The sequence below is a fragment of the Ruegeria sp. C5 genome (genome assembly GCF_056537605.1).
This window is the reverse complement of the sequence record NZ_JBQFRX010000001.1, coordinates 906469-1357991: the sequence shown is the minus strand read 5'-3', so window position 1 is coordinate 1357991 and position 451523 is coordinate 906469. Positions and strand designations below refer to the sequence as shown.

The following is a 451523-nucleotide window of genomic DNA, read 5'->3' as shown; positions in this document are numbered from 1 at the left end:
TCTTCCTGCTGCGCAAGCATCGCAAAGTGGGACGTGACCGGTCAGAGAAGCTGCATGTCTCGGTCTCACCGGATGAGCTGCCCGGCTGGGTGCCGATGCCGGATTTGCCGTCACATCCAGCGCAGTGAAAGGCTAATCATATACCAGCGGTTCCAAGATCACCGACACTACAATGTCAGGTTCGAGCCCTTTTGCGCCATTCGCGCTTTCCAAGAAAAACTTCGTTTGCGCGCCATTTCCATGTTATTGTGCCACATTGGATACAATTATTTGGAGCCAAAGGTGCGAAAATTCCTTTCGATCATGACCGCGACCATTTCTGCTGCAATTCTCCTAGGCGCTTGTACACCAACGGTAAAGCCCCCGAAGACAACCAGATCAATCGATTTCAAAAATGTACCAGATCAGAAATTCATGGTTGGCGGACTTGGGGCCGGAAATCCCAAAATGGTGTCGGTACGCGATCTGACGGATCAGCAATTCAAAACTGTAATGAACTGTGGCGCGAGAGAGAACATCGCGAATTGTGCTAAGCGCCGCGGGAGTATTTTTTTTGGCGGCCGTGCGTTCAAAGATAGTTTGTCCGGTATCACCGGCAGAGCTCTTCTTCGAACCGCGCAAGGAGGTAGAAACACACAAAACAAATGGGATGTAAAGGTAAAGGGTCAGATCCTAGATGAATGCCTCCATGCGAATATTCCGGGCTATCACTACAAAGATGGCAATTTGCGCCTATGCGTGATCATGCGTACAATCATAGCCAATCCTCAGAACGACAATGAGAAGGTCCGATACCAATATTTCCATATCGAGGCCACCTCCGCGACGGTCGATGAAAAGGACTTAACCAACGAGGACAACGTGTTCCCAGATGCGGCGAAGGCCACCGGCCTCGAAGTTTCGAAAGGAATGGCAGACGGGTTTGACCGCAAACTATATGCGCATGGTGCAAATATCGAAATCGTTAATTACTGGGAAGCCAACGAGAAAGAAGCCAAGGACCCTATTGAATGGACGGCTTATACGAAAGCCTCGGGTGGTCCTCGGCGCATTAGGGATTACTTTAGGTCCAATCCAGATGCCTGTGTCGACATGATGTTCCCGGGACCAATTGTGCCTGAAAAGCTTGCTTCTGGCGCGGCCGAGGGAGTTCACTACTGTCTGGGCCGTTGCAAAAATCCGCCTGTCGTCAATACACGTTGAACGCGCTGTGCGCATAAATCGGCCGGTTTGTCCCGCACAGCCGGCGTTCCAGTCTAAAACACCCTCGCAGTTTTCAGCGAGGGTGTTTTCTTTGCAAGAGCTCGTTACGCCTTGTGTCGAGCCCGACTATGCAGCGCTTCCGGTAAGAGGCGTGGCGAAACGCCTGCGCCCTTTTCACGTTCTATAGTAATGATTTAGGTTCTTGTGTTCCCAATCACCGCCGACGGTCGCGGCGCGAGCTCATTGGCTGGAACGCCACGCCCACATGCGCTTCGCAATAGGGTTTGCCTGCCTCGACGGGCAGGCCGCAGAACCAGAAATCCTCGGTCGCGGGGTCGCCGACAGGCCATTTGCAGGTCTTTTCGGTCAGCTCCATCAAAGACAGCTTCTTGGCCTTCTTTTCAATCTCGTTGACCTTGGCCAAAGCCTCGGGGCTGATCTCATTGGCCGACGGTTGCGGAGGCAGCGGCTGGCCGGCGGGTATGATCTGGCGACGGGCCGGGGTGACCGGTTTGGCCTCGGGGGCTGGCACCGGACGGGCCGGTTCAGTCTTGGGTGTCGGTTTCGGTTTGGCCTCGGCCTTGGGCGCGGGGGCCGGTTTTTCCTTAGGCTCGGCCTTTGCCGGGCTTGCACCGGTGGCGCGATTCGACAGACCCAGACGGTGCACCTTGCCGATCACCGCATTGCGGGTCACGCCGCCCAGTTCCTTGGCGATCTGGCTGGCCGACTGGCCCTCGCCCCACATCTTTTTCAGCAGCTCTACACGCTCGTCAGTCCAGGACATCATTTGCCTTTCAAAAGCGGAAAGCGGCCCCGGATTCGGGCCGCCTTGGGAAATCATCTCAGCGCCCTATTCTAAACACTGCAGCCCGAGTTACAAGCGGTCTTCGAATCAGGTATGGGGCAGAGCATGCATAATCTCATGGATCACGACGCACGCCGCTTTGGCGCGGTGAATTGGATGGGCCTCTATACACTGGCGCAGCGCGAAACCCTGCGCTTTCTGGCCGTGTGGACGCAGACCCTGCTGGCACCGCTGGTGACGGCAGGCCTGTTCCTGCTGATCTTCAACATTGCCATTGGTCCCAGCCGACCGGATGTGATGGGGGTGCCGTTTCTGACCTTTCTGGCACCGGGCATCATGATGATGACCGTGATTCAGAACGCCTTTGCCAATACATCGTCATCGATGGTGATCGCCAAGGTTCAGGGCAATATCGTCGATACGCTGATGCCGCCGCTATCGCCGCTGGAAATCCTGTTGGGTTATCTGGCCGGAGGCATCGCCCGCGGAATCCTGATCGCCCTTGTTGTCGCAATCGCTCTGGCGTTGGTTCTGGGCATCGTGCCGCAGAACCCGCTGATCGCACTGATATTCGTGGTTTTAGGTGGCGCGTTCATGGGCGCGCTTGGGCTTTTTGCCGGGATTTTTGCCAACAAGTTTGACCAGATGGCGGCGATCACCAACTTCATCGTCACGCCTTTGGCTTTCTTGTCCGGCACTTTCTATTCTGTGCAGGCGCTACCGCCAGTGCTCAATCGGCTAAGCCATGCGAACCCGGTCTTCTATCTGATTGACGGGTTGCGCTATGGGATGATCGGCGTGTCCGACAGCTCTCCTTGGTTGGGCATGGCGATCTGCGCCAGCGCGACATTGTTGGTTGGAGGATTGACCTGGCAGATGTTGCGCACCGGCTACCGGCTCAAGGCCTGACGGTGTATCGCCTCGCGCCAGACCAGAATCAGACCTCCGGTCAGGATGATGGCCGAGCCGATCATGCTGATCCCATCCGGTATCACCTTGAATACCGCGAAATCGTAGACGGCAGCGAAGATCAGGGTGGCGTAGCTGATCGGTGCCACAAAAGAGGCATCCGCCCGCGCCATTCCGTTGACGAAACAAGCCTGCGCACAGGCCATTAGCACACCAATCGAAGCCAGCGCCGCCCATTGCTGAGGCGTCGGCATCTGGAAAACGAAACTTACCGCGACTGTCGCAATGGTCAGACCCATCGCATTGTTGATCAGCAGAATCTGGATCGGTATTTCTCGGCCCGAGAGCTTTTTGATAAAGATCAGTTCCATTCCAATTATCACTGCTGCGGTCAGGGCCAGTAATGCAGCGGGTTGAAAGCTAGCGGGCGTTGGACGCAACAGAACCAAAGCACCGATCAAGGCTACGAAGGCGGCTAACCAGCGCCACGGGCCGACACCTTCTTTCAGCAGCGGGATCGCCAACATCATGGCAAAGACCGGGTTCAGGAACGAGATCGCCGTCGCATCCGCAATCGGTATGAAAGCAACGGATGCAAACATCAGCGTGATCCCCAGCCAGCCGAAGCTCGTCCGTCCGATATGCAGACCCCAATGCGGGCGGCTCAGGCGGGGGCGCATGATGCCGACGGCTGTCACGATTACCAGAAAGGCAAACAGAAACCGTCCATGGCTGATCTGCATCGGATGCAGGGCAGGGCCAAGCACATCCGTCCCCAGTGCTTTCGCCAGCAATGTGGTCCCTGCGAGAAGGGCGCTGGCCGCAAGGATCAGCAGGGCCGCAAGGGCAGGATTCTGACGTATCGGTGTCATGGTTCAGCCGTGCGCCAGCGTCGGGTAAATGACAAGCGGTAAATCCCGGTCTCAGAATGATTTTTGCCCCGATCGCAAAAACGGGGTTTTCAGACCCGGTGCACCCCGCTATACGGCCTCACATGATCAATACCGCACATATCCTGCGCCTCCGACGCCGACGCCTGACCGCATAATCGGCCCGTTTGATCCATTTGCGCTGTCCAAATCCGCGCAAACCCCACCAAATCAGTTGACGACCATGGCCCCAGTGTATCACTCACAGGGCTCAAGCTATTCGAAAAGGATGATCCGATGATCCCGTCCGTTCTGCCGACCTATAACCGCGCGCCCCTGACATTCGTGAAGGGCGAAGGCGCCTGGCTGACCGAGGCGGATGGCCGACGTTTTCTGGATCTGGGCGCAGGCATAGCGGTGAACGCGCTGGGTCATGCGCATCCGGCGCTGGTGGCGGCCCTGACGGAACAGGCGCATGCGCTGTGGCATGTTTCAAACCTCTATAACATCCCGCAACAGCAGGCACTGGCGGACAAGCTGGTGGAACACACCTTTGCCGATACGGTGTTCTTCACCAATTCGGGCACCGAATCCTGCGAATTGGCCGTCAAAATGGCCCGCAAGTATTTTTATGACAAAGGTCAGCCCGAGAAGGTCGAGATCATCACCTTCGACGGCTCATTCCATGGCCGGTCATCGGCGGGTATCGCCGCCGCCGGGTCCGAGAAGATGACCAAAGGCTTTGGACCGCTGCTTCCCGGCTTTGTGCATCTGACATTCGGAGACCTCGACGGCGTCACCAACGCCATCACCGACACCACGGCAGCCATCCTGATCGAACCGGTTCAGGGCGAAGGCGGCATCCGCCCCGTTCCGGATGCAGAGCTGAAAGCCTTGCGCCAGATTTGCGATGATAACGGCCTTTTGCTGATCCTCGATGAGGTCCAATGCGGCGTTGGACGGACCGGCAAACTCTTTGCCCATGAATGGGCCGGCATCACGCCGGATATCATGATGGTCGCCAAAGGCATCGGCGGCGGTTTTCCTCTGGGTGCGGTTCTGGCCACCGAAGAGGCCGCCAGCGGCATGACGGCAGGCACCCACGGCTCGACCTATGGCGGCAACCCCTTGGGCTGCGCTGTAGGCTGCGCGGTGATCGATCAGGTCGCTACTCCGGCCTTCCTCGAAGGGGTGAATCGCAAGGCAGGCCTGCTGCGTCAGAAGCTCGAAGGCCTGATCGCGGACCACCCCGAAGTATTCGAGGAGGTGCGCGGCTCAGGCCTGATGCTAGGCCTGAAATGCAAGCCCACCAATATCGACGTGGTCAACGCTGGCTATGACAACGAGGTCATAACGGTTCCCGCCGCAGATAACGTGATCCGCCTGCTGCCGCCGCTGACCCTCACCGAGGATGACATCGCACAAGCCCTGATCCGCCTCGAGAAAACTGCGGCACAAGTCGAAAACGCAATGGCTTCGGCCTGAACTCGCCTGATTAAAAAGTGAATTAAAATGAACCACTTCCTTGATATCCACAAAACTGACGCAGGTGATCTGCGGAACATGATCGATCAGGCCAGCGCGATGAAACAGGCGCGCCTTGGGCGTCCCAAAGCCGCCCCCGACGACGAGCAGCCTCTGGCAGGCCGCATGGTTGCGCTGATCTTTGAAAAGCCATCAACGCGGACCCGCGTGTCCTTCGATGTTGGCGTGCGCCAAATGGGCGGGCAGACCATGGTGCTGTCCGGCAAGGACATGCAGCTGGGCCATGGCGAGACCATCGCCGACACCGCCCGGGTCCTGTCGCGCTATGTCGACATGATCATGATCCGGACCTTTGATGAAACCATCCTGACCGAGATGTCCGAATACTCGGACGTTCCCGTCATCAATGGTCTGACCGATCGTACACATCCCTGCCAGATCATGGCCGATGTGCTGACCTATGAAGAGCATCGCGGCCCCATCGCAGGAAAAAAGGTCGTTTGGACCGGCGACGGCAACAATGTCTGCGCTTCATTTCTGCATGCCGCCGGTCAATTCGGTTTCGACCTGACATTCACCGGCCCGGCGCAGCTGGACCCGGAAGAAGAATTTATGGGGCTTGCACGCCAGAAGGGCTCGAAAATCGTGATCGAACGGGACCCGCACAAAGCTGTTGAAGGGGCCGACCTCGTGGTCGCCGATACTTGGGTCTCAATGCACGATTCTCAATCCGCGAAGGAGCGCCGCCACAACATGCTGCGCCCCTATCAGGTCAACGCCGAGCTGATGTCGCATGCCAAGCCAGACGCGTTGTTCATGCACTGCCTGCCTGCGCACCGCGAAGAAGAGGCCACATCCGAGGTCATGGACGGCCCGAACTCGGTGATCTTTGACGAGGCCGAAAACCGCCTGCATGCGCAAAAAGCCGTGATGCGCTGGTGTCTGGGCGTCTGAGGCCGACAGCAATCTGGGAGAGCCATAGATGGCTCTCTTAAATCTCGGAGCAACCAATGCCACACATCACTCTGGAATTCTCTGCCGGGCTCGAAAAAACTCATGATTTTCAAGCCATCTGTGAGCAGCTCTATTCCGAGCTCGCCGCGCATGAAGAATTCGATGCCCCAACACTCAAAATCCGTGCCACCTCGTTTCCGTATTTCCGCATCGGGACCGAACCGCAGACCTTCATTCATGCCACGCTCTTGTTGCTGCAAGGCCGAAATGAGGCAACGCGCGCCGAGTTGAACGCGATCATTCTGAATGTTCTGGCTGCGTCTGCGCCCACGGTCGGCAGTATCACCGTGCGGGATGTTGAAATAGATCGCGCGACCTATGCCAAACGCCTGTCAGCCTGACGCGGCCCCGGTATGCGTATGGGATGACTAAACGCGTCGGGTCACATCCCAGACCCGTAGTCTGGCGAGCGTAGCGACGCACGCCAGAACTAACAGCACACACAATGCGATCTTGGTCATGATCTCCATTGTGCCCTCAATCAGCAGGGCGTGTACGACACTGCCCAGAATGGTTACCAGCGCCAGTCCTGTGTGCCCCAGACGCCAGAGCCGAAATCGCAGGTTCAGGCGTAGCCGCAAAACACCCATTGTTGCTGCAGCAAAACCCGTCCACATCGCGATCACACCCCAGACGGAAAAGGGTGTGGCTGATACGAATAGAAGCGCGTCCACGGCATCCGGCGGGCTCGTGATCCACAAACCGCCCACATGGATTACGATCGCTGCGACAAGGGCCAGACCGCACCGCCTGTGCCATAAGCGGCTGCGCACAGGTGAAAGCCCAGGCAACCAGCGTCCGGCCAGCAAGGGTTGCATCAGCAGAAGGCACATCCCGACGATGCCCGCAAACCCGGCTAGGATGTAGATCGGCTCGCGCCACGCCAGATAAGGGCTGAATGCTGCCGCGATAACCGGCACCAGAAGGGCGACAATCAACGCTGCCCAGATCAGTATGCGCCTCAACACGTATCAGGCAGGCTGCAAGACGAAATGCGCGGCAAGCGTTTTATCCTTCGCGCTCGACATCACCGGGCGTAGGAAAACCGTTTCGAATTCGCCGCTGTCATAGGCCAGATGCCCGTGCGGTTGGCCAAAGGCGGGCACGATTTGTGGCATCTCAAGCCGAAATTCACCGTTCGCATCCGTCAGCGTCGCCCCATGGCTGCGCTGGTCGCGCTCGTGCCCTTCGGTCGTATGCGCCCAGATCTGGATACGCTGGCCGGGCAAGGGGGCTCCGTCGCCTGCGCGGCGCACGGTGCCGGTCATCCAGAAACCTCCGCCGCCGATGCGCTGCACAATAGGGGCGCCGGGGCGATAGTTGTTCGATCCGCCCCGCATGGACGGGGTCGGTGCAACGCCCTGCGCCCGCGCGGGCGTGGTCAGCCCGGCCGTGCCTAGCGCTGCAAAACAGCCCGCCGTAACCAACGCGCTGCGGCGGGTAAGAAGAACGTGCGACATCGAGAGGGCTCCTTTCGATAACGGGCATGTTGTCTGGCCTGATACTCAATCTAGCACGTTTGTTGCGAAAGCCGAGTTAAGCTGGTCTGAAGATCGGGTCATTTCATCACCGTCACGTGAGCGTTGCCGCCGTTTCCGCACATCGTGCACTGTATATGTGCACTCATGCGCTATGCCCGACAATAAATCATACTATATTCCACATTATCAAACATATTGAAGCCCAAGCCAGATCCTGACCTAAGGGAGAGCGAGAATGAGCTGGAATCCGACCCATACACCCGACTGCCGGTCCGAGAACCCGGCGCTGGACAGCCTGATCATCCCCCGTGCCCGTGATCTGGGCGGGTTCGAGGTGCGCCGCGCGCTACCCTCGGTCAAACGGCAACTGGTCGGCCCCTTCATCTTCTTCGACCAAATGGGTCCGGCCGAATTCATCACCGAAGGCGGTATTGACGTACGGCCGCATCCCCATATCGGACTGGGTACCGTGACCTATTTATATCAGGGCGAGTTTGAACACCGCGACAGTCTCGGCACGCATCAGATGATCTATCCCGGCGAGGTCAACTGGATGGTCGCTGGGCGTGGTGTGACCCATTCCGAACGTACCAGTGACCAAACACGCGGCAAGAAACACAGCCTGTTTGGCATCCAGACTTGGATCGCCCTGCCCGAAACTCACGAAGATATGGCCCCCGATTTCGAACACCACAAACAGGGCGCGTTGCCCCATATTCAGGATGCAGGCGTCAGCGCCCGCCTGATCCTTGGTTCCGCCTATGGCGAAACCAGCCCGGTCACCATGCTGTCCGAGACCTTTTATCTCGACGTCCAGCTCGAACCGGGTGCCTCCTTCCCGCTGCCCGACAATCACGAGGATCGCGGTGTCTATGTCACCACAGGCTCGGTCGAGATCGCAGGCGACAGCTGTGAGGCGGGTCGCATGATGGTCTTCCGCCCCGGCGATCACCTGTCCGTGAAGGCCGGACCACTGGGTGCGCGGCTGTTGCTGCTGGGCGGCGCGACCTTGAACGAAGATCGCTACATCTGGTGGAACTTCGTCTCCTCCTCGAAGGAGAAGATAGAAACCGCCACACGCGAATGGAAAACTGCCGACTGGGCGAACGGCGCCTTCCACCTGCCGCCCGGTGATGATCAGGAGTTCATTCCGATCTCGGAAGACCTCGAACGCACCCGACCCAGACGCGCCCGCGTCTGACCTCACGTCACGCTGGCTCCGTTGAACGATCCCGGCGATCCTTGGAGGCACAGCGGAGGTAAGCCATGAATATTGTCATCGCCGGTGCAGGCAGCATTGGCTGCTTTTGCGGCGCATTGCTGGCCGCAGCGGGACACAGCGTGACACTGCTGGGTCGCGCGCGGGTGCTGAACGCCATCCGGGGACAGGGGCTGACGGTGACAGATTTCTCGAACCTGCATCGTCACGTCGCCGCCGCACAACTCACGCTCAGCGAAGACCCTGCCTGTCTCGGGGATGCCGAGTTGGTCATCGTCACGGTAAAAACCGGCGCGACCGCCGAGATGGCAACGCTGATCGCCGCACACGCCACGGAAACGGCCCCGGTTCTGTCTTGGCAGAATGGGCTCGAGAACGCCCGCACCCTGCGCACCGCTCTTCCCGGACGCGACGTTCGGGCTGGAATGGTGCCCTTCAACGTGGTGCCGACGGGCCCGGCAACCTATCACCGTGCCACATCGGGTGAGATCGTCATCGAGCGTGGCTCCCGGTCTCTGGCTGAACGCCTAAGCGCCCCAGATCTACCCGTCAGCGAAAGCGACCAGATCGAGGCAGTGCAATGGGGTAAGCTGGTGATCAACCTCAACAATGCATTGAACGCATTGTCCGGCCTGACCTTGCAAAACCAACTGCTCGACCGAAACTGGCGTCGCCTGATGGCTGATCAGATGGCCGAGGCGCAGCGTGTTTTGAAAGTCGCCGAGATCGAGGCCACCTCCACAACGCCACTACCCGCATGGATGACACCGCACATTCTACGTCTGCCAACGCCAATTTTTATACGAATTGCGGCAAAAATGCTGACCATCGACCCAAACGCGCGCACCTCGATGGCTTATGATCTGACGGCGGGACGCCCGACCGAAATCGACAGTCTACAGGGCGAAATCATCAAACTCGGCCAACAGTACGCGATCCCAACCCCGATCAATAGCCGAGTCTCTCAACTCATCCACCAATCACCGGACACGCCGCTCACAGTCGACCAGATCATAACCTGATCCGTCTCTTCATCTGGCCTAAAATACCTCGGAGCGCGAGGCAGAGCCTCGCAAATTCCGATCAAGCGAACGCAGTCAAAACCCAGAAAATTAGCGCCGACATCACTGCCGCTGCCGGTACCGTGATCACCCAGGCCGCCACGATGGTCATGAAATGCGACCGCCGCACCAGCTTGCGCCGCCGCCGTTCCTCGCGCGCCAGTCGCAGCTCTGCCGGTCGCTGGCGGTTCGAGTATTTCCACCGCCGCTCAGCATGCCACTCCCGATAGAAGCCAACACCAAAGACGGCCCCAACCGCGATATGAGTCGAACTGACCGGCAGACCCAGCCAACTGGCGACGATGACCGTGATCGCCGCCGATAGCGCGACACAGAACGCCCGCATCGGGTTCAGCTTGGTGATCTGGCTGCCGACCATACGGATCAGCTTGGGACCGAACAGGAATAGGCCGAACGAGATGCCAAACGCGCCGATCACCATGACCCATGTCGGGATCGATACTTTCGTGGCAAAATCTCCGAACTCGGCCGCATGCACGATTGCCGCCAATGGACCCACCGCATTGGCCACATCATTGGCCCCATGCGCAAAGCTCAGAAATGTGGCCGAAATCACCAGAGGCAGACCAAACAATGTCTTCAACGACCGGGTCCGGTTCTCCAACCCTTCAGACTTGCGCTTGACCCACGGTACCGTCGCAGCCCAGACCAGGCCGCCAAAGGTCAGACCGATCAAAAGGGCAAATTGAAGATCAATTTTGACGATCCGCTTCAGGCCTTTGACCGACAAGTAGGTGGCAAACGCCCCTGCCATCACGGCAACCAGAATGGGCACCCAGCGCCGCGCTGCCGCGATCTTGTCGTCCTGATACTGGATCTTGTGTTTGATCAATGCCAGAAAGGCGGCTGCAATCATCCCGCCCAAAACGGGTGAGATCACCCAACTGGCGGCAATCGCGCTCATCGTGCCCCAACTCACCGCACTTAGGCCCGCCGCAGCAATGCCGGCACCCATCACGCCGCCGACCACCGAATGCGTGGTCGAAACCGGTGCCCCGACCCAGGTAGCCAGATTGACCCACAGTGCCGACGATATCAGGGCCGCCATCATCGCCCAGATGAACACATTGCTGTTCTGCACCGACATCGGATCGATGATGCCCTTAGAGATGGTCGAAACCACATCCCCCCCTGCCAGCAACGCACCTGCGCTTTCTGCGATGGCGGCAATCAGGATGGCTCCGCCCATGGTCAGAGCATTGGCCCCAACTGCCGGGCCCATATTGTTGGCCACGTCGTTGGCACCGATATTGATCGCCATGTAAGCGCCGAATGCCGCAGCTGCGACAACGATCACGCCACCATCGGCCCGTCCGAACAGAAGCGCTGCAGCCAAACCTGCCAGCGCGATAAAGGCCAGTGCAATTCCGGGGGCCAACAGAGGACGCGATACTTGGGCATTGGCGTGCTCAACGCGCGAGATACGCTGTAGGTCACGGTCCAGTGCGTGCCAACGGGCTTTAGTGGGGTGGTCTGACATCGGTTCACAACGGCTGTTTTGAATGATGCCCGCCGCTAAACGGTTCCAATGGGCGCGGCAACCTTTGTCATCAGTTTTTTACAATATTGTTACAATTGCAGTAGCAAGTCGCGCAATTCCGGCTCTTGCACGCGTTCGGCGGCCACCTTCGGGGACACCCAGCAGCGCTTACGCTGATCGGATTCCGGGAATACATCCGCCAGTCCGGTCACCTCGATCCGATAAACGCTGGTGATAACCGGCAACGCCGTGCCGTCATCCAACCTTTTGTCGTAAGAGTAATGACCAACGGGATCTTTCTGCACCTCAGTCGCGCGCACTCCAGCCTCTTCCCAGGCTTCCCGCAATGCGGTTTCCGGCCCGTTGAGCCCATCAATGGGCCAGCCTTTGGGGATAATCCAGCGTCCGGTGCCCCGACTGGTGATCAACAGAACGTCGTCACCGGGACCTGCCTTGCGGGTACACAACGCAGCAACCTGCACCCGGCTTGGGCGCTGGATCAGCGGTCGCGCGACTTCTTCCCAGATGTTGCGTATCCATGTCGTCATGTCAGGCCTGCTCGGGCGTATTCTTTTTGTAATTCGAAGAAGTTACATAATCATGTATTACTGAGTTAACAATACCGCCCTCGGATAACCGCAAAATATGGCCTGAACTTTCAGTGTTTCGTGTATTTTTGCAGCAATTTGTGCGCTTTCCGCCGTTTCCGCCAATGAGGCTTATCAACGCCCACCTGATCAACTTAGCCTTTGCGCCGCTTCGCGCGAAGCGTTGGATCCGCCTGAGTTGGATCTTCGGGCCAGGGATGTTTTGGGTACTGCGCCCGCATGTCCTTGCGCACATCGGCATATGACCCGGCCCAGAATCCGGGCAGATCACGGGTGATCTGGATCGGTCGCTGGGCCGGTGACAGCAGCGTGATCTTCAAAGGCTCGCCCCCAACCACCGGATGTTGCGTAACGCCGAATACCTCTTGCAGCCTAACCGAGATTTCGGGCACAGCACCGCCATAGTCAATTGGCAGCTTGCGGCCCAACGGAGTCACAAACGAGCCCGGCGCCCGCCGATCCAGTTCCTGCATCTGGTCCCAGTCCAGCCGGGCGCGCAGCGCGGGCAGCAGGTCGAACCGCTTCCAGTCATCGGCATTGCGCACGCCCGAGAGCATCGGCAGCAGCCAGTCTTCCAGCGTTTCCATCAGCCCGGTTTCCGAGAAGTCCGGCAGATCAGCGCCTTCCGCGCGGATCAACTCGACCCGAGCGGCCAATCGCGCTGCGGCCCCGGTCAGCCGCACACCCAGATCGCGCACCCCGTCCAACATCGCCTGCGCCAATGCATCCCCGGGGACATCTTTCCAGATGCGGTCGTCCAGCGTGATCGCTCCGAACCGCTCTTGCCTGCGCGCCACCACACGGCGTTCGCGTTTCGACCAGTCGCAGCTGTCGACCCGCGCGATCTGATCGCCGAATAGATCGCGAATTTCCCCCTCGGAAATCTGCGCTGCCATGCGCACGCGCGCTTCACGCGGGTTCCCATCCGTATCCGTCACCACAAGATAGGGTGCACCCGCCAACGTATCACCGGCTTCCAGCACGACGCCTTTGCCACCCGACAGGACATAACGCGGGACATCTCCCTTGCGTCGCTGTCCGATGCGATCGGGATAGGCCAGCGCCGCCATCGCTGCCGGGCTCAGACCGCCCGCATCCTTAGATTGCGCGCGCAACCGTTTTGCTTCGCCCTTGATCCGATCCAGCGCGCCCATGTTGACCTGCCAGACCCGATTGCGCTGAAACGCGCGCACGTCCAGCAGCACCTCAAGCCTCAAAGACAGATCGACCGGCGCGCCCCGCAGCGGATCGCGTTCCGCCATCAGCGCCGCCAGTGTCGCGGCCTCAGGTCCCGCGTGCAGCAGCATGTGCCCCAGCCGAGGATGCAGCGGCAGCGCCGCCAGCGCCCGCCCATGTTCGGTGATCCTACCTTTGCCATCCAGGGCACCCAGCATCGCCAGCAACGCGCGCGCCTCGGCCAGCGTGCCTTCGGGCGGCGCGGTCAGAAACGCAAGATCACCCGGTTCTGCGCCCCAGAGCGACAATTCCAACGCCAGCCCGGTCAGATCGGCTGCCTCGATCTCGGCAGGCGGGTAGGCGGCTAGTGCACCTTCTTCGCCCTTGGACCACAACCGATAGCAGACACCTTCGGCCACACGCCCCGCACGGCCTGCGCGCTGCGTCGCTTCGGCCCGCGTCACCCGCTCGGTCACCAGCTGCGACATGCCTGATCCGGGATCGAACCGTGCCCGCCGGGCTTGCCCCATATCGACCACCACGCGGATATCGGGAATAGTCAGCGAGGTTTCGGCAATCGACGTCGCCAGAACCACCTTGCGACCTTGCTTAACCGGCGCAATCGCCGCGCGCTGGGCGGCAAAGGGCAGTGCTCCGAACAAAGGCCGCACTGAACAGGTGTCGGGTAGACGGCTGGCCAAAGCCGCCTCGGCCCGCCGAATTTCACCTTCACCGGGCAGGAACACCAGCATGCCCCCTTTGGTTTCCCGTTCGGCTCGCACCACCAGATCGATCAGCGCGTCCAGTCGCCGCGCCTGCGGCGCCAAAGGCCGGTCCAACCAGCGGGTCTCGACCGGATAGCTGTGCCCTTCGGATGTCACCAGAGGCGCGTTCATCAGCTGGCCCACCGGTTCAGCATCCAGCGTCGCGGACATCGCCAGCAAGATCAGGTCATCGCGCAACGCTCCAGTCACCTCAAGGCACAGTGCAAGCCCAAGATCGGCGTTCAGGGACCGTTCGTGGAATTCATCGAATATCACAGCACCTACGCCGGGCAGGTCAGGTTCGGATTGCAGCATCCGTGTCAGGATACCTTCGGTCACAACCTCGATGTGCGTCGCCTTTGAAACTTTCACGTCTCCACGGACACGATAGCCCACGGTCTGGCCCACGGGCTCACCCAGCGTCTCAGCCATGCGTTCGGCGGCGGCGCGGGCGGCCAGCCGCCGGGGTTCCAGCATGACGATCCGGCCCTCGCACAGACCGGCCTGCAGCATCTCAAGCGGCACGCGGGTTGTCTTGCCCGCACCCGGCGGCGCCTGCAGCACCGCGCGCCCATGCGTTCGCAAGGCGTTCAGAAGATCGGGAATGGCGTCATCAATGGGCAACCGGGTCATATCGCCTTATCGCCAAAGCCTCGGCCAAGGTCCAGCGTCGCCAAACTCAGCTCCGGTTGGGGCTGGACAAACCGGGTCATCCCCCCTCATCTAGGGCAAATTCCAGCCGGGGACTTACCGATGAACATTGCCGAGCTTGGCGACAGGATCTTGAACGGAGAGCGCAGGGCATTGGCCCGTGCGATCACACTGGTCGAAAGCGGGCGTGAAGATCATCGAGCGCAGGCAACCGCGCTGCTGGATCAATTGAGCGGCGCCGGACGCCAGGCGTTGCGGATCGGCCTGTCGGGCACGCCGGGTGTAGGCAAATCGACCTTTATCGAAAGCTTCGGCATGATGCTGACGGGGCTGGGGCTGCGCGTTGCGGTTCTTGCAGTTGACCCTAGCTCGGCCCGTTCGGGGGGCTCGATCCTGGGCGACAAGACTCGCATGGAAAGGCTGAGCCGCGAGAAAAACGCCTTTATCCGCCCGTCCCCCAGCCAGAGCCATCTTGGTGGCGTGGCGCGACGCACACGCGAAGCGATTGCACTTTGTGAGGCGGCTGGTTTTGACGTCGTGCTGATTGAAACCGTGGGTGTGGGCCAATCGGAAACCGTTGTGGCCGAGATGTCTGACCTGTTCCTGCTGCTGCTGGCCCCGGCGGGCGGCGATGAGTTGCAGGGCGTCAAGCGCGGCATCATGGAGATGGCTGACATGATCCTGATCAACAAGGCGGATGGCGATCTGAAAGCGACTGCCACCCGCACCTGCGCCGATTACGCGGGCGCGCTGCGTCTGCTGCGCAAACGCCCGCAGGATCCCGAAGGGTTTCCCAAGGCCATGACCGTTTCAGCGGTTGAAGAGCATGGGCTGGAACAGGCCTGGGACGAGATGCAGGCCCTGACAACCTGGCGGCGCGAAGCCGGGCATTGGGTATCGAACCGCGCCACACAGGCACAATACTGGTTCGAGCAAGAGGTACGCCACGCATTGCTTGCGCGTCTCGAAACGCCACAGATGCGCAGTCGGATGAGCGATCTTGGCGCTCAGGTCAGTGCGGGCCACCTCAGCCCATCGGCGGCGGCCGAACAAATCCTCTCCGGGCTGTCCGACGCGTAACACTCTGGCGGTATGATGCGTGCGCGGCTGGTGCGCTGACCGCTAATCGTGTATTAAAGCTACATATATTGTTGTGTTTGAGTGTAAGTCACTGCGTTTGAACCGGGTTGAGAAAGGGCTTGGTCAGCTCGGATCGTGCCCGGATTCTCCGAGGAACGGGACACGTCAGAATGCCCAATATCAATGGTACCAACGGCGACGACGATATCGATGTCACAAATGACAACGGTACTCTGAACGGAAACCCGGCGACGCCTCCGGTGACCGGTATCCGCGGCCGTGGCGGCGATGACGATATCACCATCACCAATAGCACCATTGCCAACAATGTCCTGGGCAATGCAGGCACCGACACGATCATTGTCACCAACAGTACGGTTGGCGGGCGCATCGCTAGCGGGTCCGATGCGGATACGGTTGATATCAGCGGGTCAACCGTCGGCGATATCCGGCTTGGTGCCGGTAATGACACGCTGAATTTCACCAGCACCACGGTGTCGGGTGACATTCGCGGCGGCAGCGGAACCGACACGCTGAACCTCCCTGAGGGCACTGTTATCACGGACGATACTTTCGGGGTGATTACGGTCGAAGACGGGGTTGGTTATTCAGTCTCTAGCGGCACATTTACCCTGCCTTCAGGCATCACCGTCACGTATTCAGCGTTCGAGAACGGGTCGGGTATGCCCTGTTTCACGCGCGATACATTGATCACGACACAGGATGGGCGATCCCTGATCCAGTCGTTGCGCACTGGTGATCTGGTCCACACTCTTGGGCAGGGCCTACACCCGATCCGTTGGATCGGGCGGCGCGAATTTGATCGCTTCCAGCTTGAAGCCAACCCCAGACTCTGGCCTGTGCGTATCCTTGCAGGGGCATTGGGCGAGGGGCTGCCGCATCGCGATCTGCTGGTCTCGCGCCAGCATCGGATGCTGGCGCACTCAAAGATCGCCCAACGCATGTTCGGCACGACCGAGGTTCTGATTCCGGCCATCAAACTCACCGCAATGCCGGATATCTACGTTGATGAAAGCGTGGAAAGCGTCGAGTATTACCACCTGCTGTTCGACCGCCATCAGGTGATCTTTGCCGAGGATGCGCCAACCGAAAGCCTCTATACCGGCCCCGAAGCGCTGAAAATGCTGAGCGCCGCGTCGCGTCGCGAGATATTCGAGATTTTTCCCGAACTGACAGACCTTGACTATCGCGCCGACCCGGCCCGCATGATCCCCGGCGGGCGGCTGCAAGCGCAGTTGATCACGCGGCATTTGAAGAATAACAAGCCACTATTGCGGATGCCTCGGATCTGAACTGCCAAGGAATTCAAGAAGGGGCAAAGATTTCGCCGCAGCCGTCTTGACCCTCCGCGCGATTCCCACTAAACGCATCCAACCAGTTTTCGGGCGCGACTTCGGGTTGCGCCCCTTGTGATTTGGCCGCGGGTCTTGTACCCGGCCTCCAGAAACAAAGGAAGAAACCATGTCGCGCCGTTGCGAACTGACCGGAAAAGGCCCGATGACTGGCAACAATGTCAGCCACGCCAAAAACAGAACTCGTCGCCGTTTTCTGCCCAACCTGAACGACGTTACCCTGCAGTCGGAAACTCTGGGTCGTGGCGTCAAGCTGCGCATCTCGGCAGCTGCCCTGCGCTCGGTCGACCACCGCGGTGGTCTGGACGCGTTCCTGGCCAAAGCCAAGGATGACGAGCTGTCGGCGAACGCCCTGAAAGTGAAGAAAGAAATCGCCAAGGCACAAGCCTCGGCCTAAGCGCTTTCTCACGCAAGAATTCAGCCCTGCACCCTGCGGTGTGGGGCTTTTCTTTTTTGCATTCGCTGCCCCTGTGCGAATAATTGTCTCTGAAATGGTAATAAAACGCCCCGCTTCGTGACGTTGTTCACAGAACGCCTGCTGAATATCGCATATGTTTATGCATATTCATGTTGAGGGGGTTACCATGTCACTCAAAGCAAAGAATTTTCTGTTTTTACTGCCACGATCAATTGCAAAAGCTGTGATCCGCTGCACCCGGATGCAGCGCCGGGTAAACCGACTGCATACGGGGATGAATGCCGAGGCGTTCAGGCCGCCGAAAAGCTGAGCTAGGCCATACTGTCTCAGCCACTGCTTTGCGCTTGAAGCCGGTTCAGCGGGCGGCGTATATACCAAGCTGACATGACAGGCTTTTTCCGCACATTTCTGCCTTATGCGCTGTCCTTGATGGTGATCCTTACCGGGCAGGGACTGGCCGTGTCGCGGGGTATGGAGCGCGCGGTCGGGCAGATGGTTTTGTGCACCGGCAGCGGGCCGGTCGTCGTCTATATGGACGAAGACGGCCAACCGACCCGCGCACCGCAATACTGCCCTGACTACGCGCTCAACCTGCTGGGCGCGATCCATGAAGCCTCGGTTGCCGTACCTCCGGCCCCGCCGCGCGCGCTCCCCGCGCCGTCGCTCCTTTCCCAGCATCTGATTGCCGCGCCGCTGCCGCGACACCCAGCTCGTGCCCCGCCGGTTTCTGCCTGATTCCAGTTTCCAAACTCTATCAGACAGTTACCAAGGAGAGGCATAATGACCCTCAAATCCAGCCTGCTTGCAGTCCTGACTACCTTTTCGCTGACCGGTGCGGCGCTGGCTGCCGATACCATCTCGGTCGAAGACCCTTATGCACGGTCTTCGGGCAAAACCGCGAAGGCGGGTGCCGCCTTCATGATGATCCAGAATCAAGGCGATACCGATGACCGCCTGATCGGCGTGACCTCGGATGCGGCTGCCCGAGTGGAACTGCACACTCATAAGGTTGACGAAAACGGTGTCGCCAAGATGGTGCATGTGAAGGAAGGCTTCGCCATTCCGGCGGGCGAAACCCACATGCTGAAACGCGGCGGTGATCACGTCATGTTCATGGGCCTGACAGCGCCCTTCGAACAGGGAGGGAGCGTTCCCGTCACACTGATCTTCGAAAACGCCGGAGAGGTCGCGGTCGAGATCCCGGTCGATCTTGAGCGCCAGGACAAAGGCGGCCATTCGAACTAACGCCTATCTTCAGGCTGTGGTACAGCCATCATCCATACGTCAGGCCGGGCAATGCCCGGCCTGTTGCGTCATCTGTTGACGGTTTTCATCTCCAATCGATCGCCCGCTTTTTTGAACCGTGCCGCCAGAAAGAACATCACCACCGCCGAGGTCAGCGCGAAGAAGGCAATTGCCCAGCCCAACGCCACCATGCCGCTGCCGGGCCAGAAGATCAGCACCAGCCCGACGATGAGTGCGAAGATACCTGAATTACGCACCGTTGCGCGCTCGGGGTCTTGTGGATGCATTTGCGGCAGCGCCATGAACGAGCCGATCGCAACGAACAGCGCCATCGCCCCCATGAGGGTGAACGCCAGCCAGGCCACGCCCTGTGGCCAGATCAGCAACACCAAACCGATCAGCGCGGCACCGATACCGACGCCTCCGATCAGCCCGCGCCGCCCAAAACCCAGCCAGGTCAGCGCGCCATCCAGAATCAGCAGCGCCCCTACCAATCGCAGCAGTAATGAGATGCTGCTGGTCGGCCAGAACAGCGCTGCAATCCCGATCAGACCCGCGAGAATTCCACGCAGCAGAAAGGTCCACCACAGGCTGGCCAGATTGGTACTTAACGTATCGCGCGCGTCGATACTGCTGTCGTCAAGGATTTCTCCGTCTTTGGGCGGTAGATCGGTCATGTCACTCACTCGGGTTTGCGTTTTCTGCACCATAGACGGGAAGACGCGCCGCTGTCTGCCCCTATCGCGTGCTGCCTCGCGCCAACAGCTCTTCGACCCAGCGCGGTACTGCCTCTGAGGCTGGCCCCAGCCGGGTTTCATCAAAAATTCCGGCGGATGGCTCAAGGTTCAATTCGATCGTCCGCGCGCCCACGGCCCGCGCCTCTTGTACAAACCCTGCCGCCGGATAAACCTGCCCTGAGGTGCCGATCGAGGCGAACAGCGATGCTTCCATCAGATGGTCGTAGATCTCATCCATGAAATATGGCATCTCGCCGAACCATACCACGTCGGGCCGGGCCGAGGGCTGGTGACAGGACGGGCAGGGCTCACCCACATCCATTTCGGGTGGCGAAGCCCAACGATATCCGCACGCCGCACACAAAGCCCCAGCCAAGGTGCCATGCATATGGATCACATGCGCGGCCCCTCCTGCCTCGTGCAGGCTGTCGACATTCTGGGTGACAAGGATCACCTCTCCAGGCCAGCCCTGCTGCAGCCGGGCCAGCGCCTGATGCGCCGCGTTGGGCTGCGCCTTGGCGGCCTGTACTCGGCGGGCATTGTAAAACTGATGCACCAGCGACGGATTGCGGGCAAAGCCCTCGGGCGTGGCCACATCCTCGATCCGGTGCTGCGCCCACAGGCCCCCTTCATCGCGGAACGTGCCCAACCCGCTTTCGGCGGAAATCCCGGCCCCGGTCAGAATGACGATCTTTTCCATACCTGCCCCACGCGCTAAACCTCTCTTATGTCACACCGTATCCTTTTCGTCTGCCTGGGCAATATCTGCCGGTCCCCCGCCGCCGAGGGTGCTTTTCGCGCCCGCGCCCCGCATCACCAGACCGACAGCGCCGGAACCTCGGGCTGGCATATCGGAGACCCGCCCTACGGCCCAATGCAAAAGGCCGCCCGCGCGCGTGATATCGACCTCAGCGACCTACGCGCGCGCCAGTTCGTGGCCGAGGATTTCAACCACTTCGACCTGATCATCGGAATGGACGCAGAAAACATCGCGAACATCGAAGATTTGCGCCCGGACGGCAACGACACCCCGGTCCGCCTGTTGACCGATTTCGCCCCCCATACCGGTGCCGACCATGTGCCTGACCCGTACTACACCCGGGATTTCGACGGCGTTCTGGACCTGATCGAACAGGCCGTGGCGGGGCTGGATGCGCATGTACGGGCTCAGTGGTAGTTTTGCCTTGCGTATTCAATCAATCCAGAGCGACAGCATGTTTGAGCCCAAAACCAACGTTTATTTGGCCTCCGCAGGCTGCATCGCAATCAGCGACAGGGGTCAAACCATCCGCCTTCTAAGCGCATACCCTTGTGCCTATGCAGATAGTCGCATTAAGTGCATGGAATAGTAATCCGATCCCCAATGGTCATTTGATGGAATGATACAAATTCCTGATGCACGCACGAGGCTGTCATCAGCACACATAAATCTCCAAGCTCCAAGAGCGACTGCAGCCAGCTAATCCAAATGAGTTAGACATATGATCACAGGCACGTTTAACCAGCTGAATACCCCAAAGGTTAGTGACAAAAAATGAACGACGAGCGCGCGCTGTTCCTGCACGAAATTCTGTCACCGGAAAGGCTAACGCGAGTGGTGGATGTGGGTGCCAATCCTCTTGGCGCTACCCCATATTCAACCCTCCTGAAGAACCGCATATGCGATGTCTGGGGTTTCGAACCACAGCAAGATGCATTTGCACGGCTCTCTGAAGAGGGAGGAGAAAATGAAACCTATCTTCCTTATGCGATCGGCAGAGGAGGAAGTGAGCGCCTTCATGTTTGCAAGGGAAGCGGCTTCACTTCGCTATTCGAGCCCAACCCCGACTTCATCAGAGTTATGGGAAGGTGGCCCAGGCAAATGCGGGTCGAAGAAGTTGTGCCAATAACCACCCATCGGCTGGACGACCTGAAAGAGCTGCCAGAGTTCGATCTGCTGAAGATTGACGTGCAGGGCGGAGAATTGGACGTATTCAGGAATGCGCGCGAAAAACTCAAGAATGCGGTTGCTGTGATATCCGAAATCGCAATGGTGCCGCTTTACAAAGGTCAGCCACTGCTTGACTCACAAATGAGCGAGTTGTCTGCGCAGGGATTTCATTTCCACAAGTTTCTTTTTCTAAAATCGATGGCGGTCAAGACCCGTGCCTCGTCCCGCCTGAAGATGCGCGCTATGCGCAATCAGGCCATCGATGGCGACGCCGTGTTCCTGAAAAGGTTCTTCGCACTGGAGGACTCACCGACAGAAAGCTTGAAACATCTTGCGATCCTGGCGGACGCAGTGTTTCAAAGCCCCGATGTCGCACTTATGGCTCTGGAAGTGCTGGCTGATCGCGACGTTGTCAAAGAGGCTGAACTGGACGCCTACGAGGCGTTAGTAGAAGCTGAATTCAGCAGGTAAGAACAGCCTTTATTCCGGACATACTAACGCTCATTAAACGTCTTTTGGTTTGCAGGACGGATCACGCATGGCTCAAATAAAAGAGCCTGGATGCTCACTTTCCGGTTCACCCCACCACCTTCAACTGACCAGCTAACCACGGCAATTGCGCAATCGCTGGATCAACGATCTGGCTGCGCATCAGGCGTCGGATCATGTCGGCCACCTCCTGCGGTACCTGATCGGACCAGTCGGTCCGTGTAAACAAGGAAATGGTGCGCGCGAATTCACCGAACGGGGCAGGGTGCGCCTCCATCCCGTCGTGGAAGCGGGCGGCGCGCATATAGCCCAGCGGCGTGGTAATCGCCCAGCCGAGGCCGCGCGCAACCATCGCCATCAGCGCGAGGTGTGAGCCGATTTCGAACCGTTCCTCGAACTCCAGCTGCTGCCGGGCCAGATGGCTTTCGATCTGACGGCTGATCAACTGCTCGCGGGCATAGCGCAGAAAGGGCAGATCCTGCACTGGTTGCGCAACGCTCTTAGGCGCGACCAGAATGAACGGATCCTGCACCAGCGGATATTCGACCACGCCCTCCAGCACCTCGCCAGAATGGGCCGAGACCGCCATGTGCAGGCGCTGCGCTTCCAGCTCGGCAAACAGGTCCAGGCTGGGCAGCGTGATCAGCTTGAATTTCGACCGGGTCAGACTGTCGGCCAGCAACGTCGCCAATCGCGGCGTCAGGTCGTTGTCGAAATCGTCGATCAAGCCGATGGACAGGGTGGTCAGATGCCCCAGATCCATCACCGCCAGTTCGCCTTGCGCCATCTGCAACTCGGCCAGCACTGCCTCGGCCCGCGCCAGGAAACTGCGGCCGGCCTGCGTCAGTCGCATCGGTCGCCGCCCGTGATCCACCAGATCGGTGCCCAAAGCCTTTTCCAGATTGCGCAACTGCTGGGACACCGAGGGCTGGCTGAGCCCCGTGATCTCGGCCGCCTGCGCTACCGATCCGGTCCGCGCCAGCGCCTCGAACACCTCAAGGCCCCGCAGGGTCAGCCCTTTCATCACCATCGCACATACCTTTCGCTGCGCCATTTCTGAGGCGCAGCAGGCATCAGGTCAAGGATTGACAGGGCTCAGTTGCAGATCGCTTGCGCCATCTGGCCAAAGTTCTGATACCGATCCCACAGCGCATCATCGCGCGCGGTCTGCGACATCTTCAACTCCTGCGCCTGATGCGGGTTGGTGAACCACTTGGCGACGGTCTTCTGATCACTACGCGTCAGCGCCTGATCCGCCACGCGCTGAATACACCGGCACCGCGCCCGCGTCGCTGCCTCACGGTCAGATGCCAGACACGCCCGCTTGATCTGCGCCGCGTCCACCGTGTGGGCCACCGACGTCAGCGATGCCGCACAAAATGCGATTAAGAGGAACTGTTTCATACTCGAGCCTCGTTTTTTGCCTGCCCGGACGGGTCTTATGCCCCTCTCGGTCTGCGGCGGAGTATGAATCAAAGTGGATTCGGGATCAATTGGGTGGTTCGAAAAAGTGATTGCACGCGGCTGGGATGTCGCGTTTTCTGGCCAGACATTGTTTAAATCTCTTTCATGAGACCACTATGCTTAAGAAATACGGGCGCACGTTCCATCTGCCGGAGTCTCCCGGGGCCACCAGCGATGATAAGATCATGTCCAGCGTTGATAAACTGGCTTCGGCTGATGAGGTCGTCTTCACCGAAAAACTGGACGGTGAGAATACAACGATTCATAGTCAGGGCTGCCACCCTCGCAGTATTGACGCGCGATATCACCCGTCCCGAGATTGGATGAAGGCCTTCGCTACCGGAATTTCGCCACAGCTTGACGAAGATGAGCGCATAGTCGGTGAATATCTGTTTGCGCGCCACTCGATAGCGTACTCGGCGTTGCCGACTTATTTCCTGGGCTTCGCCTGGATCAAGGCAATGCGCGTGCAATCGTGGGACGCGACGCTTTCACGCTTTCTCGAGCTGGGGATTACTGCCGTTCCCGAACTCTATCGCGGACGGTTCTCTGTTAAGGTTGTGGCAGATGTGATCGCGGGCCTGGATCTGGATACTCAGGAGGGTTTTGTCGTTCGCACAACTGCAGCGTTTAACGAAGAAGACATGCCCACTCACCTCGCGAAATACGTGCGCGAGGGTCACGTGCAAAGTGATACGCATTGGATGAACGCGGAGTTGGTCAAAAACAGGTTGCTCTGAACGGTCAGAGGCCTCGCAATCAAAGGGTTTCGCTGGGGCTTCGTCCCACCTTGACCACAGCCCATTTCCGACGCATATCCCCAACCCATGACAGACCTCGCTCATATCCGCAATTTCTCCATCGTCGCGCATATCGACCATGGCAAATCCACCCTTGCTGACCGGCTCATCCAAGAGACCGGAACGGTTAAGGATCGCGACATGAAGGAACAGCTGCTCGACAGCATGGATATCGAGCGCGAGCGTGGCATCACCATCAAGGCCAACACGGTTCGCATCGACTATACCGCCGACAACGGCGAAGCATACGTGCTGAACCTGATCGACACCCCCGGCCACGTGGACTTTGCCTATGAGGTCAGCCGGTCGATGCGCGCGGTCGAGGGCTCTCTGCTGGTCGTGGACTCGACCCAAGGGGTTGAGGCGCAGACGCTTGCGAATGTCTATCAAGCCATCGACGCCGATCATGAGATCGTACCGGTGCTGAACAAGATCGACCTGCCCGCGTCGGACTGTGACCGCGTGGCGGAACAGATCGAGGATGTGATCGGCATCGACGCGACCGACGCCATTCAGGTCTCGGCTAAAACGGGGCAGGGCATCCACGAAACGCTAGAAGCCATCGTACAGCAACTGCCCGCGCCGCAGGGCAATCTGGACGCGCCGCTCAAGGCGATGTTGGTGGATTCGTGGTACGACGCCTATCTGGGCGTCATCGTTCTGGTCCGCATCATGGACGGTACGCTGAAAAAGGGGATGCGGGTCAAGTTCATGTCGAACAACACCCTGCACCACGTGGACCGCGTCGGCGTCTTCCGCCCTGAGATGGAGATGGTCGACTCGCTTGGCCCCGGCGAGATCGGTTTCCTGACCGCCTCGATCAAACAGGTCCGCGACACCCGCGTTGGCGACACCATCACCAATGACCGCAACGGCACCGAAGAGGCCCTGACGGGCTTCAAACCCGCGCAGCCGGTGGTGTTCTGCGGCCTCTTCCCCGTCGATAGTTCCGAATTCGAAGACCTGCGCGATGCGATCGACAAACTGGCCCTGAACGACGCCAGCTTCAGCTTTGAAATGGAAACCTCGGCGGCGCTGGGCTTTGGCTTCCGCTGCGGTTTCCTCGGCCTTCTGCACCTAGAGGTCATCCGCGACCGCATCGAACGCGAATATGATATCGAGCTCATCACCACCGCGCCGTCGGTGATCTATCACGTCTACATGAAAGACGGCGAGATGATCGAGCTGCACAACCCTGCCGACATGCCCGATCCGTCCAAGGTCGACCATATCGAGGAACCGCGCATCAAGGCGACCATCCTTGTTCCGGACGAATACCTCGGCGACGTGCTGAAACTCTGCCAGGACCGCCGCGGCATCCAGCTGGACCTGACCTATGCGGGCACCCGCGCCATGGTCGTCTATGACCTGCCGCTGAACGAGGTCGTCTTTGACTTCTACGACCGCCTGAAATCGGTGACCAAGGGCTATGCCTCGTTCGACTATCAGATGACCGGTTATACCGAGGATAATCTGGTCAAGATGTCGGTGCTGGTGAATGACGAACCGGTCGACGCGCTGTCGACCATGGTTCACCGCGACCGGGCCGAGATGCGGGGCCGGGCGATGTGCGAAAAGCTCAAGGACCTGATCCCGCGCCACATGTTCAAAATCCCGATCCAGGCCGCCATCGGAGGCAAGGTCATCGCCCGCGAGACCCTCTCGGCCTTGCGCAAGGACGTGACCGCCAAATGCTACGGAGGCGACGCCACGCGGAAACGCAAACTGCTGGACAAGCAGAAGGCGGGTAAGAAGAAGATGCGCCAGTTCGGGAAAGTGGATATCCCGCAGGAGGCGTTTATTTCAGCGTTGAAGATGGACAGCTAAGGCTGTCCTTCCTCTCCGTTGATCGGTTCTATACGGCCTCAGGATCAGCGTCACTCTGACCAAGTTCCGCGAGTTCACTCCAAACCGCTCTTGGGATATCCCAATCCGCCCATTCGAGTGTTTGTCTCACATGCTGTGGCCAAGTCACTCCACACACCGTTGACGCAATTTTTGCGTCCCGCATCGAGAATTGCAGCGCTAAGGCGCCTAAGGGCACGTCAAAGCGGGCACAGATTTCCTCAACCGCGCGCACAGGTGCGAGCGTTTCTTCTGTTGCTGGCCGATAGACGTAGAAATGATGGATTGCGCTGCCTCTGGCCAAGATTCCGCCGGCGTAAGGCGCTGCGTTCAATACCGTAACGTCCTTCGAGTTGGCCAGTTCGATCAGCGGCGCCGCATTCATGTTTACAAGCGTGTGCCGGTTGTGAGTCATCACCACGTCGAAATCCCGTTCGCGCAGCATTGGCATCAACACATCCAACTGCCCGCCCGCCAGACCAACTGCAGTTGCCAATCCTTCCTCTTTAATTTTGAATAATTCGTCCAGCGCACCTCCGCTGCGGGTAATCTCAGTTACGTCACCAGCGTATTCCGGGTCGTGCAGATGAAGGATGTCCACGCGATCTACCTCAAGAGCCTTGAGGCTTTGTTCAAAGGACCGCCGCGCTTGGGCGGCGTCGAAAACATTCGTTTCCATGTCACGGTCTACTTTTGTGGACAGAACGCGGCCTTTCGGGCAGCCACCGAGTTCACGGATGACACTCCCGATGCGCTCCTCGCTACGCCCCAACGCATAGCCTCGGGCGGTGTCGATAAAACCGTCGGGCCGGGCAAGTATGGCACGTATGGTCTCGCGCGCCCTATTCTCATCAACTTCGTAACCGTAAATCTGTGGAATGTTGCCTATACCGGTTGATCCAAAGCCAATTCGTGGGATTCGCACTCCGGTTTGACCTATTTCGCAAAGTGTTGTCATTGCACCCCTCCCCAGTCGCATATGAATAATTGAATTTTGAACAGGTCGACCCATCACTGCAAGTTCGGGGGCAAAAAAACACTAGAAGAAAAGCGAGAATGGAACCTGAAACTGTGACCCACCTCACAGCCCTAAATCAGCCCATCTGCTACAGTTGACCCAACGGCAACCTTTGCAGGAGGCCCATATGTCTACATCGCTTGTTCCCCTTATCGCTTTTGGATCAGCAGGCCTTTATTCCGTTGCCATGATCGCGATGAAGTTCTGGTGGAAACTCCCCGGCGTGGGTCTTGGTCTACTGATCGTCGCGACCCTGCTGGCCGGGGCCACGCTCGAACTCGCCGCTCTGCGCGAGGAACGGCTGGGCATCATCTATACCGGCATTCTTGGGGCCGAAGTGGTTCTGATCGCCATCGCCTCATTCTTTCTGTTCGGCGAGAACTTCTCGTATCGCGAGGCGGCAGGTATCGGTCTGGTCATCCTCGGCACCGCGCTGGCCTGGGCCTGACGCAAACATTACCGGTTCATGAAGTTTCCCTTAGGTAAGTTGTAACCGGCGCACCTCCGCCCAATCTGTATGCCACAGCAAGGATGTTCGCTTTTGAACTCCAAAGGGTCGCTTTCAGGAGGAGATCCCCATGACCAGATATATGACCGCCGGAGCCGCCGCTCTGGCCACGTCCCTCGCCCTCGGAACCGCAGCACTGGCCGATACCACACCGGATCTGCGCGGCACGTGGTTGGGAAGTTATACGACCGTGCAGCCCAGCCATTATTACAAGGGGGATCAGCCCCGCTTTAATCAGGCCGAATGGATGCTCGACGTCCAGATGCAGGAAGACAATGTCTTCTGGGGCCCCAGCAAATGGCGCCGTGAGGGCGACACTGAATGGAATGAATACGAGGCCACCGGAACCATCAGCCTCGATGGGTCTGGCTCGATCGGCATCGTTGAAACTTCCCCGCTGGTGATTGGCGCCAATGCGTTGATCGATGCGCGGTACGAGGATGGCAAGATCTTTGCCGATTTCCGTAGCCTGCGGAACGGAACGACCTACAGCACAGTTCTGGAACGTCAGGTGAACTGAAGCGTTTCCGGCCCGATCGGATGTTAAAGGGGGTTAATGCCGCTGAGATTTGTGACTGCGGCAGGAGTAGTAGGTACCCCGGTCAGGTCGGAGCGCTTCTCATAAACAACAGTCTCCACAGGGAGGCGACGGGCCGGGCGGCGATCTCGCCGCCCGCGACAGGGTCCAGACCCCCGCGTTTGAGAATGCGGCGTTCCTCGGCACGGGTCATCTGGATCTCGCGGACCTTCAGCGCGGCGTCGCGCGCGGTGAGGTAAGAACCGTCCGGCCCAGGTTCCATCCCCGGAATACCACGCCCCTTCGACCACCACCCGCGCACCCCGCTGAGCGGGTGTTTGCGTCCGATGGTGTCATCATCCATTAACTCCCAAATCCGCTGCGCCTCGTTCATCGACACCAGTGCGGCGATCGGTTTGCCATAACGGGTCAGCGCGATCACTTGCCGGGGGTCTTGCGACAAGGTGGCCAGTTCGCCCAAACGGGCGCGAGCTTGAGAAATGGTCAGGCGCATAGACGAATCTCCGGTTGTACGATTCGAAAGATTGGGGGCTTGAGTGTTGTACAACTCGGACAATACCCCCCTAATTCAGCGCGCGGGACCTTCGCAGGTGCAGAAACCAAGCGAATTCTGGCCCGAGATCCATATTTGACTTTTTCCATCCCCAAGCCTGCGCGATGACGCGAATTCTCGGGTTATCCACATGGCTCTCCCGGCGGATATCAACAGCTTATCCCCGTCTAATTTTTATGCTGCAGTGCTATTTTCTTGCCGGATCATGACGCTGATGTAACAGTCTGGTTACTGCTTCTGATCTTCGGAACAGGGGCGGGACGCAAGGGCCAAGGGGGCCACGGCAGCTAAGGCGGATTTTAGGATTTGTTTTTAGTTGCAATGGCTTACCGGTGGTGGAGCAGGTGGTCTGGGCTTCGGTTCGGGTTAGATGCTCAGCCTCTCAGAAGGTCCGTGCGGACTGCGACGCGACATAGCGCGTGTGGCAGTGGCCAAAGTCCCTTCGGGGGCCGAGGCAACTGGACCGAGAAGCCCCTCGGGCGGAACGGACCGGCAAGGCGTCAGGAGTGTCCGCAAGGATGCATGCAAAGACCGCGTCTGAGCACCTGACGCCTTTTCCTTTTTGAGAACCCAAGGTTCATACAGGCTATCACGCACCACCCTCCGGACCAGAACGGGGTTCTTTCGCTTGCGCAAAAGAACCCCGTCAAAGTGTCAGAAATGCAATGCCGCGTCTATGCACCTGTACCGGCACACTACTCGGGTTGAGTCGGTGTGGCAACTACATATTGCGGGTAAGCGTTGCCTGAACGCAACATCCCGTCACGATCAGATGTTTTCCTGCACGTCCTCGGCCGCGTTCTGGATGGCATCTCCGGCGTTTTCGATATCTTTGCCAGCGCCCTTTGCGGTTTCGCATGCGGTCAAGGTGAACAGGGCCAGGCCAATCAGAATTGCGCGGATCATCGGTTGCTCCATAAGTGCTTGTTTCGAATTGACTAGCAGCTTTCCCGGGCCATAGCTACAGGTTTTGCATGGCCGATTTCGAAGGGCTAAATACTAGGCTCAGGTCGCATCCTGAGCGCAAAACAGTTCGTACACCACTTCCAGTATTCGGGCTGGTCGATCATCTGCCAGCCGGTAATATATCGCCTTGCCTTCGCGACGAGGAACAACCAGCCCCTCAAGTCTGAGCCGCGACAGTTGCTGAGAAACGGCGGCTTGGCGGGCCGATAGCAATTGTTCCAGTTCAGTAACGGATTTCTCGCCCGAGACGAGGTGACACAGGATCATCAAACGCCCTTCGTGGCTTATGGCTTTCAGAAAGTTCGATGCGCGCGTCGCGTTTTCAACCATCCGGTCAAGGTCGCCGGGTGACATATCCTCGGTCATTTGCGGAAAAGCCATGATCGTATTCCCTCGTTAGTGCCGCCGAATCCCGGCGCCTGACCGGCGCCGCATCCGCAGCGAGAACTCTTGGTACAATTTCCAGGCATGTATTTCCATATGCATGGATCAAAATAGCGTGATGTAACCAGCACGTTTCCGCGCAATCCGTCAACCGACCTGTAGCGGCGTGTGCATTCGGGTCGTGCAGGTAGACGGAATTCGTGGGAACGTTCGGCCCCCCTTGCAGCCCCCCTGTGGCGGCACTAAGACTCGGGTAACTACTCTTCGGGTAATGTCCCGATCCATCGCAAAACAGGCAGGTTCCGAATGTTCGATCCAGTTGATACATATATGAACACACTCGTCCCCATGGTCGTCGAGCAGACCAGCCGGGGCGAGCGCGCATACGACATCTTCTCGCGCCTTCTGAAAGAGCGGATCATTTTCATCAACGGCCCCATCCATGACGGTATGAGCCATTTGGTGGTCGCTCAGCTGCTGCACCTTGAGGCGGAAAATCCGAACAAGGAAATCTCGATCTACATCAACTCTCCCGGTGGCGTGGTCACCAGTGGTTTGTCGATTTACGACACAATGCAGTATATCAAGCCGAAATGTTCCACATTGGTGATCGGTCAGGCGGCGTCGATGGGTTCGGTTCTGCTGGCCGGGGGCGAGAAGGGGATGCGCTTTTCGCTGCCTAACAGCCGGATCATGGTGCACCAGCCCAGCGGCGGTTATCAGGGCCAGGCGAGCGACATCATGATCCACGCGGCCGAGACGCAAAAGCTGAAAGATCGCCTGTATGACATCTATGTGCGCCATACCGGGCAGACCAAAAAGGCGGTTGAAAAGGCGCTGGATCGTGACAATTTCATGAGCCCGGAAGAGGCCAAGGATTGGGGCCATATCGACGAGATCGTCGAGAACCGCGCCAAGATGGATGGTGACGAGGCCTAGGTTCAAATCCGCGCGCGTCCGGCGTGAGGGATGATTTTGAGATTGTAGCTGCCAGAACGCTGGCCTAAGCTGCAGGCATATACGGCAAGCGCGGCCCTTGAGAGGGGCCGCTGAGACGGAGCCCGAGGGGTAAAGCATGGCGACGAATTCAGGCGGTGACGGCAAGAACACGCTCTATTGCAGCTTTTGCGGCAAAAGCCAGCATGAGGTGCGTAAGCTGATCGCAGGCCCGACCGTGTTCATCTGCGATGAGTGTGTCGAGCTGTGCATGGATATCATTCGCGAGGAAACCAAGGCCAGCGGTCTGAAATCCTCGGACGGTGTGCCAACACCCAAGGATATCTGCGAAGTGCTGGATGACTATGTGATCGGTCAGGCCACCGCCAAGCGGGTGCTGTCGGTTGCGGTACATAACCACTACAAGCGTCTCAATCATGCCCAGAAAGCGGGCAGCGATATAGAACTGGCAAAATCCAACATCTTGCTGATTGGCCCCACCGGCTGCGGCAAAACCCTGCTGGCGCAAACGCTGGCGCGGATTCTTGACGTGCCGTTTACGATGGCGGACGCGACCACGCTTACCGAAGCCGGTTATGTGGGTGAAGATGTTGAAAACATCATCCTCAAACTGTTGCAGGCCAGCGAATACAATGTCGAACGCGCACAGCGCGGCATCGTCTATATTGACGAGGTCGATAAGATCACCCGCAAGTCTGAAAACCCTTCGATCACCCGCGATGTATCGGGCGAGGGCGTTCAGCAGGCCCTGCTGAAACTGATGGAAGGCACCGTGGCCAGCGTTCCGCCGCAGGGTGGGCGCAAACATCCGCAGCAGGAATTCCTGCAGGTGGATACCACGAACATCCTGTTCATCTGTGGCGGTGCATTCGCCGGACTAGACAAGATCATTGCACAGCGTGGCAAAGGCTCGGCCATGGGCTTTGGTGCCGACGTGCGTGACAATGACGAGCGCGGCGTGGGCGAGATCTTCAAGGATCTGGAACCCGAAGACCTGCTGAAATTTGGCCTGATCCCCGAATTCGTCGGCCGTCTGCCGGTTCTGGCGACGCTGGAAGATCTGGACGAAGACGCTTTGGTCACCATCCTGACCAGCCCGAAGAACGCTCTGGTCAAGCAATACCAGCGGTTGTTTGAGTTGGAAGATGCGGAACTGGCCTTTACCGATGATGCGCTGAAGGCGATCGCCAAGAAAGCGATCGAGCGTAAAACCGGTGCACGTGGTCTGCGTTCTATTCTGGAAGACATCCTGCTGGATACAATGTTCGAACTGCCAGGCATGAAGAACGTGACCGAAGTTGTGGTCAACGAAGAGGCTGTGACGTCGGACTCTCAGCCATTGATCATCTACGCAGACGCGGCGGAATCGGCTTCGGCGGGTTGAACCGCATAGATCAATGCACACACGGCGCGGCAATGTCCGCGCCGTTTTCGTTTGAGGACACGATGACAGTAAGACGTATCTCTTCGGGTGGTGAGTTTGAAGCCAAGGTTGGCTATTGCCGCGCGGTTGTCGCGGGTGGTTGGGTTCATGTTGCGGGAACTGTTGGGCAAGGTGAAACGGTCGTGGAGCAATGCCGCTCGGCGCTGTCTATCATCGAAAACGCGCTGGCCGAGGCGGGTGCTTCATTCTCTGATGTCGTGCGCATCACTTATATGCTGCCGGATCGAACCGAATTTGAACCTTGCTGGCCCATTCTGGCCGAAACCTTTGGTGCGAACCCTCCTGCAGCGACGATGATCGAATGCGGATTGATCGATCCGAAATACCGGATTGAAATTGAAGTCACCGCTATCCTGCCGGAATGACGCAGGTAGCGCTGGCAGTACTGGACCTTAGCGTGCCTTTGGTCCATATCTTCGGGGACAGAAATGCCGGAGGCAGCCGATGGGAATCCTAAACAGTCTTTTGCGGGCCGTGACCTGGTGGAACGGGGCCACCCTGAACACGCAGTTCTACACTGCGCGCAAGGGGATCAAGGTCGGTGAGGACGACGAGGGCAACGTGTTCTATCGCAATGCTGACGACAGCAAGCGCTGGGTGATTTTCAATGGCGAAGCCGAGGCCAGCCGGATCGATCCCGATTGGCATGGCTGGCTGCACCGCACATGGGATGAACCGCCAACCGATAAACCTCTGGCGCACAAGTCCTGGGAAAAACCGCATCAGGAGAATCTGACCGGCACCGTGCTGGCCTATGCACCTGCCGGTTCTCTGCGTCGTGCCGATCCGGTTGAACGTAGCGATTACGAGGCGTGGAGCCCGGAATAAGCGAGGCCAGATGTCTAATCATACGAAGACCGAAGTTATCGTCGGCGGTGCCGTGCTGGCCTGCGCCATTGCGTTCGGTGTTTACGCCAGCCAATCCACAGGCCTGTCTCAATCCGGCGCAGGATACGAGCTGGGCGCGTCTTTCCGCTCGCTCGAAGGTGTGGGCGTCGGCACGGATGTACGCCTTGCCGGGGTCAAGATCGGGACGGTGACTGGCGTTACGCTAAACTCTGATACGTACCGCGCGGACACCCGATTTTCCGTGGCAGATGGTGTTCTTATTCCAGACGATAGCGCCGCTGTGATTTCTTCCGAAGGCTTGCTGGGTGGCAACTTTGTTGAGGTTATGCCGGGCGGTTCCCCGTTCTATTTTGAGGCGGGTGATGAGATTACCGATACGCAAGGCGCGGTCAGCCTGATCTCGTTGCTGGTCAAATTCGTGGCCGGGGACGGAAGCGAATGATCCACGCTGCACTGGTGGCTCTGATAGTCACCGCAACCGGAGCTGCTGCGCAGCAAAAGGTCGAATCCGGCCCCGGCGCCATGTTGCGCGGGTTGGACAAGGTCAGCGGGCAGACGGTGGACATCGAAATGCAGAACGGCGAGACCACGTCGGTCTTTGGTCTGGATGTCGCGCTGGGTGATTGTCGCTATCCAGCCGAAAACCCGACAGGTGACGCCTTTGCCTATTTGACTATCTGGGAACAGGGCAAGGCGCAGCAGCTGTTTGATGGCTGGATGATTGCGACCTCACCCGCGCTGAACGCGTTGGATCACGCCCGCTACGATGTCTGGGTGATCCGTTGTATCACACCCTGAGGGGTCTGCTGCAGATCAGCGGTGAAATCTGCTTTCAGGTCAAGCGCTTGTTTCAATTCGCTATGATAAACCGCACGCGGGATCTCGATCGCGCCTAACGAGGCCAGATGCGCCGTCAGAAACTGCGTATCGAACAGCGTGAACCCGGTTTGGCGCAGTCGATCCACCAGATAGGCAAGTGCAATCTTCGATGCGTCCGTGCGACGCGAGAACATGCTTTCGCCAAAAAAGGCCGCGCCGAGGACTACGCCGTAAACGCCGCCAATCAGTGAAGCGCCGTCCCAGACTTCGAGGGAATGCGCGCGGCCGGTCCGGTTTAGTTCCTGATACAGACGGCGCAGTTCGGGATTGATCCAGGTATCCGATCGGTCGGCGCAGCCATCCACGACGCCCGCAAAATCGCGATTGATGCTTACCGAAAACCCACAGGTCCGGATACGCCGCGCTAGGCTGCGGGAGATGTGGAACCCATCCAGAGGGAACACGCCGCGAAACTTCGGGTCGACCCAGAACAACTCGGGGTCGTCGCGATGCTCGGCCATCGGAAAAATGCCGATGGAATAGCCATGGAGCAGAAGTTCAGGGGAAAGGCTCATGCCGGGTGCCTCGGGGCCGAAGGGGGGTTATCCTTCGGCCCTTTGGTCAGATTAGGCCATGTTCTCCGCAAGCCAGTGCTCCAGCCAGTGGATGTTGTACTCGCCGCTGTGCAGGTCAGGTTCCTGCAGCAGGGCGTGGAACAGCGGCACGGTGGTGTCGATACCGTCGACGATCAACTCGCCCAAAGCACGTTCCAGACGGGCCAAAGCTTCAGCCCGGTCACGGCCCTGAACGATCAGTTTGGCGATCAACGAGTCGTAATACGGCGGGATCGAATAGCCGTCATAGAGCGCGGAATCCATCCGCACGCCCAGACCACCTGGCGCGTGATAGGCCGTAATCTTGCCCGGGCAGGGCGAGAAGTTCGGCAGTTTTTCCGCGTTGATGCGAACCTCGATGGCGTGGCCATTGATCTCGAGATCGTCCTGACCGAACGACATGTCCTCACCAGCGGCGACGCGGATTTGTTCGCGCACCAGATCGACGCCGAAGATGCCTTCGGTCACGGGGTGTTCCACTTGTAGACGCGTGTTCATTTCAATGAAGTAGAACTCGCCATTTTCATAAAGGAACTCGATGGTGCCCGCGCCGATATAGTTGATCTTGGCGACCGCGTCGGCGCAGATCTTACCGATCTTCGCACGTTCTTCCGGCGTGATACTGGGGCCGGGGGCTTCTTCGAACACCTTCTGGTGGCGACGCTGCAGCGAACAGTCGCGTTCGCCCAAATGCACTGCCTTTCCCTTGCCATCGCCGAAGACCTGAATCTCGATATGGCGGGGGGTGGTCAGATATTTCTCGATATAGACCTCATCATTGCCAAAGGCGGCCTTGCCCTCGGCGCGTGCGGTCATGAAGGCGCTTTCCATCTCATCGGCGTTTTGTGCCACCTTCATGCCGCGACCGCCGCCGCCGGCGGTGGCCTTGATGATCACGGGATAGCCGAATTCCTCGCCGATACGCTTGGCGTCGGCCAGCGTGGGAACGCCGCCGTCCGAACCGGGAACGCAAGGTACACCCAGTTCCTTCATCGTGTCCTTGGCGGTGATCTTGTCACCCATGACACGAATATGCTCGGCGGTGGGTCCGATGAAGGTAATGCCGTGATCTTCGACGATCTGCACGAACTCGGCATTCTCGGACAGGAAGCCATAGCCGGGATGGATCGCCTGCGCGCCGGTGATTTCACAGGCCGAGATGATCGCGGGCACGGACAGATAGCTTTGCGGGCTGGGCGGGGGGCCGATGCAGACCGATTCGTCCGCCATGCGCACATGCATCGCATCGCTGTCGGCGGTGGAGTGCACGGCAACCGTCTTGATCCCCATCTCGCGCGCAGCACGGATCACACGCAGGGCGATCTCGCCTCGGTTGGCAATCAGGATTTTGTCGAACATGGGCCCGCCTTACTCAACGATGACCAGAGGCGTGCCGAATTCCACAGCATCACCATCGCCGACCAGAATGCGTTTGATGGTGCCCGACTTGGGTGCGTGGATGTGGTTCATTGTCTTCATGGCTTCGACAATCAATAGCGTGTCACCTTCCGAGACCGATGCACCGACCGAGATAAACGCAGGCGCGCCCGGTTCCGGTTGCATGTAAACCGTACCCACCATGGGCGAGGTCACAGCGCCTGGATGGCTGGCGGGATCATCCACGGCAGCGGGTGCTTCGGCAGCGGCCGGCGCGGCAGCAGGTGCGGCAACCGGTGCAGCCGCAGGAACCGCAACCTGAACCGGAGCGGCCACGGTCTGCGACATGCGGCTGACACGGACATTCAGGCTGTCTTCCTCGCCATATTCGCGCTTGACCTGCAATTCGGTCAGGTCATTCTCGCGCAGCAGTTCGGCCAGTGCCTTGATAAACGCGACATCCGCTTCGTGTTTGGTATCTGTCATGAGTGTCCTCGAAGGTTCCCCTATGCCCGTCTGTTTGCTGCGGGCTTGGTTTGATTACGCAGGGTTATAAGCCATGCAGACGGCCATGAAAAGCGCCGTCTAAGCCTGCCAAATGGGGGTTTTTGCGCGAATTACGAGGGCTGTCGCGATTACAGCGGCGTTCCAGACAATTTTGCGACCAGTTCTGGTAGCTTGCGGGCTCCGTATTTTTCCAAAAGTCGGGCGCGATAGGCCTCGATCGTGCGGTAACTTAGCCCAAGTTCAACGCCAATTTCCTTCGCGGATAAACCCCGGCATGACAGGATGGCCACTTCGCGTTCGCGGGTTGTCAATTGCACCAAGGGGCGCTCTTCCGAGATGTCCGAAAAGCTCCATATCCCGTGCCGGAACGGATCGTCTGGCGTCAGCGAACGCCCCCGCGCTCGGCACCAGAACAGGTCACCGTCGCGTCGCCGCATCACCCGTTCGTCTGTGTAATAGCCTGTATCGCGCATCACCTGCAGACTACGCGCGCCGATCCGTTCCCAATCGGCGACCGAAGGATAAAGATGCAGCAGGGGCATGTTGCGATAGTCAACCTCATCCCCGCCAAAGGTCCGCGCAAATTGCAGATTGCACCGTCGGATGATCCGGTTCTCAAGCTCAACAAGGCCGATGGGGGCGTATTCAAAGGCGGGATCGCTCATGTTCTTATGGTGACGGGTATTGCGTCGAAAGAGAAGGGTGGGCGGCAGGAAAGGGTGGGTTTCTTTCTCTGGCCGTTGTCAAAGTTGTAAATCTTCTTTGAAAATTAGTCGGCAACAGATAATAATTACTTAGTTAATCTGAAAATGCAGCCGCAGTAGCCAAGGACATAAACGCCATGCGCGACACGCTGACCGGCAGCCGGATACGCGAAAGACGGCAAATCTCTGGGCTGCGACAGGCGGAACTGGCGCGGCAGGTGGGGATTTCGGCATCGTATCTGAACCTGATCGAGCACAACCGCCGCCGCATTGGGGGCAAACTGCTTGTCGATATCGCGGCGGCTTTGTCCGTCGAGCCGTCGCTGCTGACTCAAGGGATCGAAGAGACGCTCATCGCCGCTCTGCGCGAGGCCGCGGCGGATGCAGTCGGCCAAAAGGCCGAGGTGGACGGGCTGGAAGAATTCGCCGGCCGCTTTCCCGGTTGGTCGGGTGTTCTGGCGCAGATGCATCGCCGCGTAGTGTCGCTGGAGCGCACTGTCGAAGTTCTTTCCGACCGACTGACCCATGACCCGCATCTGGCGGCCTCAATGCACGAGGTGCTGTCGACCGCCGCCGCCATCCGCTCAACAGCTGCAATCTTGGCTGAACCGGGAGAGATCGAACCGGAATGGCGCGACCGTTTCCATCGCAACTTGCATCAGGATGCCGAACGACTGGCCGAAAGCTCCAAAGCGCTGGTGACCTATCTGGATGACAGTGACGGGCAGCGCGATCTGCGCGGTATCCCACTGGACGCGGTCGAGGCGTTTTTTGCCGAGCAAGGATATCATTTCCCGGAACTCGAAGCCGGTGGGCAATTGACCGAAGTGCCGCTGGATGGGCTCGATTCCGCTGCGGCCAACACTGTGGCTTCGGGGTTGCTGGACCTTTATGCCGCCGACGCGCGCGCTATGCCGCTGGATCAGGTGTGTGCCGCGCTGGATGCAGCAAACCCCGATCCTCTGGCGTTGGCGACGGTGTTTTCAGTGGACCTTGCTTCGGTGCTGCGACGGTTGGCCTTTCTGCCTGAAGGCACGCTGGCGCGTCCGGCTGGCTTGGTGATTTGCGACGCCTCCGGCAGCGTTCTGTTTTTTAAACCCGCGCCGGGGTTTGCCCTGCCGCGCCATGGCGAGGCCTGTCCGCTCTGGCCCTTGTTCACCGCCTTGAATCGGCCCTTGGTCCCGATCCGGAAACGGGTCGTTCAGCTTGGTCGAACTGCTGCTGAGTTTGAGTGTTTTGCAATCGCAACCCCTCAGCCAGCTAAGGAATTCGGAGCCGAGCCGGTCTACCGATCGGTCATGCTGGTGCTGCCGGTCGAAGACACGGTGCAGCCTGCGGAAAACGCGGCGCAAGCCGGAGCCAGTTGTCGGATATGCCCGAAACGCGAATGCAGCGCGCGGCGCGAGCCATCGATCCTGAGCGAAGGGTTTTGACAGTTTCGTGACACAGCGCTTAATCTGGGCTGGACGGGTGGCCGGACGTGCAATCCGTCATGGGGAGGATATGCAAATATGAGCCGCAAGGTTCTGTTGATCGAGGATGAGCCCAACATCACCGAGGCGATCCGGTTTCTGCTGACACGCGAGGGGTGGCAGGTTGAAACCCATGCCGAGGGAACGGATGCGGTGCAGGTGATTCTGTCCGCGCGGCCCAATCTGGTGATTCTGGATGTGATGTTGCCGGGAAAAAGCGGGATGGATGTGCTGCGTGATCTGCGCGAACATGATGATATGAAGGCGTTGCCGGTTTTGATGCTGACCGCGCGCGGGCAATCCCGGGATCGTGAAATGGCCGAACAGGCAGGGGTCAGCCGATTCATGACCAAGCCGTTTTCGAACACCGAAGTCCTGACAGCGGTGCGCGACCTGCATGCGCAGGCGTCTCAGTTATGAGCTCCGCGGGCGACGGCAAAGATCGGCCCTCGCCAGTTCGTCCGTCCCTGTTTCTGGAACGGCAAAGCTATCGTCGGCGCAGGCTGGCGGATGCAGCGCGGCTGCTGCCGTTTCTAGGTGCCGCAATGCTCGCGCTGCCGCTTCTATGGCCGGATGATAGCGCAGGCGCCGAGGCTCTGTCGCTATCGACGGCCATGTTCTACATCTTTGCGTGCTGGGGTGTTCTGATCCTGATCAGCGTGATCTTCGGCTTCGTCGCCAAACGCATGACCGCGCGCGAGACTGCCGAGCCCGAGGCCGAGACATGGCAACCCTGAATGTCCTGATTCTGGTCTGTCTGGGCTATGTGGTTCTTCTGTTCGGTGTCGCCTTCGCAGCGGACCGGCTGGCTGCGCGTGGCGGCGGGAAATGGTTGCGTTCCCCGCTGATCTACACCCTGTCACTGTCGATCTATTGCACTGCATGGACGTTTTATGGCGCGGTTGGCAACGCCGCGCGTTCTGGGCTTGAATTCGTAACCATCTATCTGGGTCCTACACTGGTGATGATCAGTTGGTGGTGGGGCCTGCGCAAACTCGTGCGCATCGGACGCAGCCAGCGCGTGACGTCGATCGCTGACCTGATCTCGTCACGATACGGCAAGTCCAACACACTGGCGGTCTGCGTGACCATTCTGGCGGTGTTGGGCGGCACGCCTTATATCGCGCTGCAATTGCAGTCGATCACGCTGTCCTTTTCGATCTTTGCCGAGGCCGATCCCTCAGGTCTCTATCGCGAAGGCTCTAGCGTGTTCTGGGTCGCGGCGGGCTTGGCCGTCTTCGCGATCCTGTTCGGGACGCGCAATCTGGATGCCAATGAGCGCCACCACGGCGTTGTTACCGCTATTGCGTTGGAATCTGTGGTGAAACTCTTCGCCCTTCTGGCCGTTGGCATCTTTGTTGTCTGGGGCGTCGCTGGCGGCTTGGGGCCGATGATGGATCAGATCGATGCCTCGGAAATTGGCCAATGGCATGTGGATGCCGGGCGCTGGACCACTTTCATTTTTCTTTCGGCAGCGGCCTTTGTCTGCCTGCCACGGATGTTTCAGGTCATGGTGGTCGAGAATGACGATGAAAGCCACCTGCGCACCGCCGCCTGGGCCTTTCCGCTCTACCTGCTGCTGATGAGCTTGTTTGTCGTGCCCATCGCCGTCGTTGGGTTGGACCTGATGCCCGAAGGCTCGAACCCCGACCTGTTTGTGCTGACCGTGCCGCTGTCGCAGGGCAATGACTGGTTGGCGATGCTGTCGTTCATCGGCGGGTTTTCCTCGGCCACATCAATGGTGATCGTTACAGCGATGGCGCTGTCAACCATGGTCTCGAACCATGTGGTCATGCCGATCTGGCTGAATACGCAGGAAGGCACCGCGTCGGTCTCTGGTGATGTGCGAACAGTCGTGCTGATGGCACGACGTGTCTCGATCGCGGCGATCATGGCGTTGGGCTATTTCTACTTCCAGCTTTCGGGGGGCGGGGCTGCCCTGACCTCGATCGGGCTGGTGGCCTTTGCCGGGATTTCCCAGATTCTGCCCGCACTGGTGGGCGGCCTGTTCTGGCGCGGCGCGACCCGAACTGGGGCGTTGGTCGGGCTCAGCGTCGGGTTCTTTCTCTGGATTTACACACTGCTGCTGCCTGGCATGGGTGGCGGCATTGTCCCGGCATCGGTGATTGAAAACGGGCCCTTCGGCTGGGGTTGGCTCCGCCCGCAGGCGTTGTTCGGGATCGAAGGGATCGACCCGATGGTGCATACGGTCATGTGGTCGCTGTCGCTGAATACAATCGCCTTCTGTGTCGCCTCGATGCTCAGCTTCCCCAGCCCGCTGGAACGCCTTCAGGGTGCGCAATTCGTAAATGTATTTGACCATTCAGTTTCAGCCCGTGGCTGGACCGGTTCGGTTGCGCAAAGCGAAGACCTGATGATCATGACCCAGCGGATTCTGGGCACTATTCCCGCGCAAGAGTTCTTTCAAGCCGAAGCCGAGCGCCAGAATGGTCGCCCCGGACGACTGCCCGAGCCTACGCCGCAGTTTCTGGAACGACTGGAACGCGAACTCAGCGGCTCGGTCGGGGCCGCAACCGCCCATGCGATGATCGGTCAGATCGTTGGCGGGGCGTCTGTGTCTGTCGAAGACCTGTTGGCCGTTGCCGACGAGTCCGCGCAGATGTTGGAATATTCCAGCCAACTTGAGGCGAAATCGACTGAGCTCAGCCGCACAGCGCGGCAATTGCGCGAGGCGAATGCCAAGCTTACGCAAGTCTCGAAACAGAAAGACGCGTTTCTTAGCCAGGTCAGCCACGAATTGCGCACGCCCATGACCTCGATTCGGGCGTTTTCTGAAATTATGCGCGACACCGATGGCCTCAGCGCCGAGGAACAAATCCGTTATGCTGCGATCATACATGATGAGTCGCTGCGTCTGACCCGGCTACTGGATGATCTGCTCGACCTTAGCGTGCTGGAAAGCGGCCAGGTTAGCCTGAACATGGGCGAAGCCACCCTAAGCGAAGTTCTGGACCGCGCCGTTTCAAGCGCGCTGGCGGGCAGCGATCGAAAGATTGGCGTACGGCGGGTGCGCGCAAGTGAACGTATCCCGCTGCACACGGATCTCGATCGGCTGGGGCAGGTGTTCATCAACCTGATTTCCAACGCCCAGAAATATTGCGACGCCATTGAACCGGTGCTGACCATCTCGGCCCATGATGTCGGCGGGCAAGTGGTAATCGATTTCATCGACAACGGTGGTGGTATCCCGGCCGAGGCGCAATCGATGGTATTCGAAAAATTTGCCCGCGTCGGCTCGGACAAGGCAGGCGGGGCAGGGTTGGGGCTGGCGATCTGCCGAGAGATTATGCAGCGCTTGGGCGGCGAAGTTGCCTATCTGCCGGGGCAGGGAGGGGCGGCCTTCCGCGTCAGCCTTCCGCTGGCTTTTCGTCAGGCCGCGCAATGAGGGCGTCTTAAAGACATTCGTAACCTCCGCCGGGTTAGACAAATCGTCATCGCATCGACAAACGGCGGAACGGGGCCATGACCACATCAGCACTGGCACGAAAGCTTTCAGCGGGGCAATGCGGTGCCGACACGCCCCGCTCGGTCCTGCGCGCCTTGCGGCTGGGGTTGGCACGCGCCTCCGGCGAAAGCATGGGGCTGGCGCTGTCGGTCATCGGGGCAAAGCAGGCCGTACGTGCGCAGGAAGATATAGCCGACCGGCTGAATGAGGGGTGGTTGATGCTGCTGTTTACCTCGGATCAGGGCGGCCTGGCCGCGGCCTGTCTGGACCCGGGTTGCGTCTCTGCCATCGTCCAGCAGCAAACGATTGCCATGGTCACCTCTGACCCACCACCCGAGCGTGCGTTTACCGACACCGACGCTGCCATGGTCGCCCCTCTGATCGAGGATATGCTGAGCCGGGCGCTGAAACTGGTTGAGTCCCCGGCAGACATGGCCAGCCTGTCCGGGTATGAGTTCACCTCACGCGCCGAGGGTCGGCGCGCACTGAACCTGGCGCTGGTGGATGAGGTCTATCGCATGTTTGATCTGACGGTCGAACTTGCCGGTGGTCCGCGTCAGGGCGAGGTCTGTATCCTGCTGCCCGAGCGCCCGCTCTCGGATCAGGAACAGGTTGCGGATATCACCCAATCGGGGGTGAATCTGGATCAGGCATCCGGGGTAATTCGGGCTGAGCTGAACACCGTGATCTGCCGCCTGTCTTTGCCGTTGACAGCGCTTTCGGAATTGTCCGTCGGGGATGTCCTGCCGCTGCAGGGCGCGCGGGTGGATCGGGTTGAAGTTCTGTCAATCGATCGTGCCCGAACCGCCATCGGACGTCTGGGTCAGTGCGGCGGAATGCGTGCGGTACGGATCAACGAACAAGGCCCTCCTACTGCGTTGCCCGCCAAGGACTGCGCCGGATTTCTGGCCAGCAAATCAAGCTTGACGCCCTCGGCTCCGGATGACGAGATGTCGTCCCCGCTTGATGACGATATTGTAGCGCATGATCTGACGACCGAGGATTCCCTCCTGGAACCCGACGACTTGTTGCCTGCCAGTTCCGAACAGCGTGTCACGGAAATCTCGCACCTCGCCGGTCTACCAGCGCCCGAAGGCAATGGCCGCGACTAAGAGGCTTATCCGCGCCCTCGCAGCTGTTCCAATGCCGGGCGTAACCCGTCGAGCGCATAGCCCGCTTTTCCGGTCGCATCGAGGATTTCATCCGTGCTTAGCCGATCGCATTGTCCCAGCGCCCAGACCACCGAACATCGTGTGCCAGAGGCGCAATAGGCCAGAACCGGCCCGCTGCAGCTTTCGGCCAGATCGCGTTGCAGCGCCACGTTTTCCGGTGTCATCGTCTGGTGTGTCAACTCCAGAACCTCATATTCCATCCCGGCCTCGCGAACGGCTTGACCGATGGCGTCTGACTGCTGATCCGGCGGAACTTCGGTATTGGGACGGTTGCAGATCACCTTGACGAAACCGGCCTCGGCAATGGCTGGCACGTCCTCCACCGAGATCTGAGGTGAGACGGCGTAGCGGGGGGTTATCGGTCGAATCTCCATGGCAATTGCTTAGGCTGCGTCGGCGATCCTGTCCAGTTGCGCACCCAGCTTTGGTGCCGCAAACATGCCCGCGATCATCGCAATCAGGAACACAATCCCGCCAACGCCTCCATATCCAAGCGAGGCCATCGCCGGGCCCGGGCACAAACCCGCCAATCCCCAACCGACGCCGAACAGGACCGACCCGACGATCAGACGGCGATCCAGTTCAACACGGGGCGGGGCGGGGAACTGTCCGCCCACAAAAGGGACCCTGTTCCGTGTCAATCGCCACGCCACCAGCATCGGCAGGATCGCCCCGCCCATGACAAAGGCGAGCGTCGGGTCCCAATTGCCGAACACATCCAGCCACCCCTGCACCTTGGTGGTGTCGGTCATGCCTGAGATCAAAAGCCCGATGCCGAACAGCGATCCGGCGAGAAAAGCAAACACTGCGCGCATTAGATCACCCCCAAAGCATGGCGAAACAGCGCAACCGTCAGGCCACCTGCAAGGATGTAGAACACCGTTGCGACGATCCCGCGCAACGAGAAGCGAGAAATCCCACAAACGCCGTGACCCGACGTGCAGCCATTGGCGATCCGTGTTCCAGCCCCCACCAGCAGCCCAGCAAGGATCACGATCGCCAGATCCGGGGTCAAATGGGTCTCGGCCTGCGGCGCAATCAATGGGCGCAGCAAAAAGGGCATCCCGATCAAGCCCGCGACGAAAGCCAGGCGTTCAGTCATTACGCTCCGGTCGCTGCGTTCCAGCAGCCCGCCCAATATGCCGCTCGCCCCCATGATCCGCCCATTACACAGCAGATAAACGCTGGCACCCAGCCCGATCAGCAGACCACCAGCCAGACCCGAAATCCATTCGATATTCATTGTCTCGTCTGCCCTCGTATCATAGCTTATTGACTGGGATTTTCATGAATACGTCGCCCTGCTCATCCGCTGGTGGCATCTGACCGGCCCGCATATTGACCTGCAGCGAGGGCAAAATCAGGCGCGGCATCGCAAGGGTTGCATCCCGCGCATCGCGCATCTCGACAAATTCTTCGACGCTGCGGCCCTGACCGATATGAACGTTCAGCGCCTTTTGTTCGCCAACCGTGGTCTCCCACGCGTATTCATCGCGACCAGGCGCTTTGTAATCATGGCCTACAAAAATCCGCGTCTCGTCGGGCAGAGACAGGATTTTCTGGATCGAGGCATACAGGTCCGCCGATGACCCGCCGGGAAAATCGCATCGGGCAGTTCCGAAATCCGGCATGAACAGCGTATCGCCCACAAAGGCCGCATCGCCGATCACATAGGTCATGCAGGCGGGCGTATGGCCTGGCGTGTGCAAAACGTCCCCGCGCATCTGGCCGATGTGAAAGCTGGACCCTTCGGCAAACAGTGCATCGAACTGGCTGCCATCACGCTGAAACTCGGTGCCTTCGTTGAAGACCTTGCCGAACGTGTCCTGAACGACCACGATATTCTCGCCAATCCCGATCTGACCACCCAGCTTTTCCTGTAGGTAAGGGGCTGCTGACAGGTGGTCGGCATGGACATGGCTTTCCAGAATCCATTCCACCTTCAGTCCCTGTGCCGTCACATAGTCGACAATCTGGTCGGCCGAGCTGGTATCGGTCCGCCCCGAGGCGTGATCGAAATCCAATACACTGTCGATGATGGCGCAGGCCTGCCCCTGAGGTTCCTGCACAACGTAAGAGACGGTGAAGGTCTGCGGGTCGAAAAAAGCTTTCACACTGGGCGTCATGGGTTCCTCCGTTCAGCTTGTATACATATAACAATAGTGGAATATGTTTAAAGCCCCTAATCACGAGTTGATGTCTGTCAAAGCAATCTCCGCAATTTGAGCGTATGCTTTAGGCGACCACGGACATATTGACGGTTTTTTGCCTGACTAGGCAAGAATTCGCGATGTTTTGTTTCGGTCTCGTGCTCGTCTTAAACTCGTTACCTATATCAGGCACATTGGCACCATATGGGAGGAAGGAAATGACTGCTCAGGATCTTTTTACCGAAGCGGAACGGCTTGAACAAAAGCTGAATGGTGCGTGTCTTGAGACCCGGCTCGAGCTTCAGCCACATGTCAGCATGGTTCTGGATAAAATGCGCGCGCAGGGGGTTCATATCCCATCGCGCTTGCGTCGGCTGGATGCTGCGCTATGCGAAGACGTGCTTGAGGCGCGGTTCGACAATATGCCGATCTGATCGATCTGGTTATCCCAGCGAAATGCCCAGGATAACCATCATCAGCCCAAGTACCGACAGGAAAAGCGACGCCAGATTCCAAGGCAGAACACCCTGAACTGCAGCGCGCAACTCGTCATCCGTCAGGTTGGCTTTGCGCGCTTTCATCACTTGCAGGATGCACCAGACCAGACCGACCAGCCCGGCCACAGACAGGGCGGCCCCGCCCCAGACGATAATGTCGAACATGGTTGTTTACGCTCACCCTTTGGATCCGTGACCGCGCTTATCGGATCGGCGCAGGTCAGACAAGCCCACCGTGCAGAATGCACGCTTGCGGTCGGGTCGGTGCCGATGTATCCGGCACCTTATTTTCAGCCCTTGGGAGAGACGCAGATGGAAGACATCACCGAAGATCAGGCCGCAGCCAACTACCGAGTGACCGCAGGCGAGCTGCGCCAGTTCGTCGAACGGTTCGAGCGTCTTGAGGCCGAAAAGAAAGACATCGCTGACCAGCAGAAAGAGGTCATGGCCGAGGCCAAGGCCCGCGGCTACGACACCAAGGTCATGCGCAAAGTCGTCGCTCTTCGCAAGCGCGACAAGGACGACATCGCCGAGGAAGAGGCGGTACTGGAAATGTACAAGGAAGCGCTGGGCATGTAGCGTCGGCCGCTCACGGATTCAAGAAACGGATATCTGGCATGGTCTGCAGCCGTGCCAGATCCTGCTCATAAAGCTCGGTAAAGGCGGTAACGATATCTTCGTTCCAGCCAGGCAGCTCCACCTCTTCTTCGATTTCATCCGTCAGTGCATGCTGCTGAAACACCTGCGCCAGCCTGCCCCTGAGCACGGGATCATTGGGGGCCGCTTGATGCTCTAACAAGCTCTGAATCTCCTGTTTACCCATGTCTGAGACAAGTGAGGACAGCAGCGCGTATTCCTGTTCCAGCGGCGTGTCCTCGGGTAGCCCTACAAGTGCGCGCGCGATGTCGCCGCAGATCAGCGGCGAATCCTCATTGCTCCACAAAGTGATTTTGACATCTGGCGCTAGGTCGCGAATGTCTTCGATCATGGCGAGCCAACTCAGGCAACTCAGATCGGTGGTGGCAATGATATGCTCGCGCTCAGGCGCCGACAGCAGCATCAGCACCTTGGGAATAAAGCTGCCGGGATTACGTAGCCCCACGAATAGCTCAACCGTCGAATCGCTGAACAGATTATCCAGATAGGCCAACCTTTGACCGGCATTCGCGTAAAATTGCCCATCCATGATGATGGAAGGTCGTTCCCCCAGGTAAAGCGCGCTCGACAAGATCGCCCGGTCAACCTGCTGCCCGTTGGGGAACAGTTTATGAAATCGCGCCAGTGTATCCTGATGTGATGGCCGGTCGGCAGAGGGTTTCAGCGCAGGTCGAAAGATCTTTCTGAACGGACGAAGCCCCCAGAAGGCAGTATGATTTCCCGCAACCAGATCCGCATTCACCTGCAGTAGATTGAGCAGGTGATCATGGTCGGTAAAGTGCGCTCCGGCTTGGATGACCATCTGCATATCGGAATTGTCCTCACCTCGGTCGGGATCGCCGCTTGGGTTACAACCTGTCCCCGGTGCAGTCAAATTCGGATGAGGCCTGTTATTACTGTTATCCTAAGGCAAACCAGCACAAAGTTAAGATGACCCGAAATTTCGGGCTTGCAGTCCCTGTTCCGAGATATTAATCGACACCCAGTGCCCCTATAGCTCAGCTGGTAGAGCAACTGATTTGTAATCAGTAGGTCCGCGGTTCGAGTCCGTGTGGGGGCACCATCTTTTCAATGGGTTACAGAGTCAGAGACAGGATGAATGCAATCCTGTGCTACCCTCGTGCTACCTGTGTGTGTTGCGAAACCCAGATTGGAGAAACTGCGCGCGCATTGAAAACCCAGTTTCTCCAATCTGGCAGAGCCAAAATAGCCAGGGAAAAAAGACAACTTGATTTGAAACTTGGCAGGTTTTGCCAACTACATACTATCCGCTAGCTCAATCAAAACCCTTGCTGGCCATAAGCCATGCAATGTCAGCCTGCCATATGCCTTCGGTTGGGGTAGAGCTGGCTGACGTGTGTCGCCTTTTCAACTTTGTTACAATCTTCCCTGGTGATGGGGTTCTGTCGCCGTCAGTATGGGGCGGGGGCAAAAACTCAGATACTCGTTTGGTGTCCGTACCGGCACAGAGGATCATTGTCGCGCGGGTCAATCGATCCCCTGTTTGTTTCGGTTACGTTGCCTAGCTTGGCGGATAAGCCTCTGGAAAATGCACGGTCATGTCGAAAGCGCCAGGTTCTTCCTGTGCAATTTTGGACATCGTTGAGTATAGGCAGAAGCTAACCTTCCTGATCAGATCAATAAATGCCAGCTGATCCCGCCATTTGTAAAACTGCAGTCCTTCGTCATGCTGGGCGATTACCGCATAGAATGGTCGGTCCTTGTCTATATCGATTGGCTCCGCTTTTGCCGCGAAGTTCATCATTTCGGCATCCGAATGTGCGACAAGCTTGTTTCTCAGCTTAATAACCCGGTTGTGCAGCTTCTTTTGATCTTCTGTAAGTTCGGCTCGGATTTGCTTCATTGAAAGCCGTGGAACCTTACTTTTGCCGTCGGAAAACGGTCGTGAATAAGAAACTATAGCAGTATGTTCATAACAGCGAAAACGTCTCAGCTCTACATGACTGTAGCGTTCGTTTTCGTCAGCTTCTTGCGTGAAATCTGCAGCGCTAAGTGCCAATTGAAAGTCACCTAACGCGCTGATCATTCTCATCCGTTGTAGCTTGATTTTTTCCTGCACGAATAGACCCTTTGCGACAGGCTTTCTGTTTCCTTGCTTGGCACTAATTTCTTCTGCTCACTCTTACGTCTGTAAAACCGGGGGGCCATCAAATCACTCCCACCTAGAACGACCAAATGCTTGCTCCAACTCGGCCCGAGTGGGTTGATACCCTTGGCCGTTGTCGTCAGGGCCAAACAAAAGGTACCCAACTACAGCAAGGATCAATATGCCAGATATTATTTCGCTGATCGGCATCGTTTGTGGATTGTCTTCGATTGGGGGAGTTGAGATAGACCTACACTTTGTTTTCGCAGTCTTTTTCTCATGGTTACCTCGAGCAATTGGCAGAAGTTCGTCGTAAAGCAACCGCTCGCGCTCGAATACTACATCAACCCGCCAACACTTACCGAGGTAGAGTGTTGGTATGGCAGGTGGTTCGCAGCAAGTGTAGAACAGCTCGCCGTCATTTTCAGTCTGCAAAGGCATTTTTGAGGATAGGTTCAATTGTTTGATTGCAGCTAGCTATAAACCCTAATTCCAAATGAGAGAAGGAAGTGATCTGCTTTCGCACTTGCGCCAAGCTACAGCTATCGCGCCGTAGGCAGTGCCGAGTTCCCCGCCAAAACGTTTTGCCCACAACGCCGCATGTTCGGCAGACTGAGCGCTCAAATAATTGAAATTTGTAGCATCGGGGTCGACCCCCATCGCTCTTGCGGCAATTGGCATCTCTGTTTTCATGCACCGATTAAAGTAGACTTTATTTACAACCCAGTAGCCTCCTGCAGCAACGGCGATCCAAACCAAAATCCAGGCGATACTGCGCAATATCCGCTTTATTTTAGGTAATGTTGAATGTGCCGAAGTCGCAAGATGTTGCGATAGCTGCTTCCCATCAGAGAGTAGTTTTGAAATATCGTCCTCAGCGGGAAATACGATCTCGCCAGTCTGCTCAATTCGAGTGGCCAATGTCGCGAACCTGCGGGAACGTTCTTCATGTTCTTTGGCTAATTTGAGCAATCTTGAGCTGTGCTTACTTCCGTGTGCGGATAGCGCCTCGTTTGCAATCTTAGCCGCTGCTGAGGCTTCGGCTTTGGATCGCTCTTTCCAATACTCACTCGAGCCTGTCGCGTGAAGGTGAGAAATCTGATCTGACATAGGCAGTTACCCTTCAATCATCGCAAACAGTAACCTGCCTGAGACAACCGAGTGCGCGCAGCTGTCGTCTCAAACTTTTGGTACCTACCGCCTGAATATCGCGCGCAATCAAGCGCGTAACCATTGGCAATCAAAACTGCCGCTACGTCGTTTCCGTTGGCGTAGCAAACCCCAATCATGCGGTCATACGACCTTTCGCCGTTGAGTTCGCAGGTGACAGTCTGACGATGTACGATCTTCGACATAGCAGCTTTTGCTTGCTGCCCTGCTTCAGTACCCAGCTCCATCGCGTCAACACCGTTTAGGCGGACCTTTATGCCTGACAAAACGATTGTGTCGCCGTCGATAACTCGGGCTTTGCCTTCGATAACCTGGCCTGCATACGCCATGCTGCTCACCAGAGCGAATACCAGGCAGGTAATCCAAGAAACATGTTTCATGCGAATTTCTCACCAAACAACTTAGGTCTTGCAGCCTTTGCAGCCGACGTTCACTCGAACCCAAGAGATTTGGCTAATCGGCATTGCGTTTTTTTTCACCGTTTTATCTTAGTATTGGAAGCCCAACTCGCTGAGTTTGTTCTCTTCCCAAATTCGATACGTCAGAAAGTATGAAATTGACGAGCGAATGCTCTCCCGTGAGAGCGGAAAGTAAAGGTTCCCATCATAGATCAACTTTAAGTCGGCGCATCTCACTTCATAGTAACCTTGGCCCATTTGGTTTTCGTTCATCAGTGTGATCGGCCGCGGTATGTCATTTGTGTCTTCAGGCAAATCCCATCCGATTATCGGATACGAACCCAGGCGTTCATTTTGGTAGGGATTTTCGATTAGGTGTCCGACTTCTGCAGTCTCCATTAATCGAGCGCCTTCACGTTCCGCGTGTCGCTCGATTGACGTGCGAGCATCCAATAGCCTTCCGAACTCTTCTTCGTTTATCGCATCATCTGCTTCGGCTTCTTCCACCCTCTTGTTGGCGATTACAGCCTTCTTGGCGGCTTCTAGGTAAACAGAGAAATCAGGCGTATTTTCCACTGCGCTTATTATATCGCGACCTGAGAAAATCAGCTGGATGGTGCATTCTGAACCGGCAGACAGGGCATTCAGTTTCAATTTAGACCTTCCTTAGAGTGCATTTCACGAATTCCGGGTTTCCAAAACCTGTCGATCAAACGGCTAAAGTTGACCAATGCTTTTTGCATGTTTGAGACGCCAACGCCCGGGTGCGTTCAACTTTCGCTAGGCTCAATGGCAGTGATATGGTTTTTTGCCTGCATGACAGCATTGACCTTGCGGGCTGTCTTTGCGGCAACCACCACCGTGCGCCACATCTCTTGTGACAGAGAATGTTGGCTGGATCGGCTGTTTTGCATACGCAGGTACTGCGAAGATCATGGTCGCAGTGCTGAATACGGCGAACAAGCTTTTCATGTGAAAAGTCTCCAAAAATCAAATCCATTACAAAGTGGGAGATGGTGACTGTGTGTCTTTGATGCTTGCCTTCTCCTGTCATTCTCTTTCGATTTTCTGCCAAAAATAGAATTGCGGCGCATATGTTTAACGCCTTCTTTATCGGGCAGCAGACACTTGATGGAAACCGGTCAACGTCAGCTTTGCGGACAAAGCGGCCATTGGTCTAGAGATCGGCAACGACCGCTTTTGAGAGCAGAGTTACTCGCAAAAAGCGCTAGTTGTTTGCTGACTTAGCAAGCACGACCTTGAAAGTGGCACCGAACTCGACCCGACCATCTGCCTTTCGGTAAGGCTCGATCGCCGAACGATGTGCTTCATCCACCGTCTCCTTTCCCGCCAGGCTTATGGCTTTAGCAGCTACGCCAGATGCGGCCAGGCCCGCAATTGCAGCTTGTTCGTCAGGATAGGACCAAGGACTGGCGACATCGAATACATCGAATGCCTCGAACCCACCTTTCTCGACAAACTGACGTAGAACATTGTCATCAGACAAAGCGAATGGGCCCGGTGCGTTGGGTGGAGGCGGCGGCAAGAGCGGCTTCAAAACTGTGACTACCTCAGCGGCTTCCATGCCTTCTGGGTCGCCCCAAGTCGCGATGGCAATTGTGCCACCGGGTGCAAGGACGCGTTTCACTTCGGACAAAGCCTCGGCGACATCCCCAGCATATTGGATCGCGTTGAAGCTTGTCACCAGATCAAAGCTGCCATCTGGAAATGGGAGCTGCTGCAAATCCCCTACGTGAAAGGCTGCTGCCGGTAACCGGGACTGGGCAATGTCGATCAATGCACTTGATGCATCTAGACCAGTCACCACCGCTCCCAGCGCGCTGGCTTTTGCGGCCGCCATTCCTGCCCCGCAGCCGATATCAAGATATCTTGTCCCCTCGCTCACGCCAGTATGGTCGAGAACCGCGTCAAATACAGGTGCAATGGAGGCCTCCTGATACTTGGCCCAATCCTGCGCCCGATGGCCCCACATCTCTCCGTTAGCGACCCCTGTCATGGTGCTGTCCCGTGTCATCGTTTTCTCCTCACTTTGCGATGACCAACTCAACCATGGCGCAGTTCAGTCAGAGTAGTGCGTGGAAGGTACTGATGCTGGTACTTCAGGCGTACTAGCCCAAGTGCGTTTGCTGGGTATGATGGGCAGTGAGGAGTTTCTTATGAACGTCAAACCATACGGTCTTCTATGCCCGATTTCCCGTGCCAGCCAATTACTGGAACCAAGATGGACTATTCCAATCCTGACTGAGATTTGGGCCGGAGCCACCAGGTTCAACACATTGCGACGACGTCTGGGCAGCATCTCTCCCGGCGTACTTTCACGGCGACTTTCGGAGATGGAGCACAATGGTCTAGTTGAGCGTGTCGAAGACAAAGCAACGGGTGCTGTGGACTATTTCCGTACGCCGAAGTCCGAAGCGTTGGAACCTGTCATCAAGGCGCTCGGGGTCTGGGCACAACAGAACATTGAGGCAGAGGTCGCGCTCGCTGGAACACTTGCCTCACCTATGATGTGGAAATGTCAAAGCGTGCTCCAGGTAGATGCTCTGCCTGACAAGCGATCCGTGATCCGCTTTCATTTCAGGGATGAGCCAACGGACTATGACACATTTTGGTTTTTGGCCCAGCGGGGAATGCCTCCTGAACTTTGCGTCCACGATCCTGATCTCGACGTTGACCTATATGTTGAAACAACATTGGTCGCGATGGGTGGCATCATCATGGGGCGAACAACACTGGCAAAGGAGACGGAACTGGGGTCTTTCTTTCTCAGTGGTGATCCACGACTGGCTCGGACATTTCAAAACTGGCTGCCCCCCGCACCTTACGCCAAGGTTCCTGACATCCTTCCACTACGACCGTAATGAGAACACCGGACGTTCGCTTAGCGCGTAGCATTTGGGAGGTTTGGGCTCAACGCCGTCATCTGACAAATTCTGTCGGATGACGGTTTCGGGCCTGACAGCGGACATTTGGAGATCGTTTTCAGCCTCACCTACTTGGTGTTTTGGAGGCTTGAGAAGTCAGCCTATTTCATGCTGACTTCTTGGCCCGTCTTGCCTTCTGATCCAGATAAGCTTTGCGTCCTTTCAGGTATGGCTCGCTATCCAACGGAGCCAACGGCCACTTGCCTGTATGCGGCAATATGGCGGTGACTTTGATCTTCTAATCATCGACACACTGTCAGTTTTCATGGGCCTGACTGAAGGCATGGAATTGAACAGCAACTCAGATGTGTTGGGCTTTCTTAATGCCTGCCGCGTTGAGTTTCGAAAGGATGGCAATGCGGACCAAGAACCCGTGTTCTTCGGCGGCAGTGCGTAGAGAGCCTTTTGGTACGTTAAGAAGTTCGGCGGCTTGCTCGATGGTTAAGAGCTTAGTCACGCTTGTCTACCTCCAGTGTTCGGCTGCCTCAGTCAGAAAGCCGCTTATACGCCTTTCGCCGCTCCACAAAGGCAATATCACCCTCGGTACGCACGTTAACTAGCGCCGGTGGTATTATTGAGCGCTTGCCATCAGATTGAACTCGCTCGTGGGCGCGTCTCAGGTGAGGCCTCGGGCTGGCGCGTATGCCGCCGCGATCCACGCTTTCTTTGGGGGAATTGAGCGCGGTTAGATACTCACCTGCGTCAGTATTGTAGTGCGCGGGGATTGGAGATTTGCCGAGTCGCTTACGCCTTGTATTCTTGACACTAGGTGCGCGCTTTAAATCGATCCGGCAGCCCCGTGTGTTCAGAATGGCCACAGCTAGCGGGTATTGGGAAAGTGACGCTATTTCCTCTGGATCGGAATTTTGCATCCCGGAAGCCGCTCGTAAGATTTTTGTGCCGTCTCGGGTATGGTGAAATCGAAACTGTGCAGTGTTAGGGGTTCGGCGGGTCATCAATAAAAATTGACTAACATCAACCACGCCGTCCGCTTGGGGCCTAACCACTTCTAGCAAAGTCATGGGTTTGCTTTCTCCATCAACTTCCAGAGTGAAGTAGTCGAAGACAAAAGCCCAGGGGTGTAAACTGAATGGCTGGAGCACTTGATCCTTGAGTCCTTCGACCACATCAACCACACGCTCATGATCCAAATTGGCGCTGCTGAATGATCCCAAGGCAAATATCCGGCCCTCATCTACAACACCCTGTGGGACTATGTTGCGGCTTACCAATTTGGGCATCATCTCTAATGTTCGGGACAGTTTCATGACGGCATCATTGCCTCAAGTTTTAGCGGAGTGCCAGTAACCAGTTGCTTCCGTTTTGGATTTCCTGGTTGGGCTGGGTGACATTCGCAAAGATTGCATCACTTAGTAGCGCGGAGTTTAGCCTTATGCCGGAACGAGAAGTGGTCTATGTCGCCATCGACAAGGCGAGAATTGAAAAACTAGAGCGTCAACTAAATCGCATGGAGGCCGCGCTGAATGTGCTGCTCAAACCAAAGCGCCAAGATTGGATAACTGTTCAGGAATGCTCCAAGCTAGTAGGCCGAAGTGAGTCCACAGTAAGCCGCTGGGTGCGTGAGGGCAGAATTGAAGCTAAGTCTGTAGGTGGGCAGCGACTGGTCAGGAACCCCTGCTAAATTCGCTAACCTGCTAAACGGCTGCAAGAGGGCCTTGAAACAGGGTTCCCCCGCTATTCACCGCTAGAAAGCGGGCTTTTGCTCAAGTCTGAGCTAAACCCTATGCGCAATTATCTCGTGAGGGGTGCGCGCAGTTTAAACGCATTCGCAATCGCACTGTCTGTCGTGGCGTGTTTGTATTTTGAGTTGTGCGACACGCAATTACACAAAAACAAAGCTTGCTAGGAATCCAAACATAATTCCCATTGATGCTGTTGAGAGTGTTAAGAATAGGTTCAACATTGGATTCTCAAGCCTCAATAAATGAATAGTTTTGACAGTGATGTGCCAAAGGAGGGTCTCCTTTAGTATGCAGAGTATTGTTGAATGGACAGAGAACGCGCTGTTAATACGCGGTTAACAATCAGACGTCCAACTGCCGCCTCGTCGACCACGGTCCCCATACTCATCCCAATGTTTCCTCTCCAGCGAGGGCAAGTTGTTAGGTGCATTCTAATTGGCGGTGCTCAACTTAACACGAAGGTATAAACCCCAGATTTGGAGATTTAGTTTCCATTTTGGGAACAATGTTAATGCGGGATGAACGACGCGTTTCAAAAGAATTCAACATCGCTCAGCTACCGTTGATCCGCACACACATTGTGAGCACGCTTTAGCCTTGGGTAAGAGCGAGATTAGAGCAGAACACAGATGAAAGGATAAACTAAAATGAAGCCAGCAAATTTGCCAAATGCGTCTCAAAAAGCAAGAGACGTCCTAGCGGAACTGGAGCTTGAGTTTCCCGAAGTCGGTGCACCTGAAAACGTCGAACTGCCTGATTTACTTGAACTGCCGGTTGGAGTGTCTTCTCTAGAGGCACCGATTCTACCAGATTTAACGCTACCCGAACAGGCAATGAGTGAAATAGAAATTCCGGCCGCAATGCTACCCATGGAAGTTTTCGACCTGGGCTAAGCAGTTGCTGCGCGCGAGATTGTTGCCTCTTGTTCGCTACCATTAGCATAGTCTCTATGAGGCCAGCCTTGGGAGGGGGGGGCGCACCTGTTAACGCAGCGGTCTCGGGTGCAAGCCATTTCGCGCCGAAGCAATGCTTGGTTTGCTGACATGGGTCGCCAAAACGCAACTGGCGAAACATCTCGCAAAAAGAAAAGAGCTTTGGGAACAAAGGGTTCTAGGTGGGTCAACTTGTCCCACCAAGGGGCCACAGCACGGACCGCAGGTTCCGCGTTGGTTCAACTATATTTAGCTATGCTGTTTCTGAAGGAAAAAGGCACTGCATCGCGATTGGTGGGGGTGATAAAATGTTCCATGCTGACAATTCAAACCTGGTTGATGACTATCAGAAATGGGCGAATTGGACCATACACCCAAAGAGAAGGCAGCTTAAATTGACCGATTACGCTTCGGGGTTTGTAGTTGCGCTTTCAGCCTTTGTTGCTGGAGACTTTCATCACTACTTGATTTTTTAGAACCGATGCGGCGCTAGAAGGCAATCATTCTCGCCAGACAAGTCGCTTGAACGAAAACCGGCAAATTCGAAGTATTTTCGAAATCCCTGACTAAGGGTCGACCAATGCGGTTCTCCAACCCATTTTTACGGTATTGTTGCATTTTTGGGTGGCACCAGTGGGATTATCTGACGCCAAATGATAGGGCATGCAATCGATGTAGGCGCGTTCAATACCGTGCTGGAAATGGCTATTCCTGGATCGACAAATAGGAAGGGGCCTCTCTCCTAATGCTGGCTGTGCGTGGGGCTCAGACGTTGACGTGGCCTAGAATCCTGTCGGTATCGGCAAGGATGACTTGGTTCACGCCATCATCCACAAGGCCATCCACTCGGGCGGATATGCGGGGCCGTGGTGTTCATCCGCTATTGGCGGCTGGATTGTCTGTGAACCTTAACAAACCTTAACAGCCGACGCAGTTTTGCGCCCGCCGAATGCTAGGTTATGACCTGAAGTATTCTGATGTCCGAAAGGCTGGGATTTCTTTCCTGCCTGCAGAAAAGGGCCTGCGTTTTCCTATCCATGATAACGGAAAGCCCTTACTGGTTTTGTTGAATTTATTTTGCCCATAGACCGCCTCGGAAAACGGTTGAACTACTTACTATTCCTTACCACAGTGCTGTTTTTCTTTTCCCGCAAAGACCGCCTCCGAAAACGGCTGGTGTTCTTGTATAAACCTCGCTGCTGGTTTGGTTCGAATGTCAGGTTTTGTCAGGTTCGCGTTATTAAGCGCCGTGCATTTGGCGCGAAACCAATCAGGTTTATTGGTGAGTCGGTCCAATTCTTAGGAGAAAACCAATGGCCGACTATACCAGATGCCACCTATGCGATTGCCCGATACAAGATGACGCCCCTTGGTACGGACGGAACCAATGGGGCATTGCGATATGTCACCGTTGTACGAAATCCGGTACGACCGAGGGGCTTTCAAAAGGCCAAGAAGTCCGCTTCAACGAGTTCATGGAGCAACACGGTTTCGTTGTTCTGCTGAAACGCAATGAGCGTGGTTTTGCTATGCTTCCTGTCGAAGTCGTAGCAATCGTACCCGCGTCAAAACCTTAGGGTATTCTTAGGGTGAATTCCCCAACAGCGACAAAATTAACGCATGGTTTTGGTGACTAACTGCTTGGCATTGCTTTTTTCTTTGGGAATTGCGTAGCATTCACACGCGATGCTGCGCAAAAACCAATGCAGGATCGAAGTACTGGAGGCAGTTTTGACTGAGCGCGTTCAGACACGGTCAACGCTCAAAACAATCGAGGTTCCACGTGACCTCGTTGGTAAGCCTGCTGGCGTTTTTTTTCTGTTGAACGAGATTGAGCGCCGGAAATCGCAATCAAAAAGGGCGACAGATAGCGGGCGGTTCGAACTGAAGCCGTTCATGCTAGTAGATGAGTTTATCTTTAATCAGCGTGCTTGAAACATAGGTTCCATTTCAGGCCACATCTGACGTTTTTACCACTCGTTAACCAACCTTTGAGCATGGTCTAGGGATTGGTGCATGGAGTGGTAGCCATGAAGAAAACGGCGATACTGGACAATCTCAAAGAGGTCATAAGCCGCGATAGGAAAAGGTTCGGCAAGCTAGTTAAGCATGATGGGCGAGGTGGCTTTTCTGAGGAAGAATTGAAGGGATTGGATGAGCTGTACGCACGCAGCCCACCACCCGACGCCGTAACTGAACCTGCACACCCGCCGTCATACGTGTATCGAGACCGACTTTCACGAAAGAATGCTGCTGGTGGTGGCCTGATTAAGGACGACGACGGCGCTAACCGGCCTCACTATTGGGGGCACCGAGAGCGACTGCGGCAACGCTTTCTCAAAGGCGGTCACGATCCAATGCCCGAATATGAGCTACTGGAACTGCTGTTGTTCAACGCAATCCCGAGGATCGACGTCAAACCTTTGTCAAAACGCCTGCTTGCAGAGTTCGGCGACCTAAACGGGGTTATTGCGGCATCAAAGCATCGTATTCTGAAGGTGGATGGGGCTAACGAATGGGTTTTCTATCACCTGCGCGTTGTCGAAGCCTTCGGGCACAGAATGGCGCAGGCACAGATAATGAAGCGGGATGTTGTGTCGTCGTGGGAAGACTTGGTGACCTACTGCCGAACCGCAATGGCGCATCGCGAGGTTGAACAATTCCGGGTTCTCTACATGGATCGCAAGAATGTTCTGATTGCTGATGAAGAACAGGCCAAGGGTACAGTTGACCACGTTCCGGTCTATCCGCGTGAGGTTGTGAAACGTGCCTTGGAACTGAACGCCAGTTCGCTCATCCTCGTCCACAACCATCCATCTGGCGACCCGACGCCCAGTAACTCCGATATTGTCATGACCGAACGAATTATGGATGCCTGTGACACAATGGGCATTGTCATTCATGACCATGTTATCATTGGGAAGAAGGAAGAATATTCCTTTAGTGCTAATGGCTTGCTCATGCGCGATTAGCGGCGTAGCTGTATATCGCCGATTGCCATTGAAAGAATGCCAATGATTGAACTCATCTTAGTTTTGGCGCTTTGTGTTTTCATCGGAAGCTCGATTGGGAAAGTGCTTACCTGGTGGGTAAACAAGAAGTTGGATCAGCGAGCAGAACGTCGGTCTAATACTGCAAAGCAAGGAAAACCGTCTTGATACGCTTTATCTGCCTGATTGCCTTGCTAACCGGCTGCGCTTCAGACGGCATTGTGTCTTCCGATATTTATGTCCGAGATGCGGATACGATTGTTCTATTTGGAAAGAAAGGGACGCCTGTTCGCTTTGAAGGTGTCGATGCTCCCGAACTGGAAACCCAAGAGGGACAGGTCAGCAAGCAGTGGATGATAGACTATGCGATGGGAAAATACGCTAAGACGCCGACAAAACAGTAGAGAGCAGCGAAGCTACGAACACCATTCCGAGTTTGTTTTAGCGATGAGTTTGAATGAGCCGCTGCCGCACAGGTCCGCTTCACCTTGTGCAAGCTCCAGTTCGAATGCCTCAATGAGCGGCGCAATCAATTGCTCGTCCAGCATATAGAATGACACCGCATCCCGAGCGCCGCGAGAAAGCACGTTGTCAGCATTCCAACCCCAGCGTCCCCGTCCGGCATGAGTATTTAGCCAGCAATGTATCTCACTAAGCTTGTAGCCGAACCCTTCTTCGGGAACTTGAACCCGCACTCTGATTGGGAAGTACTTCTCATCCGCTGCTTTCTTCGGTGATCTGCTGCGCGTGACCATTACGCCTCGATAACGTCGATTAACTCCGGCCCGTCATCATCGCGGCCAATCGGTGCGACCTTGTGATAACGCATACGCCCATCCCATTCCGTGCCCAAGTTCTGCGCTTCGTCGTGGTCAATCTCGCCTGACATCCACGGCACAAGGTTCTCGTTCGTTAGAATTACCGGTGACCGTGCATGTATGTGTTCGATTTGATGCAACGCAGGGCGAGTGAGAATTGTGCAGGTGTTCAGACCAGACGAGAGGCGCGAGTAGAGGCCTGCGAAATACATGCAGGGGTCATTGGTATCTGTCTTGATAACCCAAGGCTGTTTGGCCCCCTTTGGGCCTGTCCATTCATAGTAGAAACTGGCCGGGATAATGCATCTGCTGCTCTTCCAGGCGACCCGGAATGAACCTAGCTCATGCGCTGTTTCAATCTTCGCGTTGAAAGTGGTTGGCTTCCACTGTTTCACGTCTTCCTTGAACCAGTGCGGTACAAGCCACCAGCGGGCCGTGGAGCTAATCAGTCGCTCTTCATGGATGAACGCCAAATCCAACATCTGAGTTGGCTTGACGTTCCAGCTCATTGACAGGTCTTTGGCGTTTGGATCGCGCTCAGTTGGGATAGGAACGCCGTTCACGATCCAGTTCTGCAGAGCATAAAGCTCCGCCCACGTCATTTCGGGTCTGCCGAGTCGTCCGCACATTCGGTGAGCTTAGCAAAACAGGGGGAACGTTTGGTGAACTTTTTGATGGTTGGCGACGAGACTGGCGGCAATTGTGCGGACTAAACGGACAACCGACGAATAAACCAAACGAGCCGCTTTGCCTTGAATAAATGTCGCAGGGATATCACAGTCATATGATGAAGCTTTTGTTGCACCGATATCTTCAAGTTCGTCTCAGCATCGAAAATTCACGGATTTGGGAATTTGCCACAAAGACCACCTTAAGACTTGTAATCAGTTCATTGATTGTCTTCACGGCTGCAATGCTCACGATGCTTGTCTCAGTCTTTCTCTTCACTTGGAGCAAGGTTCTCGGTTTATTGGCCTGCGCCGCATTTGTAGCGCTATTGTTAGTCCTCAACATTTTGGCAGATGAAGGTCGTCGGAGGCAAAAGGGGCGTTAGGGGCTCGTAGCAGACATTCGAAGTCAGCAAGACGGGAGCGGAGCTAAGGCTGCAAAGCAGGACAAAGCTGTGGCTCGTCGAATATCTAAAGACGAATTATCAAATGCGTGATAGCTCCAGATTATGGCAACGACATCTGCGCGAATTCGACCGTCGATCCCTAACGCACTTGCGGTTATTGGTGTCCTTTTTGCTTCAATCTGTTTCGGACTGGTTCCCTATTTTAGCCGTAACCTGACTGAACAGGGCGTCGCGCCTTATGCTGTCGCATTTTATCGCTATGTTGTTGCGGCATTCCTTCTGCTTCCTGTTCTCATCCTGCACCGAAAAGCATGGCGAGAGATAACTTGGGGCCTGTCAGCCGGAGCCATAATGGGACTTGGTTGGATCGGATATGTGACGGCGCTGGAGAAGTTGCCCGCATCGACAGTGGGTGTGCTATACATGACCTATCCGGTGTTCACCCTAGTCATTGCCTGGGCTGTGTTTAGCGATGCACCCACGCGACGCGCCATGTTGGCCGCTGCTCTGATTGTGGTCGCGGCTGTCATTGCTGGTTCGCCCGCGTCAGTCCCTACAGAGCATGTACCAACGCTGCTTATATCACTTGCCGCTCCATTCGGGTTTGGCTTCGGAATTTGCGTCCTGGTGCACAGGTTGTCACGGATTGCGCCATTAGCGCGCATAGCGTCAGTTTCTCTAGGGTCTGTTCTTGGCCTCGCTCCGCTCATTCTCGGTGCTGACGTTGGAGAGCTTCTCCCGCGCGAGCAATCTGATTGGCTTCTCATAGCTGGTATTGGACTAGTCACCGCGTTCGTGCCCCAGCTAATTTACACGATTTGCTCACCTGTCATCGGAGCTTCCCAAACTGCAGTAGTCGGGAGCATCGAGTTACCTACGATGTTTGCCGTGGGATTTTTTGCCTTTGGAGAAGCCATCTCTTTGCTTCAAGCTTTGGCATGTGCCTTAGTGTTGGGCGCAATCGTGATTACAAGAAGTAGAAAGACGCGCACCGTATCTACCGTGCTCGCAAATTCACCGAGACGTTAGTAGTGGGCTAATAGCCGACATCCGACCAAGTCGATGTGTTAGTGCAGAACTCGAAATTTGCTGACAATAGGCCTGCCGAACACCCCCCATTTATGGCGGGCTGAATATGACGGGTTTTTTGTGCTATACTGTGCGGGCCTCCCGGTTCGGGAGAAGGGGAAGAACCCACCGTCTCACAAATGATTGAGAGTGAAGGTGGTGAGGGGCTGGATGAGGGGGTCTTAGCCAGCCCCTCTCTCTTGAGGGGGTATCCGGAGTGGTAGTGTTGTTCCGTTAAACCCAATCTACCCCGTTAGCGCCTTGTCCGAAATTGGGGGATTCCCGTAGACCTCTTATTTTCTTATCTCAGACACAATTCAAACACGCTGCACCGATAACAAGCAGGTGCGGCGCGTCGTGATGGGATTAGCGATTTCAATGAGGGGGTACGAGTTTGGCGCGTCGCACCATAAGCGCTCGACCGTTAGTCTTCTTTATTAAGTTTTGATTAATCTCGAATCAAACAGACGCTGATATCTTGTACGCTAGACGCGCCAGAGCCACTTACTCAGATAACTATTTGGTATTTGAGAGGCAATCGAGATGAACAAAGCACTGTTAACCTGTGCGCTTGCGACCTCACTGCTCTTGGCTGCTTGCGGGGCTCCGACGACGCCAACTCAGGCGCAAGTACAGCATGACGCTCGCTGTGCTGCCGGAATCCTTGGTGGCGCTGCCCTTGGGGGAGTCGTTGGAAATCGGTTCGGTGGCGGTACAGGTAAGACACTCGCGACTGCAGCAGGTGCAGGCGTTGGGATGTATGCAGGCCAGGCAGCGTGCAATTAACAACCTTGCAGTAAACCCTCGTACCCCAGCCTTGTTTTGCTCCGCAAATATTGGCTTCGCAGGACATTTAGGTCCCCTTGTCTGGTGGCTGCGCGCCAAGTTTCGCAGGTGTGCGAAATGCAAGGTCAGTTGGCTTAGCAGCAACACCCTAACTGCGTTGTTTCTCGCCAATGGGGTTCGCGGGTCGGAACTGACAAAGCATAACCGTTATGGGGCAGGGTATCAGTGCCTTGCCCCTTCATGCGGTGTCTTTCGGTTGATTGTTATCCAATCACGACCCGGATGGGCGCACTTGCTCGGGGTGCTCGTCCTCGGCCACCACCTCGTCCGAAGGTTTCAGAGACAAGGGCGGGTCCTCAGGCTCTTCCGATATCGGGGCAGGGGCGGCAGGTGTTTTGGCCAATACCTCCTCGGGGCCTGGAACTGCGCGCGCGGTTGGGGCGGTGCCCTCATCCACAGGTTCGGTCTGTTCGGGTTCTTCCAGCGCTATTGCCCGACGAAACACCAGAACATTCCGCCAGTTGGTCGTCGATCCGGTCAGGCCCGAACGTTCTTCGCTGGGCAGCAGTTCGGCGCGTTGGTATTCCCAGCCGTCCTGACCCAACTGGTTCAGCAATTGCTCGATCGAGGTGGCAAACCGGCTCTCGGGCGTTTTAACGCCTTTCGCTTTGGTGCCTTTTTGCGGAGCGGGGACAACTTTGTATTCGTAGCGCTGCATCAATTGGTCCTGATTGCCTGACCCGATCAAATTAACATTTTGGCAGGCGGGTGAAAGCCAAGATCACGCATTGGCGAATTTCGGCCCGCACTGTTGCCTTAGCTCCGCGCTGCCTTGCTGACCAGCGACAGGCAGGTTTCGGTCGCGACCGCCATATCCTGGACCGAGATCCACTCCAGCGGACCGTGAATGCACTGCATGCCCGTAAAGATATTCGGTGTTGGTGTGCCGAACTCGGTCAGGCGCGAGCCGTCGGTGCCACCCCGGATCGGGACAGATACGGGCTCGATCCCCTGTTCCCGACAAGCGTCGCGCGCCAGATCGACCGGGGTCATGTCCTTTTCCAGCCAATAACGCATGTTGCGGTACTGATGACTGATATCGCAAGTGATGGTCGCACGTGGTTCGGTCGCCTGCACAGCGGCGCAGACCTGACGGACAATATCGCGCTGGGCTTCCAACGCCTCCATCTCGAAATCGCGCAGGATCAGCTTGATCTCCATCTCGGATGAGCCGCCATTCATGTCGGTCACATGGATGAACCCTTCGCGCCCGTCTGTCACTTCGGGCGTCATCGTCGCCTGAGGCAAGGTCTGCACGATCTTTGCCGCCAAATGCGCCGCGTTTACCATTTTGTCCTTGGCCAATCCGGGGTGGATCGACACACCGGTGATCTTGATCACCGCGCGGTCGGCCGAGAAGCTTTCAAATTCGATCTCACCCAGTTCCTGCCCGTCCAGCGTATAGGCGAAATCCGCGCCCAGATCTTTGGGCAGCTGTTCGGTAACACCGCGCCCGATCTCTTCATCCGGGGTAAAAGCGATGCGAATCGGACCGTGGTGCACGTCCTTGTTCTCAAGCAGGTGTCGCGCCATCGTCATCAGGATCGAAACGCCCGCCTTGTCATCGGCCCCCAGTAGCGTGGTGCCTGAGGCGGTGATCAGGTCATGCCCGATCTTCTCGGCCAGATAGGGGTGTTCTTCGGGCGAAAGCACCAGATCGGGGTCATCGGGGAATGTAATCTCGCCGCCATTATACCCCTTGATCACCCGCGGCTTGACCCCGGTTGCGTTGAACTGAGGCGCGGTGTCTACATGCGCCAGAAACCCGATGGTCGGTCCTTCGGCCGTACCAGGGATGGTTGCCACCACGACGCTGTCACCAGTCATCTCAACATCCTGCGCACCGATTTCGGTAAGCTCTTGCTTCAGCAGGTTCAGCATGTCGAACTGGATTTCGGTGCTGGGGGTCGATGGCGAGGTCTCATCGCTCTGGCTGTCGATGGCGGCATAGCGCACCAACCGGGTTTCCAGTTCCTGATCGAAACGATTTTTCATAGATGCTCACCTCTCTGACTTGGCGAGATGAGAATGCGCATTCAGGCGGGGAGTCAAGCCGATGGCTTGCCCGATTTGAGCGCTCTGAAATTAAGTTTTCGTTATGTACAAGTCGAACAAACCCCTGTCCGGGGTTTGTACAACTCGGAAGATTTACGAACCCAGCTTTTTACTGACCAATTCATTAACGGCCTTCGGGTTGGCCTTGCCGCCGGTGGCCTTCATCACCTGACCGACGAACCAACCGGCCAGTTTCGGGTTCACCTTGGCCTTCTCAACCTGTGCCGGATTGGCCGAGATGATCTCGTCCAAAGCGGCCTCGATCGCGCCGGTATCTGTCACCTGTTTCATGCCGCGGTCTTCAACGATCTGCGCCGGGTCACCGCCTTCGGTATAGACGATTTCGAACAGATCCTTGGCGATCTTGCCCGAGATGGCATCCGACGAAATCAGATCAATGATACCCGCCAACTGAGCCGGAGACACCGGAGACTCGGTGATGTCGTGGTCTTCTTTTTTCAGGCGACCAAACAGTTCGTTGATGACCCAGTTCGCGGCCAGCTTGCCGCTGCGCCCCTTGGCGACCTCTTCGAAATAAGCCGCTGATTCCACCTCGGCGGTCAGCACCGATGCGTCATAGTCGGTCAGGCCGAACGCACTGATAAAACGAGCTTTTTTATCGTCTGGCAGCTCGGGCAGATTGGCGGCGATGTCATCCACCCATGCCTGTTCGATCTCCAGCGGCAACAGATCGGGGTCAGGGAAGTAGCGATAGTCATGCGCCTCTTCTTTAGATCTCATCGAGCGTGTCTCACCCTTGTCCGGGTCATACAGACGGGTTTCCTGATCAATCTCGCCACCCGCTTCGACGATTGCGATCTGACGGCGGGCTTCGACCTCAATCGCCTGCTGGATGAACCGCATCGAGTTCATGTTCTTGATCTCGCAGCGCGTGCCCAGGTGCGAAAAGTCCTGTGTTTCCTGATACTTCTCGTAAGCACCCGGCAAACAGATCGAAACGTTTACGTCCGCCCGCAAGTTGCCGTTCTGCATATTGCCGTCGCAGGTGCCTAAGTAACGCATGATCTGACGCAGCTTGGCGATGTAAGCCGCGGCCTCTTCTGGGCCACGAATATCGGGGCGCGAAACGATCTCCATCAGGCACACACCGGTCCGGTTCAGGTCGACAAAGGACATATGCGGGTCCATGTCGTGGATCGATTTGCCCGCGTCCTGCTCCATGTGGATACGCTCGATCCGTACCATACGCGCGGTTCCATCACCCATTTCGACCAGCACTTCGCCTTCACCCACAATAGGCTGATAAAGCTGGGAAATTTGGTAACCCTGCGGCAGGTCTGGGTAGAAATAGTTCTTGCGGTCAAACGCCGATTTCAAGTTGATATCCGCTTTCAGACCCAGCCCGGTGCGCACGGCCTGTTCAACGCAATACTCGTTGATCACTGGCAGCATGCCGGGCATCGCAGCGTCCACGAAGGCCACGTTCGAATTCGGCTCGGCCCCGAATTGGGTTGATGCACCCGAGAACAGCTTGGCATTGGATGAGACCTGAGCGTGCACCTCCATCCCGATCACCAGTTCCCAATCGTGCTTGGCCCCGGCAATGGTTTTGGGTTTGGGCATTTCGTATGTCAGGTCGAGCATGGCGCGCCTCATTTCCGCAGAAGTCTAAGCCTGCGTATTAGGCCCGGCGCGCCAAAGGGGCAAGGGGCAATGGCGCTTTAGTTCCCCGAGAACTGCAGCCCCGACGGTGTAAAGGTCACACTCTGCCCACTGCGCAACTCATCCCGCAACAGATTGGCGATCGCCTTCAGCGCATCGCGGCGACCACGGGCGGCAAAACGCTCGGCCGAGTTGACGCGAAGGCTGTTATTGAACCCGTTAGCCGCATGGGCCCAGATCAGCGGATGCAGTTCGGTCATGTGATCGCGGATCAGCCAGTTTGCGGCCTCGCAAATCTGTTTGCGGGCGATATCGGCGCGCGGGTTCTGGCCCATTCTGTTCTGCAGTGTGACAGAGCAATAGGCCGCCAGCAGGTTGATTGTCTGCTGATCCGGACGACGTGCAACGATATCGCGCAAACCTTCAATGAAGTATTCGACATCCACCCGCGCGCAGGCCTCGTCATCCAGCGCGATGGCGTCGAATTGCACCCAGGTATACCCACCCGCACCCCAATTTTTCTGGGTCCGTGCGGCGTTTCGCAAGGCTTGCACCTCAAGCTGTTCATAGCTGCCGAACCAGCGCGGCAGCAGGTGGCTGCCCATCGCACGCATGTGGCGATGGTTCTGGGGATCCAGCGTGATCAGGGCCTCGTATTTATCAGCAACGCGGGTGCGCGGATCAATGTGTCCTGCCAGCAAGGCGCAATCCGCTGCAGCAATCGCCGGACTGTCGGGCAGCGCAGCGCGGCATTTCGGAAGCAGCGCAGCAGCCCGGTCGAAATGCGCGGCACAACGGGATTGGTGCAGCGCCGGCAGCGTGTCCGGGTGCGCCGTCCCGCGCCAGGCCCACGCCAAATCGATATGGGCCAAGGCAACCACAAGCGTGATCATCGGATCATCGGGATGGTTCTGAATCTCGCCTTCCAATTCCGAGATCCCGCCCAGCAGATCATAGTCTGACAGTGCTTTGCCGTCCGACAGCGCGTGCTCGGCCGCCAAAACCACATCGGACCGGGCCCCAAATGCCAACAGCTCGGAGATCGGCTGCCCGCAAGGGGTAGCCTTGCGCCCCTCATCTGCAGCGCGCATCTCCAGCGACAGTTCTGCCCACATATCCTGCCGCGCCAGATGGCGGCCACGTTCGATCACCTGATGCCCGATCGCATCATTTTCATCTGATTCTGCGATTGGGATGTTCAACTGCCCCGAGGCGACAAGCCATGCAGTAGCATCGGCGACGGACGCAGGCAGAGGTGTAGGGGTGGGATCAGAAGAACCGACAATACGGGCGGCAAAAGCCTTCAAAGACCAAAACATGGCAAAACTCGAACTGGAACAAACTTGTAACCCGTCCAGTTTGCCAAAAAATCTGCTCAAATCAAGACTGCGTCGCGGAGAACCCGCGATTCAGGTGCCAATGTGGCCCAGACTCCATGAATCGTTTCAGAAAACTCTAAAATGATGTCGTTCGACCGCGAATCCCGCCTGATTCAGGACCATTTCGAATTGCTTGTGTGGTGGCAGTGATTCATCGGGTAAACGCACGCGTTTGTCGGATTTCAGAACCGCTGAGACGCGCACCGAGAAATCCCACCGCGTGTCAAACCGGAATCGATCCACCTCGGACAGCTTGAGTTGTCCCTGACGTTGGCCGGTGTGCCAACGCAGGGTTTCATCGGTCAGCTCCATACCTGCGCTGGTGTCCTTGATGACATCCCACAGCGCGGGCAGGGTAGTCAGGGCCAGAAGCGCCATCAGCCACCAGACCGCGTTCAGCAGGATCATCAAAGCGATCAACATCGCGTAAACGCCGATCAGGATCAGAACCGTTCGCTGATTTCGGTTCTGTCGAGTGAACGTAAACGCGGTCATGCGCCCAAGATGCGCGTGACCATTTCGGTCGTGTCCCGGGACAGGTTCGGCGTGTCGGCAATGCGATTCAGTTGTGCAAGTATTAAGGCCTGACGGTCGGCGTCATAGCGTTTCCAAGTTTGGAACACGCTGCACATCCTGGCGGTGGTCTGCGGGTTTACTGGATCAAGTCGGATCAACCAGTCTGCCAGCAGCGCGTAACCTGCTCCGTTCGCTTGGTGGAAGCCTGCGTGGTTGCCTGCCAGGGATCCCATCAAGGCGCGGAAACGATTTGGGTTTTTCCAATTAAAATCAGCATGCTCGGTCAACCTGTGCGCGGTCTCAACCGATTTTTCCGGTCCGGTCATCAAGACCTGCATGGCGAACCACTTGTCCATGACCAGCCGGTCATGCTGCCATTGATCATAGAAGGCGGCCAGCTCACGTTCGCCTTTGCCCGCGCGTAGCAGACAAGACAACGCGGCCAACTGCAGGGTCATGTTGTCAGCACGTGCATATTGCTCTGCGGCCTTGGCACCTCCATCCAGTCTCGAGGTCAGCGCAAGCGCCGCGCTGCCCAAGGCGCGTTTGCCTGATTGTTCAGCGTCCGGCTGATAAGCCGCGTCCACCAGCGTTTCACTGTTCAGACGAGGGAGCAGGTCTTGAACGTGTTGCGCCGTGGCTTGACGCAAAGTCTCAACCGCTCGCCAGATCGCCATCGGGTCGGGGGTGATGCCCTTGTCAAATAGTGTTGCGGCCAGTTCCGATTGCGTCGGCAGACCCAGCATCAGTGCCCGGTAGGCCGGGTCCAGCGCCTCATTCCGTAGCACTGCCAGCAAGCCGTCAAGGTAGTCGGTATCAGGCGTTGCCTCATCGGTGATCATGCGCAGCAGGGTGTCCTCGGCTAGCGACCGCCCTGCCTGCCAGCGGTTGAACGGGTCGGTGTCATGAGCCAGAAGGAGGGCGCGTTCGGCATTGCTGATCTCATGTTCAAGGATCACAGGGGCCGAGAAATCACGCAGGATCGAGGGCACAGGTTTGGCCGCGAGACCGGTAAAGATAAAACTCTGCTCGGCTTCGGTCAGTTCCAGCACTTCGGTCGCACGTATCTCGTCCCCGTTTGGACTAAGCAGACCCACAGCGATAGGGATGACCTGAGGTTGCTTGTCCTCTTGACCCGGCGTCGGCTCGGTCCGTTGGCGCAGCGTCAGGGTATAGGTGCCATCAGTCCAGTCTTCGGCAACTGAGACACGGGGGGTACCGGATTGGCTGTACCAACGTTTGAACTGGGTCAGGTCGCGGCCCGTAGTGTCTTCGAATACTTTCAGCCAATCTTCGATCGTGCAGGACTGCCCGTCGTGGTGATCGAAGTACAGGTCCAGTGCTTTGCTGTAGGCCTCATCCCCGACCAGCCGTTTCAGCATCCCGATCACCTCGGCGCCTTTTTCATAGACGGTTGAGGTGTAGAAGTTGTTGATTTCCTGAAAGCTTTCGGGGCGGACCGGGTGCGAGAGTGGCCCGTTATCTTCGGGGAATTGCCGCGCGCGCAGGTCGATGGCATCGTGGATACGTTTTACAGGGGCCGAGCGCATATCCGAAGTGAACTGCGCGTCGCGGAACACAGTCAGGCCCTCTTTCAGGCACAGCTGGAACCAGTCACGGCAAGTGATGCGGTTGCCGGTCCAGTTGTGGAAGTACTCATGTGCGATGATCGCCTCGATCCGTTCGAAATTCATATCGGTCGAGGTTTCAGGGCTGGCTAGAACGGCGGAGGAGTTGAAGATGTTCAGCCCCTTGTTCTCCATAGCGCCCATGTTGAAATCGTCCACGGCCACAATGTTGAACACGTCCAGATCGTATTCGCGGCCATAGACGTCCTCATCCCATTTCATTGACTTTTTAAGGGCTTCCATGCCAAAGGCGCATTTGCCTTCATCGCCGGGGCGGACCCAGAGATTTAGTTCGACGTCGCGACCGGATTTGGTGGTGAAGTTGTCTGACGTGGCCACCAGATTTCCAGCAACGAGTGCAAAGAGATAGGCTGGTTTTGGCCAAGGATCGTGCCATTCCGCGCTGTTCCAATCAGAAATGACCGGGTTGCCATTGGACAGCATAACCGCCGGTGTGTCGGATACAATGCGTACGGTGAATACACTCATCACATCGGGGCGGTCGGGATAATAGGTAATCTTGCGAAACCCTTCGGCCTCGCATTGGGTGCAATACATGCCGTTCGACATATACAGCCCCTCAAGCGCGGTGTTGTTGCCGGGATCGATCTCGACCACGGCCTCCCACACGAAAGGCGCGTCTGGAACCGTTGCGGTGAGGCCTTCGGTGGTCACCTCAGGCGCGATCACGTCGCCATCAATTGCGGCACGGATCAGCTTTAGCTCTTCGCCATGCAGAAAAAACGTGCGGTCGGTCGCCTCGGGGTTCGGGCGGAAGGCGATGCGGGAAGTGACGCGAGTGGCGTGTGCGGCCAGATCGAAGGTCAGATGCACACTGTCCACTAGAAACCCGAACGGAGTGTAGTCTTTCAGATAAATCGTTGTGGGGGCGGCGTCGCGCATCGGGGGCCTCATCGACTGGGAATCTGGCGAGACGTTATGGGCTTCGCGCGGACGCTGCAACCGATGTGCCATTGCCGCTGTTCATTTGAGACGGTTCGCGCTGGGTCAAATGCCCCTCATGTCGGGACAGAAGTTGCCTATCGGAAACGAACGCCCTAATTGAGGAGCGCATACAATGGCACACAATCGTAGGGGATTCGGAATATGAGCAGCAGAGAGACCCGCAACGGGCTGCAGATTGACCCGGTTCTGGTGGATTTCATCGAACAGAAGGCGCTGCCGGGCACGGAAGTTTCGGCAATTGATTTCTGGGCGGGTCTGGCGCGCTTGGCCAATGAACTTGGGCCGAAAAACCGGGCGCTGCTGGACAAGCGGGCTGACATTCAGGGCCGGATCGATGGCTGGCACGCGGCGCGGCGGGGGTTGCCCATTGACGCGGCTGAATATCAGTCTTTTCTGCGTGAGATTGGGTATCTGGTAGAGGAAGGCGACGATTTCGAGATCGAGACAGCCAGTGTCGACCCTGAAATCGCGCTAATCCCCGGACCGCAATTGGTTGTGCCGATCACCAACGCGCGCTTTGCGTTGAATGCCGCAAATGCGCGCTGGGGCAGTTTATATGATGCGCTTTATGGAACAGATGCGTTAGGCGATCTGCCGACAGGCAAGGCTTATGACGCCGGGCGCGGTGCGCGGGTCATCGCCTGGGCGAAGGCGTTCCTGGATGAGGCTGTGCCGCTATCCGAAGGGTCCTGGGCGGAGGTCTCCGGGTTAAGCGTTAAGCACGGTGCGCTGATGCCGAAGCTCGCCGACCCGTCTCAGTTCGCAGGCTACGCTGGCGCAGCTGAAGCACCGGAGTTTGTATTGCTAAGCAACAACGGGTTGCACATTCAAGTCAGGATTGATGCGCATAGCACAATTGGCGCCACCGATCCTGCAGGTATTTCTGATGTCCGTTTGGAATCCGCGCTTTCGACCATCATGGATTGCGAGGATTCTGTTGCTTGTGTCGACGCGACCGACAAGGTGTTGGCCTATGGAAACTGGCTTGGCTTGATGGCCGGCAACCTGACCGAAGAGGTTACGAAAGGCGGCACAACCTTCACGCGCAAGCTTGCCGGGGATTTGGCCTACATGGCTCCGAATGGCACGCCAGCCACTCTGAAAGGTCGGTCGCTGATGCTGGTGCGAAATGTGGGCCATCTAATGACGAACCCCGCAGTGCTGGATGCCGAAGGGCGCGAGATTGGTGAAGGTTTGATGGACGCGCTCTGCACAACGCTGATCGCCATGCATGACCTGAAGCGCGAGGGCGGGAACTCGGTCAAGGGGTCGGTCTATGTGGTCAAACCCAAGATGCACGGGCCCGAGGAGGTGGCGTTTTCGGTCGAGATTTTCGACATGGTCGAGGACATCCTGGGCCTGCCACGCAATACGGTGAAGCTGGGCATTATGGATGAAGAGCGGCGCACATCGGCCAACCTCAAGGAATGCATCCGGGCCGCAAAATCGCGCGTGGCCTTTATCAATACCGGATTCCTGGATCGGACGGGGGATGAGATTCATACTTCTATGGAAGCAGGCCCGATGCTGCCGAAGGGCGATATCAAGGATACGCCATGGATTGCGTCTTACGAGGATCGCAATGTGGATATCGGACTGGTCTGCGGCCTGAAAGGCAGAGCGCAAATTGGCAAGGGTATGTGGGCCATGCCCGATCGGATGGCGGACATGCTGGCGACCAAGATCGGCCACCCGCAATCCGGTGCAACCTGCGCCTGGGTGCCGTCACCTACTGCGGCAACGCTTCACGCAACCCACTATCACAAGATCGATGTGATGGCGCGCCAGGATGAATTGGCCGCTGGTGGGGCTCGTGGTACGTTGAATGATCTGCTGACCATACCTCTGCTGGGCGGGCGTAATCTCAGCGCTGGTGAGATCACCCGTGAGATCGAAAACAACGCACAAGGAATCTTGGGCTATGTTGTGCGCTGGATTGATCAGGGTGTTGGCTGTTCGAAAGTTCCGGATATCAACGACATAGGTCTGATGGAGGACCGCGCGACCTGCCGGATTTCTTCGCAGGCTCTGGCCAACTGGTTGCACCACGATGTGGTCAGTCAGGAACAGGTGATGGCGGCGATGCAGAAAATGGCCGCGGTAGTGGACCGTCAGAACGAAGGCGATCCGGCCTACAGGCCCATGGCACCGGGTTTTGACGGGGTGGCGTTTCAGGCGGCTTGTGATCTGGTGTTCCGGGGGCGGGTGCAGCCCTCGGGTTATACCGAGCCTGTGCTGCACGCCCGTCGCCTGGAACTGAAGGCAAGTTTGAGCTAGGGGCAAGGGCAGGAACGAGGGGGCTGTCTGCCCCCTCGTGCTCCCCCGAAGGTATTTTTGGCCAGATGAAAAGGATCGGGCATGAACATTTCATTGCGCAAAGCGCGGACCATCATTCGTAAAGCTCTGGAAAAAGGGCGCGAGATGGAGCTGAAACCGCTCTCGGTTGTTGTCCTGGACGCCGGAGGCCACGTGATCTCGTTCGAACGCGAAGATGGCGCCGCGCCGGGGCGTTTTGCAATCGCACATGGCAAGGCTTACGGATCGGTAATGCTAGGTATGGCGGGGACCGCGCAGATGCAGCGGGCCGAAGGGCAGGCCTATTTCATGGCGGCCGTGAACGGGGTTTATGGCGGTCAGGTTGTTCCGGTTCCTGGCGGTGTGCTGCTGCGTGACCGCAAGGGTGCGGTGGTTGGTGCCGTAGGTGTAACCGGCGACACTTCGGATAATGACGCAGCGGCCGCGTTGGCAGGTATCGAAGCCGCTGGGTTGACGGGCGAGATCTGACCCCTTTATCGAACTTCATCAGGGATGTGCGTCGCTGAACACGCGCTTGCGCTACCATGCAGGGTCTGTGCCGTTGCGCGCGGCCAAACCTGCCGATAGGTTTTGCAGGAAATGAGCGATACAAGGGACTTGGAATGGCGCGCCCCGTCGTTGGAATAATCGGCAACTCTTATCTGATGAATGATCAGTATCCGACCCATGCGGGCGGAACGATGAATTCCGAGGCGGTCTCGAACGTGTCTGACTGTCTGCCGCTACTGATCCCCGCCGACCCGCGTTATGTAGCGGTTGATGAGTTGCTCGAGGTTTGCGACGGCTTCCTGTTGACCGGCGGCCGTCCGAACGTTCACCCCGAAGAATATGGCGAGCCCGCGACCGAGGCGCATGGTGAGTTTGACCGCGCGCGGGATGCAATCACGCTGCCTTTAATCCGGGCTTGTGCTGAGCGAGGCCAGCCGTTCTTTGGGATTTGTCGCGGGTTTCAAGAAGTAAACGTCGCCTTGGGTGGTACGCTCTACCCTGAGATTCGTGACCTCCCGGGGCGTCAGAACCACCGGATGCCACCCGACGGCACTTTGGAGGAGAAGTTTGCTCTGCGCCATGTCGTGTCGCTAACCGAAGGTGGTGTGTTCCACCGCCTGCTGGGCGCGGCCGAAGTGATGACCAATACGTTACACGGACAAGGGATCAAGACGCTGGGCGAGAATGTGGTGATCGATGGCCACGCGCCTGATGGCACGCCCGAGGCGATCTATGTCGAGGATGCCCCCGGCTTTACCCTTTCGGTCCAATGGCACCCTGAATGGGACGCGGCGAATGACCCGGTCTCGCGGCCATTGTTCAAGGAATTTGGTCGCGCCGTATACGATTGGAAAAACGCGAAAACGGTCGGGGCGATCCGGCAGTCTGCATAGTCACGCCAATCTGTCGATGGATCGTTCTAAGGTTTGCCGGCAACATTCGAATAAAAAGATAATTGGATTTCTTCCCTGAACCGCGAATTTGCGCCGAGATACCCTTGGCCATATTCAAATCTGACTGGGTTCGGAGAAGTTCATGCACAGCTTTTCAGGAAAGTACCCTCGCGGTTTAAGAGAATTCGTTCCTGCGGCACTTTTTTCGGCGGTCCTGGGAACTGCTGGGCATGCGCAACAATGCAGCTCGGCCGGAGACCTGCTTTACATCGGGCGAACACCTGACTCTTCATCCTCATTGTGGTTATCGCAGACGGAAAGCGGTGCTTTTCGTCTGGAGGCTGCACAGGGCAACACGACCGTTGATACCTGGAGCCGATCTCGGCCTGGAGTTCATCTAAGCTTGTCTCCCTTCGTATCTAATGGATCAGGGGGCGTTCATCGTCTGTTCAAACGCGGAGGGGCACCAAATGGGCGCGACTGTCTGATCGATACGCAAAACCAAAAAAGAGATTGGACCCTGCCGGGTTGGGGTGGTGGCAATGGTGGCGGCGGGGGAGGAAACGGAGGCGGCTCGGGTGGATCCGGCGGCGGTTCCGGGGGTGGCTTCGGCGGTGGCGGCGGCTCGGGTGGATCAGGTGGCGGATTCGGAGGCGGGGGCGGCTTTGGAGGCGGCGGTTCCGGGGGTGGCTTCGGCGGTGGCGGCGGCTCGGGCGGATCCGGTGGTGGCTCTGGTGGCGGATCCGGTGGTGGCTCTGGTGGCGGTTCCGGAGGGTCGGGCGGTGGAATTGGCAACATAGGCGAGACAGGTCGACCCGTTAATCCGCTCTACGTAAGTGGGCGACCATCGGGCGATGACCAAGCCTGCGTGGCGGATGCGACGGGTAAGCTTGACCCTGCCTTGTGCGATCCGGTTGTCGGCCCTCCGCTGACGGAGGGGCGCGAGTTTGGGCCAGAATCTGTTTGGAATGTATGGACCAATTTCACCTACACAGACATTGAAGACACCCGTGGAAACAGCGAACTGGATGTGAACGACAGCTTTTTCGAAATTGGGATCGACCGTCTTGTCCAAGAAAACCTCGTGCTTGGTTTGCAGCTTGAATACGAAAACACTCAGCTGGACGGCTTTCAGGGGCAGTTTTCTCAGGATGCTTCGGGATTCGCGATCGGACCCTATTTCGCCTGGCGGATGTCTGAGAGGTGGGTTCTAAACGGTCTCGCCACGATCGGTCGCTTCTCCACGGATGTGGATGTGCTGGAGCTGAGCGGTGATTTTGATCGCACCCGTTGGCGCGCGAATCTCGAGGCAATCGGACAATATGAGGCTGGAGCTTACTTAATTCGTCCGTCGATCTCGTTTGATTACTATAATTACAGTGCCGAGGATTACGATCTCACCGGGACGTATCTGGGAAATCCAGCCGAGTTTATTGGTGAAATCCAAGAAGCAAAATACAGTGCCCTAACGCCCGAGGTCGAAGTAAGTCGTCCGTTCTTCAATGGCAGCTCTGTCATTTCACCTTATGCATCGCTCAGCGCGACCTATTGGTTTGAACGCGAGAACTTAGGGGGTGGAACAGTTGCAAACACTGACAATGATGTTGTTTGGTCAACCCGTTTGGGTGTGAGAGGACGCACAAGCAAGACGGTGTTTCTGGAGGCTTCAATCGGATATCTCGACATGTTCGAAAGTGATTTTGAAGCGACGGAAGCTGAAATCTTTCTCTCTGTCAACTTCTAAGGCCATCAGGAAGAGCGAGCGCCGACCCAGAGCCGGGTCGGCGCAAATTGATCATACGAGCAAGTCGAACTGCTTGTTCAGCGGCAAGCTGCGCGCGCGTTGGCCGGTCAGGTCGAACAGCGCGTTGCCCAAAGCGGGCATCGACGGCGGTGTCCCCGGTTCACCGACACCGCCCAGATGTTTGTTGGTCTCGAGTATCCGGACTTCCGTGATCGGTGTGCTTTGCATCCTTAACGCATCATAATCCGGGAAATTATACTGTTCGACCTCACCATCGGCAAAGGTGATCTCTTCTTGAACGGCGGCAGACAATCCGTAGATCATGCCGCCGATCATCTGCGCCTCGACCGTCGCCGGATCCAAAGCCAAGCCGACATCGCAGGCGATCCAGGCCTTGTTGATGCGGATGGTGCCGTCTTCGTCCACCACTTCGATGACCTGTGCGACCGGGGTGCCAAAGCTGTAGGCCATTGCCACGCCACGTCCGACACCATCGGGGGTTTTGCCGGTCCAGCCTGACATCTCTTTCACGGCCTCCAGGCACCCCGCAGCCGGGGCGAACTCGGACCTCGCCAACTCCAGCCGGAACTCCAGCGGGTCGCGCGCGGCGGCATGGGCCATTTCATCCAGGAAGGTCTCGTGGAAGAAGGCATTGTGGCTGTTGCCGACCGAGCGCCAGAAACCAACCGGTACAGCCAAATCGGCAACGTGACCACTCATTCTGTAGTTCGGCACCGCGTAGGGCTGGTTGAAAAAGCCTTCGACCAGAACCTTGTCGGGGCCGCCGCCAGAGAAACCCGTCACACGTTCGACCGCTTGGTGGGTCGGGGATTGCGAAGCAACCTTACCGTCGATCAGAACGGCCTTGCCATCCTTCACTGCCCCCCGCATGCGCGCCATCGCGCCGGGGCGGTAGAAATCGTGACGCATATCCTCTTCGCGGCTCCACGTCGTTTGCACAGGGGTGCCTGGAATGGCCATGGCGACCTTTGTGGCGATCTCGCCGAAATCCAACTCGCCCCGGCGGCCGAAACCGCCGCCCAGATAGGTGGTGTGAATCTCAACCGCTTCGGTATCTAGACCGGCGGTGTTGGCTGCGCGGATCTGGATCAGGGTCGGGGCCTGATTGCCGCACCACAGGTCCAGCTTGTTACTGGTATAGAGCGCCGTGGCGTTCATCGGTTCCATTGTGGCGTGGGCCAGATAGGGCACGGTATATTCTGCCGTAATCTCGGTGGCACCTTCAGGAAGCGTTTCGACATCGCCTTCATCGCGCATGGTCGAGTTCGGGGCGTCATCAAACGCCTTGGCAATTTGCGCGAATACCGCATCAGTATCGGGCGGATAGGGGGCATCGCCCCAATCCACGTCAATCGCCTCGACCGCCTGCATGGCAAGCCAAGTGTTGTTGGCAATCACCGCGACGCCCGTGCCCAGATCGACGATCTTTTCAACGCCGGGCATAGCTTCTGCAGCACTGGCGTCAAAGCCGTTCATTGCCCCGCCCAGCTTGGGGTTCATGCGGACCGAGGCGAATTTCAGGCCCTCTGGCCTTACATCGATGCCAAAGGTGGCGGTGCCGGTGGATTTGCCCGGAATGTCGACGCGGGGCAGGGATTTGCCGATCAAACGCCATTCGGACGGATCACGCAAGGAAACCTCGGGCGGTTCGATCTGGCCTGCGGCCTCGGCCAGTTCGCTATAGGGAATGCGCGTGCCATCCGGGGCAACCACAGCACCATTTTCGGTCATGAGTTGATCGCGATCGACCCCCAGTTGGTCCGCGGCAGCCTGCTTCAAGGTTTCTCGCGCAGTAGCGCCGGCCATCCGCATCCGTTCGAACCCGTCTTTCATCGAGGTTGAGCCGCCGGTAACCTGCAGGCTTAACGTTTTGCCCAGAACACCCAGTGCCTCACCCAGATTGTGCTGGAAATCCGAGATGTCATAGCCCTTGCCTGGCAGGCTTTCCCCCATAAGAGCATGGTTGTAATAGGCGGCAGCAGCAGGTCCGTGCAGCACACGGATTTCGTCCAGCTCAACATCCAGCTCCTCGGCGATCAGTGCTGCCCAGGTGGTCATAACGCCCTGACCCATTTCAGCGCGGGGCGCGAACAGGGTCACGCCCTGCTGGTCGATCAGAACAAAGGGGCTAAGCGCGGTTTCCCTGTCACGCGGTTTCAGCGGGTTCGCAGCTGGACGCGTGACGTAGTAGGCACCGAAGGCCACTCCACCTACGATGGCGGCAGATCCGATCAGGAATGTGCGGCGAACGATTTTACCGATACGTCCCATGGCTCAAGCCTCCTTCAACTTGGCAGCGGCATCATGGATGGCCGCGCGGATGCGAGGATAGGTGCCACAGCGGCAAAGGTTGCCTTGCATCGCATCGTCGATGTCTTCGTCCGTTGGGGCCGGGTTTTCAGCCAGTAGCGATGCGGCCTGCATGATCTGGCCCGACTGGCAGTAACCACATTGGGCCACTTGGTGGTCAACCCAGGCCTTCTGGATCGTTGCCATGGCGTCAGGCGTGCCAAGCCCCTCGATCGTGGTGACATCACCCCAAACATCCGAGAGCGCTACCTGGCAGGACCGCACGGCCTCACCATCAATATGAACGGTGCAGGCACCGCAGGCAGCCACACCACAGCCGAACTTGGTACCGGTTAGTCCAACCTCATCACGCAGAACCCATAACAAGGGCACATCATCAGGCAGATCAACCTGATGGGTCTTTCCGTTGATCTTAAGGGCCGTCGCCATGGCGCACCTCTCTTAGCTTTGGCTGGTTTCTGACATAATTAATGAAATGTGTCAGCTTGTCAATTGACAAAATGAACAAGAAGTGTCAGAGGTTCTCGCATGACGAGTGTAAGTGAAGATTCCAAGACAGCGGCCATTCTGAAATCGGCATTTCAGGCCTTTGCGACCTATGGGTTTAAGAAAACTTCGATGGATGACATTGCCAAAGGGGCAGGGATGTCCCGGCCTGCGGTCTATCTGCATTTCAAGAATAAAGAGGCCATCGTTAGCGAACTGACGCAGTTTTATTATGGCGAGAAAGTTACCCTAGTCGCTGAAGCCTTGGCCAGCGAAGGTCCTTTGCCTCAGATCCTCGCTCAGGCGATCGAGGCGCAATCAAACGGGATGGCTGAAATTTTGGCCTCACCTCATGGGCTTGAAATGCTGGACGCGACCAAATCCATGTCGACGGATATCGTTCAGGAGGGCGAGGCCAAATTGACGCGACTTTACGCCGAATGGTTACGGCGCGAGGATGCGGCAGGTCGCGCGCATTTGCCTGTCGGCCCGGATGAGGCCGCAAAGACAATCACCACATCGCTGAAGGGCGTCAAGATGACAGCCTCCAGCGCTGAAGAGTTCGAACAAGGCATTTCGCAATTGGCCACGCTTTTGGGCGCGGCGCTTGAGGTCAGGTGACGCGCTGACGGATTTTGTATTCCGGTTTGTCCCACAGCTTGTTGGTTATGATATCGGCCAGAATTTGGGCGGCCTGTTCTACATCCCCTTCATCGACATATAGCGGTGTGAAGCCAAACCGCATGATATCGGGCGCTCGGAAATCGCCGATCACGCCACGCGCGATCAAAGCCTGCATGGCAGCGTATCCTTCATCAAAATGAAACGATACTTGACTTCCGCGCTGGGCTGGATCGCGGGGGCTTGCGAGTGTCAATCCCGGGCAGGTAGCCTCAACCCGGGTAATGAATAATTCGGTCAATTCGATTGACTTGGCGCGCACATCGGCCATTTCAGCCATGTCCCAGATATCCATCGCTGCCGACAGCGCTGCCATCTGAATGACCGGAGGGGTTCCGACCCGCATCCTCTCGATTCCCGCGCCGGGGCGATAGTCGAGATCGAAGGCAAAGGGGGCTTCATGCCCCAACCAGCCCGAAAGCGCCGGGCGCACGCGATCCGACAGACGCGGAGCGACATAGACGAACGCTGGCGCGCCGGGACCGCCATTGAGGTACTTATACGTGCAGCCAACAGCGAAATCCGCGTTGCAACCGGACAGATCGACCGGGATTGCCCCCGCAGAATGGGCAAGGTCCCAGACGGTCACGACACCGTTCGCGTGGGCCAGTTCGGTCAAAGCCTTCATGTCATGCATACGGCCGGAGCGATAATCGACCTCGGTCAGCATCAGAACGGCGACCTCTTCGGTGATATGTGCAGCGACGTTTTCGGGATCGACCACGCGCAGTTCGTAATCCGTCCCCAGTGATCGCAACAGCCCATCTGCCATGTAAAGATCCGACGGGAAGTTGCCGTTGTCCGACAGGACCACCTTGCGGGTCGGGTTCAGCTCCAGCGCTGAGGCGACCGCCTGATAAACCTTGATCGACAGAGTATCGCCCACCACGACGCTGCCGGGCTCTGCCCCGATCAGCCGTCCGATCCGATCCCCCAGGCCGGTCGGCATACCCATCCACCCGGCTTTGTTCCAGCCGGTGATCAGCAACTGACCCCATTCGTCCTTCATCATGCTTCCGACACGGTCACCGGCTGATTTCGGCAACGGGCCCAGAGAGTTACCGTCGAGATAAAGAACACCCTCGGGCAGGTGAAACATGGATTTGGTTTTGGCGAAATCGGTCATGGCGAGGCTTTGTCTTTCTGAAACAGTCAGGTTGTAACTGGCTATCTGATACCGTTGTGTCTGTCTATTGGTGCGGGTTGTCCAGCGCCCTGGGTCGATGCGACACCCTGCGCTTTTGCCAATGCGGTCAGAAAACGATAGGAGAGCGATCAGAAGCGACATCTGCCACCATGTGTCGCCGCGTGAAGGGACAGCCATGCGCCTGATCGACATACCACCTGTTTGGCTTGTGGGCTTTGCCTTGCTCGCCTGGGTCCAGGCCCGCGTGTTGCCGCTGGGGTTGTCTCTGGATGGGGCGGTGACAGATCTGCTCAGCGGCATACTAATCGGTGGCGGTATCATTCTGGCCGTGATGGCGGTAATCGAGTTCCGCCGGCACAAAACCACGGTCTTTCCGCACGAAACACCCTCGACCATGGTGCAGACCGGGATTTATAAGCGCAGCCGCAATCCAATCTATGTGGGTGATGTGTTGATCCTGACCGGGCTGATCCTGCGTTTTGACGCGGTGTTGTCGCTGGTGCTGATCCCGGTTTTTGTCTGGGTGCTGGAACGCCGCTTTATCATACCCGAGGAAGACCGTCTGCGCCGCACATTCCGCGCCGATTTCGCCCGGTATGAACGCAAGACCCGGCGCTGGATATAAGGGTGTGGTCATCATGACACAGCGTCATAATTGCTGCGCTTGCGAAATAATCTTGCGCAGGATACATGTCTGCTTGTCATTCTATGCTGAACACCCACCTGGCCTGAATCAAAAATTAGGGGGAACCGACTGGTGAAAATTGGGACGCCAAAGGAAACGTACAAGGGCGAGAACCGGGTCGCGATGACTCCGGACTCGGCTGTGCAGTTGCAGAAACTGGGCTATGAGTGCCTGATCGAAAAGGGTGCAGGCGCTGCTGCGGGGTTTTCGGACGCCGCATATGAAGCCGCAGGCGTTGAGGTCATGAAGACCGCCGCCTCGCTTTGGAAGGCGGCGGATATTGTTGCCAAGGTGCGTCAGCCCGATGCCACCGAACTGAAGCGTCTGACCAAGGATAAGACCCTGATTTCCTTCTTTAACCCGGCTGGGAATGAAGATGGGATGGAGGCCGCCAAATCCAAGGGCGCGACCGTGATCGCGATGGAGATGGTCCCGCGTATCTCGCGCGCGCAGAAGATGGACGCGCTGTCTTCGATGGCCAATATCGCCGGGTACCGTGCTGTGATCGAGGCAGGCAACAACTTTGGCCGTTTCTTCACCGGTCAGGTGACGGCGGCCGGTAAGGTGCCGCCTGCCAAGGTGCTGATCGTTGGTGCCGGTGTGGCTGGTCTGGCCGCGATTGGGACCTCAACCTCGCTGGGTGCGATCACCTATGCGTTCGACGTGCGCCCCGAAGTGGCCGAGCAGGTCGAATCCATGGGGGCTGAGTTCGTCTATCTGGATTTTGAGGAAGAACAGCAGGACGGTGCATCGACTGGTGGCTACGCATCGGTCCAGTCGGAAGAATTCCGCAACGCCCAGCTTGCCAAGTTCCGGGAACTGGCGCCCGAGATGGACATCGTCATCACCACGGCGCTGATCCCCAACCGTGAGGCACCTGAGCTTTGGACCAAAGATATGGTCGAGAGCATGAAGCCGGGTTCGGTCATCGTTGACCTTGCAGCGGAAAAGGGCGGCAACTGTAAATTGACGGTGCCGGATGAGAAGATCGTGACCGACAATGGCGTGACCATTATCGGCTATACCGACTTCCCCAGCCGGATGGCGGCGCAGTCATCGTCTCTGTACGCGACCAATATCCGTCACATGATGGCTGACCTGACACCCGAGAAGGACGGCAAGGTCAATCACGACATGGAAGATGACGTGATCCGTGGCGCGACCGTGACCCATGAGGGCGAGATCACCTTCCCGCCACCTCCGCCCAAGGTGCAGGCGATTGCGGCACAGCCTAAGGCCGAGGTCAAGGAACTGACACCGGAAGAGAAAAGGGCGCAGGAAATCGCGGCCTTCAAAGCGCAGACCAAGCAACAGTTCACGTTGCTGGGCGTCGGCGGTGCGTTGATGTTGCTGGTGGGGTTGATCGCTCCGGCCAGCTTCATGCAGCATTTCATCGTCTTTGTGCTGGCGATCTTTGTGGGCTTCCAGGTGATCTGGAATGTGAGCCACAGCCTGCACACACCACTGATGGCGATCACCAACGCGATCTCGTCGATCATTATCGTTGGGGCCTTAATGCAGATCGGATCAGGATCTTTCCTTGTCATTCTGCTGGCAGCGCTTAGCGTCTTCATGGCCGGAATCAACATCTTCGGCGGCTTCCTCGTAACCCGGCGCATGCTCGCCATGTTCCAGAAATCTTAAGGAGGCCGGGCAAATGGAATTTGGCTTCACTACTGCCGCCTATGTCGTTGCGGCTGTCCTTTTCATCCTGTCTCTGGGTGGATTGTCGAACCAAGAAAGCGCCAAGCGGGCGGTCTGGTATGGCATTGTTGGTATGGCGCTGGCGGTTTTTGCCACGCTGGTTGGTCCGGGTTCAGGCCTGTGGCTGCTGTCGTTGCTGCTGATCGCGGGCGGTGGTCTGATCGGTCAGTATGTGGCGCAACGCGTGCAGATGACCGAGATGCCGCAGCTTGTGGCCGCGATGCATTCGCTGGTGGGTCTCGCGGCTGTGTTCGTGGGATTCAATGCCCATTTCGAGATCGGCAATGTGGCGCAAGTCATGGCGATTGCTGACAGCGCGTCTCAGGCGGACCTGTCCGATCTGGGGGCGTTCGCCAAGCTGATCGCGAAGAAGACCGCGGCCGAACTGGCGATCCTGCATGTTGAGCTGTTCCTCGGTATCTTCATCGGTGCGATCACCTTTACTGGATCGGTCGTGGCTTATGGCAAGTTGGCGGGCAAGGTGACCTCGGCGGCGACCAAGCTTCCGGGCGGTCATGCTCTGAACGCGGGTGCGGCTGCTTTGTCGTTGATCTGTCTGATCTGGTACACCAATTCGGGCGGTTTCTTCCCGCTGTTCTTGATGACGCTGGCAGCGCTGTTCATCGGTTATCACCTGATCATGGGCATCGGCGGGGCCGACATGCCGGTGGTTGTGTCGATGCTGAACAGCTATTCGGGTTGGGCGGCTGCGGCCATCGGCTTCTCGCTAGGCAACGACCTGCTGATCGTGGTTGGTGCATTGGTGGGCTCGTCTGGTGCAATCCTGTCCTACATCATGTGTAAGGCGATGAACCGTCACTTTGTCAGCGTGATCTTAGGTGGCTTTGGTGGCCCGCAAGGCGAGCAGATGGCTGTTGAGGGCGAGCAGATTGCCATTGAGGCAGATGGCGTAGCTGCAGCGCTGAATGACGCAGATAGTATCGTCATCATCCCCGGCTACGGCATGGCCGTGGCGCAGGCGCAGCAGTCGGTGTCCGAGCTGGTCCGCAAGCTGCGCGCCAAGGGCAAGAACGTGCGCTTTGCGATCCACCCCGTTGCCGGTCGTCTGCCGGGCCACATGAACGTGCTGCTGGCCGAGGCGAAGGTGCCGTATGACATTGTTCTGGAGATGGACGAGATCAACGACGACTTCCCGGATACGGATGTGGCCATCGTGATTGGCTCGAACGATATCGTGAACCCTGCGGCGCAGGAAGACCCGAACAGCCCCATCGCCGGGATGCCGGTGTTGGAATGCTGGAAAGCCAAGCAGGTGTTTGTGTCCAAGCGTGGTCAGGGCACCGGCTATTCGGGCATCGAGAACCCGCTGTTCTTCAAGGAGAACACCCGCATGTTCTATGGCGACGCCAAGGCTTCGCTCGACAAGCTGTTGCCCATGATCGATTGATCAGAAGGGACAATCTGATTGCAAAGGGCGCCTGAGGGCGCCCTTTTCTTTTGTGATGAGATGGGGGCTTGCCTCCAACCCCCTCAAGGTTTTTTAGCCATATGAAGCAAGCGGGCTGTGTTAAACTTGGCGAGTGTTCGGGATAGTCGGAGGCAGACCATGCAGAAGGTAAATGGAATTGGCGGGATATTCTTTCGGGCCCGTGATCCGCAGGCGTTGAGTGCTTGGTATGAGAAGCATTTGGGCGTCAATCACTACGATCCTGTGCCCTGGAAGCAGCGGGAAGGATATACGGTGTTCGCACCCTTTGCGCAGGACACCGAGTATTTCGGCCGCTCCGAGCAGCAATGGATGATCAATTTTCGTGTTGATGACCTGAGCGCGTTGATCGACCAACTACAGAACGCCGGAATCACCGTCGAGACGAACCCGAAGTGGGACAGCGAGGTCGGGAAATTCGCCCGCATCCACGATCCTGAAGGCAATCCCATCGAGCTATGGGAGCCGAATCAATAAGATAGCGGGATTGTATACCGTTGTATCCTTGTAAGTAATTGAAATAAATAAACAATTGATGTTGTGTCGGTCTGCCTTATAGTGCCGGTGATACACCGGAGCCTTACATGACGCCCATAGACAATCATCCGCTTCGCTATACGCTGGCCAATGAACTGCATGCACGCCCATTTCCGGTTGCACCCTTGCCCAGCACGGTTGTGTTTCTGGCGATCAAGAAGCCCAAAGAAGCGGCTACGCGCGATCGTGGCGAGGATATGGCCCACCTGATCAATCTGCTGGATCGCCACGGCGCGCAGCACCCTCAGCCAGAAGCCACTCACTACGCGGGTCAGATCGGGCGTCATTGGCTGAAATGGGAACAACATACCGAGTTTGTGACCTATACCGCGATCACTCCGAACGTCAGTGAACGTGCGTTCAATCCGGCAGACTTTGAGGTGTTTCCGCCAGACTGGTTGATTGCGAGCCCGGGGCAGCGGGTGACATCGGCCTTAATTCGCGTGGTCGAGTACGAGGGAGATGAGGCGGCAAAGGCTTCGCTGGCTCAGTGGTTCGAGCCGGAAAGCCTAGCAGTGGCGCGGGTGCTGGATGATGCTGCGATCTGCGCTTGCGATTTCCGAATTGATCCGGCGGGGCATATGCGCCTTGCGATGTTTGTCAAGAAAGGCACCGGGCGGCGTCGGACCGGGCGGATCGTTCAGCGGCTGTGCGAGATTGAGACCTACAAGGCAATGTCGATGCTGGGATTTGCACGGGTCAAGCAACTGATGCCGCGCATCGGCGAACTGGATGGTCAATTGACCCGCCTGATGGGGCAGATGTCCGATGAAACAGCCCACCCGGACGAATTGTTGCCGGATCTTCTGTCTACTTCGATCGAGCTTGAGACACTTTCGGCACGGTGTTCTTTTCGGTTCGGCGCCACGGGTGCCTATGAGGCGATTGTTAATCAGCGCATCGAAGTGTTGCGTGAGCAAAGATTCAATGGACGTCAGAGTTTTGCCGATTTCATGATGCGTCGTTATGACCCCGCGATGCGGACGGTGAAATCAACCGAGCGACGTTTGCAGGCCTTGTCCGACAGGGCTATTCGCGCCGGCGACCTGTTGCGTACCCGTGTCGATGTCGAACGCAGCGCTCAAAACCAGGCTCTGCTGGAAAGCATGGACCGACGTGCTGATCTGGCCCTTAGATTGCAGCACACAGTCGAGGGATTATCTGTGGTGGCGATCAGCTACTATGCGGTGTCTCTGGTCAGCTACTTGCTCTACCCACTGACGCAGGCCGGGATTAGCAAAGGGATGCTGACGGCAATTGTGACCGTGCCTGTCATCCTTGCCGTTTGGTTCGGGGTGCGCCAGATCCGGAAGCGAATTGAATAAGCGGTCTATGCCGGGCGACGAATGATCTGTAGAACGGGTGGCGTTTGGCAGATTTTATGAGGATTCCCTGTGATCGGTATTGTTGCGGCGTGGCGGGCTGTGGCCGCCATGTTTATCCTGAACGGTGCGCTGTTCGGCATCTGGGCATCGCGCATACCTGCGGTTCGGGACAGGCTGGATCTGACGCACGAGGCGCTAGGGCTTGGTTTGCTGTTCATGGCTGCAGGGGCCGTGTGTTCGTTTCCGATCACAGGCCGTTTGACCGACAAGTTTGGGGCAGTGGCGATCACGCGGGTTATCGCGGTTCTCTATACCTTTTCCCTGATTCTTTTGGCTCTCGCCGGCGGGTTCTGGTCGCTTGCGGCGTTTCTGTTTGTGTTCGGAGCTTTCCATGGCTCGATGGATGTTGCGATGAACGCCTGGGCGGCAGAGGTCGAACAGGCCTATGACAAACCGGTCATGTCGTCCTTTCACGCGATGTGGAGCCTTGGAGCTGGGCTGGGGGCGCTCAGCGGATACGGTGCCGTACAGATGGGGCTGTCAGTGTTGCAACATTTTCTGCTAGCGGGTGGCGTTGTCGTCGCGCTTGCGCTTGTTTTGTCTTGGGTACGCTGGACTTCGAAACGATCGGCTTCGAAACCTGGATCGGTGTTCGCTTTGCCATCGGGTGCCCTGATCCTTGTGGGTTTCACAGCGCTGTGCGGCGCTTTGGGCGAAGGGGCTGTTGCGGATTGGAGCGCGATTTTCCTGCGTGACGTTACCGGTGCGGCTGAGAGTATCGCGGCGTTGGGCTATGCGGTCTTCTCGGTCACAATGGTTGCGTTCCGGCTTGCGGGCGGGGTGGTGATCGCGCGTTTCGGGCCTGTTGCAACAGCACGATTTGGCGGCGTTTGCGCCGCGCTGGGCGTGTTTGGCGTAGTATCGGCGGGAGGGGCAGGATTGGCTTTGGCAGGTTTTGCTCTGATGGGAGTGGGCTATGCGGTAATCATGCCTCTGGCCTTTAGCCGTGCGGCCAACGACCCGCATGTCCCGCCCGGACAGGCGATCGCAAGCGTCGCGACATTGGGATACGGAGGGTTGTTGATCGGGCCGCCTCTGATCGGATTTCTGGCCGAGTTGATGACGCTGAGATTTGCCTTTGCAGTTCTTTTACCGCTGGCCGTTCTTATCATCGTATTGGCCGGCGCGCTGAAGCGCGCCGACTAAGTTTGCTTATCGTCCGCGAATACGTGGATCCAGCGCATCGCGCAGGCCGTCACCCAGATAATTTACACTGAGGACGGTTAGTGAGATCGCCAGTCCGGGCCAGAACACGCGCTCAGGGTATTGCTGCAGATAGTCGACGCCATCGAAGAGCAGCCGACCCCATGTCGGGAAGTCCGGCGGAAATCCGAGGCCGAGGAAGGAAAGCGCGCTTTCGGTGATGATCGCAGTTGCAATCCCCAGCGTGGCCGACACCATGATCGGAGACAGAACATTCGGCAGGATGTGCCGGGTGATGATCTGGCCATTGCTGGTGCCGATGGACCGGGCGGCCAGAACGAACTCACGCTCTTTGATCGCCAGCACATCGCCGCGCACGATCCGCGCTGTGGGCATCCATGAGGTGATGCCGATGGCGCAGACGATCAGGATGAAGATTCCACGCTCTAACCCGAAGGCAGCAGATAGCGGCTCGCGGAAGAGCAGCATCATGACCAGCAGCAGCGGTAGCAACGGCAAGGCCAAGAACAGATCCGTCAGGCGCATCAGTGGGCCATCCAGCCGTTTGAAAAACCCGGCCAGAACACCGATGAACGAGCCCAGAAACAGCGCCAACAGCATCGCGGTGATGCCGACTGACACCGATGTCTGACCGCCTGACATCATGCGAGCTAGGATATCGCGGCCCAACTGGTCGGTGCCAAAGGGATGCGCCCAACTGGGGCCCTGATTGCGCGAACGGATGTCGATCTGAGTGGGGTCGATGCTCCATAAGTATGGGCCCAGATAGACGCCTGCGACGATGAAGATGAACAGAATCGCTCCGATCATCGCGCCTTTGTGGGTCTTGAACTGATCCCAGACATCGCGCCATTGGCTCCGCGGTGGGGTGGCCAGTTCTTCCATCACATCGGTGGTTGGCAGCGCTGTCGAGGCGGGCGCAAGCCCTTCGTCCGGGACCAGTGTATCGGTACGATCATGATCAGTCATAACGAATCCTCGGGTCCAGAATGCCATAGAGAACGTCGGCGATCAGATTGAACAGGACGATCAGCACGGCAAATATGAAGGTCAGGGTTTGGACCATCGGCAAGTCATTGGCCTGAATAGCCCCGATCAACAACTGGCCGATGCCGTTCACTTTGAACACCTGCTCGGTAATGATCGCTCCGCCGAAGATGGCCGGAATACCCAGCGCGATAACGGTGACCACAGGGATCATCGAGTTGCGCAGGACGTGGACCATGACGACCGTGTATTCGCTGAGGCCCTTGGCGCGGGCGGTGCGGACATAATCCTGATTAAGGTTGTCCAGCATCGAGGCGCGCATGAATCGGCTGAGCTGTGCGGTGATCTGCAGAGCCAGAACCATGACCGGCATGATCATCTGTTTGAGCTGTACAACAAAGCTGTCCCAGCTATTGACCACATGGGTAGTGTCATAGATCGACGGGAACCACCCAAGCTGGACTGAGAAGATCACGATCACCAATACGCCCGAGAAGAACGGCGGTACCGAGAAGCCGACCATCGACACGAATGTGCCCATCTGGTCGAACCAGGAATACTGCCGGTAAGCCGAATAGATACCGATGGGCAGAGCGATCAGGATGGCGACCACATAAGCGGTGCCAACAACCCACAGGGTCTGCGGGATGCGCTGAACGACGATGTCCATGACGGGTGAGCGGGTCTGCCACGAAATCACGCGCAGGTCACCTTCGGAGAAGGTTGTACCAAAGATCGAGTCGACCAGAACCTGCGGTTCGATCCAGAAGAACTGCACGATCCATTTCCAGAACCGGATATGCATCGGCTGACCGAGGCCCAGTGCCTCGCGCATCTTCTCTTTGACTTCGGGGGGGACGGTAAGTGGAACCTGCGCCATCGGATCGCCGGGTGCGAGTTCGAGGAGCAGGAAGATGACGAGGCTGATGAACAGTAGCGTGGGAACGGCCAGCACCAGTCGTCTGATGGTAAAGTTGAGCATTAAGAGGCGCCTTTATATGCGTCTTCTTGTTGGAGTGGTCTGCAAATGACCGCGCCCCGATATGGGTCGGGGCGCGGTTTTGCAAGATTAACGCTTAGGAACCGGTCTTGCGGTACCAGTCCGCAATGTTCCACAGCTCGCTGTCCCAAACGTTCAGGACAACGCCACCCAGCGTATTGGCGTGTGCCGACAGACGACCACGGTGCACCAGCGGGATCATTCCGCCATTTTCAACCATGATGTCGTTCAGCTGACGCGCGATCTGCGCGCGCTCATCCGCACCTGCGGTTTCGGCCAGTTTGCCATGCAGCTTGTCGAACTCTTCGTTGCAGAAACGGCTGATGTTCTCGCCCTGCCACTGGCTTTCAGGCTTGGGTGCCTTGTCGCACAGGCCGTTGCCCAGATAGGACTGCGGGTCAGTGCCGTTGAAGGTGTTGGCATACATTTCAACGTCGGCATAGAACTTCTGGAAGGTGTCAGGCGAACCCGGATCACCACCAAAGAAGACCGAAGCGTTGATGTTGCGCAGCTCAGTTTCGATACCGATTTGGCTCCACCATTCTTTGATCAGCGCCTGGAAGTCCTGGCGAACTGCGTTGGTAGAGGTCTGGTAGACAATCTTCAGCGGTACACCGTCTTTTTCACGGATTCCATCGCCATCGGAATCAACGATACCCGCGTCATCCAGAAGCTTCTTGGCACCTTCTATATCCTGAGTATCGCAGCTGAATGTGTCGGAATTCACCGCGGCAGGCGCAGGTACCCAGTTGCAGGTAACCTTACCGGCCTGACCGTAGCCGATTTCAACCAGCAGCGGCCGGTCGATGGCCAGCGACATGGCCTTGTAAACAGCAGGGTCCTGCAGGAACGGGTGCGGATGCGTTGCAGTCGAACGCTCGCCCTCCGGCAGATCTGGCGACGGGTTGGTCTGGTTCAGCATGATGCGTTCCACCAGCGGGCCGAAGCCTGCGACCGGAGTACCTTTGCCGCCTTCCTGCATCTGCGCGATCACTTCAGGCGCAAGCTGCAAGTTCCAGGCATAGTCAAATTCGCCGGTTTCCATGACCGCACGACCAGCAGCAGTTGCATCGCCACCGCCTTTGAATGTCACCGTTGCGAACGCAGGCTTTGCCGGGTCACGGTAGTTATCATTGGCCTTGAAAGTGATCACGTCATTTGGCTTGAACTCGGTGACAACAAACGGGCCTGTGCCGATCGGGTTAAAGTTCTGCTCGGTGCATTCGGGCGCTTTGGCTCCCATGCAATCCGCGAACTGTGCCGCCTGGATGATCGGGCTCTCACCACCCACGAACGGGCCGTAAGGGAACGGGGTCGGCGCATCGAATGTGACTTTGACGGTCAGATCATCGACAGCTTCGACATTGGTGACACCTTCAAATTTGGTCACCTGCGCACAACCGCCTTCTGGGTCCATGCAATAGTTTGCAGTGAACACTACATCAGCGGAGGTGAAAGGTGTGCCGTCTGACCAGGTGATTCCCGGCGCGATTTTCCAAGTGATCGAGGTCAGGTCTTCGCTGACGCCACCATTTGCAACTGTCGGAATTTCGGATGCCAGGAACGGAACCATTTCGCCATCTTGATTGTACCGGGCGAGCGGCTCAATCACTAGCGACGCGGATTCCACATCCTTGGTGCCACCCGAAAGGAACGGGTTCAGGATCGATGGGGCTTGCCAGTAAATGATGCTGACATTGCCGTCCGATCCACGCTCGGCCATGGCCATCGGGGCCATTGCCGTGCTTGCAATCGCACCAAGCAAAAGGGTTTTGATTTTCATCATACACTCCATGTTGGACACATACGTGTCTCGATTATCTCCGCGATGCCCGCGGGTTAGGCGTGGCCGTCAAAAGGGATAAGGATTTGGAATCAAACGGAAACGATTGTATCGCCTTCGTGTATTCAGACCTCTCCCCAGAACGGTTACGCGGCGTATCGAAACAGAGTTTTGGAAAATTGCAAGCCTTGCCTTGCGAAATTTGACCTATCGGTTTGACTTTTCACATCTGCCCGCCTTAGCGTTTGGCACCCAATCCGAAAAGCCGCCAAGGGGAGAGCGCGCGTGCTGGATCAGCCAATTGCCCAGATCAAAAAACTGCGGGTCGAATTTCAAACTAAAGATGGCCCAGTGGTGGGCGTCGAGGACGTCTCGTTCGAGGTCAACCCAGGCGAAACCGTCTGTATCGTGGGCGAATCGGGGTCGGGCAAATCAGTCTCATCTCTATCGCTGATGCGCTTGGTCGAGTTCGGCGGCGGTGAAATTGCTGGCGGGCAACTGCTTTTCGATCGCCGCGGTGGCGAGGAAATGGATCTGTCCCACGCCGATCAAGATCTGATGAAGCAGATTCGCGGAAATGAGATCGGAATGATCTTTCAGGAGCCGATGACGGCCTTGAACCCGGTTTTCACCGTCGGACGGCAGCTCACCGAAGGATTGCGAATCCACAAGGACATGAACAAAGCGCAGGCCGAAGAGCGCGCGCTGGAATTATTGCGTCAGGTGCGCATCCCCGAGCCCGAGCGACGTTTGAAGCAATATCCGCATGAACTGTCCGGTGGCATGCGCCAGCGTGTGGTGATCGCCATGGCCATGGCGTGTGAGCCTCGCCTGCTGATTGCGGATGAACCCACTACTGCATTGGATGTGACCATCCAGGCCGAGATTCTGGCGCTGATGGACCGCCTCAAACGCGAGACCGGAACGGCGGTGATGTTTATCACCCATGACATGGCTGTGGTCGCGCAGATGGCGGACCGCGTGGTGGTTATGTTCCGCGGCAACAAGGTCGAGGAAGGCACCGTCAAAGAAATCTTCGAAAACCCGCAGCACGATTACACCAAGGCGTTGCTGGCGGCGGTTCCGAAATTGGGCGAGATGCAGGGTAAAGCCGCGCCCGAGCCAATGAAACTGCTGGGTGAGGAAGGCCAGAAGATCGCTCCGATCCCGGGTACGAACGAAGTGTTGCTGACGGTCAAGAACCTGACCACGCGATTTGCGGTGAAAGGCGGATTGCTGCGCCGGACCATCTCGAACGTGCATGCAGTCGAAGATGTCTCGTTCACGCTGAACCGGGGGCAAACACTCAGCCTCGTTGGCGAATCTGGGTGTGGCAAGTCGTCGGCAGGGCGCTCGATCCTGCGGTTGGTGGAGCCGATGGCGGGTGAGGTCGATCTGGACGGTGTCGACATCATGAAGCTGGACCAGGCCGGCCTGCGCAAAGCGCGGCTGGACATGCAGATGATCTTTCAGGATCCGTTCGCCTCGCTGAACCCGCAGATGCAATTGGTTGATCAGGTCGCCGAACCGATGCGGAACTATGGGGTTGCGTCGGGGTCAGAACTGCAGGACCGCGTGGCGCAACTGTTCGACAAAGTGCAACTGCCGCGCAGCTTCATGCGCCGCTTCCCGCATGAGATGTCGGGTGGTCAGCGGCAACGGATTGCGATTGCGCGAGCACTGGCGCTGAATCCCAAGCTAATCATCGCGGATGAGGCCGTTTCGGCGCTGGACGTCTCGGTTCAGGCGCAGGTGCTGAATCTGATGATGGAGCTGCAGTCCGAGCTTGGCCTCAGCTATCTGTTCATCAGCCATGACATGGCGGTGGTCGAGAGGGTTAGTCACCATGTCGGTGTGATGTATCTGGGCCGCATTGTCGAACTGGGCCCGCGTGCTCGGGTGTTTGAGAACCCACAGCACCCTTATACGCAGGCACTGATGAAGGCGGTACCAATTGCCGACCCGAACAAGCGCAAGTCGGAAAAAGACTTGAACTTCAAACCGATCCCGTCGCCAATTCATCCGATTGGATACGCGCCCGAACCCTCGCAATACAACGAGGTTGAACCGGGCCATTTTGTTTTGACCACTGACAGCGGATATTGACCCTCATGGCTGAGCGCCTGTCTCCGCTAGAGATCATGACTAAGCTGATCTCATTCCCGACTGTCAGTCGCGATACGAATTTACCGCTGGTGGATTGGGTCGAGGCGTATCTGCAAAGCCACGGGATCGAACCGCATCGTTGGCCTGATCCGGATCAGCCGCATAAGGCGGCTCTGTTCGCGCATGTCGGCCCGTGGGAAGAGGGCGCGATTGTCCTATCAGGTCACACTGATGTTGTTCCCATCGATGGCCAGCCTTGGGACACCGATCCATTTGTCGTGACCGAGAAAGATGGCAAGTATTTCGGGCGTGGCACCTGCGACATGAAGGGCTTTGACGCGCTGGCGATCTGGGCCTTGGTCGAGGCGCATCACGATGACACCAAACGCCCCCTGCAACTGGCGTTGAGCTTTGATGAAGAGGTTGGCTGCACCGGCGCGCCGCCGATGATCGCCCACATGCAGGAGGTTCTGCCCAAAGGATCAGCCGTGATTGTGGGCGAGCCGTCGATGATGCAGGCCGTCACCGGCCATAAGGGCGGGTTTGGCTTTGACACGCATGTGGTGGGGTTCGAAGTTCACAGCTCAATCATGCACACAGGCGTCAATGCGATCATGGAGGCCGCGCCGCTGATCAATTGGGCCAATGATTGGAACGCCGAGAATATGGCGGCGCAACCTTCAGACATTGCGTCAGTGTTCGATCCGCCTTGGACTACCTGCCATGTTGGTATGATCGAAGGCGGAACCGCGCATAATATCACTGCCAAAGACTGTCGCTTCATGATGGATTTCCGCACCGTTCCGGACGATGAAAAATCGGTCTGGCAGAAGGCCTATTTCGATAAGGTTCGTGAAGTCGAGGCGCGGATGCAAGCGGTTCATCCCGACGCCCGGATCGAGCTGTCCGAGCATTTTTCGATCCCAGGTCTTGTGCCTGAAGAAGATGGCGAGGCTGAGACGCTGGTGCGCGCGCTCACCGGTGACAATGCGACACATGTGGTAAGCTATGGCACCGAGGCGGGGCAGTTTCAGGAAGCTGGTTATTCCGCTGTTATCTGCGGCCCAGGTGATATCGCGCAGGCCCATCAGCCGAATGAGTTCATTACGATTTCTCAATTCAACGCAGGTCAAAAATTTATGGAGCGTCTGGTAAAGAGGCTCTGCGAATAACATCTCAAAGGAGAGGTTAAAGATGCCCGTCAAGAACCGGCTCGCCGAAATGCATGGCGAGATCACCAAATGGCGCCGTCACCTGCATATGCATCCCGAGCTGATGTATGATGTGGAAGAAACGGCAGGGTTTGTGGTCGACCGACTGAAGGAGTTCGGTGTGGATGAGATCACGCCCGGCATCGGCAAGACTGGCGTGGTTGCCGTGATCAAGGGACGTCAGGATACGCTAGGCCGTGTTATCGGGCTGCGTGCCGACATGGATGCGCTGCCCATAGAAGAGGCGACGGGACTGGACTATGCTTCGACCGTTTCTGGTAAGATGCATGCCTGTGGTCATGACGGTCATACCTCGATGCTGTTGGGCGCCGCGCAGTATCTGGCCGAGACGAGGAATTTTGACGGTACCGTTGTGTTGATTTTCCAGCCTGCCGAAGAAGGCGGGGCAGGTGGTCTGGCCATGTGTCAGGACGGGCTGATGGAGCGCTGGGGTATTCAAGAAGTCTATGGCATGCACAACATGCCTGGGATGCCGGTTGGTGAGTTTGCCATTCGACCAGGCGCATTGCTGGCTTCTTCGGATGAATTCGAAATTGTTGTAACGGGTAAAGGCGGTCATGCTGCCGCCCCGCATGAGGCGGTAGATACAACGCTGATTGCGTCGCACATTGTTGTAGCTTTGCAATCAGTGGTGTCCCGTACCGTGGACCCTATCAAAAGGGTGGTGCTGACCGTCGGGACATTTGAAACCGATAGTGTGGCCTCGAATGTGATTGCCCATACGGTGCGGTTGCGGGGAACTGTTCGCACACTTGACCCAGAATATCGAAAGGTCGCTGAAGAACGCGTGCGCCGGATCGCCGAGGACACTGCCTCGGCCTTTGGAGCTTCGGCTAAGATGACGTGGACACCGGGCTATCCGGTGACGGTGAATTCGGACGATGAAACCATCTATGCTGCTGAGGCCGCGCAGGCCGTGGCAGGCAAGGTCAATGACAGCACCGATCCAATCATGCCGTCAGAAGATTTTGCTTACATGCTTGAAGAACGGCCCGGAGCCTACATCTTTATCGGAAACGGGGACACGGCCATGTGCCATCACCCGGAATACAACTTCGATGACGACGCCATTCCCGCCGGTTGCAGCTGGTTTGCCGAGCTGGTGGAACGACGATTACCCGTCGCCTGATTTGGGAGGATCAGATGCCAATCAAGAACCGACTTGCCGAAATGCACGAAGAAATCACCGGTTGGCGGCGGGATATTCATCAACATCCTGAGATCCTTTATGACACCCACCGCACCAGCGCCTTGGTGGCTGAAAAGCTGAAAGAGTTCGGTTGCGATGAGGTTGTGACGGGCATTGGCCGCACCGGTGTTGTTGGCGTCATCAAGGGCAAGACCGACACGCAGGGCCGTGTGATCGGCCTGCGTGCCGATATGGACGCGCTGCCGATGCAGGAGCAGACGGGCCTTGATTATGCCTCGAAAACCGATGGCGCCATGCATGCCTGTGGCCATGATGGCCATACGGCGATGGTGTTGGGCGCGGCGAAATACTTGTCTGAGACGCGGAACTTCGACGGCACGGCCATTGTGATTTTCCAACCAGCGGAAGAAGGCGGCAATGGGGCCGAGGCGATGTGCAAAGACGGTCTGATGGATCGGTTCGGCATTCAGGAAGTCTATGCCATGCACAATGTGCCAGGTGTGCCGACGGGGCAGTTCGCGATCCGGTCTGGCCCGCTGCTGGCGGCTGCGGATGAGTTCGACATTCATCTGGAAGGTCGAGGCGGCCACGCGGCGAAACCGCATGAAACAATTGATACTACAGTGATGTTGTCGCAACTGATCGTGGCACTTCAGACCATCGTGTCGCGTAACGCGGACCCTATTTTACAGGCGGTTCTGTCTGTGACTTCGGTCGAGACCTCATCCAAAGCGTTCAATGTGATCCCTCAATCGGCGCAGGTGCGCGGTACTGTACGAACGCATTCGAACGAAATGCGCGACCTGATCGAGACGCGGCTAAGCGAGGTGGCTGAGGGTATTGCTGAAACCTTCGGTGGCACTGTCAAAGTCTCATACACGCGTGGAGTTCCGGTGACGATCAACGCCGAAGAACAGACGGAATTTGCCGCTGAGGCCGCCATTTCCGTAGGTGGCAGCTGTGATGAAGCGCCCATGGTGATGGGCGGCGAAGATTTCTCGTTCATGCTGGAAGAACGCCCCGGAGCGTTCATCGTGCTGGGCAATGGCGACAGCGCCGGGCTGCACCACCCTGAATACAATTTTAACGATGAGATCATCCCGATGGGATGCTCCTGGTTTGCCGAAATGGTCGAGCGCCGGATGCCGGCGGCTTGAATTAGGAGAGAGAAGACATGCCAGTTAAGAACCGCTTTGCCGAATTGCAGGCCGAAATCACCGAATGGCGACGGGATATTCATGAAAACCCCGAGATTCTGTTTGAAACCCACCGCACCAGTGCTTTGGTCGCGGACAAACTGAAAGAGTTCGGCTGCGACGAGGTCGTTGCCGGGATCGGTCGCACCGGGGTTGTCGGTGTGATCAAGGGCAAATCAGACTCGAGTGGCAAAGTCATCGGTCTGCGTGCTGATATGGATGCGCTGCCGATTCACGAGGCGACGGGGTTGGATTACGCCTCGAAAACCGATGGGGCGATGCATGCTTGTGGCCATGATGGACATACGGCGATGCTGCTCGGGGCGGCGAAATACCTTTCGGAAACGCGTAATTTTGACGGTACTGTAGTGGTGATCTTCCAGCCCGCTGAAGAAGGTGGCGGCGGTGGTCGCGAAATGTGCGAAGACGGCATGATGGCGCGCTGGAACATTCAGGAAGTCTACGGCATGCACAACTGGCCGGGCCGTCCGGTCGGCAGCTTCTCGATCCGTCCGGGTTCGTTCTTTGCCGCGACCGATCAGTTCGACATCACCTTTGAAGGACGCGGTGGCCACGCCGCGAAACCGCAGGAGACCGTGGATACGACCGTGATGACCGCGCAGGCGGTTCTGGCGTTGCAGACGATTGCCTCGCGCAATGCCGACCCGATCGATCAGGTCGTGGTGTCTGTGACATCATTCGAGACATCCTCGAAGGCGTTCAATGTCATTCCTCAAACTGTGCAGATCAAAGGCACCGTACGTACCATGAGCAAAGAGATGCGCGATCTTGCCGAGAAACGGATCAACGAGATTTGCGCAGGAGTTGCAGCGACCTTTGGTGGCACGGCGGATGTGACCTATATTCGTGGCTATCCGGTGATGGTGAACAGTGACGAGCAGACCGATTTCGCGGCCGAGGTGGCGAAATCGGTCTCGGGCAGCTGTGACGAGGCGCCCCTTGTCATGGGGGGTGAGGATTTTGCCTTTATGCTCGAAGAGCGTCCGGGGGCTTATATTCTGGTGGGCAATGGAGATACGGCCATGGTTCATCATCCCGAGTATAATTTCAACGACGAGGCTATTCCTGCCGGGTGTAGTTGGTGGGCCGAGATTGTTGAGCAGCGGATGCCTGCTGCTTGATGGGAAGGGTGGGGGCTCTGCCCCCACACCCCCGAGATATTTTTAGCCAGATGAAGACGGATCAGTGTGTTTTGTCAGCCGAGGGAGAGGCGAGCGCAGAGCGTGTCGATTACTGCATCCAACGCAGATTTCTGTGTTTTCACGCAGGCGTTGGCCGCCATTCGTGCGGTGTGCAGTTCAGAGGCATCTGATAGCCAGAGAGCAACGGCATCTGATAGCGCGTTGGCCGAATTGATCCGGACGGCGCCGCCCGATTTGATGAGCGGCTCAAAGGTTTCGGCGAAGTTGAAATAGCCGGGACCGGTGATCACCGCAGCCCCCGCCTGAACTGGTTCAAAGGGGTTATGGCCGCCGATCTCTTTCAGCGATCCCCCCAGGAAAACAATGGGGCAGAGGGCGTACCAGGTTCCGGTTTCCCCCAATGTATCCGCGACATAGACCTGTGTGTCTGCTGTTATTATCTGATCAGCGCTACGTTGAGCGGTGGATAGCCCTGCATCGCTGGCTAGCTTCAAGACCTCATCCCGGCGTTCTGGATGGCGCGGGATCAGCAGCAGTAGCAAGTCAGGCCAGCGCCGCAGCAACGCTTTGTGGGCTGCCAATACGGCCTCCTCTTCGCCTGCATGGGTCGAACTGGCAATCCACAGCGGGCGACCATTTATCTGCGCCTGGGTATTGGTCAGGATGTCCTGAACCACGGGCAAGGGGTCAGACATGGCCTTGAGGTTGGTGCCGGGCTGTACGCGATCCGCGTCTGCACCAATTGCGATCAGATTGGCGGCGGTTTTGTCGTTCTGGGTCAGAAATACCTTGAAATGATCCAGAATGAAGCGCGCAGTATTGGGGCGCTTATTCCAACTGTCCACTGATTTGTCAGATAGCCGGGCATTCAAGAGCGCCAGTGGCGTGCCGCGATTTGCGGCCTCTACGATCAGCCGGGGCCAGATTTCACTTTCTACAAAGATGCCTGCATCGGGTTTCCAGTGGTCCAGAAACTCGCGCACCGGAGCGGCGCTGTCCAATGGCGGATACTGGTGGCGCGTCCGGGCAGGCAAGCGCTTAGCAATCAACGTCGCCGAGGTCGGGGTGCCTGAGGTGATGAGAAACTCAGCATTCGGCAGGCGCTGCCCCAGACGGTTGATCAGGCTTAGAACCGATAGGCTTTCACCCACACTGGCCGCGTGAAACCAGATCAGCTGCCCATCTGGGCGCGGCAAACTGGCATGGCCAAGCCGTTCTTGCTGGCGGCTTTCGGGAACACCCGCAGCGTGTAGTTTGTTGCGTACTTTCCGCCAAATCAGGGGTTCGGCAATAGATATGAGACCGCAGTACAGTTTGTACAGCAGCGTCGGCTGCGCGCATCTATCGGGCATCTCAGCCGCCCGTATGACTCATGTGGCGGCTCATCTGACCGTCGACGGCTTGCCGGGAATAGTCGAAATCATGGCCCTTGGGCTTGAGATTGATGGCTGCGCGGATCGCGTCTTCCAACGGTTTCTCGGTATCGGGATGATCGCGCAGGGGTGCGCGCAGATCAGCCATATCTTCCTGGCCAAGGCACATGTAGATCTCACCAGTGCAGGTCAGGCGCACGCGGTTGCAGCTTTCGCAGAAGTTATGGCTGAGTGGCGTTATGAAACCGATCTTTTGACCGGTCTCTTCAAGCCTGACATACCGCGCCGGGCCACCTGTCCGTTCGGCCAGATCAGTGACCGTATAGTGGTTCTGGTATTCCTTGCGGACGTCCTTGAGCGACCAATACTGATCCAGCCGGTCTTCGTTGCCTATGTCGCCCATGGGCATCACCTCGATCCAGGTCAGATCCATATCACGTTCGGCACACCATTCGGTGATCTTGGGTAGCTCGGGCTCGTTGAACCCTTTCAGAGCGACAGCGTTGATCTTGATCCGCAGGCCAGCCTTCTGCGCTGCGTCAATGCCGTTCAGCACCTGTTTCAGGCGGCCCCATCGGGTGACCTTGGCAAATTTGTCTTCATCCAGCGTATCGAGCGATACATTCACGCGCCGCACGCCCGCTGCGTAAAGATCATCCGCAAATCGGTGCAATTGTGATCCGTTGGTTGTCAGCGTCAGCTCCTTCAGGGCGCCGCTGTCCAGATGTCGGGTCATGCTGTTGAAGAATGACATGATGTTTCGCCTAACCAGTGGTTCGCCCCCGGTGATGCGCAATTTCTCGACGCCCAAATTGACGAAAGTCGTGCACATACGATCCAACTCTTCCAGAGTCAGAAGGTCTTTTTTGGGAAGAAACTTCATATCTTCGGACATGCAGTAGACGCAGCGGAAATCGCAGCGATCCGTAACGGAGACGCGAAGATAGGTGATGGCGCGGGCAAACGGGTCTATAAGCGGAGCTGTCATGGCTCATAGGTAAAGCGGAGGCATGTTCGCGGCAAGTGCCATCTGCGTTTTGGACTGGTACAGTTAGGCGCAGCGCTCTAGGTTTTGTGTTATGAAATATGCTTTGGTTTTAGCTTTTAGCCTCGTTGCCGGTTGCGATGCCGTTCGGTCCACGACGGATCGGGTGTTTGGGAGTTCACCCAGCGAGACGGCGGCTGAACCCGTTGCAGCAGAGGCGGAGGAGGTAACCCCTGAGCCTGTGGCCGCCGCCGGATGGTCCGGGGCCAAAACAACGGTTGCCGGTCTGGGCGATCCCAACACACCGGGGCGTTGGTTGCAGACGCCGCTGGTTCAGACTGAAATCAACGGTCGCGTGGTTGTGCCGCGCACGGGGGCGCAGGCCTATGTCACGCTTATTCCTGCGCCAGGCCCCGAAGGCGGTGGCGGACGGCTGTCGCTTGAAGCCATGCGCGCGCTGTTGGTGCCATATGACGAGTTGGTGGAACTGGAAGTCTATTCCGACTGAGCGCGCAGGTATTTCCCAGCCTCTTTGCGGGCAAAGGGTTTCATGTTTGCGCCGTGCGTTTCCAGAAACGCGACTACGCGCTCTGGATCATGCTTTGACAATTCGCGCAGCCACCATGCGATGGCTTTCTGGATAAACCATTCCCGATCGGAGACATACGTGGCAGCCCAGCCGAGTATGCGGTCGCGGCATGCCAGGTCTTCCGGTTTGGGATGGTTCTGTTTGGTCCAGGGCAAGGTGGCGACCAGCGCGGCGCGTTTGGTCCACATGTGGCCCGACGTGGTCCAACGTTCGACCTGATCCAGCCGGGTTGGATCAGCCGAAAGGCGCTTTTGCATCGCCATACAGGCATGATCTGCCACGGCCCAGGCATCGAAATCCGGCAGCCAGCTTTGCAACAGATCCCACACCGCGTCATCCGGTCGGATGCGGGCTTGGGTCAGCAGCTTTGCGGCCGCGACCCGTGCCTCGTGAATGTTGGTCTGCCACAAACTGTCGGCGATGGCGATGCGGTCAGCGACTTCAAGTTCGCGTCGCCACGCCTTGGTCAGATCGTTCAGAACCGGGTTCGGAACGCCCAGATAGTGGCGGTCTACCTTGTGGTAGGCCGCCACCTGTTCTGCGCGCTCAGGATCGGCATGTGCTTTGATCTGATCCAGATAGGCTTGCATGACCGGTCACTCGACCGTGACGGATTTTGCCAGATTGCGGGGCTGATCCACATCTGTGCCTTTGGCCACAGCCGTATGATAGGCCAGCAGCTGCGCAGGCACCGAATAGAGGATCGGGGCAAGGCTGGTGTGGACATGCGGCATACGGATCGTGCTCCAAACACCATCTTCAGCCTCAGAGATTCCATCATCGTCGGAGACAAGGATAACCTTGCCCTTGCGCGCCATCACCTCCTGCATATTCGACACTGTTTTGTCGAACACGGCATCACGCGGGGCCATGACAACAACCGGCATATGCTTGTCGATCAGGGCGATGGGGCCGTGTTTCAGCTCACCCGACGCATAACCTTCGGCGTGGATGTAGCTGATTTCCTTGAGCTTCAGCGCACCTTCCATGGCTAGCGGGTACATGAGGCCGCGGCCCAGGAACAGCACGTCGCGCGCCTCAGACAGGCGCTGGGCGGATTGGCGAATAGCGTCGTTCTGATCCAGCGCAGCATTCAGCACAGTCGGCAACCCGCGAAGGGCGGCCGCGTGATCCGCGATCTCTTCATCGGTCAGCGTGCCTCGATCTGCAGCGGCCCTGAGGGCAAGCATCAGCAACACGCTAAGCTGACAGGTGAACGCCTTGGTCGAGGCAACACCGATCTCAACACCCGCATGGATCGGCAGCGCCACATCGCTTTCGCGCGCAATCGAGCTTTCCGCGACATTGACGACCGAGACGATCTTGTCTGCCTTGCCTTCGCAATAGCGCAGGGCAGCAAGCGTGTCGGCGGTTTCGCCCGACTGGCTTACGAACAGCGCCAACGTCCGGTCAGAGATGGGAGGTTCGCGATAGCGGAACTCGCTGGCGATATCGACTTCAACCGGCATCTTGGCCAGCTGCTCGAACCAGTATTTCGCCGTCAGGCAGGCATAGAATGCGGTGCCGCAAGCCACCATGGTCAGACGGTCCAGCTTGGTGAAATCCAGACCGTCACCGGGCAATACGACCTGATCGCCTCCGGTCGGAAGATACGAGCGGATGGCTTCGGCCACCACAACAGGCTGTTCGGCAATTTCCTTGGCCATATAATGCTTGTGGCCGCCTTTGTCGGCACGGGTCTGATCGATTTGAATTTGCCGAATTTCGCGGTTGGCAAGCTCTCCCGATTCGGTTCGAATCTCAAGCGACGTGCGGGTCAGAACCGCACGGTCCCCTTCCTCAAGGTATGTAATACGATCAGTCAAAGGCGCCAGAGCGATTGCGTCAGACCCGACAAACATCTCACCGTCGCCGTGACCAATTGCCAGGGGTGAACCCTTGCGCGCTGCGACAATCAGGTCTTCTTGACCGTCGAACAGAAAGGCGAGCGCAAATGCACCTTTGAGTCGATCAATGGTTTTAAACGCGGCGTCGACCGGAGACAGCCCTTCGGACATGTAGCGTTCCGTCATCAGGGCAACGGTTTCAGTGTCGGTATCCGTCACGAAACCGACCCCATTCTCGGCCAGTTCGGCCCGCAGTTCACGATAGTTTTCAACGATGCCGTTGTGCACTACGGCGACAGGCCCGGCCTTGTGCGGATGTGCATTGTTAACCGATGGGGCACCATGGGTGGCCCAGCGTGTGTGACCGATACCGGATTTACCTGGAAGGGGGTTATGAACCAGAAGGTCGCTTAGGTTCACCAACTTGCCGACGGCCCGTCGGCGGCCCAAAGCGCCATCGTTCACGGTCGCAATACCGGCGCTGTCATAACCGCGATACTCAAGCCGCTTCAGTGCTTCGACCAGGATAGGGGCAGCTTCGTGACTGCCCAGAACACCAACAATTCCACACATAACTCAGGCTCCTTTGTCGCGGCGAGCCTTCTTCGCCTTCAACATTTCAAACAATTTACGCGCATAGCCGGGTTTGTTTTCCTGCTTGGAACGCGCTACGGCCAATGCGTCTGGCTCAATATCCTTGGTCACTACGGTCCCCGTGGCGGTCATCGCGCCATCACCCAGAGTGACCGGGGCCACCAGCATCGTGTTCGATCCAATGAACACGTTTTCCCCGATGGTTGTTTTATGCTTCATCACGCCATCATAGTTACATGTGATGGTTCCCGCGCCGATATTGGTCGCCGCCCCGACCGAAGCGTCGCCGATATAGCTAAGGTGATTCACCTTTGCGCCTTCGGCGATTTCGGCATTTTTGATCTCGACAAAGTTGCCAATTTTGGCGTTTTCAGCCAGCTCTGTACCCGGACGCAGCCGGGCATAGGGTCCGACCACCGAACCTCGGCTAACATGGCAGCCTTCGAGATGTGAAAACGCCCGGATCGTTGCGCCGCTTTCCACGGTCACTCCGGGGCCGAAAACCACATTGGGTTCAATGACGGTGTCGCGGCCAATGACGGTATCTGCGGCCAGATACACGGTTTCAGGGGCCATCAGAGTGACCCCCAGATCCAGCAATGCAGACCGTGCTTGCACCTGAAATACCGCATCAGCCGCCGCCAGGTCAGTGCGCGAATTGATGCCCAGCGTCTGAGCTTCGTCGCAGGCAACCGCAGTTACGGACAGCCCTTGGCGGCGGGCGATCTCGACTACGTCGGTCAGATAGTATTCACCCGAAGCGTTATCATTGCCAACTGCATCGATCAGTGAGAACAAGGTCTCGGAATCGCATGCCAAAAGTCCTGAGTTACAGAAGGTTATAGTGCGCTCTTCATCTGTGGCATCCTTGAATTCGACGATCCGCTCTAGGGCGTCCCCGTTCATCACAAGGCGGCCATAACGGGCGGGGTCTGCAGCTTCGAATCCAAGAATGACCAGATCGTTTTTTGCGCGCGCTTCGATCATCCGCTGCAGGGTGTCGGGCTGTAGAAACGGGGTGTCACCATAGAGGACGACCACATCCCCCTGAAAGCCCTCCAGCGCTGCACGCGCCTGCGCAACCGCGTGGGCGGTGCCAAGTTGTTCTTCCTGCACCGCAATGCTGGCGTTTTCATCTTCGGCTTCAGCCACACGCGCGACTGCTTCCGCACCGTGGCCGGTAACAATCACCGTGCGCTCGGGCGACAGGACAGCACCGGCGCGCATGGCGTGAACCAGCATTGGGGCCTGAGCGATCGGATGCAGGACTTTGGGAATATCAGAGTTCATCCTTGTGCCTTTTCCGGCGGCAAGAATGACAAGGGCAGTGCTCATGAAATCGTTTTCTCTTTTGTTTTGTCGCCGCCCGTTTTATCCGCTGTGGGCAAAGGCGCAAGCGGTTCAGCCATCAAAGAAGATTGCCGTTTGCAACACGACATGGCGGAATCCCGCCGGTTCAGGAGGTGAGCATGCGAACGGTAATCTTTGATCTGGATGGAACTTTGGCGGATACATCTGGTGATTTGCTGGCCGCTGCAAACCATTGTTTTCGCGAGATGGGTCATGGGGATGTTCTGTCGCCCGAGCTTGATGCGGCGGTATCGGTACGCGGTGCACGCTTGATGTTGTCCCATGGATTGAAGCGGGTCGGCGCCTATGATGCGGATGTTGTCGAAGCCTATTATCCGGTCTTTTTGGACGTCTATGGGCAGGCGATCGATACGCATACCTATTTCTATCCCGGTGCGCTTGAAGCCGTCGAAACACTGAAAGATGCAGGTTATGGCGTGGGGATTTGCACCAACAAGCCCGAAGGCCTGGCTGATTTGCTGCTGACCCGGATGGGTGTCCGTGATCACTTTGCTTCACTGATCGGTGCAGACACATTACCGGTGCGGAAACCCGACCCTGAACCGTTACGCGAAGCAGCGCGTCGCGCGGGAGGGCACCCTGACCACTGTGTATTGGTCGGCGACTCAGATACCGACCGAAATACGGCGCGGGCTGCAGGAGTGCCGTCGGTACTGGTGACATTCGGCCCGTCGGGCGATGAGATGGCTGCGCTGGAGCCCGAGGCGTTGTTGCATCATTTTGATGATTTACCGAAACTGGTCTCCGATTTGATCGGAGCGGCGGCCTGATCCCTTGACCCGCTTAACACTCAGCATAAAAACGGATCCATGACTGAGACATTCACAGGTAATTTCACCCAGCAAGAACCCATTCCCGAAGAGGCGATCAAGGCCGCCTTGGCCGTTTTGCGCCATGGTCGTTTGCACCGCTACAATGTTGCCCCTGGCGAGTTGAGCGAGACGGCTTTGTTGGAGCAGGAATTCGCCGCCCAGATGGGGGCGAAATACTGTCTGGCGGTCTCGTCGGGTGGCTACGCTCTGGCCACTGCGTTGCGTGCGGTGGGGGTCAAGCCGGGCGATCCGGTTCTAACCAACGCGTTCACTCTGGCGCCGGTGCCGGGGGCGATTGCGTCGGTAAGCGCAAAGCCGGTCTTCGTTGGTGTGACCGAAGCCCTGACCATCGATCTGGATGATCTTGAGGTCAAGCTGGATCAGGCGAAAGTACTAATGCTTAGTCACATGCGAGGGCATCTGTGCGATATGGATCGCCTGATGCAGATGTGTGATGCGGCGGGTGTGATCGTGATCGAAGATTGCGCCCATACCATGGGTGCCGCCTGGCGCGGGCAGCTGTCTGGGCGGCAGGGGGCCATCGGATGTTACTCGTGCCAGACCTATAAACATGTCAATTCGGGCGAGGGCGGGTTGCTGATCACGGATGATCCGGAACTGGCCGCCAAGGCTACGATGTTGTCCGGGTCTTACATGCTTTATGAACGCCATCTGGCCGCGCCTGGGCCGGAAGTGTTCGAGCAGATCAAGTACACAACCCCCAATGTCTCGGGTCGGATGGATAATTTGCGTGCAGCGATCTTACGTCCGCAGTTGCGTGATCTTGATCGGCAGGTACAGCGTTGGAATGAACGCTATGTTGAGATTGAGCATGGCCTGCATGAAACGCCGGGTTTGACGATGGTGGAGCGGCCTGATGCTGAGACCTATGTCGGTTCATCGATACAATTCCTGTTGCTGGACTGGACACCCGAGCGCATTGCCGAGGTAATCCAGCGTTGCGCCGCGCGCGGGGTCGAACTGAAGTGGTTCGGGGGGGCTGAACCGTCGGGCTTTACCTCACGCTATGACAGTTGGCGTTATACCGACAGCGCCCCGATGCCGGTCAGTGATCGGATATTGGCAGGGATCATGGATATGCGCGTTCCACTGACCTTTTCGCTGGAAGATTGTGCCCAGATTGCGCGCATTATCCGGGCTGAAGTCAGCGCTGTCTATCAATCATAGTCCAGCGGAGTGCGCTTTCAACGCACGCTCGATTTATCTGAAAACGCCGCCCCTTGTCGGGCGGCGTTTTGCGTTGGCCTGCGTGTCGTCATTGACCCGAGGAGGAAACGCTGCTATCTGATTATTGAACGCTTGTTCATTAATGCAATCGGAGGAGCCCTGCATGTTTATGGCCACAATGCAATTCGATCTGGGCGAGGACGTGAACGCCCTGCGTGAGATGGTGCACCGCTGGGCTCAGGAGCGGGTCAAGCCGATGGCGGCCGAGATCGACGCGTCCAATGCCTTTCCGAATGAGCTGTGGAAAGAAATGGGTGAGCTTGGCTTGTTGGGCGTCACAGTCCCTGAAGAATATGGCGGGGCCGGTATGTCCTATCTGGCGCATACGGTGGCAGTTGAGGAAGTGGCGCGCGCCTCGGCCTCGGTATCTTTGTCCTATGGGGCGCATTCGAACTTGTGCGTGAACCAGATCAAGCTGAACGGAACGGATGAGCAGAAGCAAAAATATCTGCCCCGTCTGATTTCGGGTGAGCATGTCGGGGCGTTGGCTATGTCCGAGCCCTCGGCTGGGTCGGATGTGGTTTCCATGAAGCTACGCGCTGAAAAGCGAAACGATCACTATCGGCTGAATGGCAACAAATACTGGATCACCAACGGGCCGGATGCAGACACTCTGGTCGTCTATGCCAAGACCGATCCGGACGCCGGGTCAAAGGGGATCACGGCCTTTCTGATCGAGAAAGAGATGACCGGGTTTTCGACTTCGCCTCATTTCGACAAGCTTGGCATGCGCGGCTCGAACACCGCTGAGTTGATCTTTGAAGATGTTGAAGTGCCGTTCGAGAATGTTCTGGGCGAAGAAGGGCGGGGTGTAGCCGTTCTGATGTCCGGTCTGGACTATGAGCGTGTGGTTCTTGCGGGTATTGGAACCGGGATCATGGCCGCCTGCTTGGATGAAGTGATGCCCTATCTGGCCGAGCGTAAGCAGTTCGGAAAACCGATCGGTAGCTTCCAGCTCATGCAAGGCAAGATCGCGGATATGTACACAGCCATGAATTCGGCGCGGGCCTATGTCTACGAAGTTGCCAAGGCATGCGACCGCGGGGATGTAACCCGTCAGGATGCTGCAGCGTGCTGCCTATATGCCTCGGAACAGGCGATGGTGCAGGCGCATCAGGCCGTTCAGGCGTTGGGTGGTGCCGGATTCCTGTCGGATTCGCCGGTCAGCCGGATTTTCCGAGATGCAAAGCTGATGGAGATTGGCGCGGGCACCAGCGAAATCCGCCGCATGCTGATTGGGCGCGAAATGATGAACGAGATGTTGTGACCGAAAACCCCGCAGTTCATTGAACCACGGGGCTTTTTGCGATTGGATCAGAAACGATGAACGTAGGACAGGCCAATCAGGAATGGGTCGATTTCGGCGGTGCCGATGTCGTTGCCGTCAAGTTTGACGTCCGAGTCGATGTCGAACCAGCGCACGTTCAGACGCACCGCGCCTTTTTCCGTGACCATGTAATCCAGACCGGCCTGCAGAGAAACGCCGAAGGAGTTGTCCAGATCGAGATCGCCCAAAGGCGAATCTTCCTCGAAGAAGATGGTGTAGTTCAGACCAGCGCCGACATAGGGCTTCCACGCGCTATTGGTCGGGAAGTGATAGTTCAGCGACAGAGTAGGCGGAAGATGCTTGACGCTGCCCGCGTCAACGCTGCCACCGAGAGTGACGTCATGCTTGTAGGGGGTCGAGGCCAAGAGCTCGATCCCGAGATTGTCCTGAACGAAGTATTCGACGGTGAAAATCGGACGGGTGTCCGAGTCGATTTCGGCGTCGAACCCGGCCAGAGTCCCATTGTCGGATTTGGGGTCCAGATAGCCGACACCAACACCGACTGTCCAATCGCCCTGGGATTGGGCGAAGGCTGGGGCAGCCAGAGCGACAAGTGCGGTAGAAAGGGTCAAAGCGGCGAGTTTCTTTGTCATATTCGTGCCTTTGCTTGCGTTGATGCCGATGTTTTGGATGCCGCGGCGCAGAAATGCTCTGATCTGCATCAAACTCCGGAAATTGCTGAATCGGGGAGGCTAGCTGCAACCGCTAATGAAATAAGGGAAAATCAGCATGCATCCCGCTGAGCGCATACCGGGTTTGCGCGGCGACCAAAGCTGGGCGATTTCTGATCGGCTGAACATGGCGCAGCAATGCCTGTCGCAACAATCCGATCGGGTTGCTTTGCTGGACCTGACCCGGGGCGATCCGAGCGTGGTAACATTTGGCGAACTGGAGTTTATGGTTGATGGCATCGCTCGCGCGTTGATAGCTCGGGTCCAACCAGGGGACCGGGTTGGCGTCTTGCTCAGCCAGTCGCCGTGGTGTGCCGCCGCGCATCTGGCGATCTGGAAGATCGGCGCGATTTCGGTGCCGTTGTTCAAGCTGTTCAAACACGATGCGCTGGCATCGCGCGTCAGAGATGCAGGTGCGCGGATCGTATTGACCGATGCGGAAGGGTCTGCGTTACTGGGTGAATTGGCCCAACCGCTTTTGGTTGATGAGATTAGGCAGGAAGGGCAACCGGTGCCCTTTGCTGATACCGGCCCCGAGGATCCGGCAGTCCTAATCTACACGTCCGGCACTACTGGCAGCCCCAAGGGTGCGCTGCATGGTCATCGTGTGCTGCTGGGCCACCTGCCGGGCGTCTCGATCAGCCACAACCACCTGCGTGAAGGGGATTGCCTGTGGACGCCAGCAGACTGGGCGTGGATCGGCGGCTTGTTCGACGTTCTGATGCCCGGGCTTGCGCTGGGCGTTCCGGTGGTCGCCACGCGGTTGGACAAATTCACCCCACAGGCCTGCGCCGATGTGATCGCGCGGGCGGGGGTGCGGAACGTCTTCTTTCCACCGACGGCTTTACGGATGCTCAAAGCTGCGGATCAGTCGATACCGGGATTGCGGTCGGTAGCGTCTGGGGGCGAGCCTTTGGGCGCTGAGATGTTGGCTTGGGGCCAGCAGGCCTTTGGTCTGACGATCAACGAGTTTTATGGTCAGACGGAATGCAACATGGTTGTTTCGTCCTGTGCCCACGACTTCCCCGTGCAACCCGGCTGTATCGGTAAACCGGTGCCTGGTCATGAGGTGGCGGTAATTGACGATCACGGCCTACCGACGACGGAGGAAGGCGATGTTGCCATCCGGCGCGGTTCGACCTCAATGCTGCTGGAATACTGGAATAATCCGCAAGCAACGGCTGAGAAATTCCGAGGTGATTGGCTGATCACCGGTGACCGTGGCGTGTGGGAGGGCGATTATCTGCGCTTTGTCGGTCGGGATGATGACGTGATTACCTCGGCAGGTTACCGGATTGGCCCGGCTGAGATCGAGGATTGCCTGCTGACCCACCCGGCAGTGGCAACGGTGGGCGTGGTCGGCAAGCCCGATGAGCTGCGGACCGAGATCGTGAAGGCCTATGTGGTGTTGAAGCCGGGGGCTGAGGCGTCGGGCGCTGAGTTGCAGGACTGGGTCAAGGACCGTCTGGCGCAGTATTCCTATCCGCGCGAAGTGGCGTTTCTGGAAGAGTTGCCGATGACGGTGACGGGAAAGGTGATCCGGAAGGAATTGAAGGCGCGGGCTGCAGGGGAGGCAATTACATGATGCGAATTGCACTTGCTGCGACGCTCGTACCATCGCTTGTTTCCGCTCAGGGCGCTTGGGTAGACCAGTCGTATATTCAACAATGTTTTTCTCAGACGCAGCAGGGCGATAGCATGTCATCATGTCTCGGCGCAGCTGCCAATGCCTGCCAAACGATACCGGGAAATGAAACAACCCTTGGCATCACCGAGTGTATTCAAGCCGAAACCCAAATTTGGGATTCATATCTAAACGAACAGTATAAACAGCGTCGAGCAGAACTGGCTGAACAAAGTCCCGAACTTTCGGACCAGTTGCGAGATGCTCAACGCGCATGGATCGGGTTTCGGGATGCTGAATGTGCTCTGGCCTACGGCATATGGTCTGATGGAACGATACGCTCGATTGTTGCCGCAAATTGCCTGCTGACCGAAACCGCTGAACGCGCTGTGGAATTGCGCGACTTGGGGAAGATGGAATGAAAATAAAATCCAAAGCCATACCAACCTCTGAGGGGTTTAAGGCGAACCGAGCCGCACATCTGGATGCGCTGGCACATATTGCGGATGCCGCCGAAGCGGCCCGCATGGGTGGCGGTGAAAAATCGCGGACGCGGCATGAATCGCGGGGCAAGATGCTGCCGCGTCGTCGGGTGGCGAACCTGCTCGATCCGGGTTCTCCGTTCTTGGAAATCGGCGCGACGGCGGCACATGGGATGTATGGAGATGCCGCGCCCTGTGCCGGGGTGATCGCGGGGATTGGCCGAGTGCAGGGGCGCGAGGTCATGGTGGTGTGCAACGATGCCACTGTGAAAGGCGGCACATACTATCCGATGACTGTCAAGAAACACCTCCGCGCGCAGGAGATTGCCGAGGAAAACCATCTGCCCTGCATCTATCTGGTCGATAGCGGCGGCGCAAACCTGCCTAATCAGGATGAGGTTTTCCCCGACCGCGATCACTTTGGCCGCATCTTCTATAATCAGGCGCGGATGAGCGCGAAGGGGATTGCTCAGATCGCCGTTGTAATGGGGTCGTGTACGGCGGGCGGGGCTTACGTTCCGGCGATGTCCGACGTGACGATCATCGTGAAAGAGCAGGGGACGATCTTTTTGGCCGGACCGCCTTTGGTCAAGGCCGCGACGGGGGAGGTTGTGACAGCCGAAGATCTGGGTGGTGGCGATGTGCATACGCGCCTGTCCGGCGTGGCGGATTATCTGGCCGAGGACGATGCGCATGCGTTGGCCCTGGCACGGCGGGCCGTCGGGTCGTTGGGGGGTGCCGGGCTGAAGCCTGGCCTACATTTCGAAACACCGGAAGAGCCTGCCTATGATCCCGAGGAAATTTTGGGCGTAGTTCCGGCCGATCTGCGGACGCCCTATGACATCCGCGAGGTGATTGCGCGGCTGGTCGATGGCTCTCGGTTCGACGAGTTCAAACCGCGATTTGGTGAGACGCTGGTGACCGGTTTTGCCCATGTCAAAGGCTGCCCGGTCGGGATCATTGCCAACAACGGTGTGTTGTTTTCTGAGGCCGCGCAGAAGGGTGCGCATTTTGTCGAACTGTGCTCGCAGCGCAAAACCCCGCTGGTCTTCCTGCAGAACATCACCGGCTTCATGGTCGGCCGCAAATACGAAAACGAAGGCATCGCGCGGCACGGGGCCAAGATGGTGACGGCGGTGGCGACGACGAGCGTTCCAAAGATCACAATGCTTGTCGGAGGGTCCTTCGGAGCTGGAAACTACGGCATGGCAGGACGCGCCTATCAGCCTCGGTTCCTGTGGACTTGGCCGAATTCGCGTATCTCAGTGATGGGGGGCGAGCAAGCTGCAGGTGTCCTAGCGACTGTCAAACGCGACGGGATCGAACGACAGGGCGGCACATGGTCGGCTGAGGAAGAAGCTGAATTCAAGCGCCCGACGCTGGACATGTTCGAAGAACAATCCCACCCGCTCTACGCGTCGGCGCGGTTGTGGGATGACGGCATCATCGACCCGCGCAAATCGCGCGATGTGTTGGCATTGTCGCTGAGTGCCGCACTTAACGCCCCGATTGAGGAGACACGTTTCGGCGTGTTCAGGATGTAAGATGAGCGTTTCATTGAATGAAGCAATGGCCCGCTACCTGGGCGCGCAGACCTTCAAGTTTGGAGACAGCGCATCGCTAAGCGCCGAGCTGCTGGCGTTGGTAAGATTAGGCCGAAAAACGGCGACATGTGGTGCTTTGCGAGACTACCCAGAAGGCAGTGCTGATACCCCGGTCGTTGGGCGTCAGGATATTGCGCTGGAATGGGATGATCGCCCCGCTTTGGTGATCGAAACGGTCGAGGTCTCGACCTGCCGATATTGCGATGTGACCGAAGACTTTGCGTTGGCCGAGGGTGAGAATGAAACGCTTGAGGGATGGCGCGAGGATCATCGCCGGTATTTCGAACGCAATGGCGGGTTCGATCCCGAGATGGAATTGCTGTGCGAACGCTTCCGCCTTGTCGAAGATCTGGCGGTTAAGGGGTAAGCTATGTTTAACAAAATCCTGATTGCCAACCGCGGCGAGATCGCCTGCCGAGTCATGGAAACTGCTCAGAAGATGGGCGTATCTTGTGTGGCTGTGTATTCGGATGCTGATGCATCGGCCAAGCATGCGCAGATGGCGGATGAAGCGGTGCATATTGGTGGCGCGGCCCCAGCCGAAAGCTATCTGAAGGGTGATGTGATCATTCAGGCGGCGCTGGATACAGGAGCGCAGGCGATCCATCCTGGTTATGGGTTCTTGTCCGAAAACCCGGATTTTGTGGATGCAGTCGAGGCTGCAGGTCTGACCTTCATCGGGCCATCGGCGGACGCGATCCGCAAGATGGGCCTTAAGGATGCAGCCAAGGTATTGATGGAGGACGCAGGAGTTCCCGTCGTCCCCGGCTATCATGGCGACAATCAGGACCCTGAACATCTGGCTGGCGCGGCAGATACCATCGGGTATCCCGTTTTGATCAAGGCCGTTGCAGGTGGTGGTGGCAAGGGGATGCGGCTGGTCGAGGCGCCCGAGGAGTTCTCGGCTGCATTGGACAGCGCGCGCGGTGAGGCAAAGACGGCGTTCGGTAACGATGCTGTACTTGTCGAGAAATTCGTCGCCAAGCCCCGCCATATCGAGGTGCAGGTGTTCGGCGATGGCACCCATGCGGTGCATCTGTTTGAACGCGACTGCTCGTTGCAGCGGCGACATCAGAAAGTGATCGAAGAGGCCCCAGCCCCTGGAATGACTGCCGAGATGCGTGAGGCGATGGGGCAGGCGGGCGTGCGTGCGGCTGAGGCGATTGGATACAAGGGCGCAGGGACGGTTGAGTTCATCGTCGATGCCTCGGACGGGCTACGCCCGGATCGGTTCTGGTTTATGGAGATGAACACGCGCCTGCAAGTCGAGCACCCGGTGACCGAGGCCATTACCGGCGTCGATCTGGTCGAATGGCAGTTGCGCGTAGCAGCGGGTGAAAGCCTGCCGAAGCGGCAGGGCGATTTGTCGATCCGCGGGCATTCCTTTGAGGCGAGGCTTTATGCCGAAGATGTGCCCAAAGGCTTTCTGCCTGCGACGGGTACGCTGACTCATCTACAGTTCCCGGAAGGCTGCCGTGCCGACAGTGGCGTGCGCGCCGGGGATACGATCAGCCCATGGTACGACCCTATGATCGCCAAGGTCGTGGTGCATGGCCCGACACGCGCGGTCGCTTTGGAAAATCTCCACCGGACCTTGCGCCAGACCGAGGTCGCCGGGACTGTCACAAATCTCGCCTTCCTTGGTGCTCTGACGCGGCACAGCGGGTTTGCGTCGGGCGACGTGGATACCGGGCTGATCGGGCGGGATCTTGATGATCTGGTGCAGGAAGCTGGCGTAAGCAACGCTTCGGCGGTGGCTGCGGCGATGACGGCGTTGGGTCTGGCCGAGACGGTCTCTGAAACGGGCTTTACGCTATGGGCACCGTTACATCGCGCTGTGCAGTTACTGCGGGACGGAGAGGTTGTTGATCTGGATGTCCAGGTCGAAGGCCCGGATCGGCAGATTTGGGAGATCGAAGGTGTGCAGCTTGTTGCGCGGCGGCGTGGCGCTGGCTGGACCATCGATGGGACACCCATGCCCAATGTTGTCATGGCCGGGTCACAGGTCACTGTATTCGACGACTATGGGCAGGTATTTGAGGTCATTGACCCTCTGGACCGCGATGCCAGTGCTGCAGGTGACACCAACGTGATCGAGGCGCCGATGCCCGGGCTGGTCAAGGCCGTCTTCGCCTCGGCGGGGCAGGAGGTGAAAGAGGGCGACCGGCTGGCCATTCTGGAAGCCATGAAGATGGAGCATTCTCTATTAGCCGCCCGCGATGGCGTGGTTGCAGAAGTGCTGGCCGAAGCGGGGGCACAGGTCGAGGCAGGTGCGGCGTTGGTTCGGTTGGCCGAGGATTGATCTGTTCGGCCCGTGGATTGCGTGGCAAAGTCGGGCCATCCGCAATTGAAACGATAAGAAACCGGGAAGGGATGCGCTGATGAAAGAACGGGTCGAAATATTCGAGGTCGGGCCACGCGACGGCCTGCAGAACGAACAGCGCGAGATCCCGGTGGCCGAGAAGGTCGCCTTGGTCGATTGCCTCAGCCGGGCCGGTTTCAACCGGATCGAAGTTGCCAGTTTTGTCTCACCGAAATGGGTCCCGCAAATGGCGGGCAGCGGTGAAGTTATGGCTGGAATCACACGGACCGAAGGCGTGCGGTACGCTGCGCTGACGCCGAATATGCGCGGGTATGAGGACGCGTTGGCAGCCAAGGCAGATGAGATCGCTGTGTTTGCTTCGGCGTCCGAGGGATTCTCGAAAGCGAACATAAACGCGACGATTGCCGAATCCATCGAACGGTTTGTGCCCATTCTTGAAGCGGCACGACATATTGATCTGCCCGTCCGGGGCTATGTCTCGTGCGTGACCGACTGTCCCTATGACGGCCCGACCCCACCCGAGAAGGTGGCCGAGGTGGCGGACGCGCTGTTTGCCCATGGCTGCTATGAGATTTCGCTGGGGGACACAATTGGGCAGGGAACACCGGACAAGATTGCTCATATGCTGCTGGCCGTGCGCGAACGAGTGCCGGTTACCCGGCTTGCAGGACATTTTCATGATACCAACGGGCGGGCAATCGACAACATAGACGCTTCGCTTGCCTTGGGTGTGCGGGTATTTGATACCGCCGTGGGCGGGCTGGGTGGTTGCCCTTATGCGCCGGGTGCGGCCGGTAATGTCGCAACCGAAGCCGTGACCGCACATCTGGAACGGTTGGGATATGAGACCGGTCTGGATGTGCCGGTTCTGGAACAGGCGGCGCGCATGGCGCGGGCAATGCGGGCGGAATAAGATATGTTCGAGACCATTACGCTGAACACAGACGCGCGTGGCGTGGCCACTCTGACGCTGGATCGACCCGAGAAGCACAACGCACTGTCGGCGCAGATGATTGCAGAGCTAACCCAGGCCGCTGGGCAATTGGCAAATGATGATGCGGTGCGGGTGGTGGTTCTGGCCGCCTCGGGCAAGAGCTTTTGCGCCGGGGGAGATCTGGGTTGGATGCAGGCGCAGATGGCTGCCGATCCCGAGACGCGTTTTGCCGAAGCGCGCAAGCTGGCTGAGATGCTGAATGCCTTAAATACGCTGCCCAAACCCTTGATCGGCGCGTTGCAGGGAAACGCGTTTGGTGGTGGTGTTGGGATGGCCTCGGTCTGCGATGTGGCGATCGGCGTGGAAAGCCTGAAGATGGGTCTGACCGAAACGCGGCTTGGCCTGATCCCGGCGACGATTGGACCCTATGTCATTGCCCGAATGGGCGAAGCACGTTCGCGGCGCGTCTTTATGTCTGCCCGCCTGTTCGAAGCGGCGGAAGCGGTCGAACTGGGCCTGTTGACCCGCGCGGTGCCCGCTGTGGCGTTGGCTGACGCGGTCGAAGCTGAAGTGCTTCCCTATCTGTCCTGTGCACCCGGTGCGGTGTCTTCGGCCAAGCAGCTGATCCAGTCACTGGGGCCGCGAATTGATGACGCGGTGATTGACCACACCATTCGACAGCTTGTCGCGCGTTGGGAAACTGATGAGGCGCAAGAGGGAATCGGCGCCTTTTTCGACAAACGAAAACCTGCATGGATTAGTTAGGTTTAGCCGATCACTTTGTTCCAGAAGTGTTCTCCGCAATAGCCCGCTGGATGATTGTAACAATGCCGACCTGCGCGTTTCTGTTCGGTTGACCCTCTGACCCCACAGGGATAGAGAATGTCCAGTCAAATTGCCAATTGACGGCGCACCCTTTCGGGACTTGCGCAGGAAAGGAGCTATACGTGGAAGACCTGCTGCGGGAGTACCTCCCGATTCTGGTGTTTCTGGCCGTTGCCGTAGGCCTTGGAATCGTACTGATTCTGGCTGCTGTGGTCCTGGCTGTCCGCAATCCCGACCCCGAAAAGGTCAGCGCCTATGAATGTGGTTTCAACGCCTTCGACGATGCGCGAATGAAGTTTGATGTCCGATTCTATCTGGTCGCGATTCTCTTCATCATCTTTGATCTGGAAATCGCCTTCCTGTTCCCCTGGGCCGTTGGCTTCAAAGACATCAGCGATGTTGGGTTCTGGTCGATGATGGTGTTTCTGGCGGTGCTGACCATCGGCTTTGCCTATGAATGGAAGAAAGGGGCCCTGGAATGGGAGTGATGACGGGCGCAAACACCGCCGGCGTCGACAAGGAAGTCGCCACCCAGGCCCTGAACGCAGAACTGCAGGACAAGGGATTTCTGCTGACCTCGACCGAGGACATCATCAACTGGGCGCGGACCGGATCCTTGCACTGGATGACCTTTGGTCTGGCCTGCTGCGCGGTAGAGATGATGCACACCTCGATGCCACGGTATGACGCGGAACGGTTCGGCATCGCGCCTCGTGCGTCTCCGCGCCAGTCTGATGTGATGATCGTCGCTGGAACGCTGACCAACAAGATGGCTCCGGCGCTGCGCAAGGTTTATGACCAGATGCCCGAGCCGCGCTATGTGATCTCGATGGGCTCCTGCGCGAATGGCGGTGGGTACTATCACTATTCTTATTCGGTCGTTCGTGGATGTGATCGGGTTGTTCCGGTGGACATCTACGTGCCCGGCTGCCCGCCAACCGCTGAGGCGCTTCTGTACGGACTGATGCAGCTACAACGCAAAATCCGCCGCACCGGCACGATTGTACGCTAAGGGAGAGGGCAGATGAGCGAAGCACTCAAAGAACTCGGCGCGCAACTGGAATTGAAACGGACCGATTGCGTTCTGTCCTGGGATGTGACCCATGGTGAGCTGAACGTCGATGTGGCTCCTTCGAATCTGGTGGAATTCATTGAGTTTCTCAAAAGTGACCGGACCTGCCAGTTCTCGACCCTGGTTGACATCACCGGCGTCGACTACCCCGAACGGGCCAAGCGGTTCGATGTGGTCTACCACTTCCTGTCAATGTATCAGAACCAGCGCATTCGCTTGCGAGTCTCGATCCGAGAAGATGACATGGTGCCTTCAATCGTGGACGTGCACCCCTCTGCCAATTGGTTCGAGCGCGAGGTGTTCGACATGTTCGGCATCCTGTTCTCGGGTCATCCAGACTTGCGACGCATCCTTACGGATTATGGTTTCCGCGGCTATCCGCTGCGCAAGGATTTCCCGACCACTGGCTATACTGAAGTCCGCTATGACGAAGCGCAAAAGCGCGTGGTCTACGAACCGGTCTCATTGGTTCAGGAATACCGTCAATTTGATTTCATGTCCCCGTGGGAAGGTGCGAACTACATTCTTCCGGGGGATGAAAAACAGGAGTCGTAAGTCATGGAGTTCCTGATCTGGATTGCCGTCACGGTTGCCACGATTATCCCGATGCTGAAGCTGCTACCGCATTTCGGGATCGAGAAATACTGGGTCGTAGCCTGCGTCATCCCGATTGGAACGCTGATCCTGATTTGGATCATGGCCATGAAACTGCAAGAGATGGAGCGCCGCTGATGGGTCTGGGGGAACTGATTGCGTTGGGGGCGCTTGGGGTTCTGCTGGCTGGGGCCGCTGCCAAGGCAGCTGAGGCGGAAAAGGTCCGGGTACGGGCCGAAGCGAAGAAGAAACGAGGGCGTTGATGGACGGCTCAAGATACGATGACGGCAGCACGGACGCGCTGAGCGGAGAACAGAAGATCCGCAACTTCAACATTAACTTCGGCCCGCAACACCCTGCGGCGCACGGAGTTCTGCGACTTGTACTTGAGCTAGACGGCGAGATCGTCGAACGTTGCGACCCGCATATCGGTCTGTTGCACCGTGGTACCGAAAAGCTGATGGAAAGTCGGACGTATCTGCAGAATCTGCCGTATTTCGACCGTCTTGATTACGTGGCACCGATGAACCAGGAACATGCCTGGTGTCTGGCCATCGAAAAACTGACCGGTGTTGAAGTGCCGCGTCGCGGCTCGCTGATCCGCGTTTTGTATTCCGAGATCGGTCGTATTCTTAACCACCTGCTGAACGTGACCACTCAGGCCATGGACGTTGGCGCGCTGACCCCGCCTCTGTGGGGATTTGAAGAGCGTGAAAAGCTGATGGTGTTCTACGAGCGTGCCTGTGGTGCCCGCCTGCACGCCGCCTATTTCCGCCCCGGAGGCGTGCATCAGGACCTGCCGCTGGAACTGCTGGACGATATCGAGGCTTGGAGCCACGAGTTTCCCGCCGTTCTCGATGACATCGACGGCCTGTTGACCGAAAACCGCATCTTCAAACAGCGCAACGCCGATATTGGTGTCGTGACCGAGGATGACATTCAGAAATACGGCTTCTCGGGCGTAATGGTGCGCGGATCGGGGCTGGCATGGGACCTGCGCCGCGCGCAGCCCTATGAATGCTATGACGAGTTCGAGTTCCAGATTCCCGTCGGAAAGAACGGCGATTGCTATGACCGCTATCTGGTGCGCATGGAAGAGATGCGCCAGTCGCTGCTGATCATCCGTCAGGCCATCGCCAAAATCCGCAACTGTCCCGGCGACGTGCTGGCGCGCGGCAAGATCACCCCGCCGAAACGCTCGGACATGAAGACCTCGATGGAAAGTCTGATCCATCACTTCAAGCTGTATACCGAAGGCTTCCACGTCCCCGCAGGCGAGGTCTATGCCGCTGTCGAAGCCCCCAAGGGCGAGTTCGGCGTCTATCTGGTCGCCGACGGCACCAATAAGCCCTACCGCGCCAAACTCCGCGCGCCGGGGTTCCTGCACTTGCAAGCCATGGACCACGTCGCCGGAGGCCACCAACTGGCCGACGTCGCCGCGATTATCGGCACCATGGACGTCGTATTTGGAGAGATTGACCGCTAATGCTCCGCCGTCTTCACGCCGAACAACCCGAAAGCTTCGCCTTCACCGCTGCTAACCAGCAATGGGCCGAAGCGCAAATAACCAAATATCCCGAGGGGCGTCAGGCCAGTGCGGTCATCCCGCTGCTGTGGCGCGCGCAGGAGCAGGAGGGATGGCTGAGCCGTCCGGCGATCGAATCCGTCGCCGACATGCTTGGTATGGCCTATATCCGCGTTCTTGAGGTTGCCTCGTTCTACTTCATGTTCCAACTGCAGCCGGTTGGTTCGGTTGCGCATATTCAGGTCTGTGGCACTACGTCCTGCATGATTTGCGGGGCCGAGGACCTGATTGCGGTTTGCAAGGAAAAGATCGCTGCAAAGCCGCATGAACTGTCTGCTGATGGCAAGCTGAGCTGGGAAGAGGTGGAATGCCTCGGATCTTGCACCAACGCCCCGATGGCGCAGATCGGTAAGGATTACTACGAAGATCTGACGACCGAGAGCTTTGGCAAGATTCTCGATGATCTGGTGGCGGGCAAAGTGCCGACTCCGGGTCCTCAGAACGGGCGCTATGCGGCGGAACCTCTGAAGGGGCTGACCAGCCTGACGGAGTATGACAGCGGCAGAACGCAGTATAACGCAAGTGTTCAGCTTGCGAGCGATCTGGGCGATACGGTCAAGCGCATCGACGGAACCGAAGTTCCGATCCTGACGCCGTGGCTGGGCAAGGATGGCAAGGCTGCTGCTACAAATGCCGCGCCGAAGCCGCCCAAAGCGCCGGCTTCGGCGAAGCCAGCGGTGAAACAAGCCGCTGAGGCGAAAGCAGCGAAAGAGGATCAGCCGGAAACGCTGAGCAGTGCGCGCGATGGCAAGCCCGATGATCTGAAGATGCTGAAGGGCGTAGGTCCGAAGCTGGAAGAGACTCTGAACGAGTTGGGCTTTTACCACTATAACCAGATCGCTGCCTGGACACCCGAGCAAGTGGCCTGGGTGGATGCACGGCTGAAATTCAAAGGCCGGATCGAGCGGGACGGGTGGATCGAACAAGCCGCGAAATTGGCTTCAGGTGAAAAGACCGAGTTCGCCAAACGTGCCAAGGAAGACGGCACTTACGAGGACTAGATGGGTGCCCGTTCGGGGCATCAGGACGATATGGATAAAGACAAGGAACTGGCCATAGCCCGCAAGGGCCGACATATCGGCATCGTCATCGCCGTGACGATGGTGATTTGGCTGGCCATGAATTTGTTCATCGGCCCGGCGCTGGGCTTGACCGCACGCTATGCGCTGCTGTTTGATTTTGCCGCTCTGGCAGGTTTCATCTATGCGGGCGTCAACATTTTTCAACTCTGGCGCATGCGTCAGGACAGCCAAAGGTAACTGAGCGATGCTGAAGGATCAGGACAGGATCTTTACCAACATCTACGGGATGCACGAGCGCACTTTGAAAGGCGCGCAGGCCCGGGGGCATTGGGACGGCACCGCTGGCCTGATTGAAAAGGGCCGTGACTGGATCATCCAGACGATGAAGGATTCAGGTCTGCGCGGCCGTGGTGGTGCGGGTTTCCCGACCGGTCTGAAATGGTCTTTCATGCCCAAGGAAAGCGATGGTCGCCCGGCTTATCTGGTGGTGAACGCGGATGAATCCGAACCCGGGACGTGCAAAGACCGCGAGATTATGCGTCATGATCCGCACACGCTGATCGAGGGGTGCCTGATCGCGTCTTTCGCAATGAACGCGCATACTTGCTACATCTACCTGCGCGGCGAATACATCCGCGAGCGTGAGGCTCTGCAGGCCGCGATTGACGAAGCCTATGACGCGGGTCTGCTCGGGAAGAATGCTGCTGGTTCCGGCTGGGATTTCGACCTGTTCCTGCATCACGGCGCTGGGGCTTATATCTGCGGCGAGGAAACTGCTCTGATCGAAAGCCTTGAGGGCAAGAAGGGTATGCCGCGCATGAAGCCTCCGTTTCCGGCGGGTGCGGGTCTTTATGGTTGCCCGACCACGGTGAACAATGTGGAATCGATTGCCGTTGTGCCCACGATTCTGCGGCGTGGTGCCGACTGGTTCGCAGGCTTTGGCCGTCAGAACAACGCGGGCACCAAGCTGTTTGCGATCTCGGGCCATGTGAATAACCCCTGTGTCGTCGAAGAGGCGATGTCGATCTCCTTCGAAGAGCTGATTGAAACCCATTGCGGCGGCATTCGTGGCGGCTGGGACAATCTGCTGGCGGTAATACCCGGCGGGTCTTCGGTGCCATGCGTGCGCGGTGAGAACATGCGCGACGCGATCATGGATTTTGACTATCTGCGCGGAGAACTGGGCTCGGGTCTGGGCACGGCAGCGGTCATCGTGATGGACAGGTCCACCGACATCATCAAGGCAATCTGGCGGTTGTCGAAGTTCTACAAGCACGAAAGCTGCGGCCAGTGTACGCCGTGTCGCGAAGGTACCGGTTGGATGATGCGCGTGATGGATCGTCTTGTACGCGGTGAAGCCGAACTGGAAGAGATCGACATGCTGTTTGACGTCACCAAACAGGTTGAAGGCCACACGATCTGCGCCCTTGGCGATGCGGCGGCCTGGCCGATCCAAGGTCTGATCCGCAATTTCCGAGAAGAAATAGAGGACCGCATCAAGGCCCAGAAATCGGGCCGCATGGGTGCGATGGCAGCGGAGTAAAATCGATGGAAGTCTATGCCGAATATTCCCACGCGATCGCCGCTTTGGTGATCTTTACCCTGATCGTTCTGTTCATGTCGCCGTTCTCGGCGCTTGCAAAGGCGAGCAAGGGGCTGGCACCGGGGGCAACTCCGGATCAGGATTATTCGGACAGGGCCTATCGTTTGAACCGCGCCTATCTGAACGGCACAGAAACACTGCCTGCCTTTTTGACTGTTACAGTCGCGGCGATCCTGTTGGGGGCCAGCCCGTTCTGGGTGAACCTGCTGGCCTCAATAGCGCTGCTGGCGCGGGTTGTTATGTTGGTGATTCACCTGCGCGGGATCGGCAAGCCGCATAGCGGGGTCCGGTCTGTTGCTTATGTGGTTGGATGGGCCTGCATGTTCATTCTTGGCCTTATTGCTTTGGTGGCCGCGTTTTGATCCAGCCCGAAGGATATCATCTGGCCGAGTTGAATGTCGGCCGTTTGTTGGCGCCAACAGACGATCCGCGTGTGGCTGAATTCATGGCCAACCTGGATCGCGTCAACGGGCTTGGCAAGCGGATGTCTGGCTTTGTCTGGATGATGGAAGGCTCGGGCGAGCCGGGAACAGGCAACACCGAAAACAGCATCGGGGATGATCCGCAATTCGTCGCGAACCTGACGGTTTGGGAAGACGTCGCCAGCCTTGAGAAATTTGTTTGGGGGACTATCCACAAACAGTTCTACGAGCGTCGGCAAGAGTGGTTCGAAATCCTTGGCGAACAACATTTTGTCATGTGGTGGGTGCGGGAAGGGCATTGCCCCAGTTTGGCCGAAGCGCTGGATCGTCTGGAAAAGCTGCGCTCGGAAGGTCCCAGCGAGCATGCCTTTGGGTGGGCAGAATTGAAACAGGCCAGCAAGTGGCGCGACAATCGTTGCGTACAGGTCGCGGCGGAGTGAACGGGATGTTGATTCATACGCTTTCTCCTGCGCATCAGCGGATGCCACAAGCGCCAGCCACGAAACAGGAGTGGTCATGATGGCGAAACGCGTATTCGTAATGACAATGGTATTGGTGGGAAGCTTACTTGTATCTGCCTGCGGTACAGCGAAATCGAGGGCGACCCGCGTGGCGTTTGACGGCATTTTCTTCAACGCCAACGCTAAACACGTGGATAAGAAGACGACACCTACCGATTTCACTGTGACTGTGAATGGCGTTTCGCAGTCATTGGAAGGCGCACGCGAAGCGGGCCGCTATGAGGCGACAAAATTCTGCATTCAGAATTTTGGATCGTCCAGAATTGTATGGAAGGTTGGGCCGGAGACCGAGCCGCAAAATCTACGGATCGAAAACGATAAGCTGACGTATGCCGGAAGCTGTCAGCGACCATGAGCCACCGTATCGCATATCACGGCAAAACCCATGGGCTGTTATTGCATAGCAGCCCGGCTGACCGCCGTCTTGGGAATCCCAAGACGAAAGGAAATGTCATGACTGTTGTACGACTTCTGGCCGCGATTTGCGCGATTTCGATGCCTGTAATGGCCGAAGCCAAACCACCCTTGAGGGATGTCAAAGAGATCGACAACGAACTCTACTACATCGCGATCGCAAATGAGATTTCGGAGTACTGTCCGTCGATCAGCGGGCGTCGACTTAAGGCGATTGGAGTGATGTGGGATCTGCGGTCCAAGGCGAACAAACTGGGATATTCGGACAAGGAAATCCGCGCCTATGTGGACTCGGATGCCGAGAAAGACAGGATGCGTGCCAAGGGTGAGGCGTATCTGACCCAAAACGGCGTGTCTTATGAAAATCCCAATTCTTTCTGCACGTTGGGGCGGAAAGAGATTGAAAGAAACAGCGCCATCGGCGTGTATTTGAGGGCGAACTAGCGATGTCTGACCTCCGCAAAGTCAATATCGACGGGCAGGAAATCGAAGTCGATGGCGCGATGACACTGATCCAGGCCTGCGAGCAGGCCGGGGTCGAAGTGCCGCGCTTTTGCTATCACGAGCGTCTGTCGATTGCCGGGAACTGCCGGATGTGTCTGGTCGAGGTCGTGGGCGGCCCGCCGAAACCGGCGGCCTCCTGCGCGATGCAGGTGCGCGATCTGCGTCCGGGTCCCGAAGGGCAGGCACCGGTGGTCAAGACGAACTCGCCCATGGTCAAGAAGGCCCGCGAAGGGGTGATGGAGTTTCTGCTGATCAACCACCCGCTGGATTGCCCGATCTGCGATCAGGGCGGCGAGTGTGACTTGCAGGATCAGGCCATGGCCTATGGTCTGTCAGGCACGCGCTTCAAAGAAGCCAAGCGTGCCGTGGATGATCTGGACCTTGGTCCGCTGGTAGGCACCGCGATGACTCGCTGCATCAGTTGTACCCGTTGCGTGCGCTTCACCACAGAGGTCGCCGGGATCACCCAGATGGGGCAGACCGGGCGGGGCGAGGATGCCGAGATCACCTCGTACCTGAACCAGACGCTGGATTCGAACCTGCAGGGCAACATCATCGATCTGTGCCCGGTAGGGGCGTTGACCTCGAAGCCATATGCCTTCACCGCGCGCCCTTGGGAACTGAACAAAACCGAGAGTATCGACGTGATGGATGCTTTGGGCTCAAGCATCCGTGTAGATACCAAAGGGCGTGAAGTGATGCGCTTTCTGCCGCGCAACCATGACGGTGTGAACGAGGAATGGATCAGCGACAAGACCCGCTTTGTCTGGGACGGCTTAAGGCGTCAGCGACTGGACAGGCCTTATGTGCGGGAAAACGGCAAGCTGCGTCCTGCCACATGGCCAGAGGCACTGAACAAAGCTGCTGAGGTTCTTAAGGGGGCCGAGAAACCGGCTGGGATCGTAGGTGATCTGGCTCCGGTTGAGGCCATCTATGCGCTGAAACAGATGATCGAAGGGCAAGGCGGTATCGTTGAGTGCCGCACCGACGGCGCCAAACTGCCTGCGGGTAACCGAGCAGCCTATGCCGGGACCGCGGCAATCGAAGATATTGATGCGGCTGAACGTATCCTGTTGATCGGGACCAACCCGCGTGACGAGGCTCCGGTTTTGAATGCTCGTATCCGCAAGGCCTGGGCACACGGCGCCGAGGTGGCCCTGGTCGGGCCTGCCGTCGATCTGACCTATGAGTATCACCATGTAGGCAGCGACCGTGCCGCGCTGCAGACCATCGTTGATATGGGTGGTGATGATGAGATCAAGGGCAAGCGCTCTCTTGTCATCGTCGGGCAGGGCGCGCTGCAGGAGGCCGATGGCTCTGCCGTTCTGGCCGCCGCGCAAGCCATTGCAAGCAATACCGAAAGTGGGCTGATCGTTCTGCACACCGCGGCATCGCGCGTAGGTGCGATGGATGTGGATGCAACCAACGAAGGTGGCATGGAGGCGGTCAACGCGGCCGATGTGATCTATAACCTCGGTGCTGACGAAGTCGAGATCGGCGAGGGTGCTTTTGTGATCTATCAGGGCAGTCACGGCGATCGTGGCGCGCACCGCGCAGATGTGATCCTGCCGGGGGCGGCTTACACAGAAGAAAACGGTCTGTTCGTGAACACCGAAGGGCGCCCTCAACTCGCCATGCGCGCAGGCTTTGCACCGGGAGAGGCCAAGGAAAACTGGGCAATCCTAAGGGCGTTGTCTGCCGAGCTGGGGGCTACTCTGCCCTATGATACATTGGCTCAGTTGCGCACCTCCTTGCTCGAATCTGTTCCGCATCTGGCGCGCATTGATGAGGTGATTGAGAATGAAGCAGCGGCGCTACAAGCCGGAAAATTGGGTGAAGCCAGCTTCCGCAATGCAATCAAGGATTTCTACCTGACCAACCCGATTGCCCGCGCCTCGCAATTGATGGCCGAACTATCGGCACAGGCGCAGACCCGCAAGACTGAGAAGATTGCGGCTGAATGAACCAGAAACGTTTCATATCGCAGACGTACGCGGTGCCCGGGTGGCAGATAGCCGCGCCAGATTTGCGTGTGAAATTGAAGATTAAGGGTGGCGTACAGACGGCAGATGCTGTTTACACCAACGCGCCGACCCAGCCGCAGATTGCGCAGGCATCTGGCCTTTGCATCGCACGCGGAAACCAAAATACCCACGGTGTGAGGACCAATGGCTGACTTCTTTAACACCCCAGGCGGAATAGCTATCATCATTCTGGCGCAAGTGCTTGCTGTTATTGCGTTCGTGATGATCTCGCTGTTGTTCCTCGTTTACGGCGACCGCAAGATCTGGGCCGCCGTCCAGATGCGTCGCGGCCCCAATGTTGTCGGCGTATACGGCCTGCTGCAATCGGTGGCGGACGCACTGAAATATGTGGTGAAAGAGGTCGTCATTCCCGCAGGTGCCGACCGTACGGTGTTTATCCTCGCACCATTGACCAGTTTTGTCCTTGCGATGATCGCCTGGGCGGTGATCCCGTTCAACGATGGCTGGGTCCTGTCGGACATCAACGTCGCCATCCTCTATGTCTTCGCAGTCTCATCGCTTGAGGTTTATGGCGTGATTATGGGTGGTTGGGCGTCGAATTCAAAGTATCCATTCCTTGGGTCGCTGCGCTCTGCCGCGCAGATGATATCATACGAGGTATCCATCGGTCTGATCATCATCGGCATCATCATCTCGACCGGTTCGATGAACTTTGGTGATATCGTCCGCGCACAGGATGGCTCGTTCGGGTTCTTCAGCTGGTACTGGCTGCCGCATTTCCCGATGGTGTTCCTGTTTTTCATCTCGGCATTGGCTGAAACCAACCGGCCACCCTTCGATCTGCCCGAGGCGGAATCGGAACTGGTTGCAGGCTATCAGGTCGAATACTCGGCCACGCCTTTCCTGCTTTTCATGGCTGGTGAATACATCGCCATCTTCCTGATGTGTGCTCTGACCACACTGCTGTTCTTTGGCGGTTGGCTGTCCCCGATCCCAGGCCTGCCTGACGGCGTATTGTGGATGGTTGCCAAGATGGCGTTCTTCTTCTTCATCTTCGCGATGGTCAAGGCGATCACACCCCGCTACCGCTATGATCAGTTGATGCGCCTGGGTTGGAAAGTGTTCTTGCCGTTCAGCCTCGTCTGGGTCGTCTTCGTGGCCTTCGCGGCGAAATTCGACTGGTTCTGGGGCGCGTTTGCCCGTTGGAGCGTAGGAGGCTGATATGACTCAAATCGACTACACCCGCGCCGCCAAGTATTTCCTGCTGCAGGACTTCTGGGTCGGAATGAAATTGGGCTTGAAATACTTCTTCGCCCCAAAAGCGACCGTGAACTACCCGCATGAAAAGGGGCCCTTGTCCCCGCGGTTCCGGGGTGAACATGCCCTGCGCCGTTATCCGAACGGTGAGGAACGCTGCATCGCCTGCAAACTGTGCGAAGCGATCTGTCCTGCACAAGCCATCACCATCGATGCCGAGCCGCGCGAAGACGGAAGCCGCCGCACCACGCGCTATGACATCGACATGACTAAATGCATCTATTGCGGTTTCTGCCAGGAGGCATGTCCGGTTGATGCCATCGTCGAGGGCCCGAATTTCGAATTCGCCACCGAAACCCGGGAAGAGTTGTTCTACGACAAGCAGAAACTGCTGGATAATGGCGAACGCTGGGAAGCCGAAATCGCTCGCAATCTGGAAATGGACGCGCCGTACAGATGAGTGACAGTCCAACAAATCCGTTCGAGCTGATGATGAAGCAAGCTCAGGACATGGCCAAGGCGATGAACCCGGCGATGGAAAATTTCTCGCCCAAAGGGTTCGAGGCGCTGTGGCCGACCATGCCGAAAGAGGTCATGGAGATGATGTTCGGCAATACCGTCAACAAGGACGGGCTGGACGCCAAAACGCGCCTTCTGCTGACGCTGGCCGGGCTGACCTGTCAGGGCGCTCAGGCGGACTCGGCGGTGCGTCAGACCGTGCGCCACGCGCTTGAGGCTGGCGCCAAAAAACAAGAGATCGTGGAAACGATCGGTCAGATGTCGGTCTTTGCCGGCATCCCGGCCATGACCCGTGCGCTCGATCTGGCGCAAGAGGTCATGGGTGATAACGAGGATGAGGATCAATGACCGTCTTTGCCTTCTATCTGTTTGCCATCAGCGCCATCACCGGCGGGCTGTTCACGGTGATCAGCCGCCAGCCGGTGCATTCGGTGCTGTGGCTGATCCTGTCCTTTCTGTCCTCTGCGGGCCTGTTCGTGCTGCTGGGGGCCGAGTTCGTGGCGATGCTGCTGATTATCGTTTATGTCGGCGCGGTTGCGGTTCTGTTCCTCTTCGTGGTGATGATGCTGGATGTGGACTTTGCCGAGCTGAAGGCCGAGATGGCGCGCTACATGCCGCTGGCGCTGTTGATCGGATTGGTGATCCTGATGCAGTTCGTCATGGCCATCGGAGCATGGGACAGCGCGCAGGGTGCCGCCGCCAATCTGGCGCAGCCGGTACCGAGCGACCGCCACAACACTGAGGCGCTCGGCGTCATTCTATACGATCAATACTTCCTTCTGTTCCAACTGGCGGGCCTGATCCTGCTGGTGGCCATGATCGGTGCCATTGTGCTGACACTGCGCCACCGTCAGGACATCAAGCGTCAGGACATCATCGGCCAGATGATGCGCGACCCGGCCAAAGCGATGGAGTTGAAGGACGTGAAACCGGGGCAGGGACTTTGAGACGATGATCGGACTTGAACACTATCTTACGGTCGCGGCGACGCTATTCGTCATCGGCATCTTCGGTCTCTTCCTGAACCGCAAGAACGTCATCATCCTGCTGATGAGCATCGAGTTGATGCTGCTGGCGGTGAATATCAACCTCGTGGCGTTCTCTAGTTTCCTCGGCGATCTGGTCGGGCAGGTCTTTACGCTGTTCGTGTTGACAGTTGCGGCGGCTGAGGCGGCGATTGGCCTTGCCATTCTGGTCTGCTTCTTCCGCAACCGTGGCACCATCGCGGTTGAAGACGTCAATATGATGAAGGGGTAAGAGAATATGGAAACCACCATCCTCTTTGCCCCGCTCGTGGGTGCGTTGATCTGCGGTTTTGGCTGGCGCTTCATTGGTGAGAAAGCCGCCATGTGGACCGCAACGGGCCTGCTGTTTCTGGCCTGCCTGCTCAGCTGGATCGTCTTCCTTTCATTTGATGGCCACACCCAGCAGATCGAGATCATGCGCTGGATCGAAAGTGGTTCGCTGTCGACAAGCTGGGCCATTCGTCTGGACCGTCTGACGGCGATCATGCTGATCGTGGTGACGACCGTTTCGGCGCTGGTTCACTTGTATTCATTCGGCTACATGGATCACGACCCGCAATGGCGTGAAGGCGAAAGCTATAAGCCGCGTTTCTTTGCCTATCTGTCGTTCTTCACCTTCGCCATGCTGATGCTGGTGACGGCGGACAATCTGGTTCAGATGTTCTTTGGCTGGGAAGGCGTGGGTGTCGCCTCGTACCTGCTGATCGGGTTCTATTATCGCAAGCCCAGCGCCAATGCAGCGGCGATGAAAGCGTTCATCGTGAACCGAGTGGGCGATTTCGGCTTTGCGCTGGGGATCTTCGCGCTGTTCTTCCTGACCGACAGCATCAATTTCTCAGACATATTCGCGTCGGCCCCGGCATTGGCGGAGGAAAAACTGAGCTTCCTCTGGGGTGAGTGGACTGCGATCGAGGTGATCTGTGTTCTGCTGTTCATCGGCGCGATGGGTAAATCGGCGCAGTTGATACTACACACCTGGCTGCCGGATGCGATGGAAGGTCCGACCCCTGTGTCCGCGCTGATCCACGCTGCGACCATGGTTACCGCAGGTGTGTTCCTGGTCTGCCGTATGTCGCCGCTGATGGAGTTCGCACCGGGGGCCACCGGGTTCATAGCCTTCCTTGGCGCTTCGACTGCGTTTTTCGCAGCAACCGTGGGCTTGGTGCAGACCGATATCAAGCGGGTCATTGCGTATTCGACCTGTTCGCAATTGGGTTACATGTTTGTCGCCGCCGGCGTTGGCATGTACTCAGCCGCGATGTTCCATCTGCTGACGCACGCGTTCTTCAAGGCGCTACTGTTCCTTGGTGCCGGTTCAGTGATCCATGCGATGCATCATGAGCAGGAGATGACCGAGTACGGCGGTCTGCGGAAGAAAATCCCCTATACGTTCTGGGCGATGATGATCGGCACGCTGGCCATTACCGGTGTGGGCATCCCGCTGACCACGTTTGGCTTCGCCGGGTTCCTGTCGAAGGATGCCATAATCGAAAGCGCCTTTGTAGGTGGCACAGGTTATGCCTTCTGGATGTTGGTAATCGCAGCGGTGTTCACCTCATTCTACAGCTGGCGTCTGATATTCCTGACCTTCTATGGCGAGCCGCGTGGCGACAAGCATACGCATGAGCACGCGCATGAAAGTCCGATGGTCATGCTGGTCCCGTTGGGGGTACTGTCTCTGGGCGCGGTGTTCTCGGGGATGCTGTGGTACAACCAGTTCTTCGGCTACACCGATAAAGTGGCCAAGTTCTACGGTATTCCGCTGGCGGAAGAGACCGGCGGTCATGGCGAAGTTGCCGCAGACGCATCTCATGGTGAGGCCAAGGCAGATGACGACCAATTCGACGCGAAGGCTGATAAAGGCGAGGGTGACTACAAGGCGGACAAAAAGCATGCCAGCTTTGGCGGTGAGCCGGGCGAAGGCGCGCTGTATATGGCACCTGACAACAATGTCCTGAACGATGCGCATGAGGCTCCGAAATGGGTCAAAGTATCGCCTTTTGTTGCCATGCTGCTGGGTTTTGTCGTCGCCTATTGGTTCTACATCGTGAACACGTCGTTGCCCGCACGTCTGGCGGCGAACCAGCGGCCGCTGTACCTGTTTCTCAAGAACAAGTGGTACTTTGACGAGATCTACGACGCGATCTTTGTCAAACCTACCGTTGCGCTGGGTCGGTTCCTGTGGAAACGCGGTGACGGCAACACGATTGATGGCTTCCTGAACGGGGTTTCGATGGGCGTGGTGCCCTTCTTCACCCGCCTCGCAGGCAAAGCTCAGACGGGTTACATCTTTACTTACGCCTTCTGGATGGTTTTGGGCATCGCCGCTCTTGTCACCTGGATGTCGATCGGCGGAGGCGCAAACTAATGGACAATATCCTATCTATTGTCACCTTCATCCCCGCCATCGCAGCAGGCATTCTGGCCCTGTTTCTGCATGGCGAGGACGTAGCCGCGCAGCGCAACGCCAAATGGGTTGCGCTGGTGGCCACAACCGTGACCTTTCTGGTCTCAATCGGCATCTATACCGGCTTTGATCCGTCCAACACCGGCTTCCAGATGGTGGAAGAGGGCGAGTGGCTGCTGGGCTTGAAGTACAAGATGGGTGTCGATGGTATCAGCGTTCTTTTCGTGCTGCTGACCACCTTCATCATGCCGCTGACCATTCTGGCCAGCTGGCAGGTCACGGACCGGGTCAAGGAATACATGATCGCATTCCTGCTGCTGGAAACGCTGATGCTGGGCGTGTTCATGGCGCTGGATCTCGTGCTGTTTTACCTGTTCTTCGAGGCGGGCCTGATCCCGATGTTCCTGATCATCGGTATCTGGGGTGGCAAGGACCGCATCTATGCCAGCTTCAAGTTTTTCCTATACACCTTCCTCGGCTCGGTGCTGATGCTGGTGGCGATGGTTGCGATGTATGCGGATGCGGGCACCACGGATATCGAAGCGCTGATGAGCCATCAGTTCTCGTCCGAAGGGTTCAGCGTACTGGGCATCTATATCGTCGGCGGCATGCAGACGCTGATGTTCCTGGCCTTCTTCGCGTCGTTCGCGGTGAAGATGCCGATGTGGCCGGTGCATACCTGGTTGCCGGATGCGCACGTTCAGGCGCCGACGGCAGGTTCGGTCGTGCTGGCGGCGATCCTGTTGAAGATGGGCGGCTATGGCTTCCTGCGCTTCAGCCTGCCGATGTTCCCGGTGGGGTCTGCGGTGATGACCGATGTGGTGCTGTGGATGTCGGCGATTGCTGTTGTCTACACCTCTCTGGTCGCGCTGGTGCAGGAGGATATGAAGAAGCTGATCGCCTATTCCTCGGTCGCGCATATGGGCTTTGTGACCATGGGTATCTTTGCAGCGAACCAGCAGGGCATTGATGGCGCGATCTTCCAGATGCTCAGTCATGGGTTCATATCCGCAGCGCTCTTCCTGTGTGTTGGCGTGATCTATGACCGGATGCACACCCGCGATATCGAGGCGTATGGCGGTTTGGTCATCCGGATGCCGGCTTACGCTCTGGTCTTCATGCTGTTCACCATGGCCAATGTCGGCTTGCCTGGTACATCGGGCTTCATCGGGGAATTCCTGACCCTGATGGGCGCTTTCCAGGTCAACACCTGGGTGACGGCTGTGGCTGCAACCGGTGTGATCTTCTCAGCGGGCTATGCGCTGTGGCTCTATCGCCGGGTAGTTTTTGGAGATCTGATCAAGGAAAGCCTCAAGGCCATCACAGACATGAGTTCGCGCGAGCGGCTGATCTTCGCGCCGCTGATCGTGATGACCATTCTGCTTGGGGTTTATCCCTCGCTGGTGACCGATGTGATCGGGCAATCCACCGCAGCGCTAATCTCGAACTATGACACGGCTCTGGCCGCGGCTGAAGCCGCAACCCAGACAGCCGCTTCGCATTAAGGGGGCTTTGGAGACATGATCCAGGCTGATCTGACAATCATCCTGCCGGAAATTGTTCTGGCAATTTATGCGATGGCGGCGCTGATCGGGGCTGTCTACACCACCAAGGATGCTCTGGCTCCCATGCTGGTCTGGGCCACTTCAGGTCTGATGGCAGTGTTGGCAATCTGGATTGCGATGAATGGCGAAGGTACCAACGTGGCCTTCAACGGCATGTTTGTGGATGACGGCTTTGCTCGATTTGCAAAGGTTGCGATTCTGCTGTCTGCCGCTGCGGTATTGCTGATGAGCCAGGAATATATGGCGCGCCGCGATCTGTTGCGCTTTGAATATCCTCTGCTGGTCGCACTTGCGGCTGTAGGCATGATGATGATGGTTAGCGCAGGCGATCTGATGTCGCTTTATATGGGGCTTGAGCTGCAGTCGCTGTCGCTTTACGTCGTGGCCGCCTTGCGGCGCGACAGTGCCAAATCCACCGAAGCCGGTTTGAAATACTTCGTGCTGGGCGCGTTGAGTTCTGGCTTGCTGCTCTATGGTGCGTCGCTGGTTTACGGCTTCACTGGCACCACGCTGTTCTCGGGCATCATCCAAACGGTGCATCATGGAGATGTCTCGATTGGCCTCCTGTTTGGCCTGGTGTTCATGATCTCGGGTCTGGCCTTCAAGGTCTCGGCCGTGCCGTTCCACATGTGGACGCCGGATGTGTATGAAGGGTCACCGACCCCGATTACCGCGTTCTTCGCCACCGCTCCGAAAGTGGCTGCGATGGCCTTGTTCGCGCGCTTGATGCATGACGCATTCGGAGGCGTGATCAAGGATTGGCAGCAAGTGATCGTGCTGCTTTCGGTCCTGTCGATGTTGCTGGGCGCGGTTGCGGCCATCGGGCAGCGTGACATCAAGCGGCTGATGGCGTTTTCGTCGATTGCCCATATGGGATACGCTCTGATCGGACTGGCCGCCGGGACCGAGATGGGCATCAAGGCAATGCTGATGTATCTGGCCATCTATGTGACGATGAATATCGGAACCTTCGCATTCATCCTGATGATGGAGCGTGATGGCAAACCGGTCACTGATATTGATGCGCTACGTCAGTTCTCGAAGCGCGATCCGGGCAAAGCTCTGGCGGTCCTGATCCTGATGTTCAGTCTGGCGGGCGTGCCACCGATGCTGGGCTTCTTCGCCAAGTTCGGCGTCTGGCAAGCGGGTATCGATGCCGACCTGTTCGGGCTGGTGATCGTCTCGGCCATCGCCTCGGTCATCGGTGCGTTCTACTATCTGCGGATCGTGTTCTACATGTATTTCGGGGCGGAGAATGAAGACCCGATCGAGATCCGCTCGACCCCGGTTTTGTGGGCAGCGCTGATGGGCTCTGCGGCTCTGATGTTGATTGGCGTATTTTATCAGTTCGGTGTGGAAGGGGCAGCTTCAGCTGCTGCGACGACGCTTGTCAACTGATACTGCCGCGTTTCGATCAACCGAGGCTCGGTCGCGCGACCGGGCCTTTTTGACATGAGCGAATGGCCGCAGGGATATGGCCTGCATATACTGAAAGAAGTCGACAGTACTCTGAATGAGGCGGTGCGGCTTGCGCCAACAGCGACCGGTCCGGTCTGGATCATGGCCCATCATCAGACCGCCGCGCGTGGTCGGCGCGGGCGAGCCTGGGCCAACCCCAAAGGTAATCTGGCAGCGACTTTGCTGATGCGCCCGCCGGGTGATCCGGAACAGGCGGCCCTTCGAAGTTTTGTCGCAGCGCTCGCCCTGTATGATGCCTGTGTGGCGGTAACGGGGCGCGCAGTAGGTTTGGCACTGAAATGGCCCAATGACGTGCTGCTCAACGGCGGAAAACTAGCGGGTATCCTGCTAGAAAGCACGGGGCAGGGCCGGGGGGTGTCACATCTGGCGATAGGGGTTGGGGTGAACCTGTCCGAGGCACCGGGCACTGATCGCGTCGAAGCCGGAGCGGTGCGACCTGTTTCTCTGCTCTCGGAAACCGGCGCGCTCACCACCCCCGAGGATTTTCTGACCGAACTGGCGGTAGCTTATGCGCATTATGAGACCCAGTTCATGACCTACGGGTTCGAACCGATCCGCACCGCCTGGCTATCCCGAGCAGCGCGGTTGGGCGAAGTCATAACCGCTCGTACAGCCACGTCCGAAACGGTTGGAACCTTCGAAACGGTAGACGTGGGTGGCAGCCTTGTCCTAAACACCGCCAAGGGCCGGGTCAGCATTCCGGCTGCGGATGTGTACTTCTGAAAGGGGCGCGGGATGCTTCTGGCGATTGATTGCGGCAATACCAACACCGTTTTCTCGATCTGGGATGGCGAAAAGTTTCTGTGCACCCTGCGCACCTCAACTCATCATGCCCGCACAGCGGACGCATATTTCACTTGGTATTCAACCTTGGTGAAACACTACGGTATCGAAGCTGATATCTCGGATGTGATCATCGCCTCAACCGTGCCACGCGTGGTGTTCAACCTGCGGGTCTTTGCTGATCGCTTTTTTGGATGCCGGCCGATTGTTGTTGGCAAGCCAGATTGCCTGCTGCCGGTCAATCCGCGCGTGGACGAAGGCACCGTGCCCGGTCCGGACCGGTTGGCCAACGCGGCGGCGGCGTTCGACCGCCATGGCGGCAATGTGGTTGTGGTTGACTTTGGGACGGCTACGAATTTCGACGTAGTCGCAGCCGACGGCGCCTATGTCGGTGGTATCATCGCCCCTGGCGTGAACCTGAGCCTTGAGGCACTGCATCAGGGTGCCGCGGCGTTGCCGCATATCGACATCACGAGGCCCGAAAAAGTGATTGGAACAAACACGGTTGGCTGTATCCAGTCCGGCGTGTATTGGGGATATTCCGGCCTGATCGAAGGGCTGATCTCGCGCGTGAAAGCTGAATACGGAATGGCGATGAAAGTCGTCGGTACCGGTGGCCTGGCGCCTCTGTTTGACCAGGCTGACGTGGGTTTTGACGCTATCGAGGATGATCTGACGATGCACGGGTTGACCGTGATACATCGCTATAACAAGGAAAATGGCTCAACATGAGCAGTGAACGACTGATCTATCTGCCGCTGGGCGGTGCAGGCGAAATCGGCATGAATGCCTATGTCTATGGTTACGGTAAGCCGGGGCAAGAGCGGTTGATCCTTGTGGATCTTGGCGTTGCCTTCCCGGACATGGACACCTCGCCCGGCGTGGATCTGATCTTTGCAGACATCACCTGGTTGAAAGAGCGCGCCGATCAGCTGGAAGCAGTTTTTGTCACTCACGCGCACGAAGATCATGTCGGGGCGGTGGCCCACTGTTATGAGGCTTTAGGCGCGCCGGTCTACGCGCGCGCTTTTACCGCCAATATCGCGCGTCGCAAGATGGAAGAACGCGGCCACCCGACCGAGGCGGTGCAAACTGCGTCTCCATGGCCCGAACAGATCAAGGCTGGCCCGTTTACCGTTGGTTTCCTGCCGGTTTCGCATTCCATCCCTGAAAGTGCAGGGCTCGTTATCGACTCGCCTGCCGGACGCGTGGTGCATACGGGGGATTTCAAGCTCGATTCCAACCCGGTCGTGGGCGAACCATTCGATCCCGATCTGTGGGCCGAGGTGGCAAAGCCCGGCGTCAAAGCGTTGATCTGTGACAGTACTAATGTGTTCTCAAGCCATCCCGGGCGTTCGGAATCCGAAGTCGGCCCCGAGATCACCCGTCTGGTTCAAGAGGCCAGCGGCATGGTCATCGCAACCACGTTTGCCTCGAACGTGGCACGCGTGAAAACGCTGGCAGAGGCGGGACAGAAAGCCGGCCGTTCGGTCGTTCTGCTGGGTCGTGCGATGCGGCGTATGATCGAGGCGGCGACCGAGACCGGCATCCTGACCGATTTTCCAAAGGTTATCAGCGCCGAAGAGGCCGTCGACGTGCCGCGCGCGAACCTGATGTTGATTGTGACTGGCAGCCAAGGCGAACGCCGCGCAGCCAGCGCCCAACTGGCGCGCGGTAAGTATCGCGGACTAGAAGCGAAAGAGGGCGATCTGTTTCTGTTCTCGTCCAAGACTATTCCCGGCAATGAACGTGGCGTGATCCGCATCATGAACCAGCTCAGTGAGAAGGGCGTGGATGTGGTCGATGACAGCTCTGGTCTGTATCACGTCTCGGGTCACGCCAACCGGCCTGATCTTGAGAAGGTTCACGCTCTGATCGATCCGCAGATGGTCATCCCGATGCATGGCGAACACCGCCACTTGCGTGAGCATGCCAAACTGGCCGAAGCGGGCGGACGTACTGGGATTCTCGCTGTTAACGGCACTATGCTGGATCTGACTGGGAATGCGCCCAAAGTGGCGGATTATATCGAGACTGGCCGGACCTATCTGGATGGTACAGTCAAAATCGGCGCCTTGGACGGCGTGGTGCGCGACCGGATTCGCATGGCGCTGAACGGCCATATCACCATCACGGTGATATTGGACGAAGAAGACGAACCGCTGGGTGAGCCGTGGTGCGATACGATGGGCCTGCCCGAAATGGGATCATCCCGCGCGGGGCTGATTGAGGTGCTGGAAGAGGACCTGAACCAGTTCCTGATGCGTGCGGGCGCAAAGACGCTGCGTGATGACGACAAACTGGAAGAAGGGTTGCGCCGGATCGCACGTCAGACCGCGCAGGCCGAGATCGGCAAGAAACCCGAGGTAACAGTGGTTGTTAGCCGAATGCGTTAATCTGCATAGGGCATCGGATAGCCCCGAAGCTGCAGGAAAAGGCTGGCCTCTTCGTTGTTGAGAAAGAAGGGAACGGTTTCAGGCGGGTTCGGGTCCTCTGCACGGGCAGCGACTTCGGCCAGAACAACTTCGGTGATGAAGGGCAGGTCGAACTCCCGCGCTTGGCTGATCTTGACCCATTGCAAATGCGATAGCTCGTCCGAGGCATGGGTGAAGTCGTCAAGATCCCCCTGAATCGCGTCCGCATCGACCAGAAAGAACCTGGCGTCGAACCGGCGGGGTCGCCCCGGTGGTGTGACTGCGCGAAAGACAAATTGCAGTGCTTCCGCAGACGGCAGGTAGCCCATCGCCGCAAAGCTTTGCCAATCGGCCGGGATCGCGCCTTGCCAATTCCCTTGTTGTCCCAGAACAAGCCCGGTTTCTTCCCACAACTCTCGGATCGCCGCGACAGCCAGAGAGGTCTGCAAGTTTGGCGCTGATTGTTGTGACAGGCGATCGGTGCATAGATCGGGCAATGGCGTACTGAGCGGGATGCCTGCATCGGAAGCATCAACCGCGCCGCCCGGGAATACGAATTTGTTCGGCATGAACGCAGCCTTGGCACCGCGTTGGCCCATCAGGATCGACGGGTCTGTGAACCGATCACGCAATACGATTACGGTAGCAGCATCCCGGATTGCGGTTTTATCCGCCGTCATCCGGCCTTGCCAAACCCGTGCATCCGCCGCGCCCATTGATAGGCGACAACGGCCCCTTTGAGACGGGGCAGAAGGAACAGGGATAGCGCGACGCAGCCGATCGAGAATGCAATCGCCATGGTCCATGGATCGGGACGCCACTGCACGTAAGAGACATGAAGGGCGGGTGCCAGAAGGTGCCCCACCAGCAGGATCGTCAGGTAGGCCGGGCCGTCATCAGCGCGATGATGGAACAATTCCTGCCCGCATTCCGAACAGGTGTCATTCACCTTGAGATAGCTGTGCAACAGCGCACCCTCACCGCAATTCGGGCATTTGCACCGGAACCCTCGGATCAATGCGGGTTTTGTTGGGCGGTCTTCTTCGAGCGAACTGTCAATAGTTTGGTCAATCATATGTATCTCGCGCATCTTTCCTGGAGGCATATAGGCAGGATCAGACCCAACGGAAAAGGGGGGTGCGTCGCTTTGTGGCGCTGCTGCTTAGCGTATCATTTTCTATTGGCGTTTCAAATAAAGCAAAAAAAGTTGTGCCGGAAGCGACGGAAACCCGCCCAAGCCGCGTTTGAATAGGTATCAACAGCGGCAAATGGCCGCCAAATTCAGGGAACTATGTAATGAAAACCAAAAGCTTCATTTCGGCAATCGTCGTAGCTGCAGTTACTGTGACCGGCACTTCCGCTTTGGCCAAGGGCCCGCGTGCGACATTTCAGGAACTGGATGCCGACGGGGACGGGCAGGTGACTCAGGCCGAGATCGAGACACATCGCAACCAGAAATTCACCGCTGCCGATACGGATGGCGACGGCCAACTGAGCGTCGAAGAAATGCAGGCCGCGGCGCAGACCAAGGCCAACGAGCGTGTTACCAAGATGTTCGAAAAGCACGACGCAAATGCGGATGGTTTCCTTAGCGAAGATGAATTGCCGAAACCGCGCCGCGCCTCCAAGATGTTCGAGCGCATCGATGCCGACGGCAACGGTTCGATCTCAGAACAGGAATACGCGGATGCAAAAGACAAAATGGGCCGGAAACACAAGCGGCATCAGAAGTCGGACACCGACAACAACTGATGCGGGATGGAGGATCTGACCTCTTATCCCGACATCGAGCATGGCGGAACACCTGCCATGCCCGAGCCCAGCGACGAAGAGTTGCTGGGCCGGTTTTCTGATGGCGATGCTACGGCGGCCCGCCTGCTGACCGGGCGGTTGGGGCCGCGAAGTTATTCCGTGGCTTTGCGAATGCTGGGAAACCCAGCAGAAGCAGAGGACGTGACGCAAGAAGCGATGATGCGCCTTTGGAAGATGGCACCTGACTGGGTGCCGGGGCAGGCGCAGTTATCGACCTGGCTCTATCGCGTAACACTGAATCTATGTGTGGACTTGCGCCGGAAAAAGCGGCCTCAAGCGTTGGACAATGTGGCCGAACCCGAAGATGAGACTGCCAGTGTGGTCGACCAGATGCAGGAGAGTGCCCGCAAGGACGCGTTGCAGGCTGCATTGGAGCATTTGCCGGACCGGCAGCGGCAGGCTGTGGTTCTGCGGCACATCGAAGAATTGTCCAATCCCGAAATCGCGGGGATCATGGATATTTCGGTCGAGGCGGTTGAAAGCCTGACCGCGCGTGGCAAACGATCTCTGACCGCGATACTGGCGGGGCGTCGGGATGAACTGGGGTACGAACATGGCTGATCAAGATAACGAACTCGACCATCTGTTTGCACGGGCGCGTGCAGCGCGGGATACGTTTCCTGACGATCTTGCTGTTCGCATCGAAACGGATGCTGAAGCCATACGTCTGGCCCGAACCGCAAGACCGCAGCGGCGGACATGGCGGCAAAAGATAGGCGTTATCGGGGGGTGGCAAGGGTTGAGCGGTCTTGTGGCCGCAAGCGCAGCTGGCGTCTGGATCGGGTTCTCCGCTCCGGCCTTCTTGCCGGACCCTGTTGATTATTTCATCTCACAAGAGACGACCTATCTGATGGCCGATCTGAATTTAGACGAAAACTATCTGGAGGACGCAGAATGAGCGATCATCCCGCACCCAAACGCAAATGGATGCCGATATTGCTGGTTGTCTCTCTTGCTTTGAATCTGCTGATTGTCGGAGTCATTTTGGGTGCGGCATTGCGCTTCAAAGGAAGCGCTCATGCCGATGCGCCTCCGGGATTTGGCCCGGCGCTGTATTATGCGCTGCCAAAGTCGGATCGAAAGGCTCTGAGAGGTGAGTTGTCGGACCTGCGCGGAAAAGGATCACATCGGCGCAAGCAGGATTTTACTGCTCTTAGTCAAGTGCTTAGGGCCGTGCCTTTCGATCCCGCAGCGGTTGCGAGTCTTTTGGCACAGCAGTCGAAGGCAACTGCTGATCTGCAGACTGCGCTTCATCAGCAATGGCTGGCCCAGATCTCGGCCATGAATGATGACCAACGTGCCGCTTACGCGGACCGGCTGGAGGACGTAGTTAAACGCGGCCCGCGCAAACACAAAAAACGGGACTGACTAGTCACGCTGCGCTTTGCCGAATCTGTACCTGGTTGCGGCCTGCTTTTTTGGCGGCATAAAGTGCTTTGTCCGCCGAGCTGATCAATCGACCAACCGGGTCTGTTTCGCCTGGATGAGAAAGTTCGGGCGGGGTACATAATTTCACCCCCACGCTGATCGTTACGGGTACTGGGGCTGGACGATCCGGCAGCTGAAAAGGTGTTTCGCAAATTGTTTCACAGATCTGCTTCGCTTGCTTCAGCGCTTGGTCGGTTGAGGCATTCGGTAGCCCGATCATGAACTCTTCGCCGCCGATACGCGCGACAAAACCGGTTTTTCCTATCACGACTCGCAGCCTTTTCGCGGTTTCGGTCAGAACCAAATCCCCCGCGGCGTGACCGTAACGGTCATTGATTGCCTTGAAGTGGTCCAGATCGGCCAGCATCACGGCGAATCCGTGTTCCGTTTCTGGGGCCTGATGCGCGATCTGGTCCAGCGCGCGCATCGCATAGCGGCGATTGAACAGTCCGGTCAGCGGATCGATCAGGGATTCGGCCAAATCCCTGCGCAATGTCGCTCGCAATCTGTCGTCTCGGGTCTTGCGGGCGATCAGAGTTTCAAGCCGCAAGCATATCTCATCTGTCTGAAACCCGCCCATGCAGACCGCGTCAGCACCTCGGTCCAGCGCCTCGGCCGCAAGTGCGGGATTATCATCCGGCAACACACCGATCAGCACCGTATTTCGTGTCGCGCCGCGCGACCGAAGATCTGCCAGAAGGTTCCGCCCCGAGCTATTCGGTGCAAGCTCAACAACAATCGCGTCCGGGATCGTTCCGGACAGGATGCCTTTGAGATCAGGCAGAGTATGGCCGGTCACACGATGCCGGGTTTGATGGGTCAGAGCATTACTCCACAACGCGCTGGTTCGAACTGTTTGCGTCAGGATCGCGATCTCTGCCGTCGATGGCGGGGCGATCAGCACCTGTGGCGCCTCGCCAAAGCCAATGGTTTGGACCGAACCTTCGATGTTTAATTCCTGCCGTTCGGCGCGCGTACGTAACAAGCTGCGCACGCGGGCCAATAGAAGAGTATCTTTGAACGGATAGCCAAGCACATCGTCCAGCCCGTCCGACAGTGCTTTCAACCGCGCTGCTTTGTCGTTTTGCGGTGCAATCGCCACAATCGGCACATCGATCAGGGCAGGATCTGCCGTCATCACTTTCTTAACATCCACAGCGGTTCCGTCGGGCAGAGTTTGCGCTGTAAGAACCAGATCAGGCCGTGTCCGCCGCAGCAATGCACCAAGCCCGGCCAGTTTCTCACCCTGCACGACATGGTACCAGGCGGCCGTCAACTGAACCTTGAGCATTATACGATTGGTCGAAACACCGTCGAGGACGAGTATGGTGCCTTGTACAGACATAGCCATTCACCGTTTGATTGCATGCGTTGCTAAAGTGTTTATGAGTCTGGTTAACAAACCCTTTCCAACACAGTGTCCGAGGCCAGTTTATGCCGATCTCCGCCAATTCCGCTGAAACTCTGGCCCTGAATGTGCTGGGCTGGCTGGTGGGAAATGATGAGTTGCTGCCCGTTTTCCTGGGGGCGACAGGTGCCTCGGAACAAGATTTGCGCGACCGTGCGGGTGAGGCTGAATTTCTTGGGTCTGTGTTGGACTTTCTGCTGCTTGACGATTCATGGGTGATCGCTTTTTGTGACGCCAATTCCGTGCCCTACGAAGAGCCGGGTCAAGCCCGTGCCGCGTTGTCCGGAATTTCGGATATGCACTGGACCTAACCCAAAGGAAATTTGTTTCATGGCAATCGACGGCCTCGTGTTCGACAAGGACGGTACTCTTTTTGATTTTGCAGCCACTTGGGGTGCGTTCGGGCGTATCGCGATGCTGCAGCTCTCTGATGGAGATGTGCAGCGCGCGACCGAGTTGGGGAAGGCCATCGGATTTGATTTTGAACAAGAGAGCTACGACCCGAATAGCGTAGTCATCGCCGGAACGGTCGATGAAGTTGCTGCAGCCCTTACACCGCATTTGCCTGAGGTATCTTTGGGGCACCTGATCGAAACACTCAACCGGGCGTCAGCGAACGCAGAGCAGATCCAAGCCGTTCCCTTGGCACCATTCCTTGCCGAGCTGCGTCGCGCCGGGCTGAAACTGGGCGTTGCGACGAACGATGCTGAAATGCCGGCCCTGCAGCACCTGCAGTCCGTTGGTGTGCGAGACCATTTTGATTTTGTAGCCGGATATGACAGCGGACATGGTTACAAGCCAGGTCCGGGGCAGCTATTGGCCTTTGCTCAGCATGTCGAGGTCGCGCCATCTCGTGTTGCGATGGTTGGTGACAGTCTTCACGATCTAGAGGCGGGACGCGCCGCAGGGATGGTCACCATCGGGGTTCTGACCGGCATGGCGACGGCCAAAACACTCGAACCGCTGGCGGATGTCGTCTTGCCCAACATCGGGCACATTCCCGGCTGGTTGTCGAAAACCGAATAACCTCGGTTCCAAATCGCCGGGTTGGATAATAAAACCGACAACTCTTGTCGCAGACAGAACGGCGATGCTGAGTCTTCGGGGCTTTCATAGGAGTGAAAGCGCGGAGGATGGTGATGGCTGAGAGCAAGACACGCAAACGTCGCGGTGGTGGACGCGCGGGCGCAGCCGCGAGGCGCGGCGCGGCGGTGATCGAGCAGATGCCCTGGAACCCGCCCACAAACATCGACAAGCCAATCGAGCCGTTGGGACCCGAGGGAATCGAAGCGGTTCACGAAGGTGCCATGCGGATTCTCGAAGAGATCGGCATCGAGTTCTACAATCAAGAAGCCATCGGGATCCTGCGCAAGGCGGGCTGTACAATTTCCGGCGACAACGTCCGTATGGACCGGGATTTCGTGATGGAAATGGTGAGCAAGGCGCCCAACAAATTTACCATCACGCCGCGCAACCCGGAGCATCAGATCGAGATTGGTGGCAAGACCATTCTGTTCGGCAATGTTTCATCCCCACCAAATTATTGGGACATGGAAATCGGAAAAAAAGTGCCCGGCACCCGGCGGATGTGTCAGGACCTGCTGAAGCTGACGCAATACTTCAACTGTATCCACTTTGCAGGTGGATATCCGGTTGAGCCGGTCGATATCCACGCCAGCATACGGCACCTTGATGTGCTTTATGACAAGCTGACCCTGACTGATAAGGCAATGCATGCCTATTCGCTGGGGAAAGAGCGCGTCGAAGACGTGATGGAGATGGTGCGTATCGCGGGTGGCCTGAGCCACGAGGAATTCGAGGCCACGCCCCGGATGTACACTAACATCAACTCGACCTCACCGTTGAAACACGACCATCCAATGATCGATGGCTGCCTACGGCTGGCGCGGCGTGGGCAGGCAATTGTCGTGACGCCTTTCACTCTGGCCGGGGCGATGGCCCCTGTGACGATGGCTGGCGCAGTGGCACAATCGCTTGCCGAAGCGCTGTGCGCGATTGCGTTGTTTCAGTACGTTCGCCCGGGTATTCCATGCGTGATCGGGACCTTTACTTCGAATGTCGATATGAAATCTGGTGCGCCTGCATTCGGGACACCGGAATACATGCGCTCGACCCAGATGACTGGGCAGATGGCACGGTATTATGGCTTGCCTATGCGGTCCTCGGGCGTTTGCGCGGCAAATGTGCCCGATGGGCAGTCGGTTTGGGAAACCTCGAATTCCCTTTGGGCGGCGGTGCAGTCAGGCACCAACATGGTATATCATGCGGCAGGCTGGCTTGAAGGAGGCCTTATCGCAAGCCCCGAGAAATTCATCATGGATTGCGAAATCCTGCAGCAGATTCAGCGGTATATGCAGCCGGAACTGACAGCAACGGGCCCGGATGACATCGCCCTTGAAGCGATCCGGTCTGTTGGGAACGACGGGCATTTCTTTGGCATCCAACATACGCAAGATCGTTATACCACCGCATTTTATCAGCCGTTCCTGAGTGACTGGAAAAACTTCGAAGCCTGGGAAGCAGCTGGTGGTATCTGGACTGCGGAACGTGCCCATCGGATGTTTAAGGAGATCGTGAACAATTTCGATGCCCCGAAGATGGATGAGGCGATCCGCGAGGAGCTGGCCGAGTTTGTTGAGCGCCGCAAGGCCGAAGGCGGTGCGCCGACCGATTTCTGATCGCTGCCCAATCAGCCCTTCAGTTTGGGATTGGATCGGATTCTCATAGTCCCGTATCGGATTTTGGGTGTTTGTTAAGCTTTCTGCGATCACTTGAGAGTGTCTTTCAATCTGAGGCGACTCATGCACGGGCTGATCAACAGGGCGATCCAATCCTTTGTCTGCACCACCTACGGGCGTCAATGCTGGTTGCGCGCGACTCATACGGCCGGGCTGGGATTTGACGAGTTCGAGGCGATGTTGATCTATGACACGGAGATATCGACCCGAGTGCTCGACGCTTTGTGCGCTGACTTGAACCGCCCAAAATCCGAATTTCTTGAGGATTTGGGCACTTATCTGGTCTCACACTCGAACATGGAAGATCTACGCAGGTTATTGCGTTTTGGCGGGGTCACCTATTTGGAGTTTCTGCATTCGCTTGATGATCTGTCGGATCGCGTCCGCCTTGCTGTGTCCGATCTGAGATTGCCGGATTTGGAATTGCAGGAACACTCGCCCGGGGAATATCACCTGCATTGCACTCCTGATTTGCCGGGGTATTCCAGCGTCATGACCGGTGTACTGCGAGCCATGGCGGATGACTATGGGGCGTTGGTGATCCTGTCCAATGAAGGGTGCCAAAACGGGGCTGAGTTGATTTCAATCACATTGATCGAAAGCGCGTTTGCCGAAGGGCGTCACTTTGATCTTGGGGCACGTAAATCATGATCAAGACCGCAGATCTTGGACAGTTGCTGGACACCTTATGTCCGATGTTCGTCCTTGTAGATGACATGGGGCGGATCGGGCAGGTTGGACCAACTCTGCAGAAGCTACGTCCGGATCGGCCTATGGTCGGCCGAAGCTTTCTGGATGTCTTTGAACTGGTGCGCCCTCGCTCAATCACGACAGTAGCTGCGCTGATGATGGTGCCGGACCGAAAGCTACACCTCAGGTTTCAAGACCGGCCGCAGACTGCGTTCAAAGGTCTGATCGCGCCGTTTCCTGGCGGTAGCGGGGCGGTCATCAACCTGTCGTTTGGAATTTCGATACTGGATGCGGTACGCGACTATTCTCTGACCAGCACCGATTTCCCGGGCACTGATCTGGCCATAGAATTGTTGTATCTGGTCGAGGCAAATTCTGCCGCGATGGAAGCGTCACGCTCGCTGAACTTGCGTCTGCAAGGTGCGATGCTGGCGGCAGAAGAACAAGCCTACACGGATACGTTGACCGGGCTGAAAAATCGACGTGCGATGGATCATATTCTAGGGCATTTGATTTCGGCGAAATCGAGTTTTGCAATGATGCATCTGGATCTGGATTTCTTCAAATCGGTCAATGATCGATTGGGGCATGCTGCAGGGGACTATGTTCTGCAGCAAGCAGCAAAGATCATGCTGGACGTCACACGCAGCGACGACACGGTTGCCCGAGTCGGGGGTGATGAGTTTGTCTTGATTTTTAAGGGCATGAACGATCGTACAAAGCTTGATGGTATTGCAGGGCGCCTGATTTCACGCCTGCGCAAGCCGATGCAGTTCGATGGGGCAACCTGCCGTATATCGGCAAGTATTGGTACAGCACTCTCGACACAATTCGAAGTGCCCAAGGCCGAGGATATTCTTCATGCCGCCGATCTGGCTTTATACGCCGCGAAACGAAGCGGGCGATCCTGCCACCGTTTCTATTGCGAGCTATCGGATGCGCAGCAATCCGGTTGACTGCAGGTGGCCCCCCATTGCTTCGCTACTGTGTATCCAACACCGCCGCGATGTGTCGTTTGACCTGAGGAAGCTCTGAAATCACGGGCATTACGTGTCCGTGAAAGCTGGCGCGGGCAAGTTCCTCGGGCACATCTTCCAAAACATGGCCTCCGCTGCAGGCAAAAAACGGCAGGCACAGCGCCTTGCCACCGCACCCGGTGGCGGCGTCCGCAATTGATGGGGTTTGCTCAACGAACCCGGTGCGAATGCTATTGAACGCGGTAAGCCGACCCAGATTCTCGGCGAAACCCTTTGCGACAATGGCCGGATTGGCGCTGCGGCCCGAGCCATGTGCAGCGATCACAAGATCTGTGTCCGCCGCGCTCCAAACCCTGTTCGTCAGTTCCTGATGTATGGCCGCTGTAATCAGGGCTGGCAGTTCGGGATCGATACCCATGGGGTCCAGAATCGTGACAGAACGCTGGCCAATCCGCTTTGGCAGAGCGCTGGTGACAAACCAGCCGCGCGCCATGAATAAGGGGTAGATAACTGTGTCGCTGGTCAATCCATCAAGGCAATTTTCCAACGACTGCGGGGCTGCCAATGTGGCCGACGATACCGAAACCCGTTGACATAACTCATCTACCTCTCGCGCAAAGGCTGCTAGCGCAGCTTCTGCAGGTGCAGGGTCCGAGGGTTGGCCATGGGCGACGATAACGGCGTGTGTCATGCAGGGCTCCGGATAGGTTCTGCGATAGATGTATTGCTGGCAGGCAGAGTCAATGTTGTGTCGGCACTTTCGTCATCCCAAGAGGGTCAGCCACAACCAGACCGTCAATATTGACACGGTCGTTCCGATCAGAACCGACGACGCGGCCACACGTTTGGCATGTCCGTACATGTTTGCGAAGATGTAGCTATTGATCCCCGGCGCCATCGCTGCGGTAAGAACGCCCGAGCGGAACAGGTCTTGCGGCAGCGCCAGAGATGACCCGAAGAACCAAACCAGGCTCGGGTGCAGCATCAATGAGATACAGCAGACGAAAATAATGGTACGCAGATCGCCCTCGGGTCGGTACTTAACCAGCACGCCCCCCAGCGCGAACAGGGCACCGGGCAAGGCCGCGCGGGTGATCAGGTTCAAGGCTTCGTCTACAACTCCGGGTATGGCCAGTCCAGTGAGGTTTACGACAAACCCCAACGAGATCCCAAGAATGAGTGCATTCTTGAACATGGCCGACAGCACGGATTTCAACATCAGCACTCCGCCGTTGCCGCGGTTTCGAAGCACCTCCATCACCGTGATGCCGAGGCAATAGCAAAAGGGTGAGTGGAACGCGATGATTGTGAAGTTGCCAACTAAATTTTCGACCCCATAGGCGCGCTCGGTAATAGGCAACCCCAAGAGGACCGAGTTTGAAAACAGACAGCAAAATCCAATAGCAACCGAATCCTCCCACGCTCGTCCGAAGATCAGGCGCGCACCGATCATACCAGCGACAAAACACAGGCCAGCTGCTGAATAGAAACTGACCAAAAGCCGAGGATCGAAGCTGGTGCCGAGATCGAGATTGGCAATGGCGAGAAACAGTAGGCAGGGAATGGCAAAGTTCTGCGTGAAACTCATTAACCCATCGATATGGGTTTCGCGAAAATAGCCGAACCTCGTCGCCGTGTATCCGGCACCGATGACCAGAAACACCGGCAGGATGACATCAATCAGGCTTTGTAACATGGCGGCGCCATACGGGGTATCGTAAGCGCGTGCAGCAGCATGCCTTACAGGGCGTGCCGGATCACCATGCCATCATAGGCAGGCGTGATATGATCCGGTGTTTCCGCATCGACCGTCGCATAATCCAGATCGATATGCATGTTGGTCAAAACGGCGCGTTTTGGTTTCAATTGGTCGATCCACTCCAGCGTCTTTTCCAGATGGGCATGTGTCGGATGCGGAGAGCGGCGCAGGGCGTCAATAATCAGGCAATCCAGATTCGCCAGTTCAGTCATGCTCTCATCATAAAGCTCTGCTACATCAGGCAGATAGACGATGTTTCCCATTCTGAAGCCAAGCGCATCAATCGATCCGTGGTTCACGCGAAATGGCCGAAGTGGGATCGTGCCACCAGGGCCGGAAATTTCGAACGGCCCATTGATTGTTTTGAGGTCGAGTATGGGCGGATAGGGCGATCCCTCGGGCTGAACGAAGGCATAGCCAAACCGGCTGAGCAGATCGTTCTGCGTGTCACCATCGGCCCAGACGGGGACGCGGGTTTTCATATTGAAAACGATCATCCGCAGATCGTCGATCCCATTCATGTGGTCGGCGTGGGAATGCGTGTAGACGACACCGTCCAATCGCCCCGTCCCGGTGTCCAGCAATTGGCTACGCATATCAGGTGAGGTGTCGATCAGAACCGAAGTAGTCCCGTCCGGCCCGTCCCGTTCGACCAGTAACGAGCATCGCCGACGCTGGTTTTTCGGGTTTTCCGGATCACAATCGCCCCAATGTCCCCCGAGACGGGGGACGCCACCGGATGACCCGCAGCCCAGAATTGTCAGGCGCAGCTCGCTCATGCAGCCGCCTTGTATGTGGCGGCTTTAGTGAAGAGCCGATCAAAATTGGCCTGCGTTTTTGCGGCGAAATCTGCGTAATCCAATCCGAAGACCTCAGCCCCTTTACGGGCGGTGTGTGCGGTATAGGCGGGCTCATTCCGTTTACCGCGATATGGTGGGGGGGCAAGATAGGGCGCATCGGTTTCGACCAGAATTCGGTCAACAGGTGCCGAAGCGAAGATATCGCGCAGTTCCTGGCTTCTTGGGAAGGCCGCGATGCCGGACATGGACAGGTAAAAGCCCAGATCAAGCGCGGCCCGGGCCAGTTCAGCCGATGAAGAGAAACAATGCATGACGCAGGAATAGGGCGCATTGCGATGCTCTTCGGCCAGAATGCGGGCCATGTCGTCATCAGCCGCGCGCGCGTGGATGATCAATGGCAGGCCAGTGCGCTGGGCGGCCTCGATATGGATGCGCAGTGATTGTTTCTGCACATCCGCCGACTCGGCCGTGTAGTGATAATCAAGCCCGCTTTCCCCAATGCCCACGAACTTGGGATGCTTAGCCAATGCGACCAGCTCATCGACCGTGGCCATCGGCTCATCAGCGGCGCTCATCGGGTGGGTGCCTGCAGCGTAGAAGACTGGGGCGTGAGCCTCGGCGATGGCGCGCACAGCGGGTTCGTTGCGCAGCCGGGTGCAGATGGTCACCATGCGGGTCACGCCAGCCTCGGCAGCGCGGGCGACGATATCATCCAACTGACCGTCGAAATCAGGGAAATCCAGATGGCAGTGGCTGTCGGTAATTTCGGGGGTGAGGCTCATCAGCTGTGACCGGCGGTTTCCTGTATCTTGAACACCGTATCTAGGACAAGCGAGGCAGGGTCAAGGTTCACCGCCTGCCCATGCCGCGCGCGCGTCGTGATGAGCGCGGCGACCTCCGCCCATTGGCGGGCCTTGTGCTGCGAGTTAGAGAGGCGCGACAGAGTTTCAGCCTCATTCGGGGCGGCCTCTGGTATGGGGGTGGCACCTTTTGCACCTGTCAGCGCCAAACGCGAGAGCGCAACGTCGATCAGTGAAAGCAGCAGATCAAACCGTTCGGCAGCCCCCCGCTGAGCTGCCGCTTCTGCCAGTTTCAGGGCGCGCTGGCGGTCGAGCCGGGGAAGGGAGCCCAGAATTGCAATCAGCTCGGCATAAAGCTCTAGCCCGCCGAGATTGATCAAGCGGACGGCATCACCCACTGAACCGGCGGCGAGGGCTGCCAAATGCTCGGCCCGACTAGGGATTTTTGTGCCGGTCTGCGCTAGCGCGGCCTGCATGTCATCTGCGCCAAGGGGTGAAAGCCGCAGCGTGCGGCAACGCGAACGGATGGTCGGCAGCAGGCGCGAAGGTTGGTGTGAAACCAGCAGCAGCGTCGTGCGCGCTGGGGGTTCTTCGAGCATTTTCAGCAGCGCATTGGCGGCGCTGACATTCATTTCATCCGCTGAATCGACGATAACAACCCGGCGACCACCATCGGCAGAGGACAGGCCGAAGAACTTGCCCAGTTTGCGGATGTCATCGACAACAATTTCGTTGCGCAGCCGTCCCTGATCGTTGACGGACCGGGTGATTGCGGCAAGGCCGGGCTCGGCCCCCGCCTGGATACGGTGTGCGACGGGGTGGTCCGGGTCGATGTCCAACGTCTCAGGCGCAGGAGGGGCACCAAACAACCCGCCTTCATCTGCCGGAGGTGTGGCCAACAAAAACTGTGCAATGCGCCAGGCAAGGGTAGCCTTGCCCACGCCGCGCGGCCCCGTTAGCAACCAGCCGTGGTGCAGCCGGTCCGAGTTATACGCGGTTAAAAACGCCTCTTGGGCCGCATCCTGTCCGAACAGCTTGAGAGTTTCGCGCGGATGCGGGGCACCAGGGGCCTGATCCGGTGTTTGGATATCGTCGCTCATGTCAGCTCAATTGCAGTGACGCCATGACAATATCTGTCACATCCCGCGCAACGCTGTCCATGTCCCGATTGCCGTCGACCACGTGGAAACGGTCAGAGAATTCTTGGGCCAGACCCAGAAAACCTGCCCGCATCTGTTGTTGAAGATCCAAACCGAAATCTTCGAACCGTTCTTCGGTGCCCTGACGACCTTTGGCGCGCAACAGGCCTGTTTCCGGGTCCATATCGATCAGCAATGTCATATCTGGCTCTCGCCGGATCATCAAGCTGTGCAACTGATCTACCAAACCCCGCAGATCGCCGCGCGACAGACCTTGATACATCCGGGTACTGTCGGCAAAGCGATCGCAGATCACAACCTTGCCCTCTGCCAACGCGGGTTCAATCGTGCGCTCAAGATGATCGCGCCGGGCAGCGGTGAACAGCAGGATCTCGGTCTCGGCCGACCAGCGGTCCGGATCACCCTGCAGCACAAGGCTGCGAATTTCTTCTGCCCCGTCCGATCCGCCGGGCTCGCGCGTCAGAACGACGTCGCGGCCTTGATGCCGCAAGTGCTCGGCCAGCAGGCGCGCCTGCGTGGACTTGCCTGATCCGTCAATGCCTTCGAAGGTCAGAAACGTTCCGCGCGCTGTCACATTTGCTCCAGCGGAGTGTTGATCACTTCTTTCAGAACGATGCCACCCACGGTCAACATACGCACGACAAACCCGCCCAAGGGAACATCCTTTTCCGCAACCAGCGGGCGGCGGATTTCGGGCAATCCCTCGGGTTGGATCACAAGCTCGGCCAATTGCTGGCCTTTGCTGACCGGTGCGTTGATAGGGCCGTCATAGACAACCTCGGCCTTGATGTCCTTGTCGCCCAAAACGGGGAACAGCAAGGTCAGATCACCCTCGGGCACCAATCCCACAGTCTTTTCCGCCCCCATCCAAAGCTTGGCCTGGGCTACTGGTTCTTCTGATTTGGCAACTGTCCTCTCGACAAAATTTCGAAACGACCAGTTAACCACGGCCTCAGCCTCCTCTGCGCGCTTGGCGGTGCTGTCGAGCCCTGAAAGAACAAAGACAACCCGTCGGTCGCCTTGTTTGGCAGAACCGACCAAACCATATCCTGCCTCTTGAGTATGGCCCGTCTTGAGGCCATCGGCCCCGATATCCAGCTTCAGCAGCGGATTGCGGTTCCGCGCGTTCGAGGGCGCGCGACCATCGAATTCGAACTCTTCTTCGGCAAACAGGGGATAGTACTCGGGGAAATCGGTGATCAGCCGGTCGGCCAGAACCGCCAGATCGTGCACTGACATCATGTGCCCAGCTGCAGGCCAGCCGTTGGAATTGGCGAAGTTCGAGTTGTTCATGCCCATCTGCTGCGCACGCTGGGTCATGAAGCGGGCAAACCCGGCCTCGCTTCCGTCGGGGCTGAGCGCTTCGGCGATCACGACACAGGCGTCATTGCCCGAAAGCACGATGATCCCGCGCAGAAGATCTTCGACCCGGACACGATCCTGCGTGTTCAGGAACATGGTCGAGCCGCCATAGCTCATCGCATGCTCCGAGACGGGCAAAGTTTCGTCCAGCGTCAGGCGGCCATCGCGTAGGGCTTCAAACGCGACATAAAGCGTCATGAGCTTCGACATGGACGCCGGGGGCAGAGGCTGATCGGCGTCTTTCGACAATAGTACAGTGCCGGTTTTCTGGTCCATTACATAAGCCGCGCGCGCGGTGGTATCGAAGGAATGGGCGGGCAGCGCCAACAGCGCCAGCCCGAGAGCCAGAGTGGTGGATCGCAAAGCGGAAAGCATCATGGGCCTCCTGTTCGGTCAGTTCTTTGCCGTGAAAGCATCGGTAAACCCAAGGTCTTTCACATCGTTCAACATCGCCCGGCGTTCCGCGCGGGTCGCAACAGGCCCAACCAGAACGCGCCAGACCGATGAGCCCTCGCTTTTCAGCTCGAACACTTCGGCAGCCATACCGTTGCGGCGAATCTTGTCTGCCGCGCTCTTGGCGTTGGATTCTACGCTGAAGGTGCCAGCCTGAACAAAGGGTTTTGCCAATCCGCCGGTTGCCGCAGTGCTTGCTGCAGCTGGCGCCGCCGCCGTTGGCTCAGAGGCCTCGATAGCCGCTGCTGCGCCGGCAATCGGGTCCAGAGGCGTTTCGGTGATTGCGTCAGGGTCTTTCTTTTGCCACCACTTGCGTTTGGCCGGTTTTTCAGCCGGTGCCGTCAGTTCGGGATCGGACAGGGCAGCGGTTTGCGCAGCGGTCTGCGTTTCTGACGGCGCAGTCTCGGCCTCGGCAGCCGCTGCAGTTGCTGCGCCAGCTGCTGCGGCCGCGGTCTCATCGCTTGGTTTCTTCTGCCACCATTTGCGTTTGGCCGGTTTCTCTGGGGCGGGAGCCTCGGTCGCGGCTAGTTCGGTGGTCGGGGCTTCTGCACTGGGTGCGTCATCATCCGACGAGGCAACAACCGCTGCACCGGCAACGACCGCAGCCCCGGCCGCTGTTTCGGTGCTGGGTTTTTTCTGCCACCACTTGCGCTTTTGAGGCTTTTCAGCAGCGCCCGTTTCCGAGGCGTCCGCTGTGACAGTGGCATCCGCATCCTCTGCACTATCTGTGTCTTCGGCAGGTTCTGCTTCGACTGGTGCGGGGGGTTCTTCAATGGCCTCACGTCGCAGCGCGACAACCTGAACCTTGGTCGGAGCACCAGCCAGCATTCCCAACTGCTCAGCCGCGGATGACGAAACCTGCAGCGCGGGCCCCGGCAAATTCCGCTCACGGCGGAACAGGGCACCCGTTACCGATTTGTTGTTGGCGGTATTCTTGATCAGCACACGTTCGGGTTGCGTTACATCGGGATGCGCCACCCAGATACCACCCAGCGATGGCCGTCCGTCCCACAGCCCGGCTTCGGTGACCTGAAAAACCTCGGGCGCTTCGACATCGCGCTGATTGGTCGAGGCGGCCTCTGGGAACAATTCAAACCGGTTGGTGTTGTCCGCATCTTCGGCTGCGGTATCCTCAGGCGGGTCCTCTGTTGTAAGTAGCCCTTCTTCACACCCAGCCAATGCTGTCATGGCCACGACCAAAATTGCCAGCCGTTGTGGCCCAAAGCGTGTGCCCGTAGCTCGCTCCATTTTCTCAATCCCTTGCCTGACAAGGCCGTTTGGCCGCGCCCCACCGCGTCATTGCTGGTTCTTGTTGCCAGTCTTGTGCGGTCTTTCCCGCAGATCATAGCGCGGGCGTCGGGCCATGGAAAGACTGCTGCTTTCGCTTCGGCAAGATTTCCCGCTTTATGGCTTGCCTCCGCGCTCAACTCGTCATAGACCCAGCCTCACGCGGGGAGGTGGCAGAGTGGTCGAATGCGGCGGTCTTGAAAACCGTTGAACGTGAGAGCGTTCCCAGGGTTCGAATCCCTGTCTCCCCGCCACTCATACCCGTCTCACTTCAGTCGAATTTTCTGATCCAGAATTGTGCCGTAATTCCCGCGCGTTGGCGTATGCGCTTTCAATCAGAGACTGAGCAGACCGTACACTCAGAGTGCAATTCAGGCCCAAGTCTCAGTGCCGCATTTTGGCGGGGTCGCTTTGGGCTGGATTTCCCTGATACCCGGCAATTTACAGGGAATTTCTGCAAACCAAGTCTGGAACCCGACATTTCAGATGTCACAACTCTATTTTTTCCAATAGCTTAGGCTGCAAATTCCCTAAATCATGGAACAGGGAATTTTCTCGTGGGAACAGGGAATTGTTCCGACGGATCAGGGAGGGCGAACCCCGTATCAGGGACGCAGGATCTGGAGCCATCAAAAGCCGAACTGGCGTTCCTGTTCGGACCAATCAAGTGGGTGGGTCACGCTGACCAGACGCTTGAGTGTGAGTTCGGGCGGCTGGGTGCCGTCGAGAATCGCGGCCTGAATCTTCGGGGAGAGAAAGGCGAGCTGGGCGCGGGTGCGGATGAAGGCGCCGGGGACGCTTTCGCGGCGTGCGATCTCCATCAGTTGAACTCCGGCTTTTAGATCGCGCGCCCAGCCATGGGCGCGGATCAGCATGGACCGGAGGTGAGGATCAGGTTGGGGTGCCATGTCTCCGGCGATAACCTTGGCCTCAACGCCGCGGCGGCGCAGATCGAAAGATGCGGTGATGTGTATGAGATCCGGGTGCAGATGGTCCGCAGCCATGCCAAATGCGCTTGCCAGAGTTTTGGGGCTCAATTCGAGGTCGATCTGTCCTCGTGCAATTTTGCCTTTGGTCAGAAGAGCAGCGCCGACCTGACCGCCTTGGCGTTGAAGCCGGGTTACTAAATCCGCAACTGAAGTCTGAACCGCCTCCGCTAACCCGGCCTCCGGCTGCGCCAGTACCTGATGCGCGACGGCGGCGTCTTGCAGATGTCTGACGATGACATCAATGACCGCGTTTTCCAGCGCCGGTCCGGGCAGTCGCCAGCCGGAAGTATCCTTGCCGCCCGAGATCAATCTATTGGAGACATAGTAGCGCAACCGTCTGCCTTTGCGCGTGGTGTGGGTTGGCGTCAACCGATCACCTGTCTTATCCCTCAGACGACCCGTAAGCCAGGCGCCGGGGTCATTGGTACGTTGGCGCTCATTGGGTGTAGGGTCTGCACGGGATCGCCGCGACGCTTGGCGCATTTTCTCCTGCACCCGGTCCCAGATGTCCTGGTCGATGATCGCCGGATGTTGTCCGTTCCAGATCTTATCCTTGTGGCGGATTTTACCGAGATAGACCGGGTTGCGCAGCAGATAGTAGATCTGGCCGCGTGACAGCGGACAATCTCCCTTCACGCTTCCATCTTCCCGAACTACCCGTTTAGACCGCAACCGTTCTGCTGTTGCCCGTTCTTCTACTTTGCGCAGGCACCCCAGTTCCCCATAAAGACCAAAGAGAAGCCGGACGGTTCCGGCCTCCTTCTCATTCACCACCAGCGTTCTTGCCTTCGGATCGGGGTGGCGGTCATAACCAAGGGGCAGGTTACCACCCATCCAGAGCCCTTTTTTCTTGGAGGCGGCAATCTTGTCACGAATACGTTCCGCAGTGACTTCCCGTTCGAACTGGGCAAAGGACAACAGCACATTGAGGGTCAGCCGGCCCATGGACGATGAGGTGTTGAAGGCCTGTGTAACCGAGACAAAAGAACAGTTCGCCTTTTCCAACCGTTCGACCAGCTTGGAGAAGTCGGCAAGCGACCGGGTCAGCCGGTCAATCTTGTAAACCACGACCATGTCGATGCGCCCGGCATCGATCTCTTCAAGAAGGCGCTGAAGGGCAGGGCGCTCTAGGGTGCCGCCCGACAGGCCACCGTCATCGTAGCGGACTGGCAATAAGGTCCAGCCTTCATGTCGCTGGCTGGCGATATAGGCTGCGCAGGCCTCATATTGCGCGTCCAGGGAATTAAAGTCCTGATCCAGACCATCTTCTGAGGACCTGCGTGTGTATATGGCGCATCGGATTTTGCGGCGCGGGCTCATTTGGCCCCCTTGCTGGTGAGCCCAAAGAAACGCGGCCCTGACCAATGCGCGCCGGTAATCTCTCGGGCGATGGCGGAGAGCGAGCGATAGGACCGACCGTTCCAAGTGAAGCCGTTCCCTGTCACATCGACCATATGGGTCACGCCATTCCACTCGCGCAGCAAGCGCCCGCCGGGATTTAGGGTAGGACAGGCAGGCCGGGGCTTCTTCTCAGCGCCCTTGTCCAGCGTGGCTTTGACCTGCCGGGGTAGCCCGCCATGACGGCGGGACTGCATCTCAAAGGCGATAAAACGGCGCAGGAAAGGTTGGCTGAGCATGGCGGGTGCGGGTTGATCAAACAGTCGCTGCCAAAGCGTGACCAGATCCGATCGACCCATGGTGGCCAGATCGGCAACATCGCTCGTCTTCGTCATGACTCTTCTCCTGTTCCCGCCGTCAGGTGATACGTGGATGGTCCATTTGGTTTGTCGGATGCCCGCCGTTCAATTGTGACGCCTTTTTTCCGCAGACCGCTTAGAGCTGCTCGGACCGAATGAGGCTGCCACCCCGTTGTTTTGCAGAGCGCCTCAAGGCTGGCGCCGCTCGGGCGACGCAACAAAGCTTGCACCTTGTCAATTTTGGTTGGTTTGGATTTGGACATGTATCGTCTCCTCTGATCTGGGGCTGGCGGAATGCCGAACCCCCGTACCGAGGAGCGCCCGAATGGCTCGGGCGTGGGTTCAGTGATGCGTGGTTCACAGCAACAGTCCAGCTCTTTCTGGGGCAATCCGAAGAGGGCTGTGTTATGCCGGGCGTTGCTGCTGTACCCCCGATTATTCGTCAACAATCTTAATTGGTTACTTTTTGCTTGGGGGTTGCAATTGCAAAAGCCCGCGCATAGATTCTAGCCAGCCCTGCAAGGGACAAGGTCCCACGGGGAGGTGGATACATCTCCCAGGCAGCATTCGGCGCCGCATTTTTTGAAGCGGATAAGACCGAGAGCATTCGAAGGGGCAACGAACCGGATCGATTGGTCCGGAGAGTTGTTAATCGTGCTCTCTCCGAATTCCCAACACGATCCTTTCTTGTCGACGCTAACGAGCGTCAAACGAAAGGAGGCGGCTATGTCTGCCAAGAAAACACACAACGACGCCAAGGTGTCCAACACGCCGATCTGGATGGCGGACAAAGTCATCCAATCCCAGGTCAGCCAGATCAAGCCTTACGCCAACAACAACCGCGTGCACGCGGCCAAGAATATCGACAAGCTCAAAGCGTCGGTGGCCAAGTTTGGCTTTGTCACCCCGATCCTGTTGGATGGTTCGGGCACAATCATCGCGGGTCATGGCCGCTATGAGGCCGCCAAGGCTCTGGGGTTGAAGTCTGTGCCGACGGTTGTCGCGGATCACTTGTCAGATGCTGAAGTACGCGCCCTGCGCATCGCGGATAACAAGCTGGCGGAATTGTCCGACTGGAACAAAGCGGCGCTGCAGATCGAGTTTGCCGAGCTGATGGATCTCAGCCTTGATGGCGAGCTGGACTTTGATCTGGACATCACCGGGTTCGAAACACCGGAGATCGACATCATCATCGATAGTGCGGGCCAGGCCACAGAGACGGAAGCGGAATCTGTTGAGACGCCGAACCCTGCGGTACCTGTCATCACGCAGCCGGGCGACCTCTGGGTTCTCGGAGATCATCGCATCTTCTGCGGGGATGCCCTGCAAGCCCAGAGCTACGAGATGCTGCTGGATGGCGAGACCCCGCATATGGTGTTCACTGATCCTCCTTACAATGTGCCGGTCAATGGGCATGTCCGTTGCGGCACCGGCGGCGATCATCGCGAATTTGCCATGGCGTCGGGAGAAATGTCGGATAGCGAGTTCCGTGGCTTTCTCTCGGACGTGAACAACCGGCTGTTTGACTGCTTGCCGGGCGGGGGCATTGCGATGATCTGTATGGACTGGCGTCACATCGAAGAACTGATTGCGGCGGGCAAGGCAGGCGGCTTTGATCTCATCAACCTCTGTGTCTGGAACAAGACGAACGGAGGCATGGGCAGCCTTTATCGCTCCAAGCACGAGCTGGTTGCGATCTTCAAGAAGCCTGGTGCGCCGCACATCAACAACGTCGAGCTGGGCAAACACGGGCGCAACCGGACCAATGTCTGGGATTATGCCGGTGTGAACAGCTTTGGGGCAGGGCGTGAAGCGGATCTCGCTGATCATCCCACGGTGAAGCCAACGGCCCTGTTCGCGGATGCCATCATGGATGTGAGTCATCGCGGCGATGTCGTGCTGGACGCCTTTGGCGGGTCCGGTGCAACCTTGCTGGCCGCTGAGAAAACCGGACGCCGGGCGCGGCTTATTGAGTTCGACCCTGTTTACGTCGACGTCGCCATCCGTCGTTGGCAGGAGATGACCGGTGAGAGCGCCGTGCATGCCGTCACGGGGCAAACGTTCGATGCGCGTTCTGCGGCCAGCGACACCGCCTCGAAGCAGGAGGCGGATCATGTCTGACGATACGAAAGATTACGAAGTGGGCTACGGCAAACCGCCTAAAGCAACCCAATTCAAGAAAGGCCGATCCGGCAATCCGAAAGGGCGGCCGAAAGGTGCCAAAGGGGTGAATGCCAGCTTGAAACGTGAATTGGAAACCAAGATTACGGTTCGCGAAGGCAGCCACGAAATCCGGATTTCCAAGGCGGAGGCAATTGCCAAGCGGCTCACGGCTGGCGCGTTGAAGGGCGACACGAAATTGTTGATGGCGCTGCTGAAGCTGGACGCAGATCTGTTCAACACAAGTGACATGGACGCGCAAGAAACCGTCCGTGCGGTTGAGCCGGACGCTGTCGACTACGACATCCTCCGGGATTTCTTTTCCAGTCACCCGGATGGTGACGGCGGTCCGGAAGATGAGGAGGCCAATGATGTCAGCTCCTGATCCCAAAATGGTCCGGCAGGTCGCTCGCGAGGTTTGCCGGGATAATTTCTTTCCCTTCGTGTGGCGTGTGTTTGGCACGCTGCACCAGGGGACTGACCGCGGCTTTGATCCGGCCTGGCATGTGCGTGCTATGTGCCATGAGTTGGACAACGTACGCATCGGCGAGAACAAGCGATTGATCATCAACATTCCGCCGCGGTGCCTGAAATCCGTAACAGTGGCTGTTGCGTATGTTGCCTATCTTCTGGGTCATAACCCCAGCGCCAAAATCATTGTTGCCAGCTACGGGCTGGATCTGGCGCGTAAACATTCCGAGGATTGTCGTCGGATCATGTCTGCGCGCTGGTACCGGGAAATGTTCCCTGAAACGGTCTTGGCTAAAAAGGGCAACACCTCAGAAGAAATCCGCACCACAAAGGGAGGCAGCCGTAAGGCTGTCTCCATCGGAAGTTCTGTCACCGGTCATGGCGCTGATTACATCATCATCGATGACCTGCTGAAAGCTGGAGATGCGGGCTCCGAGGCCGAGCTGGTCAAGGCACAGGAGTTCATTGAGGGGACCTTGCTGTCGCGCTTCGACAACCCGGCCGAAGGGCGCGTGGTCATGGTTGCACAACGGCTGCACGAGATGGATCCGCCGGGTTATCTGCTTGAACGTGGGACCTATCGGCACCTGAATCTGCCTGCCATCGCCGAAGAACATGAGAAGGTGCCTCTCGGGCGTGGAAGGGTCATGTGCCGCAAACCAGGTGATCTCCTGTGCCCGTCCCGTTTGGATCAGAACACGCTGGATACAAAACGTCGTGAAATGGGCGCAGCTGTGTTCAATTGCCAGTATCAGCAGAACCCGATTGCGCCAGATGGCTCGCCGCTGCGCTGGGAGTGGTTCGGCACCTATGAGACCGTCGAAGATCGTCGCTGGTTCCAACTGGTTGTTCAAAGCTGGGATACGGGGATGTCTGCGGATCCGCGATCCGACTTCTCGGCCTGTACGACCTGGGGGTTCCGAGAAAACGCGTGGTACCTTCTCGACGTCTGGCGCGGGCAGGTAGACTACCCAGACCTAAAAGCCAAGGCACTGCAGCTTGTCGGTCGTTGGGATCCCGATCGTGTTCTGATCGAAGATGCGGCCTCCGGCAAACCGCTTCTGGACGAATTGTTTCGTGATAACCGTCGGCGCTACGAACGCATTAAACCCGACAAAGACAAGGAAACCCGGTTCCAGTCCGCTTGCGGTCCTGTCGAAGAGGGCAAGGTGTATCTGCCTGCAGACGCACCCTGGCTGCCGGTATTCAAACGAGAGCTTCAGTCCTTTCCACGCGGGCGCAACGACGATCAGGTCGACAGCTTTGCCCATTTTCTGAACTGGTCCAAGGGACCGGGCTTCTACCGGGCATTGGGCCGGGACCACCGGATCAACATCGAACGTCGGGAGCGCAATCGAGAGAGGGTCAGACGGCGGTAAAACCTCAGCGTCAAGCTTGAAAACTCGTTGAATATTGCTGGGAGGGCCGATGTCGGACCAATCCTGAGAGCGGCCCCAATGACCGCTCGCAACCACAAACCAGTCTCATCGCCAATGCCGTCGGATGACTGCTTCGAGCCCAAAGCAGTCAATCGTTTGACTTTTTTGAGCATTTCACAAAACTCACCGTGTATCACGATTGGGTGTACTCTCGCTTATCAAATAAGAGGAGAAAGCTGATGGAAACACTGGGCCCGACACTTGCGGCACTAAGCGTTCAGCGTGCATTAATTCTTAAGTTGTCACTGGGGGTCTTGGCTTATGTGTTAGTGGTGGACGACGCGCAGGCCCAAAGCGCACAGGGTTGCGTTGAATTGGGCTCTTCTCGGATAGAATATTCTTCCGGATCTGAAAGCACTCGCGTTAATCAAACAATTTCAACGACGGAACGCACGTGTCTGCCGATCCCAAACGGACCCATAACAGGACTTACAATTGGTAACTCCTCTATCACGTCCTCAGGTGAAATTGAATTGTATGTTCCTGGCCAAAATACCGTTCCAAGCAATGCTTCAGTTTTAACTCTTCTGAATGTTGATGTCGCCGCAGGCAGCGGAGACTTTGTATCCCGGGAAGCGTTGGCAACAAACATCAACGGGAAGCTCAGAGTGAACCTCATTGGAACTTCGATTGGTTCCGGCAGATCAATGACGTTCGTTCCGTTCAACGGCGCGAATATCGACCCCACTGAAGTTTACTTCCAGTCAGACCGACCGTTAACCTACGACAACCTTACCGTTATAGGGGCTACCGAAGTGGTTTTCGGGGCGTACTATATCCAAACCCGGGTTGCCGAGGCTTCTGATTTCACACTGACGAATAGTTCGATTTCTTCAACCAGTGACATGGCGATAGCGGCAGGCACGACCGTTCGGCTCGATGCAGCAAGCAGTTTGAACACCGTAAACTTTGAGAATTTTGGCACGCTGGCCGGAACGGGAACCGTGAACGCATTCAACTTCACAGTTAAGAACGGAGGGGTGCTTTCGCCGGGCTTTTCAATTGGTACGCTTAACAATAGTGGCGGTATCGCCTTTGAAACTGGGTCAAGGATCTTAAGTGAAGTCGATCCGACGGCCGGTCAGAAAGCCGATTTGGTGTCATCCAGCGGGCCCGTTACAGGGATTAACCGCGCCACTATACAAGTCGAAGCCGCTCGTCCCGGCCTGACTGCGCAGGACTATGCTGCTGGCAACGACTACACGGTTTTTCAAGCCTCGCGTTTCGATGGAAACTCCCCAACTCTTGTTGCCGGAGGATCTCTGCCCGCCCTATCCAGTCTGAGTATCTCAAACACGCCAACCGCGGACGGTAGAATCGACATAGCGTTTTCGACCCTCCCCGTCTCGAGCTTACCGCAGCATCCAGCAGTTGTAGGATCACCCAATGCAAGCAATCTCGCTGGTGCGGTGGCCAACACTGCAATCAAGTCACCTGGAACCATTCTGACCAACGGCACAACCTTGGGCAATGCAGTTAACACGCTTACCAATTCAGGTTTGGCTGGGTTTAATCGTGTGCACGCAGAGCCCTATTCCTCCAATTTGACCGTTGGGCTTGAGCAACTTGACCTGATAACAAACACTGTGCTGAGCCATGCTGACTGCCGCAAGTATCAAGCGGTTGGCTTCAGCAATGCGGATCAACCCGTTGCAGAAGGCGACATCGACTCGGCCCAGAGCCCAAGCGGCGCAATAGACTGCTCTGATCGGCGCTGGTGGATCGACACGGCCTATGTGAGCGGGGACGTTGATGGAAGCAATGGCCTTGGGACATTCGACTATTCGCTGGGCACGATTTTGGTCGGAGCGGATGTCGCAAGCACCGATAGAGGTGTGGTCGGCGTGTACGCAGGTTTTGGGACATCCTCCATGGATGTACACGATCAAGTCGATCAGGACTTTTCGACCGACAGCTATCATGTGGGCGTCTATGGGCGCACAACAACCGGAACTTGGGAGTTCTCCGGGCTGGTCGGTTACATGTTCGGTGAAACCGACGCCAAGCGAAATAACCCTTCTGTTGATGGCTTTACGGGAGGCGAGGCTAAATCGGATTTGGACCAAGAGGGCATCCATGCCGGTATCCAGGCACGGAAGCTGTTTAACCTGGACAGCGGTGCAAGGGTTTCTACGGTTTTTGGATTGAACTACGGGCGTATCCAACAAGGTTCAGGCACAGAGACGGGCGGTGGTGATTTCAATTACTCGATTGAAAAAGCGAACGCAGAATCGCTGGTCGCTTCTATTGGAATTGACTACCAGCGGGATTTCTTGACAGAGAATGGTGTGCTAACCCCAATCGCTTTTGCTCGTTACGAGTATGATTTTTTTGCCAACAAGGACAGTGAACACGAAATCACTGTCACGAGCCCGATATTTGGGACATTCACGCAAGTCGGACAAAACCGAGGCGCCAATGGTTTCGTTCTTGGGCTTGGACTGGGCTATCAGATTTCTGATCTGGCAAGACTAACAGCAGGATATGGCTATTCTGTCCGCTCCAATGGCCAAGAACATGGCCTAGGTGCGAATTTAAGTGTTCGGTTCTGATTTGTCCGTACGGTTGTTTCAACCTTAGGAATCGCACACACCGACCATCGTTGTTGTGCCTTCACAATCGAACCCAGTGGACGTCCGCTTTGTCCCGCATACCGGTCGTTTGCTGCAACTTGCTTGAATGTCCACTGTGCGGGACCGAGCGGCCATTTGATCACGCCGCGAGTACTTGTGCAGAAGCGGCGCGAAAATCGCTGCGTTGCAGCCAATGTTATCAGGCCAGTCATTCATAGTCACGGGGAAGCCTTGATCACATACTCCTCTTTCGCCGCACTCAGGCCAGACAATTTCTTTCGGTAGTTCACCAAGGATCTTGGTCACCGGCAGTTTCAAAAACTACCTGCCCTGGCGGTACTTGCATTGCGACAAGGGAAACTTCCTTGACACTATTCTGGCTAAGGACCACAAAAGTGCATTGGTGAAAGTTACTCGTCGCCGCGATGCTGCCGGCTTCGATGATCCAATGGCCTTCAGAATAACTGTAGCATGTGCCCCAGCATAGGAACGGGTTTCGCTGGGGTCTTCGCTATGAGCTCGTTCCTCGCAAGCATTCGCAACTGTCACCTGACAAGCCCCAGTCATCGGGTGACCAATTAAAGAAGGCGCCGTATGAACAGCACATGGCTCATAAATTGCGTGCTTGATGCCCGATAGATCAGGTCTCAGGCTCCGCTTCATTCAGTCATTCATCGTGTTTTTGCGCCGCGTTCTTTGCCTGATCCCGACACTCTTGGTGTTGCTCTCAGGAACGCAGCTTCCTGCCCAAGTCGCAGGCAATGCCGACGGATCGGTTTGTGACGAAGGTTTCGAAAACAAGAACGGATCGTGTCAAAGAGCAAACGCACCTCAAAATGCGCATTTGACCGGCAGTTCCTATGGTCCAGTTTGGGAATGCAACCATGGATTCCAGCGTGTTGGAGATCTTTGTGAGGAAATAGCAGTTCCTAAAAACGCATATCTTGCATCGACTGGAGATCGATGGGAGTGCAATCGGCTCTTCCGACGAGTCGGAGAAAAATGCGAAGAATTGATTGCGCCTCAAAATGGGTACGTCGAAACCCGGTTTGGCGCACAGGAAGTACACTGTGACTGGGGATTTCGTAAGGAAGACCAGGATTGTGTTGCGATTAGTGTCCCGAGCAACGGCCGCCTGACTGACAAAAACAGCGCGGATGGTTGGGTGTGCCTCAGAGGTTTCAGAGAAACGGAGAGCGGTTGCGAACCGGTGGCAATTCCACAGCATGCATACCTTGCACCTGAAACCTACTCTGGATGGAAATGTGAACGTGGCTTTCGCTCAAACCAGGACAGGTGCGTTGCGATCCTTATCCCTTCCAACGCTCATTTGAATCGAAGAGGTGATGGTTGGGAATGTAATCGACCGTTCACAAGACAGAACGATAAGTGCGCCGAAAATTTGCCGTGAAAATAGGTTGCTGGAAATCAATATCGCCTGACAAATCCGGAAGGACCAAGCCGTGAACCATAACTCGATTGACGAAAACCTGGGCAAAATGCTCAAGGCCGAAAGGGCGCATCGCTGGTCCTACAGAGCGAAGATGTTTATCGCGTTATTGGTGTTTGTTGCGGCCATAATTGTGGTGGTGTTTCTCTGATGCGCAAAAATGCCCCTCAAGTAACCCTTCCCGGTTCAAAGATGTCAGCTCGTGGTCTGGAACAAAGAGCATTTCAGGACCGCAGTGTTCGTGAGCCGCGGAACGCTGACGTAGCAGGAGTGATTGAAGAAGAATTTGGAAAGTACTTGATTAAGGCTGGCATCCTGAGCGGTAACAGCGTTGCGCGCGCATTCCCTAAGCCACCGGCTAAAACGCAGACAATGATTGCTGATGCAGTCGGTGAAACACCAGCATTGGCCATCGAAGCATTAAAAGAAATTCTCGGTGAACGAGACAGGAAACGTAGCGGTCAACGCCGTTTGGAGGGAAATTCCGGCACCCTCGTTCCCAGCGAAAGAGAATATGCCGAGGCACTGCGACAAATCAGGCTGACCCCTGCGCAGGTCACAATGCTCAAAGCACTTACAATCGCAGGCAAGGACGGTCTGACCATTGGTCACTTGTCTCAGGCAGCCGGTTACAAATCGCGCGAGGCCTCCATCAAAGTTTTCAAGAAAATCGGACTATTGATCGCAGAATACCTGGAACTAGACCTACCCGAAGCCGGATCGGTACAGAATGATGGCGCCGCTCAGGTCCTGGCATTTTCTCACATCGAAAGTGTCGATGAGCCAGCAACTTGGATTATGCATCAGGAACTGCGCGATGCTGTTCGTTCGGTTCTATGACGTACGTTCCAGCCCCCGCTTTTGTAGCGAACTCTGAACCGGAACAAATGCACGAAAGGTTACCTACGTAGCTTATGTTGGAGAAAAGACCATATCCGCTCGACCTGATCTATGTCCCTGTAAAACGGGCGAAAACGCTTGATCAACAAAAAGTCCTGACACTGGCCGAAGATATCCTGAAAAACGGCCAGAAGACCCCGATCCAGATACGCGCGGACAACAAGCGGTTCGTGCTGATTGAAGGCCTTCACCGACTAGAGGCCATTCGCGCCCTCGGCGGTGATACTGTCGACGCCTTTTTGGTGCGCGCCAGATTACACTAAACTCTTGTTGGGATTGGCGTTCGACAAAGCCTGAGAAAACGTCAGCAGGCGCTGACTTTCTTCATCCCAAAGATGCAATCGTGCGCAATGAAGGCTCTCATATAGAGTAATACGCTGGCAATTTTCCAACTCGGAATGGTCACGCAAAACCTCGTTTAGCCGATAAAACGGTATGCGGCTGGCAAGGTGGTGAACATGGTGCACACCGATATTGGCAGAGAACCACCGCAGGATGCCTGGCAGGGCGTAGTGAGAACTTCCATAGAATGCGGCGTTCTGAAGATTCCACACTTCTTCCCGCTCCCAAGTCGTGTGTTCAAACTGGTGTTGAATATAGAATAGCCAAATACCAATCGATGCGGCGACGATCATGGTTGGAAGGAATACAAAAACCAGTACATCCAGGCCTCCGGTCCAAAAAATCAGAGCCAGGACCACCGCAATCGCGGCGTTTGTTCCCATTGCACTTGCCCAATTCAGCCAGCCTGACCGCATGAAACCAAAGGGCAAGCGATTTTGAAAAAAGAACGTGTAGACCGGTACTATACAGAACAGGAAGAAGGGGTTCCGGATTAACCTGTAAGCGGCACGCCCGAACCAATTCCGTTTCAGGTATTCCTCAATGGTCAATGTAGGAATGTCACCCATACCACGCCGATCAAGGTTACCGGTTGAGGCATGGTGAATCGCATGGCTTTGCCGCCAGACGTCATAGGGTGTCAGGGCGAGAACACCCAGAACCCGGCCGGTCCAATTGCAAACGGTGCGGCTTCTAAAGAAAGATCCGTGACCACAATCATGCATGATGATGAAGATACGCACCAGAAATGCGGCGTTCAGGATGGCCAATAGAACAGTGACCCAGATACTAAGGGATAGCGCAAACCACGCTGCGCCCCATAGCGCGAAAAAGGGGATGACAGTGATTGTCAGTTCAATAACGCTACGCTTCGTATCGGGCACACGGTATTGCGCGAGCGCCCGGGTCAATTCCTGCTGTTGCAACTGACTTGTTCTCCAAGGGCTTTTAGCAGCCCATTGTGCAAACGGGCACCCCATAAGGGTGCCCGTAAAAGGTCAGGCCAGTGCCAGATTGGCGGCGCTGTCGCGCCCGTCACGGCCAGCTTCGACGTCAAAAGTGACCTTCTGGCCGTCCTTCAATTCGCTGATGCCGGAACGCTCAAGTGCTGAGATATGCACGAACACATCGCGCTTGCCATCTTCAGGTTCGATAAAGCCAAAACCTTTGGTCGAGTTGAACCATTTTACTGTGCCATTTGCCATGGTGGAAGTCTCCTAATACTTGCCGCCCGCATTATTGCGGCGACTCGGCGTGGTCGGTCTGAATCGAAAGACTGAACGCCGAGTTTGGGAGACAGCAGGTCGAAAAAGAAAAACGTAAGCCCTGTGTATATGGACTTCGAGTACACACGATACAAGCCTTGATACAACGGAAAGCAACAGAAGATCTAAGTCTGCCCAGCCCAATTTGGGACAAAGATAAGCAGAACCATTGCTCTGTGGTTCGGAAATCAGAGGTCGGCTTCCGATAAAACCTGCCGAATGCGTATGCAGCAAATTGATTGCTCAGGCACGGCAGGTAGGGCTCACTGTCCGAAATCGCCGCGTGCTTCAAGAACACCGCGGCAAGGCACAAATGTTCATTGAGTGATTGAAACATTGCTAAATCAACGAGTTGACCTCTCTAACGAACGGTAGATTCTGCGCGGCCCGAATCTTGGGTCATGCTGCGTTGGCATAGGGCGACTGCGAGCCTCAAAGTGCCATTAGTAGGTCCGTATCTGCGCAAGCATCGGGCAAGAAACGTTCCCGATGTTACAGTTGGCCGTAAGTTCATTCAGGGCGGCCTCCAATCGCTTAAGTTCGATTATCTTCATACGCACATTGGAGATATGAAGCTCGGCCAGTTCCTTAACGGATTGGCAATCCTCGCTATCACCTTCGGATAGGTTGAGAAGCACCTTTGCATCGGCAAGCGCAAAACCCAAGTCTCGGCACTTCCTTAGAAAACAAAGCCGTCCCACATCGTGCGCAGAGTACATGCGTCGATTATTCGATGCCCTTTCTGGTTTCGGCACGATCCCTTCGCGTTCGTAGTAGCGGATAGTATCAATTCCGACACCGCTTTGCCGGGATGCCTCCCCAATCGCAAACATGTGCGATTTCCTGTCTTGATCCTGTAGTGGCTACAGAAGTTAAACGAGAGGTTGTTGTCTCTACAACTCCGCGCGACGTAGTCCATCAGGGAAACAGAATGCAGAAGTACCTTAGCCTCAGCTATTTGGGATCGCTATCAGCGCTTGGCGTCGCGACTTGCTGCGTTTTGCCCATGACGATGATGTTACTGGGGCTGGGTGGCAGTTGGTTGGCAATCTTTGGGAAGGTTGCCGCAGCGAGTTACTATGTGCTGACGATGTCAACGGCGCTCGTCGTGATATCATGGATGGTATCTTATCGGCGCGGTTCCTTGCCGACGTTGAAATGGTGGCTTGCAGGAACGACTCTAATCACCGGCGTGGGTTGGGTCGTTGTGTTTAACGAGGCATGGATTAACGATTACCTGATCATGCAGATGTGAGACTATGACAAAACAAACTGTAGTCCTAGAAAGCACCCTGATTTGCCCGAAGTGCGGCCACAGTGAAACCGAGCAAATGCCAACGGATGCTTGCCAGTGGTTCTATGAATGCAAGTCGTGCAAAACAGTTTTGAAGCCGTTGGAAGGCGACTGTTGTGTTTACTGTTCATATGCCACGGTCCCGTGTCCACCAATTCAGCTAGGCGATAGCTGTTGCGGATGAAGTGAAGGACGGTTTTGTTGAGCGAACTGTGAGCCGCCGCCGCGAGCATCGCTGCTATTTGCATGAATGACAGTTTTTTCCGCTGCTTGGCCGCACAAGGTATTCGGCAGTTGCAGTGTCGTTACTGCTGCAAGCGCATGCAGCAATAAAATCCAGGGTACAGGTTGTGCTCAATGCAGTCTTTAGCTGTACCAGGCTTAAATGTCCGCTCTGCGGACTTTATTGCCATTGGATCAAAGTCGGCTATGCGGACAAAGCAGACATTGGAAGATTGCTCTCGCGACCCACAAGTCAACTATTGTCGGAGTTCATCTTGCGATAGTCAGAGGGCGTCAGTCCCGTCACCTTCCTAAATGCGCGGCTGAAATTATTTGCGGTTTCATATCCTAGCATGGAGGAGATACTGGAGACTGTCTCGCGCGTATCTGTGAGGAGTTCCTCGGCCCTTGCTACCCTGACATCGTTGACGATTTCGCGAAAACGAACCCCTTCGGTTGCTAACTTCCGTTGTAGTGTGCGAACGCCAAGATCGAGCGAACGCGCGGTGGCATCAATCGACATTTCCTCCCGATGAAGTTGTTGCCAAACCACTTCCTCGACTTGTCCTCTAAGTGTTTGAGGTGGGCCGCCCAATCGTTCGCGAGAAATATCTCCGACGGTTGTCGAGCCGCCGGTAAGTTTTTTGGGCGTGGTTTCGGCTCGCAAAGCCGATGCATCAAAATCAACCCCAAGCCGGGAGGCGTTCCAGATTACAGGACAAGCGTAGGTGTCTTCTGCCTCGACAAATCCAGGAACCTTCGGGAAGTCCAAGAGCACGGCAGATGGCTTCCAGTCGCTTCCTAAATACGCGCGGAATATGCTCAAAAAAACCCCAACGGCCGAGAAGCCGATGTCCGGATACGCGAAATGCGAGCGAAGTCCAAAACGATAACAGTAGCGCGCGCTTGTGCCCGAAGTTTCAAGCCACGCGCGATCCGTAGACGAATGAAATGGCATGACGGCAGAAGCTCGTATTAGCGCTGCCCCCAGCGTTGGAGCAGAAAGAACGTAACTCCCCCAGGCGCCGTAGTCAGCGACAGTGAGATACGGTGACCACAACAATCCGATGTTTTGTTGTCCCGTGGATCGTGCGGCTTCGTGCACAAAGGTCGCCAAGGCATGCTCCGAGATGTAACCGCCTCTTTCCTCAATGAAGTGAACAGGAAGATCGGCAGAGTCAAAAGCACGCAACAAGCGTCTTTCCCCAGCGGCCTCAAGCACAAACTGGGGCATCGCGCCCAAGGCCTTAGCCGAAATCATCGGTGGTAGGTTCAATCCGTCAACCCGCTTGTTCGCCCGCGTGTCGTGAAATGATACGCATCGGCTGAACGGATGTGCAAGCTTTCCCTAAACAGCAGGGAGCATTGCAATATGAAAATACTTCGGCCATTACACGGCGGTTTTTCGATGCATTTTTTGGGAATGGTGCTCGGCGCAGGTATTTCTGCTTCACCAGTTTTCTCCCAGTCCTTCAACGACACGGGCGACATCCTTGCACGATCAGCCGAGGTCGAGGACATCGAGTACAAGATTATGGTGCAGCGTGCCACCCAGACGGCCATCTGGGGAATGCCTGCCGCCGGTATGATCGATTTCCTCAAGGGCATTCGCCGCGACCTCGGTGGCGACTACAATGACATCATTTATCTCAACAAGCCGTTCGACTCCAAACATGGGTTTCTTACGGCCAACGATGTTACGGCCTATGCTTGGGCTTCAATGACCTCCGAACCCGGTCCCCTTGTCATTGAAGTGCCCGCTGCCACCGACAAGGTGAACTACTTCGGTACAATCGTGAATGCTTGGGATGTTCCTATTGTGGACGTAGGTCCCGATGGTTTCGATGAAGGTGCCGGCGGCAAGTACCTCATGCTACCCCCAGGCTACGAAGGGGAAATGTCGCTGGAGGAATTAACTGAAGCGGGATACCTTCCCTTTGAAACAGATACCTACGAATATGGTTTTTCGTTCCGGCCAAAACTGACGAATGGCGGAACGGACACCGATGCGGCCGAGTACGCTCAGACGATCAAAGTGTACTACCTGTCTGAGGCTGACAATCCACCACCCAACAACTATCTCGAAGCGTCAGAAGTGCCGTACGACTCGCTTCCATACTACAACGAGACCTTCTTTCAGGACTTGAATGATTACGTTCAAAACAACCCCGTCAGACAACAAGACAAGGTCATGGTAAATTTCCTGAAGGATCTCGGGATCGAAAAGGGAAAACCTTTCGAACCATCGGAAATTCAGTTGAAAGCAATGAATGAGGGTTTGTTGTTGGCGTATGCCTCTATGCAGAACTACTTTGTTACGCCCGGCAAAGCCATGATACCGCTCTGGGTCGACGATAGCGGCGAGATGAAAAGCCAGTGGCTGATATGGGACTTTGCCGAAGGTCAACCCGAGGCAGGCTTCCCGTATGAGACTGAGACAGAGGTACTTGTGGATGCGCGTGCGGGCGGCAGCTACTTCTGGATCACGTACCTGCCGAAACAACTCGGTGGCGGTACCTTTTATCTGACGGGCCTTCGCGACAGCGACGGCGACATGTACGACCACAATCAGACTTACAGACTTAACGTGCCAGCAGACACACCTGCCGACGATTTCTGGTCCGTGATTGTTTATTCGATGGAGACCAAGAGCTTCATCCGGAACGTTGATCCAGTGGGTCTGTCCGAGCGCGACACAGACTCTATGCAAACCGATGAAGACGGTTCTTACGACATCTTTTTTGGACCGGAGGCACCGGAAGGCAAGGAAAGCAACTGGATACCAACCACAGAGCCGTACTTCCTTTTGTTCCGTCTATATGGGCCGCAAGACGGATGGTTGGAAAGTGGCTGGATGCTGGGCGATCTAGAAAAAGTAAACTGATCAAAACAAACAAAAATTCCCAATGGAGTGAACAATGAAAACAAAGTCGTTAGCCGTGCTGACCGCCCTGGTACTCGCATCGCAATCTCCAGCCCAAGAGTACAAGGCTGAAGTTCCGGATAGCATAATCGTACCGGATCAGGTGGAGACACGATTTGGAACGTTGGAATATTTTGACGGCTTGCCGACGCCGGATACAGCTAAGCTGTCGTATAACGCATTAAATTTCATGCGTGGCATGCAGGTATTCATGGATGGAATGCCTGCAGCCTCAACATATGCAATGTGTCACGGGCTCGAAGAGGGCGCTGGCGTTGATCCGATGAAGATCGGGATCTTTGAAGACCTGTATAACGCCCGTTCGCTTCTTCTCACGCCGAACACCACGACAATCTACATTCTTAACTGTACGGACCTGTCCGAAGGGCCAGTGGTTTACGACGTGCCGCCGGGCATGCTGGGGTTCGTGAACGATGCCTATATGCGTTATGTCACTGACATCGGGAACGCTGGGCCTGACGCTGGCGAGGGTGGGAAGTTCTTGATCGTTCCGCCCGACTATGAAGGTGAGTTGCCGGACGACGGTTACTATATTGTGAAGCCGCCAAGCTATCGGAACTGGTTTCTGTTGCGTGCGTTTTATGGGGAAGACGGCGTTGGAGCCGCAGTGGATCGTGTGAAGGAAACTCTTCGTGTTTACCGGTGGGAAGACCGCGACGCGCCGCCCGATCAGGAATTTGTGAACCTGACTGATCTTCAGTTCAACACGATACACGCCAATGACTTTTCCTTCTTTGAAGAGATGAAGGCCGTTGTAGACAACGAAGCGGAAGGAGCACTTCCCGATGAATTGATGGGAGCAATGTTCTCGCTGGGTATCCGAAAAGGTGAACCATTTGAACCCGATGACGAACTGAGGCTGCTGCTCACAGAGGCAGTCGCATTGGGCACGGCGGCGGCTAAGTCGTTGAATTTTGCTCCTCGCTCGCGTGCGCCATTCTACTATGACGAAGGGTATTGGAAGACGGCGTTCGTCGGTGGCAATCATGAGTTCCAGGCGGGGGACGTGAAAATCCTCGATGCGCGGACCCTGTTCCACTACTACGCGACTGGCATTACGCCTGCCATGGTTGCACAAAAGGTTGGTGTCGGGTCGCAATATGCGCTGGCAAACCGGGACAGTGACGGGAACTACTTCGATGGGAGCAACACCTATTCCGTCACCATCCCGCCAAATCCGCCCGCGCAGGATTACTGGTCTTTCGTCGTTTACGACACCCAAACCCGTTCACTGCTCGAAACTGATCAGAAACTCGCAGGGGTCGACAGCAACCAAGCTACATTGGAAGCGAATGAAGACGGAAGTTACACTGTCTGGTTCGCGCCTGAAGCGCCTGAAGGCAAAGAGGGCAACTGGATACAGACGATGCCGGGCAAATCTTGGTCGACCGTACTGCGATTGTATGGCCCTCTCGAGCCTTGGTTCGACGGATCGTGGCGCCCGGGCGAGATCGAACTTATGGAGTGATAGACTGTCAATTTAGCGCCCTAACAGTTCGCTATCGAGAACGAGATGTCGTGCCATGTGAGTGCGCATCCCGAACAACGCGACAACAACCAGGGGAGGGCGGCAACTACCTCGTAGTGCCGCCCTTCTGTTTGTCTGCTATCGCGCTAAATTGTAGCGTGTCATCGACATTGTGGTTGCATCGATCATGCTCATGAATCGTTCAGCAGCGGGTGCTGATGCAAAGCTATCCATGGACGCTTGGGCGTCTTCGGCACTTTCCCAGTTAACTACCACTGCCCATTTGCCATCTGTGAATGCAGCTTGGCGCGAGACAAAGCCTGGTTGTTTGCTGACATGCTCATCTTCGATGACTTTATCAACAGGTTCGAACTCTTGCGGTGTAACGCCTTCAGCAAGGTCCATCGTCACAATTTCAATGACGCCGACGTCTTGTGCCATTGCGTTACCTCCTACGAGCATTATCAGGGTGATCAAGAACGCTTTCATGATGGCACCCGATCAAAACTTTCCATTGTCGTGGGCCATCTCGGACGGGATGTCCGCGATTACGTCCCAATGCTCAACGATCTTGCCGTCTTCGACGCGGAACAGGTCATAGAAGGCAGTCGGCTTGTCGGCAAACGTGCCCTCGGAGGCGGTGAAGACAAAGTTGCCCTCGGCCACAACAATGTGGACGTCCGTGTAGATCATCTGGATGCCTTGCTCGGCCATGCCTGCAAGAGCCGCACCCAAACCGTCCAGACCGTCAGCAATGTTGCTGTTGTGCTGTATGTAGGTCTCCGTCGACAGAAATTCGGTTATCCGGTCAACGTCGCCATCCTTCAGGATGGTGTGCACAAAGTCTGTGACCAGCGCCTTGTTCTCAGCGGTCTTATCCAGATCGGTTATCTCAGTTGGACCATCGGTCTGAGTATGACCCGACGGGTTCGGCGGTGTGATTGGTGTCAGGTTGTCCCAGTGTTCTGCAACCTTTCCGTCCTCGACGCGGAAGACATCAAAGCCAACCAAGGTGTCTGCACCAAACGCCTGGGCGTTGTTGTAGGTGGTATGCAGGACGACGATATCGCCCTCCGTGATGACCCGGTGGATGTCCACCTCGATCCCGCTTTCCTTAAGACCGGGGATAAACCCCAGGATTGGAGCGGCACCTGTGGGTACAGCAGGGTTGTGCTGAATGTAGTCATTTGCCAGCAGTTGTTCGGCTGCGGTTGCGTCGAAGTTGACGAAAATGGCGGCTACAGCCTCCAATACGAGCTCTTTAGGTGTCATTGTTGTTGTCCTCTCTTGGTTTGATTTGACGATATTCACGCGGCGCATGCTTGCGCCGAGTTGATCGTGAATTCAGTGCCCCACGGGTCGACCTTGCGGCCGGGCGTGAGAGTTTTGGGGTCTGCCAACAGCTCAACACTTGTGAGACCAGTGGCCCCAGCAGAGCGCGAGCCTGCTCCCTTGGATTGCCAAGCGTTTGTAGCTAGGTGGTGATGGTAGCCACCGGACCCGAACCAGCGGGCTGAGGGCAGCTCAAAGGTCTGAACCATACTCAGTTCGTCAGTAACGAATTTCGCTGCTTTGCTGACATCACCGACACGTAAATGAACGTGTCCGATGACTGTGCCTTGTGGTGCGCCTTGCCACTGTGTGGCATCTTCTGTGAGTGATTTCAGATCGAGCGGGTGCGTTGTCATGTGGACGGTATCGCCCTCGCGTTTCCACATTTTGCGAGGCAGGTCACGATAGATTTCGATGCCGTTTCCTTCGGGATCGTTCAGATAAAGCGCCTCGCTGACACCGTGGTGGGATGCCCCGTCCAGGCGAACACCGCGCTCATCCGCGTAGATCAGCCATGCGCCGAGGTCTTGTTTGGAAGGCAACAGAAATGCCGTGTGAAACAGCCCCGCCTCTTTAGGAAAGGGTTTGGCGTTTCGGTCCTGGCGCAGCTCGATCAGCGTTCCAGCCTCGGTGCCGAGGTAGGCGCTTTCACCGTCGCGTTCGATCAGGCCGAGGCCAATCACGTCTTCATAGAAGGTGGCGGTCTTATCCAGATCGCGCACCGTCAGGGCGACCTGACCTATTGAGATGGGGGCGTCTGACGCTGCCATGTTCTTTTCTCCTGCGATTAAGCTTGAGAGGAACTTAGCGATGGTCTTTTCTCCATAAAATGGCGATAAGAGCGAGTGTGTATCGCGCAAATGGAGACAATTCTATGGACCGGATCGACGGGATGCAGAGCTTCGTGGCTGTTGTGGAATCCGGTTCTTTTGCCGCCGCCGGACAACGGCTTGGCATTTCAAACAAGCTGGTCAGCAAGCGTGTCGCACAGCTCGAAAACATGGTTGGGCTGAATCTTCTCCATCGCACCACCAGGTCTATGTCGCTGACCCACGAGGGGGAGCGATATCTGGAAGGAGCGCGACGAGTGCTGGCTGAGATGGAGCAGTTGGAGACTGAGTTTGACGCTTCAGAGGGCTTGAAGGGCATCGTTCGTGTGGCCGCGCCCCTTACCTATGGCGACACGGCGGTGGCTAAAGCAGCAAGCCGCTTCGTAGAGCAACACCCGAACGTCACGGTCGAATTGGACTTGTCGGATCATTATGCCGATCTGGCCAAGGGCGGTTTCGATATCGCAATACGGATCGGCGCGCTCAGTGACTCCAGTTTGGTCGTTCGCAAGCTTGGTGAAACGCATATGAAAGTCGTCGCGACCCCTTCCTACCTTGAAGAACATGGCGCACCTTCACATCCTGCGGAACTCTCGGACCACATTTGCATTCGAGATGCGAACAACCCGGATCCAAACCGCTGGCCCTTCCAGATCGAAGGGCAAACCGTGCAGGTGCCTGTCTCTGGCCCATTTCTCGCAAACAGTCCTCCCGCCTGCCTCGTTCCGACGCGCGCAGGGAGCGGCATCTTCATATGCCCAGATGTGTTTTTGGGGGACGACCTTGAAACCGGACGTCTTGTGCAACTCTTTCCGGAGTTCCATTCCCGCACTTTGCCGATCCAAAGCGTGCAGTTGCCTTCGGCCTTTCGAAAGCCGCGTGTTAAGTCCTTTGTCGAGTTTATGCGTGAAGAGATTCGAGCGTAGGAAGTCCAAAGCAGTCACTCGCGCTATGCGCAGCATTTGGTAGGTATGGGCTCAATCCCGCTGTTTTCCGCATTCTGCCCGAACGGCGGGTGTAGAGTCTTCGAATGCCCGCTTTGGATGAAAGTCACGGCAACTCTGCGGGCCGAATGGGCAGAAGACTTGTGGGGTGGTTCGCGACAAGCGGTGATGGGTGGTGCGCTCAACCAGAAGGCGGTTCACATAACACCCCCACTGCGATGTTCGTACTGTGTTATCGTGGCGCAGAACATCCGGTGGTCGCAAAGCATGCCATTTGACAGTCCGTCCACTATTGTCGCAATGCGCAATAGAGTGTGATCTCGTAGCACTGCGCCCAATGACGGATTTCAGAAACCAGATCTAAACCCGGCGCAATTCTGAGACGACTCGGGTTTCTTGGAGCGAGAGCATCAATCGGGATGCGGCGTCGAACGTAGATTTTTTGACGTTTTTTGCACTTTTGATTTCGCCGGCCCAAAATGTGTTGCCGGTGATACGACTATTACTTTGGAGATATACGAATTTGCAAAGACACCGCAGGCACTGGCGACATTCAACATTGTCTTGAACGCTCAATGACACCCTACTTTCGGTTGCAATAGGATCTGTTTCCATATGGCTGTTTCGTCGTAAAGGGTCCACTCACGACGAAGCTTTGGTTTTCCTGTAACCAATTCACCGTATTCGGCGTGGGTTGCTCCCAGGACGAAAACCTCGGCACCTGTCGGCTCACCAAATGCGCCATATCCTTCGTGTATTCCGTGAAGCGTCCAGCGAACGGCGGCACGAGGTGGCATCGCGGGATCATCACGACCAATTATATGGTGTATCTTGAATTCAGCCGTTGGGAAGCTGGCCCGCAATCCCATCCAAGGTCTTGTCAGAAGAACTTGCCTTGAGGCGGGCAGGGGGCTTTCGTAGCTTTTGCCCATGACCAAATCTGCCTCATTCAAGTACTTCAAAACCAGCCCTGAGATCATCCGCCTTGCGGTGATGCTGTATATCCGGTTCCCGCTCTCGCTTCGGAATGTCGAAGATCTGCTGCACGAGCGAGGCATCGACGTTAGCCATGAAACTGTCCGCTATTGGTGGAACAGGTTTGGCCCGATGTTTGCATCAGAGATCCGAAGAAAACGGGTTCAGCAACTCCGAGCCTTTTCCAAATGGAAGTGGCACTTAGACGAAGTATTCGTGAAAGTGAACGGCAAACGCCACTACCTCTGGCGTGCCGTCGATCACGAAGGTGAAGTGCTTGAGGCCGTCGTCACTAAGCGTCGAAACAAGGCTGCAGCACTGAAATTCCTCAAGAAATTGATGAAGCGACACGGTTGCGCCGAAGAGATCGTCACAGATCGCTTCGCCTCCTACAAGGCTGCGCTCAGAGAAATAGGCGCGCTCGAAAAACAACAGACGGGCCGGTGGCTCAACAACCGCGTCGAGAATTCGCATCTGCCGTTTCGACGGCGCGAACGCGCGATGCAGCGTTTCAGGCGCATGCGAAGTTTACAGAAATTCGCCTCCGTCCATTCCTCCGTCTACAACCACTTCAACCAGGAAAGATCGCTGACCAGCCGAGACACCTTCAAGCTGACCCGCGCCGCCGCTCTCAGCGAGTGGCGTCAACTTTGTTCCGGATAGGTTCGCAGCTTCCGCGGCAAACTGAGACTGGTTCGAATTCGTCTGACAGCACCTTTCCTGAAACGGTCTTGGCTAAAAAGGGCAACACCTCAGAAGAAATCCGCACCACAAAGGGAGGCAGCCGTAAGGCTGTCTCCATTGGAAGTTCTGTCACCGGTCATGGCGCTGACTACATCATCATCGATGACCTGCTGAAAGCTGGAGATGCCGGCTCCGAAGCCGAGCTGGTCAAGGCGCAGGAGTTCATTGAGGGGACCTTGTTGTCGCGCTTCGACAATCCGGCCGAAGGGCGTGTGGTTATGGTTGCGCAACGGTTGCACGAGATGGATCCGCCGGGTTATCTGCTCGAACGCGGGACCTATCGGCATCTGAATCTGCCTGCCATCGCCGAAGACCATGAGGTGGTTCCTCTTGGGCTTGGAAGGGGCATGCGCCGCAAACCGGGTGATCTCCTGTGCCCGTCCCGTTTGGATCAGCAAACGCTGGATACCAAGCGCCGCGAAATGGGCGCGGCCGTGTTCAATTGCCAGTATCAGCAGAACCCCATTGCTCCCGACGGGTCGCCTTTGCGCTGGGAGTGGTTTGGCACCTACGAGACCATCGAAGATCGCCGCTGGTTCCAACTGGTGGTTCAGAGCTGGGATACGGGCATGTCGGCAGACCCCCGGTCTGATTTCTCTGTCTGTACAACCTGGGGGTTCCGCGAAAATGCGTGGTATCTTATCGACGTCTGGCGCGGGCAGGTAGACTACCCAGACCTAAAAGCCAAGGCACTGCAACTTGTCGGCCGTTGGGATCCCGATCGTGTCCTGATCGAAGATGCGGCCTCAGGCAAACCTCTTTTGGACGAGCTGTTTCGTGATGACCGTCGGCGCTACGAACGCATTAAACCCGACAAGGACAAGGAAACCCGGTTCCAGTCCGCTTGCGGTCCTGTCGAAGAGGGCAAGGTTTATCTACCTGCAGATGCACCCTGGCTGCCGGTATTCAAACGAGAGCTTCAATCCTTTCCACGCGGACGCAACGACGATCAGGTCGACAGCTTTGCCCACTTTGTGAACTGGTCCAAGGGAGTGGGGTTTTATCGGGCGCTAGGCCATGATCATCAGATAAACATCGAACGTCGCGAGCGCCGTCGCGAGCGGATCAGACGGCGGTAGAACCTCAGCGTCAAGCTTGAAATCTCGTTGAATAGTACTGGGAGGGCCGATGTCGGACCAATCCTGAAAGCGGCCCCAATGACCGCTCGCAACCACAAACCGGTCTAATCGCTAATGCCGTCGGATGACGGCTTTGAGCCCAAAGGCGACTTAGGCTATGGGCGCAGCATTTGTCGTTTTGGGCGGAAAGCAGGCATTCGCTGCGCTTTGCGCCAATGACCGCATTGCGGACTAATGCGGCCGCTCAATGGTCACCGGCGCGACGACCGCTTTCTATCGAATGCAATCTTGGCGTTCTTTCCAACATAGATTGTCCAGACGGAGACTTTCCACAAAATTGGGCCGTGCCTCAGCGACCCGCTACAGTGGCCTGATAAGCGTCAAGCTCAGTGATCAGCTCAGTACCTATAGGCGCGTCGTTTCTGGCGCAAAATTCAGACCACACCGCTCCGTAGGGTAGGTCCTTCAGTTCTTCTGTCACAACAAACCGGCTTGTGAAATCCAGCGCGTCCTCCGCTGCTCGCAAGCGATCCCAGGGCTTCAGAAGCGCCTGCAGAAGCGCCTTTTGCATGTTGCGCGTGCCGATAACCCAAGCGGCCGTGCGGCTGATCGTGGCGTCGAAGAAATCAAGCCCGATATGGGTCTTGCCCAACAGGTCGCCGCTGACCAGTTCATGTGCCATCGCCAGGATGTCATCGTTCAGCATGATCACATGGTCGCTGTCCCAACGCATAGGGCGCGACACGTGCAGCAAAAGCTCATCCAGAGACAGGGCCACGGCGCTCAGTTTGTCGGCGATATTCTCGGTCGGGTGGAAGTGCCCCATGTCGAGGCACAGCAGTGTCTTGTTGCGGATCGCATAGCCCATGTAGAACTCATGGCTGCCCACCGTGCAGGCCTCGACCCCGATGCCGAAAAGCTTGGATTCGACCGCATCCAGCATATCCGATTTCGCCTGGGCCAGCATGGTGTCGAGCGAGGCCTCAAGCCGGGCCCTTGCCGCCATACGGTCGATAGGAAGGTCCTTGAACCCATCCGGAACCCAAATGTTGTTGATGCAGGGTGAACCAAGCGCGGCTCCCATCTGCGCCGCGATGTCCCGCGTGCGTTTTCCATGTTCGATCCAAAAGTCCCTGATGCCCTTGTCGGGGTGTGCCAACGTCAGGTTGTCATCGGCCTTTTGATGGGCAAAGAAAGTCGGGTTGAAATCCAGCCCGATGCCGATGCCCTTGGCCCAGTCGACCCATGGCGCGAAATGGCGATACTCGATCTCATCACGGTCCGGGGTATCGTCTGTGTCCATGTACATCGCGTGCAGATTCAACCGATGTGACCCGGGGATATTTGCATAGGCAAACTCAAGATCCGCCCGCAGTTCGTCGGGGTTGCGGGCCCGGCCGGGATGGTTTCCGGTTGCCTGAATGCCCCCGCCCGAGGTGGCGGTCTGGTTTTCGAACCCCACCACGTCATCGCCTTGCCAACAGTGAACGGAAATCGGGATGCCCTTCAGAGCCTTGATTGCAGCATCAGTGTCGACGCCCCAGTCAGCGAATTGCGCTTTGGCGCTTTCATAGCTCATGGACCGTCTCCCTATCGCGTGAAGGCCTGAACGTTGCCCGCATCAACGTTCAGAATGTTACCCGTGGATTTGGCCGACGTCTCGGCGGCGAAGAAATAACAGGCCTCGGCAATATCTTCCGGCAGGACTGAGCGTTTCAGCATGGATCGGTTGCGGTACATCTCTTCCAGCCCCTCCTTATCCGTGCCGTAGGTCGAAGCCCGCTGATCCAGCCAATCGCCTTCCCAGATCTTGGAACCCCGCAACACCGCATCCGGGTTCACAACGTTGACCCTGATCCCGGCCTCAGCACCTTCAAGCGCAAGGCAACGGGCCAAGTGGATTTCCGAGGCCTTCGCCGTGCAATAGGCCGAGGCATTGGGCGAGGCGGCAAGCCCGTTTTTCGAAGCCACGAAAACGATAGATCCGCCCATGTCCTGCACCCGCATGATCTTGAAAGTTTCCCGGCTGACGAGGAAATACCCCGTGGACAAGATGTCCATGTTCTTGTTCCAAAGGTCGAGGGACGTTTCCTCAACCGGGGCAGAGGATGCGATCCCGGCGTTCGAGACAAGGATGTCGATGCCGCCAAATTCGATGGATGTTTCAGCCAACGCCTGGGCCACGGCATTTTCATCCGTGACGTCCATCAGGACGGTGCAAACGACGTCCTTGCCGAACTGCTGGGTCAGGACCCCTTCCGTCGCGGTGAGGCTTTCAGGATTGATGTCGGCCAGCACGACACAGGCGCCCTCGGACAGATAACGTTCTGCCGTTGCCGACCCTATGCCGCCGGCGCCGCCGGTGACCAGCGCGACGCGACCAGCCAGCGATTTTGGTTTCGGCATGCGCTGCAACTTGGCTTCTTCCAACAGCCAGTATTCAATGTCAAAAGCTTCCTGCTCTGGCAGGCCGCAGTATTCGCTGACGGCACTTGCCCCGCGCATAACATTGATCGCGTTGACGTAGAATTCGCCGGAAATGCGGGCCGTGCCCTTGTCTTTGGCAAATGTGATCATGCCAACCCCGGGGATCAGGTAGACAACCGCGTTGGGGTCTCTAAGCGCAGGCGAGTTATCGTGTTTGCAACGGTTGTAGTAAGCCGTGTAGTCCTCACGATAGGCCGCGACTTGCGCGGGCAGGCCTTCAAGCACTGCGTCGATGTTGTTGTGGGCCGGGTCGAAGCCGACGACCAAAGGACGGATCTTAGTGCGCAGGAAATGGTCGGGGCAGGACGTACCAAGGGCCGCCAGCGCCTCCATGTCCTTAGAATTCACGAACTCAAGCACCGAGTCGCTGTCGTTGAAATGCCCGACCATGAGCTGGTTGCCACTGACAAAGCCACGGATCGCGGGCATCAGCCTGGCGGCAACGGCCCGCCTACCTTCCCGGGCGAGGCTCTGGTGGACCGCTCCGCCAAAGGCCGGAACATCGGCGGTCTTCTCGGCCAACCACTTGGTCGCGACGTTGATCACGTCGATGGTGCAGTAATAGCAGTCTTTCGCCGTGTCAGCCCATGTGAACAATCCGTGACTTTCAAGGACAACGCCATCGGCATCCGGGTTTTCCAGGCAGAACTTTTCAAGCCACAGGCCCAGTTCATACCCCGGCCGTTTCCACGGCAGCCAACCGATCCGGTCACCGAAAATTTCCTGGGTCAGCTCCTTCGAATTCTTCGACGCTGCGATCGCAATAATCGCGTCGGCGTGGACGTGATCGACATGTTTGCGCGGCACATAGGCGTGCAAGGGCGTGTCAATTGAAGCCGCGCGCGGGTTCAGTTTGAAGGTGCAGTGGGGCAGATAGCCGACCATTTCATCTTCAAACTCGACCCCGCGATAAAGCCCCTTCAGCGCGTTCAGCTTGTCCATGTATAGCGTGGAGAAGCCGTCAAGTTTCATGGACCCGATGTCACCGCCGGAACCCTTGACCCAGAGCACCTCGACCTCTTTGCCGGACAGTGGGTCGGTTTCCATGACCTTCGCAGAGGTATTGCCACCGCCATAGTTTGTGACGCGCTTATCCGATCCCAGCGTGTTGGAGCGATAGAGAAGCAGTTCCGATTCGGACATACCACCTGCCACAGCGTCATCCCAGCGGTTCTCAAGAAGCTGATTTTCGATGGATTTCAACGTTCTGCCCTCCTCACGATGCAGCGGTCGGTACTGCACCATCGCATTTAGGCTTAGTAGTGTGCATCGTTATGTCAATCAAAAACAATCACAATCAGTCATTCTGCAATGCAGAATGATTGAAAGTGATCGAAAATGATTGACAGCTGCGGCGAATCTGCGCAGCGTGGAGTGAATGGGAGGTGGCTTTGCACGAAAAAGAACGCCATAGGATCATCATTTCTGCGGTGCAGGATCGCCCCGTCGTGACGGTTGGGGACCTGTGCACCTTGACCGGCGTGTCCGAAGCCACCATCCGGCGCGACATTTCAACACTTCACATGAAACAGAAGGTACGCCGTGTCAGAGGCGGCGCTGAGGCGATAACGCCACCTCAGTTCGCCGGGCTGGCGGGCCGTCCGTTCGTCGTCAACGAAACCATGAATATCGCAGCGAAGCAGGCGATTGCGCGCGCGGCGGTTGAGATGTGTAGCGAAGGTGACAGCATCATCATCAACGGGGGCACAACGACCTTTCAGATGGTGCATCCGCTGGCCAACCGCAGGATGCAGGTCTTTACCAATTCGTTCCCGATTGCTGAGCACCTGCTGAAGCATTCGAAGAACACGATCATGTTGTCAGGCGGCGCGATCTACCGGGAACAGAACATAATCCTGTCGCCCTTTGACAACGACGTGACCCGCAACTTCTATGCAAAGCGCATGTTCATGGGGGCGCAGGGGCTGGGCCCCATCGGCCTGATGGAGGCCGATCCGCTTTTGATCCAGGCAGAACAGAAACTGATCGGACAGGCGGATGAGCTTATCGTTCTGGTCGACAGTTCGAAATTCGCGCAGCGCTCCAGCCTGGTGCTTTGCCAGTTGGACCGGATCACGACCGTGATCACCGACGAAGGAATTCCTGACAAGGCGGCGGCCATGCTTGAGGCTGCCGATGTGAATCTGATCGTTGCCCAGTCGGGCAGCGGTCAAGAAAACGAGGTGGCCTCTTGACCGCCTCCGAAACCCGAGACCCAAACATGACTTTCTGGGAGGAACTATCATGAAGCGTCGTACTTTCACATCACTTGTCGCAGGGATGAGCCTTGCTGCCGGTATGTTTGGCACCACGGCGATGGCGCAGGACAACATGCGCATCGCTCTGGTCGTAAAAGCGCTTGGGATCGGCTTCTTTGAAGCGGCCGCCGAAGGCGCTGAAGAGGCTGCCGGAGAGCTTGGCAATGTCGAGATCATCTACACCGGCCCGACCGACACCACTGCGGAAGGTCAGATCGAGGTCATCAACTCCCTGATCGCGCAGGGTGTCGACGCCATCGCGATTTCGGCAAACGACCCCGATGCACTTGTGCCAGCGCTGAAACGCGCGATGGACCGCGGTATCACCGTGATTTCCTGGGACTCGGGTGTGGCTGAAGGCGGACGCCAAATGCACCTGAACCCATCCTCGACCCCGCTGATCGGCAATACGATCATCAAGCTTGCCGCGGATCACATGCCGGATGGTGGTGAAGTCGCGATACTGTCGGCGTCGGCCACGGCAACCAACCAGAACGCCTGGATCGAGGCCGCGAAAGAGGTTCTTCCGAACTATGACGGCGTAGATCTGGTGGCCACCGTCTATGGCGACGACCTCAGCGACAAATCCTACCGAGAAGCACAGGGCCTCATGGCATCCTACCCTAACCTGAAGGCGATCATCGCGCCAACGACCGTTGGCATCCTGGCGTCCTGCCAGGCGGTGACCGACGCGGGCAAGATCGGTGAGATCAACGTGACCGGTCTGGGCCTCCCGTCCGAGATGGCAGGCTGTGTTGATAGCGGTGCAACCAAGAGCTTCGCAATCTGGAACCCGATTGACCTTGGCTACTCGGCCACCATGCTTGCGCACGCAATCGCCAACGGTGCTGAAACCGGTGCCGGTGCCGAAATCCCGATGGGCCGCATGGGCTCGGTGACGCTGGATGACACCGGCTCGGCAGCCATGGCTGATCCGTTCACCTACGACAGCTCGAACATCGAACAGTTCAAGTCGATCTTCTAATCTGAACGACGTGTCTGGGCGTGTGCGATGACCCACGCCCCGACACCCCATTCTTCCCACATCCAGAAACACCGTCCATGCAGTTGGAATTGAGACCAGACGTGTCGAACGCCGCCGCCCCTACACCGCTTCTGAGCCTGTCCGGCGTGACCAAGACATTTCCCGGCGTGCGGGCCCTTTCAGATGTTTCGCTAAACCTCTACCCGGGCAAGGTCACGGCATTGGTGGGCGAAAACGGTGCTGGCAAGTCTACCGTGGTGAAGGTTCTGACGGGCATTTATCAACCCGACGAGGGTGACATCCGGATCGATGGCGAGGCTCTCAGTTTCCCGACACCGCAATCCGCCGAAACTGCTGGCGTGACCGCCATCCATCAGGAAACCGTCCTTTTCGACGAACTGACGGTGGCGGAAAACATATTTCTCGGCCATGCGCCAAAGGGGCGATTTGGCCTGATCGACAAAACTGCCATGGCGACCCGTGCGCGCGAGATTCTGGATGGAATCGGGGCCAAGATTGATCCGGGCGCGACGCTCAAGGACCTTGGAACCGCGAACAAGCACCTGGTTGCCATTTCCCGGGCGCTGTCCATCGACGCGCGCGTTGTGATCATGGACGAACCGACCGCAGCCCTCAGTCAGAAAGAAATCGAAGAGCTTTACGAACTCGTTGAAAGCCTGAAGGCGCAAGGCAAGGCGATCCTCTTCATTAGCCACAAGTTTGACGAGATCTTCCGCATCGCCGATTTCTACACCGTCTATCGCGACGGCCAGATGGTCGGCGAAGGGGCGATTGTAGATGTCAGCGAGCCGGAACTGGTCAAGCTCATGGTAGGCCGCGACGTCAGCCAGATTTTCCCCGAACGCGACCACAACGTCGGCCACGATATCCTCGAAGTCGCAGGGTACGACCACCCGACCGAATTCGCGGATATCGGTTTCACGCTCAGGCGCGGCGAAATACTCGGGTTTTACGGGCTGGTCGGCGCAGGTCGGTCCGAATTCATGCAGGCCCTTTTCGGGATCACCCGCCTCTCGGGCGGAAGCTTGAGGATCGACGGGGCACCGGTTTCGATTGCATCGCCCGCCGACGCGGTCGCAAGTGGCATCGTCTATGTCCCGGAGGACCGGGGCAAGCAAGGCACAATCAGCGCGCTGCCGATTTTTCAGAACGTGACGCTGCCGTCACTCGCTCGCACCTCGCGCAAGGGGTTCATCAGGCTGGCCGAGGAATTCAAGCTGGCGCGGGAATATACCGAACGTCTCGACCTGCGCGCCGCTTCGCTGGACACCGATGTCGGCAACCTGTCGGGCGGCAACCAGCAGAAGGTCGTGATCGCCAAATGGCTCGCCACCCAGCCCAAGGTCATCATCCTGGACGAACCCACCAAGGGCATCGACATCGGGTCCAAGGCCGCCGTGCATGAATTCATGGCGGAGCTTGCCGCGCAAGGGCTCGCCGTCATCATGGTCAGTTCCGAAATCCCCGAGATCGTGGGCATGTCGGACCGTGTGATCGTCATGCGCGAGGGGCGCATAGTGGCGGAACTGGCCCGCGACCAGATCACGCCCGAAACGCTTGTCAGCCACGCCGCAGGGATCAGGGAAGCCGCGCAATGAAACGTATCCTCGCCTCCCGCGAACTTTTGCTGCTGGTCGCCATCGCATTGGTGCTTGGCATCATCTCAAGCCGCTTCCCGGCGTTCATCACGCTGTCGAACCTGGCTACCGTCTTCAACGACACCTCGCCGCTGATCCTGCTGGCTATCGGCCAGATGATCGTGATCTTGACGAAGTGCATCGACCTCTCGGTCGCCGCCAACCTCGCGCTGACCGGCATGGTCGTGTCCCTGATCAATATCTCGGCACCAGGTCTGCCGATTATCGTAACGCTGGCCGTGGCCACTGGGTTCGGGGCGTGCCTTGGAATGTTCAACGGTATCCTTGTGTGGAAACTGGACATCCCGCCTATCGTGGTGACGCTTGGCACCATGACCATCTTCCGGGGAACCATCTTCCTTCTGACCGAGGGCAAATGGGTCAACAGCCACGAGATGAGCGACACTTTCAAGGCATTCCCGCGCACCGAGCTTCTTGGCCTTCCGGTGCTAAGCTGGTTTGCCATCGCGGCGGTGATCCTTTTCACCATTGTCATGACCCGCACCACCCTGGGCCGCGCCTTCTACGCTGCCGGGGGCAACCCCCATGCGGCGACCTATGCCGGGATCAACGTGGGCCGGACCCAGTTCTGGGCCTTCACGATCTCTGGCGCGCTGGCCGGTCTGACCGGCTACCTCTGGGTCTCTCGCTTCGCGGTTGCTTATGTCGATGTTGCTGGGGGGTTTGAATTGACCGTCGTGGCGGCCTGCGTCATTGGCGGCGTGTCGATCATGGGTGGCATCGGTTCGGTCCCCGGCGCGCTGCTGGGCGCGCTGTTCCTCGGCATCATTGCCAATGCCCTGCCGGTCGTGAACATCTCTCCCTTCTGGCAGATGGCCATCTCGGGCGGTGCGATCATCATCGCGGTTGTTCTAAACGCCCAGGCCAACCGGACGAAGGGCCGCGTCATCCTAAAACGCGCGGAGCACGCGACATGACCACGACGGCACGCTCGATCCCCGATCGCCTGCGCTCGCCGCTGGAGCGGAACCTAAAAAGCTGGGAAAGCCTGCTGATGCTGGTCGCAATCGGCATCTTCATCGCCAACAGTTTCGCCTCACCCTATTTCCTGAATGCCTGGAACCTCTCCGACGCGACCTTCAACTTCACCGAAAAGGCGATGATCGCCTTTGCCATGGCCCTGCTTATAATCTCTGGCGAAATCGACCTCAGCGTCGCCGCAATCATCGCACTGGCTTCGACCGCCATTGGCGCCGCCGTGCAGGCGGGTGTCGGGACAGAGGGGCTGGTCCTCATCGGTCTGGCCGTCGGTCTGGCCTGTGGCGCGGTAAACGGTTTCCTCGTCACCGGCCTTGGCTTGCCATCCATCGTCGTCACCATCGGCACGATGAGCCTTTTCCGCGGGATCAGTTTCATCGTGTTGGGCGATCAGGTCTACAAGGGCTATCCAGCCGATTTCGCCTTTTTCGGGCAGGGCTATGTCTGGTGGGTGATTTCCTTCGAATTCGTCCTCTTCGCCATCATTGCGGTGATCTACGCGGTCGTCCTGCACATGACCAATTTCGGCCGCGCGGTCTATGCCATCGGAAACAATGCCACGGGGGCGCTGTTTTCGGGCATTCGGGTGGGCCGGGTGAAGTTCACCCTGTTCCTGCTGACGGGCCTGATGTCCGGGGTCGCCGCCGTCTGCCTGACATCCCGCCTCGGCTCGACCCGACCCTCCATTGCCTTCGGGTGGGAGCTTGAGATCGTGACCATGGTCGTCCTTGGCGGGGTCAACATCCTCGGCGGCTCCGGCTCCATCCCCGGCGTTGTGATCGCGGCCTTTGTCATGGGGCTTGTGACTTTCGGACTTGGCTTGCTGAACGTGCCCGGTATCGTGATGTCGATTGTTATCGGGGCGTTGCTGATCACGGTCATCGCGCTGCCCCGGCTCTGGTCGATGTGGAGGGGCTGACATGGAAAAATACGCCTTCAAGATGAAGCTCAACCCGGGCTGCAGGGATGAATACGAAAAGCGCCACGATGAGATTTGGCCAGAGCTTGCCACGCTGCTGAAAGACGCGGGCGTGTCTGACTATTCGATCCATCTGGACGAAGAAACGAACATTCTTTTTGGCGTCCTTTGGCGCACCGACGACCACAAAATGGATGCCTTGCCCCGCAACGAGATCATGCAGCGATGGTGGGCGCATATGGCGGACATAATGGAAACCAAGCCCGACAACGAACCCGTGGCGGTGCCGCTGACGCCCGTCTTCCACATGCCATGACCCCCCGGCACGTCGCCGTCATCGACATCGGCAAGACCAACGCCAAGCTTGCGCTGGTCGATGCGACTGACATGTCCGAAGTGGAGGTACTGACCCGGCCTAACGTGGTTCTCGTCGCTCCACCCTATCCGCACTTTGATGTTGAGGCGATCTGGCGCTTCCTTCTGGACGGGTTGGAGCAGTTTCAGAAGGCGCACGGCGTAGATGCCATTTCCATCACGACCCACGGGGCGTCTTGTGCCCTGATCGCGCCAGACGGCGCCCTTGCTGCCCCGATCCTCGACTATGAGCACACAGGCCCTGATGATCTGGCCGCGGCGTACGACGCCATCCGCCCGCCCTTTGAGGAAACCGGATCGCAAAGGTTGCCGATGGGTCTGAACCTGGGTGCGCAGTTGCATTGGCAATTTGAGCAGGACCCCGCGCTTCGCGAACGCACCGCCGCCATTGTTACCTATCCGCAGTACTGGGGGCATCGCCTGACAGGAGTGCCGGCCAGCGACGTGTCGTCCCTTGGTTGTCACACGGATCTGTGGAAACCGTCCAAGGCGCACTATTCTTCGTTGGTCGAACGGTTGGGTATATCTGAAAAAATGGCGCCCGCGCGCAAATCTGCGGAGGTTCTCGGACCCGTGTTGCCGCAGGTCGCATCGCAAACCGGCCTGCGCTTTGACACGCCGGTGTACTGCGGTATCCACGATTCAAACGCATCGCTTTTGCCTCATATACTGACCCGAACCGGGCCGTTTTCCGTCGTTTCGACCGGGACATGGGTCATTGCCATGACCATCGGCGGCGAAGAAGTAACTCTGGAACCTTCGCGTGACACGCTTCTTAACGTCAACGCACTGGGTGCCCCGGTACCCTCCGCCCGTTTCATGGGGGGACGCGAGTTCGAGTTGGCGATGAACGGTCAAACCACTCAATGTGCAGAGCAATTCCTTGACCTGGTCGCGAAAGACGGCCCCATGCTCTTGCCCGCAATGGTCCCGGACAGCGGACCGTTTCAGGGGCAAAAACACAGCTGGATGGGGTCAGAGCCTTTGCCCGGAACCCAGGAACGCGCGGCGGCGGTGAGTTTTTACCTCGGATTGATGACCGCGGAATGCCTGTCGCTGACCGGACACAAGGGCCCCATTATCGTCGAAGGTCCATTTGCCAGGAACAAAGGCTTCGCCAGTATGCTCGCCGCGGCGACAAACTGCAGGGTCGACGCGACCGTCACCGCAACAGGGACGAGCCAGGGAGCCGCCCTCTTGGCGACAGGCGCACTCCCCGAGCGCGCGGCCTTCGACGTCGAAACCTATTTTCACAAGACCGACGTGAGCTACCAACGTTACGCGAACAGTTGGCACAGAGCCGCAAAAGCAGGCCTGGAACCACGCCCATAGGATACCCTAAAAACCTGCACGGAACTCCGATTTCAGACATTGGGGACCAGCGTGAAACTGAACGGAATGGGCTCGAACCAGACCTTCGATGCGGCTGACGCAAATGGCCGCTTTGGGCCGAGTAACTCACGGAAGAAAGGGTAGGGACCCATACTGCGGGGCTTCCGAGGTCTGCTAGTTGCCCTTGAGTACTTCACCAATCAAATGGTTCATAACCTCCTTGTAGACCTCCGGATCGCCCCCATAGGCGATCTCAAGAGCGGCGCGATCAAACGCGGCCGACAACAAATTAGTCAAAGCATCGATCTGTTTTGGTGAATGCTTAGGAAGAGCCCGCGAAAGCCCTTCACGAAGTTCCTCTGTTCCATTGGCCCGGGTCAACGCGACAGCGGTGCTGTGCCCTAATACCGCTGGGGCCTCTTCCATCAGGAGGCGCACCCGACCTGGAACCAACATCGCATCAAAAAAGGCATTCGATCCTGTCACCATGGCCTGTTCGGGATCGGCCACATTGCGCGTTTCCTGGTCAATATGGTGTGAGATTGCTTTGGCCTCCTCTTCTGCGACGGCGCGGAAAAGGTCAGCCTTGTCCTTGAAATGATGATACAGCGCGCCGCGGGTTACGCTGGCCCTACGCACGATGTCTGGGGTTGCAGTATCGGCAAATCCCGAATTCACAAACAGTTCTCGGGCAGCTTCTACGAGTTTGGCACGCGTTTCGGCGCGTCGGTCTGCCTGGCTGCGTCGGGCGGGTTTTTCTGTGGGCAAATCTAGCGGCTCCGAATATCACTACAAGCACCTTACATACATCTTGCATGTATTTGCAAATCTATGATACATACAAAGTGCATGTAAGTTAGGGAGGTCAAAAATGCGTGTCACTCAATATTATCCGGTCATTCAGTCTGAAACGGTTTCTGAGACGGCAGAGTTCTACAAACGTCACTTTGGCTTCCGCTCGGCATTCGAGGCGGATTGGTATGTGCATCTACAAAGTGAAGTGGATTCGTCGGTCAACCTCGCGATCGTCCAGTCGGACCACGAGACGATCCCGGAGATTTCCCGCGGTGCGTCTACGGGCATGATCCTTAATTTTGAAGTCGAGGATGTCGACAAAGTGGATGAACGACTTCGGTCGGAAGGAGTTCCGGTGGCAAAGTCACTTGTGAGCGAGCCGTTTGGCCAACGCCATGCGATATATCGCGATCCAAACGGGGTACTGATTGATGTTATCACTCAGATCCCACCCTCAGAGGAATTCCTGTCTCAATATGCAGCCGACGCGGTACCGTCGTAATTCGTGGTGCCGGATGGCCAGGTTGGTTCGAAGCAGTTGGAACGATTTGCCCGCGTGTAAAGCGACCAATTCTGGACAGATCAGTGACCCTTGCCGAGTTGGCCACCTTTGATACTGGGGCGGCCTTGTTATCTGTGCCCTTGTTCGAACGCTACACCGAACACGGCCGCCTGATACAACCCTTCAGTGAAGCCGTTAACGCTGGTAAATACTGCTTCGCCTAGCCTTCGGATCGCCCCGCAACGGATGCTATGGGTAAATTTGCAGAATGGCTGACCGCCAACGGAGCCACTGAATTGAGTGACTTCACGGACCAGAACCGCGCAAATTGATCTGCATCAATATTTGGACCGCAAACGAGAGTTATGGCGAACGGAAACAGTTTGGATGAAGTCGCGGTGACAAAAGAAAAAGTTGGCCGAGTTGTCTGGCACGATCTTTTCACGCCTGATGTGGAAGCTTCCAGGTCATTTTACGAAAGCGTGGCAGGTTGGAGCTATATTGTCGAACACGCCACAGATTTCGCATGGGGCGGCGGCCATCGAGATTTTGTCCTCGCAACTCTCGATGGAGAGGCAGGGGCCGGGGTCGTTTCTCAAAATCAGGTGCTCTTTGAAGGGTGGATTCCTTATGTTGAAGTCGAAGATGTAGATCAGGCCGCCAAACTCGCCGTCAAGCTTGAAGGATCAGTAGTGAAACCTCCCTTTGAAGTTCCGGGGGTTGGCCGGAACTGCCTCTTACGTGATCCGCTTGGCGCATTCTTCGGTATATCAGTTTTGCTTCACGACTATCCTGTCCCCGCTCGTCAGTTTACGCACGAACACTACCTATCTCGCGGCGGCGCATTCCCGGACAACTTCTACCACCAAATGTTCGGATGGAATCTCTCACCTGCTAGAAACGTACCTTCGTCACAGAGACCAATTAGTCTAAAAGACGAAGTGTTGGCGATATGTGCAGCGGAACCTGCAGTTCCCAACAACAACGTGGCGTGGGCGCCGGGTGTTCGCGTCGACTTTCTCGAAAACGCGCTCAGCAAGATCAACTCAGGCTCAGGTTCCGTGCTTGCTCGTCATCAGAAAAATAAAAATACTTTTGAGAAGGGTCTGGTATGCGATGCAACTGGGGCATTGTGCTGTGTCGTCCAGAATTGATGCTCGGTCGAAAGGTTCGCAGTCTATTGTCTATAACGGCATCCTCAAGTGGGTCAAAAATCTCAAATCTGACTTTAGTACAAGTGTAACCCAATTCCACTTTGCCCCGTTAGAGATAATACATTTAGCGCCAGTTTTCACAATCGCAGCGAAGGCAGGAAAGCGCGCTGCTAGCGAAGTGTGCGAGAACCATACTTGAGGTTCGGGTCGGGGCGATTGCACTTGATAGTTGTTAGAATTGTGAGCACGCAACATCCTGATGCGAAACGGCATTGTTTGGCCTTGAAAACAAGGACCGGCTATTCCAGAAATCCGTCGATGGTCGAGGCGACGTCAACGGCGGTTTTCACATCAGACATGCTGGTGTTCTCAAAGGCGCTGCCGCTTTCGACACTTGGCCTGAGCCTCTCATAAATGGATAGGATTTCCTCTTCCAGTTTGGTCGGCTTTTCTTCGGACCAGCTGGCCTTGGTTTTTGCGATATCCGTCGCAAGTTTCATCAGATCAAGGCGCTGAGGCAGAGTTAGCATTGGTTGGTTCCGGGTCTGTTTGCGATGTCAGGACCAGCCTACGCACAGTGGTCGAACGGGCAGAGTTAGTCACCGTTAAATTCCTGACGGCCGGACCTCAGTCCAGCGCCCCGGTTGCGCGCAGCGCCTCAGTCATTTTCTGTGAGATGTCAGATGGCACATGCCAGATCGCGTAGAGCGTCTGGATAAAACGGTCAACATCGGGAATGTTGGTCTTCAGGGCCAACAGGGTTGAATCCAGGTCGGCGTCCGGTTCCGTGTAAGGGATGCACATAAGCTCAAGCACTTCAGAACCATTCCACATGCCACCACCGACTTTGCGCGCCGCTGAACGCGCGCCGCTGTAATCATCTTTCATGAAACAGATCAGGAACGTGCTTGCGTGGTACCAGCCGGGCGGGTTGGGGCTCAGCTCGATCGCGCGGGCGCTCAGTCTCGCGGCCTGTTCAAGATCGCCGCGCAACGCAAAGCAGGCCGCCAGATCGGCCAACATGTCTGGATAATTCGGATTGGCCCGCAATGCTTTAGCGGCCGCTTCTTCAAAGCTTTCGAACTCTCCACGATGAAAATGGGTCAAAAACAACGCGTGCTGGCCGGTTGCGTTCAGCGGATCCAGAGCGACCGACCGCTGTGCGGCCTCCAGCGCGCGATCAAAGGGCGGGGGGGACTTGCGAAAATTGAACCCGCCGCGCAGTTCGTCGCCGTAGACAATCGCGAGCATCCCCCAGGCGCCGGCATATTCGGGATCAATCTCAACGGCGCGCTCCAGCAGGTCGCGGACCTTCTTGTGTTTTTTAACCGTGGGTTCACGCCAGTATTCGGTGGCCAGCAACCTGCACTGATAGGCATCCAGCGTGTGCGTCTGTGCCCTGCGCTGCACTGCACCTGTTCGATGGATCACTCCGTGGGGTTCCGCGATTTCCGTGGCGATCCGGGCGGCGATATCGTCCTGAATTTCAAATAGGCTGTCCGCGCTCAGGTCGCGGTCATAAGTGTCCGCGGAAACCTGTTGGCCGGTTTCCGCGTCAATAAGCTGGGCGGTGACGCGCAGCTTGTTGTCCCAATGTCGCACGCTGCCTTCGACCAGATATTGGACGTCGAGTTCGCTTCCGACCGCGCGCGGATCGCGGCCGCGGCCGCGAAAGCGAAAGGTGACGTGCCGGGACAGCACGCTCACCTCGCGAAACCGGGCGATGGCCGAGATGATTTCCTCGGTAAACCCATCGGCCAGATATTCCTGCGACGGGTCTCCGCTCAAGTTGTCAAAGGGCATCACGGCCACCGCGACCCGTCCGGTTGCCGCCGGGGGCGTTTCGGCATCGGTCCGGCGTTCGGGGTCAAACGCGATCTCAAAAACCGGGGCGTAGGACCCCTTGGGAATATGTATTCGAACCGGGTCCTCGCGCCCTTCCTGAGCGTAATAGAGATCCAGCCGGCTGCGCATTTTATTGGCCTGAACCCGAACGATCGTGTCGATGGTGGGGTCGAAATCCTCGGGCTTGTCGAAAACGTCAATGCCGATTGCATAGCCTTTCAGCGTCTCGGACCGACCCGCTAGCGCTTCGCCGACAATATGCGACAGAAAGCGGTTCAGGCGCGTGGTATCCGCGAAATGCGGACTGACGAGGACGCGCTTCAACTGTTCCTGAATAGCGCTTGGATCGATGGCAGAGCTTACTTCGGCAAGCATGTTTCCCTCCGTCGCTCAACTTTGTCCGATGACGAGCAGCGCCACAAGACAGCGCGACGGTTTAACCGTGACTCACTCGGATGCGGGCCGTGGATCTGCGAGGGTCTGGGCCATGGCGCTCAAAAGAGCCCAGCAAACATATGACCCATGAAAGGACTGAACCATGACAACATTTTCCGAATTCGTACAGAAAGCCAAAGACGACTATACCCGTGTCGAGGACGAGCTGAAATCGTTCGAACAGAAGGTCAAGGACGCGGGCGACGCGACCGACAAGTGGACCCAGGAGCAGGTGACAAAGCTGCAATCCGATCTGCAGGAAGCAAAAGACAAGGTCACTGACCTTGCCGATCGCATCCAGAAAGAAGGCGAAGACGCTGTGACGGACGCGCATGATCAGGCGAAGAACCATTGGGAAGCCTTGCACGCCGCCGTTGCCGCCTATCGCGATCATCTCGACAAGTCGGTCGCCTGACCCTGATCCTGGAGGTCGACATGACTGATTCAGTTAATGAAACCGTGCCGAAACCCGCGCTCATGGAAGAGGTCGCCGGTTGGCAGCCTCGACCGGTCTGGCTGATTGTGCTCGGCGTCGCCATGCTCTGTGTAGGGCTGTGCGCCGTAGCCTTCCCGCTGATGTCCACGCTCGCTGTCGAAGCCTTTGTCGGCGTGGCCCTGCTGGGCGGAGGCATCGTCACAGCGATTCAGGCATTTGCGGAAAAGGCGTGGAAAGGGTTCTTCTGGCTGTTGGCCATCGGTGTTCTGAACGCGCTTGCGGGGCTTGTTCTGTTGCTTGATCCGTTCGGCGGCGTTCTGGCACTGACCCTTGCGCTTGGCGCGGTTTTTCTGGCCGAAGGTGTGTTGCGGATCGTAATTGCCATTCGGTCGCGTCAGGAGCGGCCCATGGCGCTGATGATTGCGTCCGGCGCGATGGCCATCCTGCTTGGCGGCCTGATCCTGACCGGTATCGTCAATGGCTCGTCCCTTGTTCTGCTGGGGGTTCTTGCCGGCCTGAACCTGATTTTCGCCGGTGTGTCCCTGATGTCTTTGGGGCTGTCGCAGCGGTCCTCGGCGCATGGGGGTCCACAAGCTTAAGCGTGTCCTGGCAGACCCGGAATGGCAGGGGCATCTGATGCTCCTGCTTTCCGTTTTCACAGCGCCGCTATTTTCCTTGCCAGGTGCTTGCTGCCCGAGTGTCTTCAAACAGCCAGACCATGCGGTCCAGAAACCACAGCTTCCCACCCATAACCAGCAGCAACCCCAGAAGCGTCGGCCAGAATTGAAGCTGCCAAAGCCCCCAGACCAAGGGGCCGATTCCGACCGCGCTGACTGCGGCCAGAATAAGAGTCATCCGGCGGTGCCTTGCAGGGATCGGCGATTTCGCGCGCGCAAGCCAGATCCGTTCCCCAAGTACACCTTTGGACATCCAGTTTTCCGGATTGCCCGTTTTGCGGAAGGCGCGGGGGTTCCACCATGTCCAGAATACAACAACAACGACCGGAACAAGGCACCACCAGCCCAGCCAAACCCGGCTCCAGACGGCCAGAACGAACAGGGGCGGGATGCTCAGGCGGCTCCAGCCGCTCCACGGGTTGGTGTGCCGGTCCCAGACGTCGTCGGACATCGTCATGAGCTGTTCCAGAATGCTGCGATCGGTCATCGAACCCTCTTCCGAAGCTGGATCGCAATTATGGCCGTTTCTGCCCGTGTCGGCCAGAGCGGCAGGCAACGCGCGCTGCCCTGGCCAAAGGCATCAAAGACCGGAGATATCCACATACACCCGGTAATCCGCGATCCTGTCCTCGCGAAAGTTGAACCGTGCAGCAAAGCGCACGTCGTGCGTGCTTTGGTCCTTGCGCGTATAGTGAACGGTGCCGTCGCAGAACGCAGTATCGCCGCTGGACCAGATGCCGGTGATGGTATGTTGCATACCCTGGATCGTGGCAAAGAACCCTGCGTTCGCGGCTTGCACGGCTGTGCGCCCGTCAATCTGTTCGAAATTGCCAAGCTGGAACTGCACGTCTTCGGTGACATGCTCGACAACGCCGGCTTCGTCCAGCGCGTCAACAGCGGTGTAAAGGGATGCGATCCGGGGCGCGTGGGCCGCTGTGGTGGGGGCAGTGATTTGCATGTTTTGGTTTCCTTTTCTGTTTGAAAGTTATCGGTGGGTCTAAGTCTGGTTGGCCTGTGACCGACGGTGCAGGACCGGCGGGAGTTTCAGGTGACCGTTGGTGACGGCTAGCCCAAGGAACAGGATTGCGAGGGACCCCAGCAGCCCAAGGCCAAGAGGTTCCCGAAAGACAATTGCCCCGATTGCGATGCCGGAAAGCGTGGCAAAATAGCCGACCTGGGCGAACCCAACGCCATCCGTGCGCCGCTGTACTTCGAAGGTCAGCGCATAGCTGAGCGCAGTGATGGATCCGATGCCGAAGATTGCGCCAAGCAGGGCAGGGGGCACCGAGACGTCGCTGATTGTGGTGCCGCGTCCCAGTATTAGGGCGGAAATCAGCAACAGCTGTGACAGAAGCGTTCCGGTCGCCAGCCCCAACGGATCGCCGCCGGGCGGGTAGGCATAGCTGCGAAAGACGTTGCCGCAGGCCAGAAACAAGGGCCCCAAAAGCGACAGGGCAATCCACGCCGGCTCGACTCCCGACAGGTCAAACCCACCCATGGTGGCAAGGCTGACCCCGGCAAGGCCGATCAGAATACCAACCAGGCGGTGCAACGGCAGCATCCTGCGCGCGATCAGTGCCGTTATCGCAAAGGTAAACAGCGGTGACAGCGTGACGAGGGCGGAATAGAACCCAAGGCTCACATGCTCCAGCACCAGAAACCCGATCACAGCGGGGCCGCTGACACCGAAAACTCCGGCGCCGACATAATAGGGAATGTGCCGCGCGTTGAGCGCCACGCGCTTCTGCGACAGCAAACACAACGCCAACAGCGCGATGCTGGCCAGCAAAACCTGCCAGAACAAAGCGGTCAGAGCTGATATTCCTGCCATCGAGACGAATTTGGACAAAGTGAAACTGACCCCCACCAGGACACCGATGGCCATGATCAGCGCGGATACAGGGGATCTTCTGACAATATCAGGCATCACGCGGCCCCCATTTCCGGCACATCGGTTAAGCGCAGAGAAGCCGGGCCGATCGGGATAATTCCGCTGGGGTTGATGTGCCGATGGCTGAGGAAGTAGTGCTGACGGATATGGGCCATGTCCACAGTGTCAGCCACGCCCGGCAACCGCATGATGTCGGCCAGATAGCGGGACAGGGCAACATAGTCGCTGATGCGTTTGTAGTCGGTCTTGAAGTGGGTCACATAGACCGGGTCAAACCGCAGAAGCGTCGGAAACAGCTTCAGGTCAACCTCTGTCAGCACGTCTCCGGCTAGGAACCGGCGTTGGCCAAGCGTTTCTTCAATCGCGTCGAGGCAGGCAAAGAGCGCCGTTACGGCCTCGCCATACGCGATCTGGCTGGTTGCAAACCCGGCGCGATAGACGCCTTCGCGGATCGGTGACTGAATTTGTTCGGCGATCCGGTCGATTTCGTCGCAAAGATGGGACGGGCGAAGATCGGGTCCCGCGGTATCGGGAAACGCCGTCTGAAGCATGCGCATGATCTCGGCCGATTCGGTGCTGACGATCCGGCCTGTATCCGTGTCCAGTAGCACAGGCACGCTGATCGGACCCGTGTAATCCGGCTTGGCGTGCTGATAGACTTCGTAAAGGAAGCGGGTGCGTTCTACACCGCTTTGATCGTTGAACAGCGTCTGGTCGATGACCCAGCCGTTTTCCGACATGACCGGGTCCATCCATGTGATGCTGAACGCATTGCGTAAGCCTTTCAAAGTTAGAATCAGATCGACGCCATGACACCAGGGGCAGGCTTTGGACAGGTAAAGGTGGTATCGGCCGGGCGTGTTCGGAAACGGGGCGCCTGGTTGCACGCTGATGTGGCTCGTGAATGGGCTTTGCAGGCGGTGAAAACGACCGTCCGAGGCGAGCGGTCTGTCACGCAGAACTCCGTTGATAAGCATCTTGGGCATGGCAGCCTCCGGCGTTAACAGGACATGCAGATACCTATTAGGCTTTCTATTTGATGATAATCGTGTGAATTTGAAACTTATAGGTGAGAATAATTCGCCCAAAGGATCGCAAAACATGACTGAAATTGGCGCTATCCCTGTGTTTGTGGCCGTGGCGGACCATGGCGGTTTCGCAGCCGCCGCCCGGCATCTGGGTCTTACAAAATCAGCGGTCAGCAAGCGGATCGGCGTGCTGGAGGCCCATCTGGGAACGCAGCTCTTTCATCGGTCGACACGGTCCATTTCCCTTACCGAGGCGGGCGATATCTATCTGGCCCACGCGGCGCAGGCGCTTGACGCAGCGCAGGACGCCGAAGACGCAGTTGCGGCGTTGCAGGGGCAACCGGTTGGATTACTAAGGCTCAGTACACCCATGTCCTTTGGACAACTGCATGTTGCGCCTATGATTGCTGCATTCCTCAGGCAATATCCGGGGATCAGAATTGACCTGACGATGGATGACAAATTTGTCGATCTCGTCGAAGGGGGCATCGACGTGGCCTTACGCGCCGGAACGTTGCCGAACTCGGCCCTGATCGCACGCAAACTCGCCCCGATCCACAGCGTGATTGTCGCTGCGCCGGACTATCTTGCGCAGTCCGGAACGCCAGAAACACCTGAGGATCTTCTGGCGCATTCCTGCCTTCACTACGCCTATTCGCGCGACCCTTCGGAATGGCGCTTAGCCGGGCCCGCGGGTGACATGCGCGTTCAGACATCTGGTGTTCTGCGCGTGAACAACAGTGAAGCCCTGTGCACCGTGCTGCTTGACGGTCTTGGTATCGGCCGCCTGCCGACCTTTATTGCCGGAGCCCACTTGACCAGTGGCCGTCTGGTCAGGGTGCTGCCCGAGTATCGCCTGCCTGAACAGGCGCTGTACGCAGTCTTCCCTGAACGAAAGCACATGCCAGCGAAAGTTCGCGCGTTTTTGGATTTCGTCGTAGAACGCATCGGGCACGACGTGCCTTATTGGGATATGGATGCAGGTCCGCTTTAGGGGCAAGGGCCGATGATACTCTAACATTAAACCTGGACCGACCAAGAACACCCAAAGTGCGGGGCAGTCCGGCAATGTCTTCTTCGGGGAATGCTGTAGTGCAGAGTCGGATATTCTTGAACGGCTGGATTGGGCCGCTAACGAAAGCGGCCCATAGTAGTCAGATTTCAATGGCCTCTGCTATGGCAAGTGCATCCTCAAGCTCAACACCGAGATACCGAACGGTACTGTCCATCTTGGTATGCCCAAGCAAGAGTTGTACCGCGCGCAGATTGCCTGTCTTCTTGTGAATTTGAGTGACCTTTGTCCGCCGCATTGAATGCGTGCCATATGCGCTTGCTTCCAAACCTATAGACGTGACCCAATCACGCACGATCCGCGCATACTGGCGCGTTGAAATGTGCAAACGCTCATGGAAACGCCCTGGCCAAAGGTATTCAGACCCAACCATAAGTTCATCTTCCATCCACTTCTCGACAGAGGCCCGAGTTCCTTCAGAAATTTCGAAGCGGACGGGTTTCTGAGTTTTACTTTGCAGCACGGAAGCCCGCTCCTTGATCTGACCAGAGGCCATGATGTCAACGACTTTCATCTTAACCAAGTCGCAGCCGCGCAACTTGCTGTCGATGGCCATATTGAAGAGAGCGAGGTCGCGATGGTTCTCTGCGAGCTCCAATCTTACTCGAATTGCCCAGACGTGTTTGGGTTTTAACGGCCGTTTTTGACCGACGATGCGTCCCTTGTTCCAAGCAGGGCGAAGCGCGCGAATGGCAGGTAAATTTGGTGTTTCCATAACTGATCCTCCTTTCCGCCATTCCCGCCCACAACGACAACCCGACGTTGACGAAAGAGGATATCACAGGATGCCGCGTTGCCGCCGAGATCGGCTGCGAATCCTACCTCCCAAAGGCCGCAAAGTGAAACTCTTTTAGGTGCACCAAAATTAGACCTTGGTCACCGTGAGACGTGCTTATCACCGCAGATTTCACTGGGCGAAGTTACGAACATGTTGCGGGTGCCGGCGTCACAGTCGGAGTACATGCACCGAACACTGAGCATGGCGAACAACGAGAGCAGCCGTGGAACCCAAAAAGAACTCTTTCATCCCAGGTTTGTGTGAAGCGAGGACGATACAGTCGATGCCATGTTTGTTGGCGTATTCAGTGATTGCGCGACCTGCCGATTGGCTCTCGAGCAAGATAGACGACACGTCGGTCTCACTTGTTAGGCGCTCGGCCAAGCGCGCCTTTGCTTTTTGGAGAGATTTTTCTGCGATCCCTTCATCCATATAGTACATTATCTGTCTATTTGGGGGCTCATGGATATGCGCGGCAGTGATTTTTCCACCTTCGGATACAAGGGCATGTGCCGCCACAAGCGCGTGTTCACTGATGCCATGCTCGAGAGACAGCGCGACTAGAATATTTTTGTACATTTTAAACCTCCGTATTTAGGTTTTCAGTTTTCTTCTGCGAACTGGCCTCTCCCACTTCATCTTTAGGAGGGCGCTCAGGCACCCCAGCCGTAAGGTTGGGGTGCGTGCTATTTCGTCTTGGGCTTATTTGTGCTTTCCCGTCGCTACCTGCTGAGCAGGAGGTCCGGCAGGAACAGGGCCAACTCTGGTACAAAAGTTGTCAACATCAGCGTTGGGAGCCAGGCAAAGACGATGAAGATCAAAGTCGGCCATAACATGCGCGAAACCGGTTCATCACAGACCTGCGCACCAAGATAGAGTAAAGGTGCAGTCGGAGGGGTGATGTTCGCCATACCTAAGTTCACGCCAATCACGGCCGCAAAATGGATGGGATCCATGCCGGTGCTCTGAGCAATGGGCAGCAGGATTGGTGTTGCCAGAAGCAGACCCGAAATATCATCCATGAGCATCCCGATCAGGATCATCACGACGTTGATCATCAGAAGGATGATGACCGGATTGTCCGAAACGGAATAGACCAGATCCTTGGCCAACTGAGGTGCACCCTGCGAGATCAGGTTGTCCGACACGATCAGAACCATGAAGATCATGACCATGACCACACCAATCGTAACACCGGAATTCTGGATCGTCTGGGCCAGGGTTTTCCAGGTCAGGCCACGATAGAAGTAGATCGCGATTGGGATCGAGTAGACCACTGCGATACCGGCGGCTTCGGTCGGTGTCATGATACCACCATAGATACCGCCAAGGATGATCAACGGCATCATAAGCGCAGGTCCGGCCAGGCGCGCCTGAACTCCGAATGTCGGCAGGAACGGTTTAGGACGTTCCGTCAGGTTGATGTCGTCATACTTCCGCAGCATGAACTGATTAACGATTATCAAAAGCGTGATCAGGATGATCGCCGGAATGACCGTGGACAAGAAGCACTTCAGTACGTGCTGCTGTGCAACCCAGCCATAAAGGATGTGAGACGAACTCGGCGGGATCAACAGACCCAACGGGCTGGCCGCCACGATCAGAGCCGCCGATTGCCCACCCGGATAGTTGGCCTTTTTCAGGTGGGGCATCATGATGCCGCCAATACAGGTCAGCGTCGCATTTGCACTACCAGAGATGGAGCCGAAAACCCCACAGGCCAATACCCCCGCGGCGCTCAGACCGCCTTTGATATGGCCAATGAACATTTCAGCCAGTGAGACGAGCGGGGCGGCAATTTTACCTTTTTCCATGATGCCACCTGCAATCATGAAGAGCGGGATCGCCAGAAGTACCAGTGAGCGGATGCCTGTGGAGCCGGTCGGCAAATAACCGGTGATGGATTGATCTCCGACAATGGCGATGAAAATCAAAACCGATCCGAATGCCACATAAACGCTGACGCCCAATAGCAGCATGAAACAGACAATAAGAAGACTTCCTCCGATGATCATTGGGTTTCTCCTTTTTGCATTTCCGATCTCAAGGGAAGGCCAAGCCCCTTACGGATATGCACGTACAAGTATGCAGCCGTGAACGTTGCCATGAAGCCAAAGGCAATCATGATTCCAATCCGCCAGGTCACAAACGGAATACGCAGCACCGGGGTTGCGCGCAGTCGAGGAAAAGAGAAGTCATCGATCAGCGAGACGTAACACGCATACATAAGAAACAGGATTACCAGCACCTCGACTGTCAGAACGACAAAGCCGCGCCACCAGATCAATCGGGGGTTTTGGATCACAATGCCAAGAATGTCCGCGTTGATATGCAGGTTGCGGGCAGAAGCCAGAACAGCACCTGCAAAAAAGCCTATGATGCTGATGCCCAGAAGCCATTCTTCATAGGCAAAAAGATCGCCACCAAATCCATACCGGATGACAACAACGGCCCCAAACGTGAATGCCATCAGGAAACCGGAAAACATAACGATCTGTCTCATGACGAACGCCACTGCTTTCAATGGATACCCAATTACGACCGGCAGCTCGTCAGTGATTTTTTGAGAGCTTTTCTTTTCTGCGCTTTCAACGACCAATGGACGTTCAGCTTCTGTACTAGACATCTTTCTCCCTCCCTTTGTTGAGCTAAAGACCAAAAAAGGGCCAACTGATTTGCTGGCCCTTTTCTTTATGTTTATTGCTGTTCTTTAGCTGCCAGCAGGCGGTCGATGATGTCCTGACCGACGTTTTGTGCCATCGCGGGCCAGACCGTTTCCTGAACATGAGCGGCCATCGCAGCCTGTTCTTCGTCGCTCAGGCGCAGGATGGTGTAGCCTTTGTCGAGCAATTTCTGACCGAAGACTTCGTCATTCTCACGGTTGTATGCAAAGAAGTCTTCCGAGGCTTTGGTCATCGCAGCTTGCAGCGCGGCACGCTGTTCGTCGTTCAGTTTGTCGAGTGTCCGCTGCGACGCGTAGAATGTAGTCAGCTCTGAGATCGAGTTGTATTCGACAAAATGGGTGCCAACATCCGACTTGGCGAAGATCGAGTAGGTCGCGGTCTTGGTGCAGCAGATCGCCCCATCGACGATACCGGCCTGAAGTGCGGGAAAGATGTCGCCCCATGCCATGGTTGTTGCCTGGTAACCCAATTCTTCAACCATCGACTTCACGACGCTGGACGACCAGACACGAATGTTCATGCCCTTGTCGTCAAATGTGTTCCAGTTCTCGGGCTCTTGCGACGAGACAATCCCAATGAAGCCTTCAGGGTTCTGCGCCATCACGCGGACACCGTATTCGTCGGTGATCTCTTGCAGGATGGTGTTGAATTCGGAATCCATGTTGAGCAGGGTATTCTCCATGTCATCCCAACCCCCAAGCAGGAACGGCATGGATAGAAACTCAAGGCGCGGATCCGTGTCGGCATAGATAAACGCCGAGGCCAGATCGATATTGCCACGTGCAACATCTTCGAACAGCGCCTCACCGGAGCCCAACTGGTTTGCCGGGAAAACCTCGACCTTCAGGCCGACATTCGCAGCTGCAACATCCGCTGCGACCTGTTCCATCATCTTCGTGCCCTGATGATCGATCGGGAATACGCCGGCAAAACGCAGAGTCATGTCTTCCGCGAATGCAGCAGTCGACATCAGGGCGCTCAGTGCTCCTGCTGCCATACCTGTGGTAAACTTATTAAAACTCATCGGTTATCTCCTCCTGGTTGACGAGTAACGCCCGCCCAGCGGCGTGCTGGAGCGGGCGTTGATTTGCTGATGTCAGCAAAGTTCCGGGGCGATGAACTCGTATCCAAGGTCATCGGCCACAGCCTTGTACGTCACCTTTCCGTGGGCCACGTTCAGGCCATTCATCAGGTGACGATTGTCTGCAAGCGCCTGCTTCCAGCCATTGTTGGCAATAGCCAGAGCGTGCGGCAGCGTGACGTTGTTCAGTGCATAGGTCGAGGTTCGGGCGACTGCGCCCGGCATGTTGGCGACGCAGTAATGAACAACATCGTCGACAACATAGGTAGGCTCTGCGTGAGTGGTGGCTTTGGACGTTTCAAAGCAGCCGCCCTGATCGATCGCCACGTCCACGACGACCGCACCGGGTTTCATTTTCGAGATCAGCTCGCGCGAGACCAGCTTGGGCGCAGCAGCGCCCGGGATCAGAACCGCGCCAACAACCAGATCGGCATTGGTGACTTCTTCCTCCAGTGCAGCTTTGGTTGAATAGACAACCTTGGCCGAGGCCTCGAAGTGGTTTTCCAGCTTCTCCAGAACTGCAGGGTTACGGTCCAGAATGGTCACGTCCGCGTGCAGGCCGACGGCCATCTGGGCCGCGTTGAAGCCAACGACACCACCGCCGATGACCACAACTTTGCCCGGCTTCACACCAGGCACGCCGCCCAGCAATACGCCCAGACCGCCCTTGGCCTTTTCCAACGCGCTGGCCCCGGCTTGGATCGACATGCGACCGGCAACCTGGCTCATCGGTTTCAGCAGGGGCAGACCGCCATTGTCGTCGGTGACGGTCTCATAAGCGATGCAGACAGCGCCCGAGTCGACCAGATCTTTGGTTTGTTCCGGGTCGGGGGCCAGATGCAAATAGGTATAAAGGATCTGACCTTCACGCAGCATGGTGCGCTCAACGGCCTGAGGTTCCTTCACCTTCACAATCATCTCTGCATTGGCAAAGATATCGGCTGCAGTTGCAGCAATTTCGGCTCCGGCAGCGCGATAGGCGTCGTCATCTGCGCCAATGCCAGTCCCGGCATTGGTCTCTACGATGACGTTGTGACCATGCGAGACCAGTTCCGCGACGCTTTCGGGGGTCAGGCCAACCCGATATTCATGGTTCTTGATTTCCTTGGGAACACCAATGAACATGTTCTTCACTCCTTGGATCGAATGATCATTTCGCCGTAGGCATCACAAACTCAGCACCTTCCGAGATGCTCTCGGGCCAGCGCTGCATGATGGATTTCTGCTTGGTGTAGAAACGCACACCCTCTTCGCCATAGGCGTGCATGTCTCCGAACAGGCTCTTCTTCCAGCCGCCAAAGCCGTGCCAGGCCATCGGAACCGGGATCGGAACGTTCACGCCGACCATGCCGACCTGAACCTGCTTGCCAAACTCACGTGCAGCATTGCCGTCGCGGGTGAACAACGACACGCCGTTGCCAAACTCGTGGTCGTTGATCAGTTGCAGGCCTTCGGCAAAGTTCGAGACGCGGACGCAGGACAAGACGGGGCCAAAGATCTCTTCCTTGTAGATCTTCATGTCGGGTGTGACGTTGTCGAACAGGGTACCGCCCAGGAAAAACCCTTCTTCATGCCCTTCGACGGTATAGTCGCGACCGTCGACCAACAGGTCCGCACCTTCTTCGATGCCAGAGTCGATGTACCCTTTGATGCGGTCACGTGCGGCGGCGGTGACAATCGGCCCCATCTCGGCGTCCAGCTCTAGGCCATTCTTGACCTTCAGAGTTTCGGCGCGCTCTTTCAGAACTGGCATGAGTTTGTCGGCAGCATCACCAACCAGCAGAGCAACCGAGATAGCCATGCAGCGTTCGCCTGCCGAGCCAAAGGCTGCGCCGATCAGGGCGTCGGCGGTCTTGTTCATGTCGGCATCGGGCATAACCAGCATGTGGTTCTTTGCGCCACCCAGAGCCTGAACGCGTTTGCCGTGCCGCGCGCCAACTTCATAGATGTAGTTCGCGATCGGGGTCGAACCGACGAAGGACACGGCCTTGACGTCGTCGTTCTCCAACAACGCATCCACGGCGACCTTGTCACCTTGTACGACGTTGAACACACCATCAGGGAAACCGGCTTTCTGCATCAGATCCGCGTACAGCAGCGCTGCGGACGGATCGGTCGGCGACGGCTTCAGGATAAAGGTATTGCCTGCGGCGATGGCGATCGGGAACATCCACATCGGCACCATGACCGGGAAGTTGAAGGGAGTGATCCCAGCCACAACGCCCAACGCCTGACGCGTTGTCCAGTTGTCCATTCCGGTGGAGACCTGCTCGGTGTAATCGCCTTTGAGGAGTTGCGGGATACCGCAGGCAAACTCGATGATATCAATACCACGCTCAACTTCGCCTTGGGCGTCAGTGAACACCTTGCCATGCTCAACCGTGATGGCGCGTGCCAGATCGCCCTTATGCTCGCGTACCAGGGCCAGAAAGTTGTTCATAAGGCGGGCGCGGCGGATTGGCGGTGTGTTCGACCACTTCGGGAACGCGGCTTTGGCAGCGGCCACTGCGTCGTCGACAGTCTGGACGTTCGCCAGTGACACCTCGCCGGTTTGTGCCCCGGTTGCGGGGTTGAATACCGGCTGGGTCTTTTCGCTGGAAGGAACAGTGATTTGGCCATTAATGTAGTGGCCGATCAAGGTGATCGGGGATACATCTTTCATGATGTCAGTCCTTTTTGGGGTTAGAAGTCAGGGGTTATGGCAAGTCAGCCAATACCTCTCCAAGTGTTCGACAAAGTGTCGTTATTTCGGGCTCCGAGATGATTAGTGGTGGCGACAAGGCGATGATGTCACCTGTGACACGGATCATTATTCCCGCGTCCCAGGCCCGTTTCATCGCATCATAGCCCCGTGCACCCGGTGCGCCCTCTCGTGGTGCCAGCTCGACCGCGCCCACCAGTCCCAGATTGCGAATATCGATGACATTCGGCAGATCCCTGAGGCTGTGAAGCTGATCCTCCCAAGGCCCCGACAGCAACGCAGCGCGGCGGAACAGGTCGTTCTGTTTGTAGCTTTCCAGCGTAGCCAGCGCAGCGGCGCAGGACACAGGGTTGGCGGAATAGGTATAGCCGTGGAACAGCTCGATCGGCGCATCTGCGTTTTCCATCGCCGATGCATAGATCTTGTCTGAAACGACGACCGCACCCATCGGGATGACACCGTTGGTCAGTCCTTTTGCCGTCGTGATGATGTCCGGCTTCACATCGAAATACTCGGATGCTGTCGCGGCCCCCAAACGACCAAAGGCGGTGATGACCTCGTCGAAAATCAGCAGAATGCCATGACGGTCACAGATTTCGCGTAGCCGCTGCAGGTATCCTTTCGGCGGCAGAAGCACACCGGTGGACCCGGCCATCGGCTCAACGATCACTGCCGCAATTGTCGATGCATCGTGAAGCGCGACCAACCGTTCCAGATCATCCGCCAGTTCAGCGCCGTGTTCCGGGCAGCCGCGTGAAAAGGCATTTTGCTCTGGATCATGCGTGTGGCGCAGATGATCCACCCCTGTCAGGAGCGTCCCGAAATGCATCCGGTTCTTCACGATGCCGCCGACCGAAATGCCACCGAAGCCGGTACCGTGGTAACCACGCTCACGCCCGATCAAACGCGTGCGCGCCCCATCCCCGCGCATGCGGTGGTAATGCAGCGCGATCTTGAGCGCCGTATCGACAGACTCGGAGCCAGAATTGGTGAAGAAAGCGTGGCTCATCCCCTCAGGCATCATCGCTGTCAGCTTTGCCGACAACTCAAATGCCTGAGGGTGGGAGAACTGGAAGTTCGGTGCATAATCCAACTCGTGCACCTGTTTCTGAACCGCTTCAACGATCAGCGGATCACGGTGACCCGCGTTGACGCACCACAGTCCGGCGGTGCCATCCATGACCTTCCGACCATCAGAACTGGTGTAGTACATCCCCTCGGCTGTTTGGATCATTCGGGGCTCGCGAAGGAAATCACGATTGGCCGAAAACGGCATCCAAAACGATGACATTGTGTTGGGTTGATCGAGCACGTTCATTCCTCGTGAAACAGATTTTCATTTGATGACAAATCCTTGCAGAGTTCAGATCTTCAGCACATCCGGTTTTATTTTAATCTGTAAGTTATTGAAAAAAATCATTGCACCCCTAAAATGCTTTCGATCCAAAGCAAGAAAGCACTAGAGTAACGGTATTGTCATCAGATCTCGAAACAGCCCGTCGTCTAAAGTTGATTCGGACGACCAAAGGCCTCAGTCAACGCGAAATGGCCAAACGCGCGGGAGTGGGTAGCGGAACGATTTCTCAAATCGAAAGCGGTTCGACCCAACCTTCTGTGGCTTTGCTAAAGAAGATCCTTGCCTCGGTAGACGTCAATTTGGGCTTCTTCTTCAGTTTTGAATTGCAAAACGAGGAGTCGTTTTTTTACCCGCACGAAAGGATGCGCGACTTGGGATCACCTGGAGTCTCCTATTTGCTTGTCGCAGGAGAGCGCCGAGACAGAAAACTCCAGATGCTCATAGAAGAGTACGATGTCGGTGCCGACTCGGGCCGATCTGAACTGTCGCACGAAGGAGAGGAATGTGCGGTTGTGATAGAGGGCCGCCTTGAAGTGACCGTAGATGGGCAGTCCAGGGTTCTGGGTCCCGGGGACGCATACTACTTCTCAAGCATATTGCCACACAGGTTTCGGAATGCCGGCGATATGCCATGCAAAGTGATCAGCGCCTGCACTCCTTCGTCGTTCTGACTAAATGAAAGAGCTCTTTTGTGAGCGTTTTCAATATTTCTCGGGATAGTCAAACTCGACGACCAATTTAGAATGTACAAATGCAATCGGCACTCACAACCAGGGGCCATTTGCCGCCTTTCTCGCGCGATCCTCGGCGGTGGGCTTTTTAGATTTCGCGCGTGCAGCGAATGGCCGGAATGCGGGCTGCACCCGCAGAAAATCGGTGCCGTGCTGAATGTCGGTTAAGGGCCGTTGTCACACAGCCCGACAAAATGACTTATCGGCAGCTTTGTCCGCAAGGCGGTCATTCAAACAGAACGCAGCGAACGGTTGTTATGCTCGAACCAGACCTTCGATGTGGCTGGTGCAAATGGCCGCTTTGGGCCGTTCGCCACACTTGTTTGAAGCTCAGGCACGCCATGCTGGCCAGTTATGCCGTCGACCTTAAGCGTCCGGTGTCGGCTATCCACTCCATGGTCAGGCGACAAGTCCTAGCTCTTTGTCGGTGGCTGTAACCGCATACTTTTCCCTCGGGGGCATGGGCCTTGACTGCCAGGGCGGCTCAAAGGCGAAGCTTGAAACGCTGCGACCGTCAGGTAGGGCGCCGTTTCCAGCCCCGAGCGCGTAGTCGTAGTAGAGTTTGACGATCTCTTCTTCAGTCACCTGCGATGTTTCTGGATGCGCCATGCATGCATCACGCCACGCTCGTACCCGGTCATAATCTTTGCCAACGGGTAGTTTGAACCCTTCGTAGTAGTCAAGGAACCAAAACCGCTTGAACATCGGGGTAAAAACAGCCTCTGCCAAACCGAAGTCATCGAACAGGAATGGGCCAGTCGGATTATGATGAGCTAAGAAATCATCAAGGTCTCGATAGAGCGCGAGGAGTTTATTCAAATGCTCATCTCGGCGCGCATGATCCTGATTCAGGACAAAGAGATAGCCTGCCATTGTAAAGGGTCCTTCGAGGGCTACTAACATCGACTCAATGGCGTGCTCGGCAGGATCACTGCGGCGCAGCGGTGCCCCTGGCAGCGCCTCATCAAGATAGCGCAGGATCACGAGGCTTTCTTTTAATATGCGGCCGTCGCTGGTTTCCAGCACGGGCAAGGCTGTCGTCCCTCGGGTCTTGGCTAGCAATTCGGGATCGCGCGGCTTGGTGATGTCTACGACACGAAATTCCACGGCATCCGTCAGTCCGCGCAGCGCCAGTAGGATTTCCAGTCGCTGCGAGAAGGGACAGACAGGGATATGATAGACGATGTGTTTCTTAGTCATGGTATCAATCCAACGGCGGGCCAGTGAAGGTCATGTTGTGCCGCTTGGCGCTCTCTTCAATAGCAGGCATGTCCTCGGGAATGCGGCACTGACCGGCTGCCATGTCGGAAAAGAAGCCTTCGAATCCGCCGGGTGTCAGGATCACGAGATGGCGGCAAGGTTCGTCGTCTGTCACTTTGAAGGTATGTTCCTTGCCTCGTGGGATGAATACGCTTTCGCCGGCCCCTGCGGTGAACTCCTCGCCTTCCAACCAGAACCTGCATGTGCCGGTCAGTATTACAAAGGTTTCGTCTTCGTTTTGATGAACATGGCGCGGAGGGCCGCTACCCGCAGGGGACCAGCTTTCCACGATGGACATAGCGCCGCCTGTCTGTTCTGGGCTGAGGATGGTTTTGTATTTTACGCCGAGCCATTCGATGGCCCCGTCGATTTGGGCCAAGTCCTTCATCGTTTCTCTCCATTGTTATTGGATTGAAACGAAAGCGCTTCCGTTGACAGAAGCCTATCCGAAGGCCAACCTATCAGGCAAACCGCAATATCAAATATAGGGTATCGGCCAGGTGAATTTCGCTACACTGGACCTCAATCTTTTGCGCGTATTGGACGCCCTCATTAGCGAAGGCTCAACCGTCAAGGCGGCCGACAAGCTCGCCATGTCGCAATCCGCAGTCTCTGGTGCATTGTCGCGTCTTCGTCATGCCTTGGACGATCCCCTTTTTGTCCGGCAGGGAAACCGTTTGGTCGCTACCGATTACGCGTCCAGGATTGAATTCGGTTTGCGCGAAGAACTCGAACGTCTGGAAGCTTTGCTAGCGCCGCCAGCTACCTTTGATCCGCGAACCGCTGAAGGCACTTTCCGGATTGCTGCCAGCGATTTTTTCGCGGAACTCCTGATGCCACCCTTGGGTGATCTCCTGCAAAAGTCGGCGCCCAATCTACGAGCGCAGCTGGTTGATCTGGTTCCGAATGACTATGTGGCCAGCCTTGAACGACGCAACGCTGACATTGCGCTGATCCCGGATTTGGCGCTTCCGGACTGGGTCAATCGAGAGCCGCTCTTCCGTTCGCCGTTCCACGTTATCGCGCGCAAGGGAAACCCAAGGATTGCGGGGCTAAAGGAAGGGACGCAAATGCACATGGATACGTTCTGCGTTCTCCACCATGTCTTGTTCTCTCCTGAAGGGAATCTGGCTGCGATGGGCGATGCTGCCCTTAATCGCGTCGGAAAACAGCGACAGGTTGCTATGACCGTGCCTGTCTTTAGTGGCGTTTGCCGTGCGGTTAGCGAAAGCGACCTTATCGCGCTTGTACCCGCGCAGCTTGCAAAGAAAGTGGCCAAGACATTCGGACTGAACGTGTTCGAACCTCCCATGCGTATTGAACCAGCGTTGATCATCGGCATCTGGCACAAGCGTTCAGACAACGCCCCGATGGCGGCCTGGATGCGTAGCCAGGTCTTCGAATTGATGAAGGCGTTGGACTTAGACAGTTAGTTTAACTGTCCTACGCTGCGCCTGTCGGAAAGATGCAAATTAATGTTTCGAATAACAAAACCAAAATAGATTCAATCAGCCAATGCAGATTTTTTGCGCAGCCGCAGCAAACAACCGCTTGGTCCCGTAACTCGGGTGTTCGCTGCAACTTGCTTGAACGTTTCCAATGCGGACAAACCCGCCATTCCCTAAAAAAAACGGGTAGGCATACCTTTTGAATGATCGCTTCCACGGTCTTTGGTCAATTCGAGATCTTAGTTACCGATCATTCCACTGCAAGTTTTCAGGTATTAGGCAAGTTGCCGGTTCTAACAAACTAAGAACGTGGTAGTGTTTTCGAGCCAACTTGCGGGAAGTAGCCATGAGTCAACGCCGTCTTGCTGCAATCGTGTCTCTCGATGTCGTCGGCTTCAGTCGGATGATGCAGGGCGGCTCCAAGCTACTTCTCAAAACACTGAACACCTTGTACCGCGATTTGGTAACGCCGATCGTTGAGCAAAAATCTGGCCGGGTTGTCAAACTGTTGGGCGACGGAGCGTTGATTGAATTTCTGTCAGCAGGAAACGCCTTAGAAGCGGCAATTGCGATCCAAACGGAGCTAAGAGAGCCAGACCATCCCTATTTGGTTCCGGAACGTATCCAGCTTAGAGCGGGTTTGCATGTCGGCGACGTCACCGTCGATGGCGACGATATCTTCGGAGACGGCGTCAACATCGCTGCGCGGCTCCAATCGGCAGCTGAACCCGGGGGCATTCTGGTCTCAAAGGTACTTTGTGATCTTGCCGGAGCGGACTATGCCAAACGTTTGCGCCGAGAAGGGCTTCACACGTTCAAAGGCATTGAACAGCCGATCGAAGTTTTGTCGATCAACTTCACCGATGAACATGTGTCCAAATCGCGCGCTAACTTCGCCAAAACACAGGAAATTCGTTATTGCAAAACTAGCGACAACATTAGTCTGGCCTGGAGCTCAGTTAGGGACGGTCCTCCGGTCGTAAAGGCGCCAAGTTGGATTGGGCACTTGGAGCTTGACTGGCGCAATCCGGGGAAAGCTCCAATTTACACTTCCATCGCTCAACGACATCGTTTGGTCCGTTTTGATGCCAGGCTCAACGGTCTATCCGACTGGGATGCAGAAACTTGCACGTTCGAACGGTTCGTTGATGACTTGGAAACCGTTTTTGACGCAGCGGGTATCAAACGCGCGCCGATCCTTGCGATATCGCAGGGGTCCGCAGTGGCAGCTGCCTTCGCAGCGCGCCGACCTGACCGTGTGTCTGCGATCGTAATGATAGGTGGGTTCCCTATTGGTCGGGCAAAAAGAACGTCGCAAAAAGATGTGGAACGCGCCAACGCAATTAAGCAAATGATGACTGCCGGGTGGGACGATGATTATCCGTCTCTGCGTGATTTAATGGCGCAAATCATCGTGCCGGGCGCGAGCCAAGAAGAACGGCGGCAATATGCCGAAGATATGCGCAAGATGATTTCACCCAAAAACATGGGGCGGTATCGCGGCGTGATTGATAACATCGATATCTCACCGATATTGTCCAAGGTCGAGGTGCCGTGCCTTGTTTGTCATGGGACCAGTGACAGGATGCAACCGGTCGAACAAGGACGATTGTTTGCAAAGGGATTACCCAACGCGAAGTTCATCGCCTACGAAAGCTCGAACCATACCATCCCGGACAACGACCCGGAATGGCCACGTTTTGAGAGGGACGCCTTGGCTTTCTTGGCTGAACACTGCTGAATTATTGCTCCAAGTGCCTTCGGGTCTGGCTCTATTGCTCTCAAAACAAATGCAACAAGAGTACTTCGCCAGATTTATGGAACACAGAGTTGCGATAAATGCAGTCAGGCTCTCCTACGCCCAAGACGGCGAGGGAGAGCCGGTCGTCTTTGTTCATGGATCGAATGCGGATCATCGCGTTTGGGATGCGCACCGCGATTTAATCGCTCCACATCCTTTGCAGCTTCCGCGAAAGTAGACGTTCAAGCAAGTTGTGGTGAATGACTGCAACGCGGACAAAGCTGCCTAACAAAGATGCAACGAACTTGTTTGCCAAGTCCGCCTCAACACAAATGCTGCTAAAAAACTCGGCCAACTAAGAGGCTTAAGAAGTCGTAATGATCAATTAATAATCGCCAAATGAAAGCGCATTAAATTCATTGTGTTACATAGTTCTGAGTTGGAAAAGGCGTTGGAATACGATGGTGTATGCAATCAGCGTAGATATTGCGCTTTCTGCCATGAAAGTTTCTTCAGCAGTTCAGGAAAGAGATGACCAGCTTTACGCGATGGGCGTGTGTGAGGCCATGGGACTTTCCGCGTGTGAAGCCGCTGTGGTGATTTTGGCTAAAGACGGCGAGTTTGAAAGACCAAAGGACACTGAAATCTGCATCAAAAAATGGGCATGTGAAGGAAGAATGGATCCAACAGAACCGGCTGTGGCCGGTGCTCTTTCAAGGCTGGGTTATTCCGCGATTTAATCCCGATAGAATAGGTGTTCGGTGACGGCGAGGCAAAGCCTGTTGTCCTGCGGTCTGTAGTGCGGATTGCGGTTTTTCACCTTTAAATCGTTCTAGCTCTGGTCTTGCAAATTCAGCTCAAGGTATCGAGCCAGCACTTTCGGGAGGAGTTGAAAGTGCTGGCCCGTGCGTTGGCGCTCCCTGTTGGCTTTTTCGCCGCCGCTTTTGCTGGCTTACTCTGGGAGGAGCGAGGACCAGCAAATTTCGTGCAATCTTCTATCCTGAGGGTCTACTTTTCTATTCGTCAGCCATCAATTTCGCGGCATATTCCGGGATATCGGATCGCGAGATTCCGATCTGAGCGAGCTGATGGTCGTTCATATTCGAAAGTGTGGAGAGCATCCGGGCCGTTTGAAGCGCCTTAAAGGCCGCATTTGCCGTGGCTCCGATCCTCGCCAGGAAGCTGATTGATAGGGCGATGGCGTGACCACGATCTGTACCAGCCGTTTGGGTGTTAGCAGCCATATGCAGCCTCCATAGCAAGTCTTTTGATGCTACTGCGCGGAATGCCCAGGTCTGTCAGGTCGCGGTCAGATAGCACCGAGAGCTCATAATACGTTGCGCGATAAACCCTGCGTTTGGCCTGTGCCTTTCGCATCGTGTCCAGTTTTTGATGAAAGAACGTGCGGCCAGCTTCGAATACGACATCCAGCGCGCTGTTTGATCGTGTAATTGCCATGATATTGCCTCGTCCGTTGCTGCAGTGCAGTAATTATGCTGCAATGCAGAGATACGTCTATTTGGTAGCGCTCACAATTTGGCAATCTGGCATAGGCCCCATGCCAGATTGGAACAGCAAGGGTCATGACATGGATATTTCTGCGCAAATGTTAATTTTTGCGACCGTGGTCGAGCAAGGAAGCATATCTGCGGCTGCACGATCAATGGGGCAAACTCCGTCGGCTGTGAGCAAGCAGATCGGGTTGCTTGAAGATCAGGTTCACTACCGCCTTCTGAATCGCACCAGAACGGGTATCTCTCCAACACTGGAAGGCCAAGCTTTCTACGAAAAATGCAAAGCGATGGCTGACAAATTCAATGAAGCCAAAGCGATGATCCATAGCTTTGACGGTGTCCCACGCGGAGAACTCAGGATCGCGTCCACGGTTGCATTTGGTAAGTCCCAACTGATTCCTGCCTTGCCAGAGTTCATGAATGAAAACCCTGAAGTTCAAATGTCTTTGGATCTGACCGACCGAGAAATTGATCTTCGGAGTGAAGGGTTCGATGCGGCGATCTGCTTTGCGGAACAACGCAAGAATCCAGATATGGTCATCAGGCGCATTATGCAGAGTCGAAGGGTGCTATGTGCCTCACCTGAATACCTTGAGCGTTCTGGAACACCATCGAGTTTTGCCGAATTGGCTGAGCACAATTGCTTGAGAGTTGCTGGGAGAAGCCAGCGGAACGCTTGGGACAGCATCGAACCGAACCCAGGCGAAAAATTTGAAGCAACGGGCAGTTTTGAGGGAAACAGCACCGATGTCGTCTTTCGAGCCGCTCTCGCTGGCATCGGGATCGCACGGCTGCCCTGCTATATGGCAAACATTAAATTTAGCTCCGGCGAACTTGTCCACGTAATGCCTGAGTATGCACCACCCAGCACAGATATTGTCGTAATGTTTGCCGAAAGGCGGAATCTGGCACCAAAAACCCGCGCGTTCGTAGATTATCTCGCGCGGCGGTTTCGGGATTCTGATTAAGACCAAAGGAACGGCTAACTACGTATAGAAACGGTCGCAGTTGTCCAAGTTTATCCAAACCCATCTGTTGTGACTGTCTAAAAACCCGGCAGAGATTGAAAGAAAACTGACTGGGCCCCTCGATCAAAAATCTATTAGCGGTTGGTAGATGCAGAATTGATGAATTCAACCTAAGAGGAGCCATTATCCGGACACATGATTAATGGCTGCTATCAGCGGCATTAAAGTGATAGTGCGCTTAACCCACAGATGAGCTGAACACCTAACGATGGATCGCTTCACCTAAATCCGCTTCGACAATATTTTCCAATCGTTTCGACTCTAAAAAACACCCAATGGTTGGGGTAGTAGGCCAAGACCTGGTCGCGGACACGCTGACTGCGAAAGTCAAATTTCTAGGGCCTCTGAGGGCTTGGCCAAGATGAACCGTGGATTGCCATGAAGCGATATCAACGCATGGCTGACTTCGTAGCTTGCACCAATTACCTCAGATAGGTGTTGAACCAATCAATGGTGCGGTCCCAGGCCAATTTTGCCATCGATTCATCGTATCGTGGCGTGCTGTCGTTATGAAAGCCGTGGTTAGCATTTTCGTAGATGTAGGCCTCGTAGACTTTTTCGTTGGATTGAAGAGCAGCTTCAAAATCTGGCCAACCTGCATTGATACGTTCATCAAGCTCCCCCATCTGAATCAGCAGTGGTGCCTGAATTTTGGCTACATCTTCGGCTGCTGGCTGGCGGCCATAGAACGGCACGCCTGCCGCTAGTTCCGGGTAGGCCACCGCAATTGCGCTGACCACACCACCGCCATAGCAGAAACCCACAGCGCCAACCTTCCCGGTGCAGTCTTCTCGATTCAATAGGTATTCAAAGCCATTGAAGAAATCATTCATCAGCTCGATCCGATCGACCGTCTTTTGCAACTCGCGCCCATCAGCATCGTTGCCTGGGTATCCGCCAACCGACGTCAGACCGTCTGGAGCTAGAGCCATAAAGCCTGCTTTCGCCAAGCGTCGCGCCACATCTTCGATGTAGGGATTAAGGCCGCGGTTTTCGTGGATCACCAGCACTGCTGGCAGCGGCTCATCCACACCAGCAGGCCGGACAAGGTAGCCCCGTACGTCGCCGGTTCCATTTGGTGAGGGATAGGTGATGTAGTCTGCATGGATATCGGGATCGTTGAATGATACCTGCTCGGCCAATGCATAGTTCGGGCTGAGCATGTTCAGCAACGCGACCGCAGATAAACCGCCAACCGCGAACTTACCTGCGCGATCCAGAAACTGACGCTTAGTGATTTTACCGTGCGCGTAAAAATCGTACAGGTCCAGTAGTTCCTGGTCGAAGTCTTTTGCCGTCATGCGAGTCATGGTCAATCTCCTAATGAGTTTGGCAGTCTGAAGGGTACGTAGTATTCGATCTGAAGATTTTGATTTTATTTGGTTTTTTAAAAGCCCTGTCCAACGTCACGCAGCCTTGAGATGCTCCAAGGCAGCCTGAGTGCCGCCTCCGTTATGTGGCATACCGCTCTTGGCTAGCCCCATCTCTACGCCAGAAAGGGTGGCCATCAACATTAGGTCGTTGAAGTCGCCCAAATGACCAATGCGGAATACCTTGTCGGCTACCTTGGACAGACCATTTCCTAGTGAGATGTCATAGTGCTCAAGCGCCGCAGCACGAAACGCATCGGCGGAGTGACCCTCTGGGACCTTAACCGCAGTCAAGACGCCCGATTCCTGACCTTGATGTGTGCACAAAACCTCAAGACCCCAGGCGCGCACGGCAGCCCGTGTCGCGGCTCCGTGTCGGGCATGACGGGCAAAAACGTTGTCCAACCCTTCCTCGTGCAACATGTCGATGGCCTCATTTAATCCATAGAGAAGATTGGTGCCGGGGGTGTAAGGAAAGAACCCCTTCTGATTTGGTCCGACCATATCTTGCCAATCCCAGTAACTTCGCGGCGTGGTCACGGATTGTGAGTGTTTCAGAGCCCGATCGCTCACGGCGTTGAAGCTCAAACCAGGCGGTAACATCAATCCCTTTTGCGAGCCGGAGACACACACATCGACCCCCCAGTCATCGAACCGAAAATCAATCGACGCAAGGCCGGAGATGGAGTCCACGATTAGAAGTGCAGGGTGCTTGGCTGCGTCTATGGCCCTCCGCACTTCCTCAATTGGTGTGACTGACCCGGTTGACGTTTCGTTGTGAACGACGCAAACCGCCTTGATGCCGTGCTGCTCGTCTGCACGTAGACGGTCTTCAATCTGATTGGGGTCCGCGCCGCCACGCCAATCTCCTTCAATCAGCTCTGGTCGCAGCCCTAGTTTTCCAGCCAAGTTGCACCACATGAAGGCGAAATGCCCTGTTTCGAACATCAGAACTTTTTCGCCAGGCGAAACCGTGTTCACAAGTGCGGCTTCCCATGCGCCGGTGCCGGATGAAGGATAGATAAAGACGTTCTGTTTTGTCCTGAAAATCGTCTTTATGCCATTTAGGGCCTTGTTCCCCACTTCAGCAAAATCCGGTCCTCGATGATCAATGGTCTGCGTGCTTATGGCTTTCAGGATGCGCTCTGGCACAGCACTCGGCCCTGGAATCTGCAAAAAATGTCTGCCCGCCTGACGCATTTGAACTCATCCTTACGCTGGTGCCAAAAGAGAGGCGCTATTACTTATTGCAAAAGTTAATTATGAATTCATTATTCAGTCAACGGTGAAGTGAAGCGTTTTATAAGACTTGAAGGGAAGGGAAGGCGAACCTGATGGTGGAGAATGGATCGTTGTACCGCCGACTGTTGTCTGATGTACGGGGAGAGGTGATGTCAGATCCGGCATCGCTTGCTCGATACTCGACAGATGCCTCAATTTATCAGATGACACCGGACGCTGTGGTGATCCCTCGGTCCACTGAAGATGTCCAAGCTGTAATGTCCATTGCGCGGGACGAAGGAAGTTCGGTTCTGCCTCGCGGCGGCGGCACCTCGCAATGCGGGCAAACGGTCAATCAAGGTGTTGTACTGGACAACACAAAACACTTGAATCGTATTCTAGACGTAGATGTTGAGAAGCGTATTGCGTGCGTTCAACCCGGTGTTGTTCTGGATCAATTGAACCAAGCGTTGAAGCAGCATGGCCTGTGGTTTCCCGTGGATCCTTCAACAGCGTCCCGTTGCACTCTTGGGGGGATGGCGGCAAACAATTCTTCAGGCGGAAAGTCTCTCCGATACGGGATCATGCGAGACAACGTCCGTGCGATAAACGCAATCACGGTTGATGGTACGGAAGCGCGGTTCAGCGCTGATACGGCCGCATCAGGCGATTATGCGGATCTTGTTGGTGATATGCGCGCTCTTGGGCGTCGCGAGGCTGCCGAAATAAACGCTCGTTTTCCTAAAGTCCAGCGCCGCGTGGGCGGGTACAATATCGACGCCCTTGTAGGTAACGACATCAACATGTCCCATTTATTGGTGGGGTCAGAAGGCACATTGGCCTATTTCACAGAACTGGAACTAAGCCTGGCTCATCTGCCGGGAGCGAAAGTTACCGGCGTGTGCCATTTCCAGACATTTCGTGCTGCAATGGAGGCCACCCAGCACATCGTTACACTCAACCCGCAGGCGGTAGAGTTGATAGACGACACCATGATTGCATTGGGGCGAGAAATCCCAATGTTTAGCGAAACGATTAATGCATTTGTTGAAGGCAATCCCGAAGCCCTGCTGCTGGTGGAGTTTGCCGAGGGCAGCGCCGAGGCCAATGCTGCAAAACTGGTCGAACTTTCGCAACTGATGGGAGATCTCGGTTTTGCTTTCAGCGGTGCGGAACATCGGTGGGGCGGCGTTGTCTCTGTTACGGACAAATCTTTGCAGAATGCTATCGCCGAGTACCGAAAATCCGGGTTGAATGTCATGATGTCGATGAAAGAGGCAGGCAAACCGATCTCTTTTGTCGAAGATTGCGCCGTCCCTTTGCCCGACCTCGCCGATTACACCGCTGGCCTAACCGAAATATTTGCCCGGCATGGCACAAGGGGAACATGGTACGCGCATGCCTCGGTGGGGTGTTTGCACGTGCGCCCTGTGCTGAACATGCGGCAAGACAAAGACGTCCGGACAATGAGGGCGATCGCCGAAGAAACATTTGAACTGGTCAAAAAGTATAAAGGATCTCATTCAGGTGAACATGGTGACGGGATCGTACGATCAGAATTTCATGAAAAGATGTTCGGTAAGCGTATCGTTTCTGCGTTTGAACAGATTAAGAAACGGTTTGATCCTAATGGGGTAATGAATCCTGGCAAGATCGTGAACGCGCCCGCCATGGATAACCGCCGACTGTTCCGCTACGGTCAGGACTATTCGGTTCCTGAATTCGAAACGACGCTGGACTGGTCTGCTTGGCCGGGTGCCGGAGGAGGGTTTCAGGGCGCCGTCGAGATGTGCAACAATAATGGTGCATGTCGCAAGCTCAAGGGCGGCGTTATGTGCCCTTCTTTCCGAGCGACCCGAGACGAGCGAGACGCTACACGTGGGCGGGCAAATTCGTTGCGGTTTGCCATCAGCGGGCAGATGCCGGGCGGTTTGTCGTCTGATGCCATGTTGGACACAATGAAGTACTGTGTGTCATGCAAAGCTTGCGCTCGGGAATGTCCGACTGGCATCGACATGGCGCGAATGAAAATCGAAGTATTGTCAGCAAAGCGTAAAAAAGATGGGCTGACGTTGGCAGACAAATTGATAGCTTACCTGCCCCGATATGCGCCAAAAGCCGCGAAAGTCGCGTGGTTTGTGAATTTACGAAACAAAATTGGACTCTCGCGTAAGCTATTGGAGGGACCTACTGGTATTTCAGCGCGACGCGATCTGCCAGTGTGGTCTTCTGCTCCGTTCCGTGATGTCGAAGCTCAGGACAATGATCCGCAGGTGTTGCTGTTTGCCGATGTGTTCAACCGGTATTTCGAACCGGAAAATTTGCGCGCTGCCGTCCGGGTTTTGCGGGCAACAGGATTTCGGGTGGCCGTGGCGCGAGACGATCGATCTGACAGGGCTTTGGATTGCGGACGTACTCTCTTGGCTATGGGGTGCGTGGACGAAGCGCGACACGAGGCACAACGCGTGATTGACGCGACACGAGATGCGGTTGCAAAAGGTGTTCCAGTGGTCGGGCTCGAACCTTCCTCTATCCTCACTTTCCGGGATGAATTTTTAGCGCTTTGCCCGGGGCCGGAAACGGAGATGTTGTCGAACGCAACGTGTACCTTTGAGGAATTTCTGGCCGATCAGCCGGACTTGCCCCTGAAGCCATTGGATCGCCCGATTTATTTGCATGGGCATTGCCACCAGAAAGCACACGGTGCCGTCACACCGATGCTTGACCTTTTGAAGCGTATTCCAGGGGCACAAGTTCACATGATTGAAAGCAGTTGTTGTGGCATGGCAGGGGCATTTGGATATTCGCCCGACACTATCGATGTTTCGATAAAGATGGCACAACTCGACTTGTTCCCGGCGTTGGAAGTCGCGCCCGTAGATGCAGTTATCGTGGCAGACGGGACATCTTGCCGCCATCAAATCGCCGAAGGTACGCAGCATCAAGCTATGCACGTCGCACGCCTCTTGGATATGGTTCTTGATGTTTAGGAAATGGAAATGAACCTGACGGACAGCATTAATCGCCCGACCCTTCACGAAGAACTGGTCGAAAGGCTACGTAACCTGGTTGTCGAAGATGTTTTAAAGCCGGGTGAAAAAGTGCCCGAGAAACAGCTTTGCGACTCGTTGGGGGTCTCACGGACACCCTTGCGAGAAGCTTTAAAGGTGCTTGCGTCAGAAGGCTTTGTGGTACTTCAAGCCAACCGGGGGGCCCGCGTCGCAAGTGTCACGCGAGAGGAATTGGAGAATACGTTTCCAGTGCTTGCGACGCTTGAGCAACTGGCGGGAGAGTTGGCATGTCAGCACATGGATTCCGCTGAAATTGAACTAATCGAACGTCGCCATGCCGATATGCTGAAAGCCTATAATTCACATGACCGACAGGCATATTTTAAGGCCAATCAGGACATTCATCAGGCACTGATACGTGGCGCGCGAAACGATATTCTTGCGAGCCACCACAAGCTGTTAGCCGCACGGGTCCGCCGCGCACGTTTTATGGCCAACTTGTCGGACGAGCGCTGGGCGCAGGCCATTGACGAACATGAAGCCATGATGGAGTTACTCAGGGCCCGTAATGCTGACGGGCTTGGAAAATCCATGAAGCTCCACATGATGAATAAACTTTCTGCACTTGTGAAAGCGCTGGAGGCAGAGGACGAGGCACCTCTCTAAACTCTCGTCAAAAGCGCCTACCAGCTTCCCACGGATGTGCTGCTAGTCGGTGCTGAGACTAGGAAACAGAGGGGATAGCCCACAGTCCTCAGCAAGTTTGTTGAGGTCTCGACAAAGAACGGGGTTCAGCCTCACACCTTCTTTGCGGCGGGCTTCTGCGGCAGCCGTTTTGCCGTCTCCGGGCAAGCGCACCGGGTCATGACCGGGCAGGGGGGGGGATGCGCGCATTTCAGAGAAGACGCGAGCTGCGTGAGAAGCAAAGTCATTGCCCATCCCAAAGGCTGCCGGATTGAGCGCCATAACGAACTGGCCGGTATTTGTGGATGAAGTTGTGTCCGAGGTGAAATTGACCACATCAGAGCCGAAGGCCGCACCGTTTAAGACCCCGGCTATCAACCCGATAGCTACGGAAAGACCGAACCCTTTCGGACCGCCGATTGGCAAAAGAAACCCTTCTGACTTTAGGGCGGGGTCCGTCAATGGGTTCCCATCACGCCCAACCATCCAGCCTTCGGGCATAGGCTTGCCTTGCTGCAGCAGGGTTTTGATCTTACCCATCGCGGCTACGGTCGTCGCCATATCAAACACAAACGGGTCGGGACCATCGGCGGGGGCGGAAAAAGCAATGGGATTGGTACCAAGAAGCAAGTCACTACCGCCATAGGGCGGGACGTGGTTCGCGCTGCCCACTGCCGCGGCCATACCAAGCAGCCCTGCCTCGGCTTGTGGACGTACATAAAGTGCCAGTGGTCCAGCATGATTGCCGCGCCGAACACCAACCCATCCGATGCCGGCCTCTTTTGCCTTTTCAATTGCAAGATCCCGAGCCGCCGACATAGCCAGATGGCCGAGGCCGTCATCTCCGTCGATCAAAGCAGTTGCAGCGGTCTCATGTACTACTGTGACTTTTGGCGTAGGATTGGAGCCACCTCCCGCCAGCCGGGCTAGGTACTGTCGCAGGCGAAAAACACCGTGCGTGCCATAGCCATAAATGTCGGCCTCAACCATCGTCGAGGCCACCTTGTCCGCATCTGATTTTGGCACACCTCGAGTTTCGAGTGCGGCCGCCACAAATTCACGCAGGGTTTGGCAGTCAATTATCAAAGGCTCAGAAGTCATCTCTTCCCACCTGTTCCTTGTGCCAGAACACCAATTTACGCTGTGTCCAAACCACCGACGCAAATACGACCAGACCGACAAGGCTGAGATACAGGATTAACGAGAAGACGCGCGGCGTGTTGAGCTGCGAGGCGGCAACCCGAATAAGTTCGCCAAATCCCTTGCCACCGCCTAGGAATTCTCCTGTGATCGCACCGGCCATAACGCCGACTGCTCCGATCTTGAGGCCGGTAAAAATCTGCGGCAGGCCAGTCGGCAGTTTCATCTTGAACAATGTCTGCATCCGACTTGCGCCCATCGTCTTGAAAAGCATACGCGCGTTTTCATCGGCGGCGTGAAGCCCAGCCGCAGTACCGACCACGATTGGAAATGTCGCGATAAAGGCAGCAAGTGCCACCTTTGATTCAATACCAAAGCCCAACCACGCTACAAAGAGTGGGGCAAATGCCACTTTTGGCATGGTATCTATCGCCACCAGGTAAGGCATCACTGCCTTTTCACCAAATGCCGTTTCCCCCACCAATACGCCCAGCGAAAATCCGATCGCGATTGCCAGTGCAAAACCATAGATAACTTCTTTGATTGTGATCCACAGCGCCCCAAGCATATAGCCGCCAGTCAATAGATTTTGTCCCACGAAGATCATATCTTTCAGGGTTTCCAACGGTGTAGGCAGAATGATTGGGGAAACCAGCTTAAGGCTCGTAACAATTTGCCAAGTGCCGACGAAAACCACGAAGACAAAGGTCATCGCCAGCCAGCGTGGGACCGAGTCGATAAAGTGAACTTTTTGTTCCCATACCGTGTCTTCTGCGGTGTCGGCGTTTTTTAGGGCAGGTGAGTAGTTATGAACGTCGCTCACATTTCTTCTCCCTTATCCAGGAGGCCGCGAATGTAGTCTACAATAGCGCCAAACTTGGGTGTGGTCATCATATCCAACGTGCGTGGGCGTGGCAGATCGACCTTCACAATTTCGGCAATCCTGCCCGGGCGTGGTTTCAACACGACGATTTCGTCGGACAAAATAACGGCTTCCTGAATAGAGTGCGTAACAAGAAAAGCAGTCGCATCCTGTTCATGGCAAATCCGCTGCAGTTCCATATTCATCATGTCGCGTGACAGCTCGTCCAGCGCGCTGAATGGTTCGTCTAACAAAAGTACAGCTGGTTCTGTGATCAGCATACGGCAGATTGAGGCGCGCTGAGCCATGCCGCCCGACAATTCGTTCGGGTATACGTCTTCGAATCCCTTCAAGCCCACGATGTCCAATAGTTCGTGAGCCTTGCCCATTGCTTGCTTGGCGGCTGCCTTTCCGTCGCGGATCTCGATTGGCAATACGATGTTTTCCACCGCTGTTTTCCAGGGAAATAGTGTCGCCTGTTGAAACATCATACCAATGTCTCGACGGGGACCGGTGACTGGCAGGCCCTGTAGGATCACACGCCCTTTGGTGGGAGGGATCAGACCCGCCATGATCTTGAGCAGAGTGGATTTCCCGCACCCGCTGGACCCAATTACAGAAGTGAAGCTTCCTTTCCGTAGCGTCAGATTAATGTCCTCAAGCGCAACAACAAGGTTGCGTGCATAGGTCTTGCTTAAATGGGTCAATTCGTAGACCGGCGTGCCCAAGGGCGCGCCGGAAAACTCTTTTGCGGCTGCAGCGTTCATTTGCTGGCGGCCTCGTTGCCGATGGCGGCAAATTCATTGGTCCAGGCAGCGCTCAAGTCATCAAGCGGTCCCGGAATTTCGCCACCTGCAACAAGTGCGTCTTGCCATTCCTGCCAAACTTCGGCGGGGTACCATCCCAAACCGTTGCTTGGATCCGCTGCTATGGTTTTCGAACGTACGGCATCGAACAGCGCTGACTGGAACTCCTTGTCCTCGCCTTCCTGCGGATTGCCGTCCGCCAGGTGCTTCAACACAGCTTCGCGGTTGGCATCATCCAGCGCAAAGGCATGACCACGAGCGAAAGCGCGGCTCCAGGCCTCGACCAATTCGCGGTCGTTGGCGATTGTGTCGGCCATTGTGGCGATGCCGTTACCGAAGAAACGCCCGAATTCCGCAGGCGTAATGTCACGCACCGCCATTCCGCGTTGGTTCAGAATTGCCGTGTCAGCGGTGGAGGCGGAATACGCGTCGATTTCGCCATTCAGAAAAGCCGCGGTCGCAGGGCCACCGTCGCCGACAGTCAGGAAGGTATAATCTTCACCTTCTTTCATTCCTGCGCCGGTCATCACATTACGCGCAAAGCCCACTTCTGCGCCATCAGCTGTACCTGTCCCGATAACTTTGCCCCGCAACTCTTCAACGTTTTGGATGTCAGAGTCTTCGGGCACTGCAATGCCGAAGTTGCTGCGCGCCGCAACGTTGTAGATGTGAACCGCATCCACATCGCGCGAGCGCGCAGCAATCAGCGGGCCGGGGCCGGGGCGACCGAAGTGTGCTTGTCCTGCAGACAATGCCTGAAGCACGGCGCCTGAGCCGTTGATAGCCTCGACGGTCACGTTCAATCCTTCATCTGCGAAGTATCCTTCTCCAATGGCGACAAACACAGGAAATGAGTTGATTGCCGAAGGGCTGGGTTGCACGAAGGTGATTTCACGCAAGTCTTGCGCAAAACCCATTGTTCCTATTGCTCCTGCTACCGGAACAGCAGTAAGCAGGGACGCTGTGAAAGTCCTTCTGTTCATCATTGTAGTCTTCCTCCCTTGAATGTTGACGCCTCACAGTGATTGCTGCGTAGGAGCCATTACACGGCACGCACTTTGTTCCTTAGCGTGCCGATTTCGGAAACCTCGCAAACTACGACGTCCCCGTTTTTCAAAAACTGCGGCGGCTCCATTGCGTATCCGACGCCTGATGGCGTACCTGTCGCAATGATGTCTCCCGGTTCTAGTGTCAGGCCTTCTGACAAGGATGCGATCAACGTTGGAATGTCGAATATCATGTCCGACGTCATCCCGTTTTGGCGCTGCTCACCGTTAACTGTCAGTCCGATCGAAAGAGCTTGCGGATCGCTGATGGCATCGGCGGTCACGATGTAGGGACCGATTGGGCAAGATCCATCCAACCCTTTGCCTTTGAAGTACTGGCCGCCATGGCGGCGCTGTATGTCTCGGGCGGTTATGTCGTTCAGAATAGAATACCCAAAGACATGATTAAACGCATCTGCCTTGGTGATGTTGCGCCCGCGCTTCCCTATCACGACTGCCAACTCGACTTCGTAGTCGATGGACTGCGACACCGAGGGAAAGAGTAGGATGTCAGCGTCTGGCGCAACGACCGAGGTCGGCGGCTTGGTAAAGAAAACCGGATGCTCGGTGATGCCGATTTTCTCTTTTTGCGCCCGCTCGCCTTCTGCGATGTGCTCAGCGTAGTTTCGCCCCACGCAGAAAACGTTCTTGCGTGGCGTGGGAATGGGCGACAGAAGAGGCGCGTCTTCGGGGACGAGCAGGTCCTTGAGTTCGCCTGCCTCACCCGCGGCAACAACGGCACTCAACGCCTCCAGCGCGGTCGGACCGCCTTCGATAATCAGCTGCATCGTGCTTACATCAAGAGCCGTATCCGGCATGAGCATCTCAATAGCACGCGATACATCCAACCTGCTTCGATTGGGAAGCAATGCGACGCAAACGGCATGGCTATCTACTGAAACAGTCGCTAAACGCACTTGGCTCTCCTACTACATAATGGCGCCAACTTAGGTCACCGATCTTGGCAGGCGACTCAGATTTGGTTGTCACTTGCCCTTGAGTTTTTGCCGACTTGGCGTTTCAATCAATCAACCAATCAGCAAATTGGGTGGCAATGTGAGTGAGCCTACAGAACTTTCGCAACGTGTCCGGGAGCTGATCGACAATGCGGGATACCGGCACAACGATAGGCTTCCGCCTGAAAGGGAACTGTGCCAATGGCTAGGCACAACCCGAAATCAGCTGAGGCGCGTATTGGCCGAACTAGAGGCGCAGGGGCTTATCTGGCGGCATGTGGGTCGGGGCACGTTCGTTGGTGCCCGACCGGTTCTCAACTTAACGGACGTCACCTATTTGGGTGCACAGATCAAGCCTGAACAGGTTGTAGGTGTTCGGTTTACCATCGAACCGCAGCTTAGCCGTCTTGCTGCGCTTCATTCTACGCGTTCAGATCGCGAGCAAATGAGGCTCTGCGTTGAGAGGTGCCGAGCCGCAGAAGACTGGCGCACATATGAAGCATGGGACAATAATTTGCATCACGCGATAGCCCGGGCAACGCGTAATCAGCTTTTCCTGTATTTCTTCGAGACTCTAAATTCTGTCCGAAGGTCTATTGTGTGGGGACAACCCCGTAAAACCTACAAACCCCCCGATGATTATTCCAGTTTTCGAGAGCATGACTTGATCCTGTCGGCGATATCGAGTGGAGACGGAGAAGAGGCGGCGCAGGCCATGTTGGCTCATCTGAGATCCGTTTACTCCCGCGTGTTGCCAGCTAGTCTTGAGACCTACCGCTAAACCAGCGCCCGACCAATTTTGGAAATGGTTGGGCTAAGCTGCGGCTGAACCTCTTGCAAATCGTCGGTCACATTGGCGATGACTGAGACAAGAGCTACGTCTTTGCGAGCGTGGCACAGCATCGATCGGAACAACGCCATAGATTGGCAAACCGATCTTTGGCAATGAAATGTTCAGGAGTAAAGCGATGCACGATCATGTAATTCCCGCGGTGAAGGTTCACGAAATACCGGTAGAAGGCGAAGGTATGTTCCCGGTACGTCGGGTTTATTGCATTGGTCGAAACTACGCGGCGCACGCCATAGAAATGGGCCACGATCCAAATCGTGAACCCCCATTTTTCTTCCAAAAGAACCCTGACAACCTCGACCCATCTGGAGAATTTCCATATCCGGCTCACAGCTCGGACGTACATCATGAAGCTGAAATGTATGTGGCGCTTAAATCCGGCGGCACGAATATTTCTGTCGAAGATGCTCTAGATCATGTCTACGGCTACGGGCTTTCACTGGATATGACCCGTCGAGATCTACAGGGCGAAATGAAGAAAATGGGTCGACCTTGGGAAATTGGGAAGGCATTTGAGCGCTCAGCTCCATGCGGACCGGTGCACAAAGCAGAAGATGTTGGGCCACTCGACGAAGGCGCAATTCGCCTATCGGTGAACGGAGAAATTCGGCAGGAAGGTGATTTGAATCAGATGATCTGGAAAGTCCCTGAAATGATCTCTTACCTGAGCGATTACTTCGAACTTGCCGCCGGCGACGTTATCCTGTCTGGCACGCCCTCTGGAGTTGGTCCAGTAAACCGCGGCGATGTATTGGTGCTGTCGGTCGACAAATTGGGTAGCCTAACTGTCAAGGTAACGTAGCAACCACACCAAACACTCTTCGCAAAATAGGCCAATGCCTTTGTAAAGGGATCCCAGATGCCCCACTTAGTCGCCGAATTGATCGCACCCCATTCGGGCACTGCGAATGCTATCGGTGCCCCAGGTCGATCTTGGTTGAACTACCTGGGGCTGCGAGAGCTTTGCGCAAAGGTCAAAAAAGATCTCCATCAGATCGGAGTAGGTCGTGGCGACCGAGTGGCAATTGTGTTACCTAATGGCCCCGAAATGGCAACGGCCTTTATGTCCGTTGCCCAAGTGGCGACGACGGCACCTTTGAACCCGGCGTACACTTACGAAGAATACGTTTTCTACCTCAAGGATCTGAAGGCCAAGGCCCTTCTTGTAAACGAAAACGACGATGGACCTGCCGTAATAGCTGCTGGGGATCTTGGCATCGCAATCTTGAGGGCCTCTCACGAAAGCTTACATTCGGCTGGACAGTTCTCCATATTGTCCTGTGACCCAATTGGCACGGCGGACACATCCGCACCGGGTGAAGATGATGTCGCCCTGATACTGCACACGTCAGGAACTACGTCGAGTCCCAAAATCGTTCCTCTGACGCAGGCTAATATCTACGCATCCGCGCGAAATGTGGCTGCGTCTTTGAAACTGACAATCGACGATCGCTGTCTGAGTATTATGCCGCTGTTTCATATCCACGGGCTGATTGCGGCTGTTGCCGCGTCTTTAGGTGCTGGATCTCAAATTAGCTGCGCCCCTGGGTTCAACGCTCTTAGTTTTTTCTCGCAGGTCGCTGAAGTTAATCCGACGTGGTACACCGCAGTTCCGACAATGCATCAAGCTATACTTGCCCGAGCTGCACGAAACCAAACGATCATTGAGCAATCGCGGTTGCGCTTTCTTCGATCTTCTTCTGCTTCGTTGCCGGGCCCGGTAATGGAAGAGTTGGTGGCAACATTTAATGCGCCCGTCATCGAAGCCTACGGCATGACTGAGGCGACACATCAAATGTGTTGCAACCCGCTTGCTCCCCAAACGCAAAAACCCGGATCTGTTGGAATAGCAGCAGGCCCCGAAGTCAGAATTGCAGACGAGAACGAAAATACTCTGATCTCTTCACGGGACGTCGGAGAAATCGTTATCAGCGGTCCGAACGTGACGCCGGGGTACGAAAGCAACCCGCAGGCAAATGCCGACAATTTTTTTGAAGTGGACGGAAAAACTTGGTTTCGCACTGGCGACCAGGGTTCATTCGACGAAGAGAATTATCTGCGACTGACCGGTCGTCTTAAGGAGCTTATCAATCGCGGTGGAGAGAAAATCAGTCCACTTGAGGTTGACGCTGTACTCTTAAGCCACCCAGAAGTCGCTCAGGCAGTTTGTTTTGCCGTTCCCCACGAAAAACTGGGTGAAGACATAGCGGCAGCTGTGGTGCTTTCAGAAGGAGCGACGATCCAAGGTCAGGAGGTCAGGGCTTTTATCGGCGCGCGGCTCGCAAAATTCAAGGTGCCGACTTCGGTGGTTGTTCTTGAAGAAATTCCAAAAGGCGCGACTGGCAAGATACAAAGGATCGGACTAGCTGCTAAATTAGGACTGGTGAAGGCATAGACACATGAAAGTTTGTATCTTTGGTGCCGGAGCTATCGGAGGTTACGTTGCCGCGAAACTTGCACAGACTGATACAGAAGTCAGTGTCGTCGCGCGTGGCCCCCACTTGGCAGCAATGCAGGAAAAAGGACTGACCCTTCTTGAAGAAGGGCAGGATCCAGTCAGCGTTCCAATACGCGCTTCAGACAATGCTGCCGATCTCGGCCCACAAGACTATGTCTTCATCACACTGAAAGCGCATTCCGTCCCAGCAGTGGTAGACTCAATGCAGCCGTTGATTGCAGACGAGACAACCGTAGTTAGTGGAGTGAACGGGGTGCCCTGGTGGTACTTCCACAAACTAGGCGGTCCTTACCAGGGAACGAGGTTGGCTTCAGTCGATCCGGGAAATGTGCAGTGGGACGGTTTTGGACCAGATCGCGTCCTCGGATGTGTTGTTTATCCTGCCGCCGAGGTCATTGCTCCTGGATCAATCAAGCATATCGAAGGCAATCGTTTTTCGTTGGGCGAGCCCGATGGTGCTAAATCAGACCGTGCTGCCAAGCTTTCGGCTGCGCTATCCGCCGCCGGACTGCGTGCGCCCGTCAGACCAAGAATCCGGGATGAAATTTGGTTGAAACTGTGGGGTAACTTGTCGTTCAACCCGATTTCCGCTCTTACCCACTCAACTCTTGATGTCTTGTGTGTCGACGAAGGCACACGCTCCGTGGCACGCGGAATGATGCTCGAGGCTCAGGAAGTCGGTGAAAAACTTGGGGTTAAGTTCCCGATAGATGTTGAAAAACGCCTCGACGGCGGAGCGGCGGTTGGTGCGCACAAAACCTCTATGTGGCAGGATTTGGAGTTGCGCCGACCGATGGAAATTGATGCCTTGGTCTCGTCGGTGCAAGAACTGGGGCAACTTACAAGGACCTCAACGCCCATAATCGACATCGTCGCATCACTGATCAAACTGAGGGCAAAAGTCGCAGGTCTTTACTAGACTCTTTGTCGGCCTTGCAACGAGAGCATTGCTTGAGGCGGATAACTGATACGGTGGTCTTGTCAGAGAAACTTTGCTTGAGCGGGGCAGGGTGGTCGCATAGCTTCTGGCAATGACCAAACCCGTCTCGTTCAAATACTTCAAAACCAGCCCTGAGATCATTCGCCTGGCGGTGATGCTTTACATCCGTTTTCCGCTTTCATTGCGGAATGTCGAAGACCTGCTGCACGAGCGTGGCATTGATGTCAGCCACGAAACCGTCCGATATTGGTGGAATAGGTTCGGTCCGATGTTTGCCTCGGAAATTCGCAGAAAACGGGTCCAGCAATTGCGGGCATACTCAAGGTCGAAGTGGCATGTCGACGAAGTCTTCGTAAAGGTAAACGGTCGGCGGCACTACCTGTGGCGCGCCGTTGATCACGAAGGCGAGGTGCTTGAAGCCGTTGTCACCAAACGCCGAAACAAACAGGCAGCACTGAAATTTCTCAAGAAATTGATGCGGCGACACGGCGCTGCGGATGAAGTTGTCACCGATCGCTTCGCGTCATACCGAGCCGCGCTCAGAGATCTCGGTGCGACGGAAAAGCAGAAGACGGGCAGGTGGCTTAACAACCGGGTTGAGAACTCACACCTTCCGTTCCGACGAAGAGAACGCGCGATGCAGCGATTCAGGCGTATGCAAAGTTTACAGAAATTCGCCGCCGTCCACTCCTCCGTCTACAACCACTTTAACCAGGAGCGATCTCTAACCAGCCGAGGCACCTTCAAGCTGACACGCGCCGCTGCTCTCGCCGAGTGGCGCGAACTTGGCGCGGCATGAAGGACAGCTCTACTGGCCTAGTTGAGACTAGTTCGAATTTGTCTGACAGCACCTTCGGAACGTCGAAGATTTGTTGCACGAGCGAGGCATCGACGTGAGTCACGAAACTGTCCGGTATTGGTGGAACAGATTTGGCCCGATGTTTGCCTCTGAGATCCGAAGAAAGCGTGTTCAGCAATTGAGAGCATACTCCAAATGGAAGTGGCACGTGGATGAGGTTTTCGTGAAGGTGAATGGCAAGAGACACTACCTCTGGCGGGCCGTCGATCATGAGGGCGAAGTGCTGGAAGCAATCGTTACCAAACGCCGAAACAAGCAGGCGGCGTTGAAATTCCTCAGGAAATTGATGAAGCGGCACGGTAAAGTTGACGAAGTGGTCACCGATCGCTTCGCGTCGTATCGAGCTGCGTTCAGAGAAATGGGCGCGCTCGAAACACAAAAGACGGGAAGGTGGCTCAACAACCGCGTCGAGAACTCGCACCAGCCGTTTCGACGACGCGAACGCGCGATGCAACGTTTCAGGCGCATGCGAAGTCGACAGAAATTCGCCTCCGTCCATTTCTCCGTCTACAACCACTTCAACTAGGAAAGATCGCTGACCAGCCGAGACACCTTCAAGTTGACACGAAGCGCCGCTCTTAGCGAGTGGCGCGAACTTGGTGCTGGATAAAGGACAGCGTCACTGGCCTAATAGAGACGAGTTCGAATTCGTCTGACAGCACCCTTTTCATGGCGCTGCTCGCGAAAAGCTTTACGACATTGCCGACAGAAACCGATCCGAAAAGGATCAGGGATTGTCAGATTAAGCGACTTGCCAACCCTTTCAAACAAGATGACGCCGAGCGCCTGTTCCAGCGCGGCGACTTGCCGACCGACGGTTGGTTGGGTCTGCCCAAGCACGCGCGCTGCCGCGGAAAACGAACCTTCTTCTGCCGTTGCAAGAAAGGACCGAGCCTGGTTCCAATCGAAATTGATAGCGTTCCAATTCATGCATTAATGCATAACAGTTCTGCAATATCTGGCAATTCCATAGAATCGCGTTTTAATTTACTGGCCGCTGTGAAAAGTTTGAAAGAGAGATCAAAGATGGCTGCATTGTCCAATGATGCCGAGTTCTGGAGCAAGATTTCGCGCAGATATGCGGCTGATCCTATCCGGAACATGGAAGGGTATCTGAACACGCTCGAACGTTCAAAGTCCTACCTGCAAGCCGAAGACAGTGTGTTGGAAATCGGGTGTGGAACGGGGTCAACCGCGTTGCTACTGGCACCGCATGTGGCTCAAGTCACCGCCTCCGATCTCGCACCGGGGATGATCGAAATCGCAAACGAGAAACTCGCTGAAGAAGAGTTGGAGAATGTCACGTTCAAAGTGGCCGAGGTTCTACAGCACGATCCTGACGACGGTTCTTACGACGCTGTCCTCGCACATAATCTACTGCACCTTGTACCCGATATGGGCCATGCACTCGAACACATTGCGACCCTTGCAAAACCCGGTGGGGTATTCATTTCCAAGACCGTCTGCGCTCCAGAGAGTGGAGGGTTCAAATATGGCATAATCAGCCGAATAGCGATCCCGATTATGCAGGCGCTCGGGAAAGCTCCGTTCGTAAATTTTGTATCCGTTGCTGAACTCCAGCACGCTATTGAACGTGCGGGCTTCGATATCGTTGAGACAGCGGATCAAGCCGGGTTGTTGCCGAGCCGGTACATTGTCGCGAGAAAGCTGTGAAACAGTATTCGCGCCAGAATTACTTTGCATGCAAGGGACATCTCGGGCCATCAAATGAGTACAATGATGAAAGATGGGATTTCATTTGCGCGCCTTTCGGAAATCGACCCGAATGACATTTCGGTTCATATGTCCGACCCCCGGGTAGCAGAGCATATGCCGCTTTTGACGTTCAAATGGAATGTTGAGGTCGCAAGAGAATTTATCGCCAAAAAGGAAGGCTACTGGGCGCGGGACGGTCTTGGACATTGGGCGTTTTTGTCAGGCGGTCGGTATGTTGGTTGGGGGGGCTTTCAAAAAGAAGGTGGCGAGTGGGATTTTGGGTTGGTTTTGCGGCCCGACGCCTTTGGACTTGGGAAACGGATTTCCAAAATGGCAATCGACTTTGCGATCGCTGACAAACGTATCCCCTTTGTCACGTTTCTGCTGCCACCAAGTAGAAAAAACCTGGGTGCACTCCGGAAACTCGTTGCCAAACACATCGGCGAGATCGAATACGAAGATGCTCAGTTTCTCAAGTTTCGCCGGGATACGGAGTGAACTCTGTTCTTCCTGATTTTTCCCGGTGGTGCGCCAAATACCCGTTTGAAGGCTTTGTTGAACGCAGGCTCTGACAAGTATCCGATGTCAGAAGCAATCTGCGAGATAGGTTGATCGGTGGACACCAACCTTTCACTGGCCAGGTGCATACGCCACGTTGCAAGATACTGTATTGCTGGAACGCCTACCAACTCAGTGAACCGTGCCGCGAAAGCGGATCTGGACATACCAGCAACCTCCGCGAGAGACTCGACTGTCCAAGCCGCAGCAGGCGTACGGTGAATTGCGACTATCGTGCGCCCGATCTGCGGGTCTCGCGCAGCTTTTAACCAGCCTCGATCTGCATCGGGTGCGCTGTTCAGCCAACGACGAATGGCCTCAATGACAACCACATCGGCCAGTCGCGTGATCACGGTTTCGCCGCCCGGTCTCAATTCCCGCGCCTCTTTTGCGATGAATTGCAAAGTTGCCTGTAACCAGCTTCCGGCGTCCTCCTCCCAAGGGTCGATTTTGAGTACATCCGGAAGCAAGCACATCAACATATCACTGGCGGCGTGATCTATTCGGACCAAGCCGTACATGATGCCCGTCTCCGCGCCGCCGCCGCCGTTTTCCAGTGTTTCATAAAGCTCGGTTACCTTGCGAATGGGCAATTCCTCCAGCGACAAAAGCGGCGTGTCTTCTGAGCTAAAGAAACCGACCGGTGCTCCGTTGGTCATCAAGACCAGATCGCCTTTTTCGACCTCGAACGGGTCATCGTCACCGACCTTCATCAAGCACCGCCCGTGTGTGATGACCGCAAAGCTCAGTACGCCGGGAAATCCCGGTATCGATACGCCCCACGGTGCAGTCAAGCGAGACTGGCAATAGAATGTACCTGTCAATTTAAGTAAATGAAGGATTTCCCCCAGCGGATCGCCGATCGGCTGTGCCAGTGCATCTGGGTCAGGGACATGCGGTTCAACCTTGTTCATGTGGGGACCTTGGCTGAAATTTAGCTCTTCGTCTATTTACTTTGGACGATCGAATAAGAATTCCGGATTCTGAAGAATAGAACATCTCTATTTATTGCCTAATTTCGGGCCATCAAGTGAACTCATGGAGATGACCAATGATACAGCAGCCCATTCTTGTACTTGGCGCAACAGGCAAAACCGGATCGCGGATCGCGACACGTCTGGAAAAAAAAGGGCAGGCAGTCCGGCGCGCATCGCGGAACAGTGAAACGCCATTTGACTGGGACCAACCGCAGAGCTGGCCCGCAATCCTGGAAGGCGTCTCGTCTGCTTATATTTCTTACTTTCCTGACATCGCTTTTCCAGGCGCGGTTGAGCAAGTCGAAGCGTTCACAGCATTGGCTCGTGAAAAGGGACTACGGCGTCTTGTGCTGCTAACCGGGCGTGGCGAGTTGCATGCGGAACGAGCGGAAGCAGTCGTACGCAATTCCGGAGTTCCGTTCACTATCGTTCGTGCTGCATGGTTTGCGCAAAACTTCTCTGAAGGGGCATTGCTTGGTCCGGTCATGGCAGGTGTCTTGCCGATGCCCGCCGGCGATGTACGCGAACCAATCATCGACGTGGACGACATCGCCGATGTTGCCGTAGCTGCTTTGACAGAAGAAGGACACGATGGCGAACTGTACGAGGTCACGGGACCACGTCTCATGACGTTTGCCGACATGGCCGCAGAGATTTCGCGCGCCATGGGCAGGACTGTGCAATACCTGCCAATTTCATTCGAAGACTTCCACGCGGAAATCGCGCATGCGAATGGCGAGATGATGGCTGATGTGATTACGGACATCGCGCGTGAAACGCTGGACGGGCGCAATGCGAACCTCGCGGACGGGGTCCAGCGTGCGCTTGGACGCGCGCCACGCGACTTCGCCGACTTCGCAAACAAAGCTGAAATGTCTGGCGCGTGGACCAAAGCCGCATAAGCCAGGCCAAGGGACATTGGAGACAAACATGAAACTTGAAATTAGAGGCAGACTTATCTTGGGCATGTCCGGATTAACTGCATTCGCCGTAGGTCTGGCCATCACTCTGGACCCACAGTCTTTCTACGCCAACTACGGCATCGTACTCTCGCCGCAGCCAAACCTGATGAGTGAGTTGCGTGCACCTGCTGCCAACCTCTCGGTACTTGGCCTGATCATTTTAGGCGGAGCATTTTACCAAAAGTTGGTCCAGGCCTCAGCCTTGCTTGGGGCTACGGTTTTCTCAGCTTTCGCCGTGGGCAGAACAATCAGTTTCGTCCTCGATGGTTGGCCATCCGATAACATTCTTGCCGCATTTGCGATAGAGGTTTTGCTTGCGGTGTTGTGTTTGTGGGTTGTCGGTGGAAATGCGAAATCTGCAGCGCCGGCCTAAGACGGCTTTGTCCGCAAAGCAGACATTGAGTGAAACTCACTGAAAGTCAACATCGAGCCCACAGCAGAAAGGCTTGAAGGGTAGCGCGCCAACGGTCTGCTTTGCAGTTTACTTGCAGATCGGCAATTCCAGTGGTGGCTGTTTAGGCAAGGATGCTCTCCAACTATTTATGATAGGTTGGAGGCTACTTTTGGGCCAAAACTTTGGTGCGCCAATCGCTTTTAGGCAAGCTGCGTTCCAATAAACTCCAGCTCGAGAAAGTGATTTTCCCTTTTTTAACGCTTTGGTGACAGCGTTTATGTCTTTGGATTCTGGGTAGATGTAGAGGGTCGTCGGGTTCCCTTCTACAAGCGCCAAAATCTCTTTTGAGGCGGATTGTGACCAGGTTGTGCAACCATTGCTACGACCACCAGTGTAGTTCACAAGTTTTCCGTATGGGACATAACCGTCGTTGTCTGCATGAGTGCTTCTAGGTTTTTTGAACCTACACTGCCACTTCAGGAAGACAGCCGGATGGCCTCCGATGGCGCGCTCGCGAGCATTGCTCGTTTCTCCTTCACCATCAAACAAAAGAAACGTGCGGTAGAAAGGCTGCGTTTTGCCGGAATGACTGTGGTAACCTTTGAAGGACGTGCGGGTTTCAGCCGTCACATAGGCACCTCCGGCGGTTAGTTTAGAGCCCTCTGCATTGCTGAAGTTCTTCGCACATTGTCGGCCATTCGAAAAATTGGCGCGCAGGAGTTTTCTGCCATTGCCATAGCCGGACGAAACCGCTCGGAAGGACTTTTGTGACTCGCAGATGACAAAAAAACGCTTGCCCGGATTGCCGTTACTTGCAGTGCTGGGGCGGGTCGCATCCTTGGCAAGGTAGCAAGGGTTCCTGACTTCGCCTCGGCGTAGTTTCTTGATGTAAAGCGCTCGTGCCCTTTCCAAAACGATTGGCGCGATTTGCCCCTCACCTGTACCGACGTGCTTTTGTAGCCACGCTGGAACATCTTGCGTTATCGCATTGGCGCGGTCCGGTAGGGTACCCACCGACATGGCGATTGTTATGACCGAGAGTGCGAGACGGAGTGAATTCGTTAGCAACGGGAGATCTCCTGCTAGAATGTCCTCGGGGTCAGTCTAACACAATTCGTAAACGCAAGGATGCTGGTCAATTGTACGAACGAAGCCTCCCGTTGCCTCAAATCCCACTTTTCGTTGTGGAAGCTTTCTTACATCTTGGACAATAAATCTTGGGATGTTGCGTAGGTGTCTGGACATTCCGAGATTTGCTTCCAAATGAAGGCCATGATCACACGTCGAAAGCTCCTGTTGGTTACCGCAACCGCAATTTGTGCTCCGTATATTGCGCGGGGACGAACGGTGGCGCTGAATGATGCAATCAGCGGTCTTCCGCAGTTGCATTCACTTCAAATTCAACGCGGCGACGATGTCATTTTCGCGCAGGCCCATCAGGGTGCAGGCCTGGATAGGCCGGCCAATATTAAGTCTTGTTCGAAAAGCATCGTGGCTTTGTTGCTGGGGACAGCGATTAACCGGCAGGAAATTCCATCTGTAGAATCCACCTTGCAGGAGGTCGCTCCACGGCTTTTGCCCGCTAATACGACAGCCGGTTCCGAAAGCATTACGATGGAGGATCTGGTGACGCTGCGCGCAGGGCTCGAAAGAACTTCGGGCAGCAACTACGGAGAATGGATCAACTCTCCCAACTGGATCGCAGACGCGTTGACACGACCGATGGTTGCTGAGCCCGGACAGCAGATGCTCTATTCTACCGGATCGACCCATGTGCTTGGTGCAGCATTGACCGTTGCAACCGGACAAAGCCTATTGAGACTGACGCGTGAAAGGCTGGGTGCACCGCTTGGTATCGAGATACCTGCTTGGACGAGGGATCCACAGGGCTACTACTTGGGTGGAAATGAGATGGCGATTACGCCAAGATCGATGTTGAAAATCGCGGTCCTGCTTCGGGACCGCGGGGCTTTTGCCAATAGGCAAATCATTCCTGAGCGTTGGGTCTTGGAATCGACCAAGCCACACGGCCGTTCGCCTTTCTCCGGTTTGGATTACGGCTATGGCTGGTTTCTGTCCCCTTCAGGCTATGAGTTGGCACGTGGATATGGGGGCCAAATCATAGCGGCCCATCCTGATCGAAACCTTGCTGTCGCAATTACATCTGATCCTACGCGTCCGGCGCGTTCTGGAGGCTATTTTGGAGAATTGGTCAGATTGTTAGATGGTCCGATTTTGAATGCTACCTAGACGTTTCATAAACACTGCTTAGAGTTGGTCACGCTTGGCCTGGACGGCGCTGAACTATCAAACAGCCTTCGTCTTCCGTGGGCGGTGGAGCAATAGGAGCGCCGATTAAATTGCTATTTTGAAAGGTGAAAGAGGCGGTGGCCAGCTTTACTATGTTTCCAAAATCTCGCTTTGCCGGTCCAGTCATGTCGGTCAAAGATCCCGTTCAGATTTGGCTTGCTTGAGTGGCGCGATCCGTGCGCGGCATTGAGGACACTCCCAATTGGCGCAACTAAGACCGCTTCGAATTTGTCTTAGAGCAACACTCATTTGTTTCAAACGAGTTTGTAGACAGCCTAGTTTGGCGGCATAATCGCTCAACTCAGAGCTCACGAAGCTTGGTATTTAAGGTGTGTCTCGAATCGCGACCTGCCACCGGCACGAGTTGCCTAAAACAACGACGTTGAGCCCACAGACGCTTGATGAATACTGCTTTGTTTTCCTGTATTGTTCGGTTGCCAAATTTGGCCAAACGCCTCTTGGTTTTCTCGATCAGTTTTGAAAATGAAGCGAAGAAATACCTCAAGAGTTCGGCTTAGCTAATTGATTAAATAAGGATACAGGCCCGTGACCAGTCTGAAAGCAATCCACCATGCTGCAGTCATTTGTTCGGACTATGAACGGTCCAAGGCGTTTTATTCAGAGACGCTTGGTTTGAGGATTGTTGCTGAGAATTTCAGGGCTGAGCGGCAATCTTGGAAGCTGGATTTGGCGTTGCCGGACGGTTCTCAGATTGAACTGTTTTCCTTTCCCAACCCGCCCAAACGCACGTCTCGCCCCGAAGCGCGAGGTCTGCGGCATCTTGCGTTTGTTGTGGATGATGTCGAGGCGCTGAAAGACAGTCTGGAACAGAAAGGTGTCCTCGTCGAAGACATCCGTGTCGATGAATATACCGGCCATCGGTTCACTTTCTTCAGCGATCCGGACGAGCTTCCATTGGAGTTGTATGAAGCCAAGCCGATTGCATTGAAGTGATATGTCTCGTCTTCTAGGCTGAGCGAAGCAGGGAGGAGGGCGCATGGAAGTAAAACCTCTCACGGGTGGATTGGGTGCGGAAATCGTCGGGGCGGACATCCGGTGTGAAGATCAATTCGACGCAATTAAGTCAGCCTTCGCAGAGTATTCCGTTATCGCACTGAGGGGCCAAAGCGTTAGTCCACAAGAGCATCTGACCTTTGCGAGAAAGTTCGGCCCAATCAACGTGAACCGATTTTTCAAACCGGTTGACGGCCACCCAGAGATTGCCATGGTGTTGAAAGAGAAGGATCAGAAAGAAGCTGTGGGAGAGGGGTGGCATACTGACCACTCTTATGATCAGGAGCCTGCTATGGGCTCGATCCTGCACGCCCTAGAGGTTCCGCCCCAGGGTGGCGACACGCTGTTTGTGTCGATGGCTGCTGCCTACGAAGCTTTGTCGCCCACGATGCGTGGTTTCTTAGATGGTTTGTGGGCGGTGCATTCCTCTCGCCATGTCTTTGGCGCCAGCATCATGGACACAGAAGCCGCAAAAAGCGGCCGTTTGGGTAACGCCGAAGCTGCCACGCAAGACGCTTTGCACCCCGTGGTCATCACGCACCCTCTCAGCGGTAGGCGAGGGTTGTTCGTCAATCCCGTGTTCACGACCGAAATCAGAGGCTTGAGCGCGGATGAGTCTGCCGCGGTGCTGGGTATGATTTACGATCACTGCAAGCAGCCTGAATTCCAATGTCGTCTGCGTTGGCAGGAAGGGGATATCGCCATTTGGGATAACAGAGCGACGTGGCACAAGGCGATCAACGACTACCATGGGTTTCGACGTCTTATGCACAGGGTGACCGTGGAAGGGGTCGCTCTGACGCATTGATGCAAGTGGCGCTCGGCGAATTTCTGCGACTCAGTCAGAGTGTCGGCACGCCGTGAATCTCTTCGGTTCCCTATGATCGTTTTGGATGAGGCATCTAACGTCGCGTTTTTAGACATGTTTTCTGAACTTTAAGGCGCGCATAGAGTTTTTTCTTGCCAAAATTGGAACGTTCCACTAATTTTTTTGGAACGTTCCAATTTTTGGGGAGGTCAGATGAATTGGGTATTTGTCGGAGCGAGCACTATAGCTTCGCAATATATGTTGGACGCGGTGCGTCAGCAGGCAAGCAACGACGTGACCTGGGTCGTCAGCAATTCCCCTGACCGGGTGCAAACATGGGCTAAGGAGCACGGAATTCCCAATGCAACCACAGACCTGAACGCGGCGCTGTCTGACGACGGCGTGAAAGCCGTCTACATTTCCTCCACAAATGAGAAGCACCATGGTCAGGCGATGGCTGCCATCGCGGCTGGTAAGCATGTTCTATGTGAAAAGCCGCTCGGGATGACGCAAGCGGAAGCTGTCGAAATGGTGCGCGCAGCCGAAGCGGCTGGCGTGACTTTTGGTACAAATCACCACCTGCGATGCTCTGGCAGCCATCGTGCCATTCGTGATCTCATTGCAGACGGTCGCGTCGGCGACGTTCTTTCGCTGCGTATACATCACGCGGTACATTTGCCCGGGAACCTACAGGGGTGGCGCATTAACTCAGCAGATGCCGGCGGCGGCGTGATCCCCGACATCGTCGTTCATGATGCGGATGTCACGCGGTTCCTGCTCAATGAGGACCCGATTTCCGTCGTCGCGCAAATGGCCAGCTCTGGGATGGGGCAGGGGGTCGAAGACTCGTGCATGTCCGTGTGGACGATGCCATCGGGGGCGATGGTCACGACGCACGAAAGCTTTACGCACCCCTTTGCCGGGTCGGGCCTGCAAGTGCACGGGACCAAGGGCTCGATTTTTGCGGATGGCGTCATGACGCAGCGCCCTGTTGGGGCAATAAAACTGGTGACTGAAGCCGGAAGCGAAGAGATTCCGTTTTCGGACCACTCTCTCTATGTTCAAGGCGTTTCGGAATTTGTCTCCGCAGCGGCGGGACAAGGCCGTCCTGCTGCCGACGGACCTGACGGAGTGAAATCGCTGTCAATCGCGCTGAGCGTTCGTGAGGCCGCAGCGTCGGGTGAACGTATCAACATAGATTATGGCGGTTTCTGATGACCAAGCTTGTTTCCGTTTCCGAGGCCGTTTCTCGTATCCCAGACAATGCGGTTGTCACCGTGTCGTCGTCCTCTGCGCTCGGGTGCCCTAACCTCGTGCTGAAGGCACTTGGAGAACGGTTTCGCACAGAAGGGCATCCGCGCAACATTACAACGCTGCACCCTATAGCCGCCGGTGATATGTATGGCGTGAAGGGCATGGATTATCTGGCGCAGGATGGATTGCTAAGCCGCGTTCTTGCCGGATCTTACCCGTCGGGCCCTTCCAGCCTTGAGATGCCGGAAATCTGGAAAATGATCGTCGAGGATCGGGTCGCCGCATATAACGTGCCGTCGGGAATTCTGTTCGACATGCATCGCGAGGCCGCAGCGCATCGGCCTGGTGTTCTGACGCAAGTCGGGCTTGAAACCTTCGTGGACCCTGTCCGCGAAGGGTGCGCGATGAATGCGCGTGGCGCGGCAACGCCCATCGTGAACCGGAGAGAGTTCGACGGTCAGACCTGGCTGCACTTCCCAAACATCAACCCGAACGTATGTATTTTGCGCGCTACCACAGCGGATGAGTTCGGAAACCTGACCTATGAGCATGAAGGCGCTTATTTGGGCGGGCTAGAGCAAGCGATCTGCGTCCGCAACCACGGTGGGATCGTGATCGCACAGGTTCAACGTGTGACTGCCGCCGGAAGCCTGCGCCCCCATGAAGTGCGCGTGCCGGGGCATCTGGTCGACCTGATCGTTGAAGACCCGGAGCAGATGCAAACGACTGAAACGTCTTATGATCCTTCGATTTCTGGCCAGATCATGCGCCCTTGGGACAGCTTTTCACTGGCCGAGCATGGCGTCGAAAAGGTCATCGCGCGTCGCGCCGCTCAAGAACTCCGCAGCGGCATGAGCGCCAACTTGGGCTTTGGAATCAGCGCTATGGTCCCGCGTGTTTTGTTGGAAGAGGGCCATCCTCAGGCGGTGACATGGGCGATTGAACAGGGGGCCGTCGGTGGTGTCCCACTAACCGGCTTTGCCTTTGGGTGTGCATCCAACGCGCATGCCTATGTGCCGTCACCACAGCAATTCATCTATTTCCAGGGCGGCGGGTTCGATATGTCGTTCCTCTCGTTCCTCGAGGTCGATGTCGAAGGCAATGTGAACGTCTCCAAACTTGGTAAAAAACCCTATTTGACAGCAGGGTGCGGCGGTTTTGTCGATATCACCGCGCGGGCCAAAAAGATCGTGTTCTCGGGCTGGTTCGAAGCTGGCGCCAAGATTGATCTGGCGGAGGATGGTATCCGTGTGAATGCCCCAGGAAAATTCACCAAGATGGTGGATCAGGTCGAACATGTCACATTCTCGGGCCGCCGTGCCCGGGAAACCGGTCAGGATGTGCTCTATGTAACCGAGCGTTGCGTTATTCGCCTGACGGATCAGGGGCTGGTCGCGACGGAAATCATGCCCGGCATTGAGGTGCAGCGCGATATTGTCGAAGCTTCAGGCGGTCGCGTCAAAGTCGCGGAAAACGCGGTTCAGATGCCCAAGTCGCTATTCGCAGTTGGCTCGATGGGGATGACACTTTGAGCAAACTGCGCATTCATATCGAGGGTGCAACCGCCGTCCTGACTTTGGACAACGAGGCCAAGCTCAATGCGTTAACTGTAGATATACTGCGCGCGCTGGAAGCTGGCCTGACAGAGGTCGAGCGTGACGTGTCTATTCGTGCGCTTGTTCTGACGGGCGCGGGTGAAAAAGCGTTCTGTTGTGGGGCCGATATTGGCGCTTGGGGTGGTCTGAGCCCCGCTGAATTCGCGCGCCATTGGGTCCGTGATGGACATCGCATCTTTGACCGCCTGGCGCGGATCGGCAAGCCAACAATTGCTGCGATCAACGGTCATGCGTTCGGCGGTGGGCTAGAGCTGGCCAGTTGCTGCGATCTGCGCCTGATGACCCCGCGGTCCACGCTGGCTTTGCCTGAAGCTCGGGTTGGGATTGTACCCGGCTGGTCCGGGACACAGCGGTTGACCCGGCTGATCCCCGAAGCTGCGGTGAAAGAGATGGCACTCTTTGGGCGCCGTATTGGTGCTGACCGCGCCGTGGCCTTGGGCTTTGCGACCGAGGCGACTGACGACGTTCTGGCGCGCGCGCTTGAGATCACCGCCGAACTTAGCGAACTTTCGCCTCGCGCCACCGAAATCTCAAAAAACATGATCCATGCAGCGGTCGGTGAAGACACTCATGCCGTGGTCGAAACCCTTGGTAGCGCAGCGATTGCCGCCTCAGCGGACCGCGAAGAAGGCGTTGCCGCATTCATGGAAAAACGTAACCCCACATTTTCTGGCCTTTGACAATATGAAAGATATCACCATCAACCCTGCCATCCCGTTCGAGTTGCCGCCGTTGTTCGAAGGTCGGCATCTCATCGATGGCAGGTGGCAGAATAGCGCATCGGGTGAGACGTTCGAACGGCGCTCGCCCTCGCACGGGCACATCGTCAGCCGTTCGGCCTTGGGTGGCGAGGCTGAAGCCGAGGCCGCGATCCAGGCGGCGCGCAAGGTGTTCGACAGCGGTGATTGGAGCCGGGCATCAGGCAAAGAACGGGCCACCGTTTTGCTGAAGGTTGCCGACCTGATTGAGCAGAATGTCGACCGGATCGCGCTGATCGAAACGCTGGAAAGCGGTAAGCCGATCAGCCAATCCAAGGGCGAGGTCGGCGGTGCAGCAGACCTTTGGCGCTATGCGGCCTCATTGGCACGCAGCACACACGGCGACAGCCACAACACTCTTGGCGCAGACATGATGGGTATCGTGCTGAAGGAACCCATCGGTGTCGTGTCCATCATTACGCCGTGGAACTTCCCCTTCTGGATTCTCAGTCAGAAGCTGCCCTTCGCGTTGGCGGCTGGTTGCACCGTTGTTGTGAAGCCGTCTGAGATGACACCGTCGACAACCTTGATGCTGGGCGAGTTGCTGGTCGAAGCTGGATTGCCCGCCGGTGTATGCAATATCGTTCTGGGCTACGGAGTTCCCGTTGGCAGTGTGATGTCGAGCCATGACAGCGTGGACATGATCAGCTTTACGGGCTCAACAGCCGTGGGCAAGACGATCAGCGCAGTTGCGTCGGACACGCTCAAGAAAGTCGCGCTAGAGCTTGGGGGCAAAAACCCGCAGGTCATTTTTCCCGATGCCGATCTGGATGCAGCCGCTGATGCGGTTGTGTTTGGTGTCTATTTCAATGTTGGCCAGTGCTGCAATTCAAGCAGTCGCATCATTGTGCACGAAGACATAGCCGACGATTTCCGTGAGCGTGTCGTTGCCCTGTCGCGCAAAGTCAAATTCGGCGATCCTCTGGACCAGACGACGCAGGTTGGTGCTATCGTAACGTCCGAGCACAACTCAAAAATCGACGCGTACGTCAAGCAGGCGCAGGCTTCGGGTGCAACTATTGATCTGGGTGGTGAGCCGCTGGAGGTCGAAGGCTTGGGCGCTCAGTTCTACCAGCCGACGGTGATTTCTGATGTCTCGCCCGACATGCCAATAGCCCGGGATGAGGTATTCGGACCAGTTCTGTCTGTTTTGACGTTCAAAACACTGGACGAAGCAATCGCGCTAACCAATGATAGCGCTTACGGTCTGTCGGCAGGAGTCTGGAGCGAAAACGTTCACACCTGCCTCGAATTCGCCCGTCGTGCAGAAACGGGAACGGTCTGGACCAACACCTGGATGGACGGGTTCCCCGAGGTTGCATTCGGTGGGTTCAAGCAATCCGGGCAGGGGCGGGAAATCGGACGTTACGGGTTCGAGGAATTCTTCGAAGTGAAATCAGTGGTCATGCGCATCGGCAACAACCGAGCGCCATGGGTTCCGCAAGACTAAAGCCGGGCACCGGATTGGTCCCGAATAAGAAGAACGCATTAAGGGAGGAAACAAGAATGCGTAAATTTTTGAAGACAAAATCGCTGTTTGTGGCAGGTCTACTGTGCACGACCAGCCTTGCGCACGCTGAAGACGTGGAAGTTCTGCACTGGTGGACTTCTGGCGGTGAGGCTGCAGCATTGAACGTTCTCAAGGACGACCTCTCCGGACAGGGCATCGGCTGGACCGACATGCCTGTTGCAGGTGGCGGTGGTGAGCAGGCGATGACCGTTCTGCGCGCACGCGTCACCGCAGGCAACGCTCCAACAGCCGTTCAGGCTCTGGGCTTTGACATTCTAGACTGGGCCGATCAGGGCGCGCTGGCCGATCTGAACGAAGTGGCAGCCCAGGAAGGTTGGGATGACGTCGTCCCAGATGCGCTGAAAGCCTTCGCCAAGCATGACGGCAAATGGGTCTCGGCCCCTGTGAACGTGCATTCGACCAACTGGGTCTGGGCTAACAAGGCGGTGCTGGACGCCAACAGCATTGCACAGCCCACCAACTGGGACGAATTCGTCGCCGCAGTTGAGGCGTTGAAAGCTGCTGGTGTCACTCCGATCGCGCATGGTGGTCAGGCATGGCAGGACGCGACCGTGTTCGATGCTATCGCGATGTCGACGCTGGGGCCTGACGGCTACAAAGCGGCCTTCATCGACTTGGACGAGGAAACGCTGGGTGGCGACGCGATGAAAGAAGCGTTCGACCGTATGGCCTTTATCCGCGACAACGTGGATGAGAACTTCTCGGGTCGAGACTGGAACCTGGCGACAGCGATGGTCATCAACGGCGAAGCCGGCTTCCAGATGATGGGTGATTGGGCCAAAGGCGAATTCCTGAACGCGGGCAAAGTGCCGGGCGAAGACTTTTTGTGCTTCCGCTTCCCGGGTACTCAGGATCAGGTCACCTTCAACGCTGACCAGTTCATGATGTTTGATCAGGGCGGTTCGGTATCGGCCGAGCAAGCCGCGCTGGCCAGCGCGATCCTGTCGCCATCCTTCCAGATTGCTTTTAACAAGGTGAAGGGCTCTGTCCCGGCTCGTACTGACGTGGATGGCAGCGATCTGGATGCGTGTGGTCAGCAGGGCATGAAAGATTTGGCCGCCGCGGCTTCATCAGGCAACCTGTTCGGCTCGATGGCACACGGACATGCCGCGCCCGCGTCAGTCAAGAACGCCGTCTATGACGTGGTGACCGCCCACTTTAACGGCGAGTACGGCAGCGAAGATGCCGTGACCGAACTGGTTGACGCCGTTTCGATCGCCAAGTGATCCACAAGTGATCCTCCCGATGGGGCGGCGGTCTGGCCGCCCTGTCACCAAACGGGCGCAAAAGCTCCGATCTAACACGACTCGAACGAGGAGGGCGCGCCATGGCTGCTTCAGCCGACGCGGATTTTAAGACACGCCTTCAGAACTGGATACCCAAGCTGGTCCTGTCACCGTCGCTGGCGATGATGCTGGTCTTTGTCTACGGGTTCATTCTGTTTTCGGTCTACCTGTCATTCACCGACAGTCGCATCCTGCCGTCCTTTGGATGGGTCGGATGGGAAAACTACGACAAACTGTGGCGGCTGAGCCATTGGGAAACCTCGTTGATCAATATGGGGATTTTCGCGAGCCTATACATCGTGATCTGCACCTGTATCGGCCTGGGTCTGGCGATCTTCCTTGATCAGAAAATCCGGGGGGAAGGGCTGCTGCGTCCCATCTACCTCTATCCGATGGCTCTGAGCTTCATTGTCACCGGTACAGCCTGGAAGTGGTTCCTTGACCCTGGCATCGGGTTGGAAAACGTTATGCACACATGGGGCTGGACCAGCTTCGAGTTCGACTGGATAAAAAACCGTGATTACGCCATCTACACAGTTGTTCTAGCAGCCGTCTGGCAGACGAGCGGCTTCGTGATGGCAATGTTTCTGGCTGGCCTGCGTGGGATCGACAATGAAATTCTGCGGGCTGCGCAGATGGACGGCGCGTCGAACTGGAACCTCTATCGCCGGATCATTATCCCGCAACTACGACCAGCCTTCTTGTCGGCCTTCGTGATCCTCAGCCACCTGGCGATCAAGACCTTTGACCTTGTCATCGCCCTGACCGGGGGTGGCCCCGGTCGCGCCACAGAACTACCCGCGACCTTCATGTATTCTTACACGTTCACGCGAAACCAGATGGGGATCGGTGCGGCCTCGGCCACGATCATGCTGATGACCATTGCCGCGATCATGATCCCGTATCTTTACGCCGAATTGCGGGAGAAACGCTGATGTCTCAAGCTACTCAGGATACCGCAATCCGAACGGGCCGCGTTACGCGCACGTTGATATATCTGGTGCTGCTTCTGTTCGGTCTGTTCTACCTGCTGCCGCTTTATGTCATGCTGGTGAACTCGGTGAAGCCATTGGAAGAGATCACCGGCGGCGGCATGATGAACCTGCCGCAGGTATTCACGATTGAGCCGTGGCTCAAGGCGTGGTCTTCGGCGCAGATCGGCGTCGATCCGACAGGGCTGAAGCCCTACTTCTGGAACTCGATCAAGATGGTGGTTCCGGCGGTGATCGTCTCGACCATTCTTGGGGCGTTGAACGGCTATGTGCTGACCAAATGGCGCTTCAAGTACGACACCATCTTATTCGGTCTGATGCTGTTCGCCTGCTTCATCCCGTTCCAGATTGTTCTTATCCCGATGGCACGGATGTTGGGCATAATCGGGCTGGCAGGCACCACCTGGGGTCTTGCACTTGTCCACGTTGTCTACGGGATTGGCTTTACCACGCTGTACTTCCGCAACTACTACGCTGTGTTCCCGACCGAGCTGATCCGCGCGGCGCAGATTGATGGCGCTGGGTTCTTCCAGATTTTCTGGCGCATTCTTCTGCCCAGTTCCGGGCCGATCGCCGTGGTTTCGATCATCTGGCAGTTCACCAACATCTGGAATGACTTTCTGTTCGGCGCGTCCTTTGCCGATGCCAACAGCCAACCGATGACGGTGGCACTGAACAATCTGGTGCAGTCATCAACCGGTGTGAAGGAATACAACGTTCATTTTGCAGGCGCCATTCTGGCGGCCATGCCAACTCTGCTCGTCTACATCGTGGCCGGTCGATACTTCGTCCGCGGCCTGATGGCGGGTTCGGTGAAAGGATAAGACCTCATGGGTTTTCTAGACATAGACAACGCGACCAAATCCTACGGGGCGGTCGAGGTTCTGCACAAAGTCGACATCTCGGTGCAGGAAGGAGAGTTCCTGGTTCTGGTCGGCCCCTCGGGCTGTGGCAAATCCACTCTGCTGAACATGATCGCGGGGCTGGAAGAGATCACCAGCGGCGAAATCCGCATCAAGGATCAGGTGATGAACGGGGTGCACCCGTCCAACCGCAACATTGCCATGGTTTTCCAAAGCTATGCTTTGTATCCCAATATGACGGTCGGGCAGAACATCACTTTCGGTCTTGAGATGCATGGTGTGCCCAAGCCTGAACGCGACAAAGCGATGCAAGAAGTTGCCAAGCTCTTACAGATCGAGCAGTTGCTGGATCGTAAGCCCGGTCAGTTGTCGGGCGGTCAGCGCCAGCGGGTTGCAATGGGTCGCGCGTTAGTACGGAACCCTGATGTCTTTCTGTTCGATGAACCGCTCTCGAACCTCGATGCCAAGCTTCGCGTCGACATGCGAACCGAAATCAAGAAGCTGCATCAAAATCTCGGGACCACCATCGTCTATGTGACGCATGACCAGATCGAGGCGATGACGCTTTCAAGCCGGATCGCCGTGATGAACGGCGGTTATGTCCAACAGCTGGGTACGCCGCAGGAAATCTATGACATGCCTGCGAATATCTTCGTTGCAACATTCATGGGCTCGCCTGCGATGAACGTGGTACCGGCCAAGGTTACGGTTTTGAATGGCCACCCTCATGCAGAGGTCGCCGTTCATGACGGATCTATGGCGCAACTTCCGTTCAGCCAGGACAACTTGGCCGCATGGGATGGGCGCGAGATCTTGTTGGGAATCCGCCCAGAGACTATCACCGATATGGATGGCGCGGATCGAAAGTCGTCGAACATCGCGCAGATGGCCAACCGTATCGTGGTGACGGAGCCCGCTGGATCGGACACCTTCGTCTCGATGCAATTGGGCGGACGGGATGTGATCGCGCGTATGCGTTCGGATGCCGAAGTGGCACCGGGTCAGGATTTCAACTTTGCAGTGAACATGGAAAAGGCCGTGGCTTTTGATCCCGAAAGCGAGATGCGGATCCTTCCATGAATCGAGCTGACGTCATAATCATTGGGTCGGGTATCGGGGGGGCAACGCTGGCTGCTGCGCTGGCCCCGTCCGGTCGCCGCATTCTGATCCTTGAAAGAGGAGAGCGGTTGCAGCCCTCACCGCAGGATCGAGACCCAAAAGCGATCTTTGTCAATGGGCACTTTCGTCCCGATGAAACATGGCTGGACGGTGCAGGCAAACCTTTTAACCCCGGAAACTACTACTGCGTTGGTGGAAATTCTAAGTTCTACGGCGCAGCTTTGATACGCTATCGGAAAGAGGATTTTGAGCCGCGTCAGCATATGGGTGGTTACTCGCGCGGCTGGCCCATGCCCTATGAAGAGCTTGAGGCGGATTACACCACCGCGGAACAGCTTTACGACGCACGTGGGACCACCAAAGAGGACCCCACCGAACCGCCGCACAGTAGGGGTTACCCGCACCCACCTGTGCCGGATGAGGTTGATATTGCAAACCTGAGGAACCGGCTAAGCCACGCAGGCCTGACGCCATCCTCAGTGCCGTTGGGCGTGGATATTGAAACCTGGTTGCGGGCTGGGCAAACAACTTGGGATGCGTTTCCCAATACATGCGGCGGCAAAATGGACGCCGAAACCTGTGCCCTCGCCGAGGCATTGAAGCATAGGAATGTCGAGCTTTTAACTGACGCGCGTGTCCGAAAATTGAAGGCTGATGCCGTTGGTCGTGTCACAAGTGTCGAAGTTGATGGTCACGGTACCCTGCATGCGCAGGTCATCGTGCTTGCAGCAGGTGCGGTACAGTCCTCGGCACTGTTGCTGCAGTCCGCGAACGACAATTGTCCAACCGGTCTTGCCAATCGGTCCGATCAGGTCGGACGGAACTTTATGAACCACAATTGTTCGGCGGTGCTGGCCCTTCATCCGCTGCGTCGAAATAGGGCGGTCTATCAGAAAACGTTGATGTTTAACGACTATTACAACAGCGGCGGGCAGGGTGGTTTGCCATTGGGCAATATTCAGATGCTGGGAAAGATCACCGGGCCGATCCTTTCGTCGCAAACCAGCCTGCCGAGGCCAATTGCAGCGCTAATCGCCAATCGCAGCTTTGATTTCTATGCCATGTCCGAAGACCTGCCGAACCCAGACAGCCGGGTGACGGTCGAAGGAGACCAAATCACGCTGGACTGGAAACGCTCGAATTGGGCGGCGCACGAGGCCTTGGTTGCGCGGCTAAAGGCGCATCTGAAGCAGGCGGGGTTTCCTGTGGTACTGTCGCGACCATTTGATCGGTGCACTCCGTCGCATCAATGCGGCACAGCGCGGATGGGTAATGACCCGGCAAGCAGTGTCGTCGACACGTTCTGCCGCAGCCACGACCACAAGAACCTGTTCATCGCCGACGCGTCAGTTCTTCCGACATCTGCGGCAGTGAATCCGGCTCTTACTATAGCCGCACTCGCACTCCGGGCAGGTCGTCACATTATTGAAACGGAGTTTGCCGCATGACCGGAACAGCATTGGTGACCGGAGGACAACAGGGCATTGGACTCGGGGTGGCGCGCGCCTTGATCGCCGCAGGGTACAAGGTCGCAATAGCCTCTCGCTCGGCGCCCTACAAACCGGTCGTTGAGGCGACTTTGGCAGAGCTTGGCCCAAGCGCAATTTATGTGCAGCACGACGTGTCCGACATTGATCACGTTCCGGCGCTACTGGATCAGATCGAAGCCGATTTGGGCCCGATCACCGCGTTTATCAACAATGCAGGCGTAGGGGCGCCAGTGCGCGGTGACATGCTGGACCTGAAGCCCGAGAATTGGGATTTCGTGCAGAACATCAACCTGCGTGGCGCGTTTTTTCTGGCGCAAGAGGTGGCCCGGCGCATGTTGGAGCAGACGCAAGATACCTATCGTTCGATCACCTTTGTCACCTCTGTAAGCGCGACAATGGTATCGATCGAACGCGCCGATTACTGCGTGTCCAAGGCGGCCGCAGCGATGATGGCTCAGTTGTTCGCAGTACGCTTGGCCCCCGAAGGCATCGGTGTCTTTGAGCTACGACCGGGAATCATCGCGACCGAGATGACGGCGGGCGTGCGCGACAAGTATACCGACCGTATCGAGGGCGGTCTTGTTCCCGCGGCACGCTGGGGTGAGCCCGAGGATATTGGGTCAGTTGTCGTCCCACTGGTTCAAGGGCACATGCACTTTGCGAACGGTGCCGCCATCCCGGTGGATGGCGGCTTGTCGATTTCACGTCTGTAAGTCAGGGCACACAAGAATGTCTGAAGGATATGATTTCATTGTCATTGGTGGCGGCTCGGCAGGCTCGGTGATCGCTGCGCGTCTTTCGGAAGAACCATCGACGCGTGTGTTGTTGCTAGAGGCTGGCTCCACCGACCGTCACCCGTTCTTTCACCTGCCAGCCGGGTTCGCGAAGATGACCAAGGGTATCGGCAGCTGGGGCTGGTCCACGGTTCCGCAAAAGCACATGCAGAACAAGGTCTTCAACTACACCCAGGCCAAGGTGATCGGCGGAGGCTCTGCAATTAACGCGCAAATCTACACGCGGGGTGCAGCTCAGGACTACGATGACTGGAGACAGATGGGGTGCGAGGGGTGGAGTTATGCCGATGTGCTGCCCTATTTCAAAAAGTCCGAAGACAACGACACCTACGACGACGAATTTCACGGCAAGGGCGGACCGCTGGGCGTGTCCATGCCCGCAGCCCCTTTGCCAATCTGCGATGCCTACATCAAGGCCGCTGGGGAAGTGGGGATACCTGAAACACGCGATGTGAATGGGGCCAAACAAGATGGAGCGGGGTACTATCAGCTGACCCAGCGCAATGCGCGACGATCCTCTGCTGCGATGGCGTTTATCGCGCCGAACCGCAGCCGCCCGAACCTGACAGTGCGCACTGGCGCACAGGCCCGCCGCATTATGGTGGACAAGGGCAGGGCGACTGGTGTCGAGATGATGAACGGGGACAAGATCTCCGCCGCGAAAGAGGTCATTCTGTCCTCAGGTGCCATCGGTTCGCCGCGCTTGTTGCAACTGTCGGGAATTGGACCGGCGGATCATTTGGACAGCCTTGGCATCGACGCAGTTTTTCATCAGCCGCAGGTGGGCGCGAATTTGCAGGACCATCTGGATTTGTATTCCATCTGCGAAGTGACCGGCCCGCACACCTACGACCGTTTTGCTAAGCTGCACCTTTCAGCTTTTGCAGGCCTGCAATACCTTTTCACCCGCAAGGGACCGGTCGCGTCCAGCCTGTTCGAAACGGGTGGGTTCTGGTACGCAGACCCGGATGCGCGTTCGCCGGACCTTCAGATGCATCTAGGGCTTGGTACCGGCATTGAGGCAGGGGTCGAGGCGATGCCCAACGGTGGGGTTACACTGAACGCCTGTTTTCTGCGACCCAGGTCACGCGGATCCGTCCGATTGCAAAGCTCGGACCCTGCGATGATGCCGCTGATAGATCCCAACTATCTGGCGGATCCCTACGATCGCGAGATGTCCATTCGGGGCCTGAAGCTGGTGCAGAACATCCTCGCTCAGGATGCGTTGAAGCCGTACATCTTGGCAGAACGTTTGCCGGGCCCGGACGTGCGGACCGAGCAGGAGTATTTCGATTATATCTGTGTACACTCCAAAACATCGCACCACTGCGCTGGTACCTGTCGTATGGGCAGCGATGCCGAAGCCGTTCTGGACCCGCGCCTGCGGTTCAATGGGATCGAAGGGCTTCGCGTCGCGGATGCGTCGATTATGCCGACAGTGAATTCATCGAACACCAATGCACCTACAATCATGATCGGGGAAAAAGCTTCCGACATGATCAAACAAGATCAGGGTTTCTAAAAATGATCCGCCATATCGTACTGACCAAATTCCGCGCCGACGTGACCGAGGAGACAATCGGAGCCATCTACAAAGGTCTCGAGGACGTGTCCAAGGCCCTTCCCGGGGCCAGCGGGTTTACCGGGGGCCGCAGTGAGAGCCCCGAGCAGATCGAACGCGGATACATGCATGGGTTTGTGATCGACTTCAACGATTGGGGCGTGCTGGAGGCCTATCAGAACAACGAAACGCACAAAGCGCTGGGCGCGCAACTGGTTGAGAACGCCGTGGGTGGCATCGACGGCATTCTGGTTCTGGATTTGGAGGTTTGAGACAGTGAAATTGATTTTGCCAAATCCTGAGGGGCAGCTGGAACCCTATGCGCTGACCGGAAAGCCGTTAGTACCGCGCAAGCCGCAGGTGCCTCTGACGCGCACGGCCTTTGCGGCGGCTCATGTGGTTTCAGACCCGCTGGCGGAACGTAATCCCTGGGAGGGGCGTCCCGCAGTTGATTGGGAAGCGACCCTGCGATTTCGTCAGGGACTCTGGGATCAGGGGCTGGGTCTGGCCGAAGCCATGGATACCGCACAACGGGGTATGGGCGTCGATTGGGAGACCGCGCTGGAGCTGATCCAGCGCACAATGAAGGCTGCGCAGGCGCATCCGTTGTCGCCTCGGGTGGCTTGTGGGGCAGGGACTGATCACCTGCCTCTAAGCGCGTTGAACACAGCAGGTGAAATCCTGTCAGCCTACGAGCATCAGGCCGAGGCGATCGAAGCCGCCGGAGGGCAATTGATCCTCATGGCGTCACGCGCCTTCCCATCGATCAAGGCAGGTCCGGACACCTACCATGATGTATACCGCGCGCTGATCGATGGGGCTGCGGAGCCTGTAATCCTGCACTGGCTGGGCGATATGTTCGATCCTGCATTGACGGGCTATTGGGGTAGCACGGATATCGACGCGGCCAGCGACTTTGTACTGTCCCTGATCAACGAAAATCCCGCCAAGGTTGATGGGATAAAAATATCCTTGTTGGATCAGGCACATGAAGAATGCTTTCGCGCACGTTTGCCGGACGGCGTGCGCCTCTACACTGGTGACGATTTCAACTACGCCGAGCTTATTGCCGGGGATGGAGCGCATTTTTCCCACGCTCTGCTCGGCATTTTCGCTGCTATCGCCCCCGCCGCCAGCCAGGCGCTTGAGGCGTTGGCTATGGGCGACATGGATCGCTACAACGCGCTGTTCGCACCGACTATTCCCCTCAGTCGAGAGATTTTTAAGGCTCCGACGCGGTTCTACAAAGCCGGGATTGCCTATCTGGCATGGCTGAACGGAGCCCAGTCCCATTTCATCATGCCGAGTGGGTTCCAATCCAGCCGTGACATCTGCCACTACGCGCAAGTATTCAGATTGGCGGATCAGGCCGGTTTACTCTCAGACCCTGAACTGGCTAAAGCACGGATGACCACGCTTCTCAGCTTGCATGGAGTTGAACAATAGCCTGAATGCGAAGACCCACGATCATAGATGTCGCCAACTCGGCGGGCGTTTCCAAGTCGACGGTAAGCCTTGTGTTGCAGGGCAGTCCGCAGGTGAAGCCGGAGACACGCAAGCTCGTCCATACCGCGATGAAAGAGATCGGGTATGTCTATAACCGATCGGCGGCAAATCTGCGATCCACGGGAACGGCGCTAATAGGTTTGGTGATAAACGACCTGACCAACCCGTTTTTCACCGAGTTTGCGACTTCGTTGCAGATGGCGCTGGCGTCCCGAGGCTATGCGGTCGTATTGGCGAACACAAACGAAGACCCCGAACTTCAGGATCAAGTGGTGGGCGCGATGCTTGAGCACGGTGTTTCTGCTTTGATCCTATCGCCTGCTTATGGCGATGTCACAAACACCTTCTCCGCGGTAGAGCGAGCTGGCATTCCGTTGATGCAAGTCTTGCGACGGGTTGAAAGCGAAACAGGCAGATTTCCCTTTATCGCCCCTGATTACGCAGAGGGCGGACGCGCGGCAACGCAGTATCTGATCGAAACGGGCGCGCGGAACATCGCCTTTGTCGGTGGTCTGGATGGTGCCGAAGTCACTCAGGAAAGACTGTCCGGCTATATCAGTACGATGAAAGACAACCACTTGCAGCCTATTGTAAAAACAGGGGAATCCAGCCGATCATTTGGACATGAAACAACGGTCAACCTCTTCAAAGAGCATCCTGCGTGCGATGCCGCAGTCTGTTTCAATGATCTTGTTGCTTTTGGGATGATTAATGCCTGCCATGAAACTCAGGTAAAGATTGGCACGGAGTTTCAGATTGTCGGTTTCGACGACATCAAGGAAGCATCAGAATGCTGGCCAGCTTTGTCTACCGTACATTGCGGCGTCTCTGAGTTTGGAGAACAAGTTGCGGACACTGTTTTGCAGTGGTTGCAAGATGGTGCTACGCCAGCACAACCCACGCGGACTTCAACGCGCTTGGTATTGAGGCAAACTACGAAAGACACGGTGTAGCAAAAGACTATACCAGCCTTTGTCGAGAGGTCTTGTCAGAAGAGCTTTTGTTGAGCGGGACATAGCGGTCGCGTGCTTTTGCCATGACCAGACCTGCCTCTTTCAAAATCTTTGAAATTAGTCCCGTGATCATCCGCATTGCGGTGACGCTATACAATCGATTGCCGCTCTCGCTTCGAAATCTCGAAGATCTGCTGCAAAAGTTTGGCATCGAAGTGAGTTCCGAAACTTTCCACCAATGTGCTTATTGGTCTTGTCAGAAGAACTTTGATTGAGCGGGGTAGGGTTGTTGTGTAGCTTTTGCCCATGACCAGGCCTGCCTCATTCAAATACTTTAAAACCAGTCCCGAGATCATCCGCCTTGCGGTGATGCTGAACATCCGTTTCCCGCTCTCGCTTCGGAATGTCGAAGATTTGTTGCACGAGCGAAGCATCGACGTGAGCCAGGAAACCGTCCGATACTGGTGGAACAAGTTCGGCCCGATGTATGCATCAGAGATCCGAATATAACGGGTTCAGCAACTCCGTGCCTTTTCAAGATGGAAGTGGCACGTAGACGAAGTATTCGTGAAAGTGAACGGCAAACGCCACTACTTCTGGCGTGCCGTCGATCACTAAGGTGAAGTGCTTGAGGCCCTCGTCACCAAACGCCGAATCAAAGCTGCAGCACTGAAATTCCTCAAGAATTTGATGAAGCGGCACGGTTGCGCCGAAGAGATCGTCACAGATCGCTTCGCTTTCTACAAGGCTGCGCTCAAAGAAATGGGCGCGCTCAAAAAACAGCAGACGGGCAGGTGGCTCAATAAGCGCGTCGAGAATTCGCACCTACCGTTTCGACGACGCGAACGCGCGATGCAGCGTTTCAGGCGCATGCGAAGTTTGCAGAAATTCGTCTCCATCCATTCCTACGTCTACAACCACTTCAACCAGGAAAGATCGCTTGCCAGCAGAGACACCTTCAAGCTGACACGCAGCGCTGCTCTCGCCGGGTGGCGTCGACTTTGTTCCGGATAGGCTCGCGGTTTCCGCGGCAAACTGAGACTGGTTCGAATTCGTCTGACAGCACCTCCAGAACTGGAAACCCTGATATAGGAGATCAGAAATGCTGAATTTTCAGTCCTCGATGCTTCGCGCGGCAGGCGCAGTAGCCCCTTAAAGCGGTCTGACAGATTACCGATCTGAAGGCCGCCTCGTGAGCGGCCTTTTTTGTGTTTTCTTCACGTGGCGGCTTTCCATCATTAACATAGAGAACAATGCCAACCTTATCACTATACATCCCCTTCAAACGGTCGCGTGGCCTCTTGCTGCGGCTGGATGCTGTACTTGCCTTACAATCCAGCAAAGAACGGCCTCTTCTGCGCAAGCTAGCTGAACTGCCGGATTACCATAGGGAGGACGTCGGCCCCCCGCCACAGATTGAACGCCCACCGCCTTCACACCATCGGGTTCCTTTCTGAACAGCAAATCAAGCAAGGGCAGCTTGCTGCCCTTGCACTCAACTATGTCACAATGCCCGGTTTGCGAAATGAGGCTGTCTTTCCTATCGTGCAAGCTCGTCCGCACGCGAACCAAACCGTCCCTTCGCACCAACGATAACCAGTTGCCAATCGTTCTACACAGTCCAACGGCAGGTAAGTGCTTCGCGAATAGGGCTTGCGCCGGTGTCCAGAAGCCCGCGAAGCTGTTCAACTTTGAGTTTTTGTCTAGGAGGCAGCTCGCCGGTTAGGATCATTTCGCGTAACTTGACATCGCAGGTCATTCACTACTAAATTTGACAAAATTTATCGCGCGATAGGTTGTAATTTGGTGTGAGGTAAAATTTGCAACGTAAAATCCGAAATATGGAAGAGTTTGCAGCTATCAGTGGGATTTCTCGACCTACCGTCTCGAAGTATTTCAACGATCCTGAAAGCGTGCGTGCTTCCACAAGAAAAAAGATCGAAGCAGCGCTGGAAGAGTATGATTATCATCCGAATGTTTTCGCGATGAACCAAAACAGACGCACCACCAAGAACATTGGCGTTATAGTACCTAACTTAGCTGACCCGTTCTTTTCCGAGATCGGCAGACGTGTGGAGCTTGCATGCATTGAGGCCGGTTACAGCCCGATTTTACTCAGTTCACACGGTAATCCCGAAATGGAGCGAGATAACCTTAACTCGCTTAAATCCTTGAAACCAGCGGGTGTATTATTGGCACCATTCGGCAGGCTGTCTGATACAGACGCCGTAAAGGCATTTGATGCGGATATTCCGGTCGTCTTGTTTGACGCCAATATGCATAATGTCGGACGGGCATTTGTTGGTACCGATCATTTTCAAAGTGTTGACTTGATGGTTGAGTACCTCTGCCGCAGTGGCGAGCCGCCTTGCTTTTTCGAAATGAAGAAACCTCTGAACCCGAACGCCAACAAACACCGACAAGCCTATATCGAAAGCATGGAGCGGCACGGTAAAACGCCGAGCATTTTTCGAGTAAACGGAGAAGGCTGGGACTTCGAGGAAATTGGAAAAGTTGAAGGGGGTCGGCTTTTATCCGAGGGAGCATTCAGCACTAACACGATCCTGTGCAGCAATGATCGCTTTGCAATTGGTCTTTTGTCAGCCGCCTATGGCCTTGGCTTTAAGGTTGGTCATGGTCACGAATGTAACCTCAGGATTGCAGGCCACGATGATCACCCTTTTTCCAGATTTACTTGCCCCCCTCTGACGACAATCGCGCAAGATTACGAAGCTATCGCGAATTGGTCGGTGTCCACCCTGTTTGCATTGTTCGAGACGGGAGAGGCCCCGACCGAAAGGCAGGAAAAACTGTTTGAGGGCCGTTTGATCATGCGGGAGTCGGCCTGAGGCATTATTGGTCGCGCAACCATCCATAATTTTACGCGCGTAAATTTCTAATTGACTTCGCGTTGTGGTTTTGACTAAAGTCAAAGTCATCATCCAACGAGGAGGAGAATTAGGATGTCATTCAAACAAGCTCTATATGCGGCGACGGCAATGACACTCGTCACTGCAAGTGGCGCACTAGCAGAGAATCTTGTCATCGCCACCGTGAACAATGGTGACATGATTCGCATGCAGGGGTTGACTCAGGACTTCACTGATAAGACCGGCCACACGGTCGAGTGGGTCACATTGGAAGAAAACGTATTGCGCCAGCGTGTCACAACGGACATCGCCGCAAAGGGCGGTTCTTTCGACATCATGACCATTGGCATGTACGAAACACCGATTTGGGGCGCCAATGGATGGTTGGTATCGCTTGACGATCTTTCTGCTGAGTACGATGCGGATGATATTCTGCCAGCCATGCGAGCCGGTCTGAGCCACGACGGTACTCTCTATGCCGCGCCATTTTACGGCGAAAGCTCGATGATCATGTACCGGACTGACCTTATGGAGAAGGCCGGTCTGGAAATGCCTGAGGCGCCAACCTGGCAATTCATCCGCGAAGCTGCTGCAGCGATGACAGACCGTGACAATGACATCAACGGAATCTGCCTGCGCGGAAAAGCAGGCTGGGGTGAAGGCGGTGCCTTTATCACCGTAACCGGCAATTCCTTCGGTGCGCGCTGGTTTGACGAAGACTGGAATGCCCAGTTCGATCAGCCAGAGTGGAAAGAGGCGCTGACCTTCTTTGTCGACATGATGCAGGAATCCGGCCCAACCGGCTACGCGACCAACGGGTTCAATGAAAACCTGAACCTGTTCCAGCAGGGCAAGTGTGGCATGTGGATTGACGCCACCGTCGCGGCTTCGTTTGTAACCAATCCTGATGACTCAACTGTTGCCGACAAGGTTGGTTTCGCGCTAGCACCGAACAGTGAAGGTGTCGACAAGAAAGCAAACTGGCTTTGGGCATGGGCGCTGGCGGTTCCCGCCGGAACGCAAAAGGAAGCTGCAGCAAAAGCGTTCATCGAATGGGCAACGTCAAAAGACTATATTGAACTTGTCGCAGAAAACGAAGGTTGGGCGAACGTACCTCCGGGCGCGCGTACATCGCTTTACGAAAACCCCAACTATCAGGCGGTTCCCTTTGCCCAGAAGACGCTGGATTCAATTCTAGCTGCGGACCCGACAAACCCGACTGTGAAGCCGGTTCCGTATGTTGGCGTCCAGTTCGTGGCAATCCCGGAATTTGCGGGCATCGCGACGGAAGTGAGCCAGGAATTCTCTGCTGTCTATGCAGGTCAGCAGACCGTTGATGAGGCGCTTGCCAAAGCTCAGGCGCTGACAAACGACGCTATGGAAGCCGCTGGCTACCGCTAAGCGCTCCACCGGTCTCGGGCAACACTCTTCTCCCAAGTGTTTCCCGAGGCACCATAAATTTTCAATAACTATGCACTGTTTAAGATAGCCTCATGGCAATCAACAGAGGAGGTATGCCCGATGGCTACTAAACACTCCCGATCAGCGGCGCGGCTTATGATGGCCCCAGCAGTCATCTTGCTCCTCGGCTGGATGCTCGTGCCTCTGATCATGACGCTCATTTTCTCATTCAAGCAATACCTTCCACTGCGTGGAGGAGATCTTGGGTGGGTCGGTTTCGATAACTATGTTCGTTTCGTTAGCTCCAGCGCGTTCTGGCCGTCAGTGATAGCAACCCTGACCATCGTCGGTGGAGTTCTTTTAATCACCGTGATCCTTGGTGTGTTGCTGGCGATCTTGTTGAACCAACCAATGTGGGGGCAAGGTGTTGTCCGCATTCTGGTGATCGCACCATTCTTTGTCATGCCAACTGTTTCTGCGTTGGTGTGGAAGAATATGTTCATGGATCCGGTAAACGGTCTGTTCGCCCATCTGTGGCGCTTTTTAGGGGCTGAGCCGATCGCGTGGCTGTCTGAGGCTTCACTGCCTTCAATCGTCATGATCGTTTCCTGGCAATGGTTGCCGTTCGCAACGCTTATCCTGTTGACGGCAATCCAGTCTCTGGACGGTGAACAATTGGAAGCAGCAGAAATGGATGGTGCTCCGCCGCTGAAGCGGTTTGGTTACATCACTCTGCCACATCTCAGCCGTGCGATTACGATCGTGGTTCTTATCCAGACGATCTTCCTGCTGGCAATCTTTGCAGAAATATTTGTCACGACCGGAGGCGCGTTTGGCACCCGTACTCTGACCTATCTGATTTTCCAACGTGTTCTTGAAAGTCAGAATGTTGGCCTCGGTTCCGCTGGTGGTGTCTATGCAATCATTCTCGCCAACATCGTTGCGATCTTCCTGATGCGCATCGTCGGCAAGAACCTGGACGCGTGAGGAGGAAAAGATGGCCCGCGCAGTAACTCAACAACGTAAGATCATCAACACAGCCGCCGCTTGGGGTGTTGGACTGCTGATCTTTTTTCCGATCCTCTGGACTGTCCTGACCAGCTTCAAAACCGAAGCTACCGCAATCGCAGACCCTCCGGTGTTCCTGGCATTTGACTGGACGCTTGAAAACTACTCTGCGGTGATGGAGCGGTCCAACTACGCCCGGTTCCTTTGGAACTCGATCATCATCGCCGGGGGTTCGACAATATTGGGTATCATCGTGGCGGTCCCTGCGGCCTGGTCGATGGCTTTCGTTCCTTCCAATCGCACCAAGGACATTCTCCTCTGGATGCTGTCCACTAAAATGCTACCGGCGGTTGGTGTTCTGTACCCGATCTACCTGATCTGCATCAAACTTGGCATCCTCGACAGCCGAGGCGCGCTGGTCATCATCCTCATGCTGATGAATCTGCCGATCATCGTCTGGATGCTGTACACATACTTCAAGGAAATCCCAGGTGAGATCCTTGAAGCGGCCCGAATGGACGGTGCGACGCTGAAAGAGGAAATCCTTCACGTTCTCACACCGATGGCAGTTCCCGGCATAGCTTCGACCTTGCTGCTGAACTTCATTCTGGCCTGGAACGAGGCGTTTTGGACACTGAACCTTACAGCAGCTAATGCGGCTCCGCTGACGGCCTTCATTGCTAGCTACTCCAGCCCCGAAGGCCTGTTCTTTGCCAAACTCAGTGCAGCATCAACCATGGCCATTGCGCCGATCCTCATCCTTGGCTGGTTCAGCCAGAAACAACTTGTCAGCGGCCTGACCTTCGGCGCCGTCAAATAAGGAACTTGACCAATGGGACAAATCAAACTCAACCAAGTGACCAAAAGCTTCGGCGACGTTCAAGTCATTCCGCCGCTGGACCTGACAATTGGAGACGGCGAGTTCACGGTTTTTGTCGGGCCTTCGGGCTGCGGTAAATCCACACTATTGCGCCTGATCGCGGGACTCGAAGACATCACTACGGGTCATATCGAAATTGATGGCTCGGATGCTACTGACGTGCCCCCCGCAAAGCGCGGCTTGGCAATGGTCTTCCAGTCTTACGCCCTGTACCCGCATATGTCGGTGCGCAAAAACATCGCGTTCCCGATGAAAATGGCAGGGATCGATGAGGACGAACAAAATCGCCGGATTGAAGGAGCCGCAAAGGCGCTGAATCTTACCGATTATCTGGATCGGCGTCCGGGGCAATTGTCGGGCGGTCAGCGTCAGCGCGTTGCTATTGGCCGGGCAATTGTTCGGGAACCGGCGGCATTCCTTTTCGACGAACCGCTGTCCAACCTCGACGCGGCCCTGCGTGTTGGTATGCGGCTTGAAATCAGTGAACTTCACGAACGGCTCAAGACGACAATGATCTACGTGACCCACGACCAGGTTGAAGCCATGACCATGGCGGACAAGATCGTCGTTTTGCGGGCTGGCGTGATCGAACAGGTGGGGTCACCGCTAGAGCTCTATCACAGTCCACGTAACGAATTTGTCGCGGGGTTCATAGGGTCTCCGAAAATGAACCTGATCTCAGGTGCTGAGGCCGAGAAAAACGGGGCAACCACAATCGGCATTCGTCCTGAACACACAGATGTCAGCATGACTGATGGAATGTGGAAAGGCGTCGTTGGTGTGGCGGAGCACCTGGGATCGGACACCTTCATTCACGTCCATGACACGGGTCTTGCTGACATGGTCACCGTGCGGATTACAGGTGACATTCAGGCCAAGCACGGCGACACGATCTACCTGACACCGCAAATGGACAAGTTGCACAAGTTCGACGCTCAAGGTCTAAGGATCGAATAATGCAACTGGCTGGAAAAACAGCCCTGATCAGAGGTGCTGCCCGAGGAATCGGGCGGGCCTTTGCCGAAGCCTACGTCAGTGAAGGCGCTCGAGTCGCCATCGCCGACATCAATATTGATGGCGCTCGCCAAAGCGCTGCCGCACTTGGAGAAAATGCAATCGCGGTGGCTATGGATGTGACCGACCAGGCCAGCATCGACAACGCTGTGGGCAATACAATAGGGGAGTTCGGGCATATAGACATTCTGGTCAACAACGCAGCACTTTTCACAGCAGCCCCGATTGTTGAAATCGAACGCGCCGACTATCAACGCGCTTTTGACATCAATGTAGCGGGTACTCTCTTTACGACGCAGGCCGTAGCGCGGTGCATGATTGAGCGCGGGAAAGGTGGCAAGATCATCAACATGGCAAGTCAAGCCGGACGGCGCGGTGAGCCGTTGGTTGCAGTCTATTGCGCGACAAAAGCGGCGGTCATCAGCCTGACTCAGTCGGCGGCGCTGAACCTGATCAAGCACGGCATAAACGTGAATGCGATTTCTCCGGGTGTCGTCGACGGCGAGCACTGGGACGGCGTGGATGCGTTCTTTGCCAAGTATGAAGACAAGGCACCCGGACAAAAGAAACAGGAAGTTGATGCCGCCGTGCCCTACGGACGCATGGGCACACCGGACGATTTGACCGGAATGGCTGTTTTTCTGGCAAGTGATGCGGCGAACTACATCGTCGCACAAACTTATAACGTGGATGGTGGGCAATGGATGAGCTGATCTCCCTTTCGAATGCGACACTCGACCAGCTCACCGTCGAGCGCCCAAGATATGACCGTACCACCCTGAAACCAGGTATTATTCATGTGGGCGTCGGCAATTTCCACCGCGCGCATCAAGCATGGTACTTGCACCGATTAATGCAGCAAGGAAAAGCTGAAGATTGGGCCATCATCGGCGCGGGCGTACGACCCTATGATGCGACTATGCGGGAGAAACTGCTTGCACAGGATTGCCTCACGACCCTGATCGAGCTCGATCCTGAAAAAATCTCAGCTGAAGTCATAGGCTCGATGATCAACTACCTGCCTATTGAAGACGGCAACGGAGCGCTAATTCGCACGATGTCGAATCCGGCCATTCGCATCGTTTCTATGACTGTAACCGAAAGTGGCTACTACGTTGATCCAGTCACGAACGGGTTTGACGCCAACCACCCTGACGTTCAGCACGACGCCAAAAATCCTTTGGCGCCCCGAACAGTCTTTGGTGCCATAGTGGCCGCCCTTCGCGTGAGACGAGACGCAGGGCATGCGCCCTTCACCGGGCTAAGTTGCGACAATCTGCAAAGCAACGGTGACGTCCTTAGGCAAACCGTTGTTTCGATGGCTCGCATGTCCGACCCTGAACTGGCCGATTGGATTGACACCAACGCCACATTTCCGAATTCGATGGTGGATTGCATCGCCCCTTCGACCGGTCCAAGCGAACTTGCACTTGCCATAGATTTTGGCATTGACGATGCTGCTGTGGTCACGCACGAAGCGTATCGCCAATGGGTGATTGAAGACAATTTCTGCGCTGGGCGTCCGGACTGGGGTGAGGTTGGCGCAATCTTCACTGACGACGTTCATGCGTTTGAAGCTATGAAAATTCGAGTCCTCAATGCCGGGCATCAGGTGCTCGCAAATGTGGGTGAGATATTAGGGCTCAAGACGATTTCCGAATGCATGAGACACCCGGTTGTTTCGCAGTTTTTTGGTAAAGTTCAGAGAATAGAGATTGCGCCAACGGTTTCATCGGTTTCCGGAAAAAGTCCGGAAGAGTATGTAGGCCTCGTTGAAAGCAGGTTTTCAAATCCAAGGATTGTGGACACGACCAGACGCGTGGCTTTCGACGGTTCAGCGCGCCATACAGGTTTCGTTTTGCCGATATTGCGAGACCAGTTGAAGGCTGGGCGTTCCGTTACCGGTTTAGCGCTCGTCGAGGCGCTATGGGCACGTATGTGCGCAGGCACACGCGAAGATGGTAGTGTGATCGAGGCGAATGATCCGATTTGGGATAGACTGAGTGAGGCAGCCCTTGCCGCCAAGTCAAACCCGGCGGTCTGGCTTGAACAAAGTCGGATTTACGGTGACTTGAAGGACGCCAAACCGTTTTCCAGTTCGTTTTCCAAGTGGCTCGACATGGTTTGGCAGAATGGTTGCGAAGCTGCTCTTATCGCGTACGTTGATGAGGCTTGAGGCAAATCTGTGGGTGGTGTCACTCGTGCTTTTGGTAGGAAATACTGGTTGACCGATCAGGAGTGTAAATCGCGTAGATCGCGGATGTGTTGGACCCGTTATTAAGAAAGTCAGATAGGGCAGGCTTGCTCATCTGTGATCCCCCAAAGATTCTGGAGAAAAACGTGAAACCAGAACAGCTTAGAATGGCCCGCAACGCGCCTGGATTGTCTATGAAGGGATTTGCCGATTTGTCGCGGGTTTCTCATATGACCGTACACCGGTTTGAAGCCGGAAAAAGCGGCGTGAAGCACGCTATTATCGAAGCGATGCGCACAACTCTTGAAGCCGAAGGTGTTCAATTCCTCAATTATGGAAGTGTGTCTGACGGCATAGGCGTCGCAATCAAACCCAACCCGACCAAAACTATTGGCCCTGTTTAATCATGCACTCACAAATCCTCAGACATCTCAACTATTCGCTCGGCAAAGACGCAGTACATGCGTCGACCTATGATTGGCGAATGGCGGTTTCGCTAACGTTGCGCGACCGCATAGTTGACCCTTGGTTCGAAAGCACGCGCGAGACGTATCAGTCAGGCGCAAAACGTGTTTACTACCTTTCAATGGAGTTTTTGATTGGCCGACTTGTCGAAGACATGACCGCGAATCTGGGGCTGTTGGAAGAGGTTATGGAAGCTCTTGCGTAACTCGGCCAAGATGCGTCGGTCGTATTCAACGACGAACCTGATGCCGCCTTGGGGAATGGCGGCCTCGGACGGCTGGCGGCCTGTTTCATGGGCTCACTCGCTACTCTTGGCTTCCGGCTTATGGTTACGACATCCGCTATGAGCATGGCTTTTTTCGAGCAGAGTTTTGTCGAAGGTCAGCAGGTCGAAAAAGCGGAAACCTGGTTAAACCAGCGCTTCGCCTGAGAGTTTGAGCGTCCCGAAGTCCGATACCGGATCGCCTTTGGCGGCTATGTTTCCCATCACGATGGGAAGGCGGAATGGCATCCCGCCGATACGGTTCTGGCCCAAGCATTTGATACGCCGGTAGTTGGTTGGAAGGGCGCGTGGGGTGACACTCTGCGCCTATGGTCAGCCCGGTCTTGTCAGAAGAGCTTGTATTGAGGCGGGCAGGGGTGTTGCATAGCTTTTGCCCATGACCAGACCTGCCTCTTTCAAATACTTCAAAACCAGTCCCGATATCATCCGTCTTGCGGTAGTGTTGTACATCCGTTTCCCGCTCTCGCTTCGGAACGTCGAAGATTTGTTGCACGAGCGAGGCATCGACGTGAGTCACGAAACTGTCCGGTATTGGTGGAACAGATTTGGCCCGATGTTTGCCTCTGAGATCCGAAGAAAGCGTGTTCAGCAATTGAGAGCATACTCCAAATGGAAGTGGCACGTGGATGAGGTTTTCGTGAAGGTGAATGGCAAGAGACACTACCTCTGGCGGGCCGTCGATCATGAGGGCGAAGTGCTGGAAGCAATCGTTATCAAACGCCGAAACAAGCAGGCGGCGTTGAAATTCCTCAGGAAATTGATGAAGCGGCACGGTAAAGTTGACGAAGTGGTCACCGATCGCTTCGCGTCGTATCGAGCTGCGTTCAGAGAAATGGGCGCGCTCGAAACACAAAAGACGGGAAGGTGGCTCAACAACCGCGTCGAGAACTCGCACCAGCCGTTTCGACGACGCGAACGCGCGATGCAACGTTTCAGGCGCATGCGAAGTCGACAGAAATTCGCCTCCGTCCATTTCTCCGTCTACAACCACTTCAACTAGGAAAGATCGCTGACCAGCCGAGACACCTTCAAGTTGACACGAAGCGCCGCTCTTAGCGAGTGGCGCGAACTTGGTGCTGGATAAAGGACAGCGTCACTGGCCTAATAGAGACGAGTTCGAATTCGTCTGACAGCACCCTTTTCATGGCGCTGCTCGCGAAAAGCTTTACGACATTGCCGACAGAAACCGATCCGAAAAGGATCAGGGATTGTACGCATGATCGACGCGTGCTGGTGTTCCTCGACATCGCAAAAAGCGGACGTCGCCGTTGATGCAGCATGGAAACCTGTGGCAATTGCAGCAAGGCTGCCGCATTCCTAGCAGACTTACACGAGTAAGGTTTTAGCGTAGGAACTGCTCAATCACGGCTGCTTGTTGCTTTTTTCCATCCGGGTCTGCTTCGGTTTTCAGGCGAGTAAACGCCTCACCCCAGTTTGAAGTGCGAACGCGGATCGGCGGGTCAGAGGCTTCAATCACGCCCAAGACAACTGATGCCACTTGTTCCGAAGTTTGATAGTTATCGCTGCCATCCATTCGCGCCTGTGCGCCGCCAATATACTTCTGGAGAATAGGTAGATACTCATCCTCAAGCATCCCGCCCGTGGCCTCGACATGTTTCAGCACATTGGTCGCAAACTCGGATTGAATACCGCCCGGTTCAACTGTCGAGAAATGGATACCGAAATTGGGCGTGACGTAGCTGGCCAAAGCCTCAGTGTACCCCTCAACCGCGAACTTTGCGGCGCAGTAGATCTCGTTGAACGGCTGACCCACTAGGCCGCCTACGGATGAGATTGTGATGACGTGGCCCGAGCGTGCTGCGCGCATGTGTGGCATCACCGCTTTTGTGCAGCGCACGACACCCATGAAATTCACATCCATGACCCAGGCGACCTCTTCTTCGCTGGCTTGTTCGGTTGTACGAATAAATCCGGCACCCGCATTGTTGATCAGCTTATCGATCCGCCCCTCGTTCGCGATGATCTGATCGACTGCGGCGTTTACGCTGGCGCTGTCTTGCACGTCCAGCTCAAGCACGTTGAAATTGACGCCAGCGTCAGAGGCGGCCGCATCCAGGATGCCGCGCTTGGCGAGGTTTCGCATAGTAGCGTAGACAGTATGGCCCGCATGGGCCGCTTGTACGGCGATTTGAACACCAAGGCCGGTTGACGTGCCGGTGATCAGAATGACTTTGGGCATAATGGAAGCTCCGAATATCAAATGAATTGCTTGCGGCAACGATCCGATGTGTCGGGGCGAAGGTCAACAGCGGGACTTTAAAACGCCCAAAGCCTCATCGAAGGTATTCACATTCTCTTCTGCGCGCGCGGTCAGATGCGCGCCTTCCAAAAGGGCCAGTATCGCGCGGGACTCCGAGATCGGATCGGTGATACCGGTGATTGATTTATCCTCTTGGCCAAGCTTCAGGATCTCTTCGATTTGGGTAACCATCATGGCGCGGAATTTTCTGATCTTTTGGATCACGTCATCCGAAAGGCTTTCACGGCTGCTGATGAGCGACACGCAGAGACACAAGGTTTTCCCGTCATTGAGTGCATCCCGGTAGAGGTCGATCAGGGCCAGCATTTGCTCGGCCCCGGTTTTGTGTTCTACCCGGATGCGGTTGCACTCTGCCTGCAGGGTCTCATGATAGCGATCCATGAGTGCCGCCGACAGCGCTGCTTTGGTCGGGAAATGATAGTGGATTGACGCCTTGCGAATACCCACCGCCTCTGCCAGATCGGCATAGCTGAACCCGTCAAACCCCCTCGCGCGCGCAGCGTGTTCGGCAACATCCAGAAGGGCAGTCTTGGTATCACTCGTCATACGTGCTCAAACCTTTTCCGTCATGATCAGGGCCAGCGCGTTTTCCGCAGACTCCAGGGCGCCTTCGATATAGCCCCCGAACTGTGGTGCAACTTCGGTCCCGCCAAAGATTAGACGGCCATCCCACAGACGGGTCATCGCATGGGGCAGCCCGTATTGCGGATGAGCGTATAACGGCTGTTGATCCGCTTCGATAGAGGTGAACGGGTCAAAGGCCCAATCTTTAACAAAGAGTGTCTTTGGCTCCGCAGCTTCGGCGCCGAACAGCCTGGACAGTTGCCCTTTGAGCAACTGCCGCAGCCGTTCTTCGTTGCTACGGGTGCGCGGGGGTAAGCCGATAAAGCCGAACAACGCGTAAGGTCCGCCCTCGGCAGGGGAGGCGTCGTGTACTTCCACCATCGGCCCCCTGCGGCTCATCGCGTGACCGGACAGCCCGGCCGTGCGCCAGAACGGGTTATCATAGACAGCGATGACTTTGGCCTGGCCGGCCATCCAAGTCGCGATCCCAGTCATTGCCGCTAAAGCTTCATCTGGTAAAGCAGGTGAGAACGCGATCTTGCTCGCCACGCGAGGAGGGAGGGCCAGTACGACTTCCTGAGCATGGATGACCTGCCCAGTTTGAGCGGTCGCGGTGATCCCAGACGCAGACTTCTCTAACCCGACGATAGGCGCGGATAAGATGAGCCGCTTCGGCGGTATCTCAGCGGCAAGCGCATCAGTGAGGGCGCCCAGACCACCTTTCAAGCGATACGATCCTTGCATCGAGGCAAACCCGCGATCGCGCTCGACCTGGCCGATCTCGTTTTCAAAGCTGAGAGCGCCTGTTGAATATTGTTCGAACCACTCCAGACCGAGCCGCTTTATTAACGCTGCAATACGCGGCTGCCCGGGCCAGAACCAGGCGGGACCCATGTCGAAGTACCCACCCTCCAGCCTTTCCGTCAAGATACGTCCGCCCGGTCGACCCCGCGCTTCGACCAGCAGGTAGTCATGGTTTCGTGCCTGTAGCTGTCGCGCAAGGCAGAGGCCAGAAAGGCCTGCGCCAATGATCAGAGTTTGCGTCTGCATCGCTCAGAACCCCTCAGATGCCGGGCGCAGGTCCAGCTCATGGGTCCAGGTGGATTGCGGTTGATGGGCTAACTGCCAGTAGGCCTCGGCAATCTCGTCCGGTTTCATCATCTTCGACGGATCCAGCGAGTGCAAATCCCGCGAGCGGGGTGTATCGATGATCCCGTCCAAAACGACGTGCGAGATATGTACGCCAGCCGGTTGATATTCACGTGCCAGCGATTGTGTCAGCCCGCGCAGGGCGAACTTAGCCGACGCAAAAGCGGAAAACCGTGGGCCGCCGCGCAGCGACGCTGTGGCCCCCGAAACGATCAGCGCGCCACCACCGCCGCGCACCATCGGTTGCAGAACACATTGCCCCAGCAGGACCAAAGATTGCACCATTGATGTCCACGTTCTCTGATAGTCTTCCAATGCGGTTTCGGGGAATGGCGCGATCACCAGCTCAGCCGTATTGTGTACCACGAACTTCGGCGGGCCATGCGTAGCGATCAATTCAGAAATCACTGGCGCAACCGCACTCGGATCGGACAGATCGACCTGATGAAACGGCGCGATCGTTTCCTGCGGCTGCGTCCGTCCAAGACCAATGGCCGTCATGCCACCTGCCTGAAACCGCGCGAGAAGGGACTGGCCAAGGCCAGCCCCCGCACCGGCGACAATCGCCATAGGTTTCTTGCTACTCATGAATTAAACCACCGGTGGCTGTGCAAAGGGCAGGTGGCCAGTCTTCATCCAGACCTTCGCCCCGTCTGGGCCAGCCATAGCCGACAGCGCTTCACCCTCAGGCAGGCGTAGCCAGTCGTTCTTTTTCAGAACGTCACCGCCTGAGGTCAGAGATCCGCCAATCATTAACAGCTCGATACCACCCGGCGCATTCGAAGTAATCTCGGTGCCTGCATCAACATGGCTGTAAGTGACAACCTCGCGGTCATCCTTGTGCAGGGTCGCAGTGGCGACCCCGTTCACGGGTGCGGCCAGTTCGTCGGCCATGGTTTTGCGGAACTGATTGCGGTCCTCCATGTCGAACTGCCAGAGTTTGACGAAGATCGTGCAGCCGGGTTCTGAGCCGGGCGTGTGCCCGGTTGTGGGCGGATTGCGCACATAGGTGCCTTCCGGGAAATCGCCATGCTCATCCTGAAAGACGCCGTCCAGAACGATGAACTCTTCACCGCCTGTATGGGTGTGGGCCGAAAACTTGCTGCCTGGTGCATAGCGCACAATGGTGGTGGCGCGGGCGACTTCGCCACCAATTCGGTCCAGCATGCGCCGGTCCACACCCTTCATGGGCGAGGCCTGCCACTCAAGCTGATCAGAGTGAACAACGACACGCGAAGAGAAGTCCGAGTTGAGTTCCATGGGAGGGGTCCTTTCAACTTAAATGGCAGTTCTCGCTTAGCCGGCGATAGATGGACGGGCCGCCATCTTAGCACGCCAAGCTTGCAGGTTGGTCAGGGTTTCAGGAATTTCAACTTTGGCAAAATCGGCGAACGCCAATCCTGCAAAGGCGGTGATATCAGCCACCGAGAATGTGTCTCCGGCCAAGTATTCGTTTTCGGCCAATACCGCATCCAGATAGGCCATAGTGTTTCCGGCAACCTCTTTCTGTTTGTTGCCCCATTCGGCGCATTGATAGGTTTCCAGTTCCGGGCCGAGGCCAGGTGTGGCATGGTGGAAGTAGGTGCCGACCGCATTCAACAGACCGTTTTCCGCGCGCAGATTCATCATCGAGATTCGGGCGCGCTCTTGCGCAGTCACGCCGGTCAATGATGGGCCATCGAAGGTTGCGTCGATATATTCTGTGATCGCGTTGCATTGAGCGATGTGCGATCCATCTTCCAGTTCCAAACAAGGCACTGCGGCATCGGGGTTTTTGGCTTTGAACTCAGGGGTGCGATGTTCGCCGCCCATCACATCCACAGGGATGAATTCAACTTTGTCTGACGCGCCTTTTTCAGCCAGCGCAATACGAACACGGGCAGGGTTCGGGAACCCTTCGACATCATAAATCTTCATCTGAGTACCTCCGTCGGGGTTTGTACTTCATGTAATCTACCTATCAATAGGTAGATATTATTGCAAGCCTTTTTTACGTCTTGTCAGATTGAATTGCTCTGATGGTCTTTTCAGAAGAACTTTGCTTGAGCGGGGTAGGGGTGTTGCGTAGCTTTTGCGCATGACCAGACCTGCCTCTTTCAAATACTTAAAAACCAGTCCCGAGATCATCCGCCTTTCGGTGATGCTGTACATCCGTTTCTCGCTCTCGCTTCGGAATGTCGAAGATCTGCTGCACGAGCGAGGTATCGATGTCAGCCACGAAACTGTCCGATATTGGTGGAACAGGTTTGGCCCGATGTTTGTTGCTGAGATAAGGCAGAAGCGTGTTCAGCAACTCCGAGCCTTTTCAAAATGGAAGTGGCACGTTGACGAGACTTTCGTGAATGTGAATGGCAAGCGGCATTACCTCTGGCGGGCCGTAGATCATGAGGGCGAAGTACTGGAGGCCGTTGTCACCAAACGCCGAAACAAAGCTGCAGCGCTGAAATTCATCTAGAAACTGATGAAGCGATATGGTTGCGCCGATGAGATCGTGACCGACTGTTTTGCATTCTATAAGGCTGCACTCAGACACTAGGGCGTGCTAAAAAACAAAGGACGGGCAGGTGGCTCAATAACCCCGTCGAGAACTCGCACCTTCCTTTCCGACGGCGTGAACGCGCCATGCAGCGTTTCAGGCGCATGCGAAGTCTACAGAAATTCGCCTCCGTCCGTTCCTCCGTTTACGACCACTTCAACAAGGAAAGATCGCTAGCCAGTCGAGACACCTTGAAGCTAACCCGCGCCGCCACACTTAGCGAGTGGCGTCAACTTTGTTCCGGATAGGTTCGCTGTTTCTGCGGTAAACTGAGACTGGTTCGAATTCGCCTGACTGCACCGTTGCAGTTATAAAACTGTTCCCCGAGTCGGGCGGTTGTTTTCGATATTGAACTTCATTCCGTCTAGCAATTCTTCAAGATCCGGGCGCGCAGCAGGGCCATTCGAAATGTCGACCAACATCAAACTGCCATCTGGCCGAATTCCGAATGCGCCGGGCTCTGCAAACAGTGTCGTTGTCTCAGCCTCTGAAAGAGGGGCCGACACGTAGAGGCCAAGTGATCGCATCTGCGTTTCGGTCAATCCAAAGCCCAAATTAAATGTCCAACCGAACTCTTCCTTGTCGGCCAAAGCCTTTTCTTTAGAGTCGGCAGAAACGACCACCACATCCATGACGCTGCTCCAATCAGCCAGCATGGCGTTCAATTTATTGAGAAATCGCTTGCATCTGGGACAGTGACGCCCGCGATAGACGAAAAGCATCGTCCATCGATCTTTGGGCCGACCAATCTCTATTTCGCCACCGCAGACATCAAAAACACTGATCTGCTCGACGGGAGCATTCACTTTGGGTTTTTGCGACATGTCAGCTTCCTTTTTTTATTAAGAGAGAAACTCGAACACAAGCTTAGCTTCAAGTGTCTGCCTTTAAACTTGAATGTACTTTATTCACCCAACCAAGCTTGGCAGTGTTAGTGAAATCGCGGGTACAAAAGTGATAATCATTAATGCGAAGAGAATTGCCAAGTAGAAGGGCCATATTGTTCGCACGGCTTTCTCCATTGGCAATTTACCCACGGCGCAACCGACAAACAGGCAGGATCCGACCGGTGGTGTGCACAATCCTAATCCCAAATTCACGAGCAAGATCATCCCGAATTGCAGCGGATCAATCCCAAGGCTGTTGGCAACGGGTAGAAAAATGGGTGTGCAGATCAGAATTAGAGCTGCCATATCCATAATCATTCCAAGCAACAACAAAACCGCATTTACCATCAGCAGGATGAGTATCGGATTTTCTGTCAACCCAGTAAGCAGATCTACGGTTCTGTCCGGAACTCTGTAAAAGGTCAGCATGTAGGCAAACGCACCAGCGCATGCGATTAATATCATTACCATCGCCGTCGTGCGCACAGCAGAAGAGACGGCAATACAAAAGTTTTCCCACGTTATGCTTCTGTAGACGATCAGAGTGACCACAAATGCGTAAATGGCCCCAAAAGCTCCGGACTCCGTAACGGTGAAAATACCCGACAACACACCGCCGACGATAATCACAGCCGTCAATAGTCCTGGAATTGCACTGAAGAAGCTCACTACGAGCGCTGACCAACCCGGGAAAGTCTCAGCTTGATAACCTCTGCGCACCGCTACAAGGTACGCCGCCACAGCAAGGCAAAGGCACATTAAAACTCCTGGAACAACGCCCGCAAGAAACAGCTTCGAGATCGATATTCCACCCCCGGCTGCGATCGCGAAAATGATCATATTGTGACTGGGTGGAATAATTATACCGGCAATCGAGGACGTAACGGTCACGTTTATGGCGTAATCTGCATCGTAACCTTTCTCTTTCATCACAGGAACCAAGATAGACCCCAGTGCGGAAATGTCTGCGATGGCCGACCCTGAAATCCCCCCAAAAAGCATCGAAGAAAACACGTTCACAATTCCCAAGCCGCCGCGCACGGCCCCGACAGCGGCTGAAGCAAACCTGACGAGACGCATGGCTATCCCGCCGTGGAACATCAGTTCACCTGCAAAAATGAAGAACGGGATCGCCATCAACGAGAATACATTGATCCCGGAGACGATCCGCTGAAATCCGATCATCAAGGGTAAGCCTTCGAACCAAAATGCCGAAATGGCCGCTATTCCAAGCGCGAATGCTACAGGCGTTCCGATCAGAACGCAGAGGGCGAACACGCCAAGCAACAGAAGTATTCCCATCATTCGCCTCTATTCTATGCTGTCATTGCGCTCGTCAAAACCGACATAGAGGCGGATTAGATGACCAACGGAAAAGAGTAATATGAGTCCTCCGCCAATCGTGAGAGGCAATGAACGCAAGCCTTCGGGGACTTGAATCAATGGGATTAGCGATCCCCACTTAAAGATCGTAAGTCGAGCTCCGAACCACAGCATCAAGGCGCCGAACCCAGCCATAAGCACGTCTGTGCAGATAACCAAAATGGTCCTCACACGTGGAGGAACCGCAGAACGCACGAGAGACACGGACAAGTGCGTGTTATCGTGTACACCTACTGCCGCACCGAGAAACGCAATTGTCATGACGAGAAGCAAGGCGACTTGCTCGACCCAGGTCGGCGTCGCATTCAGAACATAGCGACCAAATACTAGCCATCCGAATATGACCGTGATGACAACCAGTGCGACACCGGTCAAAACCCGGCACACGTCGGCGATCCAATCCAGGATCTGGATCATCTTGCGCACAGATGTCGGGGGCAGGGAAGTATAACTCATTGGCTCACAACTCTTGATCAGGCGTCCGGACCCGCATGTGCGGGACCGGACAATATCAGACCCAATGTAGCTAAATCAGTCCGTCGCCTGGATAGTCTCGACAAGCGGGCGTAAATCGGGGTTCGTAGCAAAGTAGGCTTCGTAAACCGGGCCCATAGCCGCTTGGAACGGGGCTTTGTCTGCCACTTCATTCACGACCACACCAGCTTCTTCGACGGCTGTACGGCTGGCTGCTTCGCGCTCGGCCCACAATTGCCGCTGAAGTTTTGCAGATTCCTGAGCTGCCTCTCGAACCGCGGCCTGCATCTCAGGTGACAGTGCGTTGAACGTGTCGGTATTAATGCAGATACATTCGGGTATTATCAGGTGCTGAGACAGCGAATAGAAACCTGCAACTTCGAAGTGGCCAGTTGACTCGTATGATGGCCAGTTGTTTTCGGCACCATCGACGACACCGGTTTTCAGCGCCTGATAAACTTCGGCAAACGCCATTGGCGATGGGTTGCCACCAAGCTCAGAAATCATGCCTGTAAAGAGGTCATTATTCATGACCCGAACTTTCATTCCCTCAACATCGGCAGGTGCGTTGATTGCCTTTGTTCCGTTGTAGAAGGAGCGAGCGCCAGCGTCATACCACGCAAGAGGTGTCAAGCCTTTGGCTGCCATGCCCGCCGCAATTGCCTCGCCACCCTCACTGTCCAAGACGCGGAACATGTGCGGGACGTCTTTGAATATAAAGGGCAACGATACAACATTGGCCTCGGCGACAATCGGGCCAATTGGGCCCAGGTTAAAGTTGCCGACTTCCAATGCGCCTGCGCGGACCTGTTCAACCGCGTCGGGCTGACTGCCCAGCGTGCCCCCATGGAACATTTGAAGGCTGATTTCACCGCCAGTTTTTTCCGTAACGAGTTCTGCGAATTTGTCCATCGCGATGGTGTTTGGGTAACCATCCACGTGGATATTCCACCCGCGCCAATCCTCTGCGAAGGATGCGCTCCCGGTAATTGCGACCACGGTCGCGGCACTCATCAGCGTTTTAGTCAGTTTGATATTCATAATTTCCTCCCTAGAAAACAGACAGTTGACTCGATGCCCGGCGAAGGCCGGTTATGAAAAGAGCAGGCCTCCGTTGATGTCGATGTTCGCGCCCGTAATGAAAGCAGCGGCGTCTGAGGCCAGATAGGCGACCAGATTGGCGACATCTTCAGATGTGCCTTCGCGTTTAAGCGGCGTGGCGCCGGCCACGTTGGTCCGCACTTCGCTTTTTGTGAAGACATTGTGAAAATCGGTGTCGATCATGCCCGGGCAAACCGAATTTACCCGGATGTCCGGCCCCAGTTCTTTGGCCAATCCACGCGTCATCGTCATGACCGCACCCTTCGAGGCCGCATAGGCGACCGCGCCTGGGCCACCCCCGTCACGCCCCGCCTGACTCGCAAACCCGACGATCGCGCCGCCTTTTTTCATATGCGGCAACACGGCCTGAACAGTGCGAGCAAAAGAAGTGGTGTTCAGGTCCATGACATGGCACCAATGTTCCATATCCATCTCAGACAGGGTCTTCCGGGCCAGCAATCCGCCGGTCACGTGGGCAAGAATGTCGATCCGAGGTCCGAATGTCGCGATAGTCTCCGAGATCAGCCTTTCCACATCTGCACCGGAGGTCATGTCGCCCTGTATGGCAATCGCCTTACCTCCGGCAGCCGTTATTTCCTGAACCGCCGATTCCGCACCCGAAGATGAGCTGTGATAGTTGATCGCGATCGACGCTCCAGCCTTGGCCAGTTTCATGACGCAGGCGCGGCCAATGTCCCGTCCGCCGCCGGTTACGATCGCAACCTTCCCTGCCAGTTCCATGTTCGGGCCAATCTGTTCAGCGTTCAATTCGGTCATTTTCTTGCCCCCTTGGCTCCCCGGTCATCCAGTCAGTGCGCCCGTTTTGGTCTTTGAGCCTTAACGAGCATTCAGCCGTGTTGCCTATTGTAGTCGACTAGGATACTAGTATTGTCAACAAATTTGTTTGGGAGCCACAAAAGGCTTCGCACGGCCCGTGCTAAATGGATTGGCTGGAGATACATTGAGGAGTATCGGAGGGAGAGGCCTAGTGGCCCAGAATGCCGCCGGTGTTGGTCACGCGCAGAAAAAGGCAGGAAATGCAAAGTATTACGGATAAAATCGAGCGGCGCACAACCACTGACATCGTATATGAGAGTTTGTACGAGGCGATCGTTTCACTGGAAATTCTGCCGGGAACAAAACTGTCCGAAGCAGATATTGCAAAAAAGTTCGAAGTGTCGAGGCAGCCGGTCCGCGATGCTTTCAACAGGCTTGAGGCGCAGGATTTGCTGCTGATCCGACCACAGAAAGCCACGCGGGTACGTAGTTTTTCCATGGAACGGATCGGTCATGCGCGCTTTGTTCGCCTCTCGGTCGAGTTGGAAGTGGTGCGCGCTGCATGTCGGAACTGGAAGCCCGAATATTCGAAGCTGCTGGGGGGCAATCTCAAGCAGCAGAAAGACGTCGTTTCAAGGAACGAAGCCGAAAAGTTCCATCAGCTCGACTACGACTTTCACCGGCTGATTTGTGAGTTGAGCGGCAACCCACTGGCCTTCAATACGATTCAGGAATGCAAAAGAAAGATCGATCGCCTGTGCGTTTTGAGCCTAGGGCGCGAGAGCGAGGCCGACATTCTGGTTCGGGATCATGTTGAGCTGGCAAAAGCGCTAGCAGACCGCGACGAGGCGACTGCAACCGAGACGATACGCCGTCATTTGGGCCGCATCGACAAGACCATCGAGGAGGTTCACTCGAAACATGCCGAGTATTTCGAATAAATTGAACGCCGCCAACTGAATAAGGACCTCGCATTATGACCAAGAGCTATCCGATTGTATCACCTGCCTCAGGTGTCACGCGCCAGGTTTTGGCGGATAATGAAGACCTCATGATGGTTTCATTCCGGTTTGAAGAAGGTGCCGAAGGCGTGTTGCACGACCATCCGCATGTGCAGTCGACATTTGTGCGGTCCGGGCGGTTCAACTTTGTCATCGGAGATCAGGAGCGAGCGTTGGAACCCGGTGACAGCCTGATTATTCCGTCCGGTGTAAGCCATGGTTGTGTTTGCCTGGCTGCCGGAGAGTTGATCGACTGCTTCACGCCCAGGCGGGACGATTTTCTGTAAGGCGTTTTCCGTCCGCGCCATGACCTTTGGCCACGTTCTGCGCATTGAGGCAGGGTAGTCTATTTTCGGTGGGTCGGGCAGGGCGACGCCATATTCTGCGTTAGAAATAGGATCAATGACGGGCGACGCCGCAGCTCAGGTTAGGAATTGCGTATCTCGCGGGCTGATCCGATGCCGAGGATCAGGTCGGCGCATCGTTCGCCCAGCATCATGGCAGGTGCGTTTGTATTGCCGGCGTTGATGTCGGGCACGGCTGACATGTCGCACACCCGCAAGCTCTCGATTCCGCGCACGCGCATCCTGGCGTCCAGCACGGCCATTCCGTCGCCGTCCCGGCCCATTTTGGCAGTGCCCGCCGGGTGATAGTTGGTTTTTACGAATCGCTTGCAATGTGCTCGTAGCGTCTGGTCGTCGTCCGCTGTGGGAATGACGATTTCGCGAACCCTTTGAGCAAGCGGGCCCGACGTGAATGCCCGGCGAAAGAACCGCTGCCCCCGGATCATCTCTTGCATGTCGTCTTCATGCTTCAGAAGGTTTGGCGAGACCACTGGCATGGCGTGAGGATCGGCCGAGCGAAGCCGGACCTCTCCGCGTGATTTCGGTTTTACCACGACGGTCGTAACGGTCAGGCCAAAGTCATCCTGCACCTCGTCCAGAGCGTCGCGATCCAGATAAACAATTGGCACGCAAAAAGCTTGAATGGTCGGTTCTCCATCAGGAATCGACGGATTGACAAACGCGCCGGCTTCGACTCCGGCGGAAGTCACCGGTCCGCTGCCGAACAGTTTGAACTGGATGCCGTTGCGAAGCATCCGCCAGCCCTCACCTTGTTTGAAGTATCCGTAGGGACCGTTGGCAAAGGCGGTAATTGGAACTTCGGGGTGGTCGATCAGGTTCTGGCCAACCCCAGGCAATGGGCAGATCACGGGAATACCGTGATCGGCAAGATGTGCATCAGGTCCGATGCCTGATAGCATTAGGATTTTTGGCGTCACCAGAGCGCCCGCCGCAACGACAACTTCACCATCGCACCGGACCGTGTGGGCTCCGCGTTTGTCTCGATACTGCACGCCGACGGCCTTATCGTTTTCGATGATGACTTTGTTGACCGTTGCGCCAAGCTGGATGGTCAAGTTCGGGTTCGTCTCGAGAGGGGCGAGAAAAGCATAGGCCGACGAACTGCGCTTACCGGCGCGATTGGTGAACTGATAGAACCCGACACCGCGCTGCGTTGCGCCGTTGAAGTCCGTGTTGAATGGTTCGCCAAGGGCCTGCACCGACTGAACGAACCAACGTGACATGTCGTCGATATGCCCCGGATCCGAGACCTGCACCGGACCGTTGCTGCCATGCAGGTCATTGTGAAGCCTGTTATTGTCTTCCATTCTACGGAAGTAGGGCAGCACGTCATCCCATCCCCAGCCGACTCTGTCGTTGGTCTGTCGGAGCAGGTCGTCCCACGCGTCATAATCAGAATGGCGGCCACGCATATAGACCTGGGCATTCACAGACGACCCGCCACCCAGCACGTTGGCCTGCGGAATGTCATGCACGCGACCGTCCAGGTGGTCCTGCGGTTCGGTCTGGTGGTAGGTCATGAACTTGGACCCGTTGATCATCTTGAAGATACCCGGCGGCATGTCCAGCAACGGATGGCGGTGCGAATGCCCGGCCTCCAGCACCAGAACCCTGCACTTGCCCTGGTTGACCAGTCGCGCTGCAGCGGCTGCGCCGGCAGAGCCGCCGCCGATGACGATATGATCGAAGGTTTCCGTCATGAGTTCGCCTTCAGGCCCGGCGTTTGGGTTCGCTGATCGAGTCGCGCTCCACCAGTTCGCATTCAAGCTTCACGAGAGGGTGTCGCTGACCATCCGTCGGACCGTGGAACAACTGTTCGATGACCCAGCGTCCCATCGCCCTAGTTGGAAGGATCATCGAGGTCAGGGGGGGCGACAGGTGTCGCGCGGTTTCGTCATCGTCGAATCCGATGACCGAGATGTCCTCGGGGATGGATAGGCCAAGTTCCTTGAGCGCCTCATAGCAGCCGATTGCCATTCGATCATTCTGACAGAAAATGGCGGTTGGCGGAGAGGGCAGGTCCATCAATTCGCGCGTGGCAGCATAGCCTGCGCTGGGCAGCCAGTTGCCCTCGATGACCAAATCCTCGTCAAATGGGATGTCGGCGGAAGCAAGGGCGTTTCTGTACCCGGTCGTTCGCCCTGCGGCGCATTCCATGAACGGCTCGCCGGTGATGGTGGCGATTCGTTTGTGCCCCGCTTTGATCAGGGCGTTGGTCGCCGTATGTCCAGCAGCGACTTCGCCGGGGATCACCGCAGGAAAAGAGAGGTCGTCGCAAAAGCAGTTCAGCAGCAGAACCGGGGTTGCGGTCTGCCTGAGTATTTCCGGAACGACCACCCGCCGGGTGAAAACAGTTGCGTAAATGATGCCCGCAACCTGTTGGTCGAGGAAATACCTAAGCGTTCTGGGTTCGACCTCGGGGTCGTTTTGGGTTTCTGCCAGCAATACAAGATTTCCCGTGTCCCGAACGGCCTGTTTCACGCCATTAAACGCGTTTACCATTTCGGGGCTCGACGCCAGATCGTCCACGACAAAAGCGATGGTGCCGTCTAACGCCGAGGGCCGAGGCGCGCTGTCCTGGGGTTTCCTGAGTTGAGAGGGCATGGCGTATCCAAGCGTGTTGGCGGCGTCCAGGACTCTTTGCTTTGTGTCCTCGGAGATTTTGACGGAATCGTTCTTGTTTAGAACCAGCGATACTGTCGTCTGTGAGCACCCGGCGACGCGTGCAATATCATGCATCGTTATGCGCTGCCGGCCCGCGACTCGTCCCACGCCCCTGTGCTGCCCGGTCTCGTTCGCTTGATCGTTCATCGCTCAACCTTTTTGTTCGCTTCCTTTTTATCGACTATGAGGAGGACACGCAACTAATATTAGTGAATAGTAATTAATATTAGTGTTGACGAAATAATATTATTAGTGTTTTGATCGGCAGTGCGGTCGCCAATGTGGTCTGACCGAGCAAACGCGGGAGGCGAAATTGCGGTCTGTGGTGGGGGAGTTGGGTCAGGTGGTTCGGCATTCGATGTTCATCGATGGCCGCTTTACCGACTCTGACGCGGACACGGTTGGTGTCGAGAACCCTGCAAATGAAGAGATCGTTGCGCAAGTTCCAGATGGCGGTGCCGCTCATGCGGATGCGGCCGTCGAGGCGGCCCATCGTGCTTTTGGCTCGTGGTCCTCGCGCCCGGCGATCGAGCGGGCGCGACTGGTTCAGCGGTTGGCCGAAGCCATCCGGATTGACGCCGGGCGTCTGGCAGCCTTGATCACGGTCGAGCAGGGCAAGCCGATCACGCAGGCCCGAAGTGAAGTTGATGCTGCTGTTACCTTTCTTTGCCATGCGGCTGAAGAGGCCCGGAGGATTTCGGGTGACATAGTGGCTTCGGACAACAAGTCCGAGGAAATCCAGATCCGGCGTCATCCTTATGGCGTTGTTGTTGCGTTGACGGCCTGGAACTATCCGTTGGCATTGGCCGCCAGGAAAGTCGGGCCTGCGCTGGTCGCGGGCAACACTGTTGTTCTGTTGGGGCACGAAATCACGCCGCTGTCCGGTCTCGCGATCGCCGAGCTTGCCGAAAAGGTCGGGTTTCCGCCCGGTGTTCTGAATGTTCTGACAGGCAAGGGGCCGGTGGTAGGGCAGCGGTTGGTCGAACACCCCGATACCTCACTGATCACAATGACCGGCAGTACGCGCGCCGGCAAAGAGATTTTTCGCGCCGCGGCCGACCGGATCAAGGTTGTCCGGCTCGAGCTTGGCGGCAAGGCTCCGTTCATCGTGATGGAGGATGCGGATATTGACGCTGCTGTTTCGGCCGCCATCGCCGCCCGGTTTGCCAATTGCGGCCAGATTTGCACCTGCAACGAGCGTATGTATCTACATCGCGGCATTGCGGATCAATTTCTTGAAAAATTCGTGTCTGCGGCCTGCGCTTTGTCGATCGGGGATCCGATGGAGGACTGCGATCTGGGTCCCAAAGTAAGCAAGGCCGAGGTGTCCAAGGTCGACGAAATCATCAAGCGCAGCATCACGGAAGGTGCCACGGTCCATCTGGAAGGCGGGCCCCTGTTGGACAGCGCGCACCGCAAAGGACACTGGATGTCCCCGACGGTTCTCGAGGTCTCCGACAACGGCAATGCCGCGATGCAAGAGGAGGTATTTGGCCCTGTGGCGACAGCCATGCGAGTCGAAGATTTTGATCAGGCGATAGACGTAGCGAATGACACATCATTCGGGCTGTCTGCCTATCTCTTTACGGCATCGCACCGGCGATTGATGGAGGCCCCGAGCCGTTTGAAGTTCGGCGAATTGTACCTGAACCGCTCCAATGGTGAGGCCGTACAGGGATTTCACACCGGTTGGGGTTTGTCCGGGGTTGGGGGCGAAGACGGCGCGTATGGCTTCGATGGCTATCTGAGGAAACAGACGACTTACATGAATTGGGCATGACCTAAAACTCGCGGTCAAAACGGAGGCGACCGCACCAATGGAGGAGGAATAACCATGAAACGCAGAACTCTTTTGATCTCGACGGTTGTCGCAGGTGCGCTGTTGGGCACCACGGTGATCGCGCAGGATCTGCCACCGCTTGAGCAGAAGGATCGCTACAAGGTCGGCTTTGCGCAGATGGAGTCGAACAATCCGTGGCGCATTGCCGAGACAAAATCGTTCCATGATACGGCCGAGGCCTGTGGCTGGGACCTTATCGCGACGGATGCGGCCGGATCTGCGGCCAAGCAGGTTGCGGATGTGGACAGCATGATCGCCCAAGGCATCGACGTTCTGTTTCTGCCCCCGCGGGAAGAAAAGCCGTTGATCCCAGCCGTTATGAAAGCACGCGCCGCCGGCATTCCCACTTTTCTCGTGGACCGCTCGGTTGATCCGGCCGTCGCCAAGCCAGGCGAGCATTTCGTAGCATTCCTGGGATCGGACTTCATTGATCAGGGCAACCGGGCCGCACAGTGGCTGATGGAGAATTTCGACGGCGACAATGGCGTCATCGTCCAGTTGGAAGGCACGACTGGTTCTTCACCTGCAAATGACCGCAAAAAAGGTTTCGACGACGCGATTGCAGCGGATGACCGCTTTGAGATCGTGGCTTCTCAGACCGGTGACTTTGCGCGCGACCTGGGTCGTCAGGTGATGGAAACCCTGCTGCAGGCGCACCCCGATGTGAACGTGGTCTACGCCCACAATGACGAGATGGCGATCGGTGCGATCCAGGCTCTGGAACTGGCCGGCCGCAAGCCCGGCGAGGACGTGACCATCGTTTCGATCGACGGGACACGCGATGCACTTCAGGCTATTATCGATGGCAAGATGGGGGTGACGGTGGAAAGCTCACCCTTCTTCGGCCCTCTGGCTTGTGAAGTCATGAATAAATACGCGGCTGGCGAGGCGATCCCGGAATGGGTGAAAGTCGAAGATCGCATCTTTACCAAGGACAATGCGGCCGATCACATCGACGAAGCCTATTGATTCTCCCTGGTGGGTGGTGCTGGCCTGTGGTCGGCGCCGCCTGCAAGCAATCGGAGGAAGACATCTCATGAATGCGCTCGTCTCGATGTCGGGAATTGAAAAGTCGTTTGCCGGCGTACCGGCACTGAGCCAGGCCAACCTGGAAATCGCGCCCGGCGAGGTTCATGCGCTGATCGGCCAGAACGGTGCGGGCAAATCGACGATGATCAAAGTTCTGACCGGAGTTTACGATCGGGATGCCGGCGACGTTCATCTGGCGGGTGTGCCAAGCCGCATCTCCGCTCCACGCGAAGCGCAGGAATCCGGAATTGCCACCATCTATCAAGAGCTCAACCTGGTACCGCTGCGGTCAGTGACTGAAAACATCATCATGGGGTACGAGCCCAAACGTCTCGGCTTTCTGGTCGACTGGCGCGAGGGCAACAGGCGCGCACGCGAGGTGCTTACGCGCTTTGGCATAGATATCGACGTGACCGAGCCGTTAGGAAATTTCTCGACAGCGATCCAGCAGTTGGTTGCAATTGCGCGGGCTGTATCGCTGGATGCGAAACTTGTCATCATGGACGAACCCACGTCGTCGCTGGATGCCAGCGAAGTCGAGGTGCTGTTCGGTGTTGTGCGCGAGTTGAAGAAACAGGGCGTGTCTGTTCTTTATGTTTCGCATTTCCTCGATGAGCTGTTCCAAATATGCGATCGAGTCACAACGATGCGAGATGGGCGCACCGTCAGCACGCGTAACGTCCAGGACACGACCAAACTGGAAATGATCGCGGACATGCTGGGCCGCAACAAGGATGAGATCGCGGCAGATGGTTTGACGGACTTCGCCGGTGCCAAGGCCAAGAAAGGCGATATCGTTTTGCGGGCGGACTCTGTTTCAACAGGCCCGCGGCTGACGCATTTCGACCTCACTCTCCACCGCGGGGAAATCGTCGGGTTGGGCGGATTGCTGGGCTCTGGCCGGACCGAGGCGGCGCGCGCTTTGTTCGGAGTGGACGGGAAACGCAGCGGCGCAATCGAGTTGCATGGCACGGTCGGTCAACCGTCCGGACCGGGTGACGCGATCGCGAACGGCGTCGGCTTTCTGACCGAAGATCGCAAGGCCGAAGGAATCATTCCAGAAATGTCCGTGCGCGAGAACATGACGCTGGCCCTGCTGCCGAAACTGGCCAGCCGTGGTCAGATCGACTTTGCCCGCGAGCGCGAAATCGTTCAGGCGTTCATCGACGATCTGGGCATCAAGGCGGCGCATATGGACCAGCCCATTCGCGAGTTGTCCGGCGGCAACCAGCAGAAGGTGCTGCTTGCCCGTTGGCTGGCGACGCAGCCCGACATCCTGATACTCGACGAGCCGACCCGAGGCGTGGATGTTGGCGCCAAGCGAGAGATCCAATCGTTCATTCGGTCTTATGTCGAGAAGGGGTTTGGTGTCGTCCTCATCAGTTCGGAATTCGAAGAGCTGGTGGAAGGCGCCGATCGCATCGTGGTCATGCACGAGGGACGCTCGGTCAAGGAACTGACCAACCCCGGGGTTACCGAGAACATACTGGTGCGCGCGCTCGCGCATCATGAAGAAGGAACTGGTTCATGGACCGCGCAATGAAGTTGCCGCAACGGGTCGCATCAATGCCCTTCCGCTTTCACGGCGGCATCGCCGCGTTGGTCGCCCTATTAGTGTTCAACGCGTTTTTCACACCTAATTTCCTGCAACTGCAAACCCTGTTCGTAAATATCAGCCAGGTCGCTACGATCGCCATCGTGGCCATGGGGATGACGCTGGTAATCGCCACGGGTGGGATCGATCTGTCGGTTGGGGCGGTCATGGCGCTGGCGGGGGCGCTTGCTCCGCTGATCTTTCTGTCGGATCTGGGTGCTGCCAATCCGATGCTAGGCGTCACATTGGCCATTGTCCTGCCGCTGTTCATTGCGGCGCTATGCGGGGTATTCAACGGCGTGATGGTTGCCGTGTTGAACGTGCAGCCCATCGTTGCGACGCTCATTCTCTTCATCTCTGGTCGCGGTATTGCCCAAGTCTTGACGAACGGGAACCTGCAGACGTTTTCAAACCCTTCATTCAGTTATCTTGGAACTGGTAAAGTGCTTGGTTTGCCGTTCCAGGGCTGGCTGGCGCTAGCCATTGCCTGTGTGCTGTTTTGGGTGATCACCAGAACCACATGGGGCCGTTACCTGCTGGCCATTGGGGGCAATGAACGCGCGGCCTATCTGTCGGGTGGTCCCGTCCGACGGGTCAAGATCGGGGCCTATGTCATCTGCGCGGTGCTTGCGGGCTTAGCCGGTTTGATCGTGGTTGCAATCAACTCGGCCTCGGACGCCGCGCGCAACGGCAATCTGATGGAGCTTGATGCCATCGCGGCCGCGGTTGTTGGCGGGGCTCTTTTGCAAGGCGGGCGAGCGCCGATCTTTGGTGCCATACTGGGTGCCGTCATCATCCAGTTGGTCAAATATACATTGTTGGCCAACGGGGTAGAGGACGAAGTTGCACTGATCGCCAAAGCCGTCATCATTATTCTGGCCGTTTGGGTCCAGCAGTTTCGGAGGGCTTAATCGATGTTGGATGAAACGGCTTTTGACCTGCGAAAATACCTTCGACGTAATTCGGCCTCGGTGACGGTTTGGATCGCACTGCTGGCTTTGATTCTGTTCGGGCTGATGCGCTATGACAACTTTGGCAGCGCCTACAATTTCTCGTCTTTCCTGAATTACAACGCGATGTTCATCGCGATTGCGCTGGGCATGTGTTTTGTGATCATGACCGGCGGGATTGATCTGTCGGTCGGATCCGTGGCGGCCTTTACCTCGGTTGTTGCGGCCTATCTCAGCCCGTATGGGATTCAGGTTGCGTTGCCGGGGGCCGTTCTTGCCGGGGTTGGTTTCGGGGCGATCAACGCCTTTTGCATAATCATCCTTCGGATCCCGCCCTTCATCGCCACGCTGGCCACCATGCTGGCCGCAAAAGGCGGCGCATTGGTGATTTCGGGCGCCCAGACAATTTCGGTCGATTGGGGGTCGAACTTCACCAAGCTTGGCATGGGGCAGGCGTTTGGCATGTTTCCATGGGCGATCGTCATCGTGGCCGGACTGACTCTGGCACTTTGGTTGGTGCTGGAAAGAACAACCATCGGGCGGACCGTCTTGGCGATCGGTGGCAGCGAGGATGCCTCGAACCTCATGGGTCTCAAGGTCAATCGCGCCAAGGCTTTTGTCTACCTGCTGTCGGGGGGCTGTGCGGGGCTGGCCGGAGTCTTTCTGGCCTCGGGTTTTGGAGCTGGGCAACCCCTTGAAGGCATCGGATGGGAATTGTCAGCCATTGCTTCCGTGGTTGTAGGCGGTACTTTGTTGACGGGTGGGATGGGATCGATCCCTGCGACGGTCGCCGGAGCGCTGTTGCTGGGGCTGGTCTTCAACGTTCTAAACTTTGAAAACGGTCAGGGCACCATCAGTTTCAGTGCCTATTGGCAAATGGTCATACGTGGAGGCTTTCTATTTGCGGTCATCCTTTTACAGTCTCGGGTTATTGCTAGGCAGCAGAAGGTCTTAGGTTAATGAATCGCATAGAAAGTGTATCAGCGCGGCTGTTCAACGTTCCGCTCGCCGAAGTCCTAGTCGATGCCAAACATGGGGATCACACGTTTTTTCAATTGATCACTGTCACCATTCAAACCTCTGATGGGGTCGAGGGGGTCGGGTATACCTACACCGGGGGCAAGGGTGGTCATGCCATCTTAGCGATGATCCAGCATGACCTGGCACCGTTCCTTGTTGGACAAGACGCCGAACAGATCGAAAGCCTGTACGATGCCATGCAGTGGCACGTGCACTACGTCGCACGGGGTGGGATCGCCTCGTTTGCCATCTCGGCCGTGGATATTGCACTGTGGGATATTCGCGGCAGAACGCAGAATGCGCCATTGTGGCAGATGGCCGGTGGAGCGTCCAAACGGTGCAAGGCCTATGCCGGCGGGATCGACCTGAATTTCTCGTTGGAGAAACTGCTGCGTCAGACCGAAGGGTACCTTGCGCGTGGGTTCAACGCAGTCAAGATCAAGGTCGGTCAACCAGACCTGGCCGACGATCTTGCACGTGCCCGGGCGGTACGCGAGATGCTGGGGCCGGACCGGTTCTTCATGGTCGATGCGAATTACTCTATGAGTGTCGAACAGGCCATCGTCGCTGCCAGAGGGTTCGCCGACTGCGATATCCTGTGGTTCGAGGAACCGACAATTCCAGACGACTACAAAGGTTATAGCCAAATTGTCGAAGCGACGGGCGTTCCCCTTGCCATGGGTGAAAACCTGCACACCATACACGAATTTGAATACGCCTTTGATGACGCGAAACTGAGTTTTATCCAGCCCGATGCCTCAAACTGCGGTGGAATCACCGGCTGGCTGCGCGTGGCCGCGCTAAGCGCACAGCACGGCATTCCGGTTTGCAGTCATGGGATGCAGGAGCTGCACGTCAGCCTTGTTTCTGCGCAACCCAACGCAGGCTGGCTAGAAGTACACTCATTCCCGATAGACCAGTACACGACCCGTCCACTAGTTGTCGAAGACTGTCTGGCCGTGGCCCCGGATACCCCGGGAACCGGAGTGGAATTCGACTGGGACAAATTGAATGCGGAACACAAGGAGATGCATAGATGACGACCCAGACGATCACTGCCGCATACTACAGAGGTGAGAAGAGCTTTGCAGTAGAGCAAGCCCAAGCGACAGATCCGGGTCCCGGCGAGGCTGCCATTCGTGTTGCCTATTGTGGGATTTGCGGGACGGATATGCACGTCTACCACGGCAACATGGATGCCCGCGTCGGCCTGAACCGGGTGATTGGGCATGAGATGTCAGGTGTGGTCGAAGCGGTGGGCGAGGGCGTCGATACGGTCGAACCCGGCCAGAAGGTCGTTGTCCGACCGCTTGATCACTGCGGAGAATGCCCAGCTTGCAAGCGGGGGCATCAGCATATCTGTCAGAATCTCAAGTTTCTCGGCCTCGACACCGATGGCGCTATGCAAGAGATCTGGACTGTTCCGGCCCACACGTTGCACGTTCTGCCGGATGACTTGCGCATGGATCATGCGGCGCTGATCGAGCCGGTTGCCGTTGCCTGCCACGATGTGCGGCTGTCTGACCTGCAACCTGGAGAGGACGTTGTCGTTATCGGCGGCGGCCCGATTGGCATCCTGGTTGCCATGGTTGCGCGGGACGCGGGTGGAAATGTCGTAATTTCCGAAGTGAATCCGAACCGTCTTGCGATAGCTGAAAAACTTGGCTTTGACACGATCAACCCAATCGAAACCGATCTGGCGTCCACAATCAACGCGCGCACGGGCGACAAAGGGGCAGATGTAGTTTTCGAAGTGTCGGGAACGCAGCCCGGTGTTGATGCGATGACCGCTGTTGCAGCGACTCGGGCCCGGATCGTAATGGTCGCGATCCATGCTCAAAAGCCCCAGATCGACCTGTTCCAGTTCTTCTGGCGAGAGCTGCAACTGATCGGTGCTCGGGTCTATGAGCCAGAGGATTACGAGAAAGCCATTGCAGTTGTCGCCTCGGGCGGAGTGGACGCGGATGTTGTGATCACGGACGTCAGCCCTCTGGCAGACATCCAGGCCGCGTTCGAAGCACTGGATCGCAGCCCAAACGCAATGAAAAGCCTGATCGAAGTAGGACCGCGTTCATGAGTGTTTTGCAAAGTTTCGACCTGACGGGAAAGACGGCCCTTGTGACCGGGTGCAAACGCGGTATCGGGCGCGGTATGGCCGAAGCATTGGCATCGGCCGGAGCCAATATCATCGGAGTGTCCGCCTCGCTCGAGCTGTCTGGCTCGGATGTCGAAAAAGCCGTGACGGCGATGGGACGCAATTTCCGGGCCTACCAATGCGACTTCTCGGATCGCGCCGCGCTGCATGGGTTCATTGATCAGTTGAGGGCCGACGGACAAGCCCCTGATATACTTGTCAACAATGCCGGCACGATCAAACGCAAACCCGCCGCCGAACACCCGGACGACTGGTGGGACGAAGTGATGGAGGTGAACCTGTCCTCGCAGTTCGTTCTGTCACGCGAGATCGGCAAGGACATGCTGGCGCGCGGCTCGGGGAAGATCATCTTCACTGCATCGCTGCTGACATTTCAGGGTGGCATCACCGTTCCGGGCTATGCGGCCTCGAAAGGCGGGATTGGACAGCTGACCAAAGCCTTGGCCAACGAATGGGCCGGGCAGGGCGTAAACGTGAATGCGATCGCGCCTGGCTACATCGCGACCGACAACACCCAAGCCCTGCGGGATGATCCGGTCCGGTCGAAGTCGATCCTGGAACGAACACCCCAAGGCCGTTGGGGTACGCCTGTTGATTTTGCTGGACCGGTGGTCTTTCTGGCCTCCGCTGCGTCGGACTTCGTCAACGGTGAAATCCTTGTAGTCGACGGGGGCTGGATGGGGCGTTAGCACTGCGAACGCTCCATGTGATCCAAGGCATCACGTCCCGATGTAGTGCACCTTCAATCGGCGTGCCTTGGGTGCTTCCCGATGTTCGAACAGGTATAGGCTTTGTACGCGACCCAGCGGAAGCTGCCCCTGTTCGACCGGGATCGATACCTGAGTTTGCGTCAACAGCGCCCGCAGATGCGATGGAGCGTTGTCGTCCTCGGTCGGGCGGTGGTGATACTTGACTGGTGACTTGGGTACGAGTTTCTCGAAGAACGTCTCGATATCCTTGAGCACATCGGGATCGGCATTGGCCTGCACCAATAGCGCGGCACCGGTGTGGACGCACCAAAGGGTCAACAGGCCCGAGACAAATTCGTGTTCGGACACCGCACGCTGCACGATCCCGCTGATGTCTATGAGGGATTTGCCCGGCGTTTCAATGGACAGGTCAAAAAACTCTTGCTTCATCCAGCAGGCCCTTTCCTTGATTTCACGCGAACGCGCCCAGCTTTCTACACCCCATTTGGCATTCAGCAATGGGGATCAAACTTTTGATTTTGAACGCATATTGACTGCACGTTCATGCAAACAGGCTTTTGAACCTGTCCACACACAGACGAAAACCATCTTCGAAATTCCCGTTGCCGGGGTGATAAACGCTTTCGAAAGAAATGACGCCATCATAGCCGTCGGATCTGAGTGCGTCCGCGATGGGTTGGAACAATGGCGCAAGCTGACCTTCCCCCATGCGGCGCACTTCCAGTGTTGCCCGCGGCGTGTCGACCTTTACGTCCTTGATATGAATGTGACCCAGATAGCCGCCGCGCAGTTCTTCATAACCGTCCGGGTATGCCAGTTCATGGCACCAGCAGTTGTTTCCGGGGTCCCACAGCACTTTCAAAGAGTCTTTGGCGTCCAACTCGTCAATCAGCTTTCGGGCTGTATAGTTGGAATTGACCAGCGTGCCGTTTCCGGTTTCCACGACAAGCGTCACGCCCTCAGCTCTTGCCAGTTCAACCGCCGGCGCGATCAGCGGTGGCATCGAGTCCCATACCCCATGCGCTACGTTCCACTTCTCGGCGCCGTTTTTTCCCCACAGTATCTGCTCTTTTCGTTGCGTCATGATCCGAACCAGCGGAGACCCAACAACATGCGCCATGTCGATTACGCGTTTCAAGGCGTCCATATGCCGAGTGTGGAGGTCGTCGCCGGGCCTATTGGCAGCTGTCATCCCCGCAAAGATATGGCGCGACAGACATGACACAGGCTTGCCCCGGTCGCGCAAAAGCGCGTCGATCTCGGCAATTTGCTGCGGGGAATGATCCCCGACCTCCGCATCGCCAACGAATTGAAGCTCTGCATAGTCCAGGCTGAACTCGTCCATCACGTCCACGGCATGCCGCAGATCGCGGGAAATGCCGTCGCAAATTACACCCAATTTCATGTCCGGTCCCCTCAGCGATGCAATTCTGCGCCAACGATCTCTTCGATGACGCGAGTACACACCCAGTTGTCGCCATTCGGGTATTTAGTTTTTCCTGCGTGAAAGATCTGCATTGCGGATGACGCTGTGTGCATGGGAACGCCCAATGCACCGGCGAGTGCCAGCGAGATCGTCAGGTCCTTATGCATGGTTGCGATATGGCTGCCGGTGGCCTCGAACTTGCGATCAATGATGTTTTCAAGGGCGGAATTCACGACGCCGCACCCCGCGCTGGATGAGGAGAAAACATCAAGCAATGCCTGACCGCTGACACCGGCTTTGGCCGCCAGGGCCGCAGCCTCGAATGTGGCGGAAAAGATCGATCCGATCAGAGATTGCAGGCAGGCTTTCACGGTTTGCCCGTCGCCAGCGTTTTCTCCGACTCGATGAATTGTTGCAGACACTGCCTGCATGACTTCGGCGTTTCGGTCCAGCACATCCGCAGCACCGGCAGCCATCATCGTCAATGTGCCGTTCTGCGCGCCGGGAAACCCACCTGAGACCGGCGTGTCGATCAGATGTATGCCCGAGCCTTCCATATCCTGCCCGATGGCGCGGGCTTCGGTCGGGGTAATGGTCGCCGACAGGATGACCGTTCCGCCTTTGGCCATGTTCGCAACCAGCCCGTTTTCACCCAGAATGACATCGCGGGCCTGATCTCCGTTCATCACCATGACAAACACACTGGCGGCGTGTCGACCGACCTGTCCCACGCTGTCCTTGGGTCGGCCGCCCATGTCAGCAAATGCCGTCATGCGCGTCTCGCTCAGGTCGAAACCAGATGTTTCAAAGCCATTCTTGATCAGGTTCTTGGCAAGGCCGCTGCCCATGTCGCCAAGACCTATTACGCCTGCAGTATTCATTTGGGCTCCTCCCGATATTTCGCCGTTGCCGTATGGCAGGCGTTTCGAAAAATGATGCCTAATCGCATCGGTTTTCGCGGGAGTTTCACGCGTCTTGAACAGGCGTCGGGCGAGTCCGGAAGACACCCCGCTGCCCGTTTACGTAACGTAAGTAAACGAAGAATGCGGCGCTCAGGCAAGCAAAGAAGTGTTGCGGGCGAAAAGAAACCGCCTGATCCGACGCGTTAGGAGAACGCCGCCATGATGCCGCGCAGTTCCGCAAGCCCGCGCATACGCCCGATCAACGGATAGCCGGGAGTACTGTGTCCACCCAGATCGCTCAGCAGTTCTTGTCCGTGGTCGGGCCGCATCGGAATTTGCAAGTCGCCACGCCCTTGGGATTTGCGGCGGCGCTGTTCGTTCATCAGTTCGCGAATGGTGCCGACCATGTCGGTGTCGCCCTCCAGATGCGAGGCCTCAAAGAAGTCCGGCTTCTGGCTGTCTGATCCGGCGATGCGTTTGGTATTCCGCAGATGGACAAAGTGAATTCGGTCGCCATGCCTGCGCACGAAGTCCGGCCCATCAAATTCGGGGGAGACTCCCAGCGATCCGGTACACAACGTTGCGCCGTTCGCCAGCAAATCAACCGCATCCAGAACGACGCCGTAGTCATCGGTGCTGGACATGATCCGCGGCAGACCAAGCAACGAGAACGGCGGATCATCCGGATGACAGCACAAGCGTAGTTCTAGTTCTTGGGCGACTGGGGCGACCTCTGACAGGAAGTCGATCAGGTTTGCGCGAAGCCGGTCACGATCGATATGTGCATAGGTCTGCAACAAAGCGCGCACGTCCTGCACGCTCCACTGATCATTCGCGCCAGGCAGCCCTGCAGTGACATTGTGTTGCAACTGGGCCTTGGATTCATCCGACATGCGCAAGAAGCGATCCTTGGCCGTTTGCTGGACGACGCTGGAATAGTCTTCGGACGCGCCCGGTCGCTTGAGAATATGTATGTCGAAAACAGCAAAATCGGTCAGGTCGAACAGCATGGCTGTTCCGCCGTGCGGCTGCGGGGCGCGAAGGGCGGTGCGCGTCCAATCCAGGATTGGCATGAAGTTGTAGCAAACGACTTTGATGCCACGGGCGGACAGGGACCTGAGGCTGGACTTATACGCCTGCAGATGTTCAGCCATGTCTGCGGACTGTGTTTTGATCGCCTCGGAGACGGGCAGGCTTTCGACAACGTCCCAACTGTACCCGGCAGTAGCCAGAACTGCCTGCCGATCGGCGATGCTTGGTTCGTCCCAGGGCTGTCCCGGCGGGATGTGATGCAGCGCGGTGACGATGCCCTGAACCCCGACTTGATGGAGAGCGGCCAGGGCGATCGGATCATCGGGTCCGAACCAACGCCAGCATTGTTTCATGGCAGCCATCCTTCATACAGCGGGTGATCGGACCTGATGGGAAGAGCAACGCGCTGCCCGGTGCGCGCCGCGTGATAAATCGCGGTCACAAGGCCGATGGACGCGGCGCCATCCTTCAGCGTAACGGCCGAATTTGCCTCGGACCGCAGCGCCCTGCCGACTTCGGTAAAGAACCCTTCGAAACCTGTTGGCTCGTCAGTGGCGGCTGCAAGGGCCTCGTCGATAGCGGCTTGATTCACAGGGTCTCGCGCGACGAATGTCCAGGGCGTTTGACCCGGGGCATAGGGTTCGGTGCCAGAGGTGGCGGTCACCTTTTCAAAGACGAACCGCAGGCGGGTTTCGTCCGTGGCGGCGCCCAAGGTGATATTGCTTGTGCACAAAGCACCGGAAGTCATGCCAAAACAGATCGCGGCGCAGTCTTCGGTCTCGATCGGGTTGACCCGCGTTGTCGCCATTGCAGACACCCAGGCGATATCACCCGCAATATGAGTCAGCAGATCATGGTTGTGGATGGCATGGCCCAGCACTGCGCCGCCGCGTTCACCGGCCCATGTTCCTCGCCACGGCACTGCGTAATAGTCAGCCCCTCGGGACCAATGAGTTTCAAGCGCGGCAGTTTGGACCGCTCCGGTCAGGCCTGCGCGTTGCAAGTGGCGCAATTGGGCAAGTGACGGGCCCCACCGGTATTGAAACACCGGAAACACCTGCTTGCCCGCGTTGCGTGTGGCTGCCGTGATCCGATCCACATCTTGCATCGAGGTCGCAAGAGGCTTTTCGCAGACAACGTGTTTTCCTGCGGCCAGTGCCGCAAGCGTGGTTGGTACATGCAGATGCGGCGGCAGGCAGATGTCGATGACATCAATCGCCGGATCATCCAGAGCGTCCTGAATGTTGGTTAGTGCTCGAAAATCCGAGTTCTGCCGTATCTGTTCGATCCGGTCCGTATTCTGGTCGACCACGGCGGCTACGCGGAAGGTGCGGTCAAGCCGTTCCAGAGCGTCCAGATGTTGCGCACCGATACCTGCGCCAAGGATCGCAACGTTGATCATCTGCGTTCCGCCATTTCCTGCGCGTGCAGTGCCAGCTCCATGACCGTAAAGCAGTGGGTCTGTGTCATCGCGGTTTCGGTCCGGCTGCGGATGTCATCGGCCAGGCGCGCGAAGTAGGGAAGGCCGGCGTCGGCTGCGTCGATCTTTTGGCAGGTTTCACCATTGACGAGGATCAGATGGTCTGTCCCTGAGGCGCCACCCACATCGACGTATTTCCGCAACTCGATATATCCTTCGGTTCCGAGGATCGTCAGACGACCATCCCCCCAGTTTGGCAAGGCATCCGGCGTGAACCAGTCAACCCGGATGTACCCGGTACCATTCTCGCTTCTTAGATTGAGTTCTCCGAAATCCTGCAATCCGGGATCTTTGGGGTTTGCGTAGTTCGCCACATAAGCGTTCGTGATTTCTGCGGTTTTCGAACCTGTGTAATGCAAGAACTGATCGATTTGATGCGAGGCGATGTCGGTCAGAATGCCGCCATAGCGGTCACGCTGAAAAAACCAATCCGGCCGGGTTGCCCGGTTCAATCGGTGCGGGCCAAGCCCAACCGTCTGGATCACGCGCCCGATGGCACCGGACTCGACCAACTCGGTCGCCCGGGTGCTGACGGGCGTTTCAAATCGTTCGGAAAAATTCACCGACCAGATTCGACCGGTGTCGGCGGCCGCTCGCTTGATCTGGTCGAGTTGCTCGAACGTCGTGCAGCCCGGCTTGTCGCTCATGACATCCATGCCGTTTTGCATGGCGCGGATCGTCAACGCGGCCCTATCTGCCGGTATTGCCGAAATCAGCGCCAGATCCGCCCCACTGGTTAGGGCGTCTTCCAGTCGGGCCAGCCGCGGAATATCGGGAAACCTTTTGACGTAGCCCGGTAGCGTTTCCGGATCGCCTTGTGTCCAGTAGCCAACGCAGTCCGCGCCGATTTTACGCATGTTTTCCGTCATGCCATAGATATGGCGGTGGTCCAGGCCAAGGGCGACGCAGGTCAGGCTCATGAGATGACTCGTGTTTTCTGGCCGGTTCGATTGGCGATCTGCATCGCGTCTATGACGGCGTTGGTCAAAAGGGCACTGCGTCCGGTGGCCATGGGCAGCGTGCCATCGGCAACAGCCTTGGCGAAATCCTCGATGACCGCCTGATGCCAAGCATGGGTGAACGCCATGGGATCGGCCCCTCCGCCTGTGGCGGACGTTTCGCCAACCGTGGATTTATGATCATCGAAAGTCGTTAAGGTCAGGACACCTGACTCCAGATGCGCTTTGGCGCGTGTGCCTCGGATGGTAATGGACTCAGCGGCCCCGGGATATTCGGCAGTAGTCGCCATCATAGTGCCCACTGCGCCGTTATCCATTTCAAAGATTGTACCTGCCCAATCCTCAGCTTCGAGATCGTGTAACGGAGTTTTTCTCATCATGGCTTGAATGTCCGAGATCGGCCCCAGCAGCCACATCGCAAGGTCAAGCGTGTGGATTGCCTGCGAGATCATGACACCGCCTCCGTCGCGCGCATAAGTGCCGCGACCCGGCTCGTCATAGTAGCTCTGATCGCGCCACCAGGGGACACGGATCTCCACCGTGGCGATCGCGCCCAGCTCACCCTGTTCAATGGCTGATTTCAGCGCCTGCGAGGCGGCGCGGGCGCGGTGCTGAAAGACTATGCCCAGCGGCACACCGGATACCTCGCACTGCTCGACGATGGCCGTCGCGGCGCCCAGCGTTCTCTCGATGGGCTTTTCCATCAGGATCGGTTTCGAAGCGCTCGAAAGAACCCGAACCAACTCTGAGCGCTGATCGGGCGGTGTTGCGATGATCGCAAAGTCGACGTTTGGGTCGTCTGCGATTTCCTCGATCGAGCCGAATGCGCGGGTGCCGTTTCGCCGCGCGAACTCAGCTGCTTTTTCAGAGTTGCGCCCGAGGACGCCGGCAAGACTGAGGCCTTGATCCGATGCTTGAATGGCAGCGACATGCGTGCCCGAAACCATCCCCAAACCAATCAGCGCAATATTCATTCATTCCCCCGGATCACTCGGTCAGTCTGCGGGTTCGAACGGGAAAGATGCAACCATTAAAAACTGTGTTAACAATTGCGGGCAGCAGTATCGGAGGCAGAATTGACTGGCAATTTGAATGGCATGGCTGAAAACCTGTACTTGGGCATCAAGGACCTGCCAATCGTGTCTCCGCATGGTCACTGCGATCCGGGGTGGTTTGCAACCGATGAGCCGTTTCCCAACCCGGCAGAGCTGCTTGTGGTTCCCGACCATTACGTGTTCCGTATGCTCTATTCGCAGGGCGTTCCTTTGTCCGAACTTGGCGTTGGGGAAGAGGGGCGAAAGAAGGATCCCCGCGCCGTTTTTCGCACCTTTGCCGAACACTGGCATCTGTTTCTGGGAACGCCATCCCGGATCTGGATGAGCTACGTGCTGCACGAAACGCTGGGCGTGTCTGAGGCGTTGTCTTCTCGCACGGCTGACCTGATTTATGATGAGATCTCAGAAAAGCTGACGCGTCCCGAATTTCGCCCGAGGGCTTTGTTCGACAGGTTTGGGATCGAGGTTCTGGCCACCACGGATTCCGCTCTTGACGCACTCGTGGAGCATCGGGAGATCCGTACAAGCGGTTGGGGCGGGCGGGTTGTTCCGACGTTCCGCCCAGACGGGGTTTTGGATGGGGCGGACCCGGAGTTCGTACAGAACCTGAATAAGTTGGCCGAGCTGACAGACTGCGATCTGGACAGCTATGATGGCTACCTCAACGCGCTGCGAATGCGGCGGGCTTATTTCATCCAGCTGGGATGTACTGCCACCGACCACGGTATCGAACGCGTGAAGACCGAGTGGCTGGACGACCCGGAAGCGCTGTACCAGCGGCTGAGACGGCGGGAAGGTACCGAACAGGATGCTCGCCGGTTCTATGGGCATATGCTGATCGAAATGGCGCAGATGTCTGTCGATGATGGCCTGACAATGCAGATACATGCTGGCAGCAAGCGCAACACGAACCACGCGGTACTGCGGGACTTCGGACGGGACAAGGGGGCAGACATTCCAATCGCGATGGATTGGGCCACGGGCCTTGAGGCGCTGTTGAACCGGGTCGGTAACTCGGCGGAACTGCGCATCATTCTGTTCACACTGGACGAAAGCACCTATGCCCGCGAACTGGCCCCGATGGCGGGACATTGGCCGTGCCTTCGGATCGGGCCGCCTTGGTGGTTCCACGACAGCCCAGCCGGGATTGCGCGGTATTTCGATCAGGTCGTTGAAACGGCCGGATATTACAATCTGGCCGGATTCAATGACGACACGCGGGCTTTCCTGTCCATTCCTGCACGTCACGACCTGTGGCGACAGGGTGTGGCGATTCATCTGGCGGAGCAGGTTGCGCGCGGCTATTTCGATCGGGACAGTGCCGAGCATCTGGCGCGATTGCTGGCGGTCGATCTGGCGAAACAGGTTTACAGGTTGCAAAGCTAGATGGGTACAGTTCTTCATTTCGGCCTTGGAAACTTTGCCCGGGCGCATTTGCTGGATTACACGGATCAAGCGGGCGGATGGGACGTTGTCGGCGTCAGCCTGCGTTCATCCTCGGTTCGGGATGGATTGGCCCGACAGGGTTTTGAGTACGATTTGTGCGTACAGGGGCAGGGAGTCCGGCGCATCAAAGCTCTGCGAGACGTTCTGGTCGCGCCCAAGGATCGCGCAGAGATATTCGATGTGATGGCGGATGCCGAGATCATTTCGGCAACCGTAACCGAGAAAGGTTATCACTTGGACGCCGCGGGCAAGCTGAACCTTCAGGACCCGGCGATTGCCGCCGATCTGGCAGGGCAAGGGCCTGCGACGCTGATCGGGTTTTTAGCTTATGGCCTTGCGGAACGGCGCAAGCCAGTAACGGTACTAAGTTGTGACAATCGCATGGAAAACGGCAAGACGCTCGAAACGGCAGTTGCCGATTTTGCGGAAGCAGCCGGTCTGGACGTGAATTGGGACTCTGTTTGCTTTCCCAACGCGATGGTCGACCGGATCACACCGGCTACCACGGACGCCGTTCGCGCAATCAGCGGCGATCCTATGGCTGTTCCGACCGAGGCGTTCTCGGAGTGGGTGATCGAAGACAGTTTCGCCGGTCCACACCCGGATTGGCCGGGAGTGCAACTGGTCGATGACGTAGCCCCGCACGAGATGCGAAAGCTGCGCATGCTAAACGGTGCCCATTCCCTGTTGGCTTATGCCGGGTTGGAGCGGGGCCTGACCTACGTCCACGAAGCGGTTCGAGACCCGGTTTTGCGCCCGCTGGTTTCTGAGTTGATGAAGGATGCGGGCGCAACGCTGCCCGCTGCACTGCAAGCACAGGTTCCGGATTATGCAGAGGCTTTGTTGCGCCGCTTTGAAAACCCCGAGCTGGCGCACCGTCTGGACCAAATCGCAATGGATGGCAGCCAGAAGCTGCCGTATCGGTTTGTTCCCACACTCCGTGAGACCGGCTCTCAGGCGGTGATTGCAGGGATGCGGGCCTGGATCTCTTTTTGCATGTCCGAGATCGCAAAGGGCAGGGCGCTGAACGATCCTTGCGCATTGGAAATTGCCTCGGCTGTCAAGCAGCCGGACCCGGTAGCGCCGCTTTTGGGTCTCGTTGGCGCTGAGGATCTCGCGCCACTTATCCGGGAATGATCGCGCCGCGGAATTGAACAACGGTGGAAGCCAAATTGTGTCCAGCCATCAGGGCGTCGGCCTGTGATTTCCCCATCAGCAAGGCCGCGAGGTACCCACCGTTGAAACTGTCGCCCGCCGCTGTCGTATCCAGCACGTTTTTGGCAGGTTCATAGGTTTGGTCAGTGTTCTGACCGATGGACAAAGGGCCATTCTCTCCGCGTTTCAACGCACCAACACCGTGATGATCGGCAAAGCGTGCAGCCACCTGGTCCGCGCTTTCCCCGAACAATGCCATCTCGTCGTCAATGGACGGCAGGGCAATGTCTGCACGTTGCCAAAGCCGTTGGTTAATCTGCCGAGCGTGTTGGACGCTGTCCCAAAGACGCGGACGAAAGTTGCTGTCATATACCAACCGAACGGAAGAGCCTTCGAGCCAGTCCAGAAGCGCAAGCCTGACTGCATGCGGAAGAATGGCCACGGAAATCCCTGACAAGTACAGCACGTCGTAACCGTTCAGCGGGCTGAAGTCGTGATCGGCAAAAAGCTGACGGGCGGCCGCCTCGCTGCGCCAATAGGTAAAGCTGCGTTCACCGTCCGCAGATGTCGTGATCGCGTATAGTCCCGGAGAGGCGTTCGGAATGATGCGGATGCCGGATGTTCCGATGTCATGACTGGCGATGAAGTCCACGATACGCCTCGAGAACGGGTCGTCGCCTAGACATGTCACATACTCCACCTGCAGGTCAGGCGCGGCACGGTGCATGTAGATGGCCGTGTTCAGCGTATCCCCCGCGACGCCCACCTTTGCGCCGGTTTCCAGCATGGACAATTCGATCATTGCTTCGCCGATGCAGGCAATTCGCGTCATTTCTTTTCTCTTTTCCAGATGATGAGACCGGCAGCCATGATCAGCGCAGCCCCCGCCAACGTGAATGCGTCCGGTACCGTGTCAAAGAACAGATAACCCCAGATTGCCACGTAGATTAGGAACGAATAGGTGAATGGCATCAACTGGTTCGCCGTTCCAAACCGATGCGCGTTCGTCAGCAGCTGATGCCCGCACCAGCCAAACACACCAAGGCCGATCAGTACAATCAGGCTCCACGTGTTTTCTGGCTGGACCCAAAACCAGATGGCGAACGGCAACAGGACCACCGTACCGGTAAGCCCGAGGTAGAATTGCATAGTGTCAACGGCAACAACCCCGGACAGCCTGCGCGTCATAATCGAGTACAAAGCCAAAGCGGTGGCATTGTATACGATCAGCAGCATGGTCGGATGAAAGGCCGAACCAAACGGCCGTACGACAACCAACACCCCCAGAAAGCCCAGGATGATAGCCGCCCAACGCCATGGGCCCACGCTTTCTTTCAATACAAAGACGGACAGAAAGCACACGATGACCGGGCTTGAGAACATGATTGCCGACACAACGGTCAGTGGCAAAAACCGTAGGGCATAAAAATTGAAAACGGTCGCCGAGATCAGCAGCAAGGCCCGGCTTATCACCTGCCATGGATGGTCAGTCTTGAACCGACCGGCCTCTATCCCGCCCTTGGCGATCACGCCCACTGAGATCACGAAGTGCCCCGCATAGCGCATGAACGCCAACTGAAATGCTGGCACTCCGGCCAACGCCAACCACTTGGCCCCAAGGTCAACCAACGAAAAGAACAGCCACGCCATCAGCATCAGCACAATGCCAAGGCGCGGCAGGTCAGCGGTGGGGTTGGCGGAGACGGCCATCGATCAGGTGTTGAAACGCTTGACGTAGTAGTCAACCATCTGGCTTACCATGTCATCCGCCTGACCGTGGTCGCGGGCGTCATTCAGCGCCGAAAGCGCGCCCTGCGACATCAAGCTGATAACGCCTGCCTCGCGTGCCATACGGTCATAATACCCAAGGTCTTTTGCCGCGTTCTTGATCGCAAAGGCCAGCTGATTTGGGTCGCTCTCAACGCCATAGGCTTTGACGAAATCCATCATTCCGGAATGCAGCGGCCCTGCGGCCATCACATCATACAGCTGCTTGCGGTCAACACCGGTGATGTCAGCCATGGCAAAGGCTTCGGCCATCGCGTTCGCAACGGTCATTCCGAAGAAGTTGTTGATCAGCTTGATCGTGTGTCCGGACCCAACGGGGCCAAGGTAAAAAACGTTTTCGCCCAAATCTTTCAGTGTCGGCTCGGCCTTGTCAAAAGCAGCCTTGTCGCCAGACGTCATAATGTTGAGCTTGCCTTCCAGCGCGTGTGAAGGTGTCCGGCCAAGCGGTGCATCAAGATAGCTTCCGTCGGCTGCGGCAACCTCCTCGGCCAAGGCGCGTGTACTGCCAGGAAGCGAGGTGCCAAAGTCGATGACAATCGCGCCGGACTTCAATCCCGCAATCACTCCATCTGCACCGTGCATTCGGCTCTCGACCTGTTCGGAGGTGCCCATGCACAGCATCACGATGTCGCTGGCCTGAGCCAGTTCTTGGGCGTTTTGCATCTCGCGGGCGCCTCGGTCAATCGCGGCGTCCAGGTACGTGCGGTCGCGGTTTCCCAATACAGCGACCGAATATCCTTGGTCCAACAGTCGGCTCACCATGGCTCCGCCCATTAGTCCCAAGCCGATAAACCCGATTGATGGTTTGCTCATTGGTTTCCCTTTCCGTGAATGTGTCTGGTTTTTATTCTTGTGTTTGTTGCGGGCGGCTTTGCTTTTTTAATGCTCATATTGCCCGGTGGATAATCATTGGTTTTTGGGTGGTCCGGCATTTGGCCGGGCCGCATGTCCATCAGGCCGGCGCCCGCGCTCGAGTCGTTCGCGCCTTTAGCCCCTGTTCAATCCGTGATGTGACCTCGAGCGTTCGGGCTGCATCCTCGACGTCAATCAGTGGAGGAGCGCCATCGATCACGTCAAGGAAGTGATCCAGCTGCACCTCTAGCGGTGCGCGTTGTTGTTCCGGTCGTGTAAGTTGGTCTTTTTGGGCCGCAGTGCCCCAATCCTGTCCGCGCCACAGGGTCATGGAGGGAAAACTCACAGCGCCACTGGTTCCCGTGATCCAGATCATGTCCTGATGGGTCGTGCCGATGTTCGGGTTTTCGCCGGTTCCGGCCTCAAACCCCCAGGGGCTGGGTGCGGTATCGGCAAAGCTGATAGTGCCCGTCGCGCCGTTTTCGAATGCGATCGCGACAGCCCCGCTTTCGATCCTATCCGACCCGCGGATGGGCGCTCCGGGCAGGGCGACGACATCCGAGATTTCTCCGATCACAAAGCGCAGGACATCGATATCATGCACCAGATTGATCATGACTGGGCTGCCATCGGAAGTCCGCCAGTTCTGTTCAAAATAGCTGTCGGGTTTGCGCATGGCCCACAGCAACGAGACATTGATGACTTGTCCGATCGTACCTTGCGCGATCACCTCCTTCAGGTGTTGCAAGATTGTATGATACCGCCGATGGTGGCCTACAAGACTGCGGACATTGGCCTGGCGAACGGCCGTCTTCAGGCGCAGTGCATCATCGACCGACGCGGCAACCGGCTTTTCGATCAGCATGTGCCAACCGCGGGATGCGGCCAGAATGCCATGTTCGGCATGCAGGCGGGTCGGAGTGGCGATGATGACGCCATCTACCGGGTCCTGCACCTCGTCCATACTAGCAAAACGCGGCGCGTCGATCTGGATCGAGCCATCTGGATCGGCCAACCCGACCAACATGCAGCCGGGATGCTCAATCACGGCGCGGACGTGGCGGATACCGATTAATCCGCCGCCGGCTACAAGGATCCGTTTCACATCACCGCTCCGATTTGCCAGGGAACAAATTCGTAGTCACCCAAGCCCTGCGCCTCGGACTTGGTCCGCGCGCCAGAGGCGACTTGGAGCAGCCGTCGGTATATTTCCTGTCCTTTTTCTTCGACGCTGGCGCCTTTGCTCAGAATGTCGCCCGCATCCACGTCCATGTCCTCGGGCATGCGTGCTGCCAATTCAGAGTTGGTAGCGATTTTCAGCGTGGGTGCCGGTTTGGACCCAAATGCAGAGCCGCGTCCCGTGGTGAAGCACACAAGGTTGCACCCAGCCGCGATCTGCCCGGTCACCGAGGCCGGGTCATATCCGGGGCTGTCCATGAAGGTGAAGCCTTTGGCGGTGATGGGTTCGGCGTATTTGAATACACCGGTCAAAGGGGTGGTGCCGCCCTTCGCCGCTGCCCCCAGCGACTTCTCTAGGATGGTCGTCAGACCCCCTTGCTTGTTGCCGGGGCTTGGGTTGTTGTCCATCGAACCGTGATTGCGAGCGGTATAGTCCTGCCACCAATTGATCAGTCCGATCAGTTTTTCCCCAGTTGTGCGACTAAGGGCGCGGCGGGTCAAAAGGTGTTCGGCTCCGTAAATTTCGGGTGTTTCAGCAAGGACACCTGTGCCGCCTTGCGCAACCAACAGGTCGCAGGCATGTCCGAGCGCCGGGTTCGCGGTCACGCCGGACCAAGCGTCCGAGCCACCGCATTGCAGCGCAACCATCAGTTCGGACGCCGGGGCTTCGCTGCGCCTCGCCTCATTGGCAATGGGCAGCATCTGGTTGATCTTGCTGATGCCCATTTCCACGGTCCGGCGCAATCCGGCGACGTTCTGGATGTTCATCGTCTGGAAGATGGGACTTTGCTTCAGCCCATACGCGTCCAGCAGCCAGTCGATCTGGTTCATCTCGCAGCCTAGACCGACCATCAGAACGGCAGCGTGGTTGGGGTGTTTTGCAAACCCCCACATGACCCGTTGAAGGGCTTCAAAACCGTCGCCGGAATCGGCCATTCCGCAGCCCGTTCCATGGACAAAGGCCACCACGCCGTCGATGTTCGGAAACTCGGCCAGCTTGTCCGGCGTGAAGTGATTGGCGATCATGCGGGCCGCAGTTGCCGAACAGTTCACTGTGGTCAGAACCGCGATGTAATTGCGCGTGCCGACCCGACCGCTGTCCCGGTGGTAGCCCATGAATGTATCGACCGAGGTGGCAGGTTTGGTGGGCCTGTGATCCGTCGCAAACTCGTAGTCCACACTGGTGTTCCGGAACTCGACATTGTGGGTGTGCACATGGTCACCGGGTTCGATCGGTTGGGTGGCGTAACCGATGATCTGGGCGTATTTTCTGACCGGATCGCCGAGCGCAAGATTCCGCGTGGCGACCTTGTGCCCCGAGGGGATGCGCGCATTGGTCGTGACATCCTCGACCATACTGCCGGCCACCAGGTGCCGAGTTGCAACCACCACGCTATCCGTTCGATCTAAACGTACAAAAGTCATAATCAGCTTTCCTGGCGGCAGCAGCTAGGCGCAGAACGGTGAGTCCGATGTCCACCGGTGAATATCTATATGCGGCTTGCCAGACAGTCTTGCTCGCGCCGCCTCCCAATTGGACTTGCAGACGCGCCAATCTCGCAGCTCGGTTTCGGGGCGCGATCTGGACCTCGCGATGAAGCTGGGGAAATGATCTCGACCGGTCGGCTGGCCTGCCGCGCTAAAGCGGATGTCGAACGACCAGCGGAACCGGTCCGTTTTATTGATCAGCGAAGCGTGTGGCGTCAAAGGGTGAAACAGGATGATCCCGCCGGCCTTGACAGGAAGGGGCACGGCGCGGCCTTCATCAATGAACCCGTCGGCAATGCCTGTCTGCGTCCGGGCACAATGTGGCAGGATAGATTGGTCTTGTGCCATTGGCAGCACTTGCAGGCAGCCGTTTTCAACCGTTGCATCGTTGACGGCAATCCAAACCGTGACCATGTCGGTCTGATCAGCATCCTCCAGCGCAACCGCTCGGTCCTGATGCCAGTCCGTTGCGGTGATGTGCGCGCGCACCTCGTCCTTGGACAGCTTCAGGGCAGGTGGCTTCAGCCGAACGTGCTGGATTGGATTGCTCACCAACTCTGGCCCGATCAGCTGCTCGACGATGTCAAGCATGGGACGGGCCGTCAGCAAGTCGAACACTGCGGGCCCAATATGGAACGGTGTGTCCGCCATGATCCGATCGCCGGGCAGCGAGATGTCCAGCGGCTGGAAATAGTCGCATCCGGCCTGATAGGCGGACAGAAGTTTGTCCCAGAAGGTCATTCCGGACGGCTCATCCTTGACCAGTCCTTTTTTGTACCAACAGTCATAGAGCCGGTTCAGGACATCCGAGTATTCCGCTTGCACCCGACCCAGGACATCGCGGGGAATTACATCCTCAACCACGAGGTATCCATCGGTCTGGAACTTGCCAATTTGATCCTGTGTCAGCATGGGTGCAACCTCACAACAGCAGCGCGATGATGCCCGGCCAAATCAGAAGAACGGAAAGCGCCAGCAACTGGATCCCGATGAATGGCAGGAAGCCGCGGAAGATATCCGTCAGGCTAATATGTGGCGGGGCCACCGACTTCAGGTAGAACGCGGCCGGGCCGAAAGGGGGCGAGAGGAAGCTGACCTGCATGTTCATACAGAACACGACGCCGAACCAGATGGCGACATGACTCGGCTCCAACTGGCCAAAGACTCCGATTTCCTCGATAGGAAGGCGCAGGACGATCGGGAGAAAGACCGGAATGATCAACAGTACGATGCCGACCCAATCCATGAATGCGCCCATGAACAGCAAGATTAGCATCATTACCAGAATGACCAACATGGTCGGCAGCTCCTGGCCGACGATCAGGTCGGCCACGTATTGGGGCCCGCCAGCAATGGTGTAGGCACCCGCCAGCGCGGCGGCCCCGATCGTAACCCAGATGATGGTGCCTGTGGATTTTAACGTCCGCATCAAGCTGTCCCAAACCAGCTCGAACGATCCTTCGCCCCGCAGGATGGCGATGATCAGAACGGCGAAGGCGCCCATGCCTGCAGCCTCAGTGATCCCTGTGATCCCGCCATAGATCGAACCGAGCACGACGCCGATTACGACCAGCGGCGCGACGAGACCCTTGCCCATTTCCCAACCGATTTTTGCGCGTTGTCTGCCAAAGACGAAGAAAATCAGCAGAAGGGCGACGATCGTGATGCCGGCAAACCAGGGCAGGTAGTCAGCCGTTCCCAGCCTCGCGGGCTCACCCTGGCTGGCAGCGTTCGAGCCTGAGAGCTCGAAAAACGCGGCCCGGATAAACAGAACGGTGGAAAATCCGGCGACGACGATGCTCATGAAGGCACCAAACAGTTTGCGTTTCTCGGCTGGTTCGGGGTCGTTCGGGTCCGGTTCCGGCAGCGGAGCGTGATGAGGATTCAACCGCGTGCGGATGATGATGTACAGGATGATCATCGAGGCCAGCATGAAGCCGGGAATGAAAGACGCGGTGAACAGCGACTTGATCGAGGTTTCGGTGATCAGCCCATAGATGATCAGAACGATCGAGGGAGGGATCATGGTGCCCAGCGACCCAGAGGCGCAGATGACGCCGATCGCGAGATTCTGATCGTAGCCCAGGCGCAGCATCTGGGGCAGGGCGATAAGGCCCAGCAGGACAACCTCACCGCCGATGATGCCGGACATGGCTGCCATGATCACCGCCATGATCGAAGTCACGATCGCGATGCCGCCGCGTGTTCTGGACAGCCAGACATTCAGCGACGAATACATGTCGCGCGCGATCCCGGACCGCTCTAGCAGCGACGCCATGAAGATAAACAATGGCACGGATATGAGCACGTAGTCCGTTAAGAGCCCGTATATCTTCTGCGCCAGGATATAGAGCGGCCCAGTCCCTGGCCGACCGGTGAGAATCCCGTCGCCGAATGAAAACGGGTTTAAAAGCAGTGTCGGTTCGAACTTGAGCACAAGAACCAGAACCGCAAGCGAAGCCGAGGCCAGACCCAAGGGCATCCCGATCGCCAGAAGCACAATCAGGGCGACCATCAGGATGAGTGAGATTGTTCCAATGTCCATCAGTCTTGTCCCACCGCCCGTTTGATCATTTCAATTTCGTCTTCGTCCGGTTCATCTGTGTGGATTTCCGGTTCTTTGTTCCAATCCGCGACCAAGTTCAAAATTGCTTGCATTGCGACGAGCGTAATCACGATCAGCACCATCGGCTGCAACGTCGCCGGGATCGGAGGATTGAAGGCAGAGCCATAAAGCTCCCATTTGTAGAGCTTGTTGACGAACACCTGTTTGTAGCTGCCGTAGACAAGAAAGAAGGCAAATAGCACGATCAGTATAGTCGAAACCGTATCAAAAACGCGCTGAAGCCAACGTGGAACTGCGTCGTACATCAGGAATATTCGAATGTGACTGCGTTGCTGCATGGCGTAGTAGCCAGACATTAAAAACACAAAGCTGGCGAACCAGAGTGTCATTTCGTTCGCCCACTCGGTCGGCTTCTCCAGGATATAACGCATGAAGACTTCGTAGAGCATGACGACAGTCATGATTGCGATCATCATCATCGTCACTCGACCTATGAACAGGGCGAAACGGTCCATAACCGTCGAGCCTTCGAACTCCATCGTCGCCGGGCGCACGGTCTTGGTACCAATCACTGCAAGAAACGGTAGAAGGACGAGCGCGGCCATGTCGATGATGTCGACATACCCCCCGAATACGCCAGACAATTCGGGCGTAACGTCGCTGCGAAGATATATTTCAGTTACCTGACTTTTGAGGGATTCAGAGGTGTAAGGCAGCCAGTCCAATAGGAATGCGGGAAGATGCCAAACAAGCCAACTGGCTGTTGCGACGAAGGCCAACGGTATGAGCCATTCAATTAGTCCGCCTGAGTTCTTGTGCATCGCGTAACCCTCGTCCCTATCCTTCGATCCTGTAGTGATCGATAAAGTCTCGGTCCGGCTCGACACCCAATCCGGGGCCAGTCGGGATCATGACTCGGCCGTTGTTGGCCTTGACCTGATTTTGAATTTCCAGCGGTTCGGTCAGCAGATCGTCCCGAAACTTGTTGTCCGTTGTGTCGAACTCCAGCATCGGCTCCCATGGATGCAAGCCGCCTGGAATTGCGGGCATGGCCGCTAGTAAATGCAAATTAGTTGCGACGGCGATGGCGCTACCCCAGACGTGATTTACGACCGGAGTGAAATGTGCGTGGCATAGAGACAGTACCCTGAGATACTCTGAAACACCGCCCAAAGCACAAACCTCTGGCTGCGCGATATCGATGCCACGGTTTTCAAGAAGATTGCGCCATGCCCAGCGATTGAATACCGCCTCTCCGCCCGAGATGTTTACTTTAAGCGAAGTGCGCAGTTCGCGGTATCCGTCAATGTCTTCTGGCGCGACCGGTTCTTCGAACCAATATGCGTCCAGTTCTTCCAGCGCCCGACCGACAAAGAACGCGTCTGAAGTCGTATAGGCATGGTTTGCATCGACCATAAAAGGAAAGTCGTCACCAACTCCGCGTCGAACTGCTTCGCACAGTTTCACATCAGGCTTCGGGCCAAAGCCCGTTTTCATTTTGGTGGCGGTAAATCCCATTGCCTTGATCTTTGCGGCTTCATCCTCAAAACGGCTTGCAAGACTAGAAATCGGTTCATCCCGCAGCATCATGCCGTAGCCGTAGCAAGGAACGCTTGCGCGATGAGCCCCGCCGACAAGCTTATGGAGGGGGAGGCCAGAGATTTTGCCGGTGATGTCCCAAAGTGCGATGTCCACCCCGGACAAAGCCTGTATTGGCATTCCGCTTTGGCCATGGTCTCGCAAAAGATTGTACACCTTGTGCCAGATCACGTCTTTGTCCAAAGGGTCCATGCCAAGGACCATTGGTTGGATTACCTTTTCCACGATGGATTTGTTCGCAATGGCTACGTTTCCGGGACCAAAGCACTCTCCCCAACCGGTTACCCCTTCATCTGTCTGAATCTCGACCAGATGGGTTGTACGCTTGTCATAATACTGTTGCGAGTAGCCCAGAACTTCCGGCATGTCGTACTGCAGTACATGACTTATTATTCTGGTGATTTTCATGAAGTTCTGGATCCCGGCGCCGATCCGGAGAGGCCGCAAGTGCGGCCTTTCCGTGTGTCGTAGTTCGATCGAAGCCTGATTATTGCATTGCGCCCAGGTCACGCAGGAAGTTGATGTGGCTTTCCAAAAGTGCCTGTGCTTCAGGTGTCGTTGCGAACTCAGTCCAACCGACCTGAACGGCCGCGCGATACGCTGCCAGGTCTTCAGGCGACCATTCGTACAACTGAACGCCTTTTGCTTTCAGGTCTTTTGCAGTCTGAGCGTTCTGCACCTCATTGATTGTGGCATTGTGCAATGCCAGGCTATCCATTGCGACTTCCATGATCTTCTTGTGATGCGCGGGCATCGCTTCCCAGACGTCTTTGCGACAAGCTAGGTGATCTGCAGGCATCGAGTGGAAACCGGGATAGTTTGTGTGGCCTGCGATCTCGTACAGACCGAGGCCCACGTTGTTCGTCAGGTTCGCAGCATCCGCACCATCAATGATACCGGTTTCCAAAGCCGTGAAGATTTCGTTGAAGTCCATCACGATCGGAGAAGCACCAAGTTCCGCGAACACCTTGGTTGCAAGGCCTGGAGGCGAGCGGAACTTCCAATCCTTGAAGTCTTCCACTTTTGCAATCGGCTTGGTCGAAGACAGCGACTCTGGCCCGGGAATCCACCATCCGATGAATTCCATGTCGTAGCCGTTGTATAGATCATTTACAGCTTCTCTTCCGCCGCCATGAAGAAGCCAAGCCATTTGCTGATATGGGTTCTGATATCCGCCGAGCAGGTCGCCCGCAAACTGGAAGGCCGGGTTTTTACCGGTCTGATAGCCGCCGCCCGTCATGTCGCAATCCAGAATTCCAGTAGCTGCGGCATCGAAGGTTTCAACTGATTTGACCACCGAAGAGGAATAGAACATTTCAACTTCGATTTCGCCGTTCGACATTTCCTGAATGTCTTCAACGAATTTTGCAGCCATTTGGCCTGACAGAGTTTCGGGTGAAAAATGGGTTTGAATTCTAAGCTTCGTTGTTTCAGCCATCGCGAAACCGGCTGCCATTGTCGTGGCTACGGCCGCCAGGGCCGCTGTCTTGACTATTTTCATATTGTCCTCCCAGACGTTGAGCGTGCGCGGTGTGGAAGATCTTGCCGCCTCCTTTGCTGTCGCGCAGGTAAACGTTAAGCCGACGAATCGAATGCAACAAGAAAAAATTGAAATTTCTAAAAATTTCGAGATTCTTGCGATAATTCGAAAATAAGGTTAGGACGCTACTTGGACCAAACTTGAAGGTGCATACTGGAATGAACGACGAAATAGATATTTATCAAGATCTTAAGATGCGCCTGATCTCTAATGGATTCGAGCATGGAGCGAAGGTGCGGGCTGAAGAACTTCGTAAAGTGTATGGCTGTTCTGCGAGCGCCGTTCGTGAAGTCCTTTTTCGTTTGGCCGCTGTTGGTTTGGTGGACTTTCAGGAACAAAAAGGTTTCCGCGTGCCAATGCGTTCGCCGCAGAAGCTTATCGAATTGACGCACGTCCGTGTTCTGTTGGAGGCCGAAGGCACCGCAATGTCGATCCGTAATGGCGGGGTGGATTGGGAAGCAAGATTGACGGCCGCACATCACAAACTCAGCCATATCGAAAAACGCATTCACGCCACAGACGACCCGAGCGGCCTTATCGAGATATGGTTTGCCTCGGAAAAGGAATTTCACCAAACACTTATTTCTGCCTGTGGCTCGGAAACCTTAAAACAAATGCATAGCCGAGTTTACGCGCAATTCAGACAGCAGTTGATGGTGGCAGACCGGAACTTTGAATTCATTTCTCAGAACATAAGACACCATGCCGATATACTTGAAGCAGCATTGTCAGGGGATGAGCAGTTAACACGAGAGAAAATACACGATCATCTGGAACGCCACCTAACTGGAAAGACGATGGGCGACTAAAGCCGAAAATCGTCTTCCAAATACACGCGAATGATTTCGTCGAAGCTTGATTCCGCCTCGAACCCCAACTCCTGAGCGCGATCTGTTTGAAAGTCTCGTGGCCAATTCTTGACTATTCGTTCGATTGTCTCGTCGGGTTCTTGCCTGATTAGGCCAACCGCTTCTTGGCCGGCCACTTTGCGCAGAGCTTCGATTTGTTCGGCGACGGTGCAGCTTACGCCAGGCATGTTCAATGCGCGTCGTTCATTCAAAAGCTGCGTGTCCATTGTTGCTGCGTGAGTCAAAAAAGTCGCAGCGGCGCGGGGGCTGGCGTGCCAGTGACGAACAGTTCCGGCAACTGGCAAGACAGCCTCATCCCCATTCAATGGCTCTCGGATTATACCTGAAAAGAAGGACGAAGCGGCAGCGTTGGCTTTGCCCGGGCGCACACACAAAGTGGGCAAGCGCAAGGAAATACCGTCGATATATCCTTTCCTGCTGAAATCCGTGATCATCAATTCAGCCGCCGCTTTCTGCGCTCCGTAACTGGTCAAAGGTGCCGAGAGGAACTCATCGCTTATCTTTTCGGGGAATGGTGACCCGAAAACCGCTATGGATGAGGCAAAAACCAGACGAGGTGTGTACTCGCTTTCTGAAGCTTCGTGTTCATCCTTAAGTGCGTTCAGCAGTGCCCACGTTGCCATAAGGTTTACATCCCAACCCAACGCAAAGTCTGTTTCGGCTTGGCCTGAAACGATAGCTGCAAGATGGAAAATGACGTCTGGTCGCTGCTTAGCAAAAGACTTAGCTATGCCTGACGCAGTCAAGTTCCCCACAATTTGATTACCTGCCGCACTGTCGGGCGGGAACGAGAGATCGAACAGTGAGACTTGGGCATCCGCTCCAAAGGTTTCTTGGGTCGACACGCGATGGGCCAGTTTCTGGCCCAGCATTCCTCCACCGCCTATGACAAGGATCCGCGTCACAGCAGTCCGTTCCGTTTTTTGAGTTCTAGATACAAAGCCGAATGATCCAGTTCGGCCCCATCCATTTCGTCTATCAGATATTCGAAACGGTCGCGCACAGATCGGGTGCTAGGTAGCTCAACGCCAAGGCTTCGCGCTTCCTCCAGCGTATTGTCCAAATCCTTTAGTTGAAACTTAGACAAACCCCCGGGTGTAAAATTTCCATCAGACATGCGTTCGCCATGTTGTTGCAAGATAATACTATCCGCAAAGCCCCCCTTTAGTGCGGCCCTCAACGCGGTGGGGTCCGCACCGCCTTGCTGAGCCAGTAGAGTCGCCTCGGCGACTGCCGATATTGTTACAGCGACAATTGTTTGATTGGCCAATTTGCACAATTGACCAGAACCACTTGGGCCAACATGTACAGGCCGGCCCATTGCTGTCAGAACTGGTCGCACGCGCTCCATAATGTCCTGATCGCCACCGACCATGATCGCAAGGGTGCCAGCTTCGGCACCTTTGGTGCCACCGGAAACCGGGGCGTCCAGATGCAGCACCCCCATCGAGGAAAGCTGCGCGGATTGCTCTCTTGCGTGTTCGGGTTTGGCGCTCGACATATCAATCCAGATCATCCCCGGTTTGAGTTGCTCGCGGAAAGCCTCGTCAACAAGTAGCGCGCCGGTCGCGTATCCATCCGAGAGCATGGTTATTATTACGTCTGCACCCGAAACCGCCAGCGGGGCAGTTTCCACCAATGTCGCGCCTTCTGCTGTCAACGGTTTTGCCTTTTTCAAGCTGCGGTTCCATACAGTGAGCGGAAACTCGGCGCGCAAAATATTTCGCGCCATAGGAGCTCCCATCAGGCCGGTTCCCAACAGAGCCACTTTGAACTGCTTGCTCATCATCTACTGTCCTTCCGAAGGTGCGCCACGCATGGTTATGGCCAAACCAAAATCTCTGTCATACGCTAACGTCTCTGTGCCCACATGCCAGAAGTCGTTGCAAATCCGCCAAGGTTTCTTTGCTTCTCGGTTGATCTGTGGGACGAAGTAACACTTGTCCAGTCGCCACTTTTGAGGTCGGAATATTTATATGTCAGAAAGACTTAAGGGAAAAAGCGTCCTGGTCACAGCCGCCGCACAGGGGATCGGACTTGCAAGCGCAATTGCAATGGCAAGAGAGGGTGCAAAGGTCTATGCGACGGATATTAACCCTGAACAACTAAATTTGATTCGCGGTCAGAATCTCGAAAATCTCGAAATTTTCGAGATGGATGTTACGAATAATGACAGCATTCATCATGGGGTCGCGCGAGCGAAGCCGGACGTTTTGTTCAACTGCGCAGGGTTCGTGCATCACGGAACTATTCTGGATGCAACCGATGAAGAGTGGGATTTTGCCATGGACCTTAATGTGCGCTCAATGGTGCGCACGACAAAGGCTGTATTGCCGGGAATGCTAGAGCGCGGAGGAGGCTCGATAATCAATATGTCTTCCGCGCTGGGTTCCATAATCGGTGCGCCAAATCGTTTTGTATATGGAACGACAAAAGCCGCTGTTGTTGGGCTGACGAAATCGGTAGCCGTGGACTTCATAACAAAAGGAATCCGGTGCAATTGCATTTGTCCGGGAACAGTCGACAGTCCCAGTTGGCGTGACCGCGTAGATGCGTTGGGCGAGCAACTGGGCAGCAGAGAAGACGCCCTTGCACAATTTGTGGCGCGTCAGCCTATGGGGCGTGTAGCGAAAGCAGAAGAGATTGCTGCATTGGTCGTCTATCTGGCGAGCGATGAAAGTGCATTCACCACAGGACACACGCACATAATTGACGGGGGTTGGTCAGGCCAATGACAAAAGTATCAAAAAACGATTTGCGATCTCGCAAGTGGTTCATGAATTCTGAGAACCTTGAGATGACGGCATTGTATCTGGAAAGATACCTGAATTACGGATTGACCCGTGAGGAACTGCAATCAGGCAAACCGATCATTGGCATTGCTCAGACCGGCAGTGATTTGAGCCCCTGTAATCGGCATCATATCGAATTGTCCAAACGTGTTCGCGATGGAATCATCGCCGCCGGGGGAACGTGCATCGAAATACCGGTCCACCCGATACAAGAGACAGGTAAGCGGCCAACGGCGTCACTCGACCGCAACCTGGCTTATCTGTCCTTGGTTGAGAGTCTATTCGGGTATCCGATTGACGGCGTTGTTCTGAACATTGGTTGCGACAAGACCACGCCCGCGCTTCTTATGGCCGCTGCGACCGTCAACATCCCAGCGATCGCCCTGTCGGTCGGTCCCATGCTCAACGGCTGGTGGAAAGGTGAGCGCGCCGGATCGGGAACGGTTATTTGGAAAGCGCGCGAAGACCTTGCGGCTGACGAAATCGACACCGATGAGTTCATGGAAATCGCAGCCGCCGCAGCACCTTCGGTGGGTTATTGCAATACGATGGGAACAGCAACGACCATGAATTCGCTTGCTGAGGCCTTGGGTATGCAATTGCCCGGATCAGCAGCCATTCCAGCCCCGTATAGAGAGCGCGGTCAAATCAGTTATGAAACGGGTAAACGCATTGTGGACATGGTCTGGGAGGATCTACGCCCCAGCGATGTGATGACACGTCAGGCTTTTGAGAATGCGATTGTTATCAACTCTGCGATTGGTGGATCGACGAATGCGCCGATCCACCTGAATGCAATCGCTCGGCATCTTGGTGTTCCGTTGACCAACGATGACTGGCAGAAACTTGGCCACGACGTTCCACTGTTGGTTAACATGCAGCCTGCGGGTGAGTATCTGGGCGAAGATTACCAACAGGCCGGAGGTGTACCCGCCGTTGTCGGAGAGCTTCTTCATGCTGGATTGCTGCCGCATCCCAATGCGATAACGGTGAACGGCAAGACAATGGGCGACAATTGCTCGGCACGCCGGTCTCAGAATAGCGACGTAATCAAGCCCGTCAGTAACCCGGTTAAGCAACAGGCGGGGTTCATCAATCTCTCAGGCAACCTGTTCGAGAGTGCGATTATGAAAACATCTGTGATCTCACAGGCATTTCGAGAGACCTACCTGTCGAACCCGGATGATCCGGATGCATTTGAGGGCAGGGCGGTTGTGTTTGATGGGCCTGAGGACTTTCACCATCGGATTGATGATCCTGCAGAAAACATCGACGCAAACTGTATTCTGATTATGCGCGGAGCGGGACCAAAAGGATACCCTGGTGCTGCAGAGGTCGTGAACATGCGGTCGCCCTCATATTTGTTGAAACAGGGCATCGAAGCCCTTCCTTGCATCGGTGATGGACGGCAATCCGGTACATCAGGAAGTCCGTCTATCCTGAATGCCTCACCCGAAGCTGCAGAGGGTGGTGGATTGGCTTTGGTGCGAAATGGTGACCGACTGCGCATCGATCTTGGCAAAGGCACAGCAGATATGCTGGTTTCGCTCGAAGAACTGCATCAACGCGCCCGCGATCTGGAGGCAAAGGGTGGTTATTCAACCCCGCCCAACCAATCCCCGTGGCAGGAATTATTCCGCGAAAAAGTAGATCGGTTGGATCGCGGTATGACGCTCAAGGGTGCAGAAAACTACCGCGATATCGCGCGAGGCTTCATGCCACGCGATAACCACTAAAAGGAACAGAAATGAAACTTGTTCGTTACGGAGCCAAGGGCTCGGAAAAGCCAGCCCTGGTCGACTCTGAGGGTCAATTGCGGGATCTGTCCGCTCATATCAATGATATCACGGGGGATATGTTGGATGACGGAACGCTTGATAACCTGCGGTCATTGGATCCGAACAACCTGCCAATTGTAAAGGGTGACCCTCGTATCGCTCCGTGTGTCGGTGACATCGGCAAATTTCTTTGCATCGGTTTGAACTACTCGGACCATGCTGCAGAAACCGGCGCAGATATTCCCGAGCATCCGATACTTTTTTTCAAGGCGAACTCGGCTGTCATTGGTGCTTATGACGATGTTGTTATGCCGCGGGGGTCTACACATACCGACTGGGAATGCGAACTGGGGGTCGTCATTGGTAAGACAGCCAAATATGTTTCCAAGGCCGACGCACTCGAATATGTTGCGGGCTATTGCATTGTAAACGACGTGTCGGAAAGGCATTTTCAAACGCAACTGACAGGTCAATGGACCAAAGGAAAATCCTGCGACACTTTTGGCCCTACCGGCCCGTGGCTAGTGACCCGGGATGAGGTGCCGGATCCTCAGTGTCTTGGTATGTCTCTGGATGTAAACGGTCAGCGCATGCAAACCGGGAATACCGCCACGATGATCTTTTCCGTTGCCGAGATCATTGAGCATCTAAGCCAACTTTTTACACTGCACCCCGGTGACGTCATTTCAACTGGAACACCGCCTGGTGTTGGAATGGGAATCAAACCGGAACCAGTTTATCTGAAAAATGGCGACGTCATGGAGCTTCGTATCGATGGGCTTGGTGTTCAGCGGCAAAAGGTCGGCCAAGATGACTGACTTGTTGCAAATCGGAGGGATCACTGAACGGATGCGAGGACGCCTGTCTTCAGTGTTCAATATTCATCAATTGGACGATTTCAACGCGGAAAGTATTACGCATATCGTAACGAACGGGCATGATGGCGTTCCGCATGACCTAATGATTTCACTCAGTAATCTGAAGATGATCAGCGTCTATGGAGTCGGCTACGACGCCGTCGACGCTAATGCTGCGGCTGAGCGTGGGATTGTTGTGACGCACACGCCCAATGTGTTGAACAAAGAAGTCGCAACCACCGCCGTTCTGCTGTTGCTGTCATGTTATCGAGAGCTCATACGTGACGATGATTACGTCCGGTCCGGGCGATGGGAAGTTGAAGGTAATGCCCCTTTGACGCGATCAGCGGACAATCAAAAAATAGGCATTCTTGGTCTTGGTCGCATTGGTCAGGCGATTGTTGATAAGTTGGAGCCGTGGGCACCCGAAATCTCATATCACACCCGCAATCAAAAGGATGTCCCGTACCGATATTTCGACAATTTGGTTGAAATGGCAGAGCATGTGAACGTTCTCATATGCATCACGCCTGGCGGCCCGTCGACCAATAGGCTGGTCAACGCTGAGGTGTTGCGCGCGTTGGGGGCAGGCGGCACTCTGATAAACGTTAGTCGAGGTTCGGTTGTCGACGAAACTGCCTTAATTACTGCATTGCAAAATGGTGAGCTCGGGTGGGCAGGGCTTGATGTCTTCGAGGACGAACCGCGCGTTCCAAAAGCATTGCGCGAGTTGTCCAATGTCGTTCTGCTCCCTCACGCTGGTAGCGCGACTTTTGAGACGCGTGCAGCAATGGGTGACCTGACTGTCGACAATCTGCTGCAACACCATAAGGACGGATCGGTGATCACAGCTGTGCCGGAATGCAGAGATCTGTAATAGGCCAATCTGAAAAGTGTTTGAGTTTGCTGTCGCGGTTTTCTTTCTGCTGATTACGCCGGGCCCGGGTGTTCTAACAACTGCGGGTATCGGATCAGCATTTGGTTTTCGAGCTGGACTCGCCTTTGTGGCTGGTCTGATGCTGGGCGGGTTCATCAACATGATGTTAGTTGTCTCTGGAGTCGCTGCGGTTGCTTTGGCTGTACCGGTGCTTAGAACTTTGTTGCTATTCGCCTCTGTCGGGTATCTGGTATTTCTCGCCTGGCGTATTGCCAGCGCCGGCTCAAAGGTCGGATTTTCCCCTGCGGTTTCGCCGCTTGGTTTTGCGAACGGTCTGACACTTCAGTTCATCAATCCCAAGGCTTACGTGGTCGGCACAGCATTGTTTTCAGGGTTTGCCTTTTTGCCCGATGCGCCCGTTTGGGAGGTCGTCATAAAAATCGTAGTATTCAATATGATTTGGGTTCCAGTGCACATGATCTGGCTGGGTGCTGGCGCAAAGCTGGGTAGCCTTGATTTAAGCGAGAGATCGCATCAAAGGATCAATATTGCGATGGCCGCTTCATTAATGGTGGTTGTGGTGATTGCCTTGGGGTCGGCGCTATGAACGATATCTAAGTCGGTCTTACTTAGCAGGCGATTGGAAGCTGCAGATCAAAGTGACGCCGTTATTCCACCATCGACATAGAGAGTATGACCATTGACGAAACTGGATGCAGGGGAAGCAAGGAAAATGGCGGCGCCGACAAGTTCTTCTACATTGCCCCAGCGACCGGCCGGGGTACGTTTCTCAAGCCATGAGCTAAACTCTGGGTCGGCAACCAAGGCGGCGTTCAAAGGTGTATCGAAATATCCAGGCGCAATGGCATTGCAGTTTAGACCATACTTAGCCCAATCAGTTGCCATTCCTTTTGTAAGATTGGTCACGGCGCCTTTTGTCGCCGTGTAAGGCGCAATACCCGGTCTTGCTAATGCGGATTGAACCGACGCAATGTTAATGATCTTACCAGACTTTCTTTCAATCATGTGCCGTGCCACAGCCTGACCGACGTGAAAGACGGACGCTACATTTGTCTGTAGCAGGCGCTCGAAGGCATCAGCGGGGAAATCCTGTAACTCCGTCCTGTGTTGCATTCCGGCGTTGTTTATCAGGATGTCTATTGGGCCGACTTTTTCTTCAAAGTCGTCCACAGCAGATCGGACACCTTCATGATCGGTTGCATCGAACGAAAGTTCGCGTACCGAGGCGCCTGTTTCGCTCAGCTCGGATGCTGCTGCCGCTAGTTTAGTGGCATCGCGACCGTTCAAAACGACCTGCGCACCGGCGGCAGCCAAACCACGAGCCAACGCAAATCCAATGCCTTGGCTAGAGCCTGTTACGAGCGCGCGTGTTCCCTCTAGGCTAAACATTTCAAGCGTCATGCAAAAATCCCTTGGTTGTCAGCACCGACTATCCGTATCTTTTGGCAATCTGTATAGGGAGTCCGTGCAATGTCTTCGGCCAGTGTTGCTGTTGTTATCCATGCCGCAAAAGATCTGAGGTTGGAAAACCGGGATGTGCACGACGTGGGGCCAGACGAAGTCTTGATTGCGATGCGCGCGGGAGGGATTTGCGGCTCTGACCTGCATTATTATAACCACGGTGGTTTTGGCGCGATCAAGTTGCGTCAACCGATGGTGCTTGGACACGAAATCGCCGGGGAAATAGTGAGAGTTGGGTCAAGTGTGCAGGGGTTGTATTTAGGTCAACTGGTTGCAGTTTCTCCATCCCGGCCTTGCCAAGCCTGCATTTATTGTCTGAACGGGCAGCAAAACCACTGTCTTGATATGAAGTTCTATGGCAGCGCGATGCCGTTCCCGCATATCCAAGGCGCTTTTCAAAGCAAACTCGTAGCAAAAGCCAGTCAATGCGTTCCAGCAGATGGGTTAAGTCCTGCGCAGGCCGCTATGGCCGAACCTTTGGCGGTCTGTTTGCACGCGATTAAACAAGCCGGGAGCCTCTTAGGTAAAACGGTACTTATCACGGGATGCGGTCCAATCGGCTGCCTCACGATCTTGGCGGCGCGTCGTTCTGGGGCGGCCAGAATAGTGGCGACGGATATCTCGGACCAGACCCTCGCTCTGGCGCGTGAATGCGGGGCAGACGATGTCATCAACACCTACACCGATCCGCAAAAACTGGAGCAGTTTGAAAACGACAAGGGTCAGGTTGATGTACAACTGGAGTGTTCCGGGGCTCAATCGGCTCTGGCTTCTGGCGTCGCATGCTTGCGACCGGGTGGAACATTGGTTCAGCTTGGTCTGGGCGGAGATATGACTGTGCCGATGCAGGCGTTGACTGCAAAAGAGATAGTGCTTCGCGGGTCTTTCCGTTTCCATTCCGAGTTCTCAGTCGCGGTCGAGATGATGCGAAGCGGACTAATAAACGTCGACCAGTTGGTGACGCATTCCTTCGAAGTTGGTGAGGCCATCACTGCTTTCGAGGTCGCGTCTGATCGAACCCAATCAATGAAGGTGCAGTTAACGTTTCCAGAAAATGACGATGGATAGACGAATGAGTGATATTGCAAAGACTTATGAAAGAGACGGTTTCGTAGCTCCGCTGGATATCCTGACAGCTTCTGAGGTCCAAGCGCTGCGCAATGATTTTGAGAAAGCTGAGCGCATTCTCAGAGACGACCCAGATAAACTCAAGCTTCTATATTCTTATCCGGACAGGCTGATACCATCATTCGATGCACTACTTCGCCATCCGAAGCTGATTGAGGCTGCTTCAACGGTGTTAGGGCCGGACCTCATGGTTTGGAGCGGTGCACTTTTCGTAAAAGAAGCGCGATCATCGAAGATAGTCTCGTGGCACCAAGACTTGACCTATTGGGGATTGGATGATGCTGAAGAGGTTACCTGTTGGGTTGCGATTTCAGAAGCGTCTGAGCAAAGCGGGTGTATGAAGTTTGTTCCTGGCAGCCACAAAAGCCGTATCGTGCCTCACGTGGACACTTTCAGCGAAAACAATCTGTTATCACGTGGGCAGGAAATCGCAGTCGATGTGAACGAAAAAGATGCAGTTGCTGCCGAATTGCGTGCGGGGCAGGCATCCATGCATCACGGGCATCTCTTTCACGCATCCGGGCCCAATAACACAGACGATAGACGCATTGGTGCGGCGTTGCGTTTCATAAAGCCTTCAATGAAACAGCAGAATGGCGTGAAAACTTTGGTTGCGCTAGTCGCAGGGCGAGATGATTTTGGGCATTTCTTACTTGCGTCCTCCCCTCAGGGCTTTTTGCATGAGAACGATTTCGTTTTGTGTCAAAGGGATGCAGACCGCAAGAAACAAATACTCTTCGCCGGAGTGTAATGGTTCCCTTTGCGCACTCAGAACCATTGTTATTTCGACCCGATAGCCGACCTGAAGCGCAAAAACTGGTGGACTTACAAGTGTTATCATCGTCGCTCAGCTTTTCTTCCATCGGGCAAAAAGCTGAAGAGGTACTCTACGGCAAGCTCGAAATCAGACTATTCATCGCTAGCTCATAAGGCATTCTGTTTGGTCTTGTCAGAAGAACTTTGCTTAAGCGGGGTAGGGGTGTTGCATAGCTTTTGCCCATGACCAGACCTGCCTCTTTCAAATATTTCAAAACCAGCCCCGAGATCATCCTCCTGACCGTGATGCTGTACATCCGTTTCCCGCTCTTGCTTCGGAATGTCGAAGATTTGTTGCACGAGCGAGGCATCGACGTGAGTCACGAAACTGTCCGATATGGATGGAACAGGTTCGGTCCGATCTTCGCCTCTGAGATCAGACAAAAGCGGGTGCAACAACTGCGTGCATTCTCGAAATGGAAGTGGCAGGTGGACGAGGTTTTCGTGAAGGTGAATGGCAAGAAACATTACCTCTGGCGGGCCGTAGATCATGAGGGCGAAGTGCTGGAAGCAGTTGTCATCAAACGTCGAAACAAAGCTGCAGCATTGAAATTCCTCAAGAAATTGATGAAGCGATGCGGTAAAGCGGAAACCGTCGTCACGGATCGCTTCGCCGGATACAGAGTCGCGGTCAGAGAGCTGGGCACGCTCGAAAAACAACCGACGGGTAGGTGGCTCAACAACCGCGTCGAGAATTCGCACCTGCCGTATCAACGACGCGAGCGCGCGATGCAGGGTTTAAGGCGCATTCGAAGTTTAAAGAAATTCGCTTCTGAGCATTCCTCCGTATACAACCACTTTAATCAGGAAAGATCCCTCACCAGCCGAGCCTCCTTCAAGCTGACGCGAACCGCCGCTCTTGACGAGTAGCGTCAACTTTGTTCCGGATAGGTTCGCGGTTTCCGCGGCAAATTGAGACTGGTTAAAATTCGTCTGACAGCACTTGCATCCAAATCAATGGGTCCAGAGTCTAGCTGAGATTGGTTCATATTTGTTCTACTGCGTTATCTTTCCATGTTGGCCCACGTTTAGGGTTCCCTTCTCCTGCACCTCTGCGTACACGCCCATATCCATGTGGCCCAAGTGTTTCCGAATAAGGAACGGGATTTTCAGGTCTCGTTCGGCTGTTTGAGGGTTAACTTCGGTAGCGGCACATCTTTTTGTTCGCGAAATTATCTTTAGTTTCACATCGCCAAAGGCCAAGGTTGAGCCGACAGAGTCCAACTCGGAAAATGGAGGTGGTCCGTCCAATTCAATATTCGCACGAAACCTTGCCGGGTGTATTTCCACATTGAGCTCTCTACTAAGTGCATCAACAGACGCTAGGTTGAGAACGGAAATTGCGTTCATCATTTTTGGCGACACGACCGAAACGTCTGTGAATCGATGCGGATGGGAAGAGACAAACACTGGCGGTTCGGGGTCTCTTAAGTCGAGTGTGTTATTGAGGAAACTCGCCGCGTCCAATTGCCCGTTTGGCTCACTCATATCGAAGTGGAGAGTTTTCCTTCCGTGCTTAATTTCCAGCAATTGAGTTTGAGCGTCGAATTTGGTTTGCAGTCCAGCCAGTCTTGCTTCGTTCAAAAGCACAACAAAGCGGTCTTTTCTCAATGGTTTTGGATCTCGAGGGTCGAAACCGGAGTTGTAGCGGGCAAAGCCGAATAGGCGGTCACCAGGAATGCCGTCACCCGCTCGCAGGTTTATGGTGCTTAGTGGTTCCGGGCTCAAACCTTTGATTGGGTAGCGGTTCATCCGGACAATGGTGAGTTTACTCATAATTGGGGTCCTGGCTTGTCGAGATATCCGTGTGGTGAGGCTGGCTAGCGCCCTCCTAGCGATCCTACATTGGAATCTTGGTTGAACGGCAAGAATTGGGCTTCGGCATAATCATGGATAAGCTCGGGTTGGAAATGCAATACCGTCGGTGCCTTGATTTGAAGAATCAGTGCGTTTGATTTCGAATTCCTTCTTCCTTTGCGCTTGATGAACCTGAGTGATCGAGAAGAAGAAATATATAGTAAAAGCATATTATTACTGGGAGATATCGATGTGTCGGCGGTGATTTTGAGGTACGAACCTCAAAATTTTCTGGACTTGAGGTGCGTACCTCAAATAGCCTTATAGACATGCCGCGATTCGCACATCCTCGAATGACGGTGCAAAAAAAGGGAGGAATGGATGACTTACTCAAAACTGGCCTCGGCCAGCGCAATAGTCCTTGCCGCTACTACTCTTTCTACAAGGGCATATGCCGAAGACCTGACACTGTGTTGGGCAGCATGGGACCCGGCCAACGCTCTAGTTGAGCTTTCAAAAGAATTCGAAGCTGAGTCCGGCCATACTATGAACTTCGAGTTTGTGCCGTGGCCAAATTTTGCGGACCGGATGCTGAATGAGCTGAACTCTGGGGGTAAGCTCTGTGACCTGTTGATCGGAGATAGTCAGTGGATCGGCGGGGGCGCTGAAAATGGTCATTATGTAAAACTGAATGATTTCTTCGATGCCGAGAGCATCAGCATGGACGATTTCGCGCCGGCAACGGTTTACGCCTATTCGACATGGCCTAAAGGTACTCCGAACTACTACGCATTGCCCGCAATGGGGGATGCAAACGGCTGGTTCTATCGCAAGGACTGGTTCGAGAATCCGGACATCCAAGCTGCGTACAAGGAAGCAACAGGGCAAGATTTGCGTGAACCTCAGTCTCAGAAAGAATTGCTGCAAATCGCGCAGTTTTTCCAGGGTCGTGAGATCGATGGAAAGACGGTCTACGGTGCGGCGATCTTTACAGAGCGTGGGTCCGAAGGGATCACCATGGGTGTGACCGGAGCGCTCTATCCGTGGGGCTTCAAATATGAAAACACACCAGGATCCTACGATATGGAGGGTGCCGTAAACTCGCCCGAAGCAGTCGAAGCGCTAGAGTTTTACAAAGAATTCTACAAAACAGCGACACCCCCAGGATACACAAACTCCTACATGGGAGAGAGCTTGGACGCCTTTAAGTCCGGTCAGGTCGCCATGGCTATGAACTGGTTCGCGTTCTTCCCGGGTCTCTATGCCGATCCCAATACCGGTGGTGACAAGATCGACTTCTTCGTGAACCCACCACAAAATCAGGCAGGCTCGACACTGGGCGGACAAGGTATCTCTGTTGTCAGCTACTCTGACAAACAGGACGCCGCGCTTGAGTACATTAAGTGGTTCGCGCAGCCAGAAGTTCAGGCCAAATGGTGGGAACTAGGCGGCTACTCAGCACATAATTCGGTGCTGGAAGATCCTGGTTTCGTAGACAGCCAACCGTTCGCCGGTGACTTCCTCGAAGCAATGGCCGGGGTGCAGGATTTCTGGCAAGAGCCTGCCTACGCGGAACTGCTGCTGGCAATGCAGAAGCGCATCCACGACTACGTGGTTGCCGACCAAGGCACAGCTCAAGAAGCGCTTGATCTTCTGATCGAAGATTGGACGGAAGTCTTCGAAGACGAAGGCAAGCTTTAGTCCGGACACAGGCAGGAGCGGGTGCAAACCCGCTCTACCTTCACCCGTGAGTCCCAAACCAACAAGAACTGGCAAAGAGATGTCTGACAGGACCGTAGATCGCGTTGCGCAGGCAACGCCCGAGCGAGTTGCGCGAAAAATTCGGGGGTTATCCGACCGCGCGATCGCCTGGGTATTCATCTCCCCAACGATATTTCTACTGCTGGCGATCAATATCTTCCCTTTGATCTGGACCATCCAACTGAGCTTTACCAACTACAAGGCCAACCGGATCGGCCGTGAAGTCAAAGATGTCGGGCTCAGGAATTACGAGCGTATCCTGACGGACTCGGACACCTGGCTGAACATGCAGGCGACGGCGCATTTCCTGTTCTGGACGATTTTTTTTCAAGTCCTGATCGGATTTACTCTGGCGTGGTTGATCAACAAGAAATTCAAGGGCAATGATCTTTGGACCACGATCATCGTGCTGCCGATGATGTTGTCGCCTGCCGTCGTCGGGAACTTCTGGAAGTTTCTCTATCAGCCCCAGATCGGTCTGTTTAACTACATCGTATCGTGGTTTACCGGCAAAGACCCGTCGAGCTTTGAGATGCTCGGGTCCGTAACGCTGGCGCCCTGGTCCATCGTGATTGTCGACACCTGGATGTGGACCCCCTTCGTGATGCTCATCTGTCTGGCCGGGCTGCGCAGTATTCCCGATTACATCTACGAGGCAGCTGAGATCGACAGGGCCAGCAAGCTGCGCCAGTTCTTTACGATTACCATCCCGATGGTCCTGCCATTCCTCATGTTGGCGGTGCTGTTTAGAGGGATCGAGAACTTCAAGATGTTCGATCTGGTGGTGCAACTGACGGGCGGCGGGCCAGGGTCTGTTACGGAGCTGACCTCCATCAATTTGAAGCGCGAAGCCTTTGAGAAATGGCGCACGGGTTATGCCTCGGCCTATGCGATCATCCTTTTCGTCACAGTGTTCGGCCTTGCGTCGATCTACGTCAAAGCCCTGAACAAAGTGAAACAGAGATGAGCAGTTTTTCCGTCACCGAACCTTCGAACCGTTCAAAGTGGATCGCCGGGTTTCTGGTTATCACCTATGCGCTGATCACGATGATCCCGCTGGTTTGGATTTTGCTAACTGGCTTCAAGTCTCCAGCCGACGCGATCAGCTATCCGCCCAAGGTTGTCTTTGACCCAACACTTGAAGGCTATGTCAATCTCTTCACCACTCGCACACGGCAGACGCAGGAGTTCCTGGAAGCAAACCCGCCACAGAACTGGGCCGATGAGATCGTCCGGCAATATGACATGGTTATTGTCGGGCCATCCAAGTTTGGCGAGCGTTTTATGAATTCGGTGATCATCGGGTTTGGATCGACGTTCCTAAGCATCTTCCTTGGCACCTTGGCTGCCTATGCATTCAGCCGTTTCAAGGTGCCGCTCAAGGATGACCTTCTATTCTTCATCCTCAGTACGAGAATGATGCCCCCGGTTGCCGTTGCGATCCCAATCTTCCTGATGTTCAGAAACCTCGGTCTAAGCGACACGCATTTGGGGATGATCCTTCTCTATACGGGTGTGAACATCTCGTTGGCTGTTTGGCTGCTGAAAGGGTTCATCGACGAAATCCCGCGAGAGTACGAGGAAGCGGCACTAATAGACGGCTACACCCGGTTTCAGGCGTTTTACAAAGTTGTACTGCCGCAGGCTGCGACGGGTATCGCTTCGACAGCGATCTTCTGCCTTATCTTTGCATGGAACGAGTATGCGTTTGCCGTGTTGCTGACATCCGCGAATGCGCAGACCGCGCCGCCCTTTATTCCCACCATCATCGGGATCGGTGGGCTGGATTGGCCTGCAGTTGCGGCTGGTGCCACGATATTCCTGATTCCGGTCATGATTTTCACCATCCTGATGCGCAAACACCTGCTGCGCGGGATCACATTCGGAGCGGTGCGCAAATGAGCGAGTTTCTATCAGGATTAATGCGTTTTCGCCGAGGCCCATGGGAGATGGTCGCGACCATCCTCATCGCGGTCGGCGTATTTATGCTGATGCAACCGTTCGTCCTTTGGGCGTTCACTTATTCCTTCATCGTTACGCTGATCGGAACTGTCATGTTCATCATCGTCAGCCATTTTCCGGAGTAGAAATGGCCCAGATCGTTGTCAAAAACGTAAAGAAGATGTTCGGCGACTTCACGGCTGTCCGCGAAAGCTCGTTCACGATTGAGGACGGTGAGTTTTTCATGTTGCTAGGGCCATCTGGCTGCGGAAAAACGACGACACTGCGGATGATCGCAGGCTTGGAACTTCCAACGTCGGGTGAAATCTACCTAGACGGCGAAGAGATCAGCCAGCGACCCCCATCAGAGCGAGACATCGCTTTCGTATTCCAAATGTTTGCGCTGTATCCACATATGAACGTGCGTAAGAATATCAGCTATCCGTTGATATCGCAGGGGATGCCGCGCTCAGCTGTTAAAGCCAAAGTGGAAGAAGTTTCCGAAATTCTGGGGATAACAGACATTCTGGACAACCCTGTCGGCGGGCTTTCTGGTGGGGACAGACAGCGCGTCGCGCTTGGACGCGCGATTGTGCGTGAACCCAAAGCATTCATGATGGACGAGCCTCTAGGCGCATTGGATGCTGAGTTTCGCGAGCATATGGCTGAGGAACTGCGTGCACTTCATGATCGCATGGGTGCGACCACGGTGTATGTCACGCACGATCAGCTGGAAGCCATGCAGATGGGCGACAAGATCGTCGTGATGAACAACGCCGAAATAGAGCAGTTTGGCACGCCTCAGGAAATCTACGACAAGCCCTCGACAATGTTCGTCGCAGACTTCATTGGGTCTCCGTCAATGAATTTTTTGCCGTTTCGGGGCAAGGTCGCACCCGGCTCTGAGTTGGTCCGGTTGAACGGACACGATGAGGCTGTTCCCAAACTGATGGAAGGGGCAGAGGGAGATCTGGTGTTTGGTGTTCGTCCCGAGCACGTGTTTCTGTCCGACACAAGCGACTATAGGGCCAAAGTTCTGGCGGCAGAATACCTTGGGACAACTCAAATCGTAACGCTACAGAGTCCGAATGGAGAGCTGAAAGCCCGTATTGATGCGCGCGAGACGGTAAATCCCGGCGAAACTGTGGGTCTGGAGTTTAGGTCTCCGACCATCACGCTGTTCAAAGAGTCCACGGGCAAAGCTCTCAGGTCGGTTCTGAACGATGAGGTATTGGGTCATGGCTGAAGTCGTTCTGGAAAGCATCTCAAAGTCCTTCGGCAGCCTGAAGGCAGTCGATGATATCTCGGTTACGATCCCCGACGGCGCTTTTGTCGTGCTGCTGGGCCCGACTGGCGCCGGAAAGACGACTACACTAAGGTTGATTTCCGGGCTTGAAAAACTCGATTCCGGCTCAATTCACATAGCTGGTCGGGATGTGGGGTTTGAAACGCCCGCTCAACGTGATGTTGCGATGGTTTTCCAGCAATACTCACTTTACCCGCATATGACGGTGCGCGAAAACCTGTCTTTTCCGCTACGATCTCCGATCCTAAAGACACCAGAAGACGAAATCACAAAGAAAGTGAATGAAGTCGCAGAGATACTGCAAATCCCGCATAAGCTGGACAACAAAGCTACCGAACTGTCCGGCGGCGAAATGCAACGGGTGTCGATTGGGCGAGCGCTGGTGCGCGATCCACAGATTTTTTTGATGGACGAGCCGCTTAGTTCGTTAGATGCAAAGCTGCGTGCGGACTTGCGAGTTGAGTTGAAGAGAATTCAGGCGGATTTGGGGTCCACGCTTCTGTACGTGACCCACGACCAGGTTGAAGCGATGACCATGGCAACGCATATCGGCGTGCTGGAAGAGGGCAGGTTGGTTCAGTACGGCACGCCTCGGGACATCTATGAAAACCCGCGCAGCGTCTATGTCGCCAGCCGTTTGGGATTGCCGCGGATCAATATTCTGCCATCTCACTTGTTTGGCGGGAACCATAAAGGCCCTCAGATTGGCTTACGTCCCGAGCATATCGTGGAAGGCGAGGGCAGTGATGCTCGTGTCATCCGGGCCGAACATCTGGGTGACCAAACGCGATTGCATCTAGATTTGAACGGCCACTCGGTCGTGACCTTGATCGATGTTCATCAGGATTACCCCGCTGGGCAAACGATAAAAATAAGCCCGCACAACCCATTGTATTTTGACGCCTCTGGCGCACGCGTGACTTAAGGAGCAAAAGCATGGCCCAGTTCCTCAACACCAAAGAAACCCTTGTAACAGAGGCGATTGACGGTCTTTTGGCCGCTTCTGGCGGCGCATTGACCCGATTGGACGGCTACCCGCATATCAAGGTGGTTTACCGCTCTGATTGGGACAAATCCAAGGTGGCATTGGTGTCTGGTGGCGGGTCTGGTCACGAACCTGCTCATGCTGGGTTTGTCGGGGCTGGCATGCTGACTGCGGCTGTGTGTGGAGAGGTGTTTGCATCGCCTTCAGTTGAGGCGGTTCTTGCGGGCATTCTGGCCGTGACCGGTGAGGCGGGGTGTTTGCTAATTGTGAAAAATTACACTGGTGATCGGTTGAACTTTGGGCTTGCGGCGGAACGCGCCCGCGCCTTGGGGCGCAAGGTTGAGATGGTGGTAGTCGATGATGACATCGCCTTGCCGGATCTGCCGCAGCCGCGTGGTGTGGCCGGGACCTTGTTCGTACACAAAATTGCAGGCGCGCTTGCGGAAGATGGCGCTGACCTGGACACAGTGACCAAGGCTGCAAAAAGCGTCATCGGTAAAGTGGTCAGTATCGGGATGAGCCTCGATACCTGCACCGTTCCGGGATCTCCGAAAGAGGACAGGATTGCACCGGGCAAAGCCGAGTTGGGCTTGGGAATCCATGGCGAACCGGGTGTTGAGCAGGTGGATTTTGCCAACGCGGTCACGGCTATGTCCACCGTCGTAGGAAAGTTAAAACAACGGATTAGCTCGGGGGAATGTGTTGCGTTGGTTAACAACCTCGGGTCTACAACCCCACTGGAAATGTCCGTGTTGACGCACGCGTTATCCGAAACAGGGATGGCGCGTCACATTATCGGTCCTTCGCCAATGATGACATCTCTGGACATGCACGGATTCTCTGTTTCTGTCTTGCCCGTGAGCGAAGGCGAACTGTCGGCGCTTGAAGCTCCGGTCGCTCTCGTGGCATGGCCAGGCGTCAATTCTATTGATCCAATTCAAGTCGCGCCTTTGCCTGATGGCTTGACACCGATTGATCCTATTCCATCCAACAATCCCGCGACGAAGGAAACGATCACGCGATTGTCCGAATTGATGATAAATGCTGAGAAGGACCTGAATGAGTTAGATGCCAAGTCCGGCGATGGAGATACCGGCAGCACATTGGCAACTGCGGCCAGGGCTCTGCAGGGTAGTCTGGACCGAATGCCACTTGCGGATCTGACGCAACTTTTTCCGGCTTTGGGCAACGAACTCAGCCAAACAATGGGTGGTTCTTCAGGGGTCATTCTTGCCATCTTTTTCAATGCAGCAGGAGACGCCTGCGCCAGTGGCGCATCGATCCCGAAGTCTTTGGCGGAAGGTTTGAACCGCGTCAGCCAGGTTGGGGGCGCGAAGGTCGGCGACAGGACAATGATCGATGCGTTGGCACCTGCTTTGGACGCTCTGCCTTTGGGATTGGTCCAAGCTGCACATGCAGCGCGCGAAGGCGCGGACAGCACTGCAAATATTCACCGTGCCAAGGCCGGTCGGGCCGCTTATGTTCCCGAGGAAAACCTGATGGGAAACAACGACCCTGGCGCTGAAGCCGTCGCCTTGCTGTTCGAGGGGTTGGCGCAGGAGATTAAAGGCTGAACGACACGTGAAAGAGCAAAAACACAAACTAGAATTGGTGAACAAACCAACTGTGAATGACATTGCGCGTGTTGCGGGTGTCAGTCTGGCAACCGTTGATCGTGTCCTGAACAGACGGCCGGGCGTTCGTGCAGTGACTGTACAAAAGGTTCAACAGGCAATTAATGAGCTTGGCTATGTCCGCGACACCGCTGCAGCCAACCTTGCGAGAAAGCGTGTCTATAACTTCTTGTTTGTGCTGCCCGATAGCGACAACGAGTTTGTCGAAGCGCTTAGCAAGCAAATCGTAGAACAGTCGCGCGATCAGTTCATCGAGCGGACGCGTATGAAAATCCAACGTGTCGCTCCATTTGATCCCCAGGAAATTGTCGAAATCCTAGACGCCTTGGACATTCGGGAAGCCGATGGCGTCGCTGTCTTCGGTCCGGAAACACCGTCGGTACGTGATGCAGTGAAACGGGTCCGGGACAAAGGCGTTCCAGTCGTCGCGTTGGTGTCTGACCTGCCCAGCTCGGAGCGCGACCACTTCGTCGGAGTTGACAACGTATCGGCTGGTCGGACTGCGGCACAGTTGATGGGGCGCTTTGTGCATCGCAAGGGAAAGTTGTTGGTCTTGACAGGCTCGCGCTTGGCACGGGATCATTTGGAACGACGGCAGGGTTTCGATCTGGTGATTGCCGAAGATTTTCCGCATCTCGAAGTTGTGGCGTCGGTCGAAGGTCGCGATGACCCTGAGCTGATTTACAAGATGATGCCCGAGATTTTTGAGACCTATCCAGATCTTGTCGGTATCTATTCTTCCGCTGCTGGCAACGCCGGTTTGATCCAGTTTCTGTCCGACAGCAAAATCAGCAAAGATCTGGTGATCATAGCCCATGAACTCACGCCGCTCAGCCGTGACGCACTGAGCCGTGGAACATTTGATGCGTTAATCTCGCAGGATTCAGGTCACTTGGTCCGATCCGCGGTCCGTCTGTTGCGCGCAACATCAGACAAGGTTCCGTTCAACAAGGCACAAGAACGTATTCGCATCGATATCTATCTGAAGGAAAATTTACCGCCATAGAGGCATCGGTTTTTGGGGAGGAGACATTATGGAAACGATTAAAGGCCCGGCGTTGTTTCTGGCACAGTTCGCCGGAGATGAAGCGCCTTTCAACTCGTGGGACACCATTACCAAATGGGCGGCGGATTGTGGGTACAGAGGCGTTCAGGTGCCCAGTTGGGACGGCCGGTTGTTTGATCTTGAAACCGCTGCCTCAAGCACGGATTACTGCGATGAATTCAAGGGCAAGGCCAAAGAGAACGGCGTGGAAGTGACGGAGTTGTCCACGCATCTTCAGGGCCAACTTGTTGCCGTGCATCCCGCATACGACGCAGCATTCGACGGCTTCGCCGCCGAAAGCGTCAGGGGAAACCCAAAAGCCCGGCAGGAGTGGGCCGTTGATCAGGTTAAGAAGGCGCTGTCAGCTTCCAAAAATTTAGGGATATCAGCGCACGCGACATTCTCTGGCGCGCTCGCATGGCCTTATGTTTACCCTTGGCCGCAACGTCCTGCTGGCCTTATCGAAACAGCATTTGATGAGCTTGCCAGCCGTTGGGTCCCGATCCTGGATCACGCAGAAGATTGTGGAGTCGATGTTTGTTATGAAATCCATCCAGGCGAGGATCTGCATGATGGCGTGACCTATGAGATGTTCCTCGAACGGGCGGGCAATCATGCTCGGGCTTGTATGCTATACGACCCGTCGCATTACGTTCTGCAGTGTCTCGACTACCTGGATAATATCGACATCTACAAAGACCGAATCCGGATGTTCCATGTCAAAGACGCCGAGTTCAACCCGACCGGTCGGCAGGGCGTCTATTCTGGTTATCAAAGCTGGGTTAACCGGGCAGGGCGTTTCCGCTCGCTTGGTGATGGTCAGGTCGACTTTGGGGCCGTTTTTTCGAAAATGGCTGCAAACGATTTTGACGGCTGGGCCGTGGTCGAGTGGGAGTGCTGCTTGAAACACCCAGAAGACGGAGCGCGCGAAGGCGCGCAATTCGTTTCTGACCACATTATCCGTGTCACAGAGAAAGCATTCGACGACTTTGCGGATGGCGGCACCGATATGGCGGCCAATCGAAAAATGCTGGGGATAGACTAATGGTAACTGGACGCAGTGAAGTAAAATCAGGCCGCATTCGCCTTGGCATGGTTGGTGGCGGCACTGATGCTTTCATAGGAGGTGTGCATCGAATTGCGGCGCGCTTGGATGACAAGTTCGAGTTGGTCGCAGGTGCCTTGTCTTCAACGCCAGAAAAATCTCGAGAAAGCGGAGAAGCGTTGGGGCTCGAACGGGTCTATGACGACTTTAAGCAGATGGCGATCAGAGAAGCGCGTTTGAAATCGGGGATCGAAGCAGTCTCGATCGTCACGCCTAATCACGTTCATTACGCCGCAGCGCGAGAGTTCTTGAAACGCGGTATTCACGTGATTTGCGACAAGCCCCTCACTTCGACCCTTGCGGATGCCAAGAAGCTCGTGAAGGCGGCGGAGAGTTCAGGCGCGCTGTTCATTCTAACCCATAACTACACCGGTTATCCAATGGTCAGGCAGGCGCGTGAGATGGTCGCCAACGGCGAGATTGGCAATATCCGCGTGGTTCAGGTTGAATATCCGCAGGACTGGTTGACCGAGCAGCAAGACTTTAAGCAAGCCGAATGGCGAACCGATCCTGAGCGTTCCGGAGCAGGGGGATCGACGGGTGACATCGGAACCCACGCCTACAATATCGCCTGCTTTGTGACAGGCTTGAAGGCGGAAAGCCTTGCGGCTGACTTGCAGGCCTTTGTGCCGGGGCGTAGGGTCGACGATAACGCACATGTCCTGCTGCGGTTCGACGGTGGCGCGCGCGGGATGCTGTGGTCGTCCCAAGTTGCCCCCGGCAATGAAAACGCACTGCGATTGCGTGTCTATGGTGAAAAAGGTGGGATCGAGTGGGCGCAGGAAGATCCAAACTATCTTTGGTTTACGCCCTATGGTGAGCCGAAACGACTGATCACCCGAAATGGGGCCGGAGCCGGGGACGCCGCCAACCGTCTGAGCAGGGTGCCTCCGGGCCATCCGGAAGGGTATCTGGAAGGTTTTGCAAATGTCTATAGTGAAGCTGCGGACGCCATAACAGCGTTTCGAAGTGGCAATTCAGCTGATCCATCGGTGATCTATCCCACTGTTCAGGATGGATTGAATGGTGTCAGGTTCGTTGCAGCTTGCGTGCAAAGCTCTGAAAGAAATGCGGCTTGGGTAAAGTTGGAGTAGCGCGACAGTCGTCTTGACACTGCGTCTTCCGTAATTAATTTTACTAACTAAAATAAAACTCAAAGGATGGCGCCGAATGTATCTTGGATTGGATTTGGGAACGTCGGGTCTCAGAGGCATTCTGATCGATGAATCCGGTCTCGTCGTCAGCGACGCAGAAGCTGGCATTTCTACATCGACGCCAAAACCCGGCTGGTCCGAGCAGAATCCGTCAGATTGGATTAGCGCGTGCTTAGAAGTTGTCGCGAATCTCCGTGCGGACAACGAACCGGCATTCGCAAAACTTCGCGGCATTGGTCTGAGCGGACACATGCATGGTGCCACTTTATTGGATGCCAGTGGAAGGGTTCTTAGGCCCTGCATTCTATGGAATGATACACGCTCGGCGGACGAGGCAAGTACACTCGACCAGATTCCACAGATGCGCACCATATCAGGAAACATCGTTTTTCCTGGCTTCACGGCCCCGAAACTGGAATGGGTGCGATCGCACGAGCCCGAGGTGTTCTCAAAAACAGCCAAGGTTCTATTGCCTAAAGACTATCTGCGGTTTTGGCTGACGGGTGATTACATATCGGACATGTCAGACAGTGCCGGCACATCATGGTTGGACGTAGACAATCGGCAGTGGTCGGAAACGGCTTTGGGTTTGGGGCACATGCATGCCTCACAGATGCCGCGTCTTGTCGAGGGGAACGAACCGGCTGGTGAGTTGAAAACTGAGCTGCGGCGGGCGTGGGGGCTTTCCAATCCTGTCGTTGTGGCAGGTGGCGCAGGCGACAATGCGGCCGCCGCCTGTGGCATCGGGAGCATTCGGGACGGCGCGGGTTTTGTATCTTTGGGAACGTCCGGAGTTCTTCTTGTTGCTCGGGATGCATATGCTCCGGCACCTGAAACTGCTGTACACTGCTTTTGCCACGCTGTTCCCGAAATGTGGATACAAATGGGGGTCATACTCTCGGCAACAAACAGTATGAATTGGTTGTCTCGCAATCTAAGTCAATCTGTGGAAAAACTGGCGTCGATGGTACCCGGCAGTATAACCGGACCCTCTTCGATTGCGTTCCTACCGTACCTTTCAGGCGAGCGAACGCCGCATAACAACAGCCGGATCCGAGCAGCTTTCTTAGGCATAGATGTCGCGTCGGGCCCCGCTGAACTGACACAATCTGTGATGGAAGGCGTCGCCTTTGCGATGCGGGACTGTCTTGAAGCCTTAAAAAGCACAGGAACCGTACCGACCAACTTGATGGCTGTTGGAGGAGGCGCACGATCCAGGTTCTGGTTGGAAACAATGGCGACCGTATTGCAAGTGCCGTTGGGCTTGCCAAAAGGCAGTGATTGCGGAGCGGCGATGGGCGCAGCGCGCCTCGCTATCTGCGCGGCCAACAACGCAAACCTCGGGGACATCATGACACCGCCCAAAATTCAGGAAGTTATCGATCCACGTAACGATCTGGCCGAACACTATGAAAGGGAATATGGGCGATATCGACAGTATTACATGGCACTGGCGCCCTTGGCGGCAGGATGACGCCTGCAATGGAATATTCTTCTCGGGTCGAGACGGTTATGCTGACCGATGGCGATATGCGGGCATCGGTACTGAACTACGGGGCAATCACTCAAAGTTGGTGGTTCAAGGATATACCGCTTATTTTGGGGTTTGATGATCCAATCAAGTACTTACTCGATACAAGTTATGTGGGCGCAGTTGTAGGTCGTGTTGCGAACCGGATCGGCGGCGCGCGGTTCGAGTTGGCAGGCACACGTTTTGGGCTTAGCGCCAATGAGGGTAAGAATACTCTGCATGGCGGGGCTGAGGGGCTTTCCAAACAATTCTGGAACCTTAGACAGACCGCACCGAACGAAGTGGTATTGCACTACCTTTCACACGACGGGGAAAGCGGTTTTCCTGCGAATGTCCGGTTCGAGGTCAGCGTCACGCTGCGGTACCCACGGTTGACCTATATATTAAAAGGTTATCCTGACCGTCCTACGCCGATCAGCCTAACGCAGCATAACTATTATTCGTTGGGCAGCTCAAAAGGTGTCGACGCACACAAGCTGGAACTGGCCTCTGTCCGCTACTTGGAACTAGACGAACAAGGAGTTCCGTCCGGTGCGGTGTGTTCGACCAAGAACGGCGAACTTGATTTCTCTGCGCCCAGATCGATCGGGCATGTTCCAAAGGCCATCGACCACTATTTCTGCTTTGACCTGAATCGCGATCCAACTGGTCCGATCGCGAAGTTCACCGCACCGTCTGGTCTTTCTCTGACTGCTTATTCTGACCAACCCGGAGTACAGGTCTATTCGGGTGCCCAATTGGCGAAGCCGCTAAGCGGTTCGGCTGGTTTGTGCATCGAACCCTCCGGATATCCGAATGCGCCCAACATACCCTCGTTTCCTTCGATCATATGCACCTACGAGAAACCGTACAGGCAGGTGCTCACGCTCGAGATTTCGGAAGATGGCAATGAGAGCTAGGTTAGTCATTTCCACCATTGGCTTTTTGATTGCCGGCAATGGCGCCAACGCTCAGGAGCTTGGGCCACCTCCAACTTTCCTAGAACCTGATTTCGACCGCGTTGAACTAGGACAGTTGCTATTCTACGACCCGATTTTGTCCGGCAACAAGAACATCAGTTGCGCGACCTGCCATCACCCGAGGTTTGGCACTTCGGACGGCCTTTCGTTAGGAATCGGGGAAGGCGGGATTGGCCTGGCTGCTGAACGCAGGCTGGATCCCCAGAATACGCCGGAGCAACGCATCCCCCGTAATTCACCGGCGCTTTGGAATCTTGGTGCGACAGAGTTTACGACGTTTTTTCATGATGGGCGCCTTGAGGCCGATCCAACACAACCCAACGGGATTAGAACACCTTTGGGGACACATATGCGGTCCGGTTTCCAATCGGCATTAGCGGCGCAGGCGATGTTCCCGGTTCTTTCACCAGACGAAATGGCCGGTCATTACTCGGAAAATGACGTCAGCAAGGCAGTTCGACTCGGGCTTTTGACACAGCAAGGCGGCGCGTGGGATCTGATTGCAGCACGTGTTGCCGCTATCCCAGAATACAAGCAGCGGTTTGAAGCCATTACGCCGGGTGGTGAGATATCTTTCACGGCCATAGCAAATGTGATCGCAGATTTCATCGCGTTCGAATGGCGCGCAGATAACAGTCCTTTTGATCGCGCGATGCGAGGCGAGGCCACACTATCCGAAGACGCCGAACTTGGCATGAACCTGTTTTATGGAGAGGCGGGGTGTAGCGCATGCCACGTGGGATGGTTCCAAACAGATCACAAGTTTCATTCGATCGCCCTTCCGCAAATCGGGCCCGGAAAGGCCGCTCGATTTGAGAACCATGTCAGAGATGATGGTCGTCTTCGCGTCACGGGTAACTCCGAGGACGCGTTTGCCTTTCGTACGCCATCGCTCCGCAATGTGACGCTAACCGCTCCTTACGGGCACAATGGAGCATTTGCACGGCTGGAGGATATCGTACGCCACCATCTGGACTCGGTTTCTTCTTTGCGAAGCTACACTACTGAAATGGCTTATTTGCCAGATTTTCCGGGTTCTGAAGACGAAACTCCGCTGCTGGATCAGCAACATCTAGATGCCATAGCCAAAAGCAACGGTTTACCGAAGGTTGTTCTAACGGATAATGAGATCGACGCGTTATTGAGCTTTCTGGCAAGCCTTGAAGACCCTGCACAGAGGTTGGGCGTTCCCGCCTATGTTCCAAGCGGTCTGCCGGTAGATCAATAGTCACCTATGCATTTCAACGATCTGGTTCGGTACGACCTCCTGCCACGCACCGACTTCTCCGTCCGGCCATATTACCCGTAACTGTACTTGAGTTTCAGCCCCCAAGCCGAAATGATGATAGCCAGCCGTGCCTCCTACATGTCCGCCGCCAATAGTTATTTCGCGGGTCTGTAAGCCCCATCTGGTTTGAACCTCGACAAATCCGCCTACCGCTGCCCAATTGAATTTGTCCTGAGTAACTTCTACCAACAGCCAATTGCCACCTGCTGAAATATTCTGGTTGACCTCAAGTTTTGATCCACGGTTTACGACCACCAGATCGAGCCGCCCATCGTTGTTCAGATCCGCAAGCGCTGCGCCGCGAGACTTCGCTATCGACGCAACACCAGCCTCTGCCGAAGCTTCGATAAACTGACCTTCCGAATCCTGAACCAAAAGGTTGTTCGGGTCGTTCAGTGCTGCATCGGGCATTTGCTCGACATTGCCTTTGGCGACGAAGATGTCGTCTCTGCCGTCATTGTTGACGTCTCCAAACTGCGCGTGCCAACCGGTCGACGGCCTTCCGTCATTGCCGACATGCGGCCTGTGGGCAGTCGTGCCTTTTTCATAAGTTGCATCGCGCCACGTCGGGCCGCCGGTATCGGGGTCAAAAATTTGGAGTTTTTGGTCACCCATCGAAGTCAAGTAAACCTCAGGAAAGCCGTCTCCGGTCAGATCGCGAGAGGCAATTCCCATGCCCCAGATCGAATAGGGCAGCCATCCGTCTTCGGGCGAATACAATCGGGGCTCTGGCTCCATGGCCCATAGTTGCTCTTGCCCACCACGAACATAATAGTGGCGGTCGTTGCTGATACGGAGGTCAGCACGTCCGGTTCGCGCCCAGTCTGAAAACAAAATGGAAAGCGAGCAATATCCCGGTTTCAGATGCTGGGGTTGGCCATAACTGTTCCCGTTCGGGCGATAGAGCAGGGTTGGCCCGCAGGATTCAAACGGACCTTCTGGATCGAAGCGATCCACGTAAGTTCCAAACGCCAGAGTCGGCATAGACTGGCCTTCTTCCCAAGTGGCTGAAAACCCTGTGGTCCAGTGATCTTCGGATTGGAACTCGATGTTATCGAAGGGACGGAACTGACAATCCGACTGCCCTTGAAGCAGCACATCTTCACCAACGCGCAAAATGGCCAGGTCAGTCAAGCCGTCGCCGTTAATGTCTAATGGGTAAGCACCGGTTACTCCCGTCAAGAACAGTGGATCCGGCGTTTCAATCCGAAAAGAAATCTCGCCCTGAGAGGTGTTTTTGAACAGCTGAGATCGATTGGATCCGCCCGCGACGAACAATTCGGGAAACGTGTCGCCGTCACAGTCGAAAACTGCTACGCCACCACCCACAAAATGCTCCCAACCGCCGTCGTAGATATGTGCAGGTACATCTATTACTTTGAATTGCGGTTGAGTGCCCGCTTCGGCAGCCGCGGCAAGAAAGAGTAATGCCGCAAGTTCAGGACGCATTCGCCGCAAGCTCCTTCACCTTCAGGATCGAGACTTGTTCGATCCCATAGGCGGCCGCACCTTTGGCCCACATCAGATCACCCCAGTGATGCACTTTGATTTCAGGCAAGGGTGCGTCGACATTCACAACACCATTTCGAATGCGCGTCATAACTTCGGCTGAGCAAAGGTGTTCAAAACTCATTTGCGCGCCCGATACAATAATGCACTGGGGATCGAACAGATTAATCAGATTGGATACTCCAAGCCCGAACATCTGTCCTGCACGCGCTAGAACCGAGGCGGCTCTATCATCACCGGAATTGGCGCGAGCGTGGATATCCGAGACCGTTTGCATATTATCGGCGTGACCTGTGACAGTCATTTCCCGGATCAGGGCGTAGTCCCCCACATAGGCTTCCAGACACCCTCGTTGTCCACATTGGCATAATGCGCCATCGAGTTGCACCTTAGTATGCCCAAATTCGGCCCCGCACCCTCTTTCCCCGCGATAAAGTCGGCCGTCCAGAACGATGCCAAGCCCAACACCATGTTCGATCGTGACGACAAGGAAATTCTTCAACCCGTTGCCTAGCCCAGAAAGCTGTTCAGCCTTTGCGACAAGGTTCGCGTCGTTTTCCACGAATGCAGGGCAGGGGAGTTCTTTCGCAAGTAAAGGGCTGAAGTCAATGTTTCTTTCAGTTACCGAGGATGACCAGTGGACAAAGTTCCTTGCCGCATCAATCTGCCCGGCCAATCCGATTGAAACGCCAGCCAAGTGTCCGATTGAAAGACCGACCCGTTGGCACGTATCTTCAAGGGCTTCGCGAATAGTCGATATAAGGTTCGTCGGCGACATTCGGGCGTCTTCAAGCGGGACGTTGTGCGACGTCACCTCGTTGCCTTCAAAATCCACCAAAATGACCGAGATCACCTGACGAGCAATCTTCAGGCCCGCAACAAGGATGGATTGGCCATCCAATTGCAGCAAAACTCTGGGCCGACCTCTTTTTCCAGACTTTGACTGAGCTTCGCCTTCGGTTTCCTTGATCAGCCCTGCCGAGATCAGATCAGCCGTCGCTGAAGTGATCGTGGCAGGGCTGGTCTCCAAGGCGGATGCGATATCAATCCGCGATACGGATCCATTGCTTCTGATCTGTTCCAACACCCGCAGGCGGGTCGCGTTTCGTTGGTCCAAAGAAACTACAGACGCTTTGCTTTTCAGCATCTTGACCTCGCGAATCTTATCTTTGGTTCAATCTATTTGAATTTTGATGCGTCTTATAGACTAAATATTTTACCGACTGAAATAAATGTGTTATTTAAAATTGTGAGAGCCGCGAATCGAGTTGAGATGGCTCTGCATATGGGAGGAAATCATGAAAAAAATTCTCAGCTTCTCAGCTGTAGCCACGCTGCTGGCCTCGACTGCGTTCGCAGAGCCGGTAGTTGGCGTAAGCTGGTCCAACTTTCAGGAAGAGCGCTGGAAGACAGACGAAGCCGCGATCAAATCGGCGTTAGAAGCCGGCGGTGCCGAGTATATCTCGGCCGATGCGCAATCATCCTCGGCCAAACAGCTTTCGGATATCGAAAGCCTAATTGCGCAAGGCGTGGACGCGCTTATCATCCTAGCGCAGGACGCGCAGGCCATTGGACCGGCGGTTCAGGCCGCGGCGGACGAAGGTATTCCTGTGATTGCCTATGACCGTCTGATCGAGGACGACCGAGCATTTTATCTGACCTTCGACAACGTGGAAGTCGGCAGAATGCAGGCTCGGGCTGTCTTTGAGGCCATGCCCAAAGGCAACTACGTGATGATCAAAGGCTCTCCTACTGATCCAAACGCAGATTTCCTGCGCGGTGGTCAGCAAGAGATCATCGGAGCAGCCGTCGACAGCGGTGACATTGTAATTGTTGGTGAAGCCTACACAGATGGTTGGTTGCCCGCGAACGCGCAGCGGAACATGGAACAAATCCTGACCGCGAACGAAAACAACGTGGATGCAGTCGTTGCGTCGAATGACGGTACTGCAGGCGGTGTTGTTGCTGCGCTGACCGCACAGGGCATGGAAGGCATTCCGGTTTCCGGTCAGGACGGCGACCACGCGGCATTGAATCGTGTCGCACTGGGAACGCAGACGGTTTCGGTTTGGAAGGATGCTCGCGAACTTGGAAAGGCGGCTGGTGAAATTGCTGTCGCATTGAGCGGTGGGACAAGCCCTGCTGATGTCGAAGGCGCAGTTAGCTGGACATCACCGGGTGGGACCGAGATGAACTCGGTTTTCCTAGCGCCTGTTCCAATCACTAAGGACAACTTGTCCGTGGTTGTTGATGCCGGATGGATCCCGCTGGAAGATCTTTGCCAAGGCGTTGAAAACGGACCTGCCCCTTGTAACTAAACCACTCAGCCCTGGGCCCTTTTGTCCGGGCCTGGGGCAAATGCTGAATATGAAAGATCGGAAATGACCGAAACTTCGTCTCAGCCGGTACCTGAAAAAGCGAAACCCAGCCTGTTCCAGCAACTGGAACTGGATATGCGGCTTTTGGGAATGATCGGCGCGTTTGTCATCCTGTGCATCGGGTTCAACATCTTCACAGATGGAAGGTTCCTGACGCCGCGCAATCTATTCAACCTGTCCATCCAGACAGTTTCGGTCGCCATCATGGCATGTGGGATGGTGTTCATTATCGTCACGCGGCACATCGACTTGTCGGTAGGAGCGCTGCTGGCAACTACCTCGGCTGTGATGGCAATGACGCAAACTGAGCTTTTGCCGCAAGTCCTTGGGATGGGTTTGAACAATCCAGCAACCTGGGCGATCACCATTGTTGTCGGGCTGTTTGTCGGCACGCTGATTGGTGCGTTTCATGGCTGGATGGTCGGATACCTGACGATACCAGCCTTCATCGTCACGCTTGGTGGATTTCTGGTTTGGAGAAACGTGGCGTGGTATTTGACTAGCGGTCAGACGATCGGTCCTCTGGATAGTACATTCCTGATGTTTGGCGGGACCAACGGGACATTGGGAACGACGACAAGCTGGCTGTTCGGCTTGTTTGCTACCGCAATCGCGATCTGGGCTTTGTGGAGCAGTCGTCGCGCAAAGGCGGCACATGGATTCCCCGTCAAACCTGTCTGGGCCGAAGCCACTCTGGCCGGGATAATCGCAATCGCCATCCTTGGGTACGTTTACATCGTAAACAGTTACGCCATACCAACGCGGCGGCTGCAACGTATGTTCGAAGCGCGCGGAGAGACAATGCCAGAGGGGCTGGTCGTCGGATACGGCATACCGATTTCTGTACTCATCCTAATCATCGTGGCTGTCACGCTGACAATTGTGGCGCGAAAAACCCGGTTTGGTCGGTACATCTTTGCCACTGGCGGCAACCCGGATGCGGCAGAGCTTTCGGGTATCAACACTCGACTGCTAACCGTGAAAATCTTTGCTTTGATGGGTTTCTTGTGCGCCGTGTCCGCGGTGGTCGCCTCGGCCCGCTTGGCGAACCATTCGAACGACATTGGTACGCTCGACGAACTTCGGGTCATAGCAGCTGCAGTGATCGGAGGAACCGCATTGTCGGGCGGCATCGGCACTATCTATGGCGCGATCCTGGGTGCATTGATCATGCAGGCGCTGCAATCGGGCATGGCAATGGTTGGCGTTGACGCGCCGTTTCAGAACATCGTCGTCGGCAGCGTCCTCGTGTTGGCCGTCTATATCGACATCGTTTACCGCAAGCGACTGGGGGCAAAGTGATGCAAGCTCAGGATACGCAGAAAAAACCTTCTGGCACTGGGCGCGGTTCAGGCGCGCCGCCATTGGTCGAGATGCGCGACATCTCGATTTCCTTCGGTGGGATCAAGGCCGTCGACCATGTGTCGGTCGATCTCTATCCGGGTGAAGTCGTTGGCCTGCTTGGCCACAACGGGGCCGGAAAGTCCACGTTGATCAAGGTATTGTCCGGCGCCTATCAGATGGACCACGGCGAGATTCTGATCGATGGCAAGCCGGTCGAGATTGGCAATCCTCGTGACGCCCGGGCGAACAATATCGAAACGATATATCAGACGCTCGCCTTGGCCGACAATCTGGACGCGACATCAAACCTGTTCCTGGGGCGCGAGATGACGACGCCTTTTGGCTTGGTCAACGACGCAGCCATGGAGGCCGAGTGCCGAAAGATCATGGCGCAGCTCAACCCAAACTTTCAAAAGTTCAATGACCCGGTCTCCGCCTTATCGGGTGGGCAAAGACAATCAGTGGCGATTGCTCGGGCCGTCTATTTCAATGCCCGCATTCTGATCATGGATGAACCCACTGCGGCGCTTGGGCCGCATGAAACCCAGATGGTGGCGGATCTGATCCACCAGCTGAAGGCGCAAGGAATTGGGATATTTCTGATCGATCACGATGTGCACGCCGTCATGGAACTGTGCGACCGCGCCTCGGTCATGAAGAACGGAAAACTGGTTGGGACGGTCGATATCTCAGACGTAACTGATGACGATCTTTTGTCGATGATCATTCTCGGCAAACAGCCAGCACAAAAAGCAGAGTAGGGGGCAGAAATGCCAAGTGGATTTTTTGAAGGGATCGAGAAGGTCCAGTTTGAAGGCGTGGACAGCAAGAACCCGTTGGCCTTTCGTCACTACGACCCGGATGAAATAATCATGGGCAAGCGTATGGAGGACCATCTGCGGTTTGCAGTGGCCTGGTGGCATTCATTCGCGTGGGAGGGCGGAGACCCCTTTGGTGGACCTACGTTCGAACGCCCATGGTATCCTCAGGACGATATGGGCCGGGCCCGACAGAAGGCAGATATTGCATTCGAATTGTTTGCGCTTTTGGGGCAGCCATTCTTTTGCTGGCACGACGCTGACATCCGGCCCGAACAGGGAAATTTTGCCGATAACCTGCGCACATTGGAAGATATCACCGATTATATCGGTGAAAAGATGCAGGTGTCTGGTACCAAGCTGCTTTGGGGCACGGCCAATATGTTCAGCCATCGTCGCTGGATGTCTGGCGCCAGTACCAATCCTGATCCCGACGTTTTTGCATTCGCTGCAGCGACCGTGAAATCCTGCATGGATGCAACTCACAAGCTCGGCGGCGAAAACTATGTTCTGTGGGGTGGTCGTGAGGGCTACGAAACCCTTCTGAACACGGATTTGAAAACCGAGTTGGACCACATGGGCCGTTTCTTGAACATGGTCGTTGAATACAAACACAAGATTGGGTTCAAAGGAACTATTCTCGTTGAGCCCAAGCCTCAGGAGCCGTCCAAACACCAATACGACTACGACGCCGCGACTTGTATTGGATTTCTCAGGAAGTACGGGTTGGAGGACGAGGTCAAGTTGAACCTGGAGCAGGGGCATGCGATCCTGGCCGGACACAGTTTCGAGCATGAAATTGCGGTTGCCGCTGCCGAAGGGATGCTTGGCTCGATCGACATGAACCGAAACGATTACCAATCCGGGTGGGATACGGACCAGTTCCCGAATAACACGCCAGAGGTTGCTTTGGCATATTACTACATCCTGAAAGCTGGTGGCTTTACAACTGGGGGCACAAATTTTGACGCCAAAATTCGTCGGCAATCGCTTGATGCAAAAGATCTTGTTGCAGCCCATGTCGGCGGAATGGACATTTGTGCACGGGGCTTGAAAGCTGCGGCTGCTATGGTTGAAGACGGTGGCTTGGAGGACGCGCTGACGGAACGATATTCCGGTTGGAACACTCCGGAAGCAGTTTCTATGTTGGGTAGCAGTCTGGAAGAGATTTCTGCCCGGGTTCTACAGGAAAATACCAACCCGAAACCACAATCTGGGCGTCAGGAGATTCTGGAGAATTATGTGAACAGGTTTGTGTGACCAAGGAAAACTGCAATCTGGGAACTGTCAAAAGAATCTTGTCAGAAGAACTTTGCTTGGGCGGGGTAGGGGTGTTGCGTAGCTTTTACCCATGACCAGACCTGCATCTTTCAAATACTATAATAACCGGTTCTGAGATCATCCGCTTGACCGTGATGCTGTACATCCGATTCCCGCTCTCGCTTCGGAATGCCGTAGATCTGTTGCACGAGCGAGGCATCGACGTGAGTCACGAAACCGACTGCTACTGTTGGAACAGGTTCGGTCCAATGTTTGCCTTTGATATCCGAAGAATGCGGGTGCAACAACTGCGCGCACTCTCGATATGGAAGTGGCACGCCGACGAGATTTTGTGAAGGTGAATGGTAAGAGACACTGCCTCTGGCGGGTTGTTGATCACGAAGGCGAGGTGCTGGAATCCGTTGTCACCAAACGCCCAAACGAGTAGCCGCTTATTTTGGGATCAAGATCAGTGGTTTTGGGACTGGGTAAACAGCCTACTGTATTCACTGCAGTGATCAGTCACCATTTAGTGCGAGCAAAGGATTACAGCGGGCATTGACGCTCAGCTATCGTCGGACAAGCGCCAGATGTCTTGCTCTCCAAACCCACGGATTGTTCGCGCGCCGACATTCTCAAGGTCAAACTGATCTTTGAGGACCTGCGCGACTTCGTCCTGGACTGAAATCTGCATCGGGTCAGAGAATTCCTGAAGTCTGGAGGCCAGATTCACAGCCGGACCAAAGATATCGTACACATACTTCTGGATGCCAACGACCGACCCGACTACCGATCCCGTGGCCAGTCCAATTCTGCACCGCCACTGATGCGGATGGCTCAGGTTTCGGCGGGTCAAATAGCGTACGAAACGAATGGCTGTGTTTGCGATTGCCTTGGCGTGATCCGGAGTCGGATCGGGCAGACCAGCAACGGTGATATATGCGTCTCCGATCGTCTTGATCCGTTCGCAACCGAATTGCTCACCAATGCGATCAAACGCGCTGTAAATATCGTTCAGTTCAGTGACGGTGACGCTTGGGTCCTGCGAGGCGACCATATCCGTGAACCCAACGAAATCGAGCATCAGGACGGAGACGGGATCATAGAGTTGTGGCGTAACCACGCCGAAAGTCTTGTACTCTTCGTAGACCGACCGGGGCATCAGATTTAGCAGCAGTTTTTCAACCTGCTCCTTTTCCCGCTTCAACTCGCGCGTGTTCCGTTCCACCATCATCGAATAGGAGTCGATCATGGACTCCAGCTCTTTGATACGGGTGATGTTCTGACATACCAGAACCAGCACATCGTCGTGCGCGACCGTGAAATCGAGTGCGATCACCAGTGTGCGGCGTTTCTTTTTGAAGGTGATTTCTGATGTATGTCGCCCGGTGCCGGACAGGCTTGTTTGCACTGTGTCGATATCCAGATCAGGAAAGAGCTGCTGCAATTGGTCTGAAGGGCCATCGGCACTGAACCACTCGTCAAACGTATCATTGCGGAACCCAAACTTCAGCGATTGACGGTCCAGTAGGGCAACGCCCACACCAATCGCGCGAAGGAGCTGTTCATTGATGGCTTCGATGGTCATGATTTATCCAACAATCAAGGGACGACGTTTACTGAATTCCGCGACAACGATATCGATATCCTCGGCATCCACGCCGTGTCTTTGCAAAGCGTCACGGAGCACGACCTCCAATTCGTCGAAATGGTCATCGGTAATTTCGAGATGAGAGTGTAACTGGCGCAGTTGATTGTCGGTGTAGGAGGCCGGACCACCAAGGAGCGACGCTATGAACTTGGTCTGATGGTCGACCATGCGGCTCATATCCACGTTGTCGAAGAAGGGTCCAACCTCGTCATTGTCCAGCAGGATGTCATAGAACGAGAACACGATCTTGCTGATCTGTGAAAACCCACCGTATTTTTCATAAAGTGTGCGCTCGGCCATAACAAAATCCCCCTTAAACAAACTAATACCAAGAAAATGGTGGATCGACTACACCGGGTGATCTTCATCGTTCTTTGACGGTTGGGTCAAAGAACGATGAGCCAGTGATTCACGATCTCAGCCGCGCTGCATGACAATTTCAGCGTACTCGGATGAGATGCAAAGTGTGTCATTGCCTGAGATATCGAACTTTTCGATCAGGGCCATGATATCGCGCTGCAGCGCCTCTTGTCCCGATGCGTCCAGTGCATCGAAGGCCTTTTGCATTGGGCCATAGAACGTCCGAAAATACTCTAGGAAGTGTTCGGCTGAACGGTAGCGGAACATGAAGTTCTTGCGTCGGAACGAAACGATGGTGCTGTGCGATCCGAAGGCTTCTTCAATCCAGTCCCGGCTGCCCCACAAAGCCGGAGAGCTTACGCCAGCAGGTGGAGGCACATGTTTACCGATCGTTTTGAACAGAAGGCCGATGAAGCTGTCCGGCGTCCAGTTGGCCAGACCAATCTTGCCGCCGCGTTTGACGACCCGTTGCAGCTCTGCTGCTGATTGTTGTTGGTTCGGTGTGAACATCACGCCGAACGTCGAAACCACCGCGTCGCAGGATTGATCATCGAAAGGCAGGTTTTCGGCGTCGGCAACCTTGTAGGTCACGAACAGACCTTCCGCTTTGGCGCGCTGGCTGCTGGCGTCCAGCAGGGCTTCTACATAGTCGGTTGATGTAACATCACAAAAGCGCCGGGCGAAGGCCAGGGTGGCGTTGCCATTCCCGGCGGCGACATCCAGCACCTTGGAACCAGGCATCATATCCATGGTTTCAGCCAGTTCTTCACCCGTAATTTGAAGGGTGACACCCACTTTACTGTAGTCGCCGGAGCCCCAGGCGACGTTTTGCTTTGCTTTGATTGCCGCAAAGTCTGTGGTGGCGTTGATCGATGTTTGAATACCCATGATATTGCTCCTTTTTGATGTGGTAGTGGTTTGATGAAGGCCGCATTGCTAAATGCGGCCCCGGTCAGGCAGCTTGACGTTCTGGCCAGCTGACAGTTTCAAGGGGCCGCTCCACATTGGCCACGTGTTCGAAAATCCTTGAGTTGATCCATTCGGGCTGGAAGACCGGCGCCATATGGCCCAGCTCGGGCAGCAACGCGATCCGCGCATTGGGCAAAGCCTTCGCGATCTCAACCGAGACGTGCTGCGCAATCTCAGGTGACTCCAAACCAGTCATTACCAACGTCGGTATATCAAGCTTGGACAGGTCCTTCAGTTGCCAGGTTTCAGCAAAACCTTTTGCAAAATCAGACATGACTGATGGGATCATCCCAATGAACCGGTCTCGGGCCTGCGCGGGCAGCGAGTTCCAAAACCCCTTCTCGTTCCAGAAATCCAAAAAGTGATGCATACCAGCAGCGGCATCGCCATCCGCTGCTGCGGCGCTCACCACACCCGCGAGAAGCTGGATTTGCCCGAACAGTTTCTTGCTGACATCATTGCCAGCCTGCAGAAAATGAAAGACTGCAGGCTCATATACCGTCAGGCTTTTGACAAGATCAGGACGCATCAACGCGACCTTGATGGCGACGCCTCCGCCGTTGGAATGCCCAACCAGATGCACGGGGCGTCCCAGCGCTTCGATTTCGCGGATTACCGGTATGGCAGAAAACGCCGCACCGTTTTGAGAGTTATCTCCAGTCAACGGGCTACGACCGTACCCGGGAAGATCAACAGCGTGAACACTAAAGCGACCTTCCAGATCCGCCGCCAGTTGGTTCCATTGCCCACTATTGGACGCCGAAGAATGCAACGCAAAAATAGGTGCGTTAATCATTTCAGTAGTTCTAAAAGAAATAGTCATCGTTCTTACCCAATCGCACTTAAGATGGGCAATAACTGACCTTTCTATGTTTCATTGTGATGTCTGGAAGCGGTGCCAAGTGTTTCAGTTGTTGCTCTGTGAAGCAGGTCACACAACTTGCTATCCGGCTCAAAAACAAACAGGTTTATCGGCCGGTACTTGGCTGAGTTGGCACCTATTGAAACAATTGAAACACACGATGCTAATTTTGAAATGGCATTGAAACAATGGTATCCTAAAAATTCAGGATGACGATGGGCATGGCGAACGAATTTGAAGAAATCGAGAAGGCGAGGGACCTTCTTCGTGATGCGATCGAATCTCTCAAAGAAGGGTTCGCCCTCTATGATGATGATCGCCGCCTTGTCCTGTTCAATCAACGATATGCCGAGATGAACAAGGGGGTTGCCGACCTGCTGCAACCCGGACTGGACTGGGAAATCCTGATGCGTGAGACGGCGCGCCGGGGAATTTACGCCGAGGCCATCGGCAATGAACAGCAGTGGGTTTCGGACCGGTTGGCTAATGGGGTCGAGTTCATCCAAGACTTTGAGCTGATGGAAACGGATGGGCGTACCTATCTGGTTTCTGTTCATCCCACCAAGTTCGGCGGATTTGTCGTCACGCGTGAGGATATCACCGAACGCAAACAAGCCGAGGTCGAAGAGCGCGACGGCGATCTATTGATCCGAAAGGTGTTGGATGCCAGTTCGGCAATCGTAACCATGGCGCGGATTGGTGATGGTCAGATCTTGTATCGCACGCCTGCTGCGCTGCAGATGTTCGGACCTTCCAAATCTGCAAAACAGCATTATCAAAAGCCGGAAGAACGCGCGGATTTTGTAACCCAGCTTTTGGCCGATGGTCGTGTCGATGACTACAAGCTCGACTTGATTAATGCGGCTGGCAAAACCTTCCCTGCGTCGATTTCGTCTCAATTGATCGATTACAAAGGCGAAGAAGTCATCGTGACCAGCGTGATCGATCTAACCGTCCAGAAAGAGGCTGATGCCTTGATCCGTCAGGTCATGGAGGCTTATCCAGCAGCCATCAACATGACGCATGCCGACACCGGCGAGGTGCTGTTTGCTACGCCCGAGATAAAGGCGCTGTTTGGTGAAGCAGAAAGTTCGAAATCCTACTATGCGGACCCGAATGAGCGCGAACGGTACCTGAAAGACCTCCGGCAAGCGGGGGCGCTTAAGGATCGGCGTATGGAGTTCGTCGATGCAAGCGGGCGAAAGTTCTGGGGGGCGGATTCTTCACGGCTGATCGAGTTCAATGGTGAAGAAGTAATCGTTTCCAATACCCGCGATCTGACCGATGAATTGGCCATTGAGGTTGAGCTTGAAAAGCAACGAGAGCTGCTGTTCCAGAACGAAAAGATGTCTGCGCTTGGCGAACTACTCGCCGGTGTGGCGCATGAGCTTAACAATCCGTTGTCGGTTGTTGTGGGTCATTCGTTGATGTTGAAGGAAGAAATTTCTGACCCCGATCTCGGTGTCAGGATTGAAAAAATCGGCAATGCCGCTGAACGCTGCGCGAAGATTGTAAAGACCTTTCTGGCGATGGCGCGCCAGCAGCCCAGCAAGATCGAGCAGGTTGATGTTCCCAGCATGATTGAAACAGCTGCGGATGTCGCCGGGTACGGTAGCTCATCAGGCGAAATTCGCATTGAGCAAAGTCTGCCAGCAGACCTGCCCGCAGTTGCCGGGGATGCGGACCAGCTTACGCAAGTCGTCTTGAACCTTATCATCAATGCCGAGCAGGCCATGACCGCATCCGGCATCGGCGACCACATCATGCTGTCTGCCGAGGTGAAGCCTGCCATCGGAATGGTTGAGATCACGGTTCAGGACAATGGCCCAGGTATCCCCAAAGCCATACGCGCACGTATCTTCGAGCCGTTCTTCACCACAAAGGAGGTGGGTGACGGCACCGGGATTGGGCTTGCTTTCTGTCACCGGATCATTCTGTCCCATGGCGGTCAGATCAGGCTTGATCAGGCCGCAATGTCCGGCACCTGCTTCCGGATAACTCTGCCCGTCGCAAAGATGCAAAATGATGTGGCTGAAGAAAAACCCGAACCCGCCGCGAATTTTGCCAAGCACCGTGCATTGGTCGTGGATGATGAGGTCGAAGTGGGTGAGATCAATGCCGAGATACTGCGGAAGGACGGCTTTCACGTTGATTTCGTTACCTCAGGAGAAGAGGCGCTCAGGCAACTGCAGTCCGCCAGCTACGATGTATTCCTAAGTGATATGAACATGCCCGGTGTTGACGGACGCAAGATTTATGAGGCGCTGGTGGCGCGTTTTCCGAAAATGCTGACCCGGACAGCATACATCACCGGGGACACCATGGGTGAAAGCTCATTGGGACTGCTGAAGGAATCCGGTCTGCCCTATCTGGAAAAACCCGTCTCGCCTTCGGAACTGAGAATACTTGTCGGAAAGCTGCTCGCCGATCAGAAGGATCAAACGGATGAATGACCAGAAAACCCATATCCTGGTTTGCGATGACGAGATCGACGTGCGCGAGATGCTTCAGGAATATCTGAGCAAACGCGGGTACGAGGTTTCTGCAGCCGCTGGCGGAGAAGAGCTCCGGTCTGTCATCTCCTCTCGAGCTGTTGATGTCATGATCATGGATATCAATATGCCAAAGGAAGACGGTCTTTCGATCCTCAGATCGCTTCGTCCTGAAAACACGACGCCCGTGATCATGTTGACTGCAGCAGGCGATGTAGTGGACCGGATCATCGGGCTTGAGATGGGGGCAGATGACTATCTTGGAAAGCCGGTTGATCTTCGGGAACTGGAAGCGCGGATCAAGGCCCTATTGCGCCGAGGGGCCATCAACGAAAGTCTGCCCGCAGATGCCTCCGAAGGCAATTTGGCCCTTTTTGGCGACTACACGCTGGATAAAGAGGCAGCCAAACTTCTTGCGCCGGATGGATCCGAGGTCCCGCTAACGGCGATGGAGTATAGTCTGCTCAAGGTGTTTGCTGAAAACAAAGGGCGTGTTTTGAACCGTGATCAACTGCTTGAACAAGCGCATGACCGGTCCTGGGATCCGTTCGACCGCAGCATTGATATCCGAATATCCAGACTGCGCCGGAAGCTTGAAACCAACCCGGAAAAGCCGGAAATCATCAGAACCGTGCGGGGTATAGGTTATGTCTATGATCCCAAATAGGGTTTGCCGTTCCGAGCAAGCACATTGCGAGTAGCACCGTGGAAACCAAGCTCGTCACAACCATAATTGCTGACATTTCTGACAGCACTCCGTTCTACGAAGAAATGGGGGACGATCAGGCGCAGCAGTTGATTCAGTTTGAAATCGATCGATTGCGTGAGGTTCTACTTGGGTTTGGCGGAGTTCCTGTGGGGCAGAAAGGCGATGACGTCTTGTCCTATTTCAAGGAACCCGAGGCCGCCGTAAACGCGGTTGTAGAGATGATTCAGAAACCGCCTGGAACATTACTGTCGGTCCACGCGGGTGTTCATCAAGGTCCTGTTGTTATTGGCGATAATGGGATATTTGGCGAAACAGTTAATCTGACCGCACGTTTGGCGGCCGCGGCCAATCCGGGTGAAGCTTGTGTCAGCGAAAGCGTCGCCAAGGATCTAAGCCCCGAAAGTCTCCAGATGCTCACCCCAATCGGATCGCTTCGCCTGAAAGGTGTGAGTGACCCGGTCAAAGCTTATTCAGTCCTGGCCTCAACGGACGGGTTAAGCACCGTGATGCATCTGCCGACGCAGACGGCCAGCGGATCTGAGGGCATGCAGCAGAATGAAAGCTTTGCGCTCATTCTTTATCACGACGATCATACCTGGCGGTGTCGGGAAGGCGGGGAGCTAACGATCGGCAGATCCAGTCAATGCGATGTCATCCTGCCTGAGCTGTGGGTTTCGCGACTGCATGCGGTACTCAGCATGAAAGGCGGGAAGCTGATGCTGGCGGGTCGCAGTTCGTCGGGAACTTACGTACAATTCGAGAATGCGCGTGAAATCCAGCTTAAGCGCGAGAACATAATGCTGGCCGATAGCGGGCTGATATCGCCTGCACTATCAATTTTGCACTCTGATGCGCGCCCATTAGAGTTTGAGGTCGTCCGCCGATAAACGACGTGGCACGCCTGAATTCTGGCTTCTGTGGTGAAAGTCTCAGAAAGAAACTCGCGATTGTGCTAGAATCGGCACCAATTGCGTATTTCAACCAAGATTGGGAGGGAATGATGTCATTGAATACTTCAGGAAACCAGCTTCGTCAAGGCGCTCTGATCCTGGGTGCAATTACACTCTTGTATGGTGCTGATGCAACTGCCCAGTCAGCGATGCCCAATGCCTGCCCTGTGGATGGGTGTGAGGTGCAGATTGTATCGGTCGCCAAAGAGGGCGACGAACTGCTTGTAAACAATGACGCAAATTTCACTCCGGACGTATCGAAGAACCATTTCCATACATGGTGGGGCGACGGATGTTGTCTTTTTGGCGGATGAGGCAACCTTGGTGGCAATCGACCGATCTGGGGAACTGCATTGGTGGGATATCGCGACGCACCGTCGGCTCATGCCTGTCGAAAAGATCCATGCAGGCCCGACCTGGCGTATTGCGCTGGCACCAGACGGAAATTCTTTTGCGACAACCAGCGAAGCCGGTGTTGTTCGGGTTTGGGACAGGTTGAGCTTAGAGGTCGCATGTGCGTTGGGCAGTCCAACCTTCGATGAAGGGCGCAGGGTTCAGTATTTGGGAAGCGATGAGCCAACAACGACCTGTGATGCCTTCGCGAATTGATCACATGGCGAGTATTGAAAAGCACGGGCGGGCGCTTGGATTTGAAGCGGAACTAAGCAGGCGTGATCAGATTATGGTCGGTTCACAACGAAATCCGGCATGATCTGCGCCTGTGTGATTGCGTCATCGACGTCATGCCCTGCGAAAAAACCGTACCCCGAAATCAGGGCCGAGGCGATTCCGGCAGCATGGGCCCCCAATATGTCGGTATGCAAGCTGTCACCAACCATAAGCACGCGAGTTTTATCGACCCGGCCAAGTCGCTTAAAAGCCAAGTCAAAAATATTCTCAAATGGTTTGCCGAAGAATTCGGGTACAACGCCGGTTCGATCGGCAAGACGATGCGCGAACAGACCGGGTTCGTTTGAAAATCCGTGCTCGCGTGGTGCGACTATGTCCGGATTTCCAACCAATACAGGACGCGGGCGTTTTAGCAGGGCTGCTTCCAGATGGACTTGACGTGCCTCGGTCCAGACGGCTGAGCCGATCATCAGAAACCCCTCAACCGAGTCATAGGGCTCGGGATCGTCATCGAGATAAGTCAGGTTCAAATCTTCCAGATCGCGAAGGCCGGTGCTGGGTGTTGCCATCAAACCCCAATGCAGCGCGCGTTGACCGCCTAGCTCAGCCAGCAGTGTTGCGCGGCTTGTGATGATATCCTCTGGCGCAAAATCATATCCCAGCCGGGCGTATTTCTCGACGAGCGCCGCATGAGGGTGACCAGCTGCATTCGAGACGACCAGAACACGTTTACCCATGGCTTTGAGCTGATCAATCCGTGCGGCTGTACCGGGAATCGCAGTCTCGCCGATATTGAGGACACCGAACGCATCCAGAAGGAATACATCGAAGCCTTCAGCAATATCCATCAAAGTGTTCGCATGCTGATAGGATTGAACAGCTGGTTCAGCAGCCGGAAGTCGATGCCGAACGGCCTCGTAGGCTTCGAAAGCCTCTTGGGTCGTGAAGCGGCTCAAATAATTGCCCCTCGTACTTTGGCAGACACCCATTCGCTGATCATGACGGCAATCAGAATGACGATCAGGATAAGGCTGACCTGCGGCCATGCCAGAACGTTCAGCGACGCCGACAATTGCAGCCCGATGCCGCCTGCGCCCACAAGGCCAAGAACCGTAGACTCGCGAATATTGATGTCCCAGCGGAATACGGCGATCCCGGCAAAGGCGGGCAATATTTGCGGGACGATTCCATATGCCATGACCTGCCAGCGGGATGCGCCGGTGGCGGTGATGGCTTCGACTTGGGTGTGATCAATTTCCTCGATGGCTTCATAGAGAAGCTTGGCGCAGAAGCCGATCGAACGAATGGCTATGGCGATAACACCTGCGAATACTCCGGGTCCAATGATTGCGATTAACAAAAGCGCCCAGATTAGCGAGTTGATCGAGCGGGTTGAGACGATGATCAGTAACGCGATGGGGCGGATGAACACGGCCGACGGCGTGGTGTTGCGGGCGGCCAGAAAGGCGACCGGTACGGCAAGGAACAGCGCAATGATCGTACCAAGTGTGGCGATGTTCAGCGTGTCCCAGATCGGGCGGCCTAACTGCGTGATGTAATCCCACTTTGGTGGTGTCGCGCGGGTCCAGATATCGTTCGCGATCCGGGGTGCGTCCCACACAAAGAACCATGTCGTCGAGGCCGAGATGATCTGCCAGCAGTAGACAAAGACCGCCACACCCAACAGCCAGCAAAACCAACGCACAAGGCTTTGACCGGTCGTGCGTCTGCGCCAGATTTGCGTACTTTCATGTTCAAGCACTGGCATTACTGGACCCTCGCGCGGATGATACCCGAGAGGTATTCGAGCGCCATGACGATCCCGATGATCAGGATCAGAATGGCTGCCGCAGTGTCATACTCATAACGGTCAAACGCCGTATTCAGCGTGGCGCCAATGCCGCCGGCCCCCACAAGCCCAAGAATTGCACTTTCGCGAAAGTTGATATCGATCCTGTACATCGACAGCCCGACCAGTCGCGGCATGACCTGTGGCTGCACGCCGTAGTTGATCCATTGCATCCATCGCGCGCCCGAGGCTTTGATCGCCTCGGCCTGCACTTTGTCCATGGCCTCGATGTCTTCGGCCAAGAGCTTGGACAGGAAACCGATAGTGGCGAAGGACAGTGTCAGGAAGCCGGCCAAAGGTCCGAACCCAAAGATGGCAACCAGAAGAATGGCGACGATGATCTCTTGCAGGGCGCGGCTGATCGCAACAATGCCTCGGCAGATCACATAGACCGGGAGAGGCGCAATATTGCGTGCAGCGCCCAGTCCGATCGGGATCGATATCAGGATGCCCACCACCGACGCTGCAACCGTCATCACGATGCTCTCGAGAAGACCGCTCCAGATATCGCTCCAGCGCGATATGAAATCCGGGCTTGTGAAAGCAAGGACAAAAGCCCAACCGCGATCCAAGCCTTCATAAACCCGGCCCCAATCCACCTCGATGGTCATAAATGCCGCAATCAGATAGGCGACGAATCCAACGATCAAGGTCCAGCGCAGTAAGGCGTTTTTGACGAAGGCCGGTTTCCGCCAGCCTTTGCCCAGCAGGTCATCAAGTTCGGGATGGCTCATTCCGCGGCCTCGATCTCTTCGTCGTCTTCAACTTTCTCTATGGTCGCTTCCCAGTCTTCTTCGCCATAGATTTCGGTCAACTTGTTAGGCGTAAGCCCAGAGGGGAGGCCGTCAAATACGATTTCACCAAAGCGTAGGCCAACGACGCGCGGTACGAACATTTGCGCAAGGGCCACGTCATGAATGTTGATTATCGCGGCTAATCCGCGTTCCTGACACAGCTCGGTAATCAAGCGCATGATCTGACGGCTGGTTTTTGGGTCCAGTGAGGCGGTCGGTTCATCGACCAGCAGAAGCTTGGGATTTTGGATTAGCGCCCGGCATATTCCAACCCGCTGACGCTGACCACCTGACAGTTCGTCCGCTCGTTTGTCGGCCATATGCAACAGACCCACGCGATCCAGCAGGCGGAATGCTTCATCCACGTCAGACTGGGGGTAACGTCGCAGAAAGCTGCGCCAGAACCCGACATATCCCAACCGCCCTGACAACACGTTTTCCATCACCGTCAGGCGCTCGACCAGTGCATATTCCTGAAAGATCATCCCCATCTCGCGGCGCGCTTTTCTCAGCGCGCCCGAGCCGAGTTTTACCAGATCCACGTCGTCCAGCAGAACCTCGCCACTTGTGGGTTCAACCAAACGGTTAATGCAGCGGATCATGGTGGATTTGCCAGCACCGGAAGGTCCGATCAGCGCCAGAACCTGACCCTTGGGCACATCAAGATCGATCGCTTTCAGGGCCTGATCGCCGGTTTTATAAGTCTTTGTAAGCTTTTGAAGCCGCAGCATTTATGCCCCCGGTTCGGGTGGTAACGGGCCCCGCAGGGCCCGCCATATTAGAAATCGATTACTGACAAGCGTAGGAAACGCCGTTGGCCGCGTCGATCTTGCGGATGACGTCCCAGAACTCTTGATAGGTCATCTCAAGGAACTGACCTTCGTTCGACTTCGAGAACTCTGCTTCAAGAGTCGTGCCCTCCCAATCGAAGCTGAAGAAGGCATTGCGGATTTTCTCCTGCAGTTCCGGCGTCAGGTTGTAGACGGTGCCAAAGCCTGTCGTCGGGAAGGTCTGCGACTTGTAGATCGTGATGACGTCGTCTTCGTTGATCACATCGCGCGAGATCATCCGCGATTTGACCGAATTGGCGATCGAAGCGGCCAGATAATCCTTGTTGGCGACACCCAGGATCGAGTTGTCGTGTTTGCCCGAATAAACCGGTTCAAAATCGCGCTCGGGCAGCAGATCAAAGTCGCTTTTCAGGATCGCTGATGGCGCTTTGAAGCCCGAGTTTGAGGTGGGAGAAGTAAAGGCCAGTTGCTTGCCCTTGATATCCTCGACCTTTTCGATGCCCGAACCGGGATAGGTGATGATCTCCATCTCGTATCCGAAGTTTCCGTCTTTCGACGCCATGATCGTGAAAGGCCGGAATCCTGCGCAGTTCACAGCCAACGGGTTAGAACCAGTGTTGAAGCCAGCGATATGCAGACGCCCCGAACGCATGGCCTCAATCTGGGCCGCGTTGTTCTGAACCGGAAAGAAAACAACGTCTTTGCCAGTTTCCGCTTTCAGATGATCAAGAAAGTCTGACCATGCGGTTTTGTAAACAGCGGGGTCTTCGACTGGGGTGTAGGCAAAGATCAGGGTATCAGGATCAATCTGATCGGCAGGATCGGTGGGGATATCCGCGATCAGATCGCCGTCGGCATCGCAGAATCGTGCATCCAGATCACCGCGTGGGCAGTCCTGCGCTGAAGCGGTGCCCGATAGCGACAAGAGCGCGATTGCGGAAGCTCCGATCAGTAGTTTGATATCAAATTTCATTTCTTCCTCCCAGTCATGCGTGGCTTTTCTGTCCACGGTTTGTCGTTCTTTGTAAGGACTGCTCAGCGACAAGGATCTTCACCCCGGCGTCGTTGATCGCGCCCAGCAAATCCCCTGTTGGTTTGGTATCAGTCACGATTGAATTCAGCCCGTCAAGATCGCCCACACGGGTCAAACCTTTGCGGCCGAATTTCTCGGACCCGATCAGAAGATGTCGCGTTGCGGCACGTGTCAGCATCATCCGTTTGACGGTTGCGAAACCGCGCACGGTCTCTGACGGTCCTTCTTCCGAGAGGCCGGACGCGCCAATCATGCAACGATCGACGTTGAATCGAGATAGAAAGTCCAGCGTATCTGTCCCGATCGTGGCGGACTCGGCGGTCAGATATTCGCCGGGACACAGAATGACCTCGACCGGTGCGTGGCCAAGGGTCATGGCCACCGGTATCGAATTCGTAATCGCCGTGCAGTGGATACCCCGATACGCCAGCATACGGGCCATCTCGATCGTGGTTGAGCCGGAATCGATCATCACCGTCTCGCCTTCCTGAATCAGGTCAGCTGCGCATTTGCCGATCTTTTCACGCTCATCAAGGCGGGCGTGGGTGCGCTCATCCAGACTTGGATAACGTCCTTGTATCGGGGCAGAGGCACCGCCATGCGCCCGCGAGATCAGCCCATCATCAGCTAGGGCATCAAAATCCCTGCGCACCGTTTCCGCCGAAACATTGAAACGCTGCGCCAATTCGCTGATCCGGACGTGTGGGCGAAGCTTCAACTCCAACAATATCTCACGGCGGCGGTCGGATTTCTTGAACCGACTCTGGCCCTTGTTGGTTTTCTTATCGCGCGTTTCCGCTTTGGGCATCTGGCAATCCGACTCGGTTTCAATCTCACTTTTGTGGCGTTTCAGTCGTTTTGCAACAATTTCTGTTGCAAAGCCCACGATTCATTGTGAGACTTCAAAGAACTGTTTCTATTTCGAGGCGTAGCAATCGAAGTGCACCGGCGTTCTGGATGTAGCCACCTTGTTCAACAGCACGTATGTGTTGCCATTGCCCTTTGCGTAGTGCCAGAGCCAAGAGCGCGCGCATGAGCAAGACCGAATTCACAGATCAGATCGGTGCGCTTCCAGTGCGATGGGACAAGTCCGACAAGCTGCGGGTTCTCATGGTCACTTCGCGTGACCGGGGGCGGTGGGTCATCCCCAAAGGTTGGATGATGGATGGTAAGAAGCCTTGGCATGCCGCTGAAATCGAAGCTTTGGAAGAGGCCGGAGCTGTTGGCTTTATCTCCAAGAAATCGATCGGGTGCTTTCACTATGACAAGCGATACGAGGGTAAAAGCAGCGTGCCTTGCCGCGTAACGCTTTATCCGTTGATTGTGGAACGGCTCAAACGCCGTTGGAAGGAACGCGACGAACGCAAGCGCCACTGGTTCTCACCTGCCAAGGCCGCAAAGCTTGTCGAAGAGAAAGAACTGGCGCGTTTGTTAAAGAGCCTGTCAGATAATCAAGAGACGTTGGCTGTTATCGAAAAATTGCGAAAGGCCGCATGAGGAAGGGCATATAAGAGCCGGGAAATCCGGACGCAGTGAACTTAAAGGGAGAGAAATCAATGAAGAAATTTACATCCACAACGTTGGGATCGCTTATTGCCCTTGCCGCATCGATGTCAGCGGCACAGGCTGACAAGTTGACACTTTATTGTTCTGCGCAAGAGGATTGGTGCCAGCTTATGGCGCGCAGTTTCGAAGATGCGACTGGCATTGACGTCAATATGACCCGTAAATCCTCAGGTGAGACATTTGCTCAGATCCGTGCAGAAAGCTCCAACCCCAAGGGTGATGTCTGGTGGGGCGGAACGGGTGATCCGCATCTGCAGGCCGCAGAAGAGGGCTTGACGATGGAATACATGTCGCCGATGCGTGACCAGCTTCATGATTGGGCGATTTCTCAGGCGGAAAGCGCTGGTAACAAGACCATCGGCATCTATTCAGGTGCGCTTGGTTACGGCTACAATGCCGATCTTGTCGCCGCGAACAACCTTCCCGAACCTGCTTGCTGGAAGGACCTTCTGAAGCCCGAGTACAAGGGGCACGTTCAGATGGCGAACCCGAACTCATCAGGTACGGCCTACACGACTCTGGCCTCGATGGTGCAAATCTTCGGCGAGGACGAAGGATTTGAGTTCATGAAGGGGCTACATTCGAACATCAACCAATACACCAAATCGGGCTCGGCACCGATCAAGGCTGCTGGTCGAGGCGAGAATACAATTGGTATCGTTTTCATGCATGACGCAGTAAAGCAGGCGGTATCGGGTTTCCCGATCAAAGTCGTCGCGCCATGTGAAGGTACTGGTTACGAAATCGGTTCGATGTCGATCATCGAAGGCGCGCGCAACGAAGAAGAGGCCAAGAAGTTCTATGACTGGGCGTTGTCGCCCGATGCGCAGAACCTCGCCCTTCAGGTAAATGCCTTCCAAGTGCCGTCAAACAAAGGTGCTGAAACTTCGGAAAGCGCGCCTGACATGAGCCAGATCAAGCTGATCGACTATGACTTCAAGAAATACGGCTCGTCGGATGAGCGCAAGCGCTTGCTGCAGAAATGGGACGAAGAGGTTTCGGTACTGCCGCAGTAAATGACTGACGACACGACAAAAACGACCCATCCGGTTCTGATCTTCTGGGTCATCGCCGGGTGGGTCGGATTCTGCCTGCTGCCGTGGTACATGGTTGACGGTGGCCTGTGGTCGTTCGAGTGGCTGCTGGACGGCTACCCTTTCGACGAAGATTATGCGCCTGCTGCCTTTCTAATCGGGCAGGGTGAAAAGCTGTGGCTTGCTCCGCTTCTTATTGCACTCCTGCTGCCACTTCTGGTGTTAAGACGCGCCAAATCAGATCCGCTTTATGCCCGAATTTTGATCCTGTCAGGGGCGCTGGGCTTCGGCTGGCTGATCGCACAAGGGTTCAGCATCGGAATCCGAGGCTACAACTTCGACTGGCTCGAAACCCTGTTTGGCGAGCTCGGTGATCGGCAGTTCGGCATGGGCTATGGCGCGATGATCTGCGCGTCGAGTTTTCTGTTCCTTCTGACCCAGGGTGTCGCCGCACGTGGGGCGATTAACGGAGACGTCTTCGTGGTCAGCGCCATCGGTGGTGTGATCACCATCGTCACCGCGTTTGTATTCTTTCCTATCGCCAAGATGCTGTTCGCTGCCTTTGTGACGGAAGAGGGCGCGTACTCCATCGCAGTGTTCTTCTCGAAATTCTTTGACGACCGGCTTTGGGGGCTGGGATGTTTCTGGGGCGCACGATGCGGGGCGGCATGGAACTCACTGTTTCTGGCCATCCTCGTCGGCTTCATCACCACTGCGCTCGGCTTGTGCTTTGCGCTTGTCGTGACCCGCTCGGGCTTTCGGTACAAGCGCGCGTTGCGCGCACTGACGGTTCTGCCGATTATCACGCCACCGTTCGTGATCGGCCTAGCGCTGATCCTGCTGTTTGGATTGTCGGGTTCAGTAACGCAGTTCTTTGCCGAATTGTTCGGCACCCAACCCACTCGCTGGCTGTATGGCATGCCGGGTGTTCTGATTGCGCAGACGTTGGCATTTACACCCATCGCCTTCCTTGTACTGATTGGCGTCGTTGAAGGGGTGTCTCCCTCGATGGAAGAAGCGGCACAGACACTGCGCGCCAGCAGGTGGCAGACGTTCAAAACTGTGTCCCTGCCGTTGATGCGCCCGGGCCTTGCTAATGCTTTCCTTCTGGGCTTCATCGAAAGCATGGCCGATTTCGGCAACCCACTTGTGCTAGGTGGCAATTTCGATGTGCTGTCGACCGAGATTTTCTTTGCAATTGTTGGTGCGCAATATGATCAAGGCCGCGCTGCGGTTCTGGCCATGGTGCTTCTGTTCTTCACGCTTTCAGCCTTCTACGCGCAGCGAGCCTGGCTGGGTAAGAAAAGCTACACCACAGTCACGGGCAAAGGTGACGCTGGCGTACATCCATTGATGCCAACCGGCCTTTCCATCCCGGTGCTAACCGTCGCCCTTGGCTGGGCGGTGTTTACCATCGTCGTCTACGCCATGATCGTCTACGGCAGTGTGGTCGAGCTGTGGGGGGTCAATAATTCCCTGACGTTCAAGCACTACGTCACTGCCTTCTCGGTTCGGTTCGAGGCGGAAGGAATTCGCTGGACAGGGGCCGCATGGGACAGTTTCTGGACCACCATAACAATCGCCGCAATCGCCGCGCCGCTTACGGCTGCAGTTGGGCTCGTGACGGCCTATCTACTAACCCGGCAGAGTTTCGCAGGCAAAGACGCTTTTGAGTTCGGCACCATGCTGTCCTTTGCCATCCCCGGTACCGTGATCGGTGTCAGCTACATTCTCGCCTTCAACGTGCCACCGATCGAGATCACGGGCACGGGTGTCATCCTTGTTGTCAGCTTCATCTTCCGCAACATGCCGGTCGGTGTCCGGGCCGGCATCGCCAGCATGTCGCAACTGGATCGCAGCCTGGACGAATCCTCGCTGACGCTGGGCGCAAATTCCTGGCAGACTTTCCGCCGGATCATCCTGCCTCTGCTACGCCCGGCAATTCTTGCCGCCCTTGTCTACAGTTTCGTGCGGGCCATGACGGCGATTTCGGCGGTGATTTTTCTGGTCAGCGCGGAATATGACATGGCGACCAGCTATATCATCGGGCGGGTCGAGAATAACGACTATGGTCTCGCCATCGCCTATTCCACCACACTGATCTTTGTGATGCTGTCAGTGGTTGCCCTGATGCAGTTGATCGTGGGCCGGACCAAGATCGGGCGACGAATGACGCAGTCGCGGACCAATGTTTAGGAGAGTTTGACATGAGCCTGCAGTCCAAAGCCGCGCCGGTTCGGTTCGAGTCCGTGACAAAGATGTTTGGCAAGGATGTCGTTGCCGTAGACAACATTAACCTGCATGTCGAAGCCGGAAAGCTGGTCACGCTGTTGGGCCCGTCGGGCTGCGGCAAGACGACGACGCTGAGGATGATCGCAGGGCTCGAAATGGCCACCTCGGGAAAGATCACCATCGGGGATCGCGATGTGACCAAACTGCCCGCGACGGACCGCGACGTATCCATGGTGTTCCAGTCCTACGCGCTGTTTCCTCATATGAGCGTGCTTGAGAACGTGATGTATGGCCTCACGTTCTCGGGTCTTGCTAAAGACGAGGCCCGCCGCCGCGCTTTGGACGGTTTAGAGCTGGTTGGACTGAAAGGTTTTGACGGCCGCCTCCCGTCAGAACTGTCTGGTGGCCAACAGCAGCGCGTCGCTGTAGCGCGGGCTTTGGTGTTGGAACCACAGGTGCTGTTGTTTGATGAACCGCTTTCTAACCTCGACGCGAAATTACGCCGCCAGGTGCGCGAGGACATCCGGGCCATTCAGCAAGACCTTGGCCTGACCGTCGTCTACGTGACACACGATCAGGAAGAGGCTCTGGCGGTGTCCGACGAAATCGTCGTGATGCGGAATGCCGCGATTGCCCAGATTGGCACGCCCCGCCAGCTTTACGACGCCCCAAATGATCGCTTTGTTGCTGATTTTATTGGTGAGGCAAATCTGCTTGCCTGCCAGATCATCTCGGTCGACGGCGACATGGCCACCATCGAGATCGAAGGCTACCGCCATACCTTGGCATCCCGTGGCTTGACCGAAGGGCCTGCGACCGTCGCCATCCGGCCTTCTCGACTTGTGATTGGAGCCGCGCAAGGGGTTGCAGCGACCGTCTCCAAAGCCACCTATGTGGGTGTCCGAATGGAGTACACTCTGACTGGTGCGTTCGGCCAGGTCTTTGCAGTCCATGACGATGTCGATGCGCCGCTAGAGCCGGGTACAGAAGTACAGATGGCCTTCGCCGAGAAAGGTCCGGTGCTTTTGCCCGAATAGATGCCCTGTCTTCTAATCATCACGCACCCCGAGGTCATCATTGACCCGAACACCCCCATTCAGGACTGGGGGCTTAGCGCGGTAGGCCGCCGCCGCGCTGCGGCCTTCGCAACCAGCGGAATTTTTGCAGAAGTTACCCACCTATGGGCCAGCACCGAGCAAAAGGCCCGCGAGACGGCCGACATCCTGGCTGCGCCCCGAAGCCTGCGGATAAAACAAGATGCCGCACTTGGCGAGAATGATCGAAGCGCCACCGGTTTTTTGCCGCGTGACCGGTTCGAAGCTGCCGCTGACGCATTCTTTGCCCACCCCAACACCAGTTTTCGCGGCTGGGAAACTGCCGCTGCCGCCCAGCGGCGGATAAACCAAGCAGTAACTTCAATTATCGAAACGCATGATGGCAGTGACCTCGCCATCGTTACCCATGGGGCCGTCGGGACCCTTCTGTGGTGCTCCTTGTCGGGCCGCCCCATTGATCGGAGGTATGATCAGCCCGGGCAAGGCCATTATTGGCAAGCCGATCTAACGGACCTTAAACCGCTGAGCGGATGGCGCTCAATCGACTAGATTGTCAGGCCTGCCATGCGTTCTCAGAGATTTCACGCAAAGTATCAAACACATCCGGAGTACCAGCGATCACCCGACCGCCGTTGCGGATCATTACACCTGCGTCCTGATCTTCAACCACGCCGCCTGCTTCCGCGATCATCAATTGACCAGCCAGACAATCCCAGGCGTTCATATGTTCTTCGACATAGCCAAGCAGCCGGCCCGCTGCGACATAGGCCAGTGACAGCGCGCCACTGGCGTTTCTGTGAAACATGGCCCCACGCTCGATCAGGTTCGCGACGATTGGAACAATGTTACGGTTATCCACCCGGTTCGAATAACCCACTGCCACCGTTCCTTGATGCAGCGCAACACCCGAAGCGACCCTCATTGGCGCATCATTCAGTGTTGCCCCGCCTCCGCGCGAGGCTACGAAGGTCTCATTGATATTTGGGTCATGGATCACACCGATCTCCGTATTTTCCTCAGCGACGCCCGCCAGAACGATGGTCCAGGCCGGAATGCCATTGACGAAATTCGTGGTGCCATCAATTGGATCGATCACCCAGTCAAATCCGCTTGAGCCTTGTGTTTCACCATGCTCTTCGCCAAATATGCCATCGTTGGGCAAAGCCTCGGCGATCCTCTGGCGGATGAAGGTTTCGACATTCCGGTCTGCCTCGCTGACCCAATCCTGTGCGCCTTTTTGATCGACGATCAAACCGCCCCGGTCGGAGAAATATCTGGAGGCGATTGTGCCAGCTTCCTTGCAGATCGCGATCGCGAAGTCTTTGCGTTCTTTGAGGTAATCCATTGGGAATCCAAATCATATCTGTTGTTGGCCAAAACTGTGCAGGCTTGGTGATGGAATGGCAAATACCAAATGCTGGTGAACTCGGTCCGGGGCAGCCATTTACAGGCGTGCCTTCAACCGCATTTCGCGTCTTCAAAACGGGGCGCGCAGGTTTCGTGCTAAACACGATGCTGTAAGAATACGTCGCCGGGAACGATTTTAGCATTGAAGAAAATGGTAGCCCGTAGGGGAATCGAACCCCTCTTTCCAGGTTGAAAACCTGGCGTCCTAACCGATAGACGAACGGGCCATTTAGACCAGACAAGCACAAGTGGTAGCCCGTAGGGGAATCGAACCCCTCTTTCCAGGTTGAAAACCTGGCGTCCTAACCGATAGACGAACGGGCCACGCTGGCTTGTGGAGGGCCTTTTACGGTTTACCTTCCCCCCCCGCAAGACGAAAAACGCAAGGCTGTGAAACTTTTTTGGCCGTTCCTGAGCGGCGTTGAAACGGTTGTCAGACAGCTTCTGCCGCGTCTTCCAGCCGCAGCTGCACGCTCTGTCGTCCGCCCCAGGTATTCACCTCAAGCCGACCCGCGAAATGGAACCGCGCACCGCCGTGATTAGACAGGCGATCCCCCAACGGACCGTCGAACGCGCCAAAGGCGATGGCATCCAGTCCGCCAGACATTCCATCCGAAAGTGACAGCTTCAAATGTGTTTCGCCCACGCGTTTAGCAAAGCGCACTTGCAGATCAGGCAGCGCATAGCGCGGGGCAGGGGCACCGGCCCCGAAAGGACCCGCTTTCTCTACCTGTTCGATCAGATCGACTGTCGCGGCCCCGGGCATCAGCGCCCCGTCCAGTTTCAAGTCGCCGGGACCGCCTTGGCCTGCACCTTGTTTGGCCAGAAGCTCGGACAGGCGCGACATTGCAGGCTCCAACTGATCACGCATCACCGTCAGACCGGCCGCCATCTTGTGGCCACCCCCCTTGACCAGCAGCCCATCGGCAGCCAGTCGCTGGATCGACGCGCCCAGATCAACGCCCGAGATCGACCTGCCTGAACCTTTGCCCTCATCCCCGTCGAACCCGATCACGATAGCGGGCCGGTTTGCCGACTCTTTCAGTCGCGATGCAACGATACCTACCACGCCGGGATGCCAACCTTCGCCTGCAGCCCAGACCAGCGGCCCATCCAACCCACGGTCCTCGGCTTGCGCCAAAGCCGCCGCGCGGACCGCGTTTTCGATCTCGCGCCGTTCCGAATTCAGGGCATCCAGCCGCTCGGATAAGGCTTTGGCCTCAGTGATCGAGTCCGTGCTCAGCAGCCGCGCGCCAAGATCAGCCTGCCCAATGCGACCGCCTGCATTGACGCGCGGCCCCAGAAGAAACCCCAGATGATAGCTATTGGGCGCGGTATCCATGCGCGCCACGTCTGACAACGCGACCAAACCAGGCCTTTGCCTTTGGGTCATCACTTTCAGGCCCTGTCGAACCAGCGCCCGGTTAGCGTCGATCAACGGCGCAACGTCCGCCACCGTGGCCAGCGCCACCAGATCGAGCATTGCCATCAGATCCGGCCCCTTGGCCCCGGCCTCACGCAACTGACGACCCGCCTCGACCAGCATCAGGAACACCACCGCAGCAGCGCAGAGATAGCCCAGATCGCCGCTTTCGTCCTGTCGGTTCGGGTTCACCACGGCGACGCAATCCGGCAGGGTTTCTGCACCCAAATGGTGATCCAAAACGATCACATCCGCACCCTTCGCCGCCGCGATAGGTTCGTGGCTCAGCGTTCCGCAATCCACGCAGATGATCAGGTCATGGCTAGCCGCCAGTTCCTGCATTGCAGGCACATTTGGCCCATAGCCTTCATCAATCCGGTCGGGCACATAAAGCGTCGCGGTAAGCCCCATCTGGCGCAGCCACACCAACAACAACGCAGCCGAACTGCCCCCGTCCACATCATAGTCAGCAAACACTGCGATCTTTTGGCGCTTGCGCACAGCCTGTAGAAACCGGGCCGCAGCGACGTCCATATCTTTCATCGATCGCGGGTCGGGCAGCAGTTCCTTCAACTTAGGTTCCAGGAAACCGGCGGCCTCCATCACCGGAACACCACGCCGTGCCAAAACCTGACAGACGGCGCGAGGCAGATCTGTCTGCTGCGCCATCATTTCTGCTGACCGCTCGACCTCAATCCCCGGTCCGATCCAGCGTCGCCCCGTCAGAGATTGCTCTACGCCCAGAAATGCCACATCTCACCTCATGCACTAAGGCCGGACCCCTGCGGATCCGGCCTCTTGGTCTTTTATGAATACTCTTGCTGAAGGCGCTGGCGCAAGCCGCTATGCTTCGTTGTGTGGCCACATCGGCGTGCGGTAGGACATCCGCCGCACCGAGCCCGTTTTTGATCGCATGAGCAGCGTCGTTGTTTCAACCCAACCCGGTTCCCGCTTGATGCGCGGCAGCAGTGAACCTCCGGTGACCCCAGTAGCGGCAAAGATTACATCCGCCGTTACCATCTCGTCGCGCGCATAAACACGGTCCAGATCTGTGATGCCCGCCTTGGCCGCCCGGCCACGTTCGTCGTCATTACGGAACAACAGGCGGCCAAAGATCTGACCGCCCATGCATTTCAGCGCGGCTGCGGCAAGCACACCCTCGGGCGCACCACCTTGACCCATATACATGTCGATGCCGGTCACTTCGCTTTCGGCGCAATGCATCACACCTGCGACGTCGCCATCTGTGATCAGGCGGATCGACGCACCGGTATCGCGGACTTCAGCAATCATCGCTTCGTGGCGGGGACGCTCCAATATGCATACGGTAATATCCGCAGGCTCACAGCCTTTGGCCTTGGCCAGCGCTTCAACTCGCTCGCGCGGGCTCATGTCCAAGCTTACGACACCTTCGGGAAAGCCCGGACCAATGGCCAGTTTGTCCATGTATACGTCCGGAGCGTGTAGCATTGAGCCGCGCGGGCCCATGGCAATGACGGTCAGCGCGTTGGGCATATCCTTGGCGGTCAGGGTTGTGCCTTCAAGCGGGTCCAGCGCAATGTCTACGCCCGGGCCGTTACCAGTGCCAACCTCTTCGCCGATATAGAGCATTGGCGCTTCATCACGCTCGCCCTCACCAATGACAACGACACCCTCAATGTCCAGAAGGTTCAGTTGTTCACGCATAGCGTTGACGGCAGCCTGATCGGCAGCTTTCTCATCACCCCGGCCAACCAGAGAGGCGGACGCCAGCGCGGCCTGTTCTGCCACCCGTGCAAGGCCCAGAGACAGCAGGCGGTCGTTGAAATCGATCTTGGCAGCGTTCATCTTCGCATATCCTTTGGTCAGCTAAGGCGTTTTATCCGGCATAGCCTGCGCGCAGCATAGGCCGCAAGGGGTCAGACTTGTTCGATACGCAGGGCGACGGGTTCTCCGGCCACCACATCGGTGGCGCGCAGGCCATCCAGTGCATGGTCCAGCGTCGCCCGCGTGGTTTTGTGGGTCACGATCAGCACGGGCGCTGTGCTTTCTGTGTGCCCATACTGCCGCATCCGGTCGATCGAGACTCCAGCATCGCCCAGAATCGCCGCGACCTTTGCCAGAGCGCCGGGTTTGTCCAGAAGACCGAGCCGCAGATAGTAGGGTGCAGGTAAGCCAGTAACGGCGGAGGCAGCGTCTTGCAGGGTCGTCGCGGGGCGGCCAAATGTCGGTATATGCAAGCCTCGCGCCAGATCGCAAACGTCGCCCATCACCGCGCTGGCAGTGGGACCTTCACCGGCACCGGGCCCGCGCAGAACGATCTGATCAACCGCATCCCCATCCAGCACAACCATGTTGGTCCCGCCTTCCAACTGACCTAGCGGAGAATTGCTCGGCACTAGACAGGGTTGCATCCGCTGTTCCAGTCCGCGCGCCGTTCGCTGTGCTACACCCAACAGCTTGATGCGATACCCCATGTCGTGGGCCTGATGGATGTCATCGAGGCTAATATGCTGAATGCCCTCGATCTCGATCCCGTCGAAATTCGGCTTGGTGCCAAAGGCAATCGAAGACAGCAGCGCCAGTTTGTGCGCCGCGTCGATGCCGCCAACATCCAGATTAGGATCAGCTTCAAGATAGCCAAGCTGCGCGCATTCCTCGAACAGGGCGTTATAGCCCAACTCCTGCGATTGCATCCGGGTCAGAATATAGTTGCAGGTACCGTTCATGACGCCCATGACACGCGTGATCTCGTTACCCGCCAGTCCTTCGGTCAGAGATTTGATTACCGGGATACCACCCGCGACAGCCGCTTCGAAGCGAATTACACGCCCTACGGCTTCGGCCAATTCCGCCAATTCCTGCCCGTGAATCGCCAGCAGCGCCTTGTTTGCGGTGACGACATCCTTGCCACTGGTCAGCGCCGCCTCGACCGAAGCTTTCGCGGGGCCGTTCTCCCCGCCCATCAGTTCGACAAAAACATCGATGTCTTCGCGTTTGGCTAATGCAACGGGATCGGTTTCCCATGCATAATCCGAGAGGTTTACGCCACGGTCCTTGCTGGCATCACGGGCCGAAACTGCGGTGATCTCGATGCGACGCCCGGTGCGGGCGTGCAACAAATCGGCATGACGACGCACAATTTTGACCACACCCACGCCAACGGTTCCCAATCCGGCAATTCCAAGCCTCAGCGCCTGTGTCATTCCCTTGGGTCCTTTCTGCTCGCAATACCGCCCGCGATGGCGAAGTGTCCTTTGCGGGCTGCCTTAGCGGGTTCGAGGCAGGGGTGCAATCCGTCTAATCTTTTGGAGCTAGTGGCGTGGCCGAAATCCTAGTTAATCTCGGCATTCTGCAGCGCTTCGGCCTTTTCCGCCAACGCTTCGCTGCGTGCTGTCAGGTCTTCTTCTACCTCTTCCGCTTCGCTGATTGGATCGGTCGGAGGGCCGAGGGCGGGATCTAAAGCAATAAGCTTGGGGTAGGGTGCCTTGCGCAATGCGGCGGTTTCGCTGCCTTCCAACTCAGGGATATTTGCGCAGCCGGCGGTGGCCAGCACAAAGAGAATGGGCAGCAAAAGCTTCATCGTAGTCCTTCGGGTCGCAGCGTGTATCCCGTGATGCACGTTTTGTCGGAATGGTTCAAGCGGGGTTCTATCTGAACGTCTGTTCAGATACGATCGAAGCATGGCGCGTACACAAGGTTCTCATTCCGATATCACCGGCCCCCGTATTCGCGAGGCCGCACTGGGGCTGTTTGCCCGTCATGGCTATGCTGCGGTTTCAATGCGGCAGATCGCAGGCGAGGTGGGGGTGCAGGCTGGGGCACTCTATAATTACACGCCCGACAAGCAGAGCCTGCTGTTTCGGCTGATGCGCGATCACATGCAGGATCTGATGGCCGCCTATGACGATCTCGACCGGTTTGATAATCCACAAGATGCGTTGCGTCAGTTTGTCGGGTTCCACATCCGTTTTCACCTGCAGCGTCCCGACGAGGTGTTCATCGCTTACATGGAGCTGCGCAATCTGAACCCCGAAAATTTTGCCGAAATCGAGGCCCTGCGCCGCCGTTACGAGGACTCGTTAGAGCATATTCTGCGTAACGGGCAGCAATCGGGTCAATTTTCGGTCACCGATACTAAGATCGCCACATTAGCGGTGATTGCCATGCTGAATGGTGTGATCACTTGGTATCGCAGCGGTGGCCGCCTGTCGCTGGATGAGGTCGAGCAGGTGTACTGGGACATGGTCCGCAAAGCGGTTACCGCCTGACCAGCCCTTAGTGGGCCGGGCGGATGAACGTTCCGTTCCGCAATTCCCGAAACGCTTGCTGCAATTCTGCCTGCGTGTTCATTACGATCGGGCCATGCCACGCAACGGGTTCATCGATCGGAGCGCCCGAGATCAAAAGAAACCGTACACCTTCGGGCCCGGCCTGAACCGTGATTTCATCTCCGGTTCCGAACCGAACCAACGTCCTGTCGCCTGACATGTCGCGGATGTTGACCTCTTGCCCGGCAACTTCTTTTTCCAAAAGAACACCGGTTGGCTGAGACGCATCAGCAAAGGCAGCACTGCCTTCAAAGATATAGGCGAAGGCCCGGCGGTATGTGTCGATCGGAATGGTTTTTTTCACCCCTGCCGGTATGCTGATATCCAGGTATTGCGGATCGGCAGCGATACCGTCCACTGGGCCCGTACGTCCCCAGAATGTACCGACAATCACACGGACCTTTGTCCCATCATCATCGATGATTTCCGGAATATCAGTGCTTTGAACGTCCTGATAGCGCGGGGTGGCCATTTTCTGATCTGATGGCAGATTGCCCCACAGCTGGAACCCATGCATCTGACCGCTGGCCGACCCCTTGGGCATTTCCTGATGTAGGATACCCGACCCGGCGGTCATCCACTGGACATCTCCGGCACCCAGCGTGCCGCTATTGCCCAGCGAGTCGCTGTGTTCGACTGTGCCGGACAGGACATAAGTGATCGTTTCGATGCCCCGATGCGGATGCCACGGAAAACCGGCCATATAGTCCAATGGGTTGTCATTCCGGAAATCATCGAACAGCAGAAACGGGTCCAGTTCCGACGGGTCCTGAAACCCGAACGCCCGGTGCAATTTGACGCCCGCGCCTTCCATTGTCGGGACCGCCTTGCGGAATTCCAAAGTTGGTCTGAGTGACATAAAAGCCTCCTGATCCTTTGACCGGAACTTATGCGTCGGCCTGAGGCAGTCAATTTGCGCAGGAACACTGAAGCTGTGCGAAGATGCTCAGACAGGTGACGCGGTGCTGTCCTTTGCGTATCAAAGCGGTTAAAGCGGGCGGACAATCAGGAGAACAATATGCAAGAAGAAGTGCTGGCTACGGTCGCGGCCTCGGCACCGCGGCGCTGGACTGGGGTAGGGATGCTGGTCACGGTCGGGGCGTTGGTTATTTACGTCGCGTTGGCATCGCCGCCTGAGTTTGGCTGGCAGGTCTTCTTACTGGTTTCCGGGGCAGCCGCGTTCTGGTTGGCCCGTCGCATGTGGTACGCGACCGAAGACAGGATCGAGCTGACCCAATCCCAATTGCGCACAGGCTCGGGGCAGGTGATCTGCAATATCGAGGATGTCGAAGGCGTAGACCGGGGCGTGTTCGCATTTAAGCCATCAAATGGCTTCTTGGTAATCACTCATGCACGAAGCTCAAACCAGTGGGCGCCCGGTCTTTGGTGGCGTGTCGGACGAAGGATTGGCATAGGCGGCATGACAGCCGCCGCCGAGACCAAATACATGTCGGAAATGCTGTCGGCGATGCTTGCTGAAAAGAGTTAGACACCCAAGCAAGCAGGGTCGGTATTGACGATCTGGTCGAAAACACGCGGGTGTGTGAAGACCAGATTATCCATTTCAAAGTCAGCAAATTTGAATGCCATCTGGAATGGCGCTTTATATGTATTGCTGGTTTCGACCAGGATCATTGAGCCGTTATCAGGCATTACCGGAAGCCGTTGTTTGATTTTCACGATCTCTGCGTCGGTCCATTTCTGATATCCAGTGCCCCGCACGCAGGACCATAGAACATCGTGGAGATCGTTATCACCATCATAGGTCAGATAGGTCACACGCATCGAGACCGGTGCTCTGGTATCAACCATGTTTTCCAGAAGGTCGTACATAGTGTTGATATACGCGGCGTTAACATCTTCAGCTTCGCGTGAGAGTACATCCGCAACTGCGTAGGCTCCTTTGATGTTGATCGCGCTTTGGCGATAGCTGTCATAATAGGTGTATGACGCAAACATTGACCAGAACAGCAGCGGCAATATCAGCATTGCCTCGACCGATAAGGCGCCGTCTTCTCGTTTGAGAAAGCGGTTCAGCAGTGCCTTGGGAAGGTTGCGATTCTCTTTGTTAATTCGAGGCATCGGCCACGTCCACTGTTGTGTCAGATGAATCGTCAGGATCAGCTGATGAACCACCAAATGGTTCATGAACAAATACGGTCGTCGCCTGCAGTTCCCATTGGCCGTCGTTGTCCTGCTTCGCAATGCCGCTCAGCATCGAAAGCCCAAAAACAGGTGAAACCTCAAGACAGGCGCGGATAATCATAAGCTCATTTGAAGTCCCTTGTTCAAAAACAACTTCGTCCGGCTTACGAATTGTCTCCGGAGTGTCGACGCAATAGGGGGTTGGATCCAACTGATTGCCGACACGCGGATCAATGGACTTCATCTCGAGCGCAAGGTTTTCCGAGCAATTGGTTATCAGCGCTTCGTCACAGATCATTTTCTTCAGCAGCGCGTGATCCCATTCATCTTCCCCGTCAGGAAGGCGATTAAGCCGAACCTCCCGAATTGTCATATCCAGAGATCGTTCAAGATCGGCATGGTGGAAGGACTGCAATCCCAGATCCATGCCTGAATAAGCGACATACAGGAAGAATGGAAACCAGAAGATAAACTCGATAGACGAGTTTCCATCCTCATTCTTTCGAAATCTCCGAAGCCGATTCCGCAGTGTCTTTGTCATTGGGTCAGCCTCAGGTTTTGAATGGAGGTGCTGATTGAATCGAAGACGCGTTCAATCTGATTGCCGGTCGCTTCATAGTAACGGGCAGGTTTGATCGCGCAGTCTTTCAGCATCTGCTTAACACCGTAGGGTGCCTCAAAAGCGATCGAGAAGATGATGACATTATCTTCTTCAGCTTCTTCGCAGAGATCTACAACATTTGGATTTTTGGTCGAAGGACCAATTTCGGTCGTGGAGTCAGCTGCAAATTCTTCGCCGCGATCCCAGCCATAAGCGTGACGCAACATATTCCGAATTGCGTATTTTTCAGTATGCGCCCAGACATCGGGCCATTCCAGTTCTACCGGATCGGAATCTGTTGAAAGCCCTTCGGAGTCCTCGCGTGTTTGCGATCGATCCATCGAATAGCAGGTGCCGTTGTAGTAATCCGTACAGCGGTAGCGCATATAAGTCCCATTGCCATGGGCATGATCTTGGTATTTGTCGCGGGTCCAGCGCCTGTACGAACTGTCCCGCACAGTTGTGGCGACATTAGGCCAAGCCCAGCGGTTATACTCTTCATCGTAGATAGAATACGTTTCGGCATCTTCATTCCAATAGATGTCCGAGGGGCCGTCATTATAAGGCGGATTCACTTTGTGCTGATAAGTGTTTTCGCCATCCGTCATCAGCACTAGAACCTTGAGGGTGTCCGTGGTTTTGTTAGGGGCTGGTCGAATTGCGAACGAGTCCGGAATTTCTGAACTGTCTGCAATCTGAGCGATCAGCGGTTGGATACTATCGTCAAGCAAAGTCAGACCCCACTTGAGGCCTACATCGATCGAAGTCCAGCCGCTTGCCACAAGATTCTGGATCTGACCTTTCAGAATGTCAGGATCATTCTGGATTACCGTCATCTCTCGCCGATCTGTGGTGGTTTCAAGACGGCACGTATTGCTGGTTACCAACGTGTCGTTGAACCTTTTGTCGCTGGAGCCATTATCCTTGAAATGAAGAGTTTGCGGGACATAATCCCCTTTTGTGATGATGTTTCCTTCGTCGTCCACGATGTCGTAATAGTTGAAATCGGTCGTTGTGTAGTCCGAAGCCTGGAAATCGATGCAATTGGCCCTTTCGTTAGCCCCGATCGTGTTCAAAGCATTCATAAGATAGTCAGGCACCGACACCTGTTCCGAGTAGGGCACGATTGAGATCGACAATCTACCATCCTCAGATTTCAGGATCATCTCATCGATAAAGTCCTCAGCGGCACTTTTGAGGTTGGTCAGCTTTGTCCCGCGCATCGAACCCGAGACGTCCAGAACCAATGAAATTTCGACGTTACCAATCGATTCTTCGGCGATGCTGGTGGCGGTTGTATCAATGTAATCGACGCCACTCCATTTCATGAAGTGTGTCTCAATGCTCATGTCGGCGCTGGCTTCGACTTTCCGTTTTCCTTCAAGTTCTGCAACCTGAGTCACGGTTCCGTCGTCGTTTGTCGTGCATGTCTCGGGCTCGACCTCGATATTTTTGATGATATTCGTATCGAAACCTTCTTTGCGAATGTAATCATTCACCACGACCCGTGGGCAAAGCTCTTGGTCCAGGTCAGCTGCGGCAAGGACCGCGCGGTCCAGTGCGTATTGTAGCCTTACCCTTTCGCGATCATACCGCATGACGTCGACCGCGAACCCGGCCACGGTGAAGACTATCACGATCAGGAAAAGGGCAAGGATCGTCATCGTGCCTTCTGTCGAAGAAACAAAGTGCCGCAAGTGCCGCGAACAACTGTTTTCGCGGCAGAGACGGTTGAATTGGGCCTTCAAATCAAACTTGCGCATAATTGGTTCCTCGGTCGATCAGACACACTGATGCCAGCACTTCGCAACTTTAATAATTTACTCACGGATCGTGGCGAGATTTGGGCGCAGTGGACACTATGCTGCTCGTTTTTAACGAGATTCAGCTTTATTCCCGGTGTTATTGGTGGTTTTGTTTCGCGCCTTTGGACAATCGCGCGGCTTTCGTTAACGCCCGACTCACCAATGGAGCTGAAAAGTAAAGTTCACAAACTGATGAAAATACGTGCAGTTACTGATTGCGGTATTTGGCAAGCAGTGCGACAAAAAGTCATGACGTATCTCGTCTACCGGCACGGAGGATTTTATGACCGGCATTAAAGAACCCAGCTTTCGTGAGAGTGTTGATTTGATGTTCAACAGAGCGGCGTCTCTGATGGATTTGCCGCCCGGGCTAGAAGAGAAGATACGGGTTTGTAATGCCACCTACACCGTTCGGTTCGGGGTTCGTCTGCGGGGGCAGATCCACACCTTTACCGGATATCGTTCGGTTCATTCGGAACATATGGAGCCGGTAAAGGGTGGCATTCGCTATGCCTTGGCGGTGAACCAGGATGAGGTCGAGGCGCTGGCTGCGCTGATGACGTATAAATGCGCTCTGGTCGAAGCGCCCTTTGGTGGCTCGAAGGGGGGGCTCTGCATTGATCCCCGCCAGTATGAAGAGCATGAGATGGAACAGATCACCCGTCGCTTCGCCTATGAGTTGGCAAAGCGCGATCTGATCAACCCCTCTCAGAACGTCCCTGCGCCCGACATGGGAACCGGTGAGCGTGAGATGGCATGGATGGCTGACCAATATGCGCGGATGAATACAACCGATATCAACGCGCGGGCTTGTGTGACGGGGAAACCTTTGAACGCCGGCGGCATCGCGGGCAGGGTTGAAGCGACCGGGCGTGGCATCCAATATGCTTTGCGCGAATTCTTCCGAAACCCGGAAGACGTCAAGAAGGCGAACATGTCAGGTTCGCTGGACGGGAAGCGCGTAGTGGTACAGGGCTTGGGTAACGTGGGCTATCACGCTGCCAAGTTCCTCAGCGAAGAAGACGGATCGCGTGTGGTCGGCATCATCGAATGGGATGGTGCACTGTATAATCCCGACGGCATTGACGTAGAAGCCGTGCGGCAATGGATCGTCAAGCATGGCGGTGTGAAAGACTATCCCGACGCCACGCATTCGGCCGAAGGTGGCGCGGTGCTTGAGGCAGAGTGTGACATCCTGATCCCGGCGGCGCTGGAGGGGGTAATCAACCTGTCCAACGCCGACCGGATCAAGGCCCCTCTGATCATCGAGGCCGCAAACGGCCCTGTGACTGCTGGCGCGGATGAGGTTTTGCGCAAGAAGGGTACCGTGATCATTCCGGACATGTATGCCAATGCGGGCGGTGTGACTGTGTCGTATTTTGAATGGGTGAAGAACCTGAGCCACATTCGCTTTGGCCGGATGCAGCGCCGTCAGGAAGAGGCGCGCCATGAGCTGATCGTCAGCGAGCTTGAGCGGTTGGATCGGTATCTGGGCGATGCCTGGACGATGTCACCGGACTTCAAGTCCAAATACCTCAAAGGTGCGGGTGAGCTTGAATTGGTGCGCTCGGGCCTCGATGACACGATGCGCATCGCCTATCAGTCGATGAGCGAGGTCTGGCATGATCGCGCGGATGTCGACGATCTGCGGACAGCGGCGTATATCGTGGCCATCGACCGCGTCTCGAAGAGCTATCGCGCCAAGGGGCTTTAAGGCCGAATTGCAAAGAAACGAGCCGGACCAGTTTCATTGGTCCGGTTTCCTCTGCTTTCTGTCTGTTTAGGAGAGGCAGCCAAGTGATGACCTTCGGGTTGGCTCGGCGGTCGGAGTTTTCCGGAAACCATTGCGACAATCTGCAGGTCTTTCTGGCCGCTTTTGTGGATTTAAAGCGTTTTAGTTTCGACTGGACGACGCCGGGGTTTCGCCCGGTCGTGTCGGAGAGAACCGCAGCTTTCCCGTCATGTTTTCAGTTCAATATGAGTTACGACCAGGCAGGTCGCTTGCAACGTTTCAGCAACGCTACTGAGTTTTAGAAAATTCGCGATTCACCCGCATTTCGTCGCCCACGGACAAGTCGATGTCGAAAACAAGGGTGGCATGAGATTGTGGCGTTGATACTGCTTGCCGGAGTTGGTTTGATGCCGACCAGAACCGCAGGGAGGTCTGAATGCGTTTTTCCGGCTTGAGAGTGCTAAAGGAAGGGTTGACCGGCAATAAGGGCTGGACGCCGCATTGGCGCGATCCCGAGCCGAAATCCGAATATGACATCGTCATCATTGGCGGCGGCGGTCATGGCCTGAGCACAGCCTATTATCTGGCCAAGGAACATGGTCTGACCAACATCGCAGTGCTTGAAAAAGGCTATATCGGCGGTGGCAATATCGGGCGCAATACCACTATTGTGCGCGCGAACTACTTTTTGCAGGGCAATTCCGAGTTCTACTCGCACTCATTGAAGCTGTGGGAGGGTCTGGAGGAGGACCTGAACTACAACGTCATGCATTCGCAACGCGGGATCATCAATCTGTTCCATTCGGACGGGCAGCGTGATGCCGCTGCACGCCGGGGCAACATGATGATCAGCCAGGGGGATGACGCCATCCTGCTGAACCGGGATCAGCTGCGCGAGATGCTGCCCTATCTCAACTACGACGACCTTCGGTTTCCATTGTACGGCGGGCTCTATCATCCACGCGGGGGAACAGCGCGCCATGATGCGGTGGCGTGGGGCTATGCGCGTGGCGCGGACCAGCGCGGCGTGGATTTGATCCAGAACTGCGAAGTGACCGGAATTGATATCGAGAACGGCGCGGTGCGCGGCGTTCAGACCTCGCGCGGGCTTATTCGGGCCAAGAAGGTGGCCATGGTTGTCGCGGGCCGTTCAGGGCAGGTGGCAGCGATGGCTGGAATGCGGTTACCGATTGAAAGCCACGTGTTGCAGGCCTTTGTGACCGAAGGTCTGAAGCCCTGCATCGATCATGTGGTGACCTTTGGCATGGGGCATTTCTATATCAGCCAGTCGGATAAGGGCGGTCTGGTCTTTGGCGGTGATCTGGATTTCTACGCCTCCTACGCGGCGCGCGGCAACCTGCCGACGGTGGAAAGCGTGATGGAGGCCGGGATGGCGCTGATGCCGATGATCGGCAAGGCGAGAGTGCTGCGGTCGTGGGGCGGGATCATGGATATGTCGCCCGATGGCTCTCCGATCATAGACCGGACGGATATCGACGGGCTCTATCTGAATTGCGGTTGGAACTATGGTGGGTTCAAGGCGGTTCCGGGTTCGGGGAATGTGTTTGCGCATCTGATTGCAACGGATCGGTATCATGAGAATGCCACCGGCTTCCAGTTGGATCGTTTCCGCACCGGGCGCGGGATTATCGATGAAGAGGGCAAGGGCTCTCAACACAATCTGCATTGAGGGTGGCGATGTTGGATTTGAGTATTTTCGAAAAGATGAAGAAGGGCGCGCGGCTATGAGGATCACCTGTCCATATTGCGGCGAGCGGGATCGGCGCGAATTCTACTATCGCGGGGCGGCAGTGGATCTGGACCGACCGGCCCCGGATGCCGGTGAGGCGGCTTGGGATGATTTTGTCTACCAACGGGAAAACCCGGCAGGGCCGACACGAGAGCTTTGGTATCACGAAGGCGGGTGCGGTGCATGGATCGTGGTCACACGAAACACGGTCACGCATGAGATGATCGACGCGCAGCCGGCATCGGAGGAGCGGGCATGAGAATCGATGGAAAGGGTCTTATCGATCGTACGCAGTCGATTCCGTTTGTTTTCGATGGTGCCAGCTATAGCGGCTATGCGGGCGACACCCTGACCTCAGCGCTTTTGGCGAATGGCGTACGACTGATGGGGCGTTCGTTCAAGTACCACCGGCCTAGGGGTGTGCTGAGCGCAGGCAGCGAAGAGCCGAATGCGCTGATGACCGTGGGGGCAGGCGCAGGACAAGAACCAAATATTCGCGCCACGATGCAAGAGATCTATCCGGGACTTGAGGCGCGCAGCCAGAATCGCTGGCCCAGCCTGAGTGTCGATTTGATGGGGATCAACGATCTGGCTTCCCCGTTTTTGGGCGCGGGTTTTTACTACAAAACCTTCATGTGGCCGAAAAGCTTCTGGGAAAAGCTATACGAGCCGATCATTCGACGTGCCGCCGGATTGGGAGCACTGTCGGGCGAAGACAATGCCGACAAGTACGAAAGCGCTTATGCCTTTTGCGATCTGCTGATTATCGGGGCAGGGCCTGCGGGGCTGATGGCCGCACTCGTTGCTGGTCGTGCCGGCGCGGACGTCATTCTGGCCGACGAAAACAGTCGCGTGGGTGGGCGTCTGCTGGCCGAGACCTATGAGGTCGACGGAAAACCGGGTCCCGATTGGGTTGACGAAGTGCTGGCCGAGTTGGCCGCGATGGACAATGTCCGCATCATGACCCGGACCACTATCGCAGGTGCCTATGACCAAGGTACCTTTGCGGCGTTGGAACGCGTTTTTCACCATACGGATCACCGCCCCAACGGGGCGCCGTTGGAAACCTATTGGCGGATCGTGGCCAAGCGGTCAGTTCTGGCGGCAGGCGCGCTGGAGCGCCCGGTCGCATTCCGCAACAATGATCGCCCGGGGATCATGACTGCTGGCGCGGTGCGGGCGTATCTAAACCGATGGGGTGTCAGCCCGGGCCGCAATGTGACGATCTTCGGAAATACTGACGATATCCATCGCACTGCTCGTGATTTGTTGGATGCTGGTGTCCATGTGGCGGCTGTGATCGATAGCCGCCATGACGCGCCCTTGTCTGACGATTACGAGGTTCTACGCGGGGCGCAAGTTTGTAACAGTTCGGGCCGTAAAGGGCTGGAGGCGATTACAGTGCGCCGTGCCAGTGGAGAAGAACGGATACACACGGATTGCCTTGCCATGACAGGGGGCTGGAATCCTTCGGTTCATCTAACGTGTCACATGAATAGCCGCCCGATCTGGAAGCGTGAGATCGAAGCCTTTGTGCCAACGCCAGGGGCCGTGCCGGGCATGGTGACAGCGGGTGCGTGCAACGGATCTTTCTCAACTACAGCCTGCCTTCGTGAAGGGATTGAGGCAGCCAAAGGCGTACTTGGCGATCTTGGCTACAAGGCCACGAAGACTGTGCCACCGCAGGCCGAGGATACGCCATACGAGATCACGCAGCTTTGGGCCGTTCCCGGCAAAGGGCGCGCGTGGCTGGATTTCCAGAACGATGTTACAGTGAAAGACGTCAAACAGGCCGCGACTGAGAACTTCCGGTCAGTCGAGCACATGAAGCGCTATACGACGCAAGGTATGGCGACGGATCAGGGCAAGAATTCGAACGTGGCGGCGTTGGCCATTCTAGCGGACGTCACCGGGCGCGCGATACCCGAAACCGGAACCACGACGTTCCGCCCTCCGTATTCTCCTGTCGCCATTGCCGCGCTGGGTGCTGGGGCTGAAGGCAAGGGTTTCAAGCCGCAACGCTTTATCACTTCGCACAAAGCGACCGTAGCGCGGAAAGCTCCGTTGGTTGAGGCCGGGTTGTGGTATCGCCCCAGCTATTTCCCAAAGGGTGGAGAAACCACGTGGCGGCAATCCTGTGACCGTGAGGTCAACATGGTGCGTCAGGCCGTCGGGGTGTGCGATGTCTCGACGCTTGGCAAGATTGACATACAGGGGCCGGATGCGGGGGCGTTTCTGGACTTCGTTTATACGAACATGTTCTCGACCCTCAAAGTTGGCCGAACGCGATATGGCCTGATGTTGCGTGAGGATGGATTCGTCATGGATGATGGCACCACCGCGCGGCTGGGAGAGACGCATTACCTAATGACCACCACCACGGCAGGTGCTGGCGATGTAATGAAGCATCTGGAATTCGTTCATCAGGGTCTACGCCCTGATCTGGATGTCTCGTTCAGCTCGGTCACCGAACAGTGGGCACAGTTTGCCGTTGCTGGGCCAAAATCGCGTGAATTGTTGAATGGTTTGCTGGACACACCTCTTGACGAAGAAAGTTGGCCCTTCATGGCTTGCGGATCGATCTCGGTGCTGGGTGTGCAGGGGCGTTTGTTCCGGATCTCGTTCTCGGGCGAGCATGCATATGAAATCGCCGTGCCTGCGCGCTATGGCGCGACCCTGTTCGATATTTTGACCGAGCGGGCTGAAGCGCTGGGCGGTGGTCTTTATGGGATGGAGGCACTGAACGTTCTTCGGATCGAAAAGGGCTTTATTACGCATTCCGAGATCCACGGACGGACAACTGCCTATGATATCGGCATGGGTCGGATGGTGTCGCAGAAGAAGGATTGCATCGGCAAAACGATGTCGCAACGTCCGGGCCTTGAAGAGCCGGGGCGCGAGCGGTTGGTCGGGCTCAAACCCATTGGCGAAAGCAAGGAATTGCTGGCGGGTGCGCATCTTTACCGGGAAGAGGCCGAGCCGGTGCGCATCAATGATCAGGGCTATCTGACCTCCGTGTGTTATTCCCCGACGCTGGAAACGATGTTGGGCTTGGGCTTCTTGGCGGACGGGCCTGAGAGGTATGGAGAAATCGTGAAAATGGTCGATCATCTGCGCGGCGTGACAACCCTGTGTGAAGTGGTGAACCCGGTTTTCTTTGACCCCGAAGGAGGGCGCGTCCGTGGATAATCTGACCGCCAAAACACCCTGCGACGGGTTGCTGCCTTTGACTATCGGCTCAGTAACGCTCAGCGAAGAGGATGTAGGGGCGATCCATTCGATCTCACCTTTCAAGGGTAAGCAAAAGGCGCTATCCGAAGCTTTGAAAGCAGCGCACGGGATGGCCTATCCATCGGCCAATCGCGCAACGGGTAAGGCTGGCGCGCGGGCGATCTGGTTCGGCCCGGCGCATGCGATGCTGATCGGGCCGTCTCCTGATGCGACCCTGACCGAGAATGCGGCCATTGTGGACCAATCAGATGCCTGGGCTGTGGTCCGGTTAGAGGGTGCTGATGTCGAAGACGTACTGGCGCGCGTAGTGCCTATTGATCTGCGTAAGGCGAACTTCAAGCGCGGCCACTCCGCCCGGACCCTGCTGTTCCACATGACCGCTTCGATCACGCGCGTTGGGGGGAACACGTTTCAGATCATGGTCTTCCGATCCATGGCTGAGACACTGGTTCACGATTTGAAAAGGGCGATGGAAGGCATCGCCGCGCGCGGGTAAGCTGCGCTGAAAGAAACGAATCTTCGGAGATCCCCATGTTGCGTATCGCTATCGTTGCGGCCGTGCTGGCCACGCCAGTGGTTGCACAGGAAACCAAGGAACAGAGCTGCAAGTATCAGGCCGACGTTGTTGCAGCGATACAGAAAGCACGACTTGACCGGGTCAAGGAACGCGATGTGGCGCAGGCGGTGGCCGACAGTGGTCCTACCTGGCCCGAGAACTACAATGCCGCTGTTCCGCTGATCACGCCTTGGGTATATGAGCAGAAGATGCGCGACGTGCGTAAGAAGGATCTCGGAGCTGCGTGGCTGGAGTTGTGTTTACAACAATAATCCACAGTCAGATCATTTCTCTGTGGACAACCGCGCGCCATCCCCTTGGCGCGCGTTTTCATTTCTGGCAGGTTTGACCCATGTCTTTGCCCCCCGGATTTCTGGATGAACTGCGCACGCGCCTCAGCCTGTCTCAGGTTGTTGGGCGTAAGGTCATGTGGGACCAGCGCAAATCCAATCAGGGCAAGGGGGATATGTGGGCGCCTTGCCCATTTCATCACGAAAAGACCGCCTCGTTCCACGTCGATGACCAAAAGGGATTCTATTACTGCTTTGGCTGCCACACCAAAGGGGACGCGATCAGTTTTGTGAAAGAGACCGAGAATGTCTCTTTCATAGAAGCCGTGGAAATTCTGGCGCGCGAGGCCGGGATGCCGATGCCCGCGCGTGATCCCAAGGCGCAGGAAAAGCAGGACCGCCGTTCACAGCTGGCCGAGGTGATGGAACAGGCTGTGCAGTTCTTTCGTTTGCAACTCAAGACTGGGGCAGGGGCGGCGGCACGTGATTATTTGACACGTCGCGGTCTTGACGCGAAGGCGCTGGACCGTTGGGAAATCGGTTTCGCACCCGAGGGCTGGCAGGCTCTGTGGGATCATCTAACCGGTAAGAATGTCTCCGAGGACCTGATCCTTGGGGCCGGGCTGGCCAAGCCGTCGAACAAGGGTAAGAAACCCTATGATACATTCCGCAACCGCATCATGTACCCGATCCGCGACCCACGCGGGCGGTGCATTGCGTTTGGTGGCCGGGCGATGGATCCCAATGACAACGCCAAATACCTGAACTCGCCCGAGACCGATCTGTTCGACAAAGGCCGCAGCCTCTACAACCATGGCCCCGCACGACAGGCGGCAGGCAAGGGGCAGCCTTTGGTTGTGGCCGAGGGCTATATGGACGTGATCGCTTTGGCTGAGGCCGGGTTTGGCGCGTCGGTTGCGCCATTGGGGACTGCGATCACCGAGCATCAGTTGCAACTACTTTGGCGCATCTCTGACGAGCCGATCATCGCTTTGGATGGCGATACGGCAGGGCTGCGCGCGGCGATGCGGGCGGTCGACTTGGCGCTGCCGTTGCTGGAAGCGGGCAAATCCTTGCGCTTTGCACTGATGCCCGAAGGCAAGGATCCCGACGATCTGTTGCGCGCCGAAGGTTCGGGGGCGGTGCAGGGTGTGCTGGATGCTGCAATCCCGATGGTCAAACTGCTCTGGCAACGCGAGACGGAAGGCAAGGTCTTTGACAGCCCCGAACGCAAAGCGGCGCTGGATAAATCCCTGCGAGAGAAGATCAAGCTGATCCGCGACCCCTCGATCCGATCGCATTACGGGCAGGAAATTAAGGACCTGCGCTGGCAATTGTTTCGCCCACAGCGACAATCGCAAAATCGCCCGTGGCAACCGCGCGGAAAATGGCAGCCGCAGGCACAGCCTGCCACGCCAGGCGCACGGGCGTCATTTCTGGCCTCGGCTGAGAATGCGGATATTCAACTGCGCGAAGCGGCAATTCTCGCGATTGCTATCCTGAATCCACAAGTTGTCGTGCAATTCGAAACTCAGCTGGAAGAAATGGATTGCCACGACCCTGATCATGCGGCCTTGCGGGGAGTAATCCTGCGCCATGCCATCGACGATCCGGACAATCTGCAGGATCACATCATGCAAACTTTGGGACCGGAACCCCTTGAAAACCTGCTGGCCCTTCGCCATGTCGCAGTGATCCCCTGTGTGTACAAACCGGGCGACGTTGAAAAGGCCGAGATGACACTGGCCGAGGAACTCGCAAAGATCAAAGCGCTCCGGGGGTTGGATGCTGAGATTGCCGAAGCGGCAGAGGAATTGTCTGATCTGGCCGATGAGGCGCTGACATATCGGCTGGCGCAAGCCGCCGAAGAGCGCAACCGTACAAGCCGCAGCCAGAACGAAGACAGGGCCGTTTTCGACATCGCCGACAATGGTGCGCGAATCAACCGCGATGAGAAAGACGCGTTTGAGGCCATCACGTCTGGCATCAAATTCGAACGGAAACATCGATGAAGTGGTGTTTTCGTAAGGCACTGGAAAAGAAAAACGGGTAAACGGGTGGCCGAATCACTTCTACGCGCTAATGATTCGGTTCAAACGAATCACCCATCCCTGCAGGAGCATTGAATGGCCGCCAAGGATACGAACGAAGACCGCAAATCCGACGAGCAGGAACAGGAAATCTCGCTGGACATGAGCCAGGCCCAGGTCAAGAAGATGATCGCCGAGGCTCGCGAGAAAGGTTACATCACCTACGACCAGCTCAATCAGGTTCTGCCGCCTGATCAGGTCAGCTCGGAACAGATCGAAGATGTTATGTCGATGCTGTCCGAGATGGGCATCAACATCATCGAAGATGAAGAAGCCGAAGAAGAAGAAAACAAAGGCTCGACCGAACTGGTCACCACCGAAGGTCCGCGCGAGGTTGCGCTGGCTGGTGCTGCAACCGAAAAGCTGGATCGCACCGATGACCCCGTACGCATGTATCTGCGCGAGATGGGTTCAGTCGAACTGCTGAGCCGCGAGGGCGAGATTGCTATCGCCAAGCGGATCGAAGCCGGTCGGAACACCATGATCGCTGGTCTGTGCGAAAGCCCGCTGACCTTCCAAGCGATCACCATCTGGCATGACGAACTTTTGTCCGAAGACATTCTGCTGCGGGACGTCATCGATCTGGAAACCACTTTCGGCAACCAGATGGATGAAGACGGCGAGGTTGAAGAGCCGGTTGTCGATACCTCATCGGTGCAGGCGGCCAAGCCTGCCAAGGATGAGGGGCCGGAGCTTGACGCTGACGGCAACCCGATTGCCAATGATGATGACGATGATGACGACGATCAGGCCAACATGTCCCTGGCCGCGATGGAAGCAGCGCTGAAGGATCAGGTGCTGACCACGCTGGAACGCATCTCGACCGACTTCGCGATGCTGTCCGAAATGCAGGACAGCCGGATTTCTGCGACGCTGAACGAGGATGGCACTTTCAGCGCGAAGGACGAAGAAACCTATCAGAAGCTGCGCGCTGAGATTGTTGAACTGGTGAACGGTCTTCACCTGCACAACAACCGGATCGAAGCTCTGATTGACCAGCTCTATGGCATCAACCGGCGCATTATGTCACTGGACAGCTCGATGGTGAAACTGGCTGACCAGGCTCGCATCAACCGTCGCGAGTTCATCGATGCGTATCGTGGGCGCGAGCTGGATCCGAACTGGTTGGCTGAAATGGCTGAGAAGCCGGGCCGGGGCTGGCAGATGTTCATCGAACGCTCGACCGACAAGGTTGAGGAACTGCGCAACGACATGGCTCAGGTCGGGCAATATGTCGGTCTGGACATCCCTGAATTCCGCCGCATCGTGCAGCAGGTTCAGAAGGGTGAAAAAGAGGCGCGGCAAGCCAAGAAGGAAATGGTCGAGGCCAACCTGCGTCTGGTGATCTCGATTGCCAAAAAGTACACGAACCGCGGCCTGCAATTCCTTGATCTTATTCAGGAAGGTAACATCGGCCTGATGAAGGCGGTGGACAAGTTCGAATACCGCCGGGGCTATAAGTTCTCGACCTATGCGACCTGGTGGATCCGTCAGGCGATCACGCGTTCGATCGCGGATCAGGCGCGCACGATCCGTATCCCGGTGCATATGATCGAAACGATCAACAAGCTGGTCCGGACAGGTCGTCAGATGCTGCACGAAATCGGCCGCGAGCCAACACCGGAAGAATTGGCCGAAAAGCTGCAAATGCCGCTTGAGAAGGTGCGCAAGGTGATGAAAATCGCCAAAGAGCCGATCAGCCTCGAGACGCCCATCGGCGACGAGGAAGACAGCCAGCTTGGTGATTTCATCGAGGATAAGAATGCCGTGCTGCCGCTGGACAGCGCCATTCAGGAAAACCTCAAGGAAACCACCACACGGGTTCTGGCCTCTCTCACCCCGCGTGAAGAGCGGGTTCTGCGGATGCGCTTTGGCATCGGCATGAACACCGACCACACGCTGGAAGAGGTCGGTCAGCAGTTCAGCGTGACGCGCGAACGTATCCGCCAGATCGAGGCGAAGGCGCTGCGTAAGCTGAAACACCCGAGTAGGTCGCGTAAATTGCGGTCCTTCCTGGATCAGTAAATCGAAAGGCGCCTCATCCCGAGGCGCTTTTTTCTTTCGCCCGCTCACAATGACTGAACTTCAAATCAAATTGGCGGGAACTCGCAAGGAGTCCGGCGATGCCATCTTTATATCGCCGCTGTCCACTCATGGACAGGCCGGGGCGAGGTGATTGGGCCGATGACCCCCGGCCACGTTGTAGCTTCATGAAAGTGGATGAGAGACACGTTTGCGAAAAGCGGTCGGGGCCTGACCCGTCCAACGTTTGAAGGCGGTGGAAAACGCAGCCTGATCGGAATAACCGAGCGAATACGAGATTTCGGACAGATGCATACCGTTCTTGATAAAGGTCTGCGCTAGGTCACATCGTAAATCTTCAACGATCTCACGATATGAGGTGCCTTCATCAGCTAGGCGGCGAGCCAATGTTCGAGGGCTTAGGCCGAGCTGGGTGGCGGCGTCGTCCACCTGTACGATTCCCCCCGGCATCGCATCTGTGATCAACCCTTCGATCTGTGCTCGGGTTTTCTGTCTTGGCGACTGTCTTTCGGCCAGCAGGCGTTCGCCAAATTCAACCAAATGCGCGCGCAGGCTAGGGTCGTAAGTTGGGATCGGTGTTTCCAGCGAGGGCAGCGACAGGATGATTTCCAAGCGTTCGGCCCCGAAGGTAACTGGGAAACCTCCGATTTTCTGGTAGGTGGCTTGGTGTTGCCCAACTGTGTGCTGAAACCGTATCTCAATCGGATTCAGATTCAACTGAGTCAACGCCCGCATCCGGGCGATCGCGCCAAACAGCAGGAACTCGGTCCGCCGATGATAGCGGGAAAAGCTCGGGTCTTTCCAATCGGCCTCGAGCGAGGCAGCGTTACCTGAAAGGCGCAGATTGAAGGCCAGGGCCGGGTCGATAATGCCATGAAACCGCGCCGTATTCTCGATCACCTGCTTCAGATCACGAGAGTACTTGCTGATATAGGCCGTAATGCTGGAAGAAGAACTGAATTCCAGACCCGCCCGTGCCCCAAAGGTGATATCGCCAAGTGCATCGCAGGCGTGTCGGACAAACAGCGCTTCTTTGTGGGCGCTGTACCTTTTGGCAGGCGGTTCAATATCGCTGCGGGTCAATGCGCAGTCACTCAGGACCTGTTCCACCACGGTCGCGCTTGCGTGATCCTCAAGGGTCCGTGTCAGCAATTGAATGCGTGAAATGTCGACGTCCATCACCCAGCCCAAAAAACGCGTTACTGTAATACCGTTACCCTAGCGGCAAACCGTGGCAATGCGCCAGCCTCGGTGCTGATACCCAGGAATTGACCGCAACTCACAAAGATATGGCAGAAATGGCCATGTCCGTAGCCTTGGCCAATAGCTACATGACCGGTGTTGTCGGGTCAGCGCCTTTTGGGGAAAAGGTCAGAGCCTGAGCGAGCGGTCCACCAAGCCGTTTCAACGGGTTCCCCGGCACGCCCCTCTCATTCTTCTGGTCAGTCATGTCGCATTGCTGCGGCGCATTCGACGTGACAGCATCACGGGGAACCTTTTGTTATTTCTTGATCTCTCGTGGCTGATGATCTTTCCATCGATACAGATTTGATCGTCTTCGACGGTGAATGCGTGCTGTGTTCAGGGTTTTTTCACATCATGTTGCGCCATGATCGAGATCAGAAATTTCTATTTGCAACTGCGCAGTCACCGCTTGGGCAGCAGCTTTATACTCTCCTGAACCTGCCGACAGACGAATTTGAAACCAATTTGGTGATCGTCAAAGGAAAGGTGCACCAAAATCTCGACGCATTTGCCGCTGCGATGCATGCATTATATGTTCCGTGGCGGGTATTGTCCTTGTGTCGATACCTGCCGAGGTTTCTGAAGAACCCGCTGTACCGGATGATTGCCCGTAACAGATATGCGCTATTTGGGCGGCGGGATGAGTGCCTAGTTCCTGATCCTTCTCTCCGATCGCGGTTTGCCCAAGATGGATTCTGATCGTGATCCATTCCTGCAGGCGCTGGGTATAGATGAAGCTGTGCCTGGATTGGTCAGGGATTTGCACAGCGGGGAAGGTCGCTACTCTGGTCGATGCAGCATTCAGCGTGGCCGAGGCGTTTTGGTCGCTCTGGCACTTCGCATCGGGCGATTTCCACCTGCGGGCGAAGATTTGCCGGTCACCCTTACGATCCGAAAGCCCGGCGCATATTGGCAATGGGAACGGGATTTCGCAGGCCACAAAACGCGTTCACGGATCACTTTTGATCCGCTGTGTGGCATGGTGCGGGAACAGATCGGCGGGCTGACAATATGGTTGCAGCCGGTGAGAACTGATAAGGGGCTGACCATTGAGATCCGCCGCCTCGCTTTGTTTGGCATTCCGTGTCCGGGGTTTCTTTTGCCACGTTCCGGATCGACCGAGGCTGAGGACGTACAATTGAGGTTTCGCTTTGACATTTCGGCGACAGCACCTGGATTGGGACACCTGATCCGCTATCAGGGATGGTTAGAGCCTGTTCACGAACCACGTGGGTCAAGCTGACATGATCGTTAGTTCGCTTTGCTGACGATGGCGACGCACTAGTCTATATTTCACATGGAAACAGGAAGATGGTCACGATGAAACAGACAATACTTTGCGCATTTGCAGCACTGCTTATGACCAGCTCTGCGGGCGTTGTCGATGCAGCGCCGAACGGTTATCGAACAGAACCGATGAGCGGCACAGACTTCGAGGTCATTCCAAGGACACGTCAGGATACTGATGGATATTGGTGCGCCGCTGCTGATTTTGCCCGCCGGAAATTGGGTGCTGGGTGGCAGCAACAAATCTACGTTCTGCGCGGCTATGGCCCCAGCGTGACAACGGGACGCCGGACGGCGGTACAGTTCACACTGAAACAACCCGCCAATGTCCCGCAGAAAGGCAGCTTTTCGGTCACAGCCGGGTTCCAGCCGGGTGACAGCATGTCGGTACAGGGCGCAAATGCACGGTGCGGCGTCCGTCCGTTTATCAATTGACCTGCGATGCAGACAGAATTCTCGATTCAGACACAGGGCGTGGGGCTCTATGAGATTACCGCCCCTGTGCGCAGTTGGCTGAGGCCGGTTTCGGACGGTTTGCTGACGCTCTTTGTGCGCCACACTTCTTGTTCGCTGCTTATTCAGGAAAACGCCGACCCCGAGGTGCAGACTGATCTGCGCGCATTCTTTGAACGGCTGGTGCCGCAATCGGATCATCCGTCAATGGCTTATCTGCGCCACACCTATGAGGGGCCGGACGACATGCCAGCCCATATCAAGGCCGCGATGATGCCTGTATCGCTGTCGATACCGGTGTCAGATGGGGTACCTGCGCTGGGCAAATGGCAGGGGATATATCTGTTTGAACACCGCAACGCGCCGCATGAAAGAAAGGTCGCTGCGCATTTTGGGTGACGCTTTATATTGGGGTGGAAAATTCCGACTACCCAAACTCTAGAGGCTGTCCTATAGTTGTGGATAAGTAAGCCGCAGCGCTTACAAAAAGTGGCCAGCTAGGGACGAGGAGACGGCGGATGCGCTGCCCGTTTTGCGGAAATATCGATACTCAGGTCAAAGATTCACGCCCGGCAGAGGATCACGTCGCGATCCGCAGACGGCGGTTCTGCCCGGCCTGCGGCGGACGGTTCACCACCTATGAACGCGTGCAACTGCGTGATCTGGTCGTCATCAAAACCAACGGTAAACGCGAAGACTTCGACCGCGACAAGCTGGAACGCTCGATCCGTATTTCGATGCAGAAGCGGCCCATTGATCCCGATCGGATTGATCAGATGATCTCCGGTATCGTGCGCCGTCTTGAAAGCATGGGGGAAACCGATATCCCTTCGAATAAAATCGGTGAAATTGTAATGGAAGCGCTGGCCCGGATTGATACGGTCGCATATGTTCGCTTTGCGAGTGTGTACAAGAATTTCCAGGCGGCCGATGATTTCGAGGAGTTTGTCCACGAGTTGCGCCCGCCGCAACCTTCGACGGATGAGTGAGCGATACAGATAAGCGATATATGGCGCTGGCCCTATCATTGGGGCGGCGCGGCCAAGGCACCTGCTGGCCGAATCCGTCCGTCGGGTGTGTCGTCGTGCGCGATGAACGCATCGTTGGTCGCGGCTGGACGCAGCCCGGGGGTCGTCCGCATGCAGAACCTATGGCTCTGACGCAGGCGGGTAAGGCCGCGCGAGGTGCCACCGCCTATGTCTCGCTTGAACCCTGTTCACACTACGGAAAGACGCCGCCCTGTGCCGAAGCGCTGATTGCGGCCGGTGTTACCCGTGTGGTCTCGGCGATCGAAGACAGCGATCCTCGGGTCGCAGGGCAAGGGTTTGCCATGTTGCGCGAGGCCGGGATTGAGGTCACCACCGGTGTTCTGGCGGAACAGGCAGCACGCGACCACGCAGGGTTTTTCCTGAAAACCGAGCAAGGCCGCCCGTTTGTGACTTTGAAAATGGCCAGCAGCTTTGATGGACGGATTGCAACGGAAACCGGGCACAGTCAGTGGATCACAGGTCCAAATGCTCGCCGCGCAGTGCATGCGATGCGTGCGCGCCACGATGCGGTGATGGTTGGGGCAGGGACAGCGCGCGCCGATGATCCGTCGCTGACGGTTCGAGATCTGGGTGTGCAGCATCAACCGGTGCGCGTGGTGGTCTCGCGCCATCTGGATCTGCCCTTGATGGGGCAACTTGCGCGAACCGCGTCCGATATCCCTGTCTGGCTCTGTCACGGCCCCCACCCAGACCCCGAGCGTGCGCGTGCGTGGGAGGGGTTGGGTGCCCGTCTGATCCCGTGTGCGCTGGATGGTCATCACGTGGATGCGGCTGATCTGTTGCAGCAGCTTGGGCAGGCCGGATTGACGCGTGTCTTTTGCGAAGGCGGATCAGCATTGGCCGCATCTTTGCTAAAGGGCGATCTGGTCGATGAATTGGTCGGCTTTACAGCAGGACTGACCATCGGGGCAGAAGGGCTGTCCGCGATCGGGGCACTGAGGCTTGATACTCTGGATACTGCCCCCCGATTTGATCTGATCGAAACACAGGTCGTTGGCGGCGATATCCTACATCGCTGGGCGCGCGTGACGCACTAGCCTTCAGCGCCACCAATGCGCATGCGTCGCCAGCGCGCCCTGAAATTTGGACAAGATGCGATTTACGGGTCCGGTAGGGGATGGTGTGCCCTGCGCAAGCCGTTCGACCGCGATTTCGACGGGGCAGGTCTGTCCTGTCACCGGATCGAGATAGCGGGGGTAGTCAATCAGCGTTGCGTGCACCAATCCCATCAGCGAAGGCCGCGCGCCACGTCGCGCAGGCACTGCCCCCAGATCACTCGTCAGCCCCCAACCGGCATAGAAAGGCGCACCGAGAGTGGTGACCCGGACGCCACGCAGCAAAGCCTCGAACCCCAGCAGAGAGGTCATAGTCCAGACCTCATCCACCTGTCCAAGCAGGGTGGCAGGATCGGTGCCTTCTACGATGACATCGGCCAGATCGGTTTCGATCTTGCCGTCGCGCAGACCAGCTTCGACATCCGGGTGCGGTTTATAGATCAACACAGCGTCGGGATTGGCCTCGCGCGCCGCGCGCAGCAGATCGAGATTGGTGCGGATATTGCTTGTTCCCAGCCGGATCGAGGCGTCATCTTCTACCTGACCTGGCACCAGAATACGATGCCCCGTCGGTAGGTCCGGGGCGGGGTGGCCGATGTTGTACTTGCTTAGGCCCTCGGTCAGCAGCCGGGCTGTCAGCCGCTCGGCGCGGAGCCTCTGATCAGGGCGCAAGGTTTCGCGCGTGGTGATCCATTCTTCCAGGCGGCTGGGATGCGTTGGATCGTAGTAGATGCCGATATCATCGGTCACCAGCGACAGCGGTGGAACCAGCTCCGCGCCCAACCCGCGGGATCGTAAAAAGCCATCCTCAATCCGGGTTGCATTCAGCGTCTCACCGGCTCGGCTGGCCCAGACCATATGGGGTTGTTTGGTGTTCTCTGGCTGCTCGGCCACGAAACGCACCTTATGGTGCTGGCCGAAAATGCGTTGCAGGTGGCGGCGTTTCCATACCCGCATCCCGGAGGCGGTCCAGCCTTTGTGGTCCTGCCGCCAGGCCCGGGTTTGCGCCTCAAGCGTATCGAGCACGCATTCCAATTCGCACAGGCGATCATGGTAGGGATCGTACCAACGCGGATACAAGATCATCGCAGCTGCAAAAAGCTGCGCCCGCGTAAGATTCCGTTGGCGACGGAGCAGGGGTGCATCATCTTGCGTCAGCCCCCACCCAGCGTAGAATGGTTGCCCGAACACGCGAGGTTTGTGCCCGGCCAATATCGCCTCAAATCCCATCTGCGAGGACAGCGTGTAAACCCCGATGGCCCCTTCAAGCAGCGACCATGGACTTATCGGGCTGTCGAGGATCGATATTCTGTCACTCAGATCCTGATCGGAAAAGTATCCCTTGCGGTGGCCTGCCGTGGTTTCGGGGTGGCTTTTGATGAGGATGCGCGCGCCGGGGTTTTCCTCTTGCGCGATGACCAGCATCTCGCGGAACCGTGCATAGTCGCCGTTGCTTGCGGTGACGGCAGCATCTCCCTGCGTCTGGTCGATCACTAGAACGTAGCCAGGATCGGGAGGCGTCAGATCAAGGTCAAAGGCCGAGTATTTGCTCAGATGCAGCTCTCGGATGCGCGCGATTGCGCCTCGCGCGCGATCCAGCAGGGCGGTGTCATCCAGCGGATGCGTGACCAACAGAGTTTCCAGATCCGAAGGCACACTCGGATCAAAATGCAGACCCGATCGATCCAACAACAGACCCATGGGTGCCTCACCGCTTCGTCCAGGGTGCAGAGACCGCAGGAACGCGTCTTCGACCCTCAGGACGGGCACATCGCGTTTCTGCGCGATACCCATGCCCCGATGGGCTGTCGGGCTGTTGCCCCAAACCCCGACCAGATCGTCTGGCTGTGGCAGTCCAAGCCGGATGTCATACCCGGCCAGAGACACTATACGACGCAGCCGCGACTGTGTCAGGAACCCACCGTTGTAAACAAAAAGCCGGGAGCGTTCGCCCCCGGCCGTGTTCTCTGGTTCAGAGAGCATTCATCAGTTACCCGTAAGCGTCGCCACATTTGCAAATGGCGTCAGACCTCCGGCAATCAGCGAGACAGATTTGCTCCACTGTGCATATGGGGCCTCGGTGACGTATATCGTGTCATCGTCTCGGATCACGAAATCGCGGGCGATGAACAGGCCATTGGGCGCGGTCAGGTTCAGCAAATAGATCATGCGCTGATCACCCTGTAGCTCGGGACGTCCCATGACATTGCGCGCCACATCCTGCCGTTCCTCACGCAGAACAAAAATACCGGTCGGGTCTGAAGATAGCGGCTGTAAGCCTCCGACCTGTGCCAGCGCCTCAAGGGCGGATAGGTCCTGACTTTCAAAGGCCACGCGGGATTGTCCGCCGGTCGAACCCAGCGCGATGTATGAGCGACTGTCCTGTTCGACCAGAATGCGATCGCCGCCGCGCAGGGCGATATCGGTTTCCGGGTTGCGGAACAGATCGTCGTACCAGATGGTTCCACTTTGCTTGCCCCTGATCACAGTGACCAATGCGATATCGGATGCAACTGCCACCCCGCCTGCTTGCGCGAGCATGGTCGATAACGAGCCAGTTGGTCGCTCAATCGGATAGATTCCCGGCGCGCCGATAGTTCCGGTCAGAGAAACGGTCGACCCATCGCCCGGAGTGCGCGACACTTGGACCTGCGGATCCGGAGTCTGTTCCTCCAGCTTCGAGGAAATCAACGTGCGGAGCTGTTCGGGCGTATTGCCCGCTGCACGCAGCCGCCCTGCATAAGGAACAAATATGTAACCTTCGCTGTCGACCTGCACCTGATCCAGAACGGTTGCGCCACCGGCTGCGGAACTTAGCAACCCATCCTCGACATTTTCCCAGATGCTGAGGCTCAGAATATCGCCGGGGCGTACGGTATCGGATGCGACGCTTTGCGCGCTGCGGAAGGATTTCGAAAACCCGTATTGCGGAATCACCGATGTGGCCCGCGCAACACGGTCGTCGACCTCAACCACAAAGGCGTTACCCCCGTTTTCGACCGACCCGGCTAGAATTTCGTTTTTGTTCGGCCCGGATTTGGGAAGCTGGCATGCTGCCAGCAGGCCAAGGGTCGCCACAAGGGAAACCCCCCGGATCCATCGGGTAGGAAAGCGCTGCACTGCCGATTTACCTCAATCGTCTTTGTTTTGGGAAGGTTACCCGCATCGCTTCGAAACATCCAGCAGCAGGTTGCCCGCGATCATTCAACAACGCGCAACTGTGGCGTTGTGGCCTCTTTATCGGAGAGCAACCCTTGATAGGGGTCCTGAGCCGATAGCATCATATCAGCCGCTCGCCGCAGCAATTGACGACGCCCTCGGCGAGAATAGAACCCCCCGGGGACTTGGCAGGTTTCCAGAAGAAATTGGCGATAAGCCCGATAGGCCTTGCCGCCCGGGGCATCTGGCTGGGCAAAGAATGCCTCAATCGATTGCCGAGATACGAATTCGGGCTTGTCATAAACCGACTGCCCAAAAATCCGCAAAGGTATGCCACGCCACAGAACCTGCTGGCCTGCCGTGGAATTCACCGTCACGGCGGATTTTGCATCGTCTAGCAACCTGGCCAGCTTACCACCGGGCACATAGTGAATTCGGTTTGTGATGCCGTGCTGTGCTGCAAGCTGGCGCGCCCGCAGCCGCAGCGGTTCACGGTGGTTCTCAAGCGGGTGTTCCTTGATGACAAGGTGGTGATGCGCAGGGGCGCCTTTGTCGAATCCGGCGATCACTTGTTCGAGAAAATCGGACATACCGGAAAAATCCGAGTGATATTGGACCGAGCTGTCATGCCCCAATTGCAACAGCACAAGGTGATAGGGAAAACCGCTCCACCTGACCTGTGCTGTGGCCCAGCCCCGCTGTAGCCTGTGAATGGGCATCAGTGTCAGGCGTTTGAAGTATAGACGAAACTCTTTCGAGACCGGCAGCTCTCGATGGGGTCGGAAATTCCGGTATCTGCGATTCAGAAACAGCACGAACCAGTGATAGAGGGCACCGTAAAAGATGTGCTGGCGCATATCGCCCCAATGGGAAGGCGGTGGGGGGGCGTGCCCTTCGGACTGTTCCAGCGCCGTCTGCATCTGCGCCACATCCAGTTCCATCAGGCGTGAGTTTCCGTTCGACCCGTTTCGTTCATAGGTCACCCACCAAGGGCGCAGGTAGCCTTCTTCAAACACATGAACAGTGGTCCCGCGTGCTTTGGCAATCTCAACTGCGCGTGCATGCACGGGCCGGGTGTCGCCATAGAGCACGATATCGGTCACATCATAGTGGGTGAGCAATTCGCTTAAGGTCTCCGGCCAATCATCTGGCGCGCCGCGATATGGAATGTAACTGGATTTGTCGCCCCAGAAAGCCTGATCGCCCGCGTTGAAGCCGACTCGCCAGACCTGAGCACCCGCAGCCCGCAGCATCCGACCAAGCGCGTTAAAGAACGGACCATGCGGTCCTTGTAGAAACAGGAACACACGCCGGTTAGGGCTGTTGGCCAAAGGGATCATGCGGTCTGCTCGTGTGGTGACTTTTGGTGCGTTTGTATAAAATTATGCCTCTTTGTCGTTTTCACGGCAAGGCAGGGCTTGCCGGTAGAGCTGCGTGCCTTTACCTCGGCTATTGAAGCTAGGTTCAGAGGGTTAATGACATGTTCACAGGGATCGTCACTGATATTGGCACCGTTACCGAACTGGACCAGCAGGGAGACCTGCGGGCACGGATCAAGACAAGCTATGAAACGGCGGGCATTGATATTGGCGCTTCCATCGCAAGCGATGGCGTCTGTCTGACCGTCATTACACTGGGCGATGACTGGTATGATGTCCAGATCAGCGCTGAGACGGTTTCGAAAACCAATTTGGACAGTTGGCAGGTGGGCAAGCGCGTCAATCTGGAACGTGCCTTGAAGGTCGGGGATGAATTGGGAGGGCACATCGTCTCGGGCCACGTGGATGGCGTGGCAGAGGTGGTCTCTGTGATAGACGAGGGTGACAGCACGCGGGTGACATTGCGGGCGCCTGCCAATCTGGCCCGGTTTATCGCTCCGAAAGGGTCCGTTGCACTGAACGGCACATCGCTGACGGTTAATGATGTGGACGGGTGTGACTTTGGTATCAACTTCATCCCTCACACCAAAGAGGTCACCACATGGGGTGACGTCTCGGTTGGTGATCGCGTGAACCTTGAGATCGATACCCTGGCCCGATACGTCGCGCGACTGGCCGAGATGTCCTGACCTTCAGGTGGAAGGTCCAAATTTGGCCGTCAGCCTCTTGGACAGCCACCAGAAGCATGAAGCCAGCAGGATTGAGACATACCCGTCGATGGCGTAGTGCCAGGCGAGGTGAACCGAGCCTAGTAGGATGATGAAGGCAAACACCGACAGCGCCCAGCCGAGCCAACGCGAATAGGTGAAGCCGTAGAACGCCAGCAGCACGGTAGAGGCAACATGCATGCTGGGCATCGCCGAGATTCCGCCTGCTAGCCCATTATTCCGATAACCATCCAACAGCATTTCATGCACATTCAGCGCCCAGACCGGGCTGATTTCGTGTGATTTGCGTAACAACTCCATCTGCGGAACGAAGTCAGAGCCAAGATTGAAGGGTTCGTAGTAAACGGGACCAACCGAGGCAAAGATGGTTGCAATCACATTGCCGCCTACAAACCAGCACAGTGCAAACGCCACCAGAAAAACGGTGCTGCGGTTCGGGTCACTGCGGTCCAGACAGGCGACGCAAACCGCAATGTAAATCATGGGAAACCAGATGTGATAGGCGCCATTCACCGCAGTGGTTACGATCGGGGATCCCAAAATGGGCCATAGCCAGGTCCACGGATCGACGCCGCCGTGCAGAAACCGGTCCCATTGCACGAATTGCTCATCCCAGAGCGTCGGGTTCACAGCATGTATTTCGTTCTTCAGGAAGGTATAGGCCAGGATAAGTGCGACGATGCTGAGAAAGCAGATAACCGCATCGGTCGCTTTTTCAACATCTGCCATCTTGGATCGCAGATCTTGCAACATCCATTGAATTGGCTTTTTGGGTCGCACGACGAACATGGCAACGCCAAGTCGCCAAAGAACGAAATTTGCGAACATGAAACCAAGCAGACGAACTGAGATGACAATCAGGGAAGAGGTCGAAAAATCCCAATATGACCGTCCTACATAGATGCTAACCGCAATGGCATAGACCATCTGCAGTGCAATGAGTGATAGCAGCAGCCTGTTTCGCCGAAGGGCGTTTACACGCACGAAATTTGCAGCGGGCAGATCAGCGGTCTTAGACACTGGGCTCAAATTCTCGTCTAGCTAGGACATTATACAATGACTGGTGCCCAGGATATCAGGCGATCCAAGGGCCCAATTGGGGCAATTTGTGGACAAAGTTCACGCAACCGGCCTAAAGGTTCAGCTATTGGCAACAATGCGCAGAAAAGGCCTAAGTCAAAACTGGCGCATAGGATTGGTAAACTGAGTTGGCACCAGATTTCATCGCTGGCCCTATAGCGCTGGGCATATCAATCTATCTCGCAGTGCTTACAGGCTGGTCTTTGTGTTCACTCTGGTCTATCCCGCCATTCAAACCCGTTGTGCGAAAGGCTGCCCTATGAGTTTTGAAACCCCCGGACCGGTAGAGGCCCAATTGCGCGAGGCGATCAGTCCGATCGAGGAAATCATCGAAGAGGCCCGTAAGGGCCGGATGTACATTCTTGTGGATCACGAGGACCGCGAGAACGAGGGTGATCTGGTGATCGCGGCCGAGTTCGCTGACGCGGAGGCGATCAATTTCATGGCGACCCATGGGCGCGGGTTGGTCTGCCTGCCGATGACGGCGGAACGGATCGATAGTCTGGGCCTGCCGATGATGGCGGTGAACAACTCTTCGCGTCATGAGACAGCCTTCACCGTGTCGATAGAAGCCCGCGAGGGAGTTTCGACGGGAATATCGGCCGCTGATCGCGCACTAACGGTGGCGACCGCGATCAACGAGCAAAACACTATGGCTCACATAGCGACCCCAGGCCATGTCTTCCCCTTGCGCGCCAAAAGGGGCGGGGTGCTGGTGCGGGCGGGGCATACCGAGGCCGCCGTTGATATCTCGCGTCTTGCCGGGCTGAACCCCTCGGGCGTGATCTGCGAGATCATGAAGCCCGATGGCACAATGGCGCGCCTGCCTGATCTGGTCGCCTTCGCCAAAGAGCATGACATGAAGATCGGCACGATCAGTGATCTGATCGCCTATCGCTCGCGTAACGACAATCTGGTGGTTGAAACTTCGCGCGAGACGGTGAATTCCGAATACGGTGGCGAATGGGAGATGCGGATTTTCACCGACCAGACCCACGGTATCGAACACGTTGTCATGATCAAGGGCGACATCACAACGCCCGAGCCGGTCCTGACCCGGACCCACGCCCTGCATGAAGCGCCCGATATTCTGGGTCTTGGCCCGAAATCTTCACGAGAGCTGCCCCGCGCGATGGAAAAGATCGCCGAAGAGGGGCGCGGCGTCGTTTGCCTTTTCCGTCAGCCGCGAAATTCGCTGTATGCCGCAGACGACGAAGGCCCGCGCACGATCAAGCAAACCGGTCTGGGTGCGCAGATCCTGTCCAAGATGGGTATTCAGGAACTGGTGCTGCTGACAGACTCGCCTGAAACCGTGTATCTGGGGCTCGACGCGTTTGGACTGTCAATCGTCGGCACACGCTCGATCCTCAAGGAAGACTGATAATGGCTGAAAAAGACAAACATGGCATTCTGCCGACTCCCAGCTTCGACAAGCCGGTGAAACTGCTGCTGGTGGTGGCTCCGTTCTACCGTGCCATCGCTGACAACATGGTCGCTGGTGCCAAGGCCGAAATCGAGGCCGCAGGCGGAACCTGCGACGTGGTCGAAGTGCCCGGTGCGCTGGAAATCCCGACCACAATCGCCATGGCCGACCGTCAGTGCAACTACGACGGCTATGTCGCGTTGGGCTGTGTCATTCGGGGCGAGACGACGCATTATGAAACCGTCTGCAACGACTCTAGCCGTGCAATCCAGTTGATGGGCCTGCAGGGCCTGCTGATCGGCAATGGCATCCTGACTGTCGAAAACGACGAACAGGCCGAGGTACGAGCAAACCCCGAAAAGATGAATAAAGGCGGTGGAGCGGCGGCTGCGGCCTTGCATCTGATCGCGCTCAGCCGTAAGTGGGGCTCTTCCAAAAAGGGCGTGGGCTTCAAGCCACCGTCCGAGTCCGTCCTTGTGGCGGGCGACAGCAACGGACCCACGACAGCATGACCCAGACAGACGCGCCGAAACCGGCCAACCAGAAACGCCTGATGAAATCCGCCGCCCGGCTTTATGCCGTGCAGGCGCTGTTCCAGATGGAGCAATCGGGCCAGACGACTGAACAGGTTGTGAATGAGTTTCTGGATCATCGGTTTGGCGCGGTCTACGAGGGGGATGAGATGCTGGATGGCGATATCAGTGTCTTCCGTAAGTTGGTGGATGACGCCGTGAACTATCAGGCCACCATCGACCAGATGACCGATCGTGCATTGGTCGCCAAATGGCCCATTGCGCGCATCGATCCGACCCTGCGCGCTGTGTTTCGCGCGGCCGGGGCTGAGTTGACCCAGAGCGACACGCCGCCAAAAGTCGTGATCACCGAATTCGTCGATGTCGCACGTGCGTTCTTCCCGGAAGGCAAAGAGCCCAAATTCGTGAACGCTGTGTTGGATCACATGGCGCGCGAAGCCCAGCCCGAGGCGTTCTGACGCCTTTACCGCGACCCTGCACGCGCTAGACTCACCATCATAGCGCAAGGAGGTTCGCCATGCCCAAACTGGTCCGTCTCTACATTACGCAAGTCATCTGGGGCTTTGTGATCTCGGCCGTCTTTGTCGGGGTGCTGCTGGCGCTCAACGTGGCCAATCTACGGCATCTGATCACCAGTTCGGAAATCGGTCTGATCGCGTTGGCCATGATCTGGTTCATGAACGGGATCGTCTTTGCGGGAGTGCAGTTCGCCTATGCGATCATGAGCATGGCTGAGAAGCCGAACAAACCACGTGGCGGAACACCGATTGCGCATGGCTTGAAGCCTGCGCCGATCAAACAGGAAGTGCGTGCAGGGCGCTGATTTATTAGGTAAATATGTGGCGGGACCACCAGTCAACCGTGCGGTTTGATTCCCGAGGACCTGTATGTACAGGTGGGCGCCAGGTAATCAGGCCAGGACCTGAACAGAGCCAGCCCCCTCGGAATTGCTTAAGGCCACCAGAATGCTACCTGTCACAAGAAGGGCAGAACCCGCCACGGGCCTAAGTAGGGCCTGAAGCAGGTTCGCACAAGGGGTTAAGCATCAACAGTTTCGTGCAATGCGGTGCGCATCTTGCCGAAATGTTCATCCCATCCGTCATCCAGCGAAAGGATCAGGCCAAAGGCGTCAGCCCCTTGAGGTAAGCCCTCGTGCAGCAATCCAAGGCGTGTGCCGCCGGCGACGGGTTCCAGCGTCCACTTGACCACACTTTCGGCGCCGCCCATCGGTTTAATGGTGAATGTATATTCAAGATACTCTGGACGTCTCGCTTCACGCACTTCACCCCAAATCAGAAGGTCGCCACTGGTCGTCCCGAACATCTCAAGCTTTTGTCCAGCGGCCAGGGGACGTTCGGGTTTGTGAAACCACTCGGCCAACCGGTCGGGATCAGTCAAATAGTCCCAAACGATTTCTGGCGTAGCGCGGAAAAAGATTGTTTTCTGCAAAACTGCGTCTGTCATTTCTTATTCCCTTCGATAGCTTTCTTCAGATTTGCGAGGCGATCATCCCAGAACCGGTCGAAGTAGCTGAGCCAGTCCAGAACCGGAGCCATTCCTTTGGGTTCAAGGCGATTGATGCGTTCGCGTCCACGAGCTTCGACCGTGATCAATCCTCCGTCGGACAAAACGGTCAGATGCTTTTTGACGGCCGCGCGGGTCATGTCGAAACGTTCGGTTAGTTGAGCGATCGTCATATCCTGTGCTGCCAGCATCTGAACGATGTCGCGGCGGGTCGGGTCCGCCAGGGCGCGAAATGCGTTTTGGGTCTGTGTATTCATCGGGCACCTCTTATTGGATACCATTTGGTTTCACATTATTGCGATACCAAATGGTACCATGTCAAGCTGCTTGATTTTTGTTCATGAATTGTTCACATTCTCGGAATGACACTAATTATGCAGCCCGGACAAAAGCTGGCCCGTGGTGTTTCGCGTCACTTGTTGACCCACGGCTATGTTTCGATTGAAGAATTTGTCCCTACCCGAGGGCTGCGGGTCGATGTGATGGGGTTGGGCCCAAAGGGCGAGATATGGGTGGTCGAGTGTAAATCCAGCCGCGCCGATTATCAGTCGGATTCTAAATGGCAGGGCTATCTTGACTGGTGTGACCGATTCTTTTGGGCGGTTGATACGGATTTCCCGACCGAGCTTCTGCCTGCGGAAACAGGCTTGATCATCGCTGATGCCTATGATGCTGAAATCATCCGAATGGGGCCAGAAACCAAGTTGGCTCCGGCGCGGCGCAAAAAGATGGTTCAGAAATTCGCGATGGATTCTGCACGTCGGTTGCAGGCCTTGCGCGACCCCAGGGTTTAGCTTTTGATGGCGCGCGCGGCTTGGGCTGCGGCGCGGATTTCCTCGGCGATTTCTTCGGCCTCTTCGGGGTCGAAATCCATTGGAATCTCAATACCGGCACCTTCAATGAACAGCCGCACCATACCATGATCGGTGGGGCCGATCTGCAGGTTCGCTTCGATATCGCGTTCGGTGTTGATGCTCATGTTCGCCTCCGGGAAATGCGCTTTGGTGCTAACGCGCGATGGGTTGAGAATCAAGCCGACTATGGGTTCAGATAGGGCATGGAGACGGCAACGCTCAGACCTTTCCGCGCCGAGGATGCGCCGTGGCTGGTAGAACAGCATGACGTGCTCTATTCCCGCGACGAGGGGTTTGATGACAGTTTCGGCCCGCTGGTTGCCCGCATTCTGACGGAATTCATCGCGGATCATGATCCAACTTGCGAACAAGGCTGGATCGCCGAGTGCGACGGGGATCGTTTGGGTAGTATTTTCTGTGTCAGGCTGGATGATCAAACCGCCAAGCTGCGGTTGTTTCTGCTGCTGCCCGAGGCTCGTGGACAGGGGCTGGGCAAGCGGCTACTGACCGCCTGCATGGGTTTCGCCCGCGACGCAGGATATCGCCAGATGGTGCTGTGGACCCATGAGAGTCACGCCGCCGCTTGCGGGCTGTATCGTGCGTTTGGGTGGGAGCTTGTCGACAGCAAGCCGGTGCATTCCTTCGGTGTCGATCTGGTCGAACAAAGCTGGCGAATTCAGCTTTAATCCCCTTGCAATCCCCGTACGCCTTCGCTAAATCGCCCCTCACAAGTGCCGCCTTAGCTCAGTTGGTTAGAGCGCTGGATTGTGGATCCAGAGGTCCCCTGTTCAAGCCAGGGAGGCGGTACCATCTCCCAAAACCCAAGAACGGTTTGCCGGTTGCAGGTCTTTCTGTATACCCGGTACTTGGCGAAAGCTGCGTTCCGATGACATGAGCAAGATATGCCGGATAAGAAACCTGTAGACATCCGTAGAAATGCGAGACTGTCTGTTGCACCCATGATGGATTGGACCGACAAGAATTGCCGGTTTCTGCATCGTTTGCTGAGTTCTGAGACCTTGCTTTATACTGAAATGGTCACAGCGCCTGCTTTGGTGCGCGGCGGCGCGCTGCATCTGCTGGACTTTAATCCTCAGGAGTACCCAGTTGCGTTGCAGCTAGGGGGTTCGGACCCGCAGGAATTGGCGCAGGCGGCCAAGCTGGGGGCTGAAGCCGGATATGACGAGATCAACTTGAACTGTGGGTGTCCGTCTGACCGTGTGCAATCAGGGACATTCGGTGCGGTATTGATGCGCGCACCCGAAAAAGTCGCGGAGTGCGTTGCGGCGATGCGCGAGGCAGTGAAGGTCGAAGTCACGGTGAAATGCCGTATCGGTGTTGACGAACAGGAACCTTCAGAAGTGCTACCTGCATTCCTCGACCAGATTCGCAAGGCCGGTTGTCGGCGGGTGACGATCCATGCGCGCAAAGCTTGGTTGCAGGGGTTAAGTCCCAAGGAAAACAGAGATATTCCTCCACTGGATTATGATCTGGTGCATCGGATGAAGGCTGATTTTTCGGACATGCATATCTCGATCAATGGTGGCATTACGTCGCTTGCTCAGGCGCAACAGCATCTGGAGGCTGGGCTTGATGGTGTCATGATCGGTCGTGCCGCCTATCACCAACCGACAGATATTCTGGCGGCTGCGGACCCGTTGATCTTTGGAACGGGCAGCGTCGCGGATCCCATTGAAGTGGTGCAAAATATGCTGCCCTATGTCGAGGCGCATCTTGTCGACGGTGGTCGATTGCACCAGATCACGCGGCATATGCTGGGCCTGTTCGCGGGGCGTCCCGGTGCGCGGGGATGGCGGCGGATGCTCTCCGAAGGTGCTGTGCGCGAGAATGCCGGCCCAGAAGTGATCCTGCAGGCTCTGGACTCTGTTGCTGCGCTATCGCAGGTGGAACAGGTAGGCTAAGACGGCTTCGAGCCGCTATGGGGGAATGATGCCCGAGACGATGTTGCTGGCCCAGATGCTGGGCCTTTTGCTTGTGATCGGCGCTTTGGCCGGGGTGTTGGCTGGACTTTTGGGCGTTGGCGGTGGAATCGTTCTGGTGCCCGCGTTTTTCTATGCGTTTCAGACACTTGGATATGGCGGGCCTCAGCTGATGCAGCTATGCCTCGCAACTTCGCTGGCGACGATCATTGTAACGTCGATCCGATCGGTTCTTAGCCATAACAAGAAAGGCGCGGTGGATTGGGGCATCCTGCGCGGCTGGGGGCCAGGCATAGCGGTGGGTGCGGTGATCGGTGTTCTGGTGGCTTCAGCTCTGAGGACAGAGTTTTTGCAGGCACTGTTCGGCATGCTTGGCATGGTTATCGGCATCTATCTTGGATTGGGTAAATCCGAGTGGCGGTTGGGGGATGCAATGCCCAAGGGATTGCGCCGCGCTGTGCTTTCGCCTTCGGTCGGGTTTCTGTCGGTACTGATGGGAATTGGCGGGGGCAGTTTCGGTGTTCCGCTCATGAGCCTTTATAACACTCCGATCCACCGGGCAGTTGCGACCGCAGCGGGCTTTGGCGTGATCATCGCTGTACCGTCGGTGCTGGGTTTTTTATTTCTCAACATCGCTCCGGAGCATCGCCCGCCGCTGACCATTGGCGCGGTCAATCTGGTGGCTTTCGGTATCGTCGTTGCGATGACTATGATCACCGCCCCGTGGGGCGTTAAGCTGGCGCATGCGATGGATCCGAAGCCGCTCAGGCGGGTCTTCGCGGTATTCCTTACCCTGGTTGCTCTGAATATGCTGAGAAAGGCGTTGGGGTGGTAGCGTCGTTTTACGAGCTAGGTTGGATAAAGTTTCCTTATGAAGGAGTGTTGGCGGATTGGGTGGCGCACGCTCTTCCCACTGCGCGTGCGTCCGTCAGCGATCCGGCTCATTCAGCTTGGCACGATTGCGATGGCACGTGGTTCATTGGCGTTGATGCACTGGACAATGATGCGCAGGGCAGGGTCGCGGGTTCGCCTGCACTGGCGGGCGCGGCCATCGAACTGGCACACCAGCAGTTTGGATCGATTGATCTGCACAAAGGGCAGGTATCGGTAATATATCCGGGCTACCCTCAACCCCGGCGTGGCGAAAGCGAGGCTGCGGCGCGGTATCGTGCGCGGCGAGATGCGGCGCATGTGGACGGGCTCAAGCCAGCTGGCCCTGATGGACGACGGCGGGTGGATGAACCTCATGCCTGGATATTGGGTATCCCACTTACCGAGGCCAGTGTGGACGCAGCACCAATGGTGCTGTGGGAGGGAAGCCACAAAATCCTCGGCGATGCTTTTCGGGCCGCGATGAAGAAGGTGCCGCGGCTTGAATTGAGCGAGGCCGATATCACAGATGTCTATCAGGCTGCGCGTCGCGAAGTGTTCGAGACCTGTCCGCGCCTCGAGCTACCGGCGCGCCCGGGCGAAGCCTATCTGTTGCACCGCCACTGTCTGCATGGTGTTGCACCATGGGGTCCGAATGCCAGCGCTGGACCGGATGGACGGATGATCGCCTATTTCCGCCCTCAGTTGCCTGGTGGTGTGGCGCAATGGCTCGAATCCCCGTAACCTCCTGCCATTGTTTGGCTTTGGAGAGTTGGTTCGATGATTACGGTTCACACGAATGCAGATGGTGCCCTTATTGAGGTCGAGCTGTCGGGCGAGGTCACTAGCGCAGATTACGCGAGCACGCTTGTTCCCGCTATTGAGGCCGCATTGGAAGAGCACGACGCCATACGTCTGCTGGCGATCGTTGGGTCCGAGTTCAAGGGATATGATCTGGGCGCCGCATGGTCTGATACCAAGTTGGGGCTCAGCCATTGGCGCGGATTCGACCGGATTGGCGTTGTGGCGGACCAGGGATGGGTGCAAACAAGCGTCCGCCTGGCTGCCCCGATCCTGCCTTGCCCGGTGCACGTTTTTGGAATGGATGAGGTGGAGGAAGCGCGTCGATGGATGCGCGAATCTCTCGGGGCGATCCACGTGACGGATCTGGGCGGACCTTGCGTGCAGATCAGCCTGATGGGCAAACTGGATTCGCAGGAATACGGTCAGGCTCAAACCGATCTTGATGCGCTGTTGCGCGAAGGTGGCGGGTTTCGCCTGTTGATCGATCTGCGCGAGTTCGATGGTTGGCAGGGTCTGACTGCAATGGCAGCTCATTTCAGACTGGCGGCTGGTCATATTGGGATGCTGGATCGCGCAGCGATTGTCGGTGACAAGACATGGCAAAAAATGGCGCAACGCATGGCCAGCCATGTCCTGGGAACGCGGACCCAGTATTTCCCGGCTGAGGAATACGAGAATGCAAAAACCTGGCTTGCGACTGGCTAAATGCTCTAAAAATGGTTCAGAAACAATGCCTTGTAATCATAGGCATTGTTCTTTTTTGCGTTGACGTTACGGAATGCAACTTTAAGTTAGCGCTATTATTGACTGGTTGGTCAAATAACTTAAAAAGTCCTTACCTGTCCCGGATTTAGAGGGAGAGGAAACAAGCTGTTTCGCGTCGCTGTGGGCCACCACTCACTCAAACACAGCTTCCGGACTCTTCCCCCTCGGTGTTCGGAACGGTCCCGCAGTGGCGCGTCGTTTATTACATATTGGAAGAGCAATGGTTTTTCGCTCAGTACTAAAGCGCATTCTTTCGAAGGACACCCCCGAACAGGCTGAAAGCCACGAGTTGGAAGCTGAGTTGCGCCCGCGACCTGCAAAGACGACAACCCAGAACGAGCTGGTTGAACTGTTCGGTTCTGAGTTGCGGGATCACGAATCTCTGAGTGATCTTAAGCCTACGCGGACACCAAAATACTAGGCTTGCGGATCAGGACCCTTGCAGCCGGGCGGCACGGCCACCACGGCGCTTTGCCAGACGGGGTTTGCGTTCCGGCAGATCCTGCATGATTTCGGCCCGTTCGGTGCTGTCCATCTTTGACCAGCGCGTGATCTCGTCAATGGTGCGGTAGCAGCCGGTGCAGATACGTTCGGTCGGATGAACGACGCAGATTTGGATGCAAGGGCTTTCGACCTCGTCCCGTTTCCAAACCATATTCGTCATGGGCGTTTTCCGATCCGTCAAAGAAAGCGCAGTCTGTCCAGCGCGCCTTGCAGAATATAACCTGCTGCGACGTGATCAATAACCTGTCCGCGACGTTTTCGTGTCGTATCCGCCTCAAGCAGTGCTTTTTCTGCCGCAACGGTGCTTAGTCGTTCGTCCCAGAAACCGATGGGCAGATCGGTCAAACGGGTCATGTTTCGTGCGAAGGCGCGGGTTGACTGGCAGCGCGGCCCTTCGCTGCCATCCATGTTGCGCGGCAGTCCGAGGATAATGCCGCCGATCTCACGCTCGGTCACAATCTCGATCAAACGCGCGGAATCCAGTGTGAATTTCTTGCGTCGTACCGTCTCAAGCGGGGTGGCCACGCCGCGCATCCGGTCCGAGACGGAAACGCCGATGGTCTTTTCTCCCAGATCCAGCCCCATCAGGGCTGACATTGGGGGCAGGGATGCTGCGAAGTCTTCGAACGCGTCGTGGATCATTGAGCGATTCCGGCCTGCAGCGCGGCAGCGTCGATCATCTCCAACGCTTCAGCGTTACCCGCAAATACTTCCTTGGCTTCGTTCCTGATTTTGATGGCGCGTTGGCCTTCGCCCAGCACGCCCAAGGCGGCAATCAGGCGTGCCCACTCCTCGGGTGTCCCGCCCTCGGTCGCAAGGCGGTCCGAAAGGCCATCGACCATACCGCGGATCATTTCTTGTCGTTCTTCTGGCGACATCTCGGCAGCGGCATTTACATCGTCTTGGCTGGGGCCGGATGCAGCAGAAAAGTCGGGTGTGTTGAACACGCCTGCGCGGAATGCCAATTCATCGATCTGTGACCGGATGGCATTCGCCCATGGCGCGCCGGCCGGGGCGTCATTCAGGGTTTCGACCCAAACGCGATAAGCCATATCAGGCCGCCCGGTCTGTGCCAGCATCTGCCCCCAATAATACCGGGCAGGACCCAAGCGCTGATTGCGCTCAAGCGCCTGTCGCAAGGCGGCTTCCGCTTCCGGTGAGACGTAGCCGCCAGCGGCCAAAATCATCATCTCTGCCTGATCCGAATAGGCCTGAGCCGAGGCATTGTCACCCGACAGTTCGATCACACGGGTTTGTGCCTCATACCCTGCTTTGAAGTTCCCCGCATTGGTTTCATGTTGTGCCAGCAGGGTATGGCCTTGCAGATCATCGGGGCGTTCGGCCACAGTTTCGCGCAGCCGGTTCAGCAAAGTTGCATAGCTTTCGTCCAGCGGAGGCGTCTGGAGCGGTGTGGCAATGCCCTCGGCCTCAGCCTGGCTGGGTCGATTTTCGCGCAGGTCTTCTGCCATTTCCAGACGAACTGAAAGGGGCATGTCAGGGAAACCGGCAGCACCCAACTGGCGATACATCGCCAACCCGCCACCAACCAGAACGGCGGCCATGGCGAGGAACGCAATTATGGTAACCAAGCGTGATGGCCCGGTGCCTTTGTCTTCATTGCGCATCTGCGCGTCTGCGGCCAGGATACGGCGCGAGATTTCCGTGCGTACACGCTCGGCATCAGCTTTCGCGATCACGCCGCGCGCCAAGTCTTTGTCAACGCCTGCTAGCTGTTCACGATAGACTCGCAGATCATAAGCAGCTGTCGGGCCGGTGCCGCGACGACCGCGCAGCATCGTGTAACCCAGGAAAATCGCGATCAGCAGCGCGATCAAGAAGATGAGAACCCAGAACGGCATGGTCCCTCCAAAATGGTTGCCCTGACTTAGACCTGTCGGCGCATGGAAAAAAGGGACAAATAGCCGCGAAGGGCGCTCATGTCGCAATAGTGCATTATTGCGGCGTTGCGCGGCAGGGTTAAAATGTATGGGCACGGCATACCTGCGCCCAATCATCGAAGACCGGACGGATTCGCACATGAAACACTACTCAGCCTTTGCTGTAGCGCGCGAAGCGCTGCGCTATCACACCGGATGGGAGCGCGCATGGCGTTCGCCGGAGCCTAAGAAGCGCTATGACGTCATTATCGTCGGGGCCGGCGGTCACGGTTTGGCAACAGCCTACTATCTTGGCAAGAACTACGGCATCCAGAACGTCGCCGTAATAGAAAAAGGCTGGTTGGGCGGTGGCAACACCGGTCGGAACACGACCATCATCCGATCGAACTATCTGCAGGACCCGTCAGCGGCGATTTACGAAAAGGCTCGCGGTCTCTACGAAGATCTAAGCCAGGAACTGAACTATAACATCATGTTCAGTCCGCGTGGCGTAATCATGCTGGCGCAGACCCAGCACGAGATTCGCGGCTATCAGCGTACTGCGCATGCGAATGCGCTGCAGGGTGTTCAGACCGAATGGATTGGGCCCGAGCGTGTGAAAGAACTGGTGCCGATCATTAATCTGGAAGGTCCGCGCTATCCGGTTCTGGGCGGGCTTTGGCAGGAACGTGGTGGGACCGCGCGCCATGATGCGGTGGCATGGGGCTATGCCCGCGCGTGCTCGGCCATGGGTATGGACATCATCCAGAAATGCGAAGTCACCGGCGTCCGGTCCGAAAACGGTCGTGTTGTCGGGGTCGATACCACAAAAGGGGCCATCGATTGTGACAAGCTGGGGATCGTGGTTGCGGGGCATTCCGGCCAGTTGGCTGAGATGGCGGGTTTCCGACTGCCACTGGAAGCCGTCGCGCTGCAGGCGCTGGTATCCGAGCCGATCAAACCCTGCATGGATGTCGTTGTGATGGCGAACACCGTACACGGCTACATGTCTCAGTCCGACAAGGGCGAGATGGTGATTGGTGGTGGCACGGACGGGTTCAACAACTATACCCAGCGCGGCAGCTTCCATCATATCGAGGAAACGGTACGCGCATTGGTCGAAACTTTCCCGATGATCTCGCGCCTGAAAATGCTGCGCCAGTGGGGCGGTATTGTGGATATGACCGGCGACCGTTCACCCATCCTGTCGAAAACACCGCTTAATGGCTGCTTTATCAACGCAGGCTGGGGCACCGGCGGCTTCAAGGCCATTCCGGGATCGGGCTGGGGCATGGCACAGCTGATGGCCACGGGGCATTCACCACTGACCGAAGCCTTCTCGCTGGATCGTTTCAAAGAAGGCCGCTTCATCGACGAAAGCGTCGCGGCCGGGGTGGCGCACTGATGAAGATTTTTCGTCGAAAAATCTCGCACGCCCGTCACGCAGAATTTGCAGGCAGATACGTCTCGCCTGCTGCCAAGAGGATGATCACATGCTGATCTTGAAATGCCCCTATTGCGGCGTCGAAGCCGAAGAAACTGAACTGGCTGCGGGTGGCGAGGCGCATTTGAAGCGTTATGGCCCGGGCTCGTCAGATGATGAGTTCCACGACTACCTGTTCATGCGCGAAAACCCCAAGGGCGTTCATTTCGAACGCTGGCGCCATGCCAATGGGTGCGGCAAGTGGTTCCACGCCGCGCGCTGTACGAACACGCTTGAGGTCTTTGGCACCTATCCGGCGCAGACAACCGAGCCGCCGCAAGAGATCAAGGATGCCATCACCGCCAAGCGTCCCGGCTGGACGTGGAGAGAGTACAAATGATCCGTACAGCCATCCGAAATACCGCCTGCGAAAGGTCCGCATCATGAGCACCCGTCTCGCAAAACATGGCCGTTTGATTGATCGGTCGAAAAAGGTCAACTTCACCTTCAACGGCACCTCGATGCAGGGCTACGAGGGCGATACGCTCGCGTCTGCCTTGCTGGCCAATGATCAGATGATGATGGGCCGGTCGTTCAAGTATCACCGCCCGCGCGGCGTGGTCGCTAGTGGCGCGGAAGAGCCAAACGCTCTGGTCGGTCTGGGTGAGGGCAACCGGTTTGAGCCGAACCAGCGCGCCACCACGACAGAGCTGTTCAATGGTCTGACATCCGCATCACAGAACCACTGGCCGAACCTCGAGTTCGACATCGGCGCGATCAATACGCATCTGTCGCGGTTTCTGCCCGCCGGTTTCTATTACAAGATGTTCATCCATCCGAAACCGTTCTGGAAACATGTTTACGAGCCGTTTATTCGCCAGTCGGCGGGTTTGGGCAAAGCGCCCGACAAGGACAACCGTGACGCGGACACATACGAGCACTTTTACGCCTTCACCGATGTCTTGGTGATTGGCGGTGGCGTTGCAGGTCTGCAGGCCGCCAACACGGCAGCCCAGTCCGGTGCCAGGGTAATGTTGATTGAACAAACCGCACATTGGGGCGGTCGCGCTCCGGTTGATGGCGGTACCATCAATGGTGAGCCTGTGGATAAGTTCGTGGAACAATTGGTTTCCGAACTCGAAACAATGGACAACGTCACCATGCGCAATCGCTGCATGGGCGCTGGTGTCTATGACCACGGTTATGTGCTGGGTTATGAGCGCCTGACAGACCACAAGCCGGGTGTTCAGGGCCCGCGTCACCGCCTGTGGCGCATTCGTGCGAAGCAGGTCGTGACCGCGACTGGTGCGATTGAGCGTCCGCTGTCATTCGCAGGCAATGATGTGCCTGGCGTCATGCTGGCCTCTGCCATGCGCGACTATGTGGTCAACTGGGGCGTGACGCCGGGTGACCGTGTCATCATCGCCACCAACAATGATGACGCCTACCGGACTGCAATTACCTTGAAGCAGGCCGGTGTCGATGTCCTGCGCGTGGTTGATGCGCGCGACACCGCCGGACCTCTGGCCGAAGAGGCGCGTCAGCTGGGTATCCGCGTCGATCCGGGCAAGGCGATCGCAAAGGTCAAAGGCGGCAAGCGGGTCAAGAAAGTTGCGATCTGCAATCAAGAGGGGATCGGAGGCGCCCGGGAAGAGGTCGAATGCGATGCGATTGCCATGTCAGGTGGCTGGTCTCCGGTCGTGCATATGTGGTCGCATTGCGGCGGTAAGCTGATCTGGGACGAGGCGAACGCGCATTTCCGCCCCGATCCTTCACGTCCTCCGCTGGGGGCAGACGGTGAAGGTTTTGTTCTGGCGGCAGGGGCTTCGAACGGCCCGCTGGCCCTGGGGGATGTCCTGAAGGATGCAGATACTGCCGGCAAAGCGGCAGCGAAGGCGGCCGGGTTCTCCGCGAAGCGCACCAAAGCGCCAGTTGGTGAGACTACGGCCGAGGCCCCAATGGCCGCTGTCTGGCTCATGCCTTCTAATGCCGAGATTGATCTGCGCATGAAATCGTGGCTGGACTTCCAGAACGACGTCAAGGTCTCGGACGTGCAACTGGCTGCGCGCGAGGGCTATGAAAGTGTCGAGCACACCAAGCGTTACACCACGCTGGGCATGGCAACGGATCAGGGTAAGTTGAGTAATATCAACGGTCTGGCAATCCTTGCTGATGCGCTGGATTCAGAGATCCCGAAGGTCGGTACCACCACCTTCCGCCCGCCATATACTCCAATCTCGATGGCTTCGATTGGTGGTGAAGCGCGTGGTGAGGTGTTCCAGCCGATCCGTCAAACGCCGATGCATAACTGGCACGATAAGAACGGGGCCGATTGGGAGCCGGTCGGCCATTGGCGTCGAACCTATGCCTATGTGCGACCCGGAGAATCCGTGCATGATGCGGTGAATCGCGAGGTTAAAAACACCCGCGAAAACCTCGGGCTGTTGGACGCTTCGACCCTCGGCAAGCTGATCGTCAAAGGCCCCGACGCAGGCAAGTTCCTGGACATGATGTACACCAACATGATGTCCACGCTGAAGGTCGGCAAATGCCGCTATGGCCTGATGTGTTCCGAGAATGGCTTCCTGATCGACGACGGCGTTGTTGCCCGCATCGATGAGGACACGTGGCTGTGCCACACCACCACCGGCGGGGCCGAGCGTATCCATGGCCACATGGAAGAATGGCTGCAGACCGAGTGGTGGGACTGGAAAGTCTACGTCGCGAACGTCACCGAGCAATATGCGCAGGTCGCCGTGGTAGGTCCGAACGCCCGCAAGGTACTTGAGAAGCTGGGCGGCATGGATCTGTCGAAAGAGGCGCTGCCCTTCATGGAATGGCGCGATGGCAAGATCGGCGCGTTCGACGCGCGGGCCTACCGTATCTCGTTCTCGGGTGAGCTGTCCTATGAGATCGCGGTCCCTGCAAGCCAAGGTCAGGCGTTCTGGGACGCTCTGATCGAGGCAGGGCAGGAGTTCGGAGTGATGCCATACGGCACCGAATGTCTGCATATTCTGCGTGCTGAGAAAGGCTTTATCATGATCGGCGATGAGACCGACGGCACCGTGATCCCGCAGGATCTGGGGCTGCACTGGGCGCTGTCCAAAAAGAAAGAGGATTACCTCGGAAAACGCGCCCATTCGCGGACCCATATGGCCGATCCTGAGCGCTGGAAACTGGTTGGTCTTGAGACTGTGGATGGATCGGTTCTGCCGGACGGTGCCTATGCGGTGGGCGAGGGCGTGAATGCGAACGGTCAGCGCAACATGATCGGTCGCGTAACTTCGACCTACTACTCGGCCAATCTGGGCAAAGGCATCGCCATGGGCCTGATCAAACACGGCCCCGACCGGATGGGCGAAGTGGTCGAGTTCCCGGGCACTGACGGCAAAACCTACAAGGCCAAGATCGTGGACCCGATCTTCTATGACAAGGCCGGGGAGAAGCAGAATGTCTGAACCCATCAGCGCACTGAACCACGCCTCATATGATGGCATCGCCAAGATCGAGGAATGCGGCCTACAGGGCATGATCACACTGCGCGGTGATCTGTCGGATAAGGTACTGGCTAAGGCTGTCAAAGACGCCACCGGGCAGAAAGTGCCCGGTCAGCGTGAAGCGTTTGTGAATGGCGACACCGGTGTTTGCTGGATGTCCACCGACGAATTGCTGGTGCTTGTGCCTTATGCCGAGGTCGAGGCCAAACTGGCCGCGATGACCAACGCGCTAAGTGGTACGCACGCACTGGCGGTCAACGTCTCCGACGCGCGGGCCGTATTCCGCGTTTCGGGCGCGAACGCGCGCGAGGTATTGGGCAAGCTGGCTCCGGTTGAGCTGTCGGCCGAGGCATTCCAACCCGGCCAGATCCGCCGTTCGCGTTTGGCGCAGGTGGCAGGTGCCTTCTGGATGGACGACGCTGAGACTTTCCGCATCGTCTGCTTCCGCTCTGCGGCGGACTATGCGTTCAAATTGCTGAAGGTTGCGGCGCAGCCCGGCAGCGAGGTCGGGGTTTATTAAGCCCTGATCGCCTGATGATACGTGGGTGAGGGGGCTTTGCCCCCTCGGCCTGCGGCCTCACTCCCAAGGTATTTCTGTCGAGATGAAGGCCGGATCTCTGGTTCGGGTGTCAGGGGTTCGCGCTGAACAGGAATGTCGGGAATTGAGTGAGTGCACGCTTGCTCGTGAGGGCTGACTTGCCGGTTTCGCCTGTGTGTGGGTCGTGGCAATGGCTATAGAAAGCCAGGTCTTCTGATAGTTTTTTCATGGCCGCGCTGCGGTTGTCTGCGCTCAGATAAGGTGCGTGCGTTGAGAGAAACAGCGCAGGGTTATCTTTTTCTAACCAAGGCAGCATAGAAGGCAGGACCGAAAATTCGGCGCCTTCGATATCCATTTTGACCAAAGAGACATTAGTCAGGTCGACGGATTCAGAAAACTGATCCCAACCGATGGTAAGTGCGTCAGTGCCATGGCTTCCTTCGTGGAGCAATGATGACGTTGAATCGCCTGCCTCTCCGTGCGCTGAAGCCATTCGTGTCACTCCAAACCCATCTGACAAGGCGATGCTGAAGGCTGATACGTTTCGGATGTCGTTCAGCTCTAGGTTCCAGACCAAATGGCGGTAAGCCACTGGGTCAGGCTCAAAACACCACACATGGCGAGCGCGGCGCGCGGCATAGAGGACCGTGGGGCCGATCCATGCACCGATATCAAGATAGTCCTTTTCGGGCGACAGATAGTGGTCCAGCACCGAATATGTCTCAGGTTCCCACTCCCCGGCTGATACCTTGCGCCAGAATTTCGAGTGGTAGGGGTCCAGGCGAAAGGGTTCACCGTTCAAGTTGCCCGCATAGTATCCGCGGGCGCGATAGAACATTTTGCGCGCCTGTGTCAGCATCTCGGACCTCCGGGTTTTTGTGTTGCGGCCCTTGACCTGCGGCGGCTGTCAAAGCATTTAACCTTTGGAACCGCAACATTCATTTTCAACAGGGGGCCGAGATGGCTTTTGAACTTCCTGATCTTCCTTATGCACATGACGCGCTGGCAGCCAAGGGTATGTCCGCGGAAACGCTGGAATATCACCACGACCTGCACCACAAGGCCTATGTCGACAACGGCAACAAGCTGATCGCCGGCACCGAGTGGGACGGCAAGTCACTGGAAGAGATCATCGTTGGCACATACGACGCAAATGCCGTCGCGCAGAACGGTATCTTCAACAACATCAGCCAGCTGTGGAACCACAACCAGTTCTGGGAGATGATGGGCCCCGGTGGCAACGCGATGCCCGGTGAGCTGGAGAAGGCTCTGACCGAAAGCTTCGGTTCGGTTGACGAATTCAAGTCGCAGTTCAGCGCTGCCGGTGCCGGTCAGTTCGGTTCCGGCTGGGCGTGGCTGGTCAAGAATGCCGACGGTTCGTTGGCAGTGACGAAAACTGAAAACGGCGTGAACCCGCTGTGCTTCGGTCAAACCGCACTGCTTGGCTGTGATGTGTGGGAGCACTCGTATTACATCGATTTCCGCAACAAGCGTCCGGCGTATCTGTCGAACTTCCTCGACAATCTTGTAAATTGGGAAAACGTCGCCTCGCGGATGTGATTTCCACTTGGTAGAACTTAATGAATGGCCCGCTGGCAGTGATGCTGGTGGGCTTTTTGTTATGAATTGATGGGTGGCCGGTAAAAACCTGCCGGTACGTCAACTTTCATTATTCCACCTATTGTGCACGGCCTTTCAGCACCTACGTAAAGTAGGCGGAGGGAGAGTACCGCCAATCAACCAAAAACCTATCAAAATGCGAGCGAAACACCAACGCCGCATCGTTAAACAGGTGTGTCTAAGGGACAGGCGAAGGCCAACCTAAGCGATACAGGAGATCACGAATGGCTGCACTTGAACAGGGAACATGGGTTATCATCGCCGATGGGGAAAAAGCGCTGGTGATGGAGAATATCACGGACGCACAGGACCCCAACTTGGTCGTCGTGTCGGTCGAAGAACAGGACGCAGCACCGACCAAGCCAAGTGACAGGGCAGGGCGGCGACCCGATACGGGACCGAACCAGAAATCTGCGGTTGAAGAGGAGACATGGAAGTCCCACGCAAAATCTCTGTTCGTTCAGGATGTGGCGAATCTTCTGAATCGCAAGGGGCTGAAAGGGGCCTATAAACGATTGGTATTGGTTGCCAGTCCGCATGTTCTGGGCCTGTTGCGCCGTCGGCTGCACAGTGAAGTGCTGGCAAAGGTGGTGGCCGAGGTTGACAAAACACTCACAAACCACCCGTTGCACAAGGTCGAACGGATATTGAAGACCCGATTGGCAAAACCTGCCTAAACGAATGCCGACAATCGGGCGGTTTGCGTCGCCCGATTGCCAGTTTATTTAGTTCAGTAATTTGCGAAGCGCGGACATGGTCGCATCCGGTGTGTCGACCCAGGTGATGAATTCTGCCAGAGAACCATCTGCAAACCCCTGACCGATCAGTTGATTCAGCAGCGTGTGCAGCGTGTCCCAGTACCCGTCAACATTCATCACCAGAATGGGTTTGTCATGAAGCCCCAGTTGCCGCCATGTCAGTGCTTCGAAAAGTTCGTCCAATGATCCGGGGCCGCCGGGCAGGACAACTACGGCATCCGCGTTCATGATCATCACTTTTTTACGCTCGTGCATCGTCCCGGTCACGATGAACCGGGTAAGGTCGGTCTTGCCGACCTCGCGCTGAAGCAAGTGCACCGGGATCACCCCAAATGTATCGCCGCCGGACGATTGTGCCGCCCGCGCGACCTCGCCCATAAGACCCACATCTCCGGCCCCGTAGACCAGCCGCCAGCCTTCGTTGGCCAACAAGGTTCCAAAGCTGTGGGCAGCGGCGGAGTAGGCAGGATTCACACCATTGCGTGACCCGCAATACACACAGACGGATTTCTGGGACATAGGTAGGGCTCTCTGCTCTTGTGTTAGGGGTTTTGACCCCTGATAGCGGGATTGATAGGTTGGCTCAACCGCTCCATGAAATGCGCGCCAAACTGGGCATTTCCCGGGCGGAGTGAAAGGAAAAGAATGAACGCCAAATCGGGAAGCGGAGGTTCTGGTACCTTCATATGGGGGCTGGTTGCCGGGATCGTTGTGGTGCTCGTTGCGGGCGGGTTGTACCTGTCCGGTCTGTTCGGCGGGCCGGAACAGCAGGCTGAGCAGGAAGCGACTGAAACATCCGAGCCGATTGCGGAGGTCGCCGAGCCGGAAACCCAGCCAGCGGAGGCGCAGCCCGAAAGCCAGGCGGCGGAAGCCGGCGAATCTGTTGCTGAAGACACACCGCCCGAGATTTCCGATCAAACTCCGGATAGCGAAGAAGCGGATGTTCCGGTTTTGGCCGCGCCGGTTCTGGATCAGATATTCGTTGAGTCCGATGGAAACGCGGTACTGTCCGGCAATGCCGAACCGGGGTCCGAGGTCAGTGTTCTGCTGGACGGTGAGACTGTTCACAGCTTCACCGTCGATGACAGCGGCCAGTTCGCCGAGTTTGTATCGATCCCGTTTGCAGACGACGCTCGCGGGCTTTTTCTTGAGACCCGGAGAGGCGAAGACACCAGCCGTTCAGATGATTATCTGATCGCGGCGCTGCCCGAACCGGCCCCACCGGCCGTGTCGGAGCCCGCTGCCGATGAGCCGGTCGAAGAGGTTGCCGAGGCACAGACGACGGATACGGAAACAACCGATCAGCAAGCAGCCAACCAAGTTGAAACCGAAGAGAATGAACCAGAAGTTGCAGGTGCCGCAACGCCACCTGTGAATGAGACCGCGCCCGCGACTGAAACTCAGCCGGAATCAGGCGACGCGCCTGACCAGCAGGTTGCGATCCTGCGCTCGGGCGAAGAAGGGGTTGAACTTTTGCAAGCACCCACTGTTCAGGATACGCCGCCAGAGCAGATTGCCCTGGACACGATTGGCTATTCGGACGCGGGTGATGTGGAATTGACCGGGCGGGCACAGGATGGATCGGCCGTACGCTTGTATCTGGACAACCAGCTTGTGGCCGACATTGCGCCAGCGACTGACGGGCAATGGCGCGGCGAGGTCGAGGGCATTGACCCCGGAGTGTACACTCTGAGGGTGGATGAGGTTGCCCCTGATGGCACTGTGGTCAGCAGGCTTGAAACGCCATTCAAACGCGAACCCGTCGAGGTCCTGCGCGCGACCGAAACCACCAATCCGGGTGAGGCCTCAACCGACGCTCCGGCGATCCGCTCGGTCACGGTTCAAAAGGGTGATACGCTTTGGGCGATCTCGCGCGACCGGTTTGGTGACGGTGTGCTGTATGTCAAACTTTTCGAGGCTAACAAAGATTCGATCCGTGATCCTGACCTGATCTATCCAGGGCAGATTTTCACCATTCCTGAATAAACATGACCACTGGCCCAACCCGGGCCAGGGCTTTTCTCTGACCGCAGTTAAGGTACGTGATGAGACAACCATCCGCGATCAAAACCGACACGGACGAGCATCGTTCGGGCTGGCGAACCATCCGCAAGGTTTCGCCCTATCTTTGGCCCGAGGACGAGCCATGGGTGAAACGGCGTGTCATTTTGGCGATGGCGATGCTGGTGCTGGCCAAGTTGATCGCTGTGTATACTCCCATCCTGTACAAAGGTGCCGTGGATGGTTTGGCGGGCGAAGGTGTACCGCCGCTTGCGTTGGGTGCAATCGGATTGACCGTTGCCTATGGTGTGGCCCGCATGATGACTGTTGGCTTCCAGCAATTGCGGGATGCGTTCTTTGCGCCGGTTGGGCAACGCGCGCTGCGCGCGCTGGCGCTTGAGACGTTCCAGCACATTCACCAGCTCTCGATGCGCTATCACGTGACCCGGCGCACGGGTGGTCTCAGCCGGATAATCGAGCGGGGCGTGAAAGGCGTAGAGTTTCTGTTGCGGTTTCTGCTGTTTTCAATCGGGCCGCTGATCCTGGAATTGCTTCTGGTGGCGATCATCCTGCTATGGTTATTCGACGTCTGGTATCTGGTCGTCGTTGCGGTGACGATTGCGCTTTACATATGGTTCACCTTTGCGGTGACCGAGTGGCGCGTGAAGCTGCGGCGCGAGATGAACGATCAGGATACCGAGGCCAACCAGCGCGCCATCGACAGCCTGCTGAACTTCGAAACAGTCAAGTATTTCAATGCCGAAACCCGTGAAGCCGAACGGTATGATGTTTCGATGAAGGGTTACGCGAAGGCCGCGCTGAAGACGGCCTATTCGCTGGCATTCCTGAATTTTGGCCAGTCGTTCCTGATCACATGTGGCCTGATTGGCGTGATGGTTCTGGCTGCAATGGGCGTGCAGAAGGGGGCGCTGACCGTCGGCGATTTCGTTATGGTTAATGCTTACATGATCCAGATAACCGTACCGCTGAATTTTCTTGGCACGGTGTACCGCGAAATTCGTCAGTCACTGGTGGATATGGGGCAGATGTTTGATCTGTTGGAACAGCCAGCAGAAGTGATGGACAAACCCTGCGCCCCGAACCTGAAGGTAAATGGTGGGGAGGTCACGCTTGAAGATGTCCGCTTTGGATACGAGCCTGATCGCGAAATCCTCAAGGGCGTTTCCTTGACCGTACCAGCCGGTCAGACCGTTGCGATTGTCGGCGCCACCGGGTCTGGGAAATCCACAATCGGGCGGCTGCTGTTTCGGTTCTACGATGTCACCGGCGGGTCGCTGAAGATCGACGGGCAGGATGTGCGCGATGTTAGCCAGTCAAGCCTGCATGCCTCAATCGGCGTCGTTCCGCAGGATACGGTCCTGTTCAATGACACGATCCGATACAATATCGCTTATGGGCGTGAAGGCGCGACCCAGCAGGATGTAGAGGCCGCCGCCAAATCCGCGCAGATTCATGATTTCATCGTCAGCCTGCCAGAAGGATACGATACCAAGGTCGGCGAACGCGGCCTGAAACTATCAGGCGGTGAAAAGCAACGCGTCGGCATCGCCCGAACCTTGCTAAAAAACCCGCCGATCCTGTTGTTGGACGAAGCGACGTCAGCCTTGGATACGGATACCGAGCAGGACATCAAAGATGCTTTGGCCCGAGCGGGTGAGGGGCGGACGGTGATCACCATCGCACACCGCCTTAGCACCATTGCCGAGGCCGATCGGATCGTCGTTCTGGAACGTGGTGAGATCATCGAGCAGGGAACGCATGATGAGCTGCTCAGCCGCGAAGGGCGATATGCCCAGCTATGGAACCGTCAACAGGCCGACAGCGAAGCGGCCTAGGCCCGACAGCCTTGATTGCCTATGATTGTGCGGATCGGTTCGAAAAGAAAATCGACTGCTGTGGTACGGTTTCCATTTGACGCGGACCCGCCGCCGCGACACTTTGCAGACCGAAATACAGACAAGGAAAAACTTCATGAAAATGCGAGCAGCAGCAGCGTTGACTGCAACACTGTTGATGGCGACTTCGGCGGCAGCCGAGGATCTGGAATTCTTGATTATCAATGAAACCAGCTATGATCTGGTCGAGTTCAACGTGTCTCCGGCCTCATCCGGCAGCTGGGAAGGCAACCTTCTTGAGGGTGGATATTTGGGCGCGGATTACGAAGTGGGCGTCCTCATCGCGGACGGGCTGACCACGTGTGTCTATGACATCCGCGGTGTTTTCAGCGACGGAGAATCGATTGAAGACTATGGTCTGAACCTGTGTGATCTGGGCGAATACGCGTTCGTCGAGTAACGCGTCTGCCAGAATTGAAAAGGCGAGCCCGAAGGCTCGCCTTTTTTTATTCCGCCGCCTTCAGCGGTGTTGTCGGGGGATGATCGGGGCGGTCGTCCTGAGCGCTCTGATCAGGGGCAGCTTTGTCCTGTTCATCGGTCCAGATCATTTCGGCTGCTTGCACATCTCGCGCGCTTTGGCCGATTGCCATGTCCTGCGCGATTTGGCTGGATCGACCCGCCGTGGCGCGTGCCAGCGCCTTACCCAGCCATACTGCGTAGGTTGTGACCCACACTCGCAGCGCCAGGAATGACGGCGTCACGATCAGTGTCAACACCGTGGCCGTACCCAAGCCAAAGACCACCGCCGTGGCCAACTGTTTCCACCACAGTGCCGTGGGGCTGTCGATCGAATACCCTCCGCCGATGAAATCCAGCGACAGGCCGAACATCATCGGGGTCAGACCCGCCATTGTTGTCAGCGTAGTCAGCAGAACCGGACGGATGCGCGCCTCAGCCGTGCGGACAATTGCATCAATGCGAGACATGTAGCCGCTATATTCCTGATAGGTGTCGATCAGAACAATGTTGTTGTTCACCACGATCCCGGCCAACGCCACGATCCCGGTCCCGGTCATGATGATCGAGAACGGTTGTTGCATTACCATCATGCCCAGCAACACGCCGGTCGTAGACAGAACCACAGCCAGCAGCACCAGCACCGAGTTGTAGAACGAGTTGAACTGCGCCAGCAGGATCACGAACATTAGACCCAGTGCTGCCAGGAATGCGCTGGACAGGAACGCCTGGCTTTCAGCCTGATCCTCCTGATCGCCGGTCCATTCCCAAGTGATGGTGCGACCAAAAGGATCGGTTTCCAGCCACTCGGTCAGCACGGCAATCCGTTCGTTCGGATTGATCAGGGCAAACCGAGCGTCACCGCTTTCGATGGCGGACCGCACTTCACCCACGTTCTCGGCACCCGTTAGTTGAACGAGTTCGAACTCTGCCCCGTCCGCGCTGGTAATCGTGCTGCCAGTTGGTGTGGCACCTTCACCAATCGCGCGCACGGTTGCCAAACGCAGCTCTGCACCGTCAGGACCGGTGGTCACGATCTTGCTCAGCCCAGGCTCGACATCCGCTTTAACGTCATAGTAGCGCTGTTGATCCGCGCGATTGATCTCGGCGAGCTTAGCCACGGGTTTGCGGGTGACGAAGTTCGACAGGGGGACCAACCCGTCCGGTGTGCGAACTTTCAGCGTATCCAGCGTTGACAGGACGCGATCCTGATCAGGTAGGCGGACGCGGATTTCTACCTCTTCATCGGTTGAATCCGGTCGCATTTCACCCAGCAAGATGCCACGCGTCACAAGCTGTACCATCGCGCCAACGGTTGCGACGTCCGCGCCGAATCGACCCGCCTTGGCCACGTCCACGTCGATCTGCCAGTCGATGCCGGGCAGGGGCAGGGTGTCCTCGATCTTGATCAAGCCGGGTGTGGTGTCAAAGGCTTCTCGTGCTGTGACGGTCGCGGCCGTCAGATCCTCCCAGCTATCGCCTTTGATGCGCAGATGAACGGGCTTGGCGGAAGCGGGACCTTGTTCCAGCGCCTGAAGATCAACGATAAAGCCAGGAAGGGTTGCCAGCTCTGCGGTTAGTTCGTCCAGAACAAAATTGCCGTCATATTCCGCCGCGACTTCTTCCTTTGCAAAGCCAAGTAGACCTGCAATCGGTCCCCAGAACCAACCGGTAATCTGTTCAGAGCTGATTGGGCGATCTTCCCAAGGAATGAGCTCGAACTGGACGCGACCAATTGTGTCGGCGGGGGCTTCTGCACCGCCATTGTTCTGATTGAGCCCGCCTTCGCCCGCAAAGGCAAATACGTTGATCACCGCCGGGTGTTCGCTGATTACGCGCTCGGCCTCAAGAACCATTTCGTCCTTTTCAGCCAGAGACAGGTTGCCGCGCGCCCGGACATAGGCCGTGGCCTGTTCCGGTTCGCTTTCCACGAAGAATTCAACGCCGCGAGAGTTTTGCGGGAATATGATGAATGCGACCCAAAACACCGCTGCAAAGACGACTGCGATGGACACCACCGGCATGACCGGATTGCCGACCAGGAACTTGATCACATAACCGAAGGGCGTGTGCTCTTTAGCGGTATGAACATGTTCATCCGGGGCGCGTTCGATCTTGGCAGCACTCAGCGTGACCGACCCAGCGAAGGCGCCGAACAGAAACAGCAGCACGCCAGAAAGTGAACCGCCGGGCAGCAGATAGTTGGGGTTCAAGACCTGCATTGCGCCGAGGAAGATCATATACAGTGAAGGCGGTACCAGAAGCACTCGCAGCCACCAAGGCGTGCGGGTCCGCAGCCAGTTCGAGCTGCGCTCGAAACTGCGGCTCATACGGCCCGAGACACCGCCCACGACCGGCAGGTAGATCAGTGCCACAATCAGCGAGGCCGACAGAACGAAGATCAGCGTGATGGGCAGCATCTTCATGAACTCGCCGGGGATACCGGGCCAGAACAACATCGGAAGAAATGCGCACAGGGTCGTGGCCGTCGACGAAACAATCGGCCAGAACATCCGTTGCGCCGCCTCGACATAGGCGTGCATCGGACCAACGCCTTCTTTAATGCGCTTATCGGCATATTCCACAACAACGATGGCGCCATCGACCAGCATGCCTACTGCAAGGATCAGGCCAAACATCACCATATTCGAGATGGTGACCCCGATCATCGCGAGGAAGGCGAAGCACAACAGAAACGAGGTTGGAATGGCAAAACCCACCAACAACGCGGCGCGTGTTCCCAACGAAGCCAGCACCACGATCATCACGAGCGCGACGGCGGTCAGAACCGATCCTTCAAGCTGGCGCACCATTGAATCGACGATGCGGCTTTGGTCGTTTGAGGTGCCCACATCAACAGCGGCCTGCAGTTCGGCTGGCCACTTGATTTGTTCTTCGGCGACAGTGGCTTTGATCAGCGCAACGGTGTCGATCAAATTGAAGCCCTTGCGCTTGACGACCTGCAGAGCGACGGTGGGTTCGCCGTTGAACCGGGCCGTGCCCGCGCGGTCTTCAAACGTATAGTTGATTTCGGCCAGTTCGCCTAAGGTGACCACGCGGTCTCCGTTGACCTTTACGGGCAGGCCATAGACGTCCTGAGCAGTCTTAAATGACGACGGGATCTTGACCGAGAACGTGCCCTGTTCGGTCTCGACCTCACCTGCAGCGATCAGTTGGTTGTTGTTTTGCACAACGTTGATCAGTTCGGCGGCCGTGACGTTGTAGGCCTCAAGCCGCAGTGGGTCGATCACGACCTCAAGCATTTCATCGCGGTTTCCGGCAATGCCAGCTTCCAGCACTGCGTCCAACGCCTCAAGTTCGTCCTGCAGATCTTTGGCAACGCGCGCCATTGTACGCTCAGGTACCGGGCCGGTCAGGTTAACAATGACGATGGGAAACTCGGAGAAGTTGACCTCGGTAATCGTGTATTGCTCGGCCCCATCAGGGAAATCAGCTTGCGCGGTGTTCATGGCATCGCGAACATCCGCGATGGTGGCGGATTTGTCCCAACCGAACTCGAACTCCAGCAGAATACCTGCATAGCCCTCGGCGGCGGTGGCTGTCATCGTGTCCAACCCGTCGAGATCGGCCATCTCGGTTTCCATCGGCCTGATCAGCAGGCTTTCGCTGTCCTCGGCTGAAATCCCTGGAAACTGCACCGACACAAAGAGCATCGGGATATCGATGTCGGGTTCACCCTCTTTTGGGAGCCCGACATAAGCATACCCGCCGATGACCAGCGAAATCGCGATGAAAGCCAGCACCATTCTGGCACGGCTTGCGGCCCAACTGACGATACCCGTCATTGCGATGCTTCCTTGTATGTCGGCGCGACCGTCACACCACGTGTGACGAATTCCTGCCCGATCACGATGATATCAGCAGTTTCCGGCAGGCCACCAACCCATACACCATCAGCGGTGTCACGCAGAAGGCGGATCGGAACAAAATCAACGACATTGTCGGCTACCACGGTGCGAACACCAAGCTCACCTTCATTGTTCAAGGTCAGTGCGGATTGGGGCAGCAGATGTGCCTTGACCCCTTCGGCCGCGATCTGAATGTTGGCGGTTTGGCCGTCACGGATCAGCAGTTCCGGGTTTGGCACTGTGATCTCGACCTCGAATGTCCGCGTGGTCTCATCAGCCGAACGGCTGAGGAAGGTCACGCGCCCCTCGACCTGCAGCCCCGTAACCAACTGCGCGGTTGCCATCGATCCGACAATGATCCGATTCACTTCTGATTCAGGCACAAAACCCACCAGCTTGATCGGGTCGAGCTGGATGACGGTTGCGCAGAGCGAGCCGGGCTGCATCAGGCTGCCCAATTCCGCAGTATCACTTTCAAGCAGACCCTTGAACGGTGCGCTGATGGTCAGGCGATCAATCTCGCGCTGGGCGGCTGCTACTGCTGCGGTGGCGGCTTCAATCCCGGCTTGCGTAGCTTCCAGACCGGCCTCGGCGGATTTGATTCCGGCCTCGGCAGTGCTCATTTCGGCTTCGCTCGAGATACGGCGCGTTTCTGATCCAAACCCGGTTTCCGACAGCTTGCGGGCTGCTTTCAGATTGATTTCGGCTTCAGCCAAACGGGCGTGAGCTTCTTCCAGGCGCGCTTCGGCCTCGGGAACGCGGCTTTCGGCCTCAAGCTTGGCTGCCATGGCTTCGGCCAGGCTCGCGGGCCGGGTTCCGGGGTCAAGCTCGCACAGCAGATCTCCTGCTTCGACAAAAGCTCCCTTGCGCTTGGGCTCGGACAGGACTGTCGAAGTGGTTTCGGCAAGGACCTCGACCTGGCGGTTTGCCTTGGTCTGACCCCGTAATTGAACGGCGCTGCCGATCTCGCGCGCAGTTGAGCGCAGCACAACAACGCCGATCGAGTCCGGTGATTGCACCGATTCCGAGGCCTCGGTCGCGGTCTCGGATGGTTCGTCTCCGCGACCTGCAAATGCAAACAGCGCGTCGCGCTCGAAAACAAGAAAATACAACGCAACAATAACCAAAATGGCGTTAACGAATGAAATCAATCGCATGCGGTAGAATCTCCAGATCTGTTCGCGCGGTCGGCTTTAGCCGCTATCCCTTAAAATGGGGCTGTGGCCATGTCTTTTCCATACTGAACTGAATAGTTCGGTTTAGTTTTTTACGCAAGGGTCACCCACATGGTGGCAAATGTATGAATTCGGGCACTTGGCTTGGCCTGATCGCCGGGGTATGACATGGCGCTAGAAAACCGGACACTTAAGCCTGGGGGCAGGGATGAGCGACGCCGACAGTTTTATTGAAGAGGTCACCGAAGAGGTGCGCCGCGATCGCATGTACCTTCTTTTGCGCCGTTGGGGCTGGGTCGGTGTGCTGGCTGTCGTGGCCATTGTCGGGGGTGCTGCGTTCAACGAATACCGAAAAGCACGTGATACCAACCAGGCCGAGGCTCTGGGTGATGCGATTCTGTCGGCGCTGGCTGAAAACGGATCGGCCGAACGGGCACAAAGCCTGCAGGCGATCGATGCTGCGTCTGTCGGCGGTGACGCGGTTTTGAACATGTTGCTGTCCGCCTCTCAGGCCGAGGCCGGATCGGCGCAAGATGCGGTGAACAGTCTGAACGCGATCGCCACGCAGGGGGATTTGCCCGAAATCTATCGCGCGATTGCAAGTTTCAAGGCATTGCTACTGCAAACTGACACGATGCCAGTGGCGGATCGTCGTCAACAGTTCGAAGCGCTGGCCATACCTGGTGCTCCGTTGCGTCTGCTCGCCGAAGAACAATTGGCCCTGATCGATGTGGCCGAGGGCAATACGCAAGCCGCTTTGGACCGTTTGCAAGCGTTGCGCCAGGACGCCGAGGCCAGCGTCGATCTGCAACAGCGCGCGGCTCAACTGATCGTCGCGCTTGGGGGCGAACCCGAGCCCGTGGCGAACCAGCAGGGTTAACCGGCAGCGAAACGGAACATCACAGGCGAGTTTGTAGATTATGCTATCACGTTATTTCTCAGGCTTCGGATTGCCCGTTGCGGCAGCCGCGCTCACCGTTCTCAGCGCCTGTCAGGAACCCGAAGTCATTCTGCCGGGTGAGCGTGAGGATATTCGTGCCTCCATCGACAACGAAACCGTGGAAACCCGTGGCGCCAAACCGATCAATATTCCGGCTCAAAGCCGCAACGCCAACTGGTCGCAAAGCGCGGGTACACCCGCCTTCCGCACTACCAACGCAGCGCTGAGTGCCACACCGCAGCGTATTTGGTCTGCTAACATTGGGTCCGGCGATAGCCGAAAACAGCGGATCACCGCAGACCCTGTTGTTGCTGGTGGCCTGATATATACGCTCGATTCCGGGGCAAATGTCTCGGCTGTTACGCCCCAAGGGCAGGTCGCCTGGAGCACAAACCTGATCCCGCCGAATGAAAAGGACGGGGATGCCACAGGCGGAGGGCTCGCCTATGCCGACGGTGTGCTTTATGTCTCGTCGGGTTTCGGTAGGCTGACCGCGCTCGATGCGAAATCCGGGGCGCAAAGGTGGCAGAAACGTCTGAATGCAACTGGCAGCGGTGCTCCTTTGGTTAGCGGCGGCATACTCTATCTGGTGGCCGGGGACGAAACCGGTTGGGCGGTGAATACCAAGGATGGGCGGATCATCTGGCAAATCGAAGGCACGCCGAGCGTCGGCAACGTTCTGGGTGCACCTGCGCCCGTGATTGCCTCGGACTTGTCAGTCTTTGCCTTTGGATCGGGTGATGTCGCGGCAACATTCCGCCGGGGCGGTATTTTACGCTGGAACGCGTCCGTTGCAGGCGGGCGTCGGGGCCGAGCGGCAGCTCAGATCGTGGATGTGACCGCCGGGCCCATGGTGTCGGGTAGTTCGGTCATAATCGGCAACCACTCGGGGCGCACGGTTTCCTTCGACGGGAATTCGGGTGAGCGGAACTGGACTGCACCGGAGGGGGCCGTTGATACAGTCTGGCCGGCGGGGAACAGTGTTTTTCTGATCAGTGATCGCAGTCAATTGGTACGGTTGGATGCAGCCGATGGCTCGACTGTCTGGGCCATCGATCTGCCGGGCTTCGTCAAGAACAAGCCGGGCCGCCGAGGTCCGATCTTTGCCCATTACGGCCCGATCATGGCCGGTGGACGCCTTGTCGTGGCTTCGAACGACGGCTATCTGCGCTTCTTCAATCCCGTCGACGGAGCGCTGGTGCATCAGGTCGAAGTGCCGGGTGGCGCGACCACGGCACCGGTTGTGGCGGGTCAGACGCTGTATGTTGTGTCGACCAAGGGCGAACTGCACGCTTTCCGTTGACGACAAGATGCGTTAAAGGGCGCATCTTGAGTCTTGAAAGTTGAGTATCATGTCGCTGACCCTCGCCATCGTGGGGCGCCCGAATGTGGGCAAATCCACTCTGTTCAATCGCCTTGTGGGCAAACGCCTGGCATTGGTCGACGACCAGCCCGGCGTAACGCGTGACCTGCGCGAAGGTGAAGGGCGGCTGGGCGACTTGCGTTTTACCGTGATCGACACGGCGGGTCTTGAGGACGCAACCGATGACAGCTTGCAAGGTCGGATGCGCCGCCTGACCGAGCGTGCAGTGGACATGGCCGATGTCTGCCTGTTCATGATTGACGCGCGGGTGGGCTTGACGCCCACGGACGAAATGTTCGCCGAGATTCTGCGTAAGCGCTCCAAACACGTGATCCTGGCAGCGAACAAGGCCGAAGGGAACGCGGCTGATGCGGGCGTGCTTGAAGCATACAACCTAGGCCTTGGCGAGCCGGTGCGTCTGTCGGGCGAACATGGCGAGGGGATGACGGACCTCTATGCGCAATTGATGCCACTGGCTGACGCGGCTGAAGAGGCGCGCATAGAAGAGACGCCGCAAACCGATATCGAGCTGGACGAAGACGGGGAAGGCGAAGCCCCGCTGATCACCGCTGACAAACCCCTGCAAGTCGCTGTAGTTGGTCGTCCGAATGCCGGTAAATCCACCCTGATCAACAAGATCATCGGCGAGGATCGACTGCTGACCGGCCCCGAGGCCGGGATCACGCGCGACGCGATCAGCTTGCGGATCGACTGGGCCGACCCTGATGGGGACAGCACCCCGATGCGGATTTTTGATACCGCCGGGATGCGGAAGAAGGCCAAGGTGCAGGAGAAGCTTGAGAAACTCTCGGTTTCCGACGGGCTGCGCGCAGTCAAGTTTGCCGAGGTCGTCGTCGTGTTGCTGGATGCGGCTATCCCATTCGAGCAACAGGACCTGCGCATTGCCGATCTGGCCGAACGTGAGGGTCGTGCTGTGGTCGTCGCCGTCAACAAATGGGACATCGAAGAAGACAAACAGGAAAAGCTGCGCGATCTGAAAGAATCCTTCGAACGTCTGCTGCCGCAGTTGCGTGGAGCGCCGCTGATCACAGTCTCCGCTAAAACAGGCCGCGGTTTGGAACGTTTGCGCGCCGCGATATTGCGTGCCCATGACGTGTGGAACCGCCGCGTGCCGACCGCTGCGCTGAACCGTTGGCTGACCGCCATGCTGGAACAGCACCCGCCGCCAGCCCCGCAGGGGCGCCGGATCAAGCTGCGGTATATGACGCAGGCCAAGACCCGTCCGCCGGGGTTTGTGGTCATGTGCTCGCACCCTGACAAGATGCCTGACAGCTATTCGCGTTATCTGGTCAATGGCCTGCGCGAGGATTTTGATATGCCGGGCACTCCGATCCGCCTGACTTTGCGCGGGCAAGGGGACAAGAACCCCTACAAAGGGCGGCGCAAGAAAAACGCAGGCGCACTGGCCAAGCATCTCAAGGGACGGGCGTAACTGCGCTAATTTCAAGCATTTTCAGAGAGGGGGCGTGACAGCCCCGTTTCTGCGCGTTAGCATTCAAGCACGTGCATTTGTTTTGCACGTGCTGCTTGTTTGCGGGATCTCCGCACTTAATTTTGAATTTGTGATTGGTCGGACCTCCGTGGGGAGCGGGCGTGATGGATCTGAGAGAATATACAAGACAATACGCGGTACAGGACAACAAGCTTGCCGCGCTAAGTTATTTCGGAACATTCGCGGTGTATTTCGCATCGCTTACATTGGCGATCACCTATGTCGACCGCTGGTACATCATGATCCCGGCCGGGATCGTTTTTGCCTTCTCTGCCGTGCGTCTCTATGTCCTGCAGCATGATTGCGGGCACCATTCGTTGTTTGAAACGCGCGAGCAGAACGAATGGGCTGGCCATGGGTTATCGCCCTTCACATTTGCCCCGTTCGAGGTGATGAAGCAGAACCACAATCTGCATCACGCCGGAATCGGCAACCTCGAGCATCGCGAGACCGGTGAAATCCACACCATGACGCTGCGCGAATGGAACGAGGCGGATTGGAAAAAGCGTTTGTTTTACCGACTGTATCGGAATCCCTTCATTCTGGTGCCGGTTGGCGCGCTATTCACATACTTCATCCGCTATCGCTGGCCCAAGAACACCGTGCGGTTCGGCGTGATGGGCGTGGTGCTGCACAACCTCTCGATTGTTGTGTTTTTGGGGCTGCTGTATTTGATCGCCGGTGCCACCGGCATTCTGGTCTGGCTGGTGTTTTCGCTGCTGGGCGGGATGCTTGGGGTGTTCCTGGTGTATTTGCAGCACAATTTCGAAGACACCTACTGGGATCGCCGCCCCGAACTGGATCCGAAGCTGGCTGCGTTGGAGGGGTCCTCGGCGCTGGATTTCGGCTGGTGGTTCGATAATGCGGTGGCCTGCATCACATTGCATGACATCCACCATTTCAATGCCCGCATCCCATCTTACCGGCTGCGCGCGTGCCACTATAACCTGCCGCCAGAATACACACCGCGACGGATTAAGTTTCCCGAGGCAGTGGCGGCGCTGAATCTGAAACTATGGGATGAAGATGCCAAAAGACTTGTCCCATTTCCCAGCCGGACTGCAGGCCATCGCCTGGCCGAAAGCGGGTAACCTCCTATCTAATTCTTGAATTGGCGCTCTCGCAGGAACGTATGTGCTGTGCGTTTACAATCTGGGGGAGTTAACGAAAGGAAACGAAATGACCGCAGTTACTGAGGTGCGTGGCGTAGGGCCAGCGCTGGCAAAGGCCTTTAATGCAAAGGGCTACAAAACAGCAGAAGCCATTGCCAAGGCCAAACCGGAAGATCTGTCCGGCACCCCGCGGGTCGGTTCCACTCGCGCGGCTAAGCTGATCGCGGCTGCGAAAGAAGTCGTTGGTGCCAAGCCCAAGCCCGCGCCCCGCGCTGCTACCCGCAAGCCTGCAGAGCGGAAATCGGCTGTGCAGCGCGCGACAGCCAAAAGCAATGCGGCTGCGAACAAGGCCGAGGCCGAGCGTAAGGCGGCAAAGGAGCGCGCGGCGGCAGAACAGGCCGCTGCCGAGGCCAAAGCAAAGAAAAAGGCGAAAGCCAAGGCCAAGGCTGAAAAGGCGGCCAAGAAGAAGTCTGAAATGGAGGCGGTGTTTTCCAAAGCTAAGGAAAAGGTCAAAGAAAAGTCCAAGAAGGGTAAGAAAAACAAGAAGCCCAAAAAAGACGTTAAGAAAAAGGACGCCAAAAAGAAGGACGATAAGAAGTCTGATAAGAAGAAGTCCGACAAGAAGCCCGGAAAGAAGAAAGATAAGAAAAAGGCGAAGAAGTGATACTTCTCCGCCTTGTCTGATCGGAAACCGGCGCCTAAATGCGCCGGTTTTTTTATGTCAGCGTGCCGTTGGTCTGAAGGGTTAGCTTGCCGCCCAGATAGGGTGCCAGAACCTCGGGCAGGGTGACCGTCCCATCCGCATTCTGACCATTTTCCAACACAGCTATCAGGCAGCGCCCCACGGCCAGGCCCGAACCATTCAGGGTATGGACATATTCTGGCTTGCCCCCGGCCTCTGGCCGGAAGCGCGCATTCATGCGGCGCGCCTGAAAATCCCCGCATGTCGAGACCGAGCTGATCTCGCGATAGGTATTTTGGCCCGGCAGCCACGCCTCGATGTCGTAAGTGCGTCGTGCACCAAAGCCCATGTCGCCGGTGCACAAGATCACGGTGCGATAGGGGATGCCCAGCTTTTCGAGAATGCCTTCGGCGCAGCGCAGCATACGCTTCTGTTCATCATCCGACTTGTCCGGATGGGTGACCGAGACCATCTCGACCTTTTCGAACTGGTGCTGCCGCAGCATCCCGCGTGTGTCCTTGCCCGCACTACCAGCCTCGGACCGGAAGCACAGCGAATGCGCGGTATAGCGGCGAGGCAGGTAACTCTCCTCGATCATCGTGTCGTTGACGATGTTGGTCAGCGACACTTCGGAGGTTGGAATCAACCACCAGCCTTCGCGGGTCTGATAGCTGTCTTCTCCAAACTTCGGCAACTGGCCGGTGCCCTGCATCATTTCCGAGAGAACCAGAACCGGGCCGTTGACCTCGGTCAGATCATTCTCGTTGATATGGGTGTCCAGCATGAACTGCGCCAAAGCTCGATGGATGCGAGCGACGCCGCCCGACAGCAGCACAAAGCGCGAGCCGGAGAGTTTGGCAGCCGTCTCAAAATCCATGCCATTCTGAACGGCATCGATTTCAAAATGCTCTTTCGTCTCGAAATCCAATTCGCGTGGTGTGCCCCAGCGGTTGATTTCGACATTGTCGTTCTCATCCGCGCCTTCGGGCACATCCTCGGCGGGCAGGTTCGCGATGCGGATCAGCTGGTCGGCCAGCAGAGCGTCCAGATCCTTGGCTTCGGTCTGCATCCGGGCCACTTCGGCCTTTTTCTCGGCGACCAGAGCGCGCAGGCGTTCGAATTCAGCTTCATCCCCGCGCCCTTTGGCAGCGCCAACCTCCTTGGAGGCCTTGTTCTGCTCGGCCTGAGCTGTCTCAGCAGCCAGAATCTTGGCGCGGCGGCTTTCGTCCAGCCTCAGCAGGTCTGACGACACCGGCGCGTCCCCGCGGCGCGCAAGGGCGGCGTCGAAGGCGGCTGGGTTTTCGCGTATGGCGCGGATGTCGTGCATGGTTCAGATCCTTAACTGCGTGAATCACTGAATCCGCTTATGCACCATCTGAATGGCAGGGTGTAGCACCGGTTACGACTTATCCGATTCCTCGTGGGATTCATGCGCCAGATGGCCATCCCACTCTTCGGTTGGGATTTTCGGCTCGGGCGGGTCGGCCATGTACGAAGGTGTCATGATCTGCACGTTATTCTCATTGAACACGGCCACGATGTTGCGATGCAGGTCCGAGCGGATTTTCGGGATGATACTGCCCCGCGTGGTATAACCGTTGATCTGATAGTTTATCGCGTAATCGGCCAATGCGGTCCATAAAACAAAGGGTTCGGGCTTTGCCTTGATCCCCTTGGTGCGATGGGCGGCTTCTATCAGCATTGCCTCAACTTTCTCGGGTGGCTCTTCGTACCCGATGCCTACGGTCGTGTGCAGCAGCAACCCGCTACCGTCGGTTCTCTTCGAGAAATTCACCACGTCCGAATTCATCAACTGGGCGTTCGGGATCGAGATCAGTTCGTTCTTGATGGACTTAAGGTGCGTCTCCATCAGCTTGATCTGCACCACATCGCCAATATGTTCCCCGATCTGGATCCGATCCCCGATCGAAGTTGAGCGGCGATAGATCACGAAGAGCCCCGCCAGCATGTTCGAGACGACCGAGTTTGCGCCCAGCGACAGCATGGCACCAACCAGAATCGTCAGCCCCTGAAACGCCGCCGAGTCTGACCCGGGGATGTAAGGGACAGCAAAGACCAGAGCGATCAGGATAACGACGACGCGGGCGATGTTGAAGGTCGGGTTCACCCAGTGGCTTTCAAAATCGCCCATGTCAAAGGTTCCCGCCTCGACGGCGTCAAAGAACACACGCATGCCCCGGATAATATACAGCGTTATCCATGCGATCAGTATCAACATGATCAGGTTTGGGATGTAGCTGAGGATGCCTTTGAAGATCAGCAGGACCGGCTCGGTCAAGTAGGTCAGCAGGAGTTGCGCGAAATAGCGCGTCTCGGCAAAGGCAAGCAGAACGAAGGAAAGGTAGTAGTAGAAGCCGAGGAAAAAGATCACCAGCAGGACAAAATTCAGAGCATACCGGATCAACGCGGCGATGGCCTCGGCCTGAACGCTTTTTGCGGTCGCGGTTTCGACATCCTTGAGGTAACGCTTGACCAGTTTCAGCGTACGGCGGCGAATGCGCCGGTGCAGCCACAGGATAACGACGACAAAAAGCGCGAATCCAGCTGTCCATGCTAAGGCTTCGATGGCACCCGAAACACGCGCCTGTTCAGTGCGGTTTGCGCGATAGCTTTCAATGGATTGTTTAATAGCGTCGCCGTGCAACAAACTGAGAACGTTCAAGTCCATCTGCTCAAGCTCGGAATCGGCATCGGTCACGATCGAAACTTGAACACCATCGGCAAAGATTCGAATGCCGAACTCTGAGTCCTCGAAGGTTATGGAGACCTGCTCGGCGTCTGAGGCCTCGGCGATTTCGATGATCTTGTTCTGTACACTCGCGGCCCGTTCCGGAGCGGGCAGCGCGCTGGAGCCGCGCAGGTGAAACAAGGTGTCGCCGTCAACGATAACCGGAGCCTGAAAAATCTCTGATTCAGTGTCTTCTATAGCAGGCTCTTCGCTAGTGGCGTTCTGTGCCCATACGGGCGACGCCAAAAGACCTATACAGGTTGTCACGAGCATCAGGCGAACAAATGCGCCAAGGGTCTGGATTGATTGAATCATTAGGCCTCCTGCCACAGGACTATATCTGACTGGAAGGGTCTGCCTAGAACATATCTGCAACGTCCGGCAGCAAACCTTTGAACCCGATGGTCGAAATGGGGCCAGGTTTGCTTGCAAACCCATGTTTCAAAGCATAGGTTCCCGCAAACTTTGCAGAGAGCTCTCTGCATCATCAGAACAAAGGAATATCCCATGGAAGGTGGCGCAATCGCCCAGTTTCTCCCGTTGATCCTGATCTTCGCGATTATGTATTTTCTGCTGATCCGTCCGCAGCAGAAAAAGATGAAGGAACATCAGGCCATGGTCGAAGCCGTGCGCCGGGGCGATCAGGTTGTCACCCAAGGCGGGCTGATCGGCAAGGTGTCGAAGGTCAAGGAAGGCGATAACGAGATCGAAGTCGAGATCGCCGAGGGCGTTAAGGTTCGCGTGGTCAAATCGACCATCGCTCAGGTTCTGAACAAGACCGAACCTGCGAAGTAACTTCGCGCGACAATTCCTTGAAAAGGCAGGGTAATGCTGCAAATTGATTCCTGGAAGCGGGTTCTGATCTGGTCGGTCTGTTTGATCGGTCTATTCCTTGCCCTGCCGAATGCGTTTTATACGCGCGTCGAACAATCTAACGATGCCAAGGCTGCGATTGAGCTTGGCATTGATACACCTGAAATGCAGGCCGAGGCCGCGCAATGGCCGAATTGGCTGCCGTCGTCTCTGGTCAATCTCGGGCTCGACTTGCGCGGCGGCGCGCATTTGCTGGCCGAGGTCAAGGTTGATGATGTCTACGAATCCCGGATGGAGGCGATGTGGCCCGAAATCCGCGACGCGCTGCGTGATGAACGCGCGACGGTCGGCACGATCCGTCGTCAGGATTCGGCGCCTGACGAGATTCGCGTGCGCATCAGCCAACCCGAGGGCATGTCCCGCGCATTAGAGGTTGTGCGCGGTCTGGCCCGACAGGTGCAGACGCTGACCGGGGCAGGGGCAACAGATATAGAGGCTCGCGCCGAGGGGGACACTATCGTTGTCCAACTGTCCGAGGCCGAAAAGCTTGCTTCGGATGACCGCACCGTGCGCCAGTCCCTTGAGATCATCCGCCGTCGGATCGACGAGGTTGGCACACGCGAACCAACGATCCAGCGTCAGGGCGCTGATCGTATCCTGATTCAGGTGCCCGGCATCGGCAGCGCCGGGGAGCTCAAAGAGATTATCGGCACGACGGCACAGTTGACGTTCAATCCTGTCGTTGGACGCGGGACTGACCCGGATGCCATTCCGGGAGTTGGCGAGAAGCTTGTGCCATCGATCGATGAAGATGGTGTGTATTACACTCTGGACGCCGCACCCGTCGTGACCGGTGAAGAATTGGTCGACGCGCAGCCATCTTTCGACCAGAACGGCCGCCCTGCGGTCAGCTTCCGGTTCAACACCTCTGGCGCGCGCAAATTCGGCGATTACACGCTGGAAAACATTGGCGCACCCTTTGCTATCGTCCTGGATGACGAGGTGATCTCGGCCCCTGTAATCCAAAGCCATATCCCAGGTGGTTCGGGCATCATCACTGGCAACTTCACAGTTGAAGAAAGCACCAATTTGGCCGTTCTGCTGCGCGCAGGTGCCTTGCCTGCAGGTCTGGATTTCCTGGAAGAGCGCACCATCGGCCCTGAGCTGGGTCAGGACAGTATCGACGCAGGTAAAGTCGCGACAATCGTGGCCTTTGTCGCCGTGTTGGTATTCATGGCTCTCAGCTACGGCCTGTTCGGCATCTTCGCCAATGTTGCGCTGATCTTGAACGTGGGGCTTTTGTTTGGCCTGCTCTCACTGATCGGCGCCACGCTGACCTTGCCCGGGATCGCGGGTATCGTGCTGACGGTGGGCATGGCAGTTGACGCCAACGTGCTGATCTTCGAGCGTATCCGCGAAGAGTTGAAATCTGCCAAAGGTCCGGCGCGTGCCATCGAGCTGGGATACGAAAAAGCGCTTTCAGCCATTCTGGACGCTAACGTGACCACATTCATTACCGCAACCATCCTGTTTGCCATGGGCAGTGGTCCCGTGCGCGGCTTCTCCATTACGCTTGGTCTGGGTATTCTGACCTCGGTCTTCACCGCGATCTTTGTGACGCGTCTGATGATCGTGATGTGGTTCGAACGCCGCCGTCCGAAAACGATCGAGGTTTGACATGAGACTGAAACTCGTACCCCAAAACACCTCGTTCGATTTCTTTAGCCGTTGGAAGGTCTGGCTGGGCATCTCGGGTTTGATGATGGTGATCGCATTCACGTCATTCCTGCTGCAAGGGCTGAACTTCGGCATCGACTTTCGCGGCGGCACCACGATCCGGACCCAAAGCGCGCAAGAGATCGACGTCGGCGCCTATCGCGACGCCATCGCGCCGCTTGAGCTTGGCGATGTGACTATCACCGAGATTTTTGATCCCACCTTTGGCGAGGATGAAAACGTCGCGATGATCCGCATTCAGGCACAGGACGGGGCCGAAGCTGTGGCGGCCGCAACCGTCACAGCCGTCGAAGAAGCGCTGACCGTCGCCGCGCCGGATATCCAGTTCGTCTCGGTAGAATCGGTTGGCCCCAAGGTTTCGGGTGAGTTGATCCAGACCGCGGTCATTGCGGTCGCCTTGGCGATTGGCGCAGTGCTTGTCTATATCTGGCTTAGGTTCGAATGGCAGTTCGCACTCGGGGCGGTCGCCGCGTTGGTGCATGACGTGATCCTGACCATCGGCATCTTCTCGGAACTACAAATCCGTTTTGACCTGGCGATCATCGCCGCTCTACTGACTATCGTCGGCTATTCGCTGAACGACACCGTGGTCGTCTTCGACCGGGTTCGCGAAAACCTGCGGAAGTATAAGAAGAAAGACCTCAAAGAGGTGCTGAACATCTCGATCAACGAAACGCTCAGCCGGACGGTGATGACCTCTGTGACCACGCTGCTGGCGCTGATCTCGCTCTATGTACTGGGCGGAGACGTGATCCGAGGCTTTGTCTTCGCGATGATCTGGGGCGTGATCGTCGGGACCTATTCGTCGGTCTTCGTGGCCTCGACCATCCTGCTGTGGCTGGGGGTCAAGCGCGACTGGTCGAAGCCGTCGAATACGGCGAGCAACCAGTTTGCCAACATTGATGCCTGAGTATTTCGGCCAGACCCCAACCGGTCTGGCCGTTATTATTTTCGCCGCCTTTGTTGGGGGCATCGTGCGCGGGTTCTCCGGCTTTGGGACGGCCCTGATCTTCCTGCCCATCGCCAGCCCGTATCTCGGCCCCTTCGGTGCCATCATCGCGCTGACGGTCATGGACATATTTGGCCCGATCCCGAACCTGCGCCGCGCATGGACGGTTGTTGACAAGGCAGATCTGATGCGCCTTTTGGTCGGGTGCGCGCTACTTCTACCGGTTGGCTTATGGCTGCTGACCCGGACCGATCCCGAAGTGTTCCGCTATATCGTCAGCCTGATTTCATTGTCGATGCTGGCCGTTCTGGTTTTTGGTCTGCGCTACCGGGGAGCGGTATCGCGTGGCATGGTTGCTGCGATCGGCGGGGCTGCAGGGCTACTTGGCGGGGTAGCCGGGATACCGGGGCCTGCTGTCATCCTGTTTTATATGTCACGGCCCTTACCGGTTGAGATCATCCGCGCGACGATCCTGCTGTTCCTGTTTGCTTTCGATTTGCTGATCCTCGGATATCTTGGCGGGATGGGGCGTCTTTCGATCGCGAGCATCGGATTGGGCCTTGCGCTTGCGGTTCCCAACATCGCGGGCAACTGGCTGGGGGGCTGGATGTTCCGACCCGAGTACGAGAACCTCTACCGCGCTGCAGCCTATCTGGTGATTGCAACAGCGGCCTTGTCCGGCCTGCCGCTTTGGGGCTAGAACCCTGTACATGCGCCTGAACGAGATCACATATACAAACGCTCAGCCGGTTGATGGCTATGGCCCCGGGTTCTTTCGGATAGGCGGGGAGGTTCATGATGGGGCAGTCCTGACCGGCCCCACCGGTACATCGGCTTGGGCGGGTTACTCCGACGCCCAGACCCTGCTGGCCTTGTCCGAACATGTCGATGTTCTGTTCATCGGTACGGGCAAAGAACTGACCCACATCCCAGCCGACTTGCGCACCACATTGGAAGAGGCAGGTCTGGGTGTCGAAATCATGAACTCTCCGGCGGCCTGCCGCACCTACAACGTGCTGCTTTCCGAAGGCCGCCGCATTGCGCTTGCGCTGATCCCGGTCTGAGGATCTGTTCTTGCTCTGGCAAAAAATATCCCAGGGAGTGTGAGGGGCTGGCCCCTCACTGCGATCCAACCGGCCGCTCTGCGGCAATTCCGACCTTTTGCCCACACGCACAATCCGCTAAGCGGGCTTCATGACTTTAAAGGTAACCGAACTGGCCATCGCACGCGGCGGAGTTCCCGTGCTCGAAGGGCTGAGCTTCTCGCTTGAGGCAGGAAGGGCACTGATCCTGCGGGGGCCGAATGGAATCGGAAAGACAACATTACTGCGTACGCTTGCGGGCCTGCAACCGCCACTGGCAGGGCAAATCGACGGGGCAGAAGACCAGATCGCATACGCGTCCCATTCCGACGGGTTAAAACCGACCCTGACCGTCGTCGAAAACCTCAACTTCTGGGCGTCGGTCTTTGGCACCCGTGATATCCAGCACGCCCTTGATGCGTTTGAACTGAACGAGTTGGCTGACCGCCATGCGGGCAACCTTTCGGCGGGGCAGAAACGGCGTCTGGGATTGGCGCGTATGTTGGTTACTGGCCGCCCGATCTGGATGCTGGACGAGCCGACGGTCTCGCTGGATCGTCACGCCGTGCAGATGTTTGCGGATGCGGTGCGCGCGCATCTGGGGCAGGGTGGTTCGGCCCTGATTGCGACCCATATTGATCTTGGATTGGACGGAGAGGTTCTGGACGTTGGCCCCAACAAGGCCAAGCCCAAGCCCATCGACGATTTCGACGGAGGTTTCTTGTGATCGCCTTATTGCTGCGTGATCTGAAATTGGCCTTCCGTGCGGGGGGTGGCTTTGGTCTCGGTCTTGCTTTCTTCCTGATCGTCACCGTTCTGGTGCCATTCTCGGTTGGCCCGCAATCTTCGCTGCTTTCGACCATCGCACCGGGTGTTCTTTGGCTGGGCGCGCTTTTGGCGTGTCTGCTGTCACTTGATCGCCTTCTGGCGCTGGATTGGGAAGACGGCTCGCTTGATCTGCTCGCGACCGCGCCGCTTCCGTTGGAATCAGTTGTTACCGTCAAAGCGCTAGCCCATTGGCTAACCACCGGATTGCCGCTGGTTCTGGCCGCGCCGTTCCTAGGCGTGTTGCTAAACCTGCCTGTACCCGGGTTTTCGTGGCTAGTGATCTCACTGCTCCTCGGTACTCCGGCGATGAGCGTTATCGGCACCTTTGGCGCGGCCCTTACTGTTGGTCTAAAACGGGGCGGTCTGCTACTGTCGCTTCTGGTTTTGCCGCTCTACGTACCGACTTTGATTTTCGGAGCCGAGGTCGCCCGACGCGGTGCGATAGGCATGGAGACGCAAACGCCCCTGCTAATGCTGGCAGGGATTACCGCCGCAACGGTCGCACTTTTACCCTTTGCCAGCGCAGCGGTACTGCGCATCAATCTTAGGTGATGGCCACAAAGCTTGACTGAGGTCAATTGAGAACCACGCCGACTCGGACTAGATAGAGCCCATGACAATCGCAGCCAAAGCCAATGCCCTTTGGGAATACGCCAACCCGCGTAAGTTCCTCGCGACCAGCGAACGGGTCCTTCCGTTCTTCTGGATCAGCTCAGGTCTTTGTCTGGTCGTCGGATTGATCTGGGGCTTTTTCTTCACCCCGGATGACTACAAGCAAGGCTCGACCGTAAAGATCATCTACCTGCATGTACCTGCCGCGTTGATGGCGATCAATTGCTGGCTGATGATGCTGGCAACTTCGCTGGTCTGGTTGGTGCGTCGCCACCATGTCAGTGCGCTGGCTGCCCGCGCCGCTGCGCCCATTGGCATCGTGATGACGCTGATCGCATTGGCCACCGGAGCGATCTGGGGGCAGCCTATGTGGGGGACATGGTGGGCCTGGGACCCGCGCCTGACATCGTTCCTGATCCTGTTCCTGTTCTATCTGGGCTATGTCGCCCTGTGGGAAGCCATCGAAGACCCGGACACCGCGGCTGACCTGACCTCGGTCCTTTGCCTTGTGGGTTCTGTCTTTGCGTTCCTCAGCCGGTATGCGGTGAACTTCTGGAATCAGGGGCTGCATCAGGGGGCTTCGGTGATGCGCGCCGGGGCGATCACAGGCACGGATACTGAGGAGAAGGTAAGCAATATCTACTTCTATCCACTGCTGCTTTGCATCATCGGCTTTGTACTGCTGTTCATTGCGCTGGTCTTCTATCGTACGGGCACAGAAATTCGCGCCCGCCGGACCAAGGCGCTTATGGCGCGTGAAAGGGTGAGCGGGTGATGCCTGATCTTGGAAAATATGCCGATACCGTCTTGTGGTCCTATGTCGTATCAATCGGACTTCTGATCGCATTGGTGGGTTTCAGCGTGATCCGGGGCCGTAAGGTACGGGCCGAGATGGAGAAGGTTGAACAAAGGATGTCACGCAATGGCTAAGATTTCGCCCCTGATGATCGCGCCTCCGCTGATTTTCGGCGCCTTCGCTGTGCTCGCGGGCATCGGCATGTTCCGTGACGATCCCAACGCCTTGCCCTCGGCGCGCGAGGGTCAGCCAGCACCGCCGGTTGTACTGACCGAGTTCGCGGGCAAACCGGGCTTCGATGATGCCACACTGCGTGATGGCGAGGTCAAGCTGGTCAACTACTGGGCCAGTTGGTGTGCACCATGCCGCGTCGAACACCCCAATCTGCAGGCTCTGTCTGACGAGGGTATCCCGGTCTATGGTATCAACTACAAAGATCAACTGGACAACGCCGAAGGATTTCTTGCCGAACTGGGCGATCCCTATGCCGGTATCGGTCGGGATGAACAGGGCCGCATGGGGCTGGACTGGGGCGTCTACGGTGTGCCCGAAACCTATGTGATCGACGGTGAGGGCACGATCATCCTGCGCTGGGCTGGTCCGGTCACTCAGCGGGTGATCGAAAGCACGATCCGCCCAGCACTTGAGAAAGCCGCAGGTGGCTCATAAGCGATAGCCACCGGTGACGCCCAGAACCTCACCAGTGATGAAGGATGCGGCATCGGACGCCAGAAACCTGACGACTTTGGCGATATCCTCGGGCTTTCCCGCGCGATCTAAAGCGGTTTCTTTGACAAACAGCGCGGTCAACTCCTCTGACCGAGGCGCTTCGGGGATGTTGATCGCACCCGGCGCGACTGCATTAACGCGTATCCCCTTTGGCCCAAGCTCCTTTGCCATGGCGTGGGTCCATAGATTCAGGGCGGCCTTGCTGGCCCCATAGGTCACCGCATCCCGAGGCGGCAAGACCGCGTTCATGGATGAGATACTGACGATTGAGGCGTCGCGTTTCAGATGTGGTAGCGCAGCAGCCAACAATGCGGCGGGGGCCAGCAGGTTCAAATCCAGAATGGCGCGGTGGTCCTCGGCCCGAAATTCCTCTTTGGGGGTAGATTTCACAAGGCCGGCATTGTTGACGATCACATCCAGCCTTCCAAACCTCTCGATCACCTGCGAAATCACGATAGCCGGCTGGTCGGGCGCAGATAGATCGGAGCGTATGGCCAGAACATCCCCACCCAGTAGCTCGGGCGTGGGTTTGCTCGACAGCCAAGTAAACGCGACGCGGTGATCACGGCTGAGGTCTTCGACGATTGCACGCCCAATTCCGCGTGCACCGCCGGTTATCAATGCGACTTTGTCCATAATCGTAGGAAATCGGTAAAATGGCCGGGATTCAAGCCGTTACTTACGGACCAAAATCCAGATCATCGCGCCGATGAATGCAAAGGTGGTCAGATTCATAAGCGTATCCGTCAGATCACCGATCAGCATGGCTCAGCCCCTCTTCTCGTAGTCCTCGGAACAGGCAGACCATCAGCAGAACCGAGATGAACACAAAGGGCAGCGCCCCGAGTGAGATCAGGACTTTGACCGATTCCACCGAACCCGACAGGATCATCGCGACACTCAACAAGCCCAGCAATGCACCCCAGATCAGCCGCACGCGCGGGGGCGGGTTTTCATACCCCTGGGACGAGAATGTACCCAGCACAAAGGCCGCGCTTACAACGCTGGTTACGATGAACAGAAACGCCGCCGCTACGGTTGCAAGTATTGTGATCTGCGATAAGGGCAAACGGTCGAGCAGGGCGAAGGTCACACGCTCGATGTTTGTTTGCGTATAGGCCAGCAGTTCTCCGGCACCGTTGAGCGCCTCGAACAGACCGATGCCGCCGAAGGCACCGAACCAAAGGATCGAGAACAGTGTGGGCGCAAAGAGTACTCCGATCACGAATTCCCGGATCGTGCGACCGCGAGAGATACGCGCGACAAACACACCAACAAAAGGTCCCCAGGCGATCCACCAGACCATATAGGTGAGAGTCCAGTCGCTGAACCATTTGGTGACGTCATCGCCGAAGAAGGTGAAGGTCTGAAAGCCCCGAGGGATGACATTGGTGACGTAATCGCCGAACCCTTGAACCACAGTGTTCAACAGATACTCTGTAGGCCCGAGGACCACTGTGTAGGCCACAAGGCAGATCGCGATCAGCATTGCCGCATTCGACAAGCGCGCCATGCCTTGGCCAAGGTCGATTAACAGAGCAGGGATGTAGGCTGCGACCATCGCCAGGAAAACAACGCCGATCAGAAGGGCACCAACCGTTTCCCGGCCACCCAGAACCGCAATCCCGTCCGCAACCTGGAACACGCCCATGGCCATTGAACCGCCAACACCGATAGAGATTGCAACAATGGCCATGAAATCCGACAGCCACCCGACCCGCTCGGCCCAGCGTTCTCCTGGGAACAGGCTTTTGATCGGTGCACTGACCATCATGCCTGTCCCGCGCCGAAAGCTGAAATAAGCGATGGTCAGCGCGGTCGAACCGTAAATCGCCCAGGCGTGCAGGCCCCAATGGAAGTTTGTTGCCAGCATCGCCTGCTGCGCGGCGACATAGTCGGGTGCCATGCCCGAGATGAAGTTGAAATGGGTCAGGGGCTCGGCGACCGCCCAGAACAGCAGTCCAACGCCCATTCCTGCGGAGAACAGCATTGAGATCCAGGTGGCGGTCGAGAACTCGGGCTCTTCATCATCTCGGCCCAGACGTATTTTGCCATAGGGCGAAAAAGCCAGAACCAAACACCCGATCAACATGCCCGAGGCCGCGAGCATCACGAACCAACCGCGACTGTGGAAGGTTTGTTGCACGATGCTGTTGGCCCAAGTCACCAAGCTTTCGATATCGACGACGCCCCAGATCCCGATCACGGCGATGACGCTAAGCGAGCAAACCAGTAGGGCGTTGGGCTTTTTCATGGTGATGGAATTCCGAAGACTGTCTTGCTCAACAGTTTCAGATTTTTGAATAAATGGCCAGAAAACAAAACCCCCGGCGCAGGGCCGGGGGCTGAGGTTGGATATCAACCTGCTGATTTATGACGCTTTTGCGAGATTGCGCAGCACGTATTGCAGCACACCGCCGTTTTCGATGTATTCGATCTCGGGCGCGGTATCGATGCGGCACTTCAGGGTGATCGTCTTTTCGGTACCATCTCCGTAAATGATGGTGCAGGGCACTTCCTGCAGGGGCTCAACTGAATCCAACCCGTGGATCGATACGGTCTCATCACCTTTCAGACCCAGTGTCTTGCGGGTATCACCATCGGTGAATTCGAACGGTATAACGCCCATGCCCACCAAGTTTGAACGGTGGATGCGCTCAAAGCTTTCGGCGATCACTGCCTTGACGCCAAGCAGAGCTGTGCCCTTGGCCGCCCAGTCGCGTGACGAACCTGCACCGTACTGTTCGCCGCCAAAGACGACCAGCGGGGTGCCTTGCTCCTGATAGGCCATCGATGCTTCGTAGACCGAGGTTTGTTCACCATCCGGGCCTTTTGTATAACCGCCTTCGACGCCATCCAGCATCTCGTTCTTAACGCGGATATTAGCGAAGGTGCCGCGCATCATGATCTCGTGGTTGCCACGGCGTGAGCCATACGAGTTGAATTCGCGCGGCTGAACCTGACGATCCGTCAGATACTTCCCGGCAGGTGTCGTTGTCGCAAAGGAACCGGCGGGCGAGATATGGTCGGTGGTGATCATGTCGCCCAGGATCAGCAGAACCTTTGCACCATCGATATTCGAGATCGTGCCCGGCTCAGGCCCCATGCCTTGGAAATAGGGAGGGTTTTGAATGTAGGTTGACGTCGGTGGCCAATCATAGGTTTCCTGTTGTGGAACCTCGACCTCCTGCCATTTCTCGTCGCCTTTGAAGACATCGGCATATTTCGACTGGAACGCCTCGCGGGTCACGGTTGCCTCAACCAATTCGGCGATTTCGCTTTGGGTCGGCCAGATGTCTTTCATGTAGACATCGTTGCCGGCCTGATCCTGTCCAATCGGTTCCGAGGTCAGGTCGATGTCCAACGTACCAGCCAAAGCATAAACCACCACCAGCGGCGGTGAAGCCAGATAGTTGGCGCGCACGTCGGGCGAGATGCGGCCTTCAAAGTTGCGGTTGCCTGACAGCACCGAAGTGGCAACAAGATCGCCTTCGGCAATCGCTTCGCTGATTTCTCTTTGGATCGGACCCGAGTTGCCAATACAGGTGGTGCAGCCATAGCCAACAAGGTTGAAGCCGATCTTGTCCAGATCTTCCTGAAGACCTGCAGCCTCCAAGTAGGCGGACACAACCTGCGAGCCGGGCGCCAATGAGGTCTTTACCCACGGTTTGCGATCCAATCCCAGCGCGGCGGCTTTACGTGCAACGAGGCCCGCGCCGATCATCACATACGGGTTCGACGTGTTGGTGCAGGAGGTGATCGAGGCGATCACGACTTTGCCCGATTCCATGCCGTAGTTTTCGCCTTTGACCTCTATTTGTTTGCCCATCGGGCGTTTGAAGGTCTCGGCCATTTCCTTGGTGAATGCGGCCTTGGCGTCGGTTAGTGCGACATAATCCTGCGGCCGTTTCGGGCCCGAGATCGCAGGAACAATTGTGCCCATATCCAGCGACAGAGTGTCGGTGTAGATCGGCGCGTAATCGGCATCGCGCCAGAAGCCGTTTTCCTTGGCGTAGGCCTCGACCAATGCGATGCGGTCTTCGTCGCGTCCAGTATTGCGCATATAGCGCAAGGTCTCGCCGTCAATCGGGAAGAAACCACAGGTCGCGCCGTATTCGGGGGCCATGTTGGCAATGGTTGCGCGATCGGCCAAGGGCAAGCGGTCCAGACCTTCGCCGTAGAATTCAACGAATTTACCAACCACGCCTTTCTCGCGCAGCATCTCGACGACTTTCAGGACAAGGTCAGTTCCCGTTGTGCCTTCGACCATCGAACCGGTCAGTTCAAAACCCACAACCTCGGGGATCAGCATCGAGATCGGTTGACCCAGCATCGCTGCCTCGGCCTCGATTCCGCCAACGCCCCAACCCAGAACGGCCATGCCGTTGACCATGGTGGTGTGGCTGTCAGTACCAACAAGTGTATCGGGATAAGCGACTTCTTCGCCGCTTTGGTCCGTGTCTGTCCAGACGGTCTGCGCCAGGTATTCCAGGTTTACTTGGTGGCAGATTCCGGTGCCGGGAGGCACGACGCGGAAATTGTTGAACGCGTTCTGACCCCATTTCAGGAACTGATAGCGTTCCATGTTGCGCTCATATTCGCGGTCCACGTTCATCTGAAACGCGCGTGGGTTGCCGAACTCATCAATCATGACCGAGTGGTCGATGACCAGATCGACCGGGTTCAGCGGGTTGATCTTTTGCGCGTCCCCACCAAGGCCCTTGATGCCGTCGCGCATCGCTGCCAGATCCACCACGGCCGGAACTCCGGTAAAGTCTTGCATCAGAACCCGGGCAGGGCGATAGGCAATCTCACGTGGGTTCTTGCCACCGTTGGCACCCCATTCGGCAAAGGCTTTGATGTCATCGACGGAAACCGAGAACCCGTCATCTTCGAACCGCAGCATGTTTTCCAGAACCACTTTCAACGCGGCAGGCAGATTCGAAAAATCGCCTAAGCCTGCTGCTTGCGCGGCTGGAATCGAATAATAGGAAATGGATTTGCCATTCACGTTCAGGCTGCGGCGTGTCTTGGCGGTGTCCTGTCCGACCTTGATGGGCATCTGTGGCCTCCCTCTCAAATGACTTGGAATACGGGCTTCGCTAAGGGTTATCTGCATTACCACACCAGTTGTTTCAAGGTGAAACGGGCAGTTTGGGTGGTTTTTTGTATACCATTGCACACATTTTGTCGAAAGCTTGTGTCTGAGGTCTCAAGAAACCTTGATTGGCAGTTTATTCGGTTCCGACTTAAACCTTTCAGGCAATCATCCTCTATCGAGAGAAAACATGCTCAGATCAGTCGCTGCGACCGCGTTTGTTTCACTCTTTCTTGCTGCCCCGGCTCAGGCGCAGGATGACCCGGTGGTGGTCGAACTGTTCACCTCGCAGGGGTGCTCGTCCTGCCCGCCAGCAGACCGGATCATGCATGAATTGGCCAAGCGGGATGATGTAATCGGTCTGGCGTTGCATGTGGATTATTGGGACTACATTGGCTGGAAAGATGAATACGCCAATCCCGACCATACCGATCGTCAGCGCGCCTATGCACGTGAAGGCGGGCGGACGATGATCTATACGCCGCAGATGGTTGTGAATGGGCAGCAGGATGTGGTTGGGGCCAAGTCAATTGAACTGAACCGGCTAATCGATGCACACCTGACTGCGCCGCCGGAGGCCGAGGTCAGTGCCACGCGTACTGCGAACGAAGTATCCATGAATGTCGTTCCGATCGAGTTACCAGACGACGAAACCTATGATGTTCGGATTGTGCAGTATTCGCCGATGCGTCGCACCTCGATCCGGCGTGGCGAATTGGCCGGACATGATCTGGATTATGCAAACGTGGTCGAGAATTGGCAGATTGCCGGTCGCTGGGATGGCCAAACACCGCAGAGTTTCACCGCAGCATTGTCATCGGAATTGCCTGCCGTTGTTCTGATCCAGCG

General features: G+C 56.4%; 450 protein-coding genes, 5 tRNA genes and 10 pseudogenes (2 of these 465 only partly in view). 280 read left to right on the top strand and 185 right to left on the bottom strand.

Annotation, left to right across the window (positions count from 1 at the left end; all coding sequences use genetic code 11):
• Together ACR0AW_RS06925 and ACR0AW_RS06920 are read left to right on the top strand one after the other, a co-directional pair.
• Positions 1-128, top strand: partial view of a T6SS phospholipase effector Tle1-like catalytic domain-containing protein gene (locus ACR0AW_RS06925; RefSeq protein WP_170733240.1) — the 3' end only. Its footprint begins 949 nt before the window's first position; only the last 128 of its 1077 coding nucleotides appear in the window; its start codon lies beyond the left edge, outside the window; it ends in the stop codon at positions 126-128.
• Between the two features lie 175 nt (positions 129-303).
• Positions 304-1203 (top strand): hypothetical protein, encoded by a 900-nt coding sequence (locus ACR0AW_RS06920; protein ID WP_170733239.1) that lies wholly within the window; start codon positions 304-306, stop codon positions 1201-1203.
• Between the two features lie 214 nt (positions 1204-1417).
• On the opposite strand, the gene ACR0AW_RS06915 is transcribed toward ACR0AW_RS06920, so the two are convergent.
• The gene (locus ACR0AW_RS06915) at positions 1418-1987 is read right to left on the bottom strand and encodes a GcrA family cell cycle regulator (RefSeq protein WP_170397240.1); all 570 of its coding nucleotides are present in this window, start codon (positions 1985-1987) and stop codon (positions 1418-1420) included.
• Between the two features lie 126 nt (positions 1988-2113).
• Between ACR0AW_RS06915 and ACR0AW_RS06910 the strand changes: the two genes are divergently transcribed.
• Positions 2114-2917: an ABC transporter permease gene (locus tag ACR0AW_RS06910; protein ID WP_170397238.1), complete on the top strand. Its 804-nt coding sequence runs from the start codon at positions 2114-2116 to the stop codon at positions 2915-2917.
• Here the strand turns inward: ACR0AW_RS06910 and ACR0AW_RS06905 are convergent.
• Positions 2899-3789 carry a DMT family transporter gene (locus ACR0AW_RS06905; RefSeq protein ID WP_170733238.1) on the bottom strand — a complete coding sequence of 297 codons (891 nt, stop codon included), beginning with the start codon at positions 3787-3789 and terminating at the stop codon, positions 2899-2901. The two genes, ACR0AW_RS06910 and ACR0AW_RS06905, sit on opposite strands and share 19 nt — an antisense overlap.
• 294 nt (positions 3790-4083) lie before the next feature.
• Between ACR0AW_RS06905 and ACR0AW_RS06900 the strand changes: the two genes are divergently transcribed.
• The 3 genes from ACR0AW_RS06900 to ACR0AW_RS06890 are packed head-to-tail and all read left to right on the top strand — an operon-like array spanning position 4084 to position 6626.
• Positions 4084-5271 (top strand): aspartate aminotransferase family protein, encoded by a 1188-nt coding sequence (locus tag ACR0AW_RS06900; protein ID WP_170597012.1) that lies wholly within the window; start codon positions 4084-4086, stop codon positions 5269-5271.
• Between the two features lie 27 nt (positions 5272-5298).
• Positions 5299-6225 carry an ornithine carbamoyltransferase gene (argF, locus tag ACR0AW_RS06895; RefSeq protein WP_170404219.1) on the top strand — a complete coding sequence of 309 codons (927 nt, stop codon included), beginning with the start codon at positions 5299-5301 and terminating at the stop codon, positions 6223-6225.
• A gap of 56 nt (positions 6226-6281) precedes the next feature.
• A complete protein-coding gene (locus tag ACR0AW_RS06890) occupies positions 6282-6626 on the top strand; it encodes a tautomerase family protein (RefSeq protein WP_170733237.1) in 345 nt (114 codons plus the stop codon).
• A gap of 27 nt (positions 6627-6653) precedes the next feature.
• Here ACR0AW_RS06890 and ACR0AW_RS06885 read toward each other — a convergent pair whose 3' ends face one another.
• Together ACR0AW_RS06885 and ACR0AW_RS06880 are read right to left on the bottom strand one after the other, a co-directional pair.
• The gene (locus ACR0AW_RS06885) at positions 6654-7250 is read right to left on the bottom strand and encodes a ferric reductase-like transmembrane domain-containing protein (RefSeq protein ID WP_480438806.1); all 597 of its coding nucleotides are present in this window, start codon (positions 7248-7250) and stop codon (positions 6654-6656) included.
• A 6-nt stretch (positions 7251-7256) separates the two neighbouring features.
• On the bottom strand, positions 7257-7745 hold the full coding sequence (locus tag ACR0AW_RS06880; protein ID WP_170397223.1) for a peptidase associated/transthyretin-like domain-containing protein: 489 nt from the start codon (positions 7743-7745) through the stop codon (positions 7257-7259).
• 256 nt (positions 7746-8001) lie between these two features.
• Between ACR0AW_RS06880 and ACR0AW_RS06875 the strand changes: the two genes are divergently transcribed.
• Together ACR0AW_RS06875 and ACR0AW_RS06870 are read left to right on the top strand one after the other, a co-directional pair.
• Positions 8002-8967, top strand: a complete 966-nt coding sequence (locus ACR0AW_RS06875; protein WP_170733235.1) for a pirin family protein — start codon at positions 8002-8004, stop codon at positions 8965-8967.
• Positions 8968-9032: 65 nt separating this feature from the next.
• Positions 9033-10007 (top strand): 2-dehydropantoate 2-reductase, encoded by a 975-nt coding sequence (locus ACR0AW_RS06870; RefSeq protein WP_170733234.1) that lies wholly within the window; start codon positions 9033-9035, stop codon positions 10005-10007.
• 61 nt (positions 10008-10068) lie between these two features.
• On the opposite strand, the gene ACR0AW_RS06865 is transcribed toward ACR0AW_RS06870, so the two are convergent.
• The 3 genes from ACR0AW_RS06865 to hrpB all read right to left on the bottom strand — a co-directional run bounded on the left by ACR0AW_RS06865 (position 10069) and on the right by hrpB (position 14728).
• On the bottom strand, positions 10069-11547 hold the full coding sequence (locus ACR0AW_RS06865; RefSeq protein ID WP_170397220.1) for an inorganic phosphate transporter: 1479 nt from the start codon (positions 11545-11547) through the stop codon (positions 10069-10071).
• A gap of 89 nt (positions 11548-11636) precedes the next feature.
• Positions 11637-12095, bottom strand: coding sequence for an NUDIX hydrolase (locus tag ACR0AW_RS06860; RefSeq protein WP_170511319.1), 459 nt, complete (start codon positions 12093-12095; stop codon positions 11637-11639).
• 194 nt (positions 12096-12289) lie between these two features.
• Entirely contained in the window at positions 12290-14728 is a 2439-nt protein-coding gene (hrpB, locus tag ACR0AW_RS06855; protein ID WP_170733233.1) for an ATP-dependent helicase HrpB, read from the bottom strand.
• A 120-nt stretch (positions 14729-14848) separates the two neighbouring features.
• Here hrpB and meaB point away from each other — a divergent pair, with 120 nt between their 5' ends.
• From meaB to ACR0AW_RS06830, 5 genes are all read left to right on the top strand, one after another.
• Positions 14849-15826, top strand: coding sequence for a methylmalonyl Co-A mutase-associated GTPase MeaB (meaB, locus tag ACR0AW_RS06850; protein WP_170733232.1), 978 nt, complete (start codon positions 14849-14851; stop codon positions 15824-15826).
• A 170-nt stretch (positions 15827-15996) separates the two neighbouring features.
• Positions 15997-17139: a Hint domain-containing protein gene (locus ACR0AW_RS06845; RefSeq protein ID WP_170733231.1), complete on the top strand. Its 1143-nt coding sequence runs from the start codon at positions 15997-15999 to the stop codon at positions 17137-17139.
• Between the two features lie 169 nt (positions 17140-17308).
• The gene (gene rpmB / locus ACR0AW_RS06840; RefSeq protein ID WP_008756960.1) at positions 17309-17596 is read left to right on the top strand and encodes a 50S ribosomal protein L28; all 288 of its coding nucleotides are present in this window, start codon (positions 17309-17311) and stop codon (positions 17594-17596) included.
• A gap of 405 nt (positions 17597-18001) precedes the next feature.
• Positions 18002-18352, top strand: a complete 351-nt coding sequence (locus ACR0AW_RS06835) for a glycosyltransferase family protein (protein WP_170733230.1) — start codon at positions 18002-18004, stop codon at positions 18350-18352.
• Positions 18353-18397: 45 nt separating this feature from the next.
• Positions 18398-18862, top strand: coding sequence for a copper chaperone PCu(A)C (locus ACR0AW_RS06830; RefSeq protein WP_170397208.1), 465 nt, complete (start codon positions 18398-18400; stop codon positions 18860-18862).
• Positions 18863-18930: 68 nt separating this feature from the next.
• Here the strand turns inward: ACR0AW_RS06830 and ACR0AW_RS06825 are convergent, their stop codons facing one another.
• Together ACR0AW_RS06825 and ACR0AW_RS06820 are read right to left on the bottom strand one after the other, a co-directional pair.
• Positions 18931-19539, bottom strand: coding sequence for an HdeD family acid-resistance protein (locus tag ACR0AW_RS06825; protein ID WP_170397206.1), 609 nt, complete (start codon positions 19537-19539; stop codon positions 18931-18933).
• Between the two features lie 61 nt (positions 19540-19600).
• The gene (locus ACR0AW_RS06820) at positions 19601-20299 is read right to left on the bottom strand and encodes an NAD-dependent deacylase (protein ID WP_170733229.1); all 699 of its coding nucleotides are present in this window, start codon (positions 20297-20299) and stop codon (positions 19601-19603) included.
• A 27-nt stretch (positions 20300-20326) separates the two neighbouring features.
• Here ACR0AW_RS06820 and ACR0AW_RS06815 point away from each other — a divergent pair, with 27 nt between their 5' ends.
• Entirely contained in the window at positions 20327-20776 is a 450-nt protein-coding gene (locus ACR0AW_RS06815; protein ID WP_170511306.1) for a low molecular weight protein-tyrosine-phosphatase, read from the top strand.
• A gap of 357 nt (positions 20777-21133) precedes the next feature.
• Positions 21134-22000: an FkbM family methyltransferase gene (locus ACR0AW_RS06810; protein WP_170733228.1), complete on the top strand. Its 867-nt coding sequence runs from the start codon at positions 21134-21136 to the stop codon at positions 21998-22000.
• A 106-nt stretch (positions 22001-22106) separates the two neighbouring features.
• On the opposite strand, the gene ACR0AW_RS06805 is transcribed toward ACR0AW_RS06810, so the two are convergent.
• Both ACR0AW_RS06805 and ACR0AW_RS06800 read right to left on the bottom strand, forming a co-directional pair.
• Complete coding sequence (locus ACR0AW_RS06805) at positions 22107-23048, bottom strand: LysR family transcriptional regulator (protein WP_170733334.1); 942 nt, start codon at positions 23046-23048, stop codon at positions 22107-22109.
• 65 nt (positions 23049-23113) lie between these two features.
• Positions 23114-23422, bottom strand: a complete 309-nt coding sequence (locus tag ACR0AW_RS06800) for a hypothetical protein (protein WP_170404173.1) — start codon at positions 23420-23422, stop codon at positions 23114-23116.
• A 176-nt stretch (positions 23423-23598) separates the two neighbouring features.
• On the opposite strand from ACR0AW_RS06800, the gene ACR0AW_RS06795 reads away from it, so the two are divergent.
• The gene (locus ACR0AW_RS06795) at positions 23599-24222 is read left to right on the top strand and encodes an RNA ligase family protein (protein WP_170733227.1); all 624 of its coding nucleotides are present in this window, start codon (positions 23599-23601) and stop codon (positions 24220-24222) included.
• Positions 24223-24309: 87 nt separating this feature from the next.
• Complete coding sequence (gene lepA, locus ACR0AW_RS06790; protein WP_170397199.1) at positions 24310-26109, top strand: translation elongation factor 4; 1800 nt, start codon at positions 24310-24312, stop codon at positions 26107-26109.
• A 28-nt stretch (positions 26110-26137) separates the two neighbouring features.
• Here lepA and ACR0AW_RS06785 read toward each other — a convergent pair whose 3' ends face one another.
• The gene (locus ACR0AW_RS06785) at positions 26138-27085 is read right to left on the bottom strand and encodes an aldo/keto reductase (protein WP_170733226.1); all 948 of its coding nucleotides are present in this window, start codon (positions 27083-27085) and stop codon (positions 26138-26140) included.
• Positions 27086-27272: 187 nt separating this feature from the next.
• Between ACR0AW_RS06785 and ACR0AW_RS06780 the strand changes: the two genes are divergently transcribed.
• Together ACR0AW_RS06780 and ACR0AW_RS06775 are read left to right on the top strand one after the other, a co-directional pair.
• On the top strand, positions 27273-27593 hold the full coding sequence (locus ACR0AW_RS06780; protein ID WP_170397195.1) for a hypothetical protein: 321 nt from the start codon (positions 27273-27275) through the stop codon (positions 27591-27593).
• Between the two features lie 130 nt (positions 27594-27723).
• On the top strand, positions 27724-28173 hold the full coding sequence (locus ACR0AW_RS06775; protein ID WP_170404170.1) for a hypothetical protein: 450 nt from the start codon (positions 27724-27726) through the stop codon (positions 28171-28173).
• Between the two features lie 82 nt (positions 28174-28255).
• On the opposite strand, the gene ACR0AW_RS06770 is transcribed toward ACR0AW_RS06775, so the two are convergent.
• From ACR0AW_RS06770 to ACR0AW_RS06760, 3 genes are all read right to left on the bottom strand, one after another.
• Positions 28256-28684 carry a type II toxin-antitoxin system Phd/YefM family antitoxin gene (locus ACR0AW_RS06770; protein WP_170733225.1) on the bottom strand — a complete coding sequence of 143 codons (429 nt, stop codon included), beginning with the start codon at positions 28682-28684 and terminating at the stop codon, positions 28256-28258.
• 828 nt (positions 28685-29512) lie between these two features.
• Positions 29513-29650, bottom strand: a complete 138-nt coding sequence (locus ACR0AW_RS06765; protein WP_010443271.1) for an entericidin A/B family lipoprotein — start codon at positions 29648-29650, stop codon at positions 29513-29515.
• Between the two features lie 99 nt (positions 29651-29749).
• On the bottom strand, positions 29750-30091 hold the full coding sequence (locus ACR0AW_RS06760; protein ID WP_170397190.1) for an ArsR/SmtB family transcription factor: 342 nt from the start codon (positions 30089-30091) through the stop codon (positions 29750-29752).
• Between the two features lie 309 nt (positions 30092-30400).
• On the opposite strand from ACR0AW_RS06760, the gene ACR0AW_RS06755 reads away from it, so the two are divergent.
• The 6 genes from ACR0AW_RS06755 (at position 30401) to ACR0AW_RS06730 (ending at position 34142) form a co-directional block, all read left to right on the top strand.
• Positions 30401-31033, top strand: coding sequence for an ATP-dependent Clp protease proteolytic subunit (locus ACR0AW_RS06755; protein ID WP_039970058.1), 633 nt, complete (start codon positions 30401-30403; stop codon positions 31031-31033).
• 136 nt (positions 31034-31169) lie between these two features.
• Positions 31170-32435, top strand: coding sequence for an ATP-dependent Clp protease ATP-binding subunit ClpX (clpX, locus tag ACR0AW_RS06750; protein ID WP_170397188.1), 1266 nt, complete (start codon positions 31170-31172; stop codon positions 32433-32435).
• Positions 32436-32497: 62 nt separating this feature from the next.
• Positions 32498-32860 carry a RidA family protein gene (locus tag ACR0AW_RS06745; RefSeq protein ID WP_170397754.1) on the top strand — a complete coding sequence of 121 codons (363 nt, stop codon included), beginning with the start codon at positions 32498-32500 and terminating at the stop codon, positions 32858-32860.
• A gap of 79 nt (positions 32861-32939) precedes the next feature.
• Entirely contained in the window at positions 32940-33323 is a 384-nt protein-coding gene (locus ACR0AW_RS06740) for an NADH:ubiquinone oxidoreductase subunit NDUFA12 (protein WP_170597023.1), read from the top strand.
• A 10-nt stretch (positions 33324-33333) separates the two neighbouring features.
• The gene (mlaD, locus tag ACR0AW_RS06735) at positions 33334-33786 is read left to right on the top strand and encodes an outer membrane lipid asymmetry maintenance protein MlaD (RefSeq protein WP_170597024.1); all 453 of its coding nucleotides are present in this window, start codon (positions 33334-33336) and stop codon (positions 33784-33786) included.
• Positions 33783-34142, top strand: coding sequence for a DUF2155 domain-containing protein (locus ACR0AW_RS06730; protein ID WP_170733224.1), 360 nt, complete (start codon positions 33783-33785; stop codon positions 34140-34142). Before mlaD ends, ACR0AW_RS06730 begins: the two co-directional genes overlap by 4 nt.
• Here the strand turns inward: ACR0AW_RS06730 and aat are convergent.
• The 4 genes from aat to ACR0AW_RS06710 all read right to left on the bottom strand — a co-directional run bounded on the left by aat (position 34106) and on the right by ACR0AW_RS06710 (position 37326).
• The gene (gene aat / locus ACR0AW_RS06725; protein WP_170733223.1) at positions 34106-34738 is read right to left on the bottom strand and encodes a leucyl/phenylalanyl-tRNA--protein transferase; all 633 of its coding nucleotides are present in this window, start codon (positions 34736-34738) and stop codon (positions 34106-34108) included. The two genes, ACR0AW_RS06730 and aat, sit on opposite strands and share 37 nt — an antisense overlap.
• A 51-nt stretch (positions 34739-34789) precedes the next feature.
• On the bottom strand, positions 34790-36136 hold the full coding sequence (accC, locus tag ACR0AW_RS06720) for an acetyl-CoA carboxylase biotin carboxylase subunit (protein WP_170397180.1): 1347 nt from the start codon (positions 36134-36136) through the stop codon (positions 34790-34792).
• Between the two features lie 9 nt (positions 36137-36145).
• Positions 36146-36640, bottom strand: coding sequence for an acetyl-CoA carboxylase biotin carboxyl carrier protein (accB, locus tag ACR0AW_RS06715; protein WP_170397178.1), 495 nt, complete (start codon positions 36638-36640; stop codon positions 36146-36148).
• Between the two features lie 149 nt (positions 36641-36789).
• Positions 36790-37326 (bottom strand): helix-turn-helix domain-containing protein, encoded by a 537-nt coding sequence (locus tag ACR0AW_RS06710; protein WP_170397176.1) that lies wholly within the window; start codon positions 37324-37326, stop codon positions 36790-36792.
• A gap of 176 nt (positions 37327-37502) precedes the next feature.
• On the opposite strand from ACR0AW_RS06710, the gene ACR0AW_RS06705 reads away from it, so the two are divergent.
• The 5 genes from ACR0AW_RS06705 (at position 37503) to ACR0AW_RS06685 (ending at position 43415) form a co-directional block, all read left to right on the top strand.
• A complete protein-coding gene (locus ACR0AW_RS06705) occupies positions 37503-38798 on the top strand; it encodes a helix-turn-helix transcriptional regulator (RefSeq protein WP_170733222.1) in 1296 nt (431 codons plus the stop codon).
• Positions 38799-38876: 78 nt separating this feature from the next.
• Positions 38877-39257, top strand: a complete 381-nt coding sequence (locus ACR0AW_RS06700) for a response regulator transcription factor (protein WP_170397172.1) — start codon at positions 38877-38879, stop codon at positions 39255-39257.
• Complete coding sequence (locus tag ACR0AW_RS06695; RefSeq protein WP_170397170.1) at positions 39254-39574, top strand: hypothetical protein; 321 nt, start codon at positions 39254-39256, stop codon at positions 39572-39574. The genes ACR0AW_RS06700 and ACR0AW_RS06695 overlap by 4 nt, the downstream gene beginning before the upstream one ends.
• The gene (locus ACR0AW_RS06690) at positions 39562-42243 is read left to right on the top strand and encodes an ATP-binding protein (RefSeq protein ID WP_170397168.1); all 2682 of its coding nucleotides are present in this window, start codon (positions 39562-39564) and stop codon (positions 42241-42243) included. The genes ACR0AW_RS06695 and ACR0AW_RS06690 overlap by 13 nt, the downstream gene beginning before the upstream one ends.
• A 77-nt stretch (positions 42244-42320) precedes the next feature.
• Complete coding sequence (locus tag ACR0AW_RS06685; RefSeq protein ID WP_170733221.1) at positions 42321-43415, top strand: flagellar motor switch protein FliM; 1095 nt, start codon at positions 42321-42323, stop codon at positions 43413-43415.
• 5 nt (positions 43416-43420) lie between these two features.
• On the opposite strand, the gene ACR0AW_RS06680 is transcribed toward ACR0AW_RS06685, so the two are convergent.
• The 4 genes from ACR0AW_RS06680 to ACR0AW_RS06665 are packed head-to-tail and all read right to left on the bottom strand — an operon-like array spanning position 43421 to position 45601.
• Positions 43421-43849 carry a protein tyrosine phosphatase family protein gene (locus ACR0AW_RS06680; protein ID WP_170397163.1) on the bottom strand — a complete coding sequence of 143 codons (429 nt, stop codon included), beginning with the start codon at positions 43847-43849 and terminating at the stop codon, positions 43421-43423.
• A 9-nt stretch (positions 43850-43858) separates the two neighbouring features.
• Positions 43859-44290, bottom strand: coding sequence for a DUF6691 family protein (locus ACR0AW_RS06675; RefSeq protein WP_170733220.1), 432 nt, complete (start codon positions 44288-44290; stop codon positions 43859-43861).
• Entirely contained in the window at positions 44290-44718 is a 429-nt protein-coding gene (locus tag ACR0AW_RS06670; protein WP_170733219.1) for a YeeE/YedE family protein, read from the bottom strand. Before ACR0AW_RS06670 ends, ACR0AW_RS06675 begins: the two co-directional genes overlap by 1 nt.
• Before the next feature lie 19 nt (positions 44719-44737).
• On the bottom strand, positions 44738-45601 hold the full coding sequence (locus ACR0AW_RS06665) for an MBL fold metallo-hydrolase (RefSeq protein ID WP_170397158.1): 864 nt from the start codon (positions 45599-45601) through the stop codon (positions 44738-44740).
• A gap of 242 nt (positions 45602-45843) precedes the next feature.
• On the opposite strand from ACR0AW_RS06665, the gene ACR0AW_RS06660 reads away from it, so the two are divergent.
• On the top strand, positions 45844-46059 hold the full coding sequence (locus ACR0AW_RS06660; RefSeq protein WP_170397156.1) for a hypothetical protein: 216 nt from the start codon (positions 45844-45846) through the stop codon (positions 46057-46059).
• Between the two features lie 9 nt (positions 46060-46068).
• On the opposite strand, the gene ACR0AW_RS06655 is transcribed toward ACR0AW_RS06660, so the two are convergent.
• The gene (locus ACR0AW_RS06655) at positions 46069-46287 is read right to left on the bottom strand and encodes a hypothetical protein (protein WP_170397154.1); all 219 of its coding nucleotides are present in this window, start codon (positions 46285-46287) and stop codon (positions 46069-46071) included.
• 147 nt (positions 46288-46434) lie between these two features.
• Here ACR0AW_RS06655 and ACR0AW_RS06650 point away from each other — a divergent pair, with 147 nt between their 5' ends.
• The gene (locus ACR0AW_RS06650; RefSeq protein ID WP_170397751.1) at positions 46435-46701 is read left to right on the top strand and encodes a DUF2312 domain-containing protein; all 267 of its coding nucleotides are present in this window, start codon (positions 46435-46437) and stop codon (positions 46699-46701) included.
• Positions 46702-46711: 10 nt separating this feature from the next.
• Here the strand turns inward: ACR0AW_RS06650 and ACR0AW_RS06645 are convergent, their stop codons facing one another.
• Complete coding sequence (locus ACR0AW_RS06645) at positions 46712-47653, bottom strand: hypothetical protein (protein WP_480776492.1); 942 nt, start codon at positions 47651-47653, stop codon at positions 46712-46714.
• 113 nt (positions 47654-47766) lie between these two features.
• On the opposite strand from ACR0AW_RS06645, the gene ACR0AW_RS06640 reads away from it, so the two are divergent.
• A tRNA-Thr gene (locus ACR0AW_RS06640) sits at positions 47767-47842 on the top strand.
• A 459-nt stretch (positions 47843-48301) separates the two neighbouring features.
• Here the strand turns inward: ACR0AW_RS06640 and ACR0AW_RS06635 are convergent.
• The 5 genes from ACR0AW_RS06635 to ACR0AW_RS06615 form a co-directional block, all read right to left on the bottom strand.
• On the bottom strand, positions 48302-48859 hold the full coding sequence (locus ACR0AW_RS06635; protein ID WP_170733199.1) for a hypothetical protein: 558 nt from the start codon (positions 48857-48859) through the stop codon (positions 48302-48304).
• A 513-nt stretch (positions 48860-49372) separates the two neighbouring features.
• Positions 49373-49996: a hypothetical protein gene (locus tag ACR0AW_RS06630; protein WP_170733198.1), complete on the bottom strand. Its 624-nt coding sequence runs from the start codon at positions 49994-49996 to the stop codon at positions 49373-49375.
• Positions 49997-50013: 17 nt separating this feature from the next.
• Complete coding sequence (locus ACR0AW_RS06625; protein ID WP_170733197.1) at positions 50014-50436, bottom strand: thermonuclease family protein; 423 nt, start codon at positions 50434-50436, stop codon at positions 50014-50016.
• A 108-nt stretch (positions 50437-50544) separates the two neighbouring features.
• A complete protein-coding gene (locus ACR0AW_RS06620) occupies positions 50545-51108 on the bottom strand; it encodes a hypothetical protein (protein WP_480438797.1) in 564 nt (187 codons plus the stop codon).
• Between the two features lie 574 nt (positions 51109-51682).
• Positions 51683-52489 carry a class I SAM-dependent methyltransferase gene (locus ACR0AW_RS06615; RefSeq protein ID WP_170733195.1) on the bottom strand — a complete coding sequence of 269 codons (807 nt, stop codon included), beginning with the start codon at positions 52487-52489 and terminating at the stop codon, positions 51683-51685.
• Positions 52490-52631: 142 nt separating this feature from the next.
• Here ACR0AW_RS06615 and ACR0AW_RS06610 point away from each other — a divergent pair, with 142 nt between their 5' ends.
• The gene (locus tag ACR0AW_RS06610; protein WP_170733194.1) at positions 52632-53336 is read left to right on the top strand and encodes a winged helix-turn-helix transcriptional regulator; all 705 of its coding nucleotides are present in this window, start codon (positions 52632-52634) and stop codon (positions 53334-53336) included.
• Between the two features lie 364 nt (positions 53337-53700).
• On the opposite strand, the gene ACR0AW_RS06605 is transcribed toward ACR0AW_RS06610, so the two are convergent.
• Together ACR0AW_RS06605 and ACR0AW_RS06600 are read right to left on the bottom strand one after the other, a co-directional pair.
• The gene (locus ACR0AW_RS06605) at positions 53701-53856 is read right to left on the bottom strand and encodes a hypothetical protein (RefSeq protein WP_170733193.1); all 156 of its coding nucleotides are present in this window, start codon (positions 53854-53856) and stop codon (positions 53701-53703) included.
• A 28-nt stretch (positions 53857-53884) separates the two neighbouring features.
• The gene (locus ACR0AW_RS06600) at positions 53885-54667 is read right to left on the bottom strand and encodes a hypothetical protein (RefSeq protein WP_170733192.1); all 783 of its coding nucleotides are present in this window, start codon (positions 54665-54667) and stop codon (positions 53885-53887) included.
• Between the two features lie 125 nt (positions 54668-54792).
• Here ACR0AW_RS06600 and ACR0AW_RS06595 point away from each other — a divergent pair, with 125 nt between their 5' ends.
• From ACR0AW_RS06595 to ACR0AW_RS06575, 5 genes are all read left to right on the top strand, one after another.
• On the top strand, positions 54793-55041 hold the full coding sequence (locus ACR0AW_RS06595) for a helix-turn-helix domain-containing protein (protein WP_170733191.1): 249 nt from the start codon (positions 54793-54795) through the stop codon (positions 55039-55041).
• A 708-nt stretch (positions 55042-55749) separates the two neighbouring features.
• Positions 55750-55995, top strand: a complete 246-nt coding sequence (locus ACR0AW_RS06590) for a hypothetical protein (RefSeq protein WP_170733190.1) — start codon at positions 55750-55752, stop codon at positions 55993-55995.
• A 1352-nt stretch (positions 55996-57347) separates the two neighbouring features.
• Positions 57348-57611 (top strand): hypothetical protein, encoded by a 264-nt coding sequence (locus ACR0AW_RS06585; RefSeq protein ID WP_170733189.1) that lies wholly within the window; start codon positions 57348-57350, stop codon positions 57609-57611.
• A gap of 453 nt (positions 57612-58064) precedes the next feature.
• Positions 58065-59006, top strand: a complete 942-nt coding sequence (gene radC, locus ACR0AW_RS06580) for a RadC family protein (protein WP_170776344.1) — start codon at positions 58065-58067, stop codon at positions 59004-59006.
• Positions 59007-59188: 182 nt separating this feature from the next.
• Complete coding sequence (locus ACR0AW_RS06575) at positions 59189-59428, top strand: thermonuclease family protein (protein ID WP_480438793.1); 240 nt, start codon at positions 59189-59191, stop codon at positions 59426-59428.
• A 12-nt stretch (positions 59429-59440) separates the two neighbouring features.
• Here ACR0AW_RS06575 and ACR0AW_RS06570 read toward each other — a convergent pair whose 3' ends face one another.
• Entirely contained in the window at positions 59441-59779 is a 339-nt protein-coding gene (locus tag ACR0AW_RS06570; RefSeq protein ID WP_170733186.1) for a hypothetical protein, read from the bottom strand.
• Entirely contained in the window at positions 59779-60471 is a 693-nt protein-coding gene (locus ACR0AW_RS06565) for an SOS response-associated peptidase (protein WP_170733185.1), read from the bottom strand. The genes ACR0AW_RS06570 and ACR0AW_RS06565 overlap by 1 nt, the downstream gene beginning before the upstream one ends.
• Before the next feature lie 548 nt (positions 60472-61019).
• On the opposite strand from ACR0AW_RS06565, the gene ACR0AW_RS06560 reads away from it, so the two are divergent.
• Complete coding sequence (locus ACR0AW_RS06560) at positions 61020-61946, top strand: DMT family transporter (protein WP_170733183.1); 927 nt, start codon at positions 61020-61022, stop codon at positions 61944-61946.
• A 582-nt stretch (positions 61947-62528) separates the two neighbouring features.
• Positions 62529-62771 carry a glycine zipper 2TM domain-containing protein gene (locus ACR0AW_RS06555; RefSeq protein ID WP_170733182.1) on the top strand — a complete coding sequence of 81 codons (243 nt, stop codon included), beginning with the start codon at positions 62529-62531 and terminating at the stop codon, positions 62769-62771.
• 271 nt (positions 62772-63042) lie between these two features.
• On the opposite strand, the gene ACR0AW_RS06550 is transcribed toward ACR0AW_RS06555, so the two are convergent.
• The 6 genes from ACR0AW_RS06550 to pepN form a co-directional block, all read right to left on the bottom strand.
• On the bottom strand, positions 63043-63489 hold the full coding sequence (locus ACR0AW_RS06550) for a DUF4177 domain-containing protein (protein WP_170733181.1): 447 nt from the start codon (positions 63487-63489) through the stop codon (positions 63043-63045).
• Between the two features lie 98 nt (positions 63490-63587).
• A complete protein-coding gene (gene pepT, locus ACR0AW_RS06545) occupies positions 63588-64826 on the bottom strand; it encodes a peptidase T (RefSeq protein ID WP_170733180.1) in 1239 nt (412 codons plus the stop codon).
• Between the two features lie 153 nt (positions 64827-64979).
• A complete protein-coding gene (gatB, locus tag ACR0AW_RS06540) occupies positions 64980-66491 on the bottom strand; it encodes an Asp-tRNA(Asn)/Glu-tRNA(Gln) amidotransferase subunit GatB (RefSeq protein WP_170424174.1) in 1512 nt (503 codons plus the stop codon).
• Positions 66492-66568: 77 nt separating this feature from the next.
• Positions 66569-67828 carry a hypothetical protein gene (locus tag ACR0AW_RS06535; protein ID WP_170733179.1) on the bottom strand — a complete coding sequence of 420 codons (1260 nt, stop codon included), beginning with the start codon at positions 67826-67828 and terminating at the stop codon, positions 66569-66571.
• 126 nt (positions 67829-67954) lie between these two features.
• On the bottom strand, positions 67955-68383 hold the full coding sequence (locus tag ACR0AW_RS06530; RefSeq protein ID WP_170397141.1) for a hypothetical protein: 429 nt from the start codon (positions 68381-68383) through the stop codon (positions 67955-67957).
• Positions 68380-70935: an aminopeptidase N gene (gene pepN, locus ACR0AW_RS06525; protein WP_170733178.1), complete on the bottom strand. Its 2556-nt coding sequence runs from the start codon at positions 70933-70935 to the stop codon at positions 68380-68382. Before pepN ends, ACR0AW_RS06530 begins: the two co-directional genes overlap by 4 nt.
• Before the next feature lie 204 nt (positions 70936-71139).
• Here pepN and ACR0AW_RS06520 point away from each other — a divergent pair, with 204 nt between their 5' ends.
• From ACR0AW_RS06520 to ACR0AW_RS06505, 4 genes are all read left to right on the top strand, one after another.
• Complete coding sequence (locus ACR0AW_RS06520) at positions 71140-73275, top strand: malate synthase G (RefSeq protein WP_170733177.1); 2136 nt, start codon at positions 71140-71142, stop codon at positions 73273-73275.
• Between the two features lie 81 nt (positions 73276-73356).
• Positions 73357-73782, top strand: coding sequence for a GlcG/HbpS family heme-binding protein (locus ACR0AW_RS06515; protein ID WP_170466015.1), 426 nt, complete (start codon positions 73357-73359; stop codon positions 73780-73782).
• A gap of 134 nt (positions 73783-73916) precedes the next feature.
• The gene (locus ACR0AW_RS06510) at positions 73917-74696 is read left to right on the top strand and encodes a gamma-glutamyl-gamma-aminobutyrate hydrolase family protein (RefSeq protein ID WP_170397133.1); all 780 of its coding nucleotides are present in this window, start codon (positions 73917-73919) and stop codon (positions 74694-74696) included.
• A gap of 403 nt (positions 74697-75099) precedes the next feature.
• Positions 75100-76440 carry an autotransporter outer membrane beta-barrel domain-containing protein gene (locus ACR0AW_RS06505; protein WP_170733176.1) on the top strand — a complete coding sequence of 447 codons (1341 nt, stop codon included), beginning with the start codon at positions 75100-75102 and terminating at the stop codon, positions 76438-76440.
• Between the two features lie 51 nt (positions 76441-76491).
• On the opposite strand, the gene ACR0AW_RS06500 is transcribed toward ACR0AW_RS06505, so the two are convergent.
• Together ACR0AW_RS06500 and ACR0AW_RS06495 are read right to left on the bottom strand one after the other, a co-directional pair.
• Positions 76492-78732: a molybdopterin cofactor-binding domain-containing protein gene (locus ACR0AW_RS06500; protein ID WP_170733175.1), complete on the bottom strand. Its 2241-nt coding sequence runs from the start codon at positions 78730-78732 to the stop codon at positions 76492-76494.
• A 3-nt stretch (positions 78733-78735) separates the two neighbouring features.
• Positions 78736-79200, bottom strand: coding sequence for a (2Fe-2S)-binding protein (locus ACR0AW_RS06495; protein ID WP_170397127.1), 465 nt, complete (start codon positions 79198-79200; stop codon positions 78736-78738).
• Between the two features lie 99 nt (positions 79201-79299).
• Between ACR0AW_RS06495 and ACR0AW_RS06490 the strand changes: the two genes are divergently transcribed.
• Positions 79300-79878, top strand: a complete 579-nt coding sequence (locus tag ACR0AW_RS06490; protein WP_170733174.1) for a TetR/AcrR family transcriptional regulator — start codon at positions 79300-79302, stop codon at positions 79876-79878.
• Here the strand turns inward: ACR0AW_RS06490 and kynU are convergent.
• Positions 79871-81064, bottom strand: coding sequence for a kynureninase (gene kynU / locus ACR0AW_RS06485; protein WP_170597038.1), 1194 nt, complete (start codon positions 81062-81064; stop codon positions 79871-79873). The two genes, ACR0AW_RS06490 and kynU, sit on opposite strands and share 8 nt — an antisense overlap.
• Before the next feature lie 196 nt (positions 81065-81260).
• Between kynU and ACR0AW_RS06480 the strand changes: the two genes are divergently transcribed.
• The 6 genes from ACR0AW_RS06480 (at position 81261) to ACR0AW_RS06455 (ending at position 87989) form a co-directional block, all read left to right on the top strand.
• Positions 81261-81710 carry a methyltransferase family protein gene (locus tag ACR0AW_RS06480; RefSeq protein ID WP_170397122.1) on the top strand — a complete coding sequence of 150 codons (450 nt, stop codon included), beginning with the start codon at positions 81261-81263 and terminating at the stop codon, positions 81708-81710.
• Between the two features lie 132 nt (positions 81711-81842).
• Complete coding sequence (locus ACR0AW_RS06475) at positions 81843-83414, top strand: Re/Si-specific NAD(P)(+) transhydrogenase subunit alpha (protein ID WP_170733173.1); 1572 nt, start codon at positions 81843-81845, stop codon at positions 83412-83414.
• A gap of 13 nt (positions 83415-83427) precedes the next feature.
• Positions 83428-84882 carry an NAD(P)(+) transhydrogenase (Re/Si-specific) subunit beta gene (locus ACR0AW_RS06470; protein WP_170404102.1) on the top strand — a complete coding sequence of 485 codons (1455 nt, stop codon included), beginning with the start codon at positions 83428-83430 and terminating at the stop codon, positions 84880-84882.
• A gap of 159 nt (positions 84883-85041) precedes the next feature.
• Positions 85042-85398 carry a VOC family protein gene (locus ACR0AW_RS06465; protein WP_170397115.1) on the top strand — a complete coding sequence of 119 codons (357 nt, stop codon included), beginning with the start codon at positions 85042-85044 and terminating at the stop codon, positions 85396-85398.
• 107 nt (positions 85399-85505) lie between these two features.
• The gene (locus ACR0AW_RS06460; RefSeq protein ID WP_170733172.1) at positions 85506-86783 is read left to right on the top strand and encodes a DUF3422 domain-containing protein; all 1278 of its coding nucleotides are present in this window, start codon (positions 85506-85508) and stop codon (positions 86781-86783) included.
• Between the two features lie 69 nt (positions 86784-86852).
• Positions 86853-87989 carry an MFS transporter gene (locus tag ACR0AW_RS06455; RefSeq protein WP_170397111.1) on the top strand — a complete coding sequence of 379 codons (1137 nt, stop codon included), beginning with the start codon at positions 86853-86855 and terminating at the stop codon, positions 87987-87989.
• Positions 87990-87995: 6 nt separating this feature from the next.
• Here ACR0AW_RS06455 and ACR0AW_RS06450 read toward each other — a convergent pair whose 3' ends face one another.
• From ACR0AW_RS06450 to ACR0AW_RS06440, 3 genes are all read right to left on the bottom strand, one after another.
• Complete coding sequence (locus tag ACR0AW_RS06450; RefSeq protein ID WP_170397109.1) at positions 87996-88976, bottom strand: ABC transporter permease; 981 nt, start codon at positions 88974-88976, stop codon at positions 87996-87998.
• Positions 88969-89976, bottom strand: a complete 1008-nt coding sequence (locus ACR0AW_RS06445) for an ABC transporter permease (protein WP_170397107.1) — start codon at positions 89974-89976, stop codon at positions 88969-88971. Before ACR0AW_RS06445 ends, ACR0AW_RS06450 begins: the two co-directional genes overlap by 8 nt.
• Before the next feature lie 94 nt (positions 89977-90070).
• On the bottom strand, positions 90071-91777 hold the full coding sequence (locus ACR0AW_RS06440) for a peptide ABC transporter substrate-binding protein (protein WP_170397105.1): 1707 nt from the start codon (positions 91775-91777) through the stop codon (positions 90071-90073).
• Between the two features lie 285 nt (positions 91778-92062).
• On the opposite strand from ACR0AW_RS06440, the gene ACR0AW_RS06435 reads away from it, so the two are divergent.
• The 5 genes from ACR0AW_RS06435 to ACR0AW_RS06415 are packed head-to-tail and all read left to right on the top strand — an operon-like array spanning position 92063 to position 98603.
• Positions 92063-93883 carry an ABC transporter ATP-binding protein gene (locus ACR0AW_RS06435; protein ID WP_170397103.1) on the top strand — a complete coding sequence of 607 codons (1821 nt, stop codon included), beginning with the start codon at positions 92063-92065 and terminating at the stop codon, positions 93881-93883.
• Positions 93884-93888: 5 nt separating this feature from the next.
• Positions 93889-95055, top strand: a complete 1167-nt coding sequence (gene argE / locus ACR0AW_RS06430; protein ID WP_170733171.1) for an acetylornithine deacetylase — start codon at positions 93889-93891, stop codon at positions 95053-95055.
• Positions 95056-95077: 22 nt separating this feature from the next.
• Positions 95078-96244: a M20 aminoacylase family protein gene (locus ACR0AW_RS06425; RefSeq protein ID WP_170424149.1), complete on the top strand. Its 1167-nt coding sequence runs from the start codon at positions 95078-95080 to the stop codon at positions 96242-96244.
• Between the two features lie 14 nt (positions 96245-96258).
• A complete protein-coding gene (locus ACR0AW_RS06420) occupies positions 96259-97422 on the top strand; it encodes a M20 aminoacylase family protein (protein ID WP_170397097.1) in 1164 nt (387 codons plus the stop codon).
• Between the two features lie 17 nt (positions 97423-97439).
• Positions 97440-98603: a M20 aminoacylase family protein gene (locus ACR0AW_RS06415; RefSeq protein ID WP_170733170.1), complete on the top strand. Its 1164-nt coding sequence runs from the start codon at positions 97440-97442 to the stop codon at positions 98601-98603.
• 74 nt (positions 98604-98677) lie between these two features.
• Here ACR0AW_RS06415 and ACR0AW_RS06410 read toward each other — a convergent pair whose 3' ends face one another.
• Together ACR0AW_RS06410 and moaA are read right to left on the bottom strand one after the other, a co-directional pair.
• Positions 98678-99976: a 3-deoxy-D-manno-octulosonic acid transferase gene (locus ACR0AW_RS06410; protein ID WP_170733169.1), complete on the bottom strand. Its 1299-nt coding sequence runs from the start codon at positions 99974-99976 to the stop codon at positions 98678-98680.
• 1 nt (position 99977) lies between these two features.
• Entirely contained in the window at positions 99978-100985 is a 1008-nt protein-coding gene (moaA, locus tag ACR0AW_RS06405; RefSeq protein ID WP_170404063.1) for a GTP 3',8-cyclase MoaA, read from the bottom strand.
• 91 nt (positions 100986-101076) lie between these two features.
• Between moaA and ACR0AW_RS06400 the strand changes: the two genes are divergently transcribed.
• Positions 101077-101490: a hypothetical protein gene (locus tag ACR0AW_RS06400; protein WP_170733168.1), complete on the top strand. Its 414-nt coding sequence runs from the start codon at positions 101077-101079 to the stop codon at positions 101488-101490.
• Here ACR0AW_RS06400 and ACR0AW_RS06395 read toward each other — a convergent pair.
• From ACR0AW_RS06395 to glmU, 3 genes are read right to left on the bottom strand one after another with little or no spacing between them, the layout of a single operon-like run.
• Positions 101478-102161 (bottom strand): DNA alkylation repair protein, encoded by a 684-nt coding sequence (locus tag ACR0AW_RS06395; protein ID WP_170733167.1) that lies wholly within the window; start codon positions 102159-102161, stop codon positions 101478-101480. The genes ACR0AW_RS06400 and ACR0AW_RS06395 overlap by 13 nt on opposite strands.
• Before the next feature lie 6 nt (positions 102162-102167).
• Positions 102168-103991 carry a glutamine--fructose-6-phosphate transaminase (isomerizing) gene (glmS, locus tag ACR0AW_RS06390; RefSeq protein ID WP_170733166.1) on the bottom strand — a complete coding sequence of 608 codons (1824 nt, stop codon included), beginning with the start codon at positions 103989-103991 and terminating at the stop codon, positions 102168-102170.
• Between the two features lie 3 nt (positions 103992-103994).
• Entirely contained in the window at positions 103995-105347 is a 1353-nt protein-coding gene (gene glmU / locus ACR0AW_RS06385) for a bifunctional UDP-N-acetylglucosamine diphosphorylase/glucosamine-1-phosphate N-acetyltransferase GlmU (RefSeq protein ID WP_170733165.1), read from the bottom strand.
• A gap of 134 nt (positions 105348-105481) precedes the next feature.
• On the opposite strand from glmU, the gene ACR0AW_RS06380 reads away from it, so the two are divergent.
• From ACR0AW_RS06380 to ACR0AW_RS06370, 3 genes are all read left to right on the top strand, one after another.
• Entirely contained in the window at positions 105482-106153 is a 672-nt protein-coding gene (locus ACR0AW_RS06380) for an HAD-IA family hydrolase (protein ID WP_170733164.1), read from the top strand.
• 39 nt (positions 106154-106192) lie between these two features.
• Positions 106193-107383, top strand: coding sequence for an aminotransferase class I/II-fold pyridoxal phosphate-dependent enzyme (locus ACR0AW_RS06375; RefSeq protein WP_170733163.1), 1191 nt, complete (start codon positions 106193-106195; stop codon positions 107381-107383).
• 163 nt (positions 107384-107546) lie between these two features.
• On the top strand, positions 107547-108710 hold the full coding sequence (locus ACR0AW_RS06370) for an isovaleryl-CoA dehydrogenase (protein ID WP_170511223.1): 1164 nt from the start codon (positions 107547-107549) through the stop codon (positions 108708-108710).
• A 47-nt stretch (positions 108711-108757) separates the two neighbouring features.
• Here the strand turns inward: ACR0AW_RS06370 and ACR0AW_RS06365 are convergent, their stop codons facing one another.
• Positions 108758-109363 carry an OmpW/AlkL family protein gene (locus ACR0AW_RS06365; protein ID WP_170404039.1) on the bottom strand — a complete coding sequence of 202 codons (606 nt, stop codon included), beginning with the start codon at positions 109361-109363 and terminating at the stop codon, positions 108758-108760.
• A 136-nt stretch (positions 109364-109499) separates the two neighbouring features.
• On the opposite strand from ACR0AW_RS06365, the gene ACR0AW_RS06360 reads away from it, so the two are divergent.
• The 32 genes from ACR0AW_RS06360 (at position 109500) to ACR0AW_RS06205 (ending at position 138386) form a co-directional block, all read left to right on the top strand.
• The gene (locus ACR0AW_RS06360) at positions 109500-111026 is read left to right on the top strand and encodes an AMP-binding protein (protein ID WP_170733162.1); all 1527 of its coding nucleotides are present in this window, start codon (positions 109500-109502) and stop codon (positions 111024-111026) included.
• A complete protein-coding gene (locus ACR0AW_RS06355) occupies positions 111023-111487 on the top strand; it encodes a lysozyme inhibitor LprI family protein (protein ID WP_170776341.1) in 465 nt (154 codons plus the stop codon). The genes ACR0AW_RS06360 and ACR0AW_RS06355 overlap by 4 nt, the downstream gene beginning before the upstream one ends.
• Positions 111484-113091, top strand: coding sequence for a carboxyl transferase domain-containing protein (locus ACR0AW_RS06350; protein WP_170733160.1), 1608 nt, complete (start codon positions 111484-111486; stop codon positions 113089-113091). Before ACR0AW_RS06355 ends, ACR0AW_RS06350 begins: the two co-directional genes overlap by 4 nt.
• Before the next feature lies 1 nt (position 113092).
• Positions 113093-113518, top strand: a complete 426-nt coding sequence (locus ACR0AW_RS06345; RefSeq protein WP_480438784.1) for an ASCH domain-containing protein — start codon at positions 113093-113095, stop codon at positions 113516-113518.
• A gap of 3 nt (positions 113519-113521) precedes the next feature.
• Positions 113522-115453, top strand: coding sequence for an acetyl-CoA carboxylase biotin carboxylase subunit (locus ACR0AW_RS06340; RefSeq protein WP_170733158.1), 1932 nt, complete (start codon positions 113522-113524; stop codon positions 115451-115453).
• A 79-nt stretch (positions 115454-115532) separates the two neighbouring features.
• Complete coding sequence (locus tag ACR0AW_RS06335; protein WP_170397063.1) at positions 115533-116387, top strand: hydroxymethylglutaryl-CoA lyase; 855 nt, start codon at positions 115533-115535, stop codon at positions 116385-116387.
• A gap of 3 nt (positions 116388-116390) precedes the next feature.
• Positions 116391-117173, top strand: coding sequence for a crotonase/enoyl-CoA hydratase family protein (locus ACR0AW_RS06330; RefSeq protein WP_170564926.1), 783 nt, complete (start codon positions 116391-116393; stop codon positions 117171-117173).
• Positions 117174-117355: 182 nt separating this feature from the next.
• The gene (locus ACR0AW_RS06325) at positions 117356-117721 is read left to right on the top strand and encodes an NADH-quinone oxidoreductase subunit A (RefSeq protein WP_010442778.1); all 366 of its coding nucleotides are present in this window, start codon (positions 117356-117358) and stop codon (positions 117719-117721) included.
• Positions 117712-118245, top strand: coding sequence for a NuoB/complex I 20 kDa subunit family protein (locus ACR0AW_RS06320; protein ID WP_010442777.1), 534 nt, complete (start codon positions 117712-117714; stop codon positions 118243-118245). Before ACR0AW_RS06325 ends, ACR0AW_RS06320 begins: the two co-directional genes overlap by 10 nt.
• A 12-nt stretch (positions 118246-118257) precedes the next feature.
• Positions 118258-118860 (top strand): NADH-quinone oxidoreductase subunit C, encoded by a 603-nt coding sequence (locus tag ACR0AW_RS06315; protein ID WP_170465985.1) that lies wholly within the window; start codon positions 118258-118260, stop codon positions 118858-118860.
• Positions 118861-118863: 3 nt separating this feature from the next.
• Complete coding sequence (locus tag ACR0AW_RS06310) at positions 118864-119037, top strand: hypothetical protein (RefSeq protein ID WP_170397057.1); 174 nt, start codon at positions 118864-118866, stop codon at positions 119035-119037.
• Positions 119037-119162 (top strand): hypothetical protein, encoded by a 126-nt coding sequence (locus ACR0AW_RS06305; RefSeq protein ID WP_010442774.1) that lies wholly within the window; start codon positions 119037-119039, stop codon positions 119160-119162. The genes ACR0AW_RS06310 and ACR0AW_RS06305 overlap by 1 nt, the downstream gene beginning before the upstream one ends.
• The gene (locus ACR0AW_RS06300) at positions 119162-120385 is read left to right on the top strand and encodes an NADH-quinone oxidoreductase subunit D (protein WP_170733157.1); all 1224 of its coding nucleotides are present in this window, start codon (positions 119162-119164) and stop codon (positions 120383-120385) included. The genes ACR0AW_RS06305 and ACR0AW_RS06300 overlap by 1 nt, the downstream gene beginning before the upstream one ends.
• Entirely contained in the window at positions 120385-121485 is a 1101-nt protein-coding gene (nuoE, locus tag ACR0AW_RS06295; protein WP_170733156.1) for an NADH-quinone oxidoreductase subunit NuoE, read from the top strand. Before ACR0AW_RS06300 ends, nuoE begins: the two co-directional genes overlap by 1 nt.
• A 30-nt stretch (positions 121486-121515) precedes the next feature.
• Complete coding sequence (locus ACR0AW_RS06290; RefSeq protein ID WP_170397749.1) at positions 121516-121743, top strand: DUF5337 domain-containing protein; 228 nt, start codon at positions 121516-121518, stop codon at positions 121741-121743.
• 7 nt (positions 121744-121750) lie between these two features.
• A complete protein-coding gene (gene nuoF / locus ACR0AW_RS06285; protein ID WP_170403997.1) occupies positions 121751-123049 on the top strand; it encodes an NADH-quinone oxidoreductase subunit NuoF in 1299 nt (432 codons plus the stop codon).
• Positions 123050-123054: 5 nt separating this feature from the next.
• Positions 123055-123471: an MAPEG family protein gene (locus tag ACR0AW_RS06280; protein WP_170733155.1), complete on the top strand. Its 417-nt coding sequence runs from the start codon at positions 123055-123057 to the stop codon at positions 123469-123471.
• Positions 123468-123971, top strand: coding sequence for a DUF3291 domain-containing protein (locus tag ACR0AW_RS06275; protein ID WP_170403991.1), 504 nt, complete (start codon positions 123468-123470; stop codon positions 123969-123971). Before ACR0AW_RS06280 ends, ACR0AW_RS06275 begins: the two co-directional genes overlap by 4 nt.
• Positions 123972-124050: 79 nt before the next feature.
• A complete protein-coding gene (locus ACR0AW_RS06270; protein WP_480438780.1) occupies positions 124051-124407 on the top strand; it encodes a hypothetical protein in 357 nt (118 codons plus the stop codon).
• 98 nt (positions 124408-124505) lie between these two features.
• Positions 124506-124910: a DUF5333 domain-containing protein gene (locus ACR0AW_RS06265; protein ID WP_170424103.1), complete on the top strand. Its 405-nt coding sequence runs from the start codon at positions 124506-124508 to the stop codon at positions 124908-124910.
• Between the two features lie 2 nt (positions 124911-124912).
• On the top strand, positions 124913-126934 hold the full coding sequence (nuoG, locus tag ACR0AW_RS06260; protein ID WP_170733154.1) for an NADH-quinone oxidoreductase subunit NuoG: 2022 nt from the start codon (positions 124913-124915) through the stop codon (positions 126932-126934).
• Between the two features lie 204 nt (positions 126935-127138).
• Positions 127139-128176, top strand: a complete 1038-nt coding sequence (gene nuoH, locus ACR0AW_RS06255) for an NADH-quinone oxidoreductase subunit NuoH (RefSeq protein ID WP_170733153.1) — start codon at positions 127139-127141, stop codon at positions 128174-128176.
• A gap of 1 nt (position 128177) precedes the next feature.
• Positions 128178-128672 (top strand): NADH-quinone oxidoreductase subunit NuoI, encoded by a 495-nt coding sequence (gene nuoI, locus ACR0AW_RS06250; RefSeq protein ID WP_170397042.1) that lies wholly within the window; start codon positions 128178-128180, stop codon positions 128670-128672.
• Entirely contained in the window at positions 128669-129079 is a 411-nt protein-coding gene (locus tag ACR0AW_RS06245; RefSeq protein WP_010442761.1) for a carboxymuconolactone decarboxylase family protein, read from the top strand. The genes nuoI and ACR0AW_RS06245 overlap by 4 nt, the downstream gene beginning before the upstream one ends.
• Entirely contained in the window at positions 129076-129678 is a 603-nt protein-coding gene (locus ACR0AW_RS06240) for an NADH-quinone oxidoreductase subunit J (RefSeq protein ID WP_170397038.1), read from the top strand. The genes ACR0AW_RS06245 and ACR0AW_RS06240 overlap by 4 nt, the downstream gene beginning before the upstream one ends.
• Before the next feature lie 4 nt (positions 129679-129682).
• Positions 129683-129988: an NADH-quinone oxidoreductase subunit NuoK gene (gene nuoK, locus ACR0AW_RS06235; protein WP_005984024.1), complete on the top strand. Its 306-nt coding sequence runs from the start codon at positions 129683-129685 to the stop codon at positions 129986-129988.
• Positions 129989-129994: 6 nt separating this feature from the next.
• Entirely contained in the window at positions 129995-132124 is a 2130-nt protein-coding gene (nuoL, locus tag ACR0AW_RS06230) for an NADH-quinone oxidoreductase subunit L (protein ID WP_170397036.1), read from the top strand.
• Positions 132124-133668 (top strand): NADH-quinone oxidoreductase subunit M, encoded by a 1545-nt coding sequence (locus tag ACR0AW_RS06225; protein ID WP_170403976.1) that lies wholly within the window; start codon positions 132124-132126, stop codon positions 133666-133668. Before nuoL ends, ACR0AW_RS06225 begins: the two co-directional genes overlap by 1 nt.
• A 15-nt stretch (positions 133669-133683) precedes the next feature.
• Entirely contained in the window at positions 133684-135126 is a 1443-nt protein-coding gene (gene nuoN / locus ACR0AW_RS06220; protein ID WP_170733152.1) for an NADH-quinone oxidoreductase subunit NuoN, read from the top strand.
• 54 nt (positions 135127-135180) lie between these two features.
• Entirely contained in the window at positions 135181-135930 is a 750-nt protein-coding gene (locus ACR0AW_RS06215) for a biotin--[acetyl-CoA-carboxylase] ligase (protein ID WP_170403973.1), read from the top strand.
• Positions 135931-135942: 12 nt separating this feature from the next.
• On the top strand, positions 135943-136722 hold the full coding sequence (locus ACR0AW_RS06210; RefSeq protein WP_170397028.1) for a type III pantothenate kinase: 780 nt from the start codon (positions 135943-135945) through the stop codon (positions 136720-136722).
• Positions 136719-138386, top strand: coding sequence for a ribonuclease J (locus ACR0AW_RS06205; RefSeq protein ID WP_170733151.1), 1668 nt, complete (start codon positions 136719-136721; stop codon positions 138384-138386). The genes ACR0AW_RS06210 and ACR0AW_RS06205 overlap by 4 nt, the downstream gene beginning before the upstream one ends.
• On the opposite strand, the gene ACR0AW_RS06200 is transcribed toward ACR0AW_RS06205, so the two are convergent.
• Together ACR0AW_RS06200 and ACR0AW_RS06195 are read right to left on the bottom strand one after the other, a co-directional pair.
• Positions 138383-139084, bottom strand: a complete 702-nt coding sequence (locus ACR0AW_RS06200; RefSeq protein WP_170397746.1) for an NUDIX hydrolase — start codon at positions 139082-139084, stop codon at positions 138383-138385. The two genes, ACR0AW_RS06205 and ACR0AW_RS06200, sit on opposite strands and share 4 nt — an antisense overlap.
• Entirely contained in the window at positions 139081-139479 is a 399-nt protein-coding gene (locus tag ACR0AW_RS06195) for a DUF983 domain-containing protein (protein WP_170397024.1), read from the bottom strand. The genes ACR0AW_RS06200 and ACR0AW_RS06195 overlap by 4 nt, the downstream gene beginning before the upstream one ends.
• Positions 139480-139700: 221 nt before the next feature.
• On the opposite strand from ACR0AW_RS06195, the gene ACR0AW_RS06190 reads away from it, so the two are divergent.
• From ACR0AW_RS06190 to ACR0AW_RS06175, 4 genes are read left to right on the top strand one after another with little or no spacing between them, the layout of a single operon-like run.
• Positions 139701-140156: an EF-hand domain-containing protein gene (locus tag ACR0AW_RS06190; RefSeq protein ID WP_170403961.1), complete on the top strand. Its 456-nt coding sequence runs from the start codon at positions 139701-139703 to the stop codon at positions 140154-140156.
• A gap of 6 nt (positions 140157-140162) precedes the next feature.
• A complete protein-coding gene (locus tag ACR0AW_RS06185) occupies positions 140163-140777 on the top strand; it encodes an RNA polymerase sigma factor (RefSeq protein ID WP_170403958.1) in 615 nt (204 codons plus the stop codon).
• Positions 140770-141114 carry a hypothetical protein gene (locus ACR0AW_RS06180; RefSeq protein WP_170397018.1) on the top strand — a complete coding sequence of 115 codons (345 nt, stop codon included), beginning with the start codon at positions 140770-140772 and terminating at the stop codon, positions 141112-141114. Before ACR0AW_RS06185 ends, ACR0AW_RS06180 begins: the two co-directional genes overlap by 8 nt.
• A complete protein-coding gene (locus ACR0AW_RS06175; protein ID WP_170397015.1) occupies positions 141111-141584 on the top strand; it encodes a periplasmic heavy metal sensor in 474 nt (157 codons plus the stop codon). Before ACR0AW_RS06180 ends, ACR0AW_RS06175 begins: the two co-directional genes overlap by 4 nt.
• 4 nt (positions 141585-141588) lie before the next feature.
• Here ACR0AW_RS06175 and ACR0AW_RS06170 read toward each other — a convergent pair whose 3' ends face one another.
• Complete coding sequence (locus ACR0AW_RS06170) at positions 141589-142995, bottom strand: diguanylate cyclase (protein WP_480438776.1); 1407 nt, start codon at positions 142993-142995, stop codon at positions 141589-141591.
• An 83-nt stretch (positions 142996-143078) separates the two neighbouring features.
• On the opposite strand from ACR0AW_RS06170, the gene ACR0AW_RS06165 reads away from it, so the two are divergent.
• The 5 genes from ACR0AW_RS06165 to ACR0AW_RS06145 all read left to right on the top strand — a co-directional run bounded on the left by ACR0AW_RS06165 (position 143079) and on the right by ACR0AW_RS06145 (position 147457).
• A complete protein-coding gene (locus ACR0AW_RS06165) occupies positions 143079-143363 on the top strand; it encodes a DUF3572 domain-containing protein (RefSeq protein ID WP_170397013.1) in 285 nt (94 codons plus the stop codon).
• A gap of 19 nt (positions 143364-143382) precedes the next feature.
• Positions 143383-144078, top strand: a complete 696-nt coding sequence (locus ACR0AW_RS06160; RefSeq protein ID WP_170733150.1) for an HAD family hydrolase — start codon at positions 143383-143385, stop codon at positions 144076-144078.
• 113 nt (positions 144079-144191) lie between these two features.
• Entirely contained in the window at positions 144192-145751 is a 1560-nt protein-coding gene (locus ACR0AW_RS06155; protein ID WP_170733149.1) for a trimethylamine methyltransferase family protein, read from the top strand.
• A gap of 123 nt (positions 145752-145874) precedes the next feature.
• Positions 145875-146462 carry a heme NO-binding domain-containing protein gene (locus ACR0AW_RS06150; protein ID WP_170733148.1) on the top strand — a complete coding sequence of 196 codons (588 nt, stop codon included), beginning with the start codon at positions 145875-145877 and terminating at the stop codon, positions 146460-146462.
• A complete protein-coding gene (locus ACR0AW_RS06145; RefSeq protein ID WP_170733147.1) occupies positions 146459-147457 on the top strand; it encodes a GGDEF domain-containing protein in 999 nt (332 codons plus the stop codon). Before ACR0AW_RS06150 ends, ACR0AW_RS06145 begins: the two co-directional genes overlap by 4 nt.
• Positions 147458-147482: 25 nt before the next feature.
• Here ACR0AW_RS06145 and ACR0AW_RS06140 read toward each other — a convergent pair whose 3' ends face one another.
• From ACR0AW_RS06140 to ACR0AW_RS06105, 8 genes are all read right to left on the bottom strand, one after another.
• Positions 147483-148169 (bottom strand): CbiX/SirB N-terminal domain-containing protein, encoded by a 687-nt coding sequence (locus ACR0AW_RS06140; protein ID WP_170733146.1) that lies wholly within the window; start codon positions 148167-148169, stop codon positions 147483-147485.
• Positions 148170-148241: 72 nt separating this feature from the next.
• The gene (locus ACR0AW_RS06135; RefSeq protein ID WP_170733145.1) at positions 148242-149174 is read right to left on the bottom strand and encodes an AEC family transporter; all 933 of its coding nucleotides are present in this window, start codon (positions 149172-149174) and stop codon (positions 148242-148244) included.
• 44 nt (positions 149175-149218) lie between these two features.
• A complete protein-coding gene (locus tag ACR0AW_RS06130; RefSeq protein ID WP_170511617.1) occupies positions 149219-150016 on the bottom strand; it encodes an MBL fold metallo-hydrolase in 798 nt (265 codons plus the stop codon).
• Positions 150013-150819, bottom strand: coding sequence for a TatD family hydrolase (locus tag ACR0AW_RS06125; RefSeq protein ID WP_170733144.1), 807 nt, complete (start codon positions 150817-150819; stop codon positions 150013-150015). Before ACR0AW_RS06125 ends, ACR0AW_RS06130 begins: the two co-directional genes overlap by 4 nt.
• Positions 150819-151937 carry a DNA polymerase III subunit delta' gene (locus ACR0AW_RS06120; protein ID WP_170776339.1) on the bottom strand — a complete coding sequence of 373 codons (1119 nt, stop codon included), beginning with the start codon at positions 151935-151937 and terminating at the stop codon, positions 150819-150821. Before ACR0AW_RS06120 ends, ACR0AW_RS06125 begins: the two co-directional genes overlap by 1 nt.
• Before the next feature lies 1 nt (position 151938).
• Positions 151939-152571 carry a dTMP kinase gene (gene tmk, locus ACR0AW_RS06115; RefSeq protein ID WP_170403915.1) on the bottom strand — a complete coding sequence of 211 codons (633 nt, stop codon included), beginning with the start codon at positions 152569-152571 and terminating at the stop codon, positions 151939-151941.
• On the bottom strand, positions 152568-153734 hold the full coding sequence (locus tag ACR0AW_RS06110) for a D-alanyl-D-alanine carboxypeptidase family protein (RefSeq protein ID WP_170733142.1): 1167 nt from the start codon (positions 153732-153734) through the stop codon (positions 152568-152570). Before ACR0AW_RS06110 ends, tmk begins: the two co-directional genes overlap by 4 nt.
• 18 nt (positions 153735-153752) lie before the next feature.
• Positions 153753-155060, bottom strand: a complete 1308-nt coding sequence (locus tag ACR0AW_RS06105; RefSeq protein WP_170733141.1) for an SPOR domain-containing protein — start codon at positions 155058-155060, stop codon at positions 153753-153755.
• A 203-nt stretch (positions 155061-155263) separates the two neighbouring features.
• On the opposite strand from ACR0AW_RS06105, the gene ACR0AW_RS06100 reads away from it, so the two are divergent.
• Positions 155264-155353, top strand: a tRNA-Ser gene (locus ACR0AW_RS06100).
• Positions 155354-155728: 375 nt separating this feature from the next.
• Here the strand turns inward: ACR0AW_RS06100 and ACR0AW_RS06095 are convergent.
• From ACR0AW_RS06095 to ACR0AW_RS06085, 3 genes are read right to left on the bottom strand one after another with little or no spacing between them, the layout of a single operon-like run.
• Positions 155729-157408 (bottom strand): recombinase family protein, encoded by a 1680-nt coding sequence (locus tag ACR0AW_RS06095; protein ID WP_170733140.1) that lies wholly within the window; start codon positions 157406-157408, stop codon positions 155729-155731.
• Positions 157405-157821, bottom strand: a complete 417-nt coding sequence (locus tag ACR0AW_RS06090) for a DUF2924 domain-containing protein (RefSeq protein WP_170733139.1) — start codon at positions 157819-157821, stop codon at positions 157405-157407. Before ACR0AW_RS06090 ends, ACR0AW_RS06095 begins: the two co-directional genes overlap by 4 nt.
• Positions 157818-158048, bottom strand: a complete 231-nt coding sequence (locus ACR0AW_RS06085) for a DUF3489 domain-containing protein (RefSeq protein WP_170733138.1) — start codon at positions 158046-158048, stop codon at positions 157818-157820. Before ACR0AW_RS06085 ends, ACR0AW_RS06090 begins: the two co-directional genes overlap by 4 nt.
• Positions 158049-158511: 463 nt before the next feature.
• Here ACR0AW_RS06085 and ACR0AW_RS06080 point away from each other — a divergent pair, with 463 nt between their 5' ends.
• From ACR0AW_RS06080 to ACR0AW_RS06055, 6 genes are all read left to right on the top strand, one after another.
• The gene (locus ACR0AW_RS06080) at positions 158512-159906 is read left to right on the top strand and encodes a site-specific DNA-methyltransferase (RefSeq protein ID WP_480438771.1); all 1395 of its coding nucleotides are present in this window, start codon (positions 158512-158514) and stop codon (positions 159904-159906) included.
• On the top strand, positions 159899-160330 hold the full coding sequence (locus tag ACR0AW_RS06075; protein WP_170612267.1) for a DUF5681 domain-containing protein: 432 nt from the start codon (positions 159899-159901) through the stop codon (positions 160328-160330). Before ACR0AW_RS06080 ends, ACR0AW_RS06075 begins: the two co-directional genes overlap by 8 nt.
• Positions 160317-161795, top strand: a complete 1479-nt coding sequence (gene terL / locus ACR0AW_RS06070; RefSeq protein WP_170733137.1) for a phage terminase large subunit — start codon at positions 160317-160319, stop codon at positions 161793-161795. Before ACR0AW_RS06075 ends, terL (ACR0AW_RS06070) begins: the two co-directional genes overlap by 14 nt.
• Before the next feature lie 239 nt (positions 161796-162034).
• Positions 162035-164407 (top strand): autotransporter family protein, encoded by a 2373-nt coding sequence (locus tag ACR0AW_RS06065; RefSeq protein WP_480438769.1) that lies wholly within the window; start codon positions 162035-162037, stop codon positions 164405-164407.
• Between the two features lie 1621 nt (positions 164408-166028).
• Positions 166029-166718: a hypothetical protein gene (locus ACR0AW_RS06060; RefSeq protein ID WP_170485440.1), complete on the top strand. Its 690-nt coding sequence runs from the start codon at positions 166029-166031 to the stop codon at positions 166716-166718.
• 74 nt (positions 166719-166792) lie between these two features.
• Positions 166793-167041, top strand: a complete 249-nt coding sequence (locus tag ACR0AW_RS06055; RefSeq protein ID WP_170712027.1) for a ParB N-terminal domain-containing protein — start codon at positions 166793-166795, stop codon at positions 167039-167041.
• Here the strand turns inward: ACR0AW_RS06055 and ACR0AW_RS06050 are convergent.
• The 3 genes from ACR0AW_RS06050 to ACR0AW_RS06040 form a co-directional block, all read right to left on the bottom strand.
• Positions 167033-168031 (bottom strand): fatty acid desaturase, encoded by a 999-nt coding sequence (locus ACR0AW_RS06050; protein WP_253282845.1) that lies wholly within the window; start codon positions 168029-168031, stop codon positions 167033-167035. The genes ACR0AW_RS06055 and ACR0AW_RS06050 overlap by 9 nt on opposite strands.
• Before the next feature lie 87 nt (positions 168032-168118).
• A complete protein-coding gene (locus ACR0AW_RS06045) occupies positions 168119-168325 on the bottom strand; it encodes a cold-shock protein (protein ID WP_170430361.1) in 207 nt (68 codons plus the stop codon).
• A 503-nt stretch (positions 168326-168828) separates the two neighbouring features.
• Positions 168829-169218, bottom strand: coding sequence for a MerR family transcriptional regulator (locus ACR0AW_RS06040; RefSeq protein WP_170776338.1), 390 nt, complete (start codon positions 169216-169218; stop codon positions 168829-168831).
• A gap of 98 nt (positions 169219-169316) precedes the next feature.
• On the opposite strand from ACR0AW_RS06040, the gene ACR0AW_RS06035 reads away from it, so the two are divergent.
• Both ACR0AW_RS06035 and ACR0AW_RS06030 read left to right on the top strand, forming a co-directional pair.
• Positions 169317-169640, top strand: coding sequence for a hypothetical protein (locus tag ACR0AW_RS06035; RefSeq protein WP_170447553.1), 324 nt, complete (start codon positions 169317-169319; stop codon positions 169638-169640).
• Positions 169641-169644: 4 nt separating this feature from the next.
• The gene (locus ACR0AW_RS06030) at positions 169645-169863 is read left to right on the top strand and encodes a GDCCVxC domain-containing (seleno)protein (protein WP_237217120.1); all 219 of its coding nucleotides are present in this window, start codon (positions 169645-169647) and stop codon (positions 169861-169863) included.
• A gap of 291 nt (positions 169864-170154) precedes the next feature.
• Here ACR0AW_RS06030 and ACR0AW_RS06025 read toward each other — a convergent pair whose 3' ends face one another.
• Entirely contained in the window at positions 170155-171162 is a 1008-nt protein-coding gene (locus tag ACR0AW_RS06025) for a helix-turn-helix domain-containing protein (RefSeq protein WP_170685169.1), read from the bottom strand.
• Positions 171163-171273: 111 nt separating this feature from the next.
• On the opposite strand from ACR0AW_RS06025, the gene ACR0AW_RS06020 reads away from it, so the two are divergent.
• Both ACR0AW_RS06020 and ACR0AW_RS06015 read left to right on the top strand, forming a co-directional pair.
• The gene (locus ACR0AW_RS06020; RefSeq protein WP_480438765.1) at positions 171274-172785 is read left to right on the top strand and encodes a DUF1214 domain-containing protein; all 1512 of its coding nucleotides are present in this window, start codon (positions 171274-171276) and stop codon (positions 172783-172785) included.
• Between the two features lie 34 nt (positions 172786-172819).
• Complete coding sequence (locus ACR0AW_RS06015; protein WP_170380003.1) at positions 172820-174313, top strand: DUF1254 domain-containing protein; 1494 nt, start codon at positions 172820-172822, stop codon at positions 174311-174313.
• Positions 174314-174451: 138 nt separating this feature from the next.
• Here the strand turns inward: ACR0AW_RS06015 and ACR0AW_RS06010 are convergent, their stop codons facing one another.
• From ACR0AW_RS06010 to ACR0AW_RS06000, 3 genes are read right to left on the bottom strand one after another with little or no spacing between them, the layout of a single operon-like run.
• Complete coding sequence (locus tag ACR0AW_RS06010; RefSeq protein WP_214648679.1) at positions 174452-174754, bottom strand: hypothetical protein; 303 nt, start codon at positions 174752-174754, stop codon at positions 174452-174454.
• A gap of 60 nt (positions 174755-174814) precedes the next feature.
• Positions 174815-175585 carry a nuclear transport factor 2 family protein gene (locus tag ACR0AW_RS06005; protein WP_170380001.1) on the bottom strand — a complete coding sequence of 257 codons (771 nt, stop codon included), beginning with the start codon at positions 175583-175585 and terminating at the stop codon, positions 174815-174817.
• Between the two features lie 35 nt (positions 175586-175620).
• Positions 175621-176415 carry a VOC family protein gene (locus tag ACR0AW_RS06000; protein ID WP_170380000.1) on the bottom strand — a complete coding sequence of 265 codons (795 nt, stop codon included), beginning with the start codon at positions 176413-176415 and terminating at the stop codon, positions 175621-175623.
• Positions 176416-176519: 104 nt separating this feature from the next.
• Here ACR0AW_RS06000 and ACR0AW_RS05995 point away from each other — a divergent pair, with 104 nt between their 5' ends.
• Positions 176520-177401, top strand: coding sequence for a LysR family transcriptional regulator (locus ACR0AW_RS05995; protein ID WP_170379999.1), 882 nt, complete (start codon positions 176520-176522; stop codon positions 177399-177401).
• 590 nt (positions 177402-177991) lie between these two features.
• Here the strand turns inward: ACR0AW_RS05995 and ACR0AW_RS05990 are convergent.
• Positions 177992-178297, bottom strand: a pseudogene (locus ACR0AW_RS05990) (nuclear transport factor 2 family protein); the annotation flags it as partial.
• A 52-nt stretch (positions 178298-178349) separates the two neighbouring features.
• Between ACR0AW_RS05990 and ACR0AW_RS05985 the strand changes: the two are divergent.
• Together ACR0AW_RS05985 and terL (ACR0AW_RS05980) are read left to right on the top strand one after the other, a co-directional pair.
• Entirely contained in the window at positions 178350-179057 is a 708-nt protein-coding gene (locus ACR0AW_RS05985; RefSeq protein WP_170733125.1) for an IS6 family transposase, read from the top strand.
• A 68-nt stretch (positions 179058-179125) separates the two neighbouring features.
• Positions 179126-180217 carry a phage terminase large subunit gene (terL, locus tag ACR0AW_RS05980; protein WP_170733124.1) on the top strand — a complete coding sequence of 364 codons (1092 nt, stop codon included), beginning with the start codon at positions 179126-179128 and terminating at the stop codon, positions 180215-180217.
• A gap of 349 nt (positions 180218-180566) precedes the next feature.
• Here the strand turns inward: terL (ACR0AW_RS05980) and ACR0AW_RS05975 are convergent, their stop codons facing one another.
• Positions 180567-181796, bottom strand: a complete 1230-nt coding sequence (locus ACR0AW_RS05975) for an L-rhamnose isomerase (protein WP_170624488.1) — start codon at positions 181794-181796, stop codon at positions 180567-180569.
• Between the two features lie 11 nt (positions 181797-181807).
• Entirely contained in the window at positions 181808-183949 is a 2142-nt protein-coding gene (locus ACR0AW_RS05970) for a bifunctional rhamnulose-1-phosphate aldolase/short-chain dehydrogenase (protein ID WP_170733123.1), read from the bottom strand.
• A gap of 146 nt (positions 183950-184095) precedes the next feature.
• On the opposite strand from ACR0AW_RS05970, the gene ACR0AW_RS05965 reads away from it, so the two are divergent.
• The 7 genes from ACR0AW_RS05965 (at position 184096) to ACR0AW_RS05935 (ending at position 191230) form a co-directional block, all read left to right on the top strand.
• Positions 184096-184899, top strand: coding sequence for a DeoR/GlpR family DNA-binding transcription regulator (locus ACR0AW_RS05965; RefSeq protein WP_170624484.1), 804 nt, complete (start codon positions 184096-184098; stop codon positions 184897-184899).
• Positions 184900-184948: 49 nt separating this feature from the next.
• Positions 184949-185947, top strand: a complete 999-nt coding sequence (gene rhaS, locus ACR0AW_RS05960; RefSeq protein WP_058272419.1) for a rhamnose ABC transporter substrate-binding protein — start codon at positions 184949-184951, stop codon at positions 185945-185947.
• A gap of 77 nt (positions 185948-186024) precedes the next feature.
• Positions 186025-187566 carry a sugar ABC transporter ATP-binding protein gene (locus tag ACR0AW_RS05955; RefSeq protein ID WP_170624482.1) on the top strand — a complete coding sequence of 514 codons (1542 nt, stop codon included), beginning with the start codon at positions 186025-186027 and terminating at the stop codon, positions 187564-187566.
• Entirely contained in the window at positions 187563-188543 is a 981-nt protein-coding gene (locus ACR0AW_RS05950) for an ABC transporter permease (RefSeq protein ID WP_170624480.1), read from the top strand. The genes ACR0AW_RS05955 and ACR0AW_RS05950 overlap by 4 nt, the downstream gene beginning before the upstream one ends.
• Positions 188540-189523 carry an ABC transporter permease gene (locus ACR0AW_RS05945; protein WP_170733122.1) on the top strand — a complete coding sequence of 328 codons (984 nt, stop codon included), beginning with the start codon at positions 188540-188542 and terminating at the stop codon, positions 189521-189523. Before ACR0AW_RS05950 ends, ACR0AW_RS05945 begins: the two co-directional genes overlap by 4 nt.
• A gap of 1 nt (position 189524) precedes the next feature.
• Entirely contained in the window at positions 189525-189839 is a 315-nt protein-coding gene (gene rhaM, locus ACR0AW_RS05940; RefSeq protein ID WP_058272415.1) for an L-rhamnose mutarotase, read from the top strand.
• Entirely contained in the window at positions 189836-191230 is a 1395-nt protein-coding gene (locus ACR0AW_RS05935) for an FGGY-family carbohydrate kinase (RefSeq protein ID WP_170733121.1), read from the top strand. The genes rhaM and ACR0AW_RS05935 overlap by 4 nt, the downstream gene beginning before the upstream one ends.
• A 174-nt stretch (positions 191231-191404) precedes the next feature.
• Here ACR0AW_RS05935 and ACR0AW_RS05930 read toward each other — a convergent pair whose 3' ends face one another.
• Positions 191405-191998 (bottom strand): TetR/AcrR family transcriptional regulator, encoded by a 594-nt coding sequence (locus ACR0AW_RS05930; RefSeq protein ID WP_170733120.1) that lies wholly within the window; start codon positions 191996-191998, stop codon positions 191405-191407.
• A 103-nt stretch (positions 191999-192101) separates the two neighbouring features.
• On the opposite strand from ACR0AW_RS05930, the gene ACR0AW_RS05925 reads away from it, so the two are divergent.
• Together ACR0AW_RS05925 and ACR0AW_RS05920 are read left to right on the top strand one after the other, a co-directional pair.
• The gene (locus ACR0AW_RS05925; protein WP_170565567.1) at positions 192102-192527 is read left to right on the top strand and encodes a VOC family protein; all 426 of its coding nucleotides are present in this window, start codon (positions 192102-192104) and stop codon (positions 192525-192527) included.
• 365 nt (positions 192528-192892) lie between these two features.
• Positions 192893-193681, top strand: coding sequence for a VOC family protein (locus ACR0AW_RS05920; protein WP_170733119.1), 789 nt, complete (start codon positions 192893-192895; stop codon positions 193679-193681).
• Positions 193682-193980: 299 nt separating this feature from the next.
• Here ACR0AW_RS05920 and ACR0AW_RS05915 read toward each other — a convergent pair whose 3' ends face one another.
• Positions 193981-194211, bottom strand: coding sequence for a hypothetical protein (locus tag ACR0AW_RS05915; RefSeq protein ID WP_170565561.1), 231 nt, complete (start codon positions 194209-194211; stop codon positions 193981-193983).
• A 97-nt stretch (positions 194212-194308) separates the two neighbouring features.
• The gene (locus tag ACR0AW_RS05910) at positions 194309-195901 is read right to left on the bottom strand and encodes a tetratricopeptide repeat protein (protein ID WP_170683955.1); all 1593 of its coding nucleotides are present in this window, start codon (positions 195899-195901) and stop codon (positions 194309-194311) included.
• 163 nt (positions 195902-196064) lie between these two features.
• On the opposite strand from ACR0AW_RS05910, the gene ACR0AW_RS05905 reads away from it, so the two are divergent.
• Together ACR0AW_RS05905 and ACR0AW_RS05900 are read left to right on the top strand one after the other, a co-directional pair.
• Positions 196065-196376 carry a hypothetical protein gene (locus tag ACR0AW_RS05905; RefSeq protein ID WP_170451072.1) on the top strand — a complete coding sequence of 104 codons (312 nt, stop codon included), beginning with the start codon at positions 196065-196067 and terminating at the stop codon, positions 196374-196376.
• 20 nt (positions 196377-196396) lie between these two features.
• Positions 196397-196996 (top strand): HdeD family acid-resistance protein, encoded by a 600-nt coding sequence (locus ACR0AW_RS05900; protein WP_170451070.1) that lies wholly within the window; start codon positions 196397-196399, stop codon positions 196994-196996.
• A 67-nt stretch (positions 196997-197063) separates the two neighbouring features.
• Here ACR0AW_RS05900 and ACR0AW_RS05895 read toward each other — a convergent pair whose 3' ends face one another.
• From ACR0AW_RS05895 to ACR0AW_RS05880, 4 genes are all read right to left on the bottom strand, one after another.
• Positions 197064-197561, bottom strand: a complete 498-nt coding sequence (locus tag ACR0AW_RS05895) for a DUF6653 family protein (protein WP_170733118.1) — start codon at positions 197559-197561, stop codon at positions 197064-197066.
• A 93-nt stretch (positions 197562-197654) separates the two neighbouring features.
• A complete protein-coding gene (locus ACR0AW_RS05890; protein WP_170511100.1) occupies positions 197655-198032 on the bottom strand; it encodes a nuclear transport factor 2 family protein in 378 nt (125 codons plus the stop codon).
• Between the two features lie 39 nt (positions 198033-198071).
• Positions 198072-198959 carry a DMT family transporter gene (locus ACR0AW_RS05885; protein ID WP_170451064.1) on the bottom strand — a complete coding sequence of 296 codons (888 nt, stop codon included), beginning with the start codon at positions 198957-198959 and terminating at the stop codon, positions 198072-198074.
• 41 nt (positions 198960-199000) lie between these two features.
• Entirely contained in the window at positions 199001-199951 is a 951-nt protein-coding gene (locus ACR0AW_RS05880) for a glutathione S-transferase family protein (RefSeq protein WP_170683961.1), read from the bottom strand.
• Between the two features lie 115 nt (positions 199952-200066).
• Here ACR0AW_RS05880 and ACR0AW_RS05875 point away from each other — a divergent pair, with 115 nt between their 5' ends.
• Positions 200067-200987, top strand: coding sequence for a LysR family transcriptional regulator (locus ACR0AW_RS05875; RefSeq protein WP_170733117.1), 921 nt, complete (start codon positions 200067-200069; stop codon positions 200985-200987).
• Positions 200988-201147: 160 nt separating this feature from the next.
• Here the strand turns inward: ACR0AW_RS05875 and ACR0AW_RS05870 are convergent, their stop codons facing one another.
• The 8 genes from ACR0AW_RS05870 to aptA form a co-directional block, all read right to left on the bottom strand.
• Positions 201148-201780, bottom strand: coding sequence for a tyrosine-type recombinase/integrase (locus ACR0AW_RS05870; protein ID WP_170733116.1), 633 nt, complete (start codon positions 201778-201780; stop codon positions 201148-201150).
• Positions 201781-202011: 231 nt separating this feature from the next.
• Positions 202012-202422 carry a universal stress protein gene (locus tag ACR0AW_RS05865; RefSeq protein WP_170733115.1) on the bottom strand — a complete coding sequence of 137 codons (411 nt, stop codon included), beginning with the start codon at positions 202420-202422 and terminating at the stop codon, positions 202012-202014.
• Positions 202423-202565: 143 nt separating this feature from the next.
• The gene (locus ACR0AW_RS05860; RefSeq protein WP_170733114.1) at positions 202566-203858 is read right to left on the bottom strand and encodes a TRAP transporter large permease; all 1293 of its coding nucleotides are present in this window, start codon (positions 203856-203858) and stop codon (positions 202566-202568) included.
• Entirely contained in the window at positions 203855-204442 is a 588-nt protein-coding gene (locus ACR0AW_RS05855; protein WP_170733113.1) for a TRAP transporter small permease subunit, read from the bottom strand. The genes ACR0AW_RS05860 and ACR0AW_RS05855 overlap by 4 nt, the downstream gene beginning before the upstream one ends.
• A gap of 98 nt (positions 204443-204540) precedes the next feature.
• Positions 204541-205551, bottom strand: coding sequence for a TRAP transporter substrate-binding protein DctP (dctP, locus tag ACR0AW_RS05850; RefSeq protein ID WP_170733112.1), 1011 nt, complete (start codon positions 205549-205551; stop codon positions 204541-204543).
• A gap of 72 nt (positions 205552-205623) precedes the next feature.
• A complete protein-coding gene (gene ald / locus ACR0AW_RS05845) occupies positions 205624-206733 on the bottom strand; it encodes an alanine dehydrogenase (protein ID WP_170733111.1) in 1110 nt (369 codons plus the stop codon).
• 25 nt (positions 206734-206758) lie between these two features.
• Positions 206759-208270, bottom strand: coding sequence for a CoA-acylating methylmalonate-semialdehyde dehydrogenase (locus tag ACR0AW_RS05840; RefSeq protein ID WP_480438758.1), 1512 nt, complete (start codon positions 208268-208270; stop codon positions 206759-206761).
• 34 nt (positions 208271-208304) lie between these two features.
• Complete coding sequence (aptA, locus tag ACR0AW_RS05835) at positions 208305-209627, bottom strand: omega-aminotransferase AptA (RefSeq protein ID WP_170733110.1); 1323 nt, start codon at positions 209625-209627, stop codon at positions 208305-208307.
• A gap of 155 nt (positions 209628-209782) precedes the next feature.
• Between aptA and ACR0AW_RS05830 the strand changes: the two genes are divergently transcribed.
• Positions 209783-210337, top strand: coding sequence for a cupin domain-containing protein (locus tag ACR0AW_RS05830; protein WP_170733109.1), 555 nt, complete (start codon positions 209783-209785; stop codon positions 210335-210337).
• Between the two features lie 459 nt (positions 210338-210796).
• Here the strand turns inward: ACR0AW_RS05830 and ACR0AW_RS05825 are convergent, their stop codons facing one another.
• Positions 210797-211597, bottom strand: coding sequence for a glutathione S-transferase family protein (locus ACR0AW_RS05825; protein ID WP_170776335.1), 801 nt, complete (start codon positions 211595-211597; stop codon positions 210797-210799).
• 4 nt (positions 211598-211601) lie between these two features.
• The gene (locus ACR0AW_RS05820; protein WP_170776334.1) at positions 211602-212045 is read right to left on the bottom strand and encodes a cupin domain-containing protein; all 444 of its coding nucleotides are present in this window, start codon (positions 212043-212045) and stop codon (positions 211602-211604) included.
• 112 nt (positions 212046-212157) lie between these two features.
• Here ACR0AW_RS05820 and ACR0AW_RS05815 point away from each other — a divergent pair, with 112 nt between their 5' ends.
• The 3 genes from ACR0AW_RS05815 (at position 212158) to ACR0AW_RS05805 (ending at position 215586) form a co-directional block, all read left to right on the top strand.
• Entirely contained in the window at positions 212158-213090 is a 933-nt protein-coding gene (locus ACR0AW_RS05815) for a LysR family transcriptional regulator (RefSeq protein WP_170776333.1), read from the top strand.
• A 361-nt stretch (positions 213091-213451) separates the two neighbouring features.
• Complete coding sequence (locus ACR0AW_RS05810) at positions 213452-214846, top strand: alpha/beta fold hydrolase (protein WP_170776332.1); 1395 nt, start codon at positions 213452-213454, stop codon at positions 214844-214846.
• Between the two features lie 461 nt (positions 214847-215307).
• Entirely contained in the window at positions 215308-215586 is a 279-nt protein-coding gene (locus ACR0AW_RS05805; protein WP_170776331.1) for a hypothetical protein, read from the top strand.
• 276 nt (positions 215587-215862) lie between these two features.
• On the opposite strand, the gene ACR0AW_RS05800 is transcribed toward ACR0AW_RS05805, so the two are convergent.
• Positions 215863-216090, bottom strand: coding sequence for a DUF1127 domain-containing protein (locus ACR0AW_RS05800; RefSeq protein WP_480438755.1), 228 nt, complete (start codon positions 216088-216090; stop codon positions 215863-215865).
• Positions 216080-216304 (bottom strand): DUF1127 domain-containing protein, encoded by a 225-nt coding sequence (locus tag ACR0AW_RS05795; protein WP_170519509.1) that lies wholly within the window; start codon positions 216302-216304, stop codon positions 216080-216082. The genes ACR0AW_RS05800 and ACR0AW_RS05795 overlap by 11 nt, the downstream gene beginning before the upstream one ends.
• 130 nt (positions 216305-216434) lie before the next feature.
• On the opposite strand from ACR0AW_RS05795, the gene ACR0AW_RS05790 reads away from it, so the two are divergent.
• Positions 216435-217328 (top strand): LysR family transcriptional regulator, encoded by an 894-nt coding sequence (locus tag ACR0AW_RS05790; RefSeq protein WP_170776330.1) that lies wholly within the window; start codon positions 216435-216437, stop codon positions 217326-217328.
• A gap of 482 nt (positions 217329-217810) precedes the next feature.
• Here ACR0AW_RS05790 and yghX read toward each other — a convergent pair whose 3' ends face one another.
• A complete protein-coding gene (yghX, locus tag ACR0AW_RS05785; RefSeq protein WP_170776329.1) occupies positions 217811-218698 on the bottom strand; it encodes a YghX family hydrolase in 888 nt (295 codons plus the stop codon).
• A gap of 96 nt (positions 218699-218794) precedes the next feature.
• Positions 218795-219958 (bottom strand): aminotransferase class V-fold PLP-dependent enzyme, encoded by a 1164-nt coding sequence (locus ACR0AW_RS05780; protein WP_170512642.1) that lies wholly within the window; start codon positions 219956-219958, stop codon positions 218795-218797.
• A 245-nt stretch (positions 219959-220203) separates the two neighbouring features.
• Here ACR0AW_RS05780 and ACR0AW_RS05775 point away from each other — a divergent pair, with 245 nt between their 5' ends.
• Together ACR0AW_RS05775 and ACR0AW_RS05770 are read left to right on the top strand one after the other, a co-directional pair.
• On the top strand, positions 220204-222969 hold the full coding sequence (locus tag ACR0AW_RS05775; protein ID WP_480776491.1) for an FAD-binding and (Fe-S)-binding domain-containing protein: 2766 nt from the start codon (positions 220204-220206) through the stop codon (positions 222967-222969).
• A 9-nt stretch (positions 222970-222978) separates the two neighbouring features.
• The gene (locus tag ACR0AW_RS05770) at positions 222979-223656 is read left to right on the top strand and encodes a GntR family transcriptional regulator (protein WP_170800107.1); all 678 of its coding nucleotides are present in this window, start codon (positions 222979-222981) and stop codon (positions 223654-223656) included.
• A 42-nt stretch (positions 223657-223698) separates the two neighbouring features.
• On the opposite strand, the gene ACR0AW_RS05765 is transcribed toward ACR0AW_RS05770, so the two are convergent.
• The 5 genes from ACR0AW_RS05765 to ACR0AW_RS05745 form a co-directional block, all read right to left on the bottom strand.
• Positions 223699-224775 (bottom strand): Ldh family oxidoreductase, encoded by a 1077-nt coding sequence (locus ACR0AW_RS05765; RefSeq protein WP_170776326.1) that lies wholly within the window; start codon positions 224773-224775, stop codon positions 223699-223701.
• Positions 224765-225637, bottom strand: a complete 873-nt coding sequence (locus ACR0AW_RS05760) for an ABC transporter permease (protein ID WP_170646557.1) — start codon at positions 225635-225637, stop codon at positions 224765-224767. Before ACR0AW_RS05760 ends, ACR0AW_RS05765 begins: the two co-directional genes overlap by 11 nt.
• Positions 225634-226443: an ABC transporter ATP-binding protein gene (locus tag ACR0AW_RS05755; RefSeq protein ID WP_170646556.1), complete on the bottom strand. Its 810-nt coding sequence runs from the start codon at positions 226441-226443 to the stop codon at positions 225634-225636. Before ACR0AW_RS05755 ends, ACR0AW_RS05760 begins: the two co-directional genes overlap by 4 nt.
• Positions 226440-227399 carry an ABC transporter substrate-binding protein gene (locus ACR0AW_RS05750; protein WP_480438749.1) on the bottom strand — a complete coding sequence of 320 codons (960 nt, stop codon included), beginning with the start codon at positions 227397-227399 and terminating at the stop codon, positions 226440-226442. The genes ACR0AW_RS05755 and ACR0AW_RS05750 overlap by 4 nt, the downstream gene beginning before the upstream one ends.
• Positions 227400-227524: 125 nt before the next feature.
• Entirely contained in the window at positions 227525-228445 is a 921-nt protein-coding gene (locus ACR0AW_RS05745) for a fumarylacetoacetate hydrolase family protein (RefSeq protein ID WP_480438747.1), read from the bottom strand.
• A 139-nt stretch (positions 228446-228584) separates the two neighbouring features.
• On the opposite strand from ACR0AW_RS05745, the gene ACR0AW_RS05740 reads away from it, so the two are divergent.
• On the top strand, positions 228585-229265 hold the full coding sequence (locus ACR0AW_RS05740) for an FCD domain-containing protein (RefSeq protein WP_170646614.1): 681 nt from the start codon (positions 228585-228587) through the stop codon (positions 229263-229265).
• On the opposite strand, the gene ACR0AW_RS05735 is transcribed toward ACR0AW_RS05740, so the two are convergent.
• On the bottom strand, positions 229262-229405 hold the full coding sequence (locus ACR0AW_RS05735) for a hypothetical protein (RefSeq protein WP_480438745.1): 144 nt from the start codon (positions 229403-229405) through the stop codon (positions 229262-229264). The genes ACR0AW_RS05740 and ACR0AW_RS05735 overlap by 4 nt on opposite strands.
• A gap of 47 nt (positions 229406-229452) precedes the next feature.
• Here ACR0AW_RS05735 and ACR0AW_RS05730 point away from each other — a divergent pair, with 47 nt between their 5' ends.
• The 5 genes and pseudogenes from ACR0AW_RS05730 to ACR0AW_RS05710 all read left to right on the top strand — a co-directional run.
• Positions 229453-230136 carry a fumarylacetoacetate hydrolase family protein gene (locus ACR0AW_RS05730; RefSeq protein ID WP_170512654.1) on the top strand — a complete coding sequence of 228 codons (684 nt, stop codon included), beginning with the start codon at positions 229453-229455 and terminating at the stop codon, positions 230134-230136.
• Positions 230137-230193: 57 nt separating this feature from the next.
• Positions 230194-231729: an acyl--CoA ligase gene (locus tag ACR0AW_RS05725; protein ID WP_170776325.1), complete on the top strand. Its 1536-nt coding sequence runs from the start codon at positions 230194-230196 to the stop codon at positions 231727-231729.
• 4 nt (positions 231730-231733) lie between these two features.
• Complete coding sequence (locus ACR0AW_RS05720) at positions 231734-232711, top strand: 2-dehydropantoate 2-reductase (RefSeq protein WP_170776324.1); 978 nt, start codon at positions 231734-231736, stop codon at positions 232709-232711.
• Between the two features lie 112 nt (positions 232712-232823).
• Entirely contained in the window at positions 232824-233531 is a 708-nt protein-coding gene (locus ACR0AW_RS05715; RefSeq protein ID WP_170470386.1) for an IS6 family transposase, read from the top strand.
• Positions 233532-233583: 52 nt separating this feature from the next.
• Positions 233584-234201, top strand: a pseudogene (locus tag ACR0AW_RS05710) (IS6 family transposase); the annotation flags it as partial.
• 125 nt (positions 234202-234326) lie between these two features.
• On the opposite strand, the pseudogene ACR0AW_RS05705 reads toward ACR0AW_RS05710, so the two are convergent.
• Positions 234327-234521, bottom strand: a pseudogene (locus ACR0AW_RS05705) (LysR family transcriptional regulator); the annotation flags it as partial.
• Between the two features lie 6 nt (positions 234522-234527).
• Here ACR0AW_RS05705 and ACR0AW_RS05700 point away from each other — a divergent pair.
• Complete coding sequence (locus ACR0AW_RS05700) at positions 234528-235265, top strand: class I SAM-dependent methyltransferase (protein ID WP_480438742.1); 738 nt, start codon at positions 234528-234530, stop codon at positions 235263-235265.
• A 66-nt stretch (positions 235266-235331) separates the two neighbouring features.
• A complete protein-coding gene (locus ACR0AW_RS05695; RefSeq protein ID WP_170733510.1) occupies positions 235332-235805 on the top strand; it encodes a GNAT family N-acetyltransferase in 474 nt (157 codons plus the stop codon).
• On the opposite strand, the gene ACR0AW_RS05690 is transcribed toward ACR0AW_RS05695, so the two are convergent.
• Complete coding sequence (locus ACR0AW_RS05690) at positions 235772-236779, bottom strand: AraC family transcriptional regulator (protein WP_170733495.1); 1008 nt, start codon at positions 236777-236779, stop codon at positions 235772-235774. The two genes, ACR0AW_RS05695 and ACR0AW_RS05690, sit on opposite strands and share 34 nt — an antisense overlap.
• A gap of 137 nt (positions 236780-236916) precedes the next feature.
• Between ACR0AW_RS05690 and ACR0AW_RS05685 the strand changes: the two genes are divergently transcribed.
• Together ACR0AW_RS05685 and ACR0AW_RS05680 are read left to right on the top strand one after the other, a co-directional pair.
• The gene (locus ACR0AW_RS05685; RefSeq protein ID WP_170733494.1) at positions 236917-237744 is read left to right on the top strand and encodes an NmrA family NAD(P)-binding protein; all 828 of its coding nucleotides are present in this window, start codon (positions 236917-236919) and stop codon (positions 237742-237744) included.
• 28 nt (positions 237745-237772) lie between these two features.
• A complete protein-coding gene (locus ACR0AW_RS05680) occupies positions 237773-238177 on the top strand; it encodes a DUF4345 domain-containing protein (protein ID WP_170733493.1) in 405 nt (134 codons plus the stop codon).
• 108 nt (positions 238178-238285) lie between these two features.
• Here the strand turns inward: ACR0AW_RS05680 and ACR0AW_RS05675 are convergent, their stop codons facing one another.
• Positions 238286-239266, bottom strand: a complete 981-nt coding sequence (locus ACR0AW_RS05675; RefSeq protein WP_480438740.1) for a hypothetical protein — start codon at positions 239264-239266, stop codon at positions 238286-238288.
• Positions 239267-239470: 204 nt separating this feature from the next.
• Here ACR0AW_RS05675 and ACR0AW_RS05670 point away from each other — a divergent pair, with 204 nt between their 5' ends.
• The 19 genes and pseudogenes from ACR0AW_RS05670 (at position 239471) to ACR0AW_RS05580 (ending at position 259067) form a co-directional block, all read left to right on the top strand.
• Positions 239471-240448 carry a serine hydrolase domain-containing protein gene (locus ACR0AW_RS05670; protein ID WP_170733492.1) on the top strand — a complete coding sequence of 326 codons (978 nt, stop codon included), beginning with the start codon at positions 239471-239473 and terminating at the stop codon, positions 240446-240448.
• 606 nt (positions 240449-241054) lie between these two features.
• Positions 241055-241462, top strand: coding sequence for an SMU1112c/YaeR family gloxylase I-like metalloprotein (gene gloA2 / locus ACR0AW_RS05665; RefSeq protein ID WP_480438738.1), 408 nt, complete (start codon positions 241055-241057; stop codon positions 241460-241462).
• 43 nt (positions 241463-241505) lie between these two features.
• A complete protein-coding gene (locus tag ACR0AW_RS05660; protein WP_170733491.1) occupies positions 241506-242330 on the top strand; it encodes a TauD/TfdA family dioxygenase in 825 nt (274 codons plus the stop codon).
• Between the two features lie 213 nt (positions 242331-242543).
• Positions 242544-243545, top strand: coding sequence for a Gfo/Idh/MocA family protein (locus tag ACR0AW_RS05655; RefSeq protein ID WP_170733490.1), 1002 nt, complete (start codon positions 242544-242546; stop codon positions 243543-243545).
• Positions 243545-245116 (top strand): CoA-transferase, encoded by a 1572-nt coding sequence (locus tag ACR0AW_RS05650; protein ID WP_170733489.1) that lies wholly within the window; start codon positions 243545-243547, stop codon positions 245114-245116. Before ACR0AW_RS05655 ends, ACR0AW_RS05650 begins: the two co-directional genes overlap by 1 nt.
• Entirely contained in the window at positions 245113-245880 is a 768-nt protein-coding gene (locus ACR0AW_RS05645; RefSeq protein ID WP_170733488.1) for an enoyl-CoA hydratase/isomerase family protein, read from the top strand. Before ACR0AW_RS05650 ends, ACR0AW_RS05645 begins: the two co-directional genes overlap by 4 nt.
• 4 nt (positions 245881-245884) lie before the next feature.
• Entirely contained in the window at positions 245885-247408 is a 1524-nt protein-coding gene (locus tag ACR0AW_RS05640) for an aldehyde dehydrogenase family protein (protein ID WP_170733487.1), read from the top strand.
• Positions 247409-247464: 56 nt separating this feature from the next.
• Entirely contained in the window at positions 247465-248715 is a 1251-nt protein-coding gene (locus ACR0AW_RS05635) for an ABC transporter substrate-binding protein (RefSeq protein WP_170733486.1), read from the top strand.
• 101 nt (positions 248716-248816) lie between these two features.
• The gene (locus tag ACR0AW_RS05630) at positions 248817-249710 is read left to right on the top strand and encodes a carbohydrate ABC transporter permease (RefSeq protein ID WP_170376146.1); all 894 of its coding nucleotides are present in this window, start codon (positions 248817-248819) and stop codon (positions 249708-249710) included.
• Positions 249710-250591, top strand: coding sequence for a carbohydrate ABC transporter permease (locus tag ACR0AW_RS05625; RefSeq protein ID WP_068340098.1), 882 nt, complete (start codon positions 249710-249712; stop codon positions 250589-250591). Before ACR0AW_RS05630 ends, ACR0AW_RS05625 begins: the two co-directional genes overlap by 1 nt.
• Positions 250592-250597: 6 nt before the next feature.
• Positions 250598-251710, top strand: a complete 1113-nt coding sequence (locus ACR0AW_RS05620; RefSeq protein WP_170612595.1) for a sn-glycerol-3-phosphate ABC transporter ATP-binding protein UgpC — start codon at positions 250598-250600, stop codon at positions 251708-251710.
• Positions 251707-253197, top strand: a complete 1491-nt coding sequence (locus ACR0AW_RS05615) for a GMC family oxidoreductase (protein WP_170733485.1) — start codon at positions 251707-251709, stop codon at positions 253195-253197. Before ACR0AW_RS05620 ends, ACR0AW_RS05615 begins: the two co-directional genes overlap by 4 nt.
• Entirely contained in the window at positions 253194-253952 is a 759-nt protein-coding gene (locus ACR0AW_RS05610; RefSeq protein WP_170733484.1) for a 3-ketoacyl-ACP reductase, read from the top strand. The genes ACR0AW_RS05615 and ACR0AW_RS05610 overlap by 4 nt, the downstream gene beginning before the upstream one ends.
• Before the next feature lie 16 nt (positions 253953-253968).
• Complete coding sequence (locus ACR0AW_RS05605) at positions 253969-255555, top strand: GMC family oxidoreductase N-terminal domain-containing protein (protein WP_170635339.1); 1587 nt, start codon at positions 253969-253971, stop codon at positions 255553-255555.
• A gap of 2 nt (positions 255556-255557) precedes the next feature.
• On the top strand, positions 255558-255866 hold the full coding sequence (locus ACR0AW_RS05600) for a Dabb family protein (protein ID WP_170424020.1): 309 nt from the start codon (positions 255558-255560) through the stop codon (positions 255864-255866).
• A gap of 4 nt (positions 255867-255870) precedes the next feature.
• Positions 255871-257040 carry a dihydrodipicolinate synthase family protein gene (locus ACR0AW_RS05595; protein ID WP_170733483.1) on the top strand — a complete coding sequence of 390 codons (1170 nt, stop codon included), beginning with the start codon at positions 255871-255873 and terminating at the stop codon, positions 257038-257040.
• Between the two features lie 5 nt (positions 257041-257045).
• Positions 257046-258053, top strand: coding sequence for a LacI family DNA-binding transcriptional regulator (locus tag ACR0AW_RS05590; RefSeq protein ID WP_170733482.1), 1008 nt, complete (start codon positions 257046-257048; stop codon positions 258051-258053).
• Positions 258054-258136: 83 nt separating this feature from the next.
• Positions 258137-258304 (top strand): annotated as a pseudogene (locus ACR0AW_RS05585) (IS6 family transposase); the annotation flags it as partial.
• Between the two features lie 55 nt (positions 258305-258359).
• Positions 258360-259067: pseudogene (locus ACR0AW_RS05580) on the top strand (IS6 family transposase).
• A 598-nt stretch (positions 259068-259665) separates the two neighbouring features.
• Here the strand turns inward: ACR0AW_RS05580 and ACR0AW_RS05575 are convergent.
• A complete protein-coding gene (locus ACR0AW_RS05575; protein ID WP_480438862.1) occupies positions 259666-259785 on the bottom strand; it encodes a GntR family transcriptional regulator in 120 nt (39 codons plus the stop codon).
• Between the two features lie 109 nt (positions 259786-259894).
• On the opposite strand from ACR0AW_RS05575, the gene ACR0AW_RS05570 reads away from it, so the two are divergent.
• The 11 genes and pseudogenes from ACR0AW_RS05570 (at position 259895) to ACR0AW_RS05520 (ending at position 269252) form a co-directional block, all read left to right on the top strand.
• Positions 259895-260902 (top strand): LacI family DNA-binding transcriptional regulator, encoded by a 1008-nt coding sequence (locus tag ACR0AW_RS05570; RefSeq protein ID WP_170733481.1) that lies wholly within the window; start codon positions 259895-259897, stop codon positions 260900-260902.
• A 114-nt stretch (positions 260903-261016) separates the two neighbouring features.
• Positions 261017-262324 (top strand): ABC transporter substrate-binding protein, encoded by a 1308-nt coding sequence (locus ACR0AW_RS05565; protein ID WP_170511702.1) that lies wholly within the window; start codon positions 261017-261019, stop codon positions 262322-262324.
• A gap of 120 nt (positions 262325-262444) precedes the next feature.
• Positions 262445-263311 (top strand): carbohydrate ABC transporter permease, encoded by an 867-nt coding sequence (locus tag ACR0AW_RS05560; protein ID WP_170733480.1) that lies wholly within the window; start codon positions 262445-262447, stop codon positions 263309-263311.
• Positions 263312-263321: 10 nt separating this feature from the next.
• Complete coding sequence (locus ACR0AW_RS05555; RefSeq protein WP_170403632.1) at positions 263322-264152, top strand: carbohydrate ABC transporter permease; 831 nt, start codon at positions 263322-263324, stop codon at positions 264150-264152.
• A 12-nt stretch (positions 264153-264164) separates the two neighbouring features.
• Positions 264165-265169, top strand: a complete 1005-nt coding sequence (locus tag ACR0AW_RS05550) for an ABC transporter ATP-binding protein (protein ID WP_170383437.1) — start codon at positions 264165-264167, stop codon at positions 265167-265169.
• Positions 265166-265939, top strand: coding sequence for an L-iditol 2-dehydrogenase (locus ACR0AW_RS05545; RefSeq protein WP_480776494.1), 774 nt, complete (start codon positions 265166-265168; stop codon positions 265937-265939). Before ACR0AW_RS05550 ends, ACR0AW_RS05545 begins: the two co-directional genes overlap by 4 nt.
• Positions 265927-267402, top strand: a complete 1476-nt coding sequence (locus ACR0AW_RS05540; RefSeq protein WP_170733478.1) for a mannitol dehydrogenase family protein — start codon at positions 265927-265929, stop codon at positions 267400-267402. The genes ACR0AW_RS05545 and ACR0AW_RS05540 overlap by 13 nt, the downstream gene beginning before the upstream one ends.
• 185 nt (positions 267403-267587) lie before the next feature.
• The gene (locus tag ACR0AW_RS05535; protein WP_170733477.1) at positions 267588-267824 is read left to right on the top strand and encodes a helix-turn-helix domain-containing protein; all 237 of its coding nucleotides are present in this window, start codon (positions 267588-267590) and stop codon (positions 267822-267824) included.
• Positions 267825-267826: 2 nt separating this feature from the next.
• Positions 267827-268090: a hypothetical protein gene (locus tag ACR0AW_RS05530; RefSeq protein ID WP_480438732.1), complete on the top strand. Its 264-nt coding sequence runs from the start codon at positions 267827-267829 to the stop codon at positions 268088-268090.
• Positions 268091-268138: 48 nt separating this feature from the next.
• Positions 268139-268513, top strand: a pseudogene (locus ACR0AW_RS05525) (glycogen/starch/alpha-glucan phosphorylase).
• Positions 268514-268544: 31 nt separating this feature from the next.
• A pseudogene (locus tag ACR0AW_RS05520) lies at positions 268545-269252 on the top strand (IS6 family transposase).
• Positions 269253-269510: 258 nt separating this feature from the next.
• Here ACR0AW_RS05520 and ACR0AW_RS05515 read toward each other — a convergent pair.
• From ACR0AW_RS05515 to ACR0AW_RS05490, 6 genes are all read right to left on the bottom strand, one after another.
• Positions 269511-270368 carry an SDR family oxidoreductase gene (locus ACR0AW_RS05515; RefSeq protein WP_170733476.1) on the bottom strand — a complete coding sequence of 286 codons (858 nt, stop codon included), beginning with the start codon at positions 270366-270368 and terminating at the stop codon, positions 269511-269513.
• 63 nt (positions 270369-270431) lie between these two features.
• Complete coding sequence (locus ACR0AW_RS05510; RefSeq protein WP_170399724.1) at positions 270432-270995, bottom strand: TetR/AcrR family transcriptional regulator; 564 nt, start codon at positions 270993-270995, stop codon at positions 270432-270434.
• A 6-nt stretch (positions 270996-271001) separates the two neighbouring features.
• Positions 271002-272063: an NAD(P)/FAD-dependent oxidoreductase gene (locus ACR0AW_RS05505; protein WP_170733475.1), complete on the bottom strand. Its 1062-nt coding sequence runs from the start codon at positions 272061-272063 to the stop codon at positions 271002-271004.
• Between the two features lie 3 nt (positions 272064-272066).
• Positions 272067-272750, bottom strand: coding sequence for an SDR family NAD(P)-dependent oxidoreductase (locus tag ACR0AW_RS05500; RefSeq protein ID WP_480438729.1), 684 nt, complete (start codon positions 272748-272750; stop codon positions 272067-272069).
• Between the two features lie 3 nt (positions 272751-272753).
• Positions 272754-273422 (bottom strand): cupin domain-containing protein, encoded by a 669-nt coding sequence (locus tag ACR0AW_RS05495; RefSeq protein ID WP_170399734.1) that lies wholly within the window; start codon positions 273420-273422, stop codon positions 272754-272756.
• Positions 273423-273458: 36 nt separating this feature from the next.
• Positions 273459-274079: a glutathione S-transferase gene (locus ACR0AW_RS05490; RefSeq protein ID WP_170635331.1), complete on the bottom strand. Its 621-nt coding sequence runs from the start codon at positions 274077-274079 to the stop codon at positions 273459-273461.
• Between the two features lie 160 nt (positions 274080-274239).
• On the opposite strand from ACR0AW_RS05490, the pseudogene ACR0AW_RS05485 reads away from it, so the two are divergent.
• Positions 274240-274946 (top strand): annotated as a pseudogene (locus tag ACR0AW_RS05485) (IS6 family transposase).
• 60 nt (positions 274947-275006) lie between these two features.
• Here the strand turns inward: ACR0AW_RS05485 and ACR0AW_RS05480 are convergent.
• From ACR0AW_RS05480 to ACR0AW_RS05460, 5 genes are all read right to left on the bottom strand, one after another.
• Positions 275007-275522: a redoxin domain-containing protein gene (locus ACR0AW_RS05480; RefSeq protein ID WP_170733474.1), complete on the bottom strand. Its 516-nt coding sequence runs from the start codon at positions 275520-275522 to the stop codon at positions 275007-275009.
• An 84-nt stretch (positions 275523-275606) separates the two neighbouring features.
• A complete protein-coding gene (locus ACR0AW_RS05475) occupies positions 275607-276887 on the bottom strand; it encodes a TRAP transporter large permease (RefSeq protein ID WP_170733507.1) in 1281 nt (426 codons plus the stop codon).
• A gap of 9 nt (positions 276888-276896) precedes the next feature.
• The gene (locus tag ACR0AW_RS05470; RefSeq protein WP_170511735.1) at positions 276897-277424 is read right to left on the bottom strand and encodes a TRAP transporter small permease; all 528 of its coding nucleotides are present in this window, start codon (positions 277422-277424) and stop codon (positions 276897-276899) included.
• A gap of 75 nt (positions 277425-277499) precedes the next feature.
• Positions 277500-278483, bottom strand: a complete 984-nt coding sequence (locus tag ACR0AW_RS05465) for a TRAP transporter substrate-binding protein (RefSeq protein ID WP_170512686.1) — start codon at positions 278481-278483, stop codon at positions 277500-277502.
• 51 nt (positions 278484-278534) lie between these two features.
• On the bottom strand, positions 278535-279320 hold the full coding sequence (locus tag ACR0AW_RS05460) for an SDR family NAD(P)-dependent oxidoreductase (protein WP_480438726.1): 786 nt from the start codon (positions 279318-279320) through the stop codon (positions 278535-278537).
• 260 nt (positions 279321-279580) lie between these two features.
• Between ACR0AW_RS05460 and ACR0AW_RS05455 the strand changes: the two genes are divergently transcribed.
• Together ACR0AW_RS05455 and ACR0AW_RS05450 are read left to right on the top strand one after the other, a co-directional pair.
• Entirely contained in the window at positions 279581-280261 is a 681-nt protein-coding gene (locus ACR0AW_RS05455; RefSeq protein ID WP_170733473.1) for a GntR family transcriptional regulator, read from the top strand.
• A 35-nt stretch (positions 280262-280296) separates the two neighbouring features.
• Positions 280297-280608 carry a cupin domain-containing protein gene (locus tag ACR0AW_RS05450; RefSeq protein ID WP_170396125.1) on the top strand — a complete coding sequence of 104 codons (312 nt, stop codon included), beginning with the start codon at positions 280297-280299 and terminating at the stop codon, positions 280606-280608.
• A 140-nt stretch (positions 280609-280748) separates the two neighbouring features.
• Here the strand turns inward: ACR0AW_RS05450 and ACR0AW_RS05445 are convergent, their stop codons facing one another.
• Positions 280749-282386: a GMC family oxidoreductase N-terminal domain-containing protein gene (locus ACR0AW_RS05445; protein ID WP_170733472.1), complete on the bottom strand. Its 1638-nt coding sequence runs from the start codon at positions 282384-282386 to the stop codon at positions 280749-280751.
• Between the two features lie 10 nt (positions 282387-282396).
• A complete protein-coding gene (locus tag ACR0AW_RS05440) occupies positions 282397-283425 on the bottom strand; it encodes a LacI family DNA-binding transcriptional regulator (RefSeq protein WP_170396944.1) in 1029 nt (342 codons plus the stop codon).
• A 247-nt stretch (positions 283426-283672) separates the two neighbouring features.
• Between ACR0AW_RS05440 and ACR0AW_RS05435 the strand changes: the two genes are divergently transcribed.
• The 8 genes from ACR0AW_RS05435 (at position 283673) to ACR0AW_RS05400 (ending at position 292627) form a co-directional block, all read left to right on the top strand.
• The gene (locus ACR0AW_RS05435) at positions 283673-285130 is read left to right on the top strand and encodes an aldehyde dehydrogenase family protein (protein ID WP_480438858.1); all 1458 of its coding nucleotides are present in this window, start codon (positions 283673-283675) and stop codon (positions 285128-285130) included.
• A 54-nt stretch (positions 285131-285184) separates the two neighbouring features.
• Positions 285185-286159: an ABC transporter substrate-binding protein gene (locus tag ACR0AW_RS05430; RefSeq protein WP_170733471.1), complete on the top strand. Its 975-nt coding sequence runs from the start codon at positions 285185-285187 to the stop codon at positions 286157-286159.
• Positions 286160-286226: 67 nt separating this feature from the next.
• The gene (locus ACR0AW_RS05425) at positions 286227-287762 is read left to right on the top strand and encodes a sugar ABC transporter ATP-binding protein (protein WP_480438723.1); all 1536 of its coding nucleotides are present in this window, start codon (positions 286227-286229) and stop codon (positions 287760-287762) included.
• Entirely contained in the window at positions 287747-288724 is a 978-nt protein-coding gene (locus ACR0AW_RS05420) for an ABC transporter permease (RefSeq protein WP_170565646.1), read from the top strand. The genes ACR0AW_RS05425 and ACR0AW_RS05420 overlap by 16 nt, the downstream gene beginning before the upstream one ends.
• 3 nt (positions 288725-288727) lie before the next feature.
• On the top strand, positions 288728-289723 hold the full coding sequence (locus tag ACR0AW_RS05415; protein ID WP_170396133.1) for an ABC transporter permease: 996 nt from the start codon (positions 288728-288730) through the stop codon (positions 289721-289723).
• A complete protein-coding gene (locus ACR0AW_RS05410; protein WP_170396135.1) occupies positions 289723-290823 on the top strand; it encodes a mandelate racemase/muconate lactonizing enzyme family protein in 1101 nt (366 codons plus the stop codon). The genes ACR0AW_RS05415 and ACR0AW_RS05410 overlap by 1 nt, the downstream gene beginning before the upstream one ends.
• Positions 290820-291860, top strand: coding sequence for an alcohol dehydrogenase catalytic domain-containing protein (locus ACR0AW_RS05405; RefSeq protein WP_170733470.1), 1041 nt, complete (start codon positions 290820-290822; stop codon positions 291858-291860). Before ACR0AW_RS05410 ends, ACR0AW_RS05405 begins: the two co-directional genes overlap by 4 nt.
• Entirely contained in the window at positions 291857-292627 is a 771-nt protein-coding gene (locus ACR0AW_RS05400) for an SDR family oxidoreductase (protein ID WP_170733469.1), read from the top strand. The genes ACR0AW_RS05405 and ACR0AW_RS05400 overlap by 4 nt, the downstream gene beginning before the upstream one ends.
• Positions 292628-292657: 30 nt before the next feature.
• Here ACR0AW_RS05400 and ACR0AW_RS05395 read toward each other — a convergent pair whose 3' ends face one another.
• The 7 genes from ACR0AW_RS05395 to ACR0AW_RS05365 form a co-directional block, all read right to left on the bottom strand.
• On the bottom strand, positions 292658-293077 hold the full coding sequence (locus tag ACR0AW_RS05395) for a secondary thiamine-phosphate synthase enzyme YjbQ (protein ID WP_170733468.1): 420 nt from the start codon (positions 293075-293077) through the stop codon (positions 292658-292660).
• Positions 293078-293189: 112 nt separating this feature from the next.
• On the bottom strand, positions 293190-294053 hold the full coding sequence (locus ACR0AW_RS05390) for a sugar phosphate isomerase/epimerase family protein (RefSeq protein WP_170733467.1): 864 nt from the start codon (positions 294051-294053) through the stop codon (positions 293190-293192).
• 11 nt (positions 294054-294064) lie between these two features.
• Positions 294065-294955, bottom strand: coding sequence for an NAD(P)-dependent oxidoreductase (locus tag ACR0AW_RS05385; protein ID WP_170733466.1), 891 nt, complete (start codon positions 294953-294955; stop codon positions 294065-294067).
• A 224-nt stretch (positions 294956-295179) separates the two neighbouring features.
• On the bottom strand, positions 295180-296361 hold the full coding sequence (uxuA, locus tag ACR0AW_RS05380) for a mannonate dehydratase (RefSeq protein WP_170733465.1): 1182 nt from the start codon (positions 296359-296361) through the stop codon (positions 295180-295182).
• Positions 296358-297410, bottom strand: a complete 1053-nt coding sequence (locus tag ACR0AW_RS05375) for a Gfo/Idh/MocA family protein (RefSeq protein ID WP_170733464.1) — start codon at positions 297408-297410, stop codon at positions 296358-296360. Before ACR0AW_RS05375 ends, uxuA begins: the two co-directional genes overlap by 4 nt.
• Complete coding sequence (locus ACR0AW_RS05370) at positions 297407-298408, bottom strand: Gfo/Idh/MocA family protein (protein WP_170733463.1); 1002 nt, start codon at positions 298406-298408, stop codon at positions 297407-297409. The genes ACR0AW_RS05375 and ACR0AW_RS05370 overlap by 4 nt, the downstream gene beginning before the upstream one ends.
• Entirely contained in the window at positions 298405-299421 is a 1017-nt protein-coding gene (locus ACR0AW_RS05365; protein ID WP_170733462.1) for a Gfo/Idh/MocA family protein, read from the bottom strand. Before ACR0AW_RS05365 ends, ACR0AW_RS05370 begins: the two co-directional genes overlap by 4 nt.
• Positions 299422-299544: 123 nt before the next feature.
• Here ACR0AW_RS05365 and uxaC point away from each other — a divergent pair, with 123 nt between their 5' ends.
• Both uxaC and ACR0AW_RS05355 read left to right on the top strand, forming a co-directional pair.
• Positions 299545-300888 (top strand): glucuronate isomerase, encoded by a 1344-nt coding sequence (uxaC, locus tag ACR0AW_RS05360; protein WP_170733504.1) that lies wholly within the window; start codon positions 299545-299547, stop codon positions 300886-300888.
• A complete protein-coding gene (locus ACR0AW_RS05355) occupies positions 300889-302085 on the top strand; it encodes a mannitol dehydrogenase family protein (protein ID WP_170733461.1) in 1197 nt (398 codons plus the stop codon).
• Here the strand turns inward: ACR0AW_RS05355 and ACR0AW_RS05350 are convergent.
• The 10 genes and pseudogenes from ACR0AW_RS05350 to ACR0AW_RS05305 form a co-directional block, all read right to left on the bottom strand.
• Positions 302072-302935, bottom strand: coding sequence for a sugar kinase (locus tag ACR0AW_RS05350; RefSeq protein WP_170733460.1), 864 nt, complete (start codon positions 302933-302935; stop codon positions 302072-302074). The two genes, ACR0AW_RS05355 and ACR0AW_RS05350, sit on opposite strands and share 14 nt — an antisense overlap.
• Positions 302932-303813 carry a DMT family transporter gene (locus ACR0AW_RS05345; RefSeq protein ID WP_170396161.1) on the bottom strand — a complete coding sequence of 294 codons (882 nt, stop codon included), beginning with the start codon at positions 303811-303813 and terminating at the stop codon, positions 302932-302934. The genes ACR0AW_RS05350 and ACR0AW_RS05345 overlap by 4 nt, the downstream gene beginning before the upstream one ends.
• 3 nt (positions 303814-303816) lie before the next feature.
• Positions 303817-304737, bottom strand: a pseudogene (locus tag ACR0AW_RS05340) (NAD(P)-dependent oxidoreductase); the annotation flags it as partial.
• A gap of 106 nt (positions 304738-304843) precedes the next feature.
• The gene (locus ACR0AW_RS05335; protein ID WP_170733458.1) at positions 304844-305848 is read right to left on the bottom strand and encodes a Gfo/Idh/MocA family protein; all 1005 of its coding nucleotides are present in this window, start codon (positions 305846-305848) and stop codon (positions 304844-304846) included.
• A complete protein-coding gene (locus ACR0AW_RS05330; protein ID WP_170733457.1) occupies positions 305845-307347 on the bottom strand; it encodes an altronate dehydratase family protein in 1503 nt (500 codons plus the stop codon). Before ACR0AW_RS05330 ends, ACR0AW_RS05335 begins: the two co-directional genes overlap by 4 nt.
• A gap of 24 nt (positions 307348-307371) precedes the next feature.
• Complete coding sequence (locus ACR0AW_RS05325; protein ID WP_170423968.1) at positions 307372-308322, bottom strand: phytanoyl-CoA dioxygenase family protein; 951 nt, start codon at positions 308320-308322, stop codon at positions 307372-307374.
• Positions 308323-308332: 10 nt separating this feature from the next.
• Positions 308333-309955: a TRAP transporter large permease gene (locus tag ACR0AW_RS05320; protein ID WP_170403499.1), complete on the bottom strand. Its 1623-nt coding sequence runs from the start codon at positions 309953-309955 to the stop codon at positions 308333-308335.
• On the bottom strand, positions 309955-310797 hold the full coding sequence (locus ACR0AW_RS05315) for a TRAP transporter small permease subunit (protein WP_255612041.1): 843 nt from the start codon (positions 310795-310797) through the stop codon (positions 309955-309957). The genes ACR0AW_RS05320 and ACR0AW_RS05315 overlap by 1 nt, the downstream gene beginning before the upstream one ends.
• 16 nt (positions 310798-310813) lie before the next feature.
• Positions 310814-311983 carry a mandelate racemase/muconate lactonizing enzyme family protein gene (locus tag ACR0AW_RS05310; RefSeq protein WP_170733456.1) on the bottom strand — a complete coding sequence of 390 codons (1170 nt, stop codon included), beginning with the start codon at positions 311981-311983 and terminating at the stop codon, positions 310814-310816.
• 79 nt (positions 311984-312062) lie between these two features.
• Positions 312063-313076 carry a TRAP transporter substrate-binding protein gene (locus tag ACR0AW_RS05305; RefSeq protein ID WP_170396175.1) on the bottom strand — a complete coding sequence of 338 codons (1014 nt, stop codon included), beginning with the start codon at positions 313074-313076 and terminating at the stop codon, positions 312063-312065.
• Between the two features lie 197 nt (positions 313077-313273).
• On the opposite strand from ACR0AW_RS05305, the gene ACR0AW_RS05300 reads away from it, so the two are divergent.
• Positions 313274-313924 carry a GntR family transcriptional regulator gene (locus tag ACR0AW_RS05300; protein WP_170396177.1) on the top strand — a complete coding sequence of 217 codons (651 nt, stop codon included), beginning with the start codon at positions 313274-313276 and terminating at the stop codon, positions 313922-313924.
• On the opposite strand, the gene denD is transcribed toward ACR0AW_RS05300, so the two are convergent.
• Positions 313921-314889 carry a D-erythronate dehydrogenase gene (gene denD, locus ACR0AW_RS05295; RefSeq protein ID WP_170733455.1) on the bottom strand — a complete coding sequence of 323 codons (969 nt, stop codon included), beginning with the start codon at positions 314887-314889 and terminating at the stop codon, positions 313921-313923. The two genes, ACR0AW_RS05300 and denD, sit on opposite strands and share 4 nt — an antisense overlap.
• A complete protein-coding gene (locus tag ACR0AW_RS05290; RefSeq protein ID WP_170733454.1) occupies positions 314886-315770 on the bottom strand; it encodes an NAD(P)-dependent oxidoreductase in 885 nt (294 codons plus the stop codon). The genes denD and ACR0AW_RS05290 overlap by 4 nt, the downstream gene beginning before the upstream one ends.
• A gap of 190 nt (positions 315771-315960) precedes the next feature.
• Here ACR0AW_RS05290 and ACR0AW_RS05285 point away from each other — a divergent pair, with 190 nt between their 5' ends.
• From ACR0AW_RS05285 to ACR0AW_RS05265, 5 genes are read left to right on the top strand one after another with little or no spacing between them, the layout of a single operon-like run.
• Positions 315961-316719 carry an SDR family oxidoreductase gene (locus ACR0AW_RS05285; RefSeq protein ID WP_170733453.1) on the top strand — a complete coding sequence of 253 codons (759 nt, stop codon included), beginning with the start codon at positions 315961-315963 and terminating at the stop codon, positions 316717-316719.
• A complete protein-coding gene (locus ACR0AW_RS05280) occupies positions 316716-318512 on the top strand; it encodes an IlvD/Edd family dehydratase (RefSeq protein WP_170733452.1) in 1797 nt (598 codons plus the stop codon). The genes ACR0AW_RS05285 and ACR0AW_RS05280 overlap by 4 nt, the downstream gene beginning before the upstream one ends.
• A gap of 11 nt (positions 318513-318523) precedes the next feature.
• Positions 318524-319372, top strand: coding sequence for a fumarylacetoacetate hydrolase family protein (locus ACR0AW_RS05275; protein WP_170733451.1), 849 nt, complete (start codon positions 318524-318526; stop codon positions 319370-319372).
• A complete protein-coding gene (locus ACR0AW_RS05270) occupies positions 319365-320288 on the top strand; it encodes a 2-hydroxyacid dehydrogenase (protein WP_170733450.1) in 924 nt (307 codons plus the stop codon). The genes ACR0AW_RS05275 and ACR0AW_RS05270 overlap by 8 nt, the downstream gene beginning before the upstream one ends.
• Positions 320289-320304: 16 nt before the next feature.
• Positions 320305-320895: a LysE family transporter gene (locus ACR0AW_RS05265; RefSeq protein WP_170403474.1), complete on the top strand. Its 591-nt coding sequence runs from the start codon at positions 320305-320307 to the stop codon at positions 320893-320895.
• Positions 320896-320942: 47 nt separating this feature from the next.
• Here ACR0AW_RS05265 and ACR0AW_RS05260 read toward each other — a convergent pair whose 3' ends face one another.
• Entirely contained in the window at positions 320943-321710 is a 768-nt protein-coding gene (locus tag ACR0AW_RS05260; RefSeq protein ID WP_170403472.1) for an SDR family oxidoreductase, read from the bottom strand.
• A gap of 69 nt (positions 321711-321779) precedes the next feature.
• Here ACR0AW_RS05260 and ACR0AW_RS05255 point away from each other — a divergent pair, with 69 nt between their 5' ends.
• The 3 genes from ACR0AW_RS05255 (at position 321780) to ACR0AW_RS05245 (ending at position 324584) form a co-directional block, all read left to right on the top strand.
• Positions 321780-322838 carry an L-idonate 5-dehydrogenase gene (locus ACR0AW_RS05255; protein ID WP_170396195.1) on the top strand — a complete coding sequence of 353 codons (1059 nt, stop codon included), beginning with the start codon at positions 321780-321782 and terminating at the stop codon, positions 322836-322838.
• Between the two features lie 4 nt (positions 322839-322842).
• Positions 322843-323649, top strand: coding sequence for a phytanoyl-CoA dioxygenase family protein (locus ACR0AW_RS05250; RefSeq protein WP_480438716.1), 807 nt, complete (start codon positions 322843-322845; stop codon positions 323647-323649).
• A gap of 248 nt (positions 323650-323897) precedes the next feature.
• Entirely contained in the window at positions 323898-324584 is a 687-nt protein-coding gene (locus ACR0AW_RS05245; RefSeq protein ID WP_170733448.1) for an IS6 family transposase, read from the top strand.
• A 126-nt stretch (positions 324585-324710) separates the two neighbouring features.
• On the opposite strand, the gene ACR0AW_RS05240 is transcribed toward ACR0AW_RS05245, so the two are convergent.
• Positions 324711-325490, bottom strand: coding sequence for an MOSC domain-containing protein (locus tag ACR0AW_RS05240; RefSeq protein WP_170635300.1), 780 nt, complete (start codon positions 325488-325490; stop codon positions 324711-324713).
• Positions 325491-325892: 402 nt separating this feature from the next.
• Here ACR0AW_RS05240 and ACR0AW_RS05235 point away from each other — a divergent pair, with 402 nt between their 5' ends.
• From ACR0AW_RS05235 to ACR0AW_RS05175, 13 genes are all read left to right on the top strand, one after another.
• Entirely contained in the window at positions 325893-327212 is a 1320-nt protein-coding gene (locus ACR0AW_RS05235; protein WP_170424759.1) for an extracellular solute-binding protein, read from the top strand.
• Between the two features lie 79 nt (positions 327213-327291).
• Positions 327292-328239 (top strand): carbohydrate ABC transporter permease, encoded by a 948-nt coding sequence (locus tag ACR0AW_RS05230; protein WP_170567725.1) that lies wholly within the window; start codon positions 327292-327294, stop codon positions 328237-328239.
• On the top strand, positions 328236-329174 hold the full coding sequence (locus tag ACR0AW_RS05225) for a carbohydrate ABC transporter permease (protein ID WP_010442361.1): 939 nt from the start codon (positions 328236-328238) through the stop codon (positions 329172-329174). Before ACR0AW_RS05230 ends, ACR0AW_RS05225 begins: the two co-directional genes overlap by 4 nt.
• Positions 329171-329359: a hypothetical protein gene (locus ACR0AW_RS05220; protein ID WP_170399676.1), complete on the top strand. Its 189-nt coding sequence runs from the start codon at positions 329171-329173 to the stop codon at positions 329357-329359. Before ACR0AW_RS05225 ends, ACR0AW_RS05220 begins: the two co-directional genes overlap by 4 nt.
• A 2-nt stretch (positions 329360-329361) precedes the next feature.
• The gene (locus ACR0AW_RS05215) at positions 329362-330459 is read left to right on the top strand and encodes an ABC transporter ATP-binding protein (protein WP_170511808.1); all 1098 of its coding nucleotides are present in this window, start codon (positions 329362-329364) and stop codon (positions 330457-330459) included.
• Positions 330452-331444, top strand: a complete 993-nt coding sequence (locus ACR0AW_RS05210; RefSeq protein ID WP_170511811.1) for an ABC transporter ATP-binding protein — start codon at positions 330452-330454, stop codon at positions 331442-331444. Before ACR0AW_RS05215 ends, ACR0AW_RS05210 begins: the two co-directional genes overlap by 8 nt.
• Before the next feature lie 11 nt (positions 331445-331455).
• A complete protein-coding gene (locus tag ACR0AW_RS05205; RefSeq protein ID WP_170511813.1) occupies positions 331456-333078 on the top strand; it encodes a dihydroxyacetone kinase subunit DhaK in 1623 nt (540 codons plus the stop codon).
• Between the two features lie 37 nt (positions 333079-333115).
• Positions 333116-334144, top strand: a complete 1029-nt coding sequence (locus ACR0AW_RS05200; protein WP_170733447.1) for a LacI family DNA-binding transcriptional regulator — start codon at positions 333116-333118, stop codon at positions 334142-334144.
• Between the two features lie 28 nt (positions 334145-334172).
• Complete coding sequence (locus ACR0AW_RS05195) at positions 334173-335228, top strand: sugar phosphate isomerase/epimerase family protein (RefSeq protein ID WP_170512759.1); 1056 nt, start codon at positions 334173-334175, stop codon at positions 335226-335228.
• The gene (locus tag ACR0AW_RS05190; RefSeq protein WP_170612520.1) at positions 335228-336382 is read left to right on the top strand and encodes a Gfo/Idh/MocA family protein; all 1155 of its coding nucleotides are present in this window, start codon (positions 335228-335230) and stop codon (positions 336380-336382) included. The genes ACR0AW_RS05195 and ACR0AW_RS05190 overlap by 1 nt, the downstream gene beginning before the upstream one ends.
• A 76-nt stretch (positions 336383-336458) precedes the next feature.
• Entirely contained in the window at positions 336459-337916 is a 1458-nt protein-coding gene (gene xylB, locus ACR0AW_RS05185; RefSeq protein ID WP_170733446.1) for a xylulokinase, read from the top strand.
• 8 nt (positions 337917-337924) lie between these two features.
• Positions 337925-338872 carry an aldose epimerase family protein gene (locus tag ACR0AW_RS05180; RefSeq protein ID WP_170733445.1) on the top strand — a complete coding sequence of 316 codons (948 nt, stop codon included), beginning with the start codon at positions 337925-337927 and terminating at the stop codon, positions 338870-338872.
• Positions 338862-340160: a cytochrome c peroxidase gene (locus ACR0AW_RS05175; RefSeq protein WP_170733444.1), complete on the top strand. Its 1299-nt coding sequence runs from the start codon at positions 338862-338864 to the stop codon at positions 340158-340160. Before ACR0AW_RS05180 ends, ACR0AW_RS05175 begins: the two co-directional genes overlap by 11 nt.
• Here ACR0AW_RS05175 and ACR0AW_RS05170 read toward each other — a convergent pair whose 3' ends face one another.
• Both ACR0AW_RS05170 and ACR0AW_RS05165 read right to left on the bottom strand, forming a co-directional pair.
• The gene (locus ACR0AW_RS05170) at positions 340161-341669 is read right to left on the bottom strand and encodes a CRTAC1 family protein (RefSeq protein WP_170733443.1); all 1509 of its coding nucleotides are present in this window, start codon (positions 341667-341669) and stop codon (positions 340161-340163) included.
• Positions 341659-342876 carry an ROK family transcriptional regulator gene (locus tag ACR0AW_RS05165; RefSeq protein WP_170733442.1) on the bottom strand — a complete coding sequence of 406 codons (1218 nt, stop codon included), beginning with the start codon at positions 342874-342876 and terminating at the stop codon, positions 341659-341661. Before ACR0AW_RS05165 ends, ACR0AW_RS05170 begins: the two co-directional genes overlap by 11 nt.
• Before the next feature lie 151 nt (positions 342877-343027).
• Between ACR0AW_RS05165 and xylF the strand changes: the two genes are divergently transcribed.
• The 5 genes and pseudogenes from xylF to ACR0AW_RS05140 all read left to right on the top strand — a co-directional run.
• Positions 343028-344047 (top strand): D-xylose ABC transporter substrate-binding protein, encoded by a 1020-nt coding sequence (gene xylF, locus ACR0AW_RS05160; RefSeq protein ID WP_170512769.1) that lies wholly within the window; start codon positions 343028-343030, stop codon positions 344045-344047.
• A 63-nt stretch (positions 344048-344110) separates the two neighbouring features.
• Positions 344111-345409 carry a sugar ABC transporter permease gene (locus ACR0AW_RS05155; protein ID WP_170396208.1) on the top strand — a complete coding sequence of 433 codons (1299 nt, stop codon included), beginning with the start codon at positions 344111-344113 and terminating at the stop codon, positions 345407-345409.
• Positions 345409-346212 (top strand): ATP-binding cassette domain-containing protein, encoded by an 804-nt coding sequence (locus ACR0AW_RS05150; RefSeq protein WP_170403439.1) that lies wholly within the window; start codon positions 345409-345411, stop codon positions 346210-346212. The genes ACR0AW_RS05155 and ACR0AW_RS05150 overlap by 1 nt, the downstream gene beginning before the upstream one ends.
• Positions 346213-346221: 9 nt before the next feature.
• Positions 346222-347529: a xylose isomerase gene (xylA, locus tag ACR0AW_RS05145; RefSeq protein WP_170733441.1), complete on the top strand. Its 1308-nt coding sequence runs from the start codon at positions 346222-346224 to the stop codon at positions 347527-347529.
• A 91-nt stretch (positions 347530-347620) separates the two neighbouring features.
• Positions 347621-347971 (top strand): annotated as a pseudogene (locus ACR0AW_RS05140) (DDE-type integrase/transposase/recombinase); the annotation flags it as partial.
• A 123-nt stretch (positions 347972-348094) separates the two neighbouring features.
• On the opposite strand, the gene ACR0AW_RS05135 reads toward ACR0AW_RS05140, so the two are convergent.
• From ACR0AW_RS05135 to ACR0AW_RS05120, 4 genes are all read right to left on the bottom strand, one after another.
• A complete protein-coding gene (locus tag ACR0AW_RS05135; RefSeq protein ID WP_170396212.1) occupies positions 348095-349117 on the bottom strand; it encodes an adenylate/guanylate cyclase domain-containing protein in 1023 nt (340 codons plus the stop codon).
• A 3-nt stretch (positions 349118-349120) separates the two neighbouring features.
• Positions 349121-349480 (bottom strand): group I truncated hemoglobin, encoded by a 360-nt coding sequence (locus ACR0AW_RS05130; protein WP_170396214.1) that lies wholly within the window; start codon positions 349478-349480, stop codon positions 349121-349123.
• Positions 349481-349597: 117 nt separating this feature from the next.
• Positions 349598-350428: a class I SAM-dependent methyltransferase gene (locus ACR0AW_RS05125; RefSeq protein WP_170733440.1), complete on the bottom strand. Its 831-nt coding sequence runs from the start codon at positions 350426-350428 to the stop codon at positions 349598-349600.
• 64 nt (positions 350429-350492) lie between these two features.
• Positions 350493-351305, bottom strand: coding sequence for an alpha/beta fold hydrolase (locus tag ACR0AW_RS05120; RefSeq protein ID WP_480438708.1), 813 nt, complete (start codon positions 351303-351305; stop codon positions 350493-350495).
• Between the two features lie 287 nt (positions 351306-351592).
• Between ACR0AW_RS05120 and ACR0AW_RS05115 the strand changes: the two genes are divergently transcribed.
• The 4 genes from ACR0AW_RS05115 to ACR0AW_RS05100 are packed head-to-tail and all read left to right on the top strand — an operon-like array spanning position 351593 to position 355836.
• The gene (locus ACR0AW_RS05115; RefSeq protein WP_480438707.1) at positions 351593-353824 is read left to right on the top strand and encodes an ATP-binding protein; all 2232 of its coding nucleotides are present in this window, start codon (positions 351593-351595) and stop codon (positions 353822-353824) included.
• Positions 353817-354530: a response regulator gene (locus ACR0AW_RS05110; RefSeq protein WP_170396223.1), complete on the top strand. Its 714-nt coding sequence runs from the start codon at positions 353817-353819 to the stop codon at positions 354528-354530. The genes ACR0AW_RS05115 and ACR0AW_RS05110 overlap by 8 nt, the downstream gene beginning before the upstream one ends.
• A gap of 38 nt (positions 354531-354568) precedes the next feature.
• The gene (locus tag ACR0AW_RS05105) at positions 354569-355459 is read left to right on the top strand and encodes an adenylate/guanylate cyclase domain-containing protein (RefSeq protein ID WP_170733438.1); all 891 of its coding nucleotides are present in this window, start codon (positions 354569-354571) and stop codon (positions 355457-355459) included.
• Positions 355460-355464: 5 nt separating this feature from the next.
• A complete protein-coding gene (locus ACR0AW_RS05100) occupies positions 355465-355836 on the top strand; it encodes a hypothetical protein (protein WP_170733437.1) in 372 nt (123 codons plus the stop codon).
• Between the two features lie 366 nt (positions 355837-356202).
• Here ACR0AW_RS05100 and ACR0AW_RS05095 read toward each other — a convergent pair whose 3' ends face one another.
• Genes ACR0AW_RS05095 through ACR0AW_RS05070 form a run of 6 tightly spaced genes read right to left on the bottom strand, consistent with a single transcriptional unit; the run spans position 356203 to position 361427 of the window.
• On the bottom strand, positions 356203-357141 hold the full coding sequence (locus tag ACR0AW_RS05095) for an HAD-IIA family hydrolase (RefSeq protein ID WP_170733436.1): 939 nt from the start codon (positions 357139-357141) through the stop codon (positions 356203-356205).
• Entirely contained in the window at positions 357105-357920 is an 816-nt protein-coding gene (gene phnE / locus ACR0AW_RS05090) for a phosphonate ABC transporter, permease protein PhnE (RefSeq protein ID WP_170733435.1), read from the bottom strand. The genes ACR0AW_RS05095 and phnE (ACR0AW_RS05090) overlap by 37 nt, the downstream gene beginning before the upstream one ends.
• Positions 357920-358735 carry a phosphonate ABC transporter, permease protein PhnE gene (gene phnE / locus ACR0AW_RS05085; RefSeq protein WP_170403405.1) on the bottom strand — a complete coding sequence of 272 codons (816 nt, stop codon included), beginning with the start codon at positions 358733-358735 and terminating at the stop codon, positions 357920-357922. The genes phnE (ACR0AW_RS05090) and phnE (ACR0AW_RS05085) overlap by 1 nt, the downstream gene beginning before the upstream one ends.
• Positions 358732-359526 (bottom strand): phosphonate ABC transporter ATP-binding protein, encoded by a 795-nt coding sequence (gene phnC, locus ACR0AW_RS05080; protein WP_170733434.1) that lies wholly within the window; start codon positions 359524-359526, stop codon positions 358732-358734. The genes phnE (ACR0AW_RS05085) and phnC overlap by 4 nt, the downstream gene beginning before the upstream one ends.
• A 58-nt stretch (positions 359527-359584) precedes the next feature.
• Positions 359585-360559, bottom strand: a complete 975-nt coding sequence (phnD, locus tag ACR0AW_RS05075; RefSeq protein WP_170733433.1) for a phosphate/phosphite/phosphonate ABC transporter substrate-binding protein — start codon at positions 360557-360559, stop codon at positions 359585-359587.
• 13 nt (positions 360560-360572) lie between these two features.
• Positions 360573-361427 carry a DeoR/GlpR family DNA-binding transcription regulator gene (locus ACR0AW_RS05070; RefSeq protein ID WP_170626606.1) on the bottom strand — a complete coding sequence of 285 codons (855 nt, stop codon included), beginning with the start codon at positions 361425-361427 and terminating at the stop codon, positions 360573-360575.
• A 224-nt stretch (positions 361428-361651) separates the two neighbouring features.
• On the opposite strand from ACR0AW_RS05070, the gene ACR0AW_RS05065 reads away from it, so the two are divergent.
• The 5 genes from ACR0AW_RS05065 to ACR0AW_RS05045 are packed head-to-tail and all read left to right on the top strand — an operon-like array spanning position 361652 to position 367055.
• A complete protein-coding gene (locus tag ACR0AW_RS05065) occupies positions 361652-362116 on the top strand; it encodes an NUDIX hydrolase (protein WP_170396245.1) in 465 nt (154 codons plus the stop codon).
• Between the two features lie 59 nt (positions 362117-362175).
• Complete coding sequence (locus ACR0AW_RS05060; protein ID WP_170733432.1) at positions 362176-363201, top strand: ABC transporter substrate-binding protein; 1026 nt, start codon at positions 362176-362178, stop codon at positions 363199-363201.
• Positions 363202-365415, top strand: coding sequence for an ABC transporter permease (locus ACR0AW_RS05055; protein ID WP_170733431.1), 2214 nt, complete (start codon positions 363202-363204; stop codon positions 365413-365415).
• Between the two features lie 11 nt (positions 365416-365426).
• The gene (locus tag ACR0AW_RS05050; protein WP_170597896.1) at positions 365427-366488 is read left to right on the top strand and encodes an ABC transporter ATP-binding protein; all 1062 of its coding nucleotides are present in this window, start codon (positions 365427-365429) and stop codon (positions 366486-366488) included.
• On the top strand, positions 366489-367055 hold the full coding sequence (locus ACR0AW_RS05045) for a histidine phosphatase family protein (protein WP_170565768.1): 567 nt from the start codon (positions 366489-366491) through the stop codon (positions 367053-367055).
• Positions 367056-367059: 4 nt separating this feature from the next.
• Here ACR0AW_RS05045 and ACR0AW_RS05040 read toward each other — a convergent pair whose 3' ends face one another.
• The 7 genes from ACR0AW_RS05040 to ACR0AW_RS05010 all read right to left on the bottom strand — a co-directional run bounded on the left by ACR0AW_RS05040 (position 367060) and on the right by ACR0AW_RS05010 (position 372898).
• On the bottom strand, positions 367060-367851 hold the full coding sequence (locus tag ACR0AW_RS05040) for an inositol monophosphatase family protein (protein WP_170733430.1): 792 nt from the start codon (positions 367849-367851) through the stop codon (positions 367060-367062).
• Positions 367852-368065: 214 nt separating this feature from the next.
• Positions 368066-368140 (bottom strand) — tRNA-Glu (locus ACR0AW_RS05035).
• A gap of 22 nt (positions 368141-368162) precedes the next feature.
• Positions 368163-368237: transfer RNA gene (locus tag ACR0AW_RS05030), tRNA-Glu, on the bottom strand.
• Between the two features lie 109 nt (positions 368238-368346).
• The gene (recJ, locus tag ACR0AW_RS05025) at positions 368347-370089 is read right to left on the bottom strand and encodes a single-stranded-DNA-specific exonuclease RecJ (RefSeq protein WP_170733429.1); all 1743 of its coding nucleotides are present in this window, start codon (positions 370087-370089) and stop codon (positions 368347-368349) included.
• Between the two features lie 90 nt (positions 370090-370179).
• Positions 370180-371163 carry a class II fructose-bisphosphatase gene (gene glpX / locus ACR0AW_RS05020; protein WP_170422349.1) on the bottom strand — a complete coding sequence of 328 codons (984 nt, stop codon included), beginning with the start codon at positions 371161-371163 and terminating at the stop codon, positions 370180-370182.
• A gap of 71 nt (positions 371164-371234) precedes the next feature.
• Positions 371235-372521, bottom strand: a complete 1287-nt coding sequence (locus tag ACR0AW_RS05015; RefSeq protein ID WP_170733428.1) for a homoserine dehydrogenase — start codon at positions 372519-372521, stop codon at positions 371235-371237.
• 128 nt (positions 372522-372649) lie between these two features.
• Entirely contained in the window at positions 372650-372898 is a 249-nt protein-coding gene (locus ACR0AW_RS05010; protein ID WP_170396262.1) for a hypothetical protein, read from the bottom strand.
• A gap of 100 nt (positions 372899-372998) precedes the next feature.
• On the opposite strand from ACR0AW_RS05010, the gene ACR0AW_RS05005 reads away from it, so the two are divergent.
• Positions 372999-373586: a TetR/AcrR family transcriptional regulator gene (locus ACR0AW_RS05005; RefSeq protein ID WP_170422345.1), complete on the top strand. Its 588-nt coding sequence runs from the start codon at positions 372999-373001 to the stop codon at positions 373584-373586.
• Between the two features lie 7 nt (positions 373587-373593).
• Here the strand turns inward: ACR0AW_RS05005 and ACR0AW_RS05000 are convergent, their stop codons facing one another.
• Positions 373594-374505, bottom strand: coding sequence for a pirin family protein (locus ACR0AW_RS05000; RefSeq protein WP_170733427.1), 912 nt, complete (start codon positions 374503-374505; stop codon positions 373594-373596).
• Between the two features lie 159 nt (positions 374506-374664).
• Between ACR0AW_RS05000 and ACR0AW_RS04995 the strand changes: the two genes are divergently transcribed.
• A complete protein-coding gene (locus ACR0AW_RS04995) occupies positions 374665-375135 on the top strand; it encodes a hypothetical protein (protein ID WP_170422341.1) in 471 nt (156 codons plus the stop codon).
• On the opposite strand, the gene ACR0AW_RS04990 is transcribed toward ACR0AW_RS04995, so the two are convergent.
• The 3 genes from ACR0AW_RS04990 to ACR0AW_RS04980 are packed head-to-tail and all read right to left on the bottom strand — an operon-like array spanning position 375132 to position 378056.
• Complete coding sequence (locus ACR0AW_RS04990) at positions 375132-375728, bottom strand: hypothetical protein (RefSeq protein ID WP_170733426.1); 597 nt, start codon at positions 375726-375728, stop codon at positions 375132-375134. The genes ACR0AW_RS04995 and ACR0AW_RS04990 overlap by 4 nt on opposite strands.
• Positions 375715-376332, bottom strand: a complete 618-nt coding sequence (locus ACR0AW_RS04985) for a hypothetical protein (protein WP_170512803.1) — start codon at positions 376330-376332, stop codon at positions 375715-375717. The genes ACR0AW_RS04990 and ACR0AW_RS04985 overlap by 14 nt, the downstream gene beginning before the upstream one ends.
• Positions 376329-378056 (bottom strand): Tad domain-containing protein, encoded by a 1728-nt coding sequence (locus ACR0AW_RS04980; protein WP_480438700.1) that lies wholly within the window; start codon positions 378054-378056, stop codon positions 376329-376331. The genes ACR0AW_RS04985 and ACR0AW_RS04980 overlap by 4 nt, the downstream gene beginning before the upstream one ends.
• 129 nt (positions 378057-378185) lie before the next feature.
• On the opposite strand from ACR0AW_RS04980, the gene ACR0AW_RS04975 reads away from it, so the two are divergent.
• The 10 genes from ACR0AW_RS04975 to rpoD all read left to right on the top strand — a co-directional run bounded on the left by ACR0AW_RS04975 (position 378186) and on the right by rpoD (position 389871).
• Positions 378186-378494 (top strand): hypothetical protein, encoded by a 309-nt coding sequence (locus ACR0AW_RS04975; protein WP_170512807.1) that lies wholly within the window; start codon positions 378186-378188, stop codon positions 378492-378494.
• Positions 378481-379911 (top strand): Glu/Leu/Phe/Val family dehydrogenase, encoded by a 1431-nt coding sequence (locus tag ACR0AW_RS04970; RefSeq protein ID WP_170733425.1) that lies wholly within the window; start codon positions 378481-378483, stop codon positions 379909-379911. The genes ACR0AW_RS04975 and ACR0AW_RS04970 overlap by 14 nt, the downstream gene beginning before the upstream one ends.
• A gap of 86 nt (positions 379912-379997) precedes the next feature.
• Positions 379998-380231, top strand: a complete 234-nt coding sequence (locus tag ACR0AW_RS04965) for a hypothetical protein (RefSeq protein WP_170733424.1) — start codon at positions 379998-380000, stop codon at positions 380229-380231.
• A gap of 134 nt (positions 380232-380365) precedes the next feature.
• Entirely contained in the window at positions 380366-381619 is a 1254-nt protein-coding gene (locus ACR0AW_RS04960; protein ID WP_170733423.1) for a sarcosine oxidase subunit beta family protein, read from the top strand.
• A gap of 55 nt (positions 381620-381674) precedes the next feature.
• Complete coding sequence (locus ACR0AW_RS04955) at positions 381675-381938, top strand: sarcosine oxidase subunit delta (RefSeq protein ID WP_170396281.1); 264 nt, start codon at positions 381675-381677, stop codon at positions 381936-381938.
• Positions 381935-384868 (top strand): sarcosine oxidase subunit alpha family protein, encoded by a 2934-nt coding sequence (locus tag ACR0AW_RS04950; RefSeq protein WP_170733422.1) that lies wholly within the window; start codon positions 381935-381937, stop codon positions 384866-384868. Before ACR0AW_RS04955 ends, ACR0AW_RS04950 begins: the two co-directional genes overlap by 4 nt.
• The gene (locus tag ACR0AW_RS04945; protein WP_170733421.1) at positions 384861-385406 is read left to right on the top strand and encodes a sarcosine oxidase subunit gamma family protein; all 546 of its coding nucleotides are present in this window, start codon (positions 384861-384863) and stop codon (positions 385404-385406) included. The genes ACR0AW_RS04950 and ACR0AW_RS04945 overlap by 8 nt, the downstream gene beginning before the upstream one ends.
• Before the next feature lie 35 nt (positions 385407-385441).
• Complete coding sequence (locus ACR0AW_RS04940; RefSeq protein ID WP_170396287.1) at positions 385442-385738, top strand: hypothetical protein; 297 nt, start codon at positions 385442-385444, stop codon at positions 385736-385738.
• Positions 385739-385818: 80 nt separating this feature from the next.
• Entirely contained in the window at positions 385819-387768 is a 1950-nt protein-coding gene (gene dnaG / locus ACR0AW_RS04935) for a DNA primase (RefSeq protein WP_170733420.1), read from the top strand.
• A 114-nt stretch (positions 387769-387882) separates the two neighbouring features.
• Complete coding sequence (gene rpoD / locus ACR0AW_RS04930; RefSeq protein ID WP_170733419.1) at positions 387883-389871, top strand: RNA polymerase sigma factor RpoD; 1989 nt, start codon at positions 387883-387885, stop codon at positions 389869-389871.
• A 183-nt stretch (positions 389872-390054) separates the two neighbouring features.
• Here rpoD and ACR0AW_RS04925 read toward each other — a convergent pair whose 3' ends face one another.
• Complete coding sequence (locus ACR0AW_RS04925) at positions 390055-391068, bottom strand: AraC family transcriptional regulator (protein ID WP_170565787.1); 1014 nt, start codon at positions 391066-391068, stop codon at positions 390055-390057.
• Positions 391069-391216: 148 nt separating this feature from the next.
• Positions 391217-391339, bottom strand: a complete 123-nt coding sequence (locus ACR0AW_RS04920) for a hypothetical protein (RefSeq protein WP_255612047.1) — start codon at positions 391337-391339, stop codon at positions 391217-391219.
• A 68-nt stretch (positions 391340-391407) separates the two neighbouring features.
• Between ACR0AW_RS04920 and ACR0AW_RS04915 the strand changes: the two genes are divergently transcribed.
• The 6 genes from ACR0AW_RS04915 (at position 391408) to ribD (ending at position 394960) form a co-directional block, all read left to right on the top strand.
• Positions 391408-391833: a DCC1-like thiol-disulfide oxidoreductase family protein gene (locus tag ACR0AW_RS04915; RefSeq protein WP_170733418.1), complete on the top strand. Its 426-nt coding sequence runs from the start codon at positions 391408-391410 to the stop codon at positions 391831-391833.
• Positions 391823-392377, top strand: coding sequence for a DUF4166 domain-containing protein (locus tag ACR0AW_RS04910; RefSeq protein WP_170422328.1), 555 nt, complete (start codon positions 391823-391825; stop codon positions 392375-392377). Before ACR0AW_RS04915 ends, ACR0AW_RS04910 begins: the two co-directional genes overlap by 11 nt.
• Positions 392378-392454: 77 nt before the next feature.
• Positions 392455-392856 carry a hypothetical protein gene (locus ACR0AW_RS04905; RefSeq protein ID WP_255612048.1) on the top strand — a complete coding sequence of 134 codons (402 nt, stop codon included), beginning with the start codon at positions 392455-392457 and terminating at the stop codon, positions 392854-392856.
• A gap of 6 nt (positions 392857-392862) precedes the next feature.
• Positions 392863-393273 carry a secondary thiamine-phosphate synthase enzyme YjbQ gene (locus ACR0AW_RS04900; RefSeq protein ID WP_170733417.1) on the top strand — a complete coding sequence of 137 codons (411 nt, stop codon included), beginning with the start codon at positions 392863-392865 and terminating at the stop codon, positions 393271-393273.
• A 119-nt stretch (positions 393274-393392) separates the two neighbouring features.
• Positions 393393-393863, top strand: a complete 471-nt coding sequence (gene nrdR / locus ACR0AW_RS04895; protein ID WP_039534475.1) for a transcriptional regulator NrdR — start codon at positions 393393-393395, stop codon at positions 393861-393863.
• Entirely contained in the window at positions 393860-394960 is a 1101-nt protein-coding gene (gene ribD / locus ACR0AW_RS04890) for a bifunctional diaminohydroxyphosphoribosylaminopyrimidine deaminase/5-amino-6-(5-phosphoribosylamino)uracil reductase RibD (protein WP_480438695.1), read from the top strand. Before nrdR ends, ribD begins: the two co-directional genes overlap by 4 nt.
• Positions 394961-394963: 3 nt before the next feature.
• Here ribD and ACR0AW_RS04885 read toward each other — a convergent pair whose 3' ends face one another.
• The 3 genes from ACR0AW_RS04885 to ACR0AW_RS04875 all read right to left on the bottom strand — a co-directional run bounded on the left by ACR0AW_RS04885 (position 394964) and on the right by ACR0AW_RS04875 (position 399477).
• Positions 394964-396961 carry a capsular polysaccharide export protein, LipB/KpsS family gene (locus ACR0AW_RS04885; protein ID WP_170733416.1) on the bottom strand — a complete coding sequence of 666 codons (1998 nt, stop codon included), beginning with the start codon at positions 396959-396961 and terminating at the stop codon, positions 394964-394966.
• A 3-nt stretch (positions 396962-396964) separates the two neighbouring features.
• Positions 396965-398098 carry a polysaccharide biosynthesis/export family protein gene (locus tag ACR0AW_RS04880; protein ID WP_170565801.1) on the bottom strand — a complete coding sequence of 378 codons (1134 nt, stop codon included), beginning with the start codon at positions 398096-398098 and terminating at the stop codon, positions 396965-396967.
• Positions 398099-398178: 80 nt separating this feature from the next.
• Positions 398179-399477 (bottom strand): capsular biosynthesis protein, encoded by a 1299-nt coding sequence (locus tag ACR0AW_RS04875; protein WP_170733415.1) that lies wholly within the window; start codon positions 399475-399477, stop codon positions 398179-398181.
• A gap of 140 nt (positions 399478-399617) precedes the next feature.
• Here ACR0AW_RS04875 and ACR0AW_RS04870 point away from each other — a divergent pair, with 140 nt between their 5' ends.
• Positions 399618-400205 (top strand): riboflavin synthase, encoded by a 588-nt coding sequence (locus tag ACR0AW_RS04870; RefSeq protein WP_170612455.1) that lies wholly within the window; start codon positions 399618-399620, stop codon positions 400203-400205.
• A gap of 3 nt (positions 400206-400208) precedes the next feature.
• Here ACR0AW_RS04870 and ACR0AW_RS04865 read toward each other — a convergent pair whose 3' ends face one another.
• The gene (locus ACR0AW_RS04865) at positions 400209-401264 is read right to left on the bottom strand and encodes a phosphatase PAP2 family protein (RefSeq protein WP_480438692.1); all 1056 of its coding nucleotides are present in this window, start codon (positions 401262-401264) and stop codon (positions 400209-400211) included.
• 319 nt (positions 401265-401583) lie between these two features.
• On the opposite strand from ACR0AW_RS04865, the gene ribB reads away from it, so the two are divergent.
• From ribB to ACR0AW_RS04845, 4 genes are read left to right on the top strand one after another with little or no spacing between them, the layout of a single operon-like run.
• Positions 401584-402705, top strand: a complete 1122-nt coding sequence (ribB, locus tag ACR0AW_RS04860; RefSeq protein WP_170403318.1) for a 3,4-dihydroxy-2-butanone-4-phosphate synthase — start codon at positions 401584-401586, stop codon at positions 402703-402705.
• Positions 402706-402707: 2 nt separating this feature from the next.
• Positions 402708-403259 (top strand): 6,7-dimethyl-8-ribityllumazine synthase, encoded by a 552-nt coding sequence (locus ACR0AW_RS04855; RefSeq protein WP_170733414.1) that lies wholly within the window; start codon positions 402708-402710, stop codon positions 403257-403259.
• The gene (nusB, locus tag ACR0AW_RS04850) at positions 403256-403738 is read left to right on the top strand and encodes a transcription antitermination factor NusB (RefSeq protein WP_170396315.1); all 483 of its coding nucleotides are present in this window, start codon (positions 403256-403258) and stop codon (positions 403736-403738) included. The genes ACR0AW_RS04855 and nusB overlap by 4 nt, the downstream gene beginning before the upstream one ends.
• Before the next feature lie 59 nt (positions 403739-403797).
• The gene (locus ACR0AW_RS04845; RefSeq protein ID WP_170403312.1) at positions 403798-404103 is read left to right on the top strand and encodes a hypothetical protein; all 306 of its coding nucleotides are present in this window, start codon (positions 403798-403800) and stop codon (positions 404101-404103) included.
• Positions 404104-404318: 215 nt separating this feature from the next.
• Here the strand turns inward: ACR0AW_RS04845 and ACR0AW_RS04840 are convergent, their stop codons facing one another.
• Both ACR0AW_RS04840 and ACR0AW_RS04835 read right to left on the bottom strand, forming a co-directional pair.
• The gene (locus ACR0AW_RS04840; protein WP_170733413.1) at positions 404319-404744 is read right to left on the bottom strand and encodes an SRPBCC family protein; all 426 of its coding nucleotides are present in this window, start codon (positions 404742-404744) and stop codon (positions 404319-404321) included.
• Positions 404741-405061, bottom strand: coding sequence for a metalloregulator ArsR/SmtB family transcription factor (locus ACR0AW_RS04835; RefSeq protein WP_170396321.1), 321 nt, complete (start codon positions 405059-405061; stop codon positions 404741-404743). The genes ACR0AW_RS04840 and ACR0AW_RS04835 overlap by 4 nt, the downstream gene beginning before the upstream one ends.
• Positions 405062-405166: 105 nt before the next feature.
• On the opposite strand from ACR0AW_RS04835, the gene ACR0AW_RS04830 reads away from it, so the two are divergent.
• Entirely contained in the window at positions 405167-405598 is a 432-nt protein-coding gene (locus ACR0AW_RS04830; RefSeq protein ID WP_170597943.1) for an MmcB family DNA repair protein, read from the top strand.
• Here ACR0AW_RS04830 and ACR0AW_RS04825 read toward each other — a convergent pair.
• The gene (locus ACR0AW_RS04825; protein ID WP_170396325.1) at positions 405595-405783 is read right to left on the bottom strand and encodes a DUF6324 family protein; all 189 of its coding nucleotides are present in this window, start codon (positions 405781-405783) and stop codon (positions 405595-405597) included. The genes ACR0AW_RS04830 and ACR0AW_RS04825 overlap by 4 nt on opposite strands.
• A gap of 78 nt (positions 405784-405861) precedes the next feature.
• Here ACR0AW_RS04825 and ACR0AW_RS04820 point away from each other — a divergent pair, with 78 nt between their 5' ends.
• From ACR0AW_RS04820 to ACR0AW_RS04790, 7 genes are all read left to right on the top strand, one after another.
• Entirely contained in the window at positions 405862-406344 is a 483-nt protein-coding gene (locus ACR0AW_RS04820; RefSeq protein WP_170597945.1) for a GNAT family N-acetyltransferase, read from the top strand.
• Between the two features lie 47 nt (positions 406345-406391).
• A tRNA-His gene (locus tag ACR0AW_RS04815) sits at positions 406392-406468 on the top strand.
• 92 nt (positions 406469-406560) lie between these two features.
• On the top strand, positions 406561-407580 hold the full coding sequence (dusA, locus tag ACR0AW_RS04810; RefSeq protein ID WP_170597948.1) for a tRNA dihydrouridine(20/20a) synthase DusA: 1020 nt from the start codon (positions 406561-406563) through the stop codon (positions 407578-407580).
• A gap of 28 nt (positions 407581-407608) precedes the next feature.
• Positions 407609-408433, top strand: a complete 825-nt coding sequence (locus ACR0AW_RS04805; protein WP_170597949.1) for a sulfite exporter TauE/SafE family protein — start codon at positions 407609-407611, stop codon at positions 408431-408433.
• Positions 408427-409212: a hypothetical protein gene (locus tag ACR0AW_RS04800; RefSeq protein ID WP_170733412.1), complete on the top strand. Its 786-nt coding sequence runs from the start codon at positions 408427-408429 to the stop codon at positions 409210-409212. Before ACR0AW_RS04805 ends, ACR0AW_RS04800 begins: the two co-directional genes overlap by 7 nt.
• Positions 409213-409248: 36 nt before the next feature.
• Complete coding sequence (locus ACR0AW_RS04795) at positions 409249-409977, top strand: SpoIIAA family protein (protein WP_170733411.1); 729 nt, start codon at positions 409249-409251, stop codon at positions 409975-409977.
• A 280-nt stretch (positions 409978-410257) separates the two neighbouring features.
• Positions 410258-410458 (top strand): hypothetical protein, encoded by a 201-nt coding sequence (locus ACR0AW_RS04790; RefSeq protein ID WP_170733410.1) that lies wholly within the window; start codon positions 410258-410260, stop codon positions 410456-410458.
• Positions 410459-410467: 9 nt separating this feature from the next.
• On the opposite strand, the gene ACR0AW_RS04785 is transcribed toward ACR0AW_RS04790, so the two are convergent.
• From ACR0AW_RS04785 to ccmI, 3 genes are read right to left on the bottom strand one after another with little or no spacing between them, the layout of a single operon-like run.
• Positions 410468-410701, bottom strand: coding sequence for a DUF1289 domain-containing protein (locus ACR0AW_RS04785; protein ID WP_170396339.1), 234 nt, complete (start codon positions 410699-410701; stop codon positions 410468-410470).
• Between the two features lie 17 nt (positions 410702-410718).
• Positions 410719-411183: a Holliday junction resolvase RuvX gene (gene ruvX, locus ACR0AW_RS04780; protein WP_170403288.1), complete on the bottom strand. Its 465-nt coding sequence runs from the start codon at positions 411181-411183 to the stop codon at positions 410719-410721.
• Positions 411180-412400 carry a c-type cytochrome biogenesis protein CcmI gene (gene ccmI, locus ACR0AW_RS04775; protein ID WP_170466350.1) on the bottom strand — a complete coding sequence of 407 codons (1221 nt, stop codon included), beginning with the start codon at positions 412398-412400 and terminating at the stop codon, positions 411180-411182. The genes ruvX and ccmI overlap by 4 nt, the downstream gene beginning before the upstream one ends.
• Positions 412401-412578: 178 nt before the next feature.
• Between ccmI and ACR0AW_RS04770 the strand changes: the two genes are divergently transcribed.
• The 4 genes from ACR0AW_RS04770 to ACR0AW_RS04755 all read left to right on the top strand — a co-directional run bounded on the left by ACR0AW_RS04770 (position 412579) and on the right by ACR0AW_RS04755 (position 417858).
• Positions 412579-413823: a sarcosine oxidase subunit beta family protein gene (locus ACR0AW_RS04770; protein ID WP_170422297.1), complete on the top strand. Its 1245-nt coding sequence runs from the start codon at positions 412579-412581 to the stop codon at positions 413821-413823.
• Between the two features lie 88 nt (positions 413824-413911).
• Positions 413912-414241 carry a sarcosine oxidase subunit delta gene (locus tag ACR0AW_RS04765; RefSeq protein ID WP_170396347.1) on the top strand — a complete coding sequence of 110 codons (330 nt, stop codon included), beginning with the start codon at positions 413912-413914 and terminating at the stop codon, positions 414239-414241.
• A gap of 43 nt (positions 414242-414284) precedes the next feature.
• On the top strand, positions 414285-417299 hold the full coding sequence (locus tag ACR0AW_RS04760; RefSeq protein ID WP_170733409.1) for a sarcosine oxidase subunit alpha family protein: 3015 nt from the start codon (positions 414285-414287) through the stop codon (positions 417297-417299).
• Complete coding sequence (locus ACR0AW_RS04755) at positions 417292-417858, top strand: sarcosine oxidase subunit gamma family protein (protein ID WP_170422292.1); 567 nt, start codon at positions 417292-417294, stop codon at positions 417856-417858. Before ACR0AW_RS04760 ends, ACR0AW_RS04755 begins: the two co-directional genes overlap by 8 nt.
• Positions 417859-417967: 109 nt before the next feature.
• Here ACR0AW_RS04755 and ACR0AW_RS04750 read toward each other — a convergent pair whose 3' ends face one another.
• The gene (locus tag ACR0AW_RS04750) at positions 417968-418735 is read right to left on the bottom strand and encodes an FkbM family methyltransferase (RefSeq protein WP_170733408.1); all 768 of its coding nucleotides are present in this window, start codon (positions 418733-418735) and stop codon (positions 417968-417970) included.
• A 101-nt stretch (positions 418736-418836) separates the two neighbouring features.
• Here ACR0AW_RS04750 and ACR0AW_RS04745 point away from each other — a divergent pair, with 101 nt between their 5' ends.
• Both ACR0AW_RS04745 and ACR0AW_RS04740 read left to right on the top strand, forming a co-directional pair.
• Entirely contained in the window at positions 418837-419436 is a 600-nt protein-coding gene (locus tag ACR0AW_RS04745) for a superoxide dismutase (RefSeq protein ID WP_113789565.1), read from the top strand.
• Positions 419437-419720: 284 nt separating this feature from the next.
• Positions 419721-420173, top strand: a complete 453-nt coding sequence (locus ACR0AW_RS04740) for a baeRF12 domain-containing protein (RefSeq protein ID WP_170396355.1) — start codon at positions 419721-419723, stop codon at positions 420171-420173.
• 48 nt (positions 420174-420221) lie between these two features.
• On the opposite strand, the gene ACR0AW_RS04735 is transcribed toward ACR0AW_RS04740, so the two are convergent.
• Positions 420222-420773 carry an LOG family protein gene (locus ACR0AW_RS04735; protein ID WP_480438687.1) on the bottom strand — a complete coding sequence of 184 codons (552 nt, stop codon included), beginning with the start codon at positions 420771-420773 and terminating at the stop codon, positions 420222-420224.
• Positions 420774-420899: 126 nt separating this feature from the next.
• On the opposite strand from ACR0AW_RS04735, the gene ACR0AW_RS04730 reads away from it, so the two are divergent.
• The 3 genes from ACR0AW_RS04730 (at position 420900) to ACR0AW_RS04720 (ending at position 424571) form a co-directional block, all read left to right on the top strand.
• Complete coding sequence (locus ACR0AW_RS04730; protein ID WP_170396359.1) at positions 420900-422240, top strand: LysM peptidoglycan-binding domain-containing protein; 1341 nt, start codon at positions 420900-420902, stop codon at positions 422238-422240.
• A gap of 59 nt (positions 422241-422299) precedes the next feature.
• On the top strand, positions 422300-424111 hold the full coding sequence (locus ACR0AW_RS04725) for an ABCB family ABC transporter ATP-binding protein/permease (protein WP_170733407.1): 1812 nt from the start codon (positions 422300-422302) through the stop codon (positions 424109-424111).
• A gap of 136 nt (positions 424112-424247) precedes the next feature.
• Complete coding sequence (locus ACR0AW_RS04720; RefSeq protein ID WP_170511927.1) at positions 424248-424571, top strand: hypothetical protein; 324 nt, start codon at positions 424248-424250, stop codon at positions 424569-424571.
• 46 nt (positions 424572-424617) lie between these two features.
• On the opposite strand, the gene ACR0AW_RS04715 is transcribed toward ACR0AW_RS04720, so the two are convergent.
• Together ACR0AW_RS04715 and ACR0AW_RS04710 are read right to left on the bottom strand one after the other, a co-directional pair.
• Positions 424618-428433, bottom strand: coding sequence for an efflux RND transporter permease subunit (locus ACR0AW_RS04715; RefSeq protein ID WP_170733406.1), 3816 nt, complete (start codon positions 428431-428433; stop codon positions 424618-424620).
• Positions 428430-429653 (bottom strand): efflux RND transporter periplasmic adaptor subunit, encoded by a 1224-nt coding sequence (locus ACR0AW_RS04710; RefSeq protein WP_170733405.1) that lies wholly within the window; start codon positions 429651-429653, stop codon positions 428430-428432. Before ACR0AW_RS04710 ends, ACR0AW_RS04715 begins: the two co-directional genes overlap by 4 nt.
• 226 nt (positions 429654-429879) lie before the next feature.
• On the opposite strand from ACR0AW_RS04710, the gene ACR0AW_RS04705 reads away from it, so the two are divergent.
• The 5 genes from ACR0AW_RS04705 (at position 429880) to ACR0AW_RS04685 (ending at position 435263) form a co-directional block, all read left to right on the top strand.
• Positions 429880-430551: a hypothetical protein gene (locus tag ACR0AW_RS04705; RefSeq protein WP_170396370.1), complete on the top strand. Its 672-nt coding sequence runs from the start codon at positions 429880-429882 to the stop codon at positions 430549-430551.
• A 40-nt stretch (positions 430552-430591) separates the two neighbouring features.
• Complete coding sequence (locus ACR0AW_RS04700; protein ID WP_170733404.1) at positions 430592-431914, top strand: PQQ-like beta-propeller repeat protein; 1323 nt, start codon at positions 430592-430594, stop codon at positions 431912-431914.
• A gap of 49 nt (positions 431915-431963) precedes the next feature.
• Positions 431964-433427 (top strand): ribosome biogenesis GTPase Der, encoded by a 1464-nt coding sequence (gene der, locus ACR0AW_RS04695; RefSeq protein WP_480438684.1) that lies wholly within the window; start codon positions 431964-431966, stop codon positions 433425-433427.
• Positions 433428-433591: 164 nt separating this feature from the next.
• Complete coding sequence (locus ACR0AW_RS04690; RefSeq protein WP_170396376.1) at positions 433592-434578, top strand: fatty acid desaturase; 987 nt, start codon at positions 433592-433594, stop codon at positions 434576-434578.
• Between the two features lie 88 nt (positions 434579-434666).
• A complete protein-coding gene (locus ACR0AW_RS04685) occupies positions 434667-435263 on the top strand; it encodes a helix-hairpin-helix domain-containing protein (RefSeq protein WP_480438682.1) in 597 nt (198 codons plus the stop codon).
• Positions 435264-435315: 52 nt separating this feature from the next.
• Here ACR0AW_RS04685 and serS read toward each other — a convergent pair whose 3' ends face one another.
• Positions 435316-436608: a serine--tRNA ligase gene (serS, locus tag ACR0AW_RS04680; protein ID WP_480438680.1), complete on the bottom strand. Its 1293-nt coding sequence runs from the start codon at positions 436606-436608 to the stop codon at positions 435316-435318.
• 72 nt (positions 436609-436680) lie between these two features.
• Complete coding sequence (locus ACR0AW_RS04675; protein ID WP_480438678.1) at positions 436681-438345, bottom strand: mechanosensitive ion channel family protein; 1665 nt, start codon at positions 438343-438345, stop codon at positions 436681-436683.
• A 192-nt stretch (positions 438346-438537) separates the two neighbouring features.
• Between ACR0AW_RS04675 and yajC the strand changes: the two genes are divergently transcribed.
• The 10 genes from yajC (at position 438538) to ACR0AW_RS04625 (ending at position 445516) form a co-directional block, all read left to right on the top strand.
• Positions 438538-438825, top strand: a complete 288-nt coding sequence (gene yajC / locus ACR0AW_RS04670; RefSeq protein WP_155151194.1) for a preprotein translocase subunit YajC — start codon at positions 438538-438540, stop codon at positions 438823-438825.
• Positions 438826-438858: 33 nt separating this feature from the next.
• Positions 438859-440520, top strand: a complete 1662-nt coding sequence (secD, locus tag ACR0AW_RS04665) for a protein translocase subunit SecD (protein ID WP_170733401.1) — start codon at positions 438859-438861, stop codon at positions 440518-440520.
• Between the two features lies 1 nt (position 440521).
• A complete protein-coding gene (gene secF / locus ACR0AW_RS04660; protein WP_170733400.1) occupies positions 440522-441490 on the top strand; it encodes a protein translocase subunit SecF in 969 nt (322 codons plus the stop codon).
• The gene (locus ACR0AW_RS04655) at positions 441483-442229 is read left to right on the top strand and encodes a TSUP family transporter (protein ID WP_170597973.1); all 747 of its coding nucleotides are present in this window, start codon (positions 441483-441485) and stop codon (positions 442227-442229) included. Before secF ends, ACR0AW_RS04655 begins: the two co-directional genes overlap by 8 nt.
• Positions 442230-442239: 10 nt before the next feature.
• Entirely contained in the window at positions 442240-442593 is a 354-nt protein-coding gene (locus tag ACR0AW_RS04650; RefSeq protein ID WP_170626639.1) for an Mth938-like domain-containing protein, read from the top strand.
• Between the two features lie 130 nt (positions 442594-442723).
• Positions 442724-443338, top strand: coding sequence for a heme ABC exporter ATP-binding protein CcmA (gene ccmA, locus ACR0AW_RS04645; RefSeq protein ID WP_170733399.1), 615 nt, complete (start codon positions 442724-442726; stop codon positions 443336-443338).
• Positions 443335-443991 carry a heme exporter protein CcmB gene (gene ccmB, locus ACR0AW_RS04640; RefSeq protein WP_170733398.1) on the top strand — a complete coding sequence of 219 codons (657 nt, stop codon included), beginning with the start codon at positions 443335-443337 and terminating at the stop codon, positions 443989-443991. The genes ccmA and ccmB overlap by 4 nt, the downstream gene beginning before the upstream one ends.
• A gap of 61 nt (positions 443992-444052) precedes the next feature.
• The gene (locus ACR0AW_RS04635) at positions 444053-444826 is read left to right on the top strand and encodes a heme ABC transporter permease (RefSeq protein WP_170396395.1); all 774 of its coding nucleotides are present in this window, start codon (positions 444053-444055) and stop codon (positions 444824-444826) included.
• Positions 444826-444981, top strand: coding sequence for a heme exporter protein CcmD (gene ccmD, locus ACR0AW_RS04630; RefSeq protein WP_037321536.1), 156 nt, complete (start codon positions 444826-444828; stop codon positions 444979-444981). The genes ACR0AW_RS04635 and ccmD overlap by 1 nt, the downstream gene beginning before the upstream one ends.
• Positions 444974-445516, top strand: a complete 543-nt coding sequence (locus ACR0AW_RS04625) for a DsbE family thiol:disulfide interchange protein (protein ID WP_170396396.1) — start codon at positions 444974-444976, stop codon at positions 445514-445516. The genes ccmD and ACR0AW_RS04625 overlap by 8 nt, the downstream gene beginning before the upstream one ends.
• Here the strand turns inward: ACR0AW_RS04625 and ACR0AW_RS04620 are convergent.
• The 3 genes from ACR0AW_RS04620 to acnA form a co-directional block, all read right to left on the bottom strand.
• A complete protein-coding gene (locus ACR0AW_RS04620) occupies positions 445511-446212 on the bottom strand; it encodes an SDR family oxidoreductase (RefSeq protein WP_170733397.1) in 702 nt (233 codons plus the stop codon). The two genes, ACR0AW_RS04625 and ACR0AW_RS04620, sit on opposite strands and share 6 nt — an antisense overlap.
• Positions 446213-446327: 115 nt before the next feature.
• The gene (locus ACR0AW_RS04615) at positions 446328-447830 is read right to left on the bottom strand and encodes a BCCT family transporter (protein WP_170733396.1); all 1503 of its coding nucleotides are present in this window, start codon (positions 447828-447830) and stop codon (positions 446328-446330) included.
• Between the two features lie 117 nt (positions 447831-447947).
• On the bottom strand, positions 447948-450638 hold the full coding sequence (gene acnA, locus ACR0AW_RS04610) for an aconitate hydratase AcnA (protein WP_170733395.1): 2691 nt from the start codon (positions 450636-450638) through the stop codon (positions 447948-447950).
• Between the two features lie 226 nt (positions 450639-450864).
• On the opposite strand from acnA, the gene ACR0AW_RS04605 reads away from it, so the two are divergent.
• On the top strand, positions 450865-451523 hold the 5' portion of the coding sequence (locus ACR0AW_RS04605; protein WP_480438673.1) for a DUF1223 domain-containing protein. 43 nt of this gene lie beyond the right edge of the window; the window shows 659 of its 702 coding nt (coding positions 1-659); its start codon is at positions 450865-450867; the stop codon falls past the right edge of the window.

Excerpts from the sequence above, each read along its gene's own strand:
- ACR0AW_RS06020 (WP_480438765.1), top strand. The coding sequence starts at position 171,274 with ATGAAAATACTTCGGCCATTACACGGCGGTTTTTCGATGCATTTTTTG.
- ACR0AW_RS05045 (WP_170565768.1), top strand. The coding sequence starts at position 366,489 with ATGCCCTGTCTTCTAATCATCACGCACCCCGAGGTCATCATTGACCCG.
- ACR0AW_RS05975 (WP_170624488.1), bottom strand. The coding sequence starts at position 181,796 with ATGAGCTATGAAAGCGCCAAAGCGCAATTCGCTGACTGGGGCGTCGAC.
- ACR0AW_RS04870 (WP_170612455.1), top strand. The coding sequence starts at position 399,618 with ATGTTCACAGGGATCGTCACTGATATTGGCACCGTTACCGAACTGGAC.
- ACR0AW_RS05635 (WP_170733486.1), top strand. The coding sequence starts at position 247,465 with ATGCGTAAATTTTTGAAGACAAAATCGCTGTTTGTGGCAGGTCTACTG.
- ACR0AW_RS05395 (WP_170733468.1), bottom strand. The coding sequence starts at position 293,077 with ATGAAGCAAGAGTTTTTTGACCTGTCCATTGAAACGCCGGGCAAATCC.
- ACR0AW_RS04620 (WP_170733397.1), bottom strand. The coding sequence starts at position 446,212 with ATGGACAAAGTCGCATTGATAACCGGCGGTGCACGCGGAATTGGGCGT.
- ACR0AW_RS06630 (WP_170733198.1), bottom strand. The coding sequence starts at position 49,996 with ATGTCAGATCAGATTTCTCACCTTCACGCGACAGGCTCGAGTGAGTAT.
- ACR0AW_RS06225 (WP_170403976.1), top strand. The coding sequence starts at position 132,124 with ATGGACAATATCCTATCTATTGTCACCTTCATCCCCGCCATCGCAGCA.
- ACR0AW_RS06765 (WP_010443271.1), bottom strand. The coding sequence starts at position 29,650 with ATGATCCGCGCAATTCTGATTGGCCTGGCCCTGTTCACCTTGACCGCA.
- ACR0AW_RS06330 (WP_170564926.1), top strand. The coding sequence starts at position 116,391 with ATGTTCGAGACCATTACGCTGAACACAGACGCGCGTGGCGTGGCCACT.
- ACR0AW_RS04730 (WP_170396359.1), top strand. The coding sequence starts at position 420,900 with ATGAACGCCAAATCGGGAAGCGGAGGTTCTGGTACCTTCATATGGGGG.
- ACR0AW_RS05590 (WP_170733482.1), top strand. The coding sequence starts at position 257,046 with ATGCGAAGACCCACGATCATAGATGTCGCCAACTCGGCGGGCGTTTCC.
- ACR0AW_RS05680 (WP_170733493.1), top strand. The coding sequence starts at position 237,773 with ATGAAACTTGAAATTAGAGGCAGACTTATCTTGGGCATGTCCGGATTA.
- ACR0AW_RS05495 (WP_170399734.1), bottom strand. The coding sequence starts at position 273,422 with ATGGAACTCAACTCGGACTTCTCTTCGCGTGTCGTTGTTCACTCTGAT.
- ACR0AW_RS06550 (WP_170733181.1), bottom strand. The coding sequence starts at position 63,489 with ATGCAGCGCTACGAATACAAAGTTGTCCCCGCTCCGCAAAAAGGCACC.
- ACR0AW_RS06565 (WP_170733185.1), bottom strand. The coding sequence starts at position 60,471 with ATGTGCGGACGACTCGGCAGACCCGAAATGACGTGGGCGGAGCTTTAT.
- ACR0AW_RS05730 (WP_170512654.1), top strand. The coding sequence starts at position 229,453 with ATGCACGATCATGTAATTCCCGCGGTGAAGGTTCACGAAATACCGGTA.
- ACR0AW_RS06920 (WP_170733239.1), top strand. The coding sequence starts at position 304 with ATGACCGCGACCATTTCTGCTGCAATTCTCCTAGGCGCTTGTACACCA.
- ACR0AW_RS05500 (WP_480438729.1), bottom strand. The coding sequence starts at position 272,750 with ATGAGTAGCAAGAAACCTATGGCGATTGTCGCCGGTGCGGGGGCTGGC.
- ACR0AW_RS06665 (WP_170397158.1), bottom strand. The coding sequence starts at position 45,601 with ATGACGCCCAGTGTGAAAGCTTTTTTCGACCCGCAGACCTTCACCGTC.
- ACR0AW_RS06425 (WP_170424149.1), top strand. The coding sequence starts at position 95,078 with ATGCCCGTCAAGAACCGGCTCGCCGAAATGCATGGCGAGATCACCAAA.
- ACR0AW_RS05320 (WP_170403499.1), bottom strand. The coding sequence starts at position 309,955 with ATGGACATTGGAACAATCTCACTCATCCTGATGGTCGCCCTGATTGTG.
- ACR0AW_RS06060 (WP_170485440.1), top strand. The coding sequence starts at position 166,029 with ATGCGCAAAAATGCCCCTCAAGTAACCCTTCCCGGTTCAAAGATGTCA.
- ACR0AW_RS05180 (WP_170733445.1), top strand. The coding sequence starts at position 337,925 with ATGGAATATTCTTCTCGGGTCGAGACGGTTATGCTGACCGATGGCGAT.
- ACR0AW_RS05570 (WP_170733481.1), top strand. The coding sequence starts at position 259,895 with ATGGAAGAGTTTGCAGCTATCAGTGGGATTTCTCGACCTACCGTCTCG.
- ACR0AW_RS05050 (WP_170597896.1), top strand. The coding sequence starts at position 365,427 with ATGAGCCTGCAGTCCAAAGCCGCGCCGGTTCGGTTCGAGTCCGTGACA.
- ACR0AW_RS05445 (WP_170733472.1), bottom strand. The coding sequence starts at position 282,386 with ATGACGGAAACCTTCGATCATATCGTCATCGGCGGCGGCTCTGCCGGC.
- ACR0AW_RS05375 (WP_170733464.1), bottom strand. The coding sequence starts at position 297,410 with ATGATCAACGTTGCGATCCTTGGCGCAGGTATCGGTGCGCAACATCTG.
- ACR0AW_RS05935 (WP_170733121.1), top strand. The coding sequence starts at position 189,836 with ATGACCCCCCGGCACGTCGCCGTCATCGACATCGGCAAGACCAACGCC.
- ACR0AW_RS05065 (WP_170396245.1), top strand. The coding sequence starts at position 361,652 with ATGAGCAAGACCGAATTCACAGATCAGATCGGTGCGCTTCCAGTGCGA.
- ACR0AW_RS06820 (WP_170733229.1), bottom strand. The coding sequence starts at position 20,299 with ATGGAAAAGATCGTCATTCTGACCGGGGCCGGGATTTCCGCCGAAAGC.
- ACR0AW_RS06110 (WP_170733142.1), bottom strand. The coding sequence starts at position 153,734 with ATGCTTTCCGCTTTGCGATCCACCACTCTGGCTCTCGGGCTGGCGCTG.
- ACR0AW_RS05330 (WP_170733457.1), bottom strand. The coding sequence starts at position 307,347 with ATGACTTTTGTACGTTTAGATCGAACGGATAGCGTGGTGGTTGCAACT.
- rhaM (WP_058272415.1), top strand. The coding sequence starts at position 189,525 with ATGGAAAAATACGCCTTCAAGATGAAGCTCAACCCGGGCTGCAGGGAT.
- ACR0AW_RS04735 (WP_480438687.1), bottom strand. The coding sequence starts at position 420,773 with ATGTCCCAGAAATCCGTCTGTGTGTATTGCGGGTCACGCAATGGTGTG.
- ACR0AW_RS05475 (WP_170733507.1), bottom strand. The coding sequence starts at position 276,887 with ATGGGAATACTTCTGTTGCTTGGCGTGTTCGCCCTCTGCGTTCTGATC.
- ACR0AW_RS05005 (WP_170422345.1), top strand. The coding sequence starts at position 372,999 with ATGGCGCGTACACAAGGTTCTCATTCCGATATCACCGGCCCCCGTATT.
- serS (WP_480438680.1), bottom strand. The coding sequence starts at position 436,608 with ATGCACGACATCCGCGCCATACGCGAAAACCCAGCCGCCTTCGACGCC.
- ACR0AW_RS05840 (WP_480438758.1), bottom strand. The coding sequence starts at position 208,270 with ATGAAAGATGTATCCCCGATCACCTTGATCGGCCACTACATTAATGGC.
- accC (WP_170397180.1), bottom strand. The coding sequence starts at position 36,136 with ATGTTCGACAAAATCCTGATTGCCAACCGAGGCGAGATCGCCCTGCGT.
- ACR0AW_RS06200 (WP_170397746.1), bottom strand. The coding sequence starts at position 139,084 with ATGACGGCGGATAAAACCGCAATCCGGGATGCTGCTACCGTAATCGTA.
- ACR0AW_RS06040 (WP_170776338.1), bottom strand. The coding sequence starts at position 169,218 with ATGTTTGCGATTGGGGAGGCATCCCGGCAAAGCGGTGTCGGAATTGAT.
- ACR0AW_RS06125 (WP_170733144.1), bottom strand. The coding sequence starts at position 150,819 with ATGAGCCTCACCCCCGAAATTACCGACAGCCACTGCCATCTGGATTTC.
- ACR0AW_RS05895 (WP_170733118.1), bottom strand. The coding sequence starts at position 197,561 with ATGACCGATCGCAGCATTCTGGAACAGCTCATGACGATGTCCGACGAC.
- rpmB (WP_008756960.1), top strand. The coding sequence starts at position 17,309 with ATGTCGCGCCGTTGCGAACTGACCGGAAAAGGCCCGATGACTGGCAAC.
- ccmI (WP_170466350.1), bottom strand. The coding sequence starts at position 412,400 with ATGCCGTTCTGGGTTCTCATCTTCTTGATCGCGCTGCTGATCGCGATT.
- meaB (WP_170733232.1), top strand. The coding sequence starts at position 14,849 with ATGAACATTGCCGAGCTTGGCGACAGGATCTTGAACGGAGAGCGCAGG.
- ACR0AW_RS06085 (WP_170733138.1), bottom strand. The coding sequence starts at position 158,048 with ATGTCCAAATCCAAACCAACCAAAATTGACAAGGTGCAAGCTTTGTTG.
- ACR0AW_RS05230 (WP_170567725.1), top strand. The coding sequence starts at position 327,292 with ATGTCTGACAGGACCGTAGATCGCGTTGCGCAGGCAACGCCCGAGCGA.
- ACR0AW_RS06600 (WP_170733192.1), bottom strand. The coding sequence starts at position 54,667 with ATGAAACTGTCCCGAACATTAGAGATGATGCCCAAATTGGTAAGCCGC.
- ACR0AW_RS05425 (WP_480438723.1), top strand. The coding sequence starts at position 286,227 with ATGAATGCGCTCGTCTCGATGTCGGGAATTGAAAAGTCGTTTGCCGGC.
- phnC (WP_170733434.1), bottom strand. The coding sequence starts at position 359,526 with ATGCTGCGGCTTCAAAAGCTTACAAAGACTTATAAAACCGGCGATCAG.
- ACR0AW_RS06290 (WP_170397749.1), top strand. The coding sequence starts at position 121,516 with ATGGATAAAGACAAGGAACTGGCCATAGCCCGCAAGGGCCGACATATC.
- ACR0AW_RS06175 (WP_170397015.1), top strand. The coding sequence starts at position 141,111 with ATGAGCGATCATCCCGCACCCAAACGCAAATGGATGCCGATATTGCTG.
- ACR0AW_RS05355 (WP_170733461.1), top strand. The coding sequence starts at position 300,889 with ATGGGTACAGTTCTTCATTTCGGCCTTGGAAACTTTGCCCGGGCGCAT.
- mlaD (WP_170597024.1), top strand. The coding sequence starts at position 33,334 with ATGTCTAATCATACGAAGACCGAAGTTATCGTCGGCGGTGCCGTGCTG.
- ACR0AW_RS06760 (WP_170397190.1), bottom strand. The coding sequence starts at position 30,091 with ATGGCTTTTCCGCAAATGACCGAGGATATGTCACCCGGCGACCTTGAC.
- ACR0AW_RS06160 (WP_170733150.1), top strand. The coding sequence starts at position 143,383 with ATGGCAATCGACGGCCTCGTGTTCGACAAGGACGGTACTCTTTTTGAT.
- ACR0AW_RS05120 (WP_480438708.1), bottom strand. The coding sequence starts at position 351,305 with ATGATTAACGCACCTATTTTTGCGTTGCATTCTTCGGCGTCCAATAGT.
- ACR0AW_RS05625 (WP_068340098.1), top strand. The coding sequence starts at position 249,710 with ATGTCTCAAGCTACTCAGGATACCGCAATCCGAACGGGCCGCGTTACG.
- ACR0AW_RS06655 (WP_170397154.1), bottom strand. The coding sequence starts at position 46,287 with ATGTTCGACATTATCGTCTGGGGCGGGGCCGCCCTGTCTGTGGCCGGG.
- ACR0AW_RS06315 (WP_170465985.1), top strand. The coding sequence starts at position 118,258 with ATGAGCGAAGCACTCAAAGAACTCGGCGCGCAACTGGAATTGAAACGG.
- ACR0AW_RS04635 (WP_170396395.1), top strand. The coding sequence starts at position 444,053 with ATGACAATCGCAGCCAAAGCCAATGCCCTTTGGGAATACGCCAACCCG.
- ACR0AW_RS05370 (WP_170733463.1), bottom strand. The coding sequence starts at position 298,408 with ATGAGCCTGACCTGCGTCGCCCTTGGCCTGGACCACCGCCATATCTAT.
- ACR0AW_RS05555 (WP_170403632.1), top strand. The coding sequence starts at position 263,322 with ATGGCCCGCGCAGTAACTCAACAACGTAAGATCATCAACACAGCCGCC.
- ACR0AW_RS04795 (WP_170733411.1), top strand. The coding sequence starts at position 409,249 with ATGATTACGGTTCACACGAATGCAGATGGTGCCCTTATTGAGGTCGAG.
- ACR0AW_RS05190 (WP_170612520.1), top strand. The coding sequence starts at position 335,228 with ATGGTAACTGGACGCAGTGAAGTAAAATCAGGCCGCATTCGCCTTGGC.
- ACR0AW_RS04905 (WP_255612048.1), top strand. The coding sequence starts at position 392,455 with ATGAAACAGACAATACTTTGCGCATTTGCAGCACTGCTTATGACCAGC.
- ACR0AW_RS05165 (WP_170733442.1), bottom strand. The coding sequence starts at position 342,876 with ATGCTGAAAAGCAAAGCGTCTGTAGTTTCTTTGGACCAACGAAACGCG.
- ACR0AW_RS06870 (WP_170733234.1), top strand. The coding sequence starts at position 9,033 with ATGAATATTGTCATCGCCGGTGCAGGCAGCATTGGCTGCTTTTGCGGC.
- nuoG (WP_170733154.1), top strand. The coding sequence starts at position 124,913 with ATGTCTGACCTCCGCAAAGTCAATATCGACGGGCAGGAAATCGAAGTC.
- ACR0AW_RS04835 (WP_170396321.1), bottom strand. The coding sequence starts at position 405,061 with ATGAATACACAGACCCAAAACGCATTTCGCGCCCTGGCGGACCCGACC.
- ACR0AW_RS05250 (WP_480438716.1), top strand. The coding sequence starts at position 322,843 with ATGAGTGATATTGCAAAGACTTATGAAAGAGACGGTTTCGTAGCTCCG.
- ACR0AW_RS04755 (WP_170422292.1), top strand. The coding sequence starts at position 417,292 with ATGTCTGAACCCATCAGCGCACTGAACCACGCCTCATATGATGGCATC.
- ACR0AW_RS05770 (WP_170800107.1), top strand. The coding sequence starts at position 222,979 with ATGAACCTGACGGACAGCATTAATCGCCCGACCCTTCACGAAGAACTG.
- der (WP_480438684.1), top strand. The coding sequence starts at position 431,964 with ATGTCGCTGACCCTCGCCATCGTGGGGCGCCCGAATGTGGGCAAATCC.
- ACR0AW_RS05195 (WP_170512759.1), top strand. The coding sequence starts at position 334,173 with ATGGAAACGATTAAAGGCCCGGCGTTGTTTCTGGCACAGTTCGCCGGA.
- ACR0AW_RS04765 (WP_170396347.1), top strand. The coding sequence starts at position 413,912 with ATGCTGATCTTGAAATGCCCCTATTGCGGCGTCGAAGCCGAAGAAACT.
- ACR0AW_RS06755 (WP_039970058.1), top strand. The coding sequence starts at position 30,401 with ATGTTCGATCCAGTTGATACATATATGAACACACTCGTCCCCATGGTC.
- ACR0AW_RS05245 (WP_170733448.1), top strand. The coding sequence starts at position 323,898 with ATGACCAGACCTGCCTCTTTCAAATATTTCAAAACCAGCCCCGAGATC.
- ACR0AW_RS06785 (WP_170733226.1), bottom strand. The coding sequence starts at position 27,085 with ATGACAACACTTTGCGAAATAGGTCAAACCGGAGTGCGAATCCCACGA.
- ACR0AW_RS06005 (WP_170380001.1), bottom strand. The coding sequence starts at position 175,585 with ATGACACCTAAAGAGCTCGTATTGGAGGCTGTAGCCGCCATTTTCGTC.
- ACR0AW_RS05480 (WP_170733474.1), bottom strand. The coding sequence starts at position 275,522 with ATGTCGCAAAAACCCAAAGTGAATGCTCCCGTCGAGCAGATCAGTGTT.
- ACR0AW_RS05235 (WP_170424759.1), top strand. The coding sequence starts at position 325,893 with ATGACTTACTCAAAACTGGCCTCGGCCAGCGCAATAGTCCTTGCCGCT.
- ACR0AW_RS06010 (WP_214648679.1), bottom strand. The coding sequence starts at position 174,754 with ATGGCACAAGACGTCGGCGTCATTGAAATTGTGACGATGGACCTTGCT.
- ACR0AW_RS05860 (WP_170733114.1), bottom strand. The coding sequence starts at position 203,858 with ATGATCATCGGAGGAAGTCTTCTTATTGTCTGTTTCATGCTGCTATTG.
- ACR0AW_RS06095 (WP_170733140.1), bottom strand. The coding sequence starts at position 157,408 with ATGAGCCCGCGCCGCAAAATCCGATGCGCCATATACACACGCAGGTCC.
- ACR0AW_RS05240 (WP_170635300.1), bottom strand. The coding sequence starts at position 325,490 with ATGAGTAAACTCACCATTGTCCGGATGAACCGCTACCCAATCAAAGGT.
- ACR0AW_RS05095 (WP_170733436.1), bottom strand. The coding sequence starts at position 357,141 with ATGGGTGTCTGCCAAAGTACGAGGGGCAATTATTTGAGCCGCTTCACG.
- ACR0AW_RS05130 (WP_170396214.1), bottom strand. The coding sequence starts at position 349,480 with ATGGCCGAGCGCACACTTTATGAAAAATACGGTGGGTTTTCACAGATC.
- kynU (WP_170597038.1), bottom strand. The coding sequence starts at position 81,064 with ATGACCGATTTCGCCAAAACCAAATCCATGTTTCACCTGCCCGAGGGT.
- ACR0AW_RS04675 (WP_480438678.1), bottom strand. The coding sequence starts at position 438,345 with ATGATTCAATCAATCCAGACCCTTGGCGCATTTGTTCGCCTGATGCTC.
- ACR0AW_RS05470 (WP_170511735.1), bottom strand. The coding sequence starts at position 277,424 with ATGAGTTATACTTCCCTGCCCCCGACATCTGTGCGCAAGATGATCCAG.
- ACR0AW_RS06695 (WP_170397170.1), top strand. The coding sequence starts at position 39,254 with ATGAGCTCCGCGGGCGACGGCAAAGATCGGCCCTCGCCAGTTCGTCCG.
- ACR0AW_RS06140 (WP_170733146.1), bottom strand. The coding sequence starts at position 148,169 with ATGACACACGCCGTTATCGTCGCCCATGGCCAACCCTCGGACCCTGCA.
- ACR0AW_RS06830 (WP_170397208.1), top strand. The coding sequence starts at position 18,398 with ATGACCCTCAAATCCAGCCTGCTTGCAGTCCTGACTACCTTTTCGCTG.
- ACR0AW_RS05505 (WP_170733475.1), bottom strand. The coding sequence starts at position 272,063 with ATGCAGACGCAAACTCTGATCATTGGCGCAGGCCTTTCTGGCCTCTGC.
- ACR0AW_RS05225 (WP_010442361.1), top strand. The coding sequence starts at position 328,236 with ATGAGCAGTTTTTCCGTCACCGAACCTTCGAACCGTTCAAAGTGGATC.
- clpX (WP_170397188.1), top strand. The coding sequence starts at position 31,170 with ATGGCGACGAATTCAGGCGGTGACGGCAAGAACACGCTCTATTGCAGC.
- ACR0AW_RS04920 (WP_255612047.1), bottom strand. The coding sequence starts at position 391,339 with ATGACTGACCAGAAGAATGAGAGGGGCGTGCCGGGGAACCCGTTGAAA.
- ACR0AW_RS05070 (WP_170626606.1), bottom strand. The coding sequence starts at position 361,427 with ATGCCCAAAGCGGAAACGCGCGATAAGAAAACCAACAAGGGCCAGAGT.
- pepN (WP_170733178.1), bottom strand. The coding sequence starts at position 70,935 with ATGCGCGACGCCGCCCCCACAACGATTTATCTGAAAGACTACACTCCG.
- ACR0AW_RS06875 (WP_170733235.1), top strand. The coding sequence starts at position 8,002 with ATGAGCTGGAATCCGACCCATACACCCGACTGCCGGTCCGAGAACCCG.
- pepT (WP_170733180.1), bottom strand. The coding sequence starts at position 64,826 with ATGAAAAATCGTTTCGATCAGGAACTGGAAACCCGGTTGGTGCGCTAT.
- nuoI (WP_170397042.1), top strand. The coding sequence starts at position 128,178 with ATGACTCAAATCGACTACACCCGCGCCGCCAAGTATTTCCTGCTGCAG.
- ACR0AW_RS04650 (WP_170626639.1), top strand. The coding sequence starts at position 442,240 with ATGCGCCTGAACGAGATCACATATACAAACGCTCAGCCGGTTGATGGC.
- ACR0AW_RS04910 (WP_170422328.1), top strand. The coding sequence starts at position 391,823 with ATGGATTCTGATCGTGATCCATTCCTGCAGGCGCTGGGTATAGATGAA.
- ACR0AW_RS05440 (WP_170396944.1), bottom strand. The coding sequence starts at position 283,425 with ATGCATGATATTGCACGCGTCGCCGGGTGCTCACAGACGACAGTATCG.
- ACR0AW_RS06775 (WP_170404170.1), top strand. The coding sequence starts at position 27,724 with ATGACCAGATATATGACCGCCGGAGCCGCCGCTCTGGCCACGTCCCTC.
- ACR0AW_RS06080 (WP_480438771.1), top strand. The coding sequence starts at position 158,512 with ATGTCTGCCAAGAAAACACACAACGACGCCAAGGTGTCCAACACGCCG.
- ACR0AW_RS04925 (WP_170565787.1), bottom strand. The coding sequence starts at position 391,068 with ATGGACGTCGACATTTCACGCATTCAATTGCTGACACGGACCCTTGAG.
- ACR0AW_RS05795 (WP_170519509.1), bottom strand. The coding sequence starts at position 216,304 with ATGGCAATTACACGATCAAACAGCGCGCTGGATGTCGTATTCGAAGCT.
- ACR0AW_RS06190 (WP_170403961.1), top strand. The coding sequence starts at position 139,701 with ATGAAAACCAAAAGCTTCATTTCGGCAATCGTCGTAGCTGCAGTTACT.
- ACR0AW_RS05385 (WP_170733466.1), bottom strand. The coding sequence starts at position 294,955 with ATGAATACTGCAGGCGTAATAGGTCTTGGCGACATGGGCAGCGGCCTT.
- rpoD (WP_170733419.1), top strand. The coding sequence starts at position 387,883 with ATGGCCGCCAAGGATACGAACGAAGACCGCAAATCCGACGAGCAGGAA.
- ACR0AW_RS06745 (WP_170397754.1), top strand. The coding sequence starts at position 32,498 with ATGACAGTAAGACGTATCTCTTCGGGTGGTGAGTTTGAAGCCAAGGTT.
- ACR0AW_RS05615 (WP_170733485.1), top strand. The coding sequence starts at position 251,707 with ATGAATCGAGCTGACGTCATAATCATTGGGTCGGGTATCGGGGGGGCA.
- gatB (WP_170424174.1), bottom strand. The coding sequence starts at position 66,491 with ATGCTCGACCTGACATACGAAATGCCCAAACCCAAAACCATTGCCGGG.
- ACR0AW_RS06345 (WP_480438784.1), top strand. The coding sequence starts at position 113,093 with ATGAGCGTTTCATTGAATGAAGCAATGGCCCGCTACCTGGGCGCGCAG.
- ACR0AW_RS05015 (WP_170733428.1), bottom strand. The coding sequence starts at position 372,521 with ATGACACAGGCGCTGAGGCTTGGAATTGCCGGATTGGGAACCGTTGGC.
- ACR0AW_RS06145 (WP_170733147.1), top strand. The coding sequence starts at position 146,459 with ATGATCAAGACCGCAGATCTTGGACAGTTGCTGGACACCTTATGTCCG.
- ACR0AW_RS05955 (WP_170624482.1), top strand. The coding sequence starts at position 186,025 with ATGCAGTTGGAATTGAGACCAGACGTGTCGAACGCCGCCGCCCCTACA.
- ACR0AW_RS05630 (WP_170376146.1), top strand. The coding sequence starts at position 248,817 with ATGGCTGCTTCAGCCGACGCGGATTTTAAGACACGCCTTCAGAACTGG.
- ACR0AW_RS06800 (WP_170404173.1), bottom strand. The coding sequence starts at position 23,422 with ATGAAACAGTTCCTCTTAATCGCATTTTGTGCGGCATCGCTGACGTCG.
- ACR0AW_RS06585 (WP_170733189.1), top strand. The coding sequence starts at position 57,348 with ATGGCCGACTATACCAGATGCCACCTATGCGATTGCCCGATACAAGAT.
- ACR0AW_RS05110 (WP_170396223.1), top strand. The coding sequence starts at position 353,817 with ATGAATGACCAGAAAACCCATATCCTGGTTTGCGATGACGAGATCGAC.
- ACR0AW_RS05970 (WP_170733123.1), bottom strand. The coding sequence starts at position 183,949 with ATGGTGCAGTACCGACCGCTGCATCGTGAGGAGGGCAGAACGTTGAAA.
- ACR0AW_RS04955 (WP_170396281.1), top strand. The coding sequence starts at position 381,675 with ATGAGGATCACCTGTCCATATTGCGGCGAGCGGGATCGGCGCGAATTC.
- ACR0AW_RS06610 (WP_170733194.1), top strand. The coding sequence starts at position 52,632 with ATGAACGTCAAACCATACGGTCTTCTATGCCCGATTTCCCGTGCCAGC.
- ACR0AW_RS05670 (WP_170733492.1), top strand. The coding sequence starts at position 239,471 with ATGATCACACGTCGAAAGCTCCTGTTGGTTACCGCAACCGCAATTTGT.
- ACR0AW_RS06370 (WP_170511223.1), top strand. The coding sequence starts at position 107,547 with ATGTTTATGGCCACAATGCAATTCGATCTGGGCGAGGACGTGAACGCC.
- ACR0AW_RS05450 (WP_170396125.1), top strand. The coding sequence starts at position 280,297 with ATGACCAAGAGCTATCCGATTGTATCACCTGCCTCAGGTGTCACGCGC.
- ACR0AW_RS05915 (WP_170565561.1), bottom strand. The coding sequence starts at position 194,211 with ATGCTAACTCTGCCTCAGCGCCTTGATCTGATGAAACTTGCGACGGAT.
- ACR0AW_RS04720 (WP_170511927.1), top strand. The coding sequence starts at position 424,248 with ATGAAAATGCGAGCAGCAGCAGCGTTGACTGCAACACTGTTGATGGCG.
- ACR0AW_RS05285 (WP_170733453.1), top strand. The coding sequence starts at position 315,961 with ATGTCAGAAAGACTTAAGGGAAAAAGCGTCCTGGTCACAGCCGCCGCA.
- ACR0AW_RS06615 (WP_170733195.1), bottom strand. The coding sequence starts at position 52,489 with ATGACACGGGACAGCACCATGACAGGGGTCGCTAACGGAGAGATGTGG.
- ACR0AW_RS05390 (WP_170733467.1), bottom strand. The coding sequence starts at position 294,053 with ATGAAATTGGGTGTAATTTGCGACGGCATTTCCCGCGATCTGCGGCAT.
- ACR0AW_RS05695 (WP_170733510.1), top strand. The coding sequence starts at position 235,332 with ATGAAAGATGGGATTTCATTTGCGCGCCTTTCGGAAATCGACCCGAAT.
- glmS (WP_170733166.1), bottom strand. The coding sequence starts at position 103,991 with ATGTGTGGAATTGTTGGTGTTCTGGGCAGTCACGAAGCTGCCCCTATC.
- ACR0AW_RS04770 (WP_170422297.1), top strand. The coding sequence starts at position 412,579 with ATGAAACACTACTCAGCCTTTGCTGTAGCGCGCGAAGCGCTGCGCTAT.
- ACR0AW_RS06625 (WP_170733197.1), bottom strand. The coding sequence starts at position 50,436 with ATGAAACATGTTTCTTGGATTACCTGCCTGGTATTCGCTCTGGTGAGC.
- ACR0AW_RS06905 (WP_170733238.1), bottom strand. The coding sequence starts at position 3,789 with ATGACACCGATACGTCAGAATCCTGCCCTTGCGGCCCTGCTGATCCTT.
- ACR0AW_RS05405 (WP_170733470.1), top strand. The coding sequence starts at position 290,820 with ATGACGACCCAGACGATCACTGCCGCATACTACAGAGGTGAGAAGAGC.
- ACR0AW_RS06045 (WP_170430361.1), bottom strand. The coding sequence starts at position 168,325 with ATGGCAAATGGCACAGTAAAATGGTTCAACTCGACCAAAGGTTTTGGC.
- ACR0AW_RS06490 (WP_170733174.1), top strand. The coding sequence starts at position 79,300 with ATGACGAGTGTAAGTGAAGATTCCAAGACAGCGGCCATTCTGAAATCG.
- ACR0AW_RS04940 (WP_170396287.1), top strand. The coding sequence starts at position 385,442 with ATGTTGCGTATCGCTATCGTTGCGGCCGTGCTGGCCACGCCAGTGGTT.
- ACR0AW_RS04970 (WP_170733425.1), top strand. The coding sequence starts at position 378,481 with ATGACCGGCATTAAAGAACCCAGCTTTCGTGAGAGTGTTGATTTGATG.
- ACR0AW_RS06675 (WP_170733220.1), bottom strand. The coding sequence starts at position 44,290 with ATGCGCGCAGTGTTTGCTTTTCTCGCCGGATCGCTGTTCGGCATCGGG.
- ruvX (WP_170403288.1), bottom strand. The coding sequence starts at position 411,183 with ATGATCCACGACGCGTTCGAAGACTTCGCAGCATCCCTGCCCCCAATG.
- ACR0AW_RS05870 (WP_170733116.1), bottom strand. The coding sequence starts at position 201,780 with ATGGAAACACCAAATTTACCTGCCATTCGCGCGCTTCGCCCTGCTTGG.
- ACR0AW_RS05620 (WP_170612595.1), top strand. The coding sequence starts at position 250,598 with ATGGGTTTTCTAGACATAGACAACGCGACCAAATCCTACGGGGCGGTC.
- ACR0AW_RS05820 (WP_170776334.1), bottom strand. The coding sequence starts at position 212,045 with ATGAAGGACTTGGCCCAAATCGACGGGGCCATCGAATGGCTCGGCGTA.
- ACR0AW_RS05315 (WP_255612041.1), bottom strand. The coding sequence starts at position 310,797 with ATGCACAAGAACTCAGGCGGACTAATTGAATGGCTCATACCGTTGGCC.
- ACR0AW_RS05685 (WP_170733494.1), top strand. The coding sequence starts at position 236,917 with ATGATACAGCAGCCCATTCTTGTACTTGGCGCAACAGGCAAAACCGGA.
- ACR0AW_RS05210 (WP_170511811.1), top strand. The coding sequence starts at position 330,452 with ATGGCTGAAGTCGTTCTGGAAAGCATCTCAAAGTCCTTCGGCAGCCTG.
- nuoN (WP_170733152.1), top strand. The coding sequence starts at position 133,684 with ATGATCCAGGCTGATCTGACAATCATCCTGCCGGAAATTGTTCTGGCA.
- dnaG (WP_170733420.1), top strand. The coding sequence starts at position 385,819 with ATGTCTTTGCCCCCCGGATTTCTGGATGAACTGCGCACGCGCCTCAGC.
- ACR0AW_RS05510 (WP_170399724.1), bottom strand. The coding sequence starts at position 270,995 with ATGACGAGTGATACCAAGACTGCCCTTCTGGATGTTGCCGAACACGCT.
- ACR0AW_RS06270 (WP_480438780.1), top strand. The coding sequence starts at position 124,051 with ATGGCGAAACGCGTATTCGTAATGACAATGGTATTGGTGGGAAGCTTA.
- ACR0AW_RS06680 (WP_170397163.1), bottom strand. The coding sequence starts at position 43,849 with ATGGAGATTCGACCGATAACCCCCCGCTACGCCGTCTCACCTCAGATC.
- ACR0AW_RS05060 (WP_170733432.1), top strand. The coding sequence starts at position 362,176 with ATGAAGAAATTTACATCCACAACGTTGGGATCGCTTATTGCCCTTGCC.
- ACR0AW_RS05550 (WP_170383437.1), top strand. The coding sequence starts at position 264,165 with ATGGGACAAATCAAACTCAACCAAGTGACCAAAAGCTTCGGCGACGTT.
- ACR0AW_RS06340 (WP_170733158.1), top strand. The coding sequence starts at position 113,522 with ATGTTTAACAAAATCCTGATTGCCAACCGCGGCGAGATCGCCTGCCGA.
- dctP (WP_170733112.1), bottom strand. The coding sequence starts at position 205,551 with ATGAGTTTTAATAAGTTTACCACAGGTATGGCAGCAGGAGCACTGAGC.
- ACR0AW_RS04960 (WP_170733423.1), top strand. The coding sequence starts at position 380,366 with ATGCGTTTTTCCGGCTTGAGAGTGCTAAAGGAAGGGTTGACCGGCAAT.
- ACR0AW_RS06810 (WP_170733228.1), top strand. The coding sequence starts at position 21,134 with ATGAACGACGAGCGCGCGCTGTTCCTGCACGAAATTCTGTCACCGGAA.
- ACR0AW_RS05920 (WP_170733119.1), top strand. The coding sequence starts at position 192,893 with ATGGCGAACGGAAACAGTTTGGATGAAGTCGCGGTGACAAAAGAAAAA.
- glpX (WP_170422349.1), bottom strand. The coding sequence starts at position 371,163 with ATGAACGCTGCCAAGATCGATTTCAACGACCGCCTGCTGTCTCTGGGC.
- ACR0AW_RS06900 (WP_170597012.1), top strand. The coding sequence starts at position 4,084 with ATGATCCCGTCCGTTCTGCCGACCTATAACCGCGCGCCCCTGACATTC.
- ACR0AW_RS06740 (WP_170597023.1), top strand. The coding sequence starts at position 32,940 with ATGGGAATCCTAAACAGTCTTTTGCGGGCCGTGACCTGGTGGAACGGG.
- ACR0AW_RS05690 (WP_170733495.1), bottom strand. The coding sequence starts at position 236,779 with ATGAACAAGGTTGAACCGCATGTCCCTGACCCAGATGCACTGGCACAG.
- ACR0AW_RS06770 (WP_170733225.1), bottom strand. The coding sequence starts at position 28,684 with ATGCGCCTGACCATTTCTCAAGCTCGCGCCCGTTTGGGCGAACTGGCC.
- ACR0AW_RS06650 (WP_170397751.1), top strand. The coding sequence starts at position 46,435 with ATGGAAGACATCACCGAAGATCAGGCCGCAGCCAACTACCGAGTGACC.
- ACR0AW_RS06265 (WP_170424103.1), top strand. The coding sequence starts at position 124,506 with ATGACTGTTGTACGACTTCTGGCCGCGATTTGCGCGATTTCGATGCCT.
- ACR0AW_RS06015 (WP_170380003.1), top strand. The coding sequence starts at position 172,820 with ATGAAAACAAAGTCGTTAGCCGTGCTGACCGCCCTGGTACTCGCATCG.
- ACR0AW_RS06450 (WP_170397109.1), bottom strand. The coding sequence starts at position 88,976 with ATGACTGATCATGATCGTACCGATACACTGGTCCCGGACGAAGGGCTT.
- ACR0AW_RS04655 (WP_170597973.1), top strand. The coding sequence starts at position 441,483 with ATGCCTGAGTATTTCGGCCAGACCCCAACCGGTCTGGCCGTTATTATT.
- ACR0AW_RS06180 (WP_170397018.1), top strand. The coding sequence starts at position 140,770 with ATGGCTGATCAAGATAACGAACTCGACCATCTGTTTGCACGGGCGCGT.
- ACR0AW_RS06460 (WP_170733172.1), top strand. The coding sequence starts at position 85,506 with ATGACGCCCATAGACAATCATCCGCTTCGCTATACGCTGGCCAATGAA.
- phnD (WP_170733433.1), bottom strand. The coding sequence starts at position 360,559 with ATGAAATTTGATATCAAACTACTGATCGGAGCTTCCGCAATCGCGCTC.
- ACR0AW_RS06410 (WP_170733169.1), bottom strand. The coding sequence starts at position 99,976 with ATGCCCGATAGATGCGCGCAGCCGACGCTGCTGTACAAACTGTACTGC.
- ACR0AW_RS05135 (WP_170396212.1), bottom strand. The coding sequence starts at position 349,117 with ATGACCATCGAAGCCATCAATGAACAGCTCCTTCGCGCGATTGGTGTG.
- ACR0AW_RS05055 (WP_170733431.1), top strand. The coding sequence starts at position 363,202 with ATGACTGACGACACGACAAAAACGACCCATCCGGTTCTGATCTTCTGG.
- ACR0AW_RS06445 (WP_170397107.1), bottom strand. The coding sequence starts at position 89,976 with ATGCTCAACTTTACCATCAGACGACTGGTGCTGGCCGTTCCCACGCTA.
- ACR0AW_RS04760 (WP_170733409.1), top strand. The coding sequence starts at position 414,285 with ATGAGCACCCGTCTCGCAAAACATGGCCGTTTGATTGATCGGTCGAAA.
- ACR0AW_RS04900 (WP_170733417.1), top strand. The coding sequence starts at position 392,863 with ATGCAGACAGAATTCTCGATTCAGACACAGGGCGTGGGGCTCTATGAG.
- ACR0AW_RS06520 (WP_170733177.1), top strand. The coding sequence starts at position 71,140 with ATGAGCAGCAGAGAGACCCGCAACGGGCTGCAGATTGACCCGGTTCTG.
- ACR0AW_RS04830 (WP_170597943.1), top strand. The coding sequence starts at position 405,167 with ATGACACTAATTATGCAGCCCGGACAAAAGCTGGCCCGTGGTGTTTCG.
- ACR0AW_RS06510 (WP_170397133.1), top strand. The coding sequence starts at position 73,917 with ATGGCGCGCCCCGTCGTTGGAATAATCGGCAACTCTTATCTGATGAAT.
- ACR0AW_RS06035 (WP_170447553.1), top strand. The coding sequence starts at position 169,317 with ATGCAGAAGTACCTTAGCCTCAGCTATTTGGGATCGCTATCAGCGCTT.
- ACR0AW_RS04885 (WP_170733416.1), bottom strand. The coding sequence starts at position 396,961 with ATGCTCTCTGAACCAGAGAACACGGCCGGGGGCGAACGCTCCCGGCTT.
- ACR0AW_RS05515 (WP_170733476.1), bottom strand. The coding sequence starts at position 270,368 with ATGCCCAAAGTCATTCTGATCACCGGCACGTCAACCGGCCTTGGTGTT.
- ACR0AW_RS04615 (WP_170733396.1), bottom strand. The coding sequence starts at position 447,830 with ATGAAAAAGCCCAACGCCCTACTGGTTTGCTCGCTTAGCGTCATCGCC.
- ACR0AW_RS05605 (WP_170635339.1), top strand. The coding sequence starts at position 253,969 with ATGTCTGAAGGATATGATTTCATTGTCATTGGTGGCGGCTCGGCAGGC.
- ACR0AW_RS06415 (WP_170733170.1), top strand. The coding sequence starts at position 97,440 with ATGCCAGTTAAGAACCGCTTTGCCGAATTGCAGGCCGAAATCACCGAA.
- nuoL (WP_170397036.1), top strand. The coding sequence starts at position 129,995 with ATGGAAACCACCATCCTCTTTGCCCCGCTCGTGGGTGCGTTGATCTGC.
- ACR0AW_RS06170 (WP_480438776.1), bottom strand. The coding sequence starts at position 142,995 with ATGGCTATGTCTGTACAAGGCACCATACTCGTCCTCGACGGTGTTTCG.
- xylF (WP_170512769.1), top strand. The coding sequence starts at position 343,028 with ATGAAAAAAATTCTCAGCTTCTCAGCTGTAGCCACGCTGCTGGCCTCG.
- dusA (WP_170597948.1), top strand. The coding sequence starts at position 406,561 with ATGCCGGATAAGAAACCTGTAGACATCCGTAGAAATGCGAGACTGTCT.
- ACR0AW_RS05750 (WP_480438749.1), bottom strand. The coding sequence starts at position 227,399 with ATGGGTTTTGCGCAAGACTTGCGTGAAATCACCTTCGTGCAACCCAGC.
- nuoF (WP_170403997.1), top strand. The coding sequence starts at position 121,751 with ATGCTGAAGGATCAGGACAGGATCTTTACCAACATCTACGGGATGCAC.
- ACR0AW_RS04625 (WP_170396396.1), top strand. The coding sequence starts at position 444,974 with ATGGCTAAGATTTCGCCCCTGATGATCGCGCCTCCGCTGATTTTCGGC.
- ACR0AW_RS06880 (WP_170397223.1), bottom strand. The coding sequence starts at position 7,745 with ATGTCGCACGTTCTTCTTACCCGCCGCAGCGCGTTGGTTACGGCGGGC.
- ACR0AW_RS06495 (WP_170397127.1), bottom strand. The coding sequence starts at position 79,200 with ATGGCGACGGCCCTTAAGATCAACGGAAAGACCCATCAGGTTGATCTG.
- ACR0AW_RS06500 (WP_170733175.1), bottom strand. The coding sequence starts at position 78,732 with ATGGGACGTATCGGTAAAATCGTTCGCCGCACATTCCTGATCGGATCT.
- ACR0AW_RS06055 (WP_170712027.1), top strand. The coding sequence starts at position 166,793 with ATGTTGGAGAAAAGACCATATCCGCTCGACCTGATCTATGTCCCTGTA.
- ACR0AW_RS05325 (WP_170423968.1), bottom strand. The coding sequence starts at position 308,322 with ATGCTGACACAGGATCAAATTGGCAAGTTCCAGACCGATGGATACCTC.
- ACR0AW_RS06360 (WP_170733162.1), top strand. The coding sequence starts at position 109,500 with ATGCATCCCGCTGAGCGCATACCGGGTTTGCGCGGCGACCAAAGCTGG.
- ACR0AW_RS05410 (WP_170396135.1), top strand. The coding sequence starts at position 289,723 with ATGAATCGCATAGAAAGTGTATCAGCGCGGCTGTTCAACGTTCCGCTC.
- ACR0AW_RS04990 (WP_170733426.1), bottom strand. The coding sequence starts at position 375,728 with ATGCCTCGAATTAACAAAGAGAATCGCAACCTTCCCAAGGCACTGCTG.
- ACR0AW_RS05925 (WP_170565567.1), top strand. The coding sequence starts at position 192,102 with ATGCGTGTCACTCAATATTATCCGGTCATTCAGTCTGAAACGGTTTCT.
- ACR0AW_RS04745 (WP_113789565.1), top strand. The coding sequence starts at position 418,837 with ATGGCTTTTGAACTTCCTGATCTTCCTTATGCACATGACGCGCTGGCA.
- ACR0AW_RS04805 (WP_170597949.1), top strand. The coding sequence starts at position 407,609 with ATGCCCGAGACGATGTTGCTGGCCCAGATGCTGGGCCTTTTGCTTGTG.
- ACR0AW_RS06030 (WP_237217120.1), top strand. The coding sequence starts at position 169,645 with ATGACAAAACAAACTGTAGTCCTAGAAAGCACCCTGATTTGCCCGAAG.
- ACR0AW_RS06845 (WP_170733231.1), top strand. The coding sequence starts at position 15,997 with ATGCCCAATATCAATGGTACCAACGGCGACGACGATATCGATGTCACA.
- ACR0AW_RS05465 (WP_170512686.1), bottom strand. The coding sequence starts at position 278,483 with ATGAATATCAAACTGACTAAAACGCTGATGAGTGCCGCGACCGTGGTC.
- ACR0AW_RS06690 (WP_170397168.1), top strand. The coding sequence starts at position 39,562 with ATGGCAACCCTGAATGTCCTGATTCTGGTCTGTCTGGGCTATGTGGTT.
- ACR0AW_RS06420 (WP_170397097.1), top strand. The coding sequence starts at position 96,259 with ATGCCAATCAAGAACCGACTTGCCGAAATGCACGAAGAAATCACCGGT.
- ACR0AW_RS04715 (WP_170733406.1), bottom strand. The coding sequence starts at position 428,433 with ATGACGGGTATCGTCAGTTGGGCCGCAAGCCGTGCCAGAATGGTGCTG.
- terL (WP_170733137.1), top strand. The coding sequence starts at position 160,317 with ATGTCAGCTCCTGATCCCAAAATGGTCCGGCAGGTCGCTCGCGAGGTT.
- hrpB (WP_170733233.1), bottom strand. The coding sequence starts at position 14,728 with ATGACCCGGTTGCCCATTGATGACGCCATTCCCGATCTTCTGAACGCC.
- ACR0AW_RS05805 (WP_170776331.1), top strand. The coding sequence starts at position 215,308 with ATGGTGTATGCAATCAGCGTAGATATTGCGCTTTCTGCCATGAAAGTT.
- ACR0AW_RS06865 (WP_170397220.1), bottom strand. The coding sequence starts at position 11,547 with ATGTCAGACCACCCCACTAAAGCCCGTTGGCACGCACTGGACCGTGAC.
- ACR0AW_RS04710 (WP_170733405.1), bottom strand. The coding sequence starts at position 429,653 with ATGCGATTGATTTCATTCGTTAACGCCATTTTGGTTATTGTTGCGTTG.
- ACR0AW_RS05880 (WP_170683961.1), bottom strand. The coding sequence starts at position 199,951 with ATGCCCAAGATGCTTATCAACGGAGTTCTGCGTGACAGACCGCTCGCC.
- argE (WP_170733171.1), top strand. The coding sequence starts at position 93,889 with ATGGCTGAGCGCCTGTCTCCGCTAGAGATCATGACTAAGCTGATCTCA.
- ACR0AW_RS05810 (WP_170776332.1), top strand. The coding sequence starts at position 213,452 with ATGAGTCAACGCCGTCTTGCTGCAATCGTGTCTCTCGATGTCGTCGGC.
- uxuA (WP_170733465.1), bottom strand. The coding sequence starts at position 296,361 with ATGAAACAATGCTGGCGTTGGTTCGGACCCGATGATCCGATCGCCCTG.
- ACR0AW_RS06915 (WP_170397240.1), bottom strand. The coding sequence starts at position 1,987 with ATGTCCTGGACTGACGAGCGTGTAGAGCTGCTGAAAAAGATGTGGGGC.
- ACR0AW_RS05280 (WP_170733452.1), top strand. The coding sequence starts at position 316,716 with ATGACAAAAGTATCAAAAAACGATTTGCGATCTCGCAAGTGGTTCATG.
- aat (WP_170733223.1), bottom strand. The coding sequence starts at position 34,738 with ATGAGCCTTTCCCCTGAACTTCTGCTCCATGGCTATTCCATCGGCATT.
- ACR0AW_RS05010 (WP_170396262.1), bottom strand. The coding sequence starts at position 372,898 with ATGAAGCTTTTGCTGCCCATTCTCTTTGTGCTGGCCACCGCCGGCTGC.
- ACR0AW_RS05000 (WP_170733427.1), bottom strand. The coding sequence starts at position 374,505 with ATGTCACTCAGACCAACTTTGGAATTCCGCAAGGCGGTCCCGACAATG.
- ACR0AW_RS06660 (WP_170397156.1), top strand. The coding sequence starts at position 45,844 with ATGACTGCTCAGGATCTTTTTACCGAAGCGGAACGGCTTGAACAAAAG.
- ACR0AW_RS05350 (WP_170733460.1), bottom strand. The coding sequence starts at position 302,935 with ATGACGCGAATTGCCTGCATCGGCGAAGCAATGATCGAATTGTCCATG.
- ACR0AW_RS04685 (WP_480438682.1), top strand. The coding sequence starts at position 434,667 with ATGACCGCAGTTACTGAGGTGCGTGGCGTAGGGCCAGCGCTGGCAAAG.
- acnA (WP_170733395.1), bottom strand. The coding sequence starts at position 450,638 with ATGCCCATCAAGGTCGGACAGGACACCGCCAAGACACGCCGCAGCCTG.
- ACR0AW_RS06530 (WP_170397141.1), bottom strand. The coding sequence starts at position 68,383 with ATGACCGCGTTTACGTTCACTCGACAGAACCGAAATCAGCGAACGGTT.
- ACR0AW_RS04980 (WP_480438700.1), bottom strand. The coding sequence starts at position 378,056 with ATGACGATCCTTGCCCTTTTCCTGATCGTGATAGTCTTCACCGTGGCC.
- ACR0AW_RS06590 (WP_170733190.1), top strand. The coding sequence starts at position 55,750 with ATGAAGCCAGCAAATTTGCCAAATGCGTCTCAAAAAGCAAGAGACGTC.
- ACR0AW_RS04975 (WP_170512807.1), top strand. The coding sequence starts at position 378,186 with ATGCCAGCACTTCGCAACTTTAATAATTTACTCACGGATCGTGGCGAG.
- xylA (WP_170733441.1), top strand. The coding sequence starts at position 346,222 with ATGCCAAGTGGATTTTTTGAAGGGATCGAGAAGGTCCAGTTTGAAGGC.
- ACR0AW_RS06395 (WP_170733167.1), bottom strand. The coding sequence starts at position 102,161 with ATGCAAGCCTATCTGGATCAGATCAAAGCACATGCCGATCCTGAGCGC.
- ACR0AW_RS04705 (WP_170396370.1), top strand. The coding sequence starts at position 429,880 with ATGAGCGACGCCGACAGTTTTATTGAAGAGGTCACCGAAGAGGTGCGC.
- ACR0AW_RS04820 (WP_170597945.1), top strand. The coding sequence starts at position 405,862 with ATGGAGACGGCAACGCTCAGACCTTTCCGCGCCGAGGATGCGCCGTGG.
- ACR0AW_RS06480 (WP_170397122.1), top strand. The coding sequence starts at position 81,261 with ATGCGCCTGATCGACATACCACCTGTTTGGCTTGTGGGCTTTGCCTTG.
- ACR0AW_RS05875 (WP_170733117.1), top strand. The coding sequence starts at position 200,067 with ATGACTGAAATTGGCGCTATCCCTGTGTTTGTGGCCGTGGCGGACCAT.
- ACR0AW_RS05040 (WP_170733430.1), bottom strand. The coding sequence starts at position 367,851 with ATGGATTACCTCAAAGAACGCAAAGACTTCGCGATCGCGATCTGCAAG.
- ACR0AW_RS06300 (WP_170733157.1), top strand. The coding sequence starts at position 119,162 with ATGGACGGCTCAAGATACGATGACGGCAGCACGGACGCGCTGAGCGGA.
- xylB (WP_170733446.1), top strand. The coding sequence starts at position 336,459 with ATGTATCTTGGATTGGATTTGGGAACGTCGGGTCTCAGAGGCATTCTG.
- ACR0AW_RS05260 (WP_170403472.1), bottom strand. The coding sequence starts at position 321,710 with ATGACGCTTGAAATGTTTAGCCTAGAGGGAACACGCGCGCTCGTAACA.
- ACR0AW_RS06835 (WP_170733230.1), top strand. The coding sequence starts at position 18,002 with ATGACAGGCTTTTTCCGCACATTTCTGCCTTATGCGCTGTCCTTGATG.
- secF (WP_170733400.1), top strand. The coding sequence starts at position 440,522 with ATGAGACTGAAACTCGTACCCCAAAACACCTCGTTCGATTTCTTTAGC.
- ACR0AW_RS05365 (WP_170733462.1), bottom strand. The coding sequence starts at position 299,421 with ATGAATATTGCGCTGATTGGTTTGGGGATGGTTTCGGGCACGCATGTC.
- ACR0AW_RS05885 (WP_170451064.1), bottom strand. The coding sequence starts at position 198,959 with ATGGCCATCGGTGTCCTGGTGGGGGTCAGTTTCACTTTGTCCAAATTC.
- ACR0AW_RS04965 (WP_170733424.1), top strand. The coding sequence starts at position 379,998 with ATGACCTTCGGGTTGGCTCGGCGGTCGGAGTTTTCCGGAAACCATTGC.
- ACR0AW_RS04750 (WP_170733408.1), bottom strand. The coding sequence starts at position 418,735 with ATGCTGACACAGGCGCGCAAAATGTTCTATCGCGCCCGCGGATACTAT.
- yajC (WP_155151194.1), top strand. The coding sequence starts at position 438,538 with ATGGAAGGTGGCGCAATCGCCCAGTTTCTCCCGTTGATCCTGATCTTC.
- ACR0AW_RS05460 (WP_480438726.1), bottom strand. The coding sequence starts at position 279,320 with ATGACCGAATTGAACGCTGAACAGATTGGCCCGAACATGGAACTGGCA.
- ACR0AW_RS06210 (WP_170397028.1), top strand. The coding sequence starts at position 135,943 with ATGCTTCTGGCGATTGATTGCGGCAATACCAACACCGTTTTCTCGATC.
- ACR0AW_RS05490 (WP_170635331.1), bottom strand. The coding sequence starts at position 274,079 with ATGAAGATTTATGATGTCGAAGGGTTCCCGAACCCTGCCCGTGTTCGT.
- ACR0AW_RS06470 (WP_170404102.1), top strand. The coding sequence starts at position 83,428 with ATGGAATTTGGCTTCACTACTGCCGCCTATGTCGTTGCGGCTGTCCTT.
- ACR0AW_RS06365 (WP_170404039.1), bottom strand. The coding sequence starts at position 109,363 with ATGACAAAGAAACTCGCCGCTTTGACCCTTTCTACCGCACTTGTCGCT.
- ACR0AW_RS05430 (WP_170733471.1), top strand. The coding sequence starts at position 285,185 with ATGAAACGCAGAACTCTTTTGATCTCGACGGTTGTCGCAGGTGCGCTG.
- argF (WP_170404219.1), top strand. The coding sequence starts at position 5,299 with ATGAACCACTTCCTTGATATCCACAAAACTGACGCAGGTGATCTGCGG.
- ACR0AW_RS05150 (WP_170403439.1), top strand. The coding sequence starts at position 345,409 with ATGCAAGCTCAGGATACGCAGAAAAAACCTTCTGGCACTGGGCGCGGT.
- ACR0AW_RS05290 (WP_170733454.1), bottom strand. The coding sequence starts at position 315,770 with ATGAGCAAGCAGTTCAAAGTGGCTCTGTTGGGAACCGGCCTGATGGGA.
- ACR0AW_RS06560 (WP_170733183.1), top strand. The coding sequence starts at position 61,020 with ATGGCAACGACATCTGCGCGAATTCGACCGTCGATCCCTAACGCACTT.
- ACR0AW_RS06310 (WP_170397057.1), top strand. The coding sequence starts at position 118,864 with ATGGAGTTCCTGATCTGGATTGCCGTCACGGTTGCCACGATTATCCCG.
- ACR0AW_RS06705 (WP_170733222.1), top strand. The coding sequence starts at position 37,503 with ATGCGCGACACGCTGACCGGCAGCCGGATACGCGAAAGACGGCAAATC.
- ACR0AW_RS05170 (WP_170733443.1), bottom strand. The coding sequence starts at position 341,669 with ATGCGTCCTGAACTTGCGGCATTACTCTTTCTTGCCGCGGCTGCCGAA.
- ACR0AW_RS05300 (WP_170396177.1), top strand. The coding sequence starts at position 313,274 with ATGAACGACGAAATAGATATTTATCAAGATCTTAAGATGCGCCTGATC.
- ACR0AW_RS05155 (WP_170396208.1), top strand. The coding sequence starts at position 344,111 with ATGACCGAAACTTCGTCTCAGCCGGTACCTGAAAAAGCGAAACCCAGC.
- ccmD (WP_037321536.1), top strand. The coding sequence starts at position 444,826 with ATGCCTGATCTTGGAAAATATGCCGATACCGTCTTGTGGTCCTATGTC.
- secD (WP_170733401.1), top strand. The coding sequence starts at position 438,859 with ATGCTGCAAATTGATTCCTGGAAGCGGGTTCTGATCTGGTCGGTCTGT.
- ACR0AW_RS06350 (WP_170733160.1), top strand. The coding sequence starts at position 111,484 with ATGAAAATAAAATCCAAAGCCATACCAACCTCTGAGGGGTTTAAGGCG.
- ACR0AW_RS05655 (WP_170733490.1), top strand. The coding sequence starts at position 242,544 with ATGAATTGGGTATTTGTCGGAGCGAGCACTATAGCTTCGCAATATATG.
- ACR0AW_RS05890 (WP_170511100.1), bottom strand. The coding sequence starts at position 198,032 with ATGCAAATCACTGCCCCCACCACAGCGGCCCACGCGCCCCGGATCGCA.
- ACR0AW_RS05780 (WP_170512642.1), bottom strand. The coding sequence starts at position 219,958 with ATGCGTCAGGCGGGCAGACATTTTTTGCAGATTCCAGGGCCGAGTGCT.
- ACR0AW_RS06305 (WP_010442774.1), top strand. The coding sequence starts at position 119,037 with ATGGGTCTGGGGGAACTGATTGCGTTGGGGGCGCTTGGGGTTCTGCTG.
- ACR0AW_RS06240 (WP_170397038.1), top strand. The coding sequence starts at position 129,076 with ATGACCGTCTTTGCCTTCTATCTGTTTGCCATCAGCGCCATCACCGGC.
- ACR0AW_RS06595 (WP_170733191.1), top strand. The coding sequence starts at position 54,793 with ATGCCGGAACGAGAAGTGGTCTATGTCGCCATCGACAAGGCGAGAATT.
- ACR0AW_RS04700 (WP_170733404.1), top strand. The coding sequence starts at position 430,592 with ATGCTATCACGTTATTTCTCAGGCTTCGGATTGCCCGTTGCGGCAGCC.
- ACR0AW_RS06375 (WP_170733163.1), top strand. The coding sequence starts at position 106,193 with ATGACTGAGACATTCACAGGTAATTTCACCCAGCAAGAACCCATTCCC.
- phnE (WP_170733435.1), bottom strand. The coding sequence starts at position 357,920 with ATGCCAGTGCTTGAACATGAAAGTACGCAAATCTGGCGCAGACGCACG.
- ACR0AW_RS06245 (WP_010442761.1), top strand. The coding sequence starts at position 128,669 with ATGAGTGACAGTCCAACAAATCCGTTCGAGCTGATGATGAAGCAAGCT.
- ACR0AW_RS05600 (WP_170424020.1), top strand. The coding sequence starts at position 255,558 with ATGATCCGCCATATCGTACTGACCAAATTCCGCGCCGACGTGACCGAG.
- ACR0AW_RS05725 (WP_170776325.1), top strand. The coding sequence starts at position 230,194 with ATGCCCCACTTAGTCGCCGAATTGATCGCACCCCATTCGGGCACTGCG.
- ACR0AW_RS05900 (WP_170451070.1), top strand. The coding sequence starts at position 196,397 with ATGACTGATTCAGTTAATGAAACCGTGCCGAAACCCGCGCTCATGGAA.
- ACR0AW_RS06400 (WP_170733168.1), top strand. The coding sequence starts at position 101,077 with ATGAAATATGCTTTGGTTTTAGCTTTTAGCCTCGTTGCCGGTTGCGAT.
- ACR0AW_RS06150 (WP_170733148.1), top strand. The coding sequence starts at position 145,875 with ATGCACGGGCTGATCAACAGGGCGATCCAATCCTTTGTCTGCACCACC.
- ACR0AW_RS04785 (WP_170396339.1), bottom strand. The coding sequence starts at position 410,701 with ATGACGAATATGGTTTGGAAACGGGACGAGGTCGAAAGCCCTTGCATC.
- ACR0AW_RS05175 (WP_170733444.1), top strand. The coding sequence starts at position 338,862 with ATGAGAGCTAGGTTAGTCATTTCCACCATTGGCTTTTTGATTGCCGGC.
- ACR0AW_RS06025 (WP_170685169.1), bottom strand. The coding sequence starts at position 171,162 with ATGATTTCGGCTAAGGCCTTGGGCGCGATGCCCCAGTTTGTGCTTGAG.
- ACR0AW_RS06205 (WP_170733151.1), top strand. The coding sequence starts at position 136,719 with ATGAGCAGTGAACGACTGATCTATCTGCCGCTGGGCGGTGCAGGCGAA.
- ACR0AW_RS04875 (WP_170733415.1), bottom strand. The coding sequence starts at position 399,477 with ATGATCCCTTTGGCCAACAGCCCTAACCGGCGTGTGTTCCTGTTTCTA.
- ribB (WP_170403318.1), top strand. The coding sequence starts at position 401,584 with ATGAGTTTTGAAACCCCCGGACCGGTAGAGGCCCAATTGCGCGAGGCG.
- ACR0AW_RS05415 (WP_170396133.1), top strand. The coding sequence starts at position 288,728 with ATGTTGGATGAAACGGCTTTTGACCTGCGAAAATACCTTCGACGTAAT.
- ACR0AW_RS06215 (WP_170403973.1), top strand. The coding sequence starts at position 135,181 with ATGAGCGAATGGCCGCAGGGATATGGCCTGCATATACTGAAAGAAGTC.
- ACR0AW_RS05910 (WP_170683955.1), bottom strand. The coding sequence starts at position 195,901 with ATGCTTGCCGAAGTAAGCTCTGCCATCGATCCAAGCGCTATTCAGGAA.
- ACR0AW_RS06120 (WP_170776339.1), bottom strand. The coding sequence starts at position 151,937 with ATGAGCGACGATATCCAAACACCGGATCAGGCCCCTGGTGCCCCGCAT.
- ACR0AW_RS06380 (WP_170733164.1), top strand. The coding sequence starts at position 105,482 with ATGCGAACGGTAATCTTTGATCTGGATGGAACTTTGGCGGATACATCT.
- nusB (WP_170396315.1), top strand. The coding sequence starts at position 403,256 with ATGACCCAGACAGACGCGCCGAAACCGGCCAACCAGAAACGCCTGATG.
- ACR0AW_RS06355 (WP_170776341.1), top strand. The coding sequence starts at position 111,023 with ATGATGCGAATTGCACTTGCTGCGACGCTCGTACCATCGCTTGTTTCC.
- ACR0AW_RS05220 (WP_170399676.1), top strand. The coding sequence starts at position 329,171 with ATGAGCGAGTTTCTATCAGGATTAATGCGTTTTCGCCGAGGCCCATGG.
- ACR0AW_RS06825 (WP_170397206.1), bottom strand. The coding sequence starts at position 19,539 with ATGACCGATCTACCGCCCAAAGACGGAGAAATCCTTGACGACAGCAGT.
- ACR0AW_RS06555 (WP_170733182.1), top strand. The coding sequence starts at position 62,529 with ATGAACAAAGCACTGTTAACCTGTGCGCTTGCGACCTCACTGCTCTTG.
- ACR0AW_RS06465 (WP_170397115.1), top strand. The coding sequence starts at position 85,042 with ATGCAGAAGGTAAATGGAATTGGCGGGATATTCTTTCGGGCCCGTGAT.
- ACR0AW_RS04950 (WP_170733422.1), top strand. The coding sequence starts at position 381,935 with ATGAGAATCGATGGAAAGGGTCTTATCGATCGTACGCAGTCGATTCCG.
- radC (WP_170776344.1), top strand. The coding sequence starts at position 58,065 with ATGAAGAAAACGGCGATACTGGACAATCTCAAAGAGGTCATAAGCCGC.
- ACR0AW_RS04825 (WP_170396325.1), bottom strand. The coding sequence starts at position 405,783 with ATGAGCATCAACACCGAACGCGATATCGAAGCGAACCTGCAGATCGGC.
- ACR0AW_RS05305 (WP_170396175.1), bottom strand. The coding sequence starts at position 313,076 with ATGAAAATAGTCAAGACAGCGGCCCTGGCGGCCGTAGCCACGACAATG.
- ACR0AW_RS05310 (WP_170733456.1), bottom strand. The coding sequence starts at position 311,983 with ATGAAAATCACCAGAATAATAAGTCATGTACTGCAGTACGACATGCCG.
- ACR0AW_RS05660 (WP_170733491.1), top strand. The coding sequence starts at position 241,506 with ATGGAAGTAAAACCTCTCACGGGTGGATTGGGTGCGGAAATCGTCGGG.
- ACR0AW_RS05455 (WP_170733473.1), top strand. The coding sequence starts at position 279,581 with ATGCAAAGTATTACGGATAAAATCGAGCGGCGCACAACCACTGACATC.
- ACR0AW_RS06685 (WP_170733221.1), top strand. The coding sequence starts at position 42,321 with ATGACCACATCAGCACTGGCACGAAAGCTTTCAGCGGGGCAATGCGGT.
- ACR0AW_RS05610 (WP_170733484.1), top strand. The coding sequence starts at position 253,194 with ATGACCGGAACAGCATTGGTGACCGGAGGACAACAGGGCATTGGACTC.
- ACR0AW_RS06195 (WP_170397024.1), bottom strand. The coding sequence starts at position 139,479 with ATGATTGACCAAACTATTGACAGTTCGCTCGAAGAAGACCGCCCAACA.
- ACR0AW_RS06065 (WP_480438769.1), top strand. The coding sequence starts at position 162,035 with ATGGAAACACTGGGCCCGACACTTGCGGCACTAAGCGTTCAGCGTGCA.
- ACR0AW_RS05765 (WP_170776326.1), bottom strand. The coding sequence starts at position 224,775 with ATGACTTCTGAGCCTTTGATAATTGACTGCCAAACCCTGCGTGAATTT.
- ACR0AW_RS06730 (WP_170733224.1), top strand. The coding sequence starts at position 33,783 with ATGATCCACGCTGCACTGGTGGCTCTGATAGTCACCGCAACCGGAGCT.
- ACR0AW_RS04995 (WP_170422341.1), top strand. The coding sequence starts at position 374,665 with ATGCAAGAAGAAGTGCTGGCTACGGTCGCGGCCTCGGCACCGCGGCGC.
- ACR0AW_RS05650 (WP_170733489.1), top strand. The coding sequence starts at position 243,545 with ATGACCAAGCTTGTTTCCGTTTCCGAGGCCGTTTCTCGTATCCCAGAC.
- ACR0AW_RS06805 (WP_170733334.1), bottom strand. The coding sequence starts at position 23,048 with ATGGTGATGAAAGGGCTGACCCTGCGGGGCCTTGAGGTGTTCGAGGCG.
- ACR0AW_RS05825 (WP_170776335.1), bottom strand. The coding sequence starts at position 211,597 with ATGACTAAGAAACACATCGTCTATCATATCCCTGTCTGTCCCTTCTCG.
- ACR0AW_RS05270 (WP_170733450.1), top strand. The coding sequence starts at position 319,365 with ATGACTGACTTGTTGCAAATCGGAGGGATCACTGAACGGATGCGAGGA.
- ACR0AW_RS04690 (WP_170396376.1), top strand. The coding sequence starts at position 433,592 with ATGGATCTGAGAGAATATACAAGACAATACGCGGTACAGGACAACAAG.
- ACR0AW_RS06135 (WP_170733145.1), bottom strand. The coding sequence starts at position 149,174 with ATGTTACAAAGCCTGATTGATGTCATCCTGCCGGTGTTTCTGGTCATC.
- ACR0AW_RS05905 (WP_170451072.1), top strand. The coding sequence starts at position 196,065 with ATGACAACATTTTCCGAATTCGTACAGAAAGCCAAAGACGACTATACC.
- ACR0AW_RS06335 (WP_170397063.1), top strand. The coding sequence starts at position 115,533 with ATGAAAGAACGGGTCGAAATATTCGAGGTCGGGCCACGCGACGGCCTG.
- ACR0AW_RS06890 (WP_170733237.1), top strand. The coding sequence starts at position 6,282 with ATGCCACACATCACTCTGGAATTCTCTGCCGGGCTCGAAAAAACTCAT.
- ACR0AW_RS06000 (WP_170380000.1), bottom strand. The coding sequence starts at position 176,415 with ATGGCAGCGTCAGACGCCCCCATCTCAATAGGTCAGGTCGCCCTGACG.
- ACR0AW_RS04855 (WP_170733414.1), top strand. The coding sequence starts at position 402,708 with ATGGCTGAAAAAGACAAACATGGCATTCTGCCGACTCCCAGCTTCGAC.
- aptA (WP_170733110.1), bottom strand. The coding sequence starts at position 209,627 with ATGAACGTGCTCGATCAACCCAACACAATGTCATCGTTTTGGATGCCG.
- ACR0AW_RS06570 (WP_170733186.1), bottom strand. The coding sequence starts at position 59,779 with ATGGTCACGCGCAGCAGATCACCGAAGAAAGCAGCGGATGAGAAGTAC.
- ACR0AW_RS06185 (WP_170403958.1), top strand. The coding sequence starts at position 140,163 with ATGGAGGATCTGACCTCTTATCCCGACATCGAGCATGGCGGAACACCT.
- ACR0AW_RS04845 (WP_170403312.1), top strand. The coding sequence starts at position 403,798 with ATGCCCAAACTGGTCCGTCTCTACATTACGCAAGTCATCTGGGGCTTT.
- ACR0AW_RS06130 (WP_170511617.1), bottom strand. The coding sequence starts at position 150,016 with ATGAGCGAGCTGCGCCTGACAATTCTGGGCTGCGGGTCATCCGGTGGC.
- ACR0AW_RS06320 (WP_010442777.1), top strand. The coding sequence starts at position 117,712 with ATGGGAGTGATGACGGGCGCAAACACCGCCGGCGTCGACAAGGAAGTC.
- ACR0AW_RS06535 (WP_170733179.1), bottom strand. The coding sequence starts at position 67,828 with ATGTTTTGGTCTTTGAAGGCTTTTGCCGCCCGTATTGTCGGTTCTTCT.
- ACR0AW_RS06670 (WP_170733219.1), bottom strand. The coding sequence starts at position 44,718 with ATGAATATCGAATGGATTTCGGGTCTGGCTGGTGGTCTGCTGATCGGG.
- ACR0AW_RS05865 (WP_170733115.1), bottom strand. The coding sequence starts at position 202,422 with ATGTACAAAAATATTCTAGTCGCGCTGTCTCTCGAGCATGGCATCAGT.
- ACR0AW_RS06165 (WP_170397013.1), top strand. The coding sequence starts at position 143,079 with ATGCCGATCTCCGCCAATTCCGCTGAAACTCTGGCCCTGAATGTGCTG.
- ACR0AW_RS06075 (WP_170612267.1), top strand. The coding sequence starts at position 159,899 with ATGTCTGACGATACGAAAGATTACGAAGTGGGCTACGGCAAACCGCCT.
- ACR0AW_RS06155 (WP_170733149.1), top strand. The coding sequence starts at position 144,192 with ATGGCTGAGAGCAAGACACGCAAACGTCGCGGTGGTGGACGCGCGGGC.
- ACR0AW_RS04725 (WP_170733407.1), top strand. The coding sequence starts at position 422,300 with ATGAGACAACCATCCGCGATCAAAACCGACACGGACGAGCATCGTTCG.
- ACR0AW_RS05715 (WP_170470386.1), top strand. The coding sequence starts at position 232,824 with ATGACCAAACCCGTCTCGTTCAAATACTTCAAAACCAGCCCTGAGATC.
- ACR0AW_RS04790 (WP_170733410.1), top strand. The coding sequence starts at position 410,258 with ATGGTTTTTCGCTCAGTACTAAAGCGCATTCTTTCGAAGGACACCCCC.
- nuoE (WP_170733156.1), top strand. The coding sequence starts at position 120,385 with ATGCTCCGCCGTCTTCACGCCGAACAACCCGAAAGCTTCGCCTTCACC.
- ald (WP_170733111.1), bottom strand. The coding sequence starts at position 206,733 with ATGTTCATTGGTGTTCCCAAGGAAATCAAGAACCATGAATATCGGGTT.
- yghX (WP_170776329.1), bottom strand. The coding sequence starts at position 218,698 with ATGACTCGCATGACGGCAAAAGACTTCGACCAGGAACTACTGGACCTG.
- ACR0AW_RS06440 (WP_170397105.1), bottom strand. The coding sequence starts at position 91,777 with ATGAAAATCAAAACCCTTTTGCTTGGTGCGATTGCAAGCACGGCAATG.
- ACR0AW_RS05215 (WP_170511808.1), top strand. The coding sequence starts at position 329,362 with ATGGCCCAGATCGTTGTCAAAAACGTAAAGAAGATGTTCGGCGACTTC.
- ACR0AW_RS06710 (WP_170397176.1), bottom strand. The coding sequence starts at position 37,326 with ATGAGCGATCCCGCCTTTGAATACGCCCCCATCGGCCTTGTTGAGCTT.
- moaA (WP_170404063.1), bottom strand. The coding sequence starts at position 100,985 with ATGACAGCTCCGCTTATAGACCCGTTTGCCCGCGCCATCACCTATCTT.
- glmU (WP_170733165.1), bottom strand. The coding sequence starts at position 105,347 with ATGAGCACTGCCCTTGTCATTCTTGCCGCCGGAAAAGGCACAAGGATG.
- nrdR (WP_039534475.1), top strand. The coding sequence starts at position 393,393 with ATGCGCTGCCCGTTTTGCGGAAATATCGATACTCAGGTCAAAGATTCA.
- ACR0AW_RS06515 (WP_170466015.1), top strand. The coding sequence starts at position 73,357 with ATGAACATTTCATTGCGCAAAGCGCGGACCATCATTCGTAAAGCTCTG.
- ACR0AW_RS05420 (WP_170565646.1), top strand. The coding sequence starts at position 287,747 with ATGGACCGCGCAATGAAGTTGCCGCAACGGGTCGCATCAATGCCCTTC.
- nuoK (WP_005984024.1), top strand. The coding sequence starts at position 129,683 with ATGATCGGACTTGAACACTATCTTACGGTCGCGGCGACGCTATTCGTC.
- ACR0AW_RS05205 (WP_170511813.1), top strand. The coding sequence starts at position 331,456 with ATGGCCCAGTTCCTCAACACCAAAGAAACCCTTGTAACAGAGGCGATT.
- ACR0AW_RS05995 (WP_170379999.1), top strand. The coding sequence starts at position 176,520 with ATGGACCGGATCGACGGGATGCAGAGCTTCGTGGCTGTTGTGGAATCC.
- lepA (WP_170397199.1), top strand. The coding sequence starts at position 24,310 with ATGACAGACCTCGCTCATATCCGCAATTTCTCCATCGTCGCGCATATC.
- ACR0AW_RS05560 (WP_170733480.1), top strand. The coding sequence starts at position 262,445 with ATGGCTACTAAACACTCCCGATCAGCGGCGCGGCTTATGATGGCCCCA.
- ACR0AW_RS04840 (WP_170733413.1), bottom strand. The coding sequence starts at position 404,744 with ATGACAGACGCAGTTTTGCAGAAAACAATCTTTTTCCGCGCTACGCCA.
- ACR0AW_RS05345 (WP_170396161.1), bottom strand. The coding sequence starts at position 303,813 with ATGGCCGTCTCCGCCAACCCCACCGCTGACCTGCCGCGCCTTGGCATT.
- ACR0AW_RS05530 (WP_480438732.1), top strand. The coding sequence starts at position 267,827 with ATGCACTCACAAATCCTCAGACATCTCAACTATTCGCTCGGCAAAGAC.
- ACR0AW_RS05775 (WP_480776491.1), top strand. The coding sequence starts at position 220,204 with ATGACACCGGACGCTGTGGTGATCCCTCGGTCCACTGAAGATGTCCAA.
- uxaC (WP_170733504.1), top strand. The coding sequence starts at position 299,545 with ATGGCTGAAAACCTGTACTTGGGCATCAAGGACCTGCCAATCGTGTCT.
- ACR0AW_RS05540 (WP_170733478.1), top strand. The coding sequence starts at position 265,927 with ATGGATGAGCTGATCTCCCTTTCGAATGCGACACTCGACCAGCTCACC.
- ACR0AW_RS06780 (WP_170397195.1), top strand. The coding sequence starts at position 27,273 with ATGTCTACATCGCTTGTTCCCCTTATCGCTTTTGGATCAGCAGGCCTT.
- ACR0AW_RS05720 (WP_170776324.1), top strand. The coding sequence starts at position 231,734 with ATGAAAGTTTGTATCTTTGGTGCCGGAGCTATCGGAGGTTACGTTGCC.
- ACR0AW_RS05535 (WP_170733477.1), top strand. The coding sequence starts at position 267,588 with ATGGCCCGCAACGCGCCTGGATTGTCTATGAAGGGATTTGCCGATTTG.
- ACR0AW_RS05275 (WP_170733451.1), top strand. The coding sequence starts at position 318,524 with ATGAAACTTGTTCGTTACGGAGCCAAGGGCTCGGAAAAGCCAGCCCTG.
- ACR0AW_RS05950 (WP_170624480.1), top strand. The coding sequence starts at position 187,563 with ATGAAACGTATCCTCGCCTCCCGCGAACTTTTGCTGCTGGTCGCCATC.
- ACR0AW_RS06090 (WP_170733139.1), bottom strand. The coding sequence starts at position 157,821 with ATGACGAAGACGAGCGATGTTGCCGATCTGGCCACCATGGGTCGATCG.
- ACR0AW_RS05125 (WP_170733440.1), bottom strand. The coding sequence starts at position 350,428 with ATGGGTATTCAAACATCGATCAACGCCACCACAGACTTTGCGGCAATC.
- ACR0AW_RS05755 (WP_170646556.1), bottom strand. The coding sequence starts at position 226,443 with ATGAACGCTGCAGCCGCAAAAGAGTTTTCCGGCGCGCCCTTGGGCACG.
- ACR0AW_RS06105 (WP_170733141.1), bottom strand. The coding sequence starts at position 155,060 with ATGGAGCGAGCTACGGGCACACGCTTTGGGCCACAACGGCTGGCAATT.
- ACR0AW_RS05735 (WP_480438745.1), bottom strand. The coding sequence starts at position 229,405 with ATGGCGTTGTTCCGATCGATGCTGTGCCACGCTCGCAAAGACGTAGCT.
- ACR0AW_RS05565 (WP_170511702.1), top strand. The coding sequence starts at position 261,017 with ATGTCATTCAAACAAGCTCTATATGCGGCGACGGCAATGACACTCGTC.
- ACR0AW_RS06815 (WP_170511306.1), top strand. The coding sequence starts at position 20,327 with ATGTCACACCGTATCCTTTTCGTCTGCCTGGGCAATATCTGCCGGTCC.
- ACR0AW_RS05115 (WP_480438707.1), top strand. The coding sequence starts at position 351,593 with ATGGCGAACGAATTTGAAGAAATCGAGAAGGCGAGGGACCTTCTTCGT.
- ACR0AW_RS05790 (WP_170776330.1), top strand. The coding sequence starts at position 216,435 with ATGGATATTTCTGCGCAAATGTTAATTTTTGCGACCGTGGTCGAGCAA.
- nuoH (WP_170733153.1), top strand. The coding sequence starts at position 127,139 with ATGGCTGACTTCTTTAACACCCCAGGCGGAATAGCTATCATCATTCTG.
- ACR0AW_RS06280 (WP_170733155.1), top strand. The coding sequence starts at position 123,055 with ATGGAAGTCTATGCCGAATATTCCCACGCGATCGCCGCTTTGGTGATC.
- ACR0AW_RS05985 (WP_170733125.1), top strand. The coding sequence starts at position 178,350 with ATGACCAAATCTGCCTCATTCAAGTACTTCAAAACCAGCCCTGAGATC.
- ACR0AW_RS05945 (WP_170733122.1), top strand. The coding sequence starts at position 188,540 with ATGACCACGACGGCACGCTCGATCCCCGATCGCCTGCGCTCGCCGCTG.
- ACR0AW_RS05255 (WP_170396195.1), top strand. The coding sequence starts at position 321,780 with ATGTCTTCGGCCAGTGTTGCTGTTGTTATCCATGCCGCAAAAGATCTG.
- ACR0AW_RS05400 (WP_170733469.1), top strand. The coding sequence starts at position 291,857 with ATGAGTGTTTTGCAAAGTTTCGACCTGACGGGAAAGACGGCCCTTGTG.
- ACR0AW_RS05800 (WP_480438755.1), bottom strand. The coding sequence starts at position 216,090 with ATGGCTGCTAACACCCAAACGGCTGGTACAGATCGTGGTCACGCCATC.
- ACR0AW_RS05640 (WP_170733487.1), top strand. The coding sequence starts at position 245,885 with ATGAAAGATATCACCATCAACCCTGCCATCCCGTTCGAGTTGCCGCCG.
- ACR0AW_RS05575 (WP_480438862.1), bottom strand. The coding sequence starts at position 259,785 with ATGATCCTAACCGGCGAGCTGCCTCCTAGACAAAAACTCAAAGTTGAA.
- ACR0AW_RS05700 (WP_480438742.1), top strand. The coding sequence starts at position 234,528 with ATGCATAACAGTTCTGCAATATCTGGCAATTCCATAGAATCGCGTTTT.
- ACR0AW_RS06795 (WP_170733227.1), top strand. The coding sequence starts at position 23,599 with ATGCTTAAGAAATACGGGCGCACGTTCCATCTGCCGGAGTCTCCCGGG.
- phnE (WP_170403405.1), bottom strand. The coding sequence starts at position 358,735 with ATGAGCCATCCCGAACTTGATGACCTGCTGGGCAAAGGCTGGCGGAAA.
- ACR0AW_RS06700 (WP_170397172.1), top strand. The coding sequence starts at position 38,877 with ATGAGCCGCAAGGTTCTGTTGATCGAGGATGAGCCCAACATCACCGAG.
- ccmA (WP_170733399.1), top strand. The coding sequence starts at position 442,724 with ATGACTTTAAAGGTAACCGAACTGGCCATCGCACGCGGCGGAGTTCCC.
- ACR0AW_RS04740 (WP_170396355.1), top strand. The coding sequence starts at position 419,721 with ATGGCTGCACTTGAACAGGGAACATGGGTTATCATCGCCGATGGGGAA.
- rhaS (WP_058272419.1), top strand. The coding sequence starts at position 184,949 with ATGAAGCGTCGTACTTTCACATCACTTGTCGCAGGGATGAGCCTTGCT.
- ACR0AW_RS04985 (WP_170512803.1), bottom strand. The coding sequence starts at position 376,332 with ATGACAAAGACACTGCGGAATCGGCTTCGGAGATTTCGAAAGAATGAG.
- ACR0AW_RS06860 (WP_170511319.1), bottom strand. The coding sequence starts at position 12,095 with ATGACGACATGGATACGCAACATCTGGGAAGAAGTCGCGCGACCGCTG.
- ACR0AW_RS06910 (WP_170397238.1), top strand. The coding sequence starts at position 2,114 with ATGCATAATCTCATGGATCACGACGCACGCCGCTTTGGCGCGGTGAAT.
- accB (WP_170397178.1), bottom strand. The coding sequence starts at position 36,640 with ATGACAGATACCAAACACGAAGCGGATGTCGCGTTTATCAAGGCACTG.